Raw genomic sequence first — 461373 nt, forward strand, 5'->3', positions numbered from 1 at the left:
TCGCTGTCGGTGGTCGCGAAGTACAGCCGACCCTCACGGTCGCGCTGCCCGTGGGCCGGAGATGTAGACCAGCACGGTGTCCTCGGCGCGCTTGTCCGCGGCGATGCCGGCCACCTCGTAGCGCACCTCCGACGCGGGCCGGTCGACGCACGACGTCACCTCGAACCCGCCCAGGTCCGGGTCGCGCAGGACGGCGGCCAGCCGGCGCACGTCGTCGACCGGCGACCAGAGCTGCGGGTACGCCGGGTCCGCGTAGGCGTTGGTCCCGATCAGCAGCGCGAAACGTCCCACAGCGACCTGCCCGCCCACCCCGTCCCGGGAACCGGACACGTCCGAAGATCGGCTGCGGGCGAGGACCCGTTACACCGCGTGCCGCCGCCGGCACCAGTGCGGGGTCAGTGCGCGGCCTCGTCCCACGAGCGGCCGACGCCCACGGAGACCTCCATCGGGACGCTCAGCTCGTAGGCCTGGCCCATCTGCTCGCGGACCAGGGCCTCGACGGCGTCGCGCTCGCCCTCGGCGATCTCCAGGACGAGTTCGTCGTGCACCTGCAGCAGCATCCGGGAGCGCAGGCCGGACTCCCGCAGCGCGGTGAACACGCCCAGCATCGCGACCTTGATGATGTCCGCCGCCGAGCCCTGGATCGGGGCGTTCAACGCCATCCGCTCGGCCATCTCGCGGCGCTGGCGGTTGTCGCTGTTGAGGTCGGGCAGGTAGCGCCGGCGGCCCAGGATGGTCTCGGTGTAGCCCTTCTTCCGGGCGTCCTCCACGATCGCGTGCAGGTAGTCGCGCACGCCGCCGAAGCGGGCGAAGTACGCCTCCATCTGCTCGCGCGCGTCGTCGGCGGTGATCCGGAGCTGCTGGGCCAGGCCGTAGACCGACAGGCCGTACGCCAGGCCGTAGGACATCGCCTTGACCCGGCGGCGCTGCTCGGCGGAGACCTCGGCGGTCGGCACCGAGAACGCCCGGGACGCGACGAACGTGTGCAGGTCCTCGCCCGACCGGAACGCCTCGATCAGGCCCGCGTCCTCGGACAGGTGGGCCATGATCCGCATCTCGATCTGGCTGTAGTCGGCGGTCATCAGCTCGGCGTAGCCGGGGCCGACGACGAACGCCTCGCGGATCCGGCGGCCCTCGTCGGTGCGGATCGGGATGTTCTGCAGGTTCGGGTCCGTCGAGGACAGCCGGCCGGTCGCGGCGATGGTCTGGTGGAACGTGGTGTGGATGCGGCCGTCGTCGGCCACCGACTTGAGCAGGCCGTCCACCGTGGACTTGAGCCTGGTCACGTCGCGGTGCGCGAGCAGGTGCTGGAGGAACGGGTGCTCGGTCGCCTCGAACAGGTTCTGCAGCGCGTCCGCGTCGGTCGTGTAGCCGGTCTTGGTCTTCTTGGTCTTGGGCATGTTCAGCTCGTCGAACAGCACCGTCTGGAGCTGCTTGGGCGAACCGAGGTTGATCTCCTTGCCGATCACCGCGTACGCGTCCTGCGCGGCCTGCTTCACGCCCGCCGCGAAGTGCGCCTCCAGCGCCGCCAGGTGCTCCGAGTCGATCGCGATGCCGACCGACTCGACCTCGTCCAGCACGTTCATCAGCGGCAGCTCGAGGCCCGCCAGCAGGCTCTCCTGCCGGGTCTCCACGAGCTGCGCGTCCAGCGCGTCGGCCAGTTCGACGACCGCCGCCGCGCGCACGATCGCGTTCTTCGCGGTCTTCTCGCGCTCCTCGTCCTCGTCGGCGAGCAGCGAGAGCTGGCCGTCGTCGGGCTCCTCGGCGCGCAGCTCGCGCTGCAGGTAGCGCAGCGCCAGGTCGTCCAGGGCGAAGCTGCGCTGACCGGGCCGGACCAGGTACGCGGCCAGGGCGGTGTCGCTGGTCAGGCCCGCCAGCCGCCAGCCGCGGGCGCGCAGGGCGCGCAGCGGCAGCTTCAGGTCGTGGCCCGCCTTGGCCGCCTGCTCGTCGGCCAGCCACGCGACCAGGGCGTTCTCGTCGGCCTCGGTGAGCGCGGCGACCTCGACGTAGCCGCCCTCGGCACCGGCGAACGCGATGCCCTCCAGGTCGACGCCGGTGTGCCGGAAGGCCAGCCCGACCCGCCGCCCGGTGGCGTTGGCGGCGAGCCACCCGGCGAGCGCGCCCGGCGCGATCGGGCCGCCGGAGACCTCGAAGCCCTCCTCGGCCTCGGGCTCGGCGGAGGGCAGGGTGGCGAACAGGCGGTCGCGCAGGACCCGGAACTCCAGCTCGTCGAACAGCCGGTGCACGGCGTCGCGGTCCCAGTCCCGCGCCGCCAGCTCGGCCGGGCCGACCGGCAGCTCCACGTCCCGGACCAGCTCGGTGAGCTGCCGGTTGAGCATGATGTTGGCCAGGTTGGCGCGCAGCGCGTCACCGACCTTGCCCGCGACCTCGTCGACGTGGTCGATCAGCCCGTTGAGCGAACCGAACTGGTTGAGCAGCTTCACGATCGTCTTCGGGCCCACGCCGGGGGTGTTGGGCAGGTTGTCCGACGAGTCGCCGCGCACCGCCGCGTAGTCGGCGTAGAGCCCGGGGGTCACGCCCTGCTTCTCCAGCACCAGCTCGGGGGTGTACCGGGCCATCTCGGAGACGCCCTTGACCGGGTAGAGCACGGTCACCTTGTCGTTGACCAGCTGGAGCGCGTCGCGGTCGCCGGTACAGATGAGCACCTCGAAGCCCAGGTCCGTCGCCTGGGTGGTCAACGTCGCGATGACGTCGTCGGCCTCGAAGTTGTCCTTCTCCAGGGTCTGGATGTTGAGCGTGCCCAGCACGTCCTGGATGAGGCTGACCTGCCCCTTGAACTCGTCCGGTGTCGCGCTGCGACCGGCCTTGTACTCGGAGTAGGCCTCGGTGCGGAAGGTCTTGCGCGAGACGTCGAAGGCCACCGCGATGTGCGTGGGCTTCTCGTCGCGCATGAGGTTGATCAGCATCGAGGTGAAGCCGTAGACCGCGTTCGTGGTCTGACCCGTGTTGGTCTGGAAGTTCTCCTTGGGCAGCGCGAAGAACGCCCGGTAGGCCATCGAGTGGCCGTCGACCAGCAGCAGACGGGAGGCTTCTGAAGTGCTCACGGGGCGAGTCTAGGGTGAGGGTCCGACAGTCATGCACCGAGTGGAGCAGCCACGTGAGCACGAGCCCAGAGGACGTCCCCGGCGGTCCGGTGGAGGTGCCGGGCGCGGACCAGGCGGTCGCGCACGAGCAGTTGACCACCAAGATGGGGATCGAGATCACCCGATGGGATGCCGATCGGCTGGTCGGCACGATGCCCGTGAAGGGCAACCGCCAGCCTTACGGCCTGCTGCACGGCGGGGCGAGCGCGGTGCTGGCCGAGACGCTGGGGTCGATCGCGGCGGCCATGCACGCAGCCCCCGAACGGCTGGCGGTGGGGCTGGAGCTGTCCTGCACCCACCACCGGGGCGTGACCGAGGGCCTGGTGACCGGGGTGTGCACGCCGATCCACCGGGGCCGGTCGACCGCGACCTACGAGATCGTGCTCAGCGACGAGCAGGGCCGGCGCACCTGCACCGCCCGGCTCACCTGCTTCCTCCGGGCCGTGCCCACCGACAGCACGTCCATCGGCACCCCGCCGGAGGGCCAGGCGTCCCAGGGCCAGGCAACCCAGAACTAGCCACCGCGCCTATGGTCTAGGCATGAGGTGGTCCGGGTTGGTGGTGGCGGCGTTGGTGGTCGCCGGGTGCAGCAGTGCCCCGGCCTCGGAGACCCCTCCGACCTCCTCGCCGCCCACCTACCCGGTCCCGCCGGGCACCGCGCGGCCGGACGAGAAGGTGCTGCACCTGCCGACGACCTCGGACGGCGACACCGCGTTCACCCTGGTCGGGCTGACCACCGGGATGGACGCGCTGATCGGCAGCCACGCCGAGTTCGCGGCCAAGGGCCAGTTCGTCCGGATCCGGCTGAGCGTGGTCAACAACGGGCGCAGCAGCGCGTCCTTCGACGCCCGTCGGCACCTGCTCGTGGACGACCGGAAGGTCGAGCACCCCGTCGACACCCAGGCGATGACCATCAAGCGGCAGCCCGAGGTGATCGACCTCGGCGCGAACGTCCGGCTGGAGTACGACGTCTACTACGACCTGCCCGCGGACGCGAAACCGCTGGCGCTCAAGGTGTACGGCGGCCCGACGCTGACCGACCTCAAGGACGCGTCGAGCACGGAGATCCTGCTCACCCAGTGATCCCGGCCCGCCGAGGACGCCGGCCACGACACCGGCCACGACGCCAACCGCGCGAGCCCCGCCGACGAGAAGGCCCGCCGACGCGTGGTCGGCGGGCCTGTCCCGGTCAGTGGTGCTCTGTCCTCAGTGGCCGCCGAGGTAGGCGGCGCGGACCTGCGGGTCGTCCAGCAGCTCCAGGCCGGGGGCGGACTTGACCACCCGGCCGGTCTCCAGCACGTAGGCCCGGTCGGACAGCTTGAGCGCCTGCTGGGCGTTCTGCTCGACCAGCAGCACCGTCGTGCCGCGCTTGTTGATCTCCTTGATGATCTCGAAGATCTGGGCGATCAGCATCGGCGCGAGCCCCATCGACGGCTCGTCCAGCAGCAGCACCTTCGGCTTGGTCATCAGCGCCCGGCCGATGGCGATCATCTGCTGCTCGCCGCCGGACATGGTGCCGCCGAACTGGGTCTTGCGCTCGGCCAGCCTCGGGAACAGCTCGTAGACCTCGGCCAGGTCGGCGCTCAGGTCGTCCTTGCGGGTGTAGGCCCCCATCAGGAGGTTCTCCTGCACCGTCATGCCGGGGAACACGCCCCGGCCCTCGGGCGACTGGCCGATGCCCAGCAGCACCCGCTTGTGGCCGGGCATCCGGGAGATGTCCTGGCCGTCGAACACGACCTTGCCGCTGGTCAGCGGGCGCAGGCCGGAGATGGTCTTGAGCGTGGTCGTCTTGCCGGCGCCGTTCGCGCCGATCAGCGAGACGATCTCGCCCTGGTCGACCTGCAGGCTGATGCCCTTGATGGCGGCGATCTTGCCGTAGTGGACGTTGATGTCCTTGACCTCAAGAAGCATCTTCGGACACCCCCAGGTAGGCCTCGATGACCTTCGGGTTGTTCTGCACCTCTTGCGGCAACCCTTCTGCGATCAGCTGGCCGAAGTCGAGCACCGCGACGCGGTCGCTGACACCCATGACCAGGCTCATGTCGTGCTCGATGAGCAGGACGGTCCGCCCGCTGTCGCGGATCTTGCGGATGAGGCGCTGGAGGGCCTCCTTCTCCGCCGGGTTCATGCCGGCGGCCGGCTCGTCCAGCAGCAGCAGCTTCGGGTCGGTGGCCAGCGCGCGGGCGATCTCCAGCCGGCGCTGGTCGCCGTACGGGAGGTTCTTCGCGGTCTCGGTCATCCGCGCCGAGATGCCGACGAAGTCGAGCAGCTCGCGCGCCAGCTCGCGGCCGCGCTTCTCCTCCTTGCGGTGCCACGGCAGGTTCAGCGTCGCACCGACCGCACCGGTCCTGTGGTGCGCGTCCGCGCCGACCATCACGTTCTCCAGCGCCGACATGTTGTGGAACAGCCGGATGTTCTGGAAGGTGCGGGCGATGCCCCGCTTGGTGATCTTGAACCGCTTGGTGCCGTTGATCCGCTCGCCGTTGAACAGGACCTGGCCCTCGCTGGGCTGGTAGACGCCGGTGACCACGTTGAACACCGTGGTCTTGCCCGCGCCGTTCGGGCCGATCAGGGCGAAGATCTCGCCCTCCCCGATGCTGATCTTCGCCTCGCGCAGCGCCACGACGCCGCCGAAGCGCATCGTCACGTTGTCCAGCTGAAGGACGGGAGTGCTCACTTGGCCGCCTCCGTCGTCGACACGTCCGTGTCCGGGCCCGGGACCTCGGCGCCCATGGTGCCCATTCCGCCTGTTCCCTCGTGCAGTTCCGCCTTGCGCCGGCGCGAGGGCAGCAGGCCCTCCGGCCGCAGCGCCATCATCAGCACCAGCACGCCGCCGAAGATCAGGATGCGGTAGTCCGCGAAGTCGCGGAACCGCTCCGGCAGCCAACCGATCAGGAACGCGCCCAGGATCACGCCCGGCAGGTTGCCCGAGCCGCCCAGCACGACCGCGGCCAGGATCGTCGCGGACAGGATGAACGGGAACGTGTTGGGCTCGATGAACACGGCCTTGCCGGCGTAGATGCCGCCCGCCAGGCCACCGATCATCGCGCCGATCGCGAACGCCAGCAGCTTGAACTTGAACGTCGGCACGCCCATCAGCTCGGCCGCGTCCTCGTCCTCCCGGATCGCGGCCCACGCGCGGCCGACCCGGCTCTTCTGCAACCGCACCGAGAAGATGACGACCAGCACGATGGCGGCCACGATCAGGTAGTAGTACGGCGCGGGGTCGAGCAGGAACTTCGTGCCGAACACGGGCGGCGGGTGCGGGATGCCGGTGATGCCGCGCGCGCCGCCGATCTCGTCGGTGTTGTTCGCGGTGATCCGGACGATCTCGCCGAAACCGAGCGTCACGATCGCCAGGTAGTCACCGCGCAGCCGCAGGGTCGGCGCGCCGAGGATGACGCCCGAGACCGCCGCCAGGATGATGCCGAACGCGACCGTGGCCCAGTAGTTCCAGCCGAAGTGGGTTCCGTAGTAGGCGACCGAGTAGCCGCCCATCGCGAAGAACGCGACGAACCCGAGGTCGAGCAGGCCCGCCTGGCCGACCACCACGTTCAGGCCGACCGCGAGCAGGATGTAGGTGCCGATCGGGTAGATCAGCACGGTCGTCCAGTCCGACTCGGGCGACATGAACGCGCCGATGCCGGGCGCGGGCAGGATCAGCGCGCCGACCACCAGGGCGATGTAGACCAGGTAGCGCTGCCAGACCTTGGCGTTCTCCCACCAGTCGCGCAGCCGGTCGATCCCGCGGCCGACGCCGTGGAAGCCACCGCGCTTCGCCGGAGTTTCTTCCGTCGTCGTCACTTCGTCGCCTTTCATGCCCGTGCCTTCTGGAGCGATTCGCCGAGGATGCCCGTCGGGCGGAACATCAGGACGACCACCAGGACGGTGAACGCGATGACGTCCTTCCACTCGGAACCGAGGAAGATCGCGCCCCAGTTCTCGATCAGCCCGAGCACGATGCCGCCCATCAGCGCACCGCGCAGGTTGCCGATGCCGCCGAGGACCGCCGCGGTGAACGCCTTGATGCCCAGCACGAAACCGATCAGGTACGAGGTGTTCTCGATCTCCATGATGTAGAGCGAGCCGGCCACGCCCGCCATCGCGCCGCCGAGCAGGAACGTCACCCGCACGACGTTGTCGATGCTCACGCCCATCAGGACGGCGGCCTCGGGGTCCTGGGCGGTGGCCCGGATGCCGCGACCGATCCGCGTCTTGTTCACCAGCTGGTCCAGCCCGACCATCACCAGGACCGCCGCGACCACGACGATGACCTGGTCCAGCCGCACGTCGACGTTGCCGACCGTGAACAGCGTGTCGCGGGCGACGAACCTGGGGGCCGACGCCTGGTTGCGACCGGGCTTGTCGATCAGCGCCTTGATCAGGACCAGCCCGAAGAGCTCCTGGAGGAACAGCGACGCGCCGATGGCCGAGATCAGGGCGGCCAGCCGGGTCGCGCCCCGCTTGCGCAGCGGCCGGTAGGCCACCGTTTCCAGGACGACCGCGGACGCGCCGGAGACCGCCGCGGACACCAGCATCAACAACAGCAGCACACCGACCAGCGCGAACCCGGTGAACGGGGCGCTCGGGGCGATCGCCAGCAGCGTCACCAGGGACGCGAACGTGCCGATCATGAAGATCTCGGAGTGCGCGAAGTTGATCAGGCGCAGCACGCCGTAGACCATCGTGTAGCCCAGGGCGATCAGCGCGTAGATCGAGCCGATCACCAGCCCACCCACCGTGCTGGGTAGGAACTGGTTGAGGAAATCATCAAGCATGACAGGTTGCCTCACGAGACGGGGCGGGGGGAGAGAAAGTTCTTCGCCACAGGGGTGGGGAGCGGGAGCCGACGACACGTCGTCGACCTGCCCCGCTCCCCAGCGCTGCCTAACCTCGGTTCAAACCGTCTCGCCGGATCAGCCCTCGAGCTTCGCGGTGGCCGACGGGCCGAGCAGCTTGAGGACACCGCCCTTGACCTGGTAGACGAAGATGGCGTTGTTCTCGGGCTCGCCGTTGGCCTTGAACTTGATCGGCTTGGACACGCCCTCGAAGCTCACCGTGGACAGGAAGGTGTTGATGTCCTCGGAGGTCGTCTTGCCCGCCTGGACGGCCTTGATGTAGGCGGTCGCGGCGTCGTAGCCCTCGGTCGAGTAGATCGCCGGCTCGGAGCTCGCCGCCTTCTTGTAGTTGTCGTAGAAGGTCTTCGAGGCACCGGTGACGTCCGCCGACGGGATGTTGCACGGGCAGGCGATGACCGCGCCCTCGGCCGCGGCCGGACCGGCGCCGCTGACCAGCTGCGCGTCGAGCGAGCCGTCGCCGGAGGCGAAGATCGTCTTCACGTCGCCGTCCCGCAGCTGCTTGAGCAGCCGGCCGCCCTGGGCGTAGTAGCCGCCGAAGAAGATCACGTCCGGGTTGGCGGCCTTGACCTTGGTGACGGTGGACGAGTAGTCCGACGCGTCCTTGGCGAACTTGTCGGTCTCGACCTCGACGCCCTTCTCCTTGAACGTCTTGGTCACCGCCTCCGCGAGGCCGACGCTGTACTCCTGGTCGTCGGACAGGACGAACGCCTTCTTGGGGCTCTTCGCGGTCGCCAGGAACTCGGCGATGCGCGGACCCTGGTCGTTGTCGTTCGCGACGACGCGGTGCCAGTACTTCCAGCCGTTGCTGGCCAGACCGGCGTTCGTGGCCGACGGCGAGATGCTGGGGATCTTGCTCTCCTCCAGCGTGCCGCCGATGGCCTTGGACTCGCCGGAGAAGGCCGGGCCGATCAGGGCGGCGATCTTGTCGCTGCCGACCGCGGTCGTGATCAGCGAGGTGGCCTGGTCGGGCTTGCCCTGGCTGTCGTACTTCTTCAGCTCGATCTTGACCTTGGGGTTCGTGGCGTTGTACTCGTCGATCGCCATCTTCGCACCGTTGTAGGGCGGAATCACGATCCCGGAGTTCTCACCGGTGAGGTCACCCATGAACCCGATCTTGACCGTGGTGGCGTCGCCGCCAGATTCGCCGCCGCCACTAGTGCCGCCGGCGCAAGCCGCGAGCACCAGCGACGAAGCCGCCGCCAGCACCAGAACTCGGCCGAGTCGTGCTCCTGACACCGGAATACCTCCCATGACCAACCAGCCCGCCGGTAGGCGGCGCCCCCGCACGAGGGCTTGGGTTAGGGCAGGAACGTAGCTTCAGTTGTGTTCCGTGAACAGGTGGTCTTCCTGCTCTGTGTCCACATCGTGACGGTAGTCACCGGCAAATACGCGCGCGTTAACAGTCTTAAATCCAGCTCAAATAGCCACAGGTCACAGGGTCAATGCGCGCAGTGACCAACAATGGGCACGGCTGTGTGTCCGATACCCGAACAGGTAACTCAGCCGAAGTTTTCGATGACCGCTTCGGCGACGGCCTTCATGGTGGTGCGCCGGTCCATGGCGGTGCGCTGCACCCAGCGGAAGGCCTCGGGCTCCGACAGGCCCTGCTTGCTCATCAGCAGGCCCTTGGCGCGCTCCACGACCTTGCGCGTCTCCAGGCGCTCGGTGAGGCCCGCGACCTCGTTCTCCAGCGCCTGCAACTCGGCGAACCGGCTCATCGCCAGCTCGATCGCCGGCACCAGGTCGCGCTTGGCGAACGGCTTGACCAGGTACGCCATCGCGCCCGCGTCGCGGGCCCGCTCGACCAGGTCGCGCTGGCTGAACGCGGTGAGGATGACGACCGGGGCGATCCGCTTGGCCGCGATCGCGCCCGCCGCCTCGATACCGTCCACCTTGGGCATCTTCACGTCCATGATGACCAGGTCCGGCCGCAGCCGCTCGGCCAGCGTGACCGCCTCGTCGCCGTCGGCGGCCTGGCCGGCCACCTCGTAGCCCTCTTCGCGCAGCATCTCGACCAGGTCGAGGCGGATGAGGGCTTCGTCCTCGGCGACGAGCACGCGACGCGGCGCGGCTTGGTCCGCGGACTGGGCCTCGGCAGCCTGTTGGGTCACCGGGGTCCTCCTGACGGTCGGCACTGGCGGCACTCGACGCGAGCGCACCGGGTGAAAGGGCAGTCTACCGGCGCGGCCGGAGCGCACAGCCTGGTCGGGCCGTGATCGCGACCACCGACCGCCGTTCGGGCAGCCGGTGGCCGCCACCCGGTCGAACGCGGTGCGTGATCACGGCCCACGTCAGGAGGAGCCCCGGTCTAGCCGACGGGCCTGGTCGGGGGCTCCCACCAGCCGGTCACGCCCTCCGGCCACTCCAGCGCGCCCAGCGCGTCCTCCTTGGTCGGGTCCGGCGGGTCGGTTTCGCGCAGGTAGAGGTCGTACCAGCCGGTGGTGAGCCCGAGGCCGCCCGCCGGGCTCGGCGTCTCGACCGCGTTCGGCAGCCCGAAGACCGGGTGCAGCAGCCGGTCCGCGATCGGGGCGACGCCGATGCTCTCGGGCCACTCCAGCCACCACTTGTCATCCTGGGGCAGGGAGCGCAGCCAGGGAGCGCGGGTGAACAGGTGGTAGCGGCGCAGCACGGCGCTGCCCAGCCCGGTCCGCCGCGGGAACTCCGCCAGGTGCTCGCGCTCGGCGGCGCTCAACGGACCTTCGATGAACGGTCCGCGCAGGTCACGACCTTTGAGGAGGTTCTTGACGTAGGCCATGCCGGCGTCCCACGCGTCGTCGTCCACCCCGGACACGATGACGCTCGCGTCGAGGTCCAGCAGGCGGAGCTCGATCGAGCGGGGGTGCCGCTCGACGCGCAGGCCGGCCACGCCGGCGACCCACCGGTCCTCGTCGCGGGGCAGCACCTCGTAGAGCAGCGGGCCGAGCGCGTGCTCGGCGAGGTGCAGGCGGGGGGTGTCGGCCGGTTCGACGGACGCGAACACGTGCGCCGGGCGCAGCATCGAGGCCGGCGGCTTGAGCTGGAGGTGGGAGGACGCCTCGGTCGCGCTCTGCAGCACGACGCACTCCAGCGTGCGCTGGTCGTCGGTCGGCGCGTCGGGGAGGAGCAGTCCGCGCACGTCGGCACGGCCGGCGAGGGCGTCGACCACGCGTTCGCGGCGGTCCTCGGGGAGGTTGTGCAGGACGTGCTTGACGGCCGGCGTGGCCTGGCTCAGGTTCTCGCCGGTGTAGGCCCGGCGGAGGTCGACCAGTTGTTCGGTCAACGACGAACGTGACATCGCGGTCCTCGCTCCCGCCGCCCGGCTCGGCGAACAAGGACGCGTACACGCGCCACACGGTCGACTGGGGTACTGCCTGGTCGCGGTCAAGGGGTGACTACACCCTGCGGCGGATCACGCCACCCGGTTGCCGGGGAGTGGCTCCAGCCTCACGTCTGTCCACACACGCCGTGATCGACGGTACCAGGCTTGGCCGCCGGCCCCCGAGTCGATTGTCCCACGAGGGACCGACAGTCCCGCGTTCACCGGAGATCGGCTGGGTCGCCACCACCGGGATCGGCTGATCGGCGTCCCCCGGAGATCGGCTGATCCGCGTCGACCGGGGAGACCGCCCGTGCGGCCGGCCGGCGAGGTGTGAGCGCGGCGGACTCAGCCCAGTTGCGGGATTCGGGCGAGCCGGGTTCACGGTCGGCGAGATCGGCGCGGAGGGGTGTTCACAGTTGACGAAATGGAGAGCCGGCAAGCGCGGCGGACGGGTTCGGGTGGTGCGTCCCCGGGGTTTGCGGGGGCGTTCCCAGGCACGGCGACCGGCGTTCGGGAGTTCGGCGAATGGACCCGGCCGGGTTCGCCGGCGGGAGTTCCGGGCGGGACGTTCCCCTCGTTCGACGTGAGCCGTTCGCGGTTGCGGTGATCCACGTTTGCGCACTGCGCAAGAAATCCGCCCCGGTGGCATTCCCGGCCATACTCCGCCGGGCCGCGAACGTCCGCCGCCCGGTCCCGAGCACCCTCTCCGGCCGCGCACCGAGAACTGCCGGATTGTGGCGGTGGCGGCGGATTCGGGCCGGGGGTCGCCGTGCTGGGGCTGAGCACCAGCCTTGCCGGCCGCGCATTGCCCCCGCCGGCCGCGGTCCCTAGCTTTCGGCACATGGCGAGCGGCGCGGAGCGGTTGGTCGAGGTCCTGAGCGCACACGGGGTCGAGGTCGTGTTCGGGTTGCCGGGGGTGCACAACCTGCCGATCTGGGAAGCGCTGCGCGGCTCCCCCATCCGGCTGGTCGGCGTCCGGCACGAGCAGACCGCCGGGTACGCGGCCGACGGGTACGCGCGGGCCACCGGGCGGCTCGGCGTCGCGATCGTCACCACCGGGCCCGGCGCGGCGAACTGCCTGGCCGCCACCGGCGAGGCGATGGCGTCGGGCTCGCCGGTCCTGGTCGTGGCCACCGACATCCCGTCGACGCTGCGCCGGCCCGGCGAGTTCCGGGGCGTCCTGCACGAGACCCGCGACCAGCGCGCGATGTTCCTGCCGGTGGTCAAGGGCGGGTGGACGGTGCGCTCCGCCGACGCCCTCGGCACCTACGCCGACAGCGCCGCCCGGCTCGCCACCACCGCCCCGCACGGGCCGGTCTACCTGGGCGTCCCCACCGACTTCCTGACCGCCGACGCCGGGCCGTGGGCGCGGATCCCGACCAGCGGGCCGTCGGTGCCCGACCTCGCCGAGGCCGTCGAGGTCGTCGGGCGGTCCACCACCCCCCTGATCTGGGCCGGCGGCGGCGCGCAGCGGGCCGAAGCCGGGGCGGCGGTGGCGGCGCTGGCGGACAAGCTGGACGCGCCCGTGGTCACCACCTACGCCGGGCGCGGGCTGGTGGACCACCCGCACGTCGTGCACGGGCCGGTGCACCTGCCCGAGGTCGGCGCGCTGTGGGACGAGGCCGACCTGGTGATCGGCATCGGCAGCGACTTCGACGGGATGATGACGCAGAACTGGCTCCAACCGCCCCGCCCGCTGCTGAGCGTCAACGTCGACGCGAGCCGCAACTACCCGGCCGCCGCGGCCCTGCGCGGTGACGCCCGGGTCGTCACCGAGGCGCTCGCCCGCGCCCTCCCCCGCCGGCCGACCCGGCGCGCCGCCGACCGGGTGGCGGAGCTGAACGCCGCGGTGCGCGCGGCGGTCCTGGCCGACGAGCCGCAGGCCGTTCCGCTGCTGGACGCGCTGGAGGGCCACCGCGTGGTCGCGGACATGTGCGTGGCCGGGTACTGGGTCGGCGGCTTCCAGCGGGTGACCCGGCCGCGCGGGCTGGCCTACCCGGTCGGCTGGGGCACGCTCGGGTTCGGGTTCCCGGCCGCGCTCGGGGCGGCGCTGACGGGCCGGGTGGTGGCGGTGTGCGGGGACGGCGGGTTCCTGTTCGCGTGCGGCGACCTGGCCACGGCACGCCAGGAGCGCCTGCCGGTCACCGTCGTGCTGGTGGACGACGGCGGGTACGGGATGCTGCGCTACGACCAGGAACGCGCCGGCCACCCGGCGCACGGCGTCGACCTGGAGACGCCCGACTTCGTCGCCCTGGCCGGGAGCTTCGGCGTCGAAGCGTCCGAAGTGGACGGTTTCGGCGGCGGGTTCGCCGCGCGCCTGGCCGAGTTCACCGCGCAGGACGGGCCGAACGTGCTCGTGGTGCGGGCCAGGCTGAAGCCCCCGGTGAACACCTCGCCGCGCTGGTACCGTAGGGTTCGAACATGAGTTCGAACAGCACTTCTTCACCCGCACGAGAGTGGCCGGCCCCGGCGGCGGACGACGAGCTGCGGCTGTTGACGGACTTCCTGACCTTCCTGCGCCTGACCGCGGTGTCGAAGGTCGAGGGGCTGAGCTTCGAGCAGGCCTCGGCCGCCCCGATCCCGACCTCGCCGGTGGTGACCGCGCTGGGCGTGCTCCGGCACCTCACCGCGGTGGAGCGCTGGTGGCTGTCCATCGAGTCGGGCGGCGTCGAGCTGCCGTCGCTGTGGGGCGCGGACGCCGACGCGTCGTGGCTGCTGCACGACGGCGACACGGTCGAGTCGGTGATCGCCGAGTACCGCGCCGAGTGGGAGCTCTCCGCCAAGGCGCTGGCCGGCCTGCGGCCCGACGACCGCACCCGAGGCGACCACCAGGACAACGGCCGGACCGTCCGCTGGGTGCTCGCCCACCTGGTGCAGGAGACCGGCCGGCACGTCGGCCACCTGGACCTCCTGCGCGAACTGGCCGACGGCACCAAGGGCGAGTAGACCCGGCCCGGCCGAACGTCACACCTGGCGAAGTCGGACCGGCTCGGGTCACGCCCGGGTCAGGTGCTCGCCGACGACCTGGTCGCACGCGGAGCCCAACGCCGCCAACGCGTCCCGCAGCAGCGGGTTCGCGTTGGCCGTCCGGTGCACGGCGAACACGTGCCGCCACAGCGGTTTCCCGCGCATCGGCCGGCCCGCGACGCCGGCCGTGGGCTGGAAGCCCAGCGCCGGCACCATCGCCACGCCGACACCGGCCCGGACCAGGCCGCGCACCAGGCCGTAGTCGTTGCTGCGGAACGAGATCCTGGGCGTGAAGCCGTGCGCCGCGCACAGCCGCACCGCGCACGTCGCACCCGCCGTGCCGTCCCGGCTGCAGATCCACCGCTCGTCCCGCAGGTCCTCGACCCGGATCTGCGCGCGGTTCGCCGGGTGGTTGCCGGGCACCATGATCAGCAGGGCCTCGTCCAGCAGCGGCGACACGGTCAGCTCCTCCGGCCACGTGCGCGGCACCAGGTCGTAGGCGTAGACCAGGGCGAGGTCCAGCGAGCCGGCCAGCACCTGCGGCAGCAGGTCGTCCGGTTCCCCCTCGTCCAGCTGGATCTCCGCGTCCGGCCGTTCGGCCGCCAGCCGCGCCACGGCGTGCGGCACCACCCGGGCGGACGCGGTGGGGAACGTGCCCAGCCGGACCCGGCCGCGCCGACCGCCCACCAGGCCCGCGATCTCGTCCTCGAAGCCGTCCAGCGCGGCCAGCAGCTCCGCGCCGCGCTCGGCGATGAACAGCGCGGCCGACGAGGGCCGGATGCTGTGCGCCTCGCGCTCGAACAGGGGCGTGCCGACCGCCCGCTCGAACGCCGACACCTGTTGCGACACCGCCGAGGAGGTGTACCCGAGCCGGCGGGCCGCGGCGGCGAACGAGCCGGTCGCCACGACTTCCACCAGGGTGCGCAGGTGAACCGGGTTGAGCACCAGCCCAGCTTATGCTCGACGCAGCGAGGTTTCACCCTCCGGGGGCTTGGCACCTCCCGCCCGGCAGACCAGGGTTGGGGTTCATGACCTACGTGTCCACGAATCCGGCCGACCTCAACGACGTCGTCGCGCGCGTCGACCTCGTCGGTGCCGAGGAGTTCGCCGACGCCGCCCGGCTCGCCCGGCGGGCCCAGCGGGAGTGGGCGGGGGTGCCCGCCCCGGTGCGCGGACAGGTGGTCGCCAACATCGGCCGGCTGGTCGAGGCCAACGCCGAGGCGCTGGCCCGGGTCGTCACCCGGGAGATCGGCAAGCCGCTGGCCGAGGCGCGCGGCGAGGTCCAGGAGATCGCGGACACCTGCGCGTTCTTCGTCGGCGAGGGCCGCCGGCTCTACGGGCAGACGGTGCCCTCGGAGATGCCGGACAAGCAGTTGTTCACCTTCCGCAACCCGGTGGGCGTGACCGCGTTCATCACGGCCGGCAACTTCCCGGTGGCCGTGCCGTCCTGGTACATCGTGCCCGCGCTGCTGTGCGGGAACACGGTGGTGTGGAAGCCGGCCGAGTACTCCGCCGCGGCTGCGCAGGCGTTCTACGACATCTTCACCGCCGCCGGGCTGCCCGAGGGCGTGCTGAACATCGTGTTCGCGGAGGGTTCGCAGACCTACCGCGGGCTGGAACTGGCGCTGGAGCGCGGGTTGGTGGACAAGGTCGGGTTCACCGGGTCGTCCGAGGTGGGCGCGCTGATCGGCGAGCTGTGCGGGCGGCACCTCCAGTCGCCGTGCCTGGAGCTGGGCGGCAAGAACCCGATGGTGATCACCGAGGACGCCGACCTCGACCTGGCCGTGCAGGGCGCGCTGTTCTCCGGGTTCGGCACCGGCGGGCAGCGCTGCACGTCGCTGGGCACGGCGATCGTGCACGAGTCGGTGCACGACGAGTTCCTGCGCCGCTTCGCCCAGGCGACCGAGAACGCCGTGGTGGGCGACCCGTTCGGCGACGTGCTGTACGGGCCGATGCTGGACGGGAAGTTCGCGGTGGGCTTCGAGAAGTACCTGGGCTGGATCCGCGACCACCACACCGTGCACGGCTCGACCGGCGTCGGGCGGATCACCGAGTCCAACCCGCGCAAGGGTTTTCTCGGCGACCCGGACGGCGGGCTGTTCTACCACCCGGTGATCGTCGCGGGCGTGCGGCCCGACGACGAGGTGTTCCGGCACGAGACGTTCGGGCCGCTGGTCGGCGTCACCTCCTACCGCGAGCTGGACCAGGCGGTGGAGCTGGCCAACCTGCCCGGCTACGGCCTGTCCAGCGCCATCTACACCACCGACCCGGGCAAGGTGTTCGCGTTCCGGTCCGGGATCGGCGCGGGGATGGTCAGCGTCAACAACTCCACCTCCGGCGCGGAGGCGCACCTGCCCTTCGGCGGCAACGGCAGGTCCGGCAACGGTTCCCGGCAGTCCGGGGTGTGGGTGCTCGACCAGTTCACCCGCTGGCAGTCGGTCAACTGGGACTACTCCGGCGCGTTGCAGAAGGCGCAGGTGGACACCCCCGCCATCGAGGCGGACCTCGACTTCCGGCTGGACGGGTGACGGTGTCGTCCGACGTGCTCGCCCTGATGGACGAGTGGGGCCCGGAGAAGGTGGTGGCCGTCTCCGACCGGCGCTCCGGCATGAAGGGCGTGCTGGTCATCGACAACACCGCGCGCGGCATGGGCAAGGGCGGCACCCGGATGTCGCCGACGGTCACCGCGGCCGAGGTCGCCCGGCTGGCCCGGGTGATGACCTGGAAGTGGGCCGGGGTCGACCTGTTCTTCGGCGGCGCGAAGGCCGGGATCGTGTTCGACCCGGCCTCGCCGGACAAGGAGCGGGCGCTGCGCGCGTTCGCCCGCGCGCTGGCCAACGAGGTGCCCCGGGAGTACGTGCTGGGCCTGGACATGGGGCTGACCGAGCGGGACGCGGCCGTGGTGCAGGACGAGCTGGGCGACCGGGGCGCGATGATGGGCGCGCCGGCCGCGCTGGGCGGGCTGCCCTACGACGAGCTGGGCGTGACCGGGTTCGGGGTCGCCGAGGTGGCCGACGAGCTGATGCCGTTGCGCGGCAGGCGGGTCGCCGTGCAGGGGTTCGGCGCGGTGGGCGCGGCGGCCGTGCGGCGGTTCGCCGAGCTGGGCGCGCAGGTCGTGGCGGTGTCGTCGGTGCGCGGCGCGCTGCTCGACCCGGACGGGCTGGACGTGCCGAAGCTGTTGGCGCTGCGGGCTTCGCACGGCGACGACGCGGTGGTCGAGTACGGGCCGGTGCGACCGCTGGGCGCGGAACTGCTGGCACCGTGCGACATCCTGGTGCCGGCGGCGACGCAGGACGTGCTCGACGCCGACCTGGCCGGGCGGTTGGACGCGGAGCTGGTGGTGGAGGGCGCGAACCTGCCGACCAGCGCCGGGGCGCAGGAGGTGTTGGCGGCGCGCGGGATCACCGTCGTGCCGGACTTCATCGCGAACGCGGGCGGGGTGGTCGCGGCGGCGTACGGGATGGACGCGCGCTACTCGCCGTTCCCGGTGGAGCCCTCGGTGGTGCTGGAGGCGGTGTCGCGCAAGCTGCGCGCGAACGCCGCGTTCATCGTCGCGGAGAGCGCCGAGCGCGGCGGGACGACGCACGACACGGCCCGCGCCGTCGCGCAGGAACGGGTGCTGGCCGCGATGCGGTTGAAGGGCCGCGCCGCGTGAGTGCGCTCGACGGCGTGGTCATCGCCGATTTCGGGCGGGTGCTGGCGGCCCCGTACGCCACGATGATGTTGGCGGACCTGGGCGCGGAGGTGGTGAAGGTCGAGCACCCGCGCGGCGACGAGACCCGGACGTGGGGTCCGCCGCACGCGCACGGCCACGCCACCTACTTCCTCTCGGTGAACCGGAACAAGCGGTCGCGGACCATCGACCTGGCCACGCCGGCGGGCGTCGCCGCCGCCCGGGAGCTGGTGCTGGGCGCGGACGTGCTGGTGGAGAACTTCCGGCCGGGCACGATGCGCCGGTTCGGCCTGGACCACGAGTCGCTGCGCGAAGTCCACAGAGGACTGGTGTACTGCTCGGTGACCGGGTTCGGGGCCGGGGCGGGCGCCGCGCTGCCCGGCTACGACCTGCTGGTGCAGGCGGTGGGCGGGCTGATGAGCGTGACCGGCGGGGACGAGCCGACCAAGGTGGGCGTGGCGCTGGTCGACGTGCTGACCGGGATGCACGCCGCGGTGGGCATCCTGGCCGCGCTGCGGCACCGGGACCGGACGGGGCTCGGCCAGCTGGTCGAGGTGGACCTGCTGTCGGTCCTGCTGTCGAGCATGGTGAACCAGAGCGCGGGCTACACGCTCGCGGGCGTGGTGCCCGGCCGGCTGGGCAACCGGCACCCGTCGATCGCCCCGTACGAGGTGTTCCCGACCGCCGACGCGCCGGTGGTGCTCGCGGTCGGCAACGACCGGCAGTTCGCCCGGCTGTGCACCGCGCTGGACCTCCCGCCGGACAACAGGTTCACCACCAACGCGCAGCGGGTGGCGCACGTCGACGCCCTGTTCGACCTGCTCGCCGCACGACTGCGCGCCCGGCCGGCCGCCGAGTGGTTCGCCGTGCTCACGCCGCTGGGCGTGCCGTGCGGGCCGGTCAACGACCTGGCGGGCGCGTTCGCGCTGGCCGAGTCGCTGGGCCTGGACCCCACCGCCGAGGTCGGCGGGATGCGGCTGCCGGCCAACCCGATCCGCCTGTCCGCCACCCCGGCCGCCTACCGGCTGCCGCCGCCGAACCTGGAGTAGCACCGTGGACCCGTTGGCACTGCTGGACATCCCGTCGTTGCTCAGCGACGAGGAGCGGGACATCCGGACGACCGTCGAGCGCTACCTGACCGAGCACGTCCGGCCGCACGTCGCCGAGTGGTTCGAGGCCGGCGCGCTGCCCCGCGAGATCGCGCGGGAGCTCGGCGGGCTGGGCGTGCTGGGGATGCACCTGGAGGGCTACGGCTGCGCGGGCACGAGCGCCACCGCGTACGGGTTGGCGTGCCTGGAACTGGAGGCCGTGGACAGCGGCATCCGCAGTTTCGTGTCGGTGCAGGGGTCGCTGTCGATGTTCTCGATCCGGCGCTACGGCTCGGAGGCGCAGCGGCAGGAGTGGTTGCCGCGGCTGGCTGCCGGCGAGGCGGTCGGCTGCTTCGGCCTGACCGAGCCGGACTTCGGCAGCAACCCGGCCGGGATGCGCACCCGGGCCGTGCGGCGGGGCGGCGACTGGGTGCTGGACGGCACGAAGACGTGGATCACCAACGGGAGCTGGGCGGACGTCGCCACGGTGTGGGCGAACACCGACGAGGGCGTGCGCGGGTTCCTGGTGCCGCGCGGGACGCCGGGGTTCACCACCCGGGACATCACCGGCAAGCTGTCGATGCGGGCGTCGGTCACCTCCGAACTGGTGCTCGACGGCGTGCGGCTGCCCGACAGCGCGCGGCTGCCCGAGGCGCGCAGCCTGGGCGCGCCGCTGTCGTGCCTCAACGAAGCCCGGTTCGGCATCGTGTTCGGCGCGGTCGGCGCGGCGCTGGACGCCTACCGCGCGGCGGCGGACTACGCGGGCACCCGGGTGCAGTTCGACAAGCCGATCGCCGGGTTCCAGCTCACCCAGCGCAAGCTCGCGTCGATGGCGCTCGCGGTCGGCACCGGCGCGCTGCTCGCGCTGCACCTGGCCCGGTTGAAGGACGCCGGGCGGCTCAAGCCCGAGCAGATCAGCGCGGGCAAGCTCAACAACGTGGAATCGGCCATCGCGGTCGCGCGGGAGGCCCGGACGATCCTCGGCGCGAACGGCATCTCGCTGGCGTACTCGCCGCTGCGGCACGCCAACAACCTGGAGTCGGTGCTGACCTACGAGGGCACGTCCGAGATCCACGCGCTCGCACTCGGTCACGCGCTGACCGGGATTCCCGCGTACCGGTGAATCCCGACTCCCGGCCGTAGCGTGTCGGGCACGCTGCGCTACAGACTGCTGGTTGGATGCCCCGGACTTTCGAGGAGGCTCCAACTGATGGCCAAGCGTTTGCCGGGCGCGGCGCTCGTCGCCGTGCTCGTCCTGACCGTGTTCACGACCCCCGCGCACGCCGTGGCGGTGGACTTCACCGGGATCGTGGCCCTGAACAACTGCTCGGGCTCGGTGGTCCGGACGCCCACGGCGAAGTCGACCGAGAAGGCCCTGGTGCTCACCAACGGCCACTGCGTGAAGTTGATGGCCGACCGCGAGGTGCTGGTGGACCAGCCGGCCACCCGGACGTTCACCCTGCTCAACCGCACCGGCAACGGGACGTTGGGCACGTTGCGCGCGGAACGCCTGATGTACGCGACGATGACCGGCACCGACGCCGCGCTGTACCGCCTCACCGCGACCTACGCGCAGGTCGAGGGCATGGGCTCGCGGGCGTTGGAGCTCTCGTCCGCGCACCCGGCCGCCGGCATCGACATCCGGGTGGTCTCGGGGTACTGGAAGAAGATCTACTCGTGCCGCGCGGAGGCGTTCGTGCTGATGCTGCGCGAGGCCGACTGGACCTGGCACGACTCGATCCGCTACACGAAGCCGTGCGACACCGTCGGCGGCACGTCCGGCTCGCCGGTGGTGGACGTGGCCGGCGGGAAGGTCGTCGGGGTCAACAACACCGGCAACGAGGCCGGCGGCCGGTGCACGATGAACAACCCGTGCGAGGTGGACGAGGCCGGCCAGGTCACCGTGCGACGCGGGATCGGGTACGGGCAGCAGACGTTCCAGATGGTGCCGTGCCTGCCGGGAGGCGGTCGGCTGGAACTGATCGCGCCCGGTTGCGGGCTGGCGCGGCCTTGACGGTCGTGGAGGGGCCGTCGGCCGGGCGGCCCCTTCGCGGTCACCGCACCCGGGTCGGGAAAGCCGAACCGGGCCGGGCGATCCGGTGCGACCGGCGGTTCACCTCCGCGGACCCCCACCATCGACGTGCTTCGTCTTCACGTGTGATCGGGGGCGATCCACGGCGGGCGGGTTCCGGGTGGGCGGAACTAGGCTGGTGGCATGAGCGAACCGTGGGGTGACACCGACCGGATCCGCCGGGTGCTGGCCGAGTGCGGGACGTGGGCCGTCGTCGGGTTGGCCGACCACCCGCACCGCGCGGCCTACGGCGTGGCGCGGTTCCTCCAGCAGCACGGCAAGCGGATCGTGCCGGTGCACCCGGACGCCGAGACCGTGCTCGGCGAGCAGGGCTACCCGACGCTCGCCGACATCCCGTTCCCGGTCGACTGCGTGGACGTGTTCCGCCGCTCCGAGGCCGCCGGGCAGTTCGCCGACGAAGCCGTCGCGATCGGCGCGAAGGCCGTCTGGTTCCAGCTCGACGTGCTCGACGAGCGGGCCCACGACCGCGCCACCGCCGCCGGCCTCGACGTGGTCATGGACCGCTGCCCGGCCATCGAGTGGGCCGCTAACGGGCCCCGCGCCGGGCGGTGACCTCGATCTCGATCTTCATCCGGGGGTCGGCCAGGCCGCACACCAGCATCGTCGCGGCCGGCCGGAACTCGCCGAACGCGGCGCGCAGGGCCGGCCAGCACGGCTCGAAGTCGGCCGGGTCGGGCACGTAGTAGGTGACCCGCAGCACGTCGGCGAACGTGCAGTCGGCCTCGGCCAGCGCCGCGCCGATGTTCGCCAGGCACTGCTCGACCTGCGCCACCACGTCGTCGGAGATGGTCATGGCCGAGTAGTCGAACCCGGTGGTCCCGGACACGTGCACCCAGTCGCCGTCCACGACGGCCCGCGCGTAGCCGACCTGCTCTTCGAACGTGGAACCGGACAGGATCGCTCGCCTCATGACCGCACCTTATCCGCCGGGCGATAGCGGCCTGATAGATCCGCTCGCTAACCTGCCGACATGCCAGTAGTCGCCGTCAACGGGATCAACCTCAGCTACCACGTCGAGGGCGACGGCGACCTCGTCGTGCTCGTCATGGGCACCGGCAGCCCCGGCCGGGTGTGGCACCCGCACCAGGTGCCGGCCCTGCGCGCGGCCGGGTTCCGGGTCGCCACCCTCGACAACCGGGGCATCGCGCCGACCGACGAGTGCGGGTCCGGGATGGTGATCGAGGACCTGGTGGGCGACACCGCCGCGCTCATCGAGCACCTCGGCGGCGGCCCCGCCCGCGTGGTCGGCACGTCGATGGGCGCGCGGGTAGCCCAGGAACTGGCGCTGGCGCGGCCGGACCTGGTGGACCGGGCCGTGCTGCTGGCCACCGCCGGGCGCAACGACCCGGTGCAGAACGCGCTGTCGCAGGGCGAGCGGGCGTTGCACGACAAGGGGATCACGCTGCCCGGCCGCTACTACGCGGCGGTCACCGCGGTGTTCAACCTGTCCCCCAAGACCATGCGCGACCCGGTCGCGGTCAGCGACTGGCTGGACGTCTTCGAGTTCAGCGGCTCCGCGGTCGGCCCCGGGGTGCGGGCGCAGATGGACATGAACGAGTTCGACAACCGGCTCGACGCCTACCGCGCGATCACCCGGCCGTGCCTGGTGGTGGGCTTCGCCGACGACCGCGTGCTGCCGCCGCACCTGGCCCGCGAGGTCGCCGACGCCATCCCCGGCGCGCGCTACGAAGAGGTCGCCGACGCCGGCCACTACGGCTTCCTGGAGCAGCCGGCCGAGGTGAACCGGCTGCTGCTGGAGTTCCTCAAGGGTTGACGGGCGGGCCCCCGGGCGCGGTGGGGGCCCGCCCGCCGGGTCAGCTGTTGCACGCCAACGCTTCCACGGGGTTCGCGGGGCTTCCGTCCAGCGACCGCTCCAACCGCACGGCGACCGTGGAACCGTTGCGGGAGAACGTGGGTGTGCCGGCGCGGCCGGCCGAGCCGTGCACGCCGGTCGGCGGAACGTCCGTGGCGGACACCGCCGGTGCTCTGGGAAGCATGTGTCGAAAGCCCCCGGAATGCCTGTACTGCGAAGTTCCCCCCGACTGGGAGGAACTATTGCCGGTACGACGCAGTACCGATGCCCCCCGTTCGGCGCAATCACCAGTGGTGACCGCCCAGCCACGGGAACTTCCCTACCACCGGGCCGCAAACGCCGTTACCGTCGTTTCGACCTGCGGAAGGGGCATATGGACCACCGACGGCTCGTTCGCACCTCGCGCCTGATCGCCCTGATCGGCGCGGGCGGGGTGACGTGCCTGGTGGTCCTCCCGATCGCCATCAACGCCGCCACCGGCGGTTCCGCCCCGCGCGTGCTCGGCCCCTACGCCACCTGGCTGTGGCCCTCGCTGGTGCTGTCGACCGCGGTCACGGCCGCGCTGGCGGCGTGGGAACCGCTCAGCGCGCTGCTGGTCCAGCGCCGGCCCGCGCACCCGGCCAACCGGACCGCCGCGCTGGACCGGGTCGAGCGGTACGTACGCGACCGGCGGGACGGCTCGCTGGCCGAGCAGGTGCGGCTCAAGCTCGGGGTCGTGCCCCGGGTCGGGCCGAGCCTGCCGACCCGGCTGCGCGCGCCCCTGGTCGTGCACGGCGAGCCCGGCGCGGGCAAGACGTCCCTGCTGCTGGACCTGGCCGACGCGCTGCTGGGCCGGGCCCGCGCGGACGCCGACCGGCCGGTGCCGGTGGTGGTCGACCTCGGGTCGTGGCGGCGTGCCGACGATTTCGCCGAGTGGCTGCTGCGGGCGCTGGCGCGGCGGTACCGGATCGGCGCGCGGCTGGGCCGGACGTGGCTGCGGGACCGGCGGCTGGCGGTGCTGTTCGACGGGCTGGACGACGTGCCCGCGGCGGACCGCGCGGACTGCCTGGCGTGGATCACCGCGCTGAAGCTGCCGCAGGTCGTGGTGTGCTGCTCGACCGACGACTACGAACGACTCCCCCGCTACGACGTGGTGCAGGTGGAACCGTTGCGGCGCAACGACGTGCAGGACTTGATCGCGTCCTGCGCGCCACGGCTGGACGGGCTGCACGAGGCGTTGGCCAAGAATCCGGACCTGGTCGAGGAGGTCCGCACGCCGCTGGCGTTCGGGCTGCTCGCGCTGGCCTACCGGGCCGGCCGCGCGGAGTACCGGGGGATCCTGGACACCTACCTGGTCGAGTCCGCCGCGCGCGGGCCGGGCCGCGCCGAGCGGACGCTGCGGGCGTTGCGGTTCCTGGCCCGGATCTCCCGCCGGCGGGTGGACCTGGTCGCCCGGCACCGGCTGCCGCGCCGGGAGGTGTGGCTGGACTTCGTCGGGCCGGCGGTGGTGTGGCGGCTGTTCCGGCGGGCCGGGCCCGGTGCGCTGGCCGGTGCCGTGACGGCGTTGTGCCTGGTCGTCGGGCTGCGGCTGGGGCTGACCGCGGCCGGGGTCGCGGCGGTGGCCTCGATCGGTCTGACCCGCGGCCGGTTCGCCGCGCCGGCGGTGGCGCGGGCGCGTGGCATCCGGTGGGCGGCGGCGGGGTTCGTGCTCGGCGCGGTGGTGGTCGGCGGGGTCGCCCTGCTCGCCGACCGGCTGGGCGGGCTGGTCGCGCTCTCGCCGGTGTGGCTCGCGCACGCCGTGCTGCCGGTCGTGGCGTACCTGGTCGCGCTGGGTGCGACCCGTGACCGGTACTGGGCGGTGGCGTGCGCGCTGGCCCCGACGGCGGTGTCGGTGTGGACCGGCGCGTCGGCGGACCTGCTGGCGGGGCTGGCGATCGGGCTGGCCTCGGGCGCGGTGGTCGGGGTGTTCACGGGCGGGCTGACCGGGGTGTGGGAGTCGCTGCGCGACCTGCCGGCGGCCGGGCGCGGCCCGCGCTGGTCACCGGTCGCGGGCCTGGTCGGCGTCGGGCTCGCGGCGGTGCTGGGCGCGGGGGTGCGGTGGCAGGCCGTCGACGCGCTGACCGGGCTGGTGGTCGGCCTGGCCGTGACCCCCCGGTGCACCCGGTCGTACGAGCCGGTCGCCGAACTGATCGCGAAACCGCTGGCGTTGGACGAGTTCCCGTTGCGGCGCAAGGCGGTCATCCAGTCCGCGCGGGACCGGGTGCTGCTCGTGGACGACAACCGCTTCCCGCACGCCGTGGTCCGCGACCACGTGGCCGGGTGCGACCCGGTCGAGCTGGGCGCGACCGTGGAACGCCGCCGCGACGGGCTCAGCCCCACCGGGTCCGACCCCACGGCTTGAACACCGACAGGACCGTGTTGACGGTGTAGATGGTCAGCGACACGCAACTCGCGACCAGCACGTCCGCGCCCGCCCCGCTCTCGCCGGCCGCCGCGGCGTGCAGCCCGGACCGCAGCGCGAACACCGTGGCGACCAGGGCGACCACGGTCGTGATCAGCTTCACCAGCACCCAGCGGTACCTGATCAGGCCCCACTTCGTGCCCACCGCCACCAGCACACCGGTGACCAGGGACAGCAGGCCCATCGGCAGCACGACGTAGTCGCCGAGCAGCTCCATCGCCTGGTAGAGCACGGGCCGGTCGAACGCCACCAGCGCCAGGACCAGGTTGCCGGCGGTCACGCCGAGCCAGCCGACCGAGGACACGACGTGCAGCAGGAGCAGGGTCTTGCGGCGGACCGGAGCCAGTCTCATGGCCCACAGGGTGGCGGCGCGGGCCGTCCCGCCACGTCCGCCGCGCGGCGGCTCGTCGACCTACGCCCGTCGACGTAGCTCCACCGACGAGAGGTTGCCGTCCTGGTCGAGCAGGCCGCGCCGGCGGCGGTTCCAGCGCAGGAACAGCAGCGCCACCACGGCGACCAGCGCGGGCAGCACCATCACCGCGCCGGACACCACGAGCAGCACCAGCACCCCGACGAGCGCGAACACCGCCGTGTAGCGGGCTCGGCTGCGCCGGGGAAGCAGGCGAACGGCCGCCGCCGCGCCGATCACGTACACCGCGATGAACTGGCCCGTGGTCAGCAGCACCAGCAGGTTCAGGCCGGTGCCGGACACCACGACCACCACCAGGACCGTGAAGGCCAGGCCCACCAGCAAGGCCAAGCTCCGGCGCGGCACCTCGCCGCGCACGCTGCCCACGGCCAGCCGGCGCGGGAACGCCCCGTCCCGGCTCAACGCCGCGCCGAGCTTCGCGCCGCCCGCCACGTAGGCGTTCATCGAACCGGCGGTCAGCAGCACGGCCGCGATCGCGGCGAACACCTTCAGGTTCCCGCCCAGCGCGCGCGACAGCAGTTCGCCCAGCGGCGCGTGCGTGTTGACCTCCGAGCCGAGCACGGCGACCGTCGCGAACGCCACCGACAGGTAGAGCAGGGCCACGATCACCACCGCGTACCCGACCGCGCGCGGCAGGTCCCGCTGCGGCTTCCCGAACTCCTGCGCCAGGTGCGTGATCGCCTCCCACCCGGCGAAGCTCCACACCAGCAGCGCGGCGGCGGGCCCGACGGCCGTCCACCCGTTGGGGGCGAACGGTTCCAGGTTGGCCAGGTCCACCATCGGCGCGGACAGCAGCACCGCGCCGAACACCAGCAGCAGGAGCAGCCCGGACAGCACGCACTGCACCCGGCCGGAAGCGCGCAGCCCCGACCAGTTGGTCGAGGCGACCAGCGTCAACAGGACCACGGCCGTGCCGACCTGGGTGACCCGACCGCCGCCGGCGGCCTCGGCCACGTACGAGCCCGCGAACAGCGCCGACGCCGTGACCCCCGACGGCACGGCGAAGAAGAAGCACCAGCCCACCACGGCGGCGGCACGCTCGCCGAAAGCCAACCGCGCGTAGGTCGACACCCCGCCCGCGTCCGGGAACCGCGCGCCGAGCGCCGCGAACGTGGCCGCCAGCGGCACCGAGATCATTACCAGACAGAGCCAGGCGAGCAGCGACGCCGGACCGGCCACCTGCGCCGCCAGCGCGGGCACCGCGATCACGCCGGTGCCGAGCACCGCGCCGACGTACATCGCGGTGCCCTGTACGACGGTTAAGCCCGTGATCTTCTCGCCCACAACGGAACAGCCTCCCAAACCCGGGCGCCTGCGGATAGCCGTGTCGGCGTCGTGATCTCCGCGTGCCCGACCGGCTACGCTCCGATGAGTGGGCAGACCACGGGGTTTCGACGACGCGGCGGTCGTGGACGCCGCGATGGAGGCGTTCTGGTCGAAGGGGTACGAGGCCACTTCGACGGAGGACCTGTGCGTGTGCACGGGTTTGGGTCGAGGCAGCCTGTACAACGCCTACGGCAGCAAGCACGGCCTGTACGAGCGGGTGCTGCACCGGTACGCGGAACGGGGTTTCGGCGAGCAGCTGGTTATCTTGCAGGGACCTGGCGCCGTCAAGGAGCGGCTGCGCGCGCTGATGCTGGCGGTGATCGACTTCGACCTGGCCGACCCGGCGCGACGGGGCTGCCTGGCGGTGAACGCGGCGGTGGGCGCGGGCGGCACGGACGACCTGGTGGCCCAGCAGGTGCGACGGCAGTTCGGCCGGCTGGAAGCCGCGGTGTGCCACCTGATCACGTGCGGGCAGCGGGACGGCGAACTGGTGCGCGACGTGGATCCGCTGATCAGCACGAGGTTCTTCATCAGCGCGTACTACGGGCTGCGGGTGCTGGGCAAGGTCACCCACGACCGGCGTGCGCTGGAAGACGTCGTCGACGGCGTGCTGGCCCGGCTGTAGCCCCGCCGCACGCCCCGGGAACGGCATGCGGGTGGCCGGCCGGTGGGTGGCCGGCGGACGGGTGGCCGGGGGTCAGCGCCAGTGGGTCGGGCGGGTCAGGGCGGGTGGTAGGAGCGTGGCGGCGTCGCCCTTCGCGGCGTCCACCTGGACCTGGGTGAGGAACAGGGCGGTGGTCAGGTCGGCGCCGGCGAGGTTCGCCCCGCGCAGGTCCGCGCCGATCAGGTCGGCGCGGCGCAGGTCGGCGCGGGTGAGGTCGGCGCCGATCAGGAGCGCGCCGCGCAGGCTGGTGCCGCGCAGGTCGGCCTTGCGCAGGTTCTTGCCGATCAGGTCGGCACCCCGCCGGGACTTCGCGCCCTTGCCCCGGACGTGCTCGCTCACCCGCTCCAGCAGGCCGCCGGCCGTCCGCCAGTGCGGGCCGACGTCCAGGGCCGCCACCGCCTCGGGCGGGCCGCCCGCCGCCTCCTCCACCGCGGACCGGGCCGCGGCGAGCTCGGCGCGCAGCCGGGCCGGGACCGCCAGCCCCAGCGCCTCGGTCAGGTGCCAGAGGATCTCGTGCAGCTCCCGCACCACCGGGAACACGTCGAACATCAGGCCGGCGGTCTCCGGCGCGTCACGCCAGCTGCGCCCGCCGAAGCTCACCTGCGCGACCCGCTGGCCCGCGCCGAAGCAGTCGTAGACCGTGCAGCCCTGGAAACCCCGCTGCCGCAGCTCGGTGTGGATGCCGCAGCCGAACCCGGCGTCGAGGTTGCGGCACGGCGTGCGGGCCGGCTTGTCGATCGCGAAGTCCGACGACCTGGCGAACGCGGGCACCACGCAGCACAGCCCGAAGCACCGCTCGCAGTCGGCGCGCAGCTCGGTCATGACGCCAACGTGTCCAGGATCTGCTGCCCGTACTTGGCCAGCTTGTTCTCGCCCACGCCGTTGACCGTGCCGAGCTCGGCCAGCGTGCCCGGCGCGGTCGCGGCGATCTGCCGCAGCGTCGCGTCGTGGAAGATCACGTAGGCCGGGACGCCCTGCTCCTTGGCCTGCGCCGCCCGCCACGCGCGCAGCCGCTCGAACACCGGCGCGGCCTCGGCGGGCAGGTCGACCGCCTCGCCCTTCTTCGGCTTGGCCGTCTTGACCTTGGCGGCCCGCTCGGCCTCACGCCGCATCAGCACCTTGCGGCCCTGGTAGAGGACCTCCTCGCTGGCGGGGGTGAGCGCGAGCGTCGAGTACTCGCCCTCGACCGCCAGCAGGCCCTGCGCCAGCAGCTGCCGCACGACCCCGCGCCAGCCGCTCTCGTTCAGCTCGGTGCCGATGCCGAAGACCGACAGCCCGTCGTGGTCGAACTGGATCACCTTGGCGGTCTTGCGGCCCAGCAGGATGTCGATCGACTGGCCCGCGCCGAACTTCTGCCGGCGCTCGCTGCGCAGCCGGTAGATCGTGGAGAGCACCTTCTGCGCGGGCACCGTGCCGTCCCACGTCTCCGGCGGGACCAGGCAGGTGTCGCAGTTGCCGCACGGCACGCCTGTCTGGCCGAAGTACTCCAGGAGCTGGACGCGGCGGCACTCCACCGTCTCGCACAGGGCCAGCATCGCCTCGAGGTGGGCGATCAGCCGGCGGCGGTGCTGCTGGTCGCCCTCCGAGTCGTCGATCATCTTGCGCTGCTGGACCACGTCCTGCAGGCCGTAGGCCAGCCACGCCGTGGACGGCAGCCCGTCACGGCCGGCGCGACCGGTCTCCTGGTAGTAGCCCTCGACCGACTTCGGCAGGTCGAGGTGGGCGACGAACCGGACGTCCGGCTTGTCGATGCCCATGCCGAAGGCGATGGTCGCGACCATCACCAGGCCGTCCTCGCGCAGGAACCGCGACTGGTTGCGGGCGCGCGTGCCGGAATCGAGACCGGCGTGGTACGGCAGCGCCCGCACGCCGTTCTGCTCCAGGAATTCGGCGGTCTTCTCCACCGAGTTGCGGGACAGGCAGTAGACGATTCCGGCGTCGCCCGCGTGCTCGTTGCGCAGCAGTTCCAGCAGCTGCTTCTTCGGCTCGTTCTTGGGCACGATCCGGTACTGGATGTTGGGCCGGTCGAAGCTGGCCACGAAGTGCCTGGCCGCGCCCAGCTTGAGCCGCTCGGCGATCTCCTCGTGGGTGGTCTTGGTCGCCGTCGCGGTGAGCGCGATGCGCGGCACGTCCGGCCACCGCTCGTGCAGGTGCGACAGCGCCAGGTAGTCGGGCCGGAAGTCGTGGCCCCACTGGGAGACGCAGTGCGCCTCGTCGATCGCGAACAGCGCGATCTTCCCGCGCTCCAACAACCGCACGGTCTGCTCCACCCGGAGCCGCTCGGGGGCCAGGTAGAGCAGGTCGAGCTCGCCGGCCAGGAACTCGGCCTCCACCATGGCCCGCTCGCCCGGGTCTTGGGTGGAGTTGAGGAACCCGGCGCGCACGCCGAGGTGGCGCAGCGCGTCGACCTGGTCCTGCATCAGCGCGATCAGCGGCGAGACGACCACGCCGACGCCCTCGCGGACCAGCGACGGGATCTGGTAGCAGAGCGACTTGCCGCCGCCGGTGGGCATGAGGACGAGCGCGTCACCGCCGGCGATGACGTGCTCCACGATCTCCGATTGGTCGCCGCGAAAGGAGTCGTAACCGAAGACCCTTCGCAGAACCTCATGCGAATCCACCAGGCGATGGTAACGAGGGGCACCGACAGTCCGGTGCGGGGTCGGCGACCGGCGCTAACCCCGGAACACGCGGTCCCGGTGCCAGGCGAAGTAGGCCGCCGAGCGGTCGTGGTGCGCGCCGGAGGTCCGCCCGGCGAGCGGCGCGAGCTGCTCGGCGAGCGCGCCGGAGGCCGAGGCCGCGAGCACCGTCCCGTCCGGGCCGACGCCCAGGTGACCGAGCTCGTAGAGCCGGTCGCAGCCGAGGTGGCAGGCGAGCATCGCGACGTTGCGCAGATCACGCCGCTCCTCGTCGGAACACTCGGACCGCCGCTTGATGTGCGCCGCGACCAGCAGCTCGACCGGCAGCACACGCCCGCACAACGCACAACGCCCACTCGGGTCGTCACCGATCAACACGTGCCGCAGCGCGTCCTGCTCCACTCGGTACCGTGCGACGGCGGTGCGGTCCAGCTCGCCGAACTCGCGATCCGGCACGGTCGGCGCGTAGCCGAGCGACACGGAGGCGGGCGCCCGCGTCACCATCGCCCGCGGCAACGTCGCCAACACCGCCGCGACGAACGCACTGCGATATCCGAGCGTTTTCACGTCCGCGGCCACCCGCCCGCGCTCGAACAGCCGGTCCAACCCGTCCTGAACGAACCGCACCGGCACCGACTCGCCCGCTGCCGAACGACGGGTCCGCACCAGGACGCTGGCCGGGTCGACGTCGAGGACCCAGTTCGAGTACCCGGTGACGGTCTTGATCTCCCGCCCCACCAGCGCACCCAGCACGTCGACCGCGGAGGGCGCGGCGGGCACCGGCAACCCGACCCGCCGGAACAGCGAGGGCTGGTCGACCTCGCCCAGGTAGGCGACCCGCAGCACGTCCAGGGCCTGCGCCCGCACCCCCGGGTCGGCCAGCAGCTCGGCCGCCCGGGAGGTGAACCCGGCGACCGCGTGCACGTCACCGACCAGGGGTTCCTTGGTCAGCCCGTGGGTCTCCCACAGCCCGGCGTCGGCCCCGAGGTGCCAGAACGGGTACTGCGGCGTCGCACCGCCGGTGCCGAACTCGGCCAGCACCGCCCGCACGTCCTCCCGGAAGGCCGGCCACGGGTACAGGCGATCGTGGCCGCGTGCGACCTGCCCGATCGCCCACACCAGCACCAGAGGCTTGTGCAACGAGGGCGGCCCGTCCCGGCGGTACCGGTTGAGGTCGCCCAACGTCGCCATCAGCTCGGCCACCCCGAACCGCCGGTCGACCCGGGCCACCCGCCCGGCCACGTCCCGTTCCAGCCGGGCCGCCGACGTCCCACCCACCTCGACCGAGAACCGGGCCGGCAGCCCACCGATCCGTCCGGCCGGCTCCCCGAACTCCCGAAGATCCCCCAGCCGAACACCCCCGTCCACCCCGGGAAGCACGGCCCCGTACCCGGCCAGCCGCCGCAACAGCAACTCGACCACCCCGACCCCCGAGCCCGCCACCACGACCTCGAACCGCCCACCCGACCCCACCACCGAGACCGTCGCGCCCGCGTCGGCTCCCGCGTCATCCGTCACCCGCATCCCGGACACGCTGCCAGATCAGGGACCTTCACGCGGCGGCCGAAGCGGTTCGAACAGGGGGGCGGACAGGACCTCCGGGCCGACTGACGGTGACGCACCGTTGCCCTCCGGCTCGACCGGGTCGTCCGCCAGGTCGGTCACGCCGTAGTCCGCGCGGATGCGGTCGGCCAGGTCGCTGCCGCCGAAACGCGCGACCATCTCCGCCAGGCGATAGGCGAAGTAGCCACGCTCCGGCCCGGAGTCCGAGGGAAGCAGGGTGGACACCAAGGTCCGCACGCCGTCGGCGGCGTCGTCGAGCGCGTCGCGGGGCAGGGGTTCCGACTCCGCCACCGGTGTGGCGCGCCCGGTACCGACCAAGTGCTCGAACGCCGCGTCCACCACGCGGTTGTTGGCCGCCGCCGACAGTTGCGCGAACGCGCCGATCACGTCCACCGCGTCCTTGATCCGGTCCGGGTCCTTGGCCAGGTACCAGACGACGCCGCTGCCGGGGTCGCCGAGCACCTCGTCACGCAGGTACCGCTGGACGTTCCGCCGGTACTTGCGGCTGTGCTCCCACACCTGCTCGTCCTTGCGCACGGTCGCCAACTGGGACTGCCGCTGGAGGTCTTCCTCGGTGAGGGCCAGCGTCACCGAGTGCGCCCACACGTCGATCACGCCGGTTCGGTCAGGCGTGGGCGCGGCCAGCGCGCTGTCCACCTGGTGCTGGACCAGGTCGTACTCGGCGGGGTCACCGGCCGAGGTGATCTGCGACGTGCGGGCGATCACCTCGCGCTTCGCCACGTCCGCCGGGTCGGCGGGCAGCGGTCGGCCGGTGTTCGGCCGGGGCCGCCAGCACACCACCGCCGACAGCAGGAACCGGTAGTCGGGGTCCGAGCTCGACACCCTGACCTGGTCGATCGACAACTCGGGTCGGGGCGCGGCGGGTGGCGACGCGAGTGTGAAATCCCGGGCCACCACCGGCGGCTGTTCCGACCAGGCCGACCACCCGGAGGCCAGGACGAGCACGAACACCACGATGGTGAACGCCACGCCCACCCAGCCGGGCCAGGCACCGAGCCCGGTCACCCAGGCCAGCAGGATCGCGGCCAGCACCCCGCCGACGGCGAGCACGGCGACGCGTTTCATCGGTTGGTCCTCTCGGTTCGACTCCCGACCAGGCCCAGCGCCCGATCGGTACGGCGGAGCAGTTCGGCGGCGGTGCGCCGGCGGGCGGGATCCCCGGCCGCCCACCCCCGGGCCGCGGCGGACAGCCGGGCCTCCAGGTCGCCGCGGTCCCGGGTCGCCGCGACCAGCACGTCCAGCACGTCGTCGTGCTCGGGGTCGTGCTCGGGGTCGTGCTCGGGGTCGTGCGCCGCCAGCCACCGCTCGACCGCCGGCGCCCACCACTCGTGCGGGTGGGCCGCCATCACGCGGTGCCAGCCCTCGACCACCTGGTCCCGCGACGAGCGGTCGGCCGACAGCGGTCGCAGCCGGTCCGGCCGGGCCACCTCGGTGAACAGCACGAGATCTCCGTCCCGGAGGTACGGTCCGCTCACGTCCGACACCACCCGGTGCAGCACCCTCCGCAGGAACCGGCGGTCCTCGTCGGAGAGCGCGACGAGCGCGGCCCGCGCGTGCTGGGCGACGACCTGGTCCTCGTTGTGGCTCAGGTGCCGCAGGCGGACGAGCGCCTGGTCCGGGCGGGTCGGCGCGAGCGCCTCGACGCACAGCCGCACGAGTTCCACGGCGAGTACGCGTGGCAGCTTCCTGGTGCAGGACCAGTCGTAGAGCTTCCGGCGGAAGACGCCGCCGTGGTGGGGATGGGACAACCCCTCTTGCAGGATCACCGAAGCCGGCGCGAGCAGCACCGCCGTTCGCTCCTCCCAGCTCCACCGGCCGATCAGGTCGAACAGGTCCTCCGGGTGGCCCGCCCGCAGGCATTCCGCCGAGAACCGGCGCAGCACCCTGACCGGGTCGGGGACGATCTTCAGGCGCAGCACGGTGTCCAACCACCTGCACAGGTCCGGCCGCAACCCGGGGAAGCTGTCCCAGAAGTAAGTGCGGACCGCACGGCCGTAGGTGACCGAGCCGAACCAGACCCTGCGCTCGTCGTCCACGCGGGCGTCGATCCGCGCCAGGCTCGCCACGACGTCGAGGCGGTCCCAGGGGTGGGCCTCGTCCTCGGGGTACCGCAGCACGCCGAGCAGCGCTTCGGTCGCGTGGTGCACGACTTCCGCCTGGGACCGCTCGAAGAAGGCGGTGGCGAGCAGTACCGCCCGCGACCGGCCGTCCGGGTGCTCCCGGACCTGACGGGCGACCTCGTCGACCCGGAGGGACATCGCCGTCAGCGCGTCGGTCAGCCACGCCCGCAGTCCACCACGATGCCCGGCGGCGGCCCTGGTTTCACGGACCAGCAGGGCCAACCGCGCCAATTCTTCCATCGGGTCGGATTCGAGGTGTTGCGCCAGACCCGGTACGTCCACAAGGGACTCCTCCACGCCGAGCGCGTGCAGGTACCGCTGGAGCACGACGCGCCCGTCCGGGCGGCCGATCTCGACCACGGACTCCCGCAGGCTGCCGGGCAGCGTGCCGGCTGCTCGCGCGGACAGCACCACCACCAGGTAGGCCTCGCGGGCCGCGACCACTTCCGCATAGCTGTCGAGGCCCCGGTGCAGGGACCGGTTCGACTCGTCGGTGAGGTCGAGCAGGAGCCGTTCGCCCGGCTCCACGGCATCCGGGTCCAGGCGGGCCGCGGACGGTTCCGCGGTTTCGTCGGGCAACTCCCGGAACCGGGCCGACCCGTCGCCGGAGCTGTGCAGCAGCATCATGGCCGCCGTTCTGCGGCCGGTGCCGGGCGCACCGGACAACAGCACGGCTCCGGGCCGGCGCGAGGCGGCGCGCAGCTCCGCGTACCCGGGCGGGGCGACGAATCGCTCTGCCGTCCAGCGGAGTTCTCTCTCCGCGACCAGGCGCGGGCTATACTGGGGTGGCGGAACGGCCGCGGCCAAGGCCGCGGTGACGATGTTGTACTGGGTGCCGGGGCCCGTGTTCACCGGTCCGTGCGGGCTGGTGACCGCCTGCACGGACGCTCCCACGACCGAGCGGATACCACTGTCCTGCTCGCTCATGGCAGGTCCCGATCGCGGCGCGTGAACCGTTGCCGGGCGGCGTTGCGGCCGCCGAAGACGAACGTCGTGCCGTCGCCGTACTCGCCGTGCTGGACGACCTGGTTGCCCGAGCCCGTGTTGACCGGGCCGGCGGGGGCCGTGACGGCGGTGACCTGGTGACCGCTGATCGAGCCGATGCCGCCGTGGTGCGCGGTCGGGGACGACGGCGTCGCGGGCCGCTCGGCGGGCGGGTCCGGGATCCCGCCGCACTCCTGGCCGAGCCGCTCGACCAGCCGTTGCAGACCGGTGGCGATGTCCCGGGTGTCCAGACGCAGGTACTGGCGGGTCGCGAGCTCGGCCAACTCGACCGGCAGCACGTCCGCCGAGAGCCGGTCCGCGCCGTTGACCAGCAGCGGGATCACCAGGACCTGGTGGCTGAGCGCCTCCAGGAGTTCACGGCGGGTCCAGTCGGCGGGGTTGTCCAGCGCCCGGACGCCGCTGCGGTCGGTCGCGGCGAGCCACCGCCTGCCCACCACCGCCACGAGCACGTCGCTGCGCCACACGTTGCGCAGCAGGTCCTCCTCGAACTGGGCGCCGAGCGGGATCGACTTGCCCGCACGGAACACGTTGGCGTCGCCGAAGACCGCGGAGAGCTCGCGGTCGACCAGCGTCGCGCAGACCTCCTCGTCACCGGTCCGGTAGTTGACGAATACGCGGCACATTGGTCGGTTGTCCTCCTGTCCGGAACTGGGCCGACCGAACGTATCCGCGCGTCACGTGCGCTTTGAAGGGGTTTCCTGTTGCCAGTCGAACCTGCCGAGGAAACCCGAAAAATGCGGTCGAAAGGTTTCCCGTATCCGAATGCTTGTCATCGCGCCCGATTCCGGGTGAACTTGACGCAGGTCGTCGACTACCGTTTGGAATCCACAATGGACGCAATGCCGCTCGGTGCCCGGCTGCGGGAGCTGCGCATGGCGCAGGGTGTCTCGCTGAGCGAACTCGCCCGTCGGACGCACTACAGCAAGGGATACCTGAGCAAGGTGGAGAACGGCGTGCAGGCGCCGAGTTCCACCCTCGTCCGGCAGTGCGACGGCGCGCTCGAAGCCGGCGGCGAACTCATCGCGCGGTGCCGGCGGGACGAACCTCGGACGACAGTTCCGGGCCGTGGCCCGGATGACGACAACGGCCGGAATTGGATGCTGCACATGGATGATCAGGGTTCACTGTGGTTCCGGCCGATGGGCCGCCGACAGGCGCTGGCCACGGGGGCCGCGTCGATCCTCGTGCTGGGTGGGTCGGGGTCGGTGCGGTCGTTGCCCGGGGAGGAGGCGGTGGCCGCGTTCACCACGATGTTCGGCCACGTGCGGTCGCTCGGGCAGCAGTCGATGCCCGACGTCGTGCTGCCGACGCTGGTCGCGCAGACCCAGACGTTGCGCGCGCTCGCCGCCGATGCGTCCGGGCGGGTGCGGCGCGACCTGCTCGTGCTCGCGTCCCGGTACGCCGAGTACACCGGCTGGATGGCGCAGGAGGCGGGGCGGACCGAGGCCGCGCTGTGGTGGACCGACGCGGCGGTGGAGCTCGCCGAGGCCGGTGGCGACGACGAGGTGGCCGCCTACAGCCTGGTGCGGCAGGCGCTGGTCACGATGTACGCCGACCGCGCGGACGACACGGTCGCGCTCGCCCGCCGCGCCTACGGTCACCCCGCGGCGGGTGCCCGGGTCCGGGGGCTGGCCGCGCAGCGGGAGGCCCAGGGCCACGCCATCAACGGCCGCGCCTCGGAGTGCCTGCACGCGCTGGACCGCGCGGAGGCCCTGCTCGACCGCGCCGACGACAGCGACCCGAGCACGCGGCTGGGGTCGACCACGCTGGCCAACCCGGTCCGCCTGACCCGCGCCTGGTGCCTGCACGACCTCGGGCGCACGGCCGAGGCGGTCGACCTGTTCGACCGCGAGCTGTCCGCCACGCCGCCCGGAGCCCGCCGGTTCCGGGCCCGGTGGCAGGCCCGGCGGACGTTGTCCGTGGCGTTGTCCGGGGAACTGGAACAGGCGTGCTCGATGATTCCCGGCCTGCTGGAAGAGTGCGCGCGAGTGGGCTCCGCGACCATCCGCACCGATCTTTCCGCCTTGTCACGGACATTGATCCGCCACCTCGCCGACCCGGCGGTTCGCGGGGTCTACCCGGCGCTGTCCGCGGCATTGCAGACCCCCGCATAAGAGATCAGGTCAGCCGCTCGGTGGAGATCGTGACTTCTTCGAGCAGTTCGGGGATCGGGCGCAGGCCGAGGCCGGGGGCGGTGGGGACTTTCAGGTGGCCGTTGTGCAGGACGAACGGCTCGGTGATGTCCGTGCTGTAGTAGCGGTCCGAGGCCGAGGTGTCGCCGGGGAGGGTGCAGCCGGGGAGGGCGGCCAGGGCTACGTTGGCGGCTCGGCCCAGGCCGGTTTCCAGCATTCCGCCGGTCCACGCCGCCACGCCGTTGGCCACGCACACGTCGTGGATCCGGCGGGATTCCAGGTATCCGCCCACGCGGCCGGGTTTGATGTTGACGACCTGGCACGCGCCCAGGCGGATCGCGGCGGCCGCGGTGCGGGCCGAGGTGATGCTCTCGTCCAGGCACACCGGGGTTCGCAGGGTCCGGGCCAGGTCCGCGTGGCCCAGGATGTCGTCTTCCGCCAACGGTTGTTCGACCAGCAGGAGGTCGAAGGGGTCCAGCCGGGCCAGGTGGCGGGCGTCGGCGAGGGTGTAGGCGGTGTTGGCGTCGACCTGGAGCAGGACGTCGTCGCCGAAGCGCTCGCGGACCGCGCGCACCGGCTCGACGTCCCAGCCCGGTTCGATCTTCAGCTTGATCCGGACGTAACCCGCGTCCAGGTAGCCGCCGACGGCGTCGAGCAGTTCGGGGATCGAGTCCATGATGCCCACCGACACCCCGCACGGCACGGTGTCGCGCTCGGCTCCCAGCTCGCGGGCGAAGGACGTGCCACGGGTCTGGAGTTCGGCGTCCAGCACAGCCATCTCCAGCGCGCTCTTGGCCATCAGGTGCCCGTGGTACTTGCGCAGCGCCGGCGCGACCGCCGTGGCGTCCAAGCGCTCCACGGCACGCAGCGCGGGCACGAAGAACCGGCGCAGCACGTCCGCGCAGCCGTCCAGGTACTCCGGCGAGTAGACCGGGCTCGCCATCGCGGCGCACTCGCCCCAACCCTCGACGTCGTCGGTGACCACCCGCACCAGCAGGAGGTCACGGCCGGTCTGGGTGCCGAACGACGTCCGGAACGGCGACACCAGCGGCATCCTGATCCGCCGCAGTTCCACCTCGCGCAGTTTCACACCGTCTCCCGCAGTACTTCGTCCACCAACGCCACCAACAACGCGGTACGGCCCGGGATGTGCTCCACCAGCACGTGTTCGTGGTCGGCGTGCGCGCCGCCGCCGCACGCGCCCAGCCCGTCGAGCGTGGGCGTGCCGACGCCGGCGGTGAAGTTGCCGTCCGACGCGCCGCCGACCTCGACGCCGGTGATCGGGTCGAGGCCGAGTTCCGCGCCCAGCCGCTGTGCCCGCGCGAACAACGCGGACGACGCGGACGACGGGAGCGGCGGGCGGTTGGGGCCACCGAGGACTTCCAGGGTCGCACCGGGGACGACGGGCGTCAGCTCGTGCATCCGCTCGTCGATCCGCTGCTGCTCGGCCAGGCTCGTCACCCGCACGTCGACGAAGAAACTCCCGGCCGCCGCAACGGTGTTGGTGGTCGTGCCCGCCTGGGTCAGGGTCGGCGTGACGGTCGTGCCCACCTCCGGCGACGACAGCGCGGCCACCGCCAGCAGCTGGTGCGCCACCTCGATCGCCGCGCTGACACCGAGTTCGGGTTCGAGCCCGGCGTGCGCGGCCTTGCCGATCGCCCGGACCTCGTACAGCGACACGCCCTTGCGCACGGTCTTGACCGACGTGCCGGCCGCCGCCTCCAGGACGAACGCCGCCGCGCAGCCGGTCGCCGACTCCTCCACCAGCTCCCGCGACGACGGCGAGCCGAGTTCCTCGTCCCCGGTCACCAGCACGGTCACGCCGGTCCGGTCGGCGAGCGCCGCGACGGCGTGCAACGCCATCACCACACCGGTCTTCATGTCGAAGCACCCCGGCCCGCGCAGGACGCCGTCGCGCACCGAGAACGGGTGGGTGGCCAGCGAGCCGATCGGCCACACCGTGTCGTGGTGGCCGACCAGGACCACGCGGGACGGCCCGTCGCCCAGCCGCCACCGCAGGTGCGGCCCGATCCGCTCGGGCTCGACGCCCAGGACCCTGGCCCCCAGCGCGGCGACCAGGTCGGCGCTCTCCGCCACAGCGACCTCGTCCGACGACGGGGATTCCTTGCGCACCAACGTCTCGATGTCGGCCAGCAGCTCCGGCAACGCGGCGGTGAACCGCTCCACGAGCGCGTTCACGAGCGCAGCCACTCGATCGCGCGGGCCGCCGCGAACCCGATGAACCCGTCGCGTTCCGGGGCTTGCGCCCGGGTGTCGTGCGCCTGGGTGAACACGGCCACCGCGTACCGGCCGCCGTCCGGGTACTCCACGACGCCGATCTCGTTGCGCACCATGGGGAGCGTGCCGGTCTTGCCGAACACCCGGATGCCCTCCTGGTGGAACCCGGACCGCAGCCGGTGCGGCCACACCTGGTGGCCCAGCCAGTTCCGGACGTCGGCGCACGCCTGCGCGGGCGCGGCCTCGTCCCGCCAGACCATGCCCAGCAGGCGGGTGCTCTCCTCGGCGGTGGTCCGGCAGGTCTCGGCGGGCTGGAGGATGCGCATCTTGAGCAGCTCCTCGCGGGTCAACGAGAAGAAGCGCTCGTCGTCCAGGTCGCCGCCCGCGTCCTCGATCATGGTCTGGAACAGGCCGTCGCAGTGGAACGGCACGGCGGTGTGCTTGAGGCCCAGCTCGGCGAGCAGCCGCGCGATGGAGGGCAGCCCGATCCGGTCCACGACCAGGTCGGTGGCCACGTTGTCGCTGATGCCGATCATCAGGATCGCCAGGTCGTGCCACGAAATGGTCACGTCGTGGCGGTAGGTGGCCAGCCCGAACGGCGACATGGTGCCGGTGCCCGCGACGTAGGTGATCCGCTCGCCCAGGTCGACCTCGCCGGCCGCGCCCTGGCGCGCCAGCTCCACCGCGACCGGCACCTTGAACACCGACGCGGAGGGCACCGGGTCGTCCGCGTCGACGGCCAGTTCGCGGGTCCCGTCCACCTCGACGGCGTGCAGCCACACCCGGACGCCGACTTCCTCGGCACGGCTCCGGATCTCGCGGACCACCTCGGTCGCCATCTGCGCTCCATTCGTCACGGGTTCAGGTCCAGTTCACGGCCACGGCGGGCCGCGGCGCGTCGTCGGAGCCCACGAACCGCGGGCCGCACAGTTGTCGCTTTGCACGAAGCACTGAGACCTGCCTCACCAGCACGATGTGGCAATTCCTTGCGAAGAGGCAGGTGAGGGCGATGCGGTTGACCTTGGTCGCAGTGGTGCTGCTCGTGTTGGCGGGGTGCGGCTCAGGGCCCGCGCCGGCCGACGGCAAGCGGGCCGCGACCGATTCCGAGATCTCTGAACTGACGTGGGCGATGCCGGGCGCGCCCCGCTCGCTGGACATCGCCCACGCCATGGACAGCCGGTCGAACCTGGCGATCTACGCCGCGTTCGACGGGCTGCTCGAGCTCGACGGCGAGGGAGCGCTCAAGCCGAAGCTCGCCACGGCGTGGAGCAACCCCGACGAGCTGACCTACGAGTACACGCTGCGCCAGGGCGTCAAGTACTGGGACGGCTCGACGATGACGGCCGAGGACGTGGCGTACTCGTTGCAGCGCCAGCTCGACCCGGAGCAGGCGGCCGAGACGGCGATGATGCTGGGTGCGGTCGACAGCGTCGCGGTCACCGCGCCGGACAAGGTCACGGTGAAGCTGAAGGTCGCCGATCCGGCCTTCAAGTACGTGGCCGCGCTGAACTGGATCGTGCAGCCCAAGGCGTACCAGGAGGCCGCGGGCAAGGACCTCGGCGGACCGGACAAGCCCGGCATGGGCGCCGGCCCCTACAAGGTCGAGAAGTTCTCCCCCGCCGACGGTGTCGTGTTCCAGCGCTTCGACGGCTACTGGGGTGAGAAGCCCAAGGTCGGCAAGCTCAGCTACAAGCCGATCCCGGATCCCGAGGCGCTGCGGCTGGCCATGATCGCGGGCGAGGTCGACGGCACGTTCGGGCTGCCGTTGCAGGACGCCCGCAAGTGGGAGCGCACGTCCGGGGTGAACGTCTACACCACCGGCAGCGTCAGCGTGAACTACCTGTCGCTGGACGTGAACACCGCGCCGTTCGACGACCTCCACGTGCGCAAGGCGATCGCGCACTCCGTGGACCGCAAGGGCCTGCTCGAACCGCTGTTCGGCGGCCGGGGCAAGGTCTCGGTCAGCCCGGTGTCGACGTTGCAGCTCGACTCCTTCCTGGGCAAGGACGAGAGCGCGAAGCTCACCGGCTCGCTGCCGACCTACGAGTTCGACCTGGCCAAGGCCAAGGAGGAGCTGGCGAAGTCGGCGCACCCCGACGGGTTCAGCGTCGAGGTGCCCTACTCCGCGTCGCAGAACTGGGCGCGGCTGACGCTGGAGAACCTGGCCCGCAACCTGTCGACCATCGGGATCACGGTGACGCCCAAGGCGATGACCGACCAGCAGTGGGTGGCGCAGCTGTACGCGGCCAAGGACCTCAAGCTGCAGATCATGCGCGCGGGCGGCGGCACGCCGTACCCCGGCGAGATGCTGCCGCTGATGTTCGGCAAGAAGTCCATCGGCCCCAACGGGTTGAACACCGCGGCCTTCACCACGCCCGAGGTCGAGGCGAAGCTCGCCGCGATGGCGGCGGACAAGGGCGCGATCGGCGACATCATGCGGACCAACGCCGACCAGCTGCCCTACATCCCGCTGTTCGAGGAGCAGCTCATGCACGCGGTGCGGTCCGAGGCCGTGTTCAGCCCGGAGCCCACGCCGTGGCTGGCCGGGGCGAACTGGGTCGCGTGGCTCAGGGCGACGGCCTAGCCGATGTACATCCTGGCCTTCCTCGGCAAACGGGTCTTCGCCGCGGCGGTGACGCTGCTGGTGACGTCGTTCGTGGTGTTCTCGCTGCTGGCCGCGAGCCCCGGCAGCCCGGAGCAGACGCTGCTCGGCTCGCGGCCGCCGACACCGGAGCTGATCGCGGCGATCCGGGCGCGCCACCACCTCGACGACCCGTTCCTGTCGCGCTTCTGGCAGTGGCTCGGCGACGTGGTGCAGCTGGACTTCGGGCGCTCGGTGCGCTCCGGGCAGCCGGTGGGCGACATGCTCGCCGAACGGCTGGACGTCACCTTCGCGCTGGGCGTCTACGCCTTCCTGCTGGTGCTGCTGATCGCGGTGCCGGCCGGGCTGTCCGCCGGGATCCGGCGGGGCTCGGCGCTCGACCGGGGCGTCACGCTGACCGCGCTGGTCGGGGTGAGCGCGCCGCCGTTCGCGGTGGGGTTGTTGCTGCTGACCGTGTTCGGCGTCGGGCTGGGCTGGTTCCCGGTGTTCGGCGCGGGCGAGGGCTTCGCCGGCCGGGTGGAGCACCTGACCCTGCCGGCGGTGACGCTGGCGGTCGCCGGGATCGCGATCGTGGCCCGGCAGACCCGGGCCGCGGCGCTGGACGTGACCACCAAGGACTTCGTCACCTTCGCCGAGGCGCGCGGGTTGCCGCGCTCGGTGGTGCTGGGCCGGTACGCGCTGCGCAACTCGGCGCTGCCGGTGATCACCTCGGCCGGCCTGGTGCTGGCCATGTCGCTGACCGGCGCGGTGCTGGTCGAGTCGACGTTCGCGCTGCCCGGTCTGGGCTCGCTGCTGGTGGAGTCGGTGTCCACGAAGGACATCCCGGTGGTGCAGGGGCTGGCCCTGCTCACCGCCGCGCTGATGATCGGGGTGAACCTGGTGGTCGACCTGTGCTACCTCGGGCTCGACCCGCGCGTCCGGCACTCCGGGGGTGCGTGATGGGGTTCGCGCGGCGGGTGCCGGGCGCGATCCCGGTGTTCGCGCTGGGACTGGTGGTGATCGCCGCGCTCGGCGGCGACTGGCTCGCGCCGTACGACCCGGGCGCGCAGGACCTCGGCAACACCGCCATGCCGCCCAGCGGGGCGCACTGGCTGGGCACCGACGACCTGGGCCGCGACGTGCTGTCCCGGCTGGTGTCCGGCGCGCGGATCGCGTTGCTGGGCCCGGCGGCGGTGGCGCTCGGCGTGGCAGTGCTGGCGACGGCGATCGGCCTGCTGGCCGGATATCGGGGCGGCTGGGTGGACTCGGCGATCATGCGCGGTGTCGACCTGGTCTACGCGGTGCCGCCGCTGCTGGTCGCGATCGTCGTGGTGGGCGTGTTCGGCGGCGGGTACCCGCTGGCGATCGGCGTGCTGATCGCGTTGAGCGTGCCGGCGGACGTGCGGATGGTGCGCAGCGCCGTGCTGGCGCAGCGCAACCTGGCCTACGTCGAGTCGGCGCGCACGGTGGGGCTGGGCCGCGGCCGGATCCTGTTCACCCACCTGCTGCCCAACGTGCTGCCGACCGTGGTGGCCAACCTGCTGCTGACCTTCGTCAGCGCGCTGGTGGGCCTGGCCGCGCTGGCGTTCCTCGGGCTCGGGGTCGGCACCGGGTCGCCGGACTGGGGCCGGATGTTGGCCGAGAACAAGGGGATGCTCGACCTGAACCCGGCGGCGATGGTCGCGCCGGCCGTGCTGATCACCGTGGTCGCGGCGAGCGTGACGCTGGTCGGCGACCGGGTCTACGACCGGATGGCCGCGAGGGGGCGCGATGTTGGACGTGCGTGAGCTGACCGTCCACGACGGGCGGGCGCGCCCGCTGGTGCGCGGGGTGTCGTTCTCGGTCGAGCCGGGCGAGACGGTGGGCCTGGTCGGCGAGTCCGGTTCCGGCAAGTCGCTGACCGCGCGGGCCCTGGTCTCGCTGCTGCCGCCGGGGTTGGCGGCGGGCGGCTCGGCCCGGCTGGACGGCCGGGAACTGGTGGGGGCGAAGGACTTGCGCGGGGTGCGCGGGCACGCCGTGTCGCTGCTGATGCAGGACCCGTTCACCATGCTCAACCCGCTGACCACGATCGGCACCCACATCCAGGAGAGCCTGCCGAACCGCGGCGGTCACGGTGGCCGCGGCGGTCACGGTGGTCGGGCGGAGGTGTTGCGGCGGTTGGCGGAGGTCGGGATCACCGACCCGGCGGTGGCCGGGCGCTACCCGTTCCAGCTCTCCGGCGGGATGCGGCAGCGGGTGGCGTTGGCCGCCGCGCTGGCCAAGGACCCCGGGCTGCTGATCGCGGACGAGCCGACCACCGCGCTGGACGTGACCACGCAGGCCGAGGTGCTCGCGCTGCTGCGCCGGCTCCAGGCCGAGCGCGAGATGGGCCTGGTGCTGATCACGCACGACCTGCGGGTGGCGCGGTCGGCGTGCGACCGGGTGCTGGTGATGTACGCGGGCGCGCTGGTCGAGTCCGCGCCGTCGGGCGACCTGGACAAGCCCGCCCACCCCTACACCGCCGGGCTGCTGCGGTCGGTGCCGTCGGTGACCCACCGCCAGCCGGTGCTGCTGGGCATCCCCGGCTCGGTGCCGGCCGCCGCCGACGTGGCCGACCGGTGCCCGTTCGCGGACCGCTGCACGTGGACCGAGGACGCGTGCACCGACCACGCTCCCCCGCTGCTGGACCTGGGCGGCCGGGCCACCGCGTGCCGCCGGCACGACGAGATCGACCTGTCGTTCGCCACCGACGACACCGCGGACCTGACGGTGCGACCGCCGGTCGGCGAGACCCTGCTCGACGTCGTGGACGTGGTGAAGGTCTACCGGTCGACGGGGCTGCGCCCGACCTCGTTCACCGCGCTGGAAGGCGTGTCGCTGCACGTCACCGAGGGCGAGTCGCTGGCCGTGGTCGGCGAGTCCGGGTCGGGCAAGACCACGTTGGCCCGCACCGTGCTCGGGTTGACCGATGCCACCGAGGGCCGGATCACGTTGGGCGGCCTGGACATCACGTCGTACCGGAAGCTGCGCTCCGGCCAGCGGGCGCGGGCCCGCCGGCTGGTGCAGTGCGTGTTCCAGGACCCGTACTCGTCGCTCAACCCCGCGCACACCATCGGTTACGCCCTCACCGAAGCGCTGCGGCAGCGCACCGAGACCAACCTCCAGTCCGAAGTGGACGAACTGCTGGAACTGGTCGGGCTGCCCGTGGAGCACGCCAAGCGGCTGCCGGCGGCGCTGTCGGGCGGGCAGCGCCAGCGGGTCGCCATCGCGCGGGCGCTGGCCGTCCGGCCCCGCCTGCTGGTGTGCGACGAACCCGTTGCCGCGCTGGACGTCTCGGTGCAGGCGCAGGTGCTCGAAGTGCTCCGCCGGGCCAACCGCGATCTGGGCATCGCGCTGCTGTTCATCACCCACGACCTGGCGGTGGCCCGGCAGGTCACCGACCGGATGGTCGTGATGCACCGCGGCCGGATCGTCGAGCACGGGGCGACCGCCGACGTCCTCGACGCGCCCACCCACCCCTACACCGTCCGGCTGGTCGACTCGATCCCGGACACCGCACCACGCACTGGAGGAAAAACGCATGTCGCGCAGTGAAGAGATCGCCGCCTGGCTGCCCGGCCGACTCGCCGAACTGGTCGCCGAGCACGGGGTGCCGGGCGCGCAGGTGGCGGTGCTGGTGGACGGCGAGGTCGTGGACGCCGCGGCCGGCGTGCTCAACCTGGCCACCGGGGTGGAGACGACCACCGACGCGGTGTTCCAGATCGGCTCGATCACCAAGGTGTGGACCGCGACCCTGGTGATGCAGCTGGTGGACGACGGCCTGCTGGACCTCGACGAGCCGGTTGTGCGGTACGTGCCGGACTTCAAGGTGGCCGACGCGGCGGCCAACGCCGTGATCACCACCCGCCAGCTGCTCAACCACACCGTCGGCATCGACGGCGACCTGTTCCACGACACCGGCAGCGGCGAGGACGCCGTGGCGAAGTACCTGGGCACCATCACCGAGGCGGCCCAGATCCACCCGCCCGGCGAGATGTTCTCCTACTGCAACAGCGGGTACGTGGTGCTCGGCCGGATCGTCGAGGTGCTGCGCGGCAAGCCGTACGGCGAGGTGCTCAAGGAGCGCATCGCCCGCCCGCTCGGTCTCACCCACCTGTCCACCAACGCCACCGAGGCGATCATGTTCCGCGCCGCGCTGGGCCACGTGCCCGGTCCGGACGGCCTGGTGCCCGCCCCGGTCTGGTCGCTGACGCCGTCCAACGCGCCGGCCGGCTCGCTGCTGGCGATGCGCGCCCGCGACCTGCTCGGCTGGGCCGAGGCGCACCTCGACGGCGGCGAGCCGATCGTCTCGGCGGCGAGCGCGAAGGCCATGCGCGCCAAGCAGACCGACGTGCCCTACATCGGGCTGCTGGCCGACGCCTGGGGCCTGGGCTGGGAGCTGTTCGGCTGGGACGCCGACGTCTTCGGCCACGACGGCGGCACCATCGGGCAGAACGCGTTCCTGCGCGTCTCCGGCACGGCGAAGGTCGCCGTGGCGCTGCTGACCAACAGCGCGGACGGCGTGAAGGTCTACCACGACCTCGTGCTGCCGCTGATGCGCGACCTCGCCGGCGCGGAGGTCCCCGAGACCCCGACGCCCCCGGCGGACCCCGAGCCGCTGGACCCGGACCGGGTCGTCGGCGTCTACAACACGCCCATGGTCGGCCAGGCGCTGACCGTGGACGACGCGGGCCGGGGCTGGCTGGAGATCACGCCGCTGACCCCCGAGGCGCGCGCCCTGATGACCCCGCACAAGGTGGAGGTCGTGAAGCTGCGCGGCGACAGCCTGATCGCGGTCGAGGAGGAGCACGGGTTCCACCAGGTGCTCACGCTGGTCGGCGCGGACGACCGGGGCCGGGCCAAGTACCTGTTCAACAGCCGGGCCGCGGTCCGCACCGAATCGGAGTAGGCAGATGGCGGAATCCACCCGCGCGCACGTGCTCGACGACCTCCGGCTGGTGCGCTCGCCGAGCGATCCGACGCTCTCGCCGGACGGCAGCCGGGCGGTGTACGTCCTGCGCGAGGTCGACGGGGACGACAACACCCGGTCGCTGTGGTCGGTCGGGCGCGACGGCGCACCGCGCCGGCTCACCCGGGGCAGGGCCGACTCCGCGCCCCGGTTCTCGCCGGACGGCCGCACGATCGCGTTCCTGCGCGAGGGGCAGCTCTGGCTGCTGCCCGTCGACGGGGGCGAGCCGGAGGCGGTGACCGAACTGGCCAACGGCGCGGGCGTGCCGGTGTGGAGCCCCGACGGCGGCCGGATCGCGTTCGCCGCGCCGGTCGGCGGCACGGCCGCGGGCGACCCGGTCGTGACGTCGAGCCTGGTGCACAAGATCGACGGCGCGGGCCGGTTCCGCGGCATGACCTCGCGGCTGCACGTGCTGGACCTGGCGGACCGGTCGGTCGAGCAGGTCACCGACGGCGCGACGTTCGTCGGCATGATCGCCTGGTCGCCGGACGGGACGCGGCTGGCGTTCACCGACGGGCTCGCGATCGACCGCGCCGCACCGCTGCACGTGCTCGAACTGTCCACTTCGGACATCACGACCACGGGTGACGGCGCGGTCGGCGGGGTGGCCTGGATCGATGACGAGCCGCTGCTGATCGCCACGCCGGCCGCCGGGGTGCACAACAACGTCCTGGTGCGCGACGGCAAACCGATCACCGCCGAGCTCGACCGCAACGTGATGCCGGGCGGCGGGGGCTACCCGGGCGCGCTGCCGCAGAGCACCGGGTCCGCCCTGCTGTTCTGCGCGCGGGACAACGGGTGCACGCACCTCTACGCCTACGAGGGCGGGTCGATCCGCAAGCTCGTCGGCGGCGACCACGTGGTGTCCGGGCTGTCGGTGGCCGGTGACGCCGCCGTCGTGGTCGTGTCCACGCCGGACCACTTCGGCGAGGTCGCGTTCGTCGACACGGCCACCGGCGAACTCGACTTCGTCACCTCGTACGTCGAGGACTTCACCGATGTCCGTTACGCCAGGCCGCAAGCGCGGTCGTTCACGATCTCCGACGGCGTCGAGGTGCACGGCTGGCTGCTGCGCCCACCGCACACCACCGGGCCGTCGCCACTGCTGGTGGACGTGCACGGCGGCCCGCACAACGCGTGGAGCCCGGTGCGCGACTCGGTGCACCTGTACCACCAGGTGCTGGTCGAGCAGGGCTGGTCGGTCCTGCTGCTCAACCCGCGCGCCAGCGACGGGTACGGCGAGGAGTTCCTGCGCGGTGCGCTCGGCGGCTGGGGTTCGGCCGACGAGAACGACTTCCTGGAGGCCGTCGACGCCCTGGTGCGCGACGGCCTGGTCGACCCGGACCGGTTGGCGCTCACCGGGTACAGCTACGGCGGCTTCATGTCGTGCTGGCTGCCCACCCGGACCGACCGGTTCCGCGCGGTGGTCGCGGGCGGTGTGGTGGCCGACCTGTCCAGCATGTCCGGCACGTCCGACGTGGGCTCCATGCTCGCCCGGTTCGAGATCGGCGACGTCGGGCTGCTGCGCGAGCTGTCGCCGGTCACGCACGCCGACAAGGTGCGCAGCCCGACGCTCGTGCTGCACGGCGAGGCCGACGACCGGTGCCCGGTCGGGCAGGCCGAGCAGTGGTACCACGCGCTGCTGGCCTGCGGGGTCGAGACGGAGCTGGTGGTGTACCCCGGTGGCAGTCACCTGTTCATCCTCGACGGCAAGCCGTCGCACCGGCTGGACTACAACCGGCGGGTGGTGGACTGGGTGGTGGCCCACACCGGAGGGCGGTCGGCGGATGACGACCGTTCCTGACACCGGGCCGGCGCGTGCCGCCGCGAACGCCGCGACGACGTCCGGGGTCGTCATCCGGGAGCTGCACGAGGTCGGCGACATCGCCGAGGTCGACCGGCTGTTCTGGGACATCTGGCGGCCCAGCCCCAACAACGTGCCGGTCACCAACGAGCTGATGCGGGTGTTCGCGCACTCCGGCAACTACGTCGTGGGCGCGTTCGTCGACGACCTGATGGTGGGCGCGACCGTCGGGTTCCTGGCCGCGCCGGCGGGGCGGACGCTGCACTCGCACGTCACCGGCGTCCGGTCGGGGACGCGCGGGCGGTCCGTGGGGTTCGCGCTGAAGCTGCACCAGCGGGCGTGGGCGCTGGACCGGGGGCTGGACACCATCACCTGGACGTTCGACCCGCTGGTGCGCCGCAACGCGTACTTCAACCTGGCCAAGCTCGCCGCGACCGCCGTGGAGTACCTGCCGGACTTCTACGGCGAGATGGACGACGGGATCAACGGCGTCGGGGCGAGCGACCGGCTGCTGGCGTCGTGGGACCTGCGGTCGCCGGAGGTCGCGGCGGCGTGCGACGGGAAACCGGCGGAGCCCGGTGCGGGCAGTATGGCGGGCAGTGCGGCGGGGACTGTCGCGGGCAGTGTCACCGTGCGGGTGCCGGCGGACATCGAGTCCCTTCGGGCCACCGACCCGGACCAGGCCGCCGAGTGGCGGCTGCGGGTGCGCGACGAGCTGGGGTCGCGGATGCGGGCGGGCGCGAAGGTGCTCGGCTTCGCCCGTGACGGCAGTTACGTCATCGCCTGAACGTGAACCGGTGCACGGCCTGTGAAAGGTCGTGCACCGGTTCGCACCGACGCGTGCGGAGCGACCCCGCGCACCGCGCGTACCGACGCGCCGGCGGCAGCGCGGCTCGGACCATCCCGGCGCGCGATGGCGGCGGGCCGTCGGCGATGCTGTGGGCGTGGAGTACGTGTCCCGAGTGCCGCGACCGCCGCTGGACGGGCTGATCGACGACCTCTACTACCTGGAGGGTGCGTCGCCGTACGACCGGCTGACGTTGCCGCCGATGCCGGCGGCGCTGCTCGTCGTCAACCTCGGGGCGCCGTTGCGCATCCGCGCCGGCACCGACATCGAGATGGCCGAGTACGCCGACGGCTGCGTGCTCACCACACCCACCCGCGCGGTGGAGTTCGGCTACCCGCTCCGGACCCGGTCCGTCGGCGTGCACTTCAAGCCGTGGGGGTTGGCGCCGTTCCTGCCGATGCCCGCGGCCGAGCTGCGGGACCGGCCGGTGACGGTGGAGCAGGTGTGGGGCCGGCCCGCCGTCGCCGGGCTGCGGGACCGGCTGGCCGCAGCGGACGGACCGCGCGAGATGCTGACGCTGCTGGAGGAGGAGCTGGTGCGACGGCTGTCCGAGAACCCCGGTCTCGGGCTGGTCCGCCACACGAGCGGCGTCATCGCGGCGACCGGCGGGGCGGTGGCGATCGGCGACCTGGGCGAGGCGGCCGGTGTCAGCGGCACTCATCTGGCGCAGCGGTTCAAGGAGCTCGTCGGCGTCACGCCGAAGCGGCTGGCCCGCACCTACCGCTTCGCCGCCGCCGTGTTCGCGATCGACCCCGCCGGACCGGTCGACTGGGGCCGGCTCGCCGGTGCCGCGGGCTACTTCGACCAGGCCCACTTCGGCCACGAGTTCCGGGCGTTCACCGGGCTCACGCCGACCCGGTACGTCGAGGTCCGGCGACGGTTCCTGCGCGAACACCCCGGCCACGCGCTGGACGGCTGGCCGCTGCCGGCCGATTGATTTCCTACAAGAGCGACAGCCCGCGACCCGCTAGTTTCGACGCCACCGGCGAAACAGAGGAGAGCCCGTGGGCAAGGTGGTCATGTACAGCTCGGTGTCGGTGGACGGCTTCGTCGCGGACGACGACGACCAGCCCGGACCGCTGTTCGACTGGTTGTCCGGCGGTGACGTCCCGTTGGACGGGAGCGGCGCGCTGAAGGTGTCGCAGACCTCCTACGACTACACCCGGCCGTACTGGGACCGGATCGGGGTGACGATCGTCGGCCGCCACGTCTTCGACCTGACCGACGGCTGGGACGGCGAGCCGCCGGGCGGGATCGACCACGTGGTCGTCGTGACGCACCGGCCGCGGCCCGAGGGCTGGGACCCCGGGGCGCCGTTCCACTTCGTCGACGGCGTCGAGGCGGCCGTGGCCAAGGCGCAGGAACTGGCGGGTGACCGCCTGGTCGAGGTCGCCGCCGGCGACGTCGGCGGCCAGGTGCTCGCCGCCGGCCTGGTCGACGAGGTGCGCATGGACGTCGTACCCGTCGTGTTCGGGTCCGGCAAGCGCTACTTCGGGTCGGTCGACGCTCGGCACCTGTTGGAGGACCCGGACGCGGTGATCCAGGGCAACCGGGTGCTTCACCTGCGCTACCAGGTCCGCCGCTGACCGGTCCGAGCCCGGACGCGAAGAAGTCGACCGCGAACGGGTGACCCAAGATCGGGGCTGCGTCAGCGCGTCGCTGTCCCTGGTCGGGCAGTTGCCGGGGTCCGCACCTGCCGACGCGTCGGCCGCCCGGCGCCAGGCCGCCGAGCGTCGTCACTCGCGCATCCCGATCGCGTCCACGGGCCTCGCCCGCAACGCCAGCCGCGTCGGCACGCCCAGCGCCAGGAAGCCGAGCAGCGCGGCGAACCCGATGATCCCGAGGTAGACCCCGATCGGCCCGCTCGGCACCGGCGTGCCCATGAAGCCGACGCTGAGCAGCACCAGCGGCAGGGCGGCGATCAGCGTGCCGACCACGACCGCGATGCCCACCAGCGTGCCCGCCTCGGCCCGCATCATCCGGACCACCTGCCGGCGGGTGCCGCCGACCAGCCGCAGCAGCGCGAACTCGCGCCGGCGCTGCGCCGTGGAGAGCACCAGCGTGTTGGCCACCGCGATGGCGATGTAGCCGAGGATCACGCCCACCGCGACCAGGTTCACCCAGAACTGGACGTACCGGTCACCGCGCTCGGCCGGGCCCAGCTCGCCCTGGCCCATCGTGGTCAGGCCGGGGTACCGCTCGCCCAGCCGGGTCAGCTCCGCCCGTACCGCCGCGTGGTCCGCGCCGGGCTCCAGCTTGACCAGCGTCGAGCTGTCCAGCCTGGTCGTGCTGTGGGCGCGGGCCAGGTCGGCGGGCAGCACGTAGCCGCCGTAGGCCAGGTCGCGCTCGTAGACGGCGACCACCTTCAGCGTCGCCTGCTGCCCGTCGTCCAGGTACAGCTTGAGGTCGCCGCCGAGCGCGACCTCCTGGCTGCCCGCCTGGTTCTCGCTCACCGCGACCGTGTTGCCGCGCAGGTCGTCCAGCGAACCGGACGTGACACCGAGGTCGACGTTGTCCCCCACCTGGTTCAGACCGAGCGCGGGCATGCGGTGCGCGCGGAGCTGCCGGCCCCCGCCGGCCGTCTCGCCGACCTCCTCGGTGAGGACGGTCACCTGCGTGCGGACCATCGACCCGGCCGCGGCGACGCCGTCGATCCGCCGCGCGGCCTGCGCCACCTCGGGGGAGACGCCGCCGGGCGCGGTCACCGCGTAGTCGGTCTTCATGACCTGCTCGGACTCCTGCACGGCGGCGGCCGTCGCCACGGTCTGGCTGAAGAAGTTGACCACCGCGAAGGCGATCGAGAGCATCAGCGGGGTCAGCGCGGAGGCCAGCCGGCGCAGGTTGGCCCGGTTGTTCGCCGCCGCCAGGTAGCCGGTGACGCCCAGCTTCGACAGCGGCGCGGTGACCAGCCACATGATCGGCGCGACGGCCCGGGGCCCGAGCAGCGCGACGCCGATCACCGCGAGCAGCGCCGACAGGCCCGCCATGCCCAGCGCGATCTCGGTGTGCAGGTACAGCGGGACGGTGGCCATCGCGACGCTGCCGGCCAGGAACACCAGGCCGATGAGCGTCCGCACCCAGCCGACGTCACGCCGTTCGACCGACGCCTCGCCCAGCGCCTCGGTGGGCGGGATGCGGGACGGCTTGCGGGCCGCGATCGACGCCGACAGGCGCGCCACGCCGAGCCCCGTCAGGAACGCGACGAGCAGCGGGATCGGGCCGACGGACAGCGCGAAGTCGGCCGGCATGACACCGATCTCGACGAACGCCTCGCGCAGGCCCTGCCCGACGAAGACGCCCGCCCCGGCACCCAGCGCGGCGGCGACGCCCGCCACCAGCACGACCTCGGAGCCGATCAGCTTCGCGATCTGCCTGGGGGTGGCCGCGATCGCCCGCAGCAGCGCGATCTCCCGCCGCCGCTGGTCCATCGCCAGGGTCAGCGTGCCGGCCACGACGAAGCCCGCCACGAGCAGCGCGATCCCGCCGAACGACCCGGAGATCGCCATCAGCATCACCCGCGACTGGCCGACCGAGGCGAACTCGACCGTGCCCCGGTCCTGGCCGGCGGCGACGATCACGTGGTCGTCCTTGAGCGCCTCCTCGACCCGGTCGGCGAGGTCGGCCGCGTCACCGTCGGCGAGCACGCCGATGGCGTGGAACCGGCCCTCGGTGCCGGCCAGCCGGGTGGCCTGCTCGGCGGTGAAGTAGAGGCCGGTCTGCTTGGCCAGCCCGTCCTTGCCGGCCGGTGCGGCGATGCCGACCACGTCGTAGCCGACGGGGGTGGACGTGGTCATCACGTCGAGCCGGCCGCCGACGGCGATCCCGGCCCGCTGGGCCAGCGAGGCGTCCACCACCACCTCGTCCGCCGAGCCGGGCTGCCGCCCGTCGCGCAGTTCGTAGGGGGTGAGCACGGCGGAGTCCCAGTCGTGGCCGAGCACCTCGACCAGACCGCCGCCGGTGACCGCGCGGGCGGCGAACGTGGTCTCGCCGACCACCTTCCCGACGCCGGGCACGGCCTCGATCCTGCCGACGAGGTCGCGGGACACCGTGGGCAGCGTCCCGACCTGCTGCGCGTCCATCACGTTGACGCCCTCGGGCTTGATCGACTGCTCGCCGCCGACCACCACCGCCGCCGCCGCGTACCGCTCGGTGGGCACCCCGGACCGGATGCCGGACTCCATCAACATGCCGCACGCCGCGACCACCGCCGAACCGCACAGGACCGCGATGAACGCGCCTATGAAGGCGAGCTTGCGCGCCTTGACCAGCTGCCACGCCAGACCGCGCACCGTCACCACTCCCCGAGACCGGTCAGGCGGCGCACGATCTCGTTCGGCGTCGGCTGGTGCAGCTCGCCGGCCAGCCGGCCGTCCGCGAGGAACACCACGCTGTGCGCGAACGACGCCGCGATCGGGTCGTGGGTGACCATCAGCACGGTCTGGCCCACGGTGTCCACCAGGCCGCGCAGCAGCTCCAGCACCTGCCGGCCGGTCCGGGTGTCCAGCGCCCCGGTCGGCTCGTCGGCGAGCAGCACCTCCGGCCGGGTCACCAGGGCCCGCGCGATGGCCACCCGCTGCTGCTGGCCGCCGGACAGCTCGGCCGGGCGGTGGCCCAGCCGGTTGCCGATGCCGACCCGCTCCACGATCTCGCGCAGCCAGCCCTGGTCGGGCTTCACCCCGGCGAACCGCAGCGGCAGCGTGATGTTCTGCTCGACGGTGAGCGACGGGATCAGGTTGTAGGCCTGGAAGACGAACCCGATGCGCTGCCGGCGCAGCTCGGTGAGCGCGTTCTCCGACATCCCGGCCAGGTCCGTCCCGCCCAGCAGCACCCGGCCCGACGTCGGCCGGTCCAGCCCCGCCGCGCAGTGCAGGAACGTGCTCTTGCCCGACCCGGACGGGCCCATCACCGCGGTGAACGCGCCACGGCGCAGCCCGACCGTGACACCGTCCAGCGCGGTGACCGCGTTCGCGCCCGAGCCGTAGACCTTGCTCACCGACTCCAGCCGCAACGCGGTGTCCACGGTCACCGTTCCTGCCACCATCACACGTTCCCCTCCATCGACTTCCTGCTGGTGGCAAGCCTGCCGTCCGGGGCACGCGGATTCGATCCCGCTGACGAGCCAGTGGAGGTAGCGCCTGCACTACCGCCCGGGACGGGGGTGGTCGGCCACAATCGGAGGCATGACCACGCTGACTCCCTTGTGGACCGCCGTGCGCTACGTGCTGGTGGGCGCGGTCACAGCGGTCCTGTCGATCTTCGCCCTGGCCGCGCTGGGCGTCGTGCTGGCGCTGTGCCTGATCGGGGTGGGGCTGCCCGCCCTGCCCGAGGTGCTGCGCCTGGTCAGGCCGCTGATCGCCTACGACCGCGAGCGCGCCGGCCGGTACCTGGGCACGCCGATCGCCGAGTCGTACGAGGTGCTGGACGGTCCGGCGCTCACCCAGGCCGCGACCGCGATCGCCGACCCGGCCAACCGCCGTGACCTGGGGTGGCTGGTCGTGCACGGGTTCGGCGGGATGCTGCTCGCCGGACTGGTCGTCGGCTTCCCGTTCAGCGCGGTGAACAACCTGCTGATCCCCGCCTACTGGTGGCTGGTGCCCGGCGGCGTGGAGACCTCGTTCGGGCTGGTCGTGGACTCGTGGGCGACCGCCGCGACCACCCCGGTGGCGGCCGCGGTGTTCGCCTGGCTGACCGTCCAGACACCCCGGTTCGCCCGGTGGCACGCGCTGCTGGCGCGCCGGCTGCTCTCGCCGCCGGAGGGCGTGCGGCTGACCGACCGGGTGGCCGAGCTCACCGCGTCCCGGGCGGGCGCGCTGGAGGCGCACGGGGCCGAGCTGCGGCGCATCGAACGTGACCTGCACGACGGCGCGCAGGCCCGGATCGCCGCCGTCGTGATGCAGCTCGGCATCGCCGACCAGATGCGCGAACGTGACCCGGACGCGGCGTTCGCGCTGGTCAGGAAGGCGCAGGACACCGCGACCGACGCCTTGGCCGAGCTGCGCGACGTGGTGCGCAGCATCTACCCGCCGGTCCTGTCCGACCGGGGCCTCGACGGCGCGGTCTCGGCGCTCGCGGCCCGCTGCCCGGTGCCCACCGCGCTGGAGGTCGCCCCGATCGGGCGGCGGCCGGCGGCGATCGAGGCGGCGGCGTACTTCATCATCGCCGAGGCGCTGACCAACATCACCAAGCACTCGGCGGCGCGGGCCGCGTCGGTCCGGCTGGACGCGTCCCCGGACCGGCTGTTCATCACGGTCAGCGACAACGGGCGGGGTGGTGCGGACGGCGAGCTCGGGACGGGTATCGTCGGCATCCAGCGCCGTGCCGACGCGTTCGACGGCCGCGCCGACCTGAGCAGTCCGCCAGGCGGGCCGACCGTGTTGCGAGTGGAGCTCCCTTGCGGGTTGTGATCGTCGAGGACGACGTGCTGCTGCGCGAAGGTCTGACCCTGCTGTTGGGCAACGCGGGCATGACGATCGTCGCTGCCGTGGACAACGCGACCGAGTTCCTGGCCGCGATCAGGGACGACCGGCCGGACGCCGTGGTCACCGACGTGCGGCTGCCCCCGACGTTCACCGACGAGGGCCTGCGCGCCGCGTCCGAGGCCCGCCGCATCCACCCCGGCCTGCCGGTCCTGGTGCTGTCGGCGTACGTGGAGAACAGCTACGCGGCCGAACTGCTGGCCGACGGCGCGGGCGGCGTCGGCTACCTGCTCAAGGAGCGGGTCGGCAAGGTCGAGCGGTTCGTCGAGGCGCTGACCCGGGTGGCCGAGGGCGGCACCGCGATGGACCCCGAGGTCATCTCCCAGCTGCTCGTCCGCCGCAAGCCCGACGACCCGCTGGCGACGTTGACCGCGCGCGAGCGCGAGGTCCTCTCGCTGATGGCCGAGGGCCACAACAACGCGACCATCGCGGGCACCCTGGTGGTGAGCGAAGGCGCGGTCCTCAAGCACATCCGCAACATCTTCACCAAGCTGAACCTCCCGAACGACGACGGCGGCCACCGCCGCGTGCAGGCGGTCCTGGCGTACCTGAACGCCTGACCGCCTCAGGTACGGGCTCGGAGCCGGGCGGTCGGCCGGCGTGCTCCCGGGCGGTGCCGTCGAGCGAACGACCGTTGCCGTCACGTGGCGAACGTCGCCTTTCTCAGGTCGGTCACCTTCGTCGGGCCGGCGGACGTGGCCAAGTGCGCTGCTGAGATCGTTGTGTGATCCCCGGTTCGGTGGTGTGGCGAGTTCCGCCCTGCTGACGGCTGCCCTCTTCCCGAACGGGGCCGTCTTCGGACGACGTGGTCTCCGGAGGCGGTCCCCCGTTGTCCGGAGTTGCCGGTGCTCGGCGTGCTGGGCGCGCACCGCCACCGGCGGGAGGAGTGGCTGGTGGTGTCGTTGTGGCGGCTCGCCCCGGCGCTCACACCGGGGCGGGCCGCCGGTGTTACTTCAGGGCTTCCAGCGCCCGGTTGAGGGCGGTGACGTTGACGCCGGGCTCGCCGAGGATGCCCGCGCCCCGGCCGTCGGTGTGGTCGGTGACCAGTCGCCGCACCCGATCCTCACCCAAGCCGTTCACGCGGGCCACTCGGGGCACCTGGAGTTCGGCGTAGGCGGGGCTGATGTGGGGGTCGAGCCCCGATGCGGAGGCGGTGTAGGCGTCCTGTGGCACCAGGTCCGCCGAGACCCCTTCGCGTTGTGCCACAACGGCACGGCGTTCGGCGACGACGGTGTCGTAGTCGGCGTTGCGCTCGCTCTTGTTGGAGCCGCCAGATGCGGGCAGCGTGGCCGTCGACGGGCGGGTGTGGAACCACTCGTCGCCCTCGCGGTCGATGCCGACCAGGGTGGTGTCGACGGCTTCGGCGTTGGCGTGCAGGCCGGGCAGCCGCGAGACCGCCCAGACGGCGGTGGGGTACAGGACCCCGGTGATGACGGTCAGCACCAGCAGGACGCGGAGTCCGGCGAGGGCTTGCTTGGCGAAGTTGGTCACGGGTCACCCGATTCCGGGGATGAGTCGGACGAGCAGGTCGATCAGCCAGATCCCGACGAACGGGGTGACCACGCCGCCCAGCCCGTAGATGAGCAGGTTGCGCCGCAGCAGCGCGGAGGCGCTGGAGGGCTGGTAGCGGACTCCGCGCAGCGCCAACGGGATCAGCACCACGATGATCAGCGCGTTGAAGATCACGGCGGAGAGGATCGCGGACTGCGGCGACCCGAGGTGCATGATGTTGAGCCGGTCGAGCTGCGGGTGGATCGCGGCGAACATGGCGGGCAGGATCGCGAAGTACTTCGCCAGGTCGTTGGCGACGCTGAAGGTCGTCAGCGCGCCCCGGGTGATCAGCAGCTGCTTGCCGATCTCGACGATCTCGATCAGCTTGGTCGGGTCGGAGTCGAGGTCGACCATGTTCCCGGCTTCCTTGGCCGCCGAGGTACCGGTGTTCATCGCGACGCCGACGTCGGACTGGGCCAGGGCGGGGGCGTCGTTGGTGCCGTCGCCGGTCATCGCGACCAGCTTGCCGCCCTCCTGCTCGGCCCGGATGAGCGCCATCTTGTCCTCGGGCTTGGCCTCGGCGAGGAAGTCGTCCACGCCGGCCTCGTCCGCGATCGCCTTGGCGGTCAACGGGTTGTCGCCGGTCACCATCACCGTGCGGATGCCCATCGAGCGCAGTTCGGCGAACCGCTCGCGCATGCCGGGCTTGACCACGTCGGAGAGCCGGATGACGCCCAGCACGGTGTCGTCGTCGGCGACGACGAGCGGGGTGCCGCCCTGCGCGCTGATCTCGTCCACGACGGCCCGGGTCGACGCGTCGAGGGTGAACGCGCTCGCCGCGCCCTTGCGGATGCGGCGGTCGCCGAGGTCGATGCCGCTCATCCGGGTCTGCGCGGTGAACGGGACGAACTCGCCGGCCTTCTCGGCGTCGGTCGGTTCGGTGCCGCGACCGTGCTCGGCGGCGCAGAGGTCGAGGACGCTGCGGCCTTCGGGGGTGCCGTCGGCGAGGCTGGACAGGCGTGCGGCGTCGACCAGGGCGTCCATCGTGGTGCCCCGGACCGGGATGAACCCGGTGGCGCGGCGGTTGCCCCAGGTGATGGTGCCGGTCTTGTCCAGCAGCAGGGTGTCGATGTCGCCGGCGGCCTCGACGGCCTTGCCGGACGTGGCCAGCACGTTGCGCTGCACCAGGCGGTCCATGCCGGCGATGCCGATCGCCGACAGGAGCGCGCCGATCGTGGTGGGGATCAGGCACACCAGCAACGCGGTCAGCACGATCACCGACTGCTCGCCGCCGGAGAAGATCGCGAAGGGCTGCAACGCGACCACGGCCAGCATGAAGATGATCGTCAACGTGGACAGCAGGATCGTCAGCGCGATCTCGTTCGGCGTCTTCTGCCGCTGCGCGCCCTCGACCAGAGCGATCATCCGGTCCACGAACGACTCGCCCGGCTTGGTGGTGATCCGCACGACGATCCGGTCCGACAGCACGGTGGTGCCGCCGGTCACGGCCGAGCGGTCGCCGCCGGACTCGCGGATGACCGGGGCGGACTCGCCGGTGATCGCCGACTCGTCCACGGTGGCGATGCCCTCGACCACGTCGCCGTCGCCGGGGATCACCTCGCCCGCCTCGACCACGACCAGGTCGCCGACCTTGAGCTCGGTGCCGGGCACGGTGCGGCCGTCGGTGAGCCGCGCGACGGCGTCGGTCTTGGTGCGGCGCAACGACTCGGCCTGCGCCTTGCCCCGGCCCTCGGCCACGGCCTCGGCCAGGTTGGCGAACAGCACGGTGAGCCACAGCCACACCGCGACCGCGATGGTGAACGCGCCCGGGTCGCCGATCGCGAACACCGTGACCAGGATCGACCCGACCCACACCACGAACATCACCGGGTTGCGCAGCTGGTGGCGCGGGTGGAACTTGCGCAGCGCGTCCGGGAACGAGGTGAGCAGTTGGCGGGGGTCGAACACCCCGGCGGACACCTGGTGGCCGAGGTTGCGGGCGTGCCGGTCCCGAATCTTCTCGGGAGTCCTTTGTGGACGGTCGGTGGTGGTGATCACAGCAGTGCCTCCGCGATGGGACCGAGGGCGAGAGCGGGGACGAAGGTGAGCGCGGCGACCAGCACGATGCTGCCGCCCAGCAGCGACGCGAACAGCGGGCCGGTGGTGGGCAGCGTGCCCGCCGTCACCGGCACCTTCTTCTGCGCCGCGAGGGAACCGGCCAGGCAGAGCACGGCGACGATCGGCACGAACCGGCCCAGCGCCATGCAGACCCCGAGCGAGGACTGGAACCAGTCGTTGGTCACCGTGATGCCGCCGAACGCGCTGCCGTTGTTGTTCGACGCCGACGCGTAGGCGTAGAGGATCTCGGACAGGCCGTGCTCGCCGGTGTTGTTCAACGCCCCTTGCGTGCTCGGCAGGATCGCCGCGATGCCCGCACCGATCAGCAGCACCGTCGGCATGGCCAGGATGGACACCGCGGCGGCGGTCACCTCGCGGCGACCGAGCTTCTTGCCCAGGTACTCCGGGGTGCGGCCGACCATCAGGCCCGCCAGGAACATCGCGATGACCGCCATCACCAGGATGCTGTACAGGCCGGTGCCGACACCGCCCGGTGTCATCTCGCCGAACAGCATGTTGAGCAACGTCCCGCCGCCGCCCAGGCCGGTGTAGGAGTCGTGCATCGAGTTCACCGCGCCGGTCGAGGTGGCGGTGGTGGTGTCGGCGAACAGGGCGCTGGACGGGATGCCGAAGCGGACTTCCTTGCCCTCCAACGGGCGCAGGCCGTTGGCCTCGGCGACCCAGATCACCGCGAGCATCGCCGCCCACAGCGTGCCCATCACGCCGATCAGCACGTGGCCCTGCTTGCGGTCGCCGACCAGCGTGCCGAACGTGCGGGTGAGGCTGACCGGGATCACCAGGATCAGGAAGATCTCGATCAGGTTGGTCCAGCCGTTGGGGTTCTCGAACGGGTGCGCGGAGTTGGCGTTGAGCACGCCGCCGCCGTTGGTGCCCAGTTCCTTGATGACCTCCTGGCTCGCGACGGGCGCGGTGGCGACCGACTGTCCGTCGACCGTGACGCCGGACTGGAAGCTCATCACCACGCCGAGCGCCACCAGCACGATGGCGAACAGGAACGACACCGGCAGCAGGATGCGGATCGTGCCGCGCACCAGGTCGACCCAGAAGTTGCCCAGGCGATCGGTCTGGTGGCGCACGAACCCGCGCACCAGCGCGACCGCGACGGCCAGGCCCACGGCGGCGGAGACGAAGTTCTGCACCGTCAGGCCGATGAGCTGGACCGAGTGGCCCATCACGGTTTCCGGCACGTAGGACTGCCAGTTCGTGTTGGCCACGAAGCTGATGGCGGTGTTGAACGCCATGCCGGGTTCGACGTTGCCCCGGTCGAAGTTGAACGGCAGCACCGACTGGACGCGCTGGACCACGTACAGGAAGACGATCCCGACGAACGAGAAACCCAGCACGCCCAAGGCGTACGAGCCCCAGCGCTGTTCGGACTCCGGGTCGACCCGCGCGATCTTGTAGACAACACGCTCGACGCGCGAGTGCTTGGTGCCCGTGTAGACGCGCGCCATGTAATCGCCGAACGGCCGGTGGACCACGGCCAGCGCGACGATCAACAAGCCGACCTGGAGCAGGCCGGCCGCAGTGGAGGACATCAGAACTTCTCCGGCCTGATCAGAGCGACGAACAGGTAGCCGATCAACAGCAGGGCGAGCACGCCCGCAACGACGTTCGCCACCGCCCCGGTGCCGCTCACAGCTTCTCCAGTCCGCGCACGCCCAGCGCCAGCAACACGAAGACACCGATCAGCAGCAGCGCATAAGCCAGATCGGCCATGTGCGTGCTCCCTTCCGACTGTTCAGGCCGTTTGGACAGGCCACTCGCCGGAAAGGGTGCATCAGGAAGTAGGACGTACTGACGCGCCTGATGCGCCCTTGACACGCCCCTGCACCATCTTTACGCGTCGTTGACGAGCGGGAGACGCGGCTCTCACGAGGGTGTCCACCCGAACGGACCAACGCGAGCACGGGGCGTGACGACAGTTGCGTCGAACTCCGTTGTGCCGAATCCCATTGGCTGCCGGCACGAACTGGGAGCAGGTAACCGATGGCCGGGTACACCACCGTCCCGATCGCCGAGCAGGTCGGGATGATCCGGGTGGAGAACCTGCGGCACGTGCCCGCGCTGGTCGCCGCCGCCGGCATGTGGCGGACCTCGCGCTCGTGGCTGGAGGAACGGCACGCCGCCCTGATGGGCGCGGTGGACGACCTGCGCGCGCAGTGGCACGGCAACGCGGGCGCCCTGTTTCGCGACCGGGTCCTGGCCGACGCCTCGGCCCTGTCGTCGTGGTCCGGGCCGGCCCTCTCACCGCGGTTCCCGTTCCTCCCGGCGTCGCTGTTCGGCAGCGTCGCCACCTCCGGCGTGGTGGACCGGATCACCGGGCTGGTCACCGCGATCCGGCAGACCTCCGCACTGGTGGAGCGGCTGTACGCCGACTACGAGCGGCTGCCGGCCGACCGGAAGGCCGCCGCGACCGCGACCACCCAGCGCCTGACCGGCGAGGAACTCGACCGCCTCGCCCCGAAGTACGACGCCGTCGCCGCCGCGATGGACGCCGCCGCCGGCCCGCGCTGGACCGGGCCCCGGGGCGGTGCGGACGGGGTGCCGCCGGTGTACCCGCCGCACTCGCCGCAGCAGAACACCGGACGCCGAGGAGAGGACCTGTGACCACCGACAAGATCGACGGCACGGCGGCCGACGTGACGTCGGCGGCCAAGCTCGTCTCGTCCGGCGCGAAGTTCGCCGAACAGGGCGTCAAGCTGCTGCGGCAGGCCGGCTCAGGATGTGGGGCGAGCGGATCGACGGCGCCCAGGTCGTGGAGACGCTGACCACGCTGCCTCCGCCATCCCCCAGGCGTTCCAGACCGTCTCGGGCCTGTACGAGGGCTACCTCGCGGCGATCTCCAGCCTGGCCAGGGCGACGGGCACCCTGTCACCGCCGCTGCCCACCGGACACTTCGCCGGCGGCGGTGGCCCGGCGGCGTTGTCGGGCCCGCCGATGGCGATGGGTCTGCCCATCGGCCCCCGTTCGCCACGAGTGCGGCGGCGGCAGGTCGGTCCGCCGCTCGCCGCCCGGTGCCGGAAATCCGGCTGGGCGCGGTGGCGGCCACGCCGTCCAGGTCGCCGGCCATGTCACCGGTGATGCCGCCGCAAGGCCACCAACAGCAGGGGACGCTCAGGCCGGCACAGACCGCGCCGTCCGGTCGTTCCCGGACGGCCAAGCGGCCGGCCGACGCCACCGACGGCGTGCCGCGCTTGCACGGCGGGCCCGGTGCGGTCGCCTACCTCTTCGCGACCCGGTAGCCGCCGGGCACGCCCCGTGCCACGTACCGCCGCCCCATCGCCCGTCGCCCCGTCAGTCGCGTGGAATCGCCTCGATCCGCTCCCGGTTGCGCTCGCCCCACTCGCCCAGCGGCAGCACCGCGGCCATCAGCGAGCGGCCGAAGTCGGTCAGCGAGTACTCGACCTTCGGCGGCACGCCCGGGTGTGGTTCGCGGTGCACCAGGCCGGTGTGCTCCAGCTCGCGGAGCTGGGTGATCAGCACCCGCTCGCTGATCCCCGGTACCGCCCGGTTCAGCTCCCCGAACCGCAGCGGGTCGGCGTGCAGCTCCCAGAGGATCAACGGCTTCCACTTGCCGCCCAGCACGTCGAGGGCGGCGTCCAGTCCGCAGGTGTACGTGCGGTGCTTCACCTGACCTCCCGGCGAAAAGATCAGTACCCGATCTAAAAGACGGTACTTGATCAGCCGGTCCGGTGCTCCCAGCATTTGACCGGGCAGACGATCAGCGCTGGAGGACGAGATGGACAGGACACCGGTCACCGTGGTCGGGCTCGGCGCGATGGGCCGCGCCCTGGCCCGCGCGTTCGCGGCCGCCGGCCACCCGACGACGGTGTGGAACCGCACGCCCGGCAAGGCTTCCGCGCTGGTCGAGGAGGTCGGCGCGGTCGAGGCGGCCGACGTCGCGGCGGCGGTCGCGGCGAGCCCGCTGGTCGTCGCGTGCCTGACGACCTACGAGGCGACCACGGCGGCGTTGGCACCGGTCGACCGCCTCCCCGACCTGGTCACGCTCAACTCCGGCACCCCGGCCGGCGCGCGGCGGATGGCCCGCTGGGCGGCGGAGCGCGGCGCGCGGTTCCTCGACGGCGCGGTGAAGAACGTCCCGGAGGCCGTCGGCGCGCCGGGCACCCAGCTCTACTACAGCGGCGATGAAGCGGTGTTCGCCGAGCACCGGGACACCCTCCGGGTGCTCGGCGGCGACACGTCGTTGCTGGGCGCGGAAGTCGACCTCGCGAAGCTGTACGAGGCCGCGGTGGGCGCGACCCTGCTGCCCGCGCTGCTCGGCTTCCTCGAAGGCGCGGCGCTGGTCACCCGGCGCGGGCTGCCCGCCGCGTCGCTGGTGCCGCACAGCGTGAAGTGGCTGGAGATGATCGCCTCCATCCTGCCGGTGGTGGCGGGCGAGGTCGACGACGCCGACTACACCCGGCTCCAGGCGTCGGTGGGGCTGTTCCACGAGGGCGTCGTCCACGACGGCGAGCTGGCCGAGGAAGGCGGGCTCGACCTGAGTTGGCACGAGCCGATGCACGACCTGCTGCGCCGCGCGGTGGCCGGGGGCAGGCAGGACCAGAGCATCTCCGCCCTGGTCGAACTCCTGCGCGCCCCCGTTCAGCCGGTGCGCGGCGACGGGTAGTCGCGTCCGTCCACAGCAGACTGTGAACGCCGGGGCGCGGCGGGCGTCCGCGACCCGGTTCCCGGTAAACCGCTTCGGGGGTTACCGATTCCTGCGGAGACGGCGGTCCGGTGGTCCAGGCAGGTGGTTGGAGTCACCCGTCGGACTGGCGACCGCGCCATGGACTGGAACAACGGCGGTGATCGTGACAACGATGGACGCAGGCCGTTGTGCCCCAAGGATCGCCTGCGGCGCGGCGGCGGTCGGACTCCGCAGAACACGAGGGGAAACCAGATGGCCACGTACCAGACCGAGATCAGCACCGGCGGCGGCGGTTGGCAGAAGGACGCCGACCTGGTCCTGAGCATCACCAACCGCAACGCCGTCGTCCCGGCGAGCGGCGCGCCCGCCACGGGCACGACGGTGACGTGGAGCTCGACGAACGGCGACGGCTCCGTCACGTTCTTCGACAGCGGGAGCAACTTCCAGGGCACCGCCCAGTTCCCGAACGAGGGCCCGGTCGGATACCGGGGCCGGCGCGTGAGCTGACCACCCGGTGCGGCCGGCCCGGCAGCCGAGGTCGGCCGCACCACCCCACTACGATCACCGGCACCACGATGTCCACTGTGGACAGCATCGGACGTCGACCATGTCGGCGTCCGATTCGACGCACTCGCCGTTCCGCGAACACCGGGCCGCCGGGGCGAGCCCCGATCGGGCGGTCCGGACGACCGTCCACAGCGACCCACGACGACCGACCACGCCGGACGGCCACCCCGGACAGCCACCCCGGACGACCACGTGAGCCGACCGCGTCAGCCGACGGCCCGCGACGACCCGCGACGACCACACCGTCATTCCACGTCACGTGGAAAAACGACTCTGGTGTGGGCAACGCGGAATGCGGTGACATTGGGATGGGTGAAGGGCACCATCTTGTCTGTCGTTGACGTAGGGACGCCGCATGGAGGGTTTACCAGACGAACCCCCGGACTCCGCGCCGGGCGGTGTGGGGCTGCCCGCCGGCCTCGTGCGCTACCTGGGCGGCAGCGACACCGCCGGGGACTCGGACGCGGTGATCGTCGAGCACATCCGGGAACGGGGCTTCGCCGATGACGTGTGGGACGCCCTGCGCACCCGGCTTGTCGTCTACGGCCTGGGCTTCGTTACACCGCTGATCGGGTCCGGGGCGATCTTCGCTAGCTGCCGGCGGCGCGGCTGGCGGCTGTACCAGCAGGCCGTGCTGCCCGAGGACGCCGAAGAGCTCGGCATGGACGTCGTCCAGGATGGCCTAACACTGTTCGCCGAGCGTGGGATCGCCGGGCGGCAGTGGTCCCCGGCGGGCGGGCTGAGCCTGCGCCGGTACTTCGAGAACGCGTGCGTGCTCAGCTTCCCGAACGTGTACCGCAAGTGGCAGCGCGCCCGGCGGGACTGGCAGGACGTCGAGCTGCTCGACGCCTGGACCCCGGTCGAGCGGTACCGGGGCGGCCGGTCGCCGGAGGACGAGGTGGTCGAGCGGGTGGCCGTGGACGCCCTGTTCGAACAGCTCGGCCAGGACGCCGGTACTGTGCTGTTCCTGCACGACCAGAACTTCTCGCACGCCGAGATCGCGGAACTCCTGCGCCTGACCCCACGAGCGGTGGAGGGGCGGCTGCGCCGGGCCCGGCAGACGGCCCGCGCGTCGATCCTGGAAGGAGACCGCTGATGTCGACGACGAACCTCTCGTCCGGAACGCACCGCCGGACCTCGCCCGCCGAGGTGGCCGGCTCCTCGGTCGCCGACGACGTGTCGACCGGGATCGCCGCCCGGGTGACGCCGGACGCGGCCCGCGCGGTGGTCGAGCGCACCGCCCGGACCCGACCGGAAACCCCAGGTCCCAGGCCCGCGCCGCTGGTGTCCGACGAGCAGGTCGCCGAGGCCGTGGCGGGCGACCGCGACGCGACCGGGGCGCTGCTGGCCGCGGTGCGCCCGATGATCGTCCGGTACTGCCGGGCGCGGCTGGGCCGGGACGGCCGGGCGTCGGTGACCGCCGACGACGTCGCGCAGGAGGTCTGCCTCGCCGTGCTCGGCGCCCTCCCCGCCTACCGCGCGCAGGGGCGGCCGTTCCTCGCCTTCGTGTACGGGATCGCGGCCCACAAGGTGGCCGACGCCCACCGGTCGGCGGCCCGCAACCGGTCGACCCCGGTGGCCGACCTGCCGGACGGACCCGACCCTGGTCTGGGGCCCGAGCAGCGGGCGCTGGCCGACGACCTGTCGCGCCGGATGGCCGACCTGCTGCGCGTGCTGCCCGAGAAGCAGCGCGAGATCGTGCTGCTGAGGGTGGTCGTCGGGTTGTCGGCGGAAGAGGTCGCCGAGGCCGTGGGCTCGACACCGGGAGCGGTGCGGGTGGCCCAGCACCGGGCGCTGAACCGGCTGCGCGAGACGCTGGCCGCAGAGCCCGACCGCATGGAGCGGTAACCCGGCCAGGCAGTCCGACAGTCCGGCAGTCCGACCGGGCAGTCCGGCAGTCCGACCAGGCGGGCCGGTGGCCGGGCCGGGCGGGCCGGTGGCCGGGCCGGGCGGTCCGGCCACCGGGCCGTTCTAGGCCGGTTCGTCCAACCGGACGGAGATGGTCACCCGGCCCTTGGGGTCGCGGCGCGCCACGCCGTGCCCCGTGCGGTCCCGGCCGTCCAGCACCAGCGAGAGCGGACCGCCGTCGCCGGTGAAGTTGCGCCACCACGTCTTGGCGTCCGGCAGCCGGACGCCGATCACGACCACGTCACCGGTCCGCCGGTACCCGACCGGCGTGCTGAACGTGCGCCCCGACCGCCGCCCGACGTAGGTCACGCTGGTGATGTGCCGGCCGACGTACCGGCCCCAGCGCGGGGACACCCGCAACGCCTCTACGCCGGCGTTGACCCCGCCGACCGCCCGTTCCACGCATGCTCCGCCACGTCGCACAAGTCCTCCTGTAGGCCGATGTCCGACGCTAGCAAGCGAAGTGGAGCACCCCGTCCACTTGACCTAAAGTGAGAAGCATGGGTGCCGAGCCGTCTCACCCGCCGCTGCGCTCCGACGCCCGGCACAACCGCGAGCGGATCCTCCGGGTGGCCGCGACCCTGTTCGCCGAACGGGGGCTGGACGTCCCGATGGCCGCGATCGCCCGGCACGCCGGCGTCGGCGTGGCCACCCTCTACCGCCGGTTCCCCACCAAGGACTCGCTGGTCACCGAGGTGTTCACCGAGCAGTTCGCGACCTGCGCGCGGGTGCTGGAGGTCGCCCTGGCCGACCCGGACCCGTGGCGGGGCTTCCGCACGGTCGTGGTGGAGATCTGCGCGATGCAGGTCGCCGACCGGGGTTTCGGCACCGCGTTCCTGGCGGCGCTCCCCGACGCGGTCGACGTGGAGCGGGAACGGGCCCTGGCGGACCTCGCCGGCCTGATCGCCCGCGCCCAGGCCGCCGGTGCGCTGCGCGCGGACTTCGTCCCCGCCGACCTGCTCCTGGTGCTCGCGGCCAACAACGGCCTCGTCACCGGATCGGCCGAGACGACCCGGGTGGCGTCCCGGCGCCTGGTCGCCTACCTGCTCAACTCGTTCCGGGCCGACCACGCCGACCCGGCCGCACCCCTGCCGCCACCGGCCCCGCTCACCGTCCACGACGTGCGCTAGCTGGTCGCGCCCCGTCGAGGACGTGCTCGACCCAGACGTTGGGCTCGACGTAGACGCCGACGTCCGATCCCGCCGACACCAGGACCGGGGCCAACGCGCCGGCGACGACGTTGGCCCCGTCGACCAGGCGGACCCCCGTCCACGACCGCCACCGGTCCAGCCCACCGACGACCGTCATGGAGAACGGCGCGACCTTCACCACCCGGCCGCCGAGCCGTTCGTGGGTGCGCAGCCACGGGTCCTCCGGCAGCCCGTCGGCCCGCCGCCGCGCGAGGAACTCGCCCATCGGCACCAGCGGGTACCGGTCCTTCGACGTCGGGCGGACCGGGACGACCAACCGTCGCAAGCCCCGCTCCCGCACCGCAGCGCGCAGGCGGGTCAACGCCTCGGTCGCGATCCCCCGCCCCCGCAGACCTTCCGCGACCTGGACGTCGAGCGCCGCCGCGCAGGTCGGAACCCGCCCGTCCAGCGCGTCCTCGACGGCCCACAGGACGACGCCGTCCCACCCGTGGTCGGGCAGTTCGGCCCGCTCGGGATCGGGGAAGACGAACGGCACGCCGACCGCCCGCGCCACCGGGACGCCGCCGTCGAGCAGGACGAGGAAGTACTCGGGCCACCGAACCGCCAACCGCCGTGCCCGGACCAGGGCCGCGACCGCGTCGTGCCCGAGGAACACCGCCCCGACGCCGCCGAGCGCGAGCGCCGGCCCCAGCAGATCGGGCCGCTCGGCCAAGCTGGTGACGTCCACGCCACACTCCGTTCCGCCTCCGCCGACTCAGTCCTTGCAGACGTTCCTACTCGACGGGGCGTCCGACCAACGGGGTTGACCGTCCGCTGCGTCGAGGGCGCGCGACACGATCCGGTAAGCGACCTCGCCCCCGCGACGTAGCAGGGCGGTGGCCGTCGACCGGGTGACGAATGTGTCGCCCAGGTCCAGCACCAGTTCCAACAGCGTTTCCCGAGCCTGGTCGACGTCGGCGAACGACGCCGGCGCGCATCCCGCGTCCGCACGGTCGCGGTAGTCGGCACTACCGGCAAGCACGACGAGCGGGTCGACCACCGCAACGCGACTGTCGTTCATCACCACCCGATTCCCCGCACCGCCACCGCCGAACAAGTGCCACAAAGTCGCCTCGGTGACGGAATCTCCGGAACCCAGCCGGAAGGTCCACCGCGCGCGGCCGAACCCGTTCGGGGAGCCTTCCCCACGCGCAGGAGACTGCCAGGGGCCGGGGCGACCAACGCGGTGGACTGCTCGGTCCGGGAAGATCGTGCCGCTGCTGCCACAGCTCGCCGCCCGCACCTGGTCCGCGCGCAGCGGTGCCCTGCGGTATGTGCTGGGGAGCGCCGCCGATGCGGCCTGCGGGTTTCTGGTGCCCCCGGTCAGAGTCGAACTGACACTGGACGGATTTTGAGTCCGCTGCCTCTGCCGGTTGGGCTACGGGGGCCAGTGGGAGCACTCTACTGGATCAGCCGGACGGGCCGGCGCGTACCCCTCGGCCGCGGTCGCCCCGTCCGGGCCGGCCGCGAACGGGGCCCGACGGCGGTCGCGGCGGCGGTCGTCGGGCTACGAGCGGACCAGGCGGGTGATCGCGGCCGACGCTTCGGCCAGCTTCTCCTCCGCCACCTGACCACCTTCGGCGGCGGCCTGGGCGACGCAGTGCTTGAGGTGTTCGTCGAGCAGGCCGAGCGAGACCGCCTGCAACGCCTTCGTGGCGGCCGAGATCTGGGTCAGCACGTCGATGCAGTACTCGTCGTTCTCGACCATCCGCTGCAGGCCGCGGACCTGTCCTTCGATGCGGCGCAGGCGCTTGAGGTAAGCGTCCTTGTCCGCCGTGTAACCGTGCATCGTCCCGACCTTCCCTACCCTGGGCGGGTATCCGGCCACCAGGATAGGCCACCCGACCGGGTGTGACCGGCACCACGTGTGACGCCGAAGGCGGCCCTCACATTTCGGGGCTGGTGGTTTAGCCTGCGAAATGACCCGTCCGGGGGCATCGGGACATTTTCGCGGCGAAAGGTTAGGCGATATTCCTTCCGTGCACTATGGTGTCGTCCGAAGCGTGTGGCGCAGATACAAGGTGACGGCAACACGCGCTATGCGAGCACACACGGAGGAACAGTGGCACAGCAGACCGTCGTCCAACTCATCGACGACCTCGACGGCAGCGAAGCCGCCGAGACCGTGACCTTCGCCCTGGACGGTGTGGAGTACTCCATCGACCTCTCCAAGGACAATGCGGACAAGCTCCGCGAGTCCCTGGCCGACTTCGTCGCCAAGGCGCGCCGCGCGGGTGGCCGCAAGCAGCGCAAGGGCACCGGCAAGAGCACGGTAAAGGCTGGTGACAAGGCCCAGGCGCAGGCCATTCGAGACTGGGCGCGGGCGCAGGGGCACCAGATCTCGGACCGCGGCCGCATTCCCCAGGGCCTGGTCGTGCAGTTCCAGGAAGCCCACGCCTCCTGAGCCGTCCCGGGCGTTTTCCCCTGCGGCCGCAACCGTGCCCGCCGCAGGGGACAACACCGGGAACCGCAGGTCAGGGCATTCACTCCCGGCCCGGAAACCCGGCACCGAGCAGGCTGAGCAGGGCGGTCGCCTTGACCGCCGTCTCCTCGAATTCACCGGCCGGGTCGGACAGCGCGATGACCGCGCCGCCCACGCCGAAACTCACCTTGTCCCGGTCCACCACCAGCGTCCTGATGACGATGCTGAAGTCGGCCGTTCCGGACAGCGAGAAGTAACCGAGCGCACCCGAGTAGACACCACGCGGCCCGGCTTCCAGACCGTCGATGATCTGCATTGTCCGGATCTTGGGGGCCCCGGTCATCGACCCGCCGGGGAACGCCGCCCTAACAGCGGACACCGCCGAAGCGCCGGGCCGAAGTCGCGCCCGAACGGTGCTGACGAGCTGGTGCACCGTCGCGTAGCTGGCCACCTCGAAGATCCTGGGCACCTCGACGCTGCCCACTTCCGCGCAATGGCCCAGATCATTGCGCACCAGGTCCACGATCATCAGGTTCTCGGCCCGGTCCTTCGCGCTGGTCGCCAAGGCCGTGCGCAAAGCCCGGTCGGCCGCCGGGGTCGCCCCGCGCGGCCGGGTGCCCTTGATTGGCTCGGATTCGACGACACCCTCCCGGTCGATCCGGATGAACCGCTCGGGTGAAGTGCTGAGCACGCTGAGCGCGTCGAAACGGAGCAACGCCCCGAACGGCGCAGGGCTTTCCGCGCGCAGGAACCGGTACGCCTGCCACGGGTCGAGCGCACCCCGCCAGGCGACCTCGTTGGTCAGGCACACCTCATAGGTCTCCCCCGCCGTGATGGCCTCTTGGCAGGCCGCGACGAGTTTCAGGTATTGCGCCCGGTTGTGGCGGAGCACAACGCTCTGCGCGGCCACCCCTGAAACAGGTTCGGCGGGGCCATCGCCGACACGGGTGAGCAACGCCTCCGTTCGGTCCAACCACCCGTCCGAGTCGGTGAGCGTCAACAGATGGACGCTCCGCTCCAGATGGTCGAAGACCAGCGCCCGATCGGCGAACACGAACGCGGCATCCGGTTGCTCCGAACGGTGCGCGAACTCCCCGCCGCATTCCGCTTTCAACTCGTAGCCGAGGTAGCCGACCCACCCGAGGTGGAACTCGAACGGCACGTCCGGCACGGCCACCCGGTTGGCCGCCAGGTCCCGCGCCACCCAGTCGAGGAACGGCCCGGCGAACTCCTCGTCGCCGACCGTCACCCGGCCGGTGGACACGTCGTACTTGGCCACCCGCGCCAACGGCCCGCCGGCGTCGCCCATGACCGAGAACCGCCCCCGGTCCCCGGTCTGGCTGCTGTCGAGCCAGAACGCGTCGGTGGAGGCCCCGTACAGCTCCGCGAACACCCGTTCCGGTGGTGGGTGAACCGGGACCCGCCGCACGGTCACGCGCCGCTCAGGAGCAGGCTCCGCGGCCGGCGGCGGCAGCGGGTCGGCCGCGCCGGCGGACCCGCCGGCGAGGTCGCGGAAGTTGGCCAGCAGCAGGTGCCCGGACGAGGTGCAGATCGACTCGGGGTGGAACTGCACGCCCCACGCGGGCCGGGTGCGGTCCCGCACCCCCATGAGCACGTCGTCGGACGCCGACCAGGCCACCGCCTCCAGCGACGGCGGCAGGTCGGTGACGGCCAGCGAGTGGTAGCGCACGACGGGCAGCGGCTGGGGCAGCCCGGCGAACAGGTCGACGCCGGTGTGGCGGACCCGGTCGACCACGCCGTGCCGGGGCGTGACCCGGCCGACGGTGGCGCCGTGCGCGAGGCACAGGCCCTGGTGCCCGAGGCAGACGCCGAGCAGCGGGAGGTCGCCGTGGTCGATGACGGCGCGGCACAGGCCGAAGTCGGCGGGGTTGTCCGGGCGGCCGGGACCGGGTGAGATCACCACGCTGTCGAACCGGCGCAAATCGGACATCCGGAACCGCGGGTCGTCGTTCGCGACGACGACCGGCTCCCGTCCGTTCACCTGGGCGAGCTGGTGGAACAGGTTGAACGTGAACGAGTCGTGGTTGTCGATCAGCAGGGTCCGCATGGCAACACAGCACGGTACCTGCCGAAACACCCGGATGGACCACCCCGGAGAGGCCGGACACACCAGCCTCCCCGGAGCGCGGACCTCAGTCCAGGTGGAACTTCGGGTCGGTCGCCAGCGCCGCGAGCTGGTCGCGGGTGAACACCGGGGCGGACAGCGCCGGGTAGCCGGCGCGCCGGAACTCGGCGGCCTGGCCGATGAACACCAGGGTGCCGTCGTCGTGCTGGTGGACGACCAGCTCGTCGAGGTCGGACTCCGTGCCGGGCCGGGCCGAGACGAAGCCGACCCGCTTGCCGCCCGCGTCGACCTCCGAGCAGGGCCCCTCGATCGGCCAGGCGGCGGCGACCGCGCCGCACGGCGAACCGTCCGACGCCTTCGCGGTGCCCTTGGTGGCGACCTGGATCCACAGCCGGCCCACGGCCGACGAGCCGCTCTGCATGACCGGGGTCGTCGCCATGTACTCCCAGATCTGCCCGTCGCCGTCGTAGTAGCCGACGAACTGCGACTGGGCGCTGCGCATCGGCCCGGACCACTGGTCGCCGATCGGCTGCATGTCCACGGCCTGGAACGTCGGCGGCAACGCCGAGCCCAGGTCGTTGAGCACCCGCACGGACTTGTCGGCGCGGGGCCCGCTGGTCGCGGTCCGGTCGGTCTGCCCGTCCGGCCAGGACGTCCGGGTCGCCCCGGACGGCTCGCCGGTCCCGGTCGGCGCCCCGGTCCCGGTCGGCGACCCGGGAACGGACGGCCGCCCGGTGGTCGTGACACCGCCGGACCCGGTCGGTTGGGGACGCGGGTCGGACGACTGCCCGCCCGCCTGGATCACCGCGCCACCGGACCCGGCGCTCAACTGCGGCACCAGCACCGTGCCCACGGCGATCGCGACCACGGCCAGGCCCGCCACGGCGGCGCCCCAGCCCGTCGCCCGCCTGCGCCGGGCGGACCGGCCGGCCGCCACGGCGGCGGCGGGGCTCATCGGCGGCGGCGGGCTGCTCGCCACCATCGCGTCTCGCAACGCGCTCTTCAGCTCGTCCTCGTCCATCACACCTTTTCTCCCTGCTGCGGGGTGATCAGGCCGCGCAGCGTCTGCAGCCCCCGCGCGGCCTGGCTCTTGACGGTTCCCTCGGAACAGTCCAACGCCCTGGCGGTGTCCTCGACCGACAGGTCTTCCCAGTACCGCAGGACCAGGACGGCGCGCTGCCTCGGCGGCACCTTGGCCAGCGCTTCGAGCAGCACCAGCCGGTCCTCCGCCGAGCCCCGACCGACACCGGCGGCCTCCGGTGTCGACTCGCTCACGCGTTCCTTCCTGAACCACCCCCGGCGCAGCTCGGACACGAAGGTCCGGACCAGCGTCTGCCGGGTGTAGGCGTCGAGTGCCTCGTGGCGGTTGATCCGCGCCCACGCCACGTAGATCTTGGCGAACGTGGCCTGGACCAGGTCTTCCGCCCGGTGCCAGTCGTTGCACAGCAGGTACGCCGTGCCCCGCATGGCCTCGGACCGCGCCGCGAAGTACTCGGCGAACGCGGCGTCCCGATCACTCATCTGTCTCCCCCATCACGCGGTACCGGGTTAGTCACGCCGGCAACGGCTCCAGCGGTTGCACGGGTTCGCCGTGTTTCGTGGAGACTTGGCATCACACCACCCAGGAGGCCGCACGTTGTTCGTCGTCCTGTTCACCCTCGTCATGGGCGCGACCCACTACTACGTGTGGCGGCGTGCGGTCCGTGACACCACCGGGCCCGGCCGGGCGCGCCGCGTCGGCACCGCGCTCGTCGTCGGGCTGTTCGTGCTGCTGATCGCCGGTATGACGCTCAACCTGGGCGTGCTGGCCTGGCCCGGGTACCTCTGGCTGGCCTGCGCGTTCTACCTGGCGCTGCTGTTCGCCCTGCTGGAGGTCCCGCGCGCCCTGCTGCACCGCGCCGCCCGCCGCAGGTCCGGCACACCCGCGCCGGCACCCGCGGGCAACCCCGGACCCGTGGGCAACCCAGGCCCCGCAAGCAACCCCGGACTTCCGAGCGACACCGAACCCGTGAGTGCTCCGGAACCGGTGGAGACGTCCGGACCGGCCGTCGCCTCGGAGGTCACCACGCTGGACCCGGCGGCGGGCGCGGCACCCGTGTCGGGCGCGCCGGGCGACCCGGGCCGGCGGTTGTTCATCGCGCGGTCGCTGGCGGCCGTCAGCGGAGTGGCGGCGGTGGGGGTCGTGGGTTACGGCGCGACGCAGGCGCTGGGCGACCCGGTGGTGAAGCGGGTGCCCGTCGCGCTGGGCAAGCTCGACCCGAAGCTGTCGGGCTACCGGATCGCCGTGGTGAGCGACATCCACCTGGGCCCGCTGCTGGGCCGCGCGCACACCGAGCGCATCGTCCGGATGATCAACGAGCAGCAGGTGGACCTGGTGGCGATCGTCGGCGACCTGGTCGACGGCACGGTGGAGGAGCTGGGCGAGGCGGCGGCCCCGCTGCGCGACCTGGTGAGCACGCACGGTTCGTTCTTCGTCACCGGCAACCACGAGTACTACTCGGGCGTGCAGCCGTGGCTGGCCGAACTGGACCGGCTCGGCGTGCACCCGCTGCGCAACGAGCGGCTGCGCGTCGAACGGGCCGGGGCGGCGTTCGACCTGGCCGGCGTCAACGACGTGACCGGTCGCGGCTTCGACGACGGGCCGGACTTCGCGCGGGCGCTGGACGGGCGCGACCGGAGCAGCCCCGTGGTGCTGCTGGCGCACCAGCCGGTGCAGGCGCACGAGGCGGCCCGGCACGGCGTGGACCTCCAGCTCTCCGGCCACACGCACGGCGGCCAGATGTTCCCGTTCCACCTCGCGGTCGGCTTGCAGCAACCCGTTCGCAGCGGTCTGGCCACCGTCGACGGCACCCAGGTCTACACCAGCAACGGTGTCGGGTTCTGGGGTCCGCCGGTCCGCGTGGGGGCTCCGCCGGACATCACGGTGGTGGAGCTGCATCACAACTTCGCCGGCCGATAGGGCTTTCTGCACCGAAACCACCTAGAGTGGACGGCCGTGCCAGCACACGGTTGCGGAGGGGGACCCCTAGCGAGATGAAGACGAGCTTTGCCGGCCAACGGCTCCACAACGAGGCAACAGCTCGTATTCGTCGTTTCCTGGACCATGGGCAACCCGCGACGCCGTGCCTGGTCATCGACCTGCCCACGGTGCGCGACCGGTTCACCGCGCTGCGCGACGCCCTGCCCGGGGTGGGGATCTTCTACGCGGTGAAGGCGAATCCGGAGCCCGAGGTGGTCGGGCTGCTGGCCGCCGAGGGGTCGGGCTTCGACGTCGCGAGCCCCCGCGAGATCGACCTGTGCCTGGCCAGGGGCGCGAAGCCGGAGACGATCTCCTACAGCAACCCCATCAAGAAGGCCCGGGACATCGCCTACGCGCACAGCCGCGGCGTGCGGTTGTTCGTCTCCGACAGCGAACAGGACGTGCGGGCGCTCGCCGAGCACGCGCCCGGCTCGTCGGTGATGCTCCGGATCTTGGTGAACACCAACAGTTCCACCTACCCGTTCGGGAAGAAGTTCGGCTGCGCGCCCGAGATGGCGGCGGATCTCCTGCGCCTCGCGCACGGCCTGGGTCTGGTGCCGCTGGGCGTGGCGTTCCACGCCGGCTCGCAGCAGCTGGACCCGACCGGCTGGGACGCCGCGATCGCCGACGCCGCCGAGGTGACCGCGAAGCTGCGGGCCGAAGGTGTGCCGCTGTCAACGGTGAACCTGGGCGGTGGCCTGCCCGCGGGCTACCTGGACCCGTTGCCGCCACTGGCCGACTACGCCGCCGCCATCACCGCGTCGATCGCCCGGCACTTCGGGGAGTTCGCGCCGGAGGTGATGATCGAGCCGGGTCGCGCGGTCGTGGCCGAGTCCGGGGTGCTGCGCTCCGAGGTCGTGCTGGTGTCGAAGAAGTCCTATTCGGACGAACGGCGCTGGGTGTTCCTCGACATCGGCCGCTACGGCGGCCTCGCGGAGACCGAGGGCGAGGCGATCGCCTACCCGTTGCGGACCAGCCGCGACGGCGGCCCCACCGGGCCCGTGGTGATCGCGGGACCGACCTGTGACGCGGACGACGTGCTGTACCAGGCGACGTGCTACGACCTGCCCCTGGACCTCCAGGCGGGCGACCACGTCGACCTGCTGTGCGCCGGCGCGTACACCGCGAGCTACTCCTCCGTGGCCTTCAACGGTTTCGAGCCGTTGGCCACCTACTGCGTGCGATGAGCGCGCTCCTGTCTGTAAGACGCACGACCCCTTCTCAAGATGTTTGGAGTGATTGATGTCCGAACTCCCGTGCGAAGTCGAGCCGGTCGGCTTGTTCGCAGGACAGCACGTGCTCGCCGAACTGCAAGGTGTGAGCCCTGAACTGCTCGACGACGAGCAGTTCCTGCGACACGCCCTCGGCGAAGCGCTCACCCAGGCCGACGCCACCGTGTTGGAGGTGGTCTCCAAGCAGTTCGAGCCGCAAGGGGTCACCGTGTTGGCCCTGCTGTCGGAGTCGCACGCGTCCATCCACACGTATCCGGAAGTCGGAGCGGTGTTCGTGGACGTGTTCACCTGCGGCACGCGCGCCAAACCCGCGCTCGCGGTGCAGTTGCTGGCCACCGCGCTGGGAGCTGCGTCGGCACGGACGGACATGATCAGCCGGGGCACCCAGGTCCCCGCGCTCGTGGGCGAGGAGAAGGCGTGATCAAGGAACCGCTCGGTGCCGGCCTCAACCGGCTCTGGGACGTCGAAGGCGTTGTCGTGGACACGCAGACGAAGTTCCAGCACCTGGTGATCGCGCGCACCGCGCAGGGGTTGTCGCTGTTCTGCGACGACGACCGGCAGAGCACCGAGTTCAGCCAGTTGACCTACCACGAGGCGCTGATGGTCCCGGCGCTGCTGCTCGCCGACCGCGTCGACCGGGTGCTGGTCATCGGGTCGAGCGAGGGCGTGGTGTGCCAGATGGCGGTCGCGGCCGGCGCGTCGGTGGTCGACCACATCGACATCGACGAAGAAGCCGTGAAGCTGTGCGCCGAGCACCTGCCCTACGGCTACACGCTGGACGAGCTCGCCGCCGCCGAGCAGGGCGACGGCGCGGTCCGCGTGCGCTACACCGACGGGTGGGAGCACATCCGCACCACCTCAGAGCGCTACGACATCGTCCTGGTGGACCTGCCGGACGAGCGCGAGGAGGAGGCGCAGCACAACCGCCTGTACGGCGAGGAGTTCCTGCGCATGTGCAAGGCGCTGCTCACGCCGGGCGGCGTGGTGGTGACGCAGGCCGGGTGCCAGACCATGTGGCGCAACAGCACGCTGATCCGCTCCTGGCAGCGCTTCAACGACGTGTTCGACACGGTCGCGTACTACGGCTCGGACGAGCACGAGTGGGCGTACCTGTTCGGCCGCGCCGACGAGGTCGCCGACCCGACCGGGCTGATGGTCGAACGCCTCGCGACGTGCGGCTACCGGCCCGAGACGATCGACGACCTGGCCCTGCTGGGCAACTCGATCCCGCCGTACCTGGTGCGGCGCTCGCTGGCCTGACCCGGCCGTGACGAGGCTCGTTCCCGTTGCCCGGCAACAGGAACGGGCCTCTGCCGTCAGAACGGCAGGCGTTCAGCGGACACGTCGTCAGCGGGCACGCGATCAGCGGCCACGCAGGCAGCGCACGCCGAGCACGGCGTACCAGAGCATCACCGGCAGGTGCAGGGCGTAGCCGAGCTGTTCCAGCCCCGGCGAAACCCCGGCCGTGCCGGTCGTCCACGGCAGGACGACGGCGGCGAGGCCCGACCCGGCGACCGCCGCCCCGGCCCACCGCAGCCATCGCGGACCGGGCAGGGCCGCCGTCGTGGCGACGGTGGCCGCCACCCACAGCAGCCCGGCCAGGTTGACGCCCCACTTGGCCGTCAGCAGCGCCACCTCCGCCGACCCGTGCGCCGGGTCGGCCGCCAACCGCGTCACCGCCAGGTTGCCCGCGTCGTGCAGCAGCCCGGCCAGGCCCGCCGCCGCCAACAAGCCCCCGGCCGGCACCGCCAGGTGACCGCGCAGGCCCGCGCGCCCGCCGGCCACGACGAGCCCGGCGGTGGTCAGCGCCAACCAGCCCACCACGTCGAGCGCCAGTTCGGCCAGGTGCAGGCCGACCTGGTCGCGCACGGCGGTCAGCGCGGCGACCGGATCGGCCGGGTTCAGGGTCAACCCCGATGGCGCGACGAGGGCCGCACCGGCCACCATCGCCACGAACGAGATCAGCAGCAGTGCGCCGGCGAGTCGGGTACCGGGGTCCGGGTGGGTCGTCATGGTCGGCGAAGCTAGGACCCTGCCCCAGGGAGAAGGTCAAGGTGTGGCGGATCGGGCAACTGGCCGGGCTGGCCGGGACGACCGAGCGGACCCTGCGCCACTACGACCGGATCGGCCTGCTCACCCCGGCCTCGGTCGACCCGGTCTCGGGCTACCGGCGGTACGGGGTGGCCGAACTGGTGCGGCTGGAGCGGATCCGGGCGCTGCGCCGCCTCGGGTTGCCGCTGCGGCTGCTGGCCGACGTCGTGGACGCCCCGGACGAGGAGGTCCGGCGGGCGCTGCGGGTCGCGCTGGCCGACCTGGACCGGCAGGTCGCGGAGCTGGCCGAGGTCGCCGAGCGGGCCCGCCGGCACCTGGCCTCGGCCACGCCGCTGCTGCCGCACGTGACCACCGCGCCGGCCACGCGGCTGACCGTGCGCCGGCTGACCGTCGAGCACCCGGCCGAGATCGCGGCGGCCTGCGCGGACGAGCCGTCGACCCTGGTGACCTGGTTGCGCGGCCGGCCCGACGGCACGTTCGCCGCCGCGGTCGGCACCGGGCGCGGCGGCGAACCGCTCGTGCTGCCCGCCCGCACCGCGGCGCGGGTGACCGTCACGGCGGGGCAGGACGTGGTGCGGGCCGGGCACGACCTGTTCGACTGGCTGGCCGGGCACCGGCTCACCGTCAGCGCCCCCACCGTGGAGACGCGCCTCCAGGACGGTGACGGCGTGCGCGCCACCGTCCTGGAGGTCCCGTTCGAGCCCGACCTCAGCCCAGTGACCGCTTGAGGAAGTCGACCTGGAGCAGCAGCAGGTTCTCGGCGACCTGCTCCTGCGGCGTCATGTGCGTGACGCCCGACAGCGGCAGCACGGTGTGCGGGCGTCCCGCCGCCAGCAACGCCGACGAGAGCCGCAGCGTGTGCGCCGCCACCACGTTGTCGTCCGCCAGCCCGTGCACGATCATCAACGGCCGCTCCAGCTTCGACGCGTCCGCGATGAGCGAGTTCGTGTCGTACACCTCGGGCTTCTCGTCCGGGTGCCCGAGGTAGCGCTCGGTGTAGTGCGTGTCGTAGAGCCGCCAGTCGGTGACCGGCGCGCCCGCGATGCCGGCGTGGAACACGTCCGGGCGCCGCAGCACGGCCAGCGCCGAGAGGTACCCGCCGTAGGACCAGCCCCGGATCGCGACCCGGCCCAGGTCGAGGTCCTCCTCTTGCGCCGCGACCGCGTGCAGGGCGTCGACCTGGTCCTCCAGCGTCGCGCCGGCGAAGTCGAACGCGATCGCCCGCTCCCACTCCGGCCCACGACCGGGCGTGCCGCGCCCGTCCACCACGAGCACCGCGAAACCCTGGTCCGCCAACCACTGCGACGCCAGGTAGGCGTTGCGGGCGCTGAGCACGCGCTGCGCGTGCGGCCCGCCGTACGGGTCGAGCAGGACGGGCAGCTTCTCGCCCTGCACGTGCCCGGTGGGCAGCAGCAGGGCGGCGCGCAACCCGCGCTCGCCCACGGTCAGCAGCCGCACGTCCGGCGTGAGCACGGGGGTCTCGGCGAACGATTCGATCGTCCCGCTCGCACCACCGCCCGTCACCGTGACCTTGGGCCCGAAGTGCCCCAGGCCGCTGGACGAGAGCACCACGACGTCCCCGCCGCGCGCGACCCCGTGCACACCGTCCTCAGTGGACAGTCGCTCGACGCCGTCGGCGGTCACCCGGAAGACGTGCACCTGGGTGGGGTCGTCGGTGGACGCGGTCACCAGCACGTCGTCGGCCGCCTCGACCACCGAGCGCACCTGGAAGCCGTCCGGCGTCCACACGTCCTCGCCCACCACCAGCCGGTTCGCACCGGCCAGCGGCACCACCCGGACCAGCCGGCCGTCCGGCAGCCACCGCGGCGAGCCGGGCACGACCTCGATCCAGTGCGGGTCGGTGTCGACCGCGAGCACCTCGACGCCGTCCGGACCGGCCGCCAGCACCTCCACCCGGCGCTGGTCGCGGGACTGGACCTGGAGCAGCGGCCGGCCGTGCGCGGACCAGCTCGCGGTGGTCAGGTACGGCAGGGCCGCCCGGTCCCACTCGACGAACACGCGGCTGCCGTCCAAGCCCAGGATCGCGACCTCGACGTCCGCGTTGGGGGTGCCGGCGGCCGGGTAGGCGATCTCGGCGGCCGGGGTGGCCGGGTTCGCCGGGTCGGCGATGTACCAGCGGCGCACCGGCCGGTTGTCGACCCGCGCGGCCAGCACGTGCTCGCCGTCCGGGGAGAACCAGTAACCGCGGTGGCGGCCCATCTCCTCGGCGGCGATGAACTCCGCCAGGCCCCACGTCACGCCGTCCGCGTCCGGTTCGGCGAGCACCACGTCGTTGCCGGACCCGAGGTCCACGACGTGCAGCGCGCCCGCCACGACGTAGCCGACCCTGCGCCCGGTCGGGTCCAGCCGGGGGTCCACGACACTGCCGCCGACCGGCAGCTCGCGCACCGCGCCGGAGCCCAGGTCGGCGACGAACAGCCGCCCGGACAAGGCGAACGCGGCCTGCGCGACGTCCGCGTCCACCGCGTAGGACACGATGCCGGTGGCCTGCTCACGGCTGCGCTCACGCCGGGCCCGCTCCTCGGGTGAGAGGTCCTCGGGGTCGGTGAGCAGGGCGTCGACGTCGACCAGGACCCGCTCGGTCCCGGTCGCGGTGTCGAACTCCCACAGGCAGTTCGCCCGGCTCGTGGCCGACGCGGTCCGCAGGAAGTAGACCCGGCTGCCGTCGGGTGCGACGGTGAAGTTGCGCGGCGCACCGAGGGTGAACCGCTGGCTGCGCGCTTGCTGGCGCGGGAAGGAGATCTCGTTGCCCACGGTGACACCTTATGGCCTCACCACCGGGTGACCCGGCCACTACGTGCAGCGACCAACCGACACGGCGAGACGCCCAGCCGCGCTGCCCGACCAGCCCCTCACTCCGCCCAACCGCGCGGCCCGGTGGGCAGGAACGGGCGGTGGGCAGGAACGGGCGGCGGATGGCGCGGCCGGCTGGGCAGGCGTGCGGCGGGGCGGGCAGGCGGGCGGGGCGGTCAGCGGGCCTTCGGGGGCAGCGGGAAGAAGCCGCTGGTGCGGCGGACGTACTCGGCGTACCCCGGACGCCGCTGCGCGATGTCCTTCTCCAGCAACGGCTTCCCGCTGCCCTTGGCCAGCAGGAAGGTCATCAGCAGCGGGCTCACCACGAGCACCGACGCCCAGGGGGTCGAGCAGGCGAACAGGAACAGGCCCCACCACACGCAGGCGTCGCCGAAGTAGTTCGGGTGCCGGGTGTAGCGCCACAGGCCGCGATCCATGACCTGGCCCTTGCTCGCCGGGTCGGCCTTGAAGCGCTCCAGCTGGTAGTCGCCGATCGACTCGAACGCGAACCCGACCAGCCACACCGCCACGCCCAGGTAGTCCAGCACCCCGAACGCCGCCGTGGTGTGCGCCGCGAACTGCACCGGCAGCGACACCACCAGCATGATCGCGGCCTGGAGCAGGTAGACCCGGTACATCTTGGCCAGCGGGTTGCCCTTGGCCCGCGCGTACATGTCGACGTACCGCTGGTCCTCGGGCTTCCTGCGGTTGCGCGAGTGGATGTGCCAGCCCAGCCGCACGCCCCACACCACCGTCAGCACCGCGACGACGAGCGCCCGCGCCGAGTGCTCCGACAGCACGTAGGTCAGCGCCGCGATCACCGCGAACCCCGGACCCCAGAACGAGTCGATCAGGTCGAACCGCTTGCGCGACGCGGCGTAGCCGAACAGCGCCGTCACCAGGGCGACGACCGCGACCGCCGACCACAGGACGTTCCAGCCGAAGGTCATGCCCACTCCCGGGTCCGCGGCATCCCGCTGTCGCCGCGCGGGCCGGGGCGGACCGCCAGCACCTGGTCGACGCCCATCCGCCCCTCCTCGAAGGTCAGCGCGCCACCGGCCAGGTACAGCCGCCACACCCGCGCCTGGCCCTCGCCGACCAGCGCGACCGCCTCGGCCCAGCGCTGTTCGAGCGTCTCGGCCCACGCGCGGACCGTCCAGACGTAGTGCTCGCGCAGCGCGTGCACGTCGCGGATCTCGAACCCCGCCCCTTCCAGGTGCGCCACGGTCCGGCTGACCGGCCGCATGTGCATGTCCGGTGCCACGTAGGACTCGATGAACGCGCCGCCGCCGGGTGCGTTGGCACCCCGCGACATCTGCTGGAGCAGCAGCCGGCCGCGCGGCTTGAGCATCCGGTGCAGCACCGCCGCGTACTGCGGGTAGTTCTCCTCGCCGACGTGCTCGCCCATCTCGATCGTGGACACCGCGTCGAACGGCTCGTCGGCGATCTCGCGGTAGTCCTGCAACCGCACGGTGACCAGGTCGGCCAGGCCCTCGCGCTCGATCCGAGCCTCGATGTGCGCCTTCTGCTGCGCCGAGATGGTCACGCCGGTCGCCCGCGCGCCGAAGTGCTTGGCCGCGTGGACGATCATCGAACCCCAGCCGCAGCCGACGTCGAGCAGGCGCATCCCGGGCTTGAGGTCGAGCTTGCGGCACACCAGGTCCAGCTTGGCGTGCTGCGCCTGGGCGACCGTGGCCCCCGGCGTGGTGAAGTACCCGCACGAGTACGCCATGCTCGGGTCCAGCACCAGCTGGTAGAACGCGTTGCTCAGGTCGTAGTGGTGGGCGATGGCGTCCCGGTCCCGGTCGCGGGTGTGCCGCCGGCCGGAGAGCCGGGCCTCCTCGCCGGGCGGCGCGGGGCGCGGCCCGAGCACGCCCAGACCGGCGGCGGTGCGCAGCGCGCCGAGCACGTCCACCGGTTTCGGCTTGCTCAGCCTCCCCTGCCGGGCCAGCTCCCAGAACCGGACGAGCCCCTCGGTCAGGTCACCGTCCACATCCAACTCCCCCGCCACGTACGCGCGGGACAGGCCCAGCTCATCGGGGTTCCACAGCAGCCGGCGCAGGGCCCTGCGGGACCTGATCACGGCCACCGGGCCGTCCTGCGGCCCGGCCGTGCTGCCGTCCCACGCGCGCAGCCCGATGGGCAGTTGCGCACCCAGCAGACGCTCCACGACGGCGGCGAGCCGCCCGGCCACTCCGGCGGTTGCGACGACCACGAGCTCCTCCTCACACCTCTGGTAGTCCGACGTTCGCGCGCCACCCCTGTCTTGGTTCGACTCGCCGCCCGGCGCTGAACCGGCGTCGCGAGGTGGCCGTAGTCGTCGGTGGAGCGATTGACGGACCAAGGAGGAGTTGAGTGTGATCCGACGAAACCGCATCGCCATCGCCGTCGCGGGAGGCATGGCTGCCGTGCTCGCGCTGGTCGTGTGGACCTCGAACGCCGCGGGCTTGCAGAGCACCACCGTGGCCCGGACCGAGCAGGTGGGCGCGGCGGCGCAGGCCGACTACGGCGACGTCCCCGCCGCACCTCCCGCCGAGACGCCCGCCGCGACCACTTCGCGATCCCCGCTGGAGACCCCCGCCGCCGGTGCGCCCGAGGGGCAGGCCGCCCCCGCACCGGCCGGGTCCTCGGTCACGCTGGTGGCCAAGAGCGTGCCGAAGATGGGCGACGTCGTGCAGGACGGCGACGGCCGCACCCTCTACCGGTTCGACAAGGACACCCCGAACCCGCCGAGGTCCAACTGCGAGGGCACCTGCGCCGAGACGTGGCCGCCGTTGCTCGCGACCGGCGGCGCGCCGGCGCTGGAGGGCGTGGACCCGGCGCTGGTCGGCACGGTCAAGCGCGCGGACGGCACCGAGCAGGTGACGCTGGCCGGGTGGGCGCTCTACGCGTACGCCAAGGACGAGGCCCCCGGCCAGTGGAAGGGCCAGGGCGTGGGCGGCACGTGGTTCGTGGTCCAGCCCGACGGCAAGCGCAACGTCGAGTGCCTGCCACCCGGCGTGAAGGCCCCCGCCGCCTAGCACCGGCCCGCCGCACGTCGGCCCCTGAGCACACCAGCCCGAAGCACACCGGTCCGGCGCACACCGGGCGTGGACACACCGAGCGTTGACACACCGAGCGCGCCGGCCGCAAACGCACCCGTCACGAACGCGCGGATCACCGACGCGCCAGCGGCCACACCCCCCGAAACGCGTGATCCCCCGGCCTGGGGTTGGGCCGGGGGATCACGCGTCGAGCGGGGAAACCCTTACAGGTTCGGGTAGAGCGGGTGCTTGGCGGCCAGCACCTCGACCCGGGCCCGCAGCTCCGCCAGGTCCGGCGCGGCCTGGAGCGCGGCCGCGATGACGTCGGCGACCTCGGCGAAGTCCGCCGCGCCGAAACCGCGGGTGGCCAGCGCCGGCGTGCCGATCCGCAGGCCCGAGGTGACCATCGGCGGGCGCGGGTCGTTGGGCACCGCGTTGCGGTTGACCGTGATCCCGACCTCGTGCAGCCGGTCCTCGGCCTGCTTGCCGTCCAGTTCGGACGCCACCAGGTCGACCAGCACCAGGTGCACGTCGGTGCCGCCGGTCAGCACCTTCACGCCGACCGCCGCCGCGTCGGGCTGGGAGAGCCGGTCGGCCAGGATCTTCGCGCCCTCGACCGTTCGGCGCTGGCGGTCGGCGAACTCGGGCGACGCGGCGTGCTTGAACGCCACCGCCTTGCCCGCGATCACGTGCTCCAGCGGCCCGCCCTGCTGGCCGGGGAACACCGCCGAGTTGATCTTCTTGGCGAGGTCGGCCTCGTTGGTCAGGATCACGCCGCCGCGCGGGCCGCCCAGCGTCTTGTGCGTGGTCGTGGTGGTGACGTGCGCGTGCGGCACCGGGCTCGGGTGCAGCCCGGCCGCCACCAGGCCGGCGAAGTGCGCCATGTCGACCATCAGGTAGGCGTCCACCGAGTCGGCGATCCGGCGGAACTCCGCGAAGTCCAGCTGCCGCGGGTAGGCCGACCAGCCGGCCACGATCAGCTTCGGCCGGTGCTCGGCGGCCAGCCGCTCGACCTCGGCCATGTCGACCCGGCCGTCGGACTCCGCCACGTGGTAGGGCACCACGTTGTAGAGCTTGCCGGAGAAGTTGATCCGCATCCCGTGGGTCAGGTGGCCGCCGTGCGCCAGGTCCAGGCCCAGGATCGTGTCGCCGGGCTGGAGCAGCGCGAACATCGCGCACGCGTTGGCCTGCGCGCCCGAGTGCGGCTGGACGTTGGCGAAGCCCGCGCCGAAGAGCTCCTTGACCCGCGAGATCGCCAGCCGCTCGATCACGTCGACGTTCTCGCAGCCGCCGTAGTAGCGCCGGCCGGGGTAGCCCTCGGCGTACTTGTTGGTCAGCACGGAGCCCTGCGCCTCGAGGACCGACACCGGGGTGAAGTTCTCCGACGCGATCATCTCCAGGGTGCCCTGCTGCCGGCCGAGCTCCGCGGCGACGGCCTCGGCGACCTCCGGGTCGAACTCCGCGAGGGAGGTGTTGAAGTGCTCGGACATGGTGTCTCCCTTACGAGTTTCGCTTGTAGAACGGCAGCGCGACGACTTCCACGGGCTCCTGCCTGCCCCGGATGTCGACGGCCAGCTCGGTGCCGGGCTCGGCGTTCTCCGGCGTCACGTACGCCATCGCCACCGAGTAGCCCAGGGTCGGCGACAGCGCGCCGCTGGTGACCTCGCCGATCACCGCGCCGGACGCGTCGAGCACCGGGTAGCCGTGCCGGGGCGCGCGCCGCGAGGCGGTCTTGAGACCCACCAGCTTCGCCTCCACGCCCTTCTCGGCGACGGCGGCCAGCGCGTCGCGCCCGACGAAGCCCTCCGGCTTGTCCAGCTTGACCACGCGGCCCAGGTTGGCGTGGTACGGGGTGCGCTCGGCGGACAGCTCGTTGCCGTAGAGCGGCATCCCGGCCTCCAGGCGCAGCGTGTCGCGGCAGCCGAGGCCGGCGGGCTTGAGGTCGTGCTCGCGGCCCGCCTCCAGCAGCGCCTGCCACACGGCCGGCGCGTCCGAGGGGTCCAGGAACAGCTCGAAGCCGTCCTCGCCGGTGTAGCCGGTGCGGGCCAGCAGCGCGGGGCGGCCGGCGACCTCGGTCGGGTAGGAGGCGTAGTACTTGACCGTCGCCAGGTCGGTCGTGGTCAGGCCCGCGACGATCGCCGTGGACGCCGGACCCTGCACCGCCAGCAGGGCGTAGTCGACCGACTTGTCGACCACGGAGGTGTCGAAGCCGTCCGCGCGCTCCACGAGCGCGTCGAACACCACGGCGGCGTTCGACGCGTTCGCGACGACCAGGTACTCCTGCTCGCCGGTGCGGTAGACGATCAGGTCGTCGATCACGCCGCCGTCCGGCTGGGTGATCATGGTGTAGCGGGCGCGGCCGACCGCGATCGCGGACGCGTTGCCGACCAGCGCGTGGTCCAGGGCGCGGCCGGCCTCCGGGCCGGACAGCACGATCTCGCCCATGTGCGTCAGGTCGAACAGGCCCGCCGACGTGCGCACGGCGTGGTGCTCGGCGAGCTCGCTGTCGTAGCGCAGCGGCATCTTCCAGCCCGCGAAGTCGGTGAACTGGGCGCCCAGCGCCTCGTGCTCGGCGTGCAGCGGCGTCCGGCGGGTTTCCACGGGGTGGTCCTCCCTGGTGGCGGGCACGGCGATGGCACCGACCTGGTCGGTCGGCCGCCGTTGGTGAAGGATGACACGGTCCATCGGAGACTCCTCGTCGAGTGAGCCTCCCCCTCTGTCATGAGCCTGAGAGCTTCACCGCGCGCTGGGCGCGGCTTGCACCGTGGGCGAGGCGCGCTGCGCCTGCTTTCCAGAGTTGCCTGCGTCGGGCGGTAGCTGTGCCTGAGAGATTCCGGGGAGGAGTTGCTCCTTCGGCGCCCCTTCCGGGGACTCTCCCGCTCGACATCGACGGCCGTGTTCAGTTGGTACCGCCAGACGCTAGTTGTGCCTGGTAGGCACGGTCAACCAGGACCCGGTCACAGAACCCGCCACCAGACCGCCGACGATCAGGACCGACGGGCGACCGCACCCCTGCGGGCCACACGCCGGGAGATCCGACGAGCGCAGGCCGCGCATCGGTGGCCGCGCTGACCACGGACGACGCACCCACAGCGGCCCACGAGAGCGGCGACTCGCGGATCGCAGGCCGCGCGGCGACGGATGCCAGAGCAGCGTGCCAGGGGCCTACGACGCGCGCAGGAGGCTCGGGTTCGCGTCGCACGGCGGGAAGCGCCTCGCCCGCGCCCCGCGCGCCCACGGCGACCTCAGGCGCGGGCGTGGGGCGAGCGGTCACAGGGCACGTTCCGCCTTGACGCTCTCGACCACCTTGCGCTCGGCGTAGAACGACACGAACGGGATGGTGCCCGCGAGCAGCACCAGCGCGGAGCCCTTGAGCGACCAGCGCGCCTTGAGCGCCAGGTCGACCGTGAAGACCAGGTAGATCGCGTACAGGAAGCCGTGGACCGGCCCGACGACGGCCATCATCCCGGCGTTGTCGCCGATGTACTTGACGAACATCGCGACCACGAGCAGGAGCAGGCCGACACCGACCACGTAAGCCATGAACCGGAACCGGCTCAACGCACCGCTCATCGCCTACCGACCGCCTTCGCTCACCGCTGGTCCCGCGCGTTGAGCTCCCGGAGGTAGCGGTTGTAGGCCGCCAGCTCGTCGTCCTCGTCGTGGTGCGCGGGTGTTCTGACGGGTTCCACGGTAACCACCGGCCGCGCGGCCGGTGCCACCGGCTCCCGGGTCCCGCCGCCGGCGTCCTCGGCCCGGCGCTGCGCTGCGAGCTTGCGCAGCCGCCACACCATGAACAAGGGGAACAGGCCGAACAGCGGCCACTGGAAGACGTACCCGAGGTTCTGGAACGTGCCACCGGCCTCGGAGAACCGCTCCCACTGCCAGTAGGCGAGGCCGCAGCACACGATCAACGACACCAGGCAGACCGCCGCGATGGCGAGTCGCTTGGGTGTCAGGAGGGTGCCGGGCACCCTCCCACACTACTTCGCGGAGTTCACATCTCGACGGAAGGGGCTCCTCGCACAGGAGCCCGCCCTCCCGGTTGGTGCGGTGCTACCACTCGACGCCGCGCCCTCACAACGCGGCGCTGGTTCACGCAACGCCGTCCCGGCGCTGCCGCTGCAACCTGGCCACGCACCAGGCCGCCGCACTGCCCCGACGCAGGTGCTGGAGCACCGTCATCGGGCCGAGGCGCCGTCCCAGGTCGGCGGGCGTGAGCCCGGCCGCCCGGTAGTCGAGCGCGCGCTGGTCCAACGGGCTGATGCCCGCGTCCCACCACCGCTCCGCCTCGGACAGGTCGCCCACCAGCTGCCAGTAGCTGGCGGCCGCCGCGAGCAACACCTCGGGCACCTCGGGTGCCCTCTTCCGCATCGCCGCCACGTAGGCCGGGTCAGCGGATTCGACCCGTACCAGTCCGCGCGACCCGCCGTTCGCCCGTTGCACGGGGATCCCCGGTGCGGACGGCGGGGCCTCTGCGAGCCACGCGTCCTTGATCCGGTTCACCTCCTGCAACTCGGCGTCGTCCGAGCGCTCAGCCGCCCACTGCCGCAGCAGCTCGTCGACTCCGGAGTCCTCGACCATTCTGCCTCCTCGTCGGTCGAAGATCAGCCAATGCAGCGCACCGTATTAGCGGGTACCGACAACCGCTAGACCCTGGTTTGTCAAAAACCCTGTTACCAGGGCGTTATAGCCCTCATTCCACCCAGACGGTGCAACGTCCGAGCCCGTTCGTCACGGGAGGTGACCGGACCACCCGCGCCCCGCGACGTGGACTAGTTGAACAGGCTGCGGACGAACGTGATGATCGACTCGGCCCCCTGGCGCAGCCAGCCGACGCCCGTCTTGACCGCGTCGGCGGACTGATCGGGCTGGGTGATCAGGAGGAACAGCAGCAGCGCGACGGCCGCCAGCGTCACCACCTTCTTGACGTTCACGAGACCCTCTCCGTCCGTTCACAGGTGCCCGGCCGGCAGGCGTCGTGCCCACCGCGTCACGACCATGGTCCCCCATTCACCCGGACGATGACGGGAGAACCCGCCCTGATCCCACGACCGGGCGCTGGATCCACCAGCGAGCAACGCTCGGACCGTCCCGCCAGTCACCCGAACGGACGATCAAGGGCCTCCGAACCCGGGCCGATGACCTAGGTACGGGCCACTCGCCCCACTCCCCCCTGGCACGGACACCGAGGTTCGCCACATCGTCAGCTCTCCGCCGCAGATCGCGCTGATCACCCACATGCGCTGACCCACACACGGTCAGTCATCGGCCGGTACGGGCCGCACCTCATTCTTTCGGGCACTGTTCGCGTATTTTCGCGCCCTTTTTCGGATCGCCTTCCGGTCGACTTCCAGCCGACTCCCGGTCCACTCCCGGGCCACTCCCGGGCCACTCCCGGGCCACTCCCGGTCGGTTACCGGTCATCCGACAACACCCGCGCGCCGCAGTTCGGCGATCTCCGCCTCGGGCAGTCCCAGCTCCGCCAACACCTCGATCGTGTGCTGCCCGACTGCGGGCGGCACGGACGGTGTCCCCGCCGGCGTCCGGTCGAACCGGGGCGCGGGAGCGGGCTGCGGCAGGCCGCCCACCTCGACAAACGTGCCACGTGCGGTGTTGTGCGGCGCGGCCGGGGCTTCCTCCGGGCTCAGCACCGGGACCAGGCAGGCGTCCGTCCCGGCCGCCCGCGCCGCCCATTCATCCCTCTTCCGAGTGGCCACGACCGCCGCGATCCGCTCGCGCAGCGCGGGCCACTGCGCGGGATCGTGCCGATTCGGCACCTCGGCGTCGGCCAAACCCAGCACGACCAGCAGTTCCGCGTAGAACTTGTCCTCCAGGGCCCCGATGCTGACGTACTTTCCATCCGATGTGGCATAAACGTCGTAGAACGGCGCACCGCCGTCGAGCAGGTTCGTGCCGCGCTCGCCGGACCACGCCCCGGCGGCCTTCATGCCGTGCAGGAACGTCGTCAGCAGCGCCGCGCCGTCCACCATCGCCGCGTCCACCACCTGCCCGCGCCCGGACCGCTCGCGCTCGTAGAGGGCCGCGAGCACGCCCAGCGCGAGCAGCAGGCCGCCGCCGCCGAAGTCGCCCACGACGTTGAGCGGCACGGTGGGCGGCGCGCCCGCCCGCCCGATCGGCTCCAGCGCGCCGGCCAGCGCGATGTAGTTCAGGTCGTGCCCGGCCCGGTCGGCCAGCGGGCCGTCCTGGCCCCAGCCGGTCAGCCGGCCGTAGACCAGCCGCCGGTTGCGGGCCAGGCAGTGCGCCGGCCCCAGGCCCAGCCGCTCGGTCACCCCCGGCCGGAAGCCCTCCACCAGCACGTCGGCCCGCTCCACCAGCTTGAGCACCACCTCCGCGCCCGCCGGCCGCCGGGTGTCCACGCCGATCGAGCGCCGGCCGCGCCCCAGCACGTCGCCGGGCACGGCCGGGCCGCCGGACACCCGGTCCACCCGGACCACCGACGCGCCCAGGTCGGCGAGCACCATGCAGCCGAACGGCGCGGGCGCGAGGCCCGCGAGCTCGACCACCCGCAGCCCCGCCAGCGGCCCGGCCACTAGAGCGACCTCGCGATGATTTCCTTCATGATCTCGTTCGTCCCGCCGTAGATCTTCTGCACGCGCGCGTCCGCCCACGCGCGCGCGATGGGGTACTCGGTCATGTAGCCGTAGCCGCCGAAGAGCTGGACGCACTCGTCCACCACCCGGCACAGCCGCTCGGTGGACCACCACTTGGCCATCGCCGCGGTGGGCACGTCCAACCGGCCCAGCAGGTGCTCGCCGATGCACTCGTCCACGAAGGCCCTGGTCACGCGGGCCTCGGTGGCGCACTCGGCGAGGGTGAACCGGGTGTTCTGGAACTTGATGAGCTCCCGGCCGAACGCGGTGCGGTCCTTGACGTAGTCCACGGTCAGGTCCACCGCGGCCTCGATGCCCGCGATCGACGCCACCGCGATGATCAGCCGCTCCTGCGGGAGCTGCCGCATGAGCTGGATGAAGCCCTGCCCCTCGGCCGAGCCGAGCAGGTTGGTCGCGGGCACCCGGACGTCGTCGAAGAACAGCTCGGCGGTGTCCTGGCCCTTGAGCCCGATCTTGTCCAGCACCCGGCCGCGCCGGAAGCCCGGGGCCAGCGGCGTCTCCACGACCAGCAGGGAGATGCCGGTCGCGCCCTGGGACGGGTCGGTCTTGGCGACCACGATCACCAGCTCGGCCTGCGCGCCGTTGGTGATGAAGGTCTTGGAGCCGTTGATCACGTACTCGTCGCCGGTGCGGACCGCGCGGGTCTTGATGTTCTGCAGGTCGGAGCCGCCGCCGGGCTCGGACATCGCGATCGCGCCCACCAGCTCGCCGGTGGCGAGCCTGGGCAGCCAGCGCAGCTTCTGCTCCTCGGTGCCGTAGGCCAGGACGTAGTGCGCCACGATCCCGCTGTGCACGCTGTTGCCCCACGCGCTGTCGCCGGCGCGGGCCTGCTCCTCCAGCAGCACCGCCTCGTGCGCGAACGTGCCGCCGCCCCCGCCGTACTCCTCCGGCACGGACAGGCACATCAGGCCCAGCTCGCCGGCCTTGTTCCAGAACTCCCGGTCCACCTGCTTCTGCGCGGCCCAGCGCTCGTGGTTCGGGACCGACTCCTTCGCGAAGAACGTCCGGGCGAGCCGGCGCAGCTGGTCCAGGTCGTCGGTCATCCAGGGGGAACGGCGCGTTGGCATACCGACGACGGTCCCACCGGCGGCGGTCGCCCGCCATGACCGCCACACCCACAACTGCCGGCAGATCGTGAGCGCAATTGTCAGGTGCGTGCGCGACACTGCGGACATGAACCTCCGAAGGCTGTCCCCGCGGGACTGGGCGACTTGGCGTGACATGAGGCTCAGCGCACTGGCCAGCGACCCCGGCGCGTTCGGCTCGACGCTGACCGTCGAGCAGGGGTACGGGGAGGCCCGCTGGCGCGAGATCCTGCACCCGCGGTGGGGCGTGAAAGTCATCGCGGAGGCGCCCCAGCCGGTCGGACTGGTGGGGACAGTGCCCCATGAGGTCCACGACGACGTGCTGTACCTGTACTCCATGTGGGTGAAACCGCCGTTCCGCCGGCGGGGCGTCGGCGAAGCCCTGGTGGCCGAGGTCCTGGCCTGGGCGATGGAGCACGGCTGGCCCCGGGTGCAGCTCCGGGTGTTCGCCGGCAACGTCCCGGCCCGCCGGCTGTACGAGCGGCTGGGCTTCACCGGTGACGGCGAGGTGATGGACCTCGCGGTGAGCTAATAAGTCAGTCGTAGCGGTCATGGGCTTGGCGGCCGCGACTGCCTACGGTGGCAGCATGAGCGAAGCCTTGATCTTCGACGCGGTGCGCACACCGCGCGGCAGGGGAAAGCGCGGTTCGCTGCACAGCGTGAAGCCGATCACCCTGGCCTCCGGGGTGCTCGCGGCGCTGGCGCGGCGCAACGACCTGGACACCTCGGCCGTGGACGACGTGGTGTTCGGCGTCGTGTCCCCGGTCGGCGAGCAGGGCTCGGACATCGCCCGCACCGCCGTCCTGGCGGCCGGGTGGGACCTGCGGCCCGCCGGGGTGCAGCTCAACCGCTTCTGCGCGTCCGGCCTGGAGTCGGTGAACCTCGCGGCGGCCAAGGTGGCGTCCGGGTTCGAGGACCTGGTGGTCGCGGGCGGCGTGGAGTCCATGTCGCGGGTGCCGATGGGCTCGGACGGCGGCGCGTGGATGGCCGACCCGGAGACCAACCTGGCCACGAACTTCGTGCCGCAGGGCGTGAGCGCGGACCTGATCGCCACCCTGGAGGGCTTCAGCCGGGAGGACGTCGACGCGTTCGCCCTCCAGTCGCAGCAGCGGGCCTCGCTCGCGCGGGACAAGGGGTACTTCGAGCGCTCGCTGGTGCCCGTGGTGGACCAGAACGGGGTCGTCGTGCTCGACCACGACGAGGCGATCCGGCCGGAGACCACGCTGGCGGCGCTGGGCGGGCTCAAGCCGTCGTTCCAGTTCCACGGCGACCTCGGGTTCGACGCGGTCGCCATCGACCGGTACCCGTCGGTCGAGCGGATCGACCACGTGCACACGCCGGGCAACTCCTCGCAGATCGTGGACGGCGCGGCGGCCATGCTGATCGGCAGCGCCCGCGCGGGCCGGGACCTCGGCCTCACGCCCCGGGCCCGGGTCGTGTCGGTCGCCGTGGTCGGCTCGGAGCCGACGATCATGCTCACCGGCCCGGCGCCGGCGGCGCGCAAGGCGCTGGACAGGGCGCGGCTGTCGGTGGAGGACATCGACCTGTTCGAGATCAACGAGGCGTTCTCCTCGGTGGTGCTCAAGTTCCGGCGCGAGCTGGACCTGCCCGACGAGAAGGTCAACGTCAACGGCGGCGCGATCGCCATGGGCCACCCGCTGGGCGCGACCGGCTGCATGATCCTGGGCACCCTGCTGGACGAGCTGGAGCGCCGGGACCTGCGCCGGGGCCTGGCCACGCTGTGCGTGGGCGGCGGCATGGGCATCGCGACGATCATCGAGAGGCTCTGATGACCATCCACTACGAGCGCGACGACGAGGGTGTCGTCACCCTCACCATGGACCTGTCGGGCTCGGCGAACGTGATGAACGCCGAGTACCACCGGGCGATGGGCGAGGCGGTCGCCCGGCTGGAGGCCGAGCGCGACGAGATCACCGGGGTGGTGCTGACCTCGGCCAAGAAGATGTTCTTCGCGGGCGGCGACCTGAACCTGCTGATCACGCTCACGCCGGAGAACGCGGGCGAGGCGCTCGGGTTCCTGGAGGAGGTGAAGGGCCAGCTGCGCCGGCTGGAGACGCTGGGCAGGCCGGTCGTCGCGGCGGTCAACGGCGCGGCGCTGGGCGGCGGCTTCGAGATCGCGCTGGCCTGCCACCACCGGGTGGTGCTCGACGACGACAAGATCAAGGTGGGCCTGCCCGAGGTGACCCTGGGCCTGCTGCCCGGCGGTGGCGGCGTGACCCGGCTGGTGCGCCTGCTCGGCGTGCAGCCGGCGCTGCCGCTGCTGATGGAGGGCAGGCAGTTGCGGCCCGCGCGGGCGTTGCAGGCCGGGATCGTGGACGCCCTGGCACCCTCGAAGGAGGACCTGATCGCGCAGGCCCGCGCGTGGATCAAGGCCAACCCCGCGCCGCAGCAGCCGTGGGACCGGCCCGGGTACTCGGTGCCGGACGTGAAGTTCGGCGACCCGAACGTCTACGGGCTGCTCGCCGCCGCGCCCGCCGTGCTGCGCAAGAAGACCCACGGCGCCTACCCGGCCCCGGAGAAGATCCTGGCGGCCGCGGTCGAGGGCGCGCTGGTGGACTTCGACACCGCGCTGGAGGTCGAGGGCCGGTACTTCCTCGAACTGGTCACCGGCCAGGTGTCGAAGAACATGATCTCGACGTTCTGGTTCCAGCTCAACGAGATCGGCGCGGGCGGCTCGCGTCCGTCCACTGTGGACGCCACGAAGGTGGGCAGGCTGGGCGTGCTCGGCGCGGGCATGATGGGCGCGGGCATCGCCGAGGTCAGCGCCAAGGCCGGCATCGAGGTGGTGCTCAAGGACGTCACGCTGGAGGGCGCGACCCGCGGTGCCAACGGCGTCCCGGGCATCACGCCGACCGATTCCGACGCCGACCTGGCCGGGTGCGACCTGGTGATCGAGGCCGTGTTCGAGAACCGCGCGCTGAAGAACGAGGTGCTGCCGGCGGCCGAGTCGTCGGCGCTGCCGGACGCGGTGATCGCCTCCAACACCTCCACCCTGCCGATCACCGGGCTGGCCTCGGCCGTGGCCGACCCGACGAGGTTCATCGGGCTGCACTTCTTCTCGCCGGTGCCGAAGATGCGGCTGGTGGAGATCATCCGCGGCGAGCAGACCTCGGACGAGACGCTGGCGCGGGCGTTCGACTACGTGCTCCAGATCGGCAAGACGCCGATCGTGGTCAACGACAGCCGCGGCTTCTACACCTCGCGGACGTTCGGCACGTACGTGACCGAGGCCGTGTCGATGATCGCCGAGGGCGTGCGGCCGGCGCTGGTCGAGAACGTCGCCAAGCGGTCCGGCATGGCCGTGGGGCCGCTCGCCGTCTCCGACGAGGTGACGTTGACGCTCCAGCTCAAGATCCGCGACCAGACCCTGGCCGACGACCCGGCCACCGCCGGCGCGCTGGGCGAGCACCCGGCGTTCGGCGTGCTGGAGGAGCTGGTCGCCGAGGGGCGCACCGGCAAGTCCGGCGGGGCCGGGTTCTACGAGTACCCCGAGGGCGGCAAGAAGTTCCTGTGGCCGGGGCTGGCCCGGTACGCGCGCGACGACGCCGGCGTGACCGAGCGCGACGTCGAGGACCGGCTGCTGTTCATCCAGTCGCTGGAGACCGTGCGGTGCCTGGACGAGGGCGTGCTGACCTCGGTCGGGGACGCGAACGTGGGCAGCGTGTTCGGGTTCGGGTTCGCGCCGTGGAGCGGCGGGACGCTGCAGTTCGTGAACTCCTACGGGCTGTCGGAGTTCGTGGAGCGGGCCGACTACCTGGCCGACACCTACGGCGAGCGCTTCCGGCCGCCGGCGTCGCTGCGCGAGCGCGCCGCGAAGGGCGAGAAGTTCTGAGGTGACGGGTGGAGCCCGGTGTCGGCACACCGGGCTCCACCCTCTCAGGCGACCGCGCCGTCGCGCGGTACTCGTTTCAGGCGACCTTGAGCCCCCACTGCGGCCACGCGGTGGTCACGTCCGCGCGGCGGGTGACGCCGTTGACGGTGACCGCGATGGTCGCCTTGCCCGGCCGCAGCGCGGTGAGCCTGCCGGTCGCCGGGTCGAGCCACGCCACGTGCCACGGCCGCAGTCCGGCGAACTGTCCGATGTGGACGTTGAGGGAACCGGTCCAGTCCGCGCTCACCGGGTACTTCACCGGCACCTGCCGCGAACCCTGGGCGACGCTCGCCGCGACCGCGCCCGGCGTGCCGACCCGGACGGTGTCCGGCACCGCCAGCGACAGGCCGTCGACGTGCGGCCGGATCTCCGCGGCGATCCACTCCTGGCCGGGCTTCGGGCGCGAGTCGACGCCGAGCATGGTCCAGCCGGAGAACCCGCCCTCGGCCGGTGCCTTGCCGGAGTTGCCGTTGATCAGGTACGGCACGCCGTCGACCCGAGACGCGTGGAACACGCCGACGTGCGAGCCGATGAACATCGCGCCCTTGCCGGTGGTGCGGCGGAAGTCGGCCAGCCAGTCCTCCACGACGTCGGCTTCCAGCCGGTCGTTGAGCTGACTGCCCTTGGTGGGCGTCGGGTCGCGCGGCGGGTGGTGCTCCACCACGACCACCGAGTTCACCGGACCGTGGTCGCGCAACGCGTCGCGCAGCATCGCGGCCTGGTCGAAGCCGCCGCCGCGGACCGTCCCGGTGGACGTGTCGAGCAGCACGAACCGGGTGCCCTTGTGGTCGAAGACCCGGTTGGTGGCACCGAACTCGCGGCGGAAGTTCTCGATCGTGCCCGGCCCCATGATCTCGTGGTTGCCCGGCACGTAGTACCACGGCAGCTCGTCGCCCAGCTCCTCGTTCAGGATCCGGTGCGCCATCGCGAGGTCCGCCGGTGCCGCCTCGTCCACGAAGTCGCCGTTGACCACGACGAAATCGGGCTTCTGCGCCTTGATCTCGCGCAGGGTGCGCCGGGCGGCGCGCACCAGGTCGCTGTCCGGGTCGCGGGCGACGAACTGGGCGTCGGACATCACCGCGAACCGCCACTCGCGGTTGCCGACCGTGCCGTCCTGCACCACGACGCGGTCGGCGACCTCCTGCGCGGCGGGCAGTTGCACGGCCGGCGGCACCTTGGCGACGATGTCGTCCACCAGCACCTCGCCCGAGTACTGCCGGTCGGCCTTGGTCTCGATCGTGTAGAACCTGGTGACGCTCAACGGGAAGGCCATCCCGGAGGGCACCGGGACCTCCAGGTACTTCCAGCCGGTCCAGGTGATGTACGGGCCGTAGAGCGACCTGGTGAGCCCGGCGTTGTCGGTCACCGTGAACGCCGTCCACTCGCCGCGCCCGTGCCCGTAGACCCACGCGCCCAGCGCGAGCGGCTGCCCCTCCAGCACGATCGGCCGAGGCGGGATCGCGTACGCCGTGCGGGTCCCGGTGGACTGGCCGAAGTCGTAGGCGAGCTTCAGGCCCGCGCCGGTGCGGCCCTCGGCGACCGGGGCGACCGAGCCCGAGCCGCGCGCCGAGCCGAACGTCCACGCCGCGCCGTCGTCGAAGTTCGCGACGACCTTCTCCTGCAACCCCACGGTGACCGGCACGCGCACGACGGTCCCGCCCACCCGCGCGGTGACGGTGGTCGCGCCGGGCTTGAGCGCCTTGACCCGCAACGAGCCGTTGTCGCCGGGCGCGATGTCGACCACCGCCCGGTCGTAGTCCAGGTCGAGGTCGGCGGGCTCGACCGGCGCGGTGAAGCCCTCCGGGTCGTGGCCGACGACGCCGAGGCCGCCGGTGCCGCCGATCTCGGGCAGGCTGAGCCGGTTCGTGGTGGCCGAGAGCCGTGCCAGCGGTCCCAGCACGGTCAGCTCCACCTCGCCGGTGGTGCCGCCGCGCCGGGCGACGGCCTTGGTGGTGCCCTTCGACAGGCCCCGGAACACACCGTCGGCGACCCAGCCCACGTGCGGGCGGGTGGACTGCCAGAGGTGCGCCTGGTCCCGGGCCGGGCCGTAGGTCTCGTCGTAGCCGTCGGCGACCAGGCGGCGGGTCAGGCCGGGGAACACCCGCTCGGGGTGGCCGCCCGCGACGGTGTCCGAGCCGGGCGCGCGGCGCGGGTCGATCGCGGTGCGGGTCCAGAACCCGGCGAGCCGGCCGCTGCCCTGCGGCGCGTAGAGCGCCAGGCCGTTGGGCACCGGGCGTTCCCCGCCGTCGGACGGGGTGTTCTCCACCGCCACGGCCTCGGTGCCGGGGGTGCGGGCGAGCAGCGTGGACGAGCCGCCGCCGTCGAGGTTGAGGGCGTTGTGCGCGCCCATCTCCTTCAGCGCGGCGGCCATGTCCTTGAGGTTGAGGCCCAGCAGGAACGGCGCTTGCCGGCCGTCCACGGTGAGCAGGAACATCTTCTTGCCGTCGGCGGAGAACCCGACCGCCGTGCGCGGGTGCAGCGGATCGTCGGGCGCGACCACCGCGCCGTCCTTGAGCAGCAGCTGGTTGCCGCCGATCGCGGCCTTGAGCGCGCTGCCGTCGCCGGCCTTCGCGGTGTAGTCCAGGGTGACCCGCTGCCCGGTGGCGAGCGCGGCCAGCCGGTCCGCGCCGGCTTCCCGGCCGACCAGGACGTAGCCGTCGGACGGGATGGGGTCGTCACCGGCCGCCGTGCGCACCTCGGTGACGACGTCGTCGCGCACCACCACCTCGGCGACCTTCGTCGCACCCCGGACGGCGCGGGCGCGGCTGTAGGAGCCCCAGACCGGGGTGAACGCGCCGGCGGCGATCGACGCGCTGTTGAGCTGCGCCAAGGGGATCGTGCCGCCGTCGGCGAGGGTCACCCGGCCGTCGAACAGCACGTCCATCACGCGCCCGATGCCCGAGGCGTCGATGCCGACCGCGCGCCGGTGCCCGGCGGCGGGCGACTTGACCACCGCGCCGTCCCGCACGCCCACGCCCTCGGGCGCGTTGGAGTTGTTGATGTCGAAGAAGTCGCCGTTCACGGCGGCCACCGCACGGGTGCGGTTGGCCTGCGCCGACAGGGGTTCGGCGGTGGTGACCTGGCCGGGGTGCAGGTAGTCCACCCGGGTGCCCGCGGTGAGGTCGACGGTCAGCGCGTCGCCGCGCACCCAGCCGCCCGCGTCGCCGGGCTCGTACCAGTCGAACGAGCTGAGCGAGACGCCCGGCGCGACCGGCCGGCTGGTGCGGGTGGTCTCGATGCGGCGGGCCGGGTCGACGGCGGAGCGGGCCGCGACCACGTCGGGCAGGTCGGCCACGCCGGTCGGCGCGGCGGGCTCGGCGTGGCCGGGCGAGGTCGGGATCAGGGCGAGGACCAGGGTGGCGGCCAGCGGCCACGTGCGTCTGGGCACAGGAACTCCGCAGGTGGTGTGGGCAAGTTTCGCGGTGTCAGTCCACCGCGTCAGGAGTTGTCGGTACACGACCGTTCGGTGGCATTCCGGCGAACATCCGGCCGTGCGGCGGGGCTCCGGCCGGGCGGCTACCGGCTGTGGGCTACTGGCTGTGGGCTACTGGCTGCCGGCTCCCGTCCGGTACGCGCCGGGGCTGTTGCCCGTCCACCGCTTGAACGCCCGGTGAAACGCGCTGGCCTCGGAGAAACCGAGCCGCAGCGCCAGTTCCTCCACCGACTCGCCGCCGCGCACCAGGCTGGCCACCGCCTGGTCGCGCAACAGCTGCTCGCGCACCTCGCGGAACGACGTGCCCTCGGCGGCGAGCTTGCGGCGCAGCGTCGGCGCGCTCACCCCGAGCCGCGCGGCCACGTTCGCCAGCCCCGCCACGCCGCCGCCGAGCATCCGGCGGACCTGGCTGGACGCGTCCGCGCCGTAGTCCCGCCGGGACAGCAGCTCGGCCGGCGAGTTGCGCAGGAACCGGCGCAGCGCGGCCTCGTCCTGCACCACCGGCATCCGCAGGAACCGGGTGTCGAAGGTCAGCACGGTCTCCGGCGCGCCGAACCGCAGCGGGCAGCCGAAGATCAGGTGGTACTCGGCCGCGTGCGGCGGCTCCGGGTAGGCCAGTTCCACGCCGCGCAGCGGGATCCGCCGGCCGATCAGCCACGACGAGAACCGGTGCCACAGCACCAGCAGCGACTCCACCAGGAACCGGTCCGGGTCGTCCACGCCCTCGGCGGCCAGCGCGAACCGGGCGACGCCGTCCCGCTCGGCCAACCGCATCGACGGCCGGACGTCGAACAGGGCGTAGAAGGCCAGGCCGCGCTGCAACGCGCCCTCCAGCGACGCGCAGTGCACGGCGAGCAGGCACATGGTCGGGAACGTGCCGCGCTTGCTGCGCTGCGGGCCGAACCCCATGAACTCGTCGTCCAGCGCGTCCCACAGGGCCTGGATGAGCTTGCTGTACTGGGCGGGGGTCACCCGCGCGCGATCGTCGGCCGGCAGCGCCTCGGGGATGCCCGCGGTGGCGAGCAGCGCCGACACGTCGTGCCCGTGCCGGACGGCACCCCGCAGCGCGGCCGTGACGTAGTGGATCGCGATGGTCCTCGTGAGCATCGCTCACAGTGTGACAGGGATGTCCGGCCACCGGGCGCTCTGTCCGGGGCGGCTTCGCGAGGGCGGCTCCACCGGGAGCGGGGCGCTTCGCGGGGGTGGCCGAGTGCGACGGCGCGGCGTGGGGAGAGAGCAGTTGCCGCGCCGCCGCACTCGTGGCCCACCCCAGTGAGCCGGCTCCTCGTCGATGGGGCTTCCGCCCGCCCATCAACGAGGGACGATGTGGCGCTCACCACTTTAGGTGGTCTAGACCAGATGCGTCAATAGAGCGAAGAGGCTATATCTGGCTCAGACCAATGCGGCGTTCCGCGAGGCTGTTTCAGGTCTGTTCCAGGGGTGCCACCGCGAAGCCCGCGGCGAACCGCTGGCACCAGATCACCACGCTGCGCACGCCCGTCAGGTCCGCGCCGGCGGGCACCTCGTAGACCTGGTTGCCGCGGTTGGCCTTGAGCTTGCCCAGACTGGTGAAGCCGGTGCCGAACGCCGACTCCGGAGCGTCGGACGCCTTGTCCGACAGGTACACGTACAGGTCCGGGCCATCGCTGGTCTCCAGCGCCTCGAACTGCACCGCGTACCCGCCGTCCGCGCGCCGGACCAGCGTCGCGCTGCCGGTCGTGGCGTGCTCCAGCGACCGGAACGGACCGGACGCCAGGGCCACCGGACCGGCCTGCGCCGGTGCCGTGGTCGTGCTCTGGACGGTGGTCGTGCTCTGGACGGTGGTCGTGCTCTGGACGGTGGTCGCCGCTGGTTGCGTGGACCGGACGCTCTGCGTGGGGGACGCCGGCACGAGGAGCGCTTCGTCCGCCGTGCGGTTGGTGACCAACCGCCACGGCTGGAACAGGTAGAGCCCCACCGCCAGCGCCACCACGAGCACCGCCGACACCCCGACAACCACGACCCGCTTGGACATCCGTCCGCCTTCCGCTTCGCCTGTACCCCTCAAGACTGACGAATCGGACACCCGTCAGAGTCCCGGAAACGCCTTACGAACTTCTGACGTCCCGCCGGCGTCGCGGGTTAGGGTCGGCAAGTGGGTGAACGGACGGGTCTCGCTGTGGTTGCCGCGCTGATGCTCGGCTGCGCGCTGTTCGGACCGTTCCCGCATCCCGTGCCGCTGCTGTTCGCCATCGCCGCGGCGGGCGCGGTCAACGCCGCGTTCCCGCTGATGCGCACCTTCGGATCGGCGCTGCTGGGCGGGGTCGCCGCCGCGGGAGTCGGGCTGGCCGCGGTGCCGTTCGTGACCTGCTCGACCGAGCGGTTCACCGAGGTTTTCACCTGCACGGGTGACGCACCGACGTGGCACCTGACCGGCGCGGTGCTGGTCGCCGGCCTGTCCGGGGCGGGCCTGGTGCTGGCCCGCGTGCTGGGCGCGGCGGTGCTGGAACGCCGGCTCGCCGCCATCGAGCGGGCCGTGACCGATCGGGAGTGACGGGTGAGCTTGACCTGGGGGCGGGTCGCCGCGTGGCGGACCCGCGCGCACAGCCTCGACGTGCGCCGGCCCGCCGAGGACGCGCTGGACGTCGTGGCCGAGCTGTGCGGCCTGCACGCGCAACTGATGTCGTCGGCCGAGGCCACGCTGCGCGCGCGGGTCGACGGCCTGCCGCCGGACTTCGTGGAGCAGGCGCTCTGGGCGGACCGGACGCTGGTCAAGACGTGGTCCATGCGCGGCACGCTGCACCTGCTGCCCGCGCGCGAGTACGCGCTGTGGCAGGCCGGTTTCGCCACCTACCAGCACTACCTCAAGCCGGTGTGGCTGCGGAACTTCCACCTCACGGCCGAGGAGCTCCAAGCCCTGCTCGACGGCGTCGGCGAGGCGCTGGAGGGCCGGGTGCTGACCCGCGCCGACCTGGCCGACGAGGTCGCCCGGCGCACCTCGCCGCACCTCGGCGAGAAGCTGCGGGAGAGCTGGGGTGTGTACCTCAAGCCCGCGTCGTTCCGGGGCCGGCTGGTGTTCGGCCCCGGCGAGGGCAACCTGGTCGCGTTCACCCGGCCGGACACCTGGATCGACGTCGGCGACCCGCCGGCCGACGCCGTCGAGCGGATCGCGCTGCGGTTCTTCGGGCAGCAGGGCGTCGCCACCCGGGAGGAGTTCGCCCGGTGGTGGGGCGTCAAGCCGCCCGACGGCGGGCGGGTGTTCAAGGCGCTCGGCGACCGGATCACCCCCGTCGACGTCGGCGGCGAGCCGTACTGGGCGCGAACCGACCTGGTCACGGCGCTGCACGAGGCCGAACCGGTGGTCGGCGCGCGGCTGCTGCCCGCGTTCGACCAGTACGTCGTCGCCGCGACCCGGCACGCCGGGCACCTGCTCGACGGCGGCACGCCCGACCGCGTGTACCGGCCGCAGGGGTGGCTCAGCCCGGTGCTGCTGGTGAACGGCCGGCTGACGGGAATCTGGTCGCAGGAGCGGAAAGGTGGGCGCACGACCGTGACCGTCGAGCCCTTCCGCTCGTTGACCGCAAAGGAGCGGAGAGCGGTGCTGGCGGAGGTCGACCGGATGGCCCAACCGGCCGAGGTGGCCTGGGTCGGCTGAGACCGGTCGGCCAAGCGGTACTGTTCTGCCGTTTGCGCCAGCGGAGAGACTCGGAGGTCGACCGTGCGGGTGCTGTGGGCTGCCAGCGGCTTGGCCGTGGCGGCGTCGGCGCTGACCGGTGTGCTCGTCGGCGTCTACATCGACGGCATGGACGACAAGCAGAAGGCGGAACCGCCGTCGTCCACCTGGATCACCACCCAGCCGCCCGCCTCGTCCGGCACACCCCCGGCGACGACGTCGAAGGCCACGACGGACCCGGTGGCGGCCGTGCCCCGGTCGACGACCTCCGCGCCGCCGGAACGCACGACGACGACCACGACACCACCACGCACCCCGGACCCGACGACCGAGGCCCCCACCACGTCCACGACCACGTCGACCCCGAAACGCACCGACTGGCCGTGCGGCCCCCTCAACCCGTTCCCACCGCCGCACTGCGACGACTGAGGCTCGGCACGCCGGCCGCACTGCCGGCACCGGCCCGGACCGGGCGGGTACCGCGAGCCGGCCGGCTGGTGCTTGCAAGACCGATCGCTGCGCACGACGGCTCGGGCCGGCCTTCCGGTGAGGTGGCGGCGCGAAGACGGAGTGCCGGGGGTGCCGCCGGCGGCGGCGGTGGCCGACCGGGTCACCGAACCCGCCTGATCGTGCGTGAGAGCGCTCCCAACGGGGTGCCCTCCGGTTAAGCTGATCCGGTCAGGCTCGGTGTGGCGAGGAGTTGGTACCCGTGTCCGTCCCATCGCACTCCGGCTCCCGCCCCACGCTGGAGGACGTGGCGGCGAAGGCCGGCGTCTCCCGCGCGACGGCGTCCCGCGTGCTCAACGCCTCGCCCCGGGTCAGCCCCGAGGCGCACGAGGCGGTGACGGCGGCGGTGCTGGCGCTGGGGTACCAGCCGAACCAGGCCGCGCGGGCGCTGGTGACCAGGCGGACCGGCGCGGTCGCGGTGGTGTTCTCCGAGCCCGAGCCGAAGATCTTCGACGACCCGCACTTCGCCTGGCTGATCCGGTCGGCGGCGCGGTCGCTGGCCGACGCCGACGCGCAGATGGTGCTGCTGCTCGTGCACTCGCCGGAGGACCTGGCGCGGGCCGAGCGGTTCCTGGCGGGCGGGCACGTGGACGGTGCGCTGATGTTCGCGCCGCACAAGGGCGACCAGTTGCCGTCGGTCGCGCGCAAGCTGCCGCTGCCGGTGGTCTACGCGGGCCGGCCGTGGGGTCCGCTGCGCGGGCTGCACCTGGTCGACCACGACAACGAGGGCGGCGGCGTGCTCGCCACCGAGCACCTGATCTCGTTGGGGCGCAAGCGGATCGTGTCGGTGACCGGACCGCTCGACGAGCACTCGGCGATGGACCGGCTGGCCGGCTGGCAGACCGCGACCAGGGCTGCGGAGCAGGACGTGGCCCGGCTGACCGAGGACGGCGGCTTCACCCGCGAGGGCGGCAAGCGCGCGATGGCGGCCCTGCTGGACCGGGTGCCGGACCTCGACGCGGTGTTCGTGGCCAGCGACCTGATGGCGGCGGGAGCCCTGGACGCGCTGCGCGAGGCCGGCCGACGGGTGCCGCAGGACGTGGCGGTGGTGGGCTTCGACGACCACCCGATGATCGCCCCGCACACCACGCCACCGCTGACCAGCGTCCGCCAGGACACCAGCAACCAGGTCAAGCACATGGTCACCCAGCTGCTGCGACTGCTCCGCGAAGAGCCGATCCGCGCCCGCCGCGAAGTCCTGCCGACCGTCCTGGTCCGCCGCGACTCCGCCTGACCACCCCAGCGACCACTGCGACCCGGACAGCCACGCGGCCCGCGTCCACGGCAACGCAGGCCGCACCCACGCAGGTCGTGCCGGCGGCGGTGTGCCGGCACGGACCGCGTGGGTTCAGTCGAGGCGGTAGCCGGCGGCGGGCACGGCGTTGTGGCGGATCACGTCGGCCAGGGTGTGGCCGCTGCGCTTCACGGTCCGCTCCTGCGTCGCGAAGTCGACGTGCACCACGCCGAACCGCTGCCCGTACCCCGCCGCCCACTCGAAGTTGTCCAGCAACGACCACGCGAAGTACCCGCGCACGTCCACCCCGCGCTCGATCGCCGTGTGCACCGCTCGCAGGTGGTCGACCAGGTACCGGGTCCGCTCCCCGTCGTCCACCCGCCCGCCGGCCACCACGTCCGGGAACGCCGAGCCGTTCTCGGTGATCACCAGCGGTACCGCCACGTCCCGCCCGAGCCGTTCCAGCAGTTCGGTGAACGCCCGCGCGTCGGCCTCCCAGCCGAACCCGGTCAACTCACCGCGCGGCGGCAGGAGCTCGACGCCGCGCAGCCCGGCGAACGGCCCGGCCGCGACGTGGTCGGGCGGCGCGGGCGCTACCCGGGTCGGGCTGTAATAGTTCACCCCCAGCCAGTCGACCGGGGTCGCCACGACCGCCAGGTCCCCGTCCCGGACCACCCGCTGCCAGTCGCCCAGCCACGCCGTCCCCGCCAGCACGTCCGCCGGGTAGCCTCTGCCCGCCAACGGGTCCAGGAAGATCCGGTGCTGCAAGCCGTCGACCCCGCGGGCGGCGAGCCGGTGGGGTTCGTCGTCCACGTCGACCCACATCGCGCTGAAGTTCAGCACGATCGAGAAGAGGTGGCCGGCGGGCGCGGCGGCACTCATCGCCCGCAACGCCAGGCCGTGCCCCAGCAACAGGTGGTGCGCGGCTTCCAGCGCCCCCTTGGGGTCTACGACGCCGGGCGCGTGGACACCGCTGCCGTAGCCCAGGAACGCCGAGCACCACGGCTCGTTCACCGTCGTCCACTGCCGCACGCGGTCACCCAGCCGGGCGTGCACGACGGCGGCGTAGTCGGCGAACCGGTAGGCGGTGTCCCGGTTGCGCCAGCCGCCGACGTCCTCCAGCGCCTGCGGCAGGTCCCAGTGGTAGAGGGTGGCCACCGGCTCGATTTCGTGCGCCAGCAGCTCGTCCACCAGGCGGTCGTAGAAGGCCAGGCCCCGGGACTCCACGCGGCCCACGCCGGTGGGTTGGATCCGGGGCCACGCCACGGAGAACCGGTAGGCACCCAGTCCCAGCCCGGACATCAGGGCGACGTCCCCGGCGTAGCGGCGGTAGTGGTCGCAGGCCGGTTCGCCGGTGTGGCCGCCGCGCACCCGGCCGGGGGTGGCGGCGAAGGTGTCCCAGATCGACGCCCCCCGACCGTCCACTGTGGTCGATCCCTCGATCTGGAACGACGCGGTCGCCGCTCCCCACACGAAGCCCGGCGGGAAGCCCAGCAGCCCCGTGTCGACGTCCGGTTCGGTAGCGGTCATCAGTTCACCCCTTCACGGCACCCGGTCCTGGCCGTCGCCCGGCCGAACGATGTCCTCATCCGTCCTCCCGACGCAGAATGAGAGCGCTCTCACTCTCGTGAGCGAGAGCCGTCACCGTCAAGCCGAGAGTGACCGGTCGACACCGTTCCGTGATTTCCAGCCGCCCGTCACTCACAGAGAGCAACAGGCCGCAACACACAGTGAACGACCCGCGAGAAAGGGCGGGGGTGGCTCGGCCCTCGCCCGAGCCACCCCGCACAGAGTTAGAGGGCGTCGGCACGCAGGTATGACGCGCGCGCCGAAAGATTCCTGTGAACCACGGCACACGAATGGCCCGTTCCGCCTCCTCAGTCGCGGAACGGGCCATCCGACCTCCGGCTACGCCTCGGCCATCCCCGCTACCACCGAGGTGCGCGCCGCCCGGCGGGCGGGCAGGGCGGCGGCCAGCACGGAGGCGATCACGGCGGCGCCGAGCATCGCGCCGATCTGCCCGAACGGCACGGTGAAGGCCAGCGAGAGCGCGTCGGTGGACACCGCGGTGGTGATCACCCAGCCGAACCCGACGCCCAGCACCAGCCCGATCGCCGCGCCCATCACGGCCATCAGCACCGACTCGACCACCAGCATCAGCCGCAGCTGGCCCTTGGTCAGCCCGAGCGCCCGCAGCAGCGCCGACTCCCGGGTCCGCTCCAGCACCGACAGCGTCAGCGTGTTCGCGATACCGAACAGCGCGATCACCACGGCCAGGCCGATCAGCGCCCAGATGAACGCCAGCACCTGGTCGAGCTGCTTGTTGAGCTGCGCCTTGGTCTCCGCGGCCGAGTCGATCGCGGCCAGCGGCGAGGCGTCGGTGACCTGCTCCACCGCCGCGCGGCCGTTGGCCACGTCGGGCTTGAGCTTGACCATGATGCTCTGGTAGCCGTCGGCCTTCGGGTCGAGCTTCGCGGAGGTCTCCAGCGTGACCACGCCGTCGCCCAGCCGCTGCCCGGACACCAGGGCCACGACCCTGAGCGTGCCGGAACCGTTGTCGGTCTTGATCGTCGTCGTGGCGCCGACCGCCAGGTTCTCCCGCTTGGCGTACTCGGACTCCAGCGCGATCGTGCCCTCGCCGAGGTCGGCCAGCGAACCGCTGTCCACCTTCGGCCGGAACAGGTCGCCGATCGACTGCTTCGAGACGCCGGTGAAGTACGCCTCCTGGCCGTAGACCGTGGTGGTGGGCGCGACCTTCGCGACCTCCGGCACCGCGGCCAGCTGCCCGGCCAGGTCCACCGGCAGCAGCCGGCTGGGCACCGAGGACGTCACCGTGTAGTCGGCGGGCATCCGCTCGTCCACCTGGGCGTTCGCGGTCTCCTTGGCGCTGTTGGCGACCACGGTCACCATCGCCACCACGGTCACGCCGATCATCAGCGCGGCGGTCGTCGCGGCGGTGCGCTTGGGGTTGCGCCCGGCGTTGGCGGAGGCCAGCTTGGCGGGCACCCCGAACAACGCCCGCGGCACCACGCCGAGCACCCGGTTGACCGGGCCGACCAGCAGCGGACCGAGCACCAGCACGGCACCCAGCAGCAGCATCGTGCCCCCGCCGCTGGTGATCATCGCGGGCATCTCGTCCTCGATCCGCATGCCCAGCGCGACCGCGCCGACGCCGCAGACGCCGAGCAGGACGGCGAACAGGACCCGCAGCTTGCCGGTGCGGGCGACCTCCTCGTGGCTGTCCAACTGATTGCGCAGCGCCGCGACCGGGGCGACCCGGGTGGCCTTGCGGGCGGGCAGCACCGCCGCCAGCACGGTGACCAGCACGCCGACGCCGAACGCGGCGAGCACCGTCGTCGCGGTCATCGGCAGCCGGACCTGCATGGCCGCCTCGCCGTCGCCGAACCCGCTGATCACCTTCTGCATCAGCGCGGACATGCCCAGCCCGCCGAACAGGCCGATCACCGACGCGATCAGGCCCATCGCGAACGCCTCGGCCAGCACGCCCCGGAACACCTGCTTGCGGCTCGCGCCGACGCAGCGCATCAGCGCCAGTTCGCGGGTCCGCTGCGCGACCAGGATGGTGAACGTGTTGTAGATGACCATGGAGGCGACCACGAGCGCGATCACCGCGAAGGCCATCAGGAACGTGGTGAACTCGGCGGCCTGCGAGCTGATCTGCTTCAGCGTCGCCTCGGTCAGCTCCTCGCCGGTCTGGGTGGTGTAGCCGGTGTCGCCGATCGCCTTGCGGACGTTGTCCGCGACCTGCTGCTGGGTGAACCCGTCGGCCCCGACGGCCACCACCTGGTAGGGCAGCCGGTCGCCGACGAACACCTGGAAACCGGCCTGGGACAGCACCAGGTGGTCCATGCCGGCCACCGAGACCTCGCCGACGCCCTGCTTGTAGGTGCCGACCAGGGTGTACTGGCGCTTCTGCTCGTCCTCGTCCAGCAGCGTCACCGGCTGCCCGATGGTCAGCTTCGCCGTGGACGCGGTGCGCACGTCCACCGCCACCTCGGTCGCGCTCGACGGGTAGCGGCCGTCGGCGAGGTCGTACTCGCGCAGCTCGTCGACCGTGCCCATCGGCACCGCGAACGCGGTCTTGGCCTTGCCGTTCGAGGCGACCAGCGGCACCGGGGCGTACTCGCGGGTGTCCGCGCCGGCCACGCCGGGCGTCTCGCGGATCTTCGCCAGGGTCTGCGGGGTGATGCCCTTGTTGTCACCGGAGGCCGTGACCGACAGGTCGACGTTGCGCGCGCTCTTGGCGAACTCGTCGCGCATCCCCTCGGTCATGGCGTCGCTGAGCACCAGCGTGCCGGTCACGAACGCCACGCCGAGCGCGATCGCCACCGAGGAGAGCACGAGGCGGGCGGTGCGGGCCCGCAGGCCCGCGATGATGGTGCGCAGCATCCAGGTCACGCACCCAGGTGCTTCAGCGCGGACAGCACGGAGTCGGCCGTCGGGTTGTCGATCTCGCCGGCGAGGTGGCCGTCGGCCATCAGCACCACGCGGTCGGCGTAGGAGGCGGCCACCGGGTCGTGCGTCACCATGATCACGGTCTGGCCGAGCTTGCGCACCGACATCCGCAGGAAGTCCAGCACCTCCGCGCCGGAGCGCGAGTCGAGGTTGCCGGTCGGCTCGTCGGCGAAGACCACGTCCGGCTTGGCGACCAGCGCCCGCGCGCAGGCCACCCGCTGCTGCTGGCCGCCGGAGAGCTCGGTCGGCTTGTGCCTGAGCCGGTCGCGCAGCCCCAGCACGTCCACGATGGTGTCGAACCACTGCCGGTCGGGCTTGCGGCCCGCCAGTTCCAGGCCGAGCAGGATGTTGGCCTCGGCGCTCAGCGTGGGCAGCAGGTTGAACGCCTGGAACACGAACCCGATCCGGTCCCGGCGCAGCTTGGTGAGGTCCTTGTCGCCCAGCGAGGTGATCTCGGTGCCGCCGATCTGCACCGCGCCGCCGTCGACGTTGTCGAGGCCGGCCAGGCAGTGCATCATCGTGGACTTGCCGGAGCCGGAGGGCCCCATGATCGCGGTGAACTTCCCGGCCTCGAACGCGACGCTGACGCCGTCCAGTGCCCGGACGGCGGTGTCGCCCTTGCCGTAGACCTTCACCAGGTTCGCGGCAGCCACGGCAGTGCGGGTTCCGACCTCGGACACCAGTGCGGACATGCTCCCTCATTCCCTCTGCTCAAGCGGACAGGGGAAACGTATGGGCGGGCCGCGTACACGGTCGTCACCTCCGCGGCGGAACCCGTCGTCCGCCTGCGGGATGACCCGGCCTAGTCCCCTGGGCTGGGAACACCGGCCGACCGGGCGGGATCGGTCCCGTCGGTCGCGACCGGGCCGCGAGGTCGTCACCGAAGCGCTGGACCAGTCGGAAGACGGTGCGGTGGTCGTCGGTGGACCCGGCCGGGTCGCGCTCGTCGGCGACGCCGCGCGACCCCCGTCGTTCCGGACCGGGCCGAGCGGTCCGCCGGCCGGGCGTCACGCCTGGTCCAGCAGCCCCCGGTCGAAGGCGATCGCCACGGCCTCCGCGCGTCGGCTCGCGCCGAGCTTGGCCATGATCCGGGTCAGGTGCACGCTGACCGTCTTCTCCGAGATGAACAGCTCCTCGCCGACCTCGCGGTTGGTCCGCCCCAGCGCGACCAGTGCGAGCACCGAGCGCTCGCGCGGCGTGAACGGGTCTACCTGGGTGCGCGCCGTCTCGGCGTGCAGCGCCACCCGGGCCCGCCGGGCCACCAGGTGCACGGCGTCGCGCAGCGGCGCGGCCCCCAGGCGGTCGGCCACCTCGTCGGCCAGCCGCAGCTCGGCCACCGCGTCGTCGCGCCGCTCGGCGGACAGCAGCGCCTCGGCCAGCCGCCACCGGCACACCGCCTGCTCGAACACCGAGCCGAAGTCGAACTCGTCGACCGCCACCCGCCACAGGTCGGCGTCCGACGAGCCGCGCAGCCGGCCCTCCTCGGCCGCCACCCGGGCCAGCCACGCCCGGCCCTCCGGCCCCAGCGACCCGGTGCGCGGCGAGCCCATCTCGGCCGTGGTGCGGGCGTAGTCGGCCAGGTCGCGCCCGGCCGCCACCGCCGCCTCCTCGCCCTCCTTGTCCCGGCGCCGCCGGGCGCGGGCGGCGATCTCGGCGTACCCCGCCACGCCGAGCGCCGCCAGCCGGATGCCCGCCAGGGCCCAGTCCCCGCCCTCCCGGCGGGACCACGCGATCGCGTCCGCGACCCGGTCGACGGCCAGTTCCGGCTGCCCGCGCCACAGCGCCAGCTCCGCACCCGTGCCGCCGGTGATCAGCGCGATCTGGAGGTCCCGGTGCCAGTCCGCGCGCAGCTCGCCGATCAGCCGCTCGGCCTGCTCGAACTCGCCGCGGCTGACCAGCACGTGGGTGCCGGACGCGGCCAGCCGAGCGGACACCGTGCTGGACACCCGCAGGCCGGGCGGCTCGGCGGCGACCGCCGCGCCCTCCCACTCGCCGACGTAGTACCTGGTCAGCACCTGGAGGATGCGCAGCTCCAAGCCGTAGGAACTCCACGACAGCCCGGTTTCCTTGGCCCGCGCCATGCCCTCGTCGAACACCCGGGCCGCGTCGGCCAGCTCGCCCAGGTCGTAGTGGTGCAGCCCGAGGAAGTACCGGGCGCGCAGCTCGGTGTTGACCGCGTCGACCTCCGTCGCGAACGCCACGGCCTCTTCCAGGTGCGCCCGCGCCGACGCCACGTCCGCCGCCGCCTCGTCCAGCAGGCCCAGCGTGGCCAGCGCGTCGGCCACCGCCGCGTCCGCACCGGACTCGCGCCCGTCGCGCACCGCGTCCTGCGCCCGCTCCCGCGCCTCGGCGTACTCGCGGTCCTGCCGCAGCAGCGCCGCCCACACCGCCAGCACCCACGCCCGGGAGGGGCTGGCCGGCCGGTCGCGGACCAGCTTCCACGCCTCCTCGATGGCGACGAACTTCTCCGCCTCGGTGCCGTCGATCACCTGCAACGCCTGGGCGAACCGCCGCCACATCTCGGCGGCCTCCTCCGGCGCCTCCGCGTCGACCAGCGCGGTCCCGCTGCGGGCGAACGCGATGGCCCGCTCCGGCTGCCCGGCGGTGCCCGCCACCCACGACGCGCGGCGCAGCAGCAGCAGCTCGGTCACGCCCGCCGGGCGGTCCGCCGCCGGCACCGCCTGCCACACCTTCAGCGCCTGCTCCAGGTGCCGCAGCGCCTCGGCGGGCGCGCCGGCGGCCTGGGCCTCCTGCGCGGCGTCCACCGACGCGCGCAGCGCGCGGGCCAGGTCGTGGCTCTCCAGCGAGTGGTGCGCGAGCGCCGCGGCCGACCCCCGGTCGGACTGGTCGGCGATCCGCGAGGCGTACGCGGCGTGCAGCCGCACCCGTTCGCCCGGCAGCAGGTCGCCGTAGACGGCCTCGCGCAGCAGCGCGTGCCGGAAGGTGAAGATCTCGGTGCCGTTGACCACCAGGACGTGGTGCTGCACGGCTTCGCGCAGCGCGGCGTCCAGCGCGGCGTCGTCCATGTCGGCCACGTGCCGCAGCAGGTCGTGGCGCACCGAGCGGCCGCCGACCGACGCGACCCGCACCACGTGCTGCGCCGGCGGCGAGAGCCGCTCGATCCGCGCCAGCAGCACCTCGGCCAGCGTCCACGGGATGCCGGAGCCGCAGGTCGCGACCGCGATCAGCTCCTCGGCGAAGAACGGGTTGCCGTCCGAGCGCTCGGCGACCTCCAGCACGAGGTCGTCGGGCAGGTCGTCGGACAGCGCCGCCACGAACGAGCGCGCGTCGATCGCGCTGAACGGCGTCAGGTCCAGCCGCTGCACGGCCGGCAGCCGCACCAGCTCGGTGAGCAGGGGGCGCAGCGGGTGGCTGCGGTGCAGGTCGTCCGAGCGGTAGGAGCTCACGATCAGCAGCCGTTGCGCGCGCAGCCGGGACAGCAGGAAGGACAGCAGGTAGCGGGTGGACGCGTCGGCCCAGTGCAGGTCCTCCAGGACCAGCAGCACCGGCCGGGACTCGGCCAGCTCGCCGAGGAGGCCGTGCACCGCGTCGAACAGCTGCAACTGGCCGACGTCCTGCTCCGGGCGGCGGCCGACCAGGTGCGAGGGCAGGCCGGACAGCCCGCTGTCCTGCGAGGCGGGCAGCGACAGCTCGGGCAGCAGCCGGCCCAGCGCCGGCCGGGCCTCGACGTCGAGCAGACCGGCCTCCCGCACCTGCCCCAGGACTTCGGTGAAGGGCAGGTAGGGGAGGCCGGTCTCACCGACGTCCAGACATCGGCCGGTCAGCACCAGGGCGTCCGCGGCGGCGGCCAGCTCCTCCACCAGCCGCGTCTTGCCCACGCCGGCGTCGCCGGCCAGCAGGACCGCGCCCGCCTTGCCGCGGGCGGCCTCGTCGAGGGCGGCGCGCAGCCTGGTCATCTCCCGGCTACGCGCCACCAAGGGGATTCCGGTACCAAGGCGTGCCACGGGTGGCATGTTCGCACACCTCAGGCAGCGTCGCGGTGACCATTTCGGGGAAGCGGGACCTCGGGACCCGTCCGGTGGCCCAACCGCCGCCACCACGAGCGCTTCGGTGCCGCCGACTGCCGGGCCACGCGGGCGTGTGCCGCGTCGGCGCGCAGGGCCGCCTGCCGGTAGTCGACTTCCGCCTTGATGGCCTCGGGCGTCCACTCCATGACGACTCGTCTCCTTGTTCCGCGTTCGTTCTCGCTGACAAGGAGAAGAGTCGTCCTGAGGCACCGGTCCGGGCATCGGGTGTTCACGTGGGTTCCGGGCCTGGTCCCCTTACCCGCCGCCGTAAGGGGTGGCAGACGGCGGGTAAGGGATGCCTCAGGCGGGCCTCAGCAGGCCCCCAGGTCGCTCCAGACGCCCCACTGGCCGGTGCTCCCGGGCTCTTCGCCCTGGGTCCACCACTTGGCCTGCCACTTCTTGCCGTTGTGGGAGACCTGGTTGCCGCCGTTGTAGACCTTGGCGCGGTCCCAGGCGGCGATGGTGCAGGTGTTGGGGTTGGTCGTCGTCGTCGTCGTGGTCGTGGTGGTCGACGTCGACGTGGAGGTCGGCGTGGTGTCGCCGCCACGCGGGAAGTCCGACGCGATCGCGTAGGTCGTCCCGCCGAAGGTGATCTTGAAGTTGGACGGCGACGCGATCGGGAGCTGGTAGCTCAGCGCCACGTCCACCGACGCGCCCGGAGCCAGCGACTGCCAGGACGGCAGGCTCAGCTCGACGTGCTGGAAGTCACCCTTGAGACCGCCCACGTTCGGTCCGGTGTGGCCCTTCTGGGTCACCCGCAGGCCGAAGCCGGACTGGTCGGACATGGTGCCCGGCGCGCTGGTCCCGTAGTCGAACTCGATCTTGGTGCCACCGGGGAGGGTGGCGGTCGAGTTGTTGGTGATCTTCAGCTTCGGGTTGATCGGGTAGTTGTTGTCGCCCAGCGCGAACCCGGAGACCGTCGCGGACACGTTGATCACCTGGGTGGGGGGCGTCCCGTTGGCCTTCTGAGCGCCGTAGGGGGCCGCGCCGCGCAGACCGTCGTTGAGCTTGGTCAGCAGGGTGTCGCCGATGGTGTACTGGTTCTTGGCGGTGTCGAACTTGTAGTCACCGGCCAGCTCCCAGATCATCACGCCGCCGAGGCCCTTGTCCGCCACCCACTTCGCCTTGGCGGCGATGGACTGCTCGTCCTCGGTGGACAGGAACACCTTCTTGTCGGCGTTCCACAGCCACGGGGCGGCCATCGTGCTGTCGTAGTAGCGCGCGTAGGTGCCCGAGATCCGGTCGGTCGGGTCGTTCTTCGGGTCCAGGCCGTACTGCTCCAGGTAGTCCGGCGTGATCTCGTTCTCGAGGTTCTTGGCGTGCCACATGGGGTTCGCGCCCGCGGGCACCTCGCCGGACTTGTCCAGGTCGTGCCACAGGTTGTCGATGCCGATCGCGCCCGAGCCGCACGGGGTGGTGGACCCGACGTTGCCGCCGGTGCCGGGCGGGCACTTCTTCTGGTCGGCCAGCGGTGCCTTGCCCCACAAGCCGTTCGTGCCGCCGGTGACGTTGTTCCAGCCGCGGGTGTAGAACGGCACGCCGACGTTGATCCGGCCGGCCTGCATCGCGCCGCGGAAGTAGTGGTACGCCCAGTCCGCGTTCAGGTAACCGGTGCCGTCGTACGCGCCGTAGACACCGCCCGCCGCGAGCTCGCCGTCCTTGCCGTCGTCGAACAGGGCGGCGTTCGGGCCGACGAAGTGGTTCCACGCGCCGTGCAGGTCGTAGGTCATCATGTTGACGTAGTCCAGGTAGCGGGTGACCTGGTACGCCTCCTGGCCGCGCAGCAGCCAGCCCGAGGCGGGCACGGCGGCGGTCAGCATGTAGTGCTTGCCGTCGGCCGCGGAAGCCCGGTCGAGCTTCTCCCGCAGCGTCTTCATCAGGGCGTCGTAGCCCTTCCACAGGGTGGCGCGGTTGGCGTCGGAGATCCAGTAGTCGTCCGGGTTGCCCGCGTACTTGTTGGAGGTGGCGTACTCGTAGTCGATGTCGACGCCGTTGAAGCCGTACTTGCGGATGAAGTCGACCGCGGAGTCGGAGAAGGTGTCGATCGACGCCTGCGACTGCGCCATCTTGTAGAAGCCGCCGGACGCGTTGCGGCTGCCGTCGGGGTTCAGGAACCCGCCGGTCTCCGCCCAGCCGCCCACCGAGATGAGCGTCTTCACGTTCGGGTACTGCTTCTTGTACTTGTTGAGCAGGTTGAAGTGACCCTTGTAGGGCAGGCTCGGGTCGAGGTCGACGCCCGGCCAGGTCATGCCGGTGGAGGCGTTGTCCGGGCTGTCCGGGCCGACCGAGACCTTGTTGGCGGCGTCGATGTGGGCGAACGCGTAGTTGAGGTGCGTTACCTTGGTCCAGGGGATGTCCGAGGCGAGGTACGCGGGGGCGCCGTTCTTGCCGGTGCGCCAACTCGTGAAGTAGCCGATCACCCGGCGCGACTTGTCGCCGCCGAGGGTCTCGCGACCGTTGGTGTCGTAGACCGAGCAGTAGGGGACGGAGACGCCGGGAGTCTGGTAGAGGCCGTCAGGGCGGCACTCCTCACCACCCGCGGCGCTCGACGTGGACGGGGACACGACAGCGATGACGAGTCCCGCCGCTGTGGCGAGCAACGCCATCAGCGGCATCAGCCTTCTGGACACTAGCCGTACCTCCATGCACCAGGCGGCGGCCTCGACGCAGAGTGGAGCGAACGAAACGTAAATAGGTCCAGACCTTTCTGTCAATAGGTCCAGACCACTCAACCGATCAGGCCGCCCGACAACGGCCGTGGAGAGCGCTCTCCACGCCTGAATCCCCTGCCCACCACACGAATCGCCCGCACCTGAACGGCCCAGCCCACCCCCAACGGCCCACACCGACCGGCGATCCAGCCCACCCACTGGACCTCGCCGGGCCCGCCGGCGCACGCCGGCCCACCCCGCTCGCGAGGGGAAGACGACGCGGCGGACAACGGCCTCGGGCGGAACCCGGGAACACCCCGCTTCGTGCGGGAGACCGCGTAGTGGTCAGCGGGCGGCCCTGGCCGGGTCAGCCCATCGACGTCGACCGCGCCCGCGCCAATCGCGCCCGCACGGCGTCCGCTTCCGGGGAGTTCAGCTCCGTGAACAACGCCAGCGCCCGCTGCCAGTGCGCGATCGCCCCCGCCATTCGCTGACGGTCGAACACCGATGCCAACCGGTCATGGGCCAGTGCCTGGTGGTACGGGCTCATCGCGGCCGACGCCACCGACAGCGCGGTCCGGGCCGACGCCACCGCTTCCGACAGCTCCCCCGATTCCAGCAGCACCGCCGCCAGGTCGGTGTGGCAGGTCGACTCCCCGCACTGCTCACCGACTTCCTGGTAGATCCGCACCGCCGCGCGCAGCCACGTCTTCGCGTCCTCGTACCGCCGCATCGCCAGGTACAGCGGCCCGAGGTTGTGGTGGGCCGCCGCCTCCGCCCACCGCGACCCGGCGGCCCGGCTGACCTCCAGCGCCTCGCGGTAGAACTTCTCGGCTTCCTCCATCCGCCCCAACGTTTGCAGCATGTCCGCGACCGTGGTCAACGCCCGCGCCTGCGCGTTGACGTCCCCGCCGGCCCGCGCGACCTCCAGCGCCTCGCGCATCCGCACCAGCGCCTCGTCCCACCGGTCGAACTGGGCCAGCGCCACCCCCAGGTTGAACAGCGTCACGAACCGCGCCTCGGGGTCGCCCAACGACGTCGCCGCGCGCATCGCCAGCTCCGTGGACCGCAGCCAGGTCGCCCGGTCGGTCCGCAGCCAGAAGAACCGGGACAGCGTGTACGGCAGCTGCCACGCGTGCACCAGCCACGCCCGTTCGGTCCCCTCGCCCGCCAGCTCCGCCGCCGCGATCAGGTTGCCCTGCTCGGCGTCCAGCCACGCGGTGGCGTCGCCCGCGCCGGTCAGCTTCGGCACCTCCTCGGGGACCAGCTCCGGCGCGACCCGGACGCTGCCCCGCCCGACCGGCAGCAGGCCGTCGGCCAGGTCCGCGCAGTGCAGGTAGAAGTCCAGCATCCGGCTGGTCGCCTCGTGCTGCTCGTCGGGCCCCAGCTCACCGGCCAGCGTCCGGGTGTAGACCCGCACCAGGTCGTGCGCCCCGTACCGGCCGGGCTCGCCGACCGACAGCAGGTTCGCCGCCGTCAACGCGTCCAGCGCGCGCTGCGCCTCGGACACCCGGACCTTCGCCATCGCCGCGACCACGTACGCCGTCACGTCCGCCCCGGGGTGCAGCCCGAGCAGCGCCAGCAACCGCGCGGGCAACGGCGACAGCGCGCGCCGGGACGCGTCCAGCGCCGCCCTCACGGTGGAATCCTCGTCCTCCAGGCCCAGCGCGGCCAGCCGGCCGTGCTCGTCGTCCAGCTCCGCCACCAGTTCGGCCACCCGCAGCGACGGCGACACGGCGAGCCGGGCGGCGGCGATCCGCAGCGCCAGCGGCAGCCCGTCGCACAGCACGGCCAGCCGCCGCATCGCGCCGACCTCGGAGCCGTCGCGCCCGGCGACCCGGCCCAGCACCTCGACGGCCGCGTCGGTGTCGAGCATGTCCAGCTCGACCATCCGCGCCTCGGCGTGCGCGACCAGCCCGACCAGCCGCCGCCGCGAGGTCACCACCACGCACGACGGCGAACCGGGCAGCAGCGGCATCAGCTCGGTCGAGCCGCGCGCGTTGTCCAGCATCACCACCATCCGCCGGTCCGCGACCAGCGTCCGGAACAGCGCCGAGCGCTCCTCCACGGTCACCGGGATGTCGCCGGAGGGCACGCCGAGCGTGCGCAGGAACCGGTTGAGCACCTCGCCCGCGCCCAGCGGCTCCTGGTTGGGGTCGTAGCCGTGCAGGTCGACGTAGAGCTGGCCGTCGGCGAAGTCCTCGCGCACCCGGTGCGCCCAGTGCAGGGCCAGCGCGGTCTTGCCGACGCCGGCGGCCCCGGTGACCACCAGCACCAGCCCGCCGGACGGCGACGCGTCGAGCAGGCCGTCCAGCCGCGCCACCTCGGTGTCCCGGCCGATCAGCGCGACCGGCGCGCGGGGCAGCTGGGCCGGGGTGGTCGGCAGGGCGGGCTCGGGCGGCGGCACCGGGATCGCGATGGGGCGGGTGGGCCGTTCGGGCTCGGGGTCCTCCCCGGCCAGCACGGCCTGCTGGAGCCGGCGCAGCTCGGGGCCGGGCTCGACGCCCAGCTCCTCGATCAGCACCTGCCGGGCCTGCCGGTACACGCCCAGCGCCTCGGCCTGCCGGCCCGCCTGGCACAGCGCGCGCATCAGCAGGCCGTGCCCGCGTTCGCGCAGCGGGTGCTCGCCGACCAGCGCGGTCAGCGTCTGCACCAGTTCCGCGCCACGCCCGATCAGCAGCAGCAACTCGGCCCGCTCCTCCAGCACGGCCAGCCGCCGTTCGGCCAGCCGGCCGCGCTCCACCTCGGCGAACAGCCCGGCCACGCCGCCCAGCGGCTCGCCGCGCCACAGCGCCAGCGCCTCGTCCAGCGCGCCGGCCGCGGACTCCAGGTCGCCGGCGGACCTCAGCCGGGCGGCGGCGACCACGCCGCGCTCGAACGCGTCGAGATCGACGGCGGTCGGGTCCAGCCGCAGCAGGTAGCCGTCGCCCACGGAGGTGAGCAGCTCGGCGGGCGCGCGGCGGGCCCGGCTGGGTTCCAGGGCGCGCCGCAGGCCCGCCACGTAGGTCTGCACCAGGTTGACGGCGCTGCTGGGGGTCGCGTCACCCCAGACCGCCTCGATGATGTGGCCCCGGCTGACCGGGGTGTTGCGGGCGAGCAGCAGCACCGCGAGCACCGCGCGCTGCTTGGCGGCACCGAGATCGACCTCCCGGTCGCCGCGCCGCACCCGGAGAAGGCCGAGCACCTCGAACCGCAAGGGCTCCCCGCCGTCGTACTCCACCGACCGATTCCTTCGCCGAAGGGCATTGGCCAACCGAAACTACCCGATCCGTCGACGGAGCCGGCGAGATCACTCCAGTGCGGCTCCAGTCGCGCTGTAGCCGCATTCTTACGCTAAGCGTGTCCGACCAACCACACAGGGCGAACCCCGGTGGGGGAGGTTGGACCAAGCGGCGGAACTCCCGCTGCTCCCTGATCGACGAGGGCGGGCCGGCGTGCAAGGGGCATCCAGCCCGCGGCGGCGGAACGCCGGCCCGCCCTCGTCCCCAGCTCCACGGAGAAGGGCCATCCGGTAGGGGATGGCCTTTCTCTTTGCCCTCCCCCTGTCGAAGGGGCCGTGTTCGGGACCCGAACCCCCGAACACGGCCCCTTCGGCTGTGCGCGCCCAAGGGGTCGCGGCGCGCACGGCGGCGACGCGCCGCGGTCGGGCGGCGCGCTCAGACGACCTCTTCGACCGGCTTCTCGACCACGGCGGCAGCGGCGGCGTTCTTCTTGCGGCGGCGCAGGAAGACCACCAGGCCGACGATCACCGCGACGCCCATCACGCCCCACATCGCCCCGTTGAACACCGACTCGATGTACTTCGCCGACGCCCCGGCGGCCGAGCCGATCCCGATGTGCAGGGCCGACCAGCACACCGCGCCCGCGATCGACGCGGGCAGGAACCGCCGGTACTCCAGCTTCGACGCGCCGGCCGACGCGGGCACCAGGGTCCGCACCACGGGCATGAACCGGGCCACGAACACCGCCCACGCGCCACGCCGCCGCAGCAGGTCGCCCGCGTTGTCCCAGTGGTGCTGGCCGAGCTTGCGGACCACCTTGCTCTCCCGCATCCGGTCGCCGAACCGGCGGCCGAGGAAGTAGCCGATGCTGTCGCCCGCGACCGCGCACACCGACACGACCAGCCACATGACCAGGAACCGCGGCACGGAGGTGACCGTGGTGGCCGCCAGCAGCAGCGCGCTCTCCCCCGGCGCGATGAAGCCCACGCCGATCGTGCACTCCGCCAGCGTCAGCCCGCCGGTCACCGCCAGCACCGCGGGCTGCGGCAGACCGGCCAGCCCTTCCAGCGCGTCGGTCAGCAACGCCATGTCGTTTCCCCCAGGTAAGCATCGAGGCCGCGCCGGACCGGGCGGCTGTCCGAAGTCCGACCGCGCGGACGCGGTCGGCGACGAGCACGGCGGCCGGCACCGGGCCGGGCGTCACCGTGGTCGTGCGGGATGGTGCCACCGGCTCCGGCGTGCCCGGCGCGCAGGCCAGGTTCACCGGGTTGCCGGAGTGTGAGCGGCGGGCGAAGGCCGCGCCGGACGTCGCCCGGGTGACCACCGCGCCGACCCCCGCCGGGCGCGCCGACCACCGGTTCGGCGGACCGCACGTACGCCGCGCCGGCCGTCCCGTCCAGGTCCTGTGTCACCCGTCACCACCACCTTCCGGCGAAGAGTTCACCGGAAAGTGCGACCCGCGCGCATCGGACCGAGGTCTCACCGACGTCAGACCTTGGTCGTACCGGGGACCGGCGAAAGTCGGGGGCGAGCCCCGATGGACCCGCCCCCGGTAGGTCGGCTAGCCGGCCGCGCCCCTCTCGGGGTCGGGTCCGGGGACCCGCTCAGCGCTCGTCGTAAGCGCCCGCTTTCGCGTGTCCGAGGAATCGGCCCCACTGCGTGGCCCCGAAGTCCAGTGCACCGCCGGACCGGTTCTTGGAATCGCGCACGGCCGCGCCCGAACGGATCAGCGCGATCTCCACGCAGTCCGGTCCGGAGGCGGACGAACGCCTGCTCTTGCGCCACTGCTGCGGCATGGGCTGTTCACTCCCCGTCGGCGAGAAGTTCGCGCGCTACCCGCTCTATCAGCGCCGCCGAAGCGGTCGGGTCCAGGGACGCCGCGGCCAGTCGGGCGAACATGTCGGAATACCTGGCGACGTCGGACGGCTGTTCCAAGTAGACGTCACCACGCGCGCTTTCGAGGTATACCAGGTCCGCATCGGACTGCTCGGCGAAGCTCAGGAGAACAAACGGGCCGTCCATCGCGGCATGACCACCACGGGTGAATGGCGTCACCTGAACAGTGACATTGTCCAGCTTTCCGACTTCGCGCAGTCGCCGCAATTGGCCACGCATCACCTCGGTACCGCCCACCCGGCGGTGCAGCGCGGCCTCGTCGACCACCACGTGCAGGGCGAGCGGGTCCTGCTCGACCAGCAGCGCCTGCCGCGCGGTGCGCAGCCGGACCCGGCGGTCCACCTCGTCCGGCGGCGCGTCGGGCAGCACGTCGGCGATCAGCGCCCGGGTGTAGCCCTCGTGCTGGAGCAGGCCGGGGATCATCAGGCCCTGGTAGGTGCGCACCGACTCGGCGTCGGCCTCGAAGCCGACGTACCGGCTGGGCACCAGGTCGCCGAACTCGTCCCACCACGCCTTGCGCCGGGCCTCCCGGGCGAGCTGGACCAGTTCTGCCAGCGTCCGCTCGTCCGCGCCGTACGCGGCGAGCATGTCCCGGACGTCGCGCGGGGTCACCCCGACCCGGCCGGTCTCGATCCGGCTGATCTTGGACGCCGAGCACTCCAGCCGCTCGCCGACCTCCTCGATCGTGAGTTCGGCGGCTTCCCGCAGTCGGCGCAGTTCGCCGACGAGCCGGCGCTTGCGCAGCGTCGGACTGGTGCCGCGAGGCATCGACACTCCTCGGTGTTCGGGTTTCCCGACAGAGTCTGTTGGTCCGTGCCGGTGGAGCAAAGAGCCGTCATCCATTCGTGTACTGCAACTTGCAGTCGGCCGGTGGACGGTCGCAGGCTGCTGGGGCACAACCGGGACACGCCCGCCGCCGAGATCCGCCGAAGGGAGCGCTGGAGATGGCCGTCACGGTCTTCAGCCAGCTCGACAAATCGCTCCACGAACACCTGGCGACGCTGGTCCGCCTGGCCTCGGCGGGCGACGACGAGACCGCGGTGGAACTCGCCCGCTCCGAGCTGCCCCGGCTGGTCGCCGCGCTCAGGGCGCTGCTGGCGGAGCACTCGCCCGACGAGCACGGCCGGTGCCCGACCTGCCGCAGCAGCCGCTGGAGCCGCCGGCTGCCGGCGCCGTGCCGGGCGTACCTGGGCACGCAGCTCGCGCTGACCGTGGCGGCGGAATCTCCCGGCCGGCGCAAGCACCTGCGCAGCGCGGTGTAGCCGGGCCCCACAGACGAGCGGGCACCCCCCGCTCCGCGCCGGGCGGCGCCTCCCCCCGATGATCGAGCCCCCTCGCCGCCCGACCGCAGCCGCGGCGGAACCGACCCCGCACCCCCGACCGGGGCCGGTTCCGCCGCGGACCCGCACCAGGACCGACCGGCCGCGGCCCGCTCAGGCGCGCACCGGCTCCAGGCCGTCGCGCTCCGGGTCGACCAGGTAGACCCGGGCCGCCGAGATGTCGAAGTACATCCCCACCAGCCGCAGCGAGCCGGCCGCCACCGCCTCCCGCACGCTCGGGTACGCGAGCAGGTTGTCCAGCTGCTGGGCGACGTTGGCCACCGCCAGCCGCTCCACCACCGGCAGGTCGGGGGCGCCCGGGGTGTGGAACCTGATCAGGCTCGACTCCGCCGCGCGCAGCCACGACCACAGCTGCGACCCGGGCCGCGCCGACCCGGTGACCAGGGCCTTCATCGCGCCGCAGTCGGAGTGCCCGCAGACCGCGATGGTCGCCACGGCGAGCACCTCCACCGCGTACTCGATCGCCGCGCCCACCGAGTCGTCGCCCTCGACCGGGACCAGGTTGCCGATGTTGCGCACGCAGAACAGGTCCCCCGGCCCGCTGGTGGTGATCAGGTTCGGCACCACCCGCGAGTCCGCGCAGGTGATGAACAGCTGGCGCGGGCGCTGGCCGCGCACGGCGAGCTCGGCCAGGAACGGCCGGACCAGCGGCGCGGCCGAGCGCTCGAACTCGTGCATGCCGCGGATCATCGGGTCGGCGTCCTCGCGCGGCCGGGGCAGCGTCACGTTCCGCCGGCGCTGCCAGTGCGACCACGGCGCGAACCAGCGGGGCAGCGGCGACAGCGGGGTCTTGCTCAGCGCCGGGATGCCGCGGGTGGCCTTGGAGAACCACGTGTCGTGCACCTCGTCGACCTCGACCTGCCCGCCCAGCCGGACGTACCCGGTCCGCCAGTCGTCGATCGCCTCGAACGCGCCGTGGTCCAGGAAGTCGATGTGCAGCTCCAGCACCACCCGCCGGCCCAGCGGGATCGCCCGCAGGTCGCGCACCAGCCGGCCGACGCCCAGGAACACCAGCGAACCGCGGATCACCACCCGCCAGCCGTCCGGCTCCTCGGCGACCCGCACCGTGCTGTGGGTCAGCCGGCACAGCGACCGCAGCGCCGCCGCCGCGACGCCGAGCAGCACGCCCTCGACCAGGCCCAGCGCCACCACGCCCAGCGCGGTGACCGCGTAGGCGGTGAACTCGCCGTGCCGCCAGAGGGTCCTCATCCGGCGCGCGCTCACCAGCCGCACCCCCACCACGAGCAGCACCCCGGCCAGCGCGGCCAGCGGGATCAGCTCCAGCAGCGAGCCCAGGGCCAGCACGAACACCGCGATCCACACGCCGTGCAGCACGGCCGACGCCCGCGTCCGCGCCCCGGCGGCCACGTTGGTCGACCCGCGCGCGATGCCGCCGTTGACCGGCAGCCCGCCGAGCGCCCCGGCGACCGTGTTGGCGATGCCCTGCGCGACCAGCTCGCGGTCCAGGTCGGCGCGCGGGCCGTCGTGCAGCTTGTCCACGGCCACCGCGGACAGCAGGGACTCGACGGCCGTCACCACGGCCACGGTCAGCACGGCGAACGCGATGCCCAGGACCGTCCCCTCGGGCATCCGCGGCAGCACGATCGAGCTCAGCGAACCCGACGGCAGGTCGACCCGGGCCACCGCCAGCCCGCTGCCCGCCAGCGTCGCGACCAGCACCGCGGCCAGCGGTGCGGGGACGTAGGACGAGCGCGGCACGCGCGGCCACAGCAGCATCACCGCCACGGCGACCATGCCGACCAGCAGCGCGCCGAAGTCGACGGGGCCGACCAACCGCCCCAGGTTGGTGAACACGGTCGCGCCGGGCATCCCGCCCAGCACGACCACGAGCTGGCCGACGGCGATGGTCACGCCGATGCCCGCCAGCAGGCCGTGCACCACGGCGGGCGAGAGCGACAGCGCGACCCGGCCGACCTTGGCCAGCCCCGCCAGCACCTGCACCAGGCCGGCCCCGACGGTGATCATCGCGGTGGCCGCCCAGCCGTACTGGGCGACGATCCCGCCCAGGATCAGCACCATGCCCGCGGCGGGCCCGCTGATCAACAGCGGCGCGCCGCCCAGCGCGCCGACCACGACGCCGCCGACGGCCGCCGAGATGAGCCCGGCCAGCAGCGGCGCGCCGGCCGCGGCGGCGAAGCCCAGCGACAGCGGGACGGCGATCAGGAACACCACGATCGAGGCGGGCAGGTCGAAGCGCAGCACCGCGGCCAGGCCGCCCGGGGGCCCGGCCGTGGTGTGCTCGCCGGCGTGGGACTTGTTGGGGCGCGGGCGGTTCATCGGCATTCCCTTCACTGGCCGTGGCCGGGCCACGGTGTCTGCTCGTGCCATGGGGGCATCGCCCCCACGTCGTGCGGCGCGGGGTGCGGGGTTGTGGGTGCGACGGTGCGGCGGGTGCGGGTCGGGGCTAGCGCCCTAAGGGCAGCAGGCGGCGCGGCCTGGAGGCATCGAGTCCCGGCTCGGCCTCGGCGCGGTGGTGTGGGGTCGCCACGGTGGCACCTCCGTGTCGGCACAGGGGACGTGTCGGCACAGCCCGCGTCGCAGAGCTCGCGTCCCCTCCATGATGAGGGGGATGTGGCGCGTCTGACAGCGGTTCCACCCGGTCGTGTTGATCTTTCCCCCGAACGTCACCCCAGGTGACGACGTCAGCGACCGGCCGCCGCGCAGACCCGGTGAACGGCGAGCGCGCCGCAACCCGATCCGATGAACGCGGCGGCTACCTGGCCGGCCGCGCCGAGCTCGGGGACCGCGCCGGACCACTCGGCGGCCGGCAGCGGGCAGCCCACCAGGAGCGCCGACCACGGCCCGCGCAGCACTACGAGGGCCGGCGGATGACCGCGCCGGCGGCGGTGAAGGCCACGTCGGTGACGCCCAGGTCGGTGACGTGGGGCAGGTCGGTGACGTGGGGCAGTTCGGCGGAGTGCGCGCCGGCGGCGGTCACGGCTGCGCCGACCTCCCGTCGGCGAAGACGAAACCGGATGGGCGGGGCGAACCCCGCCACGGCGAGCAGGCAGCCCGCAGTGACGGGGTCGCGGCGGAAGTGGTCACGCACCCGCCCGTGATCGGGCCGGACCGCTCAGGCGTCCACCTGGGACCGGTCACCCGACCAGCGGGTGTGGAAGCTGCCCGGCCGGTCGGTGCGGCGGTAGGTGTGCGCGCCGAAGAAGTCCCGCAGGCCCTGGATCAGCGACGCGGGCAGCCGCTCCGAGCGCAGCCCGTCGTAGTAGGCCAGCGCGGAGACGAAGCCCGGCGCGGGCACGCCCGCCGCCACGGCCTTGACCACGACCCGCCGCCAGGCCGCCTCGGCGTTCGCCACCGCGTCCCGGAAGTAGTCGTCCACCAGCAGCGAGGCCAGGTCGCCGTCCTTGTCGTAGGCCTCCCGGATGCGGTCGAGGAACCGGGCCCGGATGATGCAGCCGCCGCGCCAGATCGTCGCCATCGCGCCCAGGTCGAGGTCCCAGCCGTACTCGGCGCCCGCCGCCCGCATCTGGTCGAAGCCCTGCGCGTAGGCGACCACCTTGGACGCGTACAGCGCCTGCCGCACGTCCTCGACCAGCGAGTCGTCCGGCGCGGGGGTCACCTCGGACGCGCCGAGCGCGGCCCGCACGGCGGTGCGCTGGTCGACCCGGCCGGACAGCGAGCGGGCGAACACCGCCTCGGCGATGCCGGTCACCGGGACGCCCAGCTCCAGCGCCTCCTGCACGGTCCAGCGGCCGGTGCCCTTCTGCTCGGCCTCGTCGGCGATCACGTCGACCAGCGCCGCGCCGGTCTCCGGGTCGGTGTGGCCGAGCACCTCGGCGGTGATCTCGACCAGGTAGGACTCCAGGTCGCCGGAGTTCCAGCCGCGGAACACCTCGGCGATCTGCGCGGGGGTCTGGCCGCCGACCCGGTGCAGCAGGTCGTAGGCCTCGGCGATGAGCTGCATGTCGGCGTACTCGATGCCGTTGTGCACCATCTTCACGAAGTGCCCGGCACCGTCCGGTCCGACGTGGACGCAGCACGGCACACCGTCCACCTTGGCCGAGATGGCCTCCAGCACGGGCCCGAGGTGCGCGTAGGACTCGGCCGACCCGCCGGGCATGATCGACGGCCCGTTGAGCGCGCCCTCCTCGCCGCCGGAGATGCCGGTGCCGACGAAGTGCAGGCCCGCCTCGCGCAGCGCGGCCTCGCGGCGGCGGGTGTCGGCGTAGTGCGCGTTGCCGCCGTCGATCACCATGTCGCCGGCTTCGAGCAGCGGCACCAGGTCGTCGATCACGGCGTCGGTGGGCGCGCCGGCCTTGACCATGATGATGATCTGGCGCGGGGTCTGCAGGCTCGCGACGAGTTCTTCGAGGGTCTCGGCGGGCACGAAGTCGCCCTCGTGGCCGTGCTCCTCGACCAGTGCCCTGGTGCGGGCGGAACTGCGGTTGTGGACGGCTACGCGGAAGCCGTGCCGGGCGAGGTTGCGCGCCAGGTTGCTGCCCATGACGGCGAGCCCGGTGACGGCGATCCGCGCGGGTGCCTCGGAGGTGGTCATCTCCACAGCCTGCCCAACTCCGGCCGGGTGCGCACGTGTGCGCACCCCCTCAGTCGCGGCGGTCACGGCCTCGCCGCGACTCGGGTGATCGACGTCACCCGGCAGTGGTCGTCCGCCACCGCAGGACGGTCGCGGTGGCCGCGGCGACCAGCCCGCCGAGCACCATGACGGCGGCGGGCGAGGTCGCGTCCACCACGACGCCGCCCGCCAGCGCCCCCAGCGACAGGGTGGCCTGGAACGAGGAGGTGAACACCACCGAGGCCGCCTCGGGCGCGTCCGGCGCGGCCCGTGCGAACCAGGTCTGCGAGCACACCGGGACCGCGCCGTAAGCCAGGCCCCACACCACGAGCAGCACCACCGCCCCGGCGTCCGTCCCGCCGGCGACCGGCAGCAGCAGGGTGGCGCACGCCAGCAGGCCGATCGCCGCCGGGAACGTGCCGGGCCGGTGCGCCCGCGCGCCCGCCAGGAAGTTCCCGACCACCCCGGCCGCGCCGTAGACGAGCAGGAACGCGGTGATCGCGGCCGGGCTCGCACCGGTGACCTCGCGCAGGAACGGCGTGACGTAGGTGTAGGTGCCGAAGTGCGCGAGCACCACCAGGAACGTGACCGCCAGACCGGCCCGGACGGCGTTGCGCCCCACCAGCTCCCGCACCACCGCGAGCCGGGTCGCGCGCTGCGCGGGCAACGGCGGCAGGAACACCGCCAAGGCCACCAGCACACCGAGCGCCACCACACCCGTGGCCACGAACGCCGCCCGCCACCCCCACAGGTCGCCGAGGAACGTCCCGGCGGGCACGCCCAGCACCGACCCCAACGGCACCGCCGAGAACACCACGGCCGTCGCGGTGCCGACCTTCTCGGGTGTAGCGGTCCCGGGCGCGACCAGCCGCCCGGCGAGTCCGGCCGCGATCGACCAGAACCCGCCGATCACCAGCCCCACCAGGAACCGCGACACCAGCACCACCCAGAACGCGGGCGCGAACGCGGCCAGGAAGGCCGCCACCGCCAGCAGCAGGACCAAGCCGCACAACGTCGCCCGGCGGTCCAGCCGGCCCGCGGTGGCGGTGACGACGGGCGCGGCGACCGCCGCGACGAGTCCGGGCGTGGTCATCATCAGCCCGGCGGTGCCGGTGGACACGCCGAACTCGGCGGCCATCGGGCCGAGCAGGCCGATCGGCAGGATCTCGGTGGTGACGACGGCGAAGATCCCGGTGGTGACCGCGCCGATCGCGGGCCAGGACCGGTAGCGGTCCGGAGTGGACGCCGGGGTGGGGGCTGGTGTGGACACCGGCCCAGCCCACCAGCCGACCACCGCCCCGGTCTGGCGGAAACGCGACGGTCACGTCCGCACCGCCCGGCTCAGGCCCAGGCCCAGGCCCGGTCCCGGTCCCGGTCCCAGACTCAGTCTCAGGCGGCGAGGACGGTGGCCGCCATGCCGATCAGCGCCGTGCCGCAGAGCCGTTCGAAGACCGGCTGCACCTTCGGCCGGCTCAACAACCGGGCCAACCGGCCCGCCAGCGGCACCACGCACGTCCAGAACGCGGCGAACACGCCGACCGTGACGGCCGAGAGCAGGGCCGCCTGCGGCAGCGGCGGGGCGGTCGGGTCCATCGCCTGCGGGATGAGGCTCAGGAACGTCAGCATCACCTTGGGGTTGAGCAGGTCGCACAGGACCCCGCGCAGGAACACCGACTTGTGCGACGGCGGGGCGACCGCGTTGACCGTGCGGCGGGAGCGCAGCGTCATCACGCCCAGGTAGAGCAGGTAGACCGCGCCGACCGCCTTCACCGCCCACAGGGCCGCCGGCGCGGCGGCCACGAGCGCGGACAGGCCGAGCGTGGCGAGGATCCCGTGCACGACCAGCCCGGTCACCACGCCCAGTGCGGTCAGCGCGCCCAGCCGCACGCTGCGCACGGCGTTCCCGGTGACCAGGACGAAGTCCGGGCCGGGGACGATCGTGATCACCACGAGCGCCAGCAGGAAAGAGGTCCAGGCGATGTGCACGGCCGGATCTTCCGGTCGAAGTTCGGCCCGCCACCAGGACTTCAGTACAGTGTTCGGTTGTGAGTGGAGTAGCCGAACTGGATTCGGTCGACTGGCGCATCCTGGAGGAGTTGCAGAACGACGCCACGCTGCCCAACCGGACCCTCGCCGACCTGGTCGGACTCGCGCCGTCGACGTGTCTGCAACGGGTCCGCCGGCTGCGCGAACTCGGTGTGATCACGGGGTTCCACGCGGTGGTCGACCCGAGGCTGACCGGCCTGCCGCTGGAGGCCGTGGTGTCGGTCAACGTCCGCCCGCACACCCGGCCCGTGGTGGCCGCGTTCCGGGCCTACGTGATGGCCCAGCCGGAGACCCGCTCGCTGTTCCACGTCAGCGGTCAGGCGGACTTCCTGGTGCACATCGCGGTCGCGGACAGCACGCACCTCCAGGCGTTCCTGGTGGACAAGATCGCGTCGCGCACCGAGGTCCGGAACCTGACCAGCTCGGTCGTGCTGGAACGGGTGGAGACCCGGGCCCTCACCCCGCCGACCGACCAGCGCCCCACCCACCGCCGCCGACGCGTCCCCTGACCCGTAACGGCCTCGTGCCAGGACCGCCGTCAGGAGAGGGTCGCGGTGGCGAGCAGCCTCGCCCCCAGCTCGGCCGCCTCGGCGTCGTCGGTGTTCGACAGCACGACGACCGACACCCCGAGCTGTTCGCGAATCGCGCTGAACGCCTCGAACCCCGGCACCACGCCCGTCGCGACGACCTCCTCCCGGGGCGAGGCGTTGAGGAAGACCGCGCCGTAACCCTGCGTGGCGACGCCGGTGAACGGGCCGTTCGACGCGTTGGTCAGCCGGAGCCGCGCCTCCACCTCGCCGAACAGCGGCTTGCCGGTGATCAGGAAAGCGTTCCACCGGTTCAAGTCCGCCGCCGTGGTGGTCAGCGCGCGGTCCGCGTACCGGGCCGGCGCGGGGGCCGCGACGCCGTTCGGTCCGGTGTGGCCCACGGCACGTCCGGCCGGGTCGCTCCGGTCCCACTCGGTCGAGGTGGCGGTCATGCCGAGCGGGTCGAGGACGGTGGTCTTCACGTACTCCCCGTAAGGCTTGGACGTGAGTTTCTCGATCAGCGCGCCCAGCACGACGTAGTTCGCGGCGCTGCGCTTCCACTTCCCGGGAACCTGCTCCAGGGGCTTGCGCTGCAGGTACTCGACGAGCTGGAGGTGGGAGAGCCCCTGCGAGTCGAGCGCCGCCGACTCCTCGGGACCCAGCGCGAGGTAGTCCGGCAGACCCGACGTGTGGAGCAACAACTGCTCCACCGTGATCGGCTGCCACGCGGGCACGCAGGTCGGCAGGTGGCGGCACACCGGGTCGGTCAGCGCCAGCCGCTTCTTGGCCTGCAACGCGAGCACGACGAACGCCGTCACCTGCTCGGTCACCCCACCGACCCGGAACCGGGTGTCGACGGTGTTCTTGCGCGATCCCGCGACATCCGCCATCCCGTACGCCTCGGACAACAGCCGCTCGCCGTTGCGGCGGATGTCCACGACGCCGCGGAACCCGTCCCGCTTCAGCTGCTCGTGGTGCTCGTTGAGCCGCTGCCCCAGGTTGGCCTCCGCCGCGCTCGGCTGCTCGATCGTGCTGCGGGAGCACGCCGGGAGCAGCAGCACCAGGCAGACCAACACCCACGGCGCACGACGCCGTCCCCCCATGCCCCACCCCTTGCTCGTGCCGACGTGCCGAGTCGAACAGCGGTGGGACGCAGCCGGGCGGGAAGTTGTTCCGCCACCCTCGGCCCGTTCTCCGTCACGCTGCGCGATCGTGCCCGGACGGACAAGCCGGGCCGCCGGGCCGCCCGTTAGCGTGCGGGGTATGCAGCCTGACGAGTTCCGCCGGATCGGCCACGAGGTGATCGACTGGATCGCCGACTACCGCGAACGGGTCGGCGACCTGCCGGTGCGTTCCCAGGTCGAGCCCGGCTGGGTGAGGTCACAGCTCGCCCCGATCCCCGAGCAGGGCGAGGGTTTCGCCGGCCTGCTCGCCGACCTGGACCGGGTGGTGGTGCCGGGCACGACCCACTGGCAGCACCCCGGCTTCTACGCGTACTTCCCCTCCAACGCCTCGCTGCCGTCCGTGCTGGGCGACCTGCTGTCGTCCGGGCTGGGGGTGCAGGGGATGCTGTGGTCCACGTCCCCCGCGTGCACCGAGGTGGAGCAGCACCTGATGGACGAACTGGTGGGCGCGATGGGCCTGCCGGAGCGCTTCACCGGCGGCGGGGTCATCCAGGACACCGCCTCCAGCGCGGCACTGGTCGCCATGCTCGCCGCACTGCACCGGGGTTCGGACAAGTGGCGGCAGTCCGGTGTGGACGGTGACGAGACGGTGTACGTGTCGTCCCAGACGCATTCGTCGATCGAACGCGCCGCCCGCCTGGCGGGCCTGGGCGAGGAGTCCGTCCGGTCGATCGGCGTGTCCCCCGCCACCCTGTCGATGGATGTCCAGGCCCTCACCGACCAGATACAGTCCGATGTGGACAGCGGCCGGCGACCGATCCTGGTGTGCGCCACCATCGGCACCACGGGCACGGGCGCGGTGGACCCGGTGCGCGAGATCGCGGAAGTCTGCGCGCGCCACGGGATCTGGCTGCACGTGGACGCCGCGTGGGCCGGCCCGGCGGCGCTGTGCCCGGAGCAGCGGCACCTGTTCGACGGCCTGGAGCACGCGGATTCGTTCTGCGCCAACGCCCACAAGTGGATGCTGACCGCGTTCGACCTGTCGCTGTTCTGGACGGCGCACCCGGACGTGCTGGTCGACGCGCTGACCATCCTGCCGGAGTACCTGCGCAACAGCGCGACGGAGTCGGGCGCGGTGGTCGACTACCGGGACTGGCAGATCCCCCTGGGGCGCCGGTTCCGGGCGCTGAAGCTGTGGTCGATGTTGCGCTGGTACGGGCTGGAGGGCGTCCGGGCGCACCTGCGCGGCCACGTGGAACTCGCCGGGCTGCTGGAGTCGTGGGTGGAAGCGGACGAGAGGTGGGAGCTGGTGGTGCCGAGGTCGCTGTCGTTGGTCACCCTCGCCCACGTCGACGGCGACGACGCCACCCGCGCGGCGATGGACGCCGTGAACGCCGAAGGCAGCGCCTTCCTGACCCACACGGTCGTGAACGGCCGCTTCGCGATCAGGGTGGCGATCGGCGCGGAAGCAACCCGGGAACACCACGTACGCGCCATGTGGGACGCCCTGCGGTCCGCCTGACGCACCGGGACGTTCCACTGGAGAACGTCTCGGTGGTGGCCGGCGACACCGACTCCAGCCTCTGCACCGGGTATGGCACGGCGGCCAGCCGGGCAGCGGCGGTAGGCGGGGCAGCGGCGGTCGGCGGGGCGGCGGTCGGCAGGGCGGCGGTGCTCAACGCGGCGACCCAGTTGCGATTGCGAGCCGGGGTGGCCCCCACTGGCTCTACGCGACCGGTCCGGTCCTGGCGGGTTCCCCGCGCGAGCGGGGGCCCGCCCTCACGGCAGGACGCGCAGCAGTCCTTCCTGGACCACCGTCGCCACCAGCCGGCCGTCCTGGGCGTAGAACCGGCCCGTCGCCAGCCCACGGGCCCCGGACGCCGACGGGGACTCGCAGTCGTACAGGAACCACTCGTCGGCGCGGAACCTGCGGTGGAACCACATCGCGTGGTCGAGGCTCGCCCCGAGGACCTTGTCCGTGCCCCAGTACACCCCGTGTCGCACGAGGACCGAGTCCAGCAGGGTCAGGTCCGACGCGTACGCCAGCACGCACACGTGCAGCAGGTCGTCGTCCGGCAGCGTGCCGCCCGCCCGCATCCACACCTGGCTGCGCGCCTCGCCCGGCCCGTCCTCCCGGGCGCGCCACGGCGGTTCGGTCACGTAGCGGAGGTCGATCGGCCTGGGCAGCTTCGCCATGCCGACCTTCTCCAGGTACCCGGCCGCCGACTCCGCGTAGGTCGGCAGCGTCTCCGGCGCGGGCACGTCGGGCATCGCCTCGAAGTGGTCCATGCCGGACTCGTCGAGCTGGAACGACGCGGACAGCGTGAAGATCGCCTTGCCGTGCTGGACGGCCACCACGCGCCGGGTGGTGAACGACCGGCCGTCGCGGATCCGGTCCACCTCGTACACGATCGGGACCGTCGGGTCGCCGCCCCGGATGAAGTACGAGTGCAGCGAGTGCACCCGGCGCTCCGCCGGCACGGTCCGGCCGGCCGCCACGAGGGCCTGGCCCGCCACCTGGCCGCCGAACACCCTCATCGGCGACTCCGCCGGCGACACGCCCCGGAAGATGTTCTCCTCGATGCGCTCCAGGTCCAGCAGCGCCACCAGGCGGTCGAGCACGGGCTGCCCGTGCGGAACGCCGTCGGTGTCCAGCGGGAGGTCCGCGTACCCGGCGGCAGCGGCGGCGCGGGCGGCCTCTGTCACGTCCTACCCCTAAGCGTGGTCGTCCTCTCCGAGCCGGTGCACCCGGATGAGGTTGGTCGAGCCGATGGTGCCAGGCGGGGAGCCCGCCACGACGACGACCAGGTCACCGGGCTGGTACCGGCCGATGTGCAGCATCGACACGTCCACCTGGCGGACCATCCCGTCCGTCGAGTCCACCTTAGGCACCAGGAACGTCTCGGTGCCCCACGTGAGAGCAAGCTGACTGCGCACGCTCTGCTCGGGTGTGAACGCCAGCAGCGGCAGGTGCGTGTGCAGCCGGGCCAGCCGGCGCACCGTGTCACCCGACTGGGTGAACGCGACCAGGGCCTTGGCGTTGAGCCGCTCGCCGATGTCGCGGGCCGCGTAGGAGATCACGCCCCGCTTGGTGCGCGGCACGTGGGTCAGCGGCGGGACCTGCGTGGACTCGGTCTCCACGGCCTCGATGATCCGGCCCATGGTCTTGACCGACTCGATCGCGTACCGGCCGACCGACGTCTCGCCGGAGAGCATCAGCGCGTCCGCGCCGTCGAGCACGGCGTTGGCCACGTCCGAGGTCTCGGCGCGGGTCGGCCGCGAGTTCTGGATCATCGAGTCGAGCATCTGGGTGGCGACGATCACCGGCTTGGCGTTCTCGCGGGCGATCTGGATCGCGCGCTTCTGCACCAGCGGCACGTGCTCCAGCGGCAGTTCCACGCCCAGGTCGCCGCGGGCGACCATGACGCCGTCGAACGCCAGCACGATCGCCTCGAGGTTGTCGACCGCCTCCGGCTTCTCGATCTTGGCGATGACCGGGCGGCGGCCGTGGCCGACGCGGTCCATCACCTGGTGCACCAGGTCGATGTCGGCCGGGGAGCGCACGAAGGACAGCGCGATGAAGTCCACGCCCAGGTTGAGGGCGAACTCCAGGTCGTCGATGTCCTTTTCGGACAGCGCCGGCACGGAGACGTCCATGCCCGGCAGCGAGAGGCCCTTGTTGTTGCTGACCGGGCCGCCCTCGGTGACCTCGCACACCACGTCGGGGCCCTCGATGTCGGTGACGACCAGGCCGACCTTGCCGTCGTCCACCAGCAGCCGGTCGCCGACCTTGGCGTCCTTGGACAGCTCCTTGTACGTGGTGGACACCCGGTCGTGGGTGCCCTCGACGTCCTCGACGGTCACCCGGACGACGTCACCGGTGCGCCACTCGACGGGGCCGTGGGCGAACCGGCCGAGCCGGATCTTGGGGCCCTGGAGGTCGGCCAGGATGCCGACCGCGCGCCCGCTCTCGTCCGAGGCGGCGCGGACGAGGTCGTAGACCTGCTTGTGGTCGGCATGACTGCCGTGGCTGAAATTCATCCGGGCCACGTCCATACCGGCCGCCACCAACTCGTTGACCTTGTCCTCGGTCGCGGTGGCGGGGCCCATCGTACAGACGATCTTCGCGCGTCGACTCACGTTCCGAGAGCCTAGTCCCTGGCACTGGACCGATCAGGATGTACCGGGAAGTAATCTGCCGGAACCGGGCACAATCGGGCTCGTGAGCCGCAGAATCCTTCCGTTCGTGACCGCTGTGTTGCTCAGCGTCATCGTCCTGTTCACCCCTCAGTCAGGTGTCCCGGACTCGCCCGCGGGCACCGACAAGGTGGTGCACGTCCTGCTGTTCGCGCTGCTCGCGGGCACCGGCCTGTGGGCCCGGCTGCCGCTGGTCCCGCTGCTCACGGCCCTGGTGGCCTACGCCGCGGTGTCCGAGGTGCTGCAGTGGCTGATCACCCCGCTCGGCCGCGGCGGGGACGTGCTGGACGGCCTGGTGGACGTCGCCGGCGTCGCGCTGGGCTGGCTGGTGGCGCGGCTCGCGCTCAGCGGAAGCCGACCTCGCTGACACCGATGTGGTCGGCGCACCAGTCCACGAACGGGTCGGCCTCGCGCCACGCCCGGCGCACCCGGTCCAGGCAGCCCGGCTCGTGCAGGACGTCGTCCGGCGGCCAGCTGCGCGCCACGAACAGCCGCTTGTGCCTGAGCAGCCCGATCCGGGGGTGCTCGGGGTCGAACCCGCGCGGGGCGCGCTTGAGCTGGTCGCCGCGCACCTCCCAGCCGCCCTTGGTCAGCTTCGCCAGGATCTTCTCCAACGCCCGGCCGCGCACGTCGTCGGCGACCGATTCGCGGTAGCGGGCGATCTGGTCGGAGGCCATGAAGAACGACCCGGCGCCGACGTACAACCCCTCCGTGCCGATCTGGACGTAGTGCGCGCCGCCGCCCCGCCCCAGCTCGACCACGCCGCCGCAGTGGGTCTTGTACGGCGTCTTGTCCTTGCTGAACCGGACGTCCCGGTAGGGCCGGAACACCTTGCCCTTGCCGAACTCCGGCTCCAGCACGGCGAGCAGCGCCTCCATCGGCGCGCGCACGTCGGACTGGTAGGTGTGCTTGTGATCGTCCCAGTAGGCCTTCGAGTTGTCGCCCTCCAGCCCGTCGAAGAAGTCGATGGCGTACTCGCCGAAGCCGGTGAATTCCACGGCGTACAGCTTACGGCCGCCGGCGCGACGCCTCGGTCGCGTGGAATAACCGCCTGGTGACAGGGCGTGCATAATCGGCGCGTGGGTAGGAAATCGGCGCTGGCCGGCTGGCTGCACGAACTCGACGCTCAGGACATCCGGGACATCCTCGCGCTGCGCAAGGACGCGGCGGACACCCATCCCCACTCGTTGCGCGGGCTCGCCGACGAGCTGACCGCCCCGGCCTCGCTCAAGCGGGCCGTGGACGGGCTCGACCGCGCGTGCCGTGACGTGCTGGACGCGGTGCTGCGATTAGGCGCGGACGCGAGCCCCGACAGCGTCGCGGAAACGTTGCGCTGCAACGGCAAGTCGTCCCGCGCGGAACTCAGGCGGGCGCTGGAGCGGTTGCGCGCGCACGCCCTGGTGTGGCCGGCCGGCGACCGGCTGCGGGCGGCGACCGGGCTGCGACCGGCCGAGGGCGACCCGCCCCGGCGGATCACGCCGCCACCGCGCGCGCCGCGCCGGACCGGGCAGCACAAGGGGTTCGCCGACCGCGCGGCCATCCACCCCGCGACGTCCACTGTGGACGGGATAACCAGGCTGGTCGAGCTCTGTGACAACGATGTCGTCACCACCCGCGGCGGGGTCGGCGTGCGCGAGCTGCGCCGGATCGCGGGCGCGCTGCGGGCCGACGAGACGCGCACCCGGCTGTGGCTGGAACTGGCCGTGGAGGCGCGGCTGCTCGCGGTCGCCGACCAGGACCGGCGGGTGCTGCCCACGACCAGGTCGGACGACTGGCGCGGCGCGTCGCCCGCGGACCGGCTCGCGGCGCTGGCCGGCGCGTGGCCGCGGATGACGTGGACGCCCGCGAAGCCGCGCCCGGCGCTGGCCGAGCAGTCATCGGAGCACGGCGACACGACCCGGCGGGGCGTGCTGGAGCAGTACGCCGGGCTGGCCGAGGACGAGGCGTTCGAGCACCGCCACGAGGTGGTCGCGGAGCTGGTGTGGGCGCGGCCCGCCGCGCACAGCCCGCAGGCCACCGAGGCCGCGCTGGTCGAGGCGGAGACGATCGGGCTGGTGGCGCTGGGCGCGCTGACCGCGCTGGGCCGGGCCGTGCTGACCGGCGACGAGTCGCGGGCGGCGGCCGGGTTCGTGCCGCCCGCGGCGGACCGGGCGCACCTGAGACCCGACCTGACGGCGGTGGCGGCGGGGCTGCCCGGCCGGGAGCTGAGCGCGGCGCTGGACCTGGTGGCGGACCCGGCGGCGGGCGGCTGGCGGTTCACCGGGGCGAGCGTGCGGCGGGCGCTGGACGCCGGGCACACCCCGGACGAGGTGCTCGCCCGGCTGGCCGAGGTGGCCGAGCACGGCGTGCCGCAGACGCTGGAGCGGCTGGTCCGCGAGGTGGCCCGGCGGCACGGCCAGGTCACCGTGACGGCGGTGGCGTGCTGCGTGCGCGCCGACGACCCGAACCTGGTCGGCGAGATCGTCCGGCACCGGTCGCTGGCCGCGCTCGACCTGCACCGGCTGGGCCCGACCGTGCTCGCGTCGGCCAGGCCCGCCGACGAGACGCTGGCCCTGCTGCGCGCCGCCGGCTACGCGCCCGCCGCGGCCGGCCCGGACGGCAGCCCGGTGGTCGAACGGGTGCCGCGCCGCCGGGTCGAGCCGGCGGGCCGCAAGATCGGGTCGTGGCGGCCGTGGCGGGCCCCGCTGACCGACCAGGAGCTCAACCGGCTCGCGCTGGCCCTGGTGGAACGGGAGCGGCCACGCCCGAAGCTCGTGCCGCCGCGCGCGGAGTCGCGGCGGATGGGCGCGGTCCGGCTGCTGCGCGACCAGTCGCTGGTGCTGCGCGACACCGAGGTGGTGCTGCTGGCCGAGGCGCTGGTGACCGGGACGAGCGTCGAGATCGACGTGGCCTGCGGCCCGCGCGCGACGAGCCGGCACGTGATCACGCCGGTCGACCACGCGGCGGGCAACCTGACCGCGAAGGACGAGACCGGCGAGTCGCACGAGTTCCCGGTCGGCCACATCCGGTCGGTCCGGCAGCCGCGCACGCCCGTCACACCTCCAGCACGTATTCGCTGAGACCCGCGACGGTGCGGCTCTGGAGTTCGAGCCGCATTGTCACGGACTGTCACGCGCTTTCCGGGTTGGTGTTGTTCTGCACGTACTCCAAGAGCGGCATCCCGGCGCGGACAGGTTTGCGGTGACGACCCGGTTTACGCACATAATCGGCGAGAGCGAGCGAACCTCCCTCCCGGCCCAGCAATTCCGCGACGGTGATCTGACTCGACACCGAAGTGACCATTTCGTCCGACTGACCGAAGACCAGGTGTTCACCTTCTTGGATGGCGGCTGCACGGAGTGCGAATCCGTACTCGTGCACCTGGGGAAAGTGCTTCCCCAACGCGTTGAGCAGTCTTCGGCTGGGAACTCGCCGGCCCGCGACAACCTCGTTCAACTCAGTCATCAACCCCTCGCCTCCGGCGAGCCTGATGCGTCCCTGGGGCCCGCTCAGGTCGGTCGCAAGCGCCCGGAGGTACACCGCGAGCCAGGCTGTCCGCGGAGTTCTGCGGGTCGGCACGTTCGCCTGGAGCAGGCCCCACAGCGCAAGCGGCATGGCTGCGAGACAGTGCTCACCACTCCTCGAAGCCCATGGGCTGCCCATGGGTACGACAACGTGGGCGACAACCGCCGCGAGATGTTGCGACAACTCGGTGATCTGCCCTTTCAGGCCCTGATGCTCACCGGCAAGCTGTTCGTTGAGCGCCTGCTGGGCATCGGTGTCACACCGAGCGCTTTCCAGGTCGGCCCGCACCTCGTCGAGGCGGCTCCGTGCCGTGCTCATCGCCGATTCCAGCCGCTTCACCTTCAGCACTTCGCCGCGATACCGGTCCTCAGCCAGCCCGAGTTGTCGGCCGAGGTTGTCGATCCGCTTCTCGCGTTCCAGCAACTCGACTTCCAGAGCGTCGGCCCGCGCCAGCGCCTCGGTGAGCTTTTCCTGGTAGATGCGCATCCGGGTGGCGTCGTCAGGCGCGAGCGCGGGATCGACCAACTCGCCGCGAACGAGCTCACCGCGTTCGATCCTGCCGGTGTGCCCCGGGGGTTCGCGCCCTTCGGCCTGCCACCACAGCCCCGCCATCTTGGCGAGTACGGACTCCCGATCCACGACCGGCACCGCTTGCTCGACCAACCACGCGACGGTCTCCCAGTCGGGTACTCGTTCCGCAGACCTCCCGAGGAACTTGCTCACCTTGCTCGCCGCGCTGCGCACGCGCGCCAAGTCGGCCGGATCGCCGACCGCCCACCTCGGCGAGCCTCCGTCCTGCGCCATTGCTGCTCGGATCATGTCGACGACACCACCGAACCTGTGGCAGATAAGCTCGATCAACCAGAGTTGCAGCCGACGTCCTTCACCACCCAACGACGGCTTGGTGAAGTCTTCGACCCGTTGCGGCAACGGACGGCCGGACCTCCTGGCGCCGGCCCGCTCACCAACAGGCCCCAATTGACCCTCCCAGTTCTCGAGGACAATGCGACAACCCGGCGAGAATCCGGGATTGTCGTCGCACCGCAGTTCAGCGGGTTGTCGTACTTGCCCGGCAATTCTGCCGCATGATCTCCTCTTTTGGAAATCGCCGCGCCGTTGCGACGAAGTGACCCGAGGCACCCACACCGTTCCATTGACGACAAGCCCGGTCCGGACTTCCGGACACCGGCTATTCCTGGAGGATGTTCGAGAATGCCTGTTCTGGCCGGGTCCGGGCTCGCACTGACACTCGGACTCGTCGTCATCATGACAGTTGCCGCGATGGTCGCGATGTACACGAAAGACCGGGAACGGCGAACCGCAGCCTTGACCGTCCTGCGACTGCTGCTACGCCGCAGACCTGATGATGCAGACCGCACCTCTGATCCGTCGACCTCACCACACACGACTGCGTCGGATGACCGCGCTCCGAACCGCCGGGCGAGACGACGTGGCAGGCGCAGGCGTCGCAGACCTCCGGCGTAGGTGCTTGGGGAGAGTTGTCACGACACTATTCGACGACAACTCCCCAAGGCCGACTGGTTCACAACCTCGCACCCACAGCCCTTGGCTGCGCCCGGAACCGACCTGGCCGCGCCCGACCGACGGACTCTCAGACGACGAACTCCCAGTCCGGGTGGTCGATAACGGGTTGCGGTTGCTCAGGATCGCGGCGATCGCGGCGTTGCGGTGCAATTCGTGCTGGCACACCTGGTCTGCGCGGTGCCAGGAGGCGAGTTCCGCGACCCGCCGGTCGTCCACGATGCAGGGGTAGCGGACCAGTGGGTACAGCGCCGCCCGGCGCGGGCGGCTTCCGCGGCGACGTCGGACCGGATCAGGTCCTCCGGGTCGAGGGCCACGCCGGAGTGCAGGCTGTGCAGCTTCCGGTCCGGGTGCAGGTCCACCCACGGGTACACCATTCGGGACGAGCGGAACGCCAGCCGTCGCAGGTGCGCGCGCACCAGCGACTCGTGCAACGCCTACCGGGTGGGCACGGCCACGTCCGCGTAGTACCGGTCCCGCGCGGCCGGGTCGTAGTAGACACCTCCCGGCCGATGTCGAGGTTCACCGGCGCCGTCCGGAGTTCGGCGTCGGTTCGACCAGCACCGGGTGCGCGGGCAGGTCCGCGTCGGGATCGACCGCAACGACGGTAAGTCCAGCGCCGAGTCGCCGAGGAAGAACACCTCCGGCCGCAACGGGCCCCGCCCGCGGTCGAACTCCACCGAACCCACCGTGGCCTCCGTCGCGCCGGGTAGCACGTGGTGCGCGGTGAGCAACAACGCCGGGGCGATCAAAACCCCCCGCGTCCACGACGGTGTTGCGCCCGATGACCTGTTCCAGGTCCAGTTCCTGGCTGCCGGATCCCGTGCCGCCGCAACGCGTTCGAGCGCGGTGGCTAACTGCAAGCCCACCCCGAGCCGGTCCAGCCGGCGGGTGATCCGGTCCGGCGCGTCGGCGTGCAGGACTCCCCGGTCCTGCCATGACGCAGGGACGGCGGCCTGCCCATGGATTTCGACCAGTACCGCGCGGAGATGGTCCACCCGGACCGGGCTCGTCGCGCAACCCCCTGCGGTCCCGGGCCGCGCTGTCCGAAGTGGACCATGGAGCGGGTCCTGCGCCACGTGGGCGCGGGATTGCGCGGGGTGACCGGAATCACCGGCCTCGAGCGGGGACGGGGCCCGCCTCACCGTATAGCCGACCAGGGGGCTTGCGGCAAGGCCCGGGGCACGCAGCAGAATCGTCGCCGGCGAGCCGGACCGGCTCCACTCGGCGGACTGCGGGGGATCCCGATGCGCGTAGTGCTGTCCACGATCGGATCGCGTGGCGAGGTCGAACCGGTGACGGGCCTGGCCCTGCGGTTGCGCGAGTCGGGCGCGGAGGTCCGGGTGTGCGCCCCACCGGACTTCGGCGACCGCTTGACCGACCTCGGGTTCGCGTTCACGCCGGTGGGCCCCGAGGTGAACGGGACGGCGACCGCGCCGCCTCCCACCCCGGCGCAGGTGCGCGAGGCGACCGCCGAGACCGTGCGGGCCCAGTTCGAGGCGATCAGCGAGGCGGCCCGGGGAAGTGACGCGCTGCTGGGCGCGGGCGGCCGGCAGATCGCCGCGCACTCGATCGCCGAATCGCTGGGAATCCACTACGTCTACGCGGCCTTCTGCGCGGTGACGCTCCCGTCCCCGCACCACCCGCCGCTGATCATGCCCGAAGTGGTGGTGGCCGGCGAGGCGCCGCCCGACGAGGCGACCGGCAACGCGGAGCGCTGGGCGGCCGACGCGCAGCGCTGGAACTCCCTGTTCGCCGAGGCCCTCAACACCCACCGGGACGCCCGCGACCTGTCCCCGGTGGACGACGTGCGCGGGCACGTGGTCACCGACCGGCCGTGGCTGGCCGCCGACCAGGTGCTGGGCCCGTGGCCGGAGCCGGGCGGGGTGTTCCAGACCGGCGCGTGGACCGTGCCGGACGACCGCCCGCTGCCGGCCGGGGTGGAGGACTTCCTCCGGGCCGGCGAGCCGCCGGTGTACTTCGGGTTCGGCAGCACGCCCGCAACGCCGGAACTCGGCGCTGCCGTCGTGGCGGCGGCCCGCGCGGTGGGGCGGCGGGCGATCGTGGCCGGTGGCTGGGCCGGTCTGACGCCCGACGAGGGCACCCTGCCGATCGGCGAGACGAACCACCAGGCGCTGTTTCCCCGGGTGGCGGCGGTGGTGCACCACGGCGGTGCCGGCACGACCGCGGCGGCGGCACGGGCGGGCGTGCCGCAGGTCGTGGTGCCGCGCAGGTACGACCAGCCCTACTGGGCGCGACGGGTCGTGGCCCTGGGGATCGGGACCGAGGGCACGTCCGACTCGGTGGCGACGGCCCTGGCGCGGGCGCTGAGCCCGGTGACGGTCGGACGGGCAGCGGCCCTCGCGCCCGAGGTGCGCACGGACGGAACGCTCGCCGCCACGTGCCGCCTGCTCTCCCTGCCGACCACCTGACCCGGGACAACGCGCCGCGCGCACCGACCTCAGTCGAGGACGGCGGTGGCCTCGACCTCGACCAGGTGCTCGGGCACGTCCAGCGCCGCGACGCCGATCAGCGTGGCCGGTGGCGTCGGCGTGAACCCGAGCGCCGCGCCCGCCCGCGCGATCCCGTCCAGCAGCAGGGGCATCTTCGCCGGCGTCCAGTCGACCACGTACGCGGTCAGCCTCACCACGTCGTGGAACGACGCGCCGGCCGCCGCCAGGGCGGTGCCGACGTTGAGGTAGCACCGTTCGACCTGCGCGGCCAGGTCGCCCGCGGCGACCGTGACGCCGTCGGCGTCCCAGGCGACCTGGCCGGCGACGAAGACCAGCCGCGACCCGGTCGCGACCGCCACCTGCCGGTAGGCGTCGACCTGCGGCAGCCCGTCGGGGTCCATCAGCGTGATGGCCATGTCACGTGCCTCCCCTTGCTCTCTTGTGGTTACCGGGTAACCGTAGGAGAGTGTGTGCTGACGTGGAAGAACGCACTTTTCGGTGACTGGGGAACCTCGTGGTGACCAAGCAGTACAACGGCTCGGCCGACGAAGCCGACCTCCGGCGCGCGGACTCGCTGGCCCGCGAGATCTTCTCCGACGTGGCCACCAAGTGGGCGCTGCTGATCATCGAGGCGCTCGGCGGCGGCACCCTGCGGTTCACCGGGCTGCGCGACCAGGTCGAGGGGATCAGCCACAAGATGCTCACCCAGAACCTGCGCATGCTGGAGCGCAACGGCCTGGTCGAGCGGGTCGTGCACCCCACCGTGCCGCCGTGCGTCGAGTACACGCTCACCGAGCCCGGGGCGGCGCTGCGCCGCACGGTCGACACGATGTGCGACTGGACCCACCGCTACCTCGGCGACATCGAGGACTCACGCCGCCGCTTCGACGCCTGAGAGCCCCGCCGGCGACGACCGGCGGGGCTCCGCGAACCCACTACGACGCTCAGACGACCGCGAGCGGCAACTGGTTGGGAATCACCGGCGACGGCAGGTCCGACGAGCCGGTCAGGAAGCTGTCGACCGCGTGGGCCACCGAGCGGCCCTCCGCGATCGCCCACACCACCAGCGACGCACCCCGGTGCGCGTCACCGCAGACGAACACGCCCGGCGCCTGCGTCTGCCAGTCCGAGCCGCACGAGATCGTGCCGCGCGCGGTCAGCTCGATGCCCAGCCCGCCCAGCAGCGGCAGGTGCTCGACGCCCTCGAAACCGATCGCCAGCAGCACCAGGTCCGCGGGCAGCACCTCGACCTCCTCCGACGTCGGCACCACCGCGCGCCGCCCGGACGCGTCCTTCTCCACCCGCACCTTGCGCAGCCGGATCTGCTTGACGTGCCCGTGCTCGTCGCCGACGAACTCCTCCACCGCCACCGCGAACTTCCGCTCGCCGGCCTCCTCGTGCGCCGGGTAGGTGCGCAGGATCCACGGCCACACCGGCCACGGCGAGCGCTCGTCGTCACGCCGGGACGGCGGCTGCGGGTACTGGTCGAGCTGCACCACCGAGGCCGCGCCCTGGCGGGTCGCGGTGCCGTAGCAGTCCGCCCCGGTGTCGCCGCCACCGATGATCACCACGTGCTTGCCGGCCGCGTCGACCGCGGGCGGGCCGTCGCCCTCGCAGGCCCGGTTCGCGGGCACCAGGTGGTCCATCGCCAGGTGCACGCCGGCCAGCCGGCGGCCGGGCGTCGAGGTGTCGTCACGGCCGCGCAGCGCGCCCACCGCGAGCACCACGGCGTCGAACCGCGACCGCAGCTCCGCCACCGTCAGGTCCACGCCGACCTCGCAGCCGGTGACGAACTTCGTGCCCTCCTTGCGGAGCTGCGCGAGCCGCCGGTCCAGAACCTTCTTCTCCAGCTTGAACTCGGGGATGCCGTACCGCAGCAGGCCGCCCAACCGGTCGTCGCGCTCGTAGACGGTCACCTCGTGGCCGGCCCGGGTGAGCTGCTGGGCCGCCGCGAGCCCGGCCGGGCCGGAGCCCACCACGGCGACCCGCTTGCCGGAGGTGACCTGCGCCTGGCTCGGCTGGACCAGGCCCTGCTCCCAGGACACGTCCGCGATGGCCTGCTCGACCCGCTTGATCGCGACCGCGCCGCCGCCGTCGTGGCTGATCGCCAGCACGCACGCCGCCTCGCACGGCGCGGGGCACAGCCGGCCGGTGAACTCGGGGAAGTTGTTGGTGGCGTGCAGGCGGTCCGACGCCTGGCCCCAGTCGCCCCGGCGCACCAGGTCGTTCCACTCCGGGATCAGGTTGCCCAGCGGGCAGCCGGCCGAACCCGAGTGGCAGAACGGGATGCCGCAGTCCATGCAGCGCGACGCCTGGGTGCGGACCTGCTTGTCGCGGGTGTCGGCGCCGAGGTCGAGGTAGACCTCGCCCCAGTCGCCCAGCCGCTCGTCGGCCGGGCGCTTCTTCGCGTCGGCGCGGTCGTGCTTGAGGAAACCGTACGGGTCAGCCACGGGAGGCCTCCATGATCGCCTGGTCGACGTCCCTGCCTTCCGCGCGGGCGAGCCTCATCGCTTCGAGCACGCGCTGGTAGTCACCGGGCATGACCTTGGTGAACGACGCGGACCGCCGGGGCCAGTCGCCGAGCAGCGACGCGGCCACGGCCGATCCGGTGAGCTGGTGGTGGCGTTCGACGACCTCGCGCAGCCAGCGCAGGTCGTCGCCGCCGGGGCGCTGCAACTCGACCATCGCCGGGTTCACCGACGCCGGGTCGAGGTCGAGCACGTAGGCGATGCCGCCGGACATGCCGGCCGCCAGGTTGCGCCCGGTCGGCCCGAGCACCACGGCCCGGCCGCCGGTCATGTACTCGAACGCGTGGTCGCCCACGCCCTCGGCCACCGCGAGCGCGCCGGAGTTGCGCACGCAGAACCGCTCCCCGACGCGTCCGCGCAGGAAGATCTCGCCGGAGGTCGCGCCGTAGCCGATCACGTTGCCCGCGATCACCTGCCGCTCGGCGGCGAACGGGGCGTCCGGGTGCGGGCGCACCACGATCCGACCGCCGGACAACCCCTTGCCCACGTAGTCGTTCGCGTCGCCGACCATCTCCAGCGTGACGCCGCGCGGCAGGAACGCGCCCAGCGACTGGCCGGCCGAGCCGGTGAACGTCACGTGGATCGTGTCGTCGGGCAGGCCGTCGCCGCCGAACCGGCGGGTCACCTCCGCGCCGAGCAGCGTGCCGACCGTGCGGTTCACGTTGCGCAGCGGCAGTTCCAGCCGCACCGGGTGCGCGTCCTCCAGCGCCGCCTCGGAGAGCTGGATGAGCGTGCGGTCCAGCGCCCGCGCCAGGCCGTGGTCCTGCTCGCGGACCCGGCGCTTGGCCGTGCGGTACGGGGTCTCGGGCACCTCGAACACCGGCGTCAGGTCCAGGCCGTTGGCCTTCCAGTGCTCGATGGCGTCGTTGGTCTCCAGCAGCCCGGCCTGGCCGACGGCCTCGTCGATGGTGCGGAAACCCAGTGCCGCCAGGTGTTCGCGGACCTCCTGGGCGACGAACTCGAAGAAGTTCACCACGTGCTCGACCTGCCCGGTGAACCGCGCGCGCAGCTGCGGGTTCTGGGTGGCCACGCCGACCGGGCAGGTGTCGAGGTGGCAGACCCGCATCATCACGCAGCCGGCGACGATCAGCGGCGCGGTGGCGAAGCCGAACTCCTCGGCACCGAGCAGCGCGGCCACCACGACGTCGCGGCCGGTGCGCAGCGCACCGTCCACCTGCACCGTGATCCGGTCGCGCAAACCGTTGAGCAGCAACGTCTGCTGGGTCTCGGCCAGGCCGATCTCCCACGGCGTGCCGGCGTGCTTGAGCGAGTTCAGCGGCGACGCGCCGGTGCCGCCGTCGTGGCCGGAGATCAGCACCACGTCGGCGTGCGCCTTGGCCACGCCCGCCGCGACCGTGCCCACGCCGACCTCGCTGACCAGCTTGACGTGCACGCGGGCCCGCTCGTTGGCGTTCTTCAGGTCGTGGATGAGCTGGGCCAGGTCCTCGATGGAGTAGATGTCGTGGTGCGGCGGCGGGGAGATCAGGCCCACGCCCGGCGTCGAGTGCCGGGTCCGCGCGATCCACGGGTACACCTTGTAGCCGGGCAGTTGCCCGCCCTCGCCGGGCTTCGCGCCCTGCGCCATCTTGATCTGGATGTCGGTGGCGTTGACCAGGTACTCGCTGGTGACCCCGAACCGGCCGGAGGCCACCTGCTTGACCGCCGAGCGGCGCTCGGCGTCGTAGAGGCGCTCCGGGTCCTCGCCGCCCTCGCCGCTGTTGGACCGGCCGCCGAGCCGGTTCATCGCGATGGCCAGCGTCTCGTGCGCCTCGGCGGAGATCGAGCCGTAGGACATCGCGCCGGTGTTGAACCGCTTGACGATCGAGCTCACCGGCTCGACCTCGTCGATCGGGACCGGCGCGCGGTCGGTCTTGAACGAGAACAGGCCGCGCAGCGTGCCGCCCTGCCGGGCCAGCCGCTCGACCTCCTCGGTGTAGTTCCGGTAGACCTCCTGCCGGCCGGTCTTCGTCGCGTGCTGGAGCAGGAAGACCGTCTCCGGCGAGAACAGGTGCAGCTCGCCCTCGCGGCGGTAGGAGTACTCGCCGCCGTCCTCCAGCCGGCGGTGCACGCGGTCGGTCGGGTTGTCCGGGTACGCGCGGCGGTGGCGCAGCGCGACCTCCTCGGCCAGCACGTCGAGCCCCGCGCCGCCGAGCTTGGACACCGTGCCGGTGAAGTACTCGTCCAGCAGGTCGTGCGACAGGCCGACGGCCTCGAAGACCTGGGCGGCGGTGTACGCGCCGACCGTCGAGATGCCCATCTTGGACATGATCTTCAAGGTGCCCTTGACCAGCGCCGAGACGTAGTTGCGGACCGCCTTGCGCGGCTCGATGCCGGTGATCGCGCCCTGTGAGATCAGGTCCTCGATGGTCTCGAACGCCAGGTACGGGTTGACCGCCGCCGCGCCGTAGCTCAGCAGCGCCGCGATGTGGTGCACCTCGCGGGCGTCACCGGTCTCCACGACCAGCGCGACGCGCAGCCGCTCCTTGGTGCGCACCAGGTGGTGGTGCACCGCGGAGACCAGCAGCAGCGACGGGATCGGGGCCGACCGGTGGTCGGAGTCGCGGTCGGAGAGCACCAGGATGCGCGCGCCGGCCGCGATCGCCTCGGACGCCTCGCGGCGGACCCGCTCCACGGCCTGCCGCAGCGCCTCGCCGCCACCGTCCACTTCATACAGTCCACTCAGGACGGTGCAGGCGAAGCCGGGCAGGTCGCCGTCGTCGTTGACGTGGATGAGCTTGGCCAGCTCGTCGTTGTCGATCACCGGGTAGGTGAGCTTGATGTGCCGGCAGCTCACCGGGCCGGGCTCCAGCAGGTTCTGCTCCGGGCCCATCACCCGCGCGACCGAGGTGACGATCTCCTCCCGGATCGCGTCCAGCGGCGGGTTGGTCACCTGGGCGAAGGTCTGCGCGAAGTAGTCGTAGAGCAGCCGGGAGCGCTGCGACAGCGCGGCCACCGGGGTGTCGGTGCCCATCGAGCCCAGCGGCTCCATGCCGCCGACGGCCATCGGGCCGAGCAGGATGCGCAGCTCCTCCTCGGTGTAGCCGAAGGTGAGCTGGCGACGCACCACGGACTCGTGGCTCTGCACCACGTGCTCGCGGTCGGCGAGGTCGGCCAGCTCCAGCAGGCCCGCGTGCAGCCACTCGTCGTAGGGCAGGTCGTCGGCCAGGCCGGACTTGATCTCGTCGTCGTCCACCAGCCGGCCCTGCTCGGTGTCCACCAGGAACATCCGGCCGGGCTGGAGGCGGCCCTTGGCCACCACCTGGTCGGGCGCGACGTCGAGCACGCCGGTCTCGGAGGCCAGCACCACCCGGCCGTCGGCGGTCTGCCACCAGCGGGCCGGGCGCAGCCCGTTGCGGTCGAGCACCGCGCCGACCAGCGTGCCGTCGGTGAACGTGACGCAGGCCGGGCCGTCCCACGGCTCCATCAGCGAGGCGTGGAACTCGTAGAACGCGCGCCGCTTCGGGTCCATCGAGACGTGGTTCTCCCACGCCTCCGGGATCATCATCAGCACCGCGTGCGGCAGCGACCGGCCACCCAGGTGCAGCAGCTCCAGCACCTCGTCGAACGAGGCCGAGTCCGAGCCCTCGGGGTGGCAGATCGGGAACAGCCGGGTCAGGTCGCCGGGGATCAGGTCGCTGGTGAGCAGCGCCTCGCGGGCCCGCATCCGGTTCCGGTTGCCGCGCACGGTGTTGATCTCGCCGTTGTGGGCCACGTACCGGAACGGGTGGGCCAGCGGCCACGACGGGAACGTGTTGGTGGAGAAGCGGGAGTGCACCAGGGCGATGGCGCTGGCCAGCCGCCCGTCGCGCAGGTCCGGGAAGAACGCCGGGAGCTGGCCGGTGGTCAGCATCCCCTTGTAGACCAGGGTGCGCGCGGACAGCGACGGGAAGTAGGTGCCGACCTGCGCGGCGACCGTCTCGTGCTCGACCCGCTTGCGCAGCGCGAAGGTGACCCGGTCGAGGTCCACACCGGACCGGTCGCCGTTCTCGGCGGCCACGAAGAGCATCGCGAAGTGCGGCATGACCGAGCGCGCGGTTGGGCCCACGTCGGCCGCGTCCGGGTCGACGGGCACGTCGCGCCAGCCCAGCACGCGCAGCCCCTCCTCCTCGGCGATCCGCTCCGCAAGCGCTTGCGCCTTGGCCCGCTCCTCGTCGTCGGCGGGCAGGAACGCGATGCCGGCGGCGTACTCGCCGAGGCCGGGGAGCGCGAAGTCCACAGCGGACCGGAGGAACTCGTCGGGCAGCTGCACGAGGATGCCCGCGCCGTCACCGCTGGTCGGTTCGGCCCCGGCCGCGCCTCGGTGCTCCAGGTTGGCCAACGCGGTCAACGCGTCGACCACGATGGCGTGCGACCGCCGCCCCTTGATGTCGGCGACCATCGCCACACCACAGGCGTCACGTTCCGCACGGGGGTCGTAAAGACCCTGTGCGGACGGGATGGCGGAGAAGATCACTGCGCAGACCTCCTTCGTCGTCCTTCGAAAAGACGAGTCCTCGTGTCCAGTTCCTGGGAATCCGGCTGCTGGGCACGGGACGACGATGGCCCGCGTGTTGACGCGACTTTAACAGCCGCGAAACCAGGAGACACCATCCATCGGGTGATCCCAGCCGTTGACGCGTAACGATTCAGATGGGCGGAGCGACCCTGAGGCCGACCTCGTCACGCGGTGTCGAGCATATCGGACCCGCGCACGACGTGCGCGCCCGTGAGAGCTTGCCGACACCCACCCCCCGTGACCACATTGCCCCAGGTCGGAGCATGTTCACCCGGTCGTGTGACGACGCCGACCGGAGGGGCGGACCTGCGGGCCGACCGACCGCCCCGACCGTCCTCCCCCGACCCGCTCGCACTCTCCGCTGTCGGCCGGTCACGCTTCGATTTGATCGGACTGCAACACGCCGCGGGCAACCGGGAGGTGGCGTGGTCGGTCGGGACGGGACTGCTGCACGGGGGGCCGACCCGAGGCCGAAAAGGCCCGAGCAGCGCTCCGGAACTTGATGACGGAGCAGAACGTCGCCGTCGCCTAACCCACTGGGACGTTCCATGTCGTCGGTGCCCAGCGCGTCGAGTCTGCTCACCACCGGCACGACGTCGACACCGACGGCCCCGTGGCCTGCGCCACTCCCCCACACCGGTGCGATGTCGGTGCCGCCACCACGAGTCGTCGCTCTCCTCCTGACAGCGGACGAGTCCCGCAGCCCCACCGGCGCGGTGGCGGAGCTGCGGGACTCGTGGGCCGGGTGGTCTCAGCGGGAGCCGGCGCCCACCGGCTCGCGGTCGTCCGGGTGGCCGGCGCGCTCGCGGTCCATCAGCTCGTCGACGTCCACCCCGGACGGGTCGTCCAGGACCTCCTTGAGCCGCTCGCGGTCGAGCTGGCCCTGCCAGCGCGCGATCACCAGCGTGCCCACGCCGTTGCCGATGACGTTGGTGATCGCCCGCGCCTCGGACATGAACCGGTCGATGCCGACGATCAGCGCGATGCCCACGGCCGGGATGGCGCTGTTCGCCTCGAACGCGGTCAGCGAGGCCGCCAGCGTGACCAGACCCGCGCCCGTCACGCCCGCCGCGCCCTTCGAGGCCAGCAGCATGAACAGCAGCAGGCCGATCTGGGTGCCCAGGCCCACGTCGTGGCCGGTCGCCTGGGCGACGAAGATCGCGCCCATGGTCAGGTAGATGCAGGTGCCGTCGAGGTTGAACGAGTAGCCGGTCGGGATCGTCAGGCCCACCACCGACTTGTCCGCGCCGGCCGCCTCCAGCTTCACCAGCATCCGGGGCAGCACCGACTCCGACGAGCTGGTGCCCAGCACGATCAGCAGCTCGTCCTTGATGTAGCGCAGGAACTTGAGGATCGAGAACCCGGCGAACAGCCCGACCGCGCCGAGCACCACCAGCACGAACAGCAGGCAGGTCGCGTAGAACGAGCCCATCAGCCAGGCGAGCTTGCCCAGGATCGTGCCGCCGAACTTGCCGATGGTGTAGGCGATCCCGCCGAACGCGCCGATCGGCGCGGCGTACATGACGATCTTGATGACGCCGAACATCACCTTGGCCACGGTGTCCAGCGCGGCCACCACCCGCTCGCCCCGCCGGCCCATCCCGGCCACCGCGACCGCCACCAGGATCGCCACCAGCAGCACCTGGATGAGCTGGCCGTCGGTGAACGCGCCGACGAAGGACTTGGGCACCAGCGAGAGGATGAACCCGGTCACGCCGGTCTCGGCGGTCTTGGCCTCGGACAGCGTCTTGGACGCGGCCTCGTCGTTGATCGGGATCGCCGGGCCGTGGTGGCCGGGCTGCACGACGTTGACCACCAGCAGGCCGATCACCAGCGCCACGGTGGTCATCGCGGTGAAGTAGAGGATCGTCCGCAACGCCAGGCCGCCCGCCTTGGCCAGGTTGCCGAGGCCGGCGATGCCGACCACGACCGTGCAGAAGATGGTCGGCGCGATGACGACCTTCACCAGCGCCACGAAGAAGTCCGCCAGCCACTTCATGCCCGACGCCTGGGCGGGGAACGCGTAGCCGACGATCACGCCGAGCACGATCGACACCAGCACCCAGAAGTACAGGTGCCGATAGACCGGTTTGCGCTCACGGGTTTGCGCGGTGGCCACGTTCTCCTCCAGGGTGCCGGTGCGGCGGGGTTGGTCAGTGATCCTGAGCACAGCCCGTACCTGCGACAAGACGCCCGGCGGAAACTTCAGGTCCCTCTGACGTAACACGCCGTCCACTGCGCCGACAGGCCCAACGCGACCACCCGGAACGCGGTCCCTCCCCCGGCGCACCCGGGGCCGCCGCGACGCTCAGGGCTCCGGCAGGGGCCTAGGCTGCCGGGGTGCGGGTGTCACGGCGTTCGGTGCTGCTCGCCGCGCTGGCGGCGGGGGTGCCCGCGTGCTCGGCGTCCGACCCGCCCGCACCGGCCGAACTCGTCCTGGCCACCGGTCCGGACGGCGCGGTGTTCCGGGAGGTCGGCGCAGCGCTCGCCCGCGCGCTGGGCGACCAATTGCCCGACACGCGGGTGGTCGCCCTCCAGACCGCCGCGTCGGTCGAGAACGTCCGGCTCCTCCAGCAAGGATCGGTCCACTTGGGACTGTCCTCCTTGGACCCCACGTTCGACGCCCTGCTCAGCGCCGACGACCCGGACGGGATCAGCGCCGTGGGACGCCTGTACGACAGCTTCCTCCAGGTCGTCGTCCCCGCCGGGTCGGGCATCACGCGGCTGGCCGACCTGGCCGGGCTGCGGGTGTCGTTCGGGCCGCGCGAGTCCGGGACCGAGTTCACCGCCACCCGCCTGCTCGACCTGCTCGGCATCCGGGTCGACGCCCGGCGCATGGCGCACGCCGAAGCCGCCCGGCAGCTCGCCGACGGCTCGATCGACGTGCTGCTGGCGTTGACCGGCATCCCGACCCCGGCGATCGGCGGCCTGCCGGAGGCGTTCCCGATCCGGCTGCTGGACCTGCCCGACGAAGCCGTCCGGCTGGCCGAGGCCCACCCCGGCCCGTACGTCCCGGTGACGATCCCGGCCACCACCTACCGCGGCCTCGGACCGTGCCGGACGTTCGCGGTGCCCAACCTGCTGCTCGCCCGCACGGCCCTCGACCCGTCCGTGGTCGAGGTCGTGACGCGCACCGTGTTCACCGAGTCCGCCCGCATCGCCGCCGGGCACCCCGAGGCCGGCCGGATCAACGTCCGCACCGGCATCGCGACCGGGCAGGTGCCGCTGCACCGCGGCGCCGAGCGCTGGTTCCGCTCGGTCAAGCGCTGAGGGTGACCACGGCGTCCAGGCCGTGCGGCTCGACCGGCAGCAGGCGCAGCTCACCGCCCGCACCGGCGATCAGTTCGGCGCAGATCGCCAGGCCCAGCCCGGTGCCGGCGGTGTTCTGGTGCTTCGGCGCGCGCCAGAACCGCCGCACCGCCAGCGCCCGCTCCTCCGCCGCCAGGCCCTCGCCGTCGTCGGTCACGTGCAGGTCCACCCGGTCGCCGTTCGGCTCGCCCCACACCCGGATCGAGGTCGCCCCGGACAGCCGGATCGCGTTGCCGACCAGCTCGTCCAGCACGCTGCCCAGCCCGCCCGGCGGTTCCAGCACGCGCAGGCCCGCCGGCACCTCCACGTGCAGCGCGGTGTCCCCGGCCAGCGCCCGCCAGCCGGGCACGTGCGTGCTCAGCAGCACGTCCACCTCGACGGGTTCGGCCGCGGACGCGCTGTCCAGCCGGGTGGCGGCCAGCAGCGTGTCCAGCACGCGGCCCATCTCCTCCGCCTCGTCCACGGCGATCCGCTGCGCCTCCCGGCCCGCCTCGTCCGACACGTGCGGGGCCAGGTTGTCCACCGCCAGCCGCAGGCTCGCCAACGGGTTGCGCAGCTGGTGCGAGGCGTCGGACACGAACGCCCGCTGGCGGCGCAGCGCGCGCCCGACGACGTCGACCATCGCGTTGAACGACGCCGCCAGCCGGCGCAGCTCGGGCGGGCCGTCGACCTCGTCGGCCCGCGCGTCCAACTGCCCGCCCGCCACCGCGGCCGTCGCGTCGTCCAGCCGGCGCACCGGCCGCAGCACCCACCGCGACATCGGCCACGCCACCGCCACCACGCCCAGCATCGGCACCAGGCCGATCAGCGCGAGCAGCCCCCACTGGCCCAGGACCGCCTGCCGCAGGCCGTCGGTGGGCGAGATGGTGACGACCGCGGCGACCACCTCGCTGTCCCGCCCCACCGGCTCCACCACGACCAGGTCGACGTCCTCCCACGGCCACACCGTCTGGTCCGCGTCGCCCCGGTAGCCGCTGAACGCCGCGTCCAGGCCGGCGTCGACGTGCGGGTCGGTCAGCGGGAACGGCAGCCGCGAGCTCTCGATGACCGAGCGGTCGGTGCCGATCAGGGCGGCGGCGATGCCGTAGAGGCGGTCGTAGCGCTCCAGCTCCTCGCGCAGCGCGGTCCGCCGGCCGGAGGCCAGGGCGTTCTCGGCGAGCGAGGCGAAGCGGCCCGCGTCGCCCAGCCGGTCGAGGTAGGTCCCCTGGCTCTCCCGCTGCACGACCGCGAACGCCAGCGGCACGCCGAGCGCGGCGACCAGCGCCACCAGCAGCGGCACGATGAGGACGAGCAGTCGGCGGAGCATCACACCTCGTCGGGGGTCCGGCCCATCCTGCCCCACCCACACCCCGTCGCACGTCCATCCGGGTGGTCGTGGCGGGTCCGGCGCGCGTCGAGCGCAACCTCACTGGTGTGACCGGCGTCATACAAAGCGTCGGATCAGCCGACAGAGAGCAAGAGGGGGATGGTGACGATGTTCCGTCGTGTGACATTGATGGTCGCAGCTGTGGTCTCGGCGCTGGCCGTGGTGGCGGTGCCGGTGGCATCGGCCGCGCCGAGCGCGTGCGTGGTCGACTGGGGTTCGCTGCCCAAGCAGGCGGTGGCCACCACCGCCGGCAACCTGACGAACATCAGATCCGGTCAGCAAGAGTGCTACGACCGCCTGGTGCTCGACTTCCGGGGCGACAACGACGGGTACCACGTCGAGTACGTCGACCAGGTGTACGCGGACGGCTCCGGGCACCTCGTGCCGCTGCGCGGCGCGGGCAAGTTGCGGGTGGTCGTCCACTCGCCCGCCTACGACGACAACGGCAACGCGACCTACACCTTCGCCGACCGGAACGAGCTGGTGAACGTGGCCGGCTACACGACGTTCCGGCAGGTCGCGTGGGCCAACTCGTTCGAGGGCTGGTCGACCGTCGGGCTCGGCGTGCGGGCACGGCTGCCGTTCCGGGTGTTCACGCTGCCCGGTCGGCTCGTCCTGGACGTCGCCCACCAGTGGTGACCTGACCCGTCAGGGGTGGGCTGCCGCCCGGTAGCCCACCCCGCGGACGGTCTCGATGCGGACCGCGTGGCCGACCTTGCCGCGCAACGCCGCGATGTGCGTGTCCAAGGTGCGCGACGGGGCCTCCCAGTGCGCCTGCCACACCTGGTCCACGATCAGGTCGCGGCTGACCACCGTGCCCGCCCGGCCGACCAGCAGGGCGAGCAGGTCGAACTCCTTGCGGGTCAGCGGCACCGGGGAGCCGTCGACCACCGCCTCGCGGGTGGCCGGGTCCAGGGTGAGCGCGCCGAGCGTGACCCGGTCGCCGAGGTCCTCCGCCGCGCGGGCGGACCGGGTGCGCCGCAGCACCGCCTCGATCCGCGCCAGCAGCTCCGCCGTGCCGAACGGCTTGACCACGTAGTCGTCCGCGCCCGCGCGCAGCCCGAGCACGCGTTCGCGCTCCTCGCCGCGCGCGGTCACCGTGATGACGGCGGTGCCCGGCCGGTGACGCAGTTCGCGCAGCACGTCCAGCCCGTCCCGGTCGGGCAGGCCCAGGTCGAGCAGCACCACGTCGGCGGGCGGCGCGGCCAGTGCCGCGGCCGCCGTGGCCACCCGGTGCACCTCGTAGCCGGCGTGCCGCAGAGCGGTCAGCAGACCCCGCGCAACCCGGTCGTCGTCCTCCACGACGAGGATGCGCACGGCGGCCTACTCGTCCGACTTGGCCGCCGGTCCGGTACCCGGGACCTTGGTGGCTTCGGCCTTCGCGTCCGGCTCGGCCGTGGCGTCCGGCCCGGTCTTCGGGTCGCCGGTGTCCTCGTCGGACTCCACCGCGGGTGTCGCGCCCCCACCGCCGTCGCCGTCGGTCGCCGCGTCACCGCGCACGATGACCTCGCGATCACCCTTCTTCGCCGCCAGCACGAAGTAGACGATCGCGCCGAGGAACACCACCACCGACGTGATCACGTTGACCCGCAGGCCCCACACCATGGTCGCCGGGTCGGTCCGCATGATCTCGATCCAGAACCGGCCCGCGGTGTAGCCCGCGACGTAGAGCGCGAACACCCGGCCATGGCCCAGCCGGAACCTCCGGTCGGCCCACACGATCAGCAGCGCCACGCCCACGTTCCACAGCAGCTCGTACAGGAACGTCGGGTGCACGATCATGATCGGCGTGTGGTCGATCGCGACGCCGGCCAGCTCGTCCTTGAACCCGGTCGCCGGGTCGATCCGCTCGTAGATCTCCAGCCCCCACGGCAGGTCGGTCGGACCGCCGTAGAGCTCCTGGTTGAAGTAGTTGCCCAGCCGGCCGATCGCCTGCGCGACCACGATGCCGGGGGCGAGCGCGTCGGCCATCGCGGGCAGCGGGATGCCCCGCCGCCGGCACGCGATCCAGGCCCCGACGCCGCCCAGCGCGATGGCGCCCCAGATGCCCAGGCCGCCGTTCCAGATGGCGAAGGCCTCCCACGGGTTCTTGCCCTCGCCGAAGTACTTGTGCCAGTCCGTCGCGACGTGGTAGAGGCGGCCGCCGACCAGGCCGAACGGCACCGCGAACACCGCGATGTCGGTGACCTCGCCCTTCAGCCCGCCGCGCGCCACCCACCGCCGCTCGCCCCAGTAGATGGCCACGATGATGCCGGCGATGATGCACAGCGCGTAGGCGCGGAGGGGGATCGGCCCGAGCTGCCACACACCCCGGTCCGGGCTGGGGATCGTCGCGAGGAAAGTCGTCACCACGGCCCCCACCGTAGTCGGTGGTCGAAACCCGCCTACGCGGACAGCTCGATTGTTACCGGGAAGGGCCGCTCGAACCGGAGCACGCCCGCCTCGCTGCGCGCCACCTCGACGTACTCGCCGCCCTCCAGCTCGAACAACATCGCCACGGCCTGGTCCCCCTTGGGATCCACGACCAGGTAGAACGGCACCCCGCCCTCCGCGTACCGCTGCCGCTTGATCCCGTAGTCCTTGAACCGGGTGCTCGGCGACACCACCTCACCCACCAGCACCAGGTCCTCGACCGGCGACACCAGGCCCTTGAACCCGGGCCGGGTGGTCACGGTGAAGTCGGGGATCAGCAACGTGTCGCCCGGCAGACCGATGTTCAGCTCCACGGTCGCCTTGAACCCCGGTGGGCAGGCCGTGCGCAACGCGAAGTAGGCATCGCCGATGAGGGTCTGGTGGTAGTTCGTGCCGAGGGGGCTCACGAGGAGCGACCCGTCGACGAGTTCGACCCGTTGCGACGGGTCGTCGGGTAGAGCGAGGACGTCTTCCACGGTCCAGTCGCCGTCGTGCTTGGGCAACAGGTACTCGGCCGTCACAGCCACCGGGCATCACCTCCAGGAACGGCCCGACGCACGCCGGTGTCGCACGTCGGATCGGGAGCGGGCTTGATCATGAGCCCAGGATCCCGATGCCCACCGACAATTCCGGGGCCCGATCAGGGCCCCGGACGTCGGTTCACTCGATGGTGTGGTCTCAGGCCGGGGTGGGAACCGTCCGGACGCCCTCGGCGAGTTCACGCGTCAGCGCCGCCACGGTGTCGTCCTGCACCGCGCTGACGAACGCCGACCCGACGATGACCCCGTCCGCGAACGCCGCCAGTTCCGCCGCCTGCGCGCCTGACCGCACGCCCAGGCCCACCGCGACCGGCATGGAGGTGTGCTCGCGCACCCGCTCCACCAGCGCCGGGGCCGCCGTGGACACCACGTCGCGGGCCCCGGTCACCCCCATCACCGAGGTCGCGTACAGGAACCCGCGCGACGACCGCGCGGTCAGGTCGATCCGCTCCTCCGTGGAGGACGGCGCGACCAGGAAGATCCGGTCCAGGTCGTGCGCCTCGGACGCGGCCAGCCACTCCCCGGCCTCGTCGGGCACCAGGTCGGGGGTGATCAGGCCCAGGCCGCCGGCCGCCGCGAGGTCGCGCGCGAACGCGTCCACCCCGTACTTGAGCACCGGGTTCCAGTAGGTCATCACCACGGCCCGCCCGCCGGCCGCGGCCACCGCCTCGACCACGCCGAACAGGTCCCGCACCCGGAACCCGCCGCCCAGCGCCTGCTCGGCGGCCCGCTGGATGGTCGGCCCGTCCATCACCGGGTCGGAGAACGGCAGGCCGACCTCGACCACGTCGCAGCCGGACCCGACCATGGCCCGCAGCACGTCCTTGGACCCCTCGACGGTGGGGTACCCGGCGGGCAGGTAGCCGATCAGCGCCGCCCGCGACTGCGCCCGGCACTCCTCGAACACCCCGGCAAGCCTGCTCATGACTCCACTCCCAGCCCGAACCACTTGATCGCGGTGTCCATGTCCTTGTCGCCGCGGCCGGACAGGTTCACCACGATCAACCCGTCCGGGCCCAGTTCGCGGCCCAGGACCAGCGCGCCGGCCAGCGCGTGCGCGGACTCGATCGCCGGGATGATGCCCTCGGTCCGGGACAGCAGCGCGAAGGCCTCCATCGCCTCCGCGTCGGTCACCGGCCGGTACTCGGCGCGGCCGGTGTCCTTGAGGTGCGCGTGCTCCGGGCCGACGCCGGGGTAGTCCAGCCCGGCCGAGATGGAGTGCGCCTCGGTGATCTGGCCGTCCTCGTCCTGCATCACGTAGGACATCGCGCCGTGCAGCGACCCGGGCGTGCCCACGGTCAGCGTCGCGCCGTGCCGGTCGGTGTCGATGCCGTCACCGCCGGGCTCCAGCCCGACCAGCCGCACCGACGGGTCGTCGATGAAGCCGTGGAAGATGCCGATCGCGTTGGACCCGCCGCCCACGCACGCGGCGACCGCGTCGGGCAGCCGGCCCGCCTGCTCCAGGACCTGGGCGCGCGCCTCGATGCCGATCACCCGGTGGAAGTCGCGCACCAGCACCGGGAACGGGTGCGGACCCGCCGCCGTGCCGAGCAGGTAGTGGGTGTCCTCGACGTTGGCCACCCAGTCGCGCAGGGCCTCGTTGATCGCGTCCTTCAGCGTCCGCGAGCCGGTCTTGACCGGGATGACCTCGGCGCCGAGCAGCCGCATCCGCGCCACGTTCAGCGACTGCCGCTCGGTGTCGACCTCGCCCATGTAGATGACGCAGTCCAGGCCCATCAGCGCGCACGCGGTGGCCGTGGCGACGCCGTGCTGGCCCGCCCCGGTCTCCGCGATGACCCGCTGCTTGCCCATCCGCTTGGTGAGCAGCGCCTGGCCCAGCACGTTGTTGATCTTGTGCGACCCGGTGTGGTTGAGGTCCTCGCGCTTGAGGAACACCCGCGCCCCACCGGCGTGCGACGCGAACTTGGGGACCTCGGTGAGCAGCGACGGCCGGCCCGCGTAGTCGCGCAGCAGCCGGAAGAACTCGTCCAGGAACTCCGGGTCGACGCGCGCCTTCTCGTAGAAGGTCGCCAGCTCGTCGACGGCGGCGATGAGCGCTTCCGGCATGTACCGGCCGCCCCAGGGCCCGAAGTGGCCACGCTCGTCCGGGTCGTGGGGTGTGGGTGCCAACTGGCCGCGCGACATGCGCTGCTCCCTTACCGGCTCGGCCGGGGACACGCGGGGTGGGACCCCGCCGTCACCAGCTTGTTGACCGCGACCTTGGGGTCGCCGCTCGTCACGAGGGACTCGCCGACCAGCACCGCGTCCGCGCCCGCTCCCGCGTACGACATCAGGTCGCCCGGCCCGGTCACCCCGGACTCGGCGATCTTGATCGTCTCGAAGGGCAGGCCGGGCGCGATCCGCCCGAACACGTCCTTGTCCACTTCCAGCGTGTGCAGGTTGCGCGCGTTCACGCCGATCACGCTCGCACCGGCCTCCAGCGCGCGGTCGGCCTCCTCGGCCGTGTGCACCTCGACCAGCGCCGTCATGCCCAACGACTCGACCCGGTCCAGCAGCGACACCAGGGCGTTCTGCTCCAGCGCCGCCACGATCAGCAGCACCAGGTCCGCGCCGTGCAGGCGCGCCTCGTGCACCTGGTAGGGGCTGACGATGAAGTCCTTGCGCAGCAACGGGACACCGACCGCGGCTCGCACCGCGTCGAAGTCCGCCAACGACCCGCCGAAGCGCCGCTGCTCGGTCAGCACGCTGATCGCCCGCGCGCCGCCCAGCTCGTACTGCGCGGCCAGTTCGGCCGGCTCCGGGATCTCCGCCAGCGCGCCCTTGGACGGGCTGCGCCGCTTGACCTCCGCGATCACGCCCACGCCCGGCGACCGCAGGACCGCCATCACGTCCTGCGGGGGCGCCACCTTCGCGGCCTTCGCCCTGAGCACGTCGAAGGGCAGTTCCGCCTCGCGCACGGCCAAGTCCTCGCGGACGCCCTCGATGATCGACTCCAGAACGGTCATCCGAGCACCTCGCCCGTGTCCGTCAGTCCATCCGTCCCGCTCGCCAGCTCCCGCACGTCATGCTCCCCTTCCCGCCACGAGGATGCTAACCCCGGCCGGCACCCCGTCCGGCCACCGGGTAGTCCCGTTCGCGCAGATGACCGGGGCCCTTCCGAGTCGACGTGCGCAAACGTGCGCCGCCCCGGCGTCAGCCGGCCGTCAGCAGCCGGTCAGTCCCGGTCCGTCGGATCGTCGCCGCGCTCCAGCGCGTTCCACAGCTCCCGCTCGGGATCCGCGCTGCGCTTGGCCGCACCCGGTGTCTGGTAGCCGCCGCCCAGCCGCGGCATCGCCGCCCCCCGCACGACGAGGACAACGCCCGCGCCGAGCACGAGAACTCCGCCCAGCCCGGCGGTGGCACGTCCCAGCAGCTCGCCGGGCTCCGCCACGGCGGACCACAGCGCGGCCGCGCCGGCCGCCAGCACGACCACGCCCAGCAGCCGCCGCACCAGGCCGCTCAACGCCACCACGGCGGCGATCGCGGCCAGGCACAGCAGCGCCAGGGGGACCAGGGCGGGCAGCACGACCTCGCCCCTTCGGTCCGCCGAAGCGTCCCAGACCAGTTTCGCCGACCCCCACAGCGCCGCCGCCCCGACCAGGAGCAGCAGCACCACGATCCACAGTGGACGCCGGGCGGGGGGCACCTCAGACACGGGCCGGGTCCACCGCCGGGGCCATGGTCTGCGCGGTCGCGATCGCCGACAGCACCGCGCCCGCCTTGTTCAGGCACTCGTTGTCCTCGGCCACCGGGTCCGAGTCGGCCACGATGCCGCCGCCCGCCTGTACGTAGGCCACGCCGTCGCGGACCAGCGCGGTCCGGATGGCGATGGCGGTGTCCGCGTCGCCCGCGAAGTCCAGGTAGCCCACCACGCCGCCGTACAGGCCGCGCCGGGTCGGCTCCAGCTCCTCGATCAGCTCCATCGCGCGCGGCTTGGGCGCGCCGGACAGCGTCCCGGCCGGGAAGCACGCCGCGACCGCGTCGAACGCCGTGCGCCCCTCGGCCAGCTCGCCGCTGACCGTGGACACGATGTGCATCACGTGGCTGTACCGCTCGACCTTGAAGAAGTCGACCACGGTCACCGAGCCCGGCTTGCAGACCCGGCCCAGGTCGTTGCGGCCCAGGTCGACCAGCATCAGGTGCTCGGCCCGCTCCTTGTGGTCGGCGAGCAGGTCCTTCTCCAGCAGGGCGTCCTCCTCGTCGTCCACGCCGCGCCAGCGGGTGCCCGCGATGGGGTGCGTGGTCGCCTTGCCGTCGCGCACGGTGACCAGCGACTCCGGACTGCACCCGACGATGTCGAAGTCGTCCAGCCTGAGCAGGTACATGTACGGGCTGGGGTTGGACGTGCGCAGCACGCGGTAGATGTCCAGCGGGTCGGCGCTGGTGCGCATCTCGAACCGCTGCGAGAGCACCACCTGGAACGCCTCGCCCGCCCGGATGGCCTCCTTGGCCTTCTCCACGACCTCGTGGTGCTCCCGCTGCGACCGCCGCCGGACGAACTCCGGCTTCGGCCGGGAGAACACCGCGACGGTCGGCGGCGCGGAGCTCTGCAGGTCCTGGGTCATCAGGTCCAGGCGCGCCACCGCGTCCTCGTAGGCGGCGTCGACCCGTGCCGGCGAGTTGTCCCAGTTGATCGCGTTGGCGATGAGCGTGACGGTGCCCTCGTGGTGGTCGAGCGCGGCCAGGTCGGTGGCCAGCAGCATGACCAGCTCGGGGACCTTCAGGTCGTCCTCGGCGAGGGTGGGCAGCTTCTCCAGCCGGCGCACCGCGTCGTAGCCGATGTAGCCGACCATGCCGCCGGTCAGCGGGGGCAGGCCGGGCAGCGGGTCGGTGCGCAGGACCTCGATCGTCTCGCGCAGCGCGACCAGCGGGTCCCCGCCCTCGGGCAGGCCCACCGGGTGCGGCCCGAGCCAGAACGCCTCGCCGCCGGTCGCGGTGAGCGCGCCCGCGCTGCGCGCGCCGACGAACGACCAGCGCGACCAGGACCGGCCGTTCTCGGCCGACTCGAACAGGAACGTGCCGGGACGGTCGGCCGCGAGCTTGCGGTAGAGCCCCACGGGGGTCTCCGCGTCCGCGAGCAGCCGGCGCACCACCGGGATCACCCGCCGCTCAGCGGCGAGTTCGCGGAACTCCTCACGCGTCGGGCTGACCTCGCCCAGACCCGCACCTGCACCGATGACGCTCACCATGCGGTCATTGTGCCGTGTCGCCCTATACGAATCCCGACACGGCCTCCCGGACCCACACGGTCCCCCTATCGGGTCGTCGTGACACCACCTCGGGCTTGACCCGGACGGGCGACTCGTTCTCGCCGCCGGGGCGCGGAGCCCATCACACCGCCCGCACCCACCGCGACCGTCGCCGCCAGGTAACCGCCGGCACCGAGCCCGAGGACCAGAGGCGCGACGAAGGCGCGCAGCGCGCCGTTGACGTCGGCGAGTTCGGCGGCCAACCCGCGACAGTCCGCGCACTCGTCCCAATGCGCCCCGACCTGGGCGGCCTCCCGCTTCGACACACCACCCCGGGTCCACGCGCCGAGCCGATCCACGGCGGCACGGCAGCGCTCAGCTGAACCCCGGCCAAGTGCTGTTGCAGGAACGCCTGCTCCGGGCGTGCCGCCGCGCAGACCCCGACAGCGGCACCACCACGGCACCGGGCGGCGATCCCAGCGCACCTGTGTGACGCTCAACCCGATCACCACCGCCGACGATATTTCAACGTACGTTGAAAAAAGGCGCGAGGTGACTCATCATGGAGAAGTGGACGAAGGCACGCAACAGACCGAACCGAAACGCCGGGGCCGCCGCGCGGGCGGGGAGGACACCAAGGCCGCGCTGCTCGCCGCCGCGCGCGAGACCTTCGTCGAACGCGGCTACGAGGGCGCGACCGTGCGCTCCATCGCCTCCCGGGCCGGTGTCGACGCCGCGATGGTCAACCACTGGTTCGGCGGCAAGGAGGGCCTGTTCGCCAAGGCCGTGCTTCAACTCCCGATCGACCCGAACACCCTGGTCGAACGCCTCCTCGACGGACCGCCCGACCAGATCGGCGAACGGATCGTGCGCAACTTCCTGGGCGTCTGGGACGCCACCGGCGGCGGCCACTTCGCCGCCCTGATGCGCAGCGTGACCGCGCACGACCGGGTCGCGGACGTGCTCCGCGAGTTCTTCGTCCAGCACCTGCTGCACCGGGTCCTGTCCGGCATCGGCTCGGACCAGCCCGAACTGCGCGCCACGCTCGCCGCGACCCAGATCTTCGGCATGGGCATGGTCCGCTACGTGGTCCGCTTCGAACCGCTCGCCACCGCCGACGTCGAGACCATGGTCAAGGCGGTCGCGCCGAACATCCAGCGCTACCTCACCGGCGACATCGGCTGACGAGAAGGCCGCCTCACCCCTCGCCCGCCAGCAGCACCGACGCGTCGAAACACGTCCGGTCCCCGGTGTGGCAGGCCCCGTCGACCTGGTCCACGACCAGCAACAACGTGTCGCCGTCGCAGTCCAGCCGCACCTCGTGCACGTACTGGGTGTGCCCGGACGTCTCGCCCTTCACCCACAACTGCCGGCGGCTGCGCGAGTAGTACGTGGCGCGGCGCGTGGTCAGCGTGCGGTGCAACGCCTCGTCGTCCATCCACGCGACCATCAGCACCTCCTTGGTGCCCCGCTGCTGCGCCACCGCGCACACCAGCCCGTCCGGGGTGCGCTTGAGCCGGGCGGCGATCGTCGGGTCCAGCGCGCCGGTCACCGCTCGCCCCCGAAGTGCAGCCGGGCCGGCCGCGTGTTCAGCAGCACGGCGCCGAAGATGTGCAGGGCCGACAGCAGCCCGGACAGCACCAGCACCCACACCGGGCCCTCGCCGAGCACCGCCAGCAGGTGGATCAGCCCGACCAGCATGTAGACCACCGCGCCGGCCGGCCGGAGCAGCCGCAGACCGGCCAGCAGACCGCCCGCCACCAGCAGTTCCAGCACCAGCAGGATGATCGGGAACCGGATCCAGCCCGGGTCGCCGTCACCCTGCCAGCGGATCAGCCCCTCCACCACGAACAGCAGACCGCCGACCGCCCCGACCAGGACGGCCAACCGGACCTCGATGGGTGTGTCGCGCATCGTCAGCGAACCTCCACGCCCGCGTCCCGCAGGCCCTTCTTGACCTCGGCGATCCGCAACGCACCGAAGTGGAACACGCTCGCCGCCAACACCGCGTCCGCACCGGCCTCGACGGCGGGCGGGAAGTCCGCGACGGTCCCCGCGCCGCCGCTGGCGATCAGCGGGACGTCGACCACCGCGCGCACCAGCTTGATCAGCTCCAGGTCGAACCCTGCCTTGGTGCCGTCGGCGTCCATGGAGTTCAGCAGGATCTCGCCCACGCCCAGCTCCTGGCCGCGCGCCGCCCACTCCACGGCGTCCAGCCCGGTCCCGCGCCGCCCGCCGTGCGTGGTCACCTCGAAGCCGGACGCCGTCGGCCGCTCGCCCTCGGGCACGCGCCGGGCGTCGACCGACAGCACGATGCACTGCGCCCCGAACCGCCGCGACAACTCCCCGAGCAGCTCCGGCCGCGCGATCGCGGCGGTGTTCACCCCGACCTTGTCCGCACCCGCGCGCAGCAGCTTGTCCACGTCCTCGGGCGCGCGCACGCCACCGCCCACGGTCAGCGGGATGAACACCTGCTCGGCGGTCCGCCGGACCACGTCGAAGGTCGTCTCGCGGTCCGAGGAGGAGGCCGTCACGTCCAGGAAGGTCAGCTCGTCGGCACCTTCGGCGTCGTAGGCGCGGGCCAGCTCGACCGGGTCACCGGCATCCACCAGGTCGGTGAAGTTGACCCCCTTCACCACCCGCCCCCGGTCCACGTCCAGGCAGGGGATCACGCGCACCGCGACTGACATGGGCGAAAGCCTACGGGGAGCGCCCCTCCGCGACGCTCCCGCACCCGCCGGCGCAGACGTGTGACCCACTCCGGTTCGACTCCACGGCCAAGTCGTGGTTCACTGGTAGTGGCTTTGAGGTTTTGTGTCCGTGTCATCCACGCTCGCGAACCGCATTTCGAGCGTGTGGTCCCTCCCGGTAAGGGAAGATCCCCCGCTTTGAAGCAGCCACGGCGACGCACCAGCGCCGCCGGCATCTATACGAAGTGGGAAAAGATGGCCCAGGGCACTGTGAAGTGGTTCAACTCGGAGAAGGGCTTCGGCTTCATCTCCCCCGAGGACGGCGGCGCGGACGTGTTCGTGCACTACTCGGAGATCCAGAGCAACGGCTACCGTAGCCTGGAAGAGAACCAGCGCGTGAGCTTCGACGTCGGCCAGGGCGCCAAGGGCCCCCAGGCCACCAACGTCCAGCCGCTCTAAGTGCGCACGAGGCCGTCCTCCCCTCCGGGGGAGGGCGGCCTCACCCATATCCCCACCCCGCCGCAGGCTGGACCCATTCACCCTCCCGGTGTCAGCCGACCCCGCAACCCCGCCACCGCGACCCGGTCCAACACGACCCCGGTCCAACACGACCCCGGTCCAACGTGTGTCCGCCACCACGACCCCGGTCCAACGCGGCCCCGGTCTAACGTGAGCCCATGAGCCTCGGCGACGAGAAGTACCTCCTCCTCACGACCTTCCGCAAGAACGGCACCCCGGTGCCCACGCCCGTCTGGGCGGCCCGGAAGGGCGAGGCCATCCACGTCTGGTCCGCCGCCGACGCCGGCAAGGTCAAGCGCATCCGCAACAACGGCGATGTCACCCTCGCCCCCTGCGACTTCCGCGGCAACAAGACCGGCGAGAGCACCAACGCGAAGGCCACCGTCCTGGACGGCCCGGCAGGCGACGAGACCCGAACCCTCATCGCCCGCAAGTACGGCCTCATCGGCCGCCTGACCCTCCTCGGCAGCCGCCTCCGCCGAGGCAAGTCCGGCACCGTCGGCATCGAGATCCACCCGTCAACCAGCGGTTGACCGCCCCACCCGTCAACCTAGAGTTGACGGGTGGTCACCACGCCGGTCCAGTTGACGGACCTGATCGTCACCGTCGCCCAGGAACACCCCGACGTCCTGGGCCGGCTCGCCGCCGCCGTCCAGCTCAGCGCGCAGCTCACCGAACTGGGTGACCACCTGATCGGCCACTTCGTGGACGAGGCCCGGCGCGCCGGGGCGAGCTGGACCGACATCGGCGAGAGCATCGGCGTCACCAAGCAGGCCGCGCAGAAGCGGTTCGTGCTCAAGGAGTCGCCCGACCTCAAGCCGAGCTTCGACCGCTACACCGACCGCGCCCGGCGGGTCGTCGTCCTGGCCCGCCACCACGCGCGGTTCAGCGAGCGGATCGGCACCGAGCACCTGCTGCTGGGCCTGATGGACGAGTCCGGCGGGCTGGCCGCCAAGACCATCGCCAAGTTCGAGGGCGCGGAGGGCACCACCCGGCTCGCCGTCCTCAACGCCCTGGACAACACCAGCCGGCAACGCCCGGACCCGCAGCCGTTCAGCGCCCACTGCAAGAAGGCCCTGGAACTGACCACCCGCGAAGCCCTCCGCCTCGGGCACACGTTCGTGGGCACCGAGCACATCCTCCTCGGCCTGCTGGCGGAGGAGGACGGCACCGCGGCCAAGGTGATGTCCACCACGGGCATCACCCGGGCCGCGGCCGAAGTTCACATCACCGAGGAGTTCACCAAGGCGATCAGCGCACGGCGTTGAGCGCCTCGGGAAGGGTGAACGCGCCCGCGTAGAGCGCCTTGCCGACGATCGCGCCCTCGACGCCGTCCCGGGACAGGGCGGCCAACGCCACCAGATCGTCCACACTGGACACGCCGCCGGACGCGATGACCGGCGCGTCGGTGCGGTCGCACACCTCGCGCAGCAGGTCCACGTTCGGCCCCTGCAACGTCCCGTCCTTGCCCACGTCGGTGACCACGTACCGGGCGCACCCGTCGCGGTCCAGCCGGTCGAGCACCTCCCACAGGTCCCCGCCGTCCTGGGTCCACCCGCGAGCCGCCAGCCGGTGCCCGTCCGCCGTGATCCGGACGTCCAGCCCGACCGCGATCCGCTCGCCGTGCTCGGCGATCGCCTTGGCGCACCACACCGGGTCCTCCAGCGCGGCGGTCCCGAGGTTCACCCGGGCGCACCCGGTGGCCAGCGCGGCGGCGAGCGAAGCGTCGTCCCGGATCCCGCCGGACAGCTCCACCCGCACGTCCAGCTCGCCCACGACCCGCGCGACGAGCTCCCGGTTGCTCCCGCGACCGAAGGCCGCGTCGAGGTCCACCAGGTGGACCCACTCCGCGCCGTCGCGCTGCCACGCCAGGGCGGCGTCCAGCGGGGAGCCGTAGGAGGTCTCGGTGCCGGCCTCGCCCTGCACGAGTCGGACGGCTTGACCGGCGGCCACGTCAACGGCCGGAAGCAACGTGAAAGTCACGCGAACAGCCTAGTTGCCACCGGTGCCGGCGCACGGCCGCCCCCGTCAGCGGAAGCTGTGCAGCCAGTTCTCCAGGAGGTGCGCCCCGGCGTCCCCGGACTTCTCCGGGTGGAACTGCGTGGCCCACAACGGCCCGTTCTCCACGGCGGCCACGAAGTCGTCGTCGCCGTGGGTGGCCCACGTCACCAGCGGAGGCCGGATCACCTCGGAGGGCTCCAACTCCCAGCGGCGAACCGCGTAGGAGTGCACGAAGTAGAAGCGCGTGTCGGCCGACAGCCCCGAGAACAACCGACTGCCCTCCGGGACCCGGACCGTGTTCCAGCCCATGTGCGGCACCACGGGCGCGGCAAGCCGCTCGACCGTCCCGGGCCACTCACCGCAGCCCTCGGTCAGCACGCCGTGCTCGATCCCCCGGTCGAACAGGATCTGCATACCCACGCAGATGCCCAGGACAGGTCGACCACCGGCGAGCCGCTCGCCGACGATCCGCCCACCCTTGACCGAGTTGAGCCCCTCCATGCACGCCGCGTAAGCCCCGACCCCCGGCACGACCAGCCCGTCGGCGTCCAGCGCGGCCCGCCGGTCGGAGGTGACCTCGACCGAGGCCCCGACCCGCTGGAGGGCGCGCTCGGCGGAACGCAGGTTGCCGGATCCGTAGTCCAGTACGACGACTCGTGGTGCCACGACACCAGGCTAGGCCAACGGAGCCCCACCCTGCGTCACGGGCACCACGGGCAACACCGTGTTGATCGCCAACCCGGCCCGATCAGGAAGGGCCCGAACCCACGTGTCGGCCCGCCCCTGCGACACCAGCGACCGGACCTCGGCCACGTCGGCGGGCAGCGCCAACTCCCCGGACACCGCCTTCAACCGCCACCACCCGACAACCCCCACCAACCGCCGAGCGGACCCGGAGAACCCGCTGGTCTCCCCGTCCGACCAGACCACCCCGCCCCGGAGGTCGTCCCACCGGACCAACACCCCGGACCCCCCGGAAACCTCCCGAACCCGCGAAGCGAACCGCTGCCCGGCAGCGAACCCGATCCCCAAGGGAGGCAACAACACCGTCCCGGACTCGACCGGCACCAACGCAGCAGGCCCGGCCACGGCCCGGTGCAACGCCAACTGCAACTCAGCCGTCGGCGCGTGTGTCCAGATCAGGGTTCTCGGCACGCTCACGACCAGAGATCATGCCCCAGACCGACCCCACCCGAACATCCGACGCACGGACAACCCCAAACCACCGCCCAAAAGCCAGCACCACCCACCCAACGCCCAGCCCCCACGCCCACCCGTCCCCCACTCCACGTTCCCCCCAGCAACCACCCCCACCCCCCACGGCCACCCTCACCCCACCCACCCACCCACCCACACAATTCCCCGCAATTCATACAGACCCCCACCGAGTCGTGTTCTCCCCGTATGGCCTGCGCGCAGCGAACCGCGCTTTGCCAGGCTATGCAAGCACGCTTTTCGCTTGCGTAGCCTGGCAAAGGGTGGTTGTCTTCAGACCAGGACATACGGGGAGAACACGACGGACGCACTTCTCCCCCGGCGGCCTGCCCAGCGGCGAGCGTCGCTCTTATTCCCTAAACCCCAACCACCAACCCACCCAACACAACAACCCCACCCCACCCCCCTCATCCCCACACCCCACACCTTCACACCGGATGCCCGAACAACCTCCGCACCGCCGCCGCAATCCCCAACACATCCAAATCATGGGCCGAATCATGGTCTTCGGCCGTGCCATAAGCCCGCAACTCGGATTCCCGCCGCACCCCCAACGCCCGCAACCGGTGCGGCACATCGGCCAGCGCCTCAGCCACCACATGCGCCGAAGTTCCAGCCAAGTACGGTTCCACCAACAACACATCAGCCCGCGAAGCAGCGACAGCGGCCCGCAGTCCACCCTCGTCGAACGGCCGGACCGACGTCGCGTACAGCACCGTCACGTCCACGCCCTCGGTAGCCGCGAGCACCGGTTCCAGCATCGGCCCGACCGCCAACACCACACCACCCGACCCGCGCCGAACCTCCGTCAACTTCCTGGAAACCGGATAAGCCCGGGAATTCTCCCGCAGCGACAACCGGATATAGACCCGGTCATCTCCGGCCAACGCCTCCCGCACCACTCCCTCGACCTCTCCGCCATGCCCCGGCACCACGATCCGCCACCCAGGCAAAGTGTCGAACAACGCAACATCCCCCGGTGCCTGATGGGTCCGCCCCCACACCGGGTCATCATAGGAACCGCCAATACTGACGAAAACTCCGCCCACGTCCTGGTGCCCGAAATCCAGCTTGATCTGCTCGAACGGTCGTTCCACCAGAAATGGCGCATACGTGTGGACCACCGGCCTCATCCCGCTGAGCGCGAGGCCACTTCCCACCCCCACCATCGCCTGCTCGCGAATGCCGACGTTCACCACCCGGGGCGACGGCCGGAACACATCCCGTGAAATCTCCGCCAGCACCACCGCCACCCGCGGATCGTTCTCCATCACCTCCTCCACCGTGTCCACAAACGCCTGCCGCATCGAAACCACGCCCGCCGTCCCCACCGAACCCACCGAACCCACCGCACTCACCGCACTCACCGCACTCACGCCCCCTTCACAACCCGAGCCACCACGACCGACGGCCGCGACGAATCCACCCCGACGAACGCCGAGTACAGCGCTTCTTGATCACTTCCATCCACTGTGGACGAAGCCCATCCCTCGACCGCGAACCGGGTGGCCACCCCTCCGGGCCACCCGTGCGTGCCGGACTCGTTGTCCACCACCACGACCGTGAGATTCGACAACCCCAGCCGCCCCGCCAGGGCGATCGCCTCGTGGTTGCTGCCCTCGTCCAGCTCCGCGTCCCCGACCAGCACCACCACCCGTGCCGCGTCCCGCCCCTGCAACCTCAGCCCGACCGCCATCCCGACCGCGATCGGCAACCCGTGCCCCAACGACCCGCTGCTGATCTCGACCCCCGGCACCAGCACCCGGTCCGGGTGCTGCCCCAGCGGCGAATCCCACTGCGTCCACGTGTCCAAAGTGGATGGATCGAGGTACCCCTTGGCGGCCAGCACCGCGTAGTACGCCATCGGCCCGTGCCCCTTGGACAACAGGAACCGGTCTCGATCCGGGTCGTCCACCCGCTCCGGCGACACGTTCAGCACCCGGTCGTACAGCACCCACAACACGTGCAGCGTCGACGCCGCCGCCCACTCGTGCTTCTCGTCCCCCGACATCCGCTCGAACAACGCCGGAATGGCCGCAAACCCCACTCCCGCTACTCCCACCTCACCCCCCACGCCGACCTCACCCCCGCCCAAGCCCGCACCACCCCCGCCCAGGCCCGACTGACGCGCGCCCACGCCCGCTTCGCTCCCGTTCAAGCCCGCTCCGCTCGCCACTGCCATGGACCTCACCCAACAACTTCGACTTAGGTCGAGGTCAAGGCTTAGGATGGCGAGGTGAGCAAGCTGCCGGAGATGTTGACCATCGGCCAGGTCGCCGAGCGGAGCGGCGTGCCGCACACCGCGCTGCGGTTCTACGAGGAACGGGGGTTGATCGCGTCCGAGCGCACCGCCGGCAACCAGCGCCGGTACCCCCGTTCGGTGCTGCGCCGACTGGCGTTCATCCGCACGGCGCAACGCGTGGGCCTCAGTTTGGAGGACGTGCACGACGCCCTCGCCACGCTGCCCGACAACCGGACGCCCACCAAGACCGACTGGAGCCGGCTCTCCACCACCTGGCAGACCGAGTTGGACGCCCGGATCGACGCCTTGATCCGGCTGCGCGACCGCCTCACGTCCTGCATCGGCTGCGGCTGCCTCTCACTGCGGAGCTGCTTCCTGCACAACTTCGAGGACGAACAAGCCTCCGACGGTCCCGGCGCGCCCAAGCTGAAGCCCGCCAGCGAGGGCGGCACCTGAGCGAAAACAGGCTGGCACCGCACCGACCAGCCGTGCTGCACTGTGCGTCGTGCAAGAACGAGAAATGATCCGCCTCTCCAAGCGGATGTCGAAACACCTGCGGCACAGCCCCGAGTCGGCGGGTCTCACCCTCGACCCCGCGGGCTGGGTCGACCTGGACACCTTCGTCCGAGCCCTGCGCACCACCCACGACGACGTCTTGGAAGTGGTCGCCGGCAACGACAAGCAGCGCTTCACGATCGAGGACGGCCGGATCCGCGCCAACCAGGGCCACACCGTCGAGGTCGAACTCGACCTGCCCGTCGCCGAACCCCCGGCCGTCCTCTACCACGGCACGATCGCGAAGTTCCTGCCCGACATCCTGAACGAGGGCCTGCGCCCGATGTTCCGGCACGACGTGCACCTGTCAGCGACCGTCGACACCGCAGTCCGGGTGGGTGCCCGCCGGGGCAAGCCGGTGATCCTCGAAGTGGCCGCCCACAAGATGCGCGCGGACGGCCACGAGTTCCGAGTGAGCGCCAACAACGTCTGGCTGACCCAAGCCGTGCCGCCGCCCTACCTCAAGGTCTGGCACCGCTAAGAGCCCACACCAACCACCCTCACACCAACCACCCTCACACCAGCCGCGCTCACACCAGCCACGTCCACACCAACCACGCTCACACCAGCCACGCGATCGCGCCACCCACAGCCACGACCACCAACACCGCCAGCACGATCGCCAGCCCCCGCGCCGTCTTCCACGTGCTGTACACGCCGCCGATCAGGAAGCCCGCCAAGGCGAGCAACCCGATGACGACGTACTCCTTCGGCACTACAGCACACCCTTCGTGGACGGCACGCCACCCACGCGCGGGTCCGGCTCCACGGCCGCCCGCAACGCTCGTGCCACGGCCTTGAACTCCGCTTCCGTGATGTGGTGCGGGTCGCGCCCGTACTCCACCCGCACGTGCAACGCGATCCCCGCGTGGAACGCCAGCGAGTCGAACACGTGCCGGTTCAGCACGAACGGGTAGTTGCCCCCGATGGTGAACGTGTTGAACTGCTCCGGCTCGCCCACGTGCACGCAGTACGGCCGGCCCGACACGTCCACCGCCGCGTGCGCCAGGGTTTCGTCCATCGGGATCCACGCGTCGCCGAACCGGCGGATGCCCGCCTTGTCCCCCAACGCTTCCCGCAGCGCCTGACCCAGCACGATCGCCACGTCCTCGACCGTGTGGTGGGCGTCGATCTCGACGTCCCCGGTCGCACGCACCACGAGGTCCAACGACCCGTGCACGCCCAGCGCGGTCAGCATGTGGTCGTAGAACGGGACCCCGGTGCTGATCTCCACACGTCCGGTGCCGTCGAGGTCGACCTCGACGTACACCGACGATTCCCTGGTGGTCCGCTCCACCTTGCCGACCCGGCTCACCGGCCAACCTCCTTGCTCGCCGCGAGGAACGCGTCGTTCTCCTCCGGAGTACCGACCGTCACCCGCAGATGACCCGCGATTCCGACATCCCTGATCAGCACGCCGTGTTCCAGGTAGGACCGCCACGCCGCGCGCGCGTCCTCGAACCACCCGAACAGCACGAAGTTCGCGTCGCTCGGTACGACGTCGAAACCCAGGCCCGCCAACGCCTCCACCACGCGGTCCCGCTCGGCGGCGAGCAGCGCCACCGAACCGAGCGTCTCGTCCGCGTGGCGCAGCGACGCCCGCGCCGCCACCTGGGTCAGCGCCGACAGGTGGTAAGGCAGGCGCACCAACAACAACGCGTCGACCACGGCCGGGGCGGCGGCGAGGTAGCCCAGCCGCCCGCCGGCGAACGCGAACGCCTTGCTCATCGTGCGGCTGACGATCAGCTTCTCCGGGAACTCCTCCAGCAGCGCCACCGCGCTGTCCCGCGAGGAGAACTCCGCGTACGCCTCGTCCACCACGACGATCCCCGGTGCTGCCGAGATCAGCACTTTCAGATCGGCCACCGGGACGCTCTGCCCCGTCGGGTTGTTCGGGCTCGTCACGAACACGACGTCCGGAGCGCGCTCGGCCACGATCTCCGCCGCCCGGCCGACGTCCAACGAGAAGTCGGCGCGCCTCGGCGTCGGCGACCACTCCGTCCGCGTCCCCGCGGCGATGATCGGGTGCATCGAGTACGACGGCTCGAAACCCAACGCCGTCCGGCCGGGGCCGCCGAACGCTTGCAGGATCTGTTGCAGGATCTCGTTCGACCCGTTGGCAGCCCAGAGGTTCGCGGCCGTCAACGGCACGCCGGTGGAAGACGCCAAATAAGCAGCCAGGTCTTCCCGCAACGCCACGGCGTCCCGATCCGGGTACCGGTGCAGCTCGCCCGCCACCTCAGCGACCTCGGCCACCACCTCGGCGACCAGATCAGCCGACGGCGGGTACGGATTCTCGTTGGTGTTCAACCGAACCGGCACATCCAACTGCGGCGCGCCATACGGCGTCCGCCCGCGCAGATCCTCCCGCAGCGGCAGATCCGACAGTTCAACACGCTCACCCACCGGCTCCACACGCCCACTCGCCGGCTCCACACGCCGAACCACCGGCTCCACCCGCCCACCCACCGGCTTCACCGCCCGGCCTCACGGAACCGCGCCGTCACGGCTTGGCCGTGCGCCGGCAGGTCCTCTGCCTCCGCCAACGCCACCACCTTCGACGCGACCTCGCGCAACGCGTCCTCGCTGTAGTCCACGACGTGGATCCCGCGCAGGAAGGTCTGCACCGACAAGCCCGAGGAGTGCCGCGCGCAGCCGCCCGTGGGCAGGACGTGGTTGGACCCGGCGCAGTAGTCGCCCAGCGACACCGGCGAGTGCGCCCCGACGAAGATCGCGCCGGCGGCCCGGACCCGGGCCGCCACTTCGCGCGCCGACTCCGTCTGGATCTCCAGGTGCTCGGCGGCGTAGACGTCCACCACCCGCAGCCCGTCGTCCACAGTGGACACCAGCACCACCCCGGACTGCCGTCCCGTCAACGCGGTACGCACCCGGGCGGAGTGCTTGGTCGCACCGACCTGCCGCTCCAACTCCTCGTCCACCGCGTCGGCCAGCTCCACCGACGTCGTCACCAGGACGCTGGCCGCCAGCGTGTCGTGCTCGGCCTGGCTGATCAGGTCGGCCGCGACGTGCACCGGGTCGGCGGTCGAGTCCGCCAGCACCGCGATCTCCGTCGGCCCCGCCTCGGAGTCGATCCCGATCAGGCCGCGCAGCAGCCGCTTGGCCGCCGTCAAGTAGATGTTTCCCGGTCCGGTGACCAGGTCCACCGGTTCGAGCGAACCGCCGTCGGTGTCCACGCCGCCGTACGCCAGCAGCGCGACGGCCTGCGCCCCACCCACAGCCCACACCTCGGTCACGTCCAGCAGCGCCGCGGCGGCCAGGATCGTCGGGTGCGGCCGGCCGCCGAACTCGGCCTGCGGCGGCGAGCACACCACCAGCGACTCGACACCCGCGGTCTGCGCCGGCACCACGTTCATGACCACGCTGGACGGGTACACGGCCAGTCCGCCGGGCGCGTACAGGCCGACCCGGGCGACCGGCACCCAGCGCTCGGTGACCGTGCCGCCGGGGACGACCTGCGTCGTGGTGTCCGTGCGCCGCTGGTCGGCGTGCACCTTGCGGGCCCGCGCGATGGACTCCTCCAGCGCCTCCCGCACCGCCGGGTCCAGTTCGGCCAGGGCGCGGTCCAGTTCGGCCTGCGGCACCCGGACCGACTCCGGCCGCACGTGGTCGAACTTCTCGCCGAACTCCAGTACCGCTTCGACCCCGCGCTCCCGCACCGCCTCGACGATCGGCCGCACGTGATGCAGCACCGCGTCCACGTCCACCTCGGCGCGCGGCAGCGCGGCGCGCAGTTCAGCCGGAGACGGGACCCGACCACGCAGGTCGATGCGGTTGAGCATGCCCCCAAGGGTAAGCCGTCCGGACCAACCCGCCGCAGCCCGCCCCGAGACGCCCACGATCCGGATTCGCATCGCCCGGCACCACCGGCGATCAGGACGGCCAGGTGATCCGGTTCGACTCGACCCGCCCCTGCGGCGTGTCGACGTAGACGTACACCTCGGCACCGGGCACGTCGTAGCGGGTGTCGTTGCACTCCACGGCTCCGGACGCATCCGTGACGGCTCTGCACGGGTCGCTGAAACTCCGCTGATTCCCGATCGGCTCCACGCTCACCGCCGTATTCGCGGCGAATCCGGTCAACCACGTGTCGATCCAGTAGCACTTCCCCCTCTCACACCGAGAACTACTGGTCGGCTCACCCACCGCGATCACGATCTTCGGCACGCTCGCCACCGCCACTGCCGCTGCCGCCGTCGTCGTGGGCACCGGCACCACACCCGGAGGCTCCGGCGACGTCGTCACCACGTCGCCCGGCGGCACCGTCGTCGTGGGCACCGCAGTCGACGCCGTCACCGAAGGCGCACTCGACACCGACGACGCGGGCACCGGCGACTCGAACCAGGGCGACGGCTGCGCGTAGCCACGCTGAGGCTGCGCGTCCGGCCAGACCAACCACGCCAGAACGACCAGCACGACCAACGCCGTACCCCAGCGCAACCGCGGCGACTTCTGGAACATGACCACCAGGTCCCGTCCGACCTGGATGATCACCGACCCCTCCCGAGCCTCCGCCTCCTGCCGCACACCACCCTGCTCCTGGCTACCGCCCTGCTGCTCCACGCCCCACCCCGCCAACCCGGAAATCCACGCCCGCCCCGGAACGGCTCCGAACGCCCCCAGAACGGTTCTGAACGACTTCGAACGACCTCGATCAGTCAATCAGCCACTCCGGTTAGCCCGAACACCGGCACAATCATTAAGCCAATCGGCCGCAATTCTGCGGATTCGGCGTACTGACCAGTAACCGAATTGGTCTGTTAACTGTCAGCCGCGCAAACCAACGGGAACCCGACAAACGGCGGCTATGCCGAACTGTGACAAACGGGCCACGCTGCGTAGGCACAACTCCGTCGCAAACCCTGCTGATGATGGAGGCGCAATGTCCTTCAAGCGGCGCGGCCTAGTGGCCGCCGCGCTCGGTGTGTGTCTGACACTGGTGTTGCCCTTCAACACCGTCACCGCGCAGCCGACCACGACCAGTTCACCCGAGCGGACCATGTTCGAGGTCACCGCGGCGACCCCGGAGGCCCGGACCAAGGTGGCCCGGACCGGCGTCGACGTGCTCGGCCTGAACGGGTCGACGCTCACCGTGATCGCCGAGCCCAGGCAGCAGTGGCAGCTGCGCGCGACCGGGCTCCCCCTGAAGAACCTGGGCGACGCGGACGCCCAGCTCGCGGCGCTGGGCAAGGCCGACTTCACCGACCGGACCGGGGACGCCGGTACCCAGGACTTCCCGTCCGGCTACACCGGGTACCACAACTACCAGGAGATGGTCGCCGAGCTGAACCAGACCGTCCGCGACCACCCGGACCTGGTGAAGCTCAGCAGCATCGGCAAGTCCTACGAGGGCCGCGACCTGTGGCTGCTCAAGATCAGCGACAACCCGGGCGCGGACGAGGCCGAGCCCGAGGTGCTGTTCACCTGCAACCAGCACGCCCGCGAGCACCTCACCGTCGAGATGTGCCTGCGCATCATCAAGCAGTACACCGACGGCTACGCCACCACCCCGGCCATCAAGAACCTGGTGGACAACCGGGAGATCTGGATCGTCACCAGCGTCAACCCGGACGGTGCCGAGTACGACATCGCCTCCGGCTCGTTCCGCGCGTGGCGGAAGAACCGCCAGGGCAGCGGCACCGACCCGAACCGCAACTGGGGCTACAAGTGGGGCTGCTGCGGCGGCTCCTCCGGCAGCCCCACCAGCGACACCTACCGCGGGCCCTCGGCGTTCTCCGCGCCGGAGACCCAGCGGGTGCGGGACTTCGTGAACGGCCGCGTTGTCGGCGGTGTGCAGCAGATCAAGTCGCACATCGACTGGCACACGTTCTCGGAGCTGATCCTGTGGCCTTACGGCTACACGACCGCCGACACCGCTCCCGGCCTGGACGCGACCCAGCAGAGCGCGTTCTCCACCCTCGGCCGCCGGATGGGGTCGCTGAACGGCTACACGCCGGAGCAGTCCAGCGACCTCTACATCACCGACGGCAGCGTGAACGACTGGATGTGGTTCCAGCACAAGATCTGGAGCTACACCTTCGAGATGTACCCCAGGTCCGCCAGCGGCACGTCGGGGTTCTACCCGCGTGACACCCAGATCGCGCCGCAGACGGCACGGAACGACAGCGCCGTGGAGCTGTTCTTGACCTACTCGGACTGCGTACCGCGCATCATCGGGCGCACCTGCTGACAGCCTCCACAGCCTGATCGACCTGCGCGGGTTCGACGAAGTAGTGGGGTGATGCCCGCACCACCTCGTCGAGCCCGCGCTTGGTCATGTCCAGCAGCGTCGAACCGGCGTGGCTGGTGCTGACCACGACGCCGTGCCCGGCCAGCTCGTCGCGCAGCTCCACGACCCGGCGGCCGGCGACGGTGAACGTGACGATGCCCGAGCGCTGCTCGCCGATGTCGCGCACCACCACGCCCGGCAGCTCCGCCAGCCCCCGCCGCAACCGGTCGGCCCGGTCGGCCACCGCCCGCCGGATCTGCTCCAGCCCCAGGTCCAGCGCGTACCGCGCGGCGGCGATGAGCCCCAGCCGGTCGGCGATGCTGCACTCCCACAGCTCGAACACCCGCGCGTCCTCGCGCAGCCGGATCTCGTGCGGCGAGACCCACTCACCGCTGTGCAGGTCCACCAGCCGGGGCCGCAGCACCTCGCGCGCGCTGCGGCGCACCACCAGCACGCCCGTGCCACGCGGCCCGCGCAGCCACTTGCGGCCGGTGCCCGAGATCAGGTCCACGCCCAGCTCGTCGGCCCGGACCGGGAGCTGGCCGAGCGACTGGCAGGCGTCCAGCAGCACCAGCGCGCCCACCTCGTGCGCCGCCTCGGCGACCTCCTTGACCGGGTTGACCAGGCCGTTGTTCGTCGGCACGTGCACCAGCGAGACCAGCTTGACCCGCTCGTCCAGCAGCTCCTTCAACGCCTCCACGTCGACCTGGCCGAGCGCGTCGGACGGCACCGTCTCCACGGTCGCGCCGACTTCGCGCGCCCGGTGCAGGATCGGCACGGCGTTGCCCGCGTACTCGACCTCGGTGATCAGGATCCGGTCGCCGGCGGTCAGCGGCACCGCGTCGAACGCGGCCAGCCACGACCGCGTCGCGCTGTCGGTGAACGCGATCTCGTCGGGTTCCGCGCCGAGCAGGTCGGCGAACACCCCGTACCCCGCTTCCAGGTCGTCGGCGCGTTCGCGGCCCGCGGTGTACCCGCCGATCTCGGCTTCCCGCCGCAGGTGTCCGATCACCGCGTCGAGCACCTGCCGGGGCGGCAGCGACGAGCCCGCCGAGTCGAGGAAGACCCGCTCGATCGAGGCGGGCGTGTCGGCGCGGACGGCGTTCAGGTCGATCACGTGGGCCCCCTGGTCCGGTGCCGGCCCGCAGCCGGCTCTACTCCCGTCTACACCATCCCGGCCGTCCCACCAAAGATCCACCACCACACCACACACCAACGCCCTACCAACGCACCACCACCGCACCACACACCAACGCACCACGGATCAGCGAGCCACAGATCAGCGAGCCACCGACCAACACACCTCGATCAACGCACCGAAGCCCACTCGACGAAGCTCAGCGAGCCGCCCACTTCTCCAGGTTCCACCACGGCCCCCACGCCAACGGCCCGTGCGCGTGCGGGTCCACGACCTCTTGGTAGCCCGTCCAGTTGTCGCGCAGGACGTACGTGTGCTGCACCGCCGCGAGCACCGCCATCCCCGGCGACACCACGTACGCCTGCTGGAACTGCCGGTACGCCGCCACCCGCTGGGCCGGGTCCAGCAGTGTGCGGCCCGCGTCCAACGCCGCGTCGACCTGCGTGTTCGCGTAGCCCCACGGGTTGCCGGTGTGCAGCGGCGGGTACGCGGTGAGGTCCGGGTCGAACGGTGTGCCGCCGCCGTAGAGCAGCGCGTCGGCGCCCAGCCGGGGCGTGATCGCCTCCCAGCTCAGCCCCGCCAGCTGGACGTCCACGCCGATCGCCCTCGCGTCCGCCGCGAACGCCGTGGACAGGTCCGCGCGCACCACGTCGCCGATCGGGTACATCAGGGTGAACCGCGCCGGCACGCCGTTGCGGGCGCGCACGCCGTCCGCGCCGCGCACCCAGCCCGCCTGCTCCAGCATCAGCTCGGTCTGGACCTTGTCGTAGGCGAACGCAGCGGTCGGGTCGTAGAACTCCGGCATGGTGTCCGGGATCGGCGTGGCCGCCGCCGAGCCCTTGCCGCCCAGCAGGTTGTCCACCAGGCCCTTGCGGTTGACCGCGTGGTTGAGCGCCATCCGCATCGCCGGGTCGCCGGTCACCGGGCCGCTGGGCAGCGTCACGGCGCGCAGGTCGGTGCTGCGGTGGGTGACCACGCGCATCCCGCTCGTGCCGGTGAACGGCTGCGCCAGGCGCTGCGGCAGTTCCGCCCCGTCGAACTCGCCCGCCTGCATGCGCTGCGCGCGGGTGTTGTCGTCGGGCACGAACACCACCGTCACCTTGCGGATCTTCGGCTCGCCCGCGAAGTGCTTCGGGTTCGACTCCAGGATCAGCCGGTCGCCCTTGCGCCACTCGGTGACCTTGAACGGCCCGGTGCCCACCGGGAGCATGTCCTTGAGCGGCACGCTGAACGACTCGCTGGACAGCACGCCCAGCGTGAGCAGGTGCGGGAACGCCGCCCACGACTTGGCCAGCGTGAAGCGCACCGTGCGCACGTCCAGCTGTTCGACGCCGGTCAGGCCCTCGTACCGGGAGCGCTCGCTCGCGCCCGCCGCCGGGTCCAGCAGCGCGCGGTAGGTCGCCACCACGTCCTCCGGGCCGAACGCCGAGCCGTCGGAGAACTTCACGTCACCGCGCAGCCGCACCGTCCAGGACAGGCCGTCGGCGGCGGGCTTGGGCAGGTCCTCGGCGAGCTGCGGGCGCAGCGAGCGGTCCGCGCGGTGCTCGAACAGGCCGTCGTAGACCTTCGACACGCCGTCGCGGCCGTAGCCGAGCAACGGGTTGAGGGTCGCCGGTTCCGCGCTGTCGGCCAGCACGATCGCGCTGCCGTCCGCCGAGTTCTCGGCGTTCGGTGTGGTGGTTCCCGTGCAGCCCGCCACGGTGAGGACGGAGATCAGGACCAGCGGGGGCAACAGGGAGCGCACGGGACCTGACACTACCTATGGTGGGTGTTATGCGTGTCGCGCTCTGCCAGATCACCTCCTCCGCCGACCCGGCGGCCAACCTCGACCTGCTGCGCGGCCAGGTGGCCCGCGCCGAGGGGGCCCGGGTCGTGCTGTTCCCGGAAGCCGCGATGTGCAGGTTCGGCGTGCCGCTCGGACCGGTCGCCGAGCCGCTGGACGGGCCGTGGGCGACGGCCGTGCGGGAGATCGCCGACGAGCACGGCGTCGTGGTCGTGGCCGGCATGTTCACGCCCGCGCCGGACGGCCGGGTCGCCAACACCCTGCTGGTCACCGGCGGCGGGCTGCACGTGGGCTACGACAAGATCCACCTGTTCGACGCGTTCGGGTTCACCGAGTCGAAGACCGTCGCGCCGGGCGCGGAGCCGGTGGTGGTCGAGGTCGACGGCGTCACCTTCGGCCTGGCCACCTGCTACGACGTGCGCTTCCCCGAGCTGTTCCGGGCGCTGGCCGACCGCGGCGCGGCGGCCGTGCTGCTGGGGGCGTCGTGGGGCGCCGGGCCGGGCAAGCGGGAGCAGTGGGAGCTGCTGGTGCGGGCGAGGGCGCTGGACAGCACGTCGTGGGTGCTGGCGTGCGGGCAGGCCGACCCGGCGGTCGACCACGGCGGCGCGCCGACCGGGATCGGGTACAGCGCGGTCGCGTCGCCGCTGGGCGAGGTCGTGGGTTCGCTGGGCGCGGAGCCGGGCGTGCTGTTCGCCGAGGTCGACCAGGCCACCGTCGACCAGGCCCGCCGCGCACTACCCGTCCTCGCCAACCGGCGGCTCTGACCTCCACGCCACCCCACGCCCCCACCCACGCCGCAACTCACCCCATCCCATCACGCACGGTAGTCCCGAATCTCTTTCGCAGGACGGCCGCCACACGTCCGGGTGAGCACCGGTTTGGGGTCCTTCCATGGCCCGGGTAGTCCGCCTTCGCGGGGAATCTCGCACGGAGTTTCCGAGCGGCGAAGGGGTTGTCATGATCAACCAGGCCGAGATCGACCGGTTGTACGACAGCGACGTGATCGACTCGCACGGCGAGCGGATCGGGTCGGTGAAGCAGGTGTGGCTGGACGACCGGGACGGGCGGCCGATGTGGGCGTCCGTGCACACCGGGTTGTTCGGCACGAAGGAGTCGTTCGTCCCGATCCAGGACGCTCAGATGTCGTCCGGGCACATCACCGTGCCGGTGGACAAGCGGACGGTGAAGGACTCACCGCGCATCGACGTCTCCGACGAGCACATGACCGACGAGCAGCAGACCGAGCTGTACGAGTACTACGGGCTCATCCCGACCGCCAACACCGGTGAGCACGACCGGCTCTCCCACGACCAGAAGCACCTCGCCGGCCAGGAGCGCACCACCGCCCGCGGCAACGCCGACGCCCAGCGCGCCGCCGCCACCGACCGTGACGTTCTCGGTCGTGACACCACCGGCCGGCACGCCACCAGCCGTGACGCGACCGCTCGTGAAGGCACCGCTCGTGAGGGCACCGTTCGCGACGCCACCGGCCGTGACCGGACCAAGGCGCGCGACACGGACAAGGACGGCACGTCGGTGACCCGGTACGAGGAGCGGCTCGACGTCGGCACGCGCGAGGTCGAGGCCGGGCGGGTGCGGCTGGTCAAGCACGTGGTCACCGAGCAGAAGACGATCACCGTGCCGGTGACGCACGAAGAGGTCCGCGTGGTGCGCGAGCCCGCCACCGGCAAGGACAGCGGCAGGGCGTTCACCGAGGAAGAGGCCGAGGTGACGTTGCGCCGGCAGGAACCGGTCGTGCAGAAGCACGCCGAGGCCGTGGAGAACGTGCGGCTCGACAAGGAAACCGTGACCGAGCAGCAGGAAGTCTCGGACACGCTGCGCCGCGAGGAAGTCGACATCCAGCGCGACGCCGACGCACGCACCGACGCCACCGCACGCGCGGACGCCAAGCGCGCCAGGAAGGACGACCGGGCGTGAGCCGAGGGGCCGCGCCCTCCCCCGCGGAGGGCGCGGGCCCGGCTCTTCTCAGCCCCGTGCCACCCCAGCCCAGCACCTAACCCGAATCAGCCCAGCCCAGCACGAAACCCGAGTCCAACGCGGACTCAGCGCAAGTCCATCCCCAGGTCGAGCGCCGGCGCGGAGTGCGTGAGCCCACCCACCGCCAGGTAGTCCACCCCGGTCTCGGCGTAGGCACGGGCAACCGCCAACGTCAGCCCACCAGACGCCTCCAGCCTCACACCCCCACGTCCCACACCCTCACGCTCCATACCCCCACGCTCCAGGCCACCGACCCGACGCACCGCTTCGGCACACTCGGCGACCGTGAAGTTGTCCAGCAGCACCAGCTCCGCACCCTCGGCGACGGCTTCGTCCAGCTGTGCCAGGGAATCCACCTCGACCTCGCACGGCAGGTCCGGCGCGTGCGCCCGAACGGCCCGCAGCGCGGCGGTCACCGATCCGGCCGCCTGGACGTGGTTGTCCTTGATCAGCACCGCGTCGCCCAGTCCGAGCCGGTGGTTCACGCCCCCGCCGCAGCGCACCGCGTACTTCTCCAGCAGCCGCAGGCCGGGCAACGTCTTGCGGGAATCCCGCACCCTGGCACCGGTTCCGGCGAGTTCGTCGACCCACGCGGCGGTCAGCGTGGCGATGCCGGACAGGTGGCACAGCAGGTTCAGCGCGGTGCGCTCGGCGGTGAGCAGCCCGCGCACCGGACCGCGCAGCACCAGCGCGGGTTCACCGGGCACCGCCTTGTCGCCGTCCTCGCGCCGGTCCAGCACCTCGAAGTCCAGGACTTCCTCGAACACCGCCAGCGCCACCGGGATCCCGGCCAGCACGCCGGCCGCGCGCGGCGTCAGCTCGGCCACCGCGACCGCGTCGGCGGGCACCGTGGCCTCGGTCGTCGCGTCCGGCCCGTACCGGAGGTCCTCGGCGAGCGCCGTGCCGATGACCCGGCGCACGTCGTCCATGTCGAGCGTCATGCCACACCCCTTGAAAACCCGGCCCCACCGACCACCGCGGCAACCACCTCGGCAACCGCGCCCGCCACCCCGGCACCGGCGACCGCACCGGCCGTCACCGGATCGGCCAGCACCGGCTGGCCGGACGGGGTGAGCCGCACCACCTGGCTGCGCCGCCACCCCACGTCGTCGCGCTCGGTGAAGTCGGTCCGCACGTGGCAGCCGCGCGACTCGGTGCGCTGCGCCGCCGCCGCGATCAGCGCCCGCGCCGCCACGGTGAGCGCCGCGTCCTCCACCAGTTCCCGGGTGTCCAGCCGACGGTCCACAGTGGACAGATCGAGCACCGAGCCGACCACCGCGAGACCTTCGGCGTCCCGGCCGATCGCCGCGTACCGAGACATCACCCGCTGCAAAGAGTCCCGATCCGCGACTGGGGCCACCGGCAGCTCCGCGCTGCCCGTGCAGCGGGCCAAGACGCCCAGCGCGAGGTCGGCCGCCACCGCCTCGGCGGCCCGCGTGCCGACCACCAGACCTTCCAGCAGGCTGTTGGACGCCAGGCGGTTCGCGCCGTGCAGACCGGTCCGCGCCACCTCGCCCGCCGCGTACAGCCCGGTCACACCGGTCCGTCCGTCCACATCGGACACCACGCCGCCGCACGCGAAGTGCGCCGCCGGGGCGACCGGGATGGGCTGGGCGGCCGGGTCGACACCCGCCGTCACGCAGGCCGCGTGCACCGTCGGGAACCGCCGCGCGAAGTCGGAGATGCCGGTGGCGTCGAGGAAGACGTGGTCGTCCACGCCGCCGGGCGCGCCCGCCATGTGCCGGGTGATCGCCGCCGCCACCACGTCCCGGGGCGCGAGGTCCTCCAGCGGGTGCACCCCGCGCATGACCCGCGCGCCGGTCGCGTCCACCAGCACCGCGCCTTCACCGCGCACCGCCTCGGTGACCAGCGGGCACCGGCCGCGCGCGCCCCGCCCGGTGTAGAGGACAGTCGGGTGGAACTGCACGAACTCCACGTCCGCCGCGACGGCGCCGGCCCGCAGCGCGAGCGCCAGCCCGTCGCCGGTGGCCACCTCCGGGTTGGACGTGGCCTGGTAGAGCTGCCCCAGACCACCGCTGGCCAGCAGCACGGCGGGCGCGGTCAGCACGCCCGGCACGCCGTGCGAGTCCAGCACCAGCAGCCCGCACACCTGGCCGAGCGGCGTGCGCACGGCGTCCACCGCGATGTGCCGCTCCAGCACCGGGACCCGGCCGTCGGAGGCCGCCGCGAGCAGCGCCCGCTCCACCTCCGCGCCGGTCGCGTCGCCGCCCGCGTGCACCACCCGGAACGCGCTGTGCCCGCCCTCGCGAGTGCGCGCCAACCGGCCGTCCCGCGCGGCGTCGAACACCGCTCCGCGCTCCCGCAACCGTTGCACCGCAGCGGGTCCGCCCGCGATGATCGCGTCCACCGCGACCTCGTCGCACAGGCCCGCACCCGCGGTGAGCGTGTCGCGGACGTGCGCGTCGACCGTGTCGCCCTCGTCGTGCTCACCGGGCAGGACGACGGCCACGCCGCCCTGCGCCCAGCGGGTGTTGCCGTCGGGCTGGTCGCCCTTGGTCACGACCAGGACCCGCAGTCCGAGCTCACGCGCGCGCAGCGCCGCCGTCAGACCCGCGACGCCCGTGCCGACCACCACCAGGTCGGCGCGGGCCTCCCACAGCGGGGTGTTCACTCGCCGCCGCCGGGCTGGCCGATCTCGATCATCCGCCGCACCGCGCCCCGGGCCCGCTCGGCGGTGGCCAGGTCGACGTGCACCTCGTCACGGCCCTCGCGCAGGCAGCGCAGCAGGGCGGTCGGCGTGATCATCTTCATGTACCGGCAGGACGCCCGGTCGTTGACCGCGCGGAAGTCGATCTCCGGCGCGGCCCGGCGGAGCTGGTGCAGCATCCCGATCTCGGTGGCCACCAGGACCGACTTGGCGCTGGTGGCGCGGGCGGCGGTGATCATGTCGCCGGTCGAGAGGATCTTGACCTTCTCCGCCGGGACGGTGCCCTCGCCCGCGAGGTAGAGCGCCGAGGTGGCGCACCCGCACTCGGGGTGGATGAACAGGTCGGCGTCCGGGTTCGCCGCCGCGCGCTCGGCCAGCTCCGGGCCGTTGATGCCCGCGTGGACGTGGCACTCGCCCGCCCAGATGTGCAGGTTCTCCCGGCCGGTCTCGCGCTTGACGTGCGCGCCCAGGAACTGGTCGGGCAGGAACAGCACCTCGCGGTCGGCCGGGACGGAGGCGACCACGTCCACGGCGTTCGACGACGTGCAGCAGATGTCGGTCTCCGCCTTCACCTCGGCGGTGGTGTTCACGTAGGACACGACGACCGCGCCGGGGTGCTCGGCCTTCCACGCCCGCAGCTGCTCACCGGTGATCGAGTCGGCCAGGGAGCAACCCGCCCGCTCGTCCGGGATCAGCACGGTCTTGTGGGGTGCCAGGATCTTCGCGGTCTCGGCCATGAAGTGCACGCCGCAGAACACGATGGTGGACGCGTCGCTCGCGGCGGCGATGCGGCTCAGCGCCAGCGAGTCACCGGTGTGGTGCGCGATGTCCTGGATCTCGGGGAGCTGGTAGTTGTGCGCGAGGATGACCGCGTCCTGCTTGCGCGCCAGCTCCAGCACCTCGTCCCGCCACGCGGCGTCCGGCGCGATGCCGTCGTACGCACCGTCAGAGGTTCGCTCCACATAGGCGGTAGCGACCATGGGTTCCTCCTTCAGCCAAGGTTTTCGCCTACCGGGCGAAAACGTGGCCGATAGTATCAGCCGAGTGGGTCTCGCGGAACATGAGGTAGTGGCCGCAGTGCTCCAGGTGAGAGCCGGATCACTCCAGGTCATGTTGTGGGAGCGCGCGCGGGAACCGCACGCTCACCGCTGGTCACTGCCCGGCGGCGGACTCGGTCCCGAAGAGGACGTCGAGGCATCGATCCGGCGTCAACTGGCGGAAAAAGTCGATGTGCGACAACTGTCACACGTCGAACAGCTCGCCGTCTTCAGCGCGCCCGACCGCGTCCCCGGCCCGCGCGTGGTCGCGACCGCGTTCCTCGGCCTGGTCCCGTCCGACACCGATCCCGTGGTGCCGTCGGACACCGCGTGGCACCCCGTCGACGCCCTGCCCGCGACGGCGTTCGACCACGAGGCGATCTGCCGGCGGGCGCGCAACCGGCTCGCGTCCAAGCTGTCCTACACCAACCTGGGCTTCGCGCTGGCCCCGCCGGAGTTCACGATCTCCGCGCTGCGGTCGCTGTACTCGGCGGCGCTGGGGTACCAGGTGTCGGCGACGAACCTGCAACGCGTGCTGTCCCGCCGCGGGCTGCTGGAGCCCACCGGAGCGGTCGCCCCGGTCGGCCCGTCCGGCGGCCGGCCGGCCGCGCTGTTCCGGTTCGTTTCCGGGCAGATGCGGATCACCGACCCGTTCGCCGTGCTGAGGCCACCCAGCAGCCGTAATTTGGGGACGTGACCACGACGCTCCCGCTGTTCCCGCTGGGTACCGTGCTGCTGCCGGGGACGTCGCTTCCGCTGCACGTCTTCGAGCCCCGCTACCGGCAGCTGGCCGTGGACCTGGTGACCGAGAAGCTGCCGGACCGCAGTTTCGGCGTGATCGCCATCCGGCAGGGCTGGGAGGTCGGGCCGGGCAACGCGACGGCGCTGCACGCGGTCGGCTGCGAAGCCCTCCTGCGCGACGCCAAACCGTTGCCGGACGGGCGGTTCGACCTGGCCACCACCGGCGGGCGGCGGTTCCGGCTGGTCGGCGTTGACGCCGAGAGCGCGCCCTACCTGCTGGGCGAGGTGGAATGGCTGGCCGACGTCCCCGCGCCCGCCGAGGTCGCCGAAGTCCTGCCGCTGCTGACCGAGGGCGCGGTGGCGGCGTTCCGCCGGTACCGGGACGCGGCGTTCGAGGACGACCCCGCCGTGCCGGCGACCGACGACCTGGCGTACGCGCTGGCCAACGACTGCCTGCTCACCCTGGAGGACCGCCAGCACCTCCTGGAGGAACGCTCCGAAGCCCGCCGCCTCCGCCTGGTGCGCAAGATGATGCACCGCGAAGCCGGCATCGTCGCCGCCCTCCACGCCGTCCCCGCCCCGCTCGCCGACCTCGGCCACCTCCCCCACCGCAACTGACTCCGCCCCGCCCCCGTGCGCCCGCCCGCCGCCGCACCGCTACCGCCGCGCCACACCACCACCGCCGCCACACCTCAGGCCCCCGGTCACAACGTTCAGGAAGCCTCCCTGAACGTTCTGCCGCCGCCCATCCACCAGGCAACCGCCCGGAAAGCCACGCCCCGCACCACCGCTTGATCGTTCCAACGTTGCGCTTGATCTTTCAACGATGCGCTTGATCGTTCCGACGTCGCAGTGTTGATTCGCCCTATTGTCCCCTAGTCGGATTGTTCAACAATCCCTACGGTGTGGTCCAGCGCACATCCCACGCCTGTGAGGTGACGACATGAGCAGCAGCAGCACAACGGAGAGCGTCAAGAGCGACGGCGGCCCGTTCGCCTGGTTCCACACCCTCGGTCGCAACGGGAAACGGGCCTTCGTCGGCGCGTTCGGCGGCTACGGACTGGACTCGTACGACTTCCAGGTCCTACCGCTCGGCCTGGTCGCGATCACCGCCTACTTCGGCATCAGCACGGGCCAGGCGGGCCTGCTCACCACGGTCACCCTCGTGGTCAGCGCCATCGGCGGCGCGATCGCGGGCATCCTCGCCGACCGGATCGGCCGGGTCCGCACCCTCATGATCACGGTGATCACCTACGCCGTGTTCACCGTCCTGTGCGGCTTCGCCACCAGCTACGAGACGCTGCTCGTCTTCCGCGCCCTCCAGGGCCTGGGCTTCGGCGGCGAGTGGGCGGCCGGCGCGATCCTCGTCGCCGAGTACTGCAAACCCCAGTACCGGGGCCGGACGGTCGCGTTCATCCAGAGCTCATGGGCGGTCGGCTGGGCGCTGTCCGTCCTGGTCTACACGCTCGTGTTCAACCTGTTCCCGCCGGAAGTCGCGTGGCGCGTGCTGTTCTGGACCGGCGCCCTGCCCGCGATCCTGATCATCTACATCCGTCGCACCGTCAAGGACGCCCCCGAAGCCACCGAACGTCGCACCAGCAGCGCCGAGAAAGGCTCGTTCACCGCGATCTTCAAGGGCGGCCTGGCCCGCACGACCCTGTTGGCCGCACTGCTCGCCACCGGCGTCCAAGGCGGCTACTACACGCTGGCCACCTGGCTCCCGACGTTCCTCAAGACCGAACGCGGCCTGACCGTCATCGGCACCGGCGGGTACCTGGCGTTCCTGATCTCCGGCGCGTTCATCGGGTACGTCTGCGGCGGGTACGTCACCGACTGGTGGGGGCGCAAGAAGACCTTCGCGCTGTTCTCCGTCCTGTCGGCGGGGCTGATCATGCTCTACACGCAGATCCCGCCCGGCGCGAACACCACGATCCTGTTCCTCGGCTTCCCGCTCGGGTTCTGCATGTCGGCGATCTTCAGCGGGTTCGGGTCGTTCCTCGCCGAGCTCTACCCGACCGCGCTGCGCGGCACCGGTCAGGGCTTCACCTACAACTTCGGCCGCGCGGTCGGCGCGCTGTTCCCCGCCCTGGTCGGGTTCATGGCCGAGCGGATGGGCGTCGGCGGCGCGATGATCTTCGGCGCGATCGCGTACGGCATCGCCGTGCTGGCGCTGCTCGGCCTGCCCGAGACGAAGGGACGGGAACTGCTGTGACCACCGGGACACCGCGGCACGTCCGCCGCACCGCGACCGGCCCGACCGCCGGCCTGGCCGACGGCTACGCGCAGGCCAACCTGATCGCCGTGCCGCAGGACTGGGCGTACGAGGTGCTGCTGTTCGCCCAGCGCAACCCGAAGCCGTGCCCGGTGCTGAACGTGACGGACCCCGGTTCGCCGCGCACCGCCCTCGCCCCGGACGCCGACCTGCGCCGCGACCTGCCCCGCTACCGGGTGTGGCGGGACGGCGAACTGACCGCCGAACCCACCGACGCGACCGCGCACTGGCGCGACGACCTGGTGGCGTTCCTGATCGGGTGCAGCTTCACCTTCGAGTCCGCCCTCGCCCGCGCCGGCGTCCCGCTGCGCCACGTCGACCAGGGCCGCAACGTGCCGATGTACGTCACCGACCGCGAATGCCGCCCGGCGGGCCGCCTGCACGGCCCGATGGTGGTCAGCATGAGGTACGTCCCGGCGGACCTGGTCGAGCAGGCCCGGGAGATCACCGCCCGGATGCCCGCCGTCCACGGCGCTCCCGTGCACGTGGGCGACCCGTCAGCCCTGGGCGTGAAAGACCTCGACCAGCCCGATTTCGGCGACGCGACCACGCCGCACGACGGTGACGTGCCGATGTTCTGGGCGTGCGGCGTCACCCCGCAGGCGGCCGTGATGGCGTCCGCACCGCCGTTCGCGATCACCCACGCACCAGGGCACATGTTCGTCACCGACATCCGAGACGACACCTACCGCGTCTGACCACGGCCGCCGCGCCGGCAGTGGCCTCAGCGTCCCGCCTGCGGTCCCCGGCCCGGTGTTCAGCCGAGCCGGCGACCCAGGTCGTCCAGCCCGTTCCAGGCCGCCAGGCAGCCGTACGCCAGCGCCGCGCTCAAGGGCCACGCCAGCACGCCCCACCAGACTTCCAGCACCGGGGCGAGGGCGATCACGTCGCCCACCTCGGGCGCGTCCGGCGGCGGGTACTTGCCGCCCGCCGACCCGATCCCGGTGCGCTGCGCCAGGTAGGCGGCCACCCCGCCGCCCAGGATCGCCCCGATCAGCACGACCGGTCCCCGGCGTTCCCGCAGCAGCCACACCGCGATCCCGGTCAACAGGCCCGCGCCCAGTCCGATCAGCACGAACAGCATCAGGCCGTCGAGCCGGTGGTAGCTCTCCCCGGTGACCGGGACGAGCGACGCGTCCTGCGCGATCACCACGTTCTGCGGCGGCGCGAGCCACGCCCACAACCACCCGGCGGGCAGCCCGAACAGCGCGATCGTCGACAGCACCGCGAACGCGGGCAGCAGATCGGCCTTCACCACCACGCGCGGGCGCGGCGGCTCGTAGCGGTAGATGAAAACGGGTGGCACGCGAACAGGCGCGGCCCGCTCGTCCACCGGTTGCTCCGCCACGCACGACCTCCCCTACCCGAACCCGACCAGGGGAGGTTACCGCGCGGAGGTGATCTCCCCGTGTCGGCTGCACGTGGCGGCCCAGCCAGACGGCGTCACCTGCACCACCATCCGACGCGCACACGCAGAGCAGAACCGAGGCGGATCGATCACCCGAAGACGCAACGCACACGCCCCGTGATCCAGTCCCCCGAGTTCCTTGCCGCAGTAGCCGCAGAAGACAGCAGTCCCACTCACCACTCCCCCACTCACCACGCGCCCACCACCATCCCCACCGCACAACGCCTTCGGCCGAGCCGACCGCCTGGACCACGTGGTCGCTGTTCGCTCCGCCGCTCGCTCACGCGGTCACTCGGTCACTCGGTCACTCGGCGGCCTTACAGGGTCTTGCTCAGCTCCTTGATCGGCATAGAGAGCTCTTCGAGCATGTCCAAGTCGTCCTGCGCCGGTCGTCCCAGGTTCGTGAGGTAGTTGCCGACGATGATCGCGTTGATGCCGCCGAGCATGCCCTGCTTCGCGCCGAGGTCACCGAACGTGAGCTCCCGACCGCCCGCGAACCGCAGGATCGTGCGCGGCAACGCGAGCCGGAACGCACCCACCGCCCGCAGCGCCTCCGGGCCCTCCACGACGGGGTAGTTCTCGTAAGGCGTGCCGGGGTTGGGGATCAGGAAGTTCAACGGCACCTCGTCCGGTTCGAGCGAGGCGAGCTGGACCGCGAACTCGGCGCGCTGGCCGAGCGTCTCCCCCATGCCGATGATCCCGCCGCAGCAGACCTCCATGCCGGCGTCGCGGACCATGCGCAGGGTGTCCCAGCGCTCTTCCCAGGAGTGGGTGGTGACGACGTTCGGGAAGTGCGAGCGGGCGGTCTCCAGGTTGTGGTTGTAGCGGTGGACGCCCATCGCGACCAGCTCGTCGACCTGCTCCTGGGTCAGCATGCCGAGCGAGCAGGCGATCTGGATGTCGTTGCCGTCGTCCCGGATCGCCTTGATCCCGTCCCGGACCTGGGAGAGCAGCCGCTTGTCGGGCCCGCGCACGGCGGCCACGATGCAGAACTCGGTGGCCCCGGTCTCGGCGGTCTGCCGAGCGGCCCGGACCAGCCCCGGGATGTCGAGCCACGCGGAACGCACCGGCGAGGGGAACTGGCCGGACTGCGAGCAGAAGTGGCAGTCCTCAGGACAGCCACCGGTCTTGAGCGACACGATCCCCTCGACCTCGACCTCGGGCCCGCACCAGCGCATCCGCACCTGGTGGGCGAGTTCGAGCAACTCGGGGATCCGGTCGTCGGACAACTGGAGCACTTCGAGCACCTGCTCCTCGGACAGACCGACGCCGCGCTCCAGCACCTGCTCACGGGCAACGCCCAGGACATCGACCTGCTCGGGGGCTGCGGTCACGACTTCTCCATAGGTTGTCCGGCGATAGTCCGCCGGCCAGTCTGCCGCACCACCCCGGGGACTATTGAGCGACGTACGTCACTGACACGGTTCGGAGTCCGGCGAACTGCACCCTGACATGCGTCGACAGTTCCTCGTCCAGGTGAACCCGAGGATCGATGACAACCGGATGACCGGTTCACAGCATGAGCCTAAATAGGCACGGTGGCGTCTCCGGCGATCAACACAGCTAATGGGACGCGGGTGAGCCCACACGCCCGCACCCGGACACAGCCTGGCGGGCGGCGAGCAACCGGGCGGGCGCGGACGGGCGGCGGCGCGGAGGCGGTTCGAGTCGCGCCTGGACGGCGTCTCGTGTAGCGAGGCCGCGTCTCGCTGCGCCAAGCGGCCCGGCGACAGCCCGGTCGAACGGCCACGCAGGCCAGCGGCCACGCAGCCCGGTGAAACGAGTCTGGCGGGACCGGGGCCCCGCGGGACGGGCTCGGCGGGACGGGCCCGGCGAGGACGCAGCCCGGCGGGGACGGGGCTTGGTCTGGTGGGGCTTGGCGGCGGGGTGAGGTGTGCGGGTCGGGGCGGGGTGTGGGGAGAGTTAGCAGGTGTGGGGGGCGGCGAATTTGTCTGGGTCGAAGGTGCCGCCGAACCACGGGGACAGGGAGGTTCGGGCCATGTCCAGGAACTCTTGGCGGGGGAGGGTGGCCGCGCCGTCCGGTAGGACTCCCAGGAGGGGGCCGCCTGCCGCTTCTGGGAGGTCTTGAAGGTTGCAGAGGGCGGCCAGGTCCGGGGTCGTCGGCCAGCGGCCGATGATCACGCCTGGGGATTCCAGGCCCCTGTGCAGGAGGGCTTCGGCGGTCAGAGCTGTCATGTTGAGGGTGCCCAGACCTGCGTGGGCCACCACCAGGACGGGGGCGTTCAGGGCCCAGGCCGCGTCGGCGATGGTGGTGCCCTCGTCGTCGAAGTGGACCAGGAGGCCGCCCGCGCCTTCGACCAGCACCAGGTCGTGGGTGCTGTCCAGGGCCACGGCCGCCGCTGCCACCTCGCTCGGGTGGACGGTCGGGGCCCCGACCCTTCGGGCGGCTGTCGCGGGGGCCAGGGGTTCCGGGTATCTGCGCAGCTCACGGGTGGTGACCTGGCCCGCGAGGCGGACCACCTCGGCCAGGTCTCCCGGCTCGCCTTCGGCGATGCCGGTCTGCGCGGGCTTGAGTACGGCCACCCGACGGCCGTCGGCGGCTGCCAGGGCGGCCAACGCGGCGACCACCACGGTCTTGCCGACCTCGGTTCCCGTTCCGGTGATCACGAGGACGCTCACGGGCACTCACCCTACGACTACACGGAGCGTGGCTGCCGGCCACGTTCTAGCATCACTCGCATGAGTGAGATCGTTCTCTACGGTGCGGACTGGTGCGGGGACTGCCGGCGGGCCAAGGCTTGGCTGCGGGAGCACGAAGTGCCGTTCACGGACGTCGACGTGGAGCACGACGACGCCGCCCGGGACAAGGCCATCGAGATCGCGGGCGGGCGCAAGAACATCCCGGTGATCGTGCTGCCGGACGGGGCGGTGCTTGTCGAGCCCACCACCACCCAACTCGCCCAAGCCATCAAGCGATAAGGGGCGGGGTAGGTGGGAGCGGGAGGTAGAGGTGCGGCGCGAGCGAGGTGGCCCGCGTGACCAAGGGGGTCAACGGGGCCAAGAGGCCGAACGGGGTCGAGGGAGCCAAGGGGAACAGGGCTGCCAAGAGGGCCAAGGCGAACAAGGCACGTAAGGGTGGCGTGGGGGCCAAGCCGGTCAAGGCGCCGAACTGGTTTGCCCGGCGGTCCGGGTGGCAGCAGGCGGGGCTGGTTCTGGGCGGTACGGCGGCCGGGGTCGGGGCTCATCTTCTGTTGTGGGCCACGGCCATCCCGGAGGTCGGTGCGGTGGTGGGGCGGGTTCCTGTCCTGTCCACCGTCGTGGGGTGGTTGTTCGCGGGTGGTGCGTTCGCTGCTCTCGGTGTGCTCGCCCTCAACCACGACTCCGTCGGGCCGGCCGCGCTGCGGCGGTTGAAGATCGTTGCGGGTGTCTGGGCCGTCGTGGGCTTGTTGTGCATCCCCACCGGTTTCGCGAACGACGTCGTGCTCCCGATCGACTACTGGGCGGGTGTCTACGCCGGTGCGTACGGGGTGGCCGCGGTGCCGTTGGTGTTCTTCGTCGTGACGCTCCTGTGGGCCCTCACGGTGAAAGTGCTGCGGATCAAGAACAGCGACCCCACGAACAAGCCCGTGGGGTGGGTGCTGATCGCGTACTCCGCCCTGCTGTTGGTCTGGGGATCGAGTCTGCTCCGGATGTGACCCCGACCGGGCTCAGGCTCGGGCCGCCGCCACCACCGCTCGGCAGATCGCGGCGACGTCGTCGTCCGTGCTGATGAACGGCGGCATGGTGTAGATCAGGTCGCGGAACGGCCGCAGCCACACCCCGTGGTCCACGGCCGCCGCCGTCGCCGCCGCCAGGTCCACCTGGTGGTCCAGTTGGACGACGCCGATCGCGCCCAGCACCCGCACGTCGCCGGGCGCGTCGGCCAGGCCGGTCCGGAGGCCGGCGGAGATGCGGGCGACGGAGGTCCGCCAGTCCTGCGACAGCAGGAGTTCGACGGACGCCAGCGCCACCGCGGACGCGAGCGGGTTGCCCATGAACGTCGGCCCGTGCGCCAGCACCGGCACGTCGCCGCGCGAGATCCCGTCGGCCACCAGGGACGTGCACAGCGTGGCCGCCATCGACAGGTACCCGCCGGTGAGCGCCTTGCCGAGGCACATGATGTCCGGGCTGACGGCGGCGTGGTCGGCGGCGAACAGCTCGCCGGTGCGGCCGAAGCCGGTGGCGATCTCGTCGAAGATCAGCAGCACGTCGTGGGTGAGCGTGAGTTCGCGCAGCACGTGCAGGTACCGGGGGTCGTGGAACCGCATGCCGCCCGCGCCCTGCACGACGGGTTCCACAATGACGGCGGCGAGTTCGGACGCGTGCTCTTCGATCAGCCGCGCGAGTTCTTCGACGTACGCGGTGTCCAGGTCGCGCGGCGGGGCGGAGGCGAAGACCTGGTCGGGCAGGACGCCGCGCCACAGCGAGTGCATCCCGCCTTCGGGGTCGCACACGGACATCGGCTGGAAGGTGTCGCCGTGGTAGCCGCCGCGCCAGGTGAGCAGCCGCCGCTTCTCCGGCCGGCCTTGGGACCGCCAGTGCTGCAGCGCCATCTTGACGGCGACTTCGACCGACACCGACCCGGAGTCGCACAGAAACACGTGCCGCAGCGGTTCGGGGGTGATGTCGACGAGTTTCGCGCACAGGGCCACGGCGGGTTCGTGGGTGAGGCCGCCGAACATGACGTGGCTCATCCGGCCGAGCTGGTCGCGGACTGCGGCGTCGAGGACGGGGTGCCGGTAGCCGTGGATGGCGGCCCACCAGGAGGACATGCCGTCGACCAGTTCGCGTCCGTCGTCCAGCCGGAGCCGGACACCCTCGGCCGCGCTGACGACCAGCGGCTGGTGGGTGCCCGGCATCGGGCCGTACGGGTGCCAGACGTGCGCCTGGTCCAGTTTCAGCAGCTCATCGCGCTCCACGAGCCGACAGGCTAACCGGCAGCGTGTAGAGCCCGCGCATGAGCGTGCTGCTGCGCCACCGGAGCGTCTCGGGTTCGGCGGTGAGGGCGATGTCGTAGCGGTCGAGCAGGGTGCCGACGGCGATCTCGCCCTCCAGCCGGGCCAGCGGCGCGCCCAGGCAGTAGTGGATGCCGTGGCCGAACGCGAGGTGCCCGCCGGCAGCGCGGGTGATGTCGAACGACTCGCCGTCGGCGAACCGGCGTTCGTCGCGGTTGGCCGACATCAGCGACGCGAGCACGAACTCGCCTTCGGGGATGGTCACGTCGCCGAGCGTCACCTCTTCGGTGGTGAACCGGAAGGTGGCCTGGTTGACCGGGCCCTCGTAGCGCAGGAACTCCTCGACGGCGCCGGGCAGCAGTGTCCGGTCGGCGCGCAGCTTGTCGAGCTGCTCGGGGTGGCGCAGCAGGTTGAGCACGCCGGTGGCGATGAGGTTGACGGTGGTCTCGTGGCCGGCGACGAGCAGCAGGAACGCCATCGAGATCAGCTCGGTCTGGTCGAGCCGGTCGTTCTCGTCGGTGGCGTGGATGAGCGCGCTGAAGATGTCGTCGCCGGGGTGGGCGCGCAGCGTGTCGACCAGGGTGGACAGGAAGCCGGCCATGGCGGTGCCGGCGGCCTCGACCGCGTCCGGGTCGTTGCCCGCGACCAGGGTGTTGGACCACTCGCGGAAGTCGTCGCGGTCGTCCAGCGGGATGCCGAGCATCTCGCAGATGACGGTGATGGGCAGCGGGAAGGCCAGTGCCTCGACGAGGTCGGTTTCGCCCCGGTCGGCGACGGCGTCGAGCAGGTCGTCGGTGATCTGCTGGATGCGCGGGCGCAGTTGTTCGACCCGGCGGGGCGTGAACGCCTTCATGACGAGCTTGCGCAGCCGGGTGTGGGTGGGCGGGTCGCTGTTGAGCATGTGCTGGACCAGCGAGTTGTCGAAGCGGGTGGCTTCGCGGGTGCCGGTCTGGTGCCGTTCGAACAGCGGCAGGAAGCCCGCGAAGTCCTTGCTGAGCCTCGGGTCGGCGAGGGCGAGCCGGGCTTCGTCGTAGCGGGTGACGAGCCAGACCTTGAGGCCGCGCGGCAGCAGGATCGGCCGCGCGGCGCTCTCCTCGCGCAGTTCGGCGTGGAAGGCGTGCGGATCCTGGAAGTACGCGTCGCCCAGTTCGGCGAGGGCGGTGGCGTGGTTGGCGTTCTCCCCCATGGGAACCCCTCCTGTGTTGAGTTAACCCTGTTTACTCAACGACAGGAGGAACCCTCGCGTGCCCACCCCGTCCGGATGCCACCCGATCGGACCAGTCAGCCTGTCCGAAATACACCGGACGGGTGATTTCCGGCTCAGCCGAGGCACCCCGGGCCGAGCAACGCCTTCAGGTCGCCCATCAGCGACGGGGTCGGGCTGACCCGCAGCGCGTCGTCCAGCTTCAGCAGGGTGTTCCGGCTGGCGTTGATGATCAGGTTCAGGTGCACCTCGGTGGTGCCGGGGTGTGCCTTGAGCACTTCCTTCAACGAGGTGACCAGCTTCGGGTCGCAGCGCGACGCCGACACCTTCAGCTTCAACGCCTGCGCGCCCAGTTCCGACAGGTCCGGCACCACCAGGTCGTTGGCGATCAGCGAGATCCGGTCCTCGCGCTTGGCCACCCGCGCCTTGACCAGCACGATCGCGTCCTCGGCCACCGACATGCCGTGCACCATGTAGCTCTTCGGGAAGAACAGCACCTCGATGCCGCCGGCGAGGTCTTCGAGCTGGGCGGACGCCCACGGCTCGCCGTTCTTGTTCACCCGCCGCGTCACCGACGCGAGGATGCCGCCGAGCGTGACCTGCGTGCCGTCGGGCACGTCGCCTTCCAGGATGCGCGCGATAGAGGCGTCGGAGTACGACTCCAGCACCTGCTCCACGCCGTTGAGCGGGTGCCCGGACACGTACAGGCCCAGCATCTCCCGCTCCAGCGTCAACTGGTGCTTGGGCTCCCAGTAGTCGTCCGGGATCTTCACGTCGAAGACGCTGCCGACGCCGTCGTCCCCGCCGCCGTCGCCGAACAGGTCGAACTGGCCGCGCGCCTCTTCCTTCTTGGTCAGCATGACCGCGTCGACCGCCTCGACGTGGACCATGTGCAGGCCCTTGCGCGGGTGGCCGAGCGAGTCGAACGCGCCCGCCTTGATCAGCGATTCCACGACCTTCTTGTTGCAGACCGTGGCGTCGACCTTGCGCAGGAAGTCGGAGAAGTCGACGAACTTCCCCTTCTCCTTGCGCGCCTTGATGATCCCCTCGACCACGTTCGCGCCGACGTTGCGGATCGCGCCCAGGCCGAACCGGATGTCGTCGCCGACCGCGACGAACTCGCGCTCCGACTCGTTGACGTCCGGCGGCAGCACGGTGATGCCCATCCGCCGGCACTCGGCCAGGTAGATCGCGGACTTGTCCTTGTTGTCCGAGTTCGTGGTCAGCAGCGCCGCCATGTACTCGCCCGGGTAGTTCGCCTTGAGGTACGCGGTCCAGTACGCGATCAGGCCGTACGCGGCGGAGTGCGCCTTGTTGAACGCGTAGTCGGCGAACGGGACCAGGATGTCCCACAGGGTCTTGATGGCCGCGGCCGAGTAGCCGCTGTCCAGCATGCCCTTCTCGAAGCCCTCGAACTCCTTGTCGAGGATCTCCTTCTTCTTCTTGCCCATCGCGCGGCGCAGCAGGTCGGCCTGGGCCAGCGAGTAGCCCGCGACCTTCCGCGCGATCGCCATGACCTGCTCCTGGTAGACGATCAGGCCGTAGGTCGTGTCCAGGATCTCCGCGAGCGAGTCCTTGAGCTCCTCGTGGATCGGCACGATGTCCTGCTGCTTGTTCTTGCGCAGCGCGTAGTTCGTGTGCGAGTTCGCGCCCATCGGGCCGGGCCGGTACAGCGCGATGACCGCCGAGACGTCCTCGAAGTTGTCGGGGCGCATCAGCCGCAGCAGGTCGCGCAGCGCGCCGCCGTCGAGCTGGAACACGCCCAGCGTGTCGCCGCGGCCGAGGAGCTCGTAGGTCTTCTTGTCCTCCAGCGGGACCGTCGTGATGTCGACGTCGCCCTTGCCGTTGAGGGCGATGTTCTTGAGCGCGTCGTCGATCGTGGTCAGGTTGCTCAGGCCCAGGAAGTCCATCTTGAGCAGGCCGAGCGTCTCGCAGGTCGGGTAGTCGAACTGGGTGATGATCGACCCGTCCTGGGGCCGCTTCCACACCGGGATGTGGTCCATCAGCGGTTCCGCGGACATGATCACCGCGCAGGCGTGCACGCCCGCGTTGCGGATCAGGCCCTCCAGGCCGCGGCCGGTGTCGATGATCTCCTTGACCTGCGGGTCGGTGTCGTAGAGGGCGCGCACCTCGGCGGCCTCGGAGTACCGCTTGTGCGAGGCGTCGAACACGCCGGCCAGCGGGATGTCCTTGCCCATCACGGCGGGCGGCATCGCCTTGGAGATCCGGTCGGCCACCGCGTAGCCGGGCTGGCCGTAGAGCACCCGGGCGGAGTCCTTGATCGCGGCCTTCGCCTTGATGGTGCCGAACGTGATCACCTGGGCGACCTTGTCGTAGCCCCACTTCTCGGTCACGTACCGGATCACGTCGCCGCGCCGGCGCTCGTCGAAGTCGATGTCGATGTCGGGCGGGCTGACCCGGTCCGGGTTCAGGAACCGCTCGAAGATCAGGCCGTGCGCCAGCGGGTCGAGGTCGGTGATGCCCATCGCGTAGGCGATCAGCGCGCCCGCGGCGGAGCCCCGGCCGGGACCGACCCGGATGCCGTTCTCCTTGGCCCAGTTGATGAAGTCGGCCACCACCAGGAAGTAGGACGGGAAGCCCATCTGCAGGATGACGCCGATCTCGAACTCGACCTGCTTGCGGTGGACCTCGTCCACGCCCTCGGGGAACCGGCGGCGCATGCCGGCCCACACCTCCTCGCGGAAGTAGTCGGCCTCGGTCATGCCCTCCGGGGTCGGGTAGCGCGGCATCAGGTTCTGGAACTCGAACATGCCGGTGGTGTCGACCTTCTCGGCCACCAGCAGCGTGTTGCGGCAGCCCTGCTGCCACGCCTCCGACGAGTCGATCGCGCGCATCTCGTCGGGCGACTTCAGGTAGTAGCCCGAGCCGTCGAACTTGAACCGGGACGGGTCCTGGAGCGTCTTGCCGGTCTGCACGCACAGCAGCGCGTCGTGCGCCTCGCGGTCCTCGGCGTAGGTGTAGTGCGAGTCGTTGGTCACCACGAACGGGATCGCGAGCTTCCTGCCGATCTCCAGCAGCCCGCCGCGCACCCGGCTCTCGATCTCGATGCCGTGGTCCATCAGCTCGACGAAGAAGTTGTCGGCCCCGTAGATGTCGCGCCACTTGGCGGCGGCCTCCAGGGCCTCCTTCTCGTGGCCCAGCCGCAGCCTGGTCTGCACCTCGCCGGACGGGCAGCCGGTGGTCGCCATCAGCCCCGCCGCGTGCTCGGCGACCAGCTCGGCGTCCATCCGCGCCCACTTGCCCAGCTGGCCCTCGGTGGAGGCGCGGCTGGACAGCTTCATCAGGTTGTGCAGGCCCTCGTTGGTGCGGGCCCAGATCGTCTGGTGGGTGTACGCGCCGGACGCCGAGACGTCGTCGGACTTCTGGCCGGGGTCGCCCCACAGCACGCGCTTCTTGTTGAACCGGGACTCGGGCGCCAGGTAGGCCTCGATGCCCACCACGGGCTTGATGCCGGCCGACGTCGCCTGCTGGTAGAAGTCGTAAGCGCCGTACATGTTGCCGTGGTCGGTGATCGCGGCGGCGGTCATGCCCAGCCGCTCGCACTCGGCGAACATGTCCTTCAGCTTCGCCGCGCCGTCCAGCATCGAGTACTCGGTGTGCACGTGGAGGTGCACAAACGAGTCGGACACCCTACCCCCCAGAGGTTCGAAGTGGGCCCGAGAGCGACGGGCGCGCCAGGCCAGCGAGCCTATAACTTGCCGCCCGCGCCGCCACCTCAAGGGGTGAGCCCGACACGAAGATTTCCCCCGGTCGCCCGGTGGGGCGAACGCACGAAGATCGGTTCAGGCGGGTAGCGTTCGAGGGGTGGTAGCGCCGGATCCCGTCGACGCCCGTCTCCTGGCCATGCTCGCCGAGATGGGCCGTGCCGCCGTGCACGAGCTGGCCGCGAGACTCGGCATGGACCCGCGCGAGGCCGCCACCCGGCTGATCACCCTGTCCGGCAGCGGGCTGCCGCTGCTGGTCGGCGTGGAGTGCGACCCGAACGGCATCCGCAAGGCACTGGCCAACAGCGTCGCGTGGGGCAGCTACACGGGCCCGGCCCAGGCCGGACCGGGGCAGGCCCAGGCGGGTCGGGGCACGCCGGCCGGCCCGTACCCGCCCGCCCCCGGCACCGTCCGCGGCACCCCGTCGGGCTCCTACCGGCAGGGACCGCCCAGCGCCCCGTTCCCCGCGCAGCAGCCGCCACCGCCGCCCACGGCGCAGGAGCCGATGAACACGTGGGGCCCGCCGCAGTCCTCCGGCTGGGCCCGCGGCGACCACGCGCCCACGCCCAAGTCCCGCACCGGCAAGATCGGCTCCGCGCTGGAGACCGAGGGCCTGGAGGGCGCGCGGTTCACCATCCAGCTGGTCGAGGTCGTGGACCCGGCCGACTTCCTGTTCACGGCGGCCGGCTACAAGCTGGCCGACGGCGAGCGCGCGGTCGTCGTGCACACCGAACTGGCGAACATCGGCACGGTGACGTTCAACGCCCTGCCGGACATGTACCTGGTGCTGATGACCAGCACCGGCGAGACGGTCGGCAAGGCCCCGGTGTCGCTGTCCTCCCGGCCGCCGCACAAGATCGGCGTCCAGCCCGGCGAGACGGCCGGCGGGCACACCGTCTACGTGCTGCCGGAGAACACGGCGGTCACCTCGGTCCGGTGGAGCTCCCGCCCCGAGACCGACCTGAACACCCTGGTCTGGACCGTCGACGACTAGCGGCCCTCTCGGGGTCGGCCGGCGGGGTCGGTTCCCGGTGTCGGTTCCGGTGGGCAGTTCTCGTGGTGTTCTCGGGGTCAGTTCTCGGCGTCGGCGGGCCGCTGGTGGCCGCACGGCACCGCGGTGCCGGTCCGGTCGACCACCTCGGCGTCCGCACCCGAGTTCACCCACACCGTGACGCCCTGGTCGTGGACCACGACGTTGAACGGCGACTCCTCCACCGTCGAGGTCACCACGGTGAACTCCTCCCCCGGGCGCAGCCAGTGGTCGGTGCCCCACGGCTCGACCCACAGGCAGAGCAGACCCTCGGTCTCGTTGCTCACGCTGGTCCTCGACACACCACCGACGTTAGCCGAACGGCCCCATCCGGCGAACACGACCTTGCACGTCGTGCGAGCCGGATACCGACCAGTCGGCCTCCAGCGTCCGGACGGGCTCTGGTCCAAGATCGCGCGGGCCGCGTCATCCGTTGCGGTTGAACAACTTCCCGAGGAACGAGCGCTTTGTCGGATTGGTCTCGGGCTCCGGTCGGGCGGCCGGTCGTGGCGCGGGCGGCGGGGCCGGCGCGGCCTCCGGCAGGTCGCCGCCGATCACGGCCGGCGCGACGCTCCAGCCGTCCGGGTCGACCGCGGCGGGCGTGAACCGGCCGTCGTAGACCGTCTCGTCGTCGGGCCGGGCGGCCACCGGGCGGACCCGGCGCTCCTCCGGCACCTGTCGGACCGGTTCCTGCCGGACCGGTTCCTGCCGTACCGGTTCCTGGTGGGCCCGGTGCTGCGCCTCGGCCGCCGCCCACGCGTCGGGGCTGCCGGGCGCGGGCCTCGCGGGCACGGCCTGGTGCCTGCCCGCGCCGGCTCCGGGCATCGGAAACCCTTGCGGTGGCGTGCGATCCGGATCGTCGTAGTGCGTTGACACCACACGTACCTCCCCATACGAGCGGGCCTTCGCCGCAACGTTACGCGAACGCGACCTGGGAACGGGAGGGATTGTCCGTTGCCGGCCCCGACCGGCGGGCGGCCGGCGGGAGCGCCGCGGCCGCCCGGGAGGGCTAGCTCTCGGCGCGCAGCAGTTCCAGCGCGTCCGACAGGTCGGCGGGGTACTCGCTGGTGAACTCGACCCACTGGCCGTCGGCCGGGTGGTGGAAGCCCAGCGTGCGGGCGTGCAGCCACTGCCGGGTCACACCCAGCCGCTTGGCCAGCACCGGGTCCGCGCCGTAGGTCAGGTCGCCGACGCACGGGTGGCGCAGCGCCGAGAAGTGCACCCGGATCTGGTGGGTGCGCCCGGTCTCCAGGTGCACGTCCAGCAGCGACGCCGCCCGGAACGCCTCGACCACCTCGTAGTGGGTGATGCTCGGCCGGCCGTTGGCCATCACGGCGAACTTGTAGTCGTGCTTGGGGTGCCGGTCGATCGGCGCGTCGATGGTGCCCTTGATCGGGTCCGGGTGGCCCTGCACCAGCGCGTGGTAGAGCTTGTCGACCGTGCGGTCCTTGAACGCCTGCTTGAGCACCGAGTAGGCGTTCTCGCTCTTGGCGACCACCATCACGCCGGTCGTGCCGACGTCGAGCCGGTGCACCACGCCCTGCCGCTCGGCCGCGCCGGAGGTGGCGATCCGCACCCCGGCGGCGGCCAGCCCGCCGACCACGGTCGGGCCGGTCCAGCCGGGGCTCGGGTGCACGGCCACGCCGACCGGCTTGTCCACCACGATGATGTCGTCGTCCTCGTGCAGGACCTGGAGGCCCTCCACGGCGATCGCCTGCACCTGCACCGGGCGCTCCGGCTCGGGCAGGGTGATCTCCAGCCACGACCCGGCGACCAGCCGGTCGGACTTGCCGGCGGGCTGCCCGTCCAGCACCACGTCGCCGGACTCGGTCAGGCTCGCGACGACCGTGCGGGACAGGCCGAGCAGCTTGGCCAGGCCCGCGTCGACGCGCATCCCGTCCAGACCGTCGGGGACGGGCAGCGTGCGGTAGTCGCTCATGCGTTCTTCACCGGCTTCACGTGGCGGGTTCCGTCGTAGTCGCGCTGCATCGCGGCCATGATCACGATTATCGCGCCGCCCACGCAGATGCCGGAGTCGGCAATGTTGAACACCGGGAAGAAGGTGCCGTAGGGCTCGACCACCGAGATGAAGTCCACCACGTGGCCGCGCAGCGGACCCGGCGACCGGAAGACCCGGTCCACCAGGTTGCCCAGCGCGCCGCCCAGCACCAGCCCGAGGCCGACCGCCCAGCCGACCGACCGCAGCTTGCGGGCGATCCACAGGATGAACCCGACCACGCCGAACGCGATCAGGGCGAGGATCACCGTCCAGCCCTCGGCCAGGCCGAACGCCGCGCCGGAGTTGCGCAGGAACGACAGGTACACCAGGCCGCCGAACAGCTCGACCGGCTCCCGGCCCTCCAGCTCCGCGACCGCGGCCACCTTGGTCGCGACGTCCAGCGCCAGCACCACCGGCGCGATCGCCGCGAGCAGCGCCACCCGGCTCTGGGGCGGCGGCTGCTGGGCGGTGCCCGGGTCCGGCTCGACCGGGACGTCCCGGTGCTCCGGATCGGTGTTGGGATCGGTGCTCACCGGGCCATTGTCCAGCATCCCTTCAGCGCAGGAACGGCGGGAGCGCCCGCTCGTCGTTCTCCGGCACCCACCGGCCGTCGACGATCCGGTACGGCCACCGCGAGCCCTCGACCACCAGCGACCGCAGGGCCGCCACGAACCGGTCGACGTGCTCGGCGGTGCTGCCCAGCCCGAGCGACGCGCGCAGCGCCCGCTTGCCGTCGGTCAGCCGGTGCACGGCGACGTGGGCGCAGAACGCGCCGTCGCGCACGCCGATGCCGTGCTCGGCGGACAGCGCGGCGGCCAGGAAGCCGACGTCCTGCCCGGTCACCACGAAGCTCACCACGCCCACCCGGTCCTGGTCGGACCCGAAGATCGACAGCTCGTGCGCGCCGGGCACGGTCGCCAGGCCCGCGCGCAGCCGGGCCAGCAGCTCCCGCTCGTGCGCGGTGGTCTGCTCCCAGTGCCGGCCCAGCACGTCGCAGGCCACCGCGAGGGCGTGCACGCCCACCACGTTCGGCGACCCGGCCTCGTGCCGCTCCGGCACCGCCGACCAGGCCACGCCCAGCCGGTCGCCGTGGTCGGTGACCCGGGCCGTCGCGCCGCCGCCGACCAGGTACGGGTCGGCGGCCTGCAGCCAGTCGGCCCGGCCGACCAGCACGCCGGTGCCGAACGGGGCGTAGACCTTGTGGCCGGACAGCACCGCGTAGTCCACGTCCAGCGCGCGCAGGTCGACGGGCCGGTGCGGGGCGAGCTGCGCGGCGTCGAGCGCGATCCGCGCGCCGTGCCGGCGGGCGACGGCGGCCAGCTCGGCCACCGGCCACACCTCGCCGGTGACGTTGGACGCGCCGGTCACCACGACCAGCCGGGGGCCTTCGGGGGTGGCGCGCAGCGCGCGGTCCAGCTCGCGCACGGCACCGGCGGGCGTCGCCGGGGTGGTCAGGCGGTGCACGTTCGGGCCGCGCCACGGCAGCAGCGCCGCGTGGTGGTCGGTGTCGAACAGGACCACGGACGTGTGCCGGGGCAGGCTGCGGGCGAGGAGGTTGAGCGAGTCGGTGGTGTTGCGGGTGAACACGACGGTGTCGCTGGGGCGCGCGCCGAGGAACCGGCGGACCGAGTCGCGGGCCTGCTCGTAGACGCGGGTCGACACCTGGGAGGCGAAGCCCGCGCCCCGGTGCACGCTGGCGTACCAGGGCAGCAGCTCGTCGACGGCGTCGCGGACCTGCTCCAGGCAGGGCGCGCTCGCGGCGTGGTCGAGGTTGGCGTACTCGACGCGCTCGCCGGTGACCAGCGGGACGCGCAGCGAGGCGCCGACGACGCGGGGCAGGGCGGCGATGGAACCGGGAACAGCGACGGTCATGACAACCTCCGACGGGTCCGGCGGACTCCGTGCAGGGGAGGCCCGCGCTTGCCCGACGCCCTACGCGCCAGGCCAGGTCCTCATCGGGGGCACCCCACCGCGGTAGGAGGGTTGCCGGCCAGCTAGCCCGAGCTTCGCGCTGGCACTCATGACCTCGGCACCGAAGTTAGCCCACGACCCGGCACCGAGTCGAGGCCCGTTCACATCCTGGGAGGTCACCGGCCGCCCCCGCCCGCCGTGCGGGAACCCCCAGCTCCCGATCACCCCGCAGGTCACGCCGACGATCACCGAACACCCCGCCGAACCCCGCCCACGTCCCGAATCGCGACCGGGATCACACGTTCGCGTGCCGTTTCGGGGTGCGGCGGGCTACGGCAGGCCCGAGTCGCCCTTCCAGCGGGCGAAGCGGCCGGCCCGGTCGACGGCGCGCAGGCGGCGTTCGGCCGCCGTGCGGGCGGCGTCGGTGCAGACCACGAGCAGTTGGTCGTGCTCTTGGAGACGGGTGGTGGACTGGGGGGTGAAGCCGTCGTCGCCGCGCACCACGAGGCTGATCGTCGCGCCCGGTGGCAGCCGCAGTTCGCTGAGGTAGACGCCGTGCAGCTTGGACCCGCGCTGGATGCGCACCTGGAGCAGCTCCGCACCCAGCTCGTCCAGCGCCGACGAGTCGACCTCGATCTCCTGCGCCTCGCCGGTCTTCACCAGACCGAGCCACTTGGCCATCCACGGCAGCGTCGAGCCCTGCACCAGCGTCAACAGGATGACCAGCACGAACACCACGTCCACCAGCTTCTGCGCGCCGGGGTAGCCCTGGATGAGCGGGATCAGGGCGAACACGATCGGGACCGCGCCGCGCAGCCCGGACCACGAGATGAACACCTGCTCGCGCCACGGCACCTTGAACGGCAGCGCCGCGCACAGCACCGACAGCGGCCGGGCCAGCAGCACCAGCACCCCGCCCGCGACCAGCGCGGGGATCAGCGACTCCAGCAGCCGGCCGGGCGAGGCGTACAGGCCCAGCAGCACGAACAGGCCGATCTGCGCGATCCAGCCCAGCCCCTCGGCGAACGACAGCGTGTCCGACCGGTGCGGCAGGCGGGCGTTGCCCAGCACGAGCGCCGCCGTGTAGACCGCGAGGAACCCGGACGCGTGCGCCAGGTCGCCGGCGGTGTAGGCGATCAGGCACACGGCGACCGTGGCCAACGGGTACAGGCCGGTCGACGGGAGTGCGGCACGCCGAAGCGCGAACCCGCCCAACCACCCCAGCGCCACGCCGATCGCGCCGCCCGCGAGGAGCTCGTAGACCATCAGCGCGGGCGCGGTCCACGTCACCGGGTCGGGCGAGGCGAGCAGCACCACGGCGATGTAGACCGGGGCGTCGTTGAGCCCGGACTCCAGTTCCAGCGCGCCGATCAGCCGCTTGCCGACCCCCACCCCGCGCAGCACGCTGAACACCGCCGCCGCGTCCGTGGACGACAGCACCGCGCCCCACAGCAGGGCGGTGCGCCAGTCCAGGCCCAGCAGGTAGTGCAGGCCCACGCCGGTGACCCCGACGCTGACCGCCACGGACACTGTGGACAGTGCGATCCCCAGTCCCAGCGCGGGTTTCACCGCCGTCCAGCGGGTCGTCAGGCCGCCTTCGGTGAGGATCAGCACGAGCGCCACCGTGCCCAGCGAACGGGTCAGGTCGGCATCCTCGAACTGGATGCCCAGCACGGCTTCGCCGAGCAGCACACCGATGCCCAGGTACAGCAGGAGCGAGGGCAGACCGAGCTTGATCGACACTCGCACCGCGATGACGGAGAGCAGCAGAACCGCGGCGCCGATGCCGAGGAAGGCCGTCACACCACCCACTCGACCTCCAGTTGTTCACTCGGTGGTGGTCATTCTCCCCGGTGACACCGATTTGGACTAATCCGGCAATCGCCACAGCGCCACCACCGAGCGTGCTCCACCCGGGCCGCGCGCGCTGTGCGAGTGGCGAGCGGGCCTGCGGAGCCTGGCACCGCAGTACCGGGAACCGTTCGGCCGCAACCAGCCTCCCCCGGTCCGGGCGGGACCACCGTCCACAGCGGACAGCCCGCCCGATAGCCCCGGTTCACGTGCGAGGACGTCCCGGTGGGTGGACACCGGCGTCAGCCGTCGAGCAGCCGCGCCAGCCGTTGCGCGGCGTCGTCCGGGGCCGGGTCGAGCTCGACGACCTTGTCCCGGCCGCGCTCGCCGTGCACGATCCGCACGTCCTGCCGGCGCACGCCGAACGCCTTGGCCACCGCCCGCCGCACGGCCTCGTTCGCCTTGCCCTCGACGGCCGGCGCGGCGACGGCGACGATCAACGCCAGCGGTCCCCAACGCCCGCCCACGGCATCGCGCTTGGCGCTGGGCTTGACCCGCACGCCCAGCCGGAACGGTTCAGGCACGGGTGGTCACCGCGGCCAGCGTGTCCTCCAGCAGCTCCCGGCGGTCGCCCACGACGTGCGGGGCGGCGGACATCAGCTGCGCCTGGCCCAGGTAGACCGAGTAGGCCAGGACGGCCCGCCGGCCGGCGGCCTCGGGCGGGAAGCCGATGGCCTCGAACAGCTCGGCCAGGTAGCCGACCCGGCGGTCGGTGACCCGGCGCAGCACGGGCGCGACCGCCGGGTCGTCCTTGGCCGCGAGCATGGCCAGCTCGACCGCGCTGGACCGGGCGTCCTCCAGGACCAGCCCGAACAGCCGGCGCAACCGGCCGTGCGGCGTGGTCTCGGTCTCGACCAGGGCGATGACGGCCTCGGTGTGCTCCCGCTCCCACCGTTCGAGGGTGGCCTTGAGCAGGGCTTCGCGGTTGGGGAAGTGCCAGTAGGCGCTGCCCTTGGTCGCGCCGAGCCGCACCGCGAGCGGTTCCACCGCGACCGCCGCCACCCCGCCCTCGGCCAGCGCCCGCAGGGCCACCGCGGTCCAGTCGTCCTTGGTCCGACGCGTCGTCACAAGCCCGTACGCTACCGTATGGTCGTTTCCATACGGGACCGTACGGAGGTTGCCATGATCAAGAACGTGCACGAGCGCCGACTGCCCGGCGACGGCTGGGTGGACCGCGCGGTGGAACTGTGGCCCGAGCGGTGGCCGAAGCTGGTCCTCGACCGGCCGCTGGGCGTCGGGGCGGACGGCGGGCACGGGTTCGTGCGCTACCGGTGTACCGGCCACGAACCCGGCAAGCGGGTGGAGTTCACCTTCTCGCCGGGGCTGGGCCTGGTCGGCACGCACGTGTTCGAGGCCGTCCCGGGCGGCATCCGGCACACCATCACGGGTCGCCCGAACGGGTGGATGTTGCTCGGCTGGCCGCTCGCCGTGCGCTGGTTGCACGACGCGCTGATCGAGGACATGTTCGACAACCTGAGCATCGCCGCAGGTCAGAGCATCGTGCCGGCACGGTGGTCGTGGTGGGTCCGGGTGCTGCGGGCCGTGGCGCGCCGACTGGACTGAACCAGCCGCATCCACAACCCTGCACGGCGTCCGTCTACCGGGTACCGGACGCCGACCAGAGGGAGGGTTCGTGACACCGGGAGACTCCGATGACCACGCGGCCGCCTTCGGCGAGTTCTACCACCGGGAGCGCACCCGGCTCTTCCGGTTCGCCGCCGTCATGTCACCGCACCTGGACCACGAGTCCGCGGTGCAGGAGGCGTTCGTCCGCGCCTGGCGGAACTGGCCGGCCATCGCCCCCGGCGCGCGCCGGGCGTGGCTGGTCAAGACGATCCGGAACCTGCTGGTCGACCAGGCCCGCCGGGTGGAGCGGCCCAGCGAGGTGACCGACGAGGTGGTCGCCCGGTCCCGGATCCTCGTGCAGCGGCAGCGCGAGGCCGAGACGTGGCACGAGCTCAACAGCACGCTCGCCGCCATCGCGCGGCTGCCCGACCGGCTGCGCACCGCCCTGGTGCTGCGGTTCTGGGACTTCGACGACGGCGAGATCGCCGACGTGCTGGGATGCGGACGGGACTCCGTGCGCAGGTACGTGTCGGAAGCGCGGGCCCAGGTCAGCGCGACGGTCGGCAACTCCGAGCGCCGGGTGCGGGGTTCCCGGCGCGGGAAGGGGACAACATGACGGACGACGACGCGCGCCGCAACTCCCGTCCCGGGCTGTCCACCTCGGACGGCGGCGGGCTCGACCCGTTGCTGGACGAGTTGCGCGACGGGGTGACCGAGGCGATCCCCGACGACCCGGCGTCCGACGACCTGGGCGTGGCCGCGATCATCGCGCAGGGCTCCCCGGGCCCGACCGCGCCGCAACGGCACGCGGCCCTGCTCACCGCCGCCCGCGCCGGCGACCGCGACGCGCTGAACACGCTGGTCGCCGAGCTGACGCCGCTGGTGTGGCACGTGGCCCGGGGCAACGGGCTGGACCAGGGCATCGCCGAGGACGTGGTGCAGACGGTGTGGCTGAGCCTGCTGCGGCACCTGGACCGGATCGCCGAGCCGCGTGCCCTGGCGGGCTGGCTGATCGTCACCACCCGGCGGGAGGCCCAGCGGGCGTGGCGCGAGGCGAACGGCCGGGCGGCGCTGTCCTCGGACTCGGCGCTCGACCTGCCCGACACCCGCTGGCTGCCCGAGACCGAGGCGCTGCGCGACGACCGCGACCGGCGGCTGTGGCGGGCCTACTCGAACCTGCCCCGGCGCTGCCAGGAGCTGCTCCGGCTGACCGTGCTGGCCGGCCGCGCCGAGTACCGCGCGGTGGCCGAGGCGCTGTCCATGCCCCGGGGCAGCATCGGCCCGACCCGCGGCCGCTGCCTGGCGACCCTGCGCACCCTGCTGGAGCGCGAGGGAGGTGTTTGACATGTCCGACGAGCTGAACACCTGGCTGGACGACCTGGTGGACGTCCTCGACCCGCCGCCGGCGCACCTGGCCGACCAGGTCGGGGTGCTGCTCATCATCGCCCTCGCGCTGCGCGCCGCCTGACCCGGCAGGACGCCGAAGGGGGCACGGTCGGGACGCCCCGACCGTGCCCCCTCCCGCCAGATCAGACCTTCGTGACGGAGACCCTCACCTCGGCCCCGTCGCCGACCGAGCCCGCCGCACCCCCGGCGACCTCGCCGTAGGACACCGCGTCGGCCAGCGTCTCGGCCGCCACGAACGCCTCGAACCGGCGCACCGCGTCGGCCACCTCGCCGGCGGGCAGCTGCACGACCAGCGCGATCCGGTCCGACACGTCTAGGTCGGCGTCCTTGCGCGCCTGCTGCACCACGCGCACCAGGTCGCGGGCGACGCCCTCGGCCGCCAGCTCCGGCGTGACCGCCGTGTCCAGCACGACCAGGCCGCTGTTGGCCGGCAGCGCCGCCGTGGCCCCCTGGTCGGTGGCCACCAGCCGCTGCTCGTACTCCTCCGGGAACAGCTCGACGCCCGCCGCGACGACCTTGCCGTCGACCTCGGACCAGTCGCCGGCCTTGACCGCCTTGATCACCTTCTGCACCTCCGGCCCGAGCCGCGGCCCGGCCGCCCGCGCGTTCACCGCGAGCTGGAAGTGCCCGTGCGCGTCGACGTCGGAGGTCAGCTCGACCTCCTTGACGTTCACCTCGTCCCGCAGGATCTCGCTGAACGCCGCCAGCCGCTCGGCGTCGCGCGCCGCGATCACCAGCCTGGCCAGCGGCAGCCGCACCCGCAGCTTGTTGGCCTTGCGCAGCGACAGCGCCGTGGACGCCACCTGCCGCACCTGGTCCATCGCCGCCACCAGGTCGGCGTCGGCCGGCAGGTCCGCCGCGACCGGGTAGTCCGCCAGGTGCACCGAGCGCCCGCCGGTCAACCCGCGCCACACCACCTCGGTGGTCAGCGGCAGCAGCGGCGCGGCCACCCGGCTGACCACCTCCAGCACGGTGTGCAGGGTGTCGACGGCGTCCTGGTCGCCCGCCCAGAACCGGTCGCGGGACCGGCGGACGTACCAGTTCGTCAGCACCTCCAGGAACTCCCGGATGGACGCGCACGCCCCCGAGATGTCGTAGACGTCCAGCCGCGCCGTCACGTCCGCGACCAGGTCGTGCGTCTTGGCCAGCGCGTACCGGTCGAGCACGTGCGGCGAACCGGTCCGCCAGGTGCCTTCGACGCCCTCGGCGTTGGCGTAGAGCGCGAGGAAGTACCACGAGTTCCACAGCGGCAGCACGGCCTGGCGCACGGCGTCGCGGATGCCCCGCTCGGTGACGACCAGGTCGCCGCCGCGCAGGATCGGCGAGGCCATCAGGAACCACCGCATGGCGTCCGAGCCGTCCCGGTCGAACACCTCGTTGACGTCCGGGTAGTTCTTGCGCGACTTGGACATCTTCTGGCCGTCGTCGCCCAGCACGATCCCGTGCGCCACGCAGTTCTTGAACGCCGGCCGGTCGAACAGCGCCGTGGCCAGCACGTGCATGGTGTAGAACCAGCCGCGGGTCTGGCCGTTGTACTCGACGATGAAGTCGCCCGGGTAGTGGTCCTCGAACCAGTCGGCGTTCTCGAACGGGTAGTGCACCTGCGCGAACGACATGGACCCCGACTCGAACCAGCAGTCGAGCACCTCGGGCACCCGGCGCATGGTGGAGCGCCCGGTCGGGTCGTCCGGGTTGGGCCGGGTCAGCTGGTCGATGTGCGGCCGGTGCAGGTCGGTCGGGCGCGCGCCGAAGTCGCGCGCCAGCTCGTCCAGCGAGCCGTACACGTCCACCCGGGGGTGCTCGGGGTCGTCGGACACCCAGACCGGGATCGGCGAGCCCCAGAACCGGTTGCGGGAGATGTTCCAGTCCCGCGCGTTCTCCAGCCACTTGCCGAACTGGCCGTCCTTGATGTGCTCGGGCACCCAGTTGATCTCGCCGTTGAGCTCGACCATCCGGTCCTTGAACTTGCTCACCGCGACGAACCACGACGACACGGCCCGCTGGATCAGCGGGTTGTCGCAGCGCCAGCAGTGCGGGTACGGGTGGTCGTAGGTCTCGTGGCGCAGCAGCAGGCCCGCGTCCCGCAGGTCGCGGATGATCGGCTTGTTCGCGTCGAAGACGTGCTGCCCCTCGTAGGGCGGCACCTCGGCGGTGAACCGGCCGTGCGGGTCGACCGGCACGACCACCTCGATGCCGGCGGCGTCGGTGACGAGCTTGTCCTCCTCGCCGAAGGCGGGGGCGATGTGCACGATGCCCGTGCCGTCCTCGGTGGTGACGTAGTCGGCGGCGAGCACCTGGTGGGCGTTCTCCCGGCCGACGAAGAAGTCGAACGGCGGCGCGTACCGCCGGCCGACCAGGTCGGAACCCCGGTACCGGGCCACGACCGGCGGCTCCTCGCCCAGCTCGCGGGCGTAGGCGGGCACGCGCGCCTCGGCGAGCAGGTAGCGCTCGCCGTTCGCCTCGACCACCACGTAGTCGACGTCCGGGTGCACCGCGGCGGCGAGGTTCGACGGCAGCGTCCACGGCGTGGTCGTCCACACCAGGGCCAGCTCGCCGGACTCCAGCCGCAGGCCCACGGTGACCGCCGGGTCCTGCCGGTCGCGGTAGGTGTCGTCCATCTTGGTCTCGGTGTTGGACAGCGGCGTCTCGCAGCGCCAGCAGTACCAGAGCACCCGGAAGCCCTCGTAGACCAGGCCCTTGTCCCACAGGGACTTGAAGGCCCACATGACGCTTTCCATGTAGTCCAGGTCGAGGGTCTTGTAGTCGTTGTCGAAGTCCACCCAGCGCGCCTGGCGGGTCACGTAGTCGCGCCACTGGTCGGTGTACTGGAGCACCGACGCGCGGCACGCCTCGTTGAACTTCTCGATCCCGAACGCCTCGATCTCGGACTTCGACGAGAACCCGAGCTGCTTCTCCGCCTCCACCTCGGCGGGCAGGCCGTGGGTGTCCCAGCCGAACCGGCGCTCGACGTGCTTGCCGCGCATGGTCTGGTAGCGCGGCACGACGTCCTTGACGTACCCGGTCAGCAGGTGCCCGTAGTGCGGGAGGCCGTTGGCGAACGGCGGGCCGTCGTAGAAGACGAACTCGTTGGCGCCCCGGTCCCCCGCCGGCCGGGCGGCGATCGAGTCCGGGAACGTCCGGTCGGACTTCCAGAAGTCGAGGACGTCCTGTTCCAGGGCGGGGAAGGACGGCTGGGAGGGCACCGAGCCCTCGCCTGCCTTCGGGTAGGCCATCGTGCTGCTCCTCGCGTGCTGCGTCATCCGGCACGCGGGGACGACACGCCTGGATCGGCGCACCGCGGTACCACCCCGCTTGCCGACGCCAACCTCGCGACGGCCTCTCGTTGCCGGCTGTGACGGGCCGCACCCGTCCGGTTCTACTGGGGCTCGCGCCCGTTCTTCCGGAAGCTCCCCGGTGATGGCCGGATCAACGCCGTGTGGGTCAAGCCTAACCCGCGGGTGCAAGCCGGTTGTGGCGGACGTCCCAGACGCGGAGCCCGTCGTTGAGCCCGACGGCGAGGAACCGGCCGTCCGGGCTGAACGCCGGCACGCACCCGAAGCCGGAGTCGGCGAGCCGGACGGCCTCGCCGGTGGCCAGGTCGACCAGCCGGACGCCGAGCGTGCTGCTGGTCGCGAGCCGGCGGTCGTCGGGGCTGAACGCGCACCGGCGGGTGTGCCCGGCGTCGTGCGGGAACCGGCCGACCTCCTCCCAGTCACCGGTGTCGAGCAGCACGACGTCGTCTTGCCGGTGGAACGCGGCCAGCCGCCCGTCGGAGCTGAACCGCTCGAACTCCAGCCACCCGCGCAAGTACTCCGGTTCGCCCCAACCCTCAGGTCCGCAGGGGAACAGCCGGGGCGGCGACGAGCCGACCACCGCCAAGGGCTCGGTCGGGTGGAACACCACCGACTCCCCGACGGCCTCCCACCGGATCTCGGCGTGCGTCCAGTCCGCGCGGTTCCACACCTCCGGCGCGCCGTCGCGGGCCAGCGCGAGGTAGGCGTCCTCGTGGCTGAAGCTCAGCCGCGCTCCCCACGGGAGGACCCTGCCGTGCAGGCCGACCTCCAGTTTCCAGGTCTCCGGCGGGCCGGCGGTGTTCCACACCCCGACCCCGGAGTCCTCCTCGCCGGCGGCCAGCAGGGTGCCGGAGCGGTTGAACGCGTGCGGGCCGTGCGCGTCGATCCGGCCGACCTCCTCCCACGAGCCGACCCGCCAGACCCGCCCCTGCCACACCAGCAGGTCGCGCACGAACGCCGGTTCGCCCAGGGCGGGCTCGGTGGTCAGCCGGACACCGTCGCCGGGCCGGTTCGCGGCCCGTGCGACGGCGATCGCACCGGCTACGGAGTCGTTGCTGGTGGGGGTCTGGTTCGGGGTGGTGCGGCGGACGTGGTCGTAGACGTAGGCGTACAGCTCACGGGTGGTGATCTCGCCGTCGCCGTCCAGGTCGGCGGCACCGCCGCGCAGACCCTCGATGATCGCCTGGGTGAACAGCGACGGCCGGGTCTCGCCGCGCACCTCCCCGCTCGGCTCGTAGGCGAACTGGATCGCGGTCGACGCGGTCATCACCGAGCGCCCCCGACCGTGGGAGAGCTGGTCGACCACGTCCACGTCGTCGCCCTTGAGCGCCAAGTCGACCGGGAACGCGCCGCCGAAGCAGCAGTCCAGCCACAGCACCACCCGGCCGGCCCGGCTGTCGTCCACCAGCTCCCGGACGAACGCGGCGGCCAGGCCGGTCGACGGCAGCCTGTCGTCGCGGGTGTCGGTCGTGGCGAAGTGCAGCCGGCCGGTGCGGTCCTTCACGCCGTGGCCGGACAGGTACAGCAGCACCAGGTCGTCGGCGGCGGCCTCGGCGAACAGGCCGTCCAAGCGCTCCCGCACGTGCTGGACCGGCTCGTTGAGCAGGACCTCGGTGGCGAACGCGCCGATCGACGGGTCCGCCAGGACCTCCGCCAACTCCGCGGCGTCCCGGTGCGGCGCGCGCAGGGCGCCGAACGTCGGGTCGGTGTAGGTGTCCGTGGCGATCAGCAACGCGGTCCGCACGACCGGCATTGTCCCCGGCTCGACGACGACGGCGTCACGCCGCTTCTCGGGTGCGCACGCCTGGAGCTAGGCGGAGGTGCGCTTCTTCGCGGCGAGCGTGGAGTCCGGCGCGCACACCGCGCACGGGGTGAAGCCGAGCTGCCTCGCCTCGGCGATCGGCAGGCCCAGCGACGCCCGGCCGGCCAGCCACGGGCACGCGGCCAGGTGGTAGCGGGGGCGTTCGTCCAGGACGCGGATCTCGTCCTTGAGGTCGGCGACGATCAGCAGGTCGGCGGCGTCCGTGTCCTCCTCCTCGGGCTCGGTGGCCTGATCGGGTGAACCGGGGGTGTCGTCGCCGTCCTGCCCCTCGACCGGGTGATCATCAGCGCTAGCCTGCTGATCACCCGTTTGCGCGGTGGTGCCGGCAGCCGGGGCGGTTCCCGACCCGCGGCGCAGCGCCCAGTCCCAGATCAGGACCAGGGCCGCGGCCGCGCTCGCACCCACGGAGAGCCACGCCCAGTACGTCTGGTCCGTGGTCAGCGCGGGCACGAGCAGCCCCAGGGCTGCCAGCACCAACAGCGCAACGATGTAGAGCACGTGCGCAGACTAGATCAGCACGTCCGGTCAGCCCGCCTCGGCGCGCGCGCCGAACGAGTAGCCCTGCTGACGACCGTCGGACGGTGCGGCGGGGCCGCGGTCCTGCAGGTCGCGCAGCGAGGACTCCAGCATGGTCTTGAGCCGGGTCCGGTACTCGCGTTCGAACGTCTGGAGCTTGTCGATCTGCTTCTCCAGCGTGTTCTTCTCCTGGGTGATGTTGCCCATCACCTCGGCGTGCTTGCGCTGAGCGTCGCGGTCGAGCGCACCGGCCTTCTCACGGGCCTGCCGCTCCAGCGTGTCGGCGCGGGTTCGCGCGTCGTTCAGCATGGTCTCGGCACGGGTTCGGGCCTCGTTGACCATCGTGTCGGACTTGGCCCGAGCCTCGGAGAGCAGCTGCTCGGACTTGGTCCGGGCCTCCGAGAGCATCCCGTCGGCTTCGGCCTTGGCCTCGCCGGTGAGCCGGTCCGCCATCTCCTGGGCCAGACCGAGCACCTTGGCGGCTTGGACGTGGTGGTCACCACCACCGCCGGGCGAGGTCTGCTCCAGCGCCGAGGGGGGTGGCACCGGGGCGAGCCTGCGGGGCTCGTCGACGACGCGGCCGGGGCCGACGCCTGCGGCGACCTTCGCCCGTGCGTCCTCGAGGTCGGCTCGCGCGGTCTCGACCTGCTGGTCGAGCTGCTCGACCTGCTGGCGCAGGTCGTTGTTCTCCTCGATCAGGCGGGCGAGCTCGCCCTCAACCAGGTCGAGGAACGCGTCCACCTCGTCCTCGTTGTAGCCCCGCTTGCCAATCGGCGGCTTGCTGAACGCGACGTTGTGCACGTCCGCGGGGGTCAACGGCATCAGATCACCTCACGCACTCCTGGGCTGTGGACATCCCTGGTCCCCTCACCTGGGATCGGCTACTCGCATCAGAATGATAACGACCAGCAACAGCACAATAATGGACAAGTCCAGCCCGATGCCCCCGATCCGCACGGTGGGGATGAGCCGGCGGAGCAGTCGGACGGGGGGATCGGTCACCGTGTAGACAGTCTCCAGGGTCACCGCGACGCCGCCCGCCGGGCGCCACTCCCTGGCAAAAGACCTGACCAGCTCTACCACGACACGGGCCGTGAGCAGCAGCCAGAACGCGAACAGCACGTAGTAGAGGACCAGCTTGAGTGCGAACACACCCTCAACTGTGCCATCACTCACCCGTGGTTGAGGAACCCGCCCTCCGCGAGTCGCCGGCGATCCTCCGCCGTCACGTCGATGTTCGGGGGTGAGAGGAGGAACACCTTGTTGGTCACCTTGTCGATCGAGCCGCGCAGCGCGAAGGCCAGGCCGGCCGCGAAGTCCACCAGGCGCTTGGCGTCCGCGTCGTCCATGTCGGTGAGGTTCATGATCACCGGGGTGCCGTCGCGGTAGTGCTCGCCGATGGTCCGCGCCTCGTTGTAGCTGCGCGGGTTGAGCGTGGTGATGCGGCCGAGCTGGTTGCGCGCGGGTTCGGGGGCCGGGCGGGGCCGGCTGACCGGCTCGCGGGTCGGCTCCACGGCCAGCGCGCCGTGCGTGGGCTCGGCGTTCCACGACCGCCGGGTGCGGGAGCGGGTCTCGGGCTCGAAGTCCTCGGCCTCGTCCGGCTCGGTGCGGTAGCGGCCCACCGGGCGGCGGCCGTTGCGCTGTTCGGGGTAGGTGTCGTAGTCGTCGGACTCGGGGTACTCGGACCGGTAGTCGTAACGACCCTGACGGTCGGTGTCGTAGTCGGGGTCGTCGGCGTACTCGGCGGGAACCATCCCGAAGTAGGCCTTCAGCTTGTGAAACCCGCTCATGTCGAGCCCTCTCTCCGCCGATCTCCCTACCCGCAAGGACGTCGCGGTCGTCCCAGAGGTTCCAGACAGTTACGGCGAGGCTAGTCTCCGGCTGCCCAGCAACGCTGTTCCGACACGCACGCACGTAGATCCGTGCGCGATCGCATCTTCCAGGTCACCGGACATCCCCGCCGAGATCACGTTGGCATCGGGATGATCGTTCCGCAAGCGGGTTACCGCACCTTGTAGAGCGTCAAACGCCTGCTGTGGAGACATCCCGAGGGGTGCGACGGTCATCACACCTCGCAGACGAAGTTCACCCTTCCGGGCGACATGGTCGGCCAGCCGCGGCAGCTCCGGGAGCGGGCAGCCGCCCCGGTCCGGGTCGCCGTCGATGCTGACCTGGAGCAGCACGTCCAGCCGCCGGTCGCGGGCCGCCCTGGCCAGCGCGTCGGCCAGCCGCTCGGAGTCGACCGAGTCGACCTGGTCCGCCCAGCCGACGACGGACCTGGCCTTGTTCCGCTGGAGGCTGCCGACCATGTGCCAGCGGACCGCCGCGCCCGGCCGCAGCCCGGCGAGCTCGACGGTCTTGGGCCCGGCCTCCTGGTCCCGGTTCTCGGCGAACTCGGCCAGCCCCAGGTCGGCCAGCAGCGCCACGTCGGCGGCCGGGAAGGTCTTGGTCACGGCGAGCAGCGCCACCCCGCCGGGGTCGCGGCCGGCCGCCGCGCACGCCCGCCCGATCCGGGCCCGCACGTCGGCCAGGTTGGCGGCCAGCTCCTCGCGGCGGTTCACGCGTCGATCCAGATCACCCCGGCGAGCCGGCCCGTGCCGGGCTCGCGGCGGTGGCTGAACAGGTCCTTCTCCTCGACCGTGCAGCGCGGGTCGACCCCGATCCTGCCGACCCCGGCGTCCGCGAGCTGCTGCCAGATCCCGGCCCGCAGGTCGAGCGCGGGCTTGCCGGCCCGGCTCTTCACCGCGCTGCCGGGCAGGTGCTCCTCGACGTCGTCGCGCATGGCGGCGGGCACCTCGTAGCACTGCCCGCACACGGCCGGCCCGAGCAGCACCTCGACGTGCTCCGGCCGCGCGCCCAGGCCCCGCATGGCCTCCAGCGCCGCCGGCACGACCCCGACCCGCGCGCCGACCCGGCCGGCGTGCACGGCGGCGATCACGCCCGCCTCCGGGTCGCCGAGCAGCACCGGCACGCAGTCGGCGGTGAGCACGACCAGCGCGAGCCGCTCCGCCTTGGTCACGACCGCGTCGGTGGCCTCCAGCGGCTCGGTCGCCGGGCCGTCCACGACCTGCACCGTGCGGCCGTGCACCTGCTCCATCCAGACCAGCCGGTCCACGGGCAGGCCGAGGCCCTCGGCCAGCCGCCGGCGGTTCGCGGTGACCGCTGCGGGGTCGTCCCCGACGTGGTCGCCGAGGTTGAAGGACTCGTACGGGGGCTTCGAGACGCCGCCCTGGCGGGTGGTCACGACACGACGGATGCGCACGGGCACAGCCTGCCATGCGAGAGGGGGAGGCCCGCCGAGGCTCGGCGGGTCTCCCCCTCCCACGTGCGGTTCCGGCGCGGCCGGGTGATCAGCGCCGCATGAACGGCGGCACGTCCACCTCGTCGTCCGGGTCGTCGGTCACCGGCACCGCCCGGCTGGGCAGCGTTCCGCTCTGGGAGAGCGGCCGGTGGATCTGCGGCGGCTGCGGCGGCTGGTAGGCCGGCTGCGACGACGTGCCGTTGCCCTGGTTCGGCTGCTGCGGCACGCCGCCCCGCTGCTCGACCGGCACCGGCTGGTGCTGCTGCACCGGCTGGTGCTGAGCGGGCTGGTGCTGGGCCGGCTGGTGCTGCTGGTGCTCCACCTGCCCGGAGAACTGGGTGGGCGGCGGGGGCTGGACGGGCTGCGGTGCGCGCTGCACCACCCCGGCGTCACCGGGGGCGACCGCCCCGGCCCGCTGGACCCCGGACAGCGCCTGCGGCTCCAGCTTCTTGTGCGTGGGCCCGCCGCTGTCGAAGCCGGCGGCTATCACCGTCACCCGGACCTCGTCGCCCAGCGAGTCGTCGATCACCGTGCCGAAGATGATGTTGGCGTCCGGGTGCGCGGCCTCCTGGACCAGCGACGCGGACTCGTTGATCTCGAACAGCCCCAGGTCGGAGCCGCCCGCGATGGAGAGCAGCACGCCGTGCGCGCCCTCCATGGAGGCCTCCAGCAGCGGCGAGTTGATCGCCTTCTGGGCGGCCTGGACCGCTCTGCCCTCGCCGCGCGCCGAGCCGATGCCCATCAACGCCGAACCCGCCCCGGACATGACCGACTTGACGTCGGCGAAGTCGAGGTTGATCAGACCGGGCGTGGTGATCAGGTCGGTGATGCCCTGGACACCGGAGAGCAGCACCTCGTCCGCGGAGCGGAACGCGTCCATCAGGCTGACCCCGATGTCGCCGAGCTGCAGCAGCCGGTCGTTCGGGATCACGATGAGCGTGTCGCACTCGTTGCGCAGGGCCTGGATGCCCTCTTCGGCCTGCTTGGCCCGGCGCTTGCCCTCGAACGAGAACGGCCGGGTCACGACGCCGATGGTGAGCGCGCCGAGCTTGCGGGCGATGGAGGCCACGACCGGAGCACCGCCGGTGCCCGTGCCACCGCCCTCGCCCGCGGTCACGAACACCATGTCCGCGCCCTTGAGTACTTCCTCGATCTCTTCGCGGTGGTCCTCGGCGGCCTTGTGGCCCACCTCGGGGTTCGCGCCCGCGCCGAGGCCGCGGGTCAGTTCACGGCCGATGTCGAGCTTGACGTCGGCGTCGGACATCAACAGCGCCTGCGCGTCGGTGTTCACCGCGATGAACTCGACGCCCTTGAGCCCGACCTCGATCATCCGGTTCACGGCGTTCACACCGCCACCGCCGATGCCGACGACCTTTATCACCGCGAGGTAGTTGTGCGGGGGCGTCATCGGATCCGCCTTCCTGATCGTGTCCGTGCTCTGTGCTGGAGTGGATGACCACCGGTGTCACACCCGGACGGAGCTCCACCCGGATTGAAACCCTCAACCAGAGGTCAAGAGTTATGTCAACCCCGTATGTTCTTGGAGGACGTTATGCACCGGGAATGCGTCGGTCCAGCAGCCACGCCGTGTTGTGTCCTGACCGGGTGAGCGACGTCTACTCGCCGGTCACCCCGTCGAGCAGCTCGCGCACCACGTCCAGGTGCCCCGAGTGCCGACCCGTTTCCTCGATCAGGTGGATCAGCACCCAGCGCACGGACAGCCGCTTGTCCCCGCGGAACACCACCTCGTGGTCGAGGTCGAGCCCCGCGGCCACTTCCCGGCTCACCGCGCACTGCGCAGCGTAGTCGCCCACGAGACCGGCGATCGTCTCACCCGGCCCGATCCGCCAGTCGCCGTCCGGGTCCGCGCGGCTGTAGGGGGCTTCGTCGGGGTGTCCGAGCAGCGCCACCCGGAACCAGTAGTTCTCCACCCAGCGCAGGTGTTTGACCACGCCGGCGGCCGTGGTCAGCGGCGACGGGAGCACCGGCCGGGCCGCGTCCTCATCGGACAGTCCGGCCAGCTTCAGCTCCACCGTGCCGCGCAGGAAGTCCAGGAACCCGCTCAGCAACGAGCGTTCATCTCCGGTGAACGGCAGGTCAACCCGGTCTTCGGGCGTGGTCACGATCTTCGTCGCGGTCATGGCGGGCAGTATCGCCGCCGGACCCGCCGCGCCGAACCGGATTTCCGCGCCGGGCGCCTCCCCCGCGCGCCGCGGGGGTGGCGAGCATCACCCTCCGGCGACGGTCGGCAGCTCCGGGCTGGAGACGTCGAACACGGTCCCGTCGCGGGTCATCAGCACCTGGAGGACGGCCGCCTTGCGCGGCGTGTCGGCCGACGAACCCCAGCGCACCTCGCGGCCGGCGGTCAGCGCCAGCTTCACGTCCGACCCGGTGGTCGCCGTGACGAGCAGCACTTCCCGGCGCAGCTCCTCGGGCAGCCCGGTCAGCACCGCGACGGCAGCGGGCGTGCCGGCGGGCTCGGCCTGGAGCTCCGGCAGCCCGCCGGGCGGCTGCTCCAGCGTGGCGTAGTCCCGGCCGGTGGCGTCGACCAGGTGCGCGCCGTCGGGCAGCTTCACCACGGCGACCGGCGTGCGCTCGTCGATGGTCAGCCGCACGGTGCCGGGCAGTTCCCGCTCGACCCGCACGCCCGCCACCCGGGACAGCTCGCGCACCCGCCCGACCACCGCGTCCACGTCCAGGCGCACCAGCGGCGCGCCCTCCTCGATCGCGGCGGCCCGGCGGACCTGGTCGGCGGTCAGCTCGGTGGTGCCGAGCACCTCGACCCGCCGCACGCCCAGCAGCGGGGTGAACCACACCGCGCACACCACGGCGGTCACCGCGAGCAGGACCAGGACCGCCACCACGCGGCGGCGGACCACCACGTGGCGGGCGGGTCCGCGCCGGGACGGGCGCCGCCGCTGCGCGGAGGCGGGGCGGCGGCGCGCCGTCTGGGTGCTCATGGCCGGTGCAGCTCCCCGACGATCTCCGGGCCGAGCATGGTCACGTCGCCCGCGCCCATGGTCACCACCACGTCGCCCTCGCCGACCAGCCCGGCGACCAGCGCCGGCACCCGGTCGAACGACGGCTCGTAGTGCACCTTCCCGGCACCCAGCGGCACCTTGCCGGCGACCAGCGCGCCGGTCACGCCGGGCTCGGGGTCCTCCCGCGCGCCGTACACGTCGAGCACCACGACCTCGTCGGCCAGCCCGAGGGCGGTGCCGAACTCGTCGGCGAACAGCCGGGTCCGCGAGTACAGGTGGGGTTGGAACACGACGACGAGCTTGCCGTCCCCGGCGACCGGCCGCGCGGCGGTGAGCTGCGCGGCGACCTCGGTCGGGTGGTGGGCGTAGTCGTCGTAGACCCGCACGCCGCCGGAGCGGCCCTTGAACTCGAACCGCCGGCGCACCCCGCCGAACGCGGCCAGGCCCTCCAGCACGCACTCCAGGCCCGCGCCCAGCTCCAGCGCGGCGACCAGGGCGGCGATCGCGTTGCCCGCCATGTGCTCGCCGGGCACCGAGACCCGCACGTCCAGCGTCTGCCCGTCGACCTCGACCACGGCCAGGCCGCCGCCGTCCTCGGGCGTGAAGTCGACCAGCCGGGCCGCGCCGGGACCGGTGGCCGTGCGGCCGTACGGGCGGATCCGCAGGCCCCGCGCCGCCGCGCGCCCGGCCAGGGCCGCCGCGCCGGGGTCGTCCACGCAGACGATCAGCACGCCGTCGGGGTCGATGCGCTCCAGGAACGAGTCGAACACCGCCACGTACGCCTCGACCGTGCCGTGGTGGTCGAGGTGGTCGGCCTCGACGTTGGTCACCACCGCGACCGACGGCGCGAAGAACAGGAACGAGCCGTCGCTCTCGTCGGCCTCGGCCACGAACACGCCGCCCGCGCCCTGGTGGGCGTTCGCGCCGGACTCGTTGAGGTCGCCGCCGATCGCGAACGACGGGTCCATCCGGCAGTGCTGGAGGACCACCGTGAGCATCGACGTGGTGGACGTCTTGCCGTGCGTGCCGGCGACGCAGGCCACCCGGTGGTCGAGCATCAGCGCGGCCAGCGCCTCCGCCCGGCGCAGCACGACGACGTCGCGCTCGCGGGCGGCCAGCAGCTCCGGGTTGTCCTCGCGGATCGCGGTGGACACCACGACCGCCGTCGGCCCGCCGATGAGCTGGTCGAGGTGCGAACCGTGGTGGCCGACCGCGATGGCCGCGCCCTGCGCGCGCAGGGCGAGCACGGTCCGCGAGTCCTTGGCGTCCGAGCCGGACACCTGCGCGCCGCGCGCCAGCAGGATCCGGGCGATGCCGCTCATGCCGGCACCGCCGATGCCGACCAGGTGCACCCGGTCCAGCACGCCCGGCGGCTCGTCGCCCGGTGCGGGCTCCGGCGCCAGGTCCTCGGGGTAGGTCTCGGAACCCAACTCTTCGGAGCCCAATCCTGCGGGACCCACTCCTGCGGGGCCCAATCCTGCGGAGCCGAGTTCTTCGGGGCGGAGTTCTTCGGGACGGGTGTTCACTTCTTGATCACGTCCAGCACGATCCGGGCCAGCACCTCGTCGGCTTCGCGGCGACCGGTGCCCAGCGTGGCCGCGGACATCGCGGCCAACCGGGCGCGGTCGGCGACCAGCGGGACGACGTTCTCGGCGATCCACTGCGGGGTGAGCTGCTCGTCGGGCACCAGGATGCCGCCGCCCGCACGCACGACGGGGCCGGCGTTGAGGGACTGCTCGCCGTTGCCGATCGGCAGCGGCACGAAGACGGCGGGCAGGCCCACGGCGGACACCTCGGCCACGGTCATCGCGCCGGACCGGCAGAGCACGGCGTCGGCGGCGGCGTAGGCGAGGTCCATCCGGTCGAGGTACGGCACCGGCACGTAAGGCGGCGAGACCGACTGCACCGCGAGGGAGTTCTTCGGCCCGTGGGCGTGCAGCACGCCGATCCCGGCCTGGGCGAACACCGCCGCCGTGCCGGACACAGCGTTGTTGATCGACCGCGCGCCCTGCGAGCCGCCGAACACCAGCAGCGTCGGCGCGTTCGGGTCGAGCCCGAAGTGGGCGCGGGCCTGGGCGCGCAGCGCAGCGCGGTCCAGCGAGGTGATGGAGTGCCGCAGCGGGATGCCGATGATCTCGGCGTCGTTGAGGCCCGAGTCGGGCACGGCGGCGGCGATCCGCTCGGCGAACTTCGCGCCGACCTTGTTCGCCAGGCCGGCCTTCGCGTTGGCCTCGTGCACCACGATCGGCAGCCGGCCGCGCGCGGCGAGGTAGGCGGGCAGCGACACGTAGCCGCCGAACCCGACCACGACGTCCGCGCCCACCCGCTCGAAGACCTCGCGGGTGCGCTTGACCGACTCGCGGACCCGCAGCGGCAGCTTGAGCAGGTCGGGCGACGGCTTGCGGGGCATCGGCACCGGCGGGATCAGCTCCAGCTGGTAGCCGCGGGCCGGCACGAGCTTGTTCTCCAACCCGCGTTCGGTGCCGAGCGCGACCACACGCGCGTCGGGCCGCAGCCGCATGACGGCGTCGGCCAGGGCCAGGGCGGGCTCGATGTGCCCGGCGGTGCCGCCTCCGGCGACCACCACGCACGGTCCGACCTGCTGGGGAACCCCGGTCACGCACTTCCTCCTTGATTGGGTGAAACGACGGCTATCGCCCGTCGCGACGCCGGGAACGGTCCTGGGTCGCTCGGCGGGAGTCGCGCCGACGGTACTCCGAAGGCGGCGCGTGCCGGCCGGCCATCCTCCGCTCGTCCACGGGCGGCGGCGCGGCCTTGCGGCTGCGCGGCGGGGTGGACGGTCGCACCGGCTTGCGCTTGGGCGGCGGCTTGTACGCCTCGGGCGCGGGCAGCCGGAGGATCCCGCCGACCCGGCCGGGCCCGATCGAGCGCAGCGCGGACACGGCTTCCGGCTCGTGCCGCGCGCAGTTGGCCAGGATGCCGAACACCACCATCGTGGTGACGATCGACGTGCCCCCGGAGGAGATCATCGGCAGCGTGATCCCGGTGACCGGCAGCAGCTGCACGACGTAGCCGATGTTGATCGCGGCCTGCGCGACCAGCCAGACGGTCAGCGTCGCGGACACCATCCGGATCCACGGGTCGGTGTTGCGCGCGGCGATCCGCAGCCCGACCACCGCGAGCAGCCCGAACAGCCCGAGCACCAGCAGGCACCCGATGAAGCCCAGCTCCTCGCCGATGACCGCGAAGATGAAGTCGCTGTGCACGTTGGGCAGGTAGCGCCACTTGGAGCTGCCGTTGGTCAGCCCCTTGCCGAAGAAGCCGCCCTCGGCCAGCGCGAACAGCGCCTGCCGCGCCTGGAGGCCCGCGCCGGTCGGGTCCTTGTCCGGGTCGAGGTAGGTCAGCACGCGCTGGAGCCGGTAGGTCGCGCCGATCGCCAGCACGACCGCGCCGGACACCGCGCCGATCGCGATCACGCCGAACAGCCGCATCGGCGCGCCGACGAACCAGAGCAGGCTGACCAGCACCACGCCGAGCGTGATCGTGCCGCCGAGGTCGGGCTGGAGCATGACCAGCGCGAAGACGACCAGCGCGACCGGCACCACCGGGACCAGCAGGTGCCGGTACTGGTTGAGCAGTGCCCGCTTGGTGACCAGGACGTGCGCGCCCCACAGCGCGAGCGCGAGCTTCGCGGCCTCGATCGGCTGGAACGAGACGGGCCCGACGGTGAACCACGACTGCGCGCCGCCCGCGACCGTCCCCAGTGGAGTGAGGACCAGGCCGAGCAGGATCACGCAGACCAGCATCGCCATCGTGCTGCCGTACCGGACCGTGCGCAGCGGGATGCGCAGCACGATCAGGAACAGCACCGCGCCCACGGCGACGTAGAGCAGTTGTTTCTGGAACACGCTGTACGCGGACGCGCCCTCGGCGACCTCGCCGGGCGCGGAAGCGGACAGGACCATGATCAGACCAAGCGCGGTCAGCAGGCCGAAGATCGCGAGCAACAGGTGGAAATCGGCCAGTGGTCGGCTCAGCCACGCCGTGAGCGTGCTGCGCACCGCTACCGCCCGCTTGGCCCGCGCGGGCTTGGGCGGGCGCTCCACCACTCTGTCCACCGCTGTCATGCGTTCATCGTCTCCCGCTTCGTGCGGGGAAAGGGGAAGATCCGCCGCGTGTCGCCCAGACGCGGCGACAGATCACGCCCGGCCGTGACCAGAGGACGCGCGAATCCGGTTGACGGTTGCTTCGGGATCTCGATCGGATCGGAGGATGCACCCCGACGAGCACCCCGTCCCCGAGTCGCTGGTTCGAACTCTGCTGGCGGGTTCTTTCCCGGAGTGGGCGGCGCTCAAACTGAGCCGGGTCACCTCGGCCGGCACCGACAACGCGATGTTCCGGTTGGGTGAGGACCTGGTGGTCCGTTTGCCGAAGATCGGGTGGGCGGTGAAGGGCATCCACCACGAGTACGAGTGGATCCCGAAACTCGCCCCGCACCTCCCGTTCGCCACCCCGGAACCGCTCGCCCTGGGCCATCCCGCCGCCGGCTACCCGTGGCCTTGGGCGGTCTACCGCTGGTTGGAGGGCACGAACCCGATCGCGAACCAGGTGACGCACGGCGTGGCGGAAGACATCGCGGAACTCATCACGGCACTGCGCGCGATACGAATTCCGAACCCGCCGACGAGCACGCGCGGCAAACCGTTGGCGACACGGGATGCGATGACCCGCGAGGCCATCGCCGACCTCGGCGGGAAGGTGGCCCGAAAGGCGGTGACAGAAGTCTGGGAGAAGGCGCTGGCCGTACCGGGCTGGGAGGGTGAACCGGTGTGGGTGCACGCCGACCTGACGCCGGGGAACGTGCTGGTGCGGGACGGGAAGGTGAGCGCGGTGATCGACTTCTCGCTCTCGGGCGTCGGCGACCCGGCGGCGGACCTGGGAGTGGCGTGGAACCTGCTGCCCGCCCCGGCCCGCGAGACGTTCCGCGAAGCGCTGGGCGACGACGACGCGACCTGGGAACGCGGCCGGGCGTTGGCGCTCTCGATCGCCCTGGTCCAGCTGCGGTACTACTGGGACAGCAACCCGCCGCTGGTCGCCAACTCCCGACACGTCATCGGGGAGATCCTGGCCGGCCCCGCTTGACCGAGGCGAAGAACGCCGCAGCCGCACCGGCCCCGAACCCCAACACCGGCCCCGCGCTGTTCTTGCTGTCCCGCACCCGAACCGCCCCAGCGGACCGCGCGACCTCGACACAGTTGCCGCCGCCATTGCTGCGACTGCTCTTCCGCCACTCAGACCACATGTAGCGCTCCTTAGCGATCGCCTATCACCTGCTCGACCAGCGCTGCGGACCCTTTCGGGTCCAAGGCTGCCGCGCGCAGGTGATCCATCGCCAGGCTATACCGCTCGTTCTCGGCGTCATCGTCCAAGTAGAGGCCGCCGGACAGGTTCTCGATGTAGATCACGCTCGGGAAGTCGATGAACTTCAGCAGCGCGAACGCGGTACCCATCGCGATGTGTGGTCCCTTGGCGAACGGCAACACCTGCAAGGTCACGTTCGGCAACGCCGCCAACTCCAGGAGGTGCCGCAACTGCGCCTGGTGGTCTTCCGGCCCGCCCACGACTCGGCGGAGGGCTGCCTCGTCGAGGATCGCCCAGACCGAGAACGACCCGTCCTCCAACCGAATCTGCCGCGCCTGCCGCAACTCGACACGCTTGCCCACCACCGCGTCCGTCGCGTGCGGATCGAATGCGCGCACCATCTGCCTGGCGTACTCCGGCGTCTGGAACAAGCCCGGAATCAGGTCGATCTCGAAGGTGTCGACGGCGACGGCTTCGGACTCCAGGACCACGTACTCCGAGAACCAGTCGAACAGCACGTCGCCGTAGACGTGCCACCAGCCGCGCTTCTTGGCGACCTTCGCCAACTTCAGGAGCCATTGCTGCTTCTCAGGTTCGGCCCGATACAGTTCCGCCAGAGCCTTGGCATCCACAATGGACACCCCGGTGACGGCGGACTCGATGCGGCTGATCTTGGACTTGGAATACCCCAGTTCCGCGATCACGTCGTCAAAATCGAGCCCCGCCTCCTCGCGCAACTGGGTCAGCGCGCTGGCCAGTACGCGTCGCCGGACTCCCGGTCCTTGGTTCTGCGGCATGACTACGACATTAGCGACAAAACGACCCACCAAAAGGGTGAACATTGGCAACACGGCCTTCTGCCGTGTTGCATTGTCCTGCCCTCAGGACGACAGTTGCGGCCATGCCTTCGATCAATTCCGCGCTAGCGTACGCCCACCACCTGCTGCGCCAGGACATGCTCGGCTACTTGGACGCCGTCGAACTCCTGACCAGCGAGAACGACACCGACGACGACACCGTCCTGGCCGTCGCCCGGACCGAGGTCCCCCGCCTGATCGCCGCCCTGCGCGGCACCGTGACCACCCACAAGGCCGACCACCACGGGCTGTGCCTGGGCTGCCCGACCACCTGGATCGACGGCCGCCTCGGGCGCGAGCCCTGGCCGTGCCCGACGATCGAGCGCGCCCAGGGCTTCCTCAAAGACCCTGACAGCATCTACGCGCAGGCGCAGCCTTACGCGCGCGTCTGACCCGTGAGCGCCACAACCGCTTCGGCGAACGCCTTACCGCGGTGCGCGTAGTCGCTGAACATGTCCATCGACGCCGCCGCCGGCGCCAACACCACGGCGTCACCCGCACGCGCCATGGACCGCGCCGCGCGCACGGCGTCCGACATGGTCGCGTCGTCCAACACCGCCACGGGCACCGCGGGCGCGTACCGGGCCAACGCCGTGGCGATGACCTCACGGTCCGCGCCGATCAGCACCGCGCCCCGCAGCCGGTGCGCCTCGGCGCGCACCAGGTCGTCCACGGACGCGCCCTTCAACAACCCGCCCGCGACCCACACGACGCTGTCGTACGACCGCAGCGACGCCCCGGCGGCGTGCGGGTTCGTGGCCTTCGAGTCGTTCACGTACCGCACGCCGTCCGCCTCGGCGACGAACTCCGCCCGGTGCGCGCCGGGCCGGAAGTCCCGCAGCCCTTGCCGCACCGCCTCCGGCGACACCCCGTGCGCACGGGCCAGCGCCGCCGCCGCCAACGCGTCCGCGATCCCGGACGGGCCGCCCGGCCGCACGTCGGCGACCGACGCCAGCACGGTGTCCGGCCCGAACGCCCGGTCGACCAGGTCGCCGTCGAGCACGCCGAGCTGACCCTCCTCGGGCGCGCCCAGCGTGAAACCGACGTGCACGGGCGCGGTGGACCCGGTCAGCAACCCGGCCACGTACGGGTCGTCCGCGCCCGCCACCGCGATCTCGCCGGTCAGCACGCGGGCCTTGGCCGCCCCGTACGCCTCGAACGAGCCGTGCCAGTCCAGGTGGTCCTCGGCGAGGTTGAGCAGCACGCCCGCCGCCGGCCGCACCGAAGGCGACCAGTGCAGCTGGAAGCTGGACAGCTCGACGGCCAGCACCCGGTGCCCGGCCAGCAGCGCGTCCACCACCGGCAGCCCGACGTTGCCGCACGCGACCGCGTCGATCCCGGCGGCCCGCAGGACCGACTCCAGCATCCCGACGGTCGTCGTCTTGCCGTTGGTGCCGGTCACCGCCAGCCACGCCGGCGGGTCGGCCAGTTCCAGCCCCATCCGCCAGGCCAGCTCGACCTCGCCGACGACCTCGACCCCGGCCGCCTCGGCGGCCAGCAGCAGCGGGCTGTCCGGCCGCCAGCCGGGGCTGGTGACCACCAGCTCCACCTCCGGCGGCGGCGCGACCAGGCCCGGCACCAGCGCCACCCCGGGCAGCAGCGGCTCCAGCGCCTCCAGCCGGTCGGCGCTGCCGTCGGTCACCAGCACCGACGCGCCCGCCGCCAGCAGCGCCTCGGCGGCGGACCGGCCGGTCACCCCGGCGCCGGCGACCAGGACGTGCCGACCGGCCAGGAATCCCACGCTCAGCTCCCCGCCGCCGTCAGCCACTCGCTGTAGAACAGGCCCAGGCCCAACATGCAGCACATGCCGGCCATCAACCAGAACCTGATGATCACCGTGGTTTCCGCCCACCCGGCGAGTTCGAAGTGGTGGTGGAACGGCGCCATCCGGAACAGCCGTCGCCTCGACGTGCGGAAGACCGCGACCTGAAGCACCACCGACAGCGCCTCGACCACGAAGATGCCGCCGATGACGACCATCAGCAGCTCGGTGCGGGTGGTGATGGACAGACCGGCCACCAGGCCACCCAGCGCCAGCGAGCCCGTGTCGCCCATGAAGATCTTGGCGGGCGCGGCGTTCCACCACAGGAAGCCGATGCAGCCGGCCATCGCGGCGGCGGCCACCACCGCCAGGTCCAGCGGGTCGCGCACGTCGTAGCAGCCGGCCACCAGCAGGTTCGAGCAGTTGTAGCGGAACTGCCAGAAGCTGATCACCACGTACGTGCCGAGCACCATCGCCGACGTGCCGCCGGCCAGGCCGTCCAGGCCGTCGGTCAGGTTCACCGCGTTGGACCACGCGCTGATCGCGGCGTAGCAGAACACCACGAACCCGATCACGCCGAACGAGACCACCGCGATGTCGCGGACGAACGACAGGTTCACCGACGCCGGGGTGAGCCCGTCCTTGTTCGGGAACTGCATGACCAGCACCGCGAAGATGATCGTCGCGACGAACTGGCCGACCAGCTTGGCGGTCTTGTTCAGACCCAGGTTGCGCTGCTTGCGGATCTTGATGAAGTCGTCCAGGAAGCCCACGACGCCCAGCGACGTGGTCAGCAGCAGCACCAGCAGCCCGGACGCGGTGGGCGTCTGCTCCTGCGCCGACGCGGACATCGAGTTCACCAGGTGCGAGCCCAGGTAGCCCAGCCACATCGCGACCAGGATCGCCACGCCGCCCATCGTGGGCGTGCCGCGCTTGGTCTTGTGGCTCTGCGGGCCCTCCTCGCGGATCTCCTGACCGAAGCCCTGCCGCGAGAAGATCTTGATCAGGTACGGCGTCAGCATGATCGACGCGATCAGCGCGATGGCCGCCGCGATGAGGATGCTCTTCACTTGCCGACCGCCTCCAGAAGGGCCTCGGCAACCCGCCACAGGCCGTAAGTTTTGGATGCCTTCACCAGCACGACGTCACCAGGGCGCACCTGGTCGCGGAGCAGTTCCACGGCGGCCGCCACGTCCGGCACCAGTACCGCTTCCTCGCCCCATGATCCTTCCAGGTGCGCGCCCTGGTGCATCGGGCGGGCGTCCGGCCCGACGACCACCAGCTTGTTGATGTCCAAGCGGACGGCCAGCCGGCCGATCTCGTCGTGCGCGCGGACGTGGTCCGCGCCGAGTTCCGCCATCGCTCCGAGCACGGCCCAGCTCCGCCGGGCGGGCGCGGTGGCGCGGGAGATCGTGGCCAGCGACTTCAGCGCCGCGCGCACGGACTCCGGGTTCGCGTTGTAGGCGTCGTTGACGACCGTCACACCGTCAGGACGTTCGGAGAGCGCCATCCGATGCTCGGAGACCCGCTCCGCGTTCCCGAGGGCGTCGGCGACCTGCTGCGGCGTCGCGCCCAGCTCCAGCGCGACGGCGGCGGCGCTCAGCGCGTTGCCGACCTGGTGCGGTCCGTGCACGGCCAGCCGCACGTCGGCCTCGCCGGCGGGCGTGACCAGGCGGAAGCCCGCGCGGGCCCGGCCGTCCAGCTCGATGTCGACCGCGCGGACCGCCGCGGCGCCGCTCTCACCGACCAGCACGACCTTCGCCGCGGTGCGCGGGGCCATGCCGGCCACCAGCGGGTCGTCGGCGTTCAGGATCGCCACGCCGTCGGCGGGCAGCGCCTCCACCAGCTCGCCCTTGGCCTGCGCGATGCCCTCGCGGGAGCCGAACTCGCCCAGGTGCGCGCTGCCCACGTTGAGCACCACGCCCACCTTCGGCGGCGCGACCCGGCACAGGTCGGCGATGTGGCCGGTGCCGCGCGCGGACAGCTCCAGCACCAGGAACCGGGTGTCGGCGTCGGCGCGCAGCACCGTCCAGGGGTGGCCCAGCTCGTTGTTGAACGACCCGGGGGGCGCGACCGTCCGGCCCAGGGGGGCGAGCACGGCCGCGATCAGGTCCTTGGTGGTGGTCTTGCCGGACGACCCGGTGACGCCCACGACGGTCAGCTCCGGCAGGCGGTCGACCACGTGCCGGGCGAGCTTCGCCAGGGCCGCCAGGACCGCCGCGCCCGCGCCGTCGGCGTCGTCGGCGAGCACGTAGGAGTTGCCGTGACCGCTCTCGACCGGCGGCGCGATCACCGCGGGCCCGTCCACCGGGCGTCCGGCCAGCACGCCGGCCGCGCCCGCCGCGACCACCTCGGCGGCGAAGTCGTGGCCGTCGACCCGCGCGCCGGGCAGCGCCACGTAGAGCCCGCCCGCGCCGATCTCACGGGAGTCGAACTCGACGGAACCGGTCACCACCGGCGAACCGTCGGTGCCGTGCAGGGTGCCGCCGACGACCTCGGCGATCTCGGCCAGGCTGAGCGGAATCATCGGCGCACCTCTCTGATGGCTTCGGCGAGGGTCTCGACGTCCGAGAACGGCTGCACGACCCCCGCGACCTCCTGCCCGGTCTCGTGCCCCTTGCCCGCGATCACGACCACGTCCCCGGTGCGCGCGAGCGACACCGCGTGCCGGATCGCGTCACGGCGGTCGCCGATCTCCACGACCTCGCCGCGCTCGGACCCGGGCAGCGCCAGCGCGCCGCCCAGCATCGCGGCGCGGATCGCCGCCGGGTCCTCGCTGCGGGGGTTGTCGTCGGTGACGACCAGGACGTCGCTGCGGCGCGCCGCCTCCTCCCCCATCAGCGGGCGCTTCGCGGTGTCGCGGTCGCCGCCGCAGCCCAGCACGGTGATGATCCGGCCGGTCGAGCGGGCCCGGACCGCGTCCAGCGCCAGCGCCACGGCCTGCGGCTTGTGCGAGTAGTCCACGACGGCGGTGAAGTCCTGGCCCTCGTCCACCCGCTGCATCCGGCCGGGCACCCGCACGTCGGCGATGCCGCGCCGGATCGCGTCGACCCCGACGCCCCGCGCGTGCAGGCAGGCGATCGCCAGCAGCGCGTTGGCCACGTTGAACGCGCCGGGCAGCCGCAGCTCGACCGGGAACTCCAGGTCGGGGCCGTGCGCGGTGAAGGACTGCTCGCCGGTGGGCGAGACCCGCACGTCCGACGCGGTCCAGGCGGCGTCACCGGTGGTCGACACGGTGACCGTGGCGGGCGTGACCAGGCGCGGCCCCCACTCGCCGTCCACGCAGACCACCTCGACCGCGGCGCGCCCGTCGAACAGCTGCGCCTTGGTGCGGAAGTAGTCCTCCATGTCCGGGTGGAAGTCCAGGTGGTCCTGCGACAGGTTGGTGAACGCGCCGACCGCGAACCCGACGCCGCCGACCCGGCCCAGGCGCAGCGCGTGGCTGGAGACCTCCATGGTCACGTCGGTGACGCCGCGCTCCTCCATCACCGCGAGCAGCGCGTGCAGGTCCGGGGCCTCGGGCGTGGTCAGGGCGCTGTCGAGGCGCTCGTCGGCGATCCGGGTCTCGACCGTGCCGATCAGGCCGGTCGTGCGGCCGGCCGCCCGCAGCGCGGAGTCGACCAGGTAGGCGGTGGTGGTCTTGCCGGAGGTCCCGGTGATCCCGAACAGCGCGAGGCGGGTCGACGGGTCGCCGTAGACCCGCGAGGCCAGCACGCCGAGCACCGAGCGCGGGTCGTCGTGGACCAGGACGGGCACGTCGGCCGCGATCTTCGCCGCGCCGACCTCGTCGGTCAGCACCGCGACCGCGCCCAGCGACAGGGCCTGGTCGGCGAAGTCCGCGCCGTGCGCCCGAGCACCGGGCAGCGCGGCGAACAGGTCGCCGGGCCGCACGTGCTGGGCCCGCAGCGTCACCCCGCCGACGAGCACGTGCGCCCGGCCGGGCGCGGTGAGGTGCGCGTCCACTGTGGAGGCGAGCTCGGACACGGGAACGGGCTGGACGCGGGAAGGGCGAGGCGGGGCGGTCGCGACCTTGCCCTCAAGCTTGGCAGGCACGCGCGGAAGGCTACCGGCGTACGGAGAGTGGCCACCCACCACGTCCACCACAGCCCCTGCGACATTGTCCGGCGCAACCGGTCCGCGACCGCTCCGGACCCGGCCGGGACCCCCGCCGGCCACTGCTTTCGACGGTGTTCGCGGCGGTTCACGGGAAGAATCCGCGAACCGCCGTGACCGGACCGGCCAAGAGCCGGGACAACACCGTTTCCACCGACCACCGCACGTGCTCCCGCGCAGGTCAGAGGATCAGCGGGACGATCGGGCTCTGCTCGGCCGACAACGGCACCTGGTAACGCTGGGACAAGTAGGACGCGATGTCGTGGAACAGCGGCGCGGCGGACTGGCTGTACTTCGGATCGCCGGTCGGGGCGTCGAGCATGAGCCCCACCACATAACGCGGGTTGTCCGCCGGGAAGATGCCGGCGAAGGTGATCCAGTACTCGCTCTGGCTGTAGCAGGCGCAGTTCTTGTCGATCTGCTGGGCGGTGCCGGTCTTGCCCGACACCTGGTAGCCGGGCAGCGCCGCGGACGGGCCGGTGCCGGTCTGGTTCGGCTCGCCCGGCGACTTCTGGACGACCGCGCGGAACATGTCGCGGACCGTCTTCGCGGTCTGCGGGCTCACCACCCGGGTCGTCTCCGGCTGCGGCGTCTGCTTGCGCACGCCGTTGGCGTCCACTTCGGCCCGGATGATCCGCGGCGGGACGCGCACGCCGTCGTTCGCGATCGCCTGGTACATGCCGGTCATCTGGAGCAGGGTCATGCTCAGGCCCTGCCCGATCGGCAGGTTGCCGAACGTCGAGCCGGACCACTGGTTGCGCGGCGGCACCGAACCGGACTCCTCGCCCGGCACGCCCGACTGGGTGCGCTTGCCCAGGCCGAACTTGCGCAGCATCTCCGCGTACCGGTCCTCGCCGATCTTCTGCGCGGTCATCAGCGTGCCCACGTTGGAGGACTTGGCGAACACGCCGGTGAACGTCATGTCCTGGGTGGGGTGCTCGACCGCGTCCTTGATGGTCCGGTCGGCGAACTTGATCGTGTACGGCACGGTGAGCACGTCGTCCGGCTTGGCGATGCCGTCCTCGACGGCCGTCGCGGCGGTAACGATCTTGTTCACCGACCCCGGCTCGAACAGCGCCGAGACCGCCGTGTTCCGGGTCTGGTCCTCGGTGGCCTTGCCGAAGGTCAGCGGGTCGAAGGTCTTGTCGTTGGCCATCGCCACGATCTCGCCGGTCTTCACGTCCAGCACCACCGCCGAGCCGCTCCTCGCGCCGGACTTGGCGGTGTAGTCGGTGATCATCCGCTGCACCGCGTACTGGGTGTCGACGTCGAGGGTCAGCTCCAGGCTGCGGCCCGGGGTCGCGGCGGCCAGCTCGCGGGACCGGCCGGGGCCGGGGATCACCACGTTGTTGCCCTGCATGGTGTCGACCACCCGCCGGCCGTTGCGCCCGGCCAGCAGGTTGTCCTGCGAGTTCTCCAGCCCGAGCAGGCCGTGCGTGGCGGGCGGGTCCTGGTCCTTGCGCCAGTTCGCCGCGCCGACGATGTTCGACGCCAGCTCGCCGTTCGGGTAGACCCGCACCGCCCGGTACTCCGAGCCGACGTCGCCGTACTTCTCGGTGATCGCCGCGGCCTTGCCGGGGTCGATGTTGTCCACCAGCTCGATGTAGGTGATGTCCTGGGTGAGCATCCCGTACATGGTCTGCTCGTCGGTCTTCTGGCCCTGCACCTCGGTGCCCAGGGTGTCCTGGATGAACTTGGCGACTTCCTTCGCCCAGTCCTCGTAGGTGCCCACCTTGGGGTCGGCCTCGTAGGCCTTGACCCACTTCTCACGGGTCATCTGCGGCACCGCGTAGAGCGACCGCGCCTCGATGCTGAACGCGAGCTGGTTGCCGTTGCGGTCGGTGATCGAGCCGCGCGCCGCCGGGATGTCGATGAAGGTGGCGCGCTGCTTCTCCGCCTGCGCGGACAGCGCCTCCGCCTGGAATCCCTGCACCTGCACCAGCTTGAGCCCGGCCAGCACCAGCGCGCCGACCAGCAGCAGCCGGCCCACCGCCATCCGCACCCGGCTGTTGCCGCCCCGCCGCTTGGCCGGGGCCGGGCCGCGCACCGACAGCGGACGCCGCGCCGGCCTGCCCCGACTGGGCCCTGGCATCACAAACCTCCAGCGATTACCGCACACCGGCCCACGGATCGCGTGGGCGTCCACCGGATGTCCCGCACCCCGTCCGCCGCCCGGTCGGCCCGGTCACGGCGGCGCGCCGCCGTGACCTCGCTCCGGGAGCGCACCGGCATCACTGCCCTCCGGGCTGCCCGTTCTCGCCGGGCTGTTGGGCGTTCGGGTCGGGTTGGCCGTTCTGGGCCGGGGGCTGCTGGGCGTTGGGGTCCGGCTGCCCGTTCTGGCCTGCCTGCTGCTGGGCGTCGGGGTCCGGCTGCCCGTTCTGCGGCTGCCCGTTCTGCGGCTCGGTCGGCTCGGCGGGCGGCGGTTCGGGGGCCTTGGCCTCCGAGGGCTTGCCGTAGACCTCGATCGTGCCGTCCGGCAGCTGCTTGAGCCGCGCCGGGTCGCCCGCGGCCACCAGCCCGAGCTTGGCGGCGGCCTCGGCGAGCTTGAGCGGCGACTCGGCCAGCGCCACCTCCTGGCGCAGCTGCTCGACCTGCCGGGCCAGCCTGGTCTCCTCGGCCCGCGCGTCCTGCAGCCGGTACGAGTCGGCCGTGGCCTGGGTGGACAGCCACATGATCGCGGCGATGCCCACCCCCAGCACGACCATCACCATGACCACGAACGGCGCCTTGGGCGCGACCGCCTGCCGGCGGGTGACCGCCGGGCCACGGGGCGTCTTGGACCGCTGCGCGCGCCGGGCGTAGGCCCGCTCCGCCGCGGCCGACCGGGACCGCGCGGGAACCGACTTCAGCGCGCGCTCACGGGGCTTCGCCGGGGACGACGGCACACCGTTGGTCCGTGCGGGTGCGGTCACGTCGCCTCCCGGATGCGTTCCGCCGCGCGCAACCGAACCGACGCGGCCCTGGGGTTGTCCTCGATCTCCTGCTCGTTGGCGACCTCGGCTCCCCGGGTCACCAGCTTGAGCTGCGGGCCGTGGCCGGGCAGCTCCACCGGGAGGTCCTGCGGGGTGCGCGAGACGGCCAGCTCGGCGAACGCCCGCTTCACCATCCGGTCTTCCAGCGACTGGTAGGCCTCCACGACGATCCGGCCGCCGACCGCCAGCACCGACAGCGCCGCCGGCAGCGCCAGCCGCAGCGACTCCAGCTCGCCGTTGACCTCGATCCGCAACGCCTGGAACGTGCGCTTGGCCGGGTGGCCGCCGGTCCGCCTGGTCGCCGCCGGCACCGAGTCGTAGAGCAGCTCGACCAGCCGGCCGCTGGTCGTGAACGGCTCGCGGGCCCGCTCCCGGACCACCGCGCCGGCGATCTTGCGGGCGAACCGCTCCTCGCCGTAGTCGCGCAGGATCCGGGTCAGGTCGTCCACCGAGTACTCGTTGAGCACGTCCGCGGCCGTCATCCCGGTCCCGGCGCTCATCCGCATGTCCAGCGGGGAGTCCCGGGAGTACGCGAACCCGCGCTCCTCGGCGTCGAGCTGCAGCGACGAGACGCCCAGGTCCATCAGGACGCCGTCCACCGGGCCGTCGACCGCGTCCGCGATCCCGTCGTAGGTGGTCTGCACGAACGTGACCCGGTCCGCGTACGGCGCGAGCCGCTCGCGGGACAGCGCGATGGCCTGCGGGTCGCGGTCCAGGCCGATCAGCCGGACCCGCGGGTGCGCCTTGAGCACCGCCTCCGAGTGGCCGCCGAGCCCGAGCGTGCAGTCCACGAAGACCGCGTCGCGGTCGGCCAGCGCGGGGTCGAGCAGGCCCAGGACGCGGTCGAGCAGCACCGGCACGTGCCGCGCTCGCTCCACCCTGTCCCCTCCCACGCACATCCCCCCGCCCTGGCAAAGAAAAATCGGGTGTCGTCAGGTCCCCGCCCGCCCGTCGGACCTGGCGCCGGGGAAGGTGCGCCAGGGCCGAAAGCCGAGCGGACCGAGGCCTCACGGCACCCGAAACCTCAAGCGTTCAAGCCCTCAACTCAGAAGACGCCGGGCAGCACCTCCTCGCGAGCCTCGGCGTAGCTCTCCTCGTGCTCGTCCAGGTAGCGCTGCCACGCCTGCGCGTCCCAGATCTCCAGCCGGTTGATCGCGCCGATGACCACGCACTCCTTGGTCAACCCCGCGTACCGGCGCAGCTCCGGTGCGATCGACACCCGGCCCTGGCCGTCCGGCCTTTGCTCGTCAGTCCCCGCGAACAGGTAGCGCTGGTAGGCGCGGACGGCCTCGTTGGTGAAGGGCGCGTCCGCGACCTTGCGCGCCATCTGCTCGAACTCGGCCCGCGGGAACACGTAGAGGCAGTGGTCCTGGCCCTTGGTGACCATGAGACCCCCCGCTAGCGCGTCCCGGAACTTCGCAGGCAGCGTCAACCGGCCCTTGTCGTCCAGCTTGGGGTGGTGCGTGCCCAGAAACACGGCAACCCACCTCCCGCCACCGAACGGTGAACCGGCAGTGGGGCCCCCGTCTGCCCCACCGGCCGCCACAGTACCCCACTTTTCACCACAGTCAACGCTGAAACGGGTGGTCGCGCGGCACACCGATCGACGTTTCCGCAGGTAGAGCGCGGATGGCCGCCGTGGGGCGCGGTGGGGGAGGTGAGCCGGCTCCACCTCCGCGGGTGAGCTGAACCGACCGGAATCCCACTCGAACGGCCCAGCGAAATCGGGCAAAACCGGGTCGCCGGGGCCTCCGGTGGGGAATCGTGGTGGGGACGGGTGGACGCGGGCGGTCCGGAGGCCGTGGAAACCACTCCCTGGAAACTGTTCAATCGGTGTATGGCGCTTCGCCATGGTTTGACACACTGCGTGAAACGCTCACCGCCACCGCGAACCGGTCGCGGTGGTCTTCGGGAGGTCGAGTGACTCCGAGTACCCAGCCAGCCGCGCTGCCCGAACACTCGTACGGCGGCGGTGGGCCCCACCACGTGAACAACACGGCGCACCCGGCCATGGCCAACCCGGCCCAGCCGCACGGCCGGCCGGACGAGGTGCTCGCCGAACTGCACGCCGTGGTCGGGCGGATCGCGGCCAACGTCGAGAAGGTCATCGTCGGCAAGCCGGAGGTCGTCCGGGTCTCCCTGGTCACCCTCCTCGCCGAGGGCCACCTGCTGGTCGAGGACGTGCCCGGCGTCGGGAAGACGTCGCTGGCCAAGGCGCTGGCCCGGTCCATCGACTGCTCGGTGAGCCGCATCCAGTTCACCCCCGACCTGCTGCCCAGCGACATCACCGGCGTGTCGATCTACAACCGGCAGGACAACGACTTCGAGTTCCGCCCCGGCCCGGTGTTCGCCAACATCGTGGTCGGCGACGAGATCAACCGCGCCTCGCCCAAGACCCAGTCGGCGCTGCTGGAGTGCATGGAAGAGCACCAGGTCACGGTCGACGGGCACACCTACCCGCTGAGCGCGCCGTTCATGGTGATCGCCACCCAGAACCCGATCGAGATGGAAGGCACCTACGCGCTGCCCGAGGCCCAGCGCGACCGGTTCACCGCGCGGGTGTCCATCGGCTACCCGGACCCGCAGGCCGAACTGGCCATGGTGGACGAGCACGCGGGCAACGACCCGCTGGCCGAGCTCCGCCCGGTGTCCGACGCCGACCAGGTGCTCAAGCTCGTGCACGCGGTGCGCCGGGTGCACCTGTCGCAGGAGATCCGCCGGTACGCCGTGGAACTGGTCGGCTCGACCCGCCGGTTGCCCGAGCTGCGCCTGGGCGCGTCGCCGCGGTCCACCCTGCAACTGGTGCGGGCCGCGCGGGCGCAGGCGGCGCTGGCCGGCCGCGACTTCGTGGTGCCCGACGACATCCACGCGATCGCGGTGCCCGTGCTGGCGCACCGGCTGGTGCTGACCGCGGAGGCCCAGGCCGCCCGCCGGTCGTCCGCCGACCTGGTGCGCAACCTGCTCCAGCGGGTCCCGGTGCCGCAGGGTGGGCTCGACCCGTCGGGCCAGTTCCAGCACAACCCCAACCCCCACCGCTGACATGCGCGGAGCCCTGTCCGGACTGACCACCAGGGGCCGCTGCCTGCTCGCCGCCGGGATCGCCGCCGGCCTGTGCGCGATCGTGCTCAACGAGCGCGACCTGCTGCGGGTCGCGGCGTTCGTGGTGGCGCTGCCGCTGCTCGCGGCGTGGCTGGCGCAGCGGGCCCGGGTCGGCCTGCACGCCGCCCGGTTCCTGTTCCCGAGCCGGGTCCAGGTCGGGTCGGCCACCGACGTGCGGGTGGAACTGCGCTCCACCGGCCGGCTGCCCACGGGCGGCCTGCTGCTGGAGGACGCCGTGCCGTACGCGCTCGGCTCGCGGCCCCGGTTCGTGGTCGAGCGGCTGCCGCGCAACACGGTGACCGCGCTGCGCTACCCGCTCAAGCCGGTCATGCGTGGCATCCAGCAGGTCGGGCCGCTGATGGCGCGGGTCACCGACCCGTTCGGGCTGGCCGAGTTCGACCGCGAGCTCGCGGGCCGGTCCAAGCTGGTCGTGGTGCCGCGGGTGGTCGGCCTGGCGGGCCTGCCCAGCGGCTCCGGCATGGGCTCCGGCGACGACGGCTCGATCCGGCTGCGGACCGGCCAGGGCGAGGACGACGCCATCGTGCGGCAGTACCGGCACGGCGACGACCTGCGCAAAGTGCACTGGAAGTCGACCGCGCGGCGGGACGAGCTGATGGTGCGCGTCGAGGAGCGGCCGTGGCGCGGCGGCACGACCGTGCTGCTGGACCACCGGCTGTCCGCGCACCGGGGCAGCGGCCCCGGCTCGTCGCTGGAGTGGGCGGTGTCGTTCGCCGCCTCGGTGTGCCTGCACCTGCACCGCTTCGGCCACCAGGTGCGGCTGATCGGCGACGACGGCCGGGTGCTCGCGGGCGGGTCCGGCGACGGCGGCCACAGCGACGCCGTCGTGCTCGACGCGCTGGCCGCGTTGCAGCCCTCGCACCGGCGTGAACCGGCGGCGGGGCTGGACCCCGGCGCGGGCCAGGAGGTCATCGCGATCCTCGGCGGCTCCACGCCCGCCGTGGTCGACGCGCTGGTGCGCAACCGGCCGCGCGGGATGCGCAGCCTGGCCGTGGTGCTGGACGTACGGGCGTGGGCGGCGGCCTCCGAGGACCCCGCCCCCGACCCCGACGAGGCGCGCGGGCTGCTCGGCGCGGCCGGCTGGGGCTCCGTCGTGGCGCGACCGTCGACCCCCATGGGACAGATCTGGCAGGAGCTGTGCCACAGCGCGGGCAACCGCGGACCAGTGGTGCGCACGGAGGTGGGCTAGAGGTGACCGGCAAGACCGCCACCGGGGGCAACTGGGTGGTCAGCGCGACGCCGGCGGTGGCCGGCCTCGCGACGTTGTGCGCGGCGACCGCGCTGTCCAGCGTGATCGGCGGGGTGCTGTGGCTGGTGAACCTGGCCGTGGCGATCACCGTCGTGGTGGGGGCGGGCGTGCTGCTGCGCGCCGCCCGGCTGCCGGTGGCGGTGGTCGCGCTCGGGCAGGTGCTCGCCCTGGCCTGCCTGCTGGTGACGATCTTCACCCGGACCGGGTTCCTGGTGGTGTTCCCCAGCCCGCAGTCGATCGGCGACCTCGGTTCGGTGCTCGGCGACGCGTTCGCCGAAGTGCAGACCGGCGTGCCGCCGGTGGACGACAGCGACGCCATGCGCTGCCTGGTGATGGTGTCGATCGGCCTGGTGGCGGTCCTGGTGGACCTGCTCGCGGTCGGCGCGGCCGCACCCGCGGCGTCCGGGCTCGTGCTGCTGTGCGTGTTCGCGGTGCCGGCGTCGCTGGCCGACGAGATGCTGCCGCTGTGGACGTTCGTGTTCGGCGCGGCGGCGTTCGCGCTGCTGCTGGCCGTCGACGGCCAGCACCGGCACCAGGCGTGGCGGGGCAGGCTGCCCGGCCGGGGCGCCGGCGGCTCCGGCCCGGCGGCGGCGGCCGTGGCGGGCATGGCGGTCGTCGTCGCGCTGATCGCGGGCGCGAGCATCACCCTGGTCGGCACCGTCGGCAAGCTCCCCGGCACCGGTGACGCGGTCGGCGGCGGCGCGGACCGGCTCGGCCTGGACCCGATGACCCAGCTGCGCGGCATGCTCGACCAGGGCAGCACCAAGGAGCTGTTCCGGGTCCGCGGCCTGTCCGAGTCGGCGTACCTGCGCGCGATGACGCTGCGCGAGTACATCCCCGACCAGGGCTGGAAGATGGGCGACGACCTGCCCACCGGCGTGCAGGCCAACGGCGTGCTGCCCGCCCAGCCCGGCGACCCCGGCGGCGGCGAGACCACCCAGGTGACCATCGAGCCGGTGAGCTGGCTGGACAACTGGCTGCCCGTCTACGGCAGGCCGCGCCGGCTGCAGGACGTCGAGGACAACTGGCGCTACGACCCGGTGCGCGGGATGGTGTACAGCGTCCGGGCGCGCGAGGCCGGCCCGTACAAGCTGGACACGGTCCTGAAGACCCCGCCCGCCGAGGCGCTGCGCAAGGCCAACGGCGCGATCGACGTGGAAGACGTCTACCTGGAAGCTCCCGGCGTCGCGCCCGAGGTGCGGGACCTCGCGCGGGAGCTCACCAAGGGCGAGAGCAACACGTTCGACAAGGCCACCGCGCTGTACAAGTTCTTCACCGACGGCACGAACGGCTTCACCTACACCACGGAGACGGCGAGGGCGCAGACCACCGACGCCCTGCGCGACTTCGTGTTCACCGGCAAGCGGGGCTACTGCGAGCAGTACGCGTCAGCGATGGCCATCATGGCCAGGTCGGTCGGCCTGCCCGCCCGGGTCGCGATGGGTTTCACCGCGGGCTTCCCGACCAGCGACTTCCAGACCATCACCACCCAGGACGCGCACGCGTGGGTGGAGATCTACTTCCCCGGCTACGGCTGGATGGTCTTCGACCCGACGCCGCTGTCGGACGGCCGGGCGATCGTGCCGCCGTACATCTCGGGCCAGAACCCGGACGGCGAGGAGACCGACCCGACCGACGCCACCACCACGACCACGGCCGAGACGACCGCGGCACCCACCACCAGCGCGTCGACCGCGCCGGGCACGACCGGCCAGGACAACGGCGCCCAGGAGTCGACGCCGACCCCGGCGTGGCACCTGGTCTCGCTGCTGATCGCGGCCGGGCTGCTGGTGGTGATGGCCGCGCTGCTGACGGTGCTGTTCGTCGCGCTGGGCAGGCGGCGGGGCACCGGCGCGGCGTGGAAGCCGAAGTGGCCGTGGTTGATGCCGGTGCTGACCGGGATCGCGGTGACGACGTGGGTGGCGGCGGTGACCCTCGCGCTGGCGCTGGTGTCGTGGTGGATCGCGGTGCCGGTGCTGGTCGTGCAACTGGCGCTGGTGCCGGCCGGGGTCCGGGCGGTGCGCCGGCGCACGAGGCTGCAAGCCGTGGCGGGCCTGGGCCCGAACGCCGCCGGAGCCGCGTGGCAGGAACTGCTGGCGGAGTCGGTGGACCGGGGCACGCGGGTGCCGACGACGGAGACCGTGCGAGTGGCGGCCCGCCGAATGGCCCGCGCCCACAACCTCGACGAGCAGGGCCGCGACGGCCTGCGCGCCGTGGTCGGGGCCGTGGAGCGCTCCTGGTACAGCACGAACGGCACCGCCGACCCGACCCTCCCCCGCGCGGTGGACGACGTCCGCCGAAGCCTGAGCCGCAACGCCCCCCTGGCCCTGCGGGCGAAGGTGCTGCCGAGGTCGGTCCTCCAGCCCAACACCCCACCGGAGTCCGACGACTGACCCCTCCCGGGCGCATCCCCGGCCGGCTCACGTGGCCCGTCCCCGCCCGGGGACGGGCCACAGCGCTTCCCAGGGCCCGTGTCCATGAGGCCGCCACGAGCCTGGGTTCGCCCGGAGCCTGGGGTCGCCCGGAGCCTCGCCATGGAACCCCGCCGGCCGAGGTGCCGCCGAACGCCGTCAAACGCCGCTGGACGCCGCCGCGTCAGACGTCGCCCGACCCTATTTCGGGCATACGCACGGCCCGCTCCCCGAGATCACGTCCGACCGGGTCGGGTGGGTGATCGTGCGGGGGCGGGCCGGGTGCGTCGGGTAGGGGCGTCTACTCGTCCTCTAGACGTCGACGGAAACGCTCTTCCATCTTCTGGGAGAACGAGCTGCGGCTGCTGGGCCGACTTCCCTCTTCGTCGGGTTCCTCGGCACCCTGATCACCACGACGGAGTGTCGTCACGGTGAGCAGCACGCCGAAGAACATCAACAGGAAGCCGACCACGCTCACCACCGGGATACCAGCGAGCTTCGGCAACATCACACCCGTCACCAGCAACGCCACACCCACGGCGAACAAAGCGATGCCCTGGATACGACGCCGTCGCGACGGCTTGCGCAGCTTGGCGCCACGCACAGTGGATGCGAACTTCGGGTCCTCGGCGTAGAGCGCGCGCTCGATCTGGTCGAGCAGTCGCTGCTCGTGCTCGGAGAGTGGCATGGCTCCTCCTCCGGCACAGCGGTCGCGGGCGCCGGGTGTTCACGGTTGCCGCCGGTCCCGGCGGACGCCCCACCCTGGGGGCGTCACAACCAGGATACGATTCGCGGGGCTTGGCGACTACCCAGTCCGTGCCCCTAAGCGGTTCCTTCGGTCACCATCATCCTCACGGGTCAACGGTAGGGCCCACGTAAGGCCGCGAAAGCAGCCCGAAAGGTCATCTGTCAACCCCCCGGCCGCACCGGAACGAACCGGGTGAGCTTCACAACACCCCCAAATCGCCCGAACCGCCCATCGGACATCCGACCTTCGGATCCACGAAGACGACCTCATCTGCACGCTTGGCGAACACCGCCCCAAAGATCACCCACGTCTACGCGCCCCTCGGCTACCGCCCGCCGAGCCTCTAGACGAGTAGTGCGCAGGTCGGTCACTGGTCGTAAGCGGTCAGGCAGGGATGCGAGGTCCGGTTGCGGTAGGACGATCAGATCAACCGGACACCCGCGATCCACGATCCAGGTGGCACTCTTCGTCCGTATCCGGCCACCGCCTCGACTTGCGCATCACTCGTCCAGGCCGCCCAGCCACCTATCCGGAGTCCTCCCGTCCGACCCGGTCCGACGTCCGACCCGGCCCGACGTTCCACCAGCGCCATGGTCGACCGAGCTGAGGCCGGCGGAACCGGCCGTGCGACCAGCGGCAGGCGGACAGGCGATCCGCAGGTGGGCTGGCCACCGGCGGTGAGCAGCGGGCAGCAGGCAACCGGTGGCGGGCGCGGCGGAAGGCCGACGCTGGGCGGGCGGCGGGCGGCGGGCGGCGGGCGGCGGGCGAGCGGGCGAGCGGTCGAGCGGTCGAGCGGTCGAGCGGTCGAGCGGTCGATCGTCGGGCCGTCGATCGTCGGGCCGGCGGGGTCAGGGTTTTGTGGTCATGCGGGTTGCCTCGATTCGGGGTGCGGGTCGGTTGGCGGCTTGGCGGTGGGCGTTGTGGAGGGTTCTCGCGGCCGTCGTCGGGGATTGGCGGAGTTCCTGCGGGGTCGTCTGGGCGACCGCGATCCCGGCGGCGATCAGGCGATGGTTGTCGGGGTTCGGGGTCAGTTGCCACACCAGGCCCGGCTCGGGCCACCAGGCGTCGGCGGTGCCCAGGGCGACGCCGTCGGCCGTCTCCAGCTCGACGTGCCACGTCGGCGGAGGCAGCGGCAAGTCGGACAGCAGTGCCCTGGCCCACGCCTGCGGCACGGTGCGCACGCCGCCCGCCAGGTCGGCCAGCACCTGCTGCGCCGGCTCCGCTCCCCTGGCCAGCGCCCTGGCCAGGTCGGCGACCGGCACGCCGCCGCGCCGCACGACCTCCGTCAGCACCGCCCGCACCGCGTCGAGGTCAGGCAGCAGCGCCCGGACGGCGTCGGCCGCCGCCCTGGTCAGCGGCGCGGTCAGGAAGCCCCTGCGCACGACCGGGGGCGGGAGCACGCGGATCCGGGTCACCCCGACCTCCGGGCTCGGGTCGACCGGTCTGGCCGACAGGACCCGCACCGGGCCCGCCACCGGGACGGCGCGCATCCCGTGCAGCTGGAGTGCGTCGACCCCGGTCAACTGGGCGTGCGGGCCGGCGTGGCGGAGGGCCGCCTGCATCCACTGCGGGCGGTTCGGGGGTTTTCGGGATAACAGCAGGACTCCGGGCAGCAGGTGCTGCCACTCGCCGCCGGGACGGCAGCGGGCCGTCACCTCGTCGTTGGGCAGGCCCAGGCCGATGAGTTCCGTCGCGGTGGCCACCTGGTGCGGGAACAGGCCCGCGAGGGCGTCGAGCCTGATCGTGGTGCGGTCTCGGGTGTGGGTTCGCATGTGTCCACGATGGACGGTTCCGGGCGGGACGTCGACTGCCGGTCCGCGATCTGTGGACAGGGAATCCGGGGTGTGGACAAGTGGGTCGGCGAATACAGGAAGTGAGGCCTTCCGCGGACCCGACCGCCCGCGGAAGGCCTCACTGGGAACGGCGGCCACCCCTCGCCGGCCGCCAGGTGGCTTCAGAGCCGGACCAGGTCCTCCCTGATCTCGGCGTCCAGTTCACGTCGGCCGGAACGCACCTCGCGCCACGCGTCGTAGACCGCGATCAGGCCTCCGGTCAGCACCAGCGCCACGGCCAGCGCGATCGGGCCGGTCGTCTCCAGCTGGGTCAGGACCACGGCGGCCGCCCAGAGCTGGACGACGGTGAAGACGAGGGTGCAGGCGAGGCGCTCGGTGAACCTCCGGCGGGACCTGGCGGGTTCCTCGTTGCGGTTCATGGTCTCCCCCTCTGAACTCGGCGTACCTCATTTGTAGGGGGAGCCGAGCAGATGTTCTGCGTCAGATGACGCACAAGGGCGACGCAACATCGACGCAGGTCAACCAGTACCCGAACGGCCGCCGATCACATCGTCAGGTCGTAGAGGCGGTCGACCTCCAGGATGTCGATCTTCCGCCGCCCGGTGCTGATGATCCCCTCCTCGCGCAGCGCGCGCAGCACCCGCACGAGCGATTCGCGGGACGTGCCGGCGATGCCCGCCAGCTCCTCCTGGCTCAACGCCACCCCGCCCTGGTCGGCGATGCCGCGTTCCAGCGCGACGTCGATCAGCACGGCCGCCACGCGCTGCGTCGCCGTGCCGCTGATCTGGACGCGCTGCCGGTCGGCGTCGCGCTGGCGGGCGACGATCACGGTCAGCACGGCCCACGCGATCCGCGGGTGGCGTTGGCAGAGCGACGCGAAGCCCGGTGCCGTCAGCACCAGCGCCCGGACGGAGCCCAGCGCGCGGACCGTGGCCGACCGGGGCAGGCCGTCGATGGCGGAGCGCTCGCCGACGATGTCGCCCGCGCCCCGCACGGCCAGCACCTTCTCCCCGCCGGCCGCCGTGGTCGCGGTGACCCGCAACAGCCCCTTCCGCACTACCAGCACGTAGCTGGTGATCTCGCCCTCGTGGCACACCACAGCACCGGAGGCGTAGTCGCGCTCCGTTCCCGTCGTGCTGAGCACCGCGTGCTCGGCGGGGGTGAGCAGGCCCCAGAACCGGTCCACCCCGTGATGGTGCCCGGTGATCGACCCGGACGTCCGCTCCGGGCCGGTCGACCACCCGAACGGCCCGCTCCCGGACGTCGGAACCCCGAACCGGTCAGCGGTCGGGTTGGGGCTCGGGCAGGTTGGGCTGCAACGGCACGGCGGCCAGCAACGTCGCCAGGGTCACCGCAGCCCGGCCGAATCGGGTGCCGGGCCTGGTCAGCGGTCGGGTTGGGGCTCGGGCAGGTTGGGCTGCAACGGCACGGCGGCCAGCAGCGTCGCCGGCGTCACCGCGGCCCGGCCGAAACGGGTGCGGGCCTGGTCGGCGGCCTGTTCGGCCTCCCGCCAGCCGCGTTCGGGCGCGTCGAACATCAGTTGCTCGCCGCCCTCGCCCTCGACCAGCTGCTCGATCCGGACGCCGATCAGCCGCACCGCTCCGGGCGGCACCTGTTCGTCGAGCAGGGTCGCCGCGGTCTTGTAGACCTCCTGGGTGACGTCCGTCGCCACCCGCAACGTCTTGGACCGGGTGATCGTGGTGAAGTCCGCGAACCTGACCTTGATCGACACGGTCCGGCCGCGCAGCCCGCGCTCCCGCAGCGTCCCGGCGGACCGCTCGGACAGCCGCAACAGCTCCCGGCGCAACAGCTCCCGGTCGAAGTGGTCGACCTCGAAGGTCTCCTCCGCGCCGATCGACTTCTCCCGGCTCGACGGCACGACCGGCCGGTCGTCCAGGCCCTGCGCCAAGGCGTGCAGGTGCTCCGCGAGCGCCACGCCCAGCACCCGGCGCAGCCTCGGCAGCGGGGTCGCCGCCACGTCCGCCACCGTCTCCAGGCCGACCCGGTCCAACTGCTCGGCGGTGCGCTTGCCGACACCCCACAGCGCGGACACCGGCAGCGGGTGCAGGAACTCCAGCACCGCCGCCTTCGGCACGACCATCATGCCGTCCGGCTTGCACATCCCCGAGGCCAGCTTCGCCAGGAACTTCGTCGGCGCGACCCCGACCGAGCAGGTGACGCCCTCGGCCCGCTCGACCTGGTCGCGGATGGTCTCGGCGATCGCACCCGGTGTCGCCCGCAGCCGCCGCAGCGCGCCGCTGACGTCGAGGAACGCCTCGTCCAGGCTCAGCGGCTCGACCAGCGGCGTGATGTCGCGGAAGATCGCCATCACCCCCCGGGACACCTCCTGGTACCGGGCGTAGTTGGGCGTCACGAACACCGCGTGCGGCGCGAGCCGGCGGGCGTGCGCCGTCGGCATCGCGGAGCGCACGCCGTACTCGCGCGCCAGGTAGTTCGCCGCCGACACGACGCCGCGGTTGGCCGTGCCGCCGACGATCACCGGCTTGCCGGCCAGCTCCGGGTTGTCCCGGATCTCCACCGACGCGTAGAAGGCGTCCATGTCGACGTGCAGCATCGAGCAGCCGGTGTCGTCCGGCCACTGACCGTCACGCGCCCGGAACCGGTCGACCAGGCCGCGCGGCAGGTTGGCGCTGCGGCCCACAAGCACCTCCCGGACGAGCCTCGAACGCGTGTTCGACAGTCTAGTCCAACCGGTAGGCCCGGCGCGCGTTCTCCGACCCGATCAGGTGAGAGATCCGCACCGCGTCCGCCTCCCCGAAAGCCTGCCGCCGCATCCCCGCCTGGAGGAAGTCCGACAGCGCGCGCCGGAAGAACAGCGCGCCCAGGTGGTACAGCTCGGCCAGGCCGAACGCGTCGGTCGAGAACAGGAACTTCCCGAACGGCACGATCTCCAGCGCCTCGGCCAGCACCCGGCTCGCCTGGTGGCCCACCGTGTGGGTCGCCAACCCGAGGTCCGCGAACACGTGCGGGAACACCTGCGCGAGGTACCCGGCCGACCGGTGGAACGGGTAGTTGTGCAACAGCATGATCGGCACGCCCAGGTGCTCGGTCGCCCGGAGCAGGTCCGTCAGCAGCGACGGGTCCGCCCGGTGCAACGCCAGGTCGCGGTCGCCGTAGCCGACGTGGAACTGCACCGGCAGCCCGCGGTCCAACGCCTCCCACACCAGGAACCGCGAGAGCACCTCGTCGGCACACCGCCCACCACCGGCCGCCAACCACCGCTCGCACGCCGCCACGACCTCGCCGTCGGACGGGCGCTCCCCGGACAGTTCCAAGCCCACGCGGTAGGCCGCGATCGACTTGGCCGCCACGGCCGGGGTGCTCTCCAACGCCCGGCGCACCCGGTCCGGAAATCCCGTGGCACCCTCGATGATCACCTCTTCGGCCAGCCGCTCCAAGCGAACGACGGCGAGTTCACGAGATCCGGTGAAAACCGAAGGACCGTGCAACCTCTCCGGCCACAGCCCTCCGTCCACCAGGAACGTCGAGATCCCCGACGCCACCAGGAACGCCCGGTTCACCTCCGCCGCGCCCAACGACCGCCGGCGCGCGATGTACTCGTCCGGGCGCACGTGCGCCGGCAGGTCGAGCAAGGGCGCGCACCAGCGCCGGACCGCGAATCCGACGGACGAGTCGAACAGCGAGGTCCCCCACCGGCTGACCGTGTCGGCCTCGGTCAGCATCTCCTCGAAGCCGGTCCGGTCCAGGTCATCGCGCAACACCCCGTGGCAGTGGTGGTCCACAAGGTTCAACTCGGCCACGTAGGGCAGCAACGGGTCCACTTGTTGAACACTAGTGACCTGGTGTAACCACGCACCTCATGGACACCGCGGAACGAGACCACCGTCAGGCACAAGCCACAGCGCTGCTGGACGGCCTGGCCGATCGCGACGTCGTGGCGGTCGCGATCACCTGGGTCGACCACAGCGGCATCACACGCGTGAAGACGGTCCCGCTGGACAAACTCCCCCGCGCCGCTGCGCACGGCGTGGGCACCTCTCCCTCGTTCGACGCGTTCCTGCTCGACGACACGATCGTCGCCGGGCGCTACGCGGGCGGCCCCGTCGGCGACCTGCGGCTGCACCCCGACCTGGCCCGGATCACCGTCCTGGCCGGTCAGCCGGGGTGGGCGTGGGCACCGGCGGACCGCTACGACCAGCAGGGCGAGCCGCACCCGCAGGACGAGCGCGGCCTGGCCCGCACGATGGCCGACCGGCTGGCGGTCAACGGCTTCGAGGTGCGCGCCGGGTTCGAGGTCGAGTGGGTGGTCGGCCAGGGCGGCACGGACGACTTCCGCCCCGCCACCACCGCTCCCGCGTACGGCCACACCCGCCAGGTCGAGCTGTCCGACTACTGCGCCGACCTGATCTCCGCCCTGGTCGAGCAGAACGTGGACGTCCTCCAGTTCCACCCCGAGTACGCGGCGGGCCAGTTCGAGGTGTCCACCGCGCCCGAGGACCCGGTGCACGCGGCGGACACCGCCGTGCTCGTCCGCGAGACGATCCGGGCGATCACCATCCGGCACGGGCTGCGCGCGTCGTTCTCGCCGAAGGTCGTCTCGGACGGCGTCGGCAACGGCGGCCACCTGCACGTCAGCCTGTGGAGGGAGCGGAAGAACCTGTTCGAGGGACGGCTGCACCCGGACGCCGAGGGTTTCGCCGCGGGCGTGCTGCGGCACCTGCCCGGCCTGTGCGCCATCGGCTGCCCGTCGGTCGCGAGCTACCTGCGCTTGATCCCGTCGCACTGGGCGGGCGCGTTCGCGACGTGGGGCGTGGAGAACCGGGAGGCCGCGCTGCGGCTCGTGGAGAACCGCGACCTGGAGATCAAGTGCTTCGACCTGTCCGCGAACCCCTACCTGGTCGTGGCGGCGACGCTCGCCGCCGGTCTGGCGGGGATCGTGGACGGGGCGCACCTGCCGCCTCCGGTGACCGTGGACCCCGTGCACGTGGAAGGCGCGCAACGCCTGCCCACGTCGTTGGAGGACGCCGTGAAGGCGTTCGAGGACGACGAGGTGCTGACGGAGGCGTTCGGCGTCGAGTTCGCGGCCACCATCGCGGACGTGCGGCGCGGTGAGATCGCCAAGTTCGCCGACGCCTCGTCCGAGGAGATCACCCACGCCACCCGCTGGCGGCACTAGCCGCTCAACAACCGGCGAGAGGTCCCGACCTCCTTCCGCAACCGGGACAACGCCCGGTGCTGCGCGACCCGCACGGCACCGGGCGACGAGCCCACGACAACGGCCGTCTGCTCGGCGGTCAGCCCCACCACCACCCGCAACAGCAGGATCTCCTGCTGCTTGTCGGGCAGGATCTTCAGCAGTTCGGCGACGTGGCGGGAGAGTTCGGCGCGCAGCGCGCTCTGTTCCGGGCCGTCGGCGTCGGACGGCGAGTCGGGCACCTCGGGCACCGGCTCCGCACGGTTGCGCAGCGACGTGCGGTGCGCGTCGGCCACCTTGTGCGCCGCGATGCCGTACACGAACGCCAAGAACGGTCGTCCGTGGTCCTTGTACGTCGGCAACGCGGTAAGGACGGCCAGGCAGACCTCCTGCGCCACGTCGTCCGCCGAGGTGTACGACCGCTCCTGACGGCCCACCCGCGCACGGCAGTAGCGAACCACCAACGGGCGGACGGAGGCCAACAGCCAGGCGATGGCCATCCGGTCACCGCCGACGGCGCGGCGCACCTCGTCTTCCAGCGACTCCGGTTTCGGGGGCTCCCGTTTCGGGGGCTCCTGGTCGGGCGGGTCACCGGCCATCAGCGGTCCCCGGTCGGCGTCGGTCTCCGACCGGTGGGGACAACCTCTGGTAAGAGCGGATCTCCCATGCGGGACTCCTGGAGGTCGGCAGCGGTTTGCCGACCCCGTTTCTACCGCAATCTCACCCCTGGCGGCGGGCCAACACGTGCAGCCGCGCCGCCACGTCGCGCAGCGGCGACCGGGTCGAGGCGGCCAGTTCGAGCTCGGCCAGCGCCTCGGCCGCGCCCGGGTTGGACTCCAGCACCGAGCCCGGCACCAGGTCGGACACCACGCCGTGGCCCTGGAGCACCTCCAGCTCCAAGCCCGCGCCGAGCACCAGCGCCTCCAGCCCGGCCACGTCGAACCGGCGCTGCAACGGCTCACGGGACCCGGCGAGCTGCCCGGACTCGTCGTCCAGCAGCCGCCGCGCGTCCACGAGCCGGCCCGCGATCGCGCGGTGCAGCACGGCCGCGTACCGGTTCGCGACCAGCACCGACACAGCGCCACCCGGCGCGACGGCCTTGGCCAGCGCGTTCAGCGCCACGGCCGCGTCGTCCACGACCTCCAGCAGCCCATGACCGAGCACCAGGTCGGCGGAGGAGTCGGCGTCCAACGCGTCCGTGTCGCCCTGCACGGCCGTGATGCGCCCGGTCACACCGGCCTCTGTCGCACGCCTGTGCAGGGTGGCGAGCGCGTTGGGGCTGGGCTCGATCACGGTCACCACGCAACCTGCCACAGCGAGTGGAACGGCCCACACACCGCTGCCGCCGCCCACGTCCAGCACCCTGGGCGGTTCCCCGCCACGGCGCCGGCGCGCGGCGGCCAGCTCGGTGTCGAGCACCCTGTGTACGGCGTCCGGTCGCATGGCACTAGAGCCTAGAGACCGTAGGCTGCACTTCGTGCATACGGTGGCGGTGCTCAGCCTTAAGGGTGGCGTGGGGAAGACGACGGTCGCGTTGGGTCTCGCGTCGGCGGCGTTGCGGCGCGGGGTGCGGACGCTGGTCATCGACCTGGATCCGCAGTGCAACGCCACCTCCACGCTGGAACCCGAAGAGACCGACACCAGCATCTACGACGTTCTGCAGGACCCCACGAGCGACACCGTGCGGGCGGCCATCGCGCCCAGTGCCTGGGGCGACGGCGTGGACGTCCTGGCCGGTTCGGAGGACGCCGAGCTGCTCAACCACCCCGATCCGGGCGAGTCGCGGCTGGGCCGGCTGCGCGAGGCGCTGCGGGTGCTGGCCTCCGAGGACGACGCCGAGGAGCCCTACCAGCTGGTCCTGCTGGACTGCCCGCCGTCGCTGGGGCAGCTGACCAGGTCGGCGCTGGTGGCGGCGGACCGGGCGCTGCTGGTGACCGAGCCCACCATGTTCGCGGTGGCGGGCGTGCAGCGGGCGTTCGAAGCGGTGCAGTCCGAGCGTGAGCACAACGCGGACCTCCAGCCGTTGGGCGTCGTGGTGAACCGGGTCCGGCCGCGCTCGCACGAGCACCAGTTCCGGATCGAGGAGCTGCGTGACATCTTCGGGCCGTTGGTGATGCCCGTGGCGCTGCCGGACCGGTTGGCGGTGCAGCAGGCGCAGGGCGCCTGTATGCCGATCCACGAGTGGGGCACGCCCGGCGCGCGTGAGGTGGCGTTGGCGTTCAACCTGCTGTTGGCGCGGATACTGCGACTCAGCCGCAGCAGGCGACGCCCCGTGCACGGGGACTTCGACGACGAAGAGATCCAGGAAGCAGTGGACGCGTGAGCAGCACCGCGCTGCTGGCGTTCACGGTCACCGCGCTGCTGATGACGATCACGCCCGGCCTCGACACCATGATGTTGTTGCGCATGGTGGTCGGCGGTGGGCGTAAGACCGGCCTGGTCTGCGGGTTCGGCACGACGCTCGGCTGCCTCGTATGGGGCGCGGCGAGCATCGCGGGGCTGACGGCGCTGTTGATGGCGTCCCGAGTCGCCTACGACGTGGTGCGGTACGCCGGCGCGGCCTACCTGCTGTGGCTCGGTGGGTCGGCACTGTGGAGGTCGTTGCGCGGCGCGCGGGTGGACAAGCCCGTGGAAGCACCGCGGATCACACCTGTGCAGGCGTTGCGGGTGGGGTTCACGACAAACCTGCTCAACCCCAAGATCGGCGTGTTCTACCTGAGCCTCCTTCCGCAGTTCCTGCCCACGTCGGGCGAGACGACGGGGTGGGCGGCGTTGATGGTGGGCATCCACGTCGGCATGGGTCAGGTGTGGCAGATCGTCGTCGTATGGCTCGCGGGACGTGCCGCGGTGGTGTTGACGCGGCCACGCGTCAAGCAGTGGACGGAGCGCCTTACGGCGTCGGTGTTGGTGGCGTTCGGGCTGAAGATGGTGTTCGACAGCAGTGCCCGAGGGTGACACGGTCTACCTGACCGGACGGCGGCTGGATGAAGCGCTGGCCGGGCGGACGTTGGTGCGCACGGACTTCCGACACCCCCGGCTGGCCACAGTCGACCTCGCCGGGCGGGACGTGGTCGGGGTCGCCACGGTCGGCAAGCACATCCTGACCCGGTTCTCCGGCGACCTGACGCTGCGCAGCCACCTGCGGATGGACGGGTCGTGGCACCTCTACCGGCCGGGCGACCGGTGGAAGCGGCCCGGTCACCAGGCGCGGGTGGTGCTGGAGGTGCCGGACCGGCTGGCGGTGGGGTTCGCGCTGCACGACCTGGAGCTGGTGCCGACCGGCGAGGAGTCCCGGCTGGTCGGGCACCTCGGGCCGGACCTGCTGGGGCCGTGGACGGCGCAGGACGAGGCGGAGGCCGTGGCGCGGCTCACGGCGGATCCGGAGCGTGAGGTTGGTCTCGCGCTGCTCGACCAGCGGGTGCTGGCGGGCGTGGGGAACGTCTACAAGTCCGAGGTGTGCTTCCTGCTGGGCGTGTCGCCGTGGACGCCGGTGTCCGGTGTGGACGGTGCCCGTGCGGTGGCGTTGTCGCGGAAGTTGCTGCTGGCCAACGCGCTGCGACCAGTGCGGAACACGACTGGGTTGATCGGTCGTGGACGTGAGTCCTGGGTGTACGAGCGGGCCGGGCGGCCGTGCCTGCGGTGCGGCACACGGGTGCGTGTGGCCGAGCAGGGCGAGGGAGTGCAGGAGCGGACGTCGTACTGGTGCCCGCGCTGCCAGCCTGGGCCGATCGCTTAGGGTTACTGCCGTGGTCTACAAGAGCGTGGTGCGCAAGACGTTGTTCCGGATGCACGGCGGGGACGCGGAGCGCATCCACGAGACCACACTGCGCGCGATGACGGTGTTGAGCCCGGCGGCGCGGCTCGTGCGCCGTAAGGCCGTCGGTGAGCGCACAGTGTTCGGGGTGCGTTTCCCCAACCCGGTTGGACTCGCTGCGGGACTGGACAAGAACGGGCGCGCGCTGCCGTCGTGGAGCGCGCTCGGGTTCGGGTTCGTGGAGGTCGGCACGGTCACCCGGCACCCACAGCCGGGCAACCCGAAGCCGAGGCTGTTCCGGCTGCGGGACAGCGAGGCGATCATCAACCGGATGGGGTTCAACAACGAGGGCGCGGCGGCGTTGGCGAGCCGTCTGGACCGGCTGGGGCCGCTGTCCGTGCCGCTGGGGATCAGTCTGGGCAAGTCCAAGGTCACGCCGGTCGAAGAGGCCGTGGAGGACTACCGGGCGTCGCTGCGGGCGCTGTACCGGCACGGCGACTACTTCGCCGTGAACATCAGTTCGCCCAACACGCCGGGCCTGCGCAGCTTGCAGGACCGCAAGGCGCTCGCGGAACTCCTGTCGGCGTTGAACGAGACGTCCGCCGCCCTGGCCGGGGCCGCCGCGAGCAAGCCGCTGCTGGTGAAGATCGCGCCCGACCTGACCGACGAGGCGATCGGTGAACTGCTGGAGGTCTGCGCGGTGCACCGGGTCGCCGGGTTGATCGCGACCAACACCACCCTGTCGAGGGACGGGCTCGCGCCGGCGGACCAGGCGCTCGCGGGCGAGGCGGGCGGGTTGAGCGGCCGGCCGCTGGCCGAGCGGGCGCGCGAGGTGGTGCGGTTCGTGAGCCGGGAGACGGGCGGGAAGCTGCCGATCATCGGGGTCGGCGGGATCGCGTCGGTGGATGACGCGAAGCGGATGATGGACGCCGGCGCGAGCCTCCTCCAGCTCTACACGGGCTTCATCTACGAGGGTCCGGGGCTGGTCCGCAGGATCGCCCGCTCACTCGTCTAGGCTTTTTCGTACACGATCGAGACCGGCACGCAAACGCTTGCACTGAGAAGGAACGCCTCGTAGGCGGGTTTTTCCCGGAAGCCATGGTCCGGGGCGGCGGCGGGTGAGCCGGGCGGCGGCGGGCTGGGTCAGATTCGGCGGGCGGCGCGCAGCCAGCGCATGATCGGGTGCAGGATCACGACCAGGAGCGAGCCCCAGACCAGGCCGCCCAGCTCCATGTTGCCGAGCTTCAGCGTCAGGTCGCCGACGCCCGCGACCAGTGCCGCGCCGCCGACCAGGGCGTTGCCGGGGTTGGCGAGGTCGACCCGGTTGTCCATCCAGATGCGCACGCCGACCAGCGTGATCAGGCCGAGCAGGACCAGCGTCGCGCCGCCGACCACGCCCGGCGGGATGGTGCCGAGGGCCGCGGTGGCCTTCGGCGAGAACGCGAGCAGGATCGCCATCACGCCGGTCACGGCGTACGCGGCGGTGGAGTACACCTTCGTCACGCCCATCGCTCCGATGTTCTCGGAGTAGGTCGTGGTGCCGGGGGCGCCGCCGAAACCCGCGAGGGTCGTGGACAGGCCGTTGGCGATGATCGAGTCGCCGACGCTGCCGTCCAGGTTGCGGCCGGTGAGTCCCGCGACGGCTTTGACGTGGCCGACGTTCTCCGCGACCAGGACGATCACGACCGGCAGGATCAGCAGGGTGACCGACGGGCGCAGCTCCGGGGCGTGCAACGTGGGAAAGCCGAACCAGGCGGCGTTCGCGACCGGGGCGGTGTCCACGATGCCGAGGACGAAGCCGAGGACCCAGCCCACGACCACGCCGAGGAGGACCGAGAAGCGGAAGAACAGCCTGCGGCCGAGGACGCCGCAGAGCAGGATTATGCCCATCGCGACCACGGCCGGTAGGGGTTGCTCGGCGAACGAGGACGCCGCGCGGTGCGACAGGTTCAACCCGATCAGGATCACGACCGCGCCGGTGACCACCGGGGGCATCACCGATTCGAGCAGCCGGACGCCGAGGGCCTTCACCGCCACCCCGATGATGATCACCAGGAGGCCGGCCGCGACGATGCCGCCGAGCTGGGCGGCGATGCCTTCGCTGCGGGCGGCCTGGAGCGGGGCGATGAAGGCGAAGGACGCGCCGAGGTAGCTGGGGACGCGGTTGCGCGTGATGATCAGGAAGAGCAGCGTGCCGACGCCCGAGAAGAGCAGGGTGGTGCCGACCGGCAGGCCGGTGGCGGCGGGGACGAGGATCGTGGCACCGGCCATCGCGACCAGGTGCTGGGCACCGAAGCCGATGGTGAGTGGCCAGCTGAGTCGCTCCTGCGGGCTGACCGCGTCACCGTCGGTGGTGCGGCCATCGCCGTGCACGGTCCACAACGCCACTCAATGCCCTCCCCCGGCGACCAAGGCCGAACGCCGCTGTTCGACTCAGGGATCCTGCCACGCCATGTAGTGGGCGAGGCCAGATAACGGTCTGATAATCACACGATTGCAGCAGGGAATACCAGACCACCGAGCACATCAGCCCAGCGCAACTACCCAACGTGACCCAAGCGCCGTTCGTGCGGATGGCCCCAGCCTGGCACACCGCAGACCTCGGGCCTCGACCACCCCGAGGGCCTCAGACGACTACGGCCTGTCGCCTGACTGGGGCCGCGCGGAACTAGAGACGCGACGTGCAGCAGGCCGACCGGAACGGTTCGGAGATCCGCCGCCCGCCACACGGCCCGTTCGGGCACACGCCACCGCGAACGTGCTCCGACAACCCCGCGCACTGGCACGCAAGGTCGACGCGGACGCAGCGGCGCGGCAGGCGGCAGTGGCGCGGCGGCGGTGAGCTGCCGCACGGCGCGCGGCGGCCGGGCATCGCCGCACGGGCGGCGTGGCGGGGGTTGGTCAGGGGGATTCTGGGCGGGTCCAGTGGGAGATGTCTCGCAGGGCTGAGGCCAGACCTGCCAGGTGGTCCGTGGCGTCGCCCAAGACCTGGCGGGGGTTGGAGGCGGTGCTTTCCGCCAGGACCCGGCCCGCTGCGGCCACCAGGCCGCAGTAGCCCTCTACGCCTTCGTCCAGTTGGGCCCTCAAGCGGTGGACCCCGTCCACCAGTGGGCCGCGGTCCAGGGGTGGGGCGGTGTCCCTGGCTCGTTCTACGGCCTGCAACTGGTGCGACACGGCCCTGATCGCGGCGGACGCTTCGGTTCCCGTCGCCCTCGCTTGGGCCACCGAGTCGGTCGGCACCGAGGTCAGGGCTGCCGAGTCCAGCTGCCGCAGCAGCTCTCGGAGGGTGTCTTCCGCGTCTTCCAGGCGCTCCATCGGCTGCCTCGCCGCCGAACTCCTGGCCGGCAGCGGGGTGCGCACGGGGGCCAGGGCCAGTTGTCGGCGGGCCGTGTCGATCTCGCGCATCTTCGACTTCGTGCGCACGGCCAGCACTCCCGTGCCGGCCAGGCCGATCGCCGCTATCACGCCCGGCGCCGACGGCAGGGCGCCCACCAGGGTGAGGGTCCCGACCACCGCGAGGATGGCCAGGACGATCAACCAGAACGTGAGCACCCGACTCGACCGGCGGTACCGCCGGTCGAGTTTGGCGCGTGGGTCGTTCCAGGCGGACAACCGCCGTTTCACCTGGTCCGCGAGTTGTCCTTGGAGCTGGCCGTGCACCGCGCCACCGACGATCTGGGCGATCTCACCGGCCACTCTCCGCCGGGGATCCATCCTCGGATGATCCATCGCGGACACGCCCTCAGCCCTGGCTCGCGGGCGGGTTCTGCTGCGGGAGCTGCTGGGTCTGCTGCGGCGCGCTCTGCGGGGTGCTCTGCGCCTGCTGCTGGACGCGCTGCTGGATCTCCTGCTGGATGCTCGCCGCCGCGCTGCCGGGCTTGGCAGCGGTGACCTCGCCGGCGACGCTGCCGCCGCGCATGGACGCGCGGATCTGCTCCAGCCGCGACGAGCCGGCCATCTGGGTGGTCGACTGCTGCACTTCCAGCATCCGGCCCTGCACCGAGTTCTGGGCGAGCTCCGCCGAGCCGAGGGCGGTGGTGTACCGCTTCTCGATCTTGTCGCGGACCTCTTCCAGCGACGGCGTGTTGGCGGGCGCGGCGAGCTCGGACATCTGGCGCAGCGACGCGGAGACCTGCTCCTGCATCTTGGCCTGCTCCAGCTGGCTGAGCAGCTTGGTGCGCTCGGCGAGCTTCTGCTGCAGCACCATCGCGTTGCGCTCGACGGCCTGCTTCGCCTGGGTCGCCGCCTGCAGCGACTGGTCGTGCAGGGTCTTGAGGTCCTCGATGCTCTGCTCGGCGGTGACGAGCTGGGTCGCGAACGACGTGGCCGCGTTCTCGAACTCCTGGGCCCGCTGCTCGTCGCCCTTGGCCCGCGCCTCGTCGGCGAGGACGAGCGCCTGGCGTGCGGACGCCTGGAGCTTCTCGACCTCACCGAGCTGCCGGTTGAGCTTCATCTCCAGCTGGCGCTGGTTGCCGATCACCGCGGCGGCCTGCTGCGACAGCGCCTGGTGCTGCCGCTGCGCCTCCTCGATGGCCTGCTGGATCTGCACCTTCGGGTCGGCGTGCTCGTCGATCTTGGACGAAAAAGCCGCCATGAAGTACTTCCATGCCTTCACGAAAGGGTTGGCCATCTCCTACGCCTGCCTTCTCCGCACTATCCCTGGCTCGCGCTCGTGATTGGCAACGACCCGGTGCCGGTGTTGGTTCCATCGTGTCAGTTGTCCCGTGCCTCTTCCACCGACCTGGGGAGATATCCGGGTTCACCCTGAGTCACCCCTGAAACTTCGGTCGGCACGGTAATCCTGCCCGCCCCGCACCGGGGTGGACGCGGCGACCCCGCGCGCGGTTGCCAACTCGTTGCAGTGTGCCGCGGGCCGGGACGTGGGGTGCTCATGCCGAGAAGCCGAGCCGGACGGACCGGCTCGGCTTCGGACGTGGGCCGCTCGGGTTATGCCGCCACCACGGCGCCGCGCGGTTTGCCGATCGCCGTGGACAGCCGGTGCGTGAGCATCGGCTGCAGCCGCAGGTCGGACAGGTCGTTGCCGATGACGGCGGGCACCAGGGTGCCGCCTTCGAGGCTCGGCGCGGCGGGCTGCGCGCGCTCGGTGAGCTCGGCCGGGCTGGTCACCGGCTGCTGGACGGCACCGATGTCCGAGGCGACCAGGTGGAGTAGTTGGTACAGGGGCAGGTCCAACGCCTCGCAGATGGCGGCCAGCAGCTCGCTGGACGCCTCCTTGCGGCCACGCTCCACCTCGGACAGGTACCCCAGGCTCACGCGGGCGGTCCTGGAGACCTCGCGCAGCGTGCGGCGTTGGGTGGTGCGGGCATGGCGGAGCCGATCACCGATCGCCTCGCGTAGCAGCACGGTCATCGCGCGCCTCCTTCCGGCCGGCCGTGCCACCACGTTACCGACCCGTCCCGTCGACGGGCAGTGACTTCCGGACACGTCCGCCAAGGGCGAACGAGTGAACTCGCCGGTAAGTTCCCGGTCGGACGCCCGGGGGCGGGCGGGATCGCCCTGGTCACATCACCCGATCGGGATCTTGAGGTGGTCGCGGAGCAGATCAAGGGCGGTGGCCGCGGCCGCGTGCCGGACTTCGCGCCGATCGCCACCGACAGTGATCGTCCGGACAGTCGAACCGGACGGACCGGACAAACCGATGTGGACGGTGCCGGGTGCGACGCCGTCCTGCGGGTCCGGGCCGGCCACGCCGGTCAGCCCGAGGCCCCAGGTGGCCCCGCAGCGCTCCCGTGCGCCCTCGGCGAGCTGCCGGGCCACCTCGGGGTGCACCGCGCCGTGTGCGGCGAGCAGGGCGGCGTCCACGCCCGCGAGCGAGGTCTTCAGCTCGGTCGCGTACACGATCAGCCCGCCGCGCAGCACGGCGCTGGACCCCGGCACGGTGGTGATCTCGACGGCGACCAGCCCGGCGGTCAGCGACTCGGCGGTGGCGACCGTCTCACCGCGCGCCTTGAGCCCGGCGACGACCTCGGCCGCGGCTGTCACGCCCCGGCCACCGCGCGCTTGCCGCGGGCCCGGAGCTTGAACGCGCGGATCACGTAGTCGACGCCGGTGACGACGGTCAGCACGACGGCCGCGTACATCGAGATCACGGCGACGGCGTGCAGCGCGTCGGGCAGCGGCAGCAGGTAGAGGCCGATGGCGAAGATCTGGACGAGGGTCTTGGCCTTGCCGCCGCGGCTGGCCGGGATCACGCCGTGCCGGATCACCCAGAACCGCAGCAGGGTGACGCCGAGCTCGCGGACCGCGATGACCACGGTGATCCACCAGGGCAGCTCGCCGAGCAGGCTCAGCCCGACCAGCGCGGCCCCGGTGAGGGCCTTGTCCGCGATCGGGTCGGCGATCTTGCCGAAGTCGGTGATCAGGCCGTGCTTGCGGGCCAGGTTGCCGTCCACGTGGTCGGTGACCGACGCGATGGCGAACACCGCGAACGCCGCGAGCCGCCACGCCTGGTCGCGCCCGTCCTCGGCGAACAGCAGGTGGAGGAACACCGGCACGAGCACCAGCCGGGACATCGTCAGCACGTTGGCGATGTTCAGCACCGGCACGCGCGGCGGTTCGGTCACCTCGGGAGCACCTCGATCGCGGTGACGACCAGGTCCACGCCCTCGGCGGCGTCGACCCGGCAGCGGACCAGGTCGCCGACGGTGAGCCCGTCGGCGTTGGTGATCACGCACTCGCCGTCGACCTCGGGGGCCTGGTGGCCGGCGCGGCCGACGCAGTCGTTCTCGTCGTCCTCCTCGCTCTCGACCAGGACGACGACCTCCTGGCCGACCCGGTCCTCGGCGCGCTGCGAGGTGAGCTCCTCGACCAGGTTGGAGATCCGGGTGACCCGGGCGGCGATGGTGTCGGCGTCGAGCTTGTCGCCCAGGCCCTCGGCCTCGGTGCCGTCCTCGTCGGAGTAGCCGAACACGCCGACCGCGTCGAGCCGGGCCTCGGTGAGGAACTTCTCCAGCTCGGCGACGTCCTGCTCGGTCTCGCCGGGGAAGCCGACGATGACGTTGCTGCGGATGCCGGCCTCGGGCGCGAGGGCGCGGATCCGGCCGATCAGCTCCAGGAAGGACTCGGTGGAGCCGAACCGGCGCATCCGGCGCAGGACGGGCTCGCTGGAGTGCTGGAAGGACATGTCGAAGTACTGGGCCACGTTCGGCGTGGTCGCGATGGCCCTGACCAGGGTGGGCTTGGTCTCGGCGGGCTGTAGGTAGGAGACCCGGACCCGGTCGACGACCTGCGCCAGGCGCTCCAGCAGGTTCTCCAGGCCGCCCAGCTCGCGCGGCAGGTCCTTGGCGTAGGAGGTGGAGTTCTCGCTGACCAGGAACACCTCGCGGACGCCCTGCTCGGCCAGCCACACCGCCTCGGCGACGATCTCGTCGGGGTGGCGGGAGACGAACGCGCCGCGGAAGCTCGGGATGGCGCAGAACGAGCAGCGGCGGTCGCAGCCGGAGGCGATCTTGAGCGGCGCGACGGGGGTGTCCTCCAGCCGGGTGCGCAGCACGCGCGGGCCCCAGCCGTGGCCGGGCACCTGGACCTCGGTGGCGGCCTGGGGGCGCTGCACGGGCGTGAGCGGCAGCAGGGTGCGGCGGTCGACCGGCTTGTGCGACTCGACGGTCTGGCCGGCGAGCACGTCGTCCAGGCGGTCGGCGAGGGTCTCGTAGTGGTCGAAGCCGAGCACCGCGTTGGCCTCGGGGAGGCTGTCGGCCAGCTCGGTGCCGTAGCGCTCGGCCATGCAGCCGACCGCGACGACCTTCGCGCCGGAGTCGGCGGCGGCGAGCAGCGTGTCGACGGAGTCCTTCTTGGCGGACTCGACGAAGCCGCACGTGTTGACCACGATCACGTCGGCGTCGCCGTCCACCAGCTCCCAGCCGCCCGCCGACAGCCGGCCGGCCAGTTCCTCGGAGTCGACCTCGTTACGGGCGCAGCCGAGGGTCAGCATGGAGACGCGCTTGGACGTGGTGGGGGAAGACACGGTGCTCAGCGTAACCGGCTGCCGGGGCGTCGCCTGACATCAGCGGCGGGTGCCGGCCCGGCCGGGTCCCGGCGGCCGGTCCGGAAATCCGGTGGTGAAGGCAATTCACGACCGGCGGCGGTGGCGTTTACCGGCCCCCGACCGGCCCACGGGCCAGCCCGTTTCCCGGGACGCCGGAAAACGCGCTGCCCGTCCCGGCCGCTGTCGCCGTCCCTGCGTCGATCACGGACGGCGCAGGTCACAGCGGTCGCGAGGACCATTGCCCGGCGTGCGGGGAATGACCGGAGAGGGTCGGCGGGAAACGCCGGATGTGCTTTTACCGATAGCGCCGGCACCTTTCGGCCGGGGGCCCGTGCGATAAAGTTCGACCGGTGAACGACCCGATCAACGTCCGGCGGGCCCGGACCGGTGACGTGCGGGCCATGAAGGCCCTCATCGACCACTACGCGGGCCAGGTGCTGCTGGCCAAGCCGCTGGTCACGCTGTTCGAGGACATCCAGGAGTTCTGGGTGGCCGAGGAGGGCGGCGTGGTGCTGGGGTGCGGCGCCCTGCACGTGCTGTGGGAGGACCTGGCGGAGATCCGCACGGTCGCGGTGTCGCCGGAGGCGCTGGGGCGCGGGATCGGGCACCGGCTGGTGCGGCAACTGGTCGAGACGGCCCGCGAACTCCAGCTCTCGCGGGTGTTCGTGCTGACCTTCGAGACGACGTTCTTCAGCCGGCACGGGTTCGTGGAGATCGACGGGACGCCGGTCTCCCCCGAGGTCTACGAGGAGATCATGCGGTCGGCCGACGAGGGGGTCGCGGAGTTCCTCGACCTGTCCTACGTCAAGCCGAACACGCTCGGGAACTCGCGGATGCTGCTGCACCTCTGACCCCGCGACCATTCGAGCTAGGACTCGAATAGTCTTGACTCCACGAGCGTCCGCACCCAGGATGAGCCGCGTGGAGCAGCTGACGGTCGACGAACTCGCGGTCCGCGTAGGCGTGCCGGGCAGCACGATCCGCATGTACCAGACCAAGGGCGTGCTGCACCCGCCCAAGCGGCAGGGCCGGCAGGCCTTCTACGACGAGACGCACATCGAGCGCCTCACCCTCGTCCAGCGGCTGCAGGCCCGCGGCTTCTCGCTGCCCGCGATCGCCGAGCTGGTCAAGGCCCGGGAGCAGGGTGCGAGCGTCGCGGCCGTGCTCGGCGTCGGCGACACCGAGGGCCCCGACGACTGGGTGCGGGTCCGGGTCCGCGACATCAGCCGGCTCGTGCCGATGGGCGACGTGCGCCCCGCGGTGCTGCGGCGGGCCATCCAGCTCGGGCTGGTGCGGTGGCGGCGCGGCTGGCCGCACACCCGGCGCTGGGCGCTCGAAGCCGGCAACCGGCTGGCGCTGCTGGCCGTGCCCGCCGAGGACGTGCTGGACAAGTTCGCGAACCTGCGCGCCGGCACGGACGCGATCGCCGCCGACTTCGTGGAGGTCTTCGAGCGCCGGCTGTGGCCGCAGCTCGCGGACAAGTCCGACCAGGACGACCAGCTCGACCGGATCCGGGCGCTGCTGGTGGAGCTGACCTACACCGCCGAGACGGTCGTCGTGGGCACGCTGCGCGAGTCGATCCGGGAGGCCGCCGAGGAGTTCGCGCGCCGGCACGGCCTGCTGCCCGGCGGGGACTTCCACCCGGGATGGGCCGAGGAACCCCTGCCCATCGCCGAACGTCTCATGGACAACGAGAACGAGATCCCGGATGAGCCCGCGATCCGGCGGTTCCTCGACCAGGGCGACGACTCCTGACGCCCTGACACCCGTCCCCGGCGCCTCGGGCGGCCGGGTGGTTCGAGCCGGTTCGGAGGGGTTCGGCTCGCCCACCCGCCACCCGCCCGGCTCCGGGACGCCCGAGCCCGGCGGGGCGAAGACGGCCCCGCCGGGCACCCCGGGCCTGTCGAGACACGTGCTCGGGACCCCGAAGCGGTACTCCGACGTTCACCGCCTGTTGCCGCCCCGGAAGCCGCCGGGGGCTGTCGCACGTCACCGAAGAGCCGGTATGAACCTCCTCACACCTGTGCTACCGAGGGGGAACCACCGTGACAACCCTGCGCACCGCGTTAGCCGTCGTCCTCACGTCGCTGGCCCTGCTGGCCGGCGCGAACACCGCCCAAGCCGCGATCAACGCGCCCGCCGTGACCGACGACTACCTGTTCTCGAAGTCCCTGGCGCAGTTCAGCTCGATCAGGTCCGGCTCGCCCTACGCCGACCAGCTCGACTGGTCGTCCGACGGCTGCTCGTGGTCGCCGGACAACCCGTTCGGCTTCAAGTTCCTGCCCGCCTGCCACCGGCACGACTTCGGCTACCGCAACTACAAGCGGCAGGCCCGGTTCAACGAGACGTCCCGGCTGCGCATCGACGACAACTTCAAGTCCGACCTCTACCACCAGTGCGCCGGCAACTGGGCGTGCAACCGGACCGCCGACCTGTACTACGAGGCGGTCCGCAAGTTCGGCGCGAGCTGACCCGCGAGCCGACCGGGGTCCGGCGGCGGCTCAGTCCTCGTCCCCGGGCGGGGCCGAGCCGCCCCGGATCAGGTACACCACCGAGTCCAGCTCGTCCGGCTTGATCAGCACCTCGCGGGCCTTCGAGCCCTCCGACGGGCCGACCACGCCGCGCGTCTCCAGCAGGTCCATCAGCCGGCCCGCCTTGGCGAACCCGACCCGCAGCTTGCGCTGCAACATCGACGTCGAGCCGAACTGCGAGGTCACGATCAGCTCCGCCGCCTGGAGCAGCACCTCCAGGTCGTCGCCGATGTCGGCGTCGATCTCCTTCTTCTCGCCGGCCTTCGCCGCGGTGACGCCGTCGGTGTACTCCGGCTGCGCCTGGTCCTTGGTGAAGTTGACGATCTCGGCGATCTCCTCGTCGCCGACGAACGCGCCCTGCACCCGCACCGGCTTCGACGCGCCCATCGGCAGGTAGAGCCCGTCGCCCATGCCGATCAGCTTCTCCGCGCCCGGCTGGTCGAGGATGACCCGCGAGTCGGTCAGCGACGAGGTGGCGAACGCCAGCCGGGACGGCACGTTGGTCTTGATCAGGCCGGTCACCACGTCCACCGACGGCCGCTGGGTGGCCAGCACCAGGTGGATCCCGGCGGCACGGGCCTTCTGGGTGATCCGGACGATCGCGTCCTCGACGTCGCGCGGCGCGGTCATCATCAGGTCGGCCAGCTCGTCGACGATCGCCATGATGTAGGGGTAGGGCCGGTACACGCGTTCGCTGCCGGGCGGCGCGGAGATCTCGCCGGACTTCACCTTGCGGTTGAAGTCGTCGATGTGGCGCACCCGGTTGACCTGCATGTCCTGGTAGCGCTGCTCCATCTCCTCGACCAGCCAGGCCAGCGCGGCGGCGGCCTTCTTCGGCTGGGTGATGATGGGCGTGATCAGGTGCGGGATGCCCTCGTACGGGGTCAGCTCGACCATCTTCGGGTCGATCAGGATCATCCGGACCTCGTCCGGGGTGGCCCGCGCCAGCAGCGAGACCAGCATCGAGTTCACGAAGCTGGACTTGCCCGAACCGGTGGAGCCCGCGACCAGCAGGTGCGGCATCTTGGTCAGGTTCGCGGTGACGAAGTGGCCCTCGATGTCCTTGCCCAGCCCGATGACCATCGGGTGGTTGTCCTTGACCGTGGACGGCGAGCGCAGCACGTCGCCCAGCCGCACCATCTCGCGGTCGCTGTTGGGCACCTCGATGCCGACCGCGGACTTGCCGGGGATCGGCGCGAGCAGCCGCACGTTGTCGGTGGCCACCGCGTAGGCGATGTTCTTGGTCAGCGCGGTGATCTTCTCGACCTTCACGCCGGGGCCGAGCTCAACCTCGTAGCGGGTGACCGTCGGGCCGCGGGTGAACCCGGTGACCTGGGCGTCGATCGAGAACTGGTCGAGCACCCCGGTGATGGCCTCGATCATCTGGTCGTTGGCCTTGCTGCGGGCCTTGGGCGCGTCGCCGTCCTTGAGGATGTTCGGCGGCGGCAGCTTGTAGTCGCCCTCCACGGCCCGCACGGCCATGGCGGGCTTGGGCTTCTCGGCCGGTTCGGCGGCCTTCGGCTTCGGGGCGGGGCGCGGCGCGGGGGCCGGCGGCTCCTGCTCGTCCAGCGGCAGTTCGGGCTGCTCGTCGGCGGTCACCGCGGCCTGCCGGCGCCGGGAGGGCCGGCGCAGCTTCGCGGGCTTGGGCTCCTCCTCGACGGGCTCGTCGTCCGCGCGGTCGAACCCCTCCAACTGGTCGGCGGTCCGGCGGCCGTTGAGCAGCGAACCGAGCTTCGCCGGCACCTCGCGGATCGGCAGGTGCGCGAGCACCAGCAGGCCGTAGCCGAAGATCAGCACCAGCAGCGGGCCCGCGACCCACGACGTGAGGCCCTGGGCGAGGAACCCGCCCGCCAGGTAGCCCAGCGCGCCACCGGCCGACCGCCGCTCCACCGGGTCGGTGGGCAGGCCGCCGATGAGGTGGAACATGCCCAGGAACCCGACGGCGACCAGGACACCGCCGATCACCAGGCGGGGCCGGGCTTCCGGGTTCGCGTCGGTGCGCATCAGCGCCACGCCGACGACCAGCAGCACCAGCGGCAGGATCAGCGCGGGCGTGCCCACCGAGCTGCGCACCGCGACGTCGACCCACTGCCCCACCGGGCCGCCCGCCTGCCACCACACGCCCGCGCCGGTGATCACCGCGAGCGCGATCAGCACCAGCGCCAGGCCGTCACGGCGGTGCGCCGGGTCCAGCTCCTTGCCCCGGCCGACCGCCCGCACCACCCCGCCGACACCGCGGCCGAGCAGTCCCCACACCTTGCCGACCGAGCCGGACTTCTTCTTCGCAGCGGGCCGCGCCGTGGCCCGTGACCTGGGTTTGGCCGCGGCAGCACGTGGCTTCGACCCGGCTCTGGAGCCACGGGTCGTGCCCTTGCCGCGCGAGGTTCCGGTTCGGCCAGCCATGATGTATACGGTAGTCCCTGGAGTCCCACCAGCCACAACGTTCACGCGGGACGTGACGTGCGGCGCTCGACGTTCATAGTTGCCCCGATCCGGGTACATCCACACCCCGACACGCCGTAGCCTTCCCCGCTGTGTCCACACCACTGCTGTGGCGCGTGCTGACCACCGTCGACCGCGGGTTCGTCGGTCTCAGCGGACGTCTCAAGGTCACCGGCGACATCCCGTCGCACCTCAAGGGCCGTCCCCTGCTGCTCGCGTCCAACCACATCGGCAACCTCGACCCGTTCGTGCTCATCGCGGCCTGCCACAAGATCGGTGTCGCGCCGCGGTTCCTGCTCACCGGCGGGCTGCTCGACGCGCCGGTCATGGGGCCCGCGCTCAAGGCGTCCGGGCACCTGCGGGTGGATCGGGCGTCGACCTCGGTCGGCGAGGCGTACCACCGGGCGGTGGCGGCGTTGCGGGCCGGTGGCGACCCGCTCGCGGTCTACCCGGAGGGCGGGATCAGCAAGGACCCGGGGCTGTGGCCGGAGCGCGGCAAGACCGGTGCGGCGCGGCTCGCGCTCAGCGGCGGCGTACCGGTGGTCCCGGTCAGCCAGTGGGGTGCGCACGAGGCCGTCCACTGGGGCAACACGCAGGTCGACGGGTGGGCGGACTTCAAGCCCTACCTCACCTCGTACCTGGCCGGGCTGCGCCGGCGGCCGACGTTCCAGGTGCACTTCGGCGCACCGGTGGACCTCGCGGACCTGGCCGACGGGCGTCCCGGCGACGCGCGGCGCGCCCACGAGCGGATCATGCGGGCCATCACCGCCGGGCTGGTGCCGTTGCGGGCCGACGAGCCGGACCGGCCGAAGTTCCACGACCCGACCCGGCCCACCACCGGGCGCAGCCCGTGGCGGCCCCAAGCGGCTTGACCACCAGCGGGGTGAACGGCAGCGGCTTGAACAGCAGGGGACTCGCCCTGGCGCTGGTGTCGTCGTTGACGTTCGGCGCGTCCGGGGTGCTGGCGAAACCGGTGATGGCGGCCGGGGTCACGCCGGTCCAGGTGACCAGCGCCCGGATCGGCGTCGCGGCGGTGCTCCTGGTCGCGTTCGTGGCGGTGGTGCGGCCCCGCGCGCTGCGGTTCACGGGCCGGGAGTGGTGGCTGCCGGTCGGTTTCGGGCTGTTCGGGGTGATCGGCGCGCCGCTGCTGTTCTTCGTGGCGGCGGCCCGGATCCCGATCGGCATCGCGATGCTGCTGGAGTTCACCGCGCCGCTCCTGGTCGCGCTGTGGGTGCGGTTCGTGCGCGGGACCCGGTTGGCGGGCGCGGTGTGGTGGGGCATGGCGGTGGCGGTGGCCGGGCTCGCGATGGTCGGCGAGGTGTGGCGGTCGCTGCAACTGGACACCGTCGGCGTGCTGGCCGCGATGGGATCGGCGGTGTGCACGGCGGCGTACTACCTGCTGGGCGAGAAGGCCGCGGGGAAGCACGACCCGCTCGGCGTGCTGGCCGTCGGGATGGTGGTCGGCGCGGTCGTGCTGGCTGCGGTGAGCCCGCCCTGGCTGGTGCCCGCGGGCCAGGACACCACCCTGGGGCCGGCCTGGTTGTTGTTGCTGTGCCTGGCTTTCTTCGCCACGGCGGTGTCCTACCTGGCGGGCATCTTCTCGCTGCGCGCGCTGCCGTCGTCGGCGGCCAGCGTGATCGGGCTGCTGGAGCCCGTGGTGGCCACCGGGTTGGCGTGGTGGCTGCTCGGGGAGCAGTTGAACGCGGTGCAGGTGCTCGGCGCGGCGGTGTTGCTCGCCGGCGCGGCCGTCGTCCAGGTTGCGGGCAACCGCGCCGCGCACGTCGGGGAGCCGTTGCCGGTCGAGTAGCGGACACGCGTCGGGGCCCGACCAGTGCGGCCGGGCCCCGACGTGGGCGGTCTAGTTCACCGGGATGATCGTCGGCACGATCATCGGCCGGCGGCGGTAGGTCTCGGCGACCCAGCGGCCGACCACCCGGCGCACGGCCTGCGCGATGCGGTGCGAGTCGGTGATGCCCTCGACCTCGGTGCGGGACAGTTCCATCTCCACCAGGGAGATCGCCTGGTCCAGCGCCTTCGGGTCGTCGGAGAAGCCGCGGCCGGAGACCGTCGGCGGGGCGACCGCGCGGCCGGAGTTGGAGTCGATCGCCACGGTGATCGCGATGAACCCGCCCTCGCCGAGCACCAGGCGGTCGGACAGCGTCGACTCGCCGACGTCGCCGACCGACAGGCCGTCCACGTAGACGTGGCCGACCTCGACCTTGCCGCTCACGGCGGCCTTGCCGTCGACCATGTCGACGACCACGCCGTCCTCGGCGATCACCACGCGCTCCTCGGCGACACCGGTGGCCACGGCGAGCGCGGCGTTGGCGCGCAGGTGCCGCCACTCGCCGTGCACCGGCATGACGTTGGACGGCCGGACCGCGTTGTAGAGGAACAGCAGCTCACCGGCCGGCGAGTGGCCGGAGACGTGCACCTTGGCGTTGCCCTGGTGGATGACCGTCGCGCCCAGCCGGGCCAGGCCGTTGACCACGCCGAACACCGCGTTCTCGTTGCCCGGGATGAGCGAGCTGGCCAGCACGATCGTGTCGCCGGCCTGGATCGAGATCTGCCGGTGCTCGCCGCGCGCCATCCGCGACAGCGCCGAGAGCGGCTCGCCCTGCGACCCGGTCGAGACGAACAGCACCTCGTTCTCCGGCATCTCCATGGCCACGTTGAGGTCCACGAACAGGCCGTCGGGCACCTTCAGGAAGCCCAGCTCGGCGGCGATGCCCATGTTGCGGACCATCGACCGGCCGACCAGCGCGACCCGCCGGTTGTACTGCACGGCCACGTCGAGCACCTGCTGCACGCGGTGCACGTGCGAGGCGAAGCAGGCCACGATGACCCGCTGGTTGGCCTTGCGGATGACATTCTCCAGCACCGGGCCGATCTCCCGCTCCGGCGCCACGAACCCGGGCACCTCGGCGTTGGTGGAGTCGACCAGGAACAGGTCCACGCCCTCGTCGCCCAGCCGGGAGAACCCGGCCAGGTCGGTCAGCCGGCCGTCCAGCGGCAGCTGGTCGAGCTTGATGTCGCCGGTGTGCAGCACCAGGCCGGCGGCGGTGCGGATGGCGACCGCGACCGCGTCCGGGATGGAGTGGTTGACCGCGAAGAACTCCAGCTCGTACGGGCCGAACGCGCGGCGCTCGCCGTCGGTGATCTCCACCAGGGTGGGGTTCTGCCGGTGTTCCCTGCACTTGGCCGACAACAGCGCGAGCGTGAACCGGGACCCCACGACGGGCAGGTCCGGCCGCAGCTTGAGCAGGAACGGCACCGCGCCGATGTGGTCCTCGTGGCCGTGCGTCAGGATCAGCGCGTCGATGTCGTCCAGCCGGTCCTCGATCGCCCGGAAGTCCGGCAGGATCAGGTCGACGCCGGGCTGGTCGTCCTCGGGGAACAGCACCCCGCAGTCCACGACCAGCAGTCGGCCGGCGTGTTCGAACACGGTCATGTTGCGGCCGACCTCGCCGATCCCTCCCAGTGCGACGACGCGCAGACCTCCGTCGGGCAGTGCGGGCGGGGGTGAGTTCGGGTTGATCACGCGTTGACTCCCAGTTCGGCCGTGATGGCCTCGATGTCCTCGGTTGACGCCGGCACCAGGGGCAGTCTCGGGTCGCCCGCGTCGACGCCCCTGAGGCGCAGCGCGGCCTTCGTGTAGACGACTCCCGGCATCCGGTTGAACGGCCGCAGCAGCGGCAGCAAATCGTGGTGGATCGCGGTCGCGCGGGCTACCTCGCCCGCCTCGAACGCGTCCAGCAGCTCGCGCAGGCGGTCGCCGGCGAGGTGCGAGATGACGCTGACGAACCCGACCGCGCCCACCGACAGCCAGGGCAGGTTGAGCGGGTCGTCGCCGGAGTAGTAGGCCAGGTCGGTGGCCGCGATCACCTTGCTGCCGGCGAGCAGGTCGCCCTTGGCGTCCTTCACCGCGAGGATGCGCGGGTGCTCGGCCAGCCGCAGCAGCGTGTCGACCTCGATCGGGATCGCCGCGCGCGGCGGGATGTCGTACAGCATCACCGGCAGGCCCACGGCGTCGGCGACGGCGCGGAAGTGCGCCTCCACCCCGGCCTGGGACGGCCGCGAGTAGTACGGGGTGACCAGCAGCAGGCCGTGCGCCCCGGCGGCCTCCGCCTGCTGCGAGAGGTGCACGCTGTGCGCGGTGTCGTACGTGCCGCCGCCGCTGACCACGGTCGCGCGGTCGCCCACGGCTTCTACGACGGCGCGGATCACGTCCGCCTTCTCCGCGTCGCTGGTGGTCGGGCTCTCACCGGTCGTTCCGTTCACCACGAGACCGTCGCTGCCGAGCTCGACCAGGTGCTCCGCGAGGTGCTGCGCCTTGTCCAGGTCCAACGCCCCGGAGGCGTCGAACGGGGTCACCATGGCGGTGAGCACGCGGCCGAACGGGCGGCCGGGCGAAGCGGTAGGGCATCCGGTCATGGCCAAACGCTACCGCCTGACCTGCGCGCAACACCTGATGGGCCCGGTGTTCACAGACTCCGGTTCACCGATTTCACGGCGGCGACCGCGTCCGGGTCGCCGTCGTATTCCACCTCGGCGCGCTCCCGGCCGAAGGCGTGCACCAGCAATTCCGAGACCTGGCCGGTCAGCACCACCGGGTTCGGCCCGGCTTTCACGGTGACCGCCTCGCCGTCGGGGCGGCGCAGCACCACGCCCACCGGGCTGGACCGGTAGGTGAGCTTCCCGGCGCGGCTCAACCCGCTCCACAGCGCGGCGTCGCGCTTCGGGTCGGGCGAGCGGGGCCGCCAGCCGTCCACGGCGCGCCGCACGTCCTCGTGGTGCACGAAGTACTCGACGGTGTTGACCAGGTCGTCCAGCAGCGCGTACGGGGACCACCTCGGCGGCCCGGTGCGCACCAGGGCGACCAGTTCGTCCCACGGCTTGGCCGCGTACGAGTCCTGGACCTTCTGCGTGTGCCCGGCGAGCGGTGTGACCAAGATGCCCACGGCCGCGTCGAGCCGGCGTTCGCGCAGCACGAGGTGCGCGGCCAGGTCTCTGGTGCGCCACGGGTCGCACAGGGTCGGCGCGTCCGGCCCGACCTCGGCGAACAGCTCGGTCAGCAGCCTGCGTTCGTCCTGCGCGACACCCATGGCCCCAGGTTACTTCTCCGCGTAGACCTGCTCGCTGAGCAGCGCGCGGTCCTTGCTCCACAGCACGCACGTGATCTCGCGGGTGCCCTTGTTCGCGGAGTAGGACTCCTTCCACTCCGCGGCGGTGGGCACCACGGCGGCGTACTTGAGCTTGGCGTCCTTGTCCTGCGCCGGGATCCGCGCCGACGCGAACACCAGCGTGCAGTAGTTCTCGGCGAAGTCCTTGAGGTACTCGTCACCCGGGTAGGGGACCGACGCCAGCGACCCGAACGCGTCCGCCTGCGCGTACACCTCGATGTTGTGCTCGCCGTCGCAGTCCGCGCTGCCGACCCGCACCGAGTCGGCCAGGAAGTTGTCGCCGCACTGGTTCGCGCTGAGCTTGAACTCGGGTAGCTGGCCGCCGCCGCCGAAGGTGACGGTCTGGCCCATCGCGGCGGGCGGGGTGTCGCTGAACAGCCACCGGTCGACCAGGATGCCACCGAGGAAGAACGCCACCGCCGCGACCGCGACCCCGACCGTGATCAGGTTGCGCACCCACGGCTTGCGCGGCGGCTGCTGCGGCGGTTGCTGCTGGTACTGCATGGTCTGACCGGGCCCGGTGAAGCCCTGCGGCGGGGTCGGCTGGGCGATCGCGCGCTCCAGCATGGCGCGCGCCTGCGGGCCGGACAGCCGGGCGTTCGGGTCGGGCATCATCAGACCGGTGATGACCGCGCCCAGCACGCCGTGCGCCCTGGTCAGGCGGGGCATCTCGTTCATGATGGCGTGCAGCGTGGACGCCGTGGTGGACCGCTCGTAGGGGTTCGCGCCCTCGACGGCGTAGCAGAGCGTCGCGCCCAGCGCCCACAGGTCCGAGGCGGGCGACGCCTCGTGGCCGTGGATGCGCTCGGGGGACATGTAGGCGGGCGAGCCGATCAGGCTGCCGCTGGTGGTCAGCCTCGGGTCGTCCATCGCCTGGGCGATGCCGAAGTCGGTCAGCTTCACCCGGCCGTTGGGCTGGACCATCAGGTTGCCGGGCTTGACGTCCCGGTGCACGATCCCGGCCTGGTGGGCGGTGTCCAGCGCGGACAGCGCCTGCATCGCGATCGGGATCACCCGGTCCTGCGGCAGCGGGCCGCCCTGGGCGATGATCGTGGACAGCGTGGCCGCCTCGACCAGCTCCATCACGATGTAGGTCATGCCGTGCTCGGCGACCACGTCGAACACGGTGACCACACCGGGGTCGTTCAGCCGGCCCGCGGTGCGCGCCTCGCGCAGCACCCGCTCCTCCAGCACCCGGCGCTCCTCCAGCGCGATGCCGTCGGGCAGGTGCAGCTCCTTGATGGCGACCTGACGCCCGATCACGTTGTCCTGGGCGCGCCACACGACACCCATCCCGCCTCGGCCGAGCTCGCCGAGCAACGTGTACCTGCCCGCGATCACCCTCGGCTGGGCGTTCACGCCTTGTGGACCAGTCACCGTTCGTACTCCCTCAACCCTGGACGGGCGAACGCTACTTCAGACCACTCAGGACCCCGTCCGGTTTCACGGATTCGTGATCGGGTTGGTTCGACTCGTCACGTGGGCAGGTGCACTTCGTGACCGGACGACCGCAGCGCGGTGACCGCGCGGGCCAGGTCGGAGTTCTTCACGAGCAGGTGGTCGGTGTCGTATGTGGACAGCGCGAACAGGCTCACGCCCGCTGCCGCGAGTTCGCCGGACAGGGCCGCCATGATGCCCGTGAGCGTGAACTCCAGCGGGCCGCGCACGGTGAGCAGCCGCCAGCCGGCCTGCACGCGGTCGGCCGGCGGGGCGTGCTCGCTCGGGCAGACGATCGACAGCTCGTCGGGCGTCCGGGTGACCGAGACCAGGGCGTGGTCCAGCAGGCCGGCCGGGACCGGCGCGTCGGCGGCGAGCCGGGCGACGGTGTACTCCCCCGGGCGGACGTCGACGATCAGCCGCTTCACGCGCTAGCCCTCGGTGACGAGCGGGCTGGACGCGACCTCGGTGCCGTCGGGCAGCGTGGAGATGGTGAAGTCGGCGAAGGCGTTGGCCGAGGCCTTCTGGAGCTGGCGCAGGCACTCGATGGCCAGGGCGCGGATCTCCACGTCGGCGGCCTCGGTGGCGCGCATCGCGACGAAGTGCCGCCACGCGCGGTAGTTGCCGGTCACCACGATCCGGGTCTCGGTGGCGTTGGGCAGGATCGCGCGGGCCGCCTGGCGGGCCTGCTTGCGGCGCAGGGTGGCGCTCGGGACGTCGGAGAACTTCTCCTCCAGGCCCTTGAGCAGCTCGTTGTAGGCCTCGACGCTGGCCTGCGCGGCCTTGAGGAACATCTCGTGCAGCGCGGGGTCGTCGGCGATGACGTCCGGCTCGACCATGGCGGCGTTGCGCTCGGGCACGTAGCGCTGGGAGAGCTGCGAGTACGAGAAGTGCCGGTGGCGGATCAGCTCGTGGGTCAGCGAGCGGGAGATGCCGGTCAGGTAGAAGCTGACCGAGCCGTGCTCCAGCACCGACAGGTGGCCGACCTCGATGATGTGCTTGAGGTAGCCGGCGTTGGTGGCCGTCGCGGGGTTGGGCTTGGTCCACGACTGGTAGCAGGCGCGGCCCGCGAACTCGGCGAGCGCCTCGCCGCCGTCCGCGTCGGTCGACCACGGGACGTCGTCCGGGGGGAAGAACTCCGTCTTCGCGATCAACTGCACCTTCGGCGACACCGTCTCAGCCATGGCGAAACCCTAACCGATCGGCTGTTCGGCCCTACCGCGCCACGGGGGTGAGCGCGGTGCGTGCACGGTCGGTTCCGCAGCGCTTTATGCCGTCGTGCGCAGCACGTCCAGAGTCGCAGAATCGGGCGTATGACGCAGATCGAACTGGTTCTCGGCGACATCACCGCGCAGGAGGTCGACGTGGTGGTCAACGCTGCCAACTCGTCGTTGTTAGGAGGCGGCGGGGTCGACGGGGCGATCCACCGCAAGGGCGGCCCGGAGATCCTCGCCGCGTGCCGTGCGTTGCGCGCCGGCCACTACGGACGCGGGCTGGGCGTCGGACAGGCGGTGGCGACGACCGCCGGACGGCTGCCGGCGCGGTGGGTCGTGCACACGGTCGGTCCGGTGTGGTCGGCGGAGCAGGACCGCTCGGAGCTGCTCGCCGACTGCCACCGCAACGCGCTGCGCGTCGCCGAGGGGCTGGGGGCGCGGACGGTCGCCTTCCCGGCGATCTCGACGGGCGTCTACCGGTGGCCGGTGGCGTCGGCGGCGGCGATCGCGGTGGCGAGCGTGGCCGGGTTCGCCGGAGTGGTGCGGTTCGTGCTGTTCGACCAGGCCGCGTTCGACGCCTATGCGGAGGTGGCATCACGCTGATGGTTGCGTGATGTCAGGTATGACGCCATAGTGGTGTCATGGATCTGTCGCCGTACATCGCCCAGTTGCGCGAGGACCTCGCGACAGCCGCGTCCGCCGGGGACGAGGACACCCGGCGCACCGCGGCTGTGCTGTCCGCCGCGCTCGAACCCGCCGCCCGGCTGGCCCTCATGAACGCCCTGTCCGACCTGGCCGCGGAGGTGACCGCGGCGCTCGACGGCCCGGTGGTCGACGTCAGGTTGGACGGCCGGGACGTCCAGGTGGTCGTCACCGGCGCGTCGACCCCTCGGGAAGACCACGAACCGCAGCCGCAGGAAGTTCCCCGGGCCACCGCCGGGAGTGAGGCCACGCGCATCACCCTGCGGCTGCTGGACGAGCTCAAGTCGAAGGCCGAGCAGGCCGCAGCGTCCCAGGGCCTGTCGTTGAACACGTTCGTCGCCCAGGCCGTGCAGGGCGCGGTGGGCGGGCGTCGGGGCCACCACAAGGGGCCTTGGCCGGAGTCCGCCCCGAAGCCGCCCAAGGACGGCGGCTCCCGGGTGAACGGCTGGGTCCAGGGCTGATGGAGGGGGATGTCGTGGAGTCGGAGTCGGATGTCGTGCGGCAGCAGAGCTTCGAGGTGGAGGGCGTGGTCGAGATCGACGTCGCCCTCATCTCCGGGCGGGTGCGGGTGCACCTGGTCGACGAGCCGGGCGTGCACGTCGAGGTCAGGCACGAGGCGTCGCTCGGCGAGAGCTGGACGGCCGGCCTGAACAACCTGCTGAGCTGGGTGAACGACCAGTTCGGGGCGAACAAGGGGCAGGACGCCGGACCGGCCGAGGCGGTCCGCGGGGCACGGCTGGACCTGGTCGGGCAGCGGCTCCGGGTGCAGTCGTCGGACTCGCTGAACCTGCGCGCGGTGCCGCTGGGCGTGGTCGTGCGCGCGCCGATCGGCTCGCACGTGACCACCAAGACCGGCGCGGCCGACGTCACGGTCACCGGCGCGGCGGGCAAGCTGGACATCAAGACCGGGACCGGTGACATCACCGCGGACCGCGCGGACTCGTCGTCGCAGGTCAACACGGCGTCCGGGAAGGTCCGGCTGGGCCCGATGCTCGGCGGGCTGCGGGCCAAGACCGGGCGCGGCGACATCGAGGTGTCGTCGGTCGGCGGGAACACGGTGCTGTTCACCGGCACGGGTGACGTCTGGCTGGGGGCGGTGCAGAGCGACGTCCAGGTCCGCACCGGGTCGGGCGACGTCACGGTCGCCGACGCCGCCGCCGGCCGGATCCAGCTGGGCACCGGGTCGGGTGACGTGCGGGTCGGCGTGCGGCCCGGGGTGACCGCGAAGGTCGACCTGGTGTCGACCTCCGGGACCGCGCGCAGCGACCTGGAGGTGTCCGGCACACCGCCGGAGTCCGAGGCGGCCTTGGTCGTGACAGGGCGGACGGGCAGCGGCGACGCGCTCGTCACCACCTCGACCAGCTGAGCTACCGCGGCGCGCGCGTCTCCTCCGAGGGCGCGCGCCGCGGGCCTGTCCGCCCGAACGCCGCGCGCATCTGTTCCAGCCTGGCCTGCTCGACCCCACCGAGGCCCACGCCGACCTCGACCAGCCCCAGGATCAACGACGTGCCCAGCCGCACCGACGGCGACCGGTCCGGATCGCCCTCGTGGCCGCGCACGGCCACCACGAACAGCAGCAGGACACCGAGGGTGACCCCGTCGAGCACGACGGACTTGATCTGCTGGAAGACCACGGGGTCGAGTCGACCGCCGTGCTCGGCGGACGGCTGCCCCAGCGCCGTCGCGCCGTCGGCCAAGGCCCGCGAGACCCGGCCCATCACCGACTCCGCCATCAACCGGTCCAAGGCGTCGCCGATGGCCGCCAGAGCGTCCTCCACGCGCTGATCCCCATCGCCGCGGTGATCCATGAGCGTCACGAGGTGCGGCACCGATTGCCGGGCCACCCGCCACCCCGCCACCCCGTCGCCGTCGGCCACCAGGGCGTCGCGGAGCCGGGCGAGCACGGCCAGCAGGTCGTCGTGGCCCGCTTCGTGGCGCAGGTGCGCCTGCAGGAGGCGGTGCACCGAGAGCCGGTCGCCGTCGCGCTGGACCAGGCCGTGCCGCACCAGGGGTGCGACGAGCCGGGCGGACTCGATCGGTTCGGCCGAGCCGGTGACCAGGTCGATCGGGATCGCCTCGGGTGCCAGGAACGCGGTTCCCCGAAGCACGGCCAGGGACCGCGGTGCGCGGTCGGCGAGGTGCCGCAGCGACAGGCTCCACACCGTGCCGATGGTGTGCGGGTAGCCGACGACCTCCCCCTCCACGAACATCATGCGCTCGTGCGTGCGGATCAGGGTGAAGTAGTCCGCGAGCGGCAGGCCGCTCTCCTCCAGGTAGGCGGCGGCCTGCGCCAGCCCCAGCGGCAGGTCGCCGAGCAGTTCCGCCAGGTCGTCCGCCTCCTCCTCGGACATCGCGGACACCCTGGCCCGCAGGAGCGCCACCGAGTCGGCCCGGGGCAGGACGTCGAGCCGCACCACCGCGCCGAGGCCGCCGAACCCGGTGTTGCGGGTGGTGATCAGGACGTGCCCACCCGAGGGCAGCAACGGGTGCAGGTCCCGCGGGCTCTCGGCGTTGTCGAAGATCAGCAGCCAGTCCGACCGGGCGCTCAACGCCGTGCGGAAGTCGGTGCCGCCCAGGGCGGCCTCCAGCCGGGCCAGGTGCTCGGGGACCAGTTCCGGGCGCTCGGCCGGGATCCACCACACGCACCGGTAGTCGGCCGCGTGCCGGTGGGCGTACTCGATCGCCGTCTGGGACTTGCCCACGCCGCCCAGGCCGTGCAGCGACTGGACCGCCACGACACCGCCGGTGAGCGCGCCGCGGATCGCGGTCAACGTCTCCTCGCGGCCAGTGAAGTGCGGGTTGCGCGGGGGCAGGTTCCAGACCCGCGACGTGCCGGCCGGCACGTGGTGGACGATGACGTCCCGGCCGGCCTGGAAGACCTGACCGCCGGCGGCCGCCTCGGCCCGCTGCCTCTCGCTCACCCGCGGCAGGTTACTGGCGCACCACCGCCTTCAACGCCGGCGCGAGGTCGCCGCGCGGGGTCACCTGGACCTTCTCCAGCTCCAGCCAGTCGGCCATGTGCCGCAGTTCGGCCGCCAGCTCGACCGCCACCCGGCCGTGGTCGGTGGCCACCTCGGAGTGGGCGGACTGGACCCGCAGGACGCCGGCCGCGCGGTCCGCCTTGAGGTCGACGCGGCCGACCAGCCGGCCGTCGAGCAGGAACGGGAAGACGTAGTAGCCGTGGACGCGTTTGGCCTGCGGCACGTAGATCTCGATGCGGTAGTGGAAGTCGAAGATGCGCTCGGTGCGGGCCCGTTCCCAGATCAGCGGGTCGAACGGGCACAGCAGCGCACGGCCGGCGACGGTGCGGGGCACGCGCGCCTCGACGTGGCGGTAGGCGGGGGCGGGCCAGCCCCGCACCGCCACCGGTTCCAGCACGCCCTCCTCCACCAGCTCGCGGACGGCCTGCCGACTGCGCGCCGGGGCCAGCCGGTAGTAGTCGCGCAGGTCCGGCTCGGTGGCCACGCCCAGGGCCGTCGCGGCTCGGGTCACCAGCTCGCGCGCGCCCTCCTCGGCGGTGACCCGGCGGGCCAGGACCTCGGGCGGCAGGACCCGCTCGGTCAGGTCGTACAGCCGCTCGAAGCCCCGGCGGGTGCCGGTGGTCAGCGCTCCCACGCCGAACAGGTACTCGCAGATCTGCTTGACCTCGGACCAGTTCCAGCCCCAGTGGTCCTTGGTCCGGGGCGCGCCGCCGGCCAGCGCCTTCTCGATCGCGCCCGCGCCCAGCGGGCCCAGCTCCTTCACCACGGCCAGGATGTCCTCCACCAGCTGCGGCTCGCGCTCCGCCGTGGCCGTGTGGTGGTGCCACCAGCCGAGCTTCTTGGCACCGGAGTGGAACAGCGGCCAGTCCTCGACCGGCACCAGGCTGGCCTCGTGCGCCCAGTACTCGACCAGCAGCCGGGGCTTGCGGGCGCTGTGCGACCACGCGGCCTCGTCCACGAGCGACGGCGCGTACGCGCCCAGCCTGCTGAACACGGGCATGTAGTGCGCGCGCACGGCGACGTTGACCGAGTCGAGCTGGAGCAGCCGGACGCGCGAGAGCACCCGCTGGAGGTGCCGCCTGGTCGGCGGCGAGGCGGGCCTGGGATCGGCGAAGCCCTGCGCGGCCAGCGCGATCCGGCGGGCGACGTCTGCGCTCATCGTCTGCACGGCTCGGATACTCCCACCTCGGTACGACATTTCCGCTCGGCCCGGACTACGAGCACCACCGCGACGACCACCAGCAGGCCGCCGGCCAACTGCCACGGGCCGAACTGCTCGTCCGCCAGCCACACACCGAGCAGCACGGCGATCACGGGGTTCACGTAGGCGTAGGTCGCGACCGTGGACACGGGCAACTGGCCCAGCACGTACACGTACGAGCTGAACGCCAACAACGACCCGAACACCACGAGGTAGCCCCACGCGAGCCACGACGTCGTGGACACCTCGGACAGCGTGACGCTCTCCCCCGCGACAACGCCGACCAACGACAGCAGCGCGCCGCCGACGATCATCTCCACCGCGGACATCGCGAACGGGTCCGCAGTAGGCAGCCTGCCGTTCAGGTACGACCCGAGCGCCCAGCCGAACGCGGCCAGCAGCACCGCCCACGGCCCCCACCACGACGAGCCGCCCACGTCGTGCAGCAGCAGCACCGCCAACCCGACCAACCCGACGGCCACCCCCACGTACGTGACGCGCGGCGGCCGTTCGCCACCGAGCCGCCGGAGGAGGACCACGTAGATCGGCACCGACGCCACCAGGAGCGCGGCCAGCCCCGAAGCCACCGATTGCTCCGCCACGACCACCAGCCCGTTGCCCCAGGCGGGCAGCAACAGCCCCAGCAGCGCGGCCGTGCGGAACTGCGGCCACGTCATGCGCAGCCGCCGCCCCACGATCAGCGCGAGGACCAGCCCGGCGGCCAGGAACCGCGTCCCGGCGGACAGCAACGGCGGCATGGTCTCGATCGCGAACTTGATGCCCACGTACGTCGAGCCCCACACCACGTACACGACGCCCAACGCAGCCCAACGCATGTCCGCACGCTTTCACGTGACACCCGCCCGGATCACGTGGATTTCGGCCACTAGGGTGCCTCGCATGGCCGACGCCGCGGTGCGGACCGCGAAGCCCGAAGACGTGCCGGAGATCGCCCGGATCCACCGCGACACGTGGCGCACCGCGTACCGGGAGCTGCTCCCGGACGAAGTCCTGGACGGCCTGTCCGACACCACCGAGGCGTGGGCCGAGGCGGTGGCGCACGCGCGGGTGTTCGTGGCGACCGAGGGCCAGTGGCTGGTGGGCTTCTGCGTGGCCGGGACCGCGCCGGACACCGAGGTGGCCCGCGCGGACGGCGCGCTGCCCGACGACGCGGCCACCACCGCGCTGGTCAGCGTCCTGGTGGAGCCCCGGTGGGGTCGGCGCGGCCACGGCGCGCGGCTGCTGGCCACGGCCGGTCAGGCGTTGCTGGAGGGCGGGTGCACGCGCGGGATCGCGTGGATCCCGGAGGCGGACAAGTCCTCCGGCGGCTTCTACGCGAAAGCCGGCTGGGAGGCCGACGGCACCGTGCGCACCCTGGACGCGGGTGGTCGGCCGGTGCGCGAGATCAGGGTTTCCGGGGGGCTGACCCCACCGCTCACGGCCTGAGCGGTTGCTAGCCTCGAACAGGTGTGGGCACTGCTGGGGTGGATCGGCCTGACGTTCGGTGTGGCGTTCGGGTCCGCGATCATCCCCCTGATCAGCATCGAGGTCTTCGTCATCGGCCTCGTCACGCAGCAACCCCACATCTCCTGGTGGTGGATCGGGCTCGCGGTCGCGGTGGGCCAGGTGCTGGGCAAGATGTTCTACTTCCTGGCCGCGCGCGGCGACTGGCACCTGCCGGCGTGGTTCAAGCGCAAGGAGAGGCCGGCCAAGCCGCTGACGCCGTTCCGGGCGAAGTGGAAGGCCAGGCTGGAGTGGGTGCGGGAGCGCTGCCACCGGCACCCGCACTGGATGTTCGGCACGCACGCGGTGAGTTCCGTGGTCGGGCTGCCGCCGTTCATGTTCACCACGGTCCTGGCGGGGCTCGCGGGCATGTCGTCGTGGCTGTTCATCACGACCGGGATGGTGGGGCGGTTCGCCCGGTTCAGCGTCCTCGCCGCGTCACCGGGCATCATGGCGGGCTGGTTGCCGCACTAGCCCCGCACTGGCCCACCAGTGCCGCCGGCCTGACGTCGTATGTCGGTCAGCGGCGCTCGTGGCGCACGAGGCGCTGTCGCGGCACGGTGAGGCCGTAGTGGTCGTGCAGCTCGACGTGCTCCACCTCGGACAGCTCGGCACCGATCCGGGGTGCTTCCTCGATCTCGCTCTTGTCCACCGGCACCACCAGCCGGCGGTCGCGCACCTGGGCCCCGCGGATGGGTACCAGGGTGGTGGCGTTGTCGGTGCGGACGCCCGCCCACAGCGGGCGTCCCCCGTCCAGCCACAGCTCTTCGACCGGCCCCACGCGCTCGCCGTGCCGGTCCAGCAGGTCGCAGTCGTACAGCAGATCTGTTCGGTCCATGCTCACGGCTACCCGAGCCGCGGAGCGGTCGCACCCAGGTGCACCCGGTCGAGTGACCGGATTCGCCCGACCGAGGGCGAGTCGCACGGTCGGTCTAGGTGAGGGCGAGCGCCGCCCCGAACGCGGTGACGAGGACCAGGCAGGCGATGGTGATCCGCAGGTTCTGGTAGGTGTTGCTCACCCCACCACGTTATCCAGCGATCACCGGACAAACCAAGGTGAATTGGCGTTAAAACCGGATGAATTGAGTCTCACCCGAATGCTTCACGCCTGATTCTTCGACACCTGGAAAAGGTCGATGGCCTGGCGCATGGTTTCCCGGGCCCGGCCCCGGTCACCCGCCAGGTCGTAGGCCTGGGCCAGCGCGAACCACCGCCGCCAGTCCTCCGGCTCGGCCTCCACGTCGGCCCGGCGCTGCTCGAACCAGGCGTCCGCCGCCTCCCGGTCCACCCGCCCGGACGGCCGGCGCGGCAGGCCCGACACGTCCGGCAGCGCGCCCTCGTCGGCCAGCCGGCGGGCCATCTCCTCGGTGGTGAACCCGAACCGCAGGTTCGTCCACGCGATCCACGCCCCGATCAGCGGCAGCACGAGCACGGCCGCGCCGAGCCCGATGCCGACCGCTTCCCCGGTGCCGATCAACACCACCGCGCGCCCGCCGAGCAGCACGAAGTACACCGCGAGCGCGGCGGTGATGATGAACGCGGTCGTGCGCGCCTTCACAGGTCCATGTACTTGTCGAGCCCCACGGACAGGCCGGGGTGGGTGAACACCGAGCGCACCGCCAGCAGCACCCCCGGCATGAACGACGTGCGGTCCAGCGAGTCGTGCCGCAGGGTCAGCGTCTCGCCCTCGGTGCCGAACACGACCTCCTGGTGGGCGATCATCCCGGCGATCCGCAGCGAGTGCACCCGCACGTCGCCGACCAGCGCGCCGCGCGCGCCCGGAGCCTCCTGGGTGGTGGCGTCGGGCATCGGGCCCACGCCGGCCGCCTCGCGCGCCTGCGTGATCAGCCGGGCGGTGTGCGCGGCGGTGCCGGACGGGGCGTCCACCTTGCGCGGGTGGTGCAGCTCGATGACCTCGGCGGAGTCGTAGTAGCGCGCCGCGAGCTCGGCGAACCTCATCGACAGCACCGCGCCGATGGCGAAGTTCGGCGCGATCAGCACGCCCACCTCCGGCTCGGGCTCCAGCCACTCGGCGACGGTGGACAGCCGCCGCGCGTCGAACCCGGACGTGCCGACCACCGCGTGGATGCCGTTGTCCACGCAGAACCGCAGGTTGTCCATCACGACGTCGGGGCTGGTGAAGTCGACCACGACCTCCGCGCCCGCGTCGGCCAGGCCGGCCAGCAGGTCGCCCGCGTCGACCGTCGCCACGACCTCGGCGTCGTCCGCGGCCTCGACGGCGCGCACGACCTCAGCGCCCATGCGGCCCCGCGCGCCCAGGACGCCGACCCGGATCGGATCGGACGAGGACCGGCGGGGCGGGTCGAGGGGGAAGTCCGAAGACCTGCTTGCAGGGTCGAGCGGAAGCTCCGACGGTGGGTTGCTCAAGAGATCACCTCGTGCACCTGGGGCGGCAAATCATCGGCGTGAGCGTAAGGGCCGACCACGGAGGCGGCGACGGGGCGTCGCAGCAGCTCGCGGGCCAGCGCGGCGACGTCCTCGGCGGTCACCTCGTCGATCCGCGCCAGCGTCTGCTCCACCGACAGGTAGTCGCCGTAGTTCAGCTCGCCCTTGCCGACCCGGGACATCCGGGAACTGGTGTCCTCCAGACCCAGCACCAGCCCGCCGCGCAACTGGCCCTTGCCGCGCGCGACCTCCGCGTCGGTCAGGCCCTCCGCCGCCACGACGGACAGCACGTCGCGCACCACGCCCGCGACGTCGCCCAGCCGGTCGGGCTGGCAGCCCGCGTACACCGACCACGTGCCGGTGTCCGCGTACAGGCCCACCGACGAGTACACCTGGTACGCCAGGCCCCGTCGTTCGCGGACCTCCTGGAACAGCCGGGAACTCATGCCACCGCCCAACGCCGCGTTGAGCACGTTGAGCGCGAACCGGCGCTCGTCGTGCCGGTCCACCGCCCGCACGCCCAGCATCAGGTGCGCCTGCTCGGTGTCGTCGGAGTGCAGCACCAGCTTGCGCGTGCCGGGGATTCGGGCCCGGCCCACGCGCGGCGCGACCGGCGTGCCGGTGCGCCCCAACCGCTCGCCGATCTGCTTGCGCGCCAACCGCATCACGTGGTTGTGCTCCACGTTCCCGGCCACCGCGAGCACCATCCGCGGCATCGTGTAGCGGCGCTTGTAGAAGCCGTACAGCGCGGAACGGTCCATGTCCTGGATGGACCGTTCGGTGCCCAGCACCGAGCGGCCCAGCGGGTGCTCACCGAGCATCGCGTCCAGGAACGCGTCGTGCAGCAGGTCTTCCGGGTCGTCGTCGCGCATGGCGATCTCTTCGAGCACCACGCCGCGCTCGGTCTCGAAGTCGCGCGGCTCGCACAGCGCCTCGAAGACCACGTCGCACACCAGGTCCAGCGCCAGCGGCAGGTCCTCGTCGAGGACGTGCGCGTAGTAGCAGGTGTGCTCCTTGGCGGTGAACGCGTTCAGCTCGCCGCCGACCGCGTCGATCTCCTCGGCGATCGCCGCCGCCGACCGGTTCGCGGTGCCCTTGAACAACAGGTGTTCCAGGTAGTGCGCCGCGCCCGCCACCTCGGCCCGCTCGTCCCGCGACCCGACCTGCACCCACAGGCCCACCGACGCCGAACGCACGCCGGGGATCTGCTCGGTGATCACCCGCAGGCCGGAGGGCAGCACGCTGCGGCGCACGGTCACGCCGGTCGCGCTCTGCTCCAGCACGCGGGTGCTGCCGGGTCGTTGGAGGTGCCCGAGCCTGCTGTTAAGCGGACGGCCGCGAGTGCCCGAGGCACCCGCGGCCGTCCCGTTGACGCTCGTGGTCACTGCGCCGCGGACTCGGCCGGTGCGGTGTCCTGCGCCGGAGCGGCGTCCTGGGCCGGCGCGTCCTGCGCGGGAGCGGTGTCCTGCGCGGGAGCGGCGTCCGCGTCCTCGTTCACCAGCACGAGGCTGATCTTGCCGCGCTGGTCGATGTCGGCGATCTCGACCCGGAGCTTGTCGCCGACCTTGACGACGTCCTCCACCTTGCCGATGCGCTTGCCGTTGCCCAGCTTGGAGATGTGGATCAGGCCGTCCTTGCCCGGCAGCAGCGAGACGAACGCGCCGAACGCCGCGGTCTTCACCACGGTGCCCAGGAAGCGCTCGCCCACCTTCGGCAGCTGCGGGTTGGCGATCGCGTTGATCAGGCCGATCGCGGCCTCGGCCGACGGGCCGTCCGCCGCGCCGACGTAGATCGTGCCGTCGTCCTCGATCGAGATGTCGGCACCGGTCTGCTCGGTGATCGAGTTGATCATCTTGCCCTTCGGCCCGATCACCTCGCCGATCTTGTCGGTCGGGATCTTCACCGAGGTGACGCGCGGCGCGTACGGGCTCATCTCGTCCGGGCGGTCGATGGCCTCGGCCATCACCTCCAGGATGGTCAGGCGCGCGTCGCGGGCCTGGTTGAGGGCCGCGCCGAGCACCTCCGACGGGATGCCGTCGAGCTTGGTGTCGAGCTGGAGGGCGGTGACGAACTCCTTGGTGCCGGCGACCTTGAAGTCCATGTCGCCGAACGCGTCCTCCGCGCCCAGGATGTCGGTCAGCGCCACGTACTCGGTCTTGCCGTCGACCTGGTCGGAGACCAGGCCCATCGCGATGCCCGAGACCGGCGCCTTGAGCGGCACACCGGCGTTGAGCAGCGACATCGTGGACGCGCAGACCGAGCCCATCGAGGTGGAGCCGTTGGAGCTCAGCGCCTCGGAGACCTGGCGGATCGCGTAGGGGAACTCCTCGCGCTTGGGCAGCACGGGCATCAGCGCCCGCTCGGCCAGCGCGCCGTGGCCGATCTCGCGGCGCTTGGGCGAGCCCACCCGGCCGGTCTCGCCGGTGGAGAACGGCGGGAAGTTGTAGTGGTGCAGGTAACGCTTGTGCGTCTCGGGGGACAGCGAGTCGATCTGCTGCTCCATGCGCAGCATGTTCAGCGTGGTGACACCCAGGATCTGGGTCTCGCCGCGCTCGAACAGCGCCGAGCCGTGCGCCCGCGGGATCAGCTCGACCTCGGCGGACAGCGAACGGATCTCGGTCAGGCCGCGGCCGTCGATGCGGACCTTGTCGCGCAGGATCCGCTGGCGCACCAGGTTCTTGGTCAGCGAGCGGAACGCGGCGCCGACCTCCTTCTCCCGGCCGTCGAACTGCTCGGCCAGCTTCTCCAGCACCGACGCCTTGATCTCGTCGATCCGGGACTCGCGCTCCTGCTTGCCGCCGATGGTCAGCGCCTGCGCCAGGTCGGCCGAACCGGCCTGCTCGACGGCCTCGAACGCGTCGGCCTGGTACGCCGGGTAGGTCGGGAACTCGCCGGTCGCCTTCGCGGCGTGCGCCGCGAGCTCGGCCTGCGCGTCGCACAGCACCTTGATGAACGGCTTGGCGGCTTCCAGACCCGCCGCCACGACCTCTTCGGTCGGGGCCTGCGCGCCCTCGGCGACCAGGTCGATCACGCGCTCGGTGGCCTCGGCCTCGACCATCATGATCGCGACGTCGTCACCGACCGTGCGGCCCGCGACGACCATGTCGAACACGGCCTTCTCGAGCTGCTCGTGGGTCGGGAACGCCACCCACTGGCCCTCGATCAGCGCCACCCGGACGCCGCCGATGGGGCCGGAGAACGGCAGGCCGGCCAGCTGCGTCGACGCGGACGCGGCGTTGATCGCCACGACGTCGTACAGGTCGGCCGGGTTCAGGCTCATCACCGTGATGACGACCTGGATCTCGTTGCGCAGACCGTCCACGAAGGAGGGGCGCAGCGGCCGGTCGATCAGCCGGCAGGTCAGGATCGCGTCGGTCGACGGGCGGCCCTCGCGGCGGAAGAACGAGCCGGGGATGCGGCCCGCGGCGTACATGCGCTCCTCGACGTCCACCGTGAGGGGGAAGAAGTCGAAGTGCTCCTTCGGGTGCTTCGACGCCGTCGTGGCGGACAGCAGCATGGTCTCGTCGTCCAGGTAGGCGACGACGGAGCCGGCCGCCTGACGGGCCAGCCGGCCGGTCTCGAAGCGGATGGTGCGGGTGCCGAACCGACCGTTGTCGATCACAGCTGAAGTCTCGTGGACCTCGTTGTCGGTCATGTGTGTCAGAACTCCTCGTCATGCGGGCCGCAGCGCGCACGGGCGCGGGTCGCGGGTCGGACGAGGCCGGTCTTCGATCGAAGTCCCCTGGGTTGTCGTCTTGGGCCAGGGGGCCACTACCGAGGACCGGCGATCAAGTCGTCCCGGTGCGCCGCGCGTGCGTCCCTCGTCTTTGTTTCGTTGTGTGTGCTGTTGTACTGCGGTCTTGCGGTTTTCGCCCGGTGGGCGGTACTGCACCGAGGGGGAGCGACCGGTCCGGTCACTCCCCCTCGGCGGTGGTCAGCGGCGCAGGCCGAGTCGCTGGATCAGCGACCGGTAGCGCTGGATGTCCACCTTCTGGAGGTAGTTGAGCAGCCGGCGGCGACGGCCGACCAGCAGCAGCAGACCACGACGCGAGTGGTGGTCGTGCTTGTGCTGCTTGAGGTGCTCGGTCAGGTCCGCGATGCGCTTGCTGAGCAGCGCGACCTGGGCCTCGGCGGAGCCGGTGTCCGAGTCGTGGACGCCGTACTCGGCGAGGATGGTCTTCTTTTGCTCGGTGGTCAGTGCCACGTTTCCGCTACTCCTTGTACCTGATGCGATGTTCCGTGCGGCCCCGTTGCCGGGGGTAGACGGTCATGGCCGCCACGGACCGCAGCCAGACCCAACTGTCGAGGTTACCAGTAGTCGCCGGCCACTACCCGTTTGGCGTGGTCAAGGGCACCCGGTCCAGCACCTCGTAGCCCGTGGACGGGCAGCTGCGCACCAGTGCGACCTCCGTCACGGTCCACTCGCGACCGTCGAAGTCCACGTGCGGCAGGCGATCCCCGCGCCGACGCGCACGGGCGACCGTCAGATGTGGACGCCAGTCGCCGGTCGCCCCGGTCGCCTCGGCGAGCGGGCGCAGCGGACCGCGCACACCCATCCACAGCACGCCCGGGAACGTGCCGGAGGAGGTGAGTGCCACCCTCGGCGCGGGCAGGCCGCGCAGCGCGTCGAGCAGGCCGGCGGGCTCGGCGTCGTCACCGTGGAAGCGCAGCGTGATGTGCCAGCGGTCGGGCGCGCTCCACCTGAGGTCGGGGTGCGCGGCACGGGCCGCGCGCAGGGCGTCGGCGAGGTCGGCGACGACGTCCGCGGGCGGGAAGACGCCGGTGAACAGCCTCAGGAGTCGCGGCCCTTGCCCGCGCGGCGCAGCAGGTCGGCCAGCGCCGGGAAGTCGTCGCCGAGCATGTCGGCCGCCTGCGACAACTCGCGGCGGTCGGCGATGCGGCGCAGGAACGGGAACACGGCGGCCTCGTCGTCGGTGCCGTTGACCGGCAGCGAGTCACGGCTCACCGTGGGCTTGGAGTCGCGCACCTCGTCCAGCGCGCGCTGCAACGCCGCGGGCGCGCCGGTCGCCACGTCCGGGGTGAGGACCTTGCGCTCCAGCATGATCATCCGGGCCAGCACGGACGGGTTGCCGATCTTGGCGCGGCGACCGCTCATCACCTGGCTGAGCATCGGCGCGCTGATCCCGAGCACGTCCGCGAGCTGCGCCTGGGAGACGTTGAAGGCCACCACCAGCCGGCGCACCCGGTCCCCCAGGGGCTCTCCGTACCACTCTCGCTGCAACGCGAGATTGCGCTGGACGATCTTGTGGTCCTCCACCTTCGCCTCTCCCCTTACCGGCTTGGACGTGACAGGCATCTTGCCAGGTAAGTGGTGGACGCATGTCCGGATCCACCCAGGTGGTTCAACGCGTCACGCGGCGGTCTCCGGGAGGATGACCCGGGTTTGCGCGACGTCCTTGTGCATCTGGTCCAACAGCTCGTCGACGGTGTCGTACCGCTCCATGGCGCGCAGGCGTTCCACGAAGTCCAGCGCGACCCGCTGGCCGTAGAAGTCCTCGTCCACGTCGAGCACGAACGCCTCCACCCGGCGCTCCCGGCCGGAGAACGTCGGGTTCGTGCCGACCGAGACCGCGGCGCGCAGCCGGCGCCCGCTGGAGTGGATGAACCAGCAGGCGTAGACGCCGTCGGCGGGCACGGCGGCGAAGCGGGTGGTGGACAGGTTCGCGGTCGGGAACCCGAGCTCCTTGCCCCGCCCGTCGCCGCGCACCACGATCCCCTCCAGCCGGTGCGGCCGGCCCAGCGCCTGGGCGGCGGCCTTCACGTCACCGGCGTCGATGCACGCCCGGATGTAGGTGGAGGAGTACGTGACCCCGTCGTCGGTCACCAGATCCGCCCCCTCCGTCCCGAACCCGAAGCGCTGGCCCAGCGCGCGCAACAGGTCGACGTTGCCGGCGGCCTTGCTGCCGAACGTGAAGTTCTGGCCGACGACGACGGACGCGACATGCAGCCGGTCGACCAGGATCTCGTGCACGAACTCGGCCGCGGTCATCCGCGACACCTCGACGGTGAACGGGACCACGCAGAACACGTCGACGCCGAGCTGCTCGACGAGCTCGGAGCGGCGCCGGAGACTGGTCAGCTGGGCGGGGTGGCTGCCGGGTCGCACGACCTCGGAGGGGTGCGGGTCGAACGTCATCAGGACGGACGGCACACCCTTCTCGGCGGCGAGCTCGACGGCCCGCCCGACCAGCGCCTGGTGGCCCCGGTGCACCCCGTCGAACACGCCGATCGTCACGACACACCGACCCCACCCGCCGGGCAGGTGGTCCAACCCTCGCCACCGTTGCACGGGGTGCAGCCTACGGGGACGCACCCGACCCAAGCCGACCGGCGTCAACGCCCACACCCACGCCGCCGCCGCGCACCGGACGCCCCACCGCCAACACCCCCAGCCGGCCCGCCACCGGTGCCCGCGAACCGCCCGTCGCCGGTGCCTTCGTGCACCCTGCCGCCCGACACGCGCCAGCCAGACCAGCGCCGATTACGCCCGAACGGGTTCGCTCGCCGCGCATTTCGTCAGAACGGCCCACCGCTGCCGCTTTCGCCCGAAACCGGCCCCGCACCCCCGATTCCGCGCGGCATCCGCCAACCGGCCGGCTCCGATTTCACGCGGCATCCGCCGTCCGACCGGCTCCGATTTCGCGCGGATTTCGCCGTCCGGCCGGCTCCGTTTTGGCGCGAGACATGCCGATCGCTGTCGGTTTCGCGCATGGCGATCGGCCGTCGATTCGCGCGAGATTTCCACCACTCCCGCGACGGCTGCGCGTCACAGCCTCCGGTCGTCGCGGGCGTCGCGGGCGTCGCGGCGGGACTCGCGAACGTCGCGATCCATTTCGTCACGGGCGTCGCGGTGGATCTCGTGGCGGATGTCGCGACCGGCTTGGTGGACGTTGCTGCCGTCGTACGCGGTCGCGGATTGCTCGATCGTGGGGCTGGCTCTCATGATGCCGGTGTTCAGGCTGACCGAACCGAGAGTTCGGGCCTGCACGACGTTGCCCTGGATGGACCCGGAGACGGTGTTGTGCACATCGCCCGGCGGAGCCGAGCCCTCCGACCGCTGCGCGGCCAAGCCCACGAACACGCCCGCCACGGTGAGCAGCACCACCGCGCCCCAGGTCCAGGGGTTGGAAATCTGGTCGGTGGCCAAGTTGATCACCACGCCGGTCGCCGAGGTCACCACACCCGCGGCGGTCGGCCACACCCATCGCGCCATGCGGTCCACGGTAGGGCGGCCGGAGGGATGCCGGGTACCTCCGTCAGCGGCTCTCCACCGCTCCGCCGGGTGACACACCACCAGGAGCGGCGGGTGGCGCGGCAGACGGGTGGCGGGCCGACGAGTGACGGGCAGACGAGTGACGGGCAGACGGGTGGCGACTATCGGGCCCGCCTGGTCGACCGGGGCGATATCGCGGGCCGGGCCGGGCCGGACAGGGCTGGACATGGCCGGGCCGGGGCGGGGCGGGCAGATGTGGGTGGGAGGGGGCGGCGTGGCGGAGCGGATGGCCGGGTAGGCGGGTGGGGGTTGCGGGTGGTGCGGGTCCTGGGTCGTGGGCTGTGGGTACTGGTGTGGGCCGTGGTGGGGGTGCTGGTCGGGCGGGGTGTGGGGTGAGTTGGTCGACTGGTTGGGTTCGCGGCTCGGTATACAAACCGAGTATCGGGAACAGTGTTTCCGTACGTATTTTGGGGATGATCACCCGATGGCGTGACGGGTCGGGGACGGGTCACGCGAAGGGGTGTGGGGGTGGGTCTTGGGGTGGACGGGCTGGTGTCAGCCTGCTGGGGTCAGGACTACCAGGGCTTTTGCGATCGGGCCTTCGTCTTTTGCCAGGGCTACTACGTGGCCGTCCGGGCCGAACACCCCGTACGTGCCTTCGAAGCCGCCGGCTGCCAGGCGTTGGCCGTGGGACAGCGCCACCGCTTCGCGGGGCTCGATCTCCCGGCGGGGGAAGGCTTTGTCGACTGCTTCGTCCAGGTCGAGGGACAGCGCCGGCGACTCCTCCAGCTGCGCCAGGGTCTTCGCGACCCTCAGGTCGAACGGGCCGACCCGGGTTCGGCGCAGGGCCGCCAGGTGGCCGCCCACGCCCAGGTCCGCGCCCAGGTCGCGGGCCAGGGCTCGGACGTACGTGCCGGACGAGCACTCGACCATCACGTCCAGCTCCGTCGCCTCGCCCTCGCGCCGGATCGACAGGACGTCGAACCGGTGCACGGTCACCGGCCTCGCCGGGATCTCCACCGTCTCCCCGTCGCGCACCCGCGCGTACGCGCGCTTGCCGTCGATCTTCACCGCGCTCACCGCGCTGGGCACCTGCTGGATCGGGCCGGTGAGCTTCGCCACGCCCGCGCGGATCGCGTCCTCCGCGACGGCCGACGCGTCCGAAGTGGACAGGACCTCGCCCTCGGCGTCGTCGGTGGTGGTGGCGGAGCCCAGGCGGATGGTCGACAGGTACGCCTTGCTGTCCAGCGCCAGGTGGCCCAGCAGCTTGGTCGCGCGCTCGACCCCGAGCACCAGGACGCCGGTCGCCATGGGATCGAGCGTGCCCGCGTGCCCGACCTTGCGGGTACCGAGGATGCGGCGGACCTTGGCCACCACGTCGTGGGACGTCATGCCGTCCGGCTTGTCTACGACGACCAGACCTGGCTGCACAGCGGAAGTTGATGCGGACACGACCGCACATCCTAAGCCTCGGCCAGAACGTCCCAACGCCGGCGACGCAACTGCACCGGCACCTGCTCCCCGCGCTCCTCCGCCGCGAACACCTCCGCACGCGCCCGGCGCCACCACACGGCGGTCCGCCACACGCCGAGCACCAGCACGGAAACCACGGCCAGGAAGGCGATCCGGTACGCCTGGGCGACCGGCAGCCCCTCGGTCAGGTCCAGCACCACGCCGACCGCGAACGCGGTGAACGTGATCGCGGCGAACCCGCCGACGTTCGCGACGCCGGTGGCCGTCGACACCCGGTGCAACGGGTTGTAGTCGCGCACCAGCGCGAACGCCACGCCGGAGGTCGGGCCGCCGACCGCGAGCACGCCGAACACGACCGCGAGCACGCCGGGCGGCAGCACCCCGCCGGGCCACCCGAGCAGCACGGCCCACCCGACCAGCGCCGCACCGAGGTAGCAGCCGACGATCGGCATCCGCCACTCCGGCTTGCGCGCGATCACCGCGCCGATCAGCGGTCCGGCCACGATCCCGACCACGACGAGCAGGCTGAGCACCGCCGACGCGTCGGGGCGGCTCATCCCCTGCGCCTCGACCAGGTACGGGAACCCCCACAGCAGGCCGAGCATCGCCGGTGTGGACATGGACGCGAAGTGCACCCAGAAGCCGAGCCGCGTGCCGGGCACGGACCACGCCGAGACGACGCGCTTGGCCACGGTGCGCAGCGGCACCGGTTCGACGGGTGGCTGGGTCACGCCGTGCGGCACCTCGCGGACGCGCCACGCGACGACGGCCGAGTAGGCGGCGGTGGCCACGCCCGCGATCAGGAACGTGGCGGTCCACCCGGTGCTCGCCAGCAGCAGGGTCAGCGGGACGGTGGCGACCAGGTTGCCCGCGCCGCCGAGCGCGGCGGACAGCGACATCACGACGGTGAACCGGCGTGGCGGGAAGTGCGCGGCGGCCAGGCGCAGGACGCTCACCCACGTCATCGCGTCGCCGATGCCGAGCACGGCCCGCGCGCCCAGGCCGAGCGGGTAGGAGGAGGCGAGCGCGAACATGACCTGGCCGACACCCATCAGCAGGGCGGCGGCGACCAGGACGCGGCGCGCGCCGAACCGGTCGACGAGCAGGCCGGTGGGGATCTGCATCAGGGCGTAGAGGCCGATCTGGAGCACGGTGAACGTGCTGAGCGCGGCGGGTCCGACGTGGAAGCGGTCGGCGGCTTCGAGCCCGGCGACGCCGAGCGAGGTGCGGTGGAAGAGGGCTGCCACGTAGACGACGACGGCGGTTGACCAGATCAGCCACGCCTGGCTGGTGGCACGATCGACCGGCACGGCGAAGCTCCTCGGTGTTCCTGCGGCGGCACTCCGTCTATCGGGAACACTTGCCTTCTGTTAACAATTCCGGGCAGTGCCCCTCACCACACCACCCCCACCCGCGCCCATCTGCCCGAACGCGTCCGGAGCAGCAGCGGGACCAGGCGCAGGACCATGAACGCGGACAACCCCGCCCAGATGCCGACGAGCCCCCAGCCGTAGGCGTACGAGGCCCAGATCAGCGGCAGGAAGCCGACCCCGGCGGCCAGCAGGGTCGCGGTGCGCAGGAACGCGGCGTCGCCCGCGCCGAGCAGCACCCCGTCCAACGCGAACACCACCCCGGCCACCGGTTGCAGGGCGACGAAGAACCACCACGCGTGCGGCACCTCGCCCAGCACCGCCGGGTCGGTGGTGAACAGCGGCGGGATCACCCCCGCCAGCGCGGCGAACACCACGCCCAGCAGCACGCCGAACACCAGCCCGTACCCGGTGACCTGCCAGGCGAACCTCTTGGCCTGCTCGGGCCGGTGCGCGCCCAGCGCTTGCCCGACGATGGCCTGCGCCGCGATCGCCAGCGAGTCGAGCACCAGCGCCAGGAACGTCCAGAGCTGCAGCACGATCTGGTGCGCGCCGACCGCGCCGACCGACGTGCGCGCGGCGACCGACGCGGCGGACAGGAAGCACGCCTGGAACGCCAGGCTGCGCAGGACCAGGTCGCGCCCGAGCCCGAGCTGCGCCCGCATCAACTCCGGCCGTGGCCGCAGCGGCACCCGTTCGACGAACAGCGCGCGGAAGAAGAACCCGGCCGACACGACCTGCGCGGCCACGTTCGCGACCGCGCTGCCCTCCAGCCCCCACCCGGCGCCGTACACGAGCACCGGGCACAGCACGGCCGAGATCCCGTTGCCCAGCAACACGTACCGCAGTGGTCGGAAGGTGTCCTGAACGCCCCGCATCCACCCGTTGCCCGCCATCGTGACCAGCACGAACGGCGCGCCGAACAGGGCGATCCGCAGCCACGACTCGGCCTGCCCGGCCACCTCGTCACCGGCCAGCAGCCGGGCGGCGGGCGCGGCCAGCAACTGCCCCAGGCCGATCACCAGCAGGCCCGCGACGAGGGCCAGCCACGTCGCCTGCACGCCTTCCTGGACCGCGTCACCCCGGCGGCCCGCCCCGAACAGCCGGGACGCGCGCGCCGTCGTGCCGTAGGACAGGAAGGTCAGCTGGGTGGCGACCTGGGTGAACAGCACGCCGCCGACGGCCAGCCCGGCCAGCGGCAACGCGCCCAGGTGGCCCACCACGGCGGTGTCGACCAGCACGTACAGCGGCTCGGCCGCCAACACCCCGAGGGCAGGCGCAGCCAACCCGATCACCCGCCGCGCGGGCACCCGCTCCTCCACGACCACGCCCCCCAAGACCGGCCTCTCGACCATTCGGCTCAACCCGGGGTCCACTGTCGCACGGGGCACCGACAATTCCGGCCGGAGCGGGATCAGCCGGCGACGGTCTCCAACGCCACGCGCAACCGGGCCAGCACGTCCGCCGCGTCGCCCTCGGCGGTGTACCCGGCCGCCAGCCGGTGCCCGCCGCCGCCGAGCAGCTGGGCGACCTCGCGCACGTCGACCGCGCTCACCGCGCGCAACGACACCGACCACGACGACGGCCGCAGCTCCTTGAGCACCGCCGCCACCTCGGCCTCGGCCGTGGTGCGCACCAGGTCGACCACGCTCTCGACCTCCTCCGGGCGCAGCCCGGCGGCGTCGTCCAAGGTCACCACGGCGTGCACGAACCCGCGTCCGCCGGCCGCGTCGGCGATCAGCTCGGCGCGGCCCAGCACCTTCGCCAACATCCCGAGATACCCGAACGGGTGAGAGTCCATCAATGGCCGGGCGACCGCCTCGGCGTCCACCCCGGCCGCCAGCAGCCGCGCCGCCACCTCGTGGGTGGCCGCGCTCGCGTGCCGGAACGACCGGGTGTCGGTGACCAGGCCCGCGTACACGCACCGGGCCACCGGCTCGTCCAGCTCGACGCCCAGCACGTCCAGCAGCCGCAGCACCACCAGCGCGGTGGCCTCGGCCGTGGGGTCGATCACGTTCACCGTGCCGTAGCCGGGGTTGGACACGTGGTGGTCCAGCACGACCACGGCACCCGCCGTCGACACCCGGTCGGCCAGCGGGCCCAGCCGGGCCACCGATCCGGTGTCCAGCGCCACCAGCACCTCGGGCGCGGCGGGCACCGCCGACGCGGGCACCAGCAGGCCGGCCACGTCGAGGCCCAGCAACGTCTCCGGCACGGTCTCCGGCTCGCCGAACGACACCCGCACGGACTTGCCGAGCCGGTGCAGCACCAGTCCCAGCGCCAACGCGCTGCCCAGCGCGTCCGCGTCCGGGTTCACGTGGGCCAGCAAGGTCACGTCGGACGCGGCGCGCAGGACGTCGGCGGCGGACTCCAGCGGGGCGTTCAGATCGTTGGGCACGACAAGAACGCTAGTCCGATTCCTCGGCTTCCCGCGGCGGCTTGTACGGGTCCGGCTCGCCCGCGGGTTCGGCCCCGTGCGCGATCCGGGCCACTTCGGCGTCCGCCTCGCGGGCGCGGGCCAGCAGCTCGTCCATCCGGCGCGCCTCGTCTGGCACGGTGTCGGTGACGAACGCCAGGGTCGGCGTGAACCGGACCCCGGTCTGCTGCCCCACCATGGTGCGCAGCACGCCCTTGGCCGACTCCAACGCCGCCGCGGCACCCGCGAGGTCCGGCTCGGCGTCGAGCTTCTCGCCGAGCACGGTGTAGTAGACCGTCGCGTCGTGCAGGTCACCGGTGACCCGCGTGTCGGTGATCGTCACCCGCGCCAACCGCGGGTCCTTCACCTCGTGTTCCAGCGCGGAGGCCACGATCTGCGAGATCCGCTTGGCCAGCTTGCGCGCCCGAGCCTGGTCGGCCACGGCGCTCCCTCCTCCATGTGCACAGCCGCCGTGAACGGCGGCTCAGTCGTCCTCCGGCCCCACCAGGCGGTGGCGGGCGGAGAGCAGTTCCAGTTCGGGACGTCCGGCCACCAGCCGCTCGCACGCGGCCAGCACGTCCCTGACATGCTCGGCGTCGGCGGCCACGGCCGCCACTCCGATCAGCGCGCGGCGGTGCAGGTCGAGGTGCCCGGCCTCGGCGACCGACACCTCGAACCTGCGCCGCAGTTCGGCCACGACCGGCTTCACCACGGACCGCTTCTGCTTCAACGAGTGGACGTCACCGAGCAGCACGTCCAACTCCAGGGCACCCACGTACAAAGGTCATCACCACGGGGGTAGGAGGGGGCCGCCGCCGAAGCGACGGCCCCCGGTGTCCGACGACGATCAGGCGCGCGGCTTCTCGCGCATCTCGAACGTCTCGATGACGTCGCCGACCTTCAGGTCCGCGTAGTTGCCGAGCGTCAGACCGCACTCGAAGCCCTCGCGGACCTCGGTGGCGTCGTCCTTGAACCGCCGCAGCGAGCTGATCGGCAGGTTCTCCTGGACGACGTTGTTGTCGCGCAGCAGCCGGGCCCGCGCGTTGCGGCGGATCTCGCCCGACAGGACCATGCAACCGGCGATCGTGCCGACCTTGGAGGACTTGAACACGTCGCGGATCTCCGCGCGGCCCAGCTGGACCTCTTCGAACTCCGGCTTGAGCATGCCCTTGAGGGCCTGCTCGATCTCGTCGATCGCCTGGTAGATCACCGTGTAGTAGCGGACGTCCACGCCCTCGCGGTTCGCGAGTTCGGTCGCCTTGCCCTCGGCCCGGACGTTGAAGCCCAGGACGATCGCGCTACCGGCGACGGCCAGGTTGATGTCGCCCTCGGTGACGGAACCGACGCCCCGGTGGATGACCCGGAGCTCGACGTCGTCGCCGACCTCGATCTTGAGCAGCGCGTCTTCCAGTGCCTCGACGGTACCGGAGTTGTCGCCCTTGATGATCAGGGTCAGCGCGCTGGTCTCCTTCAGCGCGGCGTCCAGGTCCTCCAGGCTGACCCGCTTGCGACGCGCCGCGTTGAGCGCGTTGCGGGTGCGGGCCTGGCGGCGCTCGGCGATCTGCCGTGCCGTCCGGTCCTCCTCCACGACGAGGAACGAGTCGCCGGCGCCGGGCACCGAGGTCAGACCGATGACCTGCACCGGGCGCGACGGGGTCGCGACCGTGACGTCGTCGCCGTGCTCGTCCACCATGCGGCGGACGCGGCCGTACGCGTCGCCGGCGACGATCGAGTCGCCGACGCGGAGCGAACCGCGCTGCACCAGCACCGTGGCCACCGGGCCGCGACCGCGGTCCAGGTGCGCTTCGATCGCGACGCCCTGGGCCTCCATGTCGGGGTTGGCCCGCAGGTCCAGCGAGGCGTCGGCGGTCAGCAGGATCGCTTCCAGCAGACCGTCGATGTTGATGCCCTGCTTGGCCGAGATGTCGACGAACATGGTGTCGCCGCCGTACTCCTCGGCGACCAGCCCGTACTCGGTGAGCTGCTGGCGGATCTTGGCGGGGTTGGCCCCCTCCTTGTCGATCTTGTTGACCGCGACCACGATCGGCGCGTTGGCCGCCTGGGCGTGGTTGATCGCCTCCACCGTCTGCGGCATCACGCCGTCGTCGGCCGCCACCACGATGACCGCGATGTCGGTCGAGTTCGCGCCGCGGGCACGCATGGCGGTGAACGCCTCGTGGCCCGGGGTGTCGATGAAGGTGATGAGGCGGGGGTTGCCCTCCAGCTCGGTCTGCACCTGGTAGGCGCCGATGTGCTGGGTGATGCCGCCCGCTTCGCCCTCGGCGACCTTCGCCTTGCGGATCGTGTCCAACAGGCGCGTCTTACCGTGGTCGACGTGACCCATGACGGTCACGACCGGCGGACGGATCTGGAGGTCCGTCTCGTCGCCCGCGTCCTCGCCGTAGGTGATGTCGAACGTCTCCAGCAGCTCGCGGTCCTCCTCCTCGGGGGACACGACCTGCACGACGTAGTTCATCTCGGAGCCGAGCAGCTCCAGGATCTCGTCGGACACCGACTGCGTCGCGGTGACCATCTCGCCGAGGTGGAACAGCACCTGCACCAGCGAAGCCGGGTTGGCGTTGATCTTGTCGGCGAAGTCGGTCAGCGAGGCGCCGCGCGGCAGCCGGATGGTCTCGCCGCTGCCCTTGGGCAGGCGGACACCACCGACCGACGGGGCCTGCATGTTGTCCATGTACTCCTGGCGCTTCTGGCGCTTGGACTTGCGTCCGCGCCGCGCCGGACCACCAGGACGGCCGAACGCGCCGGCCGCGCCACCGCGACCGCCGGGGCCACCGCCACCGGGACGACCGCCGCCACCGCGGAAGCCGCCACCACCGGCCGGGGCACCGCCGCCGCCACCGGGGCGGAAACCGCCACCGCCGCCACCGCCGCCGCCACCACCGGGGCCGCCGCGGAAGCCACCGCCACCGCCACCGCCGCCGCCACCGGGACCGCCGCGGAAGCCACCGCCACCGCCGCCACCGCCGCCAGGACGACCGCCGCCGCCACCGGGGCCACGACCGCCGCCACCGGGACCGCCGCCGGGACGGCCGCCGCCGCCACCGCCACCGCCGGGCCGGGGACCGGCCGGACGGCCGGGCATCATGCCCGGGTTGGGCCGCGGCGGCATGTTGCCGGGGTTGGGACGCGGACCGCCGGACCCGGCGGAACCGCCGGGACGCGGACCGGCCGGACGCGAGTCGCCGGGCTTGGTCGAACCACCGCGGTCGCCACCGCGCTCGGGACGGTCACCGCCACCGGGCGCCTGCGGACGAGGGGCCTGCGGACGAGGCGCGGGAGCGCCGCCGCCGACACCGAACGGGTTGTTGCCCGGACGCGGCGGACGCGCGCCGGCGGGCTTGGGGGCCTGCGGCTTCGGCGGCACCACGGACGGGCTCTGCTGCGCCGCCGCGGGCTGCTGCTGGGGCGCACGCGGCCCGGGACGAGGCCCGGACGGACGGCCGCCACCCTGCTGCTGCCCACCACCCTGACCCTGCTGGGCCGGAGCGGGGGCCGAGGCCGGAGCGGCCGCCGGAGCCGGAGCGGCGGAGGCCGCCGCCGGAGCGGGAGCAGCCGGAGCAGCGGGAGCCGCCGGAGCGGGAGCCGCCGCCGGAGCGACCGGGGCCGGGGCGGGAGCCTTCGGCGCGGGGGCCGCGGGCTTCGGCGCGACCGGCTTGGGGCCGGGCACCGGGCGCGGGCCGGGCTTGCCGACCGGCGCGGCCGGACGGGCGTCGGACTTCACGTCGCCGGCGGGCTTCGGGGGCGCCGGACGGGCGCCGGAGGACTTGGACTTGGCGTCGGACTTCGACGCGTAGGCGTCACGGAGCCGCCGGGCAACGGGTGCCTCGACGGTGCTGGACGCGGACTTCACGTACTCGCCCTGGTCGGCGAGCTTCGTCAACAGTTCTTTACTCGTGACACCGAGCTCTTTCGCGAGCTCGTGCACGCGGGCCTTGCCTGCCACTGCACTCCTCTGGTGATGAGGCCGGCGGCAGTCCCGTCGACCTCGTCTTAACGTCGCGCGTTCATGTCTTCAGCTTCACGGCTGACTCATGACGGGTCGACCTGCTTCCTTGCTTCCTGCCGGTCGTGAGGCGATCCCACGACCTGTTTCCCGAGCTGCCCGAGGTGTTCGCGAACCCGGTCCGCGTCGAGCGGTCCCTGGACCCGGAAGGCCCTCGGGAACGCCCTTCGCTTCTCGGCGTCGCGCAGGCAGCCTTCGTCAGGGTGCAGCCAAGCACCCCGACCGGGCAACCTTCGGCGAGTGTCAGGGACCACGGCCCCGTCCACGACCACCACGCGCAGCAACTCGGAGGACAACGTCCGAGCGCGGCATCCGATGCACGTGCGAACCGGGCCGTCGTGCGTGAAAACCGATCCCCGACGTCGAACCACTGGGAAGTCTATCCCCTGCCGCTCAATCAGCCGAACCGGATGTCGCCGCGCCCGCCGGCGCGGCCCCACCGGTGTCGGCGTCGCTGCGGATGTCGATGCGCCAGCCGGTCAGCCGCGCGGCCAGCCGGGCGTTCTGGCCCTCCTTGCCGATGGCGAGGGAGAGCTGGAAGTCCGGGACCACCACGCGCGCCGTCTTGGCCCGCTCGTCGAGCACCCGCACCGAGACAACCTTGGCCGGTGACAAGGCATTCCCGACGAACGTGGCCGGGTCGTCGGAGTGGTCGATGATGTCGATCTTCTCACCGGCCAGCTCGCTCATGACGTTGCGCACCCGTGCCCCCATGGGCCCGATGCACGCGCCCTTGGCGTTCACCCCGGGCACCGTCGACCGCACCGCGATCTTCGAACGGTGACCTGCCTCACGTGCCACGGCGGGGATCTCCACGGTGCCGTCGGCGATCTCCGGGACCTCGAGCGCGAACAGCCTGCGCACGAGGTTCGGGTGCGTCCGCGACAACGTGATCTGGGGACCGCGCGCCCCGCGTGACACGCCGACGACGTAGCACTTGAGGCGCGACCCGTGGTCGTAGGTCTCGCCCGGCACCTGCTCGGCCGGCGGGAGGACGCCCTCGGTGTCGCCGACCTGGACGACGACCATGCCGCGGGCGTTGGCGCGGGCGTCCCGCTGCACCACGCCGCCGATGATCTCGCCCTCCTTGGCGGAGAACTCGCCGAAGGTGCGCTCGTGCTCGGCGTCGCGCAGGCGCTGGAGGATGACCTGGCGCGCGGTGGTCGCGGCGATGCGGCCGAAGCCCTCCGGCGTGTCGTCCCACTCCTCGGTGACGACGCCGTCCGGCCCGAGGTCCTGGGCCAGCACCCGGACCACCCCGGTCTTGCGGTCGATCTCGACCCGGGAGTGCGAGTGGTGGCCGTCGGTGTGCTTGTACGCGGTGAGCAGTGCGGTCTCGATGGCTTCCAGAACGGTGTCGAAGGGGATGTCCTTGTCCCGTTCGATCGCCCGCAGTGCGGCGATGTCGACGTTCACTCCGACTCCTCCTTCGGACTAGACCCCTCCAGGAGCGCGAGCTCCTCGACGGGCGGCTGCTTGAACTCGATCTCGACCACGGCCCGCTCGATGGAGCGGTACTCCACCCGCGTGAGCGCACCCTGGACCAACAGCGTGACACCGCTGTCGTCGGCGGCCCCGACCCGGCCGAACCACTCGACCTGGTCGGGCTGCTTGACCTTCACCAACCGCAGCCGGGCGCGCCGCCAGTGACGTGGCCGGGTGAGCGGCCGATCGGCGCCGGGCGAGGTGACTTCAAGCGTGTACGGGCCTGCGATGAGGTGCTCGTTCGCGTCGAGCGCGGCGGACACGGCACGACTGGCCTGGGCGACCTCGTCGAGCCCGATCCCGTCGTCGCCGTCCACGACCACCTTCACCAGCCTGCGACGCCCAGCCTGGTTCACGTCGAGCGTTTCGAGGTCGAAGCCGATGGCCTCCACCGCTTCCCGCACGACGGGTGCTAGCTGCGCGGCGAGTTCTCCGCGCGGCGGGCTGGACACGTGGTGACTCCTTTCAGGTGCAGAAGGGCACGGCAACCCCGGCCGACGCTGCACTCGCCGGCCGTTGGTCGTCCAGACTATCTGGTCCCGGACACCCCGCACGCGCCCAGCCGATCACCGGAGCTCTGGCAGGATCGGGAACCGTGATCGGAAGAACGGCGCTCAGCAGGCGCGCACTCCTGGTGGCGGCCACCACCGCGCCCCTGGCAGCAGCGTGCACCACACCCCCGCCGGAGCCACTCCCACCGGACCCGCTGGCGGAGCTGGTGCGCACGGCGAGAGCCGACACCGCCCTGGCCACAGCCCTGGGCGCGACGGAAACGGCGGCCGCGAGAACCCAGCACGCGGACAAGCTCCAGGCGGAGGTGGACCGGGCGACCCCGAAGGTCCCCGGCACGTCCGCCACCCAGCCGCAGAGCACGTCGACCCCGCCGGCACCCCCGGCGAACCCGACGAGAGAGGCGCTGGTCACGAATTTGCAGACGGCCCAGAAGCAGGCAGCGGACCTGGCCGTGACAGCGCCGACGCACCGCGCGGGCCTCCTGGCCTCCGTGTCGGCGGGCTGCGCCGCCCTCGTGGAGGCCCTCGCGTGAACCAGAGCAACACCCCCAGCAGCGCCCCGAGCAGCGTGGACGCCCTGCAAGAAGCGCTGGCCGCCGAACACGCCGCAGTGTGGACTTACGGCTTGGTCAGCGCGTTCATCGACGACCAGGCCCCGGCCGTGGCCGAAGGCGCGAACGCCCACCGGGCCCGCCGCGACACCACCGAACGCGCACTGCGGGACGCCGGAGCCCAACCCCGCCCCCCGGCCCCGGCCTACCTGCCACCCCAACCCGTGGACAGCGCGACATCGGCGATCGCCGCACTGATAGCCGTGGAAACGGACGCGTGCGCGGCCTGGCGAGGCGTGATGGAAAGAACGGACGACCAGCCCCAGCGAAAATCAGCCCTGGACGCCCTGACCCAATCCGCGATCAGAGCCACCCGCTGGCGCAAAACAGCCGGAATAACCCCCGCAGCAACCCCCCTACCCGGCACCGCAGTAGGCTAAAAAACAGCAGTCGAAACGCTGAACACAACCACCCAGAAACACCTGAAAACTTCCCCCCGAGTCGTGTTCTCCCCGTATGGCCTGCGCGCAGCGAACCGCGCTTGAGCAGGTAGCGCAAGCACGCTTTTCGCTTGCGCTACCTGCTCAAGGGTGGTTGTCTTCAGACCAGGCCATACGGGGAGAACACGACGGACGCCCTTCTCCCCCGGCGGCCTGCCCAGCGGCGAGCGTAGCTCTAAAACTCTCACTCACCACCCTCGTCCCACCCCTCACACCAACTCGCTCACCAACCGAAACGCGTCATTCGAAACCTTCTTCATCAACGCGTTGTGGGCAGCTTCGTCGGCCCCGTGCTGAACGGTGTCGGACTCGATGATGACCACGTCCCGGTCCTGCTGCCGAGCCGCGAACCCGCCCGTTCCCAGCGACTTCAACCCGGGCACCTGCACAGCCCCGTCCTTCACCAGGTCGTTGACGTTCCCGGTGCCGTCCCGGCTGGTCAGCTCCTTCAACTTCGTGGCGTCGTCCAGCGACTTCATCCGCACTACAGACACGGACGTGTACACAGTTCGCCCGTCCGGGGTAGTCGTCGTGAACAATCCCCGGGTCAACTGCTGACAAGGCGTGGCCGTCAGGAAGGTCTTCGTCTCCCCGTAGGCGTGCGAGGCGCACTGGCTGTCCTTCAACGCCTCCGGCACCTGCGGCGACCGCGCGAAGGTGAACTCGCCGACCGGCTTGGACGTAGTACTGGGTGGGGACGACACCGGCGTCTCCTTGGGCATGACCACCAGCCAGATCAACCCCGACACCACAGCCACCCCGACCAGCCCGGCCCCCTTGAGCAACCAGCCCTTCTTCGCACTCCCCGAACTGGCGTTCCGCGGTTTCACGTTTCCCGGTTTGACGTTCACCGGCCGACGACCAGGCTCCGAGGACTCCAGCAGCGAGTCGAGCTGCCCCATCTCGGACCGCCGCATCCGAGCCGTGTCCGCCGGCCCCGGTGCGCCCTGCGGGTACGGCGCACCAACCCCCTGCGCCCCTCCCTGCGCCACGGGCCCCTGCACTACCGGCCCCTGCGCTCCAGACCCGTGCACTCCAGACCCGTGCACCACAGGCCCCTGCGCTCCAGGTCCGTGCGTTCCAGGCACCGGCCCACCAGCCGGCCCCGGCGGCGAGCCCGAGATGCGGGGTAACCGCTGCGTCACCTCTTCAGGTGATTCGGGAGGTACAGACACAAACAGTCACCGTAACGGACGACGCCTACCGAAGCGCTTCGAGCACAAGATCCACGTCTTCCGCCGTGTTGTACAGGTGGAACCCCAACCGCACCCGACCTGCACGAACAGCCGACCTCACCCCCGCTGCCGCCAACCTCTCACCAACACCCCGCCCCACCCCCACACCCGCACCTCCACCGACTCCGGCCCCAGCACCCACCTCCGCCAACGACAGCGACAGCGACACGATCGCCGACCCTCGCGGCTCCATCCCCATCCCCGCCAGCAACGAATCCGCCAACCCCACGTTGTGATCCCGCACCGCCGCCATGTCCAACGATGCCACGTAAGGCAACGCGGCAGCCGCCCCGAACTGCGACAACCACACCGGCGAGATGTCCAGCCGCCGCGCGTCCGAGGCCAGGCGCAGCGGCAGGCCGTAGACCGAGGTCCAGGGGTCCTCACCGGCCCACCAGTTGGCCGCGACGGGCACCGCCGCCTCCACCCCGCGGGGTGAGCACGCCAACCACGCGCACCCGCGCGGCGACATCAGCCACTTGTACCCGGCCGCCACGGTCCAGTCGGCCCACTCCAGCGACAGCGGCAGCCAGCCCACCGCTTGTGAGGCGTCCAGCAGCACCGGCACCCCGGTGGCGCGCAGCCCGTCCAGGTCGGCGATCCGCCCGTCGGCCGACTGCACCACGCTCACCGCCACCAGGTCGTACCCGGCCGCAGCGGCCACCAGGCCGTCCAACGGCACTTCGGTGACCTGCAAGCCGCGTGCCGCGAACGGGAACGTCAACGACGTGAAGTCCCCTTCGGCGACCAGCACCCGGGCTCCGAGCGGTAGCGACGCGGCCACCATCGCCACCATCTGGCCCACGGACGCCCCGCCGGCCACCCGGTTCGCCGGCACGCCGACCAGTCGCCCGAACGCCTCGCGGGCAACCGTCACCACCTTGTCCACCGCGTCGGGCGAGTCGACCCCGGACCCCCACCGCGTCACCGCGGCCGCCACCTCGGACGCCACCGCCACCGGCGGGACCCCGATGCTGGCCGTGTTCAGGTATCCGACCGGCACGTCGAACGCAGAGCCGAAGGCAGTTCGCATCTCACATCCCTACCAACGAGCCACCCTCACGTCCACCACGAACCGACGATCCCAGGGCTCACACTTCAGCCGACGCCCGTTCATCCGGGGAACCGGCCTTCAGGCGCGCGTAAACCTGCTTGCGGACCCGCGCCACCACGGTCCCGTCCTCGGCCACCACGTCCACCGGGAACCACAGCAACGCCTTGCCGCCCTCGGCCGCCTGCGATCGCAGGTCGTCCACCTGCTCTTCAGCCAACCGGAACTCCGCGTAGACGGTCCCGCGCCCCGGCCGCACGAACTCGATCTCGCCCGCGCGGTCCCACACCACGTGCTCGCGGCCCAGGTGCCGCAGGACCATCAGCATCCAGAACGGGTCGGTCATCGCGAACAGCGAGCCGCCGAAGTGCGTGCCGACGTAGTTCCGGTTGAACCACCTCAGCCGCATCCGGACCTTCGCGTACCGGTAGTCGTCGGACAGTTCCACGACGCGGATGCCGGCGAACAGGAACGGCGGCCACAGGTTCATGCCCCGCCGCAGACGAGAAGCCTTCATACCCGGCATGTTACCCGCGAGTAACCCATCACCGGGACAGCTCACCGCAAAGAGAGGATGTTGCCCGTCACACGCCCGCCCGCGTCCGAGCACAGGAACGCCACCACCGACGCCACCTCCTCGGGCAACGCGACCGGAAACTGCCCTCGGACGCTCTCCGACACCCACCCGGTATCCGTCACCCCCGGTTTGACCATGTTCGCGGTCACCCCGTGCGACCACAGTTCAGCCGCGGCGGACATCGTGTAGCTGTTCAACGCCGCCTTGGCCGCCCCGTACGACACCTCGCCCGGGAATCCGTCCGGCGACCCCGACGTCAGCCCGACGATCCGGCCCCAGTTGCCGCCGCGCGCCAAGTGCCTCCGCGCGAACTCCGCGATCAACAGCGCCCCGGCCCGCGCGTCCACCGCGAACTGCGCGTCGAACGTCTGCGGGACCACGGCCCGCTGGATTCGTCCGAACTGGTCGGTCCCGTGGGCCAGGAACGTGTCCTGCACCCACCCCGACGCGTTGTTGACCAGCACGTCCACCGGCCCGAACAACCGCTCCGCCGTGTCGAACAGCGACGCCGGCGCGTTCCCGTCCGTCAGGTCGACCTCCACGGCGTGCGCCCGGCCGCCGGCTTCGGCGATGGCCTCGACCACCGACTCCGCCCCGCTCTCCCGGGCGCTGAAGTACTCCGCCGGCACGCCGGGGTCCGGCGCGGGCGAGTAGCGGAGGAACGTGATCAGGACCTGGACGCCCTGGGCCGCCAGCGCCCGCGCGGTCGCCGCGCCGATCCCCTGGTTCGCCCCGGTCACGATGGCTGTGTGCTGCACAGCCGGGATCCTGCCTGATCATGGCTTCGCGAGCAGGTGATTTTCGCCCGGGACACCGCGCCCTCAGCGCCTAGAATCGCCGCCCATGCGCAGTGAAGAAGTCGAGATCCGCACCGGCACCGACGAGGTCGTCCACGACCTGACCAGGACTTGCGAGGAGTTCCTGAGCGAGGTCGACGGCGACGGCCTCCTGCACGTCTGGGTGCCGCACGCCACCGCCGGCCTGGCCGTCCTGGAGACCGGCGCCGGCAGCGACGACGACCTGCTGGCCGCCCTGCGGGACATCCTGCCCGGCGACGACCGCTGGCGGCACCGGCACGGGACGCCCGGCCACGGCCGTGACCACGTGCTGCCCGCGCTGGTGCCGCCGTACGCGACGATCCCCGTCCTAGGGGGCGTGCTGGCGCTCGGCACCTGGCAGTCGATCTGCCTCGTCGACACCAACGTCGACAACCCCGTCCGCAAGGTCCGGCTGAGCTTCCTCTCCTCCTAGTCCCGCCTTCCCCGGCACCAGCAGCACCACCAGCCCCACCACGGCCAGCCCCACGAACACCCACACCTGTGCGCCGTCGACCACGCCGCCCTGCAACAACGCCCGCAGCCCCTCGGTCGAGAACCGGAACGGCGTCCAGGACCACAGCACCGCGCGGTAGACCGGGTCGAGCAGTTCGGGCACCTGCCCCGCCACCGCCGGTGCCATCAGGTACAGCGGCCCGAGCACGGCCATCGCGCGCAGCCCGAGCAGCCGCAACAACGCCGCCTGCACCAGGACGAACGCCGCCGCGACCAGCCCGAGGTAGCCCAGGACGTCCCACCCCAGCGGCAACGACGAGTCCCACACCGCGAAGAACCCGGCGACCACGCCCACCCCGAGCACGGCCGCGGACAACGCCCCCAGCAGCCGCGTCCACACCGCCGCCCGGCGGACCAGCCGGACGAACGCCGCCCCGGCCACCAGTCCGGCGACCCACAGCAACGCGCTCGCGGCCAGCGGCGCGGTCCGGCCCGCCGCCGAGGCCGGGTTCACCGTCACCACCTCGGCCCGCAGCCCCGCGCCCTGCGCCACCCCGGCCAGGACCTGCTGCGCCACCTGCGTCCCCGACGGGTTCACCGCGCCGGACAACACGATCGACGCCCCGCCGGGCGCGAGTTCGAGCACCCCGTAGACGTCCTGCGCCGCCAGCAGCCCGCGCGCCTCCTCCGGCGTGGTGACCCGCCACACCACCTCCGCCGTCGACGCGGCACCCAGCTTGTCGGCCACCGCGCGCAACGGCGGCGGGGCGTCCGCTCCGACCGCGACCGCCAGCGGCACCTCACGGGGGTGGACCGTCGCCTGCACGCCGAACGTGAGCAGCCCCAAGACCAGCGCGACCAGCGCGCCCACGACCGCGGTGACCACCGCGACGGCCGCCGGCGGCCGGTCCTGTGGTGTGGCCATGATTGCCTCCAGACACGTTTTCATCGCTAGTTGAATTAGCAGGCTACGACCCGCCACCACCTAAGTCAACGCGTGCTGAATTTCTCGCCGGCCCTCGGACACCGGAACCGGCGCGGTACGGTTTGGCCGTGACACACCCAGGTGACGGGCAGAGCGGCTGGGGTGGCCAGCCTGACCCAGGCCGGCAGTACGGCGGCCAGTACGGCCGGCCCGACCTCGGCCCGCAGCAGTAAGGCGGGCCCGACCCCGGCCAGCAGCAGTACGGCGGCCAGTACGGTGGCCAGTACGGCCAGCCCGACCCGGGCCAGCAGTACCAGCCGTACGGGCAGCAGCAGTACGGCGGCTACGGCGGCCTGGGCGTGTTCTCCGGCGGCGAAGGCCCGCCACCGAAGAAGAACAACACCAAGGTGTGGATCATCGTCGGCCTGGTCGTCGTGCTGATCGGCGGCGGGCTCACCACCTTCTTCCTCACCCGCGACAGCGGTTCGCAGAACGCCGCCGGCACCAGCACCTCCGCGCCGGCCCCGACCACCACCGCGGCCAAGCCGACCACCACGTCGAAGTCCGGCACCGAGAACGCGACCTGCAAGCCCACCAAGGCGGACTGGAACTGCCTGCGGGTGCAGGACCTGTCCTACAGCTACGACGTGCCCAAGGCGTGGGCGCCGAGCCCGATCTCGGCGGGCGTCGAGGGCATGAAGGACGTCAAGCTCACCGGCGTCACGGTCTACGGCAACTACGACTGCGGCGGCTCGCGCTACAACCGGGGCAGCACCGGTGGCGTGGTCGTGCCGCAGGGCGACCTGGCCGCCGTGGCGAAGGACTTCGCGCAGAAGCTCGGCGCCCAGTACTACAGCTCCGGCAAGTCCGTCGACGTGAAGCTCAGCGAGCCCAAGTCGGTGAAGGTGCCCAACGGCAGCAAGGCCGAGATCGAGGGCGTGCAGGTCGACGCCACGATCAGCACCACCGGCAGCGACTGCCTCGCGTCCAAGGGCATGGTGAAGGTGTTGGTGCTCAAGGGTTCCACCGGTTTCCACGTGTTCATGGCCAACGGCGACCTGGAAGGCGGTCCGGCCGAGCCCAAGGGGCCGACCGAAGCCGACCTCCAGGCGATGGTCGACTCCGTGAAACCGCTGGCCTCGTGAGCTACACCGGACTCGGCGTCTACCAGCAGCAGCCGAAACCGCCCAACCGCCGCCCGCTGTGGATCGCGCTCGCCGTGGCCGGCGTGCTCGCGGTCGTCGGCGGCGGCACCGCGGCCGTGCTGCTCACCGGGAACGACGCGACATCCGCGCCCACCACCTCCGCCACCACCACGGCGAAACCCGACTGGACCGTGGTCGAGGACACCCAGGCCGGTCTGCGCTACGAGGTGCCGCCGTCCTGGGAGACCAGTCCCGTCGGCACGGTCGGCGCGGTCCGGCTGACCAAGTCCCAGGTCTCGCGGCCGTTCGACTGCCAGGGCCGCAACATGATCCAGGCGATGGTGGCGTCCGGGACCGCGACCGGCGAGGTGCCCGACGTCGCCGAGGCGCTGATCGTGGAGATCGCCCGCACCAGCTACACCGTCGAGGGCCAGAAGCCCAAGCTGGGCAAGCCCGAGGTGCGCGGCGTCGAGGAGCACACCGTGGCCTCCGTCGAGGTCACGCCCAGCGCGGTGAGCCCCTGCTACGCGCCCAAGGCGACGGTTCGGGCCTACGCCAGGTCCACCAGGTCGTCGAAGGTGGCCGTTCTGGTGCTCAACGTCGCCGAAGGCGGGCCGTACGTCGCGGAAGGGCCCAGCGAGGACGACGTGAACCGGATCATGGAAAGCGTGCGCCCCCTGTGAAAACGCCCACCCCCACCTCACCCACCGCCACCTCACCCACCTCACTCACCGCGAACACCGCCGCCGCTGTGGACACCTTGGTCCTGTGGGACATCGACCTCACCCTGATCGACGCGCGCGGCCTGGGCCACACCTGGTACCGCACCGCGCTGCACGCCGTGGCCGGGCTGGAACTCGTGCACACGCCGAGCTTCCCCGGCCGCACCGAGCGCGCGATCACCCAGGAACTGCTGCTGGCGCACGACTTGGAGCCGACCGAGGAGCTGATCTCCCGGCTGCACACCGAGCTGATCGACGTGGCGACCAGGGAGCACACCGAGCTGCCAACGCACGGCCACGCGCTGCCCGGCGCGGCCGAGGCCCTGGAGGCGTTGGCGCGCCAGGAGAACGTGGTGCAGTCGCTGGTCACCGGCAACCTGGTGGAGATCGCCCGGTTCAAGCTCGCCGCGTTCGACCTGCACCACCACGTCGACTTCGAGATCGGCGGCTACGGCACCGTGTCCGAGCACCGGCCGGCCCTCGTGCTGGACGCCGTGCGGCGGGCGTCGGCCAAGCACGGCAAGGACTTCTCGGCGGTCGTCATCGGCGACACCCCGCACGACGTCCACGCCGCCCTGCACCACGGCGCTTTCGCCATCGGCGTCGCCACCGGCCGCAGCACCGCCGACGAACTCCGCGACTCCGGGGCGCACATCGTCCTGGCCGACCTCTCGGACACTTCCGCTGTCCTCTCAGCGGTCTTGCACCGCTAGTCCCAGCCGGCTGCTCCACCCACCCAACGCAAAACGGGGCCCGACACAAACCGGGCCCCGCCTCGCCACACTGTCACACCAGCCGCGCTCTCACATCAGCCGCGCACAACGTCCAGCAGGTGCTGCACCGCGTCCGCCACCGCGACCTCCACCCGCTCGCCCGACCGGCGGTCCTTGACCTCGACCAGACCGTTCGCCAGCCCGCGCCCCACCACCAGGATGGTCGGCACGCCGATCAGCTCGGCGTCGGCGAACTTCACGCCGGGGCTGGCCTTGCGGTCGTCCAGCAGCACCTTGAGCCCGGCCGCCGACAGCTCGCCTGCGAGCCGCTCGCCGCCCGCCAGCAGGGTCTCGTCCTTGCCCGCCACCACCACGTGCACGTCCGCCGGCGCGACGTTGCGGGGCCAGATCAGGCCGCGGTCGTCGTGGCTCTGCTCGGCGATCGCCGCCACCAGGCGGGACACGCCGATGCCGTAGGAGCCCATGGTGATCCGGACCGGCCGGCTGTCCGGACCCAGCGCGTCCAGCGAGAACGCGTCCGCGTACTTGCGGCCCAGCTGGAAGATGTGGCCGATCTCGATGCCACGCGCGGCGACCAGCACGCCCTGACCGTCCGGCGACGGGTCGCCCTCGCGCACCTCGGCCACGTCGATCGTGCCGTCGGGGGTGAAGTCGCGGCCCTGCACCAGGTCCACCACGTGGTGGTCGGCCTTGTCCGCGCCGGTCACCCACGCCGTGCCGCGCACCACGCGCGGGTCGACCAGGTAGCGCACGCCGTTGGCCTGGAGCGCGGCCGGGCCGATGTAGCCCTTGACCAGGAACGCGTTCTTCGCGAAGTCGGACTCCTCCAGCATCGCCACCTCGGCGGGCTCGACGGCCGCCTCCAGGCGCTTGAAGTCCACCTCGCGGTCGCCGGGCAGGCCGATGGCCAGCAGCTCCGGGCCCTTGCCCGGGGCGATGAGCTTGACCAGGACGTTCTTCAGCGTGTCGGCCGCGGTGAAGGTCCGGCCCAGGCCCGCGCCGTTGAGGAACGCGACCAGCGACTCGATGGTCGGCGTGTCGGGCGTGTGGTGGACCTGCGCCGCGGGCTTGTCCTCGACCGACTGCTCGGCGGGCGGGGTCGTGGTCACCGCCTCGACGTTGGCCGCGTAGTCCGACTCGGTGCTGCGCACGAAGGTGTCCTCGCCGGTCGGCGCGACGGCCAGGAACTCCTCCGACGCCGACCCGCCCATCGCGCCGGACGTCGCCGCCACGATCACGTAGTCCATGCCCAGCCGGTCGAAGATCCGGATGTAGGCGTCCCGGTGCTTGCCGTAGGACTCCGACAGGCCCTCGTCGGTGAGGTCGAAGGAGTACGAGTCCTTCATGAGGAACTCGCGGCCGCGCAGGATGCCCGCGCGGGGGCGCGCCTCGTCGCGGTACTTGGTCTGGATCTGGTAGAGCGTGACCGGGTAGTCCTTGTACGACGAGTACTCGCCCTTCACGGTGAGCGCGAACAGCTCCTCGTGGGTGGGCCCGAGCAGGTAGTCCGCGCCCTTGCGGTCCTTGAGCCGGAAGAGGTTCGGGCCGTACTCGGTCCACCGGTCGGTGGCCTCGTAGGGCTCCTTCGGCAGCAGCGCGGGGAACTGGATCTCCTGCGCGCCGAAGGCGTCCATCTCCTCGCGCACGACCCGCTCGACGTTGCGCAACACCCGCAGGCCCAGCGGCAGCCACGAGTACCCGCCCGGTGCGACGCGGCGGACGTAGCCGGCGCGGACCAACAGCTTGTGGCTGGGTACTTCGGCGTCGGCCGGATCCTCGCGCAAGGTGCGCAGGAACAGCGACGACATCCTCGTGATCACGGTGGGTGCTCCTCGTGGGGCCGGTTGTCCCACGAAGGGTAGTGAACCCCGTCCCACCAGTTCCAACGGGTTCCTGCGCGCTTTTCGTCCCCCCACCACCGACACACCACCGACCAGGCCACCGACCCTGCCATCGACACCGCCGCGCGCCACGCTCCGCACGCGGGACCACCACCCCCCGCCCCAGGCCGCCGAAGTCCCCACATCGGCACGTCCGAGCAGGTCACAGCCTCACCGACGGCGGATTGTCGGTGGGCGGGGCTACCTTCCCGGACATGACGCTGACGATCGGCATGATCACCATCGACACCGCGGACCCGCACAAGCTCGCGGAGTTCTGGACCAAGGCGCTGGACACCGAGGTGCGGCACGACTGGGGCGAGTTCCTCATCATCGGCCCCGCCGTCGAGGGCGGCCTGCAACTGGGCCTGCAACGGGCGGACGACATCGCCCCCGGCAAGAACCGGGTGCACTTCGACGCGCACGTGCCCGACCGGGCCGCCGAGGTGGCCAGACTCGTGGAGCTGGGGGCGACCGAGGTGGCCGAGCACACCGTGCCGGGCCTGACCTGGACCGTGCTGGCCGACCCGGACGGCAACCAGTTCTGCGTGGGTCAACCGGGCTGAGCGCCGGCCGGCGGCACGGCCTAGGCTCCCGGTCCGTGCTGGTACTGCTCCCCCCGTCGGAGACCAAGGCGATCGGCGGCGCGGGCGCGCCGCTGGACCTCGACCTGCTCACGCGCCCCGAGCTGAACCCGGTCCGCGCGAAGCTGGTCGACGCCCTGGTCGACCTGGCCGCCGACGTGCCCGCGAGCCTGGCCGTGCTGGGCCTGTCCGAGCGGCAGGAGGCCGAGGTCGCGCGCAACGCCGAGCTGCGCACCGCGCCGACCATGCCGGCGCTGGAGCGCTACACCGGCGTGCTCTACGACAACCTCGACCTCAAGACCCTCACCAAGGCCGAACGCTCCCGCGCCGCCGGTCGGCTGGCGGTCGCGTCCGCCCTGTTCGGGATCGTGCACGGCGGCGACCCGATCCCGGCCTACCGGCTCTCCGGTGGCAGCGTGCTGCCCGCGACCGGCCCGCTGGGCTCGCTCTGGCGACCCGTGCTCACGCCCGCCCTGGCCGACACCCCGGTGATCGACCTGCGGTCGGCGCCCTACAGCTCGCTGGCGAAGGTCCCGCACGCCATCACGGTCCGGGTGGTCACCGAGGACCCGAGGGGGCGGCGGCAGGCGGTCAGCCACTTCAACAAGGCCCACAAGGGCCTGCTCGCGCGGGCCATCGTGCGGTCCCGCGCCGAGGTGGGATCGGTCCGCTCCCTGGTCAAGATCGCCGCCGCCGGCGGTCTCCGGCTGGAGCCCACCGGCGAGCGCGCGCTCGACCTGATCGTCTGATCCCCTCTTCCGCGCCTTCACACCCACCGATCACGTCTGCGCCCGGACACCCGCGCACACATCACCCACGCACCCCGCTGACACCGAGCGGACGGTGAGGGGCGTCTTGGCGCGGGGCCGGTCGGCCACCGCCGCCTCCCTGACCGCGTGCAGTTCGGTCCGCACGCGAGCCAGGTCGCGGTCCTCGACGTCGTGGCTGCCCGCGAGCCGGGACCCGAGGCGGGCGTCGCGGTGGTGGTTGCGCTCCAGTCCGTAGACCACGAGCGCCAGGACGGTCAGTACGACAAGCAGTGCGGTCATGGCGCCAACTATGCGACCCGCAACATACTGCCACAATTGGCAGTTCTGCCGTTGTCCGTCAAGATCCTGCCAGCTATCCTCGGACCATGCTCACCTCCGTGGCCGTGCCCGTGATCGAGGGACTGGCACCGTTCGAGTTCGGTGTGATCTGCGAGGTCTTCGGGATCGACCGCACCGAGGAGGACGTGCCGCTGATCGACTTCAAGGTGTGCGGCGAGCACCCCGGCCGGCCGGTCCGCACGAACGTCGGCGCGTCCTTGGTGCCCGACCACGGCTTCGACGCGCTGCTGTCCGCCGACCTGGTGGCCGTCCCGGCGTTCGCGATCCGCGACGGCTACCCGCCGGCCCTGCTCGACGCGCTGCGCCGGGCGTCCACCGTGCTGTCGGTGTGCAGCGGGTCGTTCGCGCTCGGCGCGGCCGGCCTGCTGGACGGCCGGCGGTGCACCACCCACTGGCGGCACGCCGACGAGCTGTCGGCCCGCTTCCCGCTCGCCCACGTCGACCCGGACGTGCTGTTCGTGGACGAGGGCGACCTGATCACCAGCGCCGGCACGGCGGCCGGCATCGACGCGTGCCTGCACCTGGTCCGCCGCGAACTCGGCTCCACCATCGCGACCACCATCGCCCGGCGGATGGTCGTCGCCCCGCAGCGCGACGGCGGCCAGCGCCAGTTCATCCAGCCCACCGCCATTCAGGCCGACAGCCTCCAGCCGACGCTCGCGTGGATGCTGGACGCGCTCGACACAGAGCACTCCGTGGCCGGTCTCGCTGAGCACGCGCGGATGTCCGAACGCACCTTCGCCCGCCGGTTCGCCGCCGAGACCGGCACCACCCCGCACCGCTGGCTGACCACTCAACGGGTGTTGCGCGCGCGTCAACTGCTGGAGGAGACGGAACTGGGCGTGGAGACCATCGCCCACCGATGCGGTTTCGGCACAGCCGCGTTGATGCGGCACCACTTCACCGCGGTGGTCGGCTTGTCCCCCAAGGACTATCGGCGGTCTTTCGCTCACCGGTAACCAGTCGGGAGCCGCCAAAAGCGTGACTCAGCGCAGTGATTTGTCACCTCGCGTGATGCTCCTGCCACAATGCCGGAGTGAGTCCCGACACATCCGGCGATTCCGCCGCCGAAATCAACGCACCGGGCACTTCCGACGAGCACGCGGTCACGCCCGCGACCCTCCGCGACCTGACCGACGACCTCGACGCGGGCGACTTGGACGCGCCGGAGACCTTGAAGCAGGTGTGGGCCGGTCTGTGCGTCGCGCGGCTGCTCGGCCTGCGCCTGGCGGCGACCGGGCTGTCCCGGCTCCAGGGCAACGCCGAGTCCGTGGAGCACCAGCTGGCCGGCGACCTGGCCACCACCGCCACGTTCGCGCACGACCGGCTCGCCCTGCCCTCGCCCGCCTCCCCCGAACCGCTGGCCGCCGACCAGGTGGACGACGCCCTGGAAGCGCTGATCGCGTTCAGCGCCACCGCGCGCCGCCGGATGCTCGCCACCGCCCGCCTGGCCACCCAGTGGCACGACGAGCGCGTGCTGCGGCACGACTCGCTGGTCATGGGCGAACTCGCCGCCGCCTGGCTGGGCCACCGCACCAGCTACCGGCTGGACCGCCGACCCGAAGCCCCCTGACCCGACTTCACCAGCGCCTTCACCAGCGCCTTCACCCACGCACGAACCCGAGCACGACCCGGGCGCGGAAATTCGGTTGCGCCGAACCGGAGCGACCCGGCAAGCTCGTCGTCGCAAGCGTTGCAGCGCCGGCTCAGAGCGGCGGAGACAGAGGAGGTGCCCCGATGGCTACAGCTGTCCGGGACGTGGCACCGACCCGTCCTCCCGCCCCGACTGCCTAGCGCGCCGACCACACGCGCCGGTGGGGCGGATCCTCCTTCTCTTCTCCTGGAGCCCACCCAGTGCGCAAGCACGAGCGTCTTTCCGACCGTGACGACGAATTCGACTCTTCTTTCGAGCACGCCAACGACCTGAACTGGCGCGCCAAGCGCCGCGGCAACCGCGACGACGACGAGCCCGCGCCCACCCGGCGCGGCCGGCTCACCGAGGACGCCCGCGACCAGCTCGCCCAGTTGCGCGAGGACGCGGAGATCGCCGACGTGCCCGACGGGGCCGACCGGTGGTCGACCTGGGACGCCGCCGACCACGGCCCCAAGCCGTGGCCCGAGTGGCTGATCCCCGACCTGTCCGCGGTGGACCGCGAGCTCGGCATCGTGAAGACCGGCAAGGAAGCCGACGTCTTCCTGCTGGAGCGGTCGCTGCCCGGCAGCGACCGGGCCTGCCTGCTCGCGGCCAAGCGGTACCGCAGCAACGACCACCGGATGTTCCACCGCGACGCCGGGTACCTCGAAGGCCGCCGGATGCGGCGCTCCCGCGAGCAGCGGGCCGTCGAGAACCGGACGTCGTTCGGGCGCAACCTGATCGCCGAGCAGTGGGCGGTCGCGGAGTTCGCCGCGCTGTCCACCCTGTGGCAGCTGGGCGCGCCCGTGCCCTACCCGGTGTCGCGGGCCGGCACCGAACTGCTGCTGGAGTTCGTCGGCACGGACGGCGCGGCCGCACCCCGGCTGGCGCAGCTGCGGCCGGAGCCGGACGAGCTGCTGGACCTGTGGCGGCAGCTGGTCGACGCGGTGAACCTGCTCGCCTCGGCGGGCCTGGCGCACGGCGACCTGTCGGCGTTCAACCTGATGGTGCACGACGGGCGGCTGGTCGTGATCGACCTGCCGCAGGTGGTGGACCTGGTGGCCAACCCGCGCGGCGCGGAGTTCCTCGAACGGGACGTCCGCAACGTCGCGGGCTGGTTCACCTCGCGCGGCCTCGCGCCGGAGATCGCCGAACCGCTCGACCTCGTCGAGATGCTGCTCGACACAGCCGGCATGACCCGCTGAACCACCACACACCACACCACACCGCACCACCCACCACCGCACCACCGCACCACCGCACCACCGCACCACCGCACCACCGCACCACCGCACCACCGCACCACCGCACCACCGCACCACCGCACCACCGCACCACCGCACCACGAACGCACTACGCGAACGCAGGACCGAGCACACGCCACACCGCCGCCGCGCGTCGATCCTCGACGCGCGGCGGTTTCAGTTCTGGCTGAACAACGGCCACACCGCGTCGAACACGGTCTCCGCCGACCGGGGCCGGTCGGTCGCCAGCCAGTGGTAGACCAGCGGCCCGAACAGCAGGTCGCGGACCAGTTCCGGGTCGGTGTCGGGCCGCAGTTCTCCGCGTGCGATCCCGCGCCGCACCACGCCGTCGACCAGCGCGTGCCGCCCGGCGAGGAAGCCGTCGAGCAGGCCGGGGACCCGCCGGGCCTCGGCGTGCACCGCCAGCACCACCCACGACAAGCCACTGACCAGCGCGTTCGCGAGTACCAGCAGGTCTTCGCGGGTGCTGCCGGTGTCCGGGTCCGCCAGCGGGACGCGGTTGGCGACGACGTGCGCGACCAGGTGCAGCTTGGTCGGCCACCGCCGGTACAGGGTGGGCCTGCTCACCCCCGCCCGCGAGGCGACCGCGTCGAGCGTCAGCGCGTCGAAGCCGACCTCCTCCAGCAGGGTGACGGTGGCCGCGGCGAGCGCGCGGTCGATCTCGGTGCTCCGAGGACGTCCAGACATGCGTTACATGATGTAACGTAAGTGCCATGGTCAGCAAGAAGGTCACCTGGGGACTGCTCGCCGCGTGGGTCGTGCACGACATCGAGGAACTGGTCACCATGCCGGGCTGGACCCGCAGGAATCGGGTGGTGCCCACCACTTCCCCCGCCGAAGCCACGATCGCGATCGGCGTCGTCGGCGCGGTGATCGCCGCCGCTTCCGCCGCGGGAGCCCGCACCGACGGCCGTTCGCCGTTCTTCCAGGCCGTGCTGACCGGGTTCGGGGTGCACTCGATCACCCACGTGCTGGCGAGTGCCGTTTTCCGCGGGTACACCCCCGGCCTGATCACCGCGCCGACCGTCGTCGCCCCTTTTTCACTCTGGGCAGCCCACCGGCTGCGCCGCGGAGGAATCCGCCTGGACCCCTCCCCACGTGCGCTTATCTGGTTCCCGATCACGATCGGAGCAGCGCACGGCATCGCCCACCTCACCACCCGTGTGCGCGATTACACCTCCAGGGTGCGTGAGCCGGCCCGTTGATCGGCTAGACTGAGTGGTGCATCGCCCGGAGGCGCAACAACCGTTCGCGGCCCCAGACCCGGCAGGGCGGCGGTGCTCCCAACCACTATCGGCGCAAGCAGCGCCGGGCCCGTCCTTGCGATTAGCGCCTGCGCCAAAGGCAGAAGCGATCCCCGAGACGTGCCTTGTCCCGGAGGTTTCTTTGCCCCCCACGTCCCAAAGCCGTTCCGAGCGCCCGCAGTTCCGCAAGACGCGTGGCAGGCGCCCCGCCGGCCAGGGCAGCCGTCGTCCCCAGCAGGAGCTGGAGACGACCGTTCCGGACCACGTCGAGAGCACGCTGCCCGAGGGCCCGCTGCCCTCGTTCGCCGAGCTCGGCCTGGCCGATGAGCTCCTGCGGGCGCTCACCCAGGCGGGTATCAACGACCCGTTCCCGATCCAGGCCGCGACGCTGCCCGACGCGCTCGCGGGCCGGGACGTGCTCGGCCGCGGCCAGACCGGCTCCGGCAAGACGCTCGCGTTCGGGCTGGCGCTGCTGTCCCGCCTCGCGGGCGGCCGGGCCAAGCCGTTGAAGCCGCGCGCGCTGGTGCTCGTGCCCACGCGCGAACTGGCCATGCAGGTCGAAGAGGCGCTCTCGCCGTTCGCCCGCTCGCTCGGCCTGTGGTGCCGCACGGTCGTCGGCGGCACGTCGTTCCCGCGCCAGATCGACGCGCTCCGGCGCGGTGTCGACCTGCTCATCGCCACGCCCGGTCGGCTCTCCGACCACGTGCGGCAGGGCACGGCCGACCTGTCCGAGGTCATGTTCAGCGCGCTGGACGAGGCCGACCAGATGGCCGACATGGGCTTCATGCCCCAGGTCCGCGCCATCCTCGACCTGACCCCGCAGGACGGTCAGCGGCTGCTGTTCTCGGCCACGCTCGACGGCGACGTCGACAAGCTGGTCCGGCAGTACCTGCACGACCCGGTGGTCCACTCGGTCGCGCCGCCCACGGGCAGCGTCACCACGATGGAGCACCACCTGCTGTTCGTGTCCGCCGAGGACAAGCAGTCGGTGGTGACCGAGGTCGCCGCGCGCGAGGGCCGCACGATCATGTTCGTGCGCACCAAGCACCACGTCGACCGGTTGACCAAGAAGCTGCGGTCGATGGGCGTCCACGCGGGAGCCCTGCACGGCGGCAAGGCGCAGAGCGCCCGCACCCGCGTGCTCGGGCAGTTCCGCGAGGGCACCATGCCCGTGCTGATCGCCACGGACGTCGCCGCGCGCGGCATCCACGTGGACGACGTCAGCCTGGTCGTGCACGTCGACCCGCCGGCCGACCCGAAGGACTACCTGCACCGGGCCGGGCGCACCGCGCGGGCCGGGCAGTCCGGCACGGTGGTCACCCTGGTCACCCACGACCAGCGGCGCGCCGTGCAGGGCCTGACGGCACGGGCGGGCATCCGCCCGGAGTCCACGAAGGTCCGTCCGGGCGACGAGGACCTGATCCGGATCACCGGTGCCCGCACGCCCAGCGGCATCCCGGTGGCCGAGCCCGAGATCCCGGTGCGCGCTGCCCGTCGTGGTGGCGGTGCCCCGCGCCGCGCCGGCGGCGGCCAGTTCCGCGGCGGTCGTTCCGACCGCTCGGACCGCTCCGACAACGGCCGTGACCGCGAACGAGGCGGCCGGCCGCGCCGCGTGGCGCAGCACTGAGCGCACCACACGACAGATCGCCGAACGTCGAACCGCCCGCCCCCGCACTTCGGGGGCGGGCGGTTCGACGTTCGGGCTTCGGCACGGTCGCGGGTCTGGCGTCGGCCGGCCGCCGACCACCGCACCACGTCGCCGGCAGGGTCGCGGCGGCGGTCACGACGCTCGGCAGAACGGCGAGCACGGGCACCCATGCGCTGTCGACTCCTTGCGCCACAACGTGTCTGTGCCTGCCTGAACGCGCCCGAAGCCACCCGGCGGAGGTCAGTCCACTCCAGAGTCGCCGCCGGCGGGGGCGTCGGCCCGGTTGTCGGCCCGGTTTCCGGACGTGTGGCGTTCCGGATCGGCGTCTCATCGTGTGAACCGGCGGTGTTGTGGCCGCGTCCGAGGGGCGAACCGGCTATTCAGGTCCGGGAGTGACATGGTGGAGATTCGACTGCTGGGCGAGGTCGCCGTGGTCGTGGCCGGGCGTCTGGTGGATCTGGGGCCGGCCAGGCAACGGTGCGTGTGGGCTGCGCTGGCCGTGGACGTCAACCACGTGGTGCCGGTGCGCCGCCTGGTCGAACGGGTCTGGGGCGAGGACGCGCCGGACCGGGTGCGGGCGACGCTGCTCAGCTACGTGTCGAGGCTGCGGCAGGCGCTGGCGGACGCGGACGGCGTGGCGCTGGTGCGCCGGTCGGGCGGCTACCTGCTCGCCGTGGACCAGTCGGCGGTCGACCTGTGCCGGTTCCGGGAGCTGTGGGCGCACGCCCGCGCCGCCGAGGACGCCGGTGCCGTCGCGCTGCTGAGCGAGGCGCTGGAGCTGTGGCGCGGTGAGCCGTTGACCGGCGTGGCCGGGCAGTGGGCCGAGGACGAGCGCGAGCGGCTGCGCCGGGAACGGCCGGCCGCCGAGCACGACCTGGTCGACGCCCGGCAGCGCACCGGCCGGGACGACGGCCTGGTGCCGCTGCTGGCCGCCCGGGTCGTCGAGCACCCGCTGGACGAGCGGGTCGCGGCGCAGTACCTGCTGGCGCTGCACCGCGCCGGCCGGTCGGCCGACGCGCTGGGCCACTACCGGCTCTTCCGCGCCCGGCTGGTCGAGGAGCTGGGCACCGACCCCGGCGGCCGGCTCCAGCAGCTGCACCAGCGCATCCTGGACGCCGACTCGACGTTGACCGTGACCACCCCAACCACCCCAACCACCCCGACCACCCAGTCCACATCGACCACACCGATCGACGGCGTGACCGCGGTGGTGGCGGTGCCCCGGCAGCTACCCGCCGCGCCGCCGCACTTCACCGGCCGCAACCCCGAGCTGGCCACGATCACCTCCCTGGTGGACGGCACGAGCGGCGGTCGCACCGTGGTGATCTCCGCGATCGCCGGCACGGGTGGTGTCGGCAAGACCTGGCTGGCCCTGACCTGGGCCAACCAGTGGGCCGAGCGGTTCCCGGGTGGGCAGCTGTTCGTGGACCTGCACGGGTTCAGCCCCACCGAGCAGCCCCTCACCCCCGACGCCGCGCTGTACGGGTTCCTCACCGCCCTGGGCACCTCCCCCGAGCGCATCCCGGTCGAGCTGGACACCCGGGCCGCGCTCTACCGCAGCCTGGTCGCCGACCGGCGGATGCTGATCGTGCTGGACAACGCGGCCACCTCCGACCAGGTCGAGCCCCTGCTGCCCGGCGGGCAGGCCAGCACCGTGCTGATCACCAGCCGGCGCACCCTGCACCGCCTGGTCACCCGGCACGGCGCGCACGGCCTCGGCCTCGACGTGCTCACCGACACCGAGGCGCACGCCCTGCTGGCGCACCGCCTGGGGCCCCGCCGGCTGACCGACGAACCGGCCGCCGCGTCCGACCTGCTCGCGTTCTGCCAGGGTTTCCCGCTCGCGCTGGGCATCCTCACCGCCCGCGCCCACACCGACCCCGACCTGCCGCTGGCGAACCTGGCCGCCGAACTGCGCGACCACGGCATCGACGCGCTGGACGACGCCGACCCGACCACCAGCCTGCCCGCCGTGCTGTCCTGGTCGCTGCGCGGTCTGACGCCCGACCAGCGGACCGTGTTCGCCCTGCTGGGCGTCGCGCCCGGCCCGGACATCGGCCTGCCCGCCGCCGCGAACCTCGCCGGCCTGCCCGAGCGCGAGACCCGCGCCGCCCTGCGGGCCCTGGTCGACGCGTCCCTGATCGACCTCGGGCCGGACGGCCGGTACGCGATGCACAACCTGGTCCGCGCCTACGCCACCGCCCACGCCCACACGTTGCCCGAGGACGTGCGGCTCGCGGCGCTGCGCCGGGTGGTCGACTTCTACCTGCACACCGCCGACGCGGCGGGCCACCTGACGGCCCCGCACACCGCGTCGATCCGGCCCGCGCCGCCCGCACCGGACGTGCGCCCGCACCCGTTGCCGGACCAGGTCTCCGCGATGGCCTGGCTGAACACCGAGCACCCGCACCTGCTCGCCGCCCAGCAGACCGCCGCCGCCCACCACCGCCACGACACCGTGTGGCACATCGCGCAGACCCTGTCCGCCCTGCACATGCGGCGGGGGCACGTCCACGACGACCTCGCCGTGTGGCAGGCCGCGCTGGACGCCGCCGCGCACCTCGCCGATCCCGCCAAGCAGATCCGCGCCCACCGCCGCACGGGCGTCGCCCTGACCCGGTTGGGCCGGCCGGAGGAGGCCGTCGACCACCTGCACCGGGCGCTGGCCCTGGCGGGGCGGCACCACGACACCGACCAGCAGGCGGGCGGCCACCTGGCGCTGGCCGGTGTCTGGGACCGGCTGGGCGACGCCCGCCAGGCCCTGGAGCACGCCGGGCGCGGCCTGGACCTGTTCCGCGCCCTCGACGAGCCGGTGCAGGTGGCGAACGCGTTGAACTCGGTCGGCTGGTACGCGGCCAGGCTGGGCGACCACGACACCGCCCGCGACCACTGCCAGGCGGCCCTGGCCCTGCACCGGCGGCACCAGGACCACCTCGGCGAGGCGCACACCCTGGACAGCCTGGGCTACCTCGCCCACCAGGCCGGCGACCACCGGGAGGCCGTCCGGCACTACGAGCAGGCGGTGACCCTGCGGCGGACGCTCGGCGACAGCTACGAGGTCGCCAACACCTTGGACAGCGCCGGCCACCCCTACGCCGCCCTCGGCGACCACGAACGGGCCCGCGCGGTGTGGCGGGAGGCGCTGGAGCTGTACCGGGTGCAGGGTCGGCACACCGACGCCGAACGCGTCCGCCGGCAACTGGGTGGGTGAGGTCACGCGATCTACAGGCCGTTGGACACGCGGCGGACGCGCTTGTGCGGGAAGCGCTTGCGCACGTGCTCCTCGGCGGGTGAGCCCGGCACCACGTACACCGGCTCCTCCTTGTCCTGCAACGGTTTCACCACCTCGGCCACGAACCCCTTGCGGTCGGCCAGGAACGGGCCGATGACGTCGGAGCCGGCCGGGCAGGCGGCCACGCAGTACGCCGCCTTGTAGTTGGGCTTGAACGCCAGGCTCTGCCACATCGACGCGGTCTCGGCCGGCGACACCCGGCTCCGGTAGTCCGCGCGGTCCGCGCTGTCCGCGACGGTCTCCACCCAGTCGGTGAACCCGCTCATGAACTCCCGGTAGTTGTGCGTGTAGCAGGCCGCGAAGTCGAACGACCCCTCCTTGCCGATCGCCCCGACCGGGCACGCCGCGACGCACAGCTTGCACTCCAGGCACGGGTTGAAGTCCACCGGGCCGGACGGCTCGTCCACGGCGAAGTCGACCACCACCGTCCCGAGCAGGATGAAGTTGCCGAACCTGGGGTGGATCACGTTGCGGTGGATGCCGATCCGGCCCAGCCCGGCCGCCTGCGCGACCAGCTTGTGCGAGATCACCCACCCGCGGCCCGGGAAGTCGTCCATCTCCTGCGGGAACGCCGACGCCGGGTGCACGACCCGGTGCCCCTCGTCCTGGAGCAGCCGCGCCAGCCGGTGGCCCACCTCGTCGGCGTCGCCCAACGCCTGGTGGAACTCGGTGTTCGCGATGCTGCGCAGCGGGCTGCGCACGTTGTCGCGGTTCATCCGCACGCAGAACGCCACGTAGGTCCGCGCTCCCGGCAGCGCTGTGCGGGCGTGCTCGACGTCCACCTCCAGCCCCGGCGTGTCGACCGGCACGAAGCCGACGTCGTCCGCGCCGGCCCGGAACGCCAGTTCCCGCAACCGCTCCGCCGCCACCACGGGCTCCGGCGGCCGCACCGGGTTGCCCCGGACCTCGCGGACCGTCGAATGGTCGTCGAGTCGCATGCCCTCTCCCCCTTCACGCCCTGAGTTTCAGAGAGCAACCTAGCCAGGCTGGGTTTTGTTTGGCAACCCAGTGGGTAGGATGGGGAACGTGGACGGCGTGGTGGTGGACAACGACGTGTGCTCGATCTCGCGAGCGCTGGGCGTGCTGGGCGAGCGGTGGTCGCTCCAGATCGTCCGGGACGTGTTCAACGGGGTCCGGCGGTTCGACGCGCTCCGGGACCACCTCGGCGTGGCCCGCAACGTGCTCACCACCCGCCTCCAGCACCTGGTCGACGCCGGCCTGCTGACCAGGGAGCCGTACCAGGAGTTCGGCAGCCGCGCCCGCTACGAGTACCGGCTGACCCCGGCCGGGCGCGAGCTGTGGCCGGTCCTGATGTCGCTGATGGCGTGGGGCGACCGGCACCTCAACGACGGCCGCCCACCCGTCGAGCACGAGCACCTCGGCTGCGGCGGCAAAGTCCACCTGACACCGGTCTGCGAACACGGCCACCCCGTCGACCCCGCCCACGAACTCGGCCTGCGCCGCACCTGAAGCCCGCGCCGCGAACCACCCGCCACGCCCGCCACCGACCACGACCCGAGCCGTTACGCCAGCAGCGCGTCAGCCCGTGCCGTGCGCATGTGCAGGACCGCCCGCCCGTCCCGCCGAGTGCTCACCAACCGCGCCCCGCGCAACACCCCGATGTGCTGCGACACCGCCCCCGCCGTGACGCCCAACCGGGTGGCCAGCTCGGTGGTCGACATCGGCGCGGCCAGCAGCACCAGCAGCGCCGCCCGTGTCTTCCCGATCAACGCCGCCAGCTCGTCCGGCGCGGCCGGTTCCGACTCCCACAAGGTCGCGATCCCCCGCGCCGGGTACCGCACCACCCCGGGCCCGACCGGGTCCGCCGCCGTCCACGCGCGGGGCCAGCAGAACACGCTGGGCGAGAGCACCAGGCCGTCCCGCGCCAGGTCCACCCGGTGCGGCCGGTCCGGACGCGAATCCCCGTACAGCACCAGCTCACCGTCGGCCCACGCCACCCCGGGGTGCAGGTCGGCGAACACCGCCCCGATCCCGCGGTCGGCGAGCACCGCGGCGCGCGCGTGCACGTCCGCTTCCAGCACCGCCACGATCCGCCGCCAGTGCGGAGCCACCAGCACCTCGTGGCAGGACCGCACGACGTCCGCCACCCGCGCCGGCAGGCCGACCAGCTCGGCCTCCAAATCGGGCATCCGGACGTCGGGCACGGGCATCAGCGCCGCCGGCTTCACCGGACCCGCCATCAGGTCCAGCAACACCGGCAGGTCGTCGATCGCCGCCAACCGCTCACGCGCCCACGCCACCCACGGCAGGTGCACGGCGTGCGCGCCGGGCACGCGCAGCCCGTCCACCGCCATCACCGTCTCGAACACCGGCGAGTAGGCGAACCGGACCTTCGCCAACCCCGCACCGGCCGGTCCCGCGCCGGTCAACCTGATCCGCACCGCCACCGGGCTGTCCCTCCTCCCGCCGTGGGGGCACACCCCACCACCGACCGGCCGGTGCACACCAGTGAGACACCTGCCGGAAACGCGCACGCTCTACCGCATGACGAAGACCTGGCACCGGCCCACGCTCTGGCTCGCCCGGGTGATGGCCGCGCTGACCCTGGTCGCCCTCGGCGGACTGCTGTTCGACGGTCGGGTGCTCCAGGGCTCTCCGGTGTGGCTCAAGCCGCTGAAGTTCGCCCTCTCGCTGACCCTCTACTCGGCCACCCTGTCCTGGATGCTGTCCTTGGCGCACAAGGGGAAGCGCTGGACGTCCGGCCTCGGCACGACCATCGCGGCCATCATGTTCGCCGACGTCGGCATGATCGTGGTGCAGGCCGCGCGCGGCACGTTCAGCCACTACAACACGAGCCAGGACTTCTGGAACGTGCTGACCCAGAACATGTTCAAGTACACGATCCCGGTGATGTTCCTGGCGAACGTGGCGCTGGCGGTCGTGCTGTCGTTCCAGAAGCTGCGCGACCGGCAGACGACCTGGGGCGTGCGCACCGGCCTGTACCTGGCGGTGCTCGGCATGGCCTCGGGCTACCTGATGGCCGGCCAGGGCAAGCGCGCCACCACCACCGACGCCACCGGCCACGAGATCGTGCTGCGCGGCGGGAACACCGTGGGCGCGCCGGACGGTGGCGAGCACATGCCGGTGACCGCGTGGAGCACCACGGGCGGGGACCTGCGCATCCCACACTTCTTCGGGATGCACGGCCTGCAGGTGATGATCCTGGTCGCGTTCGCCGTCACCGCCCTGGCGCTGAGCGAACGGGCCCGCGTGCGCCTGGTCGGCGTGGCCGCCGCCGGCTACACCGGGACGTTCGCGCTGCTGACCTGGCAGGCCATGCGCGGCGAGCCGCTGGTCCACCCGAGCACCCTCACCCTCGTGCTGTTCGCCGGGCTGGTCGCCCTCGTCGCCGCCGGTGTCGCGTGGACCGTCACGCTCGAAAAGGCAACTCCCGCGCCAGTCCGGCTACCGGTCCGACCACGATGATCGCCGGGGGGCGGATCCCGCGCTCCACCACGTCGTGCCCCAACGAGTCCAAAGTGGACTGGACGACGCGTTGCGCGCGGGTGCTGCCCTCCTGGATCACCGAGACCGGCGTGGCACCGGGCCGACCGGCCCGCAGCGCCGCCGCGAACGCGCCCGCCCGCTCGACACCCATCAGGATCACCACCGTGCCGCGCAGGCGGGCCAGCGCGTCCCAGTCCACCAGCGAGCGCTCGTCGTCCGGGGCCACGTGCCCGGACACCACGACCACCTCGTGCGCCACGCCCCGGTGCGTCACCGGCACGTCGGCCAGCGCGGGCACGCCGAACGCGCTGGTCACGCCGGGCACCACGGTGACCGGCACGCCCGCCTCGGCGCACGCGATCAGCTCCTCGAAGCCGCGGCCGAACACGTACGGGTCGCCGCCCTTGAGCCGCACCACGAACTTGCCGGCCTTGGCGTTGTCGACCAGCGTGGTGTTGATGAAGTCCTGGGTGGCGGCCCGCCCGTACGGGATCTTGGCCGCGTCCACCACCTCGACGTGCGGCGGCAGCTCGTCCAGCAGCTCCATCGGGGCCAGCCGGTCGGCCACCACGACGTCCGCGCGGGCCAGCAGCCGCCGGCCGCGCACGGTGATCAGGTCCGGGTCGCCGGGGCCGCCGCCGACCAGCGCCACCCCGGCCGGCTGGTCGTGCTGGTCGCTCAGCGACCCGTCGCGCAACGCCGCCAGCAGCCCGTCGCGCACCGCCGCCGAACGCCGGTGCTGCCCGCCCGCGAGCACGCCCAGCAGCAGCCCGTCGTGGCCGCCCACGGCCGGGGTCACCGCGGTGCCCTTCACCGCCACGTCCGCGCGCACGCAGAACACCCGCAGGTCGGTCGCGTCGGCGGTGATCCGGGCGTTCACCTCGGGGTCGGACGTGCAGGCCAGCACGTACCAGGCGCCGTCGAGGTCGCCGGGGGCGTAGCGGCGCTCGTGCCACACCGCGCCGCCGGCCTCCACGATGCCCTGGACCGCGGGCGTGACCTCGGGCGAGACGACCTCGACCAGCGCACCCGCCGCCACCAGGCGCGGCAGCCGGCGCTGGGCGACGGTCCCGCCGCCCACCACGACGACCTTCCGGCCGGCCAGGTCGAGGCCCACAAGGTAGTGCTGTTCACCGTGCATGGGTAGAAGCATCCACATCAGACATGCGGTGTCCAACCGGGGTGCTTCACATCACCACCAGTTCGAAGGGCACCGCGAGCCGACCGCCGAACCGCTGGGCGGCGGCCTCGGCCATCCCGCGCAGGAACACGTCCGGGTCCGCCACGTCGCCGCCGCCCAGACCCGCCAGGTAGGCGGCGTGCGCGCGCAGCGACTCGACGCCCCGCTCGAACGTGCCGGTGAGGTCGACGGCGTGCCCGGCGTGCGGCGAGGACGCGATGGCCACCCGCCGGACCCCGTTCCACGGCTCCAGGTCCGGGTCGGGGAACACCCACCGGTTCCCGGCGTCGCGCACCGCGTCGAGCACGGCCTGGCCGACCACCCGGTGGTCGGCCATGTTGAGCGACCCGCCGGCGAAGGTCGGGTGGTGGTTGCCGGTGATCACCAGGTCCGGCCGGTACCGGCGGATGGCCACGGCGATGTCGCGGCGCAGCGGCAGGCCGTACTCCAGCACCCCGTCCTGGTGGTCCAGGAACCGCACGTCGGTCACGCCGACGACGGCGGCCGAGGCGATCTGCTCGCGGACCCGCAGCGGGGCCGCCTGTTCCGGCGGCAGGCCGTCGATCCCGGCCTCGCCCTTGGTCACCAGCAGGTAGGCCACGGACCGGCCCTGGTCGGTCCACCGGGCGATCGCGCCGGCAGCGCCGTACTCGAGGTCGTCCGGGTGGGCCACCACGGCGAGCGCGCGGTCCCAGTCCTCGGGCAGCGGGAGGTAGTCGTCCATGCCGTGCGACGCTACGCCCCGACGATCGTGCCGTCCGCCCGCAACTCCTCGATCTCCGCGCCCACCGCGCGCGAGTCGCAGGTCGCGTCGGTGGTGCCCTGGCGCTGGTCGATGGTGGTCCACGGGCTGCGCGCGAACCGGCCGTCCTCGCAGGCCACGATGACCCGGAAGGTGCCCGTCCCGTGGCACCGGCCGCTGCCCGTGCGGTCGTGCACCTCCGCCGCGCAGTCGCGCAGCAGGCTCTGCGGAGCCGACGTGACCGGCGGCTCGGTCACCGGACCGGGGGTCGACGCGGTGGGCCGGGCGGCCGAGGCGGTGATGGGGAAGGCGTGCAGGGCGAGCAGGAACAGCAACAGGACGACGGATCGCATGATCAACATCCAACCGGGGTGCCGTGCCCACGCCGGAGAACCACCCGAACGTGGGCACGGCGTCGGGTTTAGGAGTCGATCTGCTGGGTGAGCACGGAGTTGTACGTGGCGATCCGGGCGTACACGCCGGGGTAGCCCGCCGACGCGCAGCCACGACCCCAGGAGGTCGCGCCGATCAGCTTGCCGCCGGCCACGATCGGGCCGCCGGAGTCGCCCTGGCAGGTGTCGGTGCCGCCCTGCGGGTAGCCGGCGCACACCATCGCGGAGGCGTTGTACTGCGGGTAGGACTGCTTGCAGCTGGTGTCCGAGACGACCGGGACGGACGCCTTGAGCAGGTAGCGCGACGCCGAGCCGCCGGACGACGTGGTGCCCCAGCCCAGGATCGTGGTGCTGGTGCCCGCGGCGTACAGCGCGGTGTCGGACGGGCCAGCCAGCGGCAGGTAGGCCGACGTGATGTTGCGGTCGAGCGTGAGCACCGACACGTCGTAGCCGGACGTGGCGCTGCGGTAGCTCGGGTGGATCCAGATCTTCGTCACCGAGGCGACGATGCCCGCGGTGCTCTGCTTGTCCTCACGGCCCCACACCACGCGGGTGCTCGCGGCGGAGCGACCGCTGGTGCAGTGCGCGGCGGTGACGACCTTGTTGCCCTTCACCAGGGTGCCGCCGCAGAACTGGCCGCCGCTGGACGTGGCCAGGTAGACGGTCCACGGGTACTGGCTGATGGTCGCGCGGGTCCCGCCGACGATGTAGGGCGACACGTCGGCACTCGCCGGCACGACGGTGAGCAGGCCGACCGCGGCGACGGCGGCGGCCAGAGCGGTGATCAGGCGATGCAGGGTTTTCGCCATGGGTGCGCTCGATCCTTCCGGACAGGTTGACGGCAGGCGGCGTCTCCCCAGCTAGGACCAAAACCGCATGCCCGACAAGCGCCAATCCCGGCTTCACAGTTGACGCGCGGCGTTCCTCGCACCCAAAACACGCCTACACGCAACGATGTGGCCACCCCACGGCGAATCGTTGTCACACGCCCCGACGCGGCACCCGGCACGGCGCGGTCGGTCGGCGCGGTCGGTCGGCGCGGTCGGTCGGCGCGGTCGGTCGGCGCGGTCGGCGCGGCCCGGTGTCGACGGCCCGGCGTCGACGGCCGGGGGTCAGGAGGTGACGCCGCCGACCCGGACGACCTCGGCCCGCACCGGACCCTCCAGCACCGGACCGCCGGCGCGGCCGACGAACGCGACCGCCGCGCCGGCCTCGGCCAGCCCGACCGCCCCGTCGGCCGCCACCCGGGTCCCGGGTCGCAGCAGGTGCCGGACCTGGGCCACGCACTCGTCGGTGCCCACCACGACCGACGCCCGCCGCAGCTCGGCCTCGGCGCGCGGCGTGCGCTCGTCCGCGCCGCCCGGCCCGAGGCCGATCAGCGCGAGCCGGCCGCGCGGCAGCACCCGGGCCGCCGCCACGGTCACCGCCGCGCCCTTGACCTTCTCCACCGCGATCTCCACCCGGCCGCCGCCGGAGAGCTCCATCGCGCCGCGCAGCGCCGCCGCCTCGGCCACGCTCGGGATGCCGATCGCCAGCTCCGCCGGGTTCGGCACCGGGATCACCGCGAGCTCTTCGCCCGAGTACGCCAGCAGCGGCGCGGTGGTCGAGTCGTGCCAGAATCCCCAGTCCTCCAGGGCGTCGGCGATGCCCTGCTCGGCGGTCTTGCGGTCCAGCGTGGCGAACGCGCGCACCGCGCGCAGGTCCAGCCCGCGCACCTCCAGCTCCGCCAACGCCTCCGACACGGCCGCCGAGGACACGCCGGTGCCCGACCCGACGCCGATCACCAGCGTGCGCGGCACCAGCCGCAGCTGACGTTCCGGCTGCGGCCCGGACGGGATCCGGTCGTCCAGCAGGACGGTCCACTCCGGGTGCCCCGACACGTCGTCCACCTGCACGTTGTCCGGCAGGGCGGGCAGCGGGAAGCCCAGCGGGTTGCGCAGCAGCACGGAGTCGCCGTCGCGCAGGGCCCCGCCGAACGCCGACAGGTCGCCGTCCACCACCACGTCGAGCAGCTCGACCAGCTCGTCCAGCGGCGAGGTCACCGACGCGGAGGTGACCACCGGGGCGCTGTCCAGCAGCTCGCCGATCCGCCCGGCCAGCGCGTCCACGCCGCCCAGCAGCGCCACCGCGAACCCGCCGTCGACGCACACCACGCCGGGGTCGGAGCGCTCGTCGCGCAGCAGCGGCGCGACCAGCCGCACGGTGGCGTCCGTGCCGAGGAAGAACACCGCCGAGCCCAGCCTCGGCCACAACCGGCGCAGCGCCGGGCCGATCGGCCCGTCCGGCACCACCGCGTCCGGCCCGAGGAATCCCGCCAGCTCGACGGCCGCCCGCCGCCCGCGCTCGCCGGCGGCGAACAACCCGATCACGCCCACGTCCTCCACATCACGACCGCTCCACGCTCCCGCGAAGCTTCCCACGCCCGACCGGCAGCCAAGACCTCTCCCCCGCACACCCGCGCCCCGATCCACGTGCGGTGGTGCGTCACGACTTCCTGGTGCCCCACAACACCGTCACCGGGTTCACCGCGAGCAGGGTGCCGCCGATCAGCCGGGCCGCCGAGAGCTGGCTGCCCGAGACCTCGTACCCGGCCTCGACGAGCGCGTCCCGCGCGGGCACCACCAGTTCCAGGTCGGCGGTGGCCACCACGACCCGTCGCGCGCCGACCCGGGCGCACTGGCGCACCACGTCCGGCCCGCCGCCGCCGACGAACACCGCGTCCGGGCGGGGCAGGTCGGCGGCCTCGGCCAGCGGCGACTCCACCACCCGCACGTCCACGCCGTGCGCGGAGGCGTTGGCGATGATCCGCACGCACTGCACCGGGTCCTGCTCCACGGCGACGACCGCCGCGCCCAGCCGGGCGCACTCGACGCCGATCGCGCCGGGGCCCGCGCCGACGTCCCACACCAGCGTGCCGGGGCGGGGCGCGAGCCGAAAGGGGCGAGCGCGCGCACCTCGGCGGTGGCCACCATGCCGTCGCGGTGGGCGAAATCGTCGTCCGGCAGCGCCCAGCCGCCGGGCGAGGGCGTCCACCCGGCGTCCGCCGCGCAGAGCGCGAAACCCGGCTCGACCCAGCGCCGCACGACGGCGTCCGCCGGGTCCACCACGGACAGTCCGGACGCGTCGGCCACGGTGAGCGTGCGCCGCCAGCCGGACAGGCCCCGGGCCAGCTCCGCCGGGTCCGCGCCGGACAGCGCGACGGCGGGCCGCGCGCGGCACACGTTGAGCGCGTGGCGCAGGCCCTGCGCCTCGACGTCCACCACGGTCACCGAGTCCCACGTCCGACCGGCGTCGGCGAGGAACCCGTGCAGCGCGACGACGTCCACGTCAGTTGGCGCGCTTGGGCTTCTTGGCCCGCGACGCGGCCGGCTTGCGCGGTGTGGTGCTGGCCTGGACCGTGGTCGGCTTGCGCTTGGCCGCCGCCGCGACGGTCGGCTTCGGCTTGGGCGGCTCGACCGCCGCCACCACCGACCCGGCACCCACGGACCCGGCCGCCGAGGCTCCGGCACCCGAGGTTCCAGCAGCCGGGGTTCCAGCAGCCGGGGTTCCAGCACCGGACGACCCGGCAGCCGACGGCCCGACGCCCGAGGCCGCCGCGCCGGCATCCGCCGACCCGACCCCCGTCGACCCGAGTTCGGCCGGCGTGGGGTCGACCTGGCCGGGCGCGGGGTCCTCGGCGGGCGCGGTCACCAGTTCCAGCACCGGGTCGTCGGTGCCCGGCTTCGGCTTGGCGGGGGCGGACCGGCGGGCCCGCGCGGTCTCCTGCCAGTCGTGCACCGCGGACCACGCGGCGACCGAGGCGGAGTCGCGGGACGCGCGCATCGACCACTTCGACCGGGTCCGGCGCACCGGCTCGTCACCGGCCACCGCGCGCCGGGCCGGGGCGGGCTTGAGCACCTCGCCGACCAGGAACAGCGTGGTGCGGTAGAGCTTGTGCTCCTTGACGCACGCCTCCAGCTCGCCCAGCGTGGTCTGCGCGACCGTCTCGTCGGGCAGGGAAACCTTGTACGCCACCACGACCGGCGTGTCGTCGGAGTAGCCGCCCGCGCGCAGCTGCTCCACGATCCGGCCGGTCCGCGCGCCGGACGCGCTGATCGCCATCGTGGTGCCGTGCGCGGCGAACTCGGCCACGTGCTCCGCGCCCTCGGGCCCGGTCAGCACCACCGACTGCGCGACGTCCGAAGTGGTCAGTTCGCGCCCGACGGACGCGCCCACGGCGGACACCGCCGACACGCCGGGCACGACGTCGACGGCCAGCCCGAGCTTCTGGCACGTCTCGTACTGCTCGCGCAGGCCGCCCCACAGCGACGGGTCGCCCGCGTGCAGCCGCACGACGTCGAGCTTGCTCGCCGACGCGCGCCGGTACAGGTCCACCACCTCGGACTCGGACACCCGGGAGAAGTCCACGAGTTCCGCGTCCGGGCGGGCGTGCTCGCGCACGCACTCGGCTTCGACGACGGCGGGCGACCACACCACCACGTCGGCCTCGGCCATCCGCTTCGCGCCGCGGACGGTGATGAGATCGGCGGCACCGGGACCGGCGCCCACGAAGGAGACCCGACCAGTCATCACAACTGCTCCCCACGACGTGTTCGGCTTGGTGGGCAAGGACCGTACCGCGCCGGCGCGAACCACTATCGAGTGGCCTCGTACCGCACGGACTCGGTCGCGCAGGCCCGTACGAAGCGGGCCACCGCCTCCGGCGCGGACGCCGGGTGCGTGTGCAGGTACGAGGCGTGCACGCCGTCGAGCACGAACCCCTCGGCCACCGGCCGCTGGTCGTGGCCGCGCCACTGCCAGGCCGGCCGGGCTCCCCCCGACGTGCCGGAGGACACGCTGAGGGTCGTCCGGTGGAACTCGTGCCCGGTGATCCGGGTACCGGCCGAGGCCAGCACCGAGTCGACCGGCGCGACGGCGTCGCGGTAGCCCAGGGTGAGCCGGGGCGTCATCGAGCCGACCGCGTCGACCACCCCGCACATCGGCACGCCGTCGAGCTCGCGCGCCAGGTAGAGCAGGCCGCCGCACTCGGCGTGCACCGGTCCGCCGGAGCGCGCGAACGCGGCGACGGCGGCGCGCAGCCCGTCGTTGGCGGACAGCTCGGCGGCGTGCTGCTCGGGGAACCCGCCGGGCAGCACGAGGCCGGCCGTGCCGTCCGGGAGGTCCCGGTCCCGCAACGGGTCGAGCACGACGACGTCCGCGCCGGCCGCGCGCAGCAGCTCGGTGTGCTCGGCGTAGCCGAAGGTGAACGCCGCGCCGCCGGCGACCGCGACGACCGGCGCGCCCGGCACCGGGTCGACCTCGGCGGCCGGGTCCCAGGTGGGCAAGGCCCGCGCGGGCACCTGCGCGGCCAGCCGGCGCACCGCCGCCAGGTCGACGTGCTCGGCGACGGCGGCGGCGATCGCGTCCACGGCGTCCAGCGCGGGCTGCCCGTGCTCGGCGGCGGTGACCAGGCCCAGGTGCCGGGACGGCAGCCGGAACTTCTCGTCGCGCGGCAGCACGCCCAGCACCTCCAGCCCGACCTCGGCGCACGCGCCGCGCAGCACGTGCTCGTGCCGCGCGGAGCCGACCTGGTTGAGGACCACGCCGCCCAGCCGCACGGTCGGGTCGTAGCCGCGGAACCCGTGCAGCAGGGCGGCCAGGCTGCGGCTCTGGCCGCGCGCGTCGACCACGAACAGCACCGGCGCGGACAGCAGCTTGGCGACGTGCGCGGTGGAGCCGATGCCCTCGGTGTCCACCCGCCCGTCGAACAGGCCCATCACGCCCTCGACCACGGCCAGGTCGCAGCCGCGCGCGCCGTGCGCGAACAGCGAGGCGACCCGGTGCTCGCCGACCATGACCGGGTCGAGGTTGCGGCCCGGCCGGCCGGTGGCCAGGCCGTGGTAGCCGGGGTCGATGTAGTCCGGTCCGACCTTGAAGGGGGCCACCCGGTCGCCCGTGCGGCGCAGCGCCGCCATCAGGCCGGTGGCCACGGTGGTCTTGCCGCTGCCCGACGCGGGGGCGGCGACCACCAGGCGGTTCACCACTCGATCCCCTTCTGGCCCTTCTGCCCCGCGTCCATCGGGTGCTTGACCTTGGTCATCTCCACCACGAGGTCGGCGGCGTCGACCAGCGCCGGCGGCGCGTACCGGCCGGTGATCACGACGTGCTGGTGGCCGGGCCGCTCGCGCAGGGCGGTGACCACCTCGTCCACGTCCACCCAGCCCCAGTGCAGCGGGTAGGTGAACTCGTCGAGCACGTAGACGCCGTGCTGCCCGGCGGCCAGCCGGCGGGCGATCTCGCGCCAGCCCTCCAGCGCCGCGGCGGCGTGGTCCTCCTCGGTGCCCGCCTTGCGGGACCAGGACCAGCCCTCGCCCATCTTGTGCCACTCGACGGGGCCGCCCTCACCGGTCTGCTCGTGCAGCCGGCCCAGCGCGCGGAACGCCGACTCCTCGCCGACCTTCCACTTCGCCGACTTCACGAACTGGAAGACGCCGATCGACCAGCCCTGGTTCCACCCGCGCAGCGCGAGCCCGAACGCGGCGGTCGACTTCCCCTTCATCTCGCCGGTGTGCAGGATGGTCAGCGGGCGGTTGCGCCGCTGCCTGGTGGTGAGCCCGTCGACCGGGACGACGGACGGCTGGCCTTGGGGCACGGCGGTCTCCTAGGCGGCCCGCGCGGCGCGCACGACGCCGGCGACCTGGTCGGCGGACAGTTCTTCCAGGCGCAGGCACACGGCGTCCAGCGCTTCGGCGACCCGGCCCGCGAGGCCGAGCCGGACGTGGCCGGACTCGCAGTCCACGACCACCGCGGCGACCTCGTCGGCGGCCAGCAGGCCGGCCGCGCGCAGGGCGTCGCGCATCGGGTCGCCGCCGGAACCGGTGGCGGTGGCGCGGCCGTCGGTGAGCAGCACCAGCAGCGGGCGGCGGCGCGGGTCGCGGACCCGCTCGGTGGCCAGCACCCGACGGGCGCGCAGCAGGCCGTCGGCGAGCGGGGTGCGCCCGCCGGTGCGCAGCTGCCGCAGCCGGGTGGCCGCCGCGTCCACGGAGTTCGTCGGCGGCAGGGCGGTCTCCGCGCCGGTGCCGCGGAAGGTGATCACGCCGACCTTGTCGCGCCGCTGGTAGGCGTCGCGCAGCAGCGAGACGACCGCGCCGCTGACCGCCGACATGCGCTGCCGCGCGGCCATCGAGCCGGACGCGTCGACCACGAACAGGACCAGGTTGCTCTCCTTGCCCTCGCGGACCGACAGCCGCAGGTCGGTGCCGCGCAGCACCAGACCGGGGCCGCTGCGCCCGCGCGCGGCCTGGAACGGGGCCGCCGCGCCGAGCGTGCCCACCAGGTGCAGCCCCGAACCGTCCGCGGTGGACGCGCGGACCACCCGGCCGGTCCGCGCGCGGGCCCGGGAGCGCTTGCCGGGCGCGCCCTCGCCGACGCCGGGGACCTGGAGCAGCCGGGCCTTGAACGACGGCGCGGGGGCGTGCGTGCGCTCGCCGGACGACCCACCGGGCTGCTGCTGGGACGAGGTGTCCGAAGTGGACTCCGACGCGTCCGGCGGCAGCCCGCCGCCGTCGTCGGGGCCGTCCGGGTCGTCGTCCGGGCCGCTGTCGGTGCCGCTGTCCGGGCCGCTGTCGGGGTCGCTGTCGGGGTCGTCGGCGGCGTGCTCGGCACCCTGCCGCATGGCGTCGTCGAGCTGCTGCTCCTCCAGACCGGGCTCGTCGAAGGGGTCGCGGCGCTTGCGGTGCGGCAGGGCCAGCCGGACGGCGGCCTCCACGTCCTGCTCGGCGACCTCGTCCGCACCGCGCCACGCGGCGTGCGCGACGGCCGTGCGGGCGACCACGAGGTCCGCGCGCATCCCGTCGACCTCGAACGCGGCGCAGACGCCGGCGATCCGGCGCACCTCGGCGTCGGGCAGCACGACGGCGGCCAGCCGGCCGCGCGCGTCCTCGATCCGGGCGGCCAGCGCGGCGTCCTCGGCGGCCCAGCGGTCCGCGAAGCCCTCCGGGTCGGCCTCGTAGGCCAGCCGGCGGCGGATGACCTCGGTGCGGGTGCCCACGTCACGGGAGGCCCGCACGGCCACGGTGAGGCCGAAGCGGTCCAGCAGCTGCGGCCGCAACTCGCCCTCCTCCGGGTTCATGGTGCCCACCAGGAGGAACGAGGCGGCGTGCGAGACGGACACGCCTTCGCGCTCGACGTGCGCGCGGCCCATCGCGGCGGCGTCCAGCAGCAGGTCCACCAGGTGGTCGTGCAGCAGGTTGACCTCGTCCACGTAGAGCACGCCCCGGTGGGCGGCGGCCAGCAGCCCCGGCTGGTAGGCGCGCACGCCCTCGGTCAGCGCGCGCTCCAGGTCCAGCGACCCGATCAGCCGGTCCTCGGTCGCGCCGACCGGGAGTTCCACCAGGCGCGCGGTGCGGCGCTCGGCCGGGCCGTCGTGCGGGCCGTCCGGGCAGTCGGCGGCCACGGCGGGGTCGCAGCCGAAGCGGCAGCCCGCGACCACCTCCAGCGCGGGCAGCAGGGCGGCCAAGGCGCGGACCACGGTCGACTTCGCGGTCCCCTTCTCGCCTCGGACGAGCACCCCGCCGATACCGGGGTGCACGGCGTTGAGCAACAGCGCCGTGCGGAGGTCGTCGTGGCCGACGACGGCGGAAAAGGGGAAACGCGCGCCCATGCGGCGGTGTCCTTCCTCGGGTGTCCACGCCCGGGTCCGGTGCGGTGAGATCGGGGCCCGAGTTCCTGACTCCCGGGCCTGGTGCCCGGTCACAGTGGCGGGACCGTGCCGGATTCGCACCGGCTTCCTCGCGTACCCCTACAGCCCCGGCATCGTCGCACCTCGGCCGACCGGCTCCAAGTCCCCGGTGAGCACCGCGCGGGCGAGCGCCATCACACCCGACCGCACCCGGCGGGCCGGCAGGCCCAGTCGGCGGACCAGGTGGTGGACCACCTCGCCGCGCAGGTTCGCCAGCAGCGCGTGCGCCAGGTAGTCGGCGTCCGCGTCGGGTCTGACCTGCGCGATCAGGTCCGCCAACCGGCGGTGGGTGAGGGCGAGGTCGGCGTCGCAGGACTCGCTGCCGGCCGACACCCGCTCCAGTGCCCGGATCAGCGGCAGCGAGGCCAGCACGTGGTCGAACAGGGTGCCGACGAACGTGATCACCCTCTCGGCGGCCGGCCGGTCGACGTCGGTGACGAGGATCTCGGCCTCGGCCCGCCAGGCCAGGGCGCCCTCCGCGACGACGGCCTGGATCAGGCCCTCCCGGTCGCCGAAGCGGCGGAACAGGGTGCCCTTGCCGACCCCAGCGGCGACGGCGACCTCCGCCATGTTCACGCCGTCGAGCCCGTGCTCGCCGATCAGCCGGGCGGCGGCGGCCAGGATCGCGGCGCGGTTGCGCGCGGCGTCGGCCCGTTCGGGTCGTTCGGGTCGTTCGGCCACCCGAACCTCCCCTTGACAAAAGCGGACCGGCAGTCCGTATTGTAGCCGAGGTCAACCGGACCGTCGGTCCGGTTGTCTCCGAGGGGGCGCCATGCGCGCGGTGCGGTTCACCGGGTTCGGCCCGGCCGAGGTGTTGCGGGAGGTGGAGGTGCCCGACCCGGTCGCCGGGCCCGGCGAGGAACCGGTCCGGGTCACCTCGATCGGCGTGAACCACGGTGAGACCCTGATCCGCTCGGGCCGCGGCGCGGCGCTGGTCCCGTGGTACCCGGCGGCGGTCACGCCCGACGGGCGGCTCGGCTCCGAGGTGGTCGGCACCACCGCGGCCGGGCGGCGGGTGGTCGGCGTGCCGTCCGGCGAGGGGTACGCGGAACTGGCCGTGCTCAAGGAGCCGGTCGAGGTGCCCGACGGCGTGGGCGATCACGAGGCGCTGGCGCTGGTCCTCCAGGGCGCCACGGCGCGCCAAGCGGTCCGGCGGGCGGCGGTCGTCCCCGGCGAGCGGTCCTGGTGGAGGCCGCCGCAGGCCGGGTCGGCACCCTGCTCGTGCAGGTCGCGGCACGGGCGGGAGCCGTCGTGGTGGCCGCCGCGCGCGGCGCGGAGAAGCTGGCGCCGGCCCGTGAGCTGGGCGCGCACGAGACCGTCGACTACTCCGTCGACGGGTGGCACGAGCGGGGGGCCGAGGTCGACGTGGCGTTCTCGTCGGTCGGCGGGTCGGTCGCGCGGCGGTCGTTCGAACTGCTGCGGCGTTGCGGACCGTGCTCGGCGACGTGCTGCCGCCGGCCGACGCCGCCGGTGCCCACCGGGCGCTGGAGTCCCGCGCCACGACCGGCAAGCTGATCCTGGCCCCGTGACCCCGCGACCACTCCTGTCCTACACCGAAGGGTTGAGATGAGCACCGACACGAACTCGCTGACCACCGAGGACCGGGAGTTCCTGGCACGTCCCCTGCACGGCTTCCTGTCCGTGGCCGCCGGGCCGGTCCCGCCGCAGCCCCGGCCGGTGTGGTTCGAGGCCACCGACGAGGGCGCGGTCCAGCTGTTCACCGCCCCGGACTCGCTCAAGGTGCGCCGCCTGCACCGCGACCCGCGCGCCTCGCTCGTCGTGGCGGCCCCGGTGGGCGAGCGCGAGCGCTGGCTCTCGGTCGCCGGCCCCGCCACCGTCGAACCCGACGGCGCGCGCGACCTGTGCTCGCGCCTGGCCGCCCGCTACTGGGACCTCGACGACCCGGCTCGCGCCGGCGAGCTCGCCGAGGCCCTGGCCGGCGACTGGGTCCGCCTGGTCATCCGCCCGGACTCGGTGCGCCGCTACACGAGCTGAACCGCGGGCGTCCCGGCCGGCTCGCCCGGGTCGACCAGGACGCTCAGCGGCGCCCGGAACGAGAGCAGCCCGAGCATCGGCGGGGGCTGCGCGGAGGCCAGGCGCAGGTTCGGGAACCGCGCGAACGCCTCGCGCAGCACCACCTCCGCCTCCAGCCGGGCCAGGCCCGCGCCCAGGCAGAAGTGCCGACCGAAGCCGAACGCCAGGTGCTTGCGCGCGTTCGGCCGGACCGGGCAGAGCCGCTCCGGCTCGGCGAACACCGCCGGGTCCGACCCGCTGCCGGCGAGCATCAGCAGCAGGTGCGCGCCCGCCGGGACGGCCACGCCCGCGATGGTCACCGGCTCGGCCGCGATCCGCCGCCAGGTGGTGACCGGCGGGTCGCGGCGCAGCACCTCCTCCACCACCCGCCCGGCCAGCCCCGGCTCGTCCAGCCGTGACCACAGGTCCCCTTGCCGCAGCACGGCGTCGAGCACCGCGGACAGCAGCTGGGTGGTCGTCTCCTGGCCCGCGATGAGCAGGAAGTAGCAGAGCCCGGCGGCCTCCCGGACCGGCACGTCGCGCAGCGCGCCGAACAGGTCGTCGTCGCCGCGCGCCGCGCGGAGGCGGCTGGTCAGCCACCGGTGGAACTCGGCGGTCGGCGCGGCGAGCTCGTACTGGCGCTCCAGCGCCGGGTTGCCCCAGAACAGCTCCAGCGACGCCGTGCTCCACGCCTTGAGCAGCGGGATGTCGACCCGCTCGATGCCCATCACCTCCATCAGCACGATGGCGGGCAGGTCGCGGGCCAGCGCCGGGTGCAGGTCGGCGACCGGACCCGCCACCCGGGCGAGTCGTTCCCGCGCCAGCTCCGCGATCCGGGGCCGCATCGCCTCGACCCGGGCCGGGGTGAGGAACCGGGCGACCAGGCGGCGCAGGTCGGTGTGGGTGTCGGTGCCGTTGTTGGCCAGCGTCGGCGGCAGCGAGAAGCCCGCGCGGGCCAGCACGCGCAGCACCGGGCGCGGGATCGCGGTCACCGCCGTGAGCGCGTTGTCGGGGTGGAAGCGCCGTGGGTCGGCGAGCACCGCGCGCACGTCGTCGTAGCGGCTGACCAGCCACAACCCGGTGGTCTCGTCCCGGTGCACCGGCGCGTTCGCGCGCAGCGAGCGCAGGTCTTCGGAACCGAGCTGGAAGAGGTCCACGCGGGGACGTTAGCCGTCGGATGCGACACTGCCGGCGTGAGCGTGAGCACAGAGGCGGCGACCGGACCGGAGTCGGTGTTCGACTGGATCGACACCCGCGCGCAGGCCCGCGCGAAAGCCGGCCTGGCCCGCCGGGTGCGCCCCCGCCCGGCCGACTCGACCGACCTGGACCTGGCGTCCAACGACTACCTCGGACTGGCCCGCGACAAGCGGGTGATGGGCGCCGCGGCGGCCGCCACGCTGCGCTGGGGCGCGGGCTCGACCGGGTCCCGGCTGGTCACCGGCTCCACCGAGCTGCACACCGAACTGGAGTACGAGCTCGCGAACTTCTGCGGCGCGCAGTCCGCGCTGGTGTTCTCCTCCGGCTACCTGGCCAACCTGGGCGCGCTGACCGCGCTGACCGGGCCGGGCACCGCGATCGTGGCCGACCAGCACATCCACGCGTCGCTGATCGACGGCACCCGGCTGTCGAAGGCGGACGTCGTGGTGGCCGGGCACTGCGACGTGCCGCAGGTCGCGCACGCGCTGTCCACCCGGGGCAAGCGCCGGGCGCTGGTGGTCACCGACTCGGTGTTCTCGGTGGACGGCGACCTGGCCCCGCTGGCCGAGCTGGCCGAGGTCTGCCGGCAGCACGGCTCGGCGCTGGTCGTGGACGACGCGCACGGCCTGGGCGTGCTCGGCGAGGGCGGCCGGGGCGCGGTGCACGCGGCGGGCCTGGCGAAGGCCCCGGACGTGGTGACGACGGTGACGCTGTCCAAGTCGCTGGGCGCGCAGGGCGGCGCGGTGCTCGGGCCGAGCCGGGTGATCAAGCACCTGGTGGACACCGCGCGGCCGTTCATCTTCGACACCGGGCTCGCGCCGGGCAGCGTGGCGGCCGCGCTGGCCGCGCTGAAGGTCGTGCGCGAGGAGCCCGACCGCGCCACGCGCGCGCTCGACGTGGCCCAGGACCTGGCGTTCCGGCTGCGGGACAAGGGTTTCCGGGTCAGCAACCCGACGGCGGCGGTGGTCTCGGTCCAGGCCCCCTCGGCCGAGGCCGCGCTCGGCTGGGCCGACGCGTGCCGGGCGCAGGGGGTCGTGGTCGGCTGCTTCCGGCCGCCGTCGGTGCCCGACCAGATCTCCCGGCTGCGGCTGACCGCGCGGGCCGACCTGACCGAGGCGGACGTCGAGCGGGCGGTCCGGGTGATCAGCGAGACCGGCGCATCCGCAGGTGCGGTATCCCGTCCTCGATGAACTCGGCCCCCACCGGCATGAAGCCGAACGAGGCGTAGAAGTCGGCCACGTAGGTCTGCGCGTCCAGCACGCAGACCCGCCGGCCGACCTCGACCAGCGCGGCCTCCATCAGCCGCCGGCTGTAGCCGCGACCGCGGGCGACCCGCGCCGTGCAGACCCGGCCGATCCGGAACGTGCCGTCGGGCTCCTCCAGCAGCCGCAGGTAGGCCTGCGGCTCGGGGGAGCCGTCGGCCTCCAGCCAGAAGTGCCTGGTATCAGGGTCGAGGTCGCGGCCGTCCAACTCCGGGTAGGGGCAGGACTGCTCGACCACGAAGACCTCGCCACGCAGTTTGAGCAGGGCGTACAGCTGCGCGGAGGTCAGATCCGCTGACCACTTGCGGCGCAGCGTGGCGGGATAGGGATGCGAGCGCACACCGCGTTGGTACCACAGTCTCAGAGTTCGCCGAGGTAGCGGCTCACCCTCGTGTAGACGCCCGGCTCACCCGCCCGCGCGCAGCCGTGACCATAGGAGACGACCCCTACCAGCAGGCCGTCGACCACCAGGGGCCCGCCGGAGTCGCCTTCGCAGGCGTCCCGGCCGCCCTGGGGGTAGCCCGCGCAGAGCATCGCGTCCGGGCGGTAACCGTTGACGGCTTTCCGGCACTCGGCGTCCGCCAGCACCGGCAGGTCCACCTGGCGCAGCGTCCGGCTCGGCGGGGCGCCCTCGGTGGTGCGGCCCCAGCCCAGCACGGTCGCCAGGTCGCCCGCGCGGGCCTCGCCGACGCGCAGCGGCTGGAACGGCACCGGCTCGGCGAGGGTGAGCGAGGCCACGTCGTCGCCGTCGACCACGGAGCGGAACTCCGGGTGCCGGCGGATCTCGCGGACCGCGACCTGCCGGCCGGCCTTGGTGTCGAGGTCGCGCCGGCCGACGACCACGCGCAGGTCGGCGGGCCGCCGGTCGCGGTCCTGGAGCGTGGCGTGCTCGATCGTGCAGTGGGCGGCGGTGAGCACCTTCTGCGCCTCGACGAGCACGCCGCCGCAGAAGAAGTTGCCCCGCGCGTCGTACAGCGCGACTGCCCACGGGGTGTCCGGGGCCTCCCGGCCGCCCACCACCGCCTGGGCCGGGGCGGCGCTGAGCAGGAGCGTGACCAGGACCAGTGCGCTCAGGCGCATGGAGCACTTCCTTAGTGCGATCGGCGGGTGGATCACGTTGTGCGTCCGATTGGCCACGAACCGTAGCGGATGCGTCAGGGTGGTATCAAATCCGGAAAATCTGTTGTTAGGATCGTGTAGCGCCGGAAATTTGCCGGCCCGTGAGGCAGATCACGCTCATCTGTCCGGTCACTGAGGGAGGGGAAACCCATGCACCTGGACTTCACCCAGCTACCGACGTTCCTGATCGCCTGTGCGGTGGTCGTGCTCACGCCCGGCGTGGACGCCTTCCTCCTGCTCCGGACGTCGATGCGGGCCGGCACCAGGGCCGGCCTGTGGGCGCTGGCCGGCATCCACACGGCGGCGGCCGTGCAGGTCGGGCTGGTCATCTCCGGCCTGGGCGTGCTGATCGCCCGCTACCCGGTGGTGCTGACCACGCTGAAGTGGATCGGCGCGGCGTACCTGCTCTACCTGGCGCTGAGCATCGCGCGCAGCCTGCTGCGCCGCGACGCCGCCCAGGACGAGGACCGCGCGGTCGTGGCCGACCGGCCGTTCCGGCAGGGCTTCCTGACCAACATCACCAACCCGAAGATGCTGCTGTTCAGCCTGGCGTTCCTGCCGCAGTTCATCGGCACCGGCAGCCCGGCGGCGCAGCTCACCCTGCTCGCGGTGGTCTTCCTGGGGCTGGCGGCGGTGTGGGAGCTGCTGATCGTGCTCGCGGCGAGCAGCATGGGGCGGCGGCTGCGCCGGCCCGGCGTGACCACGGCCCTGGACGCCGTGTGCGCCGCCGTGTTCCTGACCATGTCCGTCGGCTTGGTCGTCTGACCCGCTCACAGCCACCGGCCCGCGACCGGGCCGTTCGCGGTCACGTCAGACCCACGTCACACGTAGTGGGCCACGCGGGTGTAGACGCCGGGCTTGTCCGGACGGGCGCAGCCGATGCCCCATGACACGATCCCGGCCGGCTTGCCCGCCACCACGAACAGCCCGCCCGAGTCGCCCTGGCACGAGTCCACCCCGCCCTCCGGGAACCCCGCGCAGAACATGGACGACTCGTCGTAGGCCCGGTACGCCTTGCGGCACGCGGCGTCCGAGGTGATCGGGATGTCCGCCTCACGCAGCCGCGCGCTCTGCTGACCGCCCTCGGCGGTGTGGCCCCAGCCGAGCACCGTGCCCACCGTGCCGGGCCGGTACAGGTCCTCGCCGCTCCCCGGCAGGCCGACCGGCTCGTACGGGAACGCCTTGGCGGTGGTGAGCCACAAGATGTCGTCGCCGCGCTCGGCGTTCTGGAACTGCTTCTGCACCTCGATCCGGACCACGTCGGACACCACGCCCTGCCGCGTGGTCAGATCGACCCGGCCACCCACCACGAAGAAGTCGCCCGGCTCGGTGTCGACCGTGCAGTGCGCGGCGGTCACCACCTCGTTCGGCCCCACCAGCGCGCCGCCGCAGAACTGCCGGCCGTCCGGCAGGACCAGCGCCACCACGTACGGGTAGTCGGCGGCGTCCTCGACAACCGTGCCGCCGACCACCCTCGGATCCGCGACCGCCGGGGTCGCCGCGGCCTGCGGTGCGACGACCACCAGGGCGAGCAGCACTGCCATCAAGGTCCGCATTCCCGACACTGGAGCCACCCGCCCGGCCCGCCACAACTCGATGTTCACCCCGCCGTGTGAAGCTGCTCCACGATCGCCGCCCGGTAGGTCGACACCCGCGCGTAGACGCCGGGCTTGCCCTTGCGCGCGCAGCCCTCGCCCCACGACGTCACGCCGATCAGCCGCCCGCCCGCGACCAGCGGCCCGCCGGAATCGCCCTGGCAGGTGTCCAACCCGCCCTCGGGCACCCCGGCGCACACCATCGCCTCCGGCCGGAACAGCGAGTACGACGCGGCGCACGACTCGTCCGACACGACCGGCACCGTCACGCCCCGCAGGTACCGCGACGTCGCGCCCTGCTCGGAGGTGCGGCCCCAGCCCAGCGCGACGGCCGCGGTGCCCGCCTCGTACAGCGCCGGGTCGTCGGCCAGCCCCAGCGGTGACGCGGAGGTCGCGCGGCCCAGCGTCACCACGGCGACGTCGCTGCCGCGCTCGGCCGACTGGTGGGCCGGGTGCCGCCAGACCCCGACGACCGGCAGCGCCTCGCCCTGCCGGGCGTCGGTCTTGTCCTCGCGGCCCACCACCACCCGGGCGATCGTCGGCGCGAACGCCCCGGTGCAGTGCGCGGCGGTCAGCACCTTGGTCGGCGCGACCAGCGTCCCGCCGCAGAACTGATTGCCGCTCGAGTCGGCCAGGTACACGGCCCACGGGTGGTCGCCGATCGACACCCGCGAGCCACCCACCACCCTGGGGTCGGCGCTCGCCGCGCCCGCACCCGCCAACGCCAGCACCAGCGCCACCACAAACGCCCGCACGGCCCCTCCTCTGATCGAAGCGATGACCAGAGGTTAGACCGGACGTACGACAGTCATGGGCCGATCAGCCCAATGCCGGGCGGGTTGCACACGTTCGGCCTACTGCCCGTTGAACTTCGACCGCACCTTGTCCGCCGCGCCCACGAGCACGTCGCCGACCTCGTTGAGCACCTTGACCAGCGGGTCCTCCGAGCGCTGCGCGGAGTCCTTGTAGGACTTCGCCGCGGACTTGATGTCCTCGGTGAAGGTGGAGGTCGGCTGGTCGTCGTCGCGCCGCGGGTAGGTGCCGGTGAGGATCTCCCGGTACTGCTCGCCGGCCGCCCACCGCTGGAGCTCGGCGGCCCGCACGACGGCCATCGGGTGCGTGCTGCGCCAGGTCTTGATCAGCTTGAGCAGGCTGTCCCGGACGTCCTCGACCTGCTCGTACTCCTTGGCCTGCTTGAGGAACTCGGCGGTGTCCACCTGGGACAGGTCCATCCCGCCGGCCAGCGCCACGTGCACCCGCAGCGCCGCCGCCGGGTCCTGGCAGACCAGCAGCCCGGCCCGGTCGCAGCTCAGCTCGGTCTTGCGGTACCACTCCAGCAGCGCCGCGATCACCGCGCGCACCGCCCAGAACCCGGCCGGCATCCAGCCCAGCCCGTGCTGGAGCTCCATCAGCCGGTACAGGATCGTCTGGTACAGCGCGTGCCCGGACAGCACGTGGCCCATCTCGTGGCCGATCACGAACCGCCGGCTGTCGTTGTCCAGCAGCTCCAGCAGGCCGGTCGACAGCACGATGAACGGCTTGTCGATGCCCAGCGTCCGCGCGTACACCTGCGGGTCGCGCTGCACGAACAGCTCCGGCACCGGGTCGAGGTCCAGCGCGGCCGCCGCCTCCAGCCGGATCCGGTCCAGGTCCGGGTACTGCTTGGGCCCCACGCGGATCGCGGACGCCACGTAGATCAGGCGTTCACCCCTTTCAGTGAACGCACCTGCCACCGCCTGCAACACGGGCCCGATTCCCGGCACCGCGCGCAAGACCGCCAACGCCCCCCTGTCGACCGGGTGCTCGTAAGCCCGCGGGCTGATGCCCGGGAAACGAACACGCGCCGTCGACCGCTCGATCTCCTCGCTCATGCCCTCCAGACTGCCACGACCCGCGACGGGCAACTCCCGAAAGGCGCAATCGGCGTGCACACTGACGCGATGACCGCTGACGTGCTCGGTACCGACTACGAGACCCGGACGCTGCCGCTGGGCGGCGGGGACGTGACCGCGACCCTGGTCCGCCGCCGCGCCCAGCCCGCGACCAGGGGTGCCGTGCTCTACGTCCACGGCTTCGCCGACTACTTCTTCCAGAAGCACGTCGCCGAGCACTTCACCGCGCGCGGCTACGACTTCTACGCGATCGACCTGCGCGCGTACGGCCGGTCCCTCAAGCCCGGCCAGGCCGCGAACTACGTGACGGACCTGGCCGAGCACTTCGAGGAGATCGACGCGGCGGTGCGGCTGATCCGCGAGGAGGACCACCACGAGCGGCTGGTGGTGATGGGCCACTCGACCGGCGGGCTGATCACGTCGCTGTGGGCGGACGAACGCCGCGCGGACGACGTGCTGGACGCGTTGGTGCTCAACAGCCCGTGGCTCGACCTGGCCGAACCGTGGATCACGCGCACGGTCGGCACCGCGTTCATCCGGGGCATCGGCCGGGTCGCGCCGCGGGTGGTCCTCAAGGGCGGCATGGGCCCGGTGTACGGCGAGAGCATCCACGCCGACCACCACGGCGAGTGGGACTTCGACACGACGTGGAAGCCGATCGAGGCGTTCCCGGTGCTCGCGGGCTGGCTGCGCGCGGTGCGCCGGGGCCAGGCCCGGCTGCACCGGGGGCTGGACGTGCGGGTGCCGGTCCTGGTGCTGCGCTCCGGCCGGAGCCTGCTCAAGGCCAAGGCGTGGTCGCCCGAGGCGATGACGGCGGACACCGTGCTGGACGTGGAGCACATGCGGCGGTGGGCCCCGAAGATCGGCCGGGACGTGACGGTCGTCCAGGTGGACAACGGGATGCACGACCTGTTCCTGTCGGCGGGGCCGGTGCGGGAACGGGCGCTCGCCGAGATCGACGAGTTCCTCGACCGCGTCTAGCGCTCGTGCGGCTGCGGGCGGTGGTGGACGTACTCGACCACCGTCCCGTCCGGGTGGCGCGCGGTGAACCCGACACCGGTCGGCACGTCGATCGGCGGGTCGGTGATCACCGCGCCCTCGGCCGCCAGGCGTTCGAGGTAGCCGGCGACGTCGTCCACGAGCAGCGTGCCGTGGGTGGCGCGGAACGGCCGCGTGGTCTCGTCATCGCCCTCGATGATCAGGAACGCGCCGACGGTCGCCAGGGACAGCCCCTTCTCCGGGTACGGGGTGCGCAGGTCGGCCTCGACGCCCAAAAGCCGCTCGTAGAAGCCGATGGCGTCGTCGAGGGTGCCGGGCTGGACGAAAGCCCTGATGTACACGCGGGGTTCGGTGCGGTCGGAAGAGTCGGTGTCGCGTCGCCACAAGGTCATGGCACCAATGCTGGCCCGGCCGCGTCCAGCGGGCGAGACAGCGGTTTGTGCCGTTAGTGGCGGTAATAGGCTCGGGCGCATGTCGACCAGACAGGAGTTGGGGCGGTTCCTGCGGGCGCACCGGGCGCTGCTCGACCCGGCGGACGTCGGGTTGGCGGCGGGCCGCCGGCGGCGGACGCCGGGGTTGCGGCGCGAGGAGGTCGCGGCGCTGTCCGGGGTCGGGCTGGCCTGGTACACGTGGCTGGAGCAGGGCCGGGTGGACACCTCCCGGCAGGTGCTCGACGCGGTCGCGCGGGCGTTGCGGCTGGACGCGGACGCGCACCGGCACGTGCTGGCGCTGGCCGGGCTGCGCGCGGAGGTCCCGGCCGCCGACCTGGCCGGGCTGCGGCCGCTGGTGGACGGGCTGGCCACGCCGGCGGCGGTGGTGGACCGGCGGTTCGACGTGGTGGCGGCCAACGCCGGGTTCACGGCGCTGGCCCTGCCGGACCGCAACCTGGTGCTGGCCTTCACCGACCCGGCCTGGCGGGTCCGCACCCCGGACTGGGAACCGTTGGCGCGCACCGTGTTCCGCCAGTTCCGGGCGCAGGCCGACCGGTCGCCGGACGACCCGAGGTTCGCGGAGCTGCTGCGGGACCTGCCGTCCCGGCGCGGCGACCTCGCGCCGTGGTGGGAGTGCCGCGCGGTGCTGGAGTTCCAGGCGGCGGAGGCGACCGTGGACGGGCGGCCGTGGCGGTTCGCGCTGCTGCGGCCGGGCGCGGACCCGGAGGCCGGCGTGCTGGTGCTCAGCGCAGGTGCCCGACCGCCGGCCGGGTAGCCGACCACGGTGATTTCGTCGCGCACGGTCGGCCGCGTACGGGACCCGGAATTCCTGCGCTGGTAACGGTTCCAGGCCCACTCGGCCGTGCGGCCGGCGGCGGTGCGGCCACGGTTCCGGACGCCCGGAGCGGGACGTCTACGTGGCGAGGAGGCCGGCCCGCGCGGCGGCGAGGGCGGTACGGGCCGCGTGTTCGGCGGTGGCCCGGTCGATCGGCTCGTCGGTGATGAAGATCCGGTAGTAGAGCGGGGCGCAGGTCTGGCGGACCACCTCGACCGGGTCGGTGTCGGCCGGGACCTCGCCGCGCTGGATCGCCCTGGTGACGACGACGGCGGCCTGGGCGTGCCGGGCGGCGTAGAAGTCCTTCTTGGCCCGGCGCGCCCGGCTGGACTGCAACGCCGCCGTGACGACCGCTTCCGGGACCGCGCTGCGGCCGGGGTCGGTGAAGACGTCCACGACCTCGGTGGCGATGGCGATCAGGTCGCCTTCGAGCGTGCCGGTGTCGGGGACGGGCCACTCGACGTCGCGGCTGCTGTCGAGCGCGTCGGCGATGAGCACGTCGACGGTGCCCCAACGGCGGTAGACGGTCGTCTTGTGCACGCCCGCGCGGTCGGCCACGTTCTCGACGGTCATGCCCAGGTAGCCGCGCTGGACGAGTTCGGCGTAGGTGGCGTCGAGGACGTCGGCGCGGACGCGGGCGGAACGCCCACCGGGTCGGTTGCTCACGGCTCTCCCGTTCTCGCGTGCAATGCCGCGAATGCTAACGCAACCCAAGTTGCATTAACAGCTTCCGCGCCTTAAACGCAACACGAGTTGCACGAACGGCTCCGCTGGACGCACCTAACGCGACCGAGGTTGCGTTAGCCAACTCGGCGTGACACGGTAACGCAACACGAGTTGCGATTAGGAGTAGCTGTGACGCCCAGCCCGACCGTCCTGCACCCCATGCCCGAGCACCCCAGGGTGGTGCTGCTCAGGCCCCTGGTGGAGGGCTCGCCGACGATCGAGGTCGGCGACTACACCTACTACGACGACCCGGAGCACGCGACGGAGTTCGCCACCCGCAACGTGCTCTACGGGTACGGCCGGGAGAAGCTGGTCATCGGCCGGTTCTGCGCCCTGGCCACCGACACCCGGTTCATCATGGCCGGCGCGAACCACCTGACCACCGGCGTCTCCACGTTCCCGTTCACGATCTTCGGCGGCCAGTGGGCCGAGTCCACCCTCGACCTGATGACGACCATGCGGACGCGCGGCGACACGGTCGTCGGCAACGACGTCTGGTTCGGCTACGACACCACCGTCATGCCCGGCGTGCGCATCGGCGACGGCGCGATCATCGCCACCGGCGCGGTGGTGACGTCCGACGTCCCGCCGTACACCGTGGTCGGCGGCAACCCCGCGCGGCCGGTGAAGCAGCGCTACTCCGACGACGGCGTCGACCTGCTGCTGCGCGCGGCGTGGTGGGACTGGCCGATCGACCTCGTCACGGCGAACGTCCGCACGATCATGTCCGGCACGCCGGAGCAGGTCGCCGACATCGCGCGGGCCCACGGCCTGTTCCGGGCGGGGTGATCGGCGGGCGACCGTCGCTTTCGGACGCGGCCCGCGCGGGGCCGGTTGCCGCCCGGTGGTGGGCCGGACGGACGTGCCGCGCGGCGCGGTCCCGGCGCACCCGGTCGCGGACCAGTCGATCGGTCTAGCGCGTTCGCCCGCGCCGGGCGCGATCATTGTCCGGCGCGAGGGAGGTCGCCCATGGCCGACGAGCAGGCCGACGAACGGGAAGAGTTCAACCGCTACTGCGACGTGACCATGCGGGGCGGGACCACGAGCGGCGTGGTCTACCCGTGGGCGGTGGTGGAACTGGCCCGGCACTACCGGTTCCGGTCGCTGGGCGGGGCTTCGGCCGGGGCCATCGCGGCCGCGTTCACCGCCGCCGCCGAGAAGGGGCGCGAGCGGGGCGGGTTCGACCGGCTCGCCGAGACGATCCGGTGGTTCGCCGCGCCCGGCTGGCGGATGGCGCAGCTCTTCCAGCCCGCCGAGTCGACCCGCAAGCTGTACCGGATCGTCGCGGCCTCCATGCAGTCGCGCGGCACGACCGGGCGCAGCGCGACCACGTGCCTGATCCTCGCCCTGCTCGGCGCGATCGGGTTCCGGGCCAAGGCAGCGCTGGCGCTGGCCGTCCTGCTGTGGCTGGTCGGGCCGGTCGCGTGGTTCCTGGCGGTCGACTGGGGCGGGACGCCGACCTGGCTGCTGGTCGGGGTGATCGCGCTGGTCGCGGTCGCGGTGCCGCCGATCGTGGTGCGGCTGCGGCCCCGCCGCAGGTCCACGACGTCCGGGTGGTCGGCGTGGGCCCGCCGGCTCGGCACGGCGCTGCTGCTGGTCGTGCCGCTGGTCCCGGTGCTGGTGGCGATGTCCTGGCGCTTGGCGGACTTCGCGTCGCTGGCCGTCGCGGTGGTGTGGTGGCTGGTGCTCGGGTTCGCGTGCCTGAGCGCGGTGGCGCTCACCTACCTGTTGGGGGCCAAGCGATTCCTCGACCGGATGGCGACCAAGGTCCACTTCGGACTGGTGCCGGGCACGGGCACCTTCAAGGCGAACTTCTGGGACCGGCGGTGCGGTGTGCCGGCCTCGACCGGGGTGCCGCCGATCGCCGAGTGGTTCACCACCGAGCTCGACGAGCTGTCCGGCGTCACCGACCTGAAGTTCTCGCACCTCACCACGAACCTGGTGCTGATGACCACGGACCTCTCCGAGGGCCGCCCCTACCGGCTGCCGTTCACCGAGCCCGCCGCGCCCTGGCTGTACTGCGAGCGGTGCCTGGAGTACGTCGTGCCGCAACGGGTCGTGCGCGCGATCGGCGGCGCCGAGACCGGGCACCGGTGCCCGCTGCACCCCGAGGACGCGCTGCGCGACCTGCCCGCCGACCTGCCGGTCGCGCTGGCGGTGCGGATGAGCATGCCGCTGCCGGGCCTGATCGCGGCGGTGCCGCTGTGCCGGGCGGAGCCGCTGCCCCGCGTGCACTGGTTCTCCGACGGCGGGATCACCAGCAACTTCCCGATCCACTTCTTCGACACGCTGCTGCCGCGCTGGCCGACGTTCGGCCTCACGCTCGGCCCGTACCCGGGTCCGGACGCGCCGCCGGTGTGGCTGCCCGAGCAGGACGCGGCGACCTCCGGCACGCCGTGGAGCGAGATCGGCGGGGTGGGGCGGTTCGCGGCGTCGATCCTGAACACGATGCTGGACTGGCGGGACACGATGCAGTCCGCGCTGCCCGGCTACCGGGGCCGGATCGCGCAGGTCCGGCTGGCCGACCACGAGGGCGGCACGAACCTGTTCATGCGCCCGGAGACGATCCTGGCCCTGGCCGAGCGCGGCAGGGCGGCGGGCGAGCTGCTGCGCACCCGCTTCACCGCCGACGACGCGGCCGACACCGACCGCTACCGCTGGATCCGGATGCGCCTGGCGATGCGCGAGTACCAGCAGCTGGGCGACCAGGCCCGGCGGCGCTCGGAGCTGTACAAGGACCTGGCGGAGGACTACCCGATCCCGGAGGACCTGAAGGACTGGTTCGAGGTGCCGCCCGGTGGCGCGGACCCGAACGCCACCGACATCGCGCTGATCCTCGACGCCCTGGGCGCGGTCGGCTCGGCCCGGTTCGACGGCGAGCCGCCGGTGGACCCGGACCTGCGGCTGAGCCCGCCGGAGTGACCCGGACCGCGCCCCGCCCCGAGGTCCGGGCGGGGCGCGGCGGGCTCAGTCCAGGTCGAGGTTGAGCAGGGCGTTCTCGATGACCTCGGGCATCGCGGGGTGGATCCAGTACTGGCCGCGGGCCATCGACCGCGCGTCCAGGCCGAAGCTCATCGCCTGGATCACGGGCTGGATCACGCTCGACGCCTGCGGCCCGATGACGTGCGCGCCGAGCAGCTGCCCGGTCGCCGGGTCGGCCAGCACCTTGGCGAAGCCGGTGTCGTCCTCCATCGCCCAGCCGTAGGCGATGGCCGCGTAGTCCTGCTTGGCCGCCACGTACCGCACGTCGAGCGCCTTCGCCCGCTCCTCGGTCAGCCCGACGGACGCGATCTGCGGCGAGGAGAACACCGCCGACGGCACGAACCGGTGGTCCGCGGCCACGAGGTCACCGGGGTGCAGCAGGTTGTGCTGGACGACCCGCGCCTCGTGGTTGGCCACGTGCTTGAGCTGGTGCTCCGAGCTGATGTCGCCCAGCGCCCACACGCCGGCCGCGGAGGTGCGCTGGTACTCGTCCACCACGACCCGGCCGTCCGGGTGCACGTCGATCCCGGCGGTGGCCAGGTCCAGCAGGTCGGAGTTGGGCGTGCGGCCGACCGCGACGAGCAGTTCGTCCGACGCCACCACCTCGTCGCCGGTCGGGCCTTCCAGGTGCAGCCGCACCTCGCCGTCGACGCGTTCGGCGCGCACCGCCTTGCGGCCCAGCCGCACGTCCCACCTCTGCCCGGCGATCTCGGTGAAGCGGGCGGCGACGTCGTGGTCCTCGTTGCGCAGCAACAGGTTCGAGCGGCCCACCACGGTGACCTCGACGCCGAACGACGAGAACACATGCGCGAACTCGGCCGCGACGAACCCGCTGCCCAGGATGGTCAGCCGCTTCGGCAGGGCGTCGAGCCGCATGATCGTGTCCGACGTGTGGTAGCCGACCGAGGCGAGGTCCGCGACGTCGGGCAGCACCGGGCGGGAGCCCGCGGCGAGCACGAACCGGTCGGCGGTGATCACCTCGCCGGTGCCGGTGTCCAGCGTCCGCGGTCCGACGAACCGCGCGGTGCCCTCGAACACGGTGGTGTTCGGGTTCTCCTCGGCCCGCCAGCGCCGCCCGCCCGCCGAGATCGGGTCGATGCGGCCGAAGATCCGGTCCCGCACGTCGGTCCACCGGACGCCGTCCAGGGTCGCGTCGACGCCCAGCCGCGCGCCCGCGGCGGGTGCGGCGGCCAGGTCGGCGGTGTGCACGAACATCTTGGTGGGGATGCACCCGACGTTCAGGCACGTGCCGCCGAACACCCCCTTCTCGACGATCGCGATGTCCCAGCCCGCGAATCGCTCGTCGGCGATCGAGTTGCCGGAGCCGGAACCGATGATGACCAGGTCGAAGTGCCTCACGTCCTGGTTGAACCCCGGACGCGAGGCGCTCATTCCCGGGTCAGCTCGCATACGTCGGGGTGATGATCGCGCGGGCCAGCGTGTGGAAGGCCAGGGTGAAGCCCACCGCGGCAGGCGACGAGTCCGGCGTCACGTCCAGCGCGTCCACGTCCACCGCGTGCACCACGAAGAAGTACCGGTGGGCCGGGTCGCCGGGCGGCGGGGCGGCACCGCCGAACGACCGGGTGCCGTAGTCGTTGCGCACGTGGAAAGCGCCGCCGGGCAGCGTGTCGTCGGACGCGCCCGCGCCGGTGGCCAGCGAGGTGGTGGACGCGGGCAGGTTCACCGCGACCCAGTGCCAGAAGCCGGACGGGGTGGGCGCGTCCGGGTCGAAGCAGGTGACCACGAAGCTCTTGGTGCCGGCCGGGAACCCGGACCAGGACAGGCTCGGCGAGGTGTCGCCGGCCGCGTGCACCTGGGCGTCGGGCAGGGTCTCGCCGTCGCGCACGTCGTCGGACGTCACGTCGAAGGCCGCCACGGCGGGCAGCAGCGAGTAGGGATCGGGAGCGACGGGGCGCTCAAGGCTCATCGGAGTCCTCCACACTCGGGTGACGGGACCCTACCGCCGGGTGAATCCGGTCGCAGAGTCGTCACGGGGCAACCCCCAGCACCCGGGGAGCGTCTAAAAATCGGGTAAGGCACCCTGATTCCGCAGGCGTGCCGAGCCCACGGGGGGATTTCCAGCATGCGAAGAATCAGAGCGGCGGTGGCGGCTGCCCTGGCCGTCGTCACGGTGTCGTGCGGCACGGCGGAGCCGGTGGCCCAGCCGTCCACCGCGACCACCACCACGACCACCGTGACGACCACCACACCGCCCACCGCGGTGCCCGGTCCGGGCGGGGTCACGGTGCCGGTGTTCCAGCACCCGTACCGGTTCGGCTCCGCCCAGGCGAAGGTGCCGGCCGCGCCGGACGGGCTGCTGCCGGTGGTGCGGCGGATCGAGACCGACAAGCCGTACGTGTTCATCACCATCGACGACGGCGCGGTCCGGCACCCGGCGGCGCTGGAGCTGATGCGCTCGTCGAACGTGCGGCCGTCGCTGTTCCTCAACACCAAGCACGTCCAGGACGGACCGCCGTTCTTCAAGGCGCTCCAGGACCAGGCCCACGCCAAGGTGCACGCGCACACCGCGACCCACCCCAACCTCCAGGGCAAGGGCTACGAGTTCCAGAAGCAGGAGATCTGCGGCAACGCCGACTACCTGGAGGGCCAACTGGGCGTGCGGCCCACGCTGTTCCGGCCGCCGTTCGGCAACTACGACGGCACCACCCGGCGCGCGGCCACCGACTGCGGGTTCTCCGCGCTGGTCATGTGGACGGCGGCGGTCAACGACGGCGTGGTGCAGTTCCAGGCGGGCGGCAAGCTCAACGCCGGCGACATCGTCCTGATGCACTTCCGGCAGAGTTTCGTCGAGGACTTCGTCGCGTTCCTGAACCGGTGCGAGCAGGACGGCCTCACGCCGGTCCCGTTGGAGGACTTCCTGTCCACCACTGCGCCCTAGTCACCTTGCCGGCGCGTGAAGTCCCGGTGAACGTCGGGCCATCGCCGGGGGCGATGACCGGCTCGCGACCGAGAATTCGGTGTGCAGATGCTGCGGTCCGCGCTGGACTTCCTCGGTGGTCCCGGCCCGGTGGCGCTCGCGATCGCGTTGTTGTTCGCGACCCCGGTCATCGACCGGCTCTTCGTGCGCCGCAAGCGGGTCGGGTTCCGCGTGCTGTACAACTCCAAGATCGGCCTGGGTCCCGAGCAGCTCCACGACGGCACCGACGCGCACGCGCCGCAGCTCCGCGAGCTGGTGCGGGTGCTGGACCGGATGTCGATCGTGGTCATCCGGGTGCGCAACTCCGGCACCTACGACATCGACACCGACGACTTCGACAAGCCGCTGACGTTCACGTTCGGCAGCCGGGTGGTGTGGAACGCCCGGGTCTCCGAGGCCGGCTCCGAGGAGCTGCGCGCCGAGGTGCGGCGCAGCCTGCAGTTCTTCGGCCGGGAGGAGGGCCAGGTCCGCGCGCCGCTGACCACCGTCCGGGAGCGGATGTCGCTGAGCGTGAGCCGGCTGTTCCGCACCGGCGCGGACCGCCCGCCCGCGCTGACCGAACCGGTGTGGCACGGGGTGCGCCTGGACGGGTTGACGTTGCGCCGCAAGCAGAAGTTCAAGCTGCTGGTGGTGCTGCGCGAGCCGGAGGGCAACCGCAGCGGCGAGCTGGGCAAGGAGGTCAAGGTCTCGGGCAGCCTCGGCGGCGCGGGCATCCTGCACGACGAGAAGCAGGAGCGGTTCCTCACCCTGCCCCGGCTGACCGGCGGCCTGGCGGCGCTGCTCGCGGGCGTGCTGGTGCTGACCCTGGCGTGGACGCCGGAGGCCCAGGACCCGACCGTGTCGTGCGGGACGGGCTCGCTGCGGGTCGAGGGGTCCAGCGTGTTCATGCCGACCATGTCCCGCATCGCCGAGCAGTACGCGAAGGCGTGCCCGCAGGCGCGCGTGGAGACCGAGGCCACCGGCAGCCTCGCCGGCGTCCGGGCGGTCGCCGCGGCCGAGCCGGGCAAGGCGCTGATCGCGCTGTCGGACGGCAAGCAGGAGACCCGGGACGTCGTGGCGCAGCAGGCCGCGATCGTCGTCTACCAGGTGGTGGTGCACGACTCGGTGCACCTGGACGCGCTCACCGTGAAGCAGTTGCAAGGCATCTACAGCGGCGAGTACACCGACTGGCAGCAGCTGCGCGGCGGTGACCCGCTGCCGATCCGGATCGTCGGCCGGGGCAGCGAGTCCGGCACGCGGGAGCTGTTCGAGCAGCGCGTGCTGGGCACCACGGAGGGCAAGCTGACGTCCAACAACTGCCGCACCCCCGACCGCGACCCGCAGGCCAAGGTGATCCGCTGCGAGCGGGACAAGAACAGCGACGTGGTGCGCGAGATCGCCACCGTGGAAGGTGCCATCGGGTACGCCGACGCGCCGTCGGTGACCGAGGCCCGCAAGACCGCCACGCTGACCGCGTTGTCGTTGGACGGCAAGGTGTTCGACGCGGTGTCGGGAGTCGACTCGGGCTACCAGTTCTGGACCGTCGAGTACCTGTACACGAAGGTGCAGCCCGCCGAGGACTCGTTGCAGGCCAAGTTCATCAAGTACGCCCGCGAGCACGACGACGCCCGCATCCGGATGAAGGACGCGGGCTACCTGCCGTGCCGGACCCCCGACGGCGGGCCGCTGGAGCTGTGCAACCTGCGCTAGATGACGGTGATGGTGAGCACGGCCGGGTAGCCGCCGGCCCGCGTCGACGTGGGCGCGTGCAGCGTGAGGTCGGCAGTCAGCACAGCGGTGCCCGAGCCGTGCGCGGCGGTGAAGGCCAGGACGCGCGGCTCCCGCAACCCGGCCCCGTCCGGCACCGCCCCGCCGGGCAGCCCTCCCGGACCGGGCGGCACGACGGCACCAGGACCTGGGTCGGCGACTGGTCGACCACCCGCGGCACCCAGCCCAGGTTCGCCGCGTCGACCACGTCCCCCGGTGCCGAGCCGAACCGTTCACGCACGGCGAGACGCGCGCGTCGGACACCCGACCCAGCCGCGCCACGGCCGTCCGCGCCATCTCCGCGGATGATCCACCGGCCTCGCACGGTGAGCCACGCCGGTGACAGCAGCGCGTCCACGTCCGTCACGCCGAACAGCGCGCAAACGGACTCGGCGGACCAGTAGAAACTGATCCGCCGAGCCCGCGCCGCGTCACGCCGCCGCTGTCACCGCCGTCGGCTCCAGCGCCAGCTCCAGCACCTCGCGCACGTCACCCACCAGGTGCACGGTGAGCGCGTCGCGCACCTCCGCCGGCACGTCGTCCAGGTCGGGTTCGTTGCGCTGGGGCAGCAGCACGGTCGTGATGCCCGCCCGGTGCGCGGCGAGCAGCTTCTGCTTCACCCCGCCGATCGGCAGCACCCGCCCGGTCAGCGACACCTCGCCGGTCATCGCCACGTCCGCCCGCACCGGCCGGCCCGAAAGCAGGGACGCCAGCGCCGTCGTCATCGTCACGCCCGCCGACGGCCCGTCCTTGGGCACCGCGCCCGCCGGCACGTGGAGGTGCACGCCCCGGTCGGCCAGCGCCTCCGCCCGGCTGTCGTGGGAGCGCAGGTAGGACAGCGCGATCTGGGCCGACTCCTTCATCACCTCGCCCAGCTGCCCGGTCAGCGTGACGCCGGCGGTCCCGGTGCCCCGCGAGGCCAGCGACGCCTCCACGAACAGCACGTCACCGCCCGCGCCGGTCACCGCCAGCCCGGTCGCCACGCCCGGCACCGCCGTGCGCTCGGCCGACTCCGGGGTGAACTTCGGCGAGCCCAGGTACCCGCGCAGGTCCGGCACGTCCACCCCGACCGGCAGCTCCGCCTCGTCCAGCGCGACCCGCGCGGTCACCTTGCGCAGCACCCGCGCCAGCGACCGTTCGAGCTGCCGCACACCGGCCTCCCGGGTGTACTCGCCGGCCAGCTTGCGCAGCGCGTCCTCCGTGATGCCCACGTCGTCACCGGTCAGCCCGGCCCGTTCGACCTGGCGCGGCAACAGGTGGTCGCGCGCGATGGTGACCTTCTCGTCCTCGGTGTACCCGTCGAGCCGCACCAGTTCCATCCGGTCCAGCAGCGGGCCGGGGATCGACTCCAGCACGTTGGCCGTGGCCAGGAACACCACGTCCGACAGGTCGAGCTCGACCTCCAGGTAGTGGTCCCGGAACGTGTGGTTCTGCGCCGGGTCCAGCACCTCCAGCAGCGCCGCCGTCGGGTCGCCCCGGTAGTCCGCGCCGACCTTGTCGATCTCGTCGAGCAGCACCACGGGGTTCATCGACCCGGCCTCGGCGATGGCCCGCACGATCCGACCGGGCAGCGCGCCCACGTAGGTCCGCCGGTGCCCCCGGATCTCGGCCTCGTCCCGGACTCCGCCCAGCGCGACCCGGACGAACTCCCGTCCCATCGCCCGCGCCACGGACTCGCCCAGCGACGTCTTGCCCACCCCGGGCGGCCCCACCAGCGCGAGCACCGCGCCGGACCGCCGCCCGCCGACCACGCCCATGCCCCGGTCGGCCCGCCGGCGGCGCACCGCGAGGTACTCGGTGATGCGCTCCTTCACGTCGTCCAGGCCGGCGTGGTCGGCGTCCAGCACGGCCCGCGCGCCCGCGATGTCGTAGGAGTCCTCGGTCCGCGAGTTCCACGGCAGTTCCAGGACGGTGTCCAGCCAGGTGCGGATCCACCCGGTCTCCGGCGACTGGTCGGAGGTGCGCTCCAGCTTGTCGACCTCGGCCAGGGCCGCCTTGCGCACGTTCTCGGGCAGGTCCGCGCCCTCGACCCGGGCCCGGTAGTCCTGCTCCTCGGTGGCGGGCTTGCCGTCCAGCTCGGCCAGTTCCTTGCGGATGGCGGCGAGCTGCTGACGCAGCAGGAACTCCCGCTGCTGCTTCTCGACGCCTTCCTTCACGTCCTTGCGGATGGTCTCGGCGACGTCCAGCTCGGTGAGGTGCTCCCGCCCCCACACCAGCAGCTTCTCCAGCCGCTCGGCGACGTCGCTGGTCTCCAGCAGCCACACCTTCTGGGTGTCGCCCAGGTACGAGGCGTACCCGGCGAGGTCGGCCAGCGCGGACGGCTCGTCCACCTGCTGCACCGAGTCGACGACCTGCCACGCCCCGCGCTGCTGGAGGATCGTGGTGACCAGCGCCCGGTACTCGCGGGCCAGCTCACGCGTCCGGTCGTCCACCGGCGACTCGTCGGCGACGGTCGCCTCCACCCACAGCGCCGCCCCGGGCCCGGTCGTCCCGGTCCCGATCCGGACCCGCTCGGTGCCCCGCACGACCGCCGCCCGTTCACCCCCGGACAGCCGTCCGACCTGCTCGATCACCGCCAAGGTGCCGACCTTGGCGTACTTGCCGTCCAACCGGGGCACCAGCAGCACCCGGGCCGGCCCGTCCCCGGCGGAAGCGGCCTCCACGGCGGCACGCGCCTCGGCGGTGGCGTCCGAGCCGGTGAGCCGGATCGGCACGACCATGCCGGGGAGCACGACCACGTCGTCCAGCGGCAGCACCGGAAGCGCCAGCGTCTCACCCATGTCGATCCTCCAAAGTTGAGTCTGTAAGGCTCAACCAAGGTGAGCGGGCGTTTGTTTCCCGCACCCGTTCGCTCTGAGCGAGCGCCCTACAGCGTTCGGGTGCTGCTCCCCTTCCACACTGCGCCGGACGGCCCGAACCCGGCACGATTCCCACCGTGACAGCACACCTCGCCGGACCGGCCAGGTCCGCGGTGCACCGCACGATCGTGGTGGTCGACGTCGAGGGGTTCGCCGACCGGCGGCGGACCCTGCCGCACCAGCTGGGCACCCGCGCCGCCCTGTACCGGGTGGTCGAGGGCGCGCTGCGGGCGGCCGGCGTGCGGTGGGCGGACTGCCACCACGAGGACCGGGGCGACAGCGTCTTCGCCCTGGTCCCGCCCGAGGTGCCCAAGACGCCCCTGGTCGAGGTGCTGCCCGGCGCGCTGGTGGCGGCGCTCCGCGAGCACAACCGCACCTGCCCGCCGGAGCAGCGGTTCCGGCTGCGGCTCGCGGTGCACGCGGGCGAGGTCGCCTTCGACGACCACGGCGCGACCTCGACGTCGCTGACCACCGCCTTCCGCCTGGTCGACGCCCCGCCGCTCAAGCAGGCGCTCGCCGACTCGCCCGGCACGCTCGCCCTGGTCGTGTCCCGCTGGGTGTTCGACGAGGTGGTGCGGCACTCCGCGGTGCTCGACCCGGCCACGTTCCGCCCGGTGCGGATCCGGGTGAAGGAGGTGCGGGACACCGCGTGGATCGCCCTGCCCGACCACCCCTACCCGCGGGCGACCGCCACCGCGGACCCCCTCGACGCGGGCACGGTCCCCCGCCAACTGCCCGCCGCCCCCGCGCCGTTCATCGGCCGGCACGACGAAGCGGCCCGGATCGACCGCGCCCTCGACGCCGTCGGGTCCGCCACGGTGCTGATCTCCGCGATCGGCGGGGCGGGCGGGATCGGCAAGACGTGGCTGGCGCTGCACTGGGCGCACCGGCACGCCGAGCGGTTCCCGGACGGGCAGCTGTTCGTCGACCTGTGCGGCTTCTCGCCCACGGGGGAACCGATGCCCTCGACCGAGGCGCTGCGCGGGTTCCTCGACGGCCTGGGCGTCGACCCCGGCCGCGTCCCGGCGGACCTGCACACCAGGGCGGCGCTCTACCGGAGCCTGGTCGCCGGGAAGCGGGTGCTGGTGGTGCTGGACAACGCCGCCACGGTCGAGCAGGTCACCCCGCTGCTGCCCGGCGACGCCGGGTGCACCGTCGTGGTCACCAGCCGCCGCCGGCTGGACAGCCTGGTCACCGCGCACGACGCGCACTACGTGGACCTGGGCGTGCTCGCCGACACCGAGGCCCACCGCCTGCTCACCACCAGGCTCGCCGTCGGCCGGGTCGAGTCCGAGCCCGAGGCGGTCGACCACCTGCTGCGGGTCTGCGCCGGGTTCCCGCTGGCCCTGGCCATCATCGCGGGCCGCGCCCGCACCCACCCCCACCTCCCGCTGGCCGCCCTGGCCGGCGAACTGCGCGACGAGGCCACCCGGTTGGACGTGCTGGACAGCGACGACCCGGCCGCCAGCCTGCCCACCGTGCTGTCGTGGTCGCTGCGCGCCCTCCCGCCGCACCAGCGGGAGGTGTTCGCCCTGCTCGGCATCGCGCCCGGCCCGGACATCGGCCTCGACGCCACCGCGCGCCTGGTCGACCTGACGCCGGCCGAGGCGCACCTGGCGCTGCGCCGGCTGGTGCAGGCGTCCCTGCTGGTCGAGGACGCGCCGGGCCGGTGGCGGATGCACGACCTGATCCGACGCTACGCGGCCAAGCGCGCGATCCACGACCTGACCGACGCCGACCGCGAGGCCGCGCTGCGCCGGGTGGTCAACGCCTACGTCGACGCCGCCCGGACGAACGCCCGGCGCATGCACCCGTCGGTCAGCGAGGTCATGCCGATCTTCGGGATGATGGGGGCCGGCCCCCGGACACCACCCGACAGCCTGCGCGAGGTCCTGGACTGGTTCCGGGTCGAGTACCTGAACCTCGTCGCCGTCGAGCAGATCGCCGCAGCACGGGCCTGGAACACGCAACTGTGGCAACTGGTGTGGTCCCTGCAGACCGTACGGGTGATGCTGGGCCGCTTGGACGAGAACGTGGCCGCGTGGCGGGCAGCGCTGGCCGCCGTGGCCGACCACCCGGACCCGGCCGTGCTGCCGTGGACGCACGGGTTGTTGGGCTCGGCCCTGAACTGGACCCAGGAGACCGCCGCAGCGGAAGAGCACCTGACCGCCGCGCTGGAGGGCGCGATCCGCCTCGGCGACACCGGCGTCACGGCCCACCTGCACTTCCTCCTGGCCTGGCGGCACGAACTGGCGGGCGAGGACGACCGTGCCCGAGAGGAAGCAGAGCACTGCCGGCGGCTGGGCGGCCCCCGCGCGGAGGCCTACGCACTGCACGTACTGGGCCGCTGCCACACCAGAGCGGGCGAGCACGACCAGGCCCACGCCTGTTTCGAACGGTCGGTGGCCCTGCACCGCGCGGACAACGACCTGTTCGGCGAGGTCGAGATGCTGGACTGCCTCGGCGAAAGCGCCCGCCGCGCGGGCCTCCCCGGCGCGGTCGCACACCACCGACAGGCGCTGGAACTGCACGGCAGGGTCGGCATCACCCGCTTCTGGGCCGACGCCCTGGACCACCTGGCACTGGCCCACCTGGCCGACGGCGACCACGACCAGGCCCGCGAAGCGTGGCAAGAAGCCCTGGACCTCTACCGCGAGCAGAGACGCGAGGAAGACGCCACCCGCGTCCAGCAACAACTACACGACCTACCCAACACCCACCCCTGACCCCACCCCGCAACAGACACCCACCCACACCCCACGACCCGCGATCGTCAGCACCACCGACACCCCCACTCCACCTGGCAAACCCCACGACCGCCCGTTCAGAGGTTGTGCCCGGTTTGTGCCCCGTGAACGATCACGCGGGTCGGCGACGAAGGGGAAGACATGGAGCAGGCAAGCTGGGTCCCGTCCTCGGTAGACCTGGACCGCCCGAGCGCAGCCCGCATGTACGACTACTTCCTGGGCGGCTCGCACAACTTCGCGGCGGACCGCGAAGCCGCGAAGTCCGTGGAACAGATCTTCCCCGGCATGGCCGGAGCCTCCCGGGCGAACCGCTCGTTCCTCCGCCGGGCGGTCCGCTACCTGCTGGACCAGGGCATCGACCAGTTCCTGGACCTGGGATCGGGCATTCCGACCGTGGGCAACGTCCACGAGATCGCCCAACAGGCCGATGAGAACGCGAAGGTCGTCTACGTCGACGTGGAACCGGTCGCCGTCGCGCACAGCACCGCCATGCTGGCGACCAACCCCCACGCCGGCGCGATCCAAGCCGACCTGCGCGACCCGGACTCCGTGCTGAACAACGACACCGTCCGCGACATGCTCGACTTCACCCGGCCGATCGGCCTGCTGATGGTCGCGGTGCTGCACTTCGTCCCGGACAGCGACAACCCCGAAAAGGCCCTGGCCCGCTACCGGGAAGCCCTGCCGAAGGGCAGCTACCTGGCCATCTCCCACGGCAGCCTGGAAGGCATCAACCCGGACGGCCTCGAAGACACCGAACAGATCAAAGCGATCTACCGCCGCACGGACAGCCCCCTGACCTTCCGCACCCGCGACGAGGTAGCCAAGTTCTTCACCGACCTGGACGTGGTCCCACCCGGCGTGGTCCCCCTGTCCGAATGGCACGCCGACTCAGCCGACGCCTACATCAGCGCCTACGTAGGCGTAGCCCGCAAGCCTTGACCACATCCCCACCCACCCGCAATCCCACACGTCCCCACCGAGTCGCGTTCTCCCCGTATGGCCTGCGCGCAGCGAACCGCGCTTTGCCAGGGTCTGCAAGCACGCCCTTCGCTTGCAGACCCTGGCAAAGGGTGGTTGTCTCCCGACCAGGCCATACGGGGAGAACGCGACGGACGCTCTTCTCCCCCGGCGGCCTGCCCAGCGGCGAGCGTCGCTCTTGCCTTGCGCTCTTGCCTTGCGCTTTCACCCACCGCTCTCGTCTTTCGCCCGAGACCCCCGGCCCCCGGCCGCCGGCCCCCGGCGAAGCTCAGACCGTACGGGGACGCCCCGCGACCCACCCCAGCCCGGTCAGCAACAGCAGCAACCCCACCAACACCAGCATCGACAACGTCCAATCCCCGGTGGCCCCGCGCAGCACGCCGAAGGCGAACGGCCCGGAAGCGGAGATCAGGTACCCGATGCTCTGCGCCATCGCAGACAGCCGAGCAGTGTCCGAAGTGGACGAGGTGCGCAACGAGATCATGACCAGTGCCAGCGGGAACATCCCCATCCCCACCCCGATGAGCACCACCCACAGCGCCGGCGCGAGGCCGGGCGCGAGCGCCAGCCCCAGCACGCCCGCCACCGACAGGGTGCCCAACCCGAGCACCAGCCCGGACTGGCTGGACCGCCGAGCGGCCAGCGGTGGCACGATCAGGCTCACCGGCACGCCCAGCACCATCGTGATCGCCAGCAGCAGCCCGGCCGTCGTCCGGTCCACCCCGGCGTCGCCGAGGATCTGCGGCAGCCACCCCATCACCGTGTACGCCAGCAGCGACTGCAGCCCGAAGAACACCGTGATCACCCAGGCCAGGGGGCTGCGCACCAGGGATCGCCGCTTACCCGTGCGGACCGGCGCCGAGCGCACGACCTCGCCGTGCCGGGCCCCGGCCAGCCACACCACCAGCGCCGCCGCCGACAGGAACGCCCACGCCCCCACGGCCAGCCGCCACGACCCGAACGCCGACTCCATCGCCGGCGTGAACGCGGCACCCAGCGCCGCCCCGGCCGCCAGCGCGGCCGTGTACACACCGGTGATCAGGCCGACCTTGCCCGGGAACGAGTCCTTGACGACCACCGGGATCAGCACGTTGCAGACCGCGACGCCGGCGCACGCGATGAACGTCCCGCCCAGCACGACCGCCGGTCCGTCGATCACCCGGAGCACCAATCCGGCGGTCAGCACCGTCAGCGACAGTGCGACCGCTCGGGCCATTCCCAGCCGCCGTCCGAGCCAAGGCGCGAGGAACGCCGCGAACCCGAAGCACAGCGTGGGTACCGCCGTAAGCACGGACGTCCACGCCGTGGACACCCCCAATGACGTCCGCACATCGCCGAGCACAGACGCCAGACTGGTCACCGCCGGGCGCAGATTGGCGGCGGCGAGCGCTACGCCGATCGCCAACAGGGTGCTGCCGACCAGGGCAACTTGGCGGTTCCGGGTCACCGGAGCAGCAGGACTACCAGAAGGATGGACCGCGATCGTCGCATTGGCACCGGGATCGGTGGCAATGTGAACCATCGGTGTCCGGTCTGGCTGGGTCTGCTGGATCCTCACCGGGCTACTATTACAGACATGGGATGTTCGGATGAAAGGATGACGTTGTGCCGTTGGCCACTACCCGGCGGGCCGGACTCGTCGACCAGGTGATCGACCAGATGAGGGACGCGATCGCCGGCGGTGAATGGCCGGTCGGCCAGCGCATCCCGCCGGAGCCGGAACTCGTCACCGCGCTCGGAGTGGGTCGCAACACCGTGCGGGAGGCGGTGCGTGCGCTCTCCCACGCCGGACTGCTGGAGGTCCGCCAGGGCGACGGCACGTTCGTGCGCGCCACCAGCGAACTGTCCGGCGCGGTGCGCCGGCTGTGCGGCAGTGAGCTGCGCGACGTCCTCCAAGTGCGCCGCACGCTGGAGGTCGAGGGCGCGCGCCTGGCCGCGGCCCAGCGCACCGACGACGAACTGCGCCGACTGGAAACCCTGCTCGCGGAACGGGACGCCGCGCTGCTCGACAAGGACTGGGAACGCCTGGTGGAACGCGACGCCGCGTTCCACGTGCTGCTCGTGCAGTGTTCGCACAACACCCTGCTGGCCGAGCTCTACCAGGGCCTCACCGAGGCCGTCCGGGCGAGCATCACCGCAACCGTCGAAACCGACCACGAAGACGCTCACGTCTCCCACACCGGTCTGCTGGACGCAGTCCGCGACCGCGACACCGCACGTGCCGCTGCCGAGGCCGGTGGCTTCCTGGAGGAACTTCTGGAGCGGCACTCAAAATAAAACCTCACCGCTCACCGCTCACCGCGCTCGACGCCTCGTACCCCAGCGTGCGAGAAGCAGGCGGGGACCTCCCACGGCGGCGGAAGTACCTTGGGAGGTCCCCTGGTGAGTGGCCTGCTCAACGACCGGGTCGATCAGCCGCTCGTCACGGAAGTCGTCACACCCGGCACCGTTGCAACGACACGATGCCCGATCGTTAGTTAGGCAGTCAAACGTTCATCCCAACAGCCGCGCAGCGCCGCCAGGGTGGCCACCACCGCCGGTCGTCGTCCCGCCTGCGTGCGCCACATCGCGAACACGCGCCTCGTCGGTGTCGGCGTGAACGCCACCGCCCGCACGCCGTCCGGCAGCGGCCCGCGTCCCAGTCGGGGCAGCAAAGCCACCCCCACCCCCCGCTCCAGCAGCGCGATCTGCGTCTCATACTCGCTGATCCGGAAGGCGAGATCGGGCTCCATCCCCGCCATCCGGAACGTGTTCACCAGCCAGTCGTGGCAGATCGTGCCCTCGGGCTGGCAGATCCAGCGCTCGCCGGCCAGGTCCTCCGGCACCACCGACTCCCGGTCCGCCAGCGGGTGCCCGACCGGCAGCAGCACGTCGGCGAAGTCCTCGCCCAGCCGCGCCCGGGACAGCCCGTCCGGCACGGCGAGCGGCGCGTTGTCCCAGTCGTGCGTCACCGCCAGGTCCAGCTCGCCACGCGCCACCAGCTCGATCGCCGGCGGCGGGTCCAGCTCCACCAGCCGCACGTCCAGCGCCGGGTGGTCGCGTGCCAGCGCCACCAGGACCGCCGGCACGAGGCCGCGCGCGGCCGTGGCGAACGCCCCGATCCGCAACTCCCCGACCGCCGCGCCGCGCTGCTGCTCCAACGTCACCTCGGCGTGCTCGACCAGGCGCAACACCTGGTCGGCGGTGGCCGCGAGCAGGTGCGCCGCGTCGGTCAGCGCGATCCCGCGCCCACGGCGTTCCAGCAGCGTGGTGCGGGTCTCCCGTTCGAGCTTGGCGATCTGCTGGGACACCGCCGACGGCGTGTAGCCCAGAGCGAGCGCCGCCGCGCCGACCGATCCGTGCCGGGCCACCGCGTGCAGTGCACGCAACCTCCCCAGGTCGAGCATCCCGCCTCCTGCTGCTCAGCGGGCCTCGACCCGACAACCCGCCACTCCCCACGCCACCCGCCCAGCCGCCTGTCCAAGCATGACCGCAGCACACCACAGTGTAGCCACGCTTAACTCAAAGCTTCAGAACACGTCGCTGGTGCTAAACGATCCGAGCGCCAACACTCGAGCTGTGAAACCTGGTCACGCCGCGCTGGCGGTACTCACCACCACCATCTGGGGCGTCAACTTCGTCGTGATCAAGGTGGGCCTCGACGAGTTCCCGCCACTGCTGTTCTCGTCGCTGCGGTTCCTCGCCGCCGCCGTGCCCGCGCTGTGGTTGGTCGGCAAGCCGCGGGTGGCCTGGAAGTGGATCGCGGCGGTCGCCGCCACGCTCGGCGTCGCCAAGTTCGGGCTCTTGTTCCTGGGCATGAGCGAGGGGATGCCGGCCGGCCTGTCGTCGCTCGTGCTCCAGAGCCAGGTCATCTTCACCATCGCCTTCGCGACCGTGCTGCTCAAGGAACGCCCGCGACCCGTCCAGCTCGTCGGCATCGCCATCGCCGCCACCGGGATCGTGCTGATCGCGCTGGACTACGGCCTGACCAGCCCGATCTCCGCCCTGCTGCTGGTCGTCCTGGGCGCGATCGCCTGGGGCCTGTCCAACGTCGCCACCCGCTACGCCAAGCCGCCGGACGCGCTGAGCTTCATCGTCTGGGTGAGCGCCTTCGCCACCCTGCCCCTGCTCCTGCTCTCCGTGATCTTCGAGGGCCCTTCGGCGATCATCACCGCGCTGGGCAACGCGAGCTGGGCGGGCGTCACGTCGCTGCTGTTCGTCGCGTGGGTCTCGACCCTCTTCGGGTTCGGCGTGTGGGGTTTCCTGCTCCGCGAGCACAACGCGAGCACCGTCGTCCCGTTCGCGCTGCTCGTCCCCGTCGCCGGCATGTTCTCCGGTTGGCTCTTCCTGGACGAGAACCTCTCGCCCGTGCGCCTCGGTGCCGCCGCCCTGGTCATCGCCGGCATGGCCGCGACAACCATCCCCAGACCAGCCCGCGTCCTGACACCCGTCCCGTAATCACTCCCGCCTCGACCCACCCCTCACTCTCACTCCCGCAGCCTCACTCCCGCAGCCGATCCACCCGACGCCGCGCGGCGCGCGCCTTCTCGTGCCGATCAGCCTTCTCGTACAGGCCCACCGCGCGCGTGAACCAGCGCCGTGCGGCGTCCACCTCCCGGTCGTGGCGGGCGATGAACCCGAGCCGCTCCGCGATCCGGCCTTCCCTCATCGGATCTCCGCGCCCCTCGACCACCCGCAACGCCGCCGCGTACCGCCCCCGGGCCTCCGGGTACCGCCCCTCCGCACGGTCCACCGCACCGAGGTGGCACATGCCGTCCACCTCGCCCCGCCAGTCGCCCGACTCCCGGCAACGGGCGAGCGCCTCTTCGTAGTACCCCCGCGCCACCTCGAACTGACGCTTGCCGAGCGCCACGTTCCCCAGGTCCGCCAACACCTGGACCTCGGCCGCCCGATCGCCGAGCAGCCGCGCGGCTTCCAGCGCCAACGGGAACAGCACCGCACAGTCGTCCCACCGCCGTCGCCGCACCAGGTGTCCGGCCAGGCGACCGGTCAACCGCAGACACCCTCTCCGATCACCCCTTCCAGCCCCATCAGCCCGCTCGGCCGCCGCGACCACCGCCGGCAACTCGACCTCCAACGCCTCGTCCAGAGTCTCCACGTCCAGCGCCGCCACGTAGTGATCCACCAGCCGCGCCAACGCTTCTCCGCCCTCCGTCCCCTCCACCAGCCCCTCCGCGTACACCCGGACCAGGTCGTGCCACCGGAACCAGCCGCCCACCTCCTCCACCAACCGAGTCCGCCGCAACACCGCGAGCAACTCCGCAGCCCGCGCCTCCGACTCCCCTACCAGCGCCGCCGCAGCAGCGACCCCGATCGGTCCCCCCGGATGAACCGACAACAGCCGCAACATCCGAGCCGCACCCACCCCCAACCGCTCGTAAGCAACCTTCAAAATCCCGCCCGCCGCCCCTCCCGCCACCCCACGCAACGCTTCGACCAGCCCCGCAACCTCCTCTCCCGCCTCAGCCCCTGCCGCCTCAGCCCCCACCGCCCCCGCCGCGACGCTCAACGCCAACGGCAGCCGCCCACACAGCTCCACCAACTCGCCCCGAACCCGATTGCCCGCACCCGCCGGCGCACCACTCCGAGACAGAACCCCGTCGACCAGTTCCAGCGCCTCACCCCCGTCCATCACACCCAGCCCGAACCGCCGCACCCCACCAGCCCTCGCCCCACCAAACGCCGCCCCACCAAACGCCTCCCCCGCGTGACGACTGGTGATCAGCACCCGATGCGCCCCGACGAGCGGCAACAACGGCTCCACCTGACCGGCATCCGCCGACGCCCCGTCCAACACCACCAGCACCCGTGCACGCCCGGCCAACAACGACCGGTACAGCGCCACGCGTTCCGCGAGCCCGTCCGGTATGCGCTTCGCCGACACCCCCAACGCCCGCAGCAACTCCCCCAACGCGACCTCCGGCGACACCCGCCGATCCGGGTCGTCCCCGCGAAGCTCCACGAACAGCACGCCACCTGGGAACCACCCCGCCGCCGCAGCGTCCCGCGCCGCACGCACCGCCAACGCCGTCTTCCCCACCCCGGCCTCACCGGTCACCACAACCCTGGTCGTCACAACTCCGGTCACCACAACTCCGGCCCCCGCCTCACCCGACCACAGCGCGTCCGCCACTTCGCGCAACACCTCGCCCCGCCCGACGAACTCCCCCACCGCCGGCAGCCCGGCCACCACCTCCCGCAACCGCTGCCGCGCCAAGCGTTTGCGGACGCTGCGGACCATGTTCTCGTCGCCCAGCTCCAAGTACTGCCCGAGCGCCCGCGTCCACCACGTCCGCGCCGCTCCCGCGTCCTGCTCCCGGGCCGCCACGATCCCCCGGCACAACGCCACCCGTGCCTGCCGCAGCACGTCCCCGTGCTGCACCGCCAACGCCATCGCCTCGCCGTACCGCTCGTGCGCGTCCGCGTACCGCCGCCGGTCCCGCGCGACCGTGCCGAGGTTGAACAGGATGTCCGTCTCGCCGCGCCGGTCGCCCAGCTCCCGGTACAGGGCCAGGGCTTCTCCGTAGCGCTCCTCCGCCTCCGCCAACTCCCGGACCAGCCGCGCGATCGACCCGAGGTTGTGCACCGCCTGCGCGACCCGCGCCCGGTCGCCCAGCTCCCGTCCGACCTCCAGGTACTCCAGGTAGTACGCGCGAGCGTCGCCGAACCTCCGCTGTTCCCGGGCAACCCGCCCGAGCCGGCGCAACACCCGCGCCTCCCCGACCCGCCCACCCAGCCGCTCGCCGACCCGCTCACCTCGCGACCCATCAAGCGGCCCACCCACTCGCTCACCGAACGCCCCACCCGGCGACCCAGCCGGCGACCCGCCCAGCCGGCGCGCCGCCTCCAGCGCGACCGGGAACACCCGCGTGCAGTCGTCCCACAGCCGCCGGTAGAACAGGTACGCCGACATCGCCAGCGCCAGCCGCAGCGCGAGGTCCGGCCGTCCGACGCGGTGCGCCGTCCCGACCGCTTCGACCAGCGTCGGCTGCTCGGTCTCGAACCAGGTCAGCGCCTCGCGCCCGAACTGGCCCGTCGGCGTGCCGCGCGGGTCGTGCGACTCGACGGTCGTCGCGTAGTGGTCCAGCAGGCGGACCAGGGCGTCTTCGGCGTCAGCGTCTTCACGGGCGCGTTCTTCGGCGTACAGGCGGAGCAGGTCGTGGCTCCGGAACCAGCCGCGCGGTTCGCCCGCCTCCACCATGTGCGCCCGCCGCAACGCCGTGAGCAGCTTCGTCGCCTCGCGTTCCGGGACGCCCGCCAACGCCGCCGCCGGCACCCCGACCTGCCGTCCCGGGTTCAGCGCGAGCAGCCGGAACAGCCGGGCCTCCGCCGGCGTGAGGCGGTGGTAGGACAGGTCGAACGCGGCGTGCATCCCGACGCTGTCCCCGTAGGCCAGCTCGCCCAGCCGCGTGGACGCCCCGCGCAGCGCCTCGACCAGCTCCGCCACCGGCTGCTCCGGGTCGCCGGCCAGGATCGCCGCCACGATGCTCAACGCCAGCGGCAGGTTTCCGCACAACGCCACCAGTTCGGCCGCCGACCCGGGCGTGATCCGGTCGTCGTCGGGACGGGCCGCGCGGACCGCCGCGTCGACCAGCGCCACCGCTTCGGCGTCCTCCAACACGGTCAGGTCGATCAGCCGCGCCCCGGTCAGGTCGGCGAGCGTGTGCCGGCTGGTGACCAGCACCCGGTGCGCGGCGGAGTTCGGCAGCAACGGACGCACCTGGCCTGCCGCCGAAGCGTTGTCCAGCACGACCAGCACCGGCGCGCGCTCAGCCAACAACGACCGGTACAACGCCTCACGCCCCGCGAGCCCGTCCGGCACGTGCTCTGCCGGCACGCCCAACGCGCGCAGGAACACCGACAGGGCGATTTCCGGGGTCACGCGGTGCTGCGGGTCGTAGCCCTGGAGATCCACGAACAACACGCCGCCGGGGAACCACCCGGCCGCCACGGCGTCGTGCGCGGCCCGCACGGCCAGCGTCATCTTCCCGACCCCGGCCAGACCGGCCACCGCCGACAGCACCACCGGCACAGCGTCGTCCTTGGGGCGCAACGCATCCGCCAGCCCGGCCAGCGCTTCGGCACGTCCGGTGAACACGTCCACCGGGGGCAGTCCCGCCAACGCCCGAGGCCCCGAGACCGCGCCGGACGTGTCGTCACGATCACCCACGGGCCCTTTCTACCGCACGGACTGGTGATTGACGGGTGATCACGATTCCGATGGGCTGTGACGGTGGAGCACCGGGTGTTGTCGCCCAGGACGATCGCCGGCTGGGGCGTCGGGCTGCTGGCACTGGCCGCCGGCTCGATCGTGCTGCTGCTGGCCACCCTCGGGTCGGGCGCGCCGGAGGACGGCGTCCGGCTGGACGTGATCCGGACGGCGTCCAGCATCGTGCTGGGCGGGGGCGGCGCGGCGGCGCTGCTGCTGACCGCGCGCCGGCAGCGGTCGACCGAGCTGGACCTGGCGCAGAAGGACCACGACGCCACCGAGCGGCGGGTCACCGAGCTGTACGGCAAGGCCGCCGACCAGCTGGGCAGCGAGAAGGCCCCGGTCCGCTTGGCCGGGCTGTACGCGCTGGAGCGGCTCGCGCAGGACAACCCGGCGCACCGGCAGACCATCGTGCACCTGGTGTGCGCCTACCTGCGGATGCCGTTCACGCCGCCGCCGGACGTCCGGGCCCGCACCGGCCCGCGCGACACCGCGCGGTTCCAGGAGCAGGAGGTGCGGCAGACCGCGCTCGGCCTGCTGGCCGGCCACCTGCGACCGGACCGGCCGGAGGTCTTCTGGTCGGACATCTCGCTGGACCTGTCGCACGCGACGCTGGTGAAGCTCACCCTGACCCACGCGCGGGTGCGCCGCGCGTCGTTCGTCGGCACCACGTTCGTCGGGCCGGCCACGTTCCGCGGCACGGAATTCACCGGTCACGCGGACTTCCGGGAGGCGCAATTCCGCGGTCTCGCGGATTTCCGCCGGGTCGGGTTCGGCGAATCGGTGTTCCGCGGCGCGTGTTTCTCCGGCGAGACGGATTTCGGCGTGCACACCCCCGCGTCCCTCGCCGGGGCCCGCGCCAAACCCGCTGACCTGCGGCGGAAGTGGCCCGATGGGTGGTCGGAGCGGCCGGCCGAGGACGGCTGGGCGGACCTCGCCCACCAATCGTGACCGGGCTTCGCCCGATCGGACTACGTATCCCCTGCCGGCCTAACGGTACTTTCCCAGTGTGACTACTCGCGAGTGGAGGTGTGCCGTGCGCTGCACCACCATCATGGCCCTCCACCTGTCCGCAGGTGCGGACGCCGTCTAGCGGACTTCCCTGGCGGATCTCCCCTGGCGGGTTCCCGAGCGGACCTCCCGAGTTCCGAACGGCCGTGTTCGCGGCCACCGGGCCACTCCGGCGAGCAGTCACCCGACTTGGCGGTCGAGCCGACGCCCGCCGAATCCCCGGTGGACCAACGAAGGCGACGAACCCCGGTGCACCAGCGCGACTTGGTGGTCACGCGCACCGCGACCCGACGCCATGCGATCCCGCCCGCCGAACTCCGGATCACCGTCACGCGAACCCCGTCACCCGGATCACCCCGCCACGCGAACCGCTCCACCCGCCACGCGCACTGCGCCACGCGGGTCCTCAGTCACGCGAGCCAGCCACGCGGATCACTCCGCCACGCGAAGCACGCCACGCGGACCACTCCGGCACGAGGTCCTCCACCGGGGACCGAACCTGGTCGGCGACGTCGTTCCAGGGCTGTCGCCAGTATCGCCGATCCGCTGGCAGCCGCGCCGTCCCGGTCAGGTGACGTCCGGCGCGCCCGCAGGCGGCACGACCGGTAGTCCGCTCGGCGCGCCGCGCTCCAGCAACGCGAGCACCGCGTCCGTGTCCAGGTGGTCGGCGACCAGGTCACCGAGCAGGTCCAGTTGTGCCGCCCGTTGCCCGGCGAAGTCCGTGTCCGGCGCGGGCCGGAAGCCGGCGCGGCCCGCGTGTCCGGCCGCCCAGCGCAGGAACTCCCGGCGGAACGCGTCGTTCTCCAGCAGGCCGTGCCAGTGGGTCCCGGCGATCCTCCCGGCCAGGGCTCCTTCCGGCGTGCCGTCCGGCAGCACCACCAGCCCCTCGCCGCCGCCGCGCACGACCTGGCCGTGGTGGATCTCGTACCCGTGCACCGGCTCGCCGAACGCCGTCCCGCGCGGCCGTTCCAACGTCTTGTCCGCGGCGAACCGGATGTCGACGTCGAGCAGCCCCAAGCCGTCGACCACGCCCGCACGCGACTCCACGCCGTCCTCGATGCGCCGGCCGAGCATCTGGAACCCGCCGCACACCCCCAGCACCGGCCCGTCGTGGCGGCGGATCGCGTCGGCGAGGCCGGTGGCGCGCAACCACTCCAGGTCCGCCACGGTCGCCTTCGACCCGGGCAGCACCACCAGGTCCGCGTCCGCCAGCCGGGACGGCTCGGTGACGAACCGCACCGACACGCCCGGCTCGCAGGCCAGCGCCTCGACGTCGGTCGCGTTGGAGATCCGCGGCAGCCGGACCACCGCCACCCGCAGCCACTGCTCGCCGACCGGTGGCGCGGGCCGGCCGATCACGCCGTCCGCCGCGTAGGACAGCGAGTCCTCCGCGTCCAGCCAGAGTTCCTCGCGCCACGGCAGCACGCCCAGCACCGGCCGCCCGGTGAGCCCGCGCAACTGCCGCAGCCCCGGCTCCAGCAGCGCCGGGTCGCCGCGGAACTTGTTCACCACGAACCCCGCGACCAGCGCCTGGTCCGCCGGGTCGAGCAGGGCCAGCGTCCCGAACAGGTGCGCGAAGACCCCGCCCCGGTCGATGTCGCCGACCACCAGCACCGGCAGGTCCGCGGCGCGGGCCAGGCCCATGTTGGCGATGTCGTTCGCGCGCAGGTTGATCTCGGTGGGCGAGCCCGCACCTTCGCACACCACGGCTTCGAAGTCCTGCCGCAGTCCGTCCAGAGTGGACATCACGGTGGTCATCAGCGCGGCCTTGCGCTCGCGGTAGGACAGCGCGGACACCTCGCCCACCGCCTTGCCCAGCACCACCACCTGGGACGTGCGATCGCCGCCCGGTTTGAGCAGCACCGGGTTGAACCGGACGCTCGGCTCCAGCCCGCACGCCGCGGCCTGCACGGCCTGCGCCCGCCCGATCTCGCCGCCGTCCCCGGTGACCACCGAGTTGTTCGACATGTTCTGCGCCTTGAACGGGGCCGTGCGCACGCCCTGCCGGACCAGCCACCGGCACAGCCCGGCGACCAGGACGCTCTTGCCCGCGTCCGACGTCGTCCCGGCGATCAACAACGCGCCGCCCACCGTCCGCAAAACCCCCTCGTTGTCGGTCCCGGCTGACATCATCCACGTCATGGTCTCCGCCCCCGCCACCACGGTCCTGGTGCACAGCCCCTACCTGGGCCCGGCGAGCCTCCGGCCGCTGGCCGGCGCGCTCGCCGCGCTGGGCCAACCGGTGCTGCTGCTCGACCTGCGGGTGACGGTGAACGCGGCCCCCGTGCACCAGCGGCTGATCGGCATGTTCGCCGACGCCGTGGAGGACTCGCTGGTCGAGGGCGAGCTGGTGCTGGTCGGCCACAGCGGCGCGGGCCCGCTGCTGCCCGCGTTCGCCGACGCCCTGGAGACCCCGGTCACCGGCCTGGTGTTCCTCGACGCCGACCTGCCCGCACCCGGCCGGAGCTGGCGCGACGACGCGCCGGCCGACCGGATGGCGCACCTGAAGTCGATCTCCCGGGACGGCCTGATGCCGCGCTGGGACCGCTGGTTCGCGCCGGAGGTGCTCTCCGCGATGGTGCCGGACGTGCGGCTGCTGGAGGAGATCGTCGGCGAGGAGGCGGAGGTGCCGCTGGCGTTCCTCAAGGAACCCCGGCCCACCGTGGCGTGGACGGGGCCGTGCGGGTACCTGCGGCTCAGCGAGGCCTACCGGACCCCGTTCGGCACCGCCCGCGACCTGGGCTGGCCGGTGCGCGAACTGGAGAGCCACCACCTCGCGGCGGCATCCGACCCGGACGCCGTCGCGCGCCCGCTCACCGACCTGATCACCGAACTCAGCACCCGGTGAGGTCCCGGACCACCGAAAGCACCCGCCGAAGCCCCGGACCACCGACCCCAGCACCCACCGGAACCCGAACCACCGGCCTCAGCAGACGGTGAGGATCTCCGAGCCGCTGTCGGTGACGACGATCGTGTGCTCGAACTGGGCGGTCCAGCTCTTGTCGCGGGTGGTGACGGTCCAGCCGTCCTCCCACACGTCGTGCTCGATGCCGCCGAGCGTGATCATCGGCTCGATGGTGAACGTCATGCCGGGCTCGATCAGGGTCGGGACGTGCGGCGCGTCGTAGTGCAGCACGACCAGGCCGCTGTGGAACGTCCGCCCGATGCCGTGCCCGGTGAAGTCGCGCACGACGCCGTAGCCGAACCGGTTGGCGTAGGACTCGATGACCCGGCCCACGACGTTGAGCTGCCGGCCGGGCTTGACCGCCTTGATGGCCCGCATGGTGGCCTCGTGGGTGCGCTCGACGAGCAGCTTGACGTCCTCGGCGACGTTCCCGGCCAGGAAGGTGGCGTTGGTGTCGCCGTGCACGCCGCCGATGAACGCGGTGACGTCGATGTTCACGATGTCGCCGTCCTGGACGACGGTCGAGTCCGGGATGCCGTGGCAGATCACCTCGTTGAGGGAGGTGCAGCAGGACTTCGGGAAGCCGCGGTAGCCGAGCGTCGACGGGTACGCGCCGTGGTCGCACAGGAACTCGTGCGCGACGGCGTCGATCTCGTCGGTGGTCACGCCGGGCACGACGACCTTGCCGGCCTCCTGGAGGGCCTGGGCGGCCAACCGCCCGGCCACCCGCATGGCCTCGATGACCTCGGGGGGCTGCACCCACGGGTCGGTGTTGCGCCGGGGTTCCTTCCGGTCCACGTACTCGGGCCGCTCGATTTCGGCGGGCACCGGTCGACGCGGGGAAAGTTCACCTGGCTCCAGGACGGCACGCACGGACATGCCTGACACATTACGGCTCACCGTGACGCCCCATGCGCGGTGTGCCCGCATTGTGGTCAGCCCGACGTGCCGGGCGACGCGGTCGGCAGCCCCATCTCGTCGGCGGCGACGAGCAGCTTCTTGTCGTAGGCGACGAACGCGTCCAGGTCACCGCGCAGCCGCAGCGCGGACGCGAGGTGGATGGCGTCCAGCGACTTGAGCAGGAGCGGGAGCGCCCCGGCGGCGTCCAGCAGGTCCATGGTCATCGGCAGCTGGTCGATCTCGACGAGGACGCGGGTCGCCACCCGGATCGCCTCGTCGCCCTCGACGCGCACCGCCCGGATCAACTCCACCCTGGCCAGTGAGCTGCTGACGGCCCGCCGCCCCGACCGGTCTTCGATCCACGCGCGCAGGTCCGGCGTCTCGGCCTCGGTCCGGACGAGCTTCACCAGGGCCGAGGTGTCGAAGTAGATCACCAGCGCTCGTCCTCCCGCATCTGCCGCAGCACCTCGGACAGCGGGGTGCCGGTCGTGGGCGGCAGCGGTTCCGGGAACGGCCCGCCTCGGCCGCGCAGGAGTTCGCCGTTGACGATCAGCTGGTCGCGCAGGCTCGACGCGTCCTCGGTCGGCGGCCCGATCTCCGCGACCACCCGACCGTGGTCGGTGACCGCGATCCGCTCGCCGGCCTCGGCCCGACGCAGGTACTCGCCCGTGTGGTGGCGCAACTCACGAAGGCCGATCTGCTCCATGTATAACATGGTATCACTTCGATGTTACCCCATTCAGGCCAACGCCTCGGGACAGCGTTCCCATCCGGACCAACACCTCGGCCGAAGCACCCTCGCCCCGAGCCGCGTCTTAGCCGAGCGCGCCCAGGAACCGGGCCGACGCGTCCACGGCCGGAGCCGAGGTGTTGGTGCCCAGCAGCAGGGTCGCGAACGCGATGTCGCCCCGATAGCCGACGAACCAGCCGTGCGAGTTGGTGCCGTCGCCGAACTGCGCGGTGCCCGTCTTGCCCCGCACGTCCCCGAACGGCCGCAACTGGGGCGCGGTGCCCGTCTCGACCACCTCGCGCATCATCGCCCGCAGCGGTTCCAGCACCGCCGGCGTCGGTGCGGTCGGCTGGTGGCCGAGCTTGGTCTCCCGTCCCCGCAGCACCGTCGGGGTCGGCATCGAGCCCTTGGCCACCGTCGCCGCGACCAGCGCCATGCCGAAGGGGCTGGCCAGCAGCTTGCCCTGGCCGAAGCCGTCCTCCGCGCGCTCCACCACGTCCGTCGCGGGCGGCACCGAGCCGGTGATGGTGGTGATGGCCGGGATCTCGAAGTCGACGCCCAGCCCGAACTTGTCCGCCTGCCTGGTCAGCGCGTCGGCGGGCAGCCCGGCCGCGATCTGCGCGAACGTCGTGTTGCAGGAGAACGCGAACGCCGAGTGCAGCGGGATGGTGCCCTTGTCGAAGTCGTGGTCGTTGGGCACGATCCGCCGCCCGTCGATGGTCATCCGGCCGGGGCACGGCTGGGGCGAGTCCGCCGGGGTCCCGCCCTCCAGCGCCGCCGCCGCGGTGATGATCTTGAACGTCGACCCGGGCGGGAACCGGCCGGTCAGCGCGATCGCGCCCTGCTCGTCGGCGGGCTTGTTCTGCGCGACCGCCAGCACCTCCCCGGTGGACGCGGACAGCGCCACCAGCATCGCGGGCTCGGCGATCGGCTCCAGCGCGTCCTCCGCCGCGGTCTGCACGGACCGGCTGACGCCGGTCTGGATCGCCCGCGCGGGCTCGGGGGCGACGTCGTGCAGGTCCTCCACCTCGGCCCCGGCCGCGTTCACCGTGTAGATCCGCAGCCCGGACCGGCCGGCGATCTCCTCCTCGACGGCCTTGCGCACCGCGGGCAGCAGTTGCGACCCGAAGTCGCGCGCCGGCGCGAGCAGCGACGTCTGGGTGGTGAACCGCACGCCCGGCAGTTCGTAGATCGCGGGCTTGACCGACTGGTAGTCGGCGTCGCGCAGCGCCGCCACCTGGTAGACCTGCCCGGCGGGCACCTTCGCCACGCCCTCGGTGATGGACGCGGCCGTGATGGCCGGCTCGATCCGGCCCAGCGCACCCGCCAGCGCGCCCGCGACCGCCGCCAGGTCACCGGCCTGCGCCGGGTCCAGCAGGATCGACACCACCTGCTCGGGGGCGAGCAGCGGCACGCCGTCGCGGTCCAGCACCGGCGCCAGGGCGGGCTTGACCTCGGTCGAGCCGATCGACTGCTGCGCGGCCAGCTTCGGGTGCACGAGCGACGGGGCCCAGTGCACCTTCCAGGTGTCCTCCTCGCGCCGGAGGTCGAACTTCGTGTCGTAGGACCACACCCGGTTGTGCCCGAGGTCCCATTCGAGCTTGGCCGTGGCGTCGGCCGTGGCCGATTCGCCGGCCGAGCGCACCTGCTGCACGGAGGTGCGCACGGCGGTCGGCTTCAGCACGCCGCGCACCTTGTCCAGCAGTTCCTTGGCCTTGGCCGGGTCGTCGGTCAGCGCGACCGCGCCGTCCACGTCGCCGCTCGCGACCTTGCCCAGGAAGTCCCCCGCGACCTGGTCCGGGCCCGGCCGGGAGGTGAACAGCCCGCACCCACCGAGCACGAGCGGCAGGACGACGACCAAGGCGGTCTTGCGAAGCATCACGGTGCGAGTATGCCCAACCGCTAGAACAGCACGGTCGCGTACTGCCCCACCTGGGAGAAGCCGATCTTGCGGTACGCGGCCTGCGCGGCGTCGTTGTAGCTGTTCACGTACAGCGACGCGGTCCGGCCCAGGCCGCGCACCAGCCGTTCGGCCACGGCGGCGGTGCCGGTGGTGCCGATGCCGTGCCCGCGCCGGTCCGGCCGCACCCAGACACCTTGGATCTGGCCGACCTTCGCCGACATCGCGCCGATCTCGGCCTTGAACACCACCTCGCCGCCCTCGAACCGGGCGAACGCCCGGCCGCCGGCGATCAGCTCGGCCACCCGCGCCCGGTAGGACGCGCCACCGTCGTCCGCGCACGGGTCGACGCCGACCTCCTCGACGAACATGGCGATGGCCGCCGGCAGGTAGCGCTCCAGCTCGTCCGGCCGCACCGGGCGGACCAGTGGGTCGGGTGCCGCGGTCGGACTGCCGCCCAGCGCCATCAGCGGCTGGTCGCCGCGCACCTCGCGGGCCGGCCCCCAGTCCGGGGCCAGTTCCTCCCACAGCCCGAGCACCTGCTCGGCCGGTCCGACCAGCGACGAGCACATCCGGCCGCGCCGCCGGGCCCGGTCGGCGAAGCTGCGCAGGGCGGGGGCGTTGCCGCCGAGCGGGATCAGGTTCGGCCCGGCGAAGCACAGGGCGTCGACCCGCCCGCCGCGCAGCGCGCGGTGGTCGTAGGCCCACACCTCGCCGCCCAGCCGCCACGGGTCCAGCCCGGCCACCTCGACCCGGGCGGCCACCATGCAGGAGGCCACCGGGTCGTTCGCCAGCAGTGCGAGGACCTCGTTCAGGTCCCGCTCGTCCAGGAGCCGCGCGCCGGCCAGCCTCAGCACGGGTCAAGCCTGCCAGATGGAGCGCATTCCACGCGCGTCAGCCACCCGCTCAGCGCAGCCGACCGCACTGCGCCGGCACCCGCACCCGCACACCACCGACCGCACCTCCCGGCCCAACCGGCACGCTCCCGACCGAACCGGCGCACCTCTCGTCCAAGCCGGCACACCACCGGGCTCGCCCGGCGAACCACCAGGCCCGCGCGCACGAGTGCCGGTCAGCCGACGGTGACCACCGGTTCGCCGGAGACGCCCTCGGCGGACTCGCCCATCTCCTCGGCCAACCGCATGGCCTCCTCGATCAGGGTCTCCACGATCTGGTGCTCGGGCACGGTCTTGATCACCTGGCCCTTGACGAAGATCTGGCCCTTGCCGTTGCCCGACGCCACGCCCAGGTCCGCCTCGCGCGCCTCGCCCGGCCCGTTCACCACGCAGCCCATCACGGCGACCCGCAGCGGCACCTCCATGCCCTCCAGACCGGCCGTGACCTGCTCGGCGAGCGTGTAGACGTCCACCTGCGCCCGACCGCACGACGGGCACGACACGATCTCCAGCTTGCGCGGCCGCAGGTTCAGCGACTGGAGGATCTGGTGGCCGACCTTGACCTCCTCCACCGGCGGGGCCGACAGCGACACCCGGATCGTGTCCCCGATGCCCTGCCGCAGCAACGCGCCGAACGCCACCGCCGACTTGATCGTCCCCTGGAACGCCGGACCGGCCTCCGTCACACCCAGGTGCAACGGGTAGTCGCACTGCTCGGCCAGGATCTCGTACGCCCGCACCATGACCACGGGGTCGTTGTGCTTCACCGAGATCTTCAGGTCGTGGAAGTCGTGCTCGGCGAACAACGACGCCTCCCACAGCGCCGACTCCGCCAGCGCCTCCGGCGTCGCCTTGCCGTACTTCGCCATCAACCGCGGGTCCAGCGAACCCGCGTTGACGCCGATCCGGATCGGCGTGCCGTGGTCCCGCGCCGCCGCAGCGATCTCGCGCACCTTATCGTCGAACTTCTTGATGTTGCCCGGGTTCACCCGGACCGCCGCGCACCCCGCCTCAATCGCCGCGAACACGTACTTCGGCTGGAAGTGGATGTCCGCGATCACCGGGATCTGCGACTTCCGCGCGATCGCCGCCAACGCGTCCGCGTCGTCCTGGGACGGACAGGCCACCCGCACGATGTCGCACCCCGACGCCGTCAACTCCGCGATCTGCTGCAACGTCGCGTTGACGTCCGCTGTCACCGTCGTGGTCATCGACTGCACCGACACCGGGAACTCGCTGCCCACACCGACCGACCCGACCATCAGCTGACGGGTCTTGCGCCGTTCGGACAACACGGGAGGCGGCAATGCCGGAATCCCGAGCATCACGCCGTCACTCATGAACAAACACCTCTCACTGTCGCGAGGATCACTGAAGCCTGGTCACTGGAGCCCGGTCACTGGAAGCCCGGTCACGCGAGCCCCGTCACCGGAGCCGAGTCATCGCCGACCGGGTCACGGGAGTCGGATGGGGTTCACGATGTCCGCGGTCACCGTCAGCAGCGTCACGGCGCCACCGACGAAGATCACGAAGTAGGTCAGCGGCAGCAGCCGCAGGTAGTTGACCGGCGCGCCGGCGGGCATCCCACGCAGCTTCCGAATCCAGTTTCGCACCCGTTCGTACAGGTTGACGGCGATGTGACCACCGTCAAGCGGCAGCAGGGGCAGGAGGTTGAACACACCGACGAAGAAGTTCAGCCCGGCGAGCATCAGCCAGAAGAAGGGCCACAGCCCCTGCTCGACGGCCTCGCCGCCCAGCCGCGACGCGCCGACCACGCTGACCGGCGACTCCAGGTCGCGCTCGCCGCCGCCGATGGCCTTGACCACCGCCGGGATCTTCTCCGGGAACTTCAGCAGCCCGTGCCAGGTGTTGACGAACATGTCGCCGGTGTAGGAGAACGCCGCCCCGACGCCGGTCAGCGCGTTGTACTCGAAGTTGCGCTGCTGCACGACGCCGATCGCGCCGATCTCCCGCTTGTACCGGGTGCCGTCGGTGCGCTGGAACTCCCGCTCGACCCGGGCCACGTCCGTCGACAGGGTCAGCGTCTGGTCGCCGCGGCGGACGGTGAAGTCCGTGGTGCCGAACCGGTCCCGGGTCGCCTTGAGCACGTCGGTCCAGGTGGGCGTGGCCACCCCGCCGACGGAGGTGATCTCGTCGCCGGGCTGGAACCCGGCCCGGCCGGCCGGCGAGGTGTCGCCGGGCGCGCAGTCGGGCCTGCTCACGCTCTGCACGCACGGCGCGACCTCCTGGACGACGGCCGTGTTGCGCAGGTTGGGCATCCCGAGGAAGACGGCCATCAGGTACAGGATGATGAAACCGAGGATGAAGTGCGTGATGGAGCCGGCGCTCAGGACGACGACCCGCTTCCACGTCTTCTGCCGGTAGAAGGCGCGCTGCTGGTCCTCGGGGCGCACCTCCTCCAGCGCGGTCATGCCGGTGATCTCGCAGAAGCCGCCGGCCGGGATGGCCTTGAGCCCGTACTCGGTCTCGCCGCGCCGGAACGACCAGATCTTCGGCCCGAACCCGATGAAGTACCGGGTCACCTTCATGCCGAACATCTTCGCGGTGGCCAGGTGGCCCAGTTCGTGCAGCGCGATCGAGATCCCGATCAACAGGGCGAAGAGCAGAATGCCCAAAAAGAAGACCACGGTCAGTCCCTTCCAGACCCCACCGAAGTGGCCACGAGTTCCCGCGCCCGCGACCGGGCCCATTCCTCGGCGGCGAGCACCTCGGCGACGTCGGAGGGCTCGTGCGCCCACCCGTCCGCCTCCGCCAGCACCCGCTCGACCGTGTCCACGATGGACGTGAAAGACGTGCCCCCGCCGAGGAACACCGCGACGGCCTCCTCGTTGGCGGCGTTGTAGACGGCGGGCAGGCAGCCACCGCCGGATCCCGCCTGACCGGCCAGCCGCACCGCGGGGAAGACCGTGTGGTCCAGCGGTTCGAAGGTCCAGGCAGTCGGTGCCTCGAAGGTACACGGGGTGGTGGCGCCGGGGACGCGCTCCGGCCAGCCCAGGGCCAGCGCGATCGGCAGCCGCATGTCCGGCGGGCTGGCCTGCGCGAGCGTGGAGCCGTCGGCGAAGGTCACCATCGAGTGGATGACCGACTGCGGGTGGACCACCACGTCGAGCCGGTCGTAGCCGACGTCGAAGAGCAGGTGCGCCTCGATCAGCTCCAGGCCCTTGTTGACCAGGGTGGCCGAGTTGACCGTGATCACCGGGCCCATCGACCAGGTCGGGTGCGCCATCGCCTCGGCGGCGGTGACCCCGGCCAACTCCGCCCGCGACCGGCCGCGGAAGGGCCCGCCGGAGGCGGTCAGCACCAGCCGGGCGACCTCCTCGCGCCGCCCGCCGCGCAGGCACTGCGCCAGCGCCGAGTGCTCCGAGTCGACCGGCACGATCTGGCCGGGGCGCGCCGCCTTGAGCACCAGCGGCCCACCGGCGATCAGCGACTCCTTGTTGGCCAGCGCGAGCGTCGACCCGGTGGCCAGCGCGCGCAGCGTCGGCTCCAGCCCGATCGACCCGGTGATGCCGTTGAGCACCACGTCCGCGGGCACCTCGTCGACCAGGTCGACCATCGCGGTCGGCCCGGCGAGCACCCGGGGCAGCTTGAACTGCCCGGACGAGTAGCCGCGCCGCTGCGCCTCGGCGTACAGGGCGAGCGTCACGTCCTCGACGGCCGTGGCCTTGGCCACCGCGACGGCGGAGACGCCGAACTCCACCGCCTGCGCGGCCAGCAGGGCGGGGTCCGACCCGCCCGCGGCCAGCCCGGCCACGGTGAAGCGCTCCGGGTTGGCGGCGATGACGTCGAGGGCCTGGGTGCCGACCGACCCCGTGGAGCCGAGGACCAGGACCGTGCGTGGTGTGCTCATCACCGACCATTCTTCCGGAACCAACCTGATAGCCCGCACAGCGGTACTCAGGTCACAGAACGATAACGCAGGCGTGGCTTCGCCCGAACGTGGGCATCCCCTGATCAAGAGCCGCCACGGATTCCGCTCGTGACGGCCATCAGGAAGGAGCCCCCGTGGGCATCTTGGGTTGGATCATCCTCGGCCTCATCGCAGGGGCCATCGCCAAGGCCATCATGCCTGGTCGCGACCCCGGCGGAATCATCATCACCATGCTGCTGGGCATTGTCGGCGCCATCGTCGGCGGGTTCATCGGCCAGGCCCTGTTCGGCACGGACATCAACACGTTCTTCAGCCTGAGCACCTGGCTGCTGGCCATCCTCGGCTCGCTGGTCGTACTGGGCATCTACCGGTTGGTCACCGGTAATCGAGCTCGCGCATAGCGCGTCCCCCCTCGCGCTGCGCGCGACCAGCGCCCTCCGCCGACAAAGCCGTCGGCGGGGGGCGCTTTTTCCTTTTCCGGGGGTTCCACCACCGCAGACCGCGCCCGGAACCCTGCCGCAAGCCGCCGACCTGCGGCGACGCTCAGCCGGCCAGTCCCGCGTCGCGCGCCAGCAACGCCGCCTGGACCCGGTTGGTCAACCCCAGCTTCGCCAACAACCGGCTCACGTAGGTCTTCACGGTCGCCTCGCTCATGTGCAGCCGCTGGCCCACGTCGGCGTTGGACATCCCGAGCCCCAGCAGGGACAGCACCTCGACCTCCCGCTCGGTCAACCCGGCGACCTGCCGCATGGCCTCCTGCCGGCGGGGCTGACCGACCGCGGCGACCATTCCCACCACCCGGCTGGTCACCATCGGGGACAGGTACGCCTCCCCGGAGTGAACCGCCCGAACCGCCCGCAACAACTCCTCGGGCGCGGAGTCCTTCAGCAGGAACCCGGCGGCCCCGTCCGCCAGGGCGCGCACTATGTTGTCGTCCTCGCCGAAGGTGGTGAGCATCACCACCCGCACCGCCGGCGCCACGGCCTTGAGTTCGCGCGCCGCGGCCAGCCCGTCCAGCCGGGGCATCCGGATGTCCAGCACGGCCACGTCGACCCGCCGCTCCAAGGCGATCCGCACGGCCTCGCGCCCGTCCCCGGCCTCCGCCACGAGCTCGATGTCCTCGGCGGTGCCGAGGATCGCCTTGATGCCGGCCCGCATCAGCGGTTCGTCGTCGGCGATGAGTACCCGGATCAACCTTCACGTCCCCTGCTGGTGGGAGTTCTTCTCGACGAGCTTGCCGCCGGCGAAGCAGAACCGCACTACCTTGGTCGCCCGCAGCGAGTACTTCTGGTCGTCGGCGACGAAGTACTCGCAGGTCGCGCCCTCCGGCTCAGCCGGCGCGGCGGACCGGACGTTGGCGATCAGCGGGTCGGCGCCGACCGGCAGCCGCGCCCGGACCGCCGACTCGTCGTCCCCCACCCGGACCGAGTCGTACAGCTCGGGCGACACCACCTTCGTGGTCGGCTGACTCCCTATCCACGTGTAGCCGCCGATCACCGCGACCACCACGACGCCGGCGAGCGCGATCGACCCGACCCCGGCCCACTTGCGGATGCCGGTCGGCTTGACCCGCTCCACCGGCTCGTCGTCGGCGGGTTCGTCGCCCGCCGCCGCGGTGTCCTCGTACGGCAGCACGGCCGCGATCCGGAACCCGCCCGCGGGCAGCTCGCCCACGTGCAGCATCCCGCCCGCGAGCCGCACCCGCTCGCCCAGCCCGATCAGGCCGAACCCGGCACCCTTGGGCGCCTTGACCCGCGGCGGGTTGTTGCGCACCTCCACGACCAGCGCGTCCGGCTCGTACTTGACCGTCACCTGCACGCTCGCGCCGGACGCGTGCTTGCTGGCGTTGGTCAGGCCCTCCTGCGCGATCCGGTACGCGGCGTGGCTGACCTTCGCGGGCAGCGGGCGCGGCTGACCGCCGCGCACGAGGCTGACCCGGACACCGGCCCGCCGCGCGCCCTCCACCAGCTCGTCGACGGCGTCGACGGTGCGCCGCACCTGGTCCTCGTCGGGCTCGTCGCGCCGTAGCACGCCGATCACCCCGCGCAGCTCCTCCATGGCCGTCAGCGCGGCGGAGCGCAGCACCTGCACGGCGTCGCGGTGGCGGTCGCCGAGGTCGGGGTCCAGCGACAGCGCGCCCGCGTGCACCGAGATCAGGCTCAGCCGGTGGCCCAGGCTGTCGTGCATGTCCTGCGCGATCCGGTTGCGCTCCCGCAGCCGGACCTGGCGGGAGACCACCTTGCGCTCCCGCACCATGGTCTCCTCGCGGTCGTGCAACGCCGCGACCAGCGCGTTGCGCTGCGCGACGTACCGGCCGACCAGGAACGGCAGCGCCACCACCATGCCGTACACGGTGAGCATCACGAACGACCCGAACGGCCCGCCCAGCCCCGGCGCGTTGACGTCCCACGCGAGCATGTGCAGCGCCAGCCCCAGCGCCGCGGTGACCAGCGACCGCTGCCACGAGACGATCCGGTACCCCGAGCCGTAGGCGAGCAGCAGGATCGTCGCGACCCCGCCGTGCTCGATGCTGAACACGACCCAGACCCCGAGCAGCAGCGCGATCGCCGGGAACAGCAGCCGCAGCTCGTAGACGGCGACGAAGCCGATCCCCATGACGACCATCCACCACGTCGAGACCGGGTCGTGGTTGGCGATGAACCCCGGCCAGACGTCCATCAGGACGATGGCGAGGATCGCCACCAGCTCCCGGGCGACCCGCCACGGGGTGAGTTCGCGGAAGCGTTCGACGTGCGTGCGGAGGAACGCGGCCGGAGCCGTCCGGATGTCCGCGACCTCCGGACGCAGTCGCTGCACAACAGACGTCACAAAGGACAACGTTAAAGAACCTCTCCGCGCCGGGCCGCGTTCATTGGTCGCGAATCGACTCGACGAAAGTTGACGAGCGGGCCCGCTTGGCCGCCAACAACACACCGGCGATCAACAGCGCCGCGCTGGCGGCCACCATCAGGGTGGACAGCGCGACGATCTCCGGGGACACCCCGCGCTTGCTCGCCTGCGCGTACACGAACACCGGCAGCGTCGTGGAGCCCACGCCGGTCAGGTAGCTCGACGTGACCACGTCGTCGAACGACAGCAGGAACGCGAACGCCGCGCCCGCCGCCACCGCGGGCGCGAGCAGGGGCAGCGTCACCGTCCGGAACGCCACCAGCGGCCCGGCCCCGAGGTCCGCCGCGGCCTCTTCCAGCCGGTGGTCCATGCCGGCGACCCGGGCCCGCACCACGACCACCACGAAGCTCAGCGAGAACGCGACGTGCGCCGCGAGCAGCGCCCCGAAACCCAGCGGGATGCCGGCGAGCTTCACGCAGAAGCCGAGCAGCGCCACCCCCAGCACCACCTCGGGCACGACCAGCGGCAGGCTCAGCAGCAGCGTCCACAGCCCGCGCCCCGGGAACGCCCGCCGCAGCCCGAGCGCGGCCAGCGTGCCGACGACCGTCGAGATCACCGCACTGGCCCCGGCCAGCCGCAGCGTCAGCCCCAGCGACTCCAGCACCCGGGAATCGGCGAAGAGCTCCGCGTACCAGCGGGTGGACAGGCCGGTGATCCGGCTCAGCGAGCGCGACTCGTTGAACGACACCAGCGCCAGCCACAGGATCGGCACGTACAGGAACAGCAGGACCAGGCCGGCGACCGATCCGAGCACCCACGGCCGGCGGTTCACAGCACGTCCTCCCCGCGCCGCCCGCGCAGCACCAGCACCACGGCCACCAGGACCAGCAACAACACCGCCATGGCCGACCCGAGCGGCCAGTTGTTGCCGCCCCGGAACTGGTCGTCGATCACGCTGCCGAACGTCGACTGGTCCACCCCGCCGAGCAGCCGGGGCGTCACGAAGTCGCCGGCGGCGGGCACCAGCACCAGCAGCGCCCCGGCCAGGACGCCGGGGAACACGCCGGGCAGGACGACCCGGCGGAACGTCGACACCCGGCCGTGCCCGAGGTCGTAGGAGGCCTCCACCTGCCGGTGGTCGAACCGCTCGCACGCCACGTAGAGCGGCAGCACCATGAACGGCAGGAACCCGTAGGTCAGCCCCAGCACCACCGCGCCGTCGGTCAGCAGGAACCCGCCGGGCCGGTCCAGCCCGACCGCCCCGAGCAGCCGGTTGACCAGCCCGTCGCCGTCCAGCAGCGCCTTCCACGCGTAGATCCGGGCCAGGTGGCTCGACCAGAACGGCACCAGCACGGCCGCGAGCAGCACGGTCCGGTAGCGGCCGCCGTGCCGGGCGATGAACCACGCCAGCGGGAAGCCGAGCAGCAGGCACAGCGCGGTGGTCGCGCCCGCGTAGGCGAGCGTGCGCCCGAAGATCGGCAGGAACGCCGGGTCCAGCGCCGTCAGGTACGCCTGCGCCGTCCACGGCAGCACCGCCCGCGCCACGCCGGTGTCCCGGGTGGCGAAGCTGAACTGGACCACCAGCGCCAGCGGCGCGAGGAGGAAAACGCCCAGCCAGAGGCCGGTGGGGGCGAGCAGACCGGTGGCGACGAGCCACCTGCGCCGGGATTCGAGCACGAGCGCACATGATGCCACCTCCGGAATGCCCACCCTCACCGAGCGAACACCGATGTACCGTCCGTCGTGGACCTCACCGAGGACGCCCACGAAGTGCTCGACCACCTGGTCACGGCCCTGGCCCCCGGCTGGAGTTCCGGCTCCGGTCCCCGGGCCTGAAGGTCGCGGCCAGGCTCGCCCGGCTGGACGAGCCGTACCTGGCGTTCGTCGCGGTGGGCGCGGGGCTTCCGGTCGGCGCGCTGACGCCGGCCCGGCGGATCAGCCGGTCTTGACCTTCGTCCACGCGTCCGCGTACCGCGCCTCCACCTCGCCGCCGAGGTCCTTGGTGAAGGGCAGCTTCGCGAGCCGTTCCGGCGAGGGGTACACCAGCGGGTCGTCCAGCAGCTCCTTGTCGATCAACGGCTTCGCGGCGGCGTTCGGGCTGCCGTAGCGAACCGCGTTGGCCAGCGCCGCGCCGACCTCGGGCCCGAGCACGTAGTCGATGAACCGGTGCGCGTTGGCGGCGTGCGGTGCGTCCTTCGGGATGCACAGCAGGTCCACGTAGGACAGCCCACCCTCGGCGGGGATGGCGTACCCGATGTCCGGGTTCGCCCCGCGCGCCTGGAACGCGTCGCCCGAGTACGACTGGGCCAGCGGCACCTGCCCGCCGGTCAGCGGCTCGATCACGTCGGAGGTGATCTGCCCGATCTTCTTCTTCAGCTCCAGCAGCACCGCCACCGCCTCGTCCAAGTGCTCGGCGTCGGTGGTGTTCGGGTCGTGACCGGCTTTCAGCAGGCCCAGCGCCAGACCGTCGCGCGCCTCGTCGAGGATCGTGCTGCGGCCCTGCGCGGCGGCCAGGTCGTAGGCGGCGAACCCGGTCACGTCCCCGAGCTGGGACTTCGAGTACGCCAGCCCGGTCGTGCCCCACGCCCACGGCACCGAGTACGCGTTGCCGGGGTCGTGGTCGGCCTCGGTGAACCGCCGCTCCAGGTTCTTCAGGTTCGGCAGCAGGTCGTGGTCCAGCGGCGTGAGCAGGCCCGAGCGCAGGAACCGGCGCAGGAAGTTGTCGCTGGGCACGACGAGGTCGTAGCCCGCCGCGCCGGACGCGATCTTGGCCTCCATCTCGTCGTTGGTGCTGAAGTTGTCGTAGGTGACGTCGATGCCGGCGGCGGTCGTGAAGCCCGACAGCGTGTCCGGGCCGATGTAGTCCGTCCAGTTGTAGAAGTTGAGCTTCGGCTCATCCTTGGCGTTGGCCGCCTTCACCTTCGACGTGGCCGCGGTGGTGCTCGTGCTCGGCGCTTCGCCGACACCGCACGCGCCGGTCGCGGCGAGCCCGAAGAACGCCGCCGAGCGCAGCACCGCCCGACGGGTCACCCGCGCCGAGCCCACGTCCCACAGGCGGGCGATCCGGAGGTTTCGTTCAGTCATCAGCGCTCTCCAACAGCACGGTGAAGTCAGGGTCCCAGGCCATCCGCACGGGCTGCCCCGGCGCGCCCGCGTCGTCGACGCGCCGGGTGTTCTGCACGAACGCGACGAGTTCGCCGCCACCGGGCACGTCGACCACGTACTGCGTCGACACCCCGGTGTACACGACATCGCGCACCATGCCGTTGAGCACGCACCAGCCCGACGGCGGTTCGCCCGCCTGGTCGTACAAGTGCACCTTCTCGGGGCGCACGGTCGCCGCGACCCGCTGCCCGTGCCGCACCTCGCCGTGCAGCACGGCGCGCAGCCTGGTCACGCCCGGCGCGGACAGCTCGACCCACCGACCGTCCACACCGGACACCTCGGCGTCGAGGATGTTCGAGGTGCCGATGAACCCGGCCACGAACCTGGTCGCCGGGCGCTCGTAGACGTCCTCCGGGTAGCCGACCTGCTCCAGCTTCCCGGCGTTCATCACGGCGATGCGGTGTGACAGGACCAGCGCCTCTTCCTGGTCGTGCGTGACGTACAGGAACGTCGTGCCGACCTCGCGCTGGATGCGCATCAGCTCCATCTGGAGTTCTTTGCGCAGCACGGCGTCCAACGCGCCCAGCGGCTCGTCCAGCAGCAGCAACCGCGGGCCCGCGGCCAGTGCGCGGGCGATCGCCACGCGCTGTTGCTGGCCACCGGACAGCTGCGCGGGCCGGCGCTTGGCGAACTGGCTCAGCCGCACCAGCTCCAAGTGCTCACCGACCGTCTTGCGCAACCGGTCGCTTTTGACGCCCTTGCGCTTCACGCCGTACGCCACGTTGTCCCACACCGACATGTGCGGGAACAGCGCGTAAGACTGGAAGACCGTGTTGACGTCACGCCGGTACGGCGGCACGCCCACCATGTCCACGCCGTCCAGCTCGATCCGGCCCGCGTCCGGGCGCTCGAACCCGGCGACCATGCGCAGCAGGGTCGTCTTTCCGCAACCGGACGGGCCGAGCACGGAGAAGAACTCGCCTTCGTGGACCCGCAACGTGATGTCGTCCACCGCGGTCTGGTCGGCGAACCGCTTCGACACCCCGTACAGGCCCACCTCGACGGGCGCGAACGTGTCGGGCGTGGCCCCCTCGGCCGGGTGGAAGCCGGGCTGGTCGGTCAACTCGCCGCCTTTCGCTGGTCAAACAGCGGGTGAGGGTAGACCCCGGCGCGGTGCCGCGCACCTCACGTCTCGCGCACGCCCACCATGTGCGACGATTGCCGCCGTTGGTGAACGTGATCGGGCAGGAAGGTCGTGCGGCTGTGTCTTCGTCCTCGGAACTGGACAAGCGTCCGGCGGTCGACACCCACGACGAGCCGTCGGCCGAGTGGGGTTGGCACGGCACGTTCCCCAAGGGCATCAGGATCGCCGGCTGGCTGTCCGTGCTGGCGACGTTCTCGCTGCTGATCGGCAACCACGAGGGCCGCGTCGAGAACATCTGGGTGATCGCGTTCGGCGCCGGCATGGCGCTGCTGCTCATCTGGGAGCAGGTGCGCAGCCGCACCTCGTGGCGCAAGCGCTAGTCTCCGGGCACATCGGCACCTGAGCCTCCGGGCTGTTCCCGAGGGGCTAGTTTCCGAGCACCCAGCCGAGCTGGAACTCGACGGTCTTGCCCTCGCACGTGGGGCTGAGCGACTCGAAGTGGTGCCCGCCCAGGTTGCAGCGGAAGATCGCCTGGGCGGGCGCGTCCGCCGGCTTCGCCGTGAAGATGTGCCCCACCAAGCCGTAGACCTGCTGCTTCTCGCAGTCCGAGGACACCGAGCTCATCCGGTCCCGGCTGTTGGTGATGACGCACGAGTACAGCGGCCGGGTGCCTGGCTCGGGCGTGGCCGCGAGCCTGCCCAGCGGCCCTTCGGCGGTGTAGCCGGCCGGCACGCCCAGCAGCGTCGACCCGCTGTAGTGCCAGCCCTCGGCGTTGCGGAACCGGGTGAAGACCGACGTCTCGCGCGGCGGCTTCGTCGTGGTGGTGGGCGCCGGCGGCGGTGCGGCCTGCGCGCTGGTGGTGATGGCCGTCGCGGCGGTCGTGGTGGTGGTGGTGGTCGTGGTCGCTTCGGTGGTCGGCACGGTGGAAGCCGCCGACGTGGTGACCGACGTCGTGGTCGCGGAGGACTCCCCCGCGACGCCGGACGCACGGCCCGTCTCCGCCTCCGGGAGCAGCACGAACACCGCCGTGAGCGCGAGCGCCGTGACGACCACCGCGCCGCCCGCGAGCAGCGCGATCCGGCGTCGGGGCCGGGGCTGTTCGTCGTCCCAGCCGGGCCGGGTGTCGGTCACCGGTGTGACCAGCGAGGTCGGGGCCTCGATGATCACCGTGTCGGCGTCGTGCGCGACCGGCCGGGTGCGCTCGGCGAGCCGTTCCCGCACCCGGGGCGCGGTCAGCCGGGCTTCGGCGGACTGGGCGAGCAGCCCGAGCACGACCTCAGCCAGCGGCCCGGTGGTGCGGCGCGGGACCGGCGCTTCGTACATGATCGCGTGCATGGTCGCGGCGGTCGTCTCGCGCAGGAACGGCGAACGCCCCTCGGCCGCGTGGAACAGCGTCGCGCCCAACGCCCACAGGTCGGAGGCCGGCGACGGCGGCCGGCCGTGGAACAGCTCCGGGGCCATGTAGCCGGGCGAGCCCATCACGCCGCCGGTCGCGGTGAGGCCGGGGTCGTCGAGGGCGCGGGCGATGCCGAAGTCGGCGAGCTTCACGCCGCCCTGCGGCAGCACCATGATGTTGCTGGGCTTGACGTCCCGATGCACGACGCCCGCCGCGTGCGCGGTCTCCAGCGCGTGCAGCACCGCCAGCCCGATCTCCTCGACCCTCGGCGCGGGCAGCGGCCCGGCGCGCATCAGGTCGGCCAGCGTCGGCGCTTCGACCAGTTCCATCACCAGGTAGGTGGTGCCGTGCTCGGCCAGCACGTCGTGCACGGTGACCACGGCGGGGCTGTTCACCCGGCCGGCCGTGCGCGCCTCGCGCAGCACCCGTTCCAACTCCGTGCGCGACGAGGTGCGCAGCTCCTTGAGCGCGACCCGGCGACCGATGACCTCGTCCTCGGCCAGCCAGACGACCCCCATGCCACCCCGGCCGAGCTCGCGGACCGTTCGGTATCGCCCCGCGACCAGCTTCGATTCCACCCCGACCCCCTAGTCCGGGCAGATCGTATCCGGCCGCACTTCCCACCCAGTGAACGCCGGTTGCGCACATTCGCATACGACAGTTGGCTCAACGTTGCGCAGCGCACACATTCACTTGCTTTCCGTGAGAGGAACTACCCGCGATGTCCGTCACGGACGAACTACTGGCCAACAACGCCGCCTACGTCGAACAGTTCTCCGGCCCGCTGCCGCTGCCCCCGGCCAAGCACGTCGCCGTGCTGGCGTGCATGGACGCCCGGCTGGACGTGTACCGGGTGCTCGGGCTCAACGAGGGCGAGGCGCACGTCATCCGCAACGCGGGCGGCGTGGTGACCGAGGACGAGGTCCGCTCGCTGGCGATCAGCCAGCGCCTGCTGGGCACCAAGGAGATCATCCTGATCCACCACACGGACTGCGGGATGCTCACCTTCACCGACGACGAGTTCAAGCGGGCCATCCAGGACGAGGTGGGCGTGAAGCCGCCGTGGGCGGCCGAGGCGTTCAAGGACCTCGACGAGGACGTCCGCCAGTCCATCGGCCGCATCCGCAACAGCCCGTACATCCCGATCAAGGACTCGATCCGCGGCTTCGTGTTCGACGTGGCGACCGGCAAGCTGGACGAGGTGGTCTGACCCGTCGCGCCCTTTCACCCGCCGTGGGTGGAAGGGCGCGTCCGGCCGACTGCTACTGCTCGTTCAGGTACCAGCGCTGCTTGCGGTTCTCGGCGTCGCAGTTCTCCAACCTCAGCGGGTTGTCCAGCCCCTTGTACTCGGCGCAGGTGCCGAACTCCTTGTTCACCAGCAGTCGTGAGTTGCCCGAGCCCCGGCGCGTCCACTTCTGCCCGGGGTCGTCGTCGTCGCAGTCGCGGCCCTTGATCCGGTCCCGGTCGACCGCTGTCGCGCACGTGCCGGTGCCGATGTTGCGGAACGTGTCCTCGTCGTAGTCGTAGATCCACCGCTGGCGGTCCAGGCCGCGGAACTCGCCGGCCGTGACCGGGTTCGTGTCGAAGAACGTCTGCGTCCACACGTCCTCGGACCCGTTCGCGCTCTCGATCACGAACACCGCCTCGTCGGCACTCGCCGCCGGGGCGAGGCCCAAGGTCGACACCAGTGCGAGAGCGGCGGCAGCGAATACGGCCCGACTTCTCATAATGCCTCTTTCCGGAAGATGGCGCGGGCGACCGAAACGCCCGCCGGACAGGCCGTTCCACCGAGCCGACAGCGGCACTGCGGCGGTGTGAGAGCCTTCCGAGCCAGTACAGACCCGGCGGCGGATCGAGCGGAACCCTCGCCACCCCGAACGAACCCCGCTCCACACGCGCAGGTCATAAACCGGGGGCCACGGTCACCTGCGGTGCACATCGGCACCACCTCATCGAACGAGGTCGCTGCGCCACCCGGTCACGAAAATCGCCAATCGACGTACGCGCGGGTAAGCCGCACTTCGACGGAAAGCACAATCGCGGTCGCTTCCCGAAGGGGAGGCGACCGCGATTGTTGTCGGAGGTCCAGGTCAGCCCTCGGCGGCCAACTGGCCGCACGCGGCGGCGATCTCCTGGCCTCGGGTGTCGCGGACGGTGCAGGCCACGCCCTGCTCGTTGACCCGGCGGACGAACTCGCGCTCCACCGGCTTGGGCGAGGCGTCCCACTTCGAGCCCGGCGTCGGGTTGAGCGGGATGACGTTCACGTGCACGAGCTGGCCCAGGTGCCGGCGCAGCAGCTTGCCGAGCAGGTCGGCCCGCCACGGCTGGTCGTTGATGTCGCGGATCAGCGCGTACTCGATCGACACCCGCCGGCCGGTCCGGTCCGCGTAGCCGCGGGCCGCCTCCAGCACCTCGGCGACGTTCCACTTCGTGTTGACCGGCACCAGCGTGTCGCGCAGCTCGTCGTCCGGGGTGTGCAGCGACACGGCCAGGCGGACCTGCAGGTTCTCCTCGGTCATCTTCTTGATCGCGGGCACGAGGCCGACCGTCGACACGGTCACCGACCGCTGCGAGATGCCCAGCCCGGACGGCGCCGGGTCGCAGATGCGGTGGACCGCCTCGATCACCCGCTTGTAGTTCGCCAGCGGCTCGCCCATGCCCATGAAGACGATGTTCGACAGCCGACCCGGACCGCCGGGCAGCTCGCCGTCGCGCATGGCCGCGGCACCCCGGCGCACCTGGTCCACGATCTCCGCGGTCGACAGGTTGCGGGTCAGGCCGCCCTGGCCGGTGGCGCAGAACGGGCAGGCCATGCCGCACCCGGCCTGCGACGAGATGCACAGCGTCGCCCGGTCGGGGTACCTCATCAGCACCGACTCGACCAGCGTGCCGTCGTGCGCGCGCAGCAGCGTCTTGCGGGTCGTGCCCGCGTCGGCCTCGACGCTGCGCAGCTCGGTCCACAGCGGCGGCATGAGGTCGGAGACCAGCTTCTCCCGCGACTCGGCCGGGATGTCGGTCATCTCGGTCGGGTCGACGGTCAGCCGGCTGAAGTAGTGGTGGGACAGCTGGGCGGCGCGGAACGACTTCTCGCCCAACGCCGCGACGGCCTCTTTGCGCTGGTCGGCGGTGAGGTCGGCGAGGTGGCGCGGGGGCAGGCCGCGCTTGGGTGCGTCGAAGACGAGGGGGAGTGCAGTCATAGCGCCCTCCAGTGTCCCACGTCCGCGCGACCGCTCTCACCGTTGCATCGCGATGCGTTCCGATATATCGTCGACACGTCACAACCGATCGATGAAGGAGTCAACGACATGAGGTTCACCCCCGATCACCACGGCAGGCACGACCGCCACCAGCGGGGACGCGGTTTCGGCGACCCGCGGCGCGGTTTCGGCGGCGGGTTCGGGCCGTTCGGCGGCCCGCCGGTCCCTCCCGAGCCGCCGGGTTTCTTCCCCGGCGGTCCCCGGGGCCGCGGCCGGCAGCGCAAGGGCAACGTCCGCGCGGCGGTCCTGGCCCTGCTGGCCGAACGCCCGATGCACGGCTACGAGATGATCCAGGAGATCGGCCGGCGCACCGACGGCCTCTGGCGGCCCAGCCCCGGCTCGGTCTACCCGACCCTCCAGCTGCTCGCCGACGAGGGGCTCGTCGCGGCCGCCGAGGAGTCCGGCGGCAAGAAGCTGTTCACGCTCACCGAGTCCGGCCAGGCCGAAGCGGCCAAGCTGGAGGGCGCGCCGCCGTGGGAGCAGGTCAACGACGAGATCGACGTCCAGGCGGCCAAGCTGCGCACGGCGTCGCGGCACCTGGGTTCGGCGATGCACCAGATGGCCCACGCGGGCACCCGTGAGCAGAAGACGCGGGCCGTCGAGGTCCTCAACGAAGCCCGGCGCAAGCTCTACGCCATCCTCGGCGAGCTGGACGTCGAAGAGGACACCGAAGAGGAGTGAGCTACCAGCGGCCGTGCACCAACGGCCGCACCAGCTCGTCGTACACCGCCTTGACCTCGTCCTGCGCGGTCACCGGCGGAAGCTCCGCGGCGGCCGAGTTGGCCCGTGCCTGCTCGGCGTTGCGGGCGCCGGGAATCACCACCGTCACGCCCGGCTGGTCCACGATCCAGCGCAACGCGAACTGCGCCATGGTCGCGCCCTCGGGCACCAGGCCGCGCAGCCGTTCCACGGCTTCCAGACCGACCTCGAACGGCACGCCGGAGAACGTCTCGCCGACGTCGAACGCCTCGCCGTTGCGGTTGAAGCTGCGGTGGTCGTCGGCACCGAACTCGGTGTCCCGGCGGTACTTGCCGGACAGCAGCCCGGAGGCGAGCGGCACGCGCGCGATGATCGCGACGCCCGCGTCCGCCGCGGCGGGCAGCACCCGTTCCAGCGGCTTGTGCCGCAACGCGTTCAGGATGATCTGCACACTGGCGACACCGGGCCGGGCGATCGCCGTCAACGCCTCTTCGGTGGTCTCGACGGACACGCCGTAGGCGGCGATCCGCCCGGCCTGCACCATCTCGTCCAGGGTGTCGAACACCTCGTCGGTGGAGTACACCGGCGTCGGCGGGCAGTGCAGCTGCACCAGGTCCAGGGTGTCCACGCCCAGGTTCGCCCGCGAGCGGTCGTTCCACGCCAGGAAGTTCGCCCGGTTGTAGTTCTCCGGCGCCTGCTCGACCCGGCGGCCCATCTTGGTGGCGACGGTGAGGCCGGCGTCGCCGCGCTCCCGCAGGAACCGGCCCACGAGGGCCTCGCTGCGACCGTCGCCGTAGACGTCGGCGGTGTCCAGGAAGTTCACGCCCGTGTCGACGGCGGCGTGCAGGATGGCCAGCGCCTCGGACTCCTCGACCTGGCCCCAGTCGGCCCCGAGTTGCCAGCACCCCAGCCCGATCACGCCGACCTGACGACCCAGCCTGCCCGCGTTCCGGTTCTCCACGCGCCCGATCCTAGGTGCACGCTGCGACCGGAACCACTTGCCGAGCCAACCAAGACACAGGTCACGGCACCACGAGACCGGACGGCTTGCGGCGGGTGTGGACGCGGTACCCCACCTCGAACGACAGGCCCGGCGTCTGCGCGACAGCCCGTTCGGCGATCTTCGCGGAGAACTCGATGCGCAGCACCGCTTCCAGGTCCTCACGCGTCTCGAAGCGCCACAACGCGCGCACCCGGCGCATGACGAACCCCTGTGCCGTGAAGAACTCTTCGACGTCCACGGGGTTGTAGCGGGGCTCATCGGCGCACAGCCATGGCCCGTAAGGCTCCGCTGAACCGTCGAGGTCCACGATCGCCATCGTTCCACCGGGCCGCAGCACGCGGTCCGCCTCACGCAACCCGGGCTCACAACCGGGACCGAAGAAGTAGGCCGTGCGCGCGTGCACGAGGTCCGCGCTGTTGTCCGGCAACGGCAGCCGCTGCGCCGGCCCGGCGACCACGGACGCGTTCGGCACGTCAGCGAGCCGTGCCCGAGCCCGCCGCACGAGCGGCGGGTGGGGCTCGACGCCGACCACCTGTCTGGCCCGTCGGGCGAACACCGGCAGGTGGAAACCGTCGCCGCACCCGACGTCGACCACGTCCAGCCCGGCCCAGTCGCACCCCTCGGCGAGGACGCGCCAGATCGCGCCGTCCACGTCCTGCGCGCGGTTCTCCACCTCGTAGACGTCCGGCCAGTGCCAGATGTTGGGGCTGGGCAGGACGTCGACAGGACGCACGGCGGCCAGCGCGGCGCGGACGAATCCCTTCACGAATCCAGGGTAGAGCCGTACCGTGATCGTTCCCCCCGGCTCGCAGGAGGTAATGCGGTGTCGATTGTCCCGAATTCTCCCGCCCTGGCCGAATTGCACCACGGCGCACCCTGCTGGGTGGAGCTGCCGACCGTGGACCTGCAGGCGGCCATCGACTTCTACACCGGACTGTTCGGCTGGACCTACGCCGACATCGCCGGCCACACGGTCGCCGTGGTCGACGGCCTCCCGGTCGCCGAACTGCTGCCCGCCGACGGCGGCTTCGGGTGGACGCTCTACCTGAACACGCCGCACGCCCGCGCGACCGCGGAGAAGGCGCACTCGATCGGCGGGCACGTCCTGCGCGAGCCGGACGAGGTGAGCACGCTGATCGCGGACCCGACCGGCGGCGTGATCGGCTTCCGGCACGTGCCGCCGGACTGGCTGTTCGGCACCGACGGCCACGGCGCGTACGCGTGGGCGGAGCTCAACACCCGCGACGGCGCGGCGGCCGACGAGTTCTTCCAGGAGCTGTGCGGCTTCGAGATGACCCAGATCGGCGACGGCCACGCCGTGGACTACACGATCTGGGCGGTGCAGGGCGACACCGTGCTGGGCCGGCAGCGGATGGGCAGCGCGTTCACGCCGGACACCCCGACGCACTGGATGGTCTACTTCACCGCCGACCCCGAGATCGGCACCGACTCGGTCGCGTCCCGGGTGCTGGAACTGGGCGGGCGGGTCACCGTCGAGCCGTACGACAGCCCGTTCGGCCGGGTCACCGTGGTCACCGACCACACCGGGGCGGCGTTCTCGGTGATCGACCCGTCCCGCGTGGTCCCGCTGTCCGAGGAGGACACCGGCGCGCCGGTGGACGACCCGTACGACGACTGAGGTCCGATCAGGGCACGAAGGCGTGCAGCAGCAGCCAGGACACGACGGCGGACGGCAGGAGCGAGTCCATCCGGTCCATCAGACCGCCGTGGCCGGGCAGCAGCGTTCCCATGTCCTTGAGCCCGAGGTCCCGCTTGATCAGCGATTCCACCAGGTCGCCGGTGGTCGCGGTGACCACCAGCGCCGCGCCGAACAGCACACCGTGCCACCAGACGCCGTCCAGCATCAGGCCGACGGTGAGCACGCCGCCCACCATGCCCGCGACCAGCGACCCGGCGAAGCCCTCCCAGGACTTCTTCGGGCTGATCGCCGGGGCCATCGGGTGCTTGCCGAAGAACACGCCCGCCGCGTACCCGCCGGTGTCGGACAGGACCACGCCGATGAGGAACGCCAGCACGCGGAACACGCCGTCCTCGGGGACCACGAGCATCACCGCGAAGGACGCGAACACGCCCACGTAGACGACCGTGAAGATGGACGCCGTGACGTCCCGGAGGTAGCCGTCCGCGCCGTCCTTGAGCCGCCAGATCAAGCACACCAGGACCGTCACCACGAACGCGGTCAGCATCCCGTCGCGGCCGAACGGCCAGGCCAGCCACACCACCGCCTGGCCGCCCAGCAGCACCGGCACCAGCGCGACCTTGATGTCGCCGCCCCGCTTGAGCGCGCCGGTCAACTCGTACATGGACACCGCGACCGCGATCGCGACGACCCCGACGAACGCCTGGCGCACCGTGAACAGGGCGAACAGGATGACCGCGCCCAAACCGACACCCACGGCGATGGCCGCCCCGAGGTCCCGGCCCGCACGTGACGCGCTCTTCCCGGCCGCGCCCTGCTCACCGCCGCCTGACACCTGTGCTCCTATCACGGCCGTCGACCGGCCAAGGGAACCACGCGACCGGTCATCCGGCCGAACGACACCGACGCGACCACCGCGCCCCTTGCTGACCTTCTCCGGCCGCGGCGGCCTAGACCTCCAGCAGCTCGGCTTCCTTGTGCTTGACCAGCTCGTCGACCTGGGCGACGTAACGGTGCGTCACGTTCTCCAGCTCCTTCTCGCCGCGGGAGCCGTCGTCCTCGCCCACCTCGCCGTCCTTGACCAGGCGGTCGAGCTCCTCCTTGGCCTTGCGGCGGATGTTGCGGATGGACACCTTGGCGTCCTCGCCCTTGGACTTGGCGACCTTCACCATCTCGCGGCGGCGCTCCTCGGACAGCTGCGGGATCACCACGCGGATCACCGCGCCGTCGTTGCTGGGGTTCACCCCCAGGTCGGAATCGCGGATGGCCTTCTCGACCTGGTTCAGCTGGGAAGCGTCGTACGGCTTCACGACCGCCATCCGGGCCTCCGGGATGGCGACGCTGGCCAGCTGGTTCAACGGGGTCGGCGAACCGTAGTACTCGACGACGATGCGGGAGAACATGGAGGGTGTGGCACGGCCGGTGCGCACCGCCGCCAGGTCCTCCTTCGCCACGGACACCGCTTTTTCCATCTTCTCCTCGGCGTCGAGGAGGGTCTCGTCGATCACGGCTTGACTCCCTTGGTGTGCGAAGTGCTGCTCGAATCCCAGCAGGTCTAGAAGGACGGGCGACCACCGGGGGTGCTCACCAGCGTGCCGATCTTCTCACCACGCACGGCGCGCGCGATGTTCCCCTCGGTGAGCAGGTTGAACACCATGATGGGCATGTTGTTGTCCATGCACAGGCTGAACGCGGTCGCGTCGGCGACGTTCAGGCCGCGTTCGAGGACTTCGCGGTGGGTGATGTTGTCGAACATCAGCGCGTCCGGGTCGGTCCTGGGGTCGGCGGTGTAGATGCCGTCGACCGCCTTCGCCATCAGCACGACCTCGCAGCCGATCTCCAGCGCCCGCTGCGCGGCCGTGGTGTCGGTGGAGAAGTAGGGCATCCCGGCACCGCCGCCGAAGATCACCACGCGACCCTTCTCCAGGTGCCGCATGGCCCGGCGGGGGATGTAGGACTCGGCGACCTGGCCCATCGTGATGGCGGTCTGCACGCGCGTCTCGATGCCGTGCTCGCGTTCCAGGAAGTCCTGCAACGCCAGGCAGTTCATGACGGTGCCGAGCATCCCCATGTAGTCGGCGCGGCTGCGGTCCATGCCGCGCTGCTGGAGTTCGGCGCCGCGGAAGAAGTTGCCGCCACCGATCACGACGGCGACCTGGACACCTGTTCGGACGACCGCGGCGATCTGGCGGGAGACGTTCTGCACGACGTCGGGGTCGACGCCCACCCCGCCACCGCCGAACATCTCACCGCCGAGTTTGAGCATGACCCGGTGGTAACCGTGGCCTGGCTCTGCGTCTACCTCTGCGCTCACAGGTCCTCCTCTGGACACGGCAAGGGCGGGGTTGCATCCTCGCGCAACCCCGCCCTCACGCGAATCAGGCCTCGCCGACCTCGAACCGGGCGAAGCGGGTCACGGTGACCCCGGCCTCGTCCAGCACAGCCTTGACGTTCTTCTTGGACTCGGTCACGGACGCCTGCTCCAGCAGGACGACGTCCTTGAAGAAGCCGTTCACCCGGCCCTCGACGATCTTGGGCAGGGCCGCCTCGGGCTTGCCCTCCTCGCGCGAGGTCTCCTCGGCGACGCGGCGCTCGGTGGCGACCACGTCGGCCGGCACCTCGTCGCGGGTTAGGTAGCGCGGGCGCATCGCGGCGACCTGCATCGCGGCACCGCGCGCGGCGTCCTCGTTGTCACCGGTGTACTCGACCACGACGCCCACGGCGGGCGGCAGGTCGGCGGCACGCCGGTGCAGGTAGGTGGTGACGGTGCCGTCGAAGACGGCGACCTTCGCCAGCTCCAGCTTCTCGCCGATCTTGGCCGAGAACTCCTGGACCACGGCGTCGACGGACTGGCCGTCGAGGTCGGCGGCCTTGAGCGCCTCGACGTCCGCCGGGCGGGTGGCCTTGGCGACGGCGACGATCCGGGCGGCGAGCTCCTGGAAGTCGGAGTTCTTGGCGACGAAGTCGGTCTCGCAGCGCAGCTCGATCATCACGCCGTCCTCGGCGGAGACCAGACCGTTGGAGGTGGTGCGCGCGGCGCGCTTGTCGACGTCCTTCGCACCCTTGATGCGCAGGATCTCGACCGCCTTGTCGAAGTCGCCGTCGGACGCCTCGAGCGCCTTCTTGCAGTCCATCATGCCTGCGGCGGTGAGCTCGCGCAGGCGCTTCACGTCAGCGGCGGTGTAGTTCGCCATCGTGCGGTTTTCCGTTCCTTCTGCGGGATACGCGCGGGGGTGTAGCGGTCACCGGTGCACGCCGCGCCCGTGGGTGAGGACGGGCGCGGCGTGCCGACGGATCAGGACTGGACGGCCTCGGTGGTGCCCTCGGGCGTCGCCGCGGCGGCGGCAGCCGGCTTCTCGGTCGCGTCCGCGCCCACCAGCAGTTCCTGCTCCCACTCGGCCAGCGGCTCGTCGGTCGCCACGCCCGGCTCGGGCTTGTCGGCACCGTCGGCGGCGTTCGTCCGCGCGCCGGAGCGCTGCATCAGACCGGCGGCGGCGGCCTCGGCGACGACCTTGGTCAGCAGCGCGGCCGACCGGATGGCGTCGTCGTTGCCCGGGATCGGGTAGTCGACCTCGTCCGGGTCGCAGTTGGTGTCGAGGATCGCGACGATCGGGATGTTCAGCTTGCGCGCCTCGCCGACCGCGATGTGCTCCTTCTTGGTGTCCACGATCCACACGGCGCTGGGCACCTTGGACATGTCGCGGATACCGCCGAGCGTGCGCTCCAGCTTGTCCTTCTCGCGGTTCATCATCAGGATTTCCTTCTTGGTGAAACCCTGGAAACCGCCGGTCTGCTCCATCGACTCCAGCTCCTTGAGCCGCTGGAGGCGCTTGTGCACCGTGGAGAAGTTGGTGAGCATGCCGCCCAGCCAGCGCTGGTTGACGAAGGGCATGCCGACGCGGAGGGCCTCGTTGGCGATGGCCTCCTGCGCCTGCTTCTTGGTGCCGATGAACAGGATCGACCCGCCGTGCGCGACCGTTTCCTTGACGAACTCGTAAGCCCGGTCGATGTAGGTCAGCGTCTGCTGCAGGTCGATGATGTAGATGCCGTTGCGCTCGGTGAAGATGTAGCGCTTCATCTTCGGGTTCCAGCGACGGGTCTGGTGCCCGAAGTGCACGCCGCTGTCGAGCAGCTGCTTCATGGTGACGACGGCCATGGCCGGGTTCGCACCTCTTCGTTCAGGCGCACCGGCTGTCCGCCGGCACGCGTTCCGGTTGGTCGCGGCGGACCGGGTGGACCGCCGCCCTGGTGCCCTTGCCGCCGTCCGAACCGGAGTTGACCTCAGGACCGCCGGACGCCGTGACTCGACCACGAGAAGTGGATCAAGTCTGCATTGGCACGCGAAGTCGCCCCGCACTCACACGGGCCGCGAGACGAGTGTACGCCGCCGCGCCAGGGGCACCGAACCCGCCCCTGAGCTGTCCACAGGCGTCCCGGGTTGTCCACAGTTCACCAGGTGCCGCTGGTAGACCCGGCCGCCTCCCGGCACGGTGGACACATGGCTCCCACGATCCGAACGCCGCTGGTCCAGACCTTGACAGTAGCCGTGCTGCTGCTGTCGTGGCCCGCCCACCCCGCAGCCGCGGCACCCCGCCACGCCTGGCCCCTGGCCCCACCACCCCCGGTGCTGAGGACGTTCGAACCCCCACCGACCCCGTTCCGCGCCGGCCACCGAGGCGTGGACCTGGGAGCCGCCGAGGGCACGACCGTCCTGGCCTCCGCCGACGGCACGGTGCACTTCGCCGGCCCGGTAGCCGGGCGCCACCTGGTGTCGCTGACCCACGAAGGCAACCTGCGCACCACGTACGAGCCGCTGATCCCGCTGGTCAAGCGCGGCCAACAGGTCGTGAAAGGCACCCCGTTGGGCACCCTGACCCCCGGCCACGCCGGCTGCCGAACCCCGTGCCTGCACTGGGCCGCCCTACGCCCAACCCCCCGCCGCGCCTACCTGGACCCCCTCAGCCTCCTGTCCCGCCCTCCAGTCCGCCTGCTCCCCCTACCCACCCAGCTACACCCGACCGAGCACCAAGCACCGAGCACTGACCACCGCGCGCTGGGCCTGGTCAGAAATGCACGACGTGAACGCACACCGGGCTCTACAAGACCGCACACGAACCCATAAGCCCTGAGCCCATGGGGTGTGCGCCAATTCAAGGCAAACGATCCGTGCGGGGAACCGGCCTGACAGGGTTCGTTCGCGGAATGGGCCTGACGAGGAATGGGCTTGGCGGGCTGGGCCGTAGCGGGCTTTCCGACGATCTGCGATCCTGCGATCAGGATTCGAGTTGTTCGTTGAGCTTGGTGCGCAGGCGCAGGACCGCACGGGTGTGGAGCTGACAGACCCGCGATTCGGTGACGCCGAGGACCTTGCCGATCTCGGCGAGGGTCAGGTTCTCGAAGTAGTAGAGCGTGACGACCACGCGGTCACGTTCGGCGAGTTGCGCGATGGAGTCGGCGAGCTGGCGACGGCTGTCCTGGTCGACCAGGGTCGCGACCGGGTCTTCCGCGCCCTCGTCCGGCAGCGACTCGGCCAGCGACGCTCCCGCGCCGCCGACGCTGCGCCCGGCCGCGATCAGCTCGTCCAGGGCCACGACGCTGGTCAGTTGGAGCTGCGCGTACAGCTCGCGCAGCTCGGCCAGGCCGATCTTGAGCTCGGCGGCGAGTTCGCGGTCGGTCGGCGTGCGCTGGAGCCGGGCGCCGAGCCGTTCCAACGCCCGCTCGACGTCGCGGGCGCGGCTGCGAACCGACCTCGGAACCCAGTCCTGCGAGCGGAGGTCGTCGAGGATCGCGCCCCGGATCCGCTGCATCGCGTAGGTCTCGAACTTCAGCCCACGTTCAGGTTCGAACTTCTCGATGGCGTCGACCAGACCGAAGATGCCGGACTGGATCAGGTCCGCCACGTCGACGTGCGCCGGCAACCCGGTACCGACCCGGCCCGCGACGTACTTGACCAACGGCGCGTAGTGCAGCACGAGCCGGTCGCGCAGGACCTGCTCGTGCGACTGGCCGTACGTGTGCCAGAGCGCGATGATCCCGGCTTCCACGTCGTCGGCCGTACGCGACTCCGACGCCGGGTGCGCGGGCCGACCCGCAGGCGGCGGGATCACGGCAGGCACCTCAACGGCGGTCACGTCCGCAGCGCCCCCTTCAGCGGCAGGCCCGTCAGCAACACGCACGTCGGCGACAGCCGCGTCGCCGGCGGGCGTTTCGGTTGCGGGCGTATCGGTTGCGGGCGTATCGGTTGCGGGCGCACGGGACATGGACCGCTCGGCACCTGCACCGCTCACGGCAGGCATCGACGCGGCGGGCGCAGCGACCGAGGGCTCTCCCGGCACCTCGGCAGCGGGCGGAACTGCGGCGGGGGCGTCCCCGGCGTGCGTGGGCGCGGCAGGCGGAGCAGCCGGCGGCGAGGCCGAGCTGGGCGAGGCTGGGCTGGGCGAGGCTGGGCTGGGCGAGGCTGGGCTGGGCGAGGCTGGGCGAGGCTGGGCTGGGCGAGGCTGGGCTGGGCGAGGCTGGGCTGGGCGAGGCTGGGCTGGGCGAGGCTGGGCTGGGCGAGGCTGGGCTGGGCGAGGCTGGGCTGGGCGAGGCTGGGCTGGGCGAGGCTGGGCTGGGCGAGGCTGGGCTGGGCGAGGCTGGGCGAGGCTGGGCTGGGCGAGGCTGGGCTGGGCGAGGCTGGGCTGGGCGTCGCGGGGGTGGGTGCGGTGGGCGTCACGGTGTGGCCGTTGGTGTGCGGGGCCTCGGCGGCAGGTCCGGGGTGCGGGTCCTCGTCGGCGACGTGGTGACCGTTCGTCCCGGTCGGGGCGTGCGCAACCGAGGGCTGCGCCTCCGACGAGGCCCCGACGCGCGCGGCGGAAGGAGAGGTCACGGTTGCGGTCCGCGAACCTCCCCCTGCGACGTCAGGAACGGGGGTGGGTTCGGTCATGGATCGCCTTCAGCCGTTCGACGGTGACGTGTGTGTAGAGCTGAGTGGTTGCGAGCGTAGCGTGACCGAGAAGCTCTTGGACGGTACGCAGGTCCGCTCCCCCTTCCAACAGGTGCGTGGCCGCGGTGTGCCGCAGGCCGTGCGGCCCGATGTCGGCTGTTTCGGGTACCGCACCCACTACATCGTGGACAACCCTCCTGGCGGTACGCGGGTCCAACCTCCCGCCGCGCGCACCGACGAACAGCGCGTGTTGTGAACGGTCGCTGACCAGGGACGATCGACCGTGTTCCACCCAGCGCCGTACTGCCCGTTCGGCCGGTACGCCGAATGGCACGGTGCGTTCGCGCCTACCCTTGCCCAGAACCCGGATCACCCTTTGGGAGTAGTCGACGTCGCCGAGGTCGAGACCGCACAGCTCGGCGACCCGAACACCTGTCGCGTACAGCAACTCCACCACGGCTTGGTCACGCAGCGCAACCGGCTCGCCGGCTTCCGCGGATACTTCCGCGACCGACATCGCGGCCTTCGCCTGGTCCGCCCGCAACACTGCGGGCAGCGTCCGGTGCGGTCGGGGCGCGACCAGACGGGGCCCGGGGTCGTCGGCGAGCAGGCCGGTCCGCGCCGCCCAGGCGGTGAAGGTCCGGGCGGCGGCCGTGCGCCGGGCGAGCGTGGTCCGGCTCGCACCCGCACCGTGCTGGGCCGCCAGCCACGAGCGCAGCCCGGCGAGGTCGATCGCCTCCACGGTGGCGTCACCCGTCGTGCCGCCGGCCAGGTGGACCAGCAGGGAGACCGCGTCGGCCAGGTAGGCGCGGACGGTGTGCGGCGAGAGCGAGCGCTCCATCGCGAGGTGGCGCTGGTAGTCGTCCAAGGCCGTCGAGACGTCGCCGGGCAGCTCGCGACGCAGGCCGACGAGGTCGACACGACGAGTCCGAGCGGGCGGCGGCGGGGACATAGCCCCTGACGCTGCGCCTCAGAACGCTCTTGGTCAAGTATCGCCACGCGAGATCCCCTCATGAGAGCGCTTCCATCCGGTGTCGACCCGGACCGCCAGTTCGATCAGCTCCAGTTCGGGGAGCAGCGCCCGGACCCTGGCCAGCTCGACCCCGGATTCCACCGAGACGGCCTCGGCGCTGGTCGCGGAATCCAGCGGCAGCGCCTCGAACACCCGCAGCGCCTCGCCCTGGGGGAGACCGACTTCGGTGTTCCGCGTGGCCTCGACCAGGTCGACCCCGAGCCGCCCGGTCGACTCGATCACCTCCGCGACGCTGCTCACCGCCAGCGCCTCCCCCGACCGCAGCAGGTCGTGGCAGCCTGACGAACTGCTGGACGTGATCGGCCCCGGCACCGCCATCAGCACCCGCCCGAGCGCCGACGTGGAGGCCGCGGTGTTCTTCGCACCGCTGCGCCGACCCGCCTCCACGACCACCGTCCCCTCGCCGAACGCCGCGATCAGCCGGTTGCGGGTCAGGAAGCGGTGGCGGGCGGGTTGGAGGCCGGGCGGGTACTCGGAGACCACGAGCCCGTGGTGCGGGATGCGTTCGAGCAGCCCCTGGTGGCCGCGCGGGTAGGCGATGTCGACCCCGCAGGCGAGGACGGCGATCGTCGGCCCGCCGGCCGCCAGCGCCCCGCGGTGCGCCGCGCCGTCGATGCCGTAGGCGGCACCGGACACCACCGTCACGCCGGACGCGGCCAGCCCGTGCCCGAACTCGGCCGCGACGTGCTGCCCGTAGCCGGTCGAGGACCGGCTGCCGACCACCGCGACGGCCCGCTCGGTCAGGGTGGACAGCTCCGCCTCGCCGCGCACCCACAGCGCCAGCGGGGCCACCCCGCAGCGCAGGCCCTGGGCGGCGGCCTGGTCGAGCGCGGTGAACGGCCACGCGGGCCATTCCTCGTCCTCCGGCACGACCAGCCGCCCACCCAGCTCCGCCATCGCGGCCAGGTCGGCTTCGGCCCGGTCCTCGGCCCGTCGCGCGGAGGTCTGGCTGTCGACCGCACCAGGCACCTGACCCCGCCGGACCAGCGCGGCCGCCCGCACCGGCCCCACCGCCGAGACGAACGCCGCCAACGCTCCGGCCGGAGGTTCGGCGACGCGCGACAGGTAAGCGCGCGCCAACCGCACCTCGTCACTCACGCCACACCGCCGCAGGTGCGAGCCCGCACGCCGTCCGCCACGGGCGGGCCGACTGGCGCGGACAACGACGAGCACCCCGGCACTGTTCGGTCCAGCGACCGCACCGGGTCCGGAGGTGCAGCAGCCAGGCCTGGGTGATCAGCTCGCACAGCCACGCCTTGCCCCGGCGGAACGGGGCAGCGAGGAAGGCGGCCCGATCGGTGGTGCGGTCGGTGAGGCAGTCAGCGGCCCGGTCGGTGGAGCAGGTGGCGATGCGGTCAGCGGGGCGGTCGGTGGAGCGGTTGGCGGGGCGGTCGGTTGGGTGGGTGGTGGGGCGGGTGGTCGTGCACTGGGTGGCGGGGGTGGGCGTGGGCGTGGTGCAGGGCTTTGGGCGTGCGGCGTTGCGGCAGCCCGGTGGAACGTCCCGGTGCGCGTCGCGACGGGTGCTCGGGGGTGGGCTTGTCGAGGTGGCGCGGGACTCGCATGACGGAGCCGAACGCCCGCGTGGACCCGGTGCGGCGCACGACGGCATCGGTGCGGTTGCCGGTGAGTTCGCGTCGGGACCTGGTCGACTCGGAGTCGTGGCGCGCAGACCCGGGTAGGTACAGGTCGCCGGGGTGGTGGGTGGGCACTCGGTCGTGCGTTCGACTTCAGCCTGCTGGGCGAGTGAACCGGCCACCGCGGACCACGGCGAACCGGTGGGGTGGGCGGCCGAGGCCGAGGTGTCCGGCCCGGTGAGGAACACCTGGTCCACGACCAGGTGGACCGGAGTTCCCGGCGGCGTCAGGGGATTCGTCAGGTCTGCTCCGGCGGCGTCGGGGCTCGCCGCCTCCGACCGGGTGGCGTCCCGGTCGGTCGTCTCCGGGCCTTCGGTCAGGGAGCGGGGGAAGTCGGGTGGGAGTGCGGTGGGATTCGGGGTGGTGGCCGGGAGTTCGAGGGGCGGGAGTTCGGTCACGGGGTGCCTCCGGCGGGCGGGTCGGGCACCTTCCGGGTGCCTTCTTCGGGTCGGGTCGAGCGGATTCGGAGGACCTTTCCGGGCCAGCCGAGGATCCAGCGGTTGAGGTCTTTCGCGGTTGCCAGGCGGCGGAGGGTCGGTTTCTTCCTCGGGTCGCTCGGTGGTGGTGTCGGGTCCGGCGATGTCCTCGGTGTCAGGCGGGAGAGTCTCGGGGGTGGGGTCATGGCCTTCTCCTTTCCCGGAATTCCAGGGCCGCGGCCACGTGGTCCGCGGTCGGTTCGTCGGTTTCGGCGAGGTCCGCCAGCGTCCAGGCGACGCGGAGGCAGCGGTCCGCGCCCCGGCCGGTGAGGGCACCGATCGCCAGGGCCCGGTCCAGCAGGGTGGTCGCGGTCCTGGGGAGGCGGAACTCCTTGCGCAGGGCCGGGCCCGGGACTTCCGCGTTGGTCCGCCAGCCGTGCGGGGCCCAGCGGGAGCCGGCCCTGGCGCGCGCCTGGTGCACCCTGCGGCGGACCACGGCCGTCGGCTCGGGCGTGCCCACCTCGGGGCCGAGCATCACCGTCAGGGGGCGCATGGTCACCCGGAGGTCGACGCGGTCCAGCAGGGGCCCGGAGAGCTTGCTCTGGTAGCGGCGCTTGGCCGCGGGCAGGCAGACGCAGTCGAGGTCTTTCGGCGGCGCGCACGGACAGGCGTTGGCGGCCAGCACCAACTGGAAGCGGGCCGGGTACCGGGCGATGCCGTCCCGACGGGCGATCCGCACCTCCCCGTCCTCCAGGCACGTCCGCAGGGCGTCCAGGCTGCGCGCGCCGAACTCGCACGCCTCGTCGATGAACAGCACGCCGCGGTGCGCCCGGCTCACCGCGCCCGGCTTGGCCAGGCCCGAGCCGCCGCCCACCAGGGCCGCCGTCGACGTCGACGGGTGCAGCGAGACGAACGGCGGGGTCGCCACCAGCGGGGCCTCCGGGGTGAGCAGACCGGCGATGGAGTGGATCGCGGTCACCCCGATGGCCTCGTCGGCCGACAGCGGCGGCAGCAGGCTGACCAGGCGTTCGGCCAGCATCGTCTTACCGGTGCCCGGCGGGCCGGTCAGCAGGACGTGGTGGCCGCCCGCCGCCGCCACCTCCAGCGCCCAGCGGGCCTCGGGCTGGCCGACCACGTCGGACAGGTCCTTGCCGGGCGGCACCGGCGGGGGCTCCGGGTGGGCGCCGGCCGGGGTCAGGGCCTCGTCCGAGCCCTTCAGCCAGTCGATGACGTCGGTCAGGGTCGCCGCGCCGTGCACCGCGAGGCCCTCGACCAGCGCCGCCTCGGGCAGCGACGCGGTCGGCACGACCGCTCTGGTCAGGCCGGCCCGCCGGGCGGCCAGCAGGGCGGGCAGCACGCCTCGGACCGTGCGCACGCGGCCGTCCAGGGCCAGTTCCCCGAGCAGCACGGTGCCGTGCAGGCGGTCGTCCGGGACGGCCTGGGACGCGGCCAGCACCACGCACGCCAGGGCCAGGTCGTAGCCCGAACCGCCCTTCGGGAGGGTGGCCGGGGACAGGCCCAGCGTCACCCGTTGGGTGGGCCACTCGTGGTCGCTGTTGCGGACCGCGGCCTTCACCCGGTCCTTGGACTCGTGCAGGGCCGCGTCCGGCAGGCCCAGCAACTGGGTGCGGACCGAGCCCGCGCCCACGTCGGCCTCGATCTCCACCGGGACGCCGTCGACGCCGAACAGGGCCACGCACCAAGCGCTCGCGAGGGCCATCTCAGGCACCCCGCACGTGGTGCAGGCGGATGGGGCCCGACCGCGGCCACAGGATGCCCACCAGGTCGCAGCGGACGTCCAGGCCGCGCAGGCCGTGCGCGTCACGCCAGCGCAGGCCCATGCCGCGCACGCGGTCGAGCTTGGTCGGGGTGACGGCCTCCAGCGGGCTGCCGCGGCCGGTGCCCGAGCGGCACTTCACCTCGCACACCACCAGCCGCTCGCGGTCGGTGGCGACGATGTCGAGCTCGCCCTCGGGACAGCGCCAGTTGCGGGCGAGCAGTTCCAGGCGCTCCTCCTGCCGCAGGTAGCGGCAGGCCACGTGCTCGCCCAGGCGGCCCAGCTCTCGGGTGTCCGGCATGGTGTTGCTCCGTTCGGCTCAGTCTGCGTGTCGTGATCGACTGTGCCGAAGCGGATCTTGCGGGGCCAGGGGGAACCCGAGATCTGTGGATGGGGTTTCAGGGGCTGTGGACAACTGCCCACAACAACGCCTACCTGCGAAAACCGGCCAGAGAGCCGTGAAGGGGCTCATCCGGGTGGATGAGCCCCTGGCGACTGGGAACGGTCAGGAGTTGAACGGACCGTCCTCGGGGAGCCTCAGGTCGGGCTTGTCCAGCTCTTCGACGTTGACGTCCTTGAACGTGATGACCCGGACGTTCTTCACGAACCGGGCGGGCCGGTACATGTCCCAGACCCACGCGTCGGACATCCGCACCTCGAAGTAGACCTCGCCGTCCGCGTTGCGGACCTGCACGTCCACCGAGTTGGCCAGGTAGAACCGCCGCTCGGTCTCCACGACGAACGAGAACTGGCTGACGATGTCGCGGTACTCCTTGTACAGCGACAACTCCATCTCGGTCTCGTACTTCTCGAGATCCTCTGCACTCATTACGCCTCCGCGCGGGTGCTCATCGAATCCGCGCTCCTCCTCGTCGCGAGCCTGCCACCGCTGGTCTGCGGCGATGTTCCATTCTGGACCACGGTGGCGGAAAGCACGTCACGCGCCACTCGGTGCGGCGCGGTCAACCCGTGCCGGGCCCCCGCCGAGGCCACATTCGCATACGACCAGCGGTGCTCCGCGCTCGGCCCGTGCTCCAGCAGGGCGGCGGTGTGCTCGGCGGTGCTGTAGCCCTTGTGCACGTCGAACCCGTACACCGGCAGGTCGCCGTGCATCTCGGCCATGATCCGGTCCCGGGTGACCTTGGCCAGCACGGACGCGGCCGCGACGCACGCCGCCACCCGGTCGCCCTTGACCACCGGCATGTTCGGCGCGGTCAGCCCCGGCACCGGGAACCCGTCGGTGAGCACGTAGCCGGGGTGCGCGGACAGCCGCGCGACCGCCCGCCGCATCCCCTCGATGTTCGCCACGTGCACGCCGATCAGGTCGACCTCCCACGCCGGGATCACGATGACCGCGTAGTCGACCGCGCGCTTGACCACCACGTCGAAGATCCGGTCCCGCGCGGCGGCGGTGAGCAGCTTGGAGTCGGTCAGGCCCTCGAACCGGGCCGCGTCACCGGGCTTGAGCACGCACGACGCGACGACCAGCGGGCCTGCGCAGGCACCGCGACCGGCCTCGTCCACCCCGGCCACCGGGCCGAGGCCGCGCCGGTCCAGCGCGGCCTGGAACGCCCAGATGCCCGCGGTCTGCCGGACCTGCGCCCGAGGCGGCTTGCGGATCACCAGCCGACCCTATCCCAGCCGCGAACGCCGGATCCGGCCCCTGACCCGCCGGCCGAGCAGCAGCACCGGCCACGCCGCGGCCAGCCCGACCCCGGCCGGCACCGCGTCCTGCCACACCGGCGCGCCCAGCGCCACGACCTGCGGGTTCTGGTCGGACACGCCGCCCCAGCGGCCCGGCGGGAGCACGACCACCCGCGCCTTGCCCACCACCTTGTCCACCGGCACCAGACCGCCCAGCCGGCGGTCGCCCTGGCAGCGCGAGTCGCACGAGTCGTTGCGGTTGTCACCCATCACGAACAGGTAGCCGTCCGGGATCTCCAACTCGTCGTAGGAGTCCTGGAAGCTGCCGCGCCCCGGTTCCCAGTAGACGTACGGCTCGTCCAGCGGCTTGCCGTCGACCAGGAACCGGTTCTTCTCGTCGCAGCACTTCACGGTCTGCCCGCCGACCGCGATGATCCGCTTGACGAAGTCCTCCTTGCTCGCCGTCGGTATCCCGATCAGCGAGCCCAGCCCCTGGAAGAACCCGACCACCGGGTTCGCCGGCTCGGCCGGCGCGAAGTCGTTGTTGATCCAGGTGTCCGGCCCGTGGAAGACGACCACGTCGCCCGGCGTGGGGTCGGTGAAGTCGTAGGTGAGCTTGTCGACCAGCACCCGGTCTCCGAAGCACGGCGAGGTGCAGCCGTGCAGCGTCTGCTCCATCGACTCGGACGGGATCATGTAGACCCGTGCCAGGAATGTCTGGATCAGGAACGCGAGCCCCACCGCGACCACCAGGAGGATCGGCAGCTCACGCCAGAACGAGCCTTTCCCCTTCTTCTTCCGCGACCGTTTCCGGAACTCCTCGATCTTCTCCTCGTCGGAGGAGTGCTCGGGGTCCTCGTCGGACGAACCGCGGGAAGGTGCGACGTCTACCACGCGGTCAGCGTACCGAGCCGGTGTGTGAGGCCCTGGTCAGCCGGCCCCGGAGCCGGCGGCCGAGGAAGAGCACCGGCCACGCGGCGGCCAGCCCGACGCCCGCCGGGATCCCGGACTGCCACGCGGGCGCGCCCATGGCCACTACCTGCGGGTTGTGGTCGCCGATGCCGCTCCAGCGGGCCGGCGGCAGCACGATCGCGCGCGCTTTGCCGATCACTTCGGACTCCGGAACGGCCCCGTTCACGCCGCCGGAACCCTGGCAACGGGAGTCGCACGAGTTCGTCCGGTTGTCACCCATCACCCAAAGGTGTCCCTCGGGGACCTTCACGGGCTCGAACGGGTCCTGGCTCTCCGGGCCGGTGCCGGGCTGCCAGTAGACGTAGGGCTCGTCCAGCGGCTTGCCGTCGACCTTGACCCGGTGCTGCTCGTCGCAGCACTCGACGGTCTGCCCGCCCACGGCGATCACGCGCTTGACGAAGTCGCGCTCGTCCGGCGGCGCGAGGCCGATCAGCGACAGGCCGGACTGGAAGACCCGCACGACGGGGTTGTCCGAGCGGGCCGACTGGAAGTCGTTCGCGGTCCACGCGGGCGGCCCGCGGAAGACGACGACGTCGCCCGGCTCGATGTCGGAGAAGTCGTAGACCAGCTTGTCCACGAGCACCCGGTCGCCGAAGCACGGCGAGGTGCAACCGTGCAGCGTCTTCTCCATCGACGCCGACGGGATCACGTACACGCGCGCGAGGAACGTCTGGATCAGGACGGTGAGCACGAGCGCTGTGCCGAGGAGAACGAGGACCTCGCGCCACAGCGGGGCCTTCTTCTTTTTCTTGCCCTTACCGCCCGATGCCGAGTCCGGAGTGGACTCGGCATCGGGTTCCCGACCGTCTTCGTCAGCGGAGCTGTGCGCGGGTTCTGCCACGTTGGCAGGCTACTGGTCGGGCGTGAACCAGGCGTCAGGAGGCCGGCTTGGCGTCCCGCTTCTCCTTGATCTTCGCGGCCTTGCCGCGCAGGTCGCGCAGGTAGTACAGCTTCGCGCGGCGCACGTCGCCGCGGGTGGCGACCTCGATCTCGGAGATGTTCGGGGAGTGCACCGGGAAGGTGCGCTCGACGCCGACGCCGAACGAGACCTTGCGGACGGTGAAGGTCTCGCGGATCCCGCCGTTCTGGCGGCGGATCACGACGCCCTGGAACACCTGGACCCGCTCGCGGGAGCCCTCGATGACGCGGACGTGGACCTTCAGCGTGTCGCCCGGCCGGAAGCTCGGGATGTCGGAGCGCAGCGACTGGGCGTCAAGAGCGTCCAGGGTGTTCATCGGTGGTCCGTCCTCGTCCTCACGTGTAATGCGTACTCCCCCGAGGCGCGTACTTGCCAAGGTCGCTCATGGCCTTGCCAAGGTGTCACACATCCGCGTGGGGGCGGGCTTTGCGGCGCACCCCGGTTGACCGGGTGCAGCAACCTGTCCAGTGTGCCAGACGAGGCGGGCCGCGACGAAATCGGGGGTTACCGCAGCTCGTCCAGCAGCTTGCGGTCGTGCTTGTCCAGCGCGCCCTCGGGCAGGGCGTCGAGCAGTTCCGGGCGGCGCTCCCACGTGCGGCGCAGCGCCTGGTCACGCCGCCAGCGGTCGATCGCCCGGTGGTTGCCCGAGCGCAGCACGTCCGGCACCGCCAGCTCGCGCCACACCTCGGGCCGGGTGTACGACGGGCCCTCCAGCAGGCCGTCGGAGAACGAGTCCTGCGCGGCCGACGCCGGGTTGCCCAGCACGCCGGGCAGCAGCCGGACCACGGCCTCGACCACGACCAGCACCGCCACCTCACCGCCGACCAGCACGTAGTCGCCGAGGGAGACCTCGTCGACGCGCATCCGGCGGGAGGCGTCGTCCACCACCCGCTGGTCGATGCCCTCGTACCGGCCGCACGCGAACACCAGCCGCGACTCGGCGGCGTACTCGTGGGCCAGCTCCTGGGTGAACGGCCGCCCGGCGGGCGTGGGCACGACCAGCCTCGGCGGCGGGTCGCCCGCGCACACCTCGTCCAGCGCCGCACCCCACACCTGGGGCTTCATCACCATGCCCGGACCACCGCCGTAAGGGCTGTCGTCCACGGCCTTGTGCACGTCGTGCGTCCAGTCGCGCAGGTCGTGCACGCCGACGCTGATCAGGCCCTTGTCGATGGCCTTGCCGAGCAGCGCGGCGCGCAGCGGCTCCAGGTACTCCGGGAAGATCGTGACGACGTCAATCCGCATCGAGGAGACCTTCGGGCGGGTCGAGCACCACGCGTCCACCGCGCACGTCGACGGTGGGCACGATCTGGCGCACGAACGGCACCAGCAGCTCACCGCCCTCCGCGCGGTCGACCACCAGCAGCTCGCCTCCCGGACCGTGCGCGATCTCGCGCACCTTGCCGATCTCGGTGCCGTCGAGCAGTTCGGCCCGCAGACCTTCCAGCTCGTGGTCGTAGAACTCGTCCGGGTCACCGGTCGGCGGCAGGTCATCGGTGCTGGCCAACAGCAGCGTCCCCCGCAGCGTCTCGGCGACGTCCCTGGTCAGGACCTCTTCGAAACGCACCAGCAGCCGCCCGGAGTGGTTCCGGGCGGCTGCGACGGTAACGGTGCGGGACGTGCCGTCGCGCAGCTTCGCGATCAGCGCCGAACCGTGCGCGAACCGCAGTTCGGGCGAGTCGGTGCGCACGTCCACGGCGAGTTCGCCGGTGATCCCGTGCGCCTTGGCCACACGGCCGACGACGACGTCCATGCGCGCGCTCAGCGGTCGGTGTCGACCACGTCGACGCGCACGCCACGCCCGCCGATCCCGGCCATCACCGTGCGCAGGGCCGTCGCGGTGCGACCGCTGCGACCGATCACCTTGCCGAGGTCGTCCGGGTGGACGTGGACCTCGAGGGTGCGACCGCGCCGGGTCGTGACCAGGTTCACCCGGACGTCGTCCGGGTGGTCGACGATGCCCCGAACGAGGTGTTCGAGGGCGTCAGCCAACAAGCTCACGCCTCGTCCTTGGGGGCCTCGGCCTCGTCGCTCTTCTTGGCCTTCTTCTTCGGCGTGGTGGCCTCGGTCGTCGGCGCGTCGCCGGCGGCGGCGAGCGCGGCGGCGAACAGCTCCGCCTTGCTCGTCTTCGGCTCCTTGACCTTCAGCGTGCCCTCGGCGCCCGGCAGGCCCTTGAACTTCTGCCAGTCACCGGTGATCTCCAGGATCCGCTGCACGGACTCGGTCGGCTGCGCGCCGACGCCCAGCCAGTACTGCGCCCGGTCGGAGTCCACCGCGATGAACGACGGCTCTTCCTTCGGGTGGTACTTGCCGATCGTCTCGATGGCCTTGCCGTTGCGGCGGGTGCGCGCGTCGGCGACGACGATGCGGTAGTACGGCTGACGGATCTTGCCAAGCCGCTGAAGCTTGATCTTGACGGCCACGGGTGTGGGTACTCCTCAGGCTCTCGTTTGCTCAGGTGCGGGCACTCCTCGCCCGCGTGGGGCACGAGCGGGAAAGCCCAAAGGTCTGGGCGCCATGGCACGGTGAGAGGGACCGACCGCGGCGAACAACAGGCCATTCTGCCAGACAGGTCTACCCGGCCACGAATCGGCCCACGGCTACGCCCGCCTCGGTCAGCGCTGTCCGCACCGATCGGGCGTGGTCCACGGCACCCGGAGTGTCCCCGTGCAGGCAGATGGAGTCCACCTCGGTGGCGAGGGTCTCACCCGAAATCGCGATCAGTTCACCGCGTCGAGCGAGCCTCAGGACCTGTTCGAGGACTTGCTGCGTGTCGGTCAGCACAGCACCGGGCTGCGTGCGCGGCACCAACGTGCCCTCGGGCGTGTAGGCGCGGTCCGCGAACGCCTCACACACCGCGCGCAGGCCCGCGCGTGACGCGTGGTGCAGCAGACGCGAACCGGGCAGACCCAGCACGGGCAGTTCGCCGAACGCCTTCACGCCCGCCACAACCGCCTCGGCCTGCTTGTCGTGGTGCACGGTCGCGTTGTACAGCGCGCCGTGCGGCTTCACGTAAGACACCGCCGTACCCGCAGCGCGTGCACACGCGTCCAGCGCACCGATCTGGTAGAGCACCTCGTCGGCCAGTTCGGTCGGGTCGGCGTCGATGAACCGCCGACCGAACCCCGCGAGGTCGCGGTACGACACCTGCGCACCCACGGCCACCCCACGCTCAGCGGCCCGCGCACACACCCGACGCATGGTCGAAGGATCGCCCGCGTGGAACCCGCACGCGACGTTCGCACTGGTCACAACGTCGAGCAACGCGTCATCGTCGCCCAACCGCCAGATCCCGAACCCCTCGCCGAGATCGCTGTTGAGGTCGATCACCCCGGCATCACTCCCAACGAGACGAGCAGCAGCGTCAGACCGGGCAGGAAGTTGTTGATCACGTGCGCCACCACGCTCGCCGTGAGCCGGCGGGTGATCAGCCGGGCGATGCCGATCGGCAGGGCGACCACGATCAGCAGCGACGTGCGCAACGGCTCCAGGTGGCTGGCCGCGAAGATCAACGTGGTGAGCACGAAGGCCGCCCACTGGCTCCAGCCCTGGCGCTCGATCGCGCCCCACAACAGCCCCCGGTAGATCAGCTCCTCGCAGATAGGCCCGACGAAGCAGACGTAGAGGAACATCGCGATGGCCGCGCCCAGCGGCAGCGCCGCGCCGTCCACCAGTTCGCCGATCGCCGACGTGGCGTTGTCGGTGCCGACGATCCGCGACCAGATCACCGCGGCCAGGTAGGTCAGCACCATCCCCAGCAGGCCGAGCTTCAGGCCGATCTTGACGTCCGCCCAGTTCCACGACAGCCGCAGGTCGATCAGCGGCCCGTTGCCGCGGACCCGGGTGATCACCACGGCCAGCGCGGCGGCCAGCACCGTGGGCACCATCGAGCCGATCAGGATGAACGCCACCGAGCCGAACGGGTCCGTGCCGTTGGTCGACGCGATCGCCGTGATGAACACCGCCGACAGGATGAAGACCGCTTCGACCAGCAGGAACGCGCCAAAACCCCACCGCTGCCCCACCCGTTCGGGCGACGGCTCACGGCCGACCGCGCGGACTCCGGCGATGAGGCCTGTCGGGGGTTCATCCGGTGGGTTCACAGCAAACACCCTAATCAGGAGGCGCCTACGTAGAGGTAGACGGCGGGGAGCAGGTTGTTGGCGGCGTGCGCGACGACGCTGGCCGAGACGCGGCCGGTGATCATCCGAGCCGCTCCGATGGCGAGCCCTTGGGCGAACAGGCTGATCGTGCGCCACGACTCCTCGTGCAAGAACGCGAAGATCAGCGCCGTAAGACCGAGGATGACGATTTTCGGGACCTTGTAGTGCTCCAACGCGTTCCACAACGCGCCACGGGTGAGCAGTTCCTCGGTGAGCGGCGCGCCGAGGAACACGAACAGGGCCGCCAACGCCAACCACACCGACCTACCGCCGGACAGCGACTCGATCTGGTCGAGCGAGGAGTCCCCGTCGCGGTAGATGGAGAGCAGCAGCACGCCGAGCACCCACGCCGCCAGCAGCGACGCACCGCCGCACAACAGGCCGACCTTGATGTCGTGGGCGCGCGGGACCAGGCCGAAATCCCGGTCAGGGCCGTTGCCGCGCCACCAGGAGAAGACCGCGGGGCCGAGTCCCAGCAGGACGTTCGGCAGGAAGAGCAGCAGCAGCAACGGCCCGAGCACGGGCGGGTCGGTGATGTCGACCTCGGCGAACCGGTCGGCCGTGACGGCCGTGAACACCAGCGTGGACAGGTGGTACCCGGCCAAGCCCACGAAGAAGGCGAGGAAGCCCCAATGCGCCCGCCCGGTGTCCTGCTGTTCCTCCACTCGACCGAACGTAGCGGCACGGCCCGCGACCGCACCGCCCAGGGCGGCCCAAGATCACTCTGACGGACGCGCGCCCGAACGGGAGGGGCCGCGGGATCAGTGGATCCGGCCGCGCAGCATCACCAGGGCCGGGTGGCGCAGGGCGGCGAGGTCGTCGCGCGGGTCGTCCCGGTACACGACGACGTCCGCCGCGGCACCCTCCACCAGGGACGGGAAGCCCAGCCACTCGCGCGCGGCCCAGGACGCGGCGGCCAGCGCGTCGTGCCGGGACAGGCCGACGCCGTGCAGCGCCTGGATCTCGTCCACGATCCGGCCGTGCCTGATGCCGCCGCCCGCGTCCGTGCCCGCGAAGACCGGCACGCTGGCCTCGACCGCGGCCGCGATGACCGCCTTGTTGCGCGCGTAAAGATCACGCATGTGGGTGGCGTACGCGGGAAACTTTTCGGCCCCGGACGCGGCGATGTCCGGAAAGTTCTCGATGTTGATCAGGGTCGGCACCAACGCGGTGCCGGCGGCGGCCATCGTCGCGATGGTGTCGTCGGTCAGGCCGGTGCCGTGCTCGATGCAGTCGATGCCGGCGGCCAGCAGGCCGGGCAGGGCGTCCTCGCCGAACACGTGCGCGGTGACCCGCGCGCCGCCCTCGTGCGCCACCTTGACCGCCCGCGCCAGCACGTCGTCGGACCACAGCGGGGCCAGGTCGCCGGTCGACCGGTCGATCCAGTCGCCGACCAGCTTCACCCAGCCGTCGCCCTGCGCGACCTGCTCGGCCACGGCGCCCGGCAGGTCCTGCTCGTCCTCCAGCTCGACGCCCAGGTACTTGATGTAGCGCCGGGGCCGGGCGATGTGCCGGCCCGCGCGGATGATCCGGGGCAGGTCCAGCCGCTCCTGGAGCGGGCGGGTGTCCAGCGGCGAACCGCAGTCGCGGATCAGCAGCGTGCCCGCCTCGCGGTTGAGCAGCGCCTGCTCGACCGCCTCCGGCAGGTCGACCGCGCCCTTCGAGCCGAGGCCGACGTGGCAGTGCGCGTCGACCAGGCCGGGCACCAGGTAGCCGCCGTCCACGACGGTCCGCGCGCCCGGCACCGGCTGCGTGCGGATGCGGCCGTTGACCACCCACAGGTCGCGCGGCTCACCGCCGTCGGGCAGGACGACACCGCGCAGGTGCAGCCCGGTCACTTCTTCGGGAACTTCAGCTTCGACGGGTCGAACCCGGCCGGGAGCTGGTCCAGCCCGCCGGCGCCCGGCGGCAGCTCCGGCATCCCGCCCGGCGGCAGGCCGGGAGGCATCCCGCCCGGCATCATGCCCGGGAAACCGCCGCGGACCTTCGGCGGCGTCGGGCCGCGCCCCTTGCCCTTCTTCCCCTTCTTGCCCTTGCCCTTCCTGCTGTTGGGCCGGGCACCGGGCAGACCGAACCGGCCGGCCATCTGCGACATCATCTTGCGAGCGTCGAAGAACCGGTTGACCAGGTCGTTCACATCGCTGACCCGGACACCGGAGCCGTTGGCGATGCGCAGCCGGCGGGAGGCGTTGATGATCTTCGGGTCGTCCCGCTCGGCGGGCGTCATGCCCCGGATGATCGCCTGCACGCGGTCCAGGTGCTTCTCGTCCAGGTTCGCGAGCTGGTCCTTCATCTGGCCCGCGCCGGGCAGCATGCCCAGCAGGTTCGCGATCGGGCCCATCTTGCGCAGCGCGAGCATCTGCTCCAGGAAGTCCTCCAGCGTGAGCTGGCCGGACCCCATCTTCACCGCGGCAGCCTCGGCCTGGTCCGCGTCGAACGCCTGCTCGGCCTGCTCGATCAGGGTCAGCATGTCGCCCATGCCGAGGATCCGCGACGCCATCCGGTCGGGGTGGAAGACGTCGAAGTCCTCCAGCTTCTCGCCGTTGGACGCGAACAGGATCGGCTGGCCGGTCACCTCGCGCACGGACAGCGCCGCACCACCGCGGGCGTCGCCGTCGAGCTTGGTCAGCACGACACCGGTGAAACCGACGCCCTCGCTGAACGCGGTCGCCGTGTTCACGGCGTCCTGACCGATCATCGCGTCGACCACGAACAGCACCTCGTCGGGCTGCACGGCGGCGCGGATGTCGATCGCCTGGCGCATCATCTCCTCGTCGACGCCCAGCCGGCCGGCGGTGTCGACCACGACCACGTCGTGCTGGGCCCGCTTGGCCTCCTCGATGCCGCGGCGGGCCACCTCGACCGGGTCGCCCACGCCGTTGCCGGGCTCGGGCGCGAACACCGGGACACCGGCCCGCTCGCCGACGACCTGGAGCTGGGTGACCGCGTTCGGGCGCTGGAGGTCGCAGGCGACCAGCATCGGCGTGTGCCCCTGGCCGCGCAGCCACTTGGCGAGCTTGCCCGCGAGAGTGGTCTTACCGGCGCCCTGGAGGCCGGCGAGCATGATCACCGTGGGCGGGTTCTTGGCCAGGTTCAGCCGGCGCGTCTCGCCGCCGAGGATGCCGACGAGCTCCTCGTTGACGATCTTGACGACCTGCTGCGCCGGGTTGAGCGCCTGGGAGACCTCGGAGCCCTTGGCGCGTTCCTTGATCGAGGCGATGAACGTCCGGACGACGGGCAGCGCGACGTCCGCCTCCAGCAGCGCCACCCGGATCTCGCGTGCGGTGGCGTCGATGTCGGCCTCGGACAGCCGCCCCTTGCCCCGCAGGTTCTGCAGGACCGAGGTGAGCCGGTCGGAAAGGGTGTTGAACACGATGCCGCCAGACCTCGCACGTCGTCGGACCAATGACTACCCGTCAGCGTAGCCGCTCCGGGTGACCGACAGTCGCAGCCGGTCGTCCCGGGTCAGCACGGTCAACGCCTGCCACCCCCGCGGCGCCTTGCCGGCGGCGAAGCGCTCGCGCAGCGCGGCGGCGCGGCGGACGTGCCGCGAGAACGACCGCGACCGGATCAGCCGACCCCGCTGGACCTGCCCGGACAGCGCCTGCTCCGGGCTGGCGTCGAGCCACATGAAGTGCCGGGGCCGCCAGGAGGCCAACCCGACCAGCACCAGCCCGGCACGGGTCGTCGGGCGGGTGGACGGTTCGTGGACGAGGAGGAGGTCGGAGGAGGTCAAGGCGAACCAGAGGATGCGGGAGCGGTGCGCCAAGTGGACCAGCGGACGGTAGAAGCGGTAGGGCAGCGTGGCGGGGAACACGCCCCGGAGGTAGGCGCGCACCTGGTCGGAGTCCAACACGATGGCGGACGCACCCCCGGTGTCGACCCCGGCGAGCAACGTCGTCTTCCCCGCGCCAGGCAGCCCGGCCAGCACAACGAGAGCTCGTGGCGCTACGGCGACGGCGTTCATCACACCCATACTAAAGAGACGTTTCGGACGGCCAGGAGTTCCCGGACACGGCGACAGCCCACCACGAGCCGAAGAGCCGGCCCCCAGTCACAGCGCCCACCCCGACCCACCGCACAACCACACCCCACCCGACCACCACACCCCACCCGACCACCGCGATCCACCCGACTACTGCGTCGTGTCATCCCCGTACGGCCTGCGCGCAGCGAACCGCGCTTGGTCTGGACGTGCAAGCACGCCCTTCGCTTGCACGTCCAGACCAAGGGTGGTTGTCTCCGACCAGGCCGTACGGGGATGACACGACGCCCACCCGCTCACTCATCCTTGGTGGCCTGCCCGTCCGGCGAGGACGCTTTTGGCTTTTGCCGACGGCGTGCGCTTCACCAGCACCTCTGAAGGCTTGTGGCGTGGCCTCCGGCCCCCGACACCATCATCCCATGCACCACCGACAAACGCGCTAACGCTGAGTCCCCACCCCGCGACCCACCCCCGCGACCCACCCCCGCGACCCACCCCCGCGGTCCACCCCCGCGACCCCACCGCGCGAGCCACCCCGCGACCCCACCCTGCGAGCCACCCTGCGACCCACTCTGGGAGCCCACCAAGCCTTCCTTCGGCAATTCGTCGCCACACGCCCCGCGTCCGCGTGACCAGCTTCGCCACCCGACCAAGGCGACCGAAACGACCAAGACGACCTCTGAACCGCCATCCATACAGCTCCGAGCGCGACACACAGAGACCTGCACGACCGCAAGCACAGCACCGCCGTGCCAGCCGCTCTAGAGCAAATCCGGGGGCGGTCCAACCCCTCAGTGGACCGCCCCCGGATCTTTCGTCGGTGACGCTCCTTCCGCCGTGTTCCGGCGGCCCCCTGCGTCACAGCAGAGAGCCTGCCGTGGGACCGGGGTGCAGGTCAGCGTGACGACCCGCGTCGGTTGTGCGTAGAGCTACGCAACCGGTCAGGTGGCTGCCGACAGGACCGCTCGTTCCACCTTCCGGCGGAGTTCCCCGTCCAGGCCGGTTCGGGCCGCTATCGCGAACGCGTCGACCACCGTCGACCCCAGGGTGGACACCCTGGCCCACACCACGTCCACTCCGGACCGTTCCAGCGCGTCCGCGACCTTGTGCAGCAGGCCGATCCGGTCGGCTGCCCGCAACTCCAGCACCACCCCACCTGTCGACTCGTCGTCGAACCACAGCACCTTCGCCGGCGGTGGGTCCTGGGGTGGGCCTCCGTAGTCGCGTTCTTTCGCCGCCAGCTTCTCCCCCAGCGGGAACGAGCCGTCGATCGCCCTGGTCAGTTGTTCCCTCAGCAACGTCACGTCCGGCAGGGAGCCGAACCTCGGCGAGACCGTGAACACGTCCACCGCCGCGCCTTCGTACGAGCGCAGCGCCGCCGTGTGCACCTCCAGCGAGTTCAACGCCAGCACCCCCGCCGCGCGCGACAGCAACCCGGGACGGTCGGGGGCCACGACGGTCACCGTCGCCGCGTGGCCTTGGGGATCGACGAGCACGTCCGGCTTCCCGGACGCCGCCACGGCCACCGCCAAGTCCTGCTGGCGCCGCTCCAACGGCTCGGGCTTGGGCAGGGGGTCGCCCGCCATCGCGGTCCGGCAGCGGGCGACCAGGTCGCCGATCAGCGACGCCTTCCAGTCCGACCACACGCCCGGACCGGTCGCCGAGGCGTCGGCTTCGGCCAACGCGTGCAGCAGTTCCAGCAACACGGCGTCGCCGCCCAGGGTGTCGACCACCCGCCGGACGGTCGCCTCGTCCTCCACGTCCCGCCGCGTCGCGGTGTGCGGCAGCAGCAGGTGGTGCCGGACGAGCGCGGACACCGTCACGACGTCCTGCGGCCACAGGCCCAGGCGTTCGGCGACCTGCGTCGTCAACGCCGCGCCCACCTCCGAGTGGTCCTGTTGACGTCCCTTGCCGATGTCGTGCAGCAACGCCCCCAACAACAACAAGTCCGGTCGGGACACACGGGTGACCAGACGCGCCGCGTGCGCCGTCGTCTGCACGAGGTGCCTGTCGACCGTCCACATGTGAGCAGCGTCGCGCGGTGGAAGGTCGCGCACCGCACCCCATTCGGGGAACAGCCGCCCCCACAGGCCGGTGCGGTCCAACGCCTCCACCACGTCGATCAGGCCCGATCCGCTGCCCAGCAGCGCCAGCAGTTCGTCGCGCGCTTCCCTCGGCCACGGCTGGCGCAGCTCCGGCGCGGTGTCGGCGAGACGGGTCAGCGTCCCGGCCGCGATCGGGTGTTTGGTGCGCGCCGCCGCCGTCGCGACCCGCAGCAGCAGCGCCGGGTCCCGGCTGGGCATCGCGTCCCGGGCCAGCGCCACCTCGGTGCCGTGCAGCACCACCCCTTCGTCCAACGGCCGGCGCGCCGGCGTCCGGCGCAGTGGCGAGCGGGCGAAGACGCCCAGGCCGCGTTTGGGCACGGCGGCACGGGCCGTGCGCATCGACACGTCCACGGCGTACACGATCGTGCGGGCCGCCGACGACATCGCGCGCGCCAGCGCGAACCGGTCGGCCAGCCCCAGCGCGGCGGCGACCTCGTCACCGTCCTGCGCGCGCAGGACGTCCCTCGGCCGCCCTGCCACCCGGCGCAGTTCGGTCCGCACGTCCAGCAGCAGCCGGCGGGCTTCGTCCACGTCGGCCGACGGGCGGTCGGTGAGCTGGGCCGCCGACAGGGCGTCGAGCAGGGTCACGTCCCGCAGCCCGCCGCGCCCGTGCTTGAGGTCCGGCTCGACGCGGTGCGCGATCTCGCCGCTGCGGGCCCACCGCCGTCGCGCCGATTCGGCCAGCTCGTCCAGCCTGGTCCGCGCCCCGGACCGCCACGCCTGGCGCGCACTCTCGGCCAGCCGCCCGCTGACCTCCGCGTCGCCCGCGATGTGCCGCAGGTCGAGCAGCCCGAGCGCGGTCCGCAGGTCGCCGGCCGCGACGCGCAGCGCCTCGCCGACCGTGCGCACCGAGTGGTCCAGGCCGATGCCCGAGTTCCACAGCGGGTACCAGAGCTTTTCGGCGACCGCGTCGACACTCTTGTTCCCGTTGTGCACCAGGACCAGGTCGAGGTCCGAGTACGGCACGAGTTCACGCCTGCCCAGCCCTCCGACGGCAACCAGGGCCAGCCCGCTGCCCCGCCCACCGACACCCGCCTGCGAGGCATGCGCGGTCAACCAGAACTCGTGCAGGTCCACCAGCGCCTCGCGCAGCGACTCCCCCGTCAACCGGCGGCGACCTGGCGCGAGCAGTCGATCCCGTGCCCGCACCAGGTCGTCAGCCGTGACGACGGCCGTCCCGACGTTGTCCACCACGGCCGTCCCCCGTTCCCGCAGAGCCTCCGACAGAGCGTCTTCCACAGAACGCCTCCTACAGAGCGTTCCCTACAGAGCGTCTGATCCGCGCTCCCCGGTCCGCACCCTGATGACCGTGTCCACCGGGGTCACCCAGACCTTGCCGTCGCCGATCTTGCCGGTGCGGGCGGCGTCCACCACGGCATCGAGCACCTTGTCGACGGCCGTGTCTTCGATCAGCACCTCGATGCGCAGCTTCGGCACGAAGTCCACGGCGTACTCGGCACCCCGGTACACCTCGGTGTGGCCCTTCTGGCGGCCGAAGCCCTGCACCTCGCTGACGGTCATGCCGAGCACGCCGAGCTGCTCCAGCGCCGTCTTCACGTCGTCCAGCGTGAACGGCTTGATGATCGCGGTGACCAGCTTCATGACTTGTTGCTCCCCTCAAGCACCGCGGCTGCGCCGGCGGCGACACTGGGCCTGCTGTTGCCGCGCGAGCCGAGGCCGCCGCCGAACTCGTACGCCGTCTCGGCGTGCTCGGCCTCGTCGATACCGCCGATCTCGGCCTCCTCTTCGACGCGGAAGCCGACAGTGAACTTGACCAGGTAGCCGAGGACGAGGCTCAGCACGAACGAGTAGGCGAGCACGGCGCCCGCGCCCACCGCCTGCCGCCACAGCTGGTCCACGCCGCCGCCGTAGAAGAGGCCGTTCACCGCCGCGGGGGCCGCGTCGCTGGCGAACAGGCCGATCAGGATCGTGCCGGATAGGCCGCCGACCAGGTGCACGCCGACCACGTCGAGCGAGTCGTCGAAACCGAAGCGGTACTTGAGACTGACCGCGAGGGCGCACAGCGCGCCGGTGATCGCGCCGATCGCGATCGCGCCCACCGGGGTGACCGCCGAGCACGCCGGGGTGATCGCGACCAGGCCCGCGACGACGCCGGACGCCGCGCCCAGCGTGGTGGCGTTGCCGTCCCGGACGCGTTCCACGGCGAGCCAGGCGAGCATCGCGGCGGAGGTGGCGACGAGCGTGTTGACGAACGTGACGCCGGCCGTGGCGTTCGCGCCGACCGCGGAGCCCGCGTTGAAGCCGAACCAGCCGAACCACAGCAGGCCCGCGCCGAGCACGACCAGCGGCAGGTTGTGCGGCTTCATCCGGTCCTTGGGCCAGCCGACGCGCTTGCCCAGCACGATCGCCAGCGCGAGACCGGCCGCACCGGCGTTGATGTGCACCGCCGTGCCGCCCGCGAAGTCGATGGCGAGCAGCTCGTTGGCGATCCAGCCGCCGGGGTCCACGACGGTGCCGGCGGCGTCCTTGCCGTCGAAGTCGAACACCCAGTGCGCGACCGGGAAGTACACGACCAGCGACCACAGGCCGGCGAACAGCAGCCACGGCCCGAACCGGGCGCGGTCGGCGATCGCGCCGGAGATCAGGGCCACCGTGATGATCGCGAACATCGCCTGGAAGGCGACGAACACGGTGGTCGGGATCGTGCCGGACAGCGCGTCCTTGCCCAGCAGGCCGTCCAGGCCGAAGAACTCGAACGGCTGTCCCAGCAGGCCGGCGCCGACGTCGGTGCCGAACGCGGTGGAGTAGCCGACCAGCACCCAGAGCACACCGACCACGCCGATCGCGCCCAGGCTCATCATCATCATGTTGAGCACGCTCTTGGACCGGACCATTCCCCCGTAGAAGAAGGCCAGGCCCGGTGTCATCAGCAGCACCAGTGCGGAGCTGGTGAGCAACCAGGCGGTGTCCCCTGTATCCACGTCGACCTCCACTGCACGTCGGTTGCAGGGAGCATCGGGACGTCCTGTTTCACCGGGCCGCGCGCCAGGTTTCGCGGCGGTGAACTGTCCGGGGCTTGGTGTTACGGGCAGGTTTCCAGAGGTTGAAGGGCGGACGTTCGCCGGTGATCGTGGCCGGACACCGTGGAATCGCCGGTGACGTTCGGCTCGACCGCACCGCTCCTGTCGGGGGATCGCGATCCTGGAGACGTGCCGGCCACGACGGTGGGTCACTTTCGCGACGTGCGCCCGCAAGAGCCGTCATCCGGCCAGGCAGCCGCCGATGCACCCCAAGCAGCCGGGACAACACGGACGGGCCGCCCCTCGTACGCAACGAGAGGCGGCCCGTCGTGGTGCGGACCGACCGAGCCGACCGGCAACCCAGCCGACCCAGCCGACCCAGCCGGCAGGACTAGCCGAGCCAGCCGGGCAGGCCGGGCTTCGGGCCGGCCGGGAGGCGCGGAGCCTCGGCGACGCGGGCGGCTCCGATCGGCGGTTCGACCGCCGCGCAGCGGGTGCCGTGCCGGGGCACGCGCTGCTGGATCAGGTAGTCGTCGGTCGTCTGCTGGGTGCACTGGCTGCGGTCGTAGACGCCGTGGCCCCAGCCCTCGTAGGTGACCAGGACCGTGGTGTCACGGCTCTGCCGGTTGGCGTTGACGGCCCACTCGTAGCCCGTCGCCGGGTCGTGCAGGGCGTTGAGCATCAGGATCTTGGGCGCGTTCTTGATGTGCAGCCGGTGCTGCGGGTTGTTGACCTTCTCCGGCAGGCCGATGCAGCCGGTCATCGCCGAGTGGCCCAGGGCCGAGCCGCGCATGTGCGGCGCGATCTGGTTGGCCCGGCGGACCAGCGTCGAGAACTCGCGCTGGTTGTGCACCCGGATCCCCCAGTCCTGGCAGAACACGGCCGGGAACGGGTTCTCGACGGTCTCGGCGGTCTTGACGGCGAACGCCGCCGGGGTGGTGGGGGCGGTCGCGAGGTCCAGCAGGAGCTGGGCGAGCGGCTGCCAGCCCGGACCGTAGAACGAGCGGAACGCGACACCGATGATGTCGTCGGCGGTGACCTTGTAGGTCGGGTCGTTCGGGTCGGTGATCTCGCCGCGATCCGCCTTCGCCAGCAGATCGTCCCAGAACTTCGCGACGTCCCGGCCGTGCAGCGCGCACGCCTCGGTCCGGTCGCACCACTTCACGAACTCGGTGAACGAGTCCTCGGCCGTACGCGCCTCGGTCTCGTTGAACCGCCACGTGTCGAGGCTGTGGTCCATGTTGGAGTCGATCACCATCGTGCGGATGTTGCGCCCGTAGCGCTCGGCGTACTGCTGGCCGATGAGCGTGCCGTACGAGACGCCGTAGTAGTTGATCTTCCGCTCACCCAGCGAGCGGCGCAGCGCGTCGATGTCGTTGACGACGCCGATCGTGTCGGCGTGGTCGTACATCGGGCCGGTCTGCGTGCGGCAGTCCGCCGCCAGCTCCCGGTTGTAGCGGCCGAGCTTGTCGAACTCGGCCTGGTTGGTCGGGTACGTCGACGGCTGGCGCAGGAGCACGTCGAGGGAGCACTTGACCGGCCGGCTGCGCGCGACGCCGCGCGGGTCGAAGCCGATGATGTCGAACCGCTCCTGCACGGCGGTGCTGAAGTACCGGTTGGCGCCCAGGGCGAAGTCCACGCCGGAGCCACCGGGGCCGCCGGGGTTGATCACCAGCACGCCGATCCGCTTGGCCGGGTCGGTGGCCTTGCGGCGGGCCACGGCGAGGTCGAACTCCTCGCCGCGCGGCTTGGCCCAGTCGATGGGGAGTCTCAACGTGCCGCACTCGACTTCGGCCAGCTCCGGACACGGCTTCCAGTCGACGGCGGCGGTGTCCGGGCCTTGCGCTTCGACGGGGTCGGCCGAGGCGGTCGACGCCATGCCGACGACGAGCGCGACAGCCGTGCCCACACCGCCTAATGCGCGGATGATCGGTCGCACAGATTCCTCCCTCTGTCACCCGGATGGGTTTTCGCAGGCTTCCAGGGGGTGAACTGCGGCACAACCGACTGAAGTCGGACACGGGGTACGCCGGAGGGTTGACTGCTTCCAGGCTAACGGGTGAGTACGCGGAAACGTTGCGTGATGGTCTCCAAGCCGCTCGGGGTGAGCGCGCCGACCAGCCGCAACCGGGCCATCCCGCCGTCCGGGTAGATGTCCAGCCGGGCGTGCGTGGCCTCGGGGCCGGTGACCCGGAACCGGTGCCGGGTGTCGGGCTGCAACCGGGTCCGGGGCAGCAGGTCGACCCAGTCGCCGCCGGTCCGCTCGTCGCGCACCCGCACCGACGCCCAGCCCGGCGCGTTGCCCTTGAAGTGGCTGGTGTCCAGCTCGGCCAGGCGCACCGCGCCGGGCGCGGCCAGCGCCAGCTCCACCCAGTCGTTGCCGTCGTCGCGGCGGCGGGCGGTCTCCCAGCCCTCGCCCATCACCGCCGCCGGTCCGGGCGCGATCAGGTTGGCCGGGTCGCTGTAGAACGTGTTGCTGCACCCGGTGACCGACGCGCCGTTCTCCAGCGCCGCCAGGTCGACCGCCTCGGGCACCAGCAGGTCCGGGTCCGGCACGGGCGAGCCGTACACGCGCAGCCGCGCCACGCCGCCGTCCGGGTGGATGGTCAGCCGGACGTGCGTGAACCGCTTCTCCACCGCCACGTCGAAGTGGTGCTTGCGGTCGCCCTCCAGCGGCGACCTCGGGACCACGACCTCCCAGCCGGTCAGCTCGTCCGGGCTCGGGTGGCCCGGCGCGCGGGTCGCCTCGACGGTCGCGGCCGGCGGGTAGTTGCCCTTGAAGAACGCGGTGTCCACCACGACGCCCCGGATCACGCCCGGCAGTCCCAGCCGGACGATCGCGCTGTCGTCGCCGGGTTCGCGCCGCCGGCGGGTCTCCCAGCCGTCGTAGACCTGTCCCTTGTGGCCGAACGTGGCGGGCCGGTAGCCGGGCTCGGCCCGGGTGATCAGGTTCTCCCGCTCGGCGAACAGCTCGTCGTTGGCCCACGCCACGGTGCCGCCCGCCGCGCGGGAGGCGAGGTCGGGCAGCCGGGTCCAGCTCGGGGTCATGTCTCTCCTCTGCTCAGCAACCGTCCTCGGGGCTCGTCGCCGGTGACCGGCCGGCCGCGCAACCAGGTCTGGCGCACCACGCCGGCCAGCGGTCGGCCGTGGTAGGGCGTCACCGGGTTGCGGTGGTGCAGCCGGTTGCGGTCGACCACGAACGCGTCGTCGGGGGCGAACACCGCGAAATCGGCGTCGGCGCCCTCGGCGATGCGGCCCTTGCGGCGCAGGCCCACCAGGTCGGCCGGTTTCCGCGCCATCCACTCGACCACGTCGGGCAGCGCGTGCCCGCGCCGCCGGGCCTGCGTCCACACCGCCGGCAGTCCCAGTTGGAGGCTCGCGATCCCGCCCCACGCGGTGGCGAAATCGCCTTCCTTCAACTCCGGCGTGCACGGCGAGTGGTCGCTGACCACCAGGTCCACCACGCCGTCGCGCAGCCCCCGCCACAGCTGCTCGCGGTTGGCCGCGTCGCGGATCGGCGGGCAGCACTTGAACTGGGTGGCGCGGTCGGCGATCTCCTCGGCCACGAACGTCAGGTAGTGCGGGCAGGTCTCGGCGGTCAGCCGCAGCCCCTCCGCCTTGGCGTCGGCGACCAGCGCCAGCGCCGAGCCCGACGACAGGTGCAGCACGTGCACGCGCGCCCCGGTCTCCCGGGCGACGCCGACCAGGTCGGCGATCGCGTGGTCCTCGGCCCGGTGCGGCCGGGACGCCAGGAACCCGGCGTAGTCGGGCCCGGACTCGGTCACGTCGTGCGGGTGCTCGGCGTGCACGATGGTGAGCGCGTCCGGCAGCGCGGTCAGCGCGGCGGTCAGGTCGGGCAGCTCCACGTGCGGGAACTCGTCCACCCCGGAGTGGATCAGGAAGCACTTGAACCCGAACACGCCCGCGTCGTGCAACGGTCGCAGGTCCGCCGCGTTGCCGGGCACGATCCCGCCCCAGAACCCGACGTCGACGTGCACCGCGCCGCGCGCCGCCGCCCGCTTGACCTCCAGCGCGGCGACGTCCGTGGTGGGCGGCAGGCTGTTGAGCGGCATGTCGACGACCGTGGTCACGCCGCCGGCCGCCGCCGCGCGGGTGGCCGTGCCGAAACCCTCCCACTCGGCCCGGCCGGGGTCGTTGACGTGCACGTGGGTGTCCACCAGGCCGGGCAGCAGGACCTCGTCGTCGGCCAGCTCGACCACGCGGTCCCCGTCCAGCCGGCCGATCCCGGTCACGGCCGCGATCCGGCCGTCGCGCACGCCGACGTCGGCGGCCACCTCACCGTCCGGCGTGATCACCCGGGCAGCCCGTAACACCAGGTCCATGGCGGTCACTCTCCCAGCCACCCGGCCGCGATGCGACCACCCGGCCGGGCCGGGTGGGAGGGCTTCGGCACGGCCACCACCGGCACGCCCCTCGCCACCCCGGCGGGTGCCTTGCCGTGCAACGTCTGGGCGTCCAGCGACCCCTCGCCGGCAATCACCAGCCGTGCGTCCGCCAGTGCCGCGTCTTCGCGCCACCGCAGCACGACCGCGTCGAACCCGGCCGCCTTCGCCGCCGCCGGCCGGTCGAGCAGCGGGAGGTCGGTGCACAAGATCGACAGGTCGACGTCGGACCACATGGCTTTCCTTCCACATTACGGAAGCTGCCTTCCGTAAAGAGAGAGCGTAAGACGGTATGGCAGGCCACGCAAGACTGTTGACACTTCCCGCAGCCCGCTCGTACCGTCGCTGAATCGGAATCGTGTTTCCGCGATACAGAAGTTGGGAGCCTCTGTGCCCGGTTTAGCCGACTTCAACGCCGCGCCGGCGGCGGATCTCCGTCCGCTGCTCACCGAATGCCTCGCCGTGCCGCGCTGGGTCGACGCCGTGATCGCGGGCCGCCCGTACGCCTCGGAGGAGGCCCTGCTCGCCGGGGCCCGGGTCGACCTGACCGACGACGAGGTGCGCGCGGCGATCGCCGGACACCCGAGGATCGGCGAGAAGTCCGCGCGCGGCGGCGTCGCCGCGCGGTGGTCGGCCGCCGAGCAGTCCGGCGTCGACCCATCCCTGGCCGACCGGCTCAAGGCGGCGAACGCGGCCTACGAGGACCGGTTCGGGCACCTCTACCTGGTGTGTGCGACCGGGCTGTCCGGAGAGCGGGTGCTGGCCGACCTGACCGCGCGCTTGACCAACCCGGAGCGGGACGAGTTGCGCGTGGTCAACGGGGAACTGGCCAAGATCGCCGCGCTGCGCCTGCGGAAGGTGCTCCACCCCGACGACACCCGAGGGAGCTGACCGATGGCCATCGTCTTGGGGCCCAACCAGTACGGCAAAGCGGAGAACCGGCTCGTGACGGTGACCCGGGACGGCGCGGTCCACACCGTCCGGGACTTCACGGTCAGCACCTCGCTGCGCGGCGACCTGGAGGACACCCACCTGACCGGCGACAACGCCAAGGTGCTGGCGACCGACACGCAGAAGAACACCGTGTACGCGTTCGCCAAGCAGGCCCCGGTCGGCGAGATCGAGGACTTCGCGCTGCGCCTGGGACGGCACTTCGTGTCGACGCAGGAACCGATCAGCGGCGCGCGGATCCTGATCGACGAGCACTCGTGGCAGCGCATCGAGGGCCACGACCACGCGTTCGTGGCGGGCGGGGACGAGAAGCGCACCACCGCCGTGACGGTCGAGGGTTCCCGGGCGTGGGTGGTGTCGGGCCTGACGGACCTCGTGGTGCTCAAGTCGACCGGTTCGGAGTTCCACGGCTACCCGCGCGACCCGTACACCACGTTGCGCGAGACCACCGACCGGATCCTGGCGACCTCGGTGACCGCGCGGTGGCGCTACCAGGGCACCGGGATCGACTGGGCGACGAGCTTCGGCGAGATCCGGTCGATCATGCTGCGGACGTTCGCGGCCAAGCACAGCCTGTCGTTGCAGCAGACGTTGTACGCGATGGGCGAGGCGGTGCTGCGGGCCCGGCCGGAGGTCGCCGAGGTGCGGCTGTCGATGCCCAACAAGCACCACTTCGAGGTGGACCTGAGCGCGTTCGGGCTGGAGAACCACAACGAGGTCTTCTACGCCGCCGACCGGCCTTACGGGCTGATCGAGGGTTCCGTGCTGCGTGACGACGCCGAGGACGCCGGTTCCGCCTGGCTCACCCTGCCCGCGTTCTGACCCCGCCGCCCCGGTCCTCCGTGGCACCGGGGCGGTTCTGCGTCATTCGGGCTTGGGGTGCTCGTACCTCAGCAACGCCGGATCGGCCACACCGCCCCGGTACAGGAACTGGCTCAGGCCGTTCCACACCCGCTGCTCCTCCGCCGAGGTCTCCGGCGGCTTGATCCGCAACTCCGCCAACAGGTTCCACCGGTAGAGGTCGAACGCGGTCCGCAGCCGCTCGGTGTACGCCAGCGTCGCGTGCGTCGCGTTGCGGTACAGCCCGTAGGACAGGATCACCAGCGCGATCGTCCACAGCAGACCGACCTCCGCCCGCAACACCGGCTGCCAGAACCCGCTGAACGTGTGCACCAGGGCGAACCCGCCGCCCGCCACCACCAGCGGCAGCATCCGATAGTTCACCCGGAGCAGCGCGTACCCGACCACCGCCACGGCCACCACCGTCAGCCACGCCGCCAAGCCCTCGATCCTGGGCAGCCGCCACACCAGCCACCACGTCACCGGCACGCCGAACAGCGGCGCGAACACCGCCATGGTCAACAGCAGGTCGACCGACACCTTGGCGTCCTTCACCGCGTCGGCGAACTCCTTGGGCAGCACCGGCTGCAACCGCGTCCACATCACCACCGCGTCCAACCCGTACCGCGTCGACGGGTGCTGCTCCGCCGCCCGCACCACGTTCCCCATCCGGGTCGGCCGCACGTCCCCGGGCGGCTGCGGGAACCACAGGAACAGCTCCTGCTGCACCGCCGCACGCCGATCGCGCACCCCGTGCTCGACCGCCGCCAGGTGCGCGTCGAGGTCCAGCGCCAGGCCGGTGACCGCTTCCACGTCCGCCGGCCGGTCCCGGACACCGCGCACCAGCCCGGCCAGCAGCACCGCCGTGCCCACCGGCCACTCCGAGGAGTCCCGCACCGCCCGCAACGTCGTGACCGCCGCCGCGAACTCCGCGTCCGACAACGGCCCGGACGCGGCGTCGTCGGGACGGGGCAGCGACGCGCGCTCGACCGCCAGCGCCTCCTCCTCGCGCTGCAACTCGGCGTCGCGCTCGATCAGCGCCCGCCGCGCCTTGCGGTGCGCCTTGGTGCGCGACCGCGCCACCGGGGCCGCCCACGCCGGCCAGTGCCCCTGGCACACCCGGTCCTGCCACTCGCGGAGGTTGCCCAGCAGGAACGTCAGGAACGACACCAGCGCCAGGAACCCGACCAGCAGCACCGCCTGGACCGTCACGTCCAGCGCGCCCCAGGCCCCGACCGCGCCGGCCACGCCCGCCACCGTCGTCCACACCACGACGACCGTGCCGCCCAGGAAGGCCAGCACCGGGAAGAACGACGAGATCAGGGCGCGCTTGTCGAAGTAGCCCGTGACCTCCCGCAGCACCGAGGCGAACATCAGGCGTCGGCTTCCATGACGCCGTGGAAGAAGACCCGCCGGCAGTTCGGCGGCCGCCCGCCCTCCCCCGGCGCGCGCGGCAGCTGGAACGACGGCGGCGCGCACTTGCGGCACACGTACCGCAGCGCCGGCACGGTCGGGTTGCCCACCCGGACGGCCGGGCTGTCCAGCGCGTCCAGCGGCAGCGCGTCGGCGATCGCCGCCCTCGGCACCACCCCCGCCGGCAGGCCGTCCCGCTCCACCAGCACGAACCGCAGCCGCTCGCGCACCACCAGGTCGGCCAGGTCGAACAGCTCCTCGGGGCCGAGCTCGTCGGGGTCGCCGCCGACCACGACCAGCGTCGGGAACCGGTGGGCGAGGGCGGTCAGCGTCTGCGACGTCTCGCCGAGCTCGGCCAGCTCCGCCCGGCCGAGCACGCCCAGCGGGTTGCCGTCGGCGGTCACCACCACGATGTACTCGGCGTTCACCCGCTCCCGCGCGGCTCTCGCCTGGGGCACCTCGACGTCGTCCCGCACGACCACGTGGCTCTTGGTCAACGTGGACAACAGCACCGGCCTCACCGCCAATCACCCACGAGCACGAATGCCGCCCAATGGTAGGGATGCGCGAAAGGCCGCGCGGCGTAATCCACCGGCGGCGGGGATTCCGCTTTCAGCGCCAACAGGTTGAGCCGACGCGCGGCACGCTCGCGCAGCCGTCGGGCGCAGCCGCCCCGGGTCCCGGCCAGCGCGGGCCCGACCTCCCGGCACGTCGCCGCGGCCCGCCCCAGGTCGCCCGCCGCCGTCTGCGCGCCGGCCCGGTCAAGCAGCAGTCCGGCGGCCGCGACCGGGTCGACGACGCCGGTCAGCCGGTCGTCGCAGTACGCCACGACCTCGCGCGCGGCGGTCGCGGCCAGTGCCACCTGCGCGTCGCGCAGCGCGTCGGCCAGGCCCGCGCCGGCCCGCAGCCGGGTGTAGAAGTCGGCCATCAGCAGGGTCGTGGACAGGTCGTCCACCTCCCACAGGCTCACCACGACCGACGGCACGCCTGCGTGCAGCACCGCGCGGGCGAAACCGGCCGGGTCGTCGCCGAAGCCGCTCGCGCTCCACGTCACCAGGCCCGGGGTGCGGTCGGGCCCGCCGATGTCCGAGGCGGTCAGCTCGTGGCCGTCGGCCAACAGGACGGCCGGTTCGCCGTCGCCCCGGCCCCGGCACGCCAGGTGGAGCACGTCCGCACCGACGGCCGGCAGCCGGGTCGCGTCGACGCCGAGCACGGGTCGGGTCCCGAACACCGCCGCCACCCGCGCGGCTTCCTCCCGGGAGTGCACGAGGTCGCCGCGCGAGTCACCGAGCACCACCGCCGTGTCCCACCGCCGGTCCGGCCGACTGGGCGGCAGCGTCGCGGACGGCAGCCGGCACACCGGGTTCCGGCCGAGCAGCAACGCGTGCAACGGCAAGTGGTGCAGAACCTCGTGCGGCACCAGGACGATCACGTCACCGGGCGCGCAGCGGTCGGTGATCGGCGCGACCATCGGCCCGAACGCCACCGCGAACGCCTCCTGGTCCAGCTCCCGGACCGACCGGTCGAAGAACCACCCGACCAGCTCGTCGGACTCCGCTTCCCACTGGTGGACCTCGGGTTCCGCGCGGCCCGGGGACAGCACGAACAGCAGGACCCGGTCGGCCGCCACGAAGAACTCGGCCAGCACGCACCCGTCCGGCACGCGGACCTCGGCACCGGGCGAGGGGTCCGCGCCCGGCCGGTCGAACTCGTGGGCCTTGGCCCGCCGCACGAGTTCCCACGCGCCCGCCGGGTCGCCGGCCGCCAGCGCCACCAGCACCGCCTGCTCGTACACCCACAGGTGGGTCGCCTCCCACGACAGCCGGGCGGCCCGGTCGAGCAGCCCGCCGCGCACGTCCTCGGCGATCGCCAGCGCCGCCCGGAACCCGGCCGCCGCGGCCCGGTGCTCGCCCAGCCCGGTCAACGCGACCGCGCGCATCGCGTGCCGGTTGAGCAGCAACGACGACGGGGCGCCGGCGGGCAGCGGGTAGCGGTCGATCAGGTCGAGCACCGCGGCCGGCTCGGCCCGCTCCAGGTGCACCGAGATCAGGTTGGTGACGAACACCGAGGCGTCGTAGGAATCCGGCTCCACGGTGGGCAGGACGCGCTCCAGCACACCCGCCGCCGCGTCGAACTCGCGCCGGCTCAGGTGCAGGGTCGCCTCCAGGTTGGCCAGCCGGGTCCGGTCGGCGCGCCCGGCCAGGCCGGTCAGCCGGGGCAGCTGGGCGACGGCCTCGTCCAACCGGCCGACGTCGCGCAGCAACGTGGTGCGCCGGTACAGGTGGTCGAAATCGTCGTCGCCGAGCCCGTGGTCGGCCGCCTCCAGCGCGCCGTCCAGGTCGCCGAGCCGGTGCAGCGCCCGCGAGCGGTGGACGGCGATCGACTTCCGCAGTTCGGTGTGCACCGCCGCGGTCAGCTCCACGTGGTCGAAGTCCAGCCCGGACAACGGCTCTGGGAACTCACCGCGGAACCGGTCACCGGGCGTGCGGCCGACGTCGTCGAGCGCCTCTTCCGCGCCCGCCACCAGGTCCAGCGCCGCCGGCACCTGGTAGAGCCGCAGGTGCACCTCCGCCAGCCGCAGGTCCACCAGCGCGCCGAACACCGGCAGGTCGTGGATCCGGGCCCGCAGCGCCGCCAACGCGGTCAGCGACGACTCGCCGCGCGCCGGTTCCTCCTCCGGCGGCAGGGCGCGCGACCACCCGGCGAGCAGGTCGGCCACGTCCGGCAGCGCCGCCGCCAGGTCCGCGCCACCGGGGCCGAAGCCGCGCGGCAGGTCCCGGGCGTGCACCAGGAAGTCCCGGATCGGCGGCAGCGCGCAGGCCCGGTCCACCAGCCACCGCAGGTGGTGCCGCGGGTGGGGCTCGTCGGGCGCCATCAGCACCGCGTCGGTCAGCCGGCCGACGGCGTCGAGCACGCGGCGGCCGGAGAACCCGTCGTTCCACTCGTCGTCGGCGGCGCTGTGGGTGACCTGCGCCAACCCCAGCCACGCCACCACCTGCCAGTCGCCGGGCAGCCGCCGGTGGGCTTCAGTCAGCTCCTCCACGGCCCGCGCGGGGTCGCGCAGCCGCAGCAGGGCGTGGCCGAGCGCCTTGGCCGTGCCGCCGTGGGTCGGGTGCCGCTCGCGCAGACCGGTCAACGCCTCCACGGCCCGCGCCGGCTCCAGCAGCGCCAGCGCGTCGAGGTCCGCCGCCGCCGCGTCCAGCAGGTCCGCCGCCTCGTAGGCGGTGGCCCGGGACAGCAGCGCCTCGGCCGACTCGTGCCGGTCGAGCTGCGCGGTGAAGCAGACGATCGCCCTCGGGTAGTCGCCCCCGTCGAACGCGAGGTCGCCCAGCACCGCGTACGCCGCGCCGGCCGTCGGCTCGTCACCGGTGTCGGCGAGCACCCGAGCCCCGGCCGCCGCCTCCGCGAGCCGGCCCAGGTCCACCAACAGGTTCAGCCGCAGCACGGCGGCGAAGTCCGCGAGGTCGCGCGCCACCCGCGCGGTGCCGATCACCTCGTCCACGTCGGCCAGGGCGTCCTCGGCACGGCCGTCCGCCGCGTGCATCCGCGCCCGGAAGCACCGGTAGCGCGCCTCGTCCGGGGCCAGCTCGATCGCCTGGGTCAGCGCCGCCACGGCCTCGGCCCGCCGGTCGACGTGGAACAGCGAGCCGCTGAGCGAGACCAGCGGGCCCGGCAGGTCCGGGACCAGCTCGGCGAGCCGGGTCAGCGCGCGCACGGCGGCCTCGTGGTGCTCCAGCCGCGCCGCCGAGTGGCCCAGGAAGTACCACGGCACCGGGGAGTCCGGGTAGCACCCGGCGAACCCGTCGGCCAGCGCCTCGGCCGCGGCGAAGTCCTCGCGCCGGTAGTAGAGGTCGTGCGCCACGTCGGTCAGCACCTCGTGGATGGTGGTCGGGTCCGGCTCGTCGACCCGCACGCCCTTCGCGCGCAGGACCCCGTTGCGGGACACCAGGTCCAGCACCGCCGCGGCGTGCTCGGCGGCCACCTCCGGCCGGTCCGCCCGCAGGTGCAGCACGGCCAGCCGCAGCACCGACCCGAGTTCGGCCGCTGCGGCGCCCGCCCGGCGGGCCAGCGCGCGAAGGTCCTCCCACGGCCCGGTGCGCTCGGCGGGCTCCAGGACGTCCTCGGTCAGCGCGTCCAGCTCATCGGTGAGGACCGCGGTCCACGCCAGGGCGTCGCCGTCACCCCGGTCGAACCGGCGGCGGGCCTCGGCCAGCCCGCCCGCGACGATCAGCACGGCCTGGTCGTGGTTCCCCTCGGCCAGCGCCCGCCGGGCGAAGGCCAGCCGGTCGGCGAACATGGGACCTCCCGGGAGTGGCCGTCCCCCCTTGGGTCGCCGGGGATCGCCGCCCTGTTACGAACGCCGGGCCAGCGCCCGCAGCCCGGCCGGGTCGAGCCCGGTGATGCGCCGGACCTCGGCCGCGTCCAGCGCACCGCAGTCCACCGCGCGCAGGAACGACGACGACAGCGCCTGGGCGGTCGCCGGTTCGTCCAGCACGGTCCCGCCGGCGCGGGAAACGTAGGCCCGGAGCCGTTCCGCGTCGGCCCGTGCGCCGTCGAGGTAGTGCGCGTACACCGCGGCGTACCGGGTGACCAGCTGCGCCGGGTGCAGGTCCCAGCCCTGGTGGAAGCCGTGCGCCAGGGAACGGCGGACCAGCCCGTAGTGCGTGCGCCAGCCGTGCTCGACGGCGTCGCCCACCGGCAGCACGTTGGTCGAGCCGTCGGACAGCTCCACGCCCCGGCCGGCCGCCGAGACCTGCATGACGTGCCGGGCGAAGTCGCACGCCCCGTGCGCCAGGTGCTGGTGCGCCGCGCCGAGCCCGCAGCCGGCCGTGTAGTCGTAGGTGCCGAAGTGCAGCCCGCTCACCCGACCCCGGCCGGCCTCGATGAACGCCGGGATCGCCAGCCGGCCCCGGTCGTCCACGACGGACTGGGTGGTCTCGACCTGGATCTCGAACCGGAGGTCGCCGCCGAGCAGGTCGAGGATCTCGCCCAGCACCTCGACCTGCGCCACCGACGTGACCTTGGGGAAGGTGATCACGAAGTTCGCCGGCACCTCGCCCAGCGCGGTCAGGAAGACGTCCAGCGTCCGGATGCCGCGCTCGCGCAGCGCCGCGGTGTCGAACGACTTCATCCGCAGGCCGAAGCGCGCCGGGGCACGTCCCTCGGCCAGCCAGCCGGCGACCACCCGGGCGGTGCGCTCCGCGTCGTCGTCCTCGGTGGGCGGCGCGCCGTAGCCGTCCTCGAAGTCGATCCGGAGGTCCTCCACGGGTTCGGCGGCGAGCTTGGCCGCCACCTTGGCGTGCAGCACCTCGGCCGATTCGACCGGCAGGTCCAGCACCCGGGCCAGGTCGGCGGGCGTGGGCGCGTGCGCCGCCAGCGCCGCGAGCGCTTGCGCGCCCCACTCGTCCGGCGTGCCGGCGGTGACCTCGTCGGCCGGGACGTAGCAGGTGTGCACCGGCTGGCGGCCTTCCGGAGCCCGCCGGACCACGTCGACCAGCCGTGCGGTGGCCGCCGCCACCGCCGCCGGGTCCAGCGACGTGCGGGGCACGTCAGCCGATCCGCTCGTAGGCCGGCAGGGTCAGGAAGTCCACGAAGTCGTCGGCCAGGGCGACCTGCTCGAACAGCTCCACGGCCAGGTCGAGGTGCTCGCCGTCGAGCCTGCCCCGCACGTCCCGCAGCACCGCGCGGACCAGCTCCGCGGTGACCGGCGTGCCGTCGTCCATCGCCACGCCGTTGTGCACCCACTGCCACAGCTGGGAACGGGAGATCTCGGCGGTCGCCGCGTCCTCCATCAGGTTGTGGATCGCCGCCGCGCCGTTGCCGCTCAGCCACGACACCAGGTAGCGCACGCCGACGTCCACAGCGCTCTCCACGCCGGCCCGCGTCACGCCGCCGCCCGCGGACGCGAAGTCCAACAGCTGCTCGGCGGTGACCTCCACGTCGTCGCGCAGCACGTCGAGCTGGTTGGGCCGGTCGCCCAGCCGGGCGTCGAAGAGCTCCCGGCACACCGGGACCAGGTCGGGGTGGGCCACCCAGCTGCCGTCGAAGCCGTCACCGGCCTCCCGGGACTTGTCGTCGCGGACCTTGGCGAGCGCCTGCGCGGTCACCTCGGGGTCGCGGCGGTTCGGGATGAACGCGGCCATGCCGCCCATGGCGAACGCCCCGCGCTTGTGGCACGTGCGGACCAGCAGCTCGGTGTAGGCGCGCATGAACGGCGCGGTCATCGTCACGCTGTTGCGGTCCGGCAGCACGTACTGCGCGCCCTGGTCGCGGAAGTACTTGATGATGCTGAACAGGTAGTCCCAGCGGCCCGCGTTGAGGCCGGACGCGTGGTCGCGCAGCTCGTAGAGGATCTCCTCCATCTCGAACGCGGCCGGGATGGTCTCGATCAGCACGGTGGCGCGGATCGTGCCGTGCGGGACGCCCAACGTGGCCTGCGCGGCGGTGAACACGTCGTTCCACAGCCGGGCTTCGAGGTGGCTCTCCATCTTCGGCAGGTAGTAGTACGGCCGGCCGAGCGCGGCGTTGTGGAAGAAGTGCAGGCCGAAGTCCACGAGCGCGCCGACCGCCGGCACGCCGTCGACCTCGATGTGCCGCTCGGGCAGGTGCCAGCCGCGCGGCCGGACCACGATGGTGGGGCGCTCGCCGTCCTTGAGGGTGTAGTGCCTGCCCTCGGGCGAGTGGTGCTCGACCGTGCCGCGGGCGGCGTCGTAGAGGTTGACCTGACCGGAGACGACGTTGTGCCAGTGCGGCGTGTTCGCGTCCTCCAGGTCGGCCAGCCACACCTTCGCGCCGGAGTTGAGGGCGTTGACGGTCATCTTGCGCTCGGTGGGTCCGGTGATCTCCACCCGGCGGTCCCGCAGCGGTGCCGGCGCCTCGGCGACCCGCCAGTCCCCCTCACGGACGTGCCTGGTCTCCTCGGCGAACCCGAGCCGACCGCGCTCGGACCGGCGGGCGAGCAGCTCGTCCCGGGTGGCGGCGAACGCGCGGTGGAGGCCGGCGACGAACTCCAGGGCGTCCGGCGTGAGGATCTCGTCCCCACGCTCGACGTCGCCCCCGAGCACGCGGATACCGGTCATGGGTGGCCCACCTCTCTTGCGGCTGGTTCTACTCTGCGGACTATAGTTTTTGCATCGCGGAACGGCAACGAAGGGTGATCCGGATGGCGCGGGAGTCCACGGGCGTGCAGTCCTTGCAGCGCGCCTTCGACCTGCTGGAACGGCTGGCCGACGCGGGCGGCGAGGCGAGCCTGTCGGAACTGGCCGCCTCCTCCGGCCTGCCGCTGCCGACGATCCACCGGCTGATCCGCACCCTGGTCACGCTGGGGTACGTGCGGCAGAACAGCAACCGCCGCTACACCCTCGGCTCGCGACTGATCCGCCTCGGCGAGAGCGCGTCGCGGCAGTTCGGCACCTGGGCGCGGCCGTTCCTGGCCCGGCTGGTGGACCAGGTCGAGGAGACCGCGAACCTGGCCGTGCTGGACGGCGACGAGGTGGTCTACGTGGCGCAGGTGCCGTCCCGGCACTCGATGCGGATGTTCACCGAGGTGGGCCGCCGACTGCTGCCGCACGGCACCGGCGTGGGCAAGGCGATGCTGGCCCAACTGCCGCGCGAACAGGTGCGCGCCCTGCTGGACCGCACCGGGCTGCCCGCGTACACGCCCAACACCATCACCGACGCGGGTGAACTGCTGGCGTCGCTGGACCGGATCGCCGAGCAGGGCTACGCGCTCGACGAGAGCGAGCAGGAACTGGGCGTGCGGTGCATCGCGGTCCCGCTGATCGGCGCGCCCACGATGGCCGCCGTGTCGGTGTCGGGCCCCGAGGGCAGGCTGACCAAGGACGCGGTCGACCGGATCCTGCCCGAGGTGCTGGCCATCGCCCGCGGCCTCGCCGACCAGGCCGCACTCGCCTGACCTGAGCACACGCGCGGCGGAGGACCCGGCGGCCCTCCGCCACCTCGGCGTCCCGCCGGCACTGTGATCGACCGGACTTCCCGGCATCCGGACCGACGCCGGGATACCCGTTGACCCGATTAGATTCATGCGCATACAGTTAATGCGCAAGCAACCAGATCGTCCGTCCACCACAGAGAGTCGGTCCGATGCACTGGCTGTACCTGGCGATCGCCACCGTCTTCGAAGTCGCGTTCGCCCTGGGCACCAACGCGACCAAGGGCTTCACCCGGCTGGTCCCGTCGATCGTCACCCTGGTCGCCGCCGCCGGCGGCATCTACTTCCTGTCCCTCGCCCTGCGCACCCTCGACGTCGGCGTCGGCTACACGATCTGGACCGGCATCGGCTCGGTCGGCACGGTCGTGCTCGGCGTCCTGCTGTTCAAGGAGCGCCTCACCGGTGCCCGGGTCCTGTGCTTCGGCGCGATCGTGCTCGGCGTCATCGGCCTGCGCGTCGCCGCCGGTGTCTGACCTCCCCTCCCCACGAACCCGGAAGAGCGAGAACATGACCGAGCAGACCCCGACGGCCACCCCCGCGCAGACCGACGTGCGCTCGTGGACGTACCTGCTGATCGCGGCAGTCTTCGAAGTGGTGTTCGCGCTGGGCACCAACGGTTCCGACGGCTTCACCCGGCTGGGCTGGTCCATCACCACCGTGCTGGCCGCCGCCGGCGGCATCTTCTTCCTCTCCCTCGCGCTCAAGACGCTGGACGTCGGCGTGGGCTACACGATCTGGACCGGCATCGGGTCGGTGGGCACCGTCGTGTTCGGCACGCTCGTCTTCGACGAGTCGCTGTCGCCGCTGAAGGTCGCGTGCTTCGTGCTGATCATCGGCGGCGTCGTCGGCCTCAAGATGACCTCCAAGCCCGCGACCGCGTGATGCCCGGCCACCCGACGACGCGTGGCGGGCCGAACCCACCGGTGGCCCTCTCCGGTGACGGACAGCTGTGGGCCCGGGTGTCGGCGTTGCACACCCGGGTCGGCGCGGCCGTGCGGAAGGTGCTCCGGCAGCGGGCCGACATCGGCTTCTCGGAGTTCCTGGCGCTGATCGCCCTGGCCGGCTCACCCCTGGGCGAACTGCACATGCAGGACCTGGCCGAGGCGACCCTGCTCAACCAGAGTTCGGTGAGCCGGCTGGTCGTCCGGCTGGAGCGGACCGGCCTGACCGAGCGCCGGACCTGCGAACGCGACCGGCGCCGCGTCTACACCGGGATCACCGGGGCCGGCCGGGACGTCCTCGCCGACGCGCTGCCGGCCTACGAGGCGGCGCTGCGCGACACCTTCGGCCGCCTCGACGTGGACGGCGACCTCGGCCCGCTGCTGGCGAAGCTCCGCGACCGGCCACCGGCAACGGCGCGGGTTCCCTCGATCGGATGACCCGGACCGGCCGAACCCGCGCCCGCAGGCGAAGATCTCCGGCGTGGGAACGACGTATGAAGGCCGCACGCTCACCCTGCACTGGGACGACCGCCAGGTGGTGGGCCGCTGGTGCGACGGCGGCGAACTGGACGCGGTGCCCGCCACGCCGGCCGACGACCGGGTGCGCTGGCTGGTGGACCTGATCGGCGAGTACCGCCGCGCCTACCCCGGCGCGCGGGTGCGGGCCACGAACCGCGACGGCTGGCGGGAACCGGTGCGCGGATCACTCCAGCACGTGGTCCCGCAGGCGCGCCGCACCCCGCCCGCCTACGTGGTGCGCTCACCGCTGGAACCGCTGCACTACCACGTGATCCCCGCGCAGCGGCAGGTCAAGGAGTGCTGGCACCGCTGCGCCGGCGTGAACTGACCGCCCCGATCAGCCGAGCAGGGCGTCCACGAACGCGACGGGCTCGAACGGGGCCAGGTGGTCGGCACCCTCGCCCAGCCCCACGAGCTTCACCGGCACGCCCAGCTCGCGCTGCACCTGGAACACGATCCCGCCCTTGGCGGTGCCGTCGAGCTTGGTCAGCACGATCCCGGTGACGTCCACCACCTCGGCGAACACCCAGGCCTGGGTCAGCCCGTTCTGCCCGGTGGTGGCGTCGAGCACGAGCAGCACCTCGTCCACCGCCGCCTGCTTCTCCACCACCCGCTTGACCTTGCCCAGCTCGTCCATCAGCCCGGTCTTGGTGTGCAGCCGGCCGGCCGTGTCGACCAGCACCGTGTCGACGCCCGCGGCCACGCCCTCCTTCACGGCCTCGAACGCCACCGATGCCGGGTCCGCGCCTTCCGCGCCGCGCACGGTCTCCGCGCCGACCCGCGACCCCCACGTCGCCAACTGCTCGGCCGCCGCCGCGCGGAACGTGTCCGCGGCACCCAGCAGCACGGTCCGCCCGTCCGCGACGAGCACCCGGGCCAGCTTGCCGGTCGTGGTGGTCTTGCCGACGCCGTTGACGCCGACCACCAGCACCACCGCGGGCTTGCCGGAGTGCGGCAGCGCGTGCACCGAGCGGTCCATCTCCGGGTGCAGCGCGTCGACCAGCACCTCGCGCAGCAGCGCCCGCGCGTCGTCCGACGAGCGCACCCCGCGGGCCACGATCTGCGCGCGCAGCGCCGTGACGACCTGGTCGGTCACCGCCGCGCCGAGGTCGGCCATCAGCAGCGTGTCCTCGACGTCGGTCCACGAGTCCTCGTCGAGGTCGCCCGCGCCGAGCAGACCGAGCAGGCCCTGGCCCAGCGTGGACCGCGACCGCGACAGCTTGCCGCGCAGCCGCTCCAGCCGGCCGGCCGTGGGCTCGATCTCCTCGATCTCCGACGCGGCCTCGGGCAGCGGCACCTCGACGAACCCGCGCTTGACCGAGTCGCGGGGCACGGCGGCGTCGTCGCCGACGCCGGGCTGCCCGTCGACCTCGGTCCGGTCCGCGACCGGGTGCCGCACCGGCTCGACGTCCGGCTTCCCCCCGGTCTCGGGCTCGACCGGCGGCTCGACCGGCGGCCCGACCTCGGGTTCGGCTTCGCGAACGGGCCCGGGGTCGGTCTCGACGGGATCGGCGGCGCGCACCGCCTCGGCGGGCTTGGCGAAGGTGACGCCGGCACCGGCCTGGTACCCCTTGACGGGCTTGTCCCGCTCGGGCTCGGTGAGGCTGATCCGCCTGCGCTTGGACAGCACGACGCCCGTGACGAGGGCGACCGCGAGCAGCGCCGCGACGACGACAACGATCCAGATCAGGAGCTCGGTGGACACCGGCCAATCCTCGCACGCCACGCATTGTCACCAATCAACGAACAATGTTGATTTCCGGCAACTTTCCCACCGAGCCCCTTGCGCCCGCCCCCGGTGTGCAATAGGACACAGGGCGTGAGGGTGATCGGGCTGATCTCGGGAACGTCCATGGACGCCGTCGACGTGGCGGTGGGCGACTTCGCGCTGGAGGGCACGACCGTCGTACTCACGCCGGTGCACCACGGCGAGCACCCCTTCCCACCGGCCCTGCGCACCCCGCCGACCAGCGCGCAGGACCTCTGCCTGATGGACAACGACCTCGGCCGGCTGTTCGCCGACGCGGCCCGGCCGCACGTCCGGGCGCACCGGGCCGACCTCGTCGCCTCGCTCGGCCAGACCGTCCACCACCACGTCGTGGACGGCCGCTGCGCGGGCACCCTCCAGCTGGGCCAGCCGGCGTGGATCGCCGAGGCCACCGGACTGCCGGTGATCGCCGACTTCCGGGTCCGCGACGTCGCCGCCGGCGGCCACGGCGCACCGCTCGCGAGCACCCTCGACGCCCTGTGGCTGGCCGAGCTGCCCAACACCACCGCCCTGAACGTCGGCGGCATCGCTAACATCACCCGGCGAACCCCAGACGGGGTGGTCGCCTACGACACCGGGCCGGGCAACGCGCTGCTCGACGCGGCCATGACCGCCCTGTCCAACGGCCTGCGCACGCACGACGTGGACGGCGAGTTCGCCGCCCGCGGCCGGATCCACGGGGAACTGCTGACCCGCCTGCTCGCCGACCCGTACTACGCCGCGCGCCCGCCCAAGTCGACCGGCAAGGAGCACTTCGACCTCGGCTACCTCGAACGGGTCGCCGACGGCCTGACCCTGCCCGCCGAGGACCTGCTGGCCACGCTCACCGAGCTCACCGCCCGCACCGTCGCCGCCGAGTGCGCCGGCACCACCGTGATCGGCTCCGGCGGCGGGATGCGCAACCCCGCGCTCGTGCGCTCGTTGCGGGACAAGGTGGACCTGCGCACCAGCGACGAGTTCGGCCTGCCCGCGGACGGCAAGGAGGCGTACCTGGCGGCCCTGCTCGGCTTCCTCGCCTGGCACGGCCTGCCCGCGAACGTGCCCGCCGCCACCGGCGCGGCCGGCCCGCGCCTGCTCGGCGCGATCACCCCGGGCCGCGACCCCCTGCGACTGCCCGACCCCGCCGACGCCCCCGTCACCGGGCTCAGAATTGGAGGACACCGTGCGCGCCCTTGATGTCGCCATCATCGTGCTGTTCCTGGTGGGCATGCCGCTGCTGGGGGTGTGGATCGGCGGGCGGCAGCGGTCCGCCACGGACTACTTCGTCAGCGAGCGGCGCATCTCGTGGTGGGTCGTGTGCGTGTCGGTGGTGTCGGCGGAGACCTCGACGTTGACCGTGCTGTCCGTGCCGACGATCGCGTACGGCGGCACGATGACCTTCCTGTCGCTGGCGATCGGCTACCTGATCGGCCGGGTCGTGGTGTCGTTCGTCCTGCTGCCCAAGTACATCGCGGGCAACCTGGTCACCGCGTACGGGTTCCTGGGCAAGCGGTTCGGCAGCGGGCTGCAGGGCACCGCCTCGGTCACCTTCCTGGTGACCCGGCTGCTCGCGGACGGTCTGCGGCTGTTCGCCACCGCCATCCCGGTCAAGGTGGTGCTGGCCGCGTACGGCGTGGACGCGTCGTACTGGGCGATCGTGGTCGTGCTGGGCCTGGCGATGGTGGTCTACAGCTTCCTCGGCGGCGTGCGCGCCGTGGTGTGGGTCGACGCGATCCAGATGCTCTGGTACGTGCTGGGCGCGATCGCGGTGATCGTCGTGCTGTCCGGGAAGCTGCCCGCCGGCTGGTTCGACTCGGCCGTCGACGCGGGCAAGTTCCAGGTCTTCGACCTGTCCGCCAGCCCGTTCACCTCGCCCTACGCGATCCTGACGGCGTTCATCGGCGGCGCGGTGCTGTCGATGGCCTCGCACGGCGCGGACCAGCTGATCGTGCAGCGGCTGATGGCCACGCAGGACGTGCGCGCGTCGCAGAAGGCGTTGATCGCCAGCGGTGTCGTGGTGTTCCTCCAGTTCGCGCTGTTCCTGTTCATCGGCGTGATGCTGTGGGCGTTCTACAAAGGCGTGAGCCCGGTGAAGGACCTCGGGCTGAACAACAACGACGAGCTGTTCGCGAACTTCATCGTCAAGGACATGCCGTCGGGGCTGTCCGGGTTCGTGATCGCGGGCATCCTCGCCGCCGCGCTGAGCTCGTCGCTGGGCGCGCTGGCCTCCTCGACGGTGACCGACGTGGTCCAGCGGGTGGTGCGCCGGCCGTTGCGCGAGGCGGAGCTGCTCAAGCAGGGCCGGCTGTGGACCGTGGTGTGGGCCGGGCTGCTGATCGTGTGCGCGGGCCTGTTCGCCTCGTTCACCAAGCGCGGCAACCCGATCGTGGAGCAGGGCCTGTCCATCGCCGGGTTCACCTACGGCGCGCTGCTGGGCGCGTTCCTGCTGGGGCTGCTGTTCCGCCGGGCCAGGCAGACCGACGCGGTCGTGGCGTTCGTGACGACGGTCGTGGTGATGGCGCTGGTGATCCTCGGCGTGCGGTTCGTCGGCCCGGACGCGAGCCTGGCGATCGACTTCTCCGCCGCCACCGCCACCTCGAAGGTGCTGGCCTACCCGTGGTACACGCCGCTGGGCGTGCTGGTGACGTTGATCGTGGGTGGCCTGCTGTCGTTGCGGCACAGGCAGGACCTGCCGCCCGAGGTGGAGCCGGCCAGTGCTCGGGCGGCGTGACGCGAAGAGTTGACGCGGGGTTCGTGCGGAGGAGTTCTGCGCGGAGGGTTCGTGCGGAAGGTGCTGTGCGGAGGGTGCCGTGCGGAGCGGGTCAGGCGGCCGGGGTGGCGCGGTAGGCGACCAGTTCCAGGTAGAGCTCGAAGCCGAGCCGTTCGAACATCCGGCGGGACGAGGCGTTGCCGGCCAGGATCGACGCGGCGGCCTGCGGCCGGGCCCCGTGCCGTTCGGCCAGCTTCCAGACCAGTTCGGTGACCAGCGCGGCACCCACCCCGGCGCCGCGCGCGTCGGGTTCGACCGCGACGAAGTCGATGTAGTACTCGCCGGGCTCGGCCTTGCCGGCGGCGTAGCCGAGCACCCGGTCGCCGTCCATCGCGACCACCACGGTGTGGTGGCCGCCGTCGTCCACGAGCTTGCGGCCGGACAGGTAGGTCTTGGGGAAGCACCGCTCGTGCAGCACGGCCACCGCCTCGTGCACGGCGGCGTCGGTCGGCAGCACGCGCATCTCGCGGGCCGGGCCGGTGCGCGGGCAGCCCGCGTCCCGCAGCAGCAGGCCGCGCAGGTCGTCGTCGCCGAGCACGTAGATGCCGCTGGGACGGCCGGCGGTGAAGCCGTGCCGCTCGGCGAACGCGGCCAGCCGGCGGTGTCGGGTGTGGCCGTAGACCTCGCGGTCGTCGACGCCTCGCAGCAGCGGGGCGGCCTCGGCGTAGAGGGCGTCGGAGGTCTGGTCCCAGATCCGGCTGCCCGCCGGGTGGTTCACCGGCACGTCCACGAACGGGCCGTGCAGGAAGACCCGGTTCAGCTCGGTGTCGACCTCGACGCTGAGCACGCCGCACAGCCGGCCGGAGTCGTCGGTGGCGACGACCGTGCAGGACGGCCAGTCGGGTTCGAATTCGGCGAGCTCCTCGGTGAGCTCGCCGAGCGTCTCACCGAGGTAGCCGATGTGGTGCGCGGTGTCGGCTTGCAGCCGGACGAGCAGCGCCAGCACGCCGTCGAGGTCGTCCTGGCGGGCGAAACGGGTGACATACATACCGGGAATCGTCACTCGCCGGGCCGGGCGAAAGCGAGGGGTTTTCGGGGCCTGGTGACCGCCCAGTAGCCCAGGGCCGCCGCGCTCACCGCGGCGCCCGCCCATGATACTCCGGTCCAGCCGGCGACGTCGTGGACGGCGGACGCCCCGAGTGCGCCCAGGCCGCTCCCGACCGAGTAGCACGCCATGTACGCGCCGATCAGGCTGCTGCCCGCGGCCGGCCGCACCGCCAGGACCATGCTCTGGCTGGTGACGTGCACGGCCTGCACCGCGAAGTCCAGCAGGAGCGCGCCGAACGCCAACGCCCACAGCGACTCCACCGCGAACCCCAGCGGCAGCCAGGAGAGGGTGAGCAGCGCCAGCGCCACCCCGGTGGTGCGCTGCCCGAGCCCCCGGTCGGCCAGCCTTCCCGCGCCCGCCGCCGCCACCGCGCCCGCAGCGGCGACGAGACCGAACGCGCCGATCGCGGTGTGCGACAACGACAGCGGCGGCGCGCTCAGCGGCAGCGCCACCCCGCTCCACAGCAGGCTGAACGACGCGAACAGCAGCGTGGTGAGCAGCGCCCGGTTCCGAAACACCGGCTCGGTGACGAACAGCGCCGCCGTCGAGCGGAGCAGTTCCGGGTAGCGCGGCACGGGACGCGCGGGCGGTGCGGCCGGCGACCGCCGCAGCGCCGCCGCCAGCAGCACCGCCACCCCCGCCGACACCAGGTAGACCGCCCGCCAGCCGGCGAGGTCGGCGAGCACGCCGGACACCGCGCGGGCCAGCAGGATGCCGAGCACCACCCCGCTGGTGATCACCCCGACCACCCGGCCGCGCCGGTCCGGTCCGGCCAGCGCCGCCCCGAACGCCACCAGCACCTGCGCCACCGCCGACAGCAGGCCGACCGCCACCAGCCCGGCCAGCAGCACGACGGGGTGGCCCGCGGTGCCGACGACGACCAGGGCGGCGGCCATCAGCACGGTCATCGCGAGCACCAGCCGGCGGCGGTCGAGCAGGTCGCCGAGCGGTGCGACGAACAGCAGGCCGACCGCGCAGCCGACCTGGGTGAGCGCGACGACCAGGCCGGTGCCGGCCGGCGTGAGGCCGAAGTCGTGGGCGAGGGTGACCAGCAGCGGCTGGGCGAAGTACAGGTTCGCGACCGCGAGCCCCGCCGTGGCGGCGAACAGCAGGGTGCGCCGGTGACCGATCACGCGCCGACCTCCAAGTGGTTTCATCTTGCTACCAGTCGGACGGTAGCGGGAGGTGGTTGTAAGATGCAACCGTGGTGCGCAGGACGAGTCTCGACCAGGCGGAGTGCCCCGTCGCCCGCTCGCTCGACGCGATCGGCGACTGGTGGTCGCTGCTGATCGTGCGCGACGCGTTCGACGGCGTGCGGCGGTTCAACGAGTTCCAGCGCGGGCTCGGCGTGGCGAAGAACATGCTCAGCGCCCGGCTGCGCGCACTCGTCGCGGCCGGGGTGCTGGAGACCGTGCCCGCCGCCGACGGCGGCCCCTACCGGGAGTACGTGCTCACCGCCAAGGGCCGCGACCTGTTCCCGGTGATCGTCGCACTGCGCCAGTGGGGTGAAACGCACTCGTTCACCCCCGGCGAGGCGCATTCGGAGCTGGTCGACCGCGCCACCGGCCGACCGTTGGCGCGGCTGGAGATCCGCTCGGACGGCGGCGCGGCGCTCGCTCCGGAGGACACCGTCGTGGTCAAGACCGGCTGAACGCACGTCCCCATCTCTTGCCGCACGACCTGGGGTGGTGGACCCTCAAGGTGTGAGTAGTGAGGAAACGATCCAACTCGAACTCAACGACAGCGGGGTGGCGGTAGACCTGCCGATGCCTGCGAACCAGCGGGACCAGGTGCAGGAGGTCCCCTACCGGCCGGTCGAGTTCCGGGACGACGACCTGCCCAACGCCCTCGAACGGGCCTCGTCGTGGCTGCGGCAGACCCAGGACTGGCTGGGTGAGCCGGTGGACGTGATCGCCGTCCACCTGGACTACGACGACACCAAGGGCTCGCCGTACTACAACCTCAAGCTGTTGTGCAACGAGGAGGACCTCGCCGGGGTGCCTCGCGTGGTTCGGGAGCAGAACACGGTTACCCGTCAGTAGCGTACCGTTGCGGTCATGCCAGATCGCGTGTACCCGCCGGTGATCGCCGCGGCCAAGGCCCTGTTCCGCGTGCTCGACCTCCGCATCGCCGTGGAAGGCGCGCACCACGTGCCGATCACCGGCGGGGCCGTGCTGGCGAGCAACCACGTCAGCTACCTCGACTTCGTCTTCGCCGGCTACGGGGCGCAGCCGTCCCGTCGCCTGGTGCGGTTCATGGCCAAGGACGAGGTGTTCACCAACCGGGTGTCCGGCCCGCTGATGCGCGGGATGCACCACATCCCGGTGGACCGCTCGGCCGGGCAGGAGTCCTACCGGAAGGCGCTCGACGCCCTGCGCGCCGGCGAGGTCGTCGGGATCTTCCCCGAGGCCACCATCAGCCGGTCGTTCACCGTCAAGGACGTCAAGAGCGGCGCGGTCCGGCTGGCCGCCGAGGCCGGCGTGCCGCTCCTGCCGACCGCCGTGTGGGGCACCCAGCGCCTGTGGACCAAGGGCCGGCCGAAGAAGCTGACCCAGCGGCACGTGCCGGTCACCATCATCGTCGGTGACCCGATCGAGCCGACCACCGACGCGGACCTGCGCACCCGGATGCAGGAACTGCTCGACCAGGCGCAGGCGCACTACCCCGACCCCGGCGCGGGCCAGTGGTGGCAGCCCGCGCACCTGGGCGGCACCGCCCCCACGCCGGAGGAGGCCGCCGCCCTGGACGCCCGGCCGCGCAAGCCCGAGCCGGACGCCCGCTGACCGATCCCGCCGTACTCGATCCCGCTGTACTTGACCCCGCTGTACTTGATCCCGTTGGGTGCCCGTCGAGCTTCGGCGGGCCCCAGCGGGCCCCAGCGGGATCAAGTACAGCGGGCCCTCAGCCGGCCCCGACGGGCACCGGCTCACGCCGTTGCGGACGCCGCTGCTCGCGCCGCAGCACCCACTCCGCGACCAGCAGGTTCGGCACCCACGAGCCGAACGGCATGAACGCGTAGGCGGAGTCGAAGTCGCCGACGACCGGCAGCAGCAGGATCACCCCGACCCTCAGCATCACCCCGGCGTAGACCAGCGAGAACGCCCGGACCATCCACCGCCGGTGGGCGGCCGGGTCACCGCGCCGGATCGCCCGCAGGCCGAGCACCGGGAACGCCACCGACAGCACGGCCAGCAGCCCGAACCCGGCCATCCCGTTGACGCCCGCGATGCTCATCGGCGCGAGCACCGCGCCCGCCGTGCCGCCGACCAGCATCGCCACGATCGTGATCCGGCCGAGCACCCGGTGGAACTTCGGCCACCGCCTGCGCACCTTCGCCGACAGCTGCGCCGGGCACAGCAGCAGCGCCAGACCGCTGCCGACCATGTGCGTGTAGAGCACCGCGTGCACCCACGCCGGCTTCGCCGCGTAGTGGCTCGCCAACCCGCTGTCGCCCATCTCCTCCAGCGGCGCGGTCAAGTAGGGCAGCGGTGCGAACACCGCGATGGCGACCGCCGTCAGGGCCAGCCACCCGAACCCGATCTTGCGCCGGGTCGTGAGCACCGTTGCCACCGGTACGTCCTTTCTCGTCAGGGGAATCGCCCGGAACGCTAGGGACGCGGACCCCTCGCGGTCGCCCCCCGAGGCCAGTCGACGTATCTCCCTCTCCCGAGGGATGGGCTGTCCTCTCAAGAGCGTTGGCCGCACGCGGCGCGACGGGGGACGATGAGCCATGCCCACCCGCTCGGACGCCTGGCTCGCCGCCGGGCTGGTCGTCGCGTCGGTCGCGGCGGCGCTGCTGACCGGGTCCGAGCCGCCGCACCGGCCGACCGACGCGGTCAGCCTCGCGTTCGCCGTGCTGTCCGCGTTCAGCCTGCTGTGGCGCACCACCGCGCCGGTGTCGATCACCGCCGTGACCGGCACCGTCGTGGTGCTCAACGCGGCGGCCGGCTACCCGCCCACCGTCGTGCAGTGGCCCGCGTGGATCGCCGTGTTCACGGTGTTCGCCACCTACGGCTGGCGGATGCGGCTGGCCGGCGGGCTGATCACGTTCGTGGCGCTGGTCGGGTACGTGCTGTTCGACCGCAACGAGGTCGGCTCCGCCGAGCTGTTCAGCATCAGCATGAGCTTCCTGATCTCGATGGTGGCGGGCGAGGCGACCCGGGCCCGGCGGTTCTGGGCCGAGGCGTCCCAGGCGCGGCTGTTGGCCGAGGAGCGCACCCGGCTGGCGCGCGAACTGCACGACGCCCTGGGGCACGCGGTCAACGTGATCGTGATGCAGGCCGGGGTGGGCCGCCGGGTGTTCGCCGACAACCCCGAGTTCGCGCAGGCGGCGTTGGGGCACATCGAGACCGTCGGGCGTGACGCGCTGGGCGAGCTGGACCGGCTGCTGCGCGTGATGCACAGCGACGACGACTCCCCGCCCGACCTGGGCGAGCTCGCCGCCCGGGTCCGCGCGGCCGGCCGGGACCTGCGGCTCAACACCTCCGAGGTGGACCTCGCGCCGGGCGCGGCGCGGGCGGTGCACCGGATCATCCAGGAAGCGGTGACCAACGCGTTGCGGCACACCGAGACCGGCCGCATCGACGTGGACCTGGCGCAGGTCGGCGACCGGGTGGTGCTGGAGGTCGCGAACGAGGGCCGGCACCTGGCCGCGCCGACCCCCGGCCGCGGCCTGGTCAACATGCGCGAACGCGCCCGGCTGGAGGGCGGCGAGTTCGAGGCCGGCCCGGTCGACGGTGGTTTCCTGGTGCGCGCCACGCTGCCCGCGCGGAGCACGCCGTGATCCGGGTCCTGCTGGCCGACGACGACTCGCTGGTGCGCGGCGGGCTCAAGGCGCTGCTGCACGGCGAGTCGGACATCGTCGTCGTCGGCGAGGTCTCCAACGGCCGCGACGCCGTGGTGTCCGCGCTGGCGCTGCGGCCGGACGTCGTGGTGATGGACATCCGGATGCCGGTGCGCGACGGCGTGTCCGCGACCCGTGAGCTGATGTCGGCCACGCCCCGGCCGCGGGTGCTCGTGCTGACGACGTTCGACCTGGACGAGGTGGTGGACGACGCGATCTCGGCGGGCGCGGACGGCTTCCTGCTCAAGCGGGCGTCGCCGGAGGAGCTGGTGGCCGGGATCCGCACCGTCGCCGGCGGGGACGCGGTGATCTCGTCGTCGGTGACCCGCCGGCTGTTCGAGGCGCACGCCCTGCGCACCCCGGCCGACCGGGCGCGGACCGTGCGGCTGACCGACCGCGAGGCCGACGTGCTGCGGGCGATGGCCGAGGGGCTGTCGAACCCGGAGATCGCGCGGGCCCTGCACCTGTCCGTGGAGACGGTGAAGACGCACGTCAAGCACGTGTTGACCAAGCTGGAGGTGCGCGACCGCACGCAGGCCGTGGTGTGGGCGTACCGGACGGGCTTCGCCTACCGCAATTGAGTTGCCGGTCACCCGTTCCGCCCGGTATGACCGGTTCCATGTTCTGCTGGATGGACCTGAAGACCCGGGACGTGCCGGGCGCGGCGGCGTTCTTCGAGACCGCGCTGGGGTGGCGGTTCACCGGCCGCGAGATCGTCGCGGGCGAGCACCGGATCGGCGGGGTGAGCGACCTGGCGGACCCGTTCTACCCGCCGGGGATCCCGGCGCACATCGCGTGCTACCTGGCCGTGGACGACGTCGCCGGGGTCGCGGAGGCGGCCGTGGCGCACGGGGCGCGGCTCGTGGTCGGTCCGTTCGAGGTCGAGGGCCAGGGCGCGGTGGCGACCCTGCTCGACCCGGTCGGCGTGGCGTTCTCGCTGTGGGAGGCGCGCGGCTTCGCCGGGTGGGACTTCCCGCCGGGCACACCGAACGCCCCGATCGGGGCGGTGCACGTCAGCGACGACTCGGACCGCGCGCGGCGGTTCTACCGGGACGCGCTCGGCCTCGACGCCACGGTCGAGCACGGCGACGCGGCGCGGTGGGAGATCGTCGTCCACGCCGCCGGGCGAACCCGCCTGACCGGCCCGGACGGCCTGGACTTCCGCCTCGACCCGCTGCCCGGCTAGTCCTCAGGCTCCCCGGCGGCCGGCTCGGCAACGACTTCCGCCGGCACCTCCTGGGCGGGCACCTCCGCAGGCGCCGCCACAGGCGTCTCCACGGCAGGTGCTTCGGCGGGCGGCGGCACGGCGGCGGGCGCGGACTTGGCCGGCCGCACGTCGTCCCGGCCGCGCAGGCGCTGCGAGATCACCTGGCTGATGCCGTCGCCGCGCATCGACACGCCGTACAGCGCGTCGGCGATCTCCATCGTCGGCTTCTGGTGGGTGATGATCAACAGCTGCGAGCGCTCGCGGAGCTGCTCGAACAGGCTGATCAGCCGGTGCAGGTTGGTGTCGTCCAACGCCGCCTCGACCTCGTCCATCACGTAGAACGGCGACGGCCGCGCGCGGAAGATCGCGACCAGCATCGCCACCGCCGCCAGCGACTTCTCGCCACCGGAGAGCAGCGAGAGCCGCTTGACCTTCTTGCCCGGCGGGCGGGCCTCCAGCTCGATGCCGGTGGTCAGCATGTCGTCCGGCTCGGTCAGCACCAGGCGGCCCTCGCCGCCCGGGAACAGCACCTTGAACACGACCTCGAACTCGCGCGCCACGTCGTCGTAGGCCGACGTGAAGACCTCCAGGATCTTGTCGTCGACCTCCTTCACCACGGTCAGCAGGTCGCGGCGGGTGGCCTTGATGTCCTCCAGCTGGTTGGACAGGAACTTGTAGCGCTCCTCCAGCGCCGCGAACTCCTCCAGCGCCAGCGGGTTGACCTTGCCCAGCAGCGACAGGTCGCGTTCCGCGCGCTTGGCCCGCCGCGCCTGGGTGTCGCGGTCGAACGGGATCGGCTGCGGCGCGGTCACCGCCTCGCCGCGCTCCTTGGCCGCCTCGTACTCGGCGACCTCCTGCTGCGACGGCGGGATGAACACGTCCGGGCCGTACTCGGCGACCAGGTCGTCCAGGCCGATGCCGAAGTCCTCGGCGACCTTGGTCTCCAGCTGCTCGATGCGCATCCGCTGCTCGGCCCGCAGCACCTCGTCCCGGTGCACGGCGTCGGTCAGCTTCTCCAGCTCCACCGACATCTCCCGGACCAGGCTGCGCACCTGGGTCAGGAACGTCTCGCGCTGCGCCTTGCGCTCCTGCGCCACGTCGCGGTCGCGCGCGGCACGGGCCAGCGACTCGCCGATCCGCGCCAGCGCCACCTCGCCGCCGCGCACCACGGCCTTGGCCACGACCGCGCCCCGGGCCCGTGCGGCGTGCGCGCGCTGCGCCCGTTCCCGGGCCTCCCGCTCGGCGCGCGCGGCCCGGCGCAGCCCCTCGGCCCTGCCCTGCACCGCCCGCGCCCGCTCCTCGGCGGTGCGCAGGTGCAGCCGCGCGTCCACCTCGCCCTGCCGGGCCGACGCCAGCTCGGCGGCGGCCTCGTCGCGCTGGGCGGTGTCCGGCTCGTCGTCCAGCGGCTGCTCCTCGGCGACCAGGAGGCGCTCCTCCAGCTCGCCGAGCTTGAGCAGGTTCTCCTCGCGGGCGGCCTCGACCTTCTCCCGCTGCACCCGCACCCGTTCGACCTCGGCCTGCGCCGAGCGGACCGCGGCGGCCAGCCGGTTGAGCCGCTCGGAGGACCGGGCGCGGCGCACCTTGGCCTCGTTGAGCTGCTCCTTGAGCGCGTCCACCTCGGTCCGCCGGGCCCGCTGCTCGGCCCGCGCGCCCTCCAGCGCGGCGGCCGACCGCTCCAGCGAGCGCTCGGTCAGCGCCAGCTTCTCCGACGCCTCGTCGACGGCGGCCTGCACCTCGATCACGCTCTGGCTGCGCCCGGACCCGCCGACCGCCCAGTCCGCGCCGAACACGTCACCCTCGCGGGTCACCGCCCGCACGTCCGGGTACGCCTCGACCAGGTCCCGCGCGCCGGCCAGGCCGTCCACCACGGCCAGCCGGTCCAGCGCGCGGTGCAGCGCCGGGCGCAACGCCTCGGGCGACCGCACCAGCTCGACGGCCCACCGCGCGCCCTGCGGGAGGACCGGCCACGACGGCAGGTCCACCGGCACCGACCCGCCGACCAGCACCCCGGCCCGGCCCGCGTCCTGCTCCTTCAACAGCTCCAGGGCGGCCAGCGCGTCGGCGCCGGACGCCACGGCCACCGCGTCGGCGACCGGCCCGAGCGCGGCGGCCAGCGCCACCTCGAACCCGGGCTCGACGGTGAGCAGCGCGGCGACCGACCCGAGCAGGCCCGGCAGCCGGGACGCGAGCAGCGCGCCCGCGCCGTCCTTGCGGGTCAGCCCCAGCGACAAGGCGTCCACCCTGGCCTGCCACGACGCGATGTCGCGCTCCGCGGTCCGCTCGGCCTTCACCAGCTCCTCGACCCGGCTCCGGGCGGCGTCGTTCGCCTCGACGGCCCGCTGGTGCCGCTCGTCCAGGCCGACGTCGTCCTCGTCCTCGGTG

Annotated in this window: 437 protein-coding genes, 1 tRNA gene and 4 riboswitches (1 of these 442 cut by a window edge); of the genes, 148 read left to right on the forward strand and 290 right to left on the reverse strand. The window is 72.3% G+C overall.

Features of this window, described 5'->3' with window-relative positions:
* Positions 1–33: 33 nt before the first annotated feature.
* A complete protein-coding gene (locus tag BN6_RS32320) occupies positions 34–330 on the reverse strand; it encodes a caspase family protein (RefSeq protein WP_041314832.1) in 297 nt (98 codons plus the stop codon).
* Positions 331–395: 65 nt separating this feature from the next.
* The gene (gene polA / locus BN6_RS32325; protein ID WP_015104053.1) at positions 396–3065 is read right to left on the reverse strand and encodes a DNA polymerase I; all 2670 of its coding nucleotides are present in this window, start codon (positions 3063–3065) and stop codon (positions 396–398) included.
* A gap of 53 nt (positions 3066–3118) precedes the next feature.
* Here polA and BN6_RS32330 point away from each other — a divergent pair, with 53 nt between their 5' ends.
* Positions 3119–3622: a hotdog fold thioesterase gene (locus BN6_RS32330; protein ID WP_015104054.1), complete on the forward strand. Its 504-nt coding sequence runs from the start codon at positions 3119–3121 to the stop codon at positions 3620–3622.
* A gap of 22 nt (positions 3623–3644) precedes the next feature.
* Positions 3645–4187: a DUF4352 domain-containing protein gene (locus BN6_RS32335; protein WP_041314835.1), complete on the forward strand. Its 543-nt coding sequence runs from the start codon at positions 3645–3647 to the stop codon at positions 4185–4187.
* A 123-nt stretch (positions 4188–4310) separates the two neighbouring features.
* On the opposite strand, the gene BN6_RS32340 is transcribed toward BN6_RS32335, so the two are convergent.
* The 7 genes from BN6_RS32340 to BN6_RS32370 all read right to left on the reverse strand — a co-directional run bounded on the left by BN6_RS32340 (position 4311) and on the right by BN6_RS32370 (position 11237).
* Entirely contained in the window at positions 4311–5015 is a 705-nt protein-coding gene (locus BN6_RS32340) for an ABC transporter ATP-binding protein (RefSeq protein WP_015104056.1), read from the reverse strand.
* Positions 5005–5745: an ABC transporter ATP-binding protein gene (locus BN6_RS32345; RefSeq protein ID WP_085983619.1), complete on the reverse strand. Its 741-nt coding sequence runs from the start codon at positions 5743–5745 to the stop codon at positions 5005–5007. The genes BN6_RS32340 and BN6_RS32345 overlap by 11 nt, the downstream gene beginning before the upstream one ends.
* Positions 5746–5777: 32 nt before the next feature.
* On the reverse strand, positions 5778–6923 hold the full coding sequence (locus tag BN6_RS32350) for a branched-chain amino acid ABC transporter permease (protein WP_015104058.1): 1146 nt from the start codon (positions 6921–6923) through the stop codon (positions 5778–5780).
* Positions 6920–7882, reverse strand: coding sequence for a branched-chain amino acid ABC transporter permease (locus tag BN6_RS32355; protein WP_015104059.1), 963 nt, complete (start codon positions 7880–7882; stop codon positions 6920–6922). The genes BN6_RS32350 and BN6_RS32355 overlap by 4 nt, the downstream gene beginning before the upstream one ends.
* 138 nt (positions 7883–8020) lie before the next feature.
* Entirely contained in the window at positions 8021–9199 is a 1179-nt protein-coding gene (locus BN6_RS32360) for a branched-chain amino acid ABC transporter substrate-binding protein (protein WP_015104060.1), read from the reverse strand.
* Between the two features lie 263 nt (positions 9200–9462).
* On the reverse strand, positions 9463–10074 hold the full coding sequence (locus tag BN6_RS32365) for an ANTAR domain-containing response regulator (protein ID WP_015104061.1): 612 nt from the start codon (positions 10072–10074) through the stop codon (positions 9463–9465).
* 197 nt (positions 10075–10271) lie between these two features.
* Complete coding sequence (locus BN6_RS32370) at positions 10272–11237, reverse strand: hypothetical protein (RefSeq protein ID WP_015104062.1); 966 nt, start codon at positions 11235–11237, stop codon at positions 10272–10274.
* Between the two features lie 865 nt (positions 11238–12102).
* Between BN6_RS32370 and BN6_RS32375 the strand changes: the two genes are divergently transcribed.
* Positions 12103–13686, forward strand: coding sequence for a thiamine pyrophosphate-binding protein (locus BN6_RS32375; protein ID WP_041314843.1), 1584 nt, complete (start codon positions 12103–12105; stop codon positions 13684–13686).
* Positions 13683–14207, forward strand: coding sequence for a DinB family protein (locus tag BN6_RS32380; RefSeq protein ID WP_015104065.1), 525 nt, complete (start codon positions 13683–13685; stop codon positions 14205–14207). Before BN6_RS32375 ends, BN6_RS32380 begins: the two co-directional genes overlap by 4 nt.
* A gap of 48 nt (positions 14208–14255) precedes the next feature.
* On the opposite strand, the gene BN6_RS32385 is transcribed toward BN6_RS32380, so the two are convergent.
* A complete protein-coding gene (locus BN6_RS32385; protein WP_015104066.1) occupies positions 14256–15173 on the reverse strand; it encodes a LysR family transcriptional regulator in 918 nt (305 codons plus the stop codon).
* Between the two features lie 83 nt (positions 15174–15256).
* Here BN6_RS32385 and BN6_RS32390 point away from each other — a divergent pair, with 83 nt between their 5' ends.
* From BN6_RS32390 to BN6_RS32415, 6 genes are all read left to right on the forward strand, one after another.
* Positions 15257–16756, forward strand: a complete 1500-nt coding sequence (locus tag BN6_RS32390; RefSeq protein ID WP_015104067.1) for an aldehyde dehydrogenase family protein — start codon at positions 15257–15259, stop codon at positions 16754–16756.
* On the forward strand, positions 16753–17883 hold the full coding sequence (locus BN6_RS32395) for a Glu/Leu/Phe/Val family dehydrogenase (protein ID WP_015104068.1): 1131 nt from the start codon (positions 16753–16755) through the stop codon (positions 17881–17883). Before BN6_RS32390 ends, BN6_RS32395 begins: the two co-directional genes overlap by 4 nt.
* Complete coding sequence (locus tag BN6_RS32400; protein WP_041314847.1) at positions 17880–18950, forward strand: CaiB/BaiF CoA transferase family protein; 1071 nt, start codon at positions 17880–17882, stop codon at positions 18948–18950. The genes BN6_RS32395 and BN6_RS32400 overlap by 4 nt, the downstream gene beginning before the upstream one ends.
* Before the next feature lie 4 nt (positions 18951–18954).
* The gene (locus BN6_RS32405; RefSeq protein WP_015104070.1) at positions 18955–20112 is read left to right on the forward strand and encodes an acyl-CoA dehydrogenase family protein; all 1158 of its coding nucleotides are present in this window, start codon (positions 18955–18957) and stop codon (positions 20110–20112) included.
* A gap of 87 nt (positions 20113–20199) precedes the next feature.
* Positions 20200–21003: a trypsin-like serine peptidase gene (locus BN6_RS32410; RefSeq protein WP_015104071.1), complete on the forward strand. Its 804-nt coding sequence runs from the start codon at positions 20200–20202 to the stop codon at positions 21001–21003.
* A gap of 201 nt (positions 21004–21204) precedes the next feature.
* Positions 21205–21633, forward strand: a complete 429-nt coding sequence (locus tag BN6_RS32415; protein WP_015104072.1) for a CoA-binding protein — start codon at positions 21205–21207, stop codon at positions 21631–21633.
* On the opposite strand, the gene BN6_RS32420 is transcribed toward BN6_RS32415, so the two are convergent.
* Positions 21608–21991 (reverse strand): RidA family protein, encoded by a 384-nt coding sequence (locus tag BN6_RS32420; protein ID WP_015104073.1) that lies wholly within the window; start codon positions 21989–21991, stop codon positions 21608–21610. The two genes, BN6_RS32415 and BN6_RS32420, sit on opposite strands and share 26 nt — an antisense overlap.
* A gap of 60 nt (positions 21992–22051) precedes the next feature.
* Here BN6_RS32420 and BN6_RS32425 point away from each other — a divergent pair, with 60 nt between their 5' ends.
* Positions 22052–22855 (forward strand): alpha/beta fold hydrolase, encoded by an 804-nt coding sequence (locus tag BN6_RS32425; RefSeq protein WP_015104074.1) that lies wholly within the window; start codon positions 22052–22054, stop codon positions 22853–22855.
* A 40-nt stretch (positions 22856–22895) separates the two neighbouring features.
* On the opposite strand, the gene BN6_RS47105 is transcribed toward BN6_RS32425, so the two are convergent.
* The gene (locus BN6_RS47105) at positions 22896–23057 is read right to left on the reverse strand and encodes a hypothetical protein (RefSeq protein WP_158509472.1); all 162 of its coding nucleotides are present in this window, start codon (positions 23055–23057) and stop codon (positions 22896–22898) included.
* Positions 23058–23267: 210 nt separating this feature from the next.
* On the opposite strand from BN6_RS47105, the gene BN6_RS48205 reads away from it, so the two are divergent.
* Complete coding sequence (locus BN6_RS48205) at positions 23268–25274, forward strand: NACHT domain-containing protein (protein ID WP_041314851.1); 2007 nt, start codon at positions 23268–23270, stop codon at positions 25272–25274.
* Here BN6_RS48205 and BN6_RS32435 read toward each other — a convergent pair.
* Together BN6_RS32435 and BN6_RS32440 are read right to left on the reverse strand one after the other, a co-directional pair.
* Positions 25243–25686, reverse strand: coding sequence for a hypothetical protein (locus BN6_RS32435; RefSeq protein ID WP_015104076.1), 444 nt, complete (start codon positions 25684–25686; stop codon positions 25243–25245). The genes BN6_RS48205 and BN6_RS32435 overlap by 32 nt on opposite strands.
* 60 nt (positions 25687–25746) lie before the next feature.
* Positions 25747–27048, reverse strand: coding sequence for an APC family permease (locus tag BN6_RS32440; protein ID WP_015104077.1), 1302 nt, complete (start codon positions 27046–27048; stop codon positions 25747–25749).
* Positions 27049–27136: 88 nt separating this feature from the next.
* On the opposite strand from BN6_RS32440, the gene BN6_RS32445 reads away from it, so the two are divergent.
* Complete coding sequence (locus BN6_RS32445; protein ID WP_015104078.1) at positions 27137–27715, forward strand: TetR/AcrR family transcriptional regulator; 579 nt, start codon at positions 27137–27139, stop codon at positions 27713–27715.
* A gap of 72 nt (positions 27716–27787) precedes the next feature.
* Here the strand turns inward: BN6_RS32445 and BN6_RS32450 are convergent, their stop codons facing one another.
* From BN6_RS32450 to BN6_RS32475, 6 genes are read right to left on the reverse strand one after another with little or no spacing between them, the layout of a single operon-like run.
* Entirely contained in the window at positions 27788–28576 is a 789-nt protein-coding gene (locus tag BN6_RS32450) for a pentapeptide repeat-containing protein (RefSeq protein ID WP_015104079.1), read from the reverse strand.
* The gene (recQ, locus tag BN6_RS32455; protein ID WP_015104080.1) at positions 28573–30375 is read right to left on the reverse strand and encodes a DNA helicase RecQ; all 1803 of its coding nucleotides are present in this window, start codon (positions 30373–30375) and stop codon (positions 28573–28575) included. The genes BN6_RS32450 and recQ overlap by 4 nt, the downstream gene beginning before the upstream one ends.
* Positions 30376–30429: 54 nt before the next feature.
* Positions 30430–31917: an HNH endonuclease gene (locus BN6_RS42640; protein WP_051075824.1), complete on the reverse strand. Its 1488-nt coding sequence runs from the start codon at positions 31915–31917 to the stop codon at positions 30430–30432.
* A gap of 18 nt (positions 31918–31935) precedes the next feature.
* Complete coding sequence (locus BN6_RS42645) at positions 31936–33042, reverse strand: hypothetical protein (protein WP_015104082.1); 1107 nt, start codon at positions 33040–33042, stop codon at positions 31936–31938.
* On the reverse strand, positions 33039–35024 hold the full coding sequence (locus tag BN6_RS32470; protein ID WP_015104083.1) for a hypothetical protein: 1986 nt from the start codon (positions 35022–35024) through the stop codon (positions 33039–33041). The genes BN6_RS42645 and BN6_RS32470 overlap by 4 nt, the downstream gene beginning before the upstream one ends.
* Entirely contained in the window at positions 35021–35725 is a 705-nt protein-coding gene (locus BN6_RS32475) for a toll/interleukin-1 receptor domain-containing protein (protein WP_015104084.1), read from the reverse strand. The genes BN6_RS32470 and BN6_RS32475 overlap by 4 nt, the downstream gene beginning before the upstream one ends.
* 216 nt (positions 35726–35941) lie before the next feature.
* Here BN6_RS32475 and BN6_RS32480 point away from each other — a divergent pair, with 216 nt between their 5' ends.
* Positions 35942–37216 (forward strand): helix-turn-helix domain-containing protein, encoded by a 1275-nt coding sequence (locus BN6_RS32480; protein WP_231904812.1) that lies wholly within the window; start codon positions 35942–35944, stop codon positions 37214–37216.
* A 4-nt stretch (positions 37217–37220) separates the two neighbouring features.
* On the opposite strand, the gene menC is transcribed toward BN6_RS32480, so the two are convergent.
* From menC to BN6_RS32495, 3 genes are read right to left on the reverse strand one after another with little or no spacing between them, the layout of a single operon-like run.
* Positions 37221–38324 carry an o-succinylbenzoate synthase gene (gene menC, locus BN6_RS32485; RefSeq protein ID WP_015104086.1) on the reverse strand — a complete coding sequence of 368 codons (1104 nt, stop codon included), beginning with the start codon at positions 38322–38324 and terminating at the stop codon, positions 37221–37223.
* On the reverse strand, positions 38321–39400 hold the full coding sequence (locus BN6_RS32490; RefSeq protein WP_041318869.1) for a M20 family metallopeptidase: 1080 nt from the start codon (positions 39398–39400) through the stop codon (positions 38321–38323). The genes menC and BN6_RS32490 overlap by 4 nt, the downstream gene beginning before the upstream one ends.
* A 29-nt stretch (positions 39401–39429) precedes the next feature.
* Positions 39430–40311: a serine hydrolase gene (locus BN6_RS32495; RefSeq protein WP_041314860.1), complete on the reverse strand. Its 882-nt coding sequence runs from the start codon at positions 40309–40311 to the stop codon at positions 39430–39432.
* A gap of 170 nt (positions 40312–40481) precedes the next feature.
* Between BN6_RS32495 and BN6_RS32500 the strand changes: the two genes are divergently transcribed.
* From BN6_RS32500 to BN6_RS32540, 9 genes are all read left to right on the forward strand, one after another.
* Entirely contained in the window at positions 40482–42056 is a 1575-nt protein-coding gene (locus tag BN6_RS32500; protein ID WP_015104089.1) for an ABC transporter substrate-binding protein, read from the forward strand.
* Positions 42057–42059: 3 nt separating this feature from the next.
* On the forward strand, positions 42060–43013 hold the full coding sequence (locus tag BN6_RS32505) for an ABC transporter permease (protein WP_015104090.1): 954 nt from the start codon (positions 42060–42062) through the stop codon (positions 43011–43013).
* Positions 43013–43840, forward strand: a complete 828-nt coding sequence (locus BN6_RS32510; RefSeq protein WP_015104091.1) for an ABC transporter permease — start codon at positions 43013–43015, stop codon at positions 43838–43840. The genes BN6_RS32505 and BN6_RS32510 overlap by 1 nt, the downstream gene beginning before the upstream one ends.
* Complete coding sequence (locus BN6_RS32515) at positions 43824–45626, forward strand: dipeptide ABC transporter ATP-binding protein (protein WP_015104092.1); 1803 nt, start codon at positions 43824–43826, stop codon at positions 45624–45626. The genes BN6_RS32510 and BN6_RS32515 overlap by 17 nt, the downstream gene beginning before the upstream one ends.
* The gene (locus tag BN6_RS32520) at positions 45613–46980 is read left to right on the forward strand and encodes a serine hydrolase domain-containing protein (RefSeq protein WP_015104093.1); all 1368 of its coding nucleotides are present in this window, start codon (positions 45613–45615) and stop codon (positions 46978–46980) included. The genes BN6_RS32515 and BN6_RS32520 overlap by 14 nt, the downstream gene beginning before the upstream one ends.
* Before the next feature lie 4 nt (positions 46981–46984).
* Positions 46985–48844: a S9 family peptidase gene (locus tag BN6_RS32525; RefSeq protein WP_015104094.1), complete on the forward strand. Its 1860-nt coding sequence runs from the start codon at positions 46985–46987 to the stop codon at positions 48842–48844.
* Entirely contained in the window at positions 48828–49631 is an 804-nt protein-coding gene (locus BN6_RS32530) for a hypothetical protein (RefSeq protein WP_015104095.1), read from the forward strand. The genes BN6_RS32525 and BN6_RS32530 overlap by 17 nt, the downstream gene beginning before the upstream one ends.
* 175 nt (positions 49632–49806) lie before the next feature.
* On the forward strand, positions 49807–50628 hold the full coding sequence (locus BN6_RS32535) for a helix-turn-helix domain-containing protein (protein ID WP_041318876.1): 822 nt from the start codon (positions 49807–49809) through the stop codon (positions 50626–50628).
* 67 nt (positions 50629–50695) lie between these two features.
* Entirely contained in the window at positions 50696–51277 is a 582-nt protein-coding gene (locus BN6_RS32540; RefSeq protein WP_015104097.1) for a dihydrofolate reductase family protein, read from the forward strand.
* Positions 51278–51427: 150 nt separating this feature from the next.
* Here the strand turns inward: BN6_RS32540 and BN6_RS32545 are convergent, their stop codons facing one another.
* Positions 51428–53980, reverse strand: coding sequence for an FtsX-like permease family protein (locus BN6_RS32545; protein WP_148303110.1), 2553 nt, complete (start codon positions 53978–53980; stop codon positions 51428–51430).
* Between the two features lie 2 nt (positions 53981–53982).
* Positions 53983–54732 carry an ABC transporter ATP-binding protein gene (locus tag BN6_RS32550; protein WP_041314866.1) on the reverse strand — a complete coding sequence of 250 codons (750 nt, stop codon included), beginning with the start codon at positions 54730–54732 and terminating at the stop codon, positions 53983–53985.
* A 139-nt stretch (positions 54733–54871) separates the two neighbouring features.
* Here BN6_RS32550 and BN6_RS32555 point away from each other — a divergent pair, with 139 nt between their 5' ends.
* Both BN6_RS32555 and BN6_RS32560 read left to right on the forward strand, forming a co-directional pair.
* Entirely contained in the window at positions 54872–56095 is a 1224-nt protein-coding gene (locus BN6_RS32555; protein WP_015104100.1) for a sensor histidine kinase, read from the forward strand.
* Entirely contained in the window at positions 56083–56727 is a 645-nt protein-coding gene (locus BN6_RS32560; protein ID WP_015104101.1) for a response regulator, read from the forward strand. The genes BN6_RS32555 and BN6_RS32560 overlap by 13 nt, the downstream gene beginning before the upstream one ends.
* 388 nt (positions 56728–57115) lie before the next feature.
* Here BN6_RS32560 and BN6_RS32565 read toward each other — a convergent pair whose 3' ends face one another.
* Genes BN6_RS32565 through BN6_RS46180 form a run of 5 tightly spaced genes read right to left on the reverse strand, consistent with a single transcriptional unit; the run spans position 57116 to position 61621 of the window.
* Complete coding sequence (locus tag BN6_RS32565) at positions 57116–57658, reverse strand: potassium-transporting ATPase subunit C (protein ID WP_015104102.1); 543 nt, start codon at positions 57656–57658, stop codon at positions 57116–57118.
* A gap of 3 nt (positions 57659–57661) precedes the next feature.
* Complete coding sequence (gene kdpB, locus BN6_RS32570) at positions 57662–59713, reverse strand: potassium-transporting ATPase subunit KdpB (protein ID WP_041318879.1); 2052 nt, start codon at positions 59711–59713, stop codon at positions 57662–57664.
* Positions 59713–61335, reverse strand: coding sequence for a potassium-transporting ATPase subunit KdpA (kdpA, locus tag BN6_RS32575; RefSeq protein WP_015104104.1), 1623 nt, complete (start codon positions 61333–61335; stop codon positions 59713–59715). Before kdpA ends, kdpB begins: the two co-directional genes overlap by 1 nt.
* Positions 61335–61436, reverse strand: coding sequence for a K(+)-transporting ATPase subunit F (gene kdpF, locus BN6_RS32580; RefSeq protein ID WP_015104105.1), 102 nt, complete (start codon positions 61434–61436; stop codon positions 61335–61337). Before kdpF ends, kdpA begins: the two co-directional genes overlap by 1 nt.
* The gene (locus BN6_RS46180; RefSeq protein ID WP_148303111.1) at positions 61433–61621 is read right to left on the reverse strand and encodes a hypothetical protein; all 189 of its coding nucleotides are present in this window, start codon (positions 61619–61621) and stop codon (positions 61433–61435) included. Before BN6_RS46180 ends, kdpF begins: the two co-directional genes overlap by 4 nt.
* A gap of 165 nt (positions 61622–61786) precedes the next feature.
* Between BN6_RS46180 and BN6_RS32585 the strand changes: the two genes are divergently transcribed.
* Positions 61787–62407 (forward strand): WXG100 family type VII secretion target, encoded by a 621-nt coding sequence (locus BN6_RS32585; RefSeq protein ID WP_015104107.1) that lies wholly within the window; start codon positions 61787–61789, stop codon positions 62405–62407.
* On the forward strand, positions 62404–62568 hold the full coding sequence (locus tag BN6_RS47110; RefSeq protein WP_015104108.1) for a hypothetical protein: 165 nt from the start codon (positions 62404–62406) through the stop codon (positions 62566–62568). The genes BN6_RS32585 and BN6_RS47110 overlap by 4 nt, the downstream gene beginning before the upstream one ends.
* A gap of 57 nt (positions 62569–62625) precedes the next feature.
* Here BN6_RS47110 and BN6_RS49835 read toward each other — a convergent pair whose 3' ends face one another.
* Positions 62626–62757 (reverse strand): hypothetical protein, encoded by a 132-nt coding sequence (locus tag BN6_RS49835; RefSeq protein WP_269454292.1) that lies wholly within the window; start codon positions 62755–62757, stop codon positions 62626–62628.
* A gap of 337 nt (positions 62758–63094) precedes the next feature.
* A complete protein-coding gene (locus BN6_RS32595) occupies positions 63095–63430 on the reverse strand; it encodes a winged helix-turn-helix transcriptional regulator (RefSeq protein WP_041314875.1) in 336 nt (111 codons plus the stop codon).
* A 109-nt stretch (positions 63431–63539) separates the two neighbouring features.
* On the opposite strand from BN6_RS32595, the gene BN6_RS32600 reads away from it, so the two are divergent.
* The 4 genes from BN6_RS32600 to BN6_RS32615 all read left to right on the forward strand — a co-directional run bounded on the left by BN6_RS32600 (position 63540) and on the right by BN6_RS32615 (position 66863).
* Positions 63540–64427, forward strand: coding sequence for an imine reductase family protein (locus BN6_RS32600; RefSeq protein ID WP_015104110.1), 888 nt, complete (start codon positions 63540–63542; stop codon positions 64425–64427).
* A 273-nt stretch (positions 64428–64700) separates the two neighbouring features.
* The gene (locus BN6_RS32605; RefSeq protein ID WP_015104111.1) at positions 64701–64955 is read left to right on the forward strand and encodes a hypothetical protein; all 255 of its coding nucleotides are present in this window, start codon (positions 64701–64703) and stop codon (positions 64953–64955) included.
* A gap of 415 nt (positions 64956–65370) precedes the next feature.
* Positions 65371–66111, forward strand: a complete 741-nt coding sequence (locus BN6_RS32610; RefSeq protein WP_015104112.1) for an RNA polymerase sigma factor — start codon at positions 65371–65373, stop codon at positions 66109–66111.
* Positions 66112–66296: 185 nt separating this feature from the next.
* Positions 66297–66863, forward strand: a complete 567-nt coding sequence (locus tag BN6_RS32615; protein ID WP_041318882.1) for a sigma-70 family RNA polymerase sigma factor — start codon at positions 66297–66299, stop codon at positions 66861–66863.
* Positions 66864–66986: 123 nt separating this feature from the next.
* Here BN6_RS32615 and BN6_RS32620 read toward each other — a convergent pair whose 3' ends face one another.
* Positions 66987–67346 (reverse strand): hypothetical protein, encoded by a 360-nt coding sequence (locus tag BN6_RS32620; protein WP_015104114.1) that lies wholly within the window; start codon positions 67344–67346, stop codon positions 66987–66989.
* A 77-nt stretch (positions 67347–67423) separates the two neighbouring features.
* On the opposite strand from BN6_RS32620, the gene BN6_RS32625 reads away from it, so the two are divergent.
* Entirely contained in the window at positions 67424–68053 is a 630-nt protein-coding gene (locus BN6_RS32625; protein ID WP_015104115.1) for a TetR/AcrR family transcriptional regulator, read from the forward strand.
* Here the strand turns inward: BN6_RS32625 and BN6_RS32630 are convergent.
* The 4 genes from BN6_RS32630 to BN6_RS32645 all read right to left on the reverse strand — a co-directional run bounded on the left by BN6_RS32630 (position 68031) and on the right by BN6_RS32645 (position 69902).
* A complete protein-coding gene (locus tag BN6_RS32630; protein ID WP_015104116.1) occupies positions 68031–68801 on the reverse strand; it encodes a GNAT family N-acetyltransferase in 771 nt (256 codons plus the stop codon). The two genes, BN6_RS32625 and BN6_RS32630, sit on opposite strands and share 23 nt — an antisense overlap.
* A 27-nt stretch (positions 68802–68828) precedes the next feature.
* Entirely contained in the window at positions 68829–69140 is a 312-nt protein-coding gene (locus BN6_RS32635; protein ID WP_051075825.1) for a hypothetical protein, read from the reverse strand.
* Between the two features lie 284 nt (positions 69141–69424).
* A tRNA-Leu gene (locus BN6_RS32640) sits at positions 69425–69501 on the reverse strand.
* A gap of 119 nt (positions 69502–69620) precedes the next feature.
* A complete protein-coding gene (locus BN6_RS32645) occupies positions 69621–69902 on the reverse strand; it encodes a metal-sensitive transcriptional regulator (protein ID WP_015104118.1) in 282 nt (93 codons plus the stop codon).
* Positions 69903–70175: 273 nt separating this feature from the next.
* On the opposite strand from BN6_RS32645, the gene BN6_RS32650 reads away from it, so the two are divergent.
* Entirely contained in the window at positions 70176–70517 is a 342-nt protein-coding gene (locus BN6_RS32650) for a histone-like nucleoid-structuring protein Lsr2 (protein ID WP_015104119.1), read from the forward strand.
* Between the two features lie 79 nt (positions 70518–70596).
* On the opposite strand, the gene pabB is transcribed toward BN6_RS32650, so the two are convergent.
* From pabB to BN6_RS32665, 3 genes are all read right to left on the reverse strand, one after another.
* Positions 70597–72603, reverse strand: a complete 2007-nt coding sequence (pabB, locus tag BN6_RS32655) for an aminodeoxychorismate synthase component I (RefSeq protein WP_015104120.1) — start codon at positions 72601–72603, stop codon at positions 70597–70599.
* A gap of 85 nt (positions 72604–72688) precedes the next feature.
* Complete coding sequence (locus BN6_RS32660) at positions 72689–73642, reverse strand: hypothetical protein (RefSeq protein ID WP_015104121.1); 954 nt, start codon at positions 73640–73642, stop codon at positions 72689–72691.
* On the reverse strand, positions 73642–74142 hold the full coding sequence (locus tag BN6_RS32665; RefSeq protein ID WP_015104122.1) for a SigE family RNA polymerase sigma factor: 501 nt from the start codon (positions 74140–74142) through the stop codon (positions 73642–73644). Before BN6_RS32665 ends, BN6_RS32660 begins: the two co-directional genes overlap by 1 nt.
* Before the next feature lie 115 nt (positions 74143–74257).
* On the opposite strand from BN6_RS32665, the gene BN6_RS32670 reads away from it, so the two are divergent.
* From BN6_RS32670 to BN6_RS32685, 4 genes are all read left to right on the forward strand, one after another.
* Positions 74258–75580 carry a metallophosphoesterase gene (locus BN6_RS32670; protein ID WP_041314881.1) on the forward strand — a complete coding sequence of 441 codons (1323 nt, stop codon included), beginning with the start codon at positions 74258–74260 and terminating at the stop codon, positions 75578–75580.
* Between the two features lie 74 nt (positions 75581–75654).
* Positions 75655–76827, forward strand: coding sequence for a type III PLP-dependent enzyme (locus tag BN6_RS32675; protein WP_015104124.1), 1173 nt, complete (start codon positions 75655–75657; stop codon positions 76825–76827).
* A 55-nt stretch (positions 76828–76882) separates the two neighbouring features.
* On the forward strand, positions 76883–77293 hold the full coding sequence (gene speD / locus BN6_RS32680; protein WP_015104125.1) for an adenosylmethionine decarboxylase: 411 nt from the start codon (positions 76883–76885) through the stop codon (positions 77291–77293).
* A complete protein-coding gene (locus tag BN6_RS32685; RefSeq protein WP_015104126.1) occupies positions 77290–78132 on the forward strand; it encodes a spermidine synthase in 843 nt (280 codons plus the stop codon). The genes speD and BN6_RS32685 overlap by 4 nt, the downstream gene beginning before the upstream one ends.
* 102 nt (positions 78133–78234) lie before the next feature.
* Here the strand turns inward: BN6_RS32685 and BN6_RS32690 are convergent, their stop codons facing one another.
* The gene (locus BN6_RS32690; RefSeq protein WP_015104127.1) at positions 78235–78885 is read right to left on the reverse strand and encodes a hypothetical protein; all 651 of its coding nucleotides are present in this window, start codon (positions 78883–78885) and stop codon (positions 78235–78237) included.
* Positions 78886–78926: 41 nt separating this feature from the next.
* On the opposite strand from BN6_RS32690, the gene BN6_RS42650 reads away from it, so the two are divergent.
* Entirely contained in the window at positions 78927–79652 is a 726-nt protein-coding gene (locus tag BN6_RS42650; protein WP_158509473.1) for a MerR family transcriptional regulator, read from the forward strand.
* On the opposite strand, the gene BN6_RS32700 is transcribed toward BN6_RS42650, so the two are convergent.
* The 3 genes from BN6_RS32700 to BN6_RS32710 all read right to left on the reverse strand — a co-directional run bounded on the left by BN6_RS32700 (position 79633) and on the right by BN6_RS32710 (position 83953).
* Positions 79633–81699, reverse strand: coding sequence for a S9 family peptidase (locus BN6_RS32700; protein WP_015104129.1), 2067 nt, complete (start codon positions 81697–81699; stop codon positions 79633–79635). The two genes, BN6_RS42650 and BN6_RS32700, sit on opposite strands and share 20 nt — an antisense overlap.
* 215 nt (positions 81700–81914) lie before the next feature.
* Positions 81915–82688: a DUF1295 domain-containing protein gene (locus BN6_RS32705; RefSeq protein ID WP_015104130.1), complete on the reverse strand. Its 774-nt coding sequence runs from the start codon at positions 82686–82688 to the stop codon at positions 81915–81917.
* Positions 82685–83953, reverse strand: coding sequence for an SAM-dependent methyltransferase (locus tag BN6_RS32710; protein WP_231904814.1), 1269 nt, complete (start codon positions 83951–83953; stop codon positions 82685–82687). Before BN6_RS32710 ends, BN6_RS32705 begins: the two co-directional genes overlap by 4 nt.
* A 142-nt stretch (positions 83954–84095) precedes the next feature.
* Between BN6_RS32710 and BN6_RS49275 the strand changes: the two genes are divergently transcribed.
* The gene (locus BN6_RS49275) at positions 84096–84758 is read left to right on the forward strand and encodes a hypothetical protein (RefSeq protein ID WP_015104132.1); all 663 of its coding nucleotides are present in this window, start codon (positions 84096–84098) and stop codon (positions 84756–84758) included.
* 227 nt (positions 84759–84985) lie between these two features.
* Here the strand turns inward: BN6_RS49275 and glyA are convergent, their stop codons facing one another.
* The 8 genes from glyA to BN6_RS32750 all read right to left on the reverse strand — a co-directional run bounded on the left by glyA (position 84986) and on the right by BN6_RS32750 (position 92463).
* Positions 84986–86251, reverse strand: coding sequence for a serine hydroxymethyltransferase (gene glyA, locus BN6_RS32720; RefSeq protein WP_015104133.1), 1266 nt, complete (start codon positions 86249–86251; stop codon positions 84986–84988).
* Between the two features lie 10 nt (positions 86252–86261).
* A complete protein-coding gene (gcvT, locus tag BN6_RS32725) occupies positions 86262–87362 on the reverse strand; it encodes a glycine cleavage system aminomethyltransferase GcvT (RefSeq protein WP_041318893.1) in 1101 nt (366 codons plus the stop codon).
* Between the two features lie 105 nt (positions 87363–87467).
* Positions 87468–87562, reverse strand: a riboswitch (glycine riboswitch).
* A riboswitch (glycine riboswitch) is annotated at positions 87563–87650 on the reverse strand.
* 381 nt (positions 87651–88031) lie between these two features.
* Entirely contained in the window at positions 88032–88334 is a 303-nt protein-coding gene (locus BN6_RS32730) for a DUF3817 domain-containing protein (RefSeq protein WP_015104135.1), read from the reverse strand.
* Positions 88335–88354: 20 nt separating this feature from the next.
* Positions 88355–88735: a putative secreted protein gene (locus BN6_RS32735; protein ID WP_015104136.1), complete on the reverse strand. Its 381-nt coding sequence runs from the start codon at positions 88733–88735 to the stop codon at positions 88355–88357.
* Between the two features lie 121 nt (positions 88736–88856).
* On the reverse strand, positions 88857–89345 hold the full coding sequence (locus tag BN6_RS32740) for a hypothetical protein (protein WP_015104137.1): 489 nt from the start codon (positions 89343–89345) through the stop codon (positions 88857–88859).
* Between the two features lie 191 nt (positions 89346–89536).
* Positions 89537–89698 carry a hypothetical protein gene (locus BN6_RS47525; protein ID WP_015104138.1) on the reverse strand — a complete coding sequence of 54 codons (162 nt, stop codon included), beginning with the start codon at positions 89696–89698 and terminating at the stop codon, positions 89537–89539.
* A gap of 486 nt (positions 89699–90184) precedes the next feature.
* Positions 90185–91315: a CaiB/BaiF CoA transferase family protein gene (locus BN6_RS32745; protein WP_015104139.1), complete on the reverse strand. Its 1131-nt coding sequence runs from the start codon at positions 91313–91315 to the stop codon at positions 90185–90187.
* Complete coding sequence (locus BN6_RS32750) at positions 91315–92463, reverse strand: acyl-CoA dehydrogenase family protein (protein WP_041314886.1); 1149 nt, start codon at positions 92461–92463, stop codon at positions 91315–91317. The genes BN6_RS32745 and BN6_RS32750 overlap by 1 nt, the downstream gene beginning before the upstream one ends.
* A gap of 106 nt (positions 92464–92569) precedes the next feature.
* On the opposite strand from BN6_RS32750, the gene BN6_RS32755 reads away from it, so the two are divergent.
* The 3 genes from BN6_RS32755 to BN6_RS32765 are packed head-to-tail and all read left to right on the forward strand — an operon-like array spanning position 92570 to position 96334.
* Positions 92570–93013, forward strand: coding sequence for a GNAT family N-acetyltransferase (locus tag BN6_RS32755; protein WP_015104141.1), 444 nt, complete (start codon positions 92570–92572; stop codon positions 93011–93013).
* Positions 93014–93068: 55 nt separating this feature from the next.
* Positions 93069–94271 carry an acetyl-CoA C-acetyltransferase gene (locus tag BN6_RS32760; RefSeq protein ID WP_041318902.1) on the forward strand — a complete coding sequence of 401 codons (1203 nt, stop codon included), beginning with the start codon at positions 93069–93071 and terminating at the stop codon, positions 94269–94271.
* Entirely contained in the window at positions 94271–96334 is a 2064-nt protein-coding gene (locus BN6_RS32765; protein WP_041314889.1) for a 3-hydroxyacyl-CoA dehydrogenase NAD-binding domain-containing protein, read from the forward strand. Before BN6_RS32760 ends, BN6_RS32765 begins: the two co-directional genes overlap by 1 nt.
* A 76-nt stretch (positions 96335–96410) precedes the next feature.
* Here BN6_RS32765 and BN6_RS32770 read toward each other — a convergent pair whose 3' ends face one another.
* The 3 genes from BN6_RS32770 to BN6_RS32780 form a co-directional block, all read right to left on the reverse strand.
* The gene (locus BN6_RS32770; protein WP_015104144.1) at positions 96411–99761 is read right to left on the reverse strand and encodes a phosphodiester glycosidase family protein; all 3351 of its coding nucleotides are present in this window, start codon (positions 99759–99761) and stop codon (positions 96411–96413) included.
* Positions 99762–99917: 156 nt separating this feature from the next.
* A complete protein-coding gene (locus tag BN6_RS32775; protein ID WP_015104145.1) occupies positions 99918–100913 on the reverse strand; it encodes an AraC family transcriptional regulator in 996 nt (331 codons plus the stop codon).
* 316 nt (positions 100914–101229) lie between these two features.
* The gene (locus BN6_RS32780) at positions 101230–101820 is read right to left on the reverse strand and encodes a DM13 domain-containing protein (RefSeq protein ID WP_041314896.1); all 591 of its coding nucleotides are present in this window, start codon (positions 101818–101820) and stop codon (positions 101230–101232) included.
* Positions 101821–101940: 120 nt separating this feature from the next.
* On the opposite strand from BN6_RS32780, the gene BN6_RS32785 reads away from it, so the two are divergent.
* The 4 genes from BN6_RS32785 to BN6_RS32800 all read left to right on the forward strand — a co-directional run bounded on the left by BN6_RS32785 (position 101941) and on the right by BN6_RS32800 (position 105199).
* Positions 101941–102339 (forward strand): hypothetical protein, encoded by a 399-nt coding sequence (locus BN6_RS32785; RefSeq protein WP_015104147.1) that lies wholly within the window; start codon positions 101941–101943, stop codon positions 102337–102339.
* Between the two features lie 3 nt (positions 102340–102342).
* Positions 102343–103440 (forward strand): winged helix DNA-binding domain-containing protein, encoded by a 1098-nt coding sequence (locus BN6_RS32790; RefSeq protein ID WP_015104148.1) that lies wholly within the window; start codon positions 102343–102345, stop codon positions 103438–103440.
* A 63-nt stretch (positions 103441–103503) separates the two neighbouring features.
* The gene (locus BN6_RS46185) at positions 103504–103887 is read left to right on the forward strand and encodes a hypothetical protein (protein WP_148303113.1); all 384 of its coding nucleotides are present in this window, start codon (positions 103504–103506) and stop codon (positions 103885–103887) included.
* Between the two features lie 280 nt (positions 103888–104167).
* On the forward strand, positions 104168–105199 hold the full coding sequence (locus tag BN6_RS32800) for a LacI family DNA-binding transcriptional regulator (protein ID WP_015104149.1): 1032 nt from the start codon (positions 104168–104170) through the stop codon (positions 105197–105199).
* Positions 105200–105313: 114 nt separating this feature from the next.
* On the opposite strand, the gene BN6_RS32805 is transcribed toward BN6_RS32800, so the two are convergent.
* From BN6_RS32805 to BN6_RS32845, 10 genes are all read right to left on the reverse strand, one after another.
* The gene (locus BN6_RS32805; RefSeq protein WP_015104150.1) at positions 105314–106729 is read right to left on the reverse strand and encodes a GH1 family beta-glucosidase; all 1416 of its coding nucleotides are present in this window, start codon (positions 106727–106729) and stop codon (positions 105314–105316) included.
* Between the two features lie 378 nt (positions 106730–107107).
* Positions 107108–109609, reverse strand: a complete 2502-nt coding sequence (locus BN6_RS32810) for an ABC transporter permease (protein ID WP_015104152.1) — start codon at positions 109607–109609, stop codon at positions 107108–107110.
* Positions 109610–109614: 5 nt separating this feature from the next.
* Positions 109615–110367 carry an ABC transporter ATP-binding protein gene (locus BN6_RS32815; protein ID WP_015104153.1) on the reverse strand — a complete coding sequence of 251 codons (753 nt, stop codon included), beginning with the start codon at positions 110365–110367 and terminating at the stop codon, positions 109615–109617.
* A gap of 315 nt (positions 110368–110682) precedes the next feature.
* Positions 110683–113649 carry a helix-turn-helix transcriptional regulator gene (locus tag BN6_RS32820; protein ID WP_015104154.1) on the reverse strand — a complete coding sequence of 989 codons (2967 nt, stop codon included), beginning with the start codon at positions 113647–113649 and terminating at the stop codon, positions 110683–110685.
* An 11-nt stretch (positions 113650–113660) separates the two neighbouring features.
* On the reverse strand, positions 113661–113849 hold the full coding sequence (locus BN6_RS46190) for a hypothetical protein (protein WP_148303114.1): 189 nt from the start codon (positions 113847–113849) through the stop codon (positions 113661–113663).
* Between the two features lie 165 nt (positions 113850–114014).
* Entirely contained in the window at positions 114015–116318 is a 2304-nt protein-coding gene (locus BN6_RS32825) for a chitinase C-terminal domain-containing protein (RefSeq protein ID WP_231905459.1), read from the reverse strand.
* 403 nt (positions 116319–116721) lie between these two features.
* Positions 116722–119574 (reverse strand): AfsR/SARP family transcriptional regulator, encoded by a 2853-nt coding sequence (locus tag BN6_RS32830; protein WP_231904815.1) that lies wholly within the window; start codon positions 119572–119574, stop codon positions 116722–116724.
* A 436-nt stretch (positions 119575–120010) separates the two neighbouring features.
* A complete protein-coding gene (locus BN6_RS32835; RefSeq protein ID WP_015104157.1) occupies positions 120011–120664 on the reverse strand; it encodes a DedA family protein in 654 nt (217 codons plus the stop codon).
* 515 nt (positions 120665–121179) lie between these two features.
* Positions 121180–121371, reverse strand: coding sequence for a DUF397 domain-containing protein (locus BN6_RS32840; RefSeq protein ID WP_015104158.1), 192 nt, complete (start codon positions 121369–121371; stop codon positions 121180–121182).
* Between the two features lie 7 nt (positions 121372–121378).
* Positions 121379–122239: a helix-turn-helix domain-containing protein gene (locus BN6_RS32845; protein ID WP_015104159.1), complete on the reverse strand. Its 861-nt coding sequence runs from the start codon at positions 122237–122239 to the stop codon at positions 121379–121381.
* 176 nt (positions 122240–122415) lie between these two features.
* Between BN6_RS32845 and BN6_RS32850 the strand changes: the two genes are divergently transcribed.
* Positions 122416–122733 carry a hypothetical protein gene (locus tag BN6_RS32850; protein WP_015104160.1) on the forward strand — a complete coding sequence of 106 codons (318 nt, stop codon included), beginning with the start codon at positions 122416–122418 and terminating at the stop codon, positions 122731–122733.
* A gap of 171 nt (positions 122734–122904) precedes the next feature.
* Here the strand turns inward: BN6_RS32850 and BN6_RS32855 are convergent, their stop codons facing one another.
* The 5 genes from BN6_RS32855 to BN6_RS32870 form a co-directional block, all read right to left on the reverse strand.
* On the reverse strand, positions 122905–125109 hold the full coding sequence (locus tag BN6_RS32855; protein WP_015104161.1) for a SulP family inorganic anion transporter: 2205 nt from the start codon (positions 125107–125109) through the stop codon (positions 122905–122907).
* Between the two features lie 535 nt (positions 125110–125644).
* Positions 125645–125881 carry a hypothetical protein gene (locus BN6_RS46195; protein WP_148303115.1) on the reverse strand — a complete coding sequence of 79 codons (237 nt, stop codon included), beginning with the start codon at positions 125879–125881 and terminating at the stop codon, positions 125645–125647.
* Positions 125882–125905: 24 nt separating this feature from the next.
* Complete coding sequence (gene gndA / locus BN6_RS32860) at positions 125906–127345, reverse strand: NADP-dependent phosphogluconate dehydrogenase (RefSeq protein ID WP_015104163.1); 1440 nt, start codon at positions 127343–127345, stop codon at positions 125906–125908.
* Between the two features lie 94 nt (positions 127346–127439).
* Positions 127440–128633: an MFS transporter gene (locus BN6_RS32865; protein ID WP_051076070.1), complete on the reverse strand. Its 1194-nt coding sequence runs from the start codon at positions 128631–128633 to the stop codon at positions 127440–127442.
* Positions 128634–128752: 119 nt separating this feature from the next.
* Positions 128753–129349 (reverse strand): LysE family translocator, encoded by a 597-nt coding sequence (locus tag BN6_RS32870; protein ID WP_015104165.1) that lies wholly within the window; start codon positions 129347–129349, stop codon positions 128753–128755.
* A gap of 59 nt (positions 129350–129408) precedes the next feature.
* Between BN6_RS32870 and BN6_RS32875 the strand changes: the two genes are divergently transcribed.
* Positions 129409–129918 (forward strand): Lrp/AsnC family transcriptional regulator, encoded by a 510-nt coding sequence (locus BN6_RS32875; protein ID WP_015104166.1) that lies wholly within the window; start codon positions 129409–129411, stop codon positions 129916–129918.
* Between the two features lie 29 nt (positions 129919–129947).
* Here BN6_RS32875 and BN6_RS32880 read toward each other — a convergent pair whose 3' ends face one another.
* Positions 129948–131039, reverse strand: coding sequence for a serine hydrolase domain-containing protein (locus BN6_RS32880; protein WP_015104167.1), 1092 nt, complete (start codon positions 131037–131039; stop codon positions 129948–129950).
* Positions 131040–131199: 160 nt separating this feature from the next.
* Here BN6_RS32880 and BN6_RS32885 point away from each other — a divergent pair, with 160 nt between their 5' ends.
* Positions 131200–132582, forward strand: a complete 1383-nt coding sequence (locus BN6_RS32885; protein ID WP_015104168.1) for a pyridoxal phosphate-dependent decarboxylase family protein — start codon at positions 131200–131202, stop codon at positions 132580–132582.
* A gap of 257 nt (positions 132583–132839) precedes the next feature.
* Here BN6_RS32885 and tesB read toward each other — a convergent pair whose 3' ends face one another.
* Complete coding sequence (tesB, locus tag BN6_RS32890; protein ID WP_015104169.1) at positions 132840–133766, reverse strand: acyl-CoA thioesterase II; 927 nt, start codon at positions 133764–133766, stop codon at positions 132840–132842.
* 9 nt (positions 133767–133775) lie between these two features.
* Positions 133776–135200 carry a pyruvate kinase gene (pyk, locus tag BN6_RS32895; RefSeq protein WP_015104170.1) on the reverse strand — a complete coding sequence of 475 codons (1425 nt, stop codon included), beginning with the start codon at positions 135198–135200 and terminating at the stop codon, positions 133776–133778.
* A gap of 106 nt (positions 135201–135306) precedes the next feature.
* On the opposite strand from pyk, the gene BN6_RS32900 reads away from it, so the two are divergent.
* A complete protein-coding gene (locus tag BN6_RS32900) occupies positions 135307–135624 on the forward strand; it encodes a VanZ family protein (protein ID WP_231904816.1) in 318 nt (105 codons plus the stop codon).
* Here the strand turns inward: BN6_RS32900 and BN6_RS32905 are convergent.
* Complete coding sequence (locus BN6_RS32905; RefSeq protein WP_015104172.1) at positions 135602–136255, reverse strand: DUF2461 domain-containing protein; 654 nt, start codon at positions 136253–136255, stop codon at positions 135602–135604. The genes BN6_RS32900 and BN6_RS32905 overlap by 23 nt on opposite strands.
* 81 nt (positions 136256–136336) lie before the next feature.
* Between BN6_RS32905 and BN6_RS42655 the strand changes: the two genes are divergently transcribed.
* On the forward strand, positions 136337–138316 hold the full coding sequence (locus tag BN6_RS42655; protein ID WP_051075826.1) for a helicase-associated domain-containing protein: 1980 nt from the start codon (positions 136337–136339) through the stop codon (positions 138314–138316).
* A 49-nt stretch (positions 138317–138365) separates the two neighbouring features.
* On the opposite strand, the gene BN6_RS32915 is transcribed toward BN6_RS42655, so the two are convergent.
* Positions 138366–139691: a conjugative transfer relaxase/helicase family protein gene (locus BN6_RS32915; protein ID WP_148303116.1), complete on the reverse strand. Its 1326-nt coding sequence runs from the start codon at positions 139689–139691 to the stop codon at positions 138366–138368.
* Positions 139692–140740: 1049 nt separating this feature from the next.
* Positions 140741–140983 carry a hypothetical protein gene (locus BN6_RS32925; RefSeq protein ID WP_148303117.1) on the reverse strand — a complete coding sequence of 81 codons (243 nt, stop codon included), beginning with the start codon at positions 140981–140983 and terminating at the stop codon, positions 140741–140743.
* Between the two features lie 567 nt (positions 140984–141550).
* On the opposite strand from BN6_RS32925, the gene BN6_RS32930 reads away from it, so the two are divergent.
* Entirely contained in the window at positions 141551–142735 is a 1185-nt protein-coding gene (locus BN6_RS32930) for a glycosyltransferase (RefSeq protein ID WP_015104176.1), read from the forward strand.
* A gap of 29 nt (positions 142736–142764) precedes the next feature.
* Here BN6_RS32930 and BN6_RS32935 read toward each other — a convergent pair whose 3' ends face one another.
* Positions 142765–143172 (reverse strand): RidA family protein, encoded by a 408-nt coding sequence (locus tag BN6_RS32935; protein WP_015104177.1) that lies wholly within the window; start codon positions 143170–143172, stop codon positions 142765–142767.
* A 98-nt stretch (positions 143173–143270) separates the two neighbouring features.
* On the opposite strand from BN6_RS32935, the gene BN6_RS32940 reads away from it, so the two are divergent.
* Positions 143271–143651: a winged helix-turn-helix transcriptional regulator gene (locus BN6_RS32940; RefSeq protein ID WP_015104178.1), complete on the forward strand. Its 381-nt coding sequence runs from the start codon at positions 143271–143273 to the stop codon at positions 143649–143651.
* Positions 143652–143700: 49 nt separating this feature from the next.
* Here BN6_RS32940 and BN6_RS32945 read toward each other — a convergent pair whose 3' ends face one another.
* The 3 genes from BN6_RS32945 to dctA form a co-directional block, all read right to left on the reverse strand.
* Positions 143701–145206: a glutamate synthase subunit beta gene (locus tag BN6_RS32945; protein ID WP_015104179.1), complete on the reverse strand. Its 1506-nt coding sequence runs from the start codon at positions 145204–145206 to the stop codon at positions 143701–143703.
* Positions 145199–149737, reverse strand: coding sequence for a glutamate synthase large subunit (gene gltB / locus BN6_RS32950; RefSeq protein WP_015104180.1), 4539 nt, complete (start codon positions 149735–149737; stop codon positions 145199–145201). The genes BN6_RS32945 and gltB overlap by 8 nt, the downstream gene beginning before the upstream one ends.
* Positions 149738–150530: 793 nt before the next feature.
* On the reverse strand, positions 150531–151949 hold the full coding sequence (dctA, locus tag BN6_RS32955) for a C4-dicarboxylate transporter DctA (protein WP_231904817.1): 1419 nt from the start codon (positions 151947–151949) through the stop codon (positions 150531–150533).
* A 170-nt stretch (positions 151950–152119) separates the two neighbouring features.
* Between dctA and BN6_RS32960 the strand changes: the two genes are divergently transcribed.
* Positions 152120–153049 (forward strand): TAXI family TRAP transporter solute-binding subunit, encoded by a 930-nt coding sequence (locus BN6_RS32960; protein WP_231904818.1) that lies wholly within the window; start codon positions 152120–152122, stop codon positions 153047–153049.
* On the opposite strand, the gene BN6_RS32965 is transcribed toward BN6_RS32960, so the two are convergent.
* Positions 153039–154394, reverse strand: a complete 1356-nt coding sequence (locus BN6_RS32965) for a sensor histidine kinase (protein ID WP_041318920.1) — start codon at positions 154392–154394, stop codon at positions 153039–153041. The two genes, BN6_RS32960 and BN6_RS32965, sit on opposite strands and share 11 nt — an antisense overlap.
* 168 nt (positions 154395–154562) lie before the next feature.
* Here BN6_RS32965 and BN6_RS49840 point away from each other — a divergent pair, with 168 nt between their 5' ends.
* The gene (locus BN6_RS49840; protein ID WP_015104184.1) at positions 154563–155093 is read left to right on the forward strand and encodes an AMIN-like domain-containing (lipo)protein; all 531 of its coding nucleotides are present in this window, start codon (positions 154563–154565) and stop codon (positions 155091–155093) included.
* Positions 155094–155102: 9 nt separating this feature from the next.
* Here BN6_RS49840 and BN6_RS32975 read toward each other — a convergent pair whose 3' ends face one another.
* The 9 genes from BN6_RS32975 to BN6_RS50320 form a co-directional block, all read right to left on the reverse strand.
* Complete coding sequence (locus BN6_RS32975; protein ID WP_015104185.1) at positions 155103–155771, reverse strand: response regulator transcription factor; 669 nt, start codon at positions 155769–155771, stop codon at positions 155103–155105.
* Positions 155772–155777: 6 nt separating this feature from the next.
* Complete coding sequence (lgt, locus tag BN6_RS32980) at positions 155778–156803, reverse strand: prolipoprotein diacylglyceryl transferase (RefSeq protein WP_015104186.1); 1026 nt, start codon at positions 156801–156803, stop codon at positions 155778–155780.
* 35 nt (positions 156804–156838) lie between these two features.
* Positions 156839–157393 (reverse strand): Uma2 family endonuclease, encoded by a 555-nt coding sequence (locus BN6_RS32985; protein ID WP_015104187.1) that lies wholly within the window; start codon positions 157391–157393, stop codon positions 156839–156841.
* Positions 157394–157544: 151 nt separating this feature from the next.
* Positions 157545–158330 carry a tryptophan synthase subunit alpha gene (gene trpA / locus BN6_RS32990; protein WP_015104188.1) on the reverse strand — a complete coding sequence of 262 codons (786 nt, stop codon included), beginning with the start codon at positions 158328–158330 and terminating at the stop codon, positions 157545–157547.
* Positions 158327–159550 (reverse strand): tryptophan synthase subunit beta, encoded by a 1224-nt coding sequence (trpB, locus tag BN6_RS32995; protein ID WP_015104189.1) that lies wholly within the window; start codon positions 159548–159550, stop codon positions 158327–158329. The genes trpA and trpB overlap by 4 nt, the downstream gene beginning before the upstream one ends.
* Before the next feature lie 11 nt (positions 159551–159561).
* Positions 159562–160371 (reverse strand): indole-3-glycerol phosphate synthase TrpC, encoded by an 810-nt coding sequence (gene trpC / locus BN6_RS33000; protein ID WP_015104190.1) that lies wholly within the window; start codon positions 160369–160371, stop codon positions 159562–159564.
* Between the two features lie 209 nt (positions 160372–160580).
* Positions 160581–161060, reverse strand: coding sequence for a Trp biosynthesis-associated membrane protein (locus BN6_RS33005; RefSeq protein WP_015104191.1), 480 nt, complete (start codon positions 161058–161060; stop codon positions 160581–160583).
* Positions 161053–162594, reverse strand: a complete 1542-nt coding sequence (locus BN6_RS33010) for an anthranilate synthase component I (protein WP_041314925.1) — start codon at positions 162592–162594, stop codon at positions 161053–161055. The genes BN6_RS33005 and BN6_RS33010 overlap by 8 nt, the downstream gene beginning before the upstream one ends.
* Positions 162595–162659: 65 nt before the next feature.
* Positions 162660–162920, reverse strand: a complete 261-nt coding sequence (locus BN6_RS50320) for a hypothetical protein (protein ID WP_408005269.1) — start codon at positions 162918–162920, stop codon at positions 162660–162662.
* A 244-nt stretch (positions 162921–163164) separates the two neighbouring features.
* Here BN6_RS50320 and BN6_RS33015 point away from each other — a divergent pair, with 244 nt between their 5' ends.
* On the forward strand, positions 163165–163779 hold the full coding sequence (locus BN6_RS33015) for a TetR/AcrR family transcriptional regulator (protein ID WP_041314927.1): 615 nt from the start codon (positions 163165–163167) through the stop codon (positions 163777–163779).
* Between the two features lie 13 nt (positions 163780–163792).
* On the opposite strand, the gene hisI is transcribed toward BN6_RS33015, so the two are convergent.
* From hisI to hisF, 3 genes are read right to left on the reverse strand one after another with little or no spacing between them, the layout of a single operon-like run.
* Positions 163793–164146, reverse strand: a complete 354-nt coding sequence (hisI, locus tag BN6_RS33020) for a phosphoribosyl-AMP cyclohydrolase (RefSeq protein ID WP_041314930.1) — start codon at positions 164144–164146, stop codon at positions 163793–163795.
* Positions 164143–164508, reverse strand: a complete 366-nt coding sequence (locus BN6_RS42660) for a hypothetical protein (protein WP_015104195.1) — start codon at positions 164506–164508, stop codon at positions 164143–164145. The genes hisI and BN6_RS42660 overlap by 4 nt, the downstream gene beginning before the upstream one ends.
* 2 nt (positions 164509–164510) lie before the next feature.
* Positions 164511–165284, reverse strand: a complete 774-nt coding sequence (hisF, locus tag BN6_RS33030) for an imidazole glycerol phosphate synthase subunit HisF (RefSeq protein WP_041314933.1) — start codon at positions 165282–165284, stop codon at positions 164511–164513.
* Between the two features lie 255 nt (positions 165285–165539).
* Here hisF and cspE point away from each other — a divergent pair, with 255 nt between their 5' ends.
* The 3 genes from cspE to BN6_RS33045 all read left to right on the forward strand — a co-directional run bounded on the left by cspE (position 165540) and on the right by BN6_RS33045 (position 167071).
* Positions 165540–165743, forward strand: a complete 204-nt coding sequence (gene cspE / locus BN6_RS33035; RefSeq protein WP_015104197.1) for a transcription antiterminator/RNA stability regulator CspE — start codon at positions 165540–165542, stop codon at positions 165741–165743.
* A 218-nt stretch (positions 165744–165961) separates the two neighbouring features.
* Positions 165962–166336 (forward strand): PPOX class F420-dependent oxidoreductase, encoded by a 375-nt coding sequence (locus BN6_RS33040; RefSeq protein WP_015104198.1) that lies wholly within the window; start codon positions 165962–165964, stop codon positions 166334–166336.
* A 30-nt stretch (positions 166337–166366) separates the two neighbouring features.
* A complete protein-coding gene (locus tag BN6_RS33045) occupies positions 166367–167071 on the forward strand; it encodes a Clp protease N-terminal domain-containing protein (RefSeq protein ID WP_015104200.1) in 705 nt (234 codons plus the stop codon).
* On the opposite strand, the gene priA is transcribed toward BN6_RS33045, so the two are convergent.
* From priA to BN6_RS33070, 5 genes are all read right to left on the reverse strand, one after another.
* Entirely contained in the window at positions 167055–167786 is a 732-nt protein-coding gene (gene priA / locus BN6_RS33050) for a bifunctional 1-(5-phosphoribosyl)-5-((5-phosphoribosylamino)methylideneamino)imidazole-4-carboxamide isomerase/phosphoribosylanthranilate isomerase PriA (protein WP_015104201.1), read from the reverse strand. The genes BN6_RS33045 and priA overlap by 17 nt on opposite strands.
* Before the next feature lie 45 nt (positions 167787–167831).
* Positions 167832–168470 (reverse strand): imidazole glycerol phosphate synthase subunit HisH, encoded by a 639-nt coding sequence (gene hisH / locus BN6_RS33055; RefSeq protein WP_015104202.1) that lies wholly within the window; start codon positions 168468–168470, stop codon positions 167832–167834.
* Positions 168471–168479: 9 nt separating this feature from the next.
* Positions 168480–168767, reverse strand: a complete 288-nt coding sequence (locus BN6_RS46210) for a hypothetical protein (RefSeq protein WP_148303119.1) — start codon at positions 168765–168767, stop codon at positions 168480–168482.
* A gap of 680 nt (positions 168768–169447) precedes the next feature.
* Positions 169448–170326 (reverse strand): transketolase family protein, encoded by an 879-nt coding sequence (locus BN6_RS33065; protein WP_041314940.1) that lies wholly within the window; start codon positions 170324–170326, stop codon positions 169448–169450.
* Between the two features lie 65 nt (positions 170327–170391).
* The gene (locus BN6_RS33070; RefSeq protein WP_162164614.1) at positions 170392–171030 is read right to left on the reverse strand and encodes a thiamine pyrophosphate-dependent enzyme; all 639 of its coding nucleotides are present in this window, start codon (positions 171028–171030) and stop codon (positions 170392–170394) included.
* Between the two features lie 243 nt (positions 171031–171273).
* Here BN6_RS33070 and soxR point away from each other — a divergent pair, with 243 nt between their 5' ends.
* Positions 171274–171717: a redox-sensitive transcriptional activator SoxR gene (gene soxR, locus BN6_RS33075; protein ID WP_408005347.1), complete on the forward strand. Its 444-nt coding sequence runs from the start codon at positions 171274–171276 to the stop codon at positions 171715–171717.
* Between the two features lie 64 nt (positions 171718–171781).
* Positions 171782–172297, forward strand: coding sequence for an RNA 2'-phosphotransferase (locus tag BN6_RS33080; protein ID WP_015104206.1), 516 nt, complete (start codon positions 171782–171784; stop codon positions 172295–172297).
* Between the two features lie 79 nt (positions 172298–172376).
* Here BN6_RS33080 and BN6_RS47530 read toward each other — a convergent pair whose 3' ends face one another.
* From BN6_RS47530 to BN6_RS47115, 5 genes are all read right to left on the reverse strand, one after another.
* Complete coding sequence (locus tag BN6_RS47530) at positions 172377–172532, reverse strand: hypothetical protein (RefSeq protein ID WP_015104207.1); 156 nt, start codon at positions 172530–172532, stop codon at positions 172377–172379.
* Positions 172532–173131, reverse strand: coding sequence for an imidazoleglycerol-phosphate dehydratase HisB (gene hisB, locus BN6_RS33085; RefSeq protein WP_015104208.1), 600 nt, complete (start codon positions 173129–173131; stop codon positions 172532–172534). Before hisB ends, BN6_RS47530 begins: the two co-directional genes overlap by 1 nt.
* Positions 173128–174231 (reverse strand): histidinol-phosphate transaminase, encoded by a 1104-nt coding sequence (locus tag BN6_RS33090; RefSeq protein WP_015104209.1) that lies wholly within the window; start codon positions 174229–174231, stop codon positions 173128–173130. Before BN6_RS33090 ends, hisB begins: the two co-directional genes overlap by 4 nt.
* A 59-nt stretch (positions 174232–174290) precedes the next feature.
* On the reverse strand, positions 174291–175616 hold the full coding sequence (gene hisD / locus BN6_RS33095) for a histidinol dehydrogenase (protein WP_041314946.1): 1326 nt from the start codon (positions 175614–175616) through the stop codon (positions 174291–174293).
* A gap of 91 nt (positions 175617–175707) precedes the next feature.
* A complete protein-coding gene (locus BN6_RS47115; protein WP_158509474.1) occupies positions 175708–176256 on the reverse strand; it encodes a hypothetical protein in 549 nt (182 codons plus the stop codon).
* Positions 176257–176716: 460 nt separating this feature from the next.
* Here BN6_RS47115 and BN6_RS33105 point away from each other — a divergent pair, with 460 nt between their 5' ends.
* The gene (locus BN6_RS33105) at positions 176717–178024 is read left to right on the forward strand and encodes a M14 family metallopeptidase (protein ID WP_015104211.1); all 1308 of its coding nucleotides are present in this window, start codon (positions 176717–176719) and stop codon (positions 178022–178024) included.
* Here BN6_RS33105 and BN6_RS33110 read toward each other — a convergent pair.
* A complete protein-coding gene (locus tag BN6_RS33110) occupies positions 178005–179180 on the reverse strand; it encodes an aminotransferase class V-fold PLP-dependent enzyme (protein WP_041314952.1) in 1176 nt (391 codons plus the stop codon). The two genes, BN6_RS33105 and BN6_RS33110, sit on opposite strands and share 20 nt — an antisense overlap.
* Before the next feature lie 220 nt (positions 179181–179400).
* Entirely contained in the window at positions 179401–180945 is a 1545-nt protein-coding gene (locus BN6_RS33115; RefSeq protein WP_063641847.1) for an ABC transporter substrate-binding protein, read from the reverse strand.
* Positions 180946–180974: 29 nt separating this feature from the next.
* On the opposite strand from BN6_RS33115, the gene BN6_RS33120 reads away from it, so the two are divergent.
* Both BN6_RS33120 and BN6_RS33125 read left to right on the forward strand, forming a co-directional pair.
* On the forward strand, positions 180975–181748 hold the full coding sequence (locus BN6_RS33120; protein ID WP_015104214.1) for a carbon-nitrogen hydrolase family protein: 774 nt from the start codon (positions 180975–180977) through the stop codon (positions 181746–181748).
* 193 nt (positions 181749–181941) lie between these two features.
* Positions 181942–182922 (forward strand): DUF2382 domain-containing protein, encoded by a 981-nt coding sequence (locus tag BN6_RS33125; protein WP_051075827.1) that lies wholly within the window; start codon positions 181942–181944, stop codon positions 182920–182922.
* A gap of 125 nt (positions 182923–183047) precedes the next feature.
* On the opposite strand, the gene nadC is transcribed toward BN6_RS33125, so the two are convergent.
* Genes nadC through nadA form a run of 3 tightly spaced genes read right to left on the reverse strand, consistent with a single transcriptional unit; the run spans position 183048 to position 186630 of the window.
* On the reverse strand, positions 183048–183923 hold the full coding sequence (gene nadC, locus BN6_RS33130) for a carboxylating nicotinate-nucleotide diphosphorylase (protein ID WP_015104216.1): 876 nt from the start codon (positions 183921–183923) through the stop codon (positions 183048–183050).
* Positions 183920–185614, reverse strand: a complete 1695-nt coding sequence (locus tag BN6_RS33135; protein ID WP_015104217.1) for an L-aspartate oxidase — start codon at positions 185612–185614, stop codon at positions 183920–183922. The genes nadC and BN6_RS33135 overlap by 4 nt, the downstream gene beginning before the upstream one ends.
* Complete coding sequence (gene nadA, locus BN6_RS33140) at positions 185611–186630, reverse strand: quinolinate synthase NadA (RefSeq protein ID WP_015104218.1); 1020 nt, start codon at positions 186628–186630, stop codon at positions 185611–185613. The genes BN6_RS33135 and nadA overlap by 4 nt, the downstream gene beginning before the upstream one ends.
* A 64-nt stretch (positions 186631–186694) precedes the next feature.
* Here nadA and BN6_RS33145 point away from each other — a divergent pair, with 64 nt between their 5' ends.
* The 4 genes from BN6_RS33145 to BN6_RS48220 all read left to right on the forward strand — a co-directional run bounded on the left by BN6_RS33145 (position 186695) and on the right by BN6_RS48220 (position 190398).
* Positions 186695–187384 carry an NUDIX hydrolase gene (locus BN6_RS33145; protein ID WP_269454295.1) on the forward strand — a complete coding sequence of 230 codons (690 nt, stop codon included), beginning with the start codon at positions 186695–186697 and terminating at the stop codon, positions 187382–187384.
* Positions 187381–188046, forward strand: coding sequence for an LON peptidase substrate-binding domain-containing protein (locus BN6_RS33150; protein ID WP_015104220.1), 666 nt, complete (start codon positions 187381–187383; stop codon positions 188044–188046). Before BN6_RS33145 ends, BN6_RS33150 begins: the two co-directional genes overlap by 4 nt.
* Positions 188047–188371: 325 nt before the next feature.
* Positions 188372–189640, forward strand: coding sequence for an MFS transporter (locus tag BN6_RS48215; RefSeq protein ID WP_015104221.1), 1269 nt, complete (start codon positions 188372–188374; stop codon positions 189638–189640).
* Positions 189637–190398: a putative hydro-lyase gene (locus BN6_RS48220; RefSeq protein WP_015104222.1), complete on the forward strand. Its 762-nt coding sequence runs from the start codon at positions 189637–189639 to the stop codon at positions 190396–190398. The genes BN6_RS48215 and BN6_RS48220 overlap by 4 nt, the downstream gene beginning before the upstream one ends.
* A 59-nt stretch (positions 190399–190457) precedes the next feature.
* Here BN6_RS48220 and BN6_RS33165 read toward each other — a convergent pair whose 3' ends face one another.
* From BN6_RS33165 to bioD, 4 genes are all read right to left on the reverse strand, one after another.
* The gene (locus BN6_RS33165) at positions 190458–191048 is read right to left on the reverse strand and encodes a DUF2567 domain-containing protein (protein WP_015104223.1); all 591 of its coding nucleotides are present in this window, start codon (positions 191046–191048) and stop codon (positions 190458–190460) included.
* 36 nt (positions 191049–191084) lie between these two features.
* Complete coding sequence (gene bsaP / locus BN6_RS50410; RefSeq protein ID WP_456238778.1) at positions 191085–191303, reverse strand: biotin synthase auxiliary protein BsaP; 219 nt, start codon at positions 191301–191303, stop codon at positions 191085–191087.
* A gap of 122 nt (positions 191304–191425) precedes the next feature.
* Positions 191426–192442 carry a biotin synthase BioB gene (gene bioB / locus BN6_RS33170; RefSeq protein ID WP_015104224.1) on the reverse strand — a complete coding sequence of 339 codons (1017 nt, stop codon included), beginning with the start codon at positions 192440–192442 and terminating at the stop codon, positions 191426–191428.
* A 589-nt stretch (positions 192443–193031) separates the two neighbouring features.
* Positions 193032–193748, reverse strand: a complete 717-nt coding sequence (gene bioD, locus BN6_RS33175) for a dethiobiotin synthase (protein ID WP_015104225.1) — start codon at positions 193746–193748, stop codon at positions 193032–193034.
* A gap of 60 nt (positions 193749–193808) precedes the next feature.
* On the opposite strand from bioD, the gene BN6_RS33180 reads away from it, so the two are divergent.
* On the forward strand, positions 193809–194048 hold the full coding sequence (locus BN6_RS33180) for a glutaredoxin family protein (RefSeq protein WP_015104226.1): 240 nt from the start codon (positions 193809–193811) through the stop codon (positions 194046–194048).
* A gap of 47 nt (positions 194049–194095) precedes the next feature.
* A complete protein-coding gene (locus BN6_RS33185; protein ID WP_148303122.1) occupies positions 194096–194764 on the forward strand; it encodes a hypothetical protein in 669 nt (222 codons plus the stop codon).
* A gap of 12 nt (positions 194765–194776) precedes the next feature.
* Here the strand turns inward: BN6_RS33185 and BN6_RS33190 are convergent, their stop codons facing one another.
* The 3 genes from BN6_RS33190 to dnaE all read right to left on the reverse strand — a co-directional run bounded on the left by BN6_RS33190 (position 194777) and on the right by dnaE (position 200917).
* Entirely contained in the window at positions 194777–196027 is a 1251-nt protein-coding gene (locus BN6_RS33190) for an adenosylmethionine--8-amino-7-oxononanoate transaminase (protein ID WP_015104228.1), read from the reverse strand.
* Positions 196014–197249, reverse strand: coding sequence for a cytochrome P450 family protein (locus tag BN6_RS33195; protein WP_015104229.1), 1236 nt, complete (start codon positions 197247–197249; stop codon positions 196014–196016). The genes BN6_RS33190 and BN6_RS33195 overlap by 14 nt, the downstream gene beginning before the upstream one ends.
* 134 nt (positions 197250–197383) lie before the next feature.
* Positions 197384–200917, reverse strand: a complete 3534-nt coding sequence (gene dnaE, locus BN6_RS33200) for a DNA polymerase III subunit alpha (RefSeq protein ID WP_015104230.1) — start codon at positions 200915–200917, stop codon at positions 197384–197386.
* A gap of 175 nt (positions 200918–201092) precedes the next feature.
* Between dnaE and BN6_RS33205 the strand changes: the two genes are divergently transcribed.
* Entirely contained in the window at positions 201093–201986 is an 894-nt protein-coding gene (locus tag BN6_RS33205; protein WP_015104231.1) for an AsnC family protein, read from the forward strand.
* A gap of 77 nt (positions 201987–202063) precedes the next feature.
* Here the strand turns inward: BN6_RS33205 and BN6_RS33210 are convergent, their stop codons facing one another.
* From BN6_RS33210 to BN6_RS33245, 8 genes are all read right to left on the reverse strand, one after another.
* Positions 202064–202324, reverse strand: a complete 261-nt coding sequence (locus tag BN6_RS33210; protein WP_041314965.1) for a hypothetical protein — start codon at positions 202322–202324, stop codon at positions 202064–202066.
* A gap of 124 nt (positions 202325–202448) precedes the next feature.
* Complete coding sequence (locus BN6_RS33215) at positions 202449–202847, reverse strand: hypothetical protein (protein WP_015104233.1); 399 nt, start codon at positions 202845–202847, stop codon at positions 202449–202451.
* 184 nt (positions 202848–203031) lie between these two features.
* A complete protein-coding gene (locus tag BN6_RS33220) occupies positions 203032–203961 on the reverse strand; it encodes an RluA family pseudouridine synthase (RefSeq protein ID WP_015104234.1) in 930 nt (309 codons plus the stop codon).
* Positions 203958–204554 (reverse strand): signal peptidase II, encoded by a 597-nt coding sequence (gene lspA, locus BN6_RS33225; protein ID WP_231904819.1) that lies wholly within the window; start codon positions 204552–204554, stop codon positions 203958–203960. The genes BN6_RS33220 and lspA overlap by 4 nt, the downstream gene beginning before the upstream one ends.
* Positions 204555–204576: 22 nt before the next feature.
* Positions 204577–205893, reverse strand: coding sequence for an aminotransferase class V-fold PLP-dependent enzyme (locus BN6_RS33230; RefSeq protein WP_015104236.1), 1317 nt, complete (start codon positions 205891–205893; stop codon positions 204577–204579).
* A 39-nt stretch (positions 205894–205932) separates the two neighbouring features.
* Positions 205933–206047: riboswitch (SAM riboswitch) on the reverse strand.
* A gap of 215 nt (positions 206048–206262) precedes the next feature.
* The gene (locus tag BN6_RS33235) at positions 206263–207735 is read right to left on the reverse strand and encodes a potassium/proton antiporter (RefSeq protein ID WP_015104237.1); all 1473 of its coding nucleotides are present in this window, start codon (positions 207733–207735) and stop codon (positions 206263–206265) included.
* A 290-nt stretch (positions 207736–208025) separates the two neighbouring features.
* On the reverse strand, positions 208026–208307 hold the full coding sequence (locus BN6_RS33240) for a DUF167 domain-containing protein (RefSeq protein ID WP_015104238.1): 282 nt from the start codon (positions 208305–208307) through the stop codon (positions 208026–208028).
* Positions 208300–208851 (reverse strand): TetR/AcrR family transcriptional regulator, encoded by a 552-nt coding sequence (locus tag BN6_RS33245; protein WP_015104239.1) that lies wholly within the window; start codon positions 208849–208851, stop codon positions 208300–208302. Before BN6_RS33245 ends, BN6_RS33240 begins: the two co-directional genes overlap by 8 nt.
* Before the next feature lie 54 nt (positions 208852–208905).
* On the opposite strand from BN6_RS33245, the gene BN6_RS33250 reads away from it, so the two are divergent.
* The 4 genes from BN6_RS33250 to BN6_RS49845 all read left to right on the forward strand — a co-directional run bounded on the left by BN6_RS33250 (position 208906) and on the right by BN6_RS49845 (position 210817).
* The gene (locus BN6_RS33250) at positions 208906–209346 is read left to right on the forward strand and encodes a hypothetical protein (protein WP_015104240.1); all 441 of its coding nucleotides are present in this window, start codon (positions 208906–208908) and stop codon (positions 209344–209346) included.
* A 70-nt stretch (positions 209347–209416) separates the two neighbouring features.
* Positions 209417–209965 (forward strand): RNA polymerase sigma factor, encoded by a 549-nt coding sequence (locus BN6_RS42665; protein WP_015104241.1) that lies wholly within the window; start codon positions 209417–209419, stop codon positions 209963–209965.
* Entirely contained in the window at positions 209962–210693 is a 732-nt protein-coding gene (locus BN6_RS33260) for an RNA polymerase sigma factor (RefSeq protein ID WP_015104242.1), read from the forward strand. Before BN6_RS42665 ends, BN6_RS33260 begins: the two co-directional genes overlap by 4 nt.
* A 1-nt stretch (position 210694) precedes the next feature.
* Entirely contained in the window at positions 210695–210817 is a 123-nt protein-coding gene (locus BN6_RS49845; protein WP_015104243.1) for a hypothetical protein, read from the forward strand.
* Between the two features lie 61 nt (positions 210818–210878).
* Here the strand turns inward: BN6_RS49845 and ileS are convergent, their stop codons facing one another.
* The 14 genes from ileS to ftsW form a co-directional block, all read right to left on the reverse strand.
* The gene (gene ileS / locus BN6_RS33265; RefSeq protein ID WP_015104244.1) at positions 210879–213989 is read right to left on the reverse strand and encodes an isoleucine--tRNA ligase; all 3111 of its coding nucleotides are present in this window, start codon (positions 213987–213989) and stop codon (positions 210879–210881) included.
* Between the two features lie 214 nt (positions 213990–214203).
* Positions 214204–215793, reverse strand: coding sequence for a caspase, EACC1-associated type (locus tag BN6_RS42670; protein WP_015104245.1), 1590 nt, complete (start codon positions 215791–215793; stop codon positions 214204–214206).
* A gap of 66 nt (positions 215794–215859) precedes the next feature.
* On the reverse strand, positions 215860–216369 hold the full coding sequence (locus tag BN6_RS33275; protein WP_015104246.1) for a hypothetical protein: 510 nt from the start codon (positions 216367–216369) through the stop codon (positions 215860–215862).
* A gap of 27 nt (positions 216370–216396) precedes the next feature.
* Positions 216397–217209 carry a DivIVA-like cell division protein Wag31 gene (gene wag31, locus BN6_RS33280; protein WP_015104247.1) on the reverse strand — a complete coding sequence of 271 codons (813 nt, stop codon included), beginning with the start codon at positions 217207–217209 and terminating at the stop codon, positions 216397–216399.
* 45 nt (positions 217210–217254) lie between these two features.
* Complete coding sequence (locus BN6_RS33285) at positions 217255–217539, reverse strand: YggT family protein (protein WP_041314972.1); 285 nt, start codon at positions 217537–217539, stop codon at positions 217255–217257.
* 20 nt (positions 217540–217559) lie between these two features.
* Entirely contained in the window at positions 217560–218177 is a 618-nt protein-coding gene (locus BN6_RS33290) for a cell division protein SepF (protein ID WP_015104249.1), read from the reverse strand.
* Between the two features lie 69 nt (positions 218178–218246).
* Complete coding sequence (locus BN6_RS33295) at positions 218247–218948, reverse strand: YggS family pyridoxal phosphate-dependent enzyme (protein ID WP_015104250.1); 702 nt, start codon at positions 218946–218948, stop codon at positions 218247–218249.
* On the reverse strand, positions 218945–219649 hold the full coding sequence (gene pgeF / locus BN6_RS33300; protein WP_041318950.1) for a peptidoglycan editing factor PgeF: 705 nt from the start codon (positions 219647–219649) through the stop codon (positions 218945–218947). The genes BN6_RS33295 and pgeF overlap by 4 nt, the downstream gene beginning before the upstream one ends.
* Before the next feature lie 88 nt (positions 219650–219737).
* Complete coding sequence (gene ftsZ, locus BN6_RS33305; RefSeq protein WP_015104252.1) at positions 219738–221096, reverse strand: cell division protein FtsZ; 1359 nt, start codon at positions 221094–221096, stop codon at positions 219738–219740.
* Between the two features lie 208 nt (positions 221097–221304).
* Positions 221305–221829 (reverse strand): DinB family protein, encoded by a 525-nt coding sequence (locus BN6_RS33310; protein WP_015104253.1) that lies wholly within the window; start codon positions 221827–221829, stop codon positions 221305–221307.
* A gap of 87 nt (positions 221830–221916) precedes the next feature.
* On the reverse strand, positions 221917–222648 hold the full coding sequence (locus tag BN6_RS33315) for a cell division protein FtsQ/DivIB (RefSeq protein WP_015104254.1): 732 nt from the start codon (positions 222646–222648) through the stop codon (positions 221917–221919).
* A complete protein-coding gene (murC, locus tag BN6_RS33320) occupies positions 222645–223991 on the reverse strand; it encodes a UDP-N-acetylmuramate--L-alanine ligase (protein WP_148303464.1) in 1347 nt (448 codons plus the stop codon). The genes BN6_RS33315 and murC overlap by 4 nt, the downstream gene beginning before the upstream one ends.
* 200 nt (positions 223992–224191) lie before the next feature.
* Complete coding sequence (murG, locus tag BN6_RS33325) at positions 224192–225289, reverse strand: undecaprenyldiphospho-muramoylpentapeptide beta-N-acetylglucosaminyltransferase (protein WP_041314975.1); 1098 nt, start codon at positions 225287–225289, stop codon at positions 224192–224194.
* Positions 225290–225320: 31 nt separating this feature from the next.
* The gene (gene ftsW, locus BN6_RS33330) at positions 225321–226757 is read right to left on the reverse strand and encodes a putative lipid II flippase FtsW (RefSeq protein WP_015104257.1); all 1437 of its coding nucleotides are present in this window, start codon (positions 226755–226757) and stop codon (positions 225321–225323) included.
* 145 nt (positions 226758–226902) lie between these two features.
* On the opposite strand from ftsW, the gene BN6_RS33335 reads away from it, so the two are divergent.
* Positions 226903–227772 carry an aminoglycoside phosphotransferase family protein gene (locus tag BN6_RS33335; RefSeq protein WP_015104258.1) on the forward strand — a complete coding sequence of 290 codons (870 nt, stop codon included), beginning with the start codon at positions 226903–226905 and terminating at the stop codon, positions 227770–227772.
* Here the strand turns inward: BN6_RS33335 and BN6_RS44545 are convergent.
* Together BN6_RS44545 and BN6_RS33340 are read right to left on the reverse strand one after the other, a co-directional pair.
* On the reverse strand, positions 227741–227932 hold the full coding sequence (locus tag BN6_RS44545) for a DUF397 domain-containing protein (protein WP_015104259.1): 192 nt from the start codon (positions 227930–227932) through the stop codon (positions 227741–227743). The two genes, BN6_RS33335 and BN6_RS44545, sit on opposite strands and share 32 nt — an antisense overlap.
* Before the next feature lie 10 nt (positions 227933–227942).
* On the reverse strand, positions 227943–228788 hold the full coding sequence (locus BN6_RS33340; RefSeq protein ID WP_041318955.1) for a helix-turn-helix domain-containing protein: 846 nt from the start codon (positions 228786–228788) through the stop codon (positions 227943–227945).
* Between the two features lie 104 nt (positions 228789–228892).
* Here BN6_RS33340 and BN6_RS33345 point away from each other — a divergent pair, with 104 nt between their 5' ends.
* Complete coding sequence (locus BN6_RS33345) at positions 228893–229240, forward strand: hypothetical protein (protein WP_041314978.1); 348 nt, start codon at positions 228893–228895, stop codon at positions 229238–229240.
* Here BN6_RS33345 and murD read toward each other — a convergent pair.
* From murD to mraZ, 8 genes are all read right to left on the reverse strand, one after another.
* On the reverse strand, positions 229225–230589 hold the full coding sequence (gene murD, locus BN6_RS33350) for a UDP-N-acetylmuramoyl-L-alanine--D-glutamate ligase (RefSeq protein ID WP_015104262.1): 1365 nt from the start codon (positions 230587–230589) through the stop codon (positions 229225–229227). The two genes, BN6_RS33345 and murD, sit on opposite strands and share 16 nt — an antisense overlap.
* 2 nt (positions 230590–230591) lie before the next feature.
* A complete protein-coding gene (gene mraY, locus BN6_RS33355; RefSeq protein ID WP_015104263.1) occupies positions 230592–231680 on the reverse strand; it encodes a phospho-N-acetylmuramoyl-pentapeptide-transferase in 1089 nt (362 codons plus the stop codon).
* The gene (locus tag BN6_RS33360; protein ID WP_015104264.1) at positions 231677–233137 is read right to left on the reverse strand and encodes a UDP-N-acetylmuramoyl-tripeptide--D-alanyl-D-alanine ligase; all 1461 of its coding nucleotides are present in this window, start codon (positions 233135–233137) and stop codon (positions 231677–231679) included. Before BN6_RS33360 ends, mraY begins: the two co-directional genes overlap by 4 nt.
* Positions 233134–234663 (reverse strand): UDP-N-acetylmuramoyl-L-alanyl-D-glutamate--2,6-diaminopimelate ligase, encoded by a 1530-nt coding sequence (locus BN6_RS33365; protein WP_041314981.1) that lies wholly within the window; start codon positions 234661–234663, stop codon positions 233134–233136. The genes BN6_RS33360 and BN6_RS33365 overlap by 4 nt, the downstream gene beginning before the upstream one ends.
* Positions 234664–234904: 241 nt before the next feature.
* On the reverse strand, positions 234905–236815 hold the full coding sequence (locus BN6_RS33370) for a peptidoglycan D,D-transpeptidase FtsI family protein (protein WP_015104266.1): 1911 nt from the start codon (positions 236813–236815) through the stop codon (positions 234905–234907).
* A gap of 139 nt (positions 236816–236954) precedes the next feature.
* The gene (locus tag BN6_RS33375) at positions 236955–237635 is read right to left on the reverse strand and encodes a hypothetical protein (protein WP_015104267.1); all 681 of its coding nucleotides are present in this window, start codon (positions 237633–237635) and stop codon (positions 236955–236957) included.
* Positions 237632–238594: a 16S rRNA (cytosine(1402)-N(4))-methyltransferase RsmH gene (gene rsmH, locus BN6_RS33380; protein WP_015104268.1), complete on the reverse strand. Its 963-nt coding sequence runs from the start codon at positions 238592–238594 to the stop codon at positions 237632–237634. The genes BN6_RS33375 and rsmH overlap by 4 nt, the downstream gene beginning before the upstream one ends.
* A 146-nt stretch (positions 238595–238740) precedes the next feature.
* Complete coding sequence (mraZ, locus tag BN6_RS33385; RefSeq protein WP_015104269.1) at positions 238741–239172, reverse strand: division/cell wall cluster transcriptional repressor MraZ; 432 nt, start codon at positions 239170–239172, stop codon at positions 238741–238743.
* Between the two features lie 443 nt (positions 239173–239615).
* Here mraZ and BN6_RS33390 point away from each other — a divergent pair, with 443 nt between their 5' ends.
* The 3 genes from BN6_RS33390 to BN6_RS33400 are packed head-to-tail and all read left to right on the forward strand — an operon-like array spanning position 239616 to position 244454.
* A complete protein-coding gene (locus BN6_RS33390) occupies positions 239616–240734 on the forward strand; it encodes an AAA family ATPase (protein WP_051075830.1) in 1119 nt (372 codons plus the stop codon).
* Between the two features lies 1 nt (position 240735).
* On the forward strand, positions 240736–242001 hold the full coding sequence (locus tag BN6_RS33395; protein ID WP_015104271.1) for a DUF58 domain-containing protein: 1266 nt from the start codon (positions 240736–240738) through the stop codon (positions 241999–242001).
* A 2-nt stretch (positions 242002–242003) separates the two neighbouring features.
* Positions 242004–244454 (forward strand): transglutaminase family protein, encoded by a 2451-nt coding sequence (locus tag BN6_RS33400; protein ID WP_015104272.1) that lies wholly within the window; start codon positions 242004–242006, stop codon positions 244452–244454.
* A gap of 319 nt (positions 244455–244773) precedes the next feature.
* On the opposite strand, the gene BN6_RS33405 is transcribed toward BN6_RS33400, so the two are convergent.
* The 6 genes from BN6_RS33405 to BN6_RS33430 form a co-directional block, all read right to left on the reverse strand.
* Positions 244774–245160 carry a DUF3040 domain-containing protein gene (locus tag BN6_RS33405; protein WP_015104273.1) on the reverse strand — a complete coding sequence of 129 codons (387 nt, stop codon included), beginning with the start codon at positions 245158–245160 and terminating at the stop codon, positions 244774–244776.
* 908 nt (positions 245161–246068) lie between these two features.
* Complete coding sequence (locus tag BN6_RS33410) at positions 246069–246992, reverse strand: serine/threonine-protein kinase (RefSeq protein WP_015104274.1); 924 nt, start codon at positions 246990–246992, stop codon at positions 246069–246071.
* 182 nt (positions 246993–247174) lie between these two features.
* A complete protein-coding gene (locus BN6_RS33415; RefSeq protein ID WP_015104275.1) occupies positions 247175–247432 on the reverse strand; it encodes a hypothetical protein in 258 nt (85 codons plus the stop codon).
* A 125-nt stretch (positions 247433–247557) separates the two neighbouring features.
* Positions 247558–248199, reverse strand: coding sequence for a Crp/Fnr family transcriptional regulator (locus tag BN6_RS33420; RefSeq protein ID WP_015104276.1), 642 nt, complete (start codon positions 248197–248199; stop codon positions 247558–247560).
* 198 nt (positions 248200–248397) lie between these two features.
* Positions 248398–249675, reverse strand: coding sequence for a DNA polymerase IV (locus tag BN6_RS33425; RefSeq protein ID WP_041314987.1), 1278 nt, complete (start codon positions 249673–249675; stop codon positions 248398–248400).
* Between the two features lie 40 nt (positions 249676–249715).
* The gene (locus tag BN6_RS33430) at positions 249716–250816 is read right to left on the reverse strand and encodes an amidohydrolase family protein (RefSeq protein WP_015104278.1); all 1101 of its coding nucleotides are present in this window, start codon (positions 250814–250816) and stop codon (positions 249716–249718) included.
* Positions 250817–250854: 38 nt separating this feature from the next.
* Between BN6_RS33430 and BN6_RS33435 the strand changes: the two genes are divergently transcribed.
* Positions 250855–252171 carry a type I glutamate--ammonia ligase gene (locus tag BN6_RS33435; RefSeq protein WP_015104279.1) on the forward strand — a complete coding sequence of 439 codons (1317 nt, stop codon included), beginning with the start codon at positions 250855–250857 and terminating at the stop codon, positions 252169–252171.
* Here the strand turns inward: BN6_RS33435 and BN6_RS33440 are convergent.
* Both BN6_RS33440 and BN6_RS33445 read right to left on the reverse strand, forming a co-directional pair.
* The gene (locus BN6_RS33440) at positions 252168–252788 is read right to left on the reverse strand and encodes a sigma-70 family RNA polymerase sigma factor (protein ID WP_015104280.1); all 621 of its coding nucleotides are present in this window, start codon (positions 252786–252788) and stop codon (positions 252168–252170) included. The two genes, BN6_RS33435 and BN6_RS33440, sit on opposite strands and share 4 nt — an antisense overlap.
* A gap of 121 nt (positions 252789–252909) precedes the next feature.
* Positions 252910–253632 (reverse strand): class I SAM-dependent methyltransferase, encoded by a 723-nt coding sequence (locus BN6_RS33445; RefSeq protein WP_015104281.1) that lies wholly within the window; start codon positions 253630–253632, stop codon positions 252910–252912.
* A 34-nt stretch (positions 253633–253666) separates the two neighbouring features.
* Here BN6_RS33445 and BN6_RS33450 point away from each other — a divergent pair, with 34 nt between their 5' ends.
* From BN6_RS33450 to BN6_RS33465, 4 genes are read left to right on the forward strand one after another with little or no spacing between them, the layout of a single operon-like run.
* Positions 253667–254512, forward strand: coding sequence for a ParA family protein (locus BN6_RS33450; protein WP_041314990.1), 846 nt, complete (start codon positions 253667–253669; stop codon positions 254510–254512).
* Positions 254509–255144, forward strand: coding sequence for a LysE family translocator (locus tag BN6_RS33455; RefSeq protein ID WP_015104283.1), 636 nt, complete (start codon positions 254509–254511; stop codon positions 255142–255144). Before BN6_RS33450 ends, BN6_RS33455 begins: the two co-directional genes overlap by 4 nt.
* Complete coding sequence (locus BN6_RS33460) at positions 255131–255925, forward strand: Fpg/Nei family DNA glycosylase (RefSeq protein ID WP_015104284.1); 795 nt, start codon at positions 255131–255133, stop codon at positions 255923–255925. The genes BN6_RS33455 and BN6_RS33460 overlap by 14 nt, the downstream gene beginning before the upstream one ends.
* Positions 255926–255935: 10 nt before the next feature.
* Positions 255936–256958 carry a quinone-dependent dihydroorotate dehydrogenase gene (locus BN6_RS33465; protein ID WP_015104285.1) on the forward strand — a complete coding sequence of 341 codons (1023 nt, stop codon included), beginning with the start codon at positions 255936–255938 and terminating at the stop codon, positions 256956–256958.
* 128 nt (positions 256959–257086) lie between these two features.
* On the opposite strand, the gene BN6_RS33470 is transcribed toward BN6_RS33465, so the two are convergent.
* From BN6_RS33470 to rimO, 7 genes are all read right to left on the reverse strand, one after another.
* Positions 257087–258331, reverse strand: coding sequence for a uracil-xanthine permease family protein (locus BN6_RS33470; protein ID WP_015104286.1), 1245 nt, complete (start codon positions 258329–258331; stop codon positions 257087–257089).
* A 513-nt stretch (positions 258332–258844) separates the two neighbouring features.
* Positions 258845–259657, reverse strand: a complete 813-nt coding sequence (pspM, locus tag BN6_RS33475) for a phage shock envelope stress response protein PspM (RefSeq protein WP_148303124.1) — start codon at positions 259655–259657, stop codon at positions 258845–258847.
* Positions 259658–259685: 28 nt separating this feature from the next.
* A complete protein-coding gene (locus BN6_RS33480; protein ID WP_015104288.1) occupies positions 259686–260573 on the reverse strand; it encodes a PspA/IM30 family protein in 888 nt (295 codons plus the stop codon).
* A 317-nt stretch (positions 260574–260890) separates the two neighbouring features.
* The gene (locus tag BN6_RS33485; protein ID WP_015104289.1) at positions 260891–261313 is read right to left on the reverse strand and encodes a helix-turn-helix domain-containing protein; all 423 of its coding nucleotides are present in this window, start codon (positions 261311–261313) and stop codon (positions 260891–260893) included.
* Between the two features lie 156 nt (positions 261314–261469).
* Positions 261470–261946, reverse strand: coding sequence for a CinA family protein (locus BN6_RS33490; RefSeq protein WP_015104290.1), 477 nt, complete (start codon positions 261944–261946; stop codon positions 261470–261472).
* Positions 261943–262476, reverse strand: coding sequence for a CDP-diacylglycerol--glycerol-3-phosphate 3-phosphatidyltransferase (pgsA, locus tag BN6_RS33495; protein WP_231905464.1), 534 nt, complete (start codon positions 262474–262476; stop codon positions 261943–261945). Before pgsA ends, BN6_RS33490 begins: the two co-directional genes overlap by 4 nt.
* A gap of 47 nt (positions 262477–262523) precedes the next feature.
* Complete coding sequence (gene rimO, locus BN6_RS33500; protein ID WP_051075831.1) at positions 262524–263894, reverse strand: 30S ribosomal protein S12 methylthiotransferase RimO; 1371 nt, start codon at positions 263892–263894, stop codon at positions 262524–262526.
* A gap of 404 nt (positions 263895–264298) precedes the next feature.
* On the opposite strand from rimO, the gene BN6_RS33505 reads away from it, so the two are divergent.
* The 3 genes from BN6_RS33505 to BN6_RS33515 all read left to right on the forward strand — a co-directional run bounded on the left by BN6_RS33505 (position 264299) and on the right by BN6_RS33515 (position 266419).
* Positions 264299–264799 carry an amino-acid N-acetyltransferase gene (locus BN6_RS33505; protein ID WP_015104293.1) on the forward strand — a complete coding sequence of 167 codons (501 nt, stop codon included), beginning with the start codon at positions 264299–264301 and terminating at the stop codon, positions 264797–264799.
* Positions 264800–264860: 61 nt separating this feature from the next.
* Positions 264861–265703, forward strand: coding sequence for a MerR family transcriptional regulator (locus tag BN6_RS33510; RefSeq protein WP_041315001.1), 843 nt, complete (start codon positions 264861–264863; stop codon positions 265701–265703).
* 290 nt (positions 265704–265993) lie between these two features.
* Positions 265994–266419 (forward strand): phospholipase, encoded by a 426-nt coding sequence (locus BN6_RS33515; protein ID WP_015104295.1) that lies wholly within the window; start codon positions 265994–265996, stop codon positions 266417–266419.
* A gap of 30 nt (positions 266420–266449) precedes the next feature.
* Here the strand turns inward: BN6_RS33515 and BN6_RS33520 are convergent, their stop codons facing one another.
* A complete protein-coding gene (locus BN6_RS33520; protein ID WP_041315004.1) occupies positions 266450–268882 on the reverse strand; it encodes a DNA translocase FtsK in 2433 nt (810 codons plus the stop codon).
* Positions 268883–269013: 131 nt separating this feature from the next.
* Here BN6_RS33520 and BN6_RS33525 point away from each other — a divergent pair, with 131 nt between their 5' ends.
* The gene (locus BN6_RS33525) at positions 269014–269793 is read left to right on the forward strand and encodes a lysophospholipid acyltransferase family protein (RefSeq protein WP_015104297.1); all 780 of its coding nucleotides are present in this window, start codon (positions 269014–269016) and stop codon (positions 269791–269793) included.
* 26 nt (positions 269794–269819) lie between these two features.
* Complete coding sequence (locus tag BN6_RS33530; protein WP_231904820.1) at positions 269820–270728, forward strand: EamA family transporter; 909 nt, start codon at positions 269820–269822, stop codon at positions 270726–270728.
* A gap of 51 nt (positions 270729–270779) precedes the next feature.
* Here the strand turns inward: BN6_RS33530 and BN6_RS33535 are convergent, their stop codons facing one another.
* From BN6_RS33535 to thyX, 6 genes are all read right to left on the reverse strand, one after another.
* Entirely contained in the window at positions 270780–272462 is a 1683-nt protein-coding gene (locus tag BN6_RS33535; protein WP_015104299.1) for a ribonuclease J, read from the reverse strand.
* Positions 272459–273355: a 4-hydroxy-tetrahydrodipicolinate synthase gene (dapA, locus tag BN6_RS33540; protein WP_015104300.1), complete on the reverse strand. Its 897-nt coding sequence runs from the start codon at positions 273353–273355 to the stop codon at positions 272459–272461. The genes BN6_RS33535 and dapA overlap by 4 nt, the downstream gene beginning before the upstream one ends.
* A 50-nt stretch (positions 273356–273405) precedes the next feature.
* Entirely contained in the window at positions 273406–274026 is a 621-nt protein-coding gene (locus BN6_RS33545) for a TIGR03085 family metal-binding protein (RefSeq protein ID WP_015104301.1), read from the reverse strand.
* Between the two features lie 9 nt (positions 274027–274035).
* On the reverse strand, positions 274036–275481 hold the full coding sequence (locus BN6_RS33550; RefSeq protein ID WP_015104302.1) for a serine/threonine-protein kinase: 1446 nt from the start codon (positions 275479–275481) through the stop codon (positions 274036–274038).
* Positions 275482–275579: 98 nt separating this feature from the next.
* Positions 275580–275969, reverse strand: coding sequence for an ACT domain-containing protein (locus BN6_RS33555; RefSeq protein ID WP_015104303.1), 390 nt, complete (start codon positions 275967–275969; stop codon positions 275580–275582).
* A gap of 3 nt (positions 275970–275972) precedes the next feature.
* Positions 275973–276725, reverse strand: coding sequence for an FAD-dependent thymidylate synthase (thyX, locus tag BN6_RS33560; protein ID WP_015104304.1), 753 nt, complete (start codon positions 276723–276725; stop codon positions 275973–275975).
* A gap of 129 nt (positions 276726–276854) precedes the next feature.
* Between thyX and BN6_RS33565 the strand changes: the two genes are divergently transcribed.
* Genes BN6_RS33565 through BN6_RS33575 form a run of 3 tightly spaced genes read left to right on the forward strand, consistent with a single transcriptional unit; the run spans position 276855 to position 278823 of the window.
* On the forward strand, positions 276855–277358 hold the full coding sequence (locus BN6_RS33565; protein WP_041315007.1) for an O-acetyl-ADP-ribose deacetylase: 504 nt from the start codon (positions 276855–276857) through the stop codon (positions 277356–277358).
* A 38-nt stretch (positions 277359–277396) separates the two neighbouring features.
* Positions 277397–277918 carry a toxin-antitoxin system HicB family antitoxin gene (locus BN6_RS33570; protein WP_015104306.1) on the forward strand — a complete coding sequence of 174 codons (522 nt, stop codon included), beginning with the start codon at positions 277397–277399 and terminating at the stop codon, positions 277916–277918.
* Positions 277919–277932: 14 nt separating this feature from the next.
* A complete protein-coding gene (locus BN6_RS33575; RefSeq protein ID WP_148303126.1) occupies positions 277933–278823 on the forward strand; it encodes a DUF4097 family beta strand repeat-containing protein in 891 nt (296 codons plus the stop codon).
* 1 nt (position 278824) lies between these two features.
* Here BN6_RS33575 and BN6_RS42675 read toward each other — a convergent pair whose 3' ends face one another.
* Genes BN6_RS42675 through BN6_RS33590 form a run of 3 tightly spaced genes read right to left on the reverse strand, consistent with a single transcriptional unit; the run spans position 278825 to position 282475 of the window.
* A complete protein-coding gene (locus tag BN6_RS42675) occupies positions 278825–280378 on the reverse strand; it encodes a hypothetical protein (RefSeq protein WP_015104308.1) in 1554 nt (517 codons plus the stop codon).
* 10 nt (positions 280379–280388) lie between these two features.
* Positions 280389–281597 carry a winged helix-turn-helix domain-containing protein gene (locus BN6_RS33585; RefSeq protein WP_015104309.1) on the reverse strand — a complete coding sequence of 403 codons (1209 nt, stop codon included), beginning with the start codon at positions 281595–281597 and terminating at the stop codon, positions 280389–280391.
* Complete coding sequence (locus BN6_RS33590; RefSeq protein ID WP_015104310.1) at positions 281594–282475, reverse strand: EamA family transporter; 882 nt, start codon at positions 282473–282475, stop codon at positions 281594–281596. The genes BN6_RS33585 and BN6_RS33590 overlap by 4 nt, the downstream gene beginning before the upstream one ends.
* Before the next feature lie 64 nt (positions 282476–282539).
* Between BN6_RS33590 and BN6_RS33595 the strand changes: the two genes are divergently transcribed.
* Both BN6_RS33595 and BN6_RS33600 read left to right on the forward strand, forming a co-directional pair.
* Positions 282540–283085 carry a GNAT family N-acetyltransferase gene (locus BN6_RS33595; protein ID WP_015104311.1) on the forward strand — a complete coding sequence of 182 codons (546 nt, stop codon included), beginning with the start codon at positions 282540–282542 and terminating at the stop codon, positions 283083–283085.
* A gap of 30 nt (positions 283086–283115) precedes the next feature.
* Positions 283116–283616: a YqaA family protein gene (locus BN6_RS33600; RefSeq protein ID WP_231905466.1), complete on the forward strand. Its 501-nt coding sequence runs from the start codon at positions 283116–283118 to the stop codon at positions 283614–283616.
* 46 nt (positions 283617–283662) lie between these two features.
* On the opposite strand, the gene BN6_RS33605 is transcribed toward BN6_RS33600, so the two are convergent.
* The 20 genes from BN6_RS33605 to rimP all read right to left on the reverse strand — a co-directional run bounded on the left by BN6_RS33605 (position 283663) and on the right by rimP (position 304002).
* Positions 283663–283980 (reverse strand): PRC-barrel domain-containing protein, encoded by a 318-nt coding sequence (locus BN6_RS33605; RefSeq protein ID WP_015104313.1) that lies wholly within the window; start codon positions 283978–283980, stop codon positions 283663–283665.
* 264 nt (positions 283981–284244) lie between these two features.
* Positions 284245–284700: a hypothetical protein gene (locus BN6_RS33610; RefSeq protein WP_015104314.1), complete on the reverse strand. Its 456-nt coding sequence runs from the start codon at positions 284698–284700 to the stop codon at positions 284245–284247.
* Entirely contained in the window at positions 284697–285437 is a 741-nt protein-coding gene (gene dapB / locus BN6_RS33615; RefSeq protein ID WP_041318979.1) for a 4-hydroxy-tetrahydrodipicolinate reductase, read from the reverse strand. The genes BN6_RS33610 and dapB overlap by 4 nt, the downstream gene beginning before the upstream one ends.
* 89 nt (positions 285438–285526) lie before the next feature.
* A complete protein-coding gene (locus BN6_RS33620) occupies positions 285527–286831 on the reverse strand; it encodes a M16 family metallopeptidase (RefSeq protein ID WP_051075833.1) in 1305 nt (434 codons plus the stop codon).
* Between the two features lie 98 nt (positions 286832–286929).
* Positions 286930–289203, reverse strand: coding sequence for a polyribonucleotide nucleotidyltransferase (locus tag BN6_RS33625; protein WP_015104317.1), 2274 nt, complete (start codon positions 289201–289203; stop codon positions 286930–286932).
* Between the two features lie 279 nt (positions 289204–289482).
* Positions 289483–289752, reverse strand: coding sequence for a 30S ribosomal protein S15 (gene rpsO, locus BN6_RS33630; protein WP_015104318.1), 270 nt, complete (start codon positions 289750–289752; stop codon positions 289483–289485).
* A gap of 124 nt (positions 289753–289876) precedes the next feature.
* Positions 289877–290344: a 2'-5' RNA ligase family protein gene (locus tag BN6_RS49850; RefSeq protein ID WP_041315015.1), complete on the reverse strand. Its 468-nt coding sequence runs from the start codon at positions 290342–290344 to the stop codon at positions 289877–289879.
* On the reverse strand, positions 290341–290826 hold the full coding sequence (locus tag BN6_RS33640) for a helix-turn-helix domain-containing protein (protein WP_041315018.1): 486 nt from the start codon (positions 290824–290826) through the stop codon (positions 290341–290343). Before BN6_RS33640 ends, BN6_RS49850 begins: the two co-directional genes overlap by 4 nt.
* 93 nt (positions 290827–290919) lie before the next feature.
* Positions 290920–291858, reverse strand: coding sequence for a bifunctional riboflavin kinase/FAD synthetase (locus BN6_RS33645; RefSeq protein ID WP_051075834.1), 939 nt, complete (start codon positions 291856–291858; stop codon positions 290920–290922).
* Positions 291859–292335: 477 nt separating this feature from the next.
* Complete coding sequence (locus BN6_RS33650; protein WP_148303127.1) at positions 292336–292746, reverse strand: hypothetical protein; 411 nt, start codon at positions 292744–292746, stop codon at positions 292336–292338.
* 591 nt (positions 292747–293337) lie between these two features.
* Positions 293338–294234, reverse strand: a complete 897-nt coding sequence (gene truB / locus BN6_RS33655) for a tRNA pseudouridine(55) synthase TruB (protein ID WP_015104323.1) — start codon at positions 294232–294234, stop codon at positions 293338–293340.
* A gap of 11 nt (positions 294235–294245) precedes the next feature.
* Positions 294246–295565, reverse strand: coding sequence for an MFS transporter (locus BN6_RS33660; protein ID WP_015104324.1), 1320 nt, complete (start codon positions 295563–295565; stop codon positions 294246–294248).
* A gap of 83 nt (positions 295566–295648) precedes the next feature.
* Entirely contained in the window at positions 295649–296980 is a 1332-nt protein-coding gene (locus BN6_RS33665) for an MATE family efflux transporter (protein WP_015104325.1), read from the reverse strand.
* Between the two features lie 59 nt (positions 296981–297039).
* Entirely contained in the window at positions 297040–298023 is a 984-nt protein-coding gene (locus tag BN6_RS33670; protein ID WP_015104326.1) for a DHH family phosphoesterase, read from the reverse strand.
* A 10-nt stretch (positions 298024–298033) separates the two neighbouring features.
* A complete protein-coding gene (rbfA, locus tag BN6_RS33675; protein ID WP_015104327.1) occupies positions 298034–298483 on the reverse strand; it encodes a 30S ribosome-binding factor RbfA in 450 nt (149 codons plus the stop codon).
* Between the two features lie 42 nt (positions 298484–298525).
* Positions 298526–298822, reverse strand: coding sequence for a DUF503 domain-containing protein (locus BN6_RS33680; RefSeq protein WP_041315031.1), 297 nt, complete (start codon positions 298820–298822; stop codon positions 298526–298528).
* A 66-nt stretch (positions 298823–298888) separates the two neighbouring features.
* The gene (gene infB / locus BN6_RS33685) at positions 298889–302005 is read right to left on the reverse strand and encodes a translation initiation factor IF-2 (RefSeq protein WP_015104329.1); all 3117 of its coding nucleotides are present in this window, start codon (positions 302003–302005) and stop codon (positions 298889–298891) included.
* 86 nt (positions 302006–302091) lie between these two features.
* Positions 302092–302505 carry a YlxR family protein gene (locus tag BN6_RS44550; protein ID WP_331712613.1) on the reverse strand — a complete coding sequence of 138 codons (414 nt, stop codon included), beginning with the start codon at positions 302503–302505 and terminating at the stop codon, positions 302092–302094.
* Positions 302459–303481 carry a transcription termination factor NusA gene (gene nusA, locus BN6_RS33690; RefSeq protein ID WP_015104331.1) on the reverse strand — a complete coding sequence of 341 codons (1023 nt, stop codon included), beginning with the start codon at positions 303479–303481 and terminating at the stop codon, positions 302459–302461. The genes BN6_RS44550 and nusA overlap by 47 nt, the downstream gene beginning before the upstream one ends.
* On the reverse strand, positions 303478–304002 hold the full coding sequence (rimP, locus tag BN6_RS33695) for a ribosome maturation factor RimP (RefSeq protein ID WP_015104332.1): 525 nt from the start codon (positions 304000–304002) through the stop codon (positions 303478–303480). Before rimP ends, nusA begins: the two co-directional genes overlap by 4 nt.
* A gap of 143 nt (positions 304003–304145) precedes the next feature.
* On the opposite strand from rimP, the gene BN6_RS33700 reads away from it, so the two are divergent.
* Positions 304146–304595, forward strand: a complete 450-nt coding sequence (locus BN6_RS33700; RefSeq protein ID WP_231904821.1) for a hypothetical protein — start codon at positions 304146–304148, stop codon at positions 304593–304595.
* Complete coding sequence (locus BN6_RS44555; RefSeq protein WP_015104334.1) at positions 304592–305053, forward strand: ferritin-like domain-containing protein; 462 nt, start codon at positions 304592–304594, stop codon at positions 305051–305053. Before BN6_RS33700 ends, BN6_RS44555 begins: the two co-directional genes overlap by 4 nt.
* 269 nt (positions 305054–305322) lie before the next feature.
* On the opposite strand, the gene BN6_RS33705 is transcribed toward BN6_RS44555, so the two are convergent.
* From BN6_RS33705 to BN6_RS33720, 4 genes are all read right to left on the reverse strand, one after another.
* A complete protein-coding gene (locus BN6_RS33705) occupies positions 305323–306030 on the reverse strand; it encodes a hypothetical protein (RefSeq protein WP_148303128.1) in 708 nt (235 codons plus the stop codon).
* Positions 306031–306313: 283 nt separating this feature from the next.
* On the reverse strand, positions 306314–307381 hold the full coding sequence (locus tag BN6_RS33710; protein WP_015104336.1) for an aminotransferase class V-fold PLP-dependent enzyme: 1068 nt from the start codon (positions 307379–307381) through the stop codon (positions 306314–306316).
* 58 nt (positions 307382–307439) lie between these two features.
* A complete protein-coding gene (locus tag BN6_RS33715; RefSeq protein WP_015104337.1) occupies positions 307440–307916 on the reverse strand; it encodes a DUF4442 domain-containing protein in 477 nt (158 codons plus the stop codon).
* A gap of 41 nt (positions 307917–307957) precedes the next feature.
* Positions 307958–308734, reverse strand: a complete 777-nt coding sequence (locus BN6_RS33720; protein WP_015104338.1) for an SDR family NAD(P)-dependent oxidoreductase — start codon at positions 308732–308734, stop codon at positions 307958–307960.
* Positions 308735–308819: 85 nt separating this feature from the next.
* Here BN6_RS33720 and BN6_RS33725 point away from each other — a divergent pair, with 85 nt between their 5' ends.
* Complete coding sequence (locus BN6_RS33725) at positions 308820–309227, forward strand: YjbQ family protein (RefSeq protein WP_015104339.1); 408 nt, start codon at positions 308820–308822, stop codon at positions 309225–309227.
* Here the strand turns inward: BN6_RS33725 and BN6_RS33730 are convergent.
* Complete coding sequence (locus tag BN6_RS33730; RefSeq protein WP_015104340.1) at positions 309123–310172, reverse strand: YhgE/Pip domain-containing protein; 1050 nt, start codon at positions 310170–310172, stop codon at positions 309123–309125. The genes BN6_RS33725 and BN6_RS33730 overlap by 105 nt on opposite strands.
* A 359-nt stretch (positions 310173–310531) precedes the next feature.
* Between BN6_RS33730 and BN6_RS33735 the strand changes: the two genes are divergently transcribed.
* The 3 genes from BN6_RS33735 to BN6_RS33745 all read left to right on the forward strand — a co-directional run bounded on the left by BN6_RS33735 (position 310532) and on the right by BN6_RS33745 (position 312752).
* Positions 310532–311317, forward strand: coding sequence for a flagellar basal body-associated FliL family protein (locus BN6_RS33735; RefSeq protein WP_015104341.1), 786 nt, complete (start codon positions 310532–310534; stop codon positions 311315–311317).
* Positions 311314–312000, forward strand: a complete 687-nt coding sequence (locus tag BN6_RS33740; protein WP_015104342.1) for a hypothetical protein — start codon at positions 311314–311316, stop codon at positions 311998–312000. Before BN6_RS33735 ends, BN6_RS33740 begins: the two co-directional genes overlap by 4 nt.
* Before the next feature lie 68 nt (positions 312001–312068).
* Positions 312069–312752, forward strand: a complete 684-nt coding sequence (locus BN6_RS33745; protein WP_041318988.1) for an HAD family hydrolase — start codon at positions 312069–312071, stop codon at positions 312750–312752.
* Positions 312753–312847: 95 nt separating this feature from the next.
* On the opposite strand, the gene BN6_RS33750 is transcribed toward BN6_RS33745, so the two are convergent.
* Positions 312848–314593, reverse strand: a complete 1746-nt coding sequence (locus BN6_RS33750) for a proline--tRNA ligase (RefSeq protein WP_041315039.1) — start codon at positions 314591–314593, stop codon at positions 312848–312850.
* 275 nt (positions 314594–314868) lie between these two features.
* Here BN6_RS33750 and BN6_RS33755 point away from each other — a divergent pair, with 275 nt between their 5' ends.
* Both BN6_RS33755 and yaaA read left to right on the forward strand, forming a co-directional pair.
* Positions 314869–315219, forward strand: a complete 351-nt coding sequence (locus BN6_RS33755) for a VOC family protein (RefSeq protein WP_041315042.1) — start codon at positions 314869–314871, stop codon at positions 315217–315219.
* A gap of 35 nt (positions 315220–315254) precedes the next feature.
* Positions 315255–315986, forward strand: coding sequence for a peroxide stress protein YaaA (gene yaaA / locus BN6_RS33760; RefSeq protein ID WP_015104346.1), 732 nt, complete (start codon positions 315255–315257; stop codon positions 315984–315986).
* A gap of 30 nt (positions 315987–316016) precedes the next feature.
* Here the strand turns inward: yaaA and BN6_RS33765 are convergent, their stop codons facing one another.
* Positions 316017–316286 carry a hypothetical protein gene (locus BN6_RS33765; protein WP_015104347.1) on the reverse strand — a complete coding sequence of 90 codons (270 nt, stop codon included), beginning with the start codon at positions 316284–316286 and terminating at the stop codon, positions 316017–316019.
* Between the two features lie 86 nt (positions 316287–316372).
* Between BN6_RS33765 and BN6_RS33770 the strand changes: the two genes are divergently transcribed.
* From BN6_RS33770 to BN6_RS33780, 3 genes are all read left to right on the forward strand, one after another.
* A complete protein-coding gene (locus BN6_RS33770) occupies positions 316373–317305 on the forward strand; it encodes a GlxA family transcriptional regulator (RefSeq protein WP_015104348.1) in 933 nt (310 codons plus the stop codon).
* A gap of 77 nt (positions 317306–317382) precedes the next feature.
* Positions 317383–317919 (forward strand): hypothetical protein, encoded by a 537-nt coding sequence (locus tag BN6_RS33775; protein WP_015104349.1) that lies wholly within the window; start codon positions 317383–317385, stop codon positions 317917–317919.
* Positions 317920–318200: 281 nt separating this feature from the next.
* Positions 318201–319184: a serine protein kinase RIO gene (locus BN6_RS33780; protein ID WP_015104350.1), complete on the forward strand. Its 984-nt coding sequence runs from the start codon at positions 318201–318203 to the stop codon at positions 319182–319184.
* 216 nt (positions 319185–319400) lie between these two features.
* Here the strand turns inward: BN6_RS33780 and BN6_RS33785 are convergent, their stop codons facing one another.
* Positions 319401–319931 carry a TetR/AcrR family transcriptional regulator gene (locus tag BN6_RS33785; protein WP_015104351.1) on the reverse strand — a complete coding sequence of 177 codons (531 nt, stop codon included), beginning with the start codon at positions 319929–319931 and terminating at the stop codon, positions 319401–319403.
* Positions 319932–319957: 26 nt separating this feature from the next.
* On the opposite strand from BN6_RS33785, the gene BN6_RS33790 reads away from it, so the two are divergent.
* The 3 genes from BN6_RS33790 to BN6_RS33800 all read left to right on the forward strand — a co-directional run bounded on the left by BN6_RS33790 (position 319958) and on the right by BN6_RS33800 (position 325347).
* Entirely contained in the window at positions 319958–320449 is a 492-nt protein-coding gene (locus tag BN6_RS33790; RefSeq protein ID WP_015104352.1) for an HXXEE domain-containing protein, read from the forward strand.
* Positions 320450–320630: 181 nt separating this feature from the next.
* Positions 320631–322115 carry a DEAD/DEAH box helicase gene (locus BN6_RS33795; protein ID WP_015104353.1) on the forward strand — a complete coding sequence of 495 codons (1485 nt, stop codon included), beginning with the start codon at positions 320631–320633 and terminating at the stop codon, positions 322113–322115.
* A gap of 418 nt (positions 322116–322533) precedes the next feature.
* Positions 322534–325347, forward strand: coding sequence for an AfsR/SARP family transcriptional regulator (locus tag BN6_RS33800; RefSeq protein ID WP_015104354.1), 2814 nt, complete (start codon positions 322534–322536; stop codon positions 325345–325347).
* Positions 325348–325358: 11 nt separating this feature from the next.
* Here the strand turns inward: BN6_RS33800 and BN6_RS33805 are convergent, their stop codons facing one another.
* Positions 325359–326366 (reverse strand): epoxyqueuosine reductase, encoded by a 1008-nt coding sequence (locus BN6_RS33805; protein WP_015104355.1) that lies wholly within the window; start codon positions 326364–326366, stop codon positions 325359–325361.
* Positions 326367–326445: 79 nt separating this feature from the next.
* On the opposite strand from BN6_RS33805, the gene BN6_RS33810 reads away from it, so the two are divergent.
* Positions 326446–326898 carry a winged helix-turn-helix transcriptional regulator gene (locus BN6_RS33810; RefSeq protein ID WP_041315045.1) on the forward strand — a complete coding sequence of 151 codons (453 nt, stop codon included), beginning with the start codon at positions 326446–326448 and terminating at the stop codon, positions 326896–326898.
* Between the two features lie 53 nt (positions 326899–326951).
* On the opposite strand, the gene BN6_RS49855 is transcribed toward BN6_RS33810, so the two are convergent.
* Positions 326952–327836 carry an ArsR/SmtB family transcription factor gene (locus tag BN6_RS49855; protein ID WP_269454297.1) on the reverse strand — a complete coding sequence of 295 codons (885 nt, stop codon included), beginning with the start codon at positions 327834–327836 and terminating at the stop codon, positions 326952–326954.
* Between the two features lie 97 nt (positions 327837–327933).
* Here BN6_RS49855 and BN6_RS33820 point away from each other — a divergent pair, with 97 nt between their 5' ends.
* Positions 327934–328875 carry a hypothetical protein gene (locus tag BN6_RS33820; RefSeq protein ID WP_051075836.1) on the forward strand — a complete coding sequence of 314 codons (942 nt, stop codon included), beginning with the start codon at positions 327934–327936 and terminating at the stop codon, positions 328873–328875.
* Here BN6_RS33820 and cobA read toward each other — a convergent pair.
* From cobA to BN6_RS49860, 11 genes are all read right to left on the reverse strand, one after another.
* Positions 328820–330037: a uroporphyrinogen-III C-methyltransferase gene (cobA, locus tag BN6_RS33825; RefSeq protein ID WP_041315048.1), complete on the reverse strand. Its 1218-nt coding sequence runs from the start codon at positions 330035–330037 to the stop codon at positions 328820–328822. The two genes, BN6_RS33820 and cobA, sit on opposite strands and share 56 nt — an antisense overlap.
* A gap of 46 nt (positions 330038–330083) precedes the next feature.
* Positions 330084–330800 carry a PIG-L deacetylase family protein gene (locus BN6_RS33830; protein WP_015104360.1) on the reverse strand — a complete coding sequence of 239 codons (717 nt, stop codon included), beginning with the start codon at positions 330798–330800 and terminating at the stop codon, positions 330084–330086.
* 11 nt (positions 330801–330811) lie between these two features.
* Positions 330812–331171: a hypothetical protein gene (locus BN6_RS33835; RefSeq protein ID WP_148303129.1), complete on the reverse strand. Its 360-nt coding sequence runs from the start codon at positions 331169–331171 to the stop codon at positions 330812–330814.
* Positions 331172–331239: 68 nt separating this feature from the next.
* On the reverse strand, positions 331240–332019 hold the full coding sequence (locus BN6_RS33840; protein WP_015104362.1) for a S1 family peptidase: 780 nt from the start codon (positions 332017–332019) through the stop codon (positions 331240–331242).
* Positions 332020–332322: 303 nt separating this feature from the next.
* Positions 332323–333579 (reverse strand): cobalamin biosynthesis protein, encoded by a 1257-nt coding sequence (locus BN6_RS33845; protein WP_041319002.1) that lies wholly within the window; start codon positions 333577–333579, stop codon positions 332323–332325.
* A 115-nt stretch (positions 333580–333694) separates the two neighbouring features.
* Positions 333695–334117 carry a hypothetical protein gene (locus BN6_RS42685; RefSeq protein WP_051075837.1) on the reverse strand — a complete coding sequence of 141 codons (423 nt, stop codon included), beginning with the start codon at positions 334115–334117 and terminating at the stop codon, positions 333695–333697.
* 420 nt (positions 334118–334537) lie between these two features.
* Positions 334538–335779, reverse strand: coding sequence for a cobalt-precorrin-4/precorrin-4 C(11)-methyltransferase (locus BN6_RS33855; RefSeq protein ID WP_015104365.1), 1242 nt, complete (start codon positions 335777–335779; stop codon positions 334538–334540).
* Positions 335780–335844: 65 nt separating this feature from the next.
* Positions 335845–337230: a cobyrinate a,c-diamide synthase gene (locus tag BN6_RS33860; RefSeq protein ID WP_015104366.1), complete on the reverse strand. Its 1386-nt coding sequence runs from the start codon at positions 337228–337230 to the stop codon at positions 335845–335847.
* On the reverse strand, positions 337227–337841 hold the full coding sequence (cobO, locus tag BN6_RS33865) for a cob(I)yrinic acid a,c-diamide adenosyltransferase (RefSeq protein WP_015104367.1): 615 nt from the start codon (positions 337839–337841) through the stop codon (positions 337227–337229). Before cobO ends, BN6_RS33860 begins: the two co-directional genes overlap by 4 nt.
* A 9-nt stretch (positions 337842–337850) precedes the next feature.
* The gene (locus tag BN6_RS33870) at positions 337851–339851 is read right to left on the reverse strand and encodes a putative cobaltochelatase (protein WP_015104368.1); all 2001 of its coding nucleotides are present in this window, start codon (positions 339849–339851) and stop codon (positions 337851–337853) included.
* 59 nt (positions 339852–339910) lie between these two features.
* Positions 339911–339981, reverse strand: a riboswitch (cobalamin riboswitch).
* 8 nt (positions 339982–339989) lie between these two features.
* Positions 339990–340610 carry a TetR/AcrR family transcriptional regulator gene (locus BN6_RS49860; RefSeq protein ID WP_015104369.1) on the reverse strand — a complete coding sequence of 207 codons (621 nt, stop codon included), beginning with the start codon at positions 340608–340610 and terminating at the stop codon, positions 339990–339992.
* A 504-nt stretch (positions 340611–341114) separates the two neighbouring features.
* Between BN6_RS49860 and BN6_RS47120 the strand changes: the two genes are divergently transcribed.
* On the forward strand, positions 341115–341444 hold the full coding sequence (locus BN6_RS47120; protein WP_051075839.1) for a zinc-binding dehydrogenase: 330 nt from the start codon (positions 341115–341117) through the stop codon (positions 341442–341444).
* 51 nt (positions 341445–341495) lie between these two features.
* Positions 341496–341924 carry a pyridoxamine 5'-phosphate oxidase family protein gene (locus BN6_RS33885; RefSeq protein WP_015104371.1) on the forward strand — a complete coding sequence of 143 codons (429 nt, stop codon included), beginning with the start codon at positions 341496–341498 and terminating at the stop codon, positions 341922–341924.
* On the opposite strand, the gene BN6_RS33890 is transcribed toward BN6_RS33885, so the two are convergent.
* The gene (locus BN6_RS33890; RefSeq protein WP_015104372.1) at positions 341912–343099 is read right to left on the reverse strand and encodes a cytochrome P450; all 1188 of its coding nucleotides are present in this window, start codon (positions 343097–343099) and stop codon (positions 341912–341914) included. The two genes, BN6_RS33885 and BN6_RS33890, sit on opposite strands and share 13 nt — an antisense overlap.
* A gap of 42 nt (positions 343100–343141) precedes the next feature.
* Between BN6_RS33890 and BN6_RS33895 the strand changes: the two genes are divergently transcribed.
* Complete coding sequence (locus BN6_RS33895) at positions 343142–344329, forward strand: 8-amino-7-oxononanoate synthase (protein WP_041319008.1); 1188 nt, start codon at positions 343142–343144, stop codon at positions 344327–344329.
* Here the strand turns inward: BN6_RS33895 and BN6_RS33900 are convergent.
* Entirely contained in the window at positions 344283–344741 is a 459-nt protein-coding gene (locus BN6_RS33900) for a GNAT family N-acetyltransferase (RefSeq protein ID WP_015104374.1), read from the reverse strand. The genes BN6_RS33895 and BN6_RS33900 overlap by 47 nt on opposite strands.
* Before the next feature lie 20 nt (positions 344742–344761).
* Positions 344762–345481, reverse strand: a complete 720-nt coding sequence (locus tag BN6_RS33905) for a S1 family peptidase (RefSeq protein WP_015104375.1) — start codon at positions 345479–345481, stop codon at positions 344762–344764.
* Between the two features lie 189 nt (positions 345482–345670).
* Between BN6_RS33905 and BN6_RS33910 the strand changes: the two genes are divergently transcribed.
* Positions 345671–346285 (forward strand): LysE family translocator, encoded by a 615-nt coding sequence (locus tag BN6_RS33910; protein ID WP_015104376.1) that lies wholly within the window; start codon positions 345671–345673, stop codon positions 346283–346285.
* 56 nt (positions 346286–346341) lie between these two features.
* Here BN6_RS33910 and BN6_RS33915 read toward each other — a convergent pair whose 3' ends face one another.
* From BN6_RS33915 to BN6_RS33925, 3 genes are all read right to left on the reverse strand, one after another.
* The gene (locus BN6_RS33915) at positions 346342–347076 is read right to left on the reverse strand and encodes a serine protease (RefSeq protein ID WP_041315061.1); all 735 of its coding nucleotides are present in this window, start codon (positions 347074–347076) and stop codon (positions 346342–346344) included.
* Between the two features lie 44 nt (positions 347077–347120).
* Complete coding sequence (locus tag BN6_RS33920) at positions 347121–347870, reverse strand: S1 family peptidase (protein ID WP_015104378.1); 750 nt, start codon at positions 347868–347870, stop codon at positions 347121–347123.
* A gap of 99 nt (positions 347871–347969) precedes the next feature.
* On the reverse strand, positions 347970–348986 hold the full coding sequence (locus BN6_RS33925; RefSeq protein WP_015104379.1) for a M48 family metallopeptidase: 1017 nt from the start codon (positions 348984–348986) through the stop codon (positions 347970–347972).
* 69 nt (positions 348987–349055) lie between these two features.
* On the opposite strand from BN6_RS33925, the gene BN6_RS33930 reads away from it, so the two are divergent.
* Complete coding sequence (locus tag BN6_RS33930) at positions 349056–349988, forward strand: alpha/beta hydrolase (protein ID WP_015104380.1); 933 nt, start codon at positions 349056–349058, stop codon at positions 349986–349988.
* Here the strand turns inward: BN6_RS33930 and BN6_RS33935 are convergent.
* Positions 349985–350398 carry a VOC family protein gene (locus BN6_RS33935; RefSeq protein ID WP_015104381.1) on the reverse strand — a complete coding sequence of 138 codons (414 nt, stop codon included), beginning with the start codon at positions 350396–350398 and terminating at the stop codon, positions 349985–349987. The two genes, BN6_RS33930 and BN6_RS33935, sit on opposite strands and share 4 nt — an antisense overlap.
* 79 nt (positions 350399–350477) lie before the next feature.
* On the opposite strand from BN6_RS33935, the gene BN6_RS33940 reads away from it, so the two are divergent.
* A complete protein-coding gene (locus tag BN6_RS33940; RefSeq protein WP_041315064.1) occupies positions 350478–351212 on the forward strand; it encodes a helix-turn-helix domain-containing protein in 735 nt (244 codons plus the stop codon).
* A gap of 138 nt (positions 351213–351350) precedes the next feature.
* On the opposite strand, the gene BN6_RS33945 is transcribed toward BN6_RS33940, so the two are convergent.
* The gene (locus tag BN6_RS33945; RefSeq protein ID WP_015104383.1) at positions 351351–351938 is read right to left on the reverse strand and encodes a TetR/AcrR family transcriptional regulator; all 588 of its coding nucleotides are present in this window, start codon (positions 351936–351938) and stop codon (positions 351351–351353) included.
* Between the two features lie 219 nt (positions 351939–352157).
* On the opposite strand from BN6_RS33945, the gene BN6_RS33950 reads away from it, so the two are divergent.
* Together BN6_RS33950 and BN6_RS33955 are read left to right on the forward strand one after the other, a co-directional pair.
* The gene (locus BN6_RS33950) at positions 352158–352787 is read left to right on the forward strand and encodes a CatB-related O-acetyltransferase (protein ID WP_063641983.1); all 630 of its coding nucleotides are present in this window, start codon (positions 352158–352160) and stop codon (positions 352785–352787) included.
* Between the two features lie 180 nt (positions 352788–352967).
* Complete coding sequence (locus tag BN6_RS33955; protein WP_015104385.1) at positions 352968–354920, forward strand: patatin-like phospholipase domain-containing protein; 1953 nt, start codon at positions 352968–352970, stop codon at positions 354918–354920.
* A 45-nt stretch (positions 354921–354965) separates the two neighbouring features.
* On the opposite strand, the gene BN6_RS33960 is transcribed toward BN6_RS33955, so the two are convergent.
* Positions 354966–356339 (reverse strand): mycothione reductase, encoded by a 1374-nt coding sequence (locus BN6_RS33960; protein ID WP_041319012.1) that lies wholly within the window; start codon positions 356337–356339, stop codon positions 354966–354968.
* 40 nt (positions 356340–356379) lie between these two features.
* Positions 356380–356907: a YbhB/YbcL family Raf kinase inhibitor-like protein gene (locus BN6_RS33965; protein ID WP_015104387.1), complete on the reverse strand. Its 528-nt coding sequence runs from the start codon at positions 356905–356907 to the stop codon at positions 356380–356382.
* 156 nt (positions 356908–357063) lie between these two features.
* Here BN6_RS33965 and BN6_RS33970 point away from each other — a divergent pair, with 156 nt between their 5' ends.
* Entirely contained in the window at positions 357064–357879 is an 816-nt protein-coding gene (locus tag BN6_RS33970; RefSeq protein WP_015104388.1) for a polysaccharide deacetylase family protein, read from the forward strand.
* 87 nt (positions 357880–357966) lie between these two features.
* Positions 357967–359607 carry a PstS family phosphate ABC transporter substrate-binding protein gene (locus BN6_RS33975; RefSeq protein ID WP_015104389.1) on the forward strand — a complete coding sequence of 547 codons (1641 nt, stop codon included), beginning with the start codon at positions 357967–357969 and terminating at the stop codon, positions 359605–359607.
* Here BN6_RS33975 and BN6_RS33980 read toward each other — a convergent pair.
* Both BN6_RS33980 and lon read right to left on the reverse strand, forming a co-directional pair.
* Positions 359604–359798 carry a hypothetical protein gene (locus BN6_RS33980; RefSeq protein WP_015104390.1) on the reverse strand — a complete coding sequence of 65 codons (195 nt, stop codon included), beginning with the start codon at positions 359796–359798 and terminating at the stop codon, positions 359604–359606. The genes BN6_RS33975 and BN6_RS33980 overlap by 4 nt on opposite strands.
* Positions 359799–360095: 297 nt before the next feature.
* Positions 360096–362444 (reverse strand): endopeptidase La, encoded by a 2349-nt coding sequence (lon, locus tag BN6_RS33985; RefSeq protein ID WP_015104392.1) that lies wholly within the window; start codon positions 362442–362444, stop codon positions 360096–360098.
* 155 nt (positions 362445–362599) lie between these two features.
* On the opposite strand from lon, the gene BN6_RS33990 reads away from it, so the two are divergent.
* Positions 362600–365248: an ATP-binding protein gene (locus BN6_RS33990; RefSeq protein ID WP_041315067.1), complete on the forward strand. Its 2649-nt coding sequence runs from the start codon at positions 362600–362602 to the stop codon at positions 365246–365248.
* Between the two features lie 162 nt (positions 365249–365410).
* Positions 365411–366211: an SAM-dependent methyltransferase gene (locus BN6_RS33995; RefSeq protein ID WP_015104394.1), complete on the forward strand. Its 801-nt coding sequence runs from the start codon at positions 365411–365413 to the stop codon at positions 366209–366211.
* A gap of 307 nt (positions 366212–366518) precedes the next feature.
* Here the strand turns inward: BN6_RS33995 and BN6_RS34000 are convergent, their stop codons facing one another.
* Entirely contained in the window at positions 366519–367772 is a 1254-nt protein-coding gene (locus tag BN6_RS34000) for a CynX/NimT family MFS transporter (RefSeq protein ID WP_015104395.1), read from the reverse strand.
* Between the two features lie 83 nt (positions 367773–367855).
* Here BN6_RS34000 and BN6_RS34005 point away from each other — a divergent pair, with 83 nt between their 5' ends.
* A complete protein-coding gene (locus BN6_RS34005) occupies positions 367856–368527 on the forward strand; it encodes a FadR/GntR family transcriptional regulator (protein ID WP_015104396.1) in 672 nt (223 codons plus the stop codon).
* 200 nt (positions 368528–368727) lie between these two features.
* Here BN6_RS34005 and BN6_RS34010 read toward each other — a convergent pair whose 3' ends face one another.
* Positions 368728–369636 (reverse strand): LysR family transcriptional regulator, encoded by a 909-nt coding sequence (locus BN6_RS34010; protein ID WP_015104397.1) that lies wholly within the window; start codon positions 369634–369636, stop codon positions 368728–368730.
* Positions 369637–369808: 172 nt separating this feature from the next.
* Between BN6_RS34010 and BN6_RS34015 the strand changes: the two genes are divergently transcribed.
* Entirely contained in the window at positions 369809–370687 is an 879-nt protein-coding gene (locus BN6_RS34015; RefSeq protein ID WP_041315070.1) for an EamA family transporter, read from the forward strand.
* Positions 370688–370730: 43 nt separating this feature from the next.
* Here the strand turns inward: BN6_RS34015 and BN6_RS47125 are convergent, their stop codons facing one another.
* Positions 370731–374420: a tetratricopeptide repeat protein gene (locus BN6_RS47125; RefSeq protein WP_158509475.1), complete on the reverse strand. Its 3690-nt coding sequence runs from the start codon at positions 374418–374420 to the stop codon at positions 370731–370733.
* 75 nt (positions 374421–374495) lie between these two features.
* On the opposite strand from BN6_RS47125, the gene BN6_RS34030 reads away from it, so the two are divergent.
* Entirely contained in the window at positions 374496–375410 is a 915-nt protein-coding gene (locus BN6_RS34030; RefSeq protein ID WP_015104400.1) for a pentapeptide repeat-containing protein, read from the forward strand.
* Positions 375411–376037: 627 nt separating this feature from the next.
* On the opposite strand, the gene BN6_RS34035 is transcribed toward BN6_RS34030, so the two are convergent.
* On the reverse strand, positions 376038–377603 hold the full coding sequence (locus tag BN6_RS34035) for a cobyric acid synthase (RefSeq protein WP_015104401.1): 1566 nt from the start codon (positions 377601–377603) through the stop codon (positions 376038–376040).
* Between the two features lie 7 nt (positions 377604–377610).
* On the opposite strand from BN6_RS34035, the gene BN6_RS34040 reads away from it, so the two are divergent.
* Positions 377611–378318 carry an alpha/beta hydrolase family protein gene (locus tag BN6_RS34040; protein ID WP_041315073.1) on the forward strand — a complete coding sequence of 236 codons (708 nt, stop codon included), beginning with the start codon at positions 377611–377613 and terminating at the stop codon, positions 378316–378318.
* Positions 378319–378396: 78 nt separating this feature from the next.
* On the opposite strand, the gene map is transcribed toward BN6_RS34040, so the two are convergent.
* The 8 genes from map to dxr all read right to left on the reverse strand — a co-directional run bounded on the left by map (position 378397) and on the right by dxr (position 386672).
* The gene (gene map / locus BN6_RS34045) at positions 378397–379254 is read right to left on the reverse strand and encodes a type I methionyl aminopeptidase (protein ID WP_015104403.1); all 858 of its coding nucleotides are present in this window, start codon (positions 379252–379254) and stop codon (positions 378397–378399) included.
* 56 nt (positions 379255–379310) lie between these two features.
* Positions 379311–379709 carry a type II toxin-antitoxin system VapC family toxin gene (locus tag BN6_RS34050; RefSeq protein ID WP_015104404.1) on the reverse strand — a complete coding sequence of 133 codons (399 nt, stop codon included), beginning with the start codon at positions 379707–379709 and terminating at the stop codon, positions 379311–379313.
* Positions 379706–379981, reverse strand: coding sequence for a type II toxin-antitoxin system Phd/YefM family antitoxin (locus BN6_RS34055; RefSeq protein ID WP_041315077.1), 276 nt, complete (start codon positions 379979–379981; stop codon positions 379706–379708). The genes BN6_RS34050 and BN6_RS34055 overlap by 4 nt, the downstream gene beginning before the upstream one ends.
* Before the next feature lie 109 nt (positions 379982–380090).
* Entirely contained in the window at positions 380091–381884 is a 1794-nt protein-coding gene (locus BN6_RS34060; protein ID WP_041319026.1) for a penicillin-binding transpeptidase domain-containing protein, read from the reverse strand.
* Between the two features lie 23 nt (positions 381885–381907).
* Entirely contained in the window at positions 381908–382762 is an 855-nt protein-coding gene (locus BN6_RS34065) for a GNAT family N-acetyltransferase (protein WP_015104407.1), read from the reverse strand.
* 215 nt (positions 382763–382977) lie between these two features.
* Entirely contained in the window at positions 382978–384141 is a 1164-nt protein-coding gene (gene ispG, locus BN6_RS34070) for a flavodoxin-dependent (E)-4-hydroxy-3-methylbut-2-enyl-diphosphate synthase (RefSeq protein ID WP_015104408.1), read from the reverse strand.
* Between the two features lie 114 nt (positions 384142–384255).
* Entirely contained in the window at positions 384256–385449 is a 1194-nt protein-coding gene (locus BN6_RS34075) for a M50 family metallopeptidase (RefSeq protein ID WP_015104409.1), read from the reverse strand.
* A gap of 2 nt (positions 385450–385451) precedes the next feature.
* Complete coding sequence (dxr, locus tag BN6_RS34080) at positions 385452–386672, reverse strand: 1-deoxy-D-xylulose-5-phosphate reductoisomerase (protein ID WP_015104410.1); 1221 nt, start codon at positions 386670–386672, stop codon at positions 385452–385454.
* A 155-nt stretch (positions 386673–386827) separates the two neighbouring features.
* Between dxr and BN6_RS34085 the strand changes: the two genes are divergently transcribed.
* Positions 386828–387094: a GlsB/YeaQ/YmgE family stress response membrane protein gene (locus BN6_RS34085; protein WP_015104411.1), complete on the forward strand. Its 267-nt coding sequence runs from the start codon at positions 386828–386830 to the stop codon at positions 387092–387094.
* A gap of 142 nt (positions 387095–387236) precedes the next feature.
* Here BN6_RS34085 and BN6_RS34090 read toward each other — a convergent pair whose 3' ends face one another.
* The 6 genes from BN6_RS34090 to BN6_RS34115 form a co-directional block, all read right to left on the reverse strand.
* A complete protein-coding gene (locus tag BN6_RS34090; RefSeq protein WP_015104412.1) occupies positions 387237–387887 on the reverse strand; it encodes a response regulator in 651 nt (216 codons plus the stop codon).
* A gap of 3 nt (positions 387888–387890) precedes the next feature.
* Complete coding sequence (locus BN6_RS34095; protein ID WP_148303131.1) at positions 387891–389522, reverse strand: sensor histidine kinase; 1632 nt, start codon at positions 389520–389522, stop codon at positions 387891–387893.
* A gap of 40 nt (positions 389523–389562) precedes the next feature.
* A complete protein-coding gene (locus BN6_RS34100; RefSeq protein WP_015104414.1) occupies positions 389563–390375 on the reverse strand; it encodes an ABC transporter permease in 813 nt (270 codons plus the stop codon).
* Complete coding sequence (locus tag BN6_RS34105) at positions 390372–391220, reverse strand: ABC transporter permease (RefSeq protein WP_148303132.1); 849 nt, start codon at positions 391218–391220, stop codon at positions 390372–390374. The genes BN6_RS34100 and BN6_RS34105 overlap by 4 nt, the downstream gene beginning before the upstream one ends.
* Before the next feature lie 258 nt (positions 391221–391478).
* The gene (locus BN6_RS34110) at positions 391479–392627 is read right to left on the reverse strand and encodes a polyamine ABC transporter substrate-binding protein (protein WP_015104416.1); all 1149 of its coding nucleotides are present in this window, start codon (positions 392625–392627) and stop codon (positions 391479–391481) included.
* Positions 392620–393771 carry an ABC transporter ATP-binding protein gene (locus tag BN6_RS34115; RefSeq protein WP_015104417.1) on the reverse strand — a complete coding sequence of 384 codons (1152 nt, stop codon included), beginning with the start codon at positions 393769–393771 and terminating at the stop codon, positions 392620–392622. The genes BN6_RS34110 and BN6_RS34115 overlap by 8 nt, the downstream gene beginning before the upstream one ends.
* Positions 393772–393911: 140 nt before the next feature.
* Here BN6_RS34115 and BN6_RS34120 point away from each other — a divergent pair, with 140 nt between their 5' ends.
* Positions 393912–394172 (forward strand): DUF2631 domain-containing protein, encoded by a 261-nt coding sequence (locus tag BN6_RS34120; protein ID WP_015104418.1) that lies wholly within the window; start codon positions 393912–393914, stop codon positions 394170–394172.
* Between the two features lie 46 nt (positions 394173–394218).
* Here BN6_RS34120 and BN6_RS34125 read toward each other — a convergent pair whose 3' ends face one another.
* Entirely contained in the window at positions 394219–395766 is a 1548-nt protein-coding gene (locus tag BN6_RS34125) for a serine/threonine-protein kinase (protein WP_015104419.1), read from the reverse strand.
* A gap of 143 nt (positions 395767–395909) precedes the next feature.
* Between BN6_RS34125 and BN6_RS34130 the strand changes: the two genes are divergently transcribed.
* Complete coding sequence (locus BN6_RS34130) at positions 395910–396398, forward strand: beta-class carbonic anhydrase (protein WP_015104420.1); 489 nt, start codon at positions 395910–395912, stop codon at positions 396396–396398.
* Positions 396399–396450: 52 nt separating this feature from the next.
* On the opposite strand, the gene BN6_RS34135 is transcribed toward BN6_RS34130, so the two are convergent.
* Both BN6_RS34135 and rlmN read right to left on the reverse strand, forming a co-directional pair.
* Positions 396451–396873, reverse strand: coding sequence for a ricin-type beta-trefoil lectin domain protein (locus BN6_RS34135; RefSeq protein WP_158509476.1), 423 nt, complete (start codon positions 396871–396873; stop codon positions 396451–396453).
* 405 nt (positions 396874–397278) lie between these two features.
* On the reverse strand, positions 397279–398385 hold the full coding sequence (gene rlmN / locus BN6_RS34140) for a 23S rRNA (adenine(2503)-C(2))-methyltransferase RlmN (RefSeq protein WP_015104422.1): 1107 nt from the start codon (positions 398383–398385) through the stop codon (positions 397279–397281).
* Between the two features lie 108 nt (positions 398386–398493).
* Here rlmN and BN6_RS34145 point away from each other — a divergent pair, with 108 nt between their 5' ends.
* A complete protein-coding gene (locus BN6_RS34145; protein WP_015104423.1) occupies positions 398494–399126 on the forward strand; it encodes a PadR family transcriptional regulator in 633 nt (210 codons plus the stop codon).
* A 1-nt stretch (position 399127) separates the two neighbouring features.
* On the opposite strand, the gene BN6_RS34150 is transcribed toward BN6_RS34145, so the two are convergent.
* Positions 399128–400105: an aldo/keto reductase gene (locus tag BN6_RS34150; protein ID WP_015104424.1), complete on the reverse strand. Its 978-nt coding sequence runs from the start codon at positions 400103–400105 to the stop codon at positions 399128–399130.
* 61 nt (positions 400106–400166) lie between these two features.
* Entirely contained in the window at positions 400167–400913 is a 747-nt protein-coding gene (locus BN6_RS34155; RefSeq protein WP_015104425.1) for a class I SAM-dependent methyltransferase, read from the reverse strand.
* Positions 400914–400970: 57 nt separating this feature from the next.
* Between BN6_RS34155 and BN6_RS34160 the strand changes: the two genes are divergently transcribed.
* Positions 400971–401786, forward strand: a complete 816-nt coding sequence (locus tag BN6_RS34160) for a VOC family protein (protein WP_015104426.1) — start codon at positions 400971–400973, stop codon at positions 401784–401786.
* Positions 401787–401793: 7 nt separating this feature from the next.
* Here BN6_RS34160 and BN6_RS34165 read toward each other — a convergent pair whose 3' ends face one another.
* The 5 genes from BN6_RS34165 to rpsB all read right to left on the reverse strand — a co-directional run bounded on the left by BN6_RS34165 (position 401794) and on the right by rpsB (position 405963).
* Positions 401794–402642, reverse strand: a complete 849-nt coding sequence (locus BN6_RS34165) for a phosphatidate cytidylyltransferase (protein WP_015104427.1) — start codon at positions 402640–402642, stop codon at positions 401794–401796.
* A 115-nt stretch (positions 402643–402757) separates the two neighbouring features.
* Positions 402758–403315: a ribosome recycling factor gene (gene frr, locus BN6_RS34170; protein WP_015104428.1), complete on the reverse strand. Its 558-nt coding sequence runs from the start codon at positions 403313–403315 to the stop codon at positions 402758–402760.
* 47 nt (positions 403316–403362) lie between these two features.
* Positions 403363–404073, reverse strand: a complete 711-nt coding sequence (pyrH, locus tag BN6_RS34175) for a UMP kinase (RefSeq protein WP_051075841.1) — start codon at positions 404071–404073, stop codon at positions 403363–403365.
* Positions 404074–404185: 112 nt separating this feature from the next.
* Positions 404186–405001 (reverse strand): translation elongation factor Ts, encoded by an 816-nt coding sequence (tsf, locus tag BN6_RS34180; RefSeq protein WP_015104430.1) that lies wholly within the window; start codon positions 404999–405001, stop codon positions 404186–404188.
* Positions 405002–405102: 101 nt separating this feature from the next.
* Positions 405103–405963, reverse strand: a complete 861-nt coding sequence (gene rpsB / locus BN6_RS34185) for a 30S ribosomal protein S2 (RefSeq protein WP_015104431.1) — start codon at positions 405961–405963, stop codon at positions 405103–405105.
* A 342-nt stretch (positions 405964–406305) separates the two neighbouring features.
* On the opposite strand from rpsB, the gene BN6_RS44565 reads away from it, so the two are divergent.
* Positions 406306–406929, forward strand: a complete 624-nt coding sequence (locus BN6_RS44565) for a M23 family metallopeptidase (protein ID WP_015104432.1) — start codon at positions 406306–406308, stop codon at positions 406927–406929.
* 151 nt (positions 406930–407080) lie between these two features.
* Here the strand turns inward: BN6_RS44565 and BN6_RS34190 are convergent, their stop codons facing one another.
* The 27 genes from BN6_RS34190 to BN6_RS50325 all read right to left on the reverse strand — a co-directional run bounded on the left by BN6_RS34190 (position 407081) and on the right by BN6_RS50325 (position 434997).
* The gene (locus BN6_RS34190; protein ID WP_015104433.1) at positions 407081–408067 is read right to left on the reverse strand and encodes a FliA/WhiG family RNA polymerase sigma factor; all 987 of its coding nucleotides are present in this window, start codon (positions 408065–408067) and stop codon (positions 407081–407083) included.
* Positions 408068–408703: 636 nt separating this feature from the next.
* Positions 408704–409681, reverse strand: a complete 978-nt coding sequence (locus BN6_RS34195; protein WP_015104435.1) for a tyrosine recombinase XerC — start codon at positions 409679–409681, stop codon at positions 408704–408706.
* Positions 409682–409714: 33 nt separating this feature from the next.
* The gene (gene dprA / locus BN6_RS34200; protein WP_015104436.1) at positions 409715–410860 is read right to left on the reverse strand and encodes a DNA-processing protein DprA; all 1146 of its coding nucleotides are present in this window, start codon (positions 410858–410860) and stop codon (positions 409715–409717) included.
* Between the two features lie 1154 nt (positions 410861–412014).
* Positions 412015–413532, reverse strand: a complete 1518-nt coding sequence (locus BN6_RS34205; RefSeq protein WP_015104438.1) for a YifB family Mg chelatase-like AAA ATPase — start codon at positions 413530–413532, stop codon at positions 412015–412017.
* Position 413533: 1 nt separating this feature from the next.
* Positions 413534–413890, reverse strand: a complete 357-nt coding sequence (locus BN6_RS34210) for a YraN family protein (protein WP_015104439.1) — start codon at positions 413888–413890, stop codon at positions 413534–413536.
* A gap of 204 nt (positions 413891–414094) precedes the next feature.
* Positions 414095–414418 carry a DUF2469 domain-containing protein gene (locus BN6_RS34215; protein WP_015104440.1) on the reverse strand — a complete coding sequence of 108 codons (324 nt, stop codon included), beginning with the start codon at positions 414416–414418 and terminating at the stop codon, positions 414095–414097.
* Positions 414418–415212: a ribonuclease HII gene (locus BN6_RS34220; protein WP_015104441.1), complete on the reverse strand. Its 795-nt coding sequence runs from the start codon at positions 415210–415212 to the stop codon at positions 414418–414420. The genes BN6_RS34215 and BN6_RS34220 overlap by 1 nt, the downstream gene beginning before the upstream one ends.
* A 9-nt stretch (positions 415213–415221) precedes the next feature.
* Entirely contained in the window at positions 415222–416127 is a 906-nt protein-coding gene (gene lepB, locus BN6_RS34225) for a signal peptidase I (protein ID WP_015104442.1), read from the reverse strand.
* Positions 416128–416131: 4 nt separating this feature from the next.
* The gene (lepB, locus tag BN6_RS34230; protein WP_015104443.1) at positions 416132–417046 is read right to left on the reverse strand and encodes a signal peptidase I; all 915 of its coding nucleotides are present in this window, start codon (positions 417044–417046) and stop codon (positions 416132–416134) included.
* A gap of 34 nt (positions 417047–417080) precedes the next feature.
* A complete protein-coding gene (rplS, locus tag BN6_RS34235) occupies positions 417081–417440 on the reverse strand; it encodes a 50S ribosomal protein L19 (protein ID WP_015104444.1) in 360 nt (119 codons plus the stop codon).
* A gap of 188 nt (positions 417441–417628) precedes the next feature.
* On the reverse strand, positions 417629–418369 hold the full coding sequence (trmD, locus tag BN6_RS34240; RefSeq protein WP_015104445.1) for a tRNA (guanosine(37)-N1)-methyltransferase TrmD: 741 nt from the start codon (positions 418367–418369) through the stop codon (positions 417629–417631).
* On the reverse strand, positions 418359–418877 hold the full coding sequence (gene rimM, locus BN6_RS34245) for a ribosome maturation factor RimM (RefSeq protein ID WP_015104446.1): 519 nt from the start codon (positions 418875–418877) through the stop codon (positions 418359–418361). The genes trmD and rimM overlap by 11 nt, the downstream gene beginning before the upstream one ends.
* A gap of 8 nt (positions 418878–418885) precedes the next feature.
* On the reverse strand, positions 418886–419125 hold the full coding sequence (locus tag BN6_RS34250; protein WP_015104447.1) for an RNA-binding protein: 240 nt from the start codon (positions 419123–419125) through the stop codon (positions 418886–418888).
* Entirely contained in the window at positions 419122–419547 is a 426-nt protein-coding gene (gene rpsP, locus BN6_RS34255; RefSeq protein WP_015104448.1) for a 30S ribosomal protein S16, read from the reverse strand. Before rpsP ends, BN6_RS34250 begins: the two co-directional genes overlap by 4 nt.
* Positions 419548–419698: 151 nt before the next feature.
* A complete protein-coding gene (locus BN6_RS34260; protein WP_015104449.1) occupies positions 419699–420454 on the reverse strand; it encodes a LamB/YcsF family protein in 756 nt (251 codons plus the stop codon).
* A complete protein-coding gene (locus tag BN6_RS34265) occupies positions 420451–421227 on the reverse strand; it encodes a CPBP family intramembrane glutamic endopeptidase (protein ID WP_015104450.1) in 777 nt (258 codons plus the stop codon). The genes BN6_RS34260 and BN6_RS34265 overlap by 4 nt, the downstream gene beginning before the upstream one ends.
* Before the next feature lie 14 nt (positions 421228–421241).
* The gene (locus BN6_RS34270; protein WP_015104451.1) at positions 421242–421952 is read right to left on the reverse strand and encodes a CPBP family intramembrane glutamic endopeptidase; all 711 of its coding nucleotides are present in this window, start codon (positions 421950–421952) and stop codon (positions 421242–421244) included.
* A 96-nt stretch (positions 421953–422048) separates the two neighbouring features.
* The gene (locus BN6_RS34275; RefSeq protein WP_015104452.1) at positions 422049–423125 is read right to left on the reverse strand and encodes an amidohydrolase family protein; all 1077 of its coding nucleotides are present in this window, start codon (positions 423123–423125) and stop codon (positions 422049–422051) included.
* Positions 423122–424660 carry a signal recognition particle protein gene (ffh, locus tag BN6_RS34280; RefSeq protein ID WP_015104453.1) on the reverse strand — a complete coding sequence of 513 codons (1539 nt, stop codon included), beginning with the start codon at positions 424658–424660 and terminating at the stop codon, positions 423122–423124. The genes BN6_RS34275 and ffh overlap by 4 nt, the downstream gene beginning before the upstream one ends.
* 36 nt (positions 424661–424696) lie before the next feature.
* Complete coding sequence (locus BN6_RS34285) at positions 424697–425254, reverse strand: AAA family ATPase (protein WP_231904823.1); 558 nt, start codon at positions 425252–425254, stop codon at positions 424697–424699.
* A gap of 959 nt (positions 425255–426213) precedes the next feature.
* A complete protein-coding gene (locus tag BN6_RS34290; protein WP_051076076.1) occupies positions 426214–428568 on the reverse strand; it encodes a [protein-PII] uridylyltransferase in 2355 nt (784 codons plus the stop codon).
* Between the two features lie 72 nt (positions 428569–428640).
* Positions 428641–428979 carry a P-II family nitrogen regulator gene (locus BN6_RS34295; RefSeq protein ID WP_015104456.1) on the reverse strand — a complete coding sequence of 113 codons (339 nt, stop codon included), beginning with the start codon at positions 428977–428979 and terminating at the stop codon, positions 428641–428643.
* Positions 428976–430319, reverse strand: a complete 1344-nt coding sequence (locus tag BN6_RS34300; protein WP_015104457.1) for an ammonium transporter — start codon at positions 430317–430319, stop codon at positions 428976–428978. The genes BN6_RS34295 and BN6_RS34300 overlap by 4 nt, the downstream gene beginning before the upstream one ends.
* Positions 430320–430749: 430 nt before the next feature.
* Entirely contained in the window at positions 430750–432297 is a 1548-nt protein-coding gene (locus BN6_RS34305; RefSeq protein ID WP_015104458.1) for an alpha/beta hydrolase, read from the reverse strand.
* A gap of 113 nt (positions 432298–432410) precedes the next feature.
* Positions 432411–433406: an allantoicase gene (alc, locus tag BN6_RS34310; protein ID WP_015104459.1), complete on the reverse strand. Its 996-nt coding sequence runs from the start codon at positions 433404–433406 to the stop codon at positions 432411–432413.
* Positions 433403–434701, reverse strand: a complete 1299-nt coding sequence (gene allB, locus BN6_RS34315) for an allantoinase AllB (protein ID WP_015104460.1) — start codon at positions 434699–434701, stop codon at positions 433403–433405. The genes alc and allB overlap by 4 nt, the downstream gene beginning before the upstream one ends.
* A 5-nt stretch (positions 434702–434706) precedes the next feature.
* The gene (locus BN6_RS50325) at positions 434707–434997 is read right to left on the reverse strand and encodes a glycerate kinase (protein ID WP_015104461.1); all 291 of its coding nucleotides are present in this window, start codon (positions 434995–434997) and stop codon (positions 434707–434709) included.
* Positions 434998–435151: 154 nt separating this feature from the next.
* On the opposite strand from BN6_RS50325, the gene uraD reads away from it, so the two are divergent.
* Together uraD and pucL are read left to right on the forward strand one after the other, a co-directional pair.
* Positions 435152–435652, forward strand: coding sequence for a 2-oxo-4-hydroxy-4-carboxy-5-ureidoimidazoline decarboxylase (uraD, locus tag BN6_RS34325; protein WP_015104462.1), 501 nt, complete (start codon positions 435152–435154; stop codon positions 435650–435652).
* A gap of 3 nt (positions 435653–435655) precedes the next feature.
* Complete coding sequence (gene pucL / locus BN6_RS34330) at positions 435656–436534, forward strand: factor-independent urate hydroxylase (protein ID WP_015104463.1); 879 nt, start codon at positions 435656–435658, stop codon at positions 436532–436534.
* 42 nt (positions 436535–436576) lie between these two features.
* Here pucL and BN6_RS34335 read toward each other — a convergent pair whose 3' ends face one another.
* Genes BN6_RS34335 through aceB form a run of 5 tightly spaced genes read right to left on the reverse strand, consistent with a single transcriptional unit; the run spans position 436577 to position 445044 of the window.
* Positions 436577–437926 (reverse strand): hypothetical protein, encoded by a 1350-nt coding sequence (locus BN6_RS34335; RefSeq protein WP_015104464.1) that lies wholly within the window; start codon positions 437924–437926, stop codon positions 436577–436579.
* Positions 437926–438486: a CBS domain-containing protein gene (locus BN6_RS34340; protein WP_015104465.1), complete on the reverse strand. Its 561-nt coding sequence runs from the start codon at positions 438484–438486 to the stop codon at positions 437926–437928. Before BN6_RS34340 ends, BN6_RS34335 begins: the two co-directional genes overlap by 1 nt.
* Positions 438483–442262: a CHAT domain-containing protein gene (locus BN6_RS49865; protein WP_015104466.1), complete on the reverse strand. Its 3780-nt coding sequence runs from the start codon at positions 442260–442262 to the stop codon at positions 438483–438485. Before BN6_RS49865 ends, BN6_RS34340 begins: the two co-directional genes overlap by 4 nt.
* 54 nt (positions 442263–442316) lie before the next feature.
* The gene (locus BN6_RS34350; protein ID WP_015104467.1) at positions 442317–443513 is read right to left on the reverse strand and encodes a DUF6986 family protein; all 1197 of its coding nucleotides are present in this window, start codon (positions 443511–443513) and stop codon (positions 442317–442319) included.
* Position 443514: 1 nt separating this feature from the next.
* Positions 443515–445044, reverse strand: a complete 1530-nt coding sequence (gene aceB / locus BN6_RS34355) for a malate synthase A (RefSeq protein WP_015104468.1) — start codon at positions 445042–445044, stop codon at positions 443515–443517.
* Between the two features lie 83 nt (positions 445045–445127).
* Between aceB and BN6_RS34360 the strand changes: the two genes are divergently transcribed.
* The 5 genes from BN6_RS34360 (at position 445128) to BN6_RS34380 (ending at position 447704) form a co-directional block, all read left to right on the forward strand.
* Positions 445128–445880, forward strand: a complete 753-nt coding sequence (locus BN6_RS34360; protein WP_015104469.1) for an IclR family transcriptional regulator — start codon at positions 445128–445130, stop codon at positions 445878–445880.
* Between the two features lie 188 nt (positions 445881–446068).
* On the forward strand, positions 446069–446389 hold the full coding sequence (locus BN6_RS34365; protein ID WP_015104470.1) for a DMT family transporter: 321 nt from the start codon (positions 446069–446071) through the stop codon (positions 446387–446389).
* Positions 446390–446423: 34 nt separating this feature from the next.
* Positions 446424–446798, forward strand: coding sequence for a DMT family transporter (locus BN6_RS34370; protein ID WP_051075842.1), 375 nt, complete (start codon positions 446424–446426; stop codon positions 446796–446798).
* A 41-nt stretch (positions 446799–446839) separates the two neighbouring features.
* The gene (locus BN6_RS34375) at positions 446840–447295 is read left to right on the forward strand and encodes a MarR family winged helix-turn-helix transcriptional regulator (protein WP_231904824.1); all 456 of its coding nucleotides are present in this window, start codon (positions 446840–446842) and stop codon (positions 447293–447295) included.
* A gap of 43 nt (positions 447296–447338) precedes the next feature.
* Positions 447339–447704, forward strand: a complete 366-nt coding sequence (locus BN6_RS34380; protein ID WP_015104473.1) for a hypothetical protein — start codon at positions 447339–447341, stop codon at positions 447702–447704.
* Positions 447705–447713: 9 nt separating this feature from the next.
* Here BN6_RS34380 and ftsY read toward each other — a convergent pair whose 3' ends face one another.
* The gene (gene ftsY, locus BN6_RS34385; RefSeq protein WP_041315094.1) at positions 447714–449081 is read right to left on the reverse strand and encodes a signal recognition particle-docking protein FtsY; all 1368 of its coding nucleotides are present in this window, start codon (positions 449079–449081) and stop codon (positions 447714–447716) included.
* 114 nt (positions 449082–449195) lie between these two features.
* Here ftsY and BN6_RS34390 point away from each other — a divergent pair, with 114 nt between their 5' ends.
* Together BN6_RS34390 and BN6_RS34395 are read left to right on the forward strand one after the other, a co-directional pair.
* A complete protein-coding gene (locus tag BN6_RS34390; RefSeq protein WP_015104475.1) occupies positions 449196–450320 on the forward strand; it encodes an anhydro-N-acetylmuramic acid kinase in 1125 nt (374 codons plus the stop codon).
* Positions 450307–451854, forward strand: a complete 1548-nt coding sequence (locus BN6_RS34395) for a sodium:solute symporter (protein ID WP_015104476.1) — start codon at positions 450307–450309, stop codon at positions 451852–451854. The genes BN6_RS34390 and BN6_RS34395 overlap by 14 nt, the downstream gene beginning before the upstream one ends.
* 91 nt (positions 451855–451945) lie before the next feature.
* Here the strand turns inward: BN6_RS34395 and BN6_RS34400 are convergent, their stop codons facing one another.
* Positions 451946–452881, reverse strand: coding sequence for a GNAT family N-acetyltransferase (locus tag BN6_RS34400; RefSeq protein WP_041315097.1), 936 nt, complete (start codon positions 452879–452881; stop codon positions 451946–451948).
* Positions 452882–452892: 11 nt separating this feature from the next.
* Positions 452893–454074, reverse strand: coding sequence for an MFS transporter (locus tag BN6_RS34405; RefSeq protein WP_015104478.1), 1182 nt, complete (start codon positions 454072–454074; stop codon positions 452893–452895).
* Positions 454075–454145: 71 nt separating this feature from the next.
* Here BN6_RS34405 and BN6_RS34410 point away from each other — a divergent pair, with 71 nt between their 5' ends.
* The 3 genes from BN6_RS34410 (at position 454146) to BN6_RS34420 (ending at position 455724) form a co-directional block, all read left to right on the forward strand.
* A complete protein-coding gene (locus BN6_RS34410) occupies positions 454146–454592 on the forward strand; it encodes a winged helix-turn-helix transcriptional regulator (protein ID WP_015104479.1) in 447 nt (148 codons plus the stop codon).
* 115 nt (positions 454593–454707) lie between these two features.
* Positions 454708–454983 carry a hypothetical protein gene (locus BN6_RS34415; protein ID WP_051076078.1) on the forward strand — a complete coding sequence of 92 codons (276 nt, stop codon included), beginning with the start codon at positions 454708–454710 and terminating at the stop codon, positions 454981–454983.
* Between the two features lie 15 nt (positions 454984–454998).
* Positions 454999–455724, forward strand: coding sequence for a lysophospholipid acyltransferase family protein (locus BN6_RS34420; protein ID WP_015104481.1), 726 nt, complete (start codon positions 454999–455001; stop codon positions 455722–455724).
* A gap of 118 nt (positions 455725–455842) precedes the next feature.
* Here the strand turns inward: BN6_RS34420 and BN6_RS34425 are convergent, their stop codons facing one another.
* On the reverse strand, positions 455843–456511 hold the full coding sequence (locus tag BN6_RS34425) for a DUF2306 domain-containing protein (protein ID WP_063641848.1): 669 nt from the start codon (positions 456509–456511) through the stop codon (positions 455843–455845).
* A 160-nt stretch (positions 456512–456671) separates the two neighbouring features.
* Between BN6_RS34425 and BN6_RS34430 the strand changes: the two genes are divergently transcribed.
* The 3 genes from BN6_RS34430 to BN6_RS48235 are packed head-to-tail and all read left to right on the forward strand — an operon-like array spanning position 456672 to position 458970.
* Positions 456672–457724: a sensor histidine kinase gene (locus BN6_RS34430; RefSeq protein WP_015104483.1), complete on the forward strand. Its 1053-nt coding sequence runs from the start codon at positions 456672–456674 to the stop codon at positions 457722–457724.
* Entirely contained in the window at positions 457721–458365 is a 645-nt protein-coding gene (locus BN6_RS34435) for a response regulator (protein WP_015104484.1), read from the forward strand. Before BN6_RS34430 ends, BN6_RS34435 begins: the two co-directional genes overlap by 4 nt.
* Positions 458366–458415: 50 nt before the next feature.
* Positions 458416–458970: a VOC family protein gene (locus tag BN6_RS48235; RefSeq protein WP_197540216.1), complete on the forward strand. Its 555-nt coding sequence runs from the start codon at positions 458416–458418 to the stop codon at positions 458968–458970.
* Here BN6_RS48235 and smc read toward each other — a convergent pair.
* Positions 458967–461373, reverse strand: partial view of a chromosome segregation protein SMC gene (gene smc / locus BN6_RS34445; RefSeq protein WP_084672828.1) — the 3' portion only. Its footprint extends 1319 nt past the window's final position; 2407 of the gene's 3726 nt are visible here — the last part of the coding sequence; the start codon falls outside the window, past its right edge — the gene reads right to left on this strand; the stop codon is at positions 458967–458969. The genes BN6_RS48235 and smc overlap by 4 nt on opposite strands.

It is taken from the genome of Saccharothrix espanaensis DSM 44229 (genome assembly GCF_000328705.1).
GTDB lineage: Bacteria > Actinomycetota > Actinomycetes > Mycobacteriales > Pseudonocardiaceae > Actinosynnema > Actinosynnema espanaense.

Excerpts from the sequence above, each read along its gene's own strand:
- BN6_RS32335 (WP_041314835.1), top strand. The coding sequence starts at position 3,645 with ATGAGGTGGTCCGGGTTGGTGGTGGCGGCGTTGGTGGTCGCCGGGTGC.
- BN6_RS32340 (WP_015104056.1), bottom strand. The coding sequence starts at position 5,015 with ATGCTTCTTGAGGTCAAGGACATCAACGTCCACTACGGCAAGATCGCC.
- BN6_RS32345 (WP_085983619.1), bottom strand. The coding sequence starts at position 5,745 with ATGCGCTTCGGCGGCGTCGTGGCGCTGCGCGAGGCGAAGATCAGCATC.
- BN6_RS32350 (WP_015104058.1), bottom strand. The coding sequence starts at position 6,923 with ATGAAAGGCGACGAAGTGACGACGACGGAAGAAACTCCGGCGAAGCGC.
- BN6_RS32355 (WP_015104059.1), bottom strand. The coding sequence starts at position 7,882 with ATGCTTGATGATTTCCTCAACCAGTTCCTACCCAGCACGGTGGGTGGG.
- BN6_RS32370 (WP_015104062.1), bottom strand. The coding sequence starts at position 11,237 with ATGTCACGTTCGTCGTTGACCGAACAACTGGTCGACCTCCGCCGGGCC.
- BN6_RS32375 (WP_041314843.1), top strand. The coding sequence starts at position 12,103 with ATGGCGAGCGGCGCGGAGCGGTTGGTCGAGGTCCTGAGCGCACACGGG.
- BN6_RS32380 (WP_015104065.1), top strand. The coding sequence starts at position 13,683 with ATGAGTTCGAACAGCACTTCTTCACCCGCACGAGAGTGGCCGGCCCCG.
- BN6_RS32390 (WP_015104067.1), top strand. The coding sequence starts at position 15,257 with ATGACCTACGTGTCCACGAATCCGGCCGACCTCAACGACGTCGTCGCG.
- BN6_RS32410 (WP_015104071.1), top strand. The coding sequence starts at position 20,200 with ATGGCCAAGCGTTTGCCGGGCGCGGCGCTCGTCGCCGTGCTCGTCCTG.
- BN6_RS32415 (WP_015104072.1), top strand. The coding sequence starts at position 21,205 with ATGAGCGAACCGTGGGGTGACACCGACCGGATCCGCCGGGTGCTGGCC.
- BN6_RS32420 (WP_015104073.1), bottom strand. The coding sequence starts at position 21,991 with ATGAGGCGAGCGATCCTGTCCGGTTCCACGTTCGAAGAGCAGGTCGGC.
- BN6_RS32425 (WP_015104074.1), top strand. The coding sequence starts at position 22,052 with ATGCCAGTAGTCGCCGTCAACGGGATCAACCTCAGCTACCACGTCGAG.
- BN6_RS48205 (WP_041314851.1), top strand. The coding sequence starts at position 23,268 with ATGGACCACCGACGGCTCGTTCGCACCTCGCGCCTGATCGCCCTGATC.
- BN6_RS32435 (WP_015104076.1), bottom strand. The coding sequence starts at position 25,686 with ATGAGACTGGCTCCGGTCCGCCGCAAGACCCTGCTCCTGCTGCACGTC.
- BN6_RS32450 (WP_015104079.1), bottom strand. The coding sequence starts at position 28,576 with ATGACCGAGCTGCGCGCCGACTGCGAGCGGTGCTTCGGGCTGTGCTGC.
- BN6_RS42640 (WP_051075824.1), bottom strand. The coding sequence starts at position 31,917 with ATGCGGGTGACGGATGACGCGGGAGCCGACGCGGGCGCGACGGTCTCG.
- BN6_RS42645 (WP_015104082.1), bottom strand. The coding sequence starts at position 33,042 with ATGAAACGCGTCGCCGTGCTCGCCGTCGGCGGGGTGCTGGCCGCGATC.
- BN6_RS32470 (WP_015104083.1), bottom strand. The coding sequence starts at position 35,024 with ATGAGCGAGCAGGACAGTGGTATCCGCTCGGTCGTGGGAGCGTCCGTG.
- BN6_RS32475 (WP_015104084.1), bottom strand. The coding sequence starts at position 35,725 with ATGTGCCGCGTATTCGTCAACTACCGGACCGGTGACGAGGAGGTCTGC.
- BN6_RS32480 (WP_231904812.1), top strand. The coding sequence starts at position 35,942 with ATGCCGCTCGGTGCCCGGCTGCGGGAGCTGCGCATGGCGCAGGGTGTC.
- BN6_RS32495 (WP_041314860.1), bottom strand. The coding sequence starts at position 40,311 with ATGGCGACCGAGGTGGTCCGCGAGATCCGGAGCCGTGCCGAGGAAGTC.
- BN6_RS32500 (WP_015104089.1), top strand. The coding sequence starts at position 40,482 with ATGCGGTTGACCTTGGTCGCAGTGGTGCTGCTCGTGTTGGCGGGGTGC.
- BN6_RS32505 (WP_015104090.1), top strand. The coding sequence starts at position 42,060 with ATGTACATCCTGGCCTTCCTCGGCAAACGGGTCTTCGCCGCGGCGGTG.
- BN6_RS32510 (WP_015104091.1), top strand. The coding sequence starts at position 43,013 with ATGGGGTTCGCGCGGCGGGTGCCGGGCGCGATCCCGGTGTTCGCGCTG.
- BN6_RS32515 (WP_015104092.1), top strand. The coding sequence starts at position 43,824 with ATGTTGGACGTGCGTGAGCTGACCGTCCACGACGGGCGGGCGCGCCCG.
- BN6_RS32520 (WP_015104093.1), top strand. The coding sequence starts at position 45,613 with ATGTCGCGCAGTGAAGAGATCGCCGCCTGGCTGCCCGGCCGACTCGCC.
- BN6_RS32525 (WP_015104094.1), top strand. The coding sequence starts at position 46,985 with ATGGCGGAATCCACCCGCGCGCACGTGCTCGACGACCTCCGGCTGGTG.
- BN6_RS32530 (WP_015104095.1), top strand. The coding sequence starts at position 48,828 with ATGACGACCGTTCCTGACACCGGGCCGGCGCGTGCCGCCGCGAACGCC.
- BN6_RS32550 (WP_041314866.1), bottom strand. The coding sequence starts at position 54,732 with ATGGTGGCAGGAACGGTGACCGTGGACACCGCGTTGCGGCTGGAGTCG.
- BN6_RS32555 (WP_015104100.1), top strand. The coding sequence starts at position 54,872 with ATGACCACGCTGACTCCCTTGTGGACCGCCGTGCGCTACGTGCTGGTG.
- kdpA (WP_015104104.1), bottom strand. The coding sequence starts at position 61,335 with ATGTCCTCCACTGCGGCCGGCCTGCTCCAGGTCGGCTTGTTGATCGTC.
- BN6_RS32585 (WP_015104107.1), top strand. The coding sequence starts at position 61,787 with ATGGCCGGGTACACCACCGTCCCGATCGCCGAGCAGGTCGGGATGATC.
- BN6_RS49835 (WP_269454292.1), bottom strand. The coding sequence starts at position 62,757 with ATGGGCAGACCCATCGCCATCGGCGGGCCCGACAACGCCGCCGGGCCA.
- BN6_RS32600 (WP_015104110.1), top strand. The coding sequence starts at position 63,540 with ATGGACAGGACACCGGTCACCGTGGTCGGGCTCGGCGCGATGGGCCGC.
- BN6_RS32605 (WP_015104111.1), top strand. The coding sequence starts at position 64,701 with ATGGCCACGTACCAGACCGAGATCAGCACCGGCGGCGGCGGTTGGCAG.
- BN6_RS32610 (WP_015104112.1), top strand. The coding sequence starts at position 65,371 with ATGGAGGGTTTACCAGACGAACCCCCGGACTCCGCGCCGGGCGGTGTG.
- BN6_RS32625 (WP_015104115.1), top strand. The coding sequence starts at position 67,424 with ATGGGTGCCGAGCCGTCTCACCCGCCGCTGCGCTCCGACGCCCGGCAC.
- BN6_RS32645 (WP_015104118.1), bottom strand. The coding sequence starts at position 69,902 with ATGCACGGTTACACGGCGGACAAGGACGCTTACCTCAAGCGCCTGCGC.
- pabB (WP_015104120.1), bottom strand. The coding sequence starts at position 72,603 with ATGCGGACCCTGCTGATCGACAACCACGACTCGTTCACGTTCAACCTG.
- BN6_RS32660 (WP_015104121.1), bottom strand. The coding sequence starts at position 73,642 with ATGGACGAGGACGAGCTGAAGAGCGCGTTGCGAGACGCGATGGTGGCG.
- BN6_RS32665 (WP_015104122.1), bottom strand. The coding sequence starts at position 74,142 with ATGAGTGATCGGGACGCCGCGTTCGCCGAGTACTTCGCGGCGCGGTCC.
- BN6_RS32675 (WP_015104124.1), top strand. The coding sequence starts at position 75,655 with ATGAAGACGAGCTTTGCCGGCCAACGGCTCCACAACGAGGCAACAGCT.
- speD (WP_015104125.1), top strand. The coding sequence starts at position 76,883 with ATGTCCGAACTCCCGTGCGAAGTCGAGCCGGTCGGCTTGTTCGCAGGA.
- BN6_RS32690 (WP_015104127.1), bottom strand. The coding sequence starts at position 78,885 with ATGACGACCCACCCGGACCCCGGTACCCGACTCGCCGGCGCACTGCTG.
- BN6_RS32705 (WP_015104130.1), bottom strand. The coding sequence starts at position 82,688 with ATGACCTTCGGCTGGAACGTCCTGTGGTCGGCGGTCGCGGTCGTCGCC.
- glyA (WP_015104133.1), bottom strand. The coding sequence starts at position 86,251 with ATGTCCGAGCACTTCAACACCTCCCTCGCGGAGTTCGACCCGGAGGTC.
- BN6_RS32730 (WP_015104135.1), bottom strand. The coding sequence starts at position 88,334 with ATGAGCGGTGCGTTGAGCCGGTTCCGGTTCATGGCTTACGTGGTCGGT.
- BN6_RS32740 (WP_015104137.1), bottom strand. The coding sequence starts at position 89,345 with ATGGTCGAGGACTCCGGAGTCGACGAGCTGCTGCGGCAGTGGGCGGCT.
- BN6_RS32750 (WP_041314886.1), bottom strand. The coding sequence starts at position 92,463 with ATGCCAACGCGCCGTTCCCCCTGGATGACCGACGACCTGGACCAGCTG.
- BN6_RS32755 (WP_015104141.1), top strand. The coding sequence starts at position 92,570 with ATGAACCTCCGAAGGCTGTCCCCGCGGGACTGGGCGACTTGGCGTGAC.
- BN6_RS32760 (WP_041318902.1), top strand. The coding sequence starts at position 93,069 with ATGAGCGAAGCCTTGATCTTCGACGCGGTGCGCACACCGCGCGGCAGG.
- BN6_RS32765 (WP_041314889.1), top strand. The coding sequence starts at position 94,271 with ATGACCATCCACTACGAGCGCGACGACGAGGGTGTCGTCACCCTCACC.
- BN6_RS32775 (WP_015104145.1), bottom strand. The coding sequence starts at position 100,913 with ATGCTCACGAGGACCATCGCGATCCACTACGTCACGGCCGCGCTGCGG.
- BN6_RS32780 (WP_041314896.1), bottom strand. The coding sequence starts at position 101,820 with ATGTCCAAGCGGGTCGTGGTTGTCGGGGTGTCGGCGGTGCTCGTGGTG.
- BN6_RS32805 (WP_015104150.1), bottom strand. The coding sequence starts at position 106,729 with ATGACCGCTACCGAACCGGACGTCGACACGGGGCTGCTGGGCTTCCCG.
- BN6_RS32810 (WP_015104152.1), bottom strand. The coding sequence starts at position 109,609 with ATGCTGCGCACCATCATCGCGGGCCTGCGGGCCCGCACCGCCCGCCTC.
- BN6_RS32815 (WP_015104153.1), bottom strand. The coding sequence starts at position 110,367 with ATGTCCGCACTGGTGTCCGAGGTCGGAACCCGCACTGCCGTGGCTGCC.
- BN6_RS32820 (WP_015104154.1), bottom strand. The coding sequence starts at position 113,649 with ATGCCACCCGTGGCACGCCTTGGTACCGGAATCCCCTTGGTGGCGCGT.
- BN6_RS46190 (WP_148303114.1), bottom strand. The coding sequence starts at position 113,849 with ATGGAGTGGACGCCCGAGGCCATCAAGGCGGAAGTCGACTACCGGCAG.
- BN6_RS32825 (WP_231905459.1), bottom strand. The coding sequence starts at position 116,318 with ATGCCGCTGATGGCGTTGCTCGCCACAGCGGCGGGACTCGTCATCGCT.
- BN6_RS32835 (WP_015104157.1), bottom strand. The coding sequence starts at position 120,664 with ATGGCGTTGCTGACCGACGCGCTGGAAGGGCTGGCCGGTCTGCCGCAG.
- BN6_RS32840 (WP_015104158.1), bottom strand. The coding sequence starts at position 121,371 with ATGCCGCAGCAGTGGCGCAAGAGCAGGCGTTCGTCCGCCTCCGGACCG.
- BN6_RS32845 (WP_015104159.1), bottom strand. The coding sequence starts at position 122,239 with ATGCCTCGCGGCACCAGTCCGACGCTGCGCAAGCGCCGGCTCGTCGGC.
- BN6_RS32850 (WP_015104160.1), top strand. The coding sequence starts at position 122,416 with ATGGCCGTCACGGTCTTCAGCCAGCTCGACAAATCGCTCCACGAACAC.
- BN6_RS32855 (WP_015104161.1), bottom strand. The coding sequence starts at position 125,109 with ATGAACCGCCCGCGCCCCAACAAGTCCCACGCCGGCGAGCACACCACG.
- gndA (WP_015104163.1), bottom strand. The coding sequence starts at position 127,345 with ATGACCACCTCCGAGGCACCCGCGCGGATCGCCGTCACCGGGCTCGCC.
- BN6_RS32880 (WP_015104167.1), bottom strand. The coding sequence starts at position 131,039 with ATGGGGGGACGGCGTCGTGCGCCGTGGGTGTTGGTCTGCCTGGTGCTG.
- BN6_RS32885 (WP_015104168.1), top strand. The coding sequence starts at position 131,200 with ATGCAGCCTGACGAGTTCCGCCGGATCGGCCACGAGGTGATCGACTGG.
- BN6_RS32930 (WP_015104176.1), top strand. The coding sequence starts at position 141,551 with ATGCGCGTAGTGCTGTCCACGATCGGATCGCGTGGCGAGGTCGAACCG.
- BN6_RS32935 (WP_015104177.1), bottom strand. The coding sequence starts at position 143,172 with ATGGCCATCACGCTGATGGACCCCGACGGGCTGCCGCAGGTCGACGCC.
- BN6_RS32965 (WP_041318920.1), bottom strand. The coding sequence starts at position 154,394 with ATGCTCCGCCGACTGCTCGTCCTCATCGTGCCGCTGCTGGTGGCGCTG.
- BN6_RS49840 (WP_015104184.1), top strand. The coding sequence starts at position 154,563 with ATGTTCCGTCGTGTGACATTGATGGTCGCAGCTGTGGTCTCGGCGCTG.
- trpA (WP_015104188.1), bottom strand. The coding sequence starts at position 158,330 with ATGAGCAGGCTTGCCGGGGTGTTCGAGGAGTGCCGGGCGCAGTCGCGG.
- trpB (WP_015104189.1), bottom strand. The coding sequence starts at position 159,550 with ATGTCGCGCGGCCAGTTGGCACCCACACCCCACGACCCGGACGAGCGT.
- trpC (WP_015104190.1), bottom strand. The coding sequence starts at position 160,371 with ATGACCGTTCTGGAGTCGATCATCGAGGGCGTCCGCGAGGACTTGGCC.
- BN6_RS33010 (WP_041314925.1), bottom strand. The coding sequence starts at position 162,594 with ATGGTGAGCGTCATCGGTGCAGGTGCGGGTCTGGGCGAGGTCAGCCCG.
- BN6_RS42660 (WP_015104195.1), bottom strand. The coding sequence starts at position 164,508 with ATGCGCGACACACCCATCGAGGTCCGGTTGGCCGTCCTGGTCGGGGCG.
- hisF (WP_041314933.1), bottom strand. The coding sequence starts at position 165,284 with ATGTCAGTCGCGGTGCGCGTGATCCCCTGCCTGGACGTGGACCGGGGG.
- cspE (WP_015104197.1), top strand. The coding sequence starts at position 165,540 with ATGGCCCAGGGCACTGTGAAGTGGTTCAACTCGGAGAAGGGCTTCGGC.
- BN6_RS33040 (WP_015104198.1), top strand. The coding sequence starts at position 165,962 with ATGAGCCTCGGCGACGAGAAGTACCTCCTCCTCACGACCTTCCGCAAG.
- BN6_RS33065 (WP_041314940.1), bottom strand. The coding sequence starts at position 170,326 with ATGCGGCAGGCGTTTGTGGACACGGTGGAGGAGGTGATGGAGAACGAT.
- BN6_RS33070 (WP_162164614.1), bottom strand. The coding sequence starts at position 171,030 with ATGTCGGGGGACGAGAAGCACGAGTGGGCGGCGGCGTCGACGCTGCAC.
- soxR (WP_408005347.1), top strand. The coding sequence starts at position 171,274 with ATGTTGACCATCGGCCAGGTCGCCGAGCGGAGCGGCGTGCCGCACACC.
- BN6_RS33080 (WP_015104206.1), top strand. The coding sequence starts at position 171,782 with ATGATCCGCCTCTCCAAGCGGATGTCGAAACACCTGCGGCACAGCCCC.
- hisD (WP_041314946.1), bottom strand. The coding sequence starts at position 175,616 with ATGCTCAACCGCATCGACCTGCGTGGTCGGGTCCCGTCTCCGGCTGAA.
- BN6_RS33105 (WP_015104211.1), top strand. The coding sequence starts at position 176,717 with ATGTCCTTCAAGCGGCGCGGCCTAGTGGCCGCCGCGCTCGGTGTGTGT.
- BN6_RS33120 (WP_015104214.1), top strand. The coding sequence starts at position 180,975 with ATGCGTGTCGCGCTCTGCCAGATCACCTCCTCCGCCGACCCGGCGGCC.
- BN6_RS33125 (WP_051075827.1), top strand. The coding sequence starts at position 181,942 with ATGATCAACCAGGCCGAGATCGACCGGTTGTACGACAGCGACGTGATC.
- nadC (WP_015104216.1), bottom strand. The coding sequence starts at position 183,923 with ATGACGCTCGACATGGACGACGTGCGCCGGGTCATCGGCACGGCGCTC.
- nadA (WP_015104218.1), bottom strand. The coding sequence starts at position 186,630 with ATGGTCGCTACCGCCTATGTGGAGCGAACCTCTGACGGTGCGTACGAC.
- BN6_RS48215 (WP_015104221.1), top strand. The coding sequence starts at position 188,372 with ATGAGCAGCAGCAGCACAACGGAGAGCGTCAAGAGCGACGGCGGCCCG.
- BN6_RS33180 (WP_015104226.1), top strand. The coding sequence starts at position 193,809 with ATGAGTGAGATCGTTCTCTACGGTGCGGACTGGTGCGGGGACTGCCGG.
- BN6_RS33195 (WP_015104229.1), bottom strand. The coding sequence starts at position 197,249 with ATGGGGGAGAACGCCAACCACGCCACCGCCCTCGCCGAACTGGGCGAC.
- BN6_RS33215 (WP_015104233.1), bottom strand. The coding sequence starts at position 202,847 with ATGCCCGGAGCCGGCGCGGGCAGGCACCAGGCCGTGCCCGCGAGGCCC.
- BN6_RS33220 (WP_015104234.1), bottom strand. The coding sequence starts at position 203,961 with ATGAGCGACTACCGCACGCTGCCCGTCCCCGACGGTCTGGACGGGATG.
- BN6_RS33230 (WP_015104236.1), bottom strand. The coding sequence starts at position 205,893 with ATGACCGTCGCTGTTCCCGGTTCCATCGCCGCCCTGCCCCGCGTCGTC.
- BN6_RS33250 (WP_015104240.1), top strand. The coding sequence starts at position 208,906 with ATGATCAAGAACGTGCACGAGCGCCGACTGCCCGGCGACGGCTGGGTG.
- BN6_RS33260 (WP_015104242.1), top strand. The coding sequence starts at position 209,962 with ATGACGGACGACGACGCGCGCCGCAACTCCCGTCCCGGGCTGTCCACC.
- BN6_RS49845 (WP_015104243.1), top strand. The coding sequence starts at position 210,695 with ATGTCCGACGAGCTGAACACCTGGCTGGACGACCTGGTGGACGTCCTC.
- ileS (WP_015104244.1), bottom strand. The coding sequence starts at position 213,989 with ATGGCCTACCCGAAGGCAGGCGAGGGCTCGGTGCCCTCCCAGCCGTCC.
- wag31 (WP_015104247.1), bottom strand. The coding sequence starts at position 217,209 with ATGCCGTTGACCCCCGCGGACGTGCACAACGTCGCGTTCAGCAAGCCG.
- BN6_RS33290 (WP_015104249.1), bottom strand. The coding sequence starts at position 218,177 with ATGAGCGGGTTTCACAAGCTGAAGGCCTACTTCGGGATGGTTCCCGCC.
- ftsZ (WP_015104252.1), bottom strand. The coding sequence starts at position 221,096 with ATGACGCCCCCGCACAACTACCTCGCGGTGATAAAGGTCGTCGGCATC.
- BN6_RS33310 (WP_015104253.1), bottom strand. The coding sequence starts at position 221,829 with ATGACCGCGACGAAGATCGTGACCACGCCCGAAGACCGGGTTGACCTG.
- BN6_RS33315 (WP_015104254.1), bottom strand. The coding sequence starts at position 222,648 with ATGAGCACCCAGACGGCGCGCCGCCGCCCCGCCTCCGCGCAGCGGCGG.
- murC (WP_148303464.1), bottom strand. The coding sequence starts at position 223,991 with ATGAGCGGCATCGCCCGGATCCTGCTGGCGCGCGGCGCGCAGGTGTCC.
- ftsW (WP_015104257.1), bottom strand. The coding sequence starts at position 226,757 with ATGACAGCGGTGGACAGAGTGGTGGAGCGCCCGCCCAAGCCCGCGCGG.
- BN6_RS33335 (WP_015104258.1), top strand. The coding sequence starts at position 226,903 with ATGCACCCCGACGAGCACCCCGTCCCCGAGTCGCTGGTTCGAACTCTG.
- BN6_RS44545 (WP_015104259.1), bottom strand. The coding sequence starts at position 227,932 with ATGTGGTCTGAGTGGCGGAAGAGCAGTCGCAGCAATGGCGGCGGCAAC.
- BN6_RS33340 (WP_041318955.1), bottom strand. The coding sequence starts at position 228,788 with ATGCCGCAGAACCAAGGACCGGGAGTCCGGCGACGCGTACTGGCCAGC.
- BN6_RS33345 (WP_041314978.1), top strand. The coding sequence starts at position 228,893 with ATGCCTTCGATCAATTCCGCGCTAGCGTACGCCCACCACCTGCTGCGC.
- BN6_RS33360 (WP_015104264.1), bottom strand. The coding sequence starts at position 233,137 with ATGATTCCGCTCAGCCTGGCCGAGATCGCCGAGGTCGTCGGCGGCACC.
- BN6_RS33370 (WP_015104266.1), bottom strand. The coding sequence starts at position 236,815 with ATGCCAGGGCCCAGTCGGGGCAGGCCGGCGCGGCGTCCGCTGTCGGTG.
- rsmH (WP_015104268.1), bottom strand. The coding sequence starts at position 238,594 with ATGTGCGTGGGAGGGGACAGGGTGGAGCGAGCGCGGCACGTGCCGGTG.
- BN6_RS33395 (WP_015104271.1), top strand. The coding sequence starts at position 240,736 with ATGCGCGGAGCCCTGTCCGGACTGACCACCAGGGGCCGCTGCCTGCTC.
- BN6_RS33405 (WP_015104273.1), bottom strand. The coding sequence starts at position 245,160 with ATGCCACTCTCCGAGCACGAGCAGCGACTGCTCGACCAGATCGAGCGC.
- BN6_RS33410 (WP_015104274.1), bottom strand. The coding sequence starts at position 246,992 with ATGCGAACCCACACCCGAGACCGCACCACGATCAGGCTCGACGCCCTC.
- BN6_RS33415 (WP_015104275.1), bottom strand. The coding sequence starts at position 247,432 with ATGAACCGCAACGAGGAACCCGCCAGGTCCCGCCGGAGGTTCACCGAG.
- BN6_RS33435 (WP_015104279.1), top strand. The coding sequence starts at position 250,855 with ATGGACACCGCGGAACGAGACCACCGTCAGGCACAAGCCACAGCGCTG.
- BN6_RS33440 (WP_015104280.1), bottom strand. The coding sequence starts at position 252,788 with ATGGCCGGTGACCCGCCCGACCAGGAGCCCCCGAAACGGGAGCCCCCG.
- BN6_RS33445 (WP_015104281.1), bottom strand. The coding sequence starts at position 253,632 with ATGCGACCGGACGCCGTACACAGGGTGCTCGACACCGAGCTGGCCGCC.
- pspM (WP_148303124.1), bottom strand. The coding sequence starts at position 259,657 with ATGGATCCCCGGCGGAGAGTGGCCGGTGAGATCGCCCAGATCGTCGGT.
- BN6_RS33480 (WP_015104288.1), bottom strand. The coding sequence starts at position 260,573 with ATGGCCAACCCTTTCGTGAAGGCATGGAAGTACTTCATGGCGGCTTTT.
- BN6_RS33485 (WP_015104289.1), bottom strand. The coding sequence starts at position 261,313 with ATGACCGTGCTGCTACGCGAGGCGATCGGTGATCGGCTCCGCCATGCC.
- pgsA (WP_231905464.1), bottom strand. The coding sequence starts at position 262,476 with ATGTCCCGGCTGGTGCTCGTGCCGGTGTTCCTCCACCTGCTGTTCGCC.
- rimO (WP_051075831.1), bottom strand. The coding sequence starts at position 263,894 with ATGCTGACCCTCGGCTGCGCCCGTAACGAGGTCGACTCCGAGGAACTG.
- BN6_RS33510 (WP_041315001.1), top strand. The coding sequence starts at position 264,861 with ATGAGCCGCGTGGAGCAGCTGACGGTCGACGAACTCGCGGTCCGCGTA.
- BN6_RS33520 (WP_041315004.1), bottom strand. The coding sequence starts at position 268,882 with ATGGCTGGCCGAACCGGAACCTCGCGCGGCAAGGGCACGACCCGTGGC.
- dapA (WP_015104300.1), bottom strand. The coding sequence starts at position 273,355 with ATGACCGGATGCCCTACCGCTTCGCCCGGCCGCCCGTTCGGCCGCGTG.
- BN6_RS33545 (WP_015104301.1), bottom strand. The coding sequence starts at position 274,026 with ATGGGTGTCGCGCAGGACGAACGCAGGCTGCTGACCGAGCTGTTCGCC.
- thyX (WP_015104304.1), bottom strand. The coding sequence starts at position 276,725 with ATGGCTGAGACGGTGTCGCCGAAGGTGCAGTTGATCGCGAAGACGGAG.
- BN6_RS33565 (WP_041315007.1), top strand. The coding sequence starts at position 276,855 with ATGACGCAGATCGAACTGGTTCTCGGCGACATCACCGCGCAGGAGGTC.
- BN6_RS33570 (WP_015104306.1), top strand. The coding sequence starts at position 277,397 with ATGGATCTGTCGCCGTACATCGCCCAGTTGCGCGAGGACCTCGCGACA.
- BN6_RS33585 (WP_015104309.1), bottom strand. The coding sequence starts at position 281,597 with ATGAGCGCAGACGTCGCCCGCCGGATCGCGCTGGCCGCGCAGGGCTTC.
- BN6_RS33590 (WP_015104310.1), bottom strand. The coding sequence starts at position 282,475 with ATGCGTTGGGCTGCGTTGGGCGTCGTGTACGTGGTGTGGGGCTCGACG.
- BN6_RS33595 (WP_015104311.1), top strand. The coding sequence starts at position 282,540 with ATGGCCGACGCCGCGGTGCGGACCGCGAAGCCCGAAGACGTGCCGGAG.
- BN6_RS33605 (WP_015104313.1), bottom strand. The coding sequence starts at position 283,980 with ATGGACCGAACAGATCTGCTGTACGACTGCGACCTGCTGGACCGGCAC.
- BN6_RS33625 (WP_015104317.1), bottom strand. The coding sequence starts at position 289,203 with ATGACCGACAACGAGGTCCACGAGACTTCAGCTGTGATCGACAACGGT.
- BN6_RS33665 (WP_015104325.1), bottom strand. The coding sequence starts at position 296,980 with ATGGTCGAGAGGCCGGTCTTGGGGGGCGTGGTCGTGGAGGAGCGGGTG.
- BN6_RS33705 (WP_148303128.1), bottom strand. The coding sequence starts at position 306,030 with ATGCGGCGGTCCGAGATGGGGCAGCTCGACTCGCTGCTGGAGTCCTCG.
- BN6_RS33710 (WP_015104336.1), bottom strand. The coding sequence starts at position 307,381 with ATGCGAACTGCCTTCGGCTCTGCGTTCGACGTGCCGGTCGGATACCTG.
- BN6_RS33715 (WP_015104337.1), bottom strand. The coding sequence starts at position 307,916 with ATGAAGGCTTCTCGTCTGCGGCGGGGCATGAACCTGTGGCCGCCGTTC.
- BN6_RS33725 (WP_015104339.1), top strand. The coding sequence starts at position 308,820 with ATGCGCAGTGAAGAAGTCGAGATCCGCACCGGCACCGACGAGGTCGTC.
- BN6_RS33730 (WP_015104340.1), bottom strand. The coding sequence starts at position 310,172 with ATGGCCACACCACAGGACCGGCCGCCGGCGGCCGTCGCGGTGGTCACC.
- BN6_RS33755 (WP_041315042.1), top strand. The coding sequence starts at position 314,869 with ATGACGCTGACGATCGGCATGATCACCATCGACACCGCGGACCCGCAC.
- BN6_RS33765 (WP_015104347.1), bottom strand. The coding sequence starts at position 316,286 with ATGACCGCACTGCTTGTCGTACTGACCGTCCTGGCGCTCGTGGTCTAC.
- BN6_RS33770 (WP_015104348.1), top strand. The coding sequence starts at position 316,373 with ATGCTCACCTCCGTGGCCGTGCCCGTGATCGAGGGACTGGCACCGTTC.
- BN6_RS33785 (WP_015104351.1), bottom strand. The coding sequence starts at position 319,931 with ATGTCTGGACGTCCTCGGAGCACCGAGATCGACCGCGCGCTCGCCGCG.
- BN6_RS33790 (WP_015104352.1), top strand. The coding sequence starts at position 319,958 with ATGGTCAGCAAGAAGGTCACCTGGGGACTGCTCGCCGCGTGGGTCGTG.
- BN6_RS33800 (WP_015104354.1), top strand. The coding sequence starts at position 322,534 with ATGGTGGAGATTCGACTGCTGGGCGAGGTCGCCGTGGTCGTGGCCGGG.
- BN6_RS33805 (WP_015104355.1), bottom strand. The coding sequence starts at position 326,366 with ATGCGACTCGACGACCATTCGACGGTCCGCGAGGTCCGGGGCAACCCG.
- BN6_RS33810 (WP_041315045.1), top strand. The coding sequence starts at position 326,446 with ATGGGGAACGTGGACGGCGTGGTGGTGGACAACGACGTGTGCTCGATC.
- BN6_RS33820 (WP_051075836.1), top strand. The coding sequence starts at position 327,934 with ATGACGAAGACCTGGCACCGGCCCACGCTCTGGCTCGCCCGGGTGATG.
- cobA (WP_041315048.1), bottom strand. The coding sequence starts at position 330,037 with ATGCACGGTGAACAGCACTACCTTGTGGGCCTCGACCTGGCCGGCCGG.
- BN6_RS33830 (WP_015104360.1), bottom strand. The coding sequence starts at position 330,800 with ATGGACGACTACCTCCCGCTGCCCGAGGACTGGGACCGCGCGCTCGCC.
- BN6_RS33835 (WP_148303129.1), bottom strand. The coding sequence starts at position 331,171 with ATGCGATCCGTCGTCCTGTTGCTGTTCCTGCTCGCCCTGCACGCCTTC.
- BN6_RS33840 (WP_015104362.1), bottom strand. The coding sequence starts at position 332,019 with ATGGCGAAAACCCTGCATCGCCTGATCACCGCTCTGGCCGCCGCCGTC.
- BN6_RS33855 (WP_015104365.1), bottom strand. The coding sequence starts at position 335,779 with ATGACTGGTCGGGTCTCCTTCGTGGGCGCCGGTCCCGGTGCCGCCGAT.
- BN6_RS33870 (WP_015104368.1), bottom strand. The coding sequence starts at position 339,851 with ATGGGCGCGCGTTTCCCCTTTTCCGCCGTCGTCGGCCACGACGACCTC.
- BN6_RS33885 (WP_015104371.1), top strand. The coding sequence starts at position 341,496 with ATGAGCACCGACACGAACTCGCTGACCACCGAGGACCGGGAGTTCCTG.
- BN6_RS33905 (WP_015104375.1), bottom strand. The coding sequence starts at position 345,481 with ATGCGCCTGAGCGCACTGGTCCTGGTCACGCTCCTGCTCAGCGCCGCC.
- BN6_RS33910 (WP_015104376.1), top strand. The coding sequence starts at position 345,671 with ATGCACCTGGACTTCACCCAGCTACCGACGTTCCTGATCGCCTGTGCG.
- BN6_RS33915 (WP_041315061.1), bottom strand. The coding sequence starts at position 347,076 with ATGCGGACCTTGATGGCAGTGCTGCTCGCCCTGGTGGTCGTCGCACCG.
- BN6_RS33925 (WP_015104379.1), bottom strand. The coding sequence starts at position 348,986 with ATGAGCGAGGAGATCGAGCGGTCGACGGCGCGTGTTCGTTTCCCGGGC.
- BN6_RS33930 (WP_015104380.1), top strand. The coding sequence starts at position 349,056 with ATGACCGCTGACGTGCTCGGTACCGACTACGAGACCCGGACGCTGCCG.
- BN6_RS33935 (WP_015104381.1), bottom strand. The coding sequence starts at position 350,398 with ATGACCTTGTGGCGACGCGACACCGACTCTTCCGACCGCACCGAACCC.
- BN6_RS33940 (WP_041315064.1), top strand. The coding sequence starts at position 350,478 with ATGTCGACCAGACAGGAGTTGGGGCGGTTCCTGCGGGCGCACCGGGCG.
- BN6_RS33950 (WP_063641983.1), top strand. The coding sequence starts at position 352,158 with ATGCCCGAGCACCCCAGGGTGGTGCTGCTCAGGCCCCTGGTGGAGGGC.
- BN6_RS33955 (WP_015104385.1), top strand. The coding sequence starts at position 352,968 with ATGGCCGACGAGCAGGCCGACGAACGGGAAGAGTTCAACCGCTACTGC.
- BN6_RS33965 (WP_015104387.1), bottom strand. The coding sequence starts at position 356,907 with ATGAGCCTTGAGCGCCCCGTCGCTCCCGATCCCTACTCGCTGCTGCCC.
- BN6_RS33970 (WP_015104388.1), top strand. The coding sequence starts at position 357,064 with ATGCGAAGAATCAGAGCGGCGGTGGCGGCTGCCCTGGCCGTCGTCACG.
- BN6_RS33975 (WP_015104389.1), top strand. The coding sequence starts at position 357,967 with ATGCTGCGGTCCGCGCTGGACTTCCTCGGTGGTCCCGGCCCGGTGGCG.
- lon (WP_015104392.1), bottom strand. The coding sequence starts at position 362,444 with ATGGGTGAGACGCTGGCGCTTCCGGTGCTGCCGCTGGACGACGTGGTC.
- BN6_RS33995 (WP_015104394.1), top strand. The coding sequence starts at position 365,411 with ATGGAGCAGGCAAGCTGGGTCCCGTCCTCGGTAGACCTGGACCGCCCG.
- BN6_RS34000 (WP_015104395.1), bottom strand. The coding sequence starts at position 367,772 with ATGGTTCACATTGCCACCGATCCCGGTGCCAATGCGACGATCGCGGTC.
- BN6_RS34010 (WP_015104397.1), bottom strand. The coding sequence starts at position 369,636 with ATGCTCGACCTGGGGAGGTTGCGTGCACTGCACGCGGTGGCCCGGCAC.
- BN6_RS34035 (WP_015104401.1), bottom strand. The coding sequence starts at position 377,603 with ATGATGTCAGCCGGGACCGACAACGAGGGGGTTTTGCGGACGGTGGGC.
- BN6_RS34040 (WP_041315073.1), top strand. The coding sequence starts at position 377,611 with ATGGTCTCCGCCCCCGCCACCACGGTCCTGGTGCACAGCCCCTACCTG.
- map (WP_015104403.1), bottom strand. The coding sequence starts at position 379,254 with ATGTCCGTGCGTGCCGTCCTGGAGCCAGGTGAACTTTCCCCGCGTCGA.
- BN6_RS34055 (WP_041315077.1), bottom strand. The coding sequence starts at position 379,981 with ATGGAGCAGATCGGCCTTCGTGAGTTGCGCCACCACACGGGCGAGTAC.
- BN6_RS34060 (WP_041319026.1), bottom strand. The coding sequence starts at position 381,884 with ATGCTTCGCAAGACCGCCTTGGTCGTCGTCCTGCCGCTCGTGCTCGGT.
- ispG (WP_015104408.1), bottom strand. The coding sequence starts at position 384,141 with ATGAGTGACGGCGTGATGCTCGGGATTCCGGCATTGCCGCCTCCCGTG.
- dxr (WP_015104410.1), bottom strand. The coding sequence starts at position 386,672 with ATGAGCACACCACGCACGGTCCTGGTCCTCGGCTCCACGGGGTCGGTC.
- BN6_RS34110 (WP_015104416.1), bottom strand. The coding sequence starts at position 392,627 with ATGACTGAACGAAACCTCCGGATCGCCCGCCTGTGGGACGTGGGCTCG.
- BN6_RS34130 (WP_015104420.1), top strand. The coding sequence starts at position 395,910 with ATGTCCGTCACGGACGAACTACTGGCCAACAACGCCGCCTACGTCGAA.
- rlmN (WP_015104422.1), bottom strand. The coding sequence starts at position 398,385 with ATGACTGCACTCCCCCTCGTCTTCGACGCACCCAAGCGCGGCCTGCCC.
- BN6_RS34145 (WP_015104423.1), top strand. The coding sequence starts at position 398,494 with ATGAGGTTCACCCCCGATCACCACGGCAGGCACGACCGCCACCAGCGG.
- pyrH (WP_051075841.1), bottom strand. The coding sequence starts at position 404,073 with ATGCTCAAACTCGGCGGTGAGATGTTCGGCGGTGGCGGGGTGGGCGTC.
- tsf (WP_015104430.1), bottom strand. The coding sequence starts at position 405,001 with ATGGCGAACTACACCGCCGCTGACGTGAAGCGCCTGCGCGAGCTCACC.
- rpsB (WP_015104431.1), bottom strand. The coding sequence starts at position 405,963 with ATGGCCGTCGTCACCATGAAGCAGCTGCTCGACAGCGGCGTGCACTTC.
- BN6_RS44565 (WP_015104432.1), top strand. The coding sequence starts at position 406,306 with ATGGCTCCCACGATCCGAACGCCGCTGGTCCAGACCTTGACAGTAGCC.
- BN6_RS34190 (WP_015104433.1), bottom strand. The coding sequence starts at position 408,067 with ATGTCCCGTGCGCCCGCAACCGATACGCCCGCAACCGATACGCCCGCA.
- BN6_RS34195 (WP_015104435.1), bottom strand. The coding sequence starts at position 409,681 with ATGTCCCCGCCGCCGCCCGCTCGGACTCGTCGTGTCGACCTCGTCGGC.
- BN6_RS34205 (WP_015104438.1), bottom strand. The coding sequence starts at position 413,532 with ATGGCCCTCGCGAGCGCTTGGTGCGTGGCCCTGTTCGGCGTCGACGGC.
- BN6_RS34210 (WP_015104439.1), bottom strand. The coding sequence starts at position 413,890 with ATGCCGGACACCCGAGAGCTGGGCCGCCTGGGCGAGCACGTGGCCTGC.
- BN6_RS34215 (WP_015104440.1), bottom strand. The coding sequence starts at position 414,418 with ATGAGTGCAGAGGATCTCGAGAAGTACGAGACCGAGATGGAGTTGTCG.
- rplS (WP_015104444.1), bottom strand. The coding sequence starts at position 417,440 with ATGAACACCCTGGACGCTCTTGACGCCCAGTCGCTGCGCTCCGACATC.
- trmD (WP_015104445.1), bottom strand. The coding sequence starts at position 418,369 with ATGCGGATTGACGTCGTCACGATCTTCCCGGAGTACCTGGAGCCGCTG.
- rimM (WP_015104446.1), bottom strand. The coding sequence starts at position 418,877 with ATGGACGTCGTCGTCGGCCGTGTGGCCAAGGCGCACGGGATCACCGGC.
- BN6_RS34285 (WP_231904823.1), bottom strand. The coding sequence starts at position 425,254 with ATGAACGCCGTCGCCGTAGCGCCACGAGCTCTCGTTGTGCTGGCCGGG.
- BN6_RS34295 (WP_015104456.1), bottom strand. The coding sequence starts at position 428,979 with ATGAAGCTGGTCACCGCGATCATCAAGCCGTTCACGCTGGACGACGTG.
- alc (WP_015104459.1), bottom strand. The coding sequence starts at position 433,406 with ATGACCCCGAGCTGGACCCGGCTGCCCGACCTCGCCTCCCGCGCGGCG.
- allB (WP_015104460.1), bottom strand. The coding sequence starts at position 434,701 with ATGGACCTGGTGTTACGGGCTGCCCGGGTGATCACGCCGGACGGTGAG.
- BN6_RS50325 (WP_015104461.1), bottom strand. The coding sequence starts at position 434,997 with ATGTGGTCCGACGTCGACCTGTCGATCTTGTGCACCGACCTCCCGCTG.
- pucL (WP_015104463.1), top strand. The coding sequence starts at position 435,656 with ATGGCCATCGTCTTGGGGCCCAACCAGTACGGCAAAGCGGAGAACCGG.
- BN6_RS34335 (WP_015104464.1), bottom strand. The coding sequence starts at position 437,926 with ATGTTCGCCTCGGTGCTGCGGGAGGTCACGGGCTACTTCGACAAGCGC.
- BN6_RS49865 (WP_015104466.1), bottom strand. The coding sequence starts at position 442,262 with ATGTTCGCCGACCGGCTGGCCTTCGCCCGGCGGGCGCTGGCCGAGGGG.
- aceB (WP_015104468.1), bottom strand. The coding sequence starts at position 445,044 with ATGACCGGTATCCGCGTGCTCGGGGGCGACGTCGAGCGTGGGGACGAG.
- BN6_RS34360 (WP_015104469.1), top strand. The coding sequence starts at position 445,128 with ATGGCGCGGGAGTCCACGGGCGTGCAGTCCTTGCAGCGCGCCTTCGAC.
- BN6_RS34365 (WP_015104470.1), top strand. The coding sequence starts at position 446,069 with ATGCACTGGCTGTACCTGGCGATCGCCACCGTCTTCGAAGTCGCGTTC.
- BN6_RS34370 (WP_051075842.1), top strand. The coding sequence starts at position 446,424 with ATGACCGAGCAGACCCCGACGGCCACCCCCGCGCAGACCGACGTGCGC.
- BN6_RS34400 (WP_041315097.1), bottom strand. The coding sequence starts at position 452,881 with ATGTATGTCACCCGTTTCGCCCGCCAGGACGACCTCGACGGCGTGCTG.
- BN6_RS34415 (WP_051076078.1), top strand. The coding sequence starts at position 454,708 with ATGCCTGCGAACCAGCGGGACCAGGTGCAGGAGGTCCCCTACCGGCCG.
- BN6_RS34420 (WP_015104481.1), top strand. The coding sequence starts at position 454,999 with ATGCCAGATCGCGTGTACCCGCCGGTGATCGCCGCGGCCAAGGCCCTG.
- BN6_RS34430 (WP_015104483.1), top strand. The coding sequence starts at position 456,672 with ATGCCCACCCGCTCGGACGCCTGGCTCGCCGCCGGGCTGGTCGTCGCG.
- BN6_RS48235 (WP_197540216.1), top strand. The coding sequence starts at position 458,416 with ATGGACCTGAAGACCCGGGACGTGCCGGGCGCGGCGGCGTTCTTCGAG.